Annotated in this window: 416 protein-coding genes, 7 tRNA genes and 6 pseudogenes (2 of these 429 only partly in view); 235 read left to right on the top strand and 194 right to left on the bottom strand. The window is 57.9% G+C overall.

Annotation, left to right across the window (positions count from 1 at the left end):
- The 5 genes from yoaA to BDD14_RS10210 form a co-directional block, all read left to right on the top strand.
- A protein-coding gene (gene yoaA, locus BDD14_RS10230) for a DNA repair helicase YoaA (RefSeq protein WP_130418720.1) crosses the window boundary here: on the top strand, positions 1-385 show its 3' end. 1,664 nt of this gene lie to the left of the window's left edge; the window shows 385 of its 2,049 coding nt (coding positions 1,665-2,049); its start codon lies off the left edge, out of view; it ends in the stop codon at positions 383-385.
- Positions 386-393: 8 nt separating this feature from the next.
- Complete coding sequence (locus BDD14_RS10225) at positions 394-639, top strand: hypothetical protein (RefSeq protein WP_130418719.1); 246 nt, start codon at positions 394-396, stop codon at positions 637-639.
- Between the two features lie 97 nt (positions 640-736).
- Entirely contained in the window at positions 737-1,114 is a 378-nt protein-coding gene (gene queD, locus BDD14_RS10220) for a 6-carboxytetrahydropterin synthase QueD (protein ID WP_130418718.1), read from the top strand.
- A gap of 8 nt (positions 1,115-1,122) precedes the next feature.
- Positions 1,123-1,806: a 7-carboxy-7-deazaguanine synthase QueE gene (locus BDD14_RS10215; RefSeq protein ID WP_130418717.1), complete on the top strand. Its 684-nt coding sequence runs from the start codon at positions 1,123-1,125 to the stop codon at positions 1,804-1,806.
- Positions 1,807-1,850: 44 nt separating this feature from the next.
- Positions 1,851-2,912: a purine nucleoside permease gene (locus BDD14_RS10210; protein ID WP_130418716.1), complete on the top strand. Its 1,062-nt coding sequence runs from the start codon at positions 1,851-1,853 to the stop codon at positions 2,910-2,912.
- Here BDD14_RS10210 and BDD14_RS10205 read toward each other — a convergent pair.
- The 4 genes from BDD14_RS10205 to BDD14_RS10190 form a co-directional block, all read right to left on the bottom strand.
- Positions 2,909-3,373, bottom strand: a complete 465-nt coding sequence (locus BDD14_RS10205; protein ID WP_242617860.1) for a DUF1440 domain-containing protein — start codon at positions 3,371-3,373, stop codon at positions 2,909-2,911. The genes BDD14_RS10210 and BDD14_RS10205 overlap by 4 nt on opposite strands.
- A gap of 90 nt (positions 3,374-3,463) precedes the next feature.
- A complete protein-coding gene (mctP, locus tag BDD14_RS10200; protein WP_130418714.1) occupies positions 3,464-4,978 on the bottom strand; it encodes a monocarboxylate uptake permease MctP in 1,515 nt (504 codons plus the stop codon).
- 119 nt (positions 4,979-5,097) lie between these two features.
- Complete coding sequence (locus tag BDD14_RS10195; RefSeq protein WP_130418713.1) at positions 5,098-5,655, bottom strand: hypothetical protein; 558 nt, start codon at positions 5,653-5,655, stop codon at positions 5,098-5,100.
- A gap of 60 nt (positions 5,656-5,715) precedes the next feature.
- Positions 5,716-6,510, bottom strand: a complete 795-nt coding sequence (locus BDD14_RS10190; protein WP_130418712.1) for an enoyl-CoA hydratase/isomerase family protein — start codon at positions 6,508-6,510, stop codon at positions 5,716-5,718.
- A gap of 101 nt (positions 6,511-6,611) precedes the next feature.
- On the opposite strand from BDD14_RS10190, the gene ribH reads away from it, so the two are divergent.
- Together ribH and nusB are read left to right on the top strand one after the other, a co-directional pair.
- The gene (gene ribH, locus BDD14_RS10185; protein ID WP_130418711.1) at positions 6,612-7,499 is read left to right on the top strand and encodes a 6,7-dimethyl-8-ribityllumazine synthase; all 888 of its coding nucleotides are present in this window, start codon (positions 6,612-6,614) and stop codon (positions 7,497-7,499) included.
- Entirely contained in the window at positions 7,499-7,921 is a 423-nt protein-coding gene (nusB, locus tag BDD14_RS10180) for a transcription antitermination factor NusB (protein WP_130418710.1), read from the top strand. The genes ribH and nusB overlap by 1 nt, the downstream gene beginning before the upstream one ends.
- 79 nt (positions 7,922-8,000) lie before the next feature.
- On the opposite strand, the gene BDD14_RS10175 is transcribed toward nusB, so the two are convergent.
- On the bottom strand, positions 8,001-10,442 hold the full coding sequence (locus BDD14_RS10175; RefSeq protein WP_130418709.1) for a hypothetical protein: 2,442 nt from the start codon (positions 10,440-10,442) through the stop codon (positions 8,001-8,003).
- Between the two features lie 165 nt (positions 10,443-10,607).
- Positions 10,608-12,647: a prolyl oligopeptidase family serine peptidase gene (locus BDD14_RS10170; RefSeq protein ID WP_207231712.1), complete on the bottom strand. Its 2,040-nt coding sequence runs from the start codon at positions 12,645-12,647 to the stop codon at positions 10,608-10,610.
- A gap of 697 nt (positions 12,648-13,344) precedes the next feature.
- Here BDD14_RS10170 and rpsL point away from each other — a divergent pair.
- The 36 genes from rpsL to BDD14_RS09990 all read left to right on the top strand — a co-directional run bounded on the left by rpsL (position 13,345) and on the right by BDD14_RS09990 (position 36,512).
- Positions 13,345-13,728: a 30S ribosomal protein S12 gene (rpsL, locus tag BDD14_RS10165; protein WP_014263802.1), complete on the top strand. Its 384-nt coding sequence runs from the start codon at positions 13,345-13,347 to the stop codon at positions 13,726-13,728.
- Between the two features lie 84 nt (positions 13,729-13,812).
- Entirely contained in the window at positions 13,813-14,283 is a 471-nt protein-coding gene (rpsG, locus tag BDD14_RS10160) for a 30S ribosomal protein S7 (RefSeq protein WP_130418707.1), read from the top strand.
- 90 nt (positions 14,284-14,373) lie between these two features.
- A complete protein-coding gene (gene fusA, locus BDD14_RS10155; protein WP_130418706.1) occupies positions 14,374-16,470 on the top strand; it encodes an elongation factor G in 2,097 nt (698 codons plus the stop codon).
- Positions 16,471-16,542: 72 nt separating this feature from the next.
- Positions 16,543-17,730: an elongation factor Tu gene (gene tuf, locus BDD14_RS10150; RefSeq protein WP_130418592.1), complete on the top strand. Its 1,188-nt coding sequence runs from the start codon at positions 16,543-16,545 to the stop codon at positions 17,728-17,730.
- Positions 17,731-17,799: 69 nt separating this feature from the next.
- On the top strand, positions 17,800-18,117 hold the full coding sequence (gene rpsJ, locus BDD14_RS10145; protein ID WP_013581294.1) for a 30S ribosomal protein S10: 318 nt from the start codon (positions 17,800-17,802) through the stop codon (positions 18,115-18,117).
- A gap of 91 nt (positions 18,118-18,208) precedes the next feature.
- The gene (rplC, locus tag BDD14_RS10140; protein WP_130418705.1) at positions 18,209-18,949 is read left to right on the top strand and encodes a 50S ribosomal protein L3; all 741 of its coding nucleotides are present in this window, start codon (positions 18,209-18,211) and stop codon (positions 18,947-18,949) included.
- Positions 18,950-19,105: 156 nt separating this feature from the next.
- On the top strand, positions 19,106-19,780 hold the full coding sequence (gene rplD, locus BDD14_RS10135) for a 50S ribosomal protein L4 (protein ID WP_130418704.1): 675 nt from the start codon (positions 19,106-19,108) through the stop codon (positions 19,778-19,780).
- Positions 19,780-20,073: a 50S ribosomal protein L23 gene (locus BDD14_RS10130; RefSeq protein ID WP_130418703.1), complete on the top strand. Its 294-nt coding sequence runs from the start codon at positions 19,780-19,782 to the stop codon at positions 20,071-20,073. The genes rplD and BDD14_RS10130 overlap by 1 nt, the downstream gene beginning before the upstream one ends.
- Before the next feature lie 126 nt (positions 20,074-20,199).
- The gene (rplB, locus tag BDD14_RS10125) at positions 20,200-21,024 is read left to right on the top strand and encodes a 50S ribosomal protein L2 (RefSeq protein ID WP_130418702.1); all 825 of its coding nucleotides are present in this window, start codon (positions 20,200-20,202) and stop codon (positions 21,022-21,024) included.
- Positions 21,025-21,150: 126 nt separating this feature from the next.
- Positions 21,151-21,435: a 30S ribosomal protein S19 gene (gene rpsS, locus BDD14_RS10120; protein ID WP_130418701.1), complete on the top strand. Its 285-nt coding sequence runs from the start codon at positions 21,151-21,153 to the stop codon at positions 21,433-21,435.
- A gap of 44 nt (positions 21,436-21,479) precedes the next feature.
- On the top strand, positions 21,480-22,001 hold the full coding sequence (rplV, locus tag BDD14_RS10115) for a 50S ribosomal protein L22 (protein WP_130418700.1): 522 nt from the start codon (positions 21,480-21,482) through the stop codon (positions 21,999-22,001).
- 93 nt (positions 22,002-22,094) lie between these two features.
- Positions 22,095-22,769 (top strand): 30S ribosomal protein S3, encoded by a 675-nt coding sequence (rpsC, locus tag BDD14_RS10110; protein ID WP_130418699.1) that lies wholly within the window; start codon positions 22,095-22,097, stop codon positions 22,767-22,769.
- A 120-nt stretch (positions 22,770-22,889) separates the two neighbouring features.
- Positions 22,890-23,324: a 50S ribosomal protein L16 gene (gene rplP, locus BDD14_RS10105; RefSeq protein ID WP_130418698.1), complete on the top strand. Its 435-nt coding sequence runs from the start codon at positions 22,890-22,892 to the stop codon at positions 23,322-23,324.
- Between the two features lie 20 nt (positions 23,325-23,344).
- The gene (gene rpmC / locus BDD14_RS10100; protein ID WP_130418697.1) at positions 23,345-23,611 is read left to right on the top strand and encodes a 50S ribosomal protein L29; all 267 of its coding nucleotides are present in this window, start codon (positions 23,345-23,347) and stop codon (positions 23,609-23,611) included.
- Between the two features lie 3 nt (positions 23,612-23,614).
- Entirely contained in the window at positions 23,615-23,947 is a 333-nt protein-coding gene (gene rpsQ / locus BDD14_RS10095; protein WP_130418696.1) for a 30S ribosomal protein S17, read from the top strand.
- An 81-nt stretch (positions 23,948-24,028) separates the two neighbouring features.
- Positions 24,029-24,400 (top strand): 50S ribosomal protein L14, encoded by a 372-nt coding sequence (gene rplN, locus BDD14_RS10090; RefSeq protein ID WP_130418695.1) that lies wholly within the window; start codon positions 24,029-24,031, stop codon positions 24,398-24,400.
- A gap of 78 nt (positions 24,401-24,478) precedes the next feature.
- The gene (gene rplX, locus BDD14_RS10085) at positions 24,479-24,838 is read left to right on the top strand and encodes a 50S ribosomal protein L24 (RefSeq protein WP_130418694.1); all 360 of its coding nucleotides are present in this window, start codon (positions 24,479-24,481) and stop codon (positions 24,836-24,838) included.
- A 100-nt stretch (positions 24,839-24,938) separates the two neighbouring features.
- Positions 24,939-25,487: a 50S ribosomal protein L5 gene (gene rplE, locus BDD14_RS10080; protein WP_130418693.1), complete on the top strand. Its 549-nt coding sequence runs from the start codon at positions 24,939-24,941 to the stop codon at positions 25,485-25,487.
- A gap of 60 nt (positions 25,488-25,547) precedes the next feature.
- Positions 25,548-25,733, top strand: coding sequence for a type Z 30S ribosomal protein S14 (locus tag BDD14_RS10075; protein ID WP_020715220.1), 186 nt, complete (start codon positions 25,548-25,550; stop codon positions 25,731-25,733).
- 181 nt (positions 25,734-25,914) lie between these two features.
- The gene (gene rpsH, locus BDD14_RS10070) at positions 25,915-26,313 is read left to right on the top strand and encodes a 30S ribosomal protein S8 (protein WP_130418692.1); all 399 of its coding nucleotides are present in this window, start codon (positions 25,915-25,917) and stop codon (positions 26,311-26,313) included.
- 116 nt (positions 26,314-26,429) lie between these two features.
- Positions 26,430-26,969, top strand: coding sequence for a 50S ribosomal protein L6 (rplF, locus tag BDD14_RS10065; RefSeq protein ID WP_130418691.1), 540 nt, complete (start codon positions 26,430-26,432; stop codon positions 26,967-26,969).
- A 216-nt stretch (positions 26,970-27,185) separates the two neighbouring features.
- On the top strand, positions 27,186-27,551 hold the full coding sequence (gene rplR / locus BDD14_RS10060) for a 50S ribosomal protein L18 (RefSeq protein WP_130418690.1): 366 nt from the start codon (positions 27,186-27,188) through the stop codon (positions 27,549-27,551).
- A gap of 52 nt (positions 27,552-27,603) precedes the next feature.
- Positions 27,604-28,110 carry a 30S ribosomal protein S5 gene (rpsE, locus tag BDD14_RS10055; protein ID WP_130418689.1) on the top strand — a complete coding sequence of 169 codons (507 nt, stop codon included), beginning with the start codon at positions 27,604-27,606 and terminating at the stop codon, positions 28,108-28,110.
- 16 nt (positions 28,111-28,126) lie between these two features.
- Positions 28,127-28,315, top strand: coding sequence for a 50S ribosomal protein L30 (gene rpmD, locus BDD14_RS10050; RefSeq protein WP_130418688.1), 189 nt, complete (start codon positions 28,127-28,129; stop codon positions 28,313-28,315).
- A gap of 89 nt (positions 28,316-28,404) precedes the next feature.
- A complete protein-coding gene (gene rplO, locus BDD14_RS10045) occupies positions 28,405-28,866 on the top strand; it encodes a 50S ribosomal protein L15 (RefSeq protein ID WP_130418687.1) in 462 nt (153 codons plus the stop codon).
- 108 nt (positions 28,867-28,974) lie between these two features.
- The gene (gene secY, locus BDD14_RS10040) at positions 28,975-30,387 is read left to right on the top strand and encodes a preprotein translocase subunit SecY (RefSeq protein ID WP_130418686.1); all 1,413 of its coding nucleotides are present in this window, start codon (positions 28,975-28,977) and stop codon (positions 30,385-30,387) included.
- A 13-nt stretch (positions 30,388-30,400) separates the two neighbouring features.
- The gene (locus tag BDD14_RS10035; RefSeq protein WP_130418685.1) at positions 30,401-31,126 is read left to right on the top strand and encodes an adenylate kinase; all 726 of its coding nucleotides are present in this window, start codon (positions 30,401-30,403) and stop codon (positions 31,124-31,126) included.
- A gap of 7 nt (positions 31,127-31,133) precedes the next feature.
- The gene (map, locus tag BDD14_RS10030) at positions 31,134-31,883 is read left to right on the top strand and encodes a type I methionyl aminopeptidase (protein ID WP_130418684.1); all 750 of its coding nucleotides are present in this window, start codon (positions 31,134-31,136) and stop codon (positions 31,881-31,883) included.
- 196 nt (positions 31,884-32,079) lie between these two features.
- Positions 32,080-32,298 carry a translation initiation factor IF-1 gene (infA, locus tag BDD14_RS10025; RefSeq protein WP_130418683.1) on the top strand — a complete coding sequence of 73 codons (219 nt, stop codon included), beginning with the start codon at positions 32,080-32,082 and terminating at the stop codon, positions 32,296-32,298.
- Positions 32,299-32,435: 137 nt separating this feature from the next.
- Positions 32,436-32,549 carry a 50S ribosomal protein L36 gene (rpmJ, locus tag BDD14_RS10020; protein WP_013581269.1) on the top strand — a complete coding sequence of 38 codons (114 nt, stop codon included), beginning with the start codon at positions 32,436-32,438 and terminating at the stop codon, positions 32,547-32,549.
- A 153-nt stretch (positions 32,550-32,702) separates the two neighbouring features.
- Complete coding sequence (rpsM, locus tag BDD14_RS10015) at positions 32,703-33,083, top strand: 30S ribosomal protein S13 (RefSeq protein WP_130418682.1); 381 nt, start codon at positions 32,703-32,705, stop codon at positions 33,081-33,083.
- A 3-nt stretch (positions 33,084-33,086) separates the two neighbouring features.
- A complete protein-coding gene (rpsK, locus tag BDD14_RS10010) occupies positions 33,087-33,506 on the top strand; it encodes a 30S ribosomal protein S11 (RefSeq protein ID WP_130418681.1) in 420 nt (139 codons plus the stop codon).
- A gap of 119 nt (positions 33,507-33,625) precedes the next feature.
- Positions 33,626-34,258: a 30S ribosomal protein S4 gene (gene rpsD, locus BDD14_RS10005; protein WP_130418680.1), complete on the top strand. Its 633-nt coding sequence runs from the start codon at positions 33,626-33,628 to the stop codon at positions 34,256-34,258.
- A gap of 169 nt (positions 34,259-34,427) precedes the next feature.
- Positions 34,428-35,525, top strand: coding sequence for a DNA-directed RNA polymerase subunit alpha (locus BDD14_RS10000; RefSeq protein WP_130418679.1), 1,098 nt, complete (start codon positions 34,428-34,430; stop codon positions 35,523-35,525).
- 102 nt (positions 35,526-35,627) lie between these two features.
- Positions 35,628-36,104, top strand: a complete 477-nt coding sequence (rplQ, locus tag BDD14_RS09995; protein WP_130418678.1) for a 50S ribosomal protein L17 — start codon at positions 35,628-35,630, stop codon at positions 36,102-36,104.
- 33 nt (positions 36,105-36,137) lie between these two features.
- Positions 36,138-36,512 carry an ArsR/SmtB family transcription factor gene (locus BDD14_RS09990; protein ID WP_130418677.1) on the top strand — a complete coding sequence of 125 codons (375 nt, stop codon included), beginning with the start codon at positions 36,138-36,140 and terminating at the stop codon, positions 36,510-36,512.
- 45 nt (positions 36,513-36,557) lie between these two features.
- On the opposite strand, the gene BDD14_RS31725 is transcribed toward BDD14_RS09990, so the two are convergent.
- The 3 genes from BDD14_RS31725 to BDD14_RS09980 are packed head-to-tail and all read right to left on the bottom strand — an operon-like array spanning position 36,558 to position 38,402.
- Entirely contained in the window at positions 36,558-36,734 is a 177-nt protein-coding gene (locus tag BDD14_RS31725) for a hypothetical protein (RefSeq protein WP_165420011.1), read from the bottom strand.
- The gene (locus tag BDD14_RS09985) at positions 36,731-37,147 is read right to left on the bottom strand and encodes a DUF6677 family protein (RefSeq protein ID WP_130418676.1); all 417 of its coding nucleotides are present in this window, start codon (positions 37,145-37,147) and stop codon (positions 36,731-36,733) included. The genes BDD14_RS31725 and BDD14_RS09985 overlap by 4 nt, the downstream gene beginning before the upstream one ends.
- A 46-nt stretch (positions 37,148-37,193) precedes the next feature.
- The gene (locus tag BDD14_RS09980; RefSeq protein ID WP_242617858.1) at positions 37,194-38,402 is read right to left on the bottom strand and encodes a M24 family metallopeptidase; all 1,209 of its coding nucleotides are present in this window, start codon (positions 38,400-38,402) and stop codon (positions 37,194-37,196) included.
- Between the two features lie 456 nt (positions 38,403-38,858).
- Here BDD14_RS09980 and BDD14_RS09975 point away from each other — a divergent pair, with 456 nt between their 5' ends.
- Positions 38,859-39,398, top strand: a complete 540-nt coding sequence (locus tag BDD14_RS09975; RefSeq protein ID WP_130418675.1) for a dihydrofolate reductase family protein — start codon at positions 38,859-38,861, stop codon at positions 39,396-39,398.
- Between the two features lie 365 nt (positions 39,399-39,763).
- Here BDD14_RS09975 and BDD14_RS09970 read toward each other — a convergent pair whose 3' ends face one another.
- From BDD14_RS09970 to BDD14_RS09955, 4 genes are all read right to left on the bottom strand, one after another.
- Positions 39,764-40,627 (bottom strand): hypothetical protein, encoded by an 864-nt coding sequence (locus BDD14_RS09970; protein ID WP_130418674.1) that lies wholly within the window; start codon positions 40,625-40,627, stop codon positions 39,764-39,766.
- A gap of 526 nt (positions 40,628-41,153) precedes the next feature.
- On the bottom strand, positions 41,154-44,396 hold the full coding sequence (infB, locus tag BDD14_RS09965) for a translation initiation factor IF-2 (RefSeq protein ID WP_130418673.1): 3,243 nt from the start codon (positions 44,394-44,396) through the stop codon (positions 41,154-41,156).
- 127 nt (positions 44,397-44,523) lie between these two features.
- Positions 44,524-46,101 (bottom strand): transcription termination factor NusA, encoded by a 1,578-nt coding sequence (nusA, locus tag BDD14_RS09960; protein ID WP_130418672.1) that lies wholly within the window; start codon positions 46,099-46,101, stop codon positions 44,524-44,526.
- Positions 46,102-46,184: 83 nt separating this feature from the next.
- Entirely contained in the window at positions 46,185-46,775 is a 591-nt protein-coding gene (locus BDD14_RS09955) for a ribosome maturation factor RimP (RefSeq protein WP_130418671.1), read from the bottom strand.
- Positions 46,776-47,126: 351 nt separating this feature from the next.
- On the opposite strand from BDD14_RS09955, the gene BDD14_RS09950 reads away from it, so the two are divergent.
- Complete coding sequence (locus tag BDD14_RS09950) at positions 47,127-48,707, top strand: glycosyltransferase family 39 protein (RefSeq protein ID WP_130418670.1); 1,581 nt, start codon at positions 47,127-47,129, stop codon at positions 48,705-48,707.
- A gap of 353 nt (positions 48,708-49,060) precedes the next feature.
- Positions 49,061-50,584, top strand: a complete 1,524-nt coding sequence (gene guaB, locus BDD14_RS09945; protein ID WP_130418669.1) for an IMP dehydrogenase — start codon at positions 49,061-49,063, stop codon at positions 50,582-50,584.
- 788 nt (positions 50,585-51,372) lie between these two features.
- Here guaB and BDD14_RS09940 read toward each other — a convergent pair.
- From BDD14_RS09940 to BDD14_RS09905, 8 genes are all read right to left on the bottom strand, one after another.
- Positions 51,373-52,386: a GNAT family N-acetyltransferase gene (locus tag BDD14_RS09940; RefSeq protein ID WP_242617857.1), complete on the bottom strand. Its 1,014-nt coding sequence runs from the start codon at positions 52,384-52,386 to the stop codon at positions 51,373-51,375.
- Positions 52,387-52,463: 77 nt separating this feature from the next.
- A complete protein-coding gene (locus BDD14_RS09935; protein ID WP_130418668.1) occupies positions 52,464-54,278 on the bottom strand; it encodes an ArnT family glycosyltransferase in 1,815 nt (604 codons plus the stop codon).
- A gap of 24 nt (positions 54,279-54,302) precedes the next feature.
- Complete coding sequence (locus tag BDD14_RS09930) at positions 54,303-55,274, bottom strand: DHH family phosphoesterase (protein ID WP_130418667.1); 972 nt, start codon at positions 55,272-55,274, stop codon at positions 54,303-54,305.
- The gene (gene rbfA / locus BDD14_RS09925) at positions 55,271-55,684 is read right to left on the bottom strand and encodes a 30S ribosome-binding factor RbfA (protein ID WP_130418666.1); all 414 of its coding nucleotides are present in this window, start codon (positions 55,682-55,684) and stop codon (positions 55,271-55,273) included. The genes BDD14_RS09930 and rbfA overlap by 4 nt, the downstream gene beginning before the upstream one ends.
- A gap of 99 nt (positions 55,685-55,783) precedes the next feature.
- The gene (locus BDD14_RS09920) at positions 55,784-56,080 is read right to left on the bottom strand and encodes a DUF503 domain-containing protein (protein ID WP_130418665.1); all 297 of its coding nucleotides are present in this window, start codon (positions 56,078-56,080) and stop codon (positions 55,784-55,786) included.
- Positions 56,081-56,103: 23 nt separating this feature from the next.
- Positions 56,104-56,793, bottom strand: a complete 690-nt coding sequence (locus tag BDD14_RS09915) for an outer membrane beta-barrel protein (protein WP_130418664.1) — start codon at positions 56,791-56,793, stop codon at positions 56,104-56,106.
- Positions 56,794-56,861: 68 nt separating this feature from the next.
- A complete protein-coding gene (locus tag BDD14_RS09910; RefSeq protein WP_242617856.1) occupies positions 56,862-58,310 on the bottom strand; it encodes an NfeD family protein in 1,449 nt (482 codons plus the stop codon).
- Positions 58,307-59,989: a tetratricopeptide repeat protein gene (locus BDD14_RS09905; protein WP_130418662.1), complete on the bottom strand. Its 1,683-nt coding sequence runs from the start codon at positions 59,987-59,989 to the stop codon at positions 58,307-58,309. Before BDD14_RS09905 ends, BDD14_RS09910 begins: the two co-directional genes overlap by 4 nt.
- On the opposite strand from BDD14_RS09905, the gene BDD14_RS09900 reads away from it, so the two are divergent.
- A complete protein-coding gene (locus BDD14_RS09900) occupies positions 59,966-60,754 on the top strand; it encodes an alkaline phosphatase family protein (RefSeq protein WP_130418661.1) in 789 nt (262 codons plus the stop codon). The two genes, BDD14_RS09905 and BDD14_RS09900, sit on opposite strands and share 24 nt — an antisense overlap.
- Positions 60,755-60,771: 17 nt before the next feature.
- Here BDD14_RS09900 and BDD14_RS09895 read toward each other — a convergent pair whose 3' ends face one another.
- From BDD14_RS09895 to BDD14_RS09880, 4 genes are all read right to left on the bottom strand, one after another.
- Positions 60,772-62,352: an ArnT family glycosyltransferase gene (locus BDD14_RS09895; protein WP_242617855.1), complete on the bottom strand. Its 1,581-nt coding sequence runs from the start codon at positions 62,350-62,352 to the stop codon at positions 60,772-60,774.
- A 7-nt stretch (positions 62,353-62,359) separates the two neighbouring features.
- Positions 62,360-62,665 carry a DUF3467 domain-containing protein gene (locus BDD14_RS09890; RefSeq protein ID WP_130418660.1) on the bottom strand — a complete coding sequence of 102 codons (306 nt, stop codon included), beginning with the start codon at positions 62,663-62,665 and terminating at the stop codon, positions 62,360-62,362.
- A gap of 23 nt (positions 62,666-62,688) precedes the next feature.
- Positions 62,689-62,773: transfer RNA gene (locus BDD14_RS09885), tRNA-Leu, on the bottom strand.
- Between the two features lie 149 nt (positions 62,774-62,922).
- Entirely contained in the window at positions 62,923-63,672 is a 750-nt protein-coding gene (locus tag BDD14_RS09880) for an MgtC/SapB family protein (protein ID WP_207231711.1), read from the bottom strand.
- A gap of 276 nt (positions 63,673-63,948) precedes the next feature.
- On the opposite strand from BDD14_RS09880, the gene BDD14_RS09875 reads away from it, so the two are divergent.
- Positions 63,949-65,526 (top strand): flavin monoamine oxidase family protein, encoded by a 1,578-nt coding sequence (locus BDD14_RS09875; protein WP_130418659.1) that lies wholly within the window; start codon positions 63,949-63,951, stop codon positions 65,524-65,526.
- 31 nt (positions 65,527-65,557) lie between these two features.
- Entirely contained in the window at positions 65,558-66,040 is a 483-nt protein-coding gene (locus BDD14_RS09870; RefSeq protein ID WP_130418658.1) for a Rid family hydrolase, read from the top strand.
- A 74-nt stretch (positions 66,041-66,114) separates the two neighbouring features.
- Here the strand turns inward: BDD14_RS09870 and BDD14_RS09865 are convergent, their stop codons facing one another.
- Complete coding sequence (locus BDD14_RS09865) at positions 66,115-67,362, bottom strand: dipeptidase (RefSeq protein WP_130418657.1); 1,248 nt, start codon at positions 67,360-67,362, stop codon at positions 66,115-66,117.
- 659 nt (positions 67,363-68,021) lie between these two features.
- Here BDD14_RS09865 and BDD14_RS09860 point away from each other — a divergent pair.
- Together BDD14_RS09860 and gnd are read left to right on the top strand one after the other, a co-directional pair.
- Positions 68,022-71,534, top strand: coding sequence for a carboxypeptidase-like regulatory domain-containing protein (locus tag BDD14_RS09860; protein ID WP_130418656.1), 3,513 nt, complete (start codon positions 68,022-68,024; stop codon positions 71,532-71,534).
- Between the two features lie 215 nt (positions 71,535-71,749).
- A complete protein-coding gene (gnd, locus tag BDD14_RS09855) occupies positions 71,750-73,210 on the top strand; it encodes a decarboxylating NADP(+)-dependent phosphogluconate dehydrogenase (protein WP_130418655.1) in 1,461 nt (486 codons plus the stop codon).
- A 94-nt stretch (positions 73,211-73,304) separates the two neighbouring features.
- Here gnd and BDD14_RS09850 read toward each other — a convergent pair whose 3' ends face one another.
- On the bottom strand, positions 73,305-73,577 hold the full coding sequence (locus BDD14_RS09850) for a hypothetical protein (RefSeq protein WP_130418654.1): 273 nt from the start codon (positions 73,575-73,577) through the stop codon (positions 73,305-73,307).
- A 331-nt stretch (positions 73,578-73,908) separates the two neighbouring features.
- On the bottom strand, positions 73,909-74,082 hold the full coding sequence (locus tag BDD14_RS31720; protein WP_165420009.1) for a hypothetical protein: 174 nt from the start codon (positions 74,080-74,082) through the stop codon (positions 73,909-73,911).
- Between the two features lie 189 nt (positions 74,083-74,271).
- Between BDD14_RS31720 and BDD14_RS09845 the strand changes: the two genes are divergently transcribed.
- From BDD14_RS09845 to BDD14_RS09835, 3 genes are all read left to right on the top strand, one after another.
- Positions 74,272-74,658 (top strand): HesB/IscA family protein, encoded by a 387-nt coding sequence (locus tag BDD14_RS09845; RefSeq protein ID WP_130418653.1) that lies wholly within the window; start codon positions 74,272-74,274, stop codon positions 74,656-74,658.
- A 106-nt stretch (positions 74,659-74,764) separates the two neighbouring features.
- Complete coding sequence (locus BDD14_RS09840; protein WP_130418652.1) at positions 74,765-75,964, top strand: type II secretion system F family protein; 1,200 nt, start codon at positions 74,765-74,767, stop codon at positions 75,962-75,964.
- Positions 75,965-76,010: 46 nt separating this feature from the next.
- Positions 76,011-76,679: a DUF2959 family protein gene (locus BDD14_RS09835; protein ID WP_130418651.1), complete on the top strand. Its 669-nt coding sequence runs from the start codon at positions 76,011-76,013 to the stop codon at positions 76,677-76,679.
- A 29-nt stretch (positions 76,680-76,708) separates the two neighbouring features.
- On the opposite strand, the gene BDD14_RS09830 is transcribed toward BDD14_RS09835, so the two are convergent.
- On the bottom strand, positions 76,709-77,272 hold the full coding sequence (locus BDD14_RS09830) for an HdeD family acid-resistance protein (protein WP_130418650.1): 564 nt from the start codon (positions 77,270-77,272) through the stop codon (positions 76,709-76,711).
- A gap of 234 nt (positions 77,273-77,506) precedes the next feature.
- Between BDD14_RS09830 and BDD14_RS09825 the strand changes: the two genes are divergently transcribed.
- The 6 genes from BDD14_RS09825 to BDD14_RS09800 are packed head-to-tail and all read left to right on the top strand — an operon-like array spanning position 77,507 to position 83,228.
- Complete coding sequence (locus BDD14_RS09825; protein WP_130418649.1) at positions 77,507-79,141, top strand: GspE/PulE family protein; 1,635 nt, start codon at positions 77,507-77,509, stop codon at positions 79,139-79,141.
- A 46-nt stretch (positions 79,142-79,187) separates the two neighbouring features.
- Positions 79,188-80,231, top strand: a complete 1,044-nt coding sequence (locus tag BDD14_RS09820) for a type IV pilus biogenesis protein PilM (RefSeq protein WP_130418648.1) — start codon at positions 79,188-79,190, stop codon at positions 80,229-80,231.
- A complete protein-coding gene (locus BDD14_RS09815) occupies positions 80,231-80,968 on the top strand; it encodes a PilN domain-containing protein (protein ID WP_130418647.1) in 738 nt (245 codons plus the stop codon). The genes BDD14_RS09820 and BDD14_RS09815 overlap by 1 nt, the downstream gene beginning before the upstream one ends.
- Complete coding sequence (locus tag BDD14_RS09810) at positions 80,965-81,639, top strand: hypothetical protein (protein WP_207231710.1); 675 nt, start codon at positions 80,965-80,967, stop codon at positions 81,637-81,639. Before BDD14_RS09815 ends, BDD14_RS09810 begins: the two co-directional genes overlap by 4 nt.
- Complete coding sequence (locus BDD14_RS09805; protein ID WP_130418646.1) at positions 81,636-82,229, top strand: hypothetical protein; 594 nt, start codon at positions 81,636-81,638, stop codon at positions 82,227-82,229. Before BDD14_RS09810 ends, BDD14_RS09805 begins: the two co-directional genes overlap by 4 nt.
- Before the next feature lie 9 nt (positions 82,230-82,238).
- Entirely contained in the window at positions 82,239-83,228 is a 990-nt protein-coding gene (locus BDD14_RS09800) for a type II secretion system protein (RefSeq protein ID WP_130418645.1), read from the top strand.
- 58 nt (positions 83,229-83,286) lie between these two features.
- Here BDD14_RS09800 and BDD14_RS09795 read toward each other — a convergent pair whose 3' ends face one another.
- Together BDD14_RS09795 and BDD14_RS09790 are read right to left on the bottom strand one after the other, a co-directional pair.
- Complete coding sequence (locus BDD14_RS09795) at positions 83,287-83,646, bottom strand: VOC family protein (protein ID WP_130418644.1); 360 nt, start codon at positions 83,644-83,646, stop codon at positions 83,287-83,289.
- Positions 83,647-83,760: 114 nt separating this feature from the next.
- Positions 83,761-84,180, bottom strand: a complete 420-nt coding sequence (locus BDD14_RS09790) for a MerR family transcriptional regulator (RefSeq protein WP_130418643.1) — start codon at positions 84,178-84,180, stop codon at positions 83,761-83,763.
- Positions 84,181-84,331: 151 nt separating this feature from the next.
- On the opposite strand from BDD14_RS09790, the gene BDD14_RS09785 reads away from it, so the two are divergent.
- Positions 84,332-85,390, top strand: a complete 1,059-nt coding sequence (locus BDD14_RS09785) for an SDR family NAD(P)-dependent oxidoreductase (protein ID WP_130418642.1) — start codon at positions 84,332-84,334, stop codon at positions 85,388-85,390.
- A 3-nt stretch (positions 85,391-85,393) separates the two neighbouring features.
- On the opposite strand, the gene BDD14_RS09780 is transcribed toward BDD14_RS09785, so the two are convergent.
- Positions 85,394-86,635 carry a DnaJ C-terminal domain-containing protein gene (locus BDD14_RS09780; protein WP_130418641.1) on the bottom strand — a complete coding sequence of 414 codons (1,242 nt, stop codon included), beginning with the start codon at positions 86,633-86,635 and terminating at the stop codon, positions 85,394-85,396.
- Positions 86,636-86,721: 86 nt separating this feature from the next.
- Between BDD14_RS09780 and BDD14_RS09775 the strand changes: the two genes are divergently transcribed.
- Positions 86,722-88,422 (top strand): hypothetical protein, encoded by a 1,701-nt coding sequence (locus tag BDD14_RS09775; RefSeq protein ID WP_130418640.1) that lies wholly within the window; start codon positions 86,722-86,724, stop codon positions 88,420-88,422.
- A 5-nt stretch (positions 88,423-88,427) separates the two neighbouring features.
- Here the strand turns inward: BDD14_RS09775 and BDD14_RS09770 are convergent, their stop codons facing one another.
- From BDD14_RS09770 to BDD14_RS09755, 4 genes are all read right to left on the bottom strand, one after another.
- A complete protein-coding gene (locus BDD14_RS09770; RefSeq protein ID WP_130418639.1) occupies positions 88,428-89,312 on the bottom strand; it encodes an Fpg/Nei family DNA glycosylase in 885 nt (294 codons plus the stop codon).
- Between the two features lie 124 nt (positions 89,313-89,436).
- A complete protein-coding gene (locus BDD14_RS09765; RefSeq protein WP_242617854.1) occupies positions 89,437-89,607 on the bottom strand; it encodes a hypothetical protein in 171 nt (56 codons plus the stop codon).
- Between the two features lie 230 nt (positions 89,608-89,837).
- Complete coding sequence (gene dnaK / locus BDD14_RS09760) at positions 89,838-91,787, bottom strand: molecular chaperone DnaK (protein ID WP_341273327.1); 1,950 nt, start codon at positions 91,785-91,787, stop codon at positions 89,838-89,840.
- 497 nt (positions 91,788-92,284) lie between these two features.
- Positions 92,285-94,162: a sulfatase-like hydrolase/transferase gene (locus BDD14_RS09755; protein WP_130418637.1), complete on the bottom strand. Its 1,878-nt coding sequence runs from the start codon at positions 94,160-94,162 to the stop codon at positions 92,285-92,287.
- Positions 94,163-94,714: 552 nt separating this feature from the next.
- Between BDD14_RS09755 and BDD14_RS09750 the strand changes: the two genes are divergently transcribed.
- Both BDD14_RS09750 and BDD14_RS09745 read left to right on the top strand, forming a co-directional pair.
- On the top strand, positions 94,715-96,301 hold the full coding sequence (locus tag BDD14_RS09750) for a DHA2 family efflux MFS transporter permease subunit (protein WP_130418636.1): 1,587 nt from the start codon (positions 94,715-94,717) through the stop codon (positions 96,299-96,301).
- 101 nt (positions 96,302-96,402) lie between these two features.
- Complete coding sequence (locus BDD14_RS09745; protein WP_130418635.1) at positions 96,403-97,593, top strand: glycosyltransferase; 1,191 nt, start codon at positions 96,403-96,405, stop codon at positions 97,591-97,593.
- A gap of 63 nt (positions 97,594-97,656) precedes the next feature.
- On the opposite strand, the gene BDD14_RS09740 is transcribed toward BDD14_RS09745, so the two are convergent.
- Complete coding sequence (locus tag BDD14_RS09740) at positions 97,657-99,609, bottom strand: ArnT family glycosyltransferase (protein WP_242617853.1); 1,953 nt, start codon at positions 99,607-99,609, stop codon at positions 97,657-97,659.
- Positions 99,606-101,504, bottom strand: coding sequence for an ArnT family glycosyltransferase (locus BDD14_RS09735; protein ID WP_130418634.1), 1,899 nt, complete (start codon positions 101,502-101,504; stop codon positions 99,606-99,608). The genes BDD14_RS09740 and BDD14_RS09735 overlap by 4 nt, the downstream gene beginning before the upstream one ends.
- Positions 101,505-101,668: 164 nt before the next feature.
- Between BDD14_RS09735 and BDD14_RS09730 the strand changes: the two genes are divergently transcribed.
- Positions 101,669-103,240, top strand: coding sequence for a Ppx/GppA phosphatase family protein (locus BDD14_RS09730; protein WP_130418633.1), 1,572 nt, complete (start codon positions 101,669-101,671; stop codon positions 103,238-103,240).
- Here the strand turns inward: BDD14_RS09730 and BDD14_RS09725 are convergent.
- The 7 genes from BDD14_RS09725 to BDD14_RS09695 form a co-directional block, all read right to left on the bottom strand.
- Positions 103,192-103,728 carry a SixA phosphatase family protein gene (locus BDD14_RS09725; protein WP_130418632.1) on the bottom strand — a complete coding sequence of 179 codons (537 nt, stop codon included), beginning with the start codon at positions 103,726-103,728 and terminating at the stop codon, positions 103,192-103,194. The genes BDD14_RS09730 and BDD14_RS09725 overlap by 49 nt on opposite strands.
- Positions 103,729-103,798: 70 nt before the next feature.
- A complete protein-coding gene (locus BDD14_RS09720; RefSeq protein WP_207231709.1) occupies positions 103,799-105,067 on the bottom strand; it encodes a hypothetical protein in 1,269 nt (422 codons plus the stop codon).
- Between the two features lie 55 nt (positions 105,068-105,122).
- Positions 105,123-107,276 carry a M1 family metallopeptidase gene (locus BDD14_RS09715; protein WP_130418631.1) on the bottom strand — a complete coding sequence of 718 codons (2,154 nt, stop codon included), beginning with the start codon at positions 107,274-107,276 and terminating at the stop codon, positions 105,123-105,125.
- A 60-nt stretch (positions 107,277-107,336) separates the two neighbouring features.
- The gene (locus tag BDD14_RS09710; protein WP_130418630.1) at positions 107,337-108,008 is read right to left on the bottom strand and encodes a class I SAM-dependent methyltransferase; all 672 of its coding nucleotides are present in this window, start codon (positions 108,006-108,008) and stop codon (positions 107,337-107,339) included.
- On the bottom strand, positions 108,005-108,850 hold the full coding sequence (locus tag BDD14_RS09705) for a hypothetical protein (protein ID WP_130418629.1): 846 nt from the start codon (positions 108,848-108,850) through the stop codon (positions 108,005-108,007). The genes BDD14_RS09710 and BDD14_RS09705 overlap by 4 nt, the downstream gene beginning before the upstream one ends.
- A gap of 35 nt (positions 108,851-108,885) precedes the next feature.
- Entirely contained in the window at positions 108,886-110,724 is a 1,839-nt protein-coding gene (locus BDD14_RS09700; protein WP_242617852.1) for a glycoside hydrolase family 57 protein, read from the bottom strand.
- A 174-nt stretch (positions 110,725-110,898) separates the two neighbouring features.
- On the bottom strand, positions 110,899-112,044 hold the full coding sequence (locus tag BDD14_RS09695; RefSeq protein WP_130418627.1) for a BON domain-containing protein: 1,146 nt from the start codon (positions 112,042-112,044) through the stop codon (positions 110,899-110,901).
- 406 nt (positions 112,045-112,450) lie between these two features.
- On the opposite strand from BDD14_RS09695, the gene BDD14_RS09690 reads away from it, so the two are divergent.
- Positions 112,451-112,846 carry a YtxH domain-containing protein gene (locus BDD14_RS09690; protein WP_130418626.1) on the top strand — a complete coding sequence of 132 codons (396 nt, stop codon included), beginning with the start codon at positions 112,451-112,453 and terminating at the stop codon, positions 112,844-112,846.
- A 95-nt stretch (positions 112,847-112,941) separates the two neighbouring features.
- Positions 112,942-113,556, top strand: coding sequence for a hypothetical protein (locus tag BDD14_RS09685; protein ID WP_130418625.1), 615 nt, complete (start codon positions 112,942-112,944; stop codon positions 113,554-113,556).
- A 63-nt stretch (positions 113,557-113,619) separates the two neighbouring features.
- On the opposite strand, the gene mnmA is transcribed toward BDD14_RS09685, so the two are convergent.
- The 4 genes from mnmA to BDD14_RS09665 all read right to left on the bottom strand — a co-directional run bounded on the left by mnmA (position 113,620) and on the right by BDD14_RS09665 (position 116,550).
- Positions 113,620-114,744, bottom strand: coding sequence for a tRNA 2-thiouridine(34) synthase MnmA (mnmA, locus tag BDD14_RS09680; RefSeq protein ID WP_130418624.1), 1,125 nt, complete (start codon positions 114,742-114,744; stop codon positions 113,620-113,622).
- Between the two features lie 357 nt (positions 114,745-115,101).
- Complete coding sequence (locus BDD14_RS09675) at positions 115,102-115,623, bottom strand: DinB family protein (protein ID WP_130418623.1); 522 nt, start codon at positions 115,621-115,623, stop codon at positions 115,102-115,104.
- 97 nt (positions 115,624-115,720) lie between these two features.
- Positions 115,721-116,176 (bottom strand): SRPBCC family protein, encoded by a 456-nt coding sequence (locus BDD14_RS09670; RefSeq protein ID WP_130418622.1) that lies wholly within the window; start codon positions 116,174-116,176, stop codon positions 115,721-115,723.
- The gene (locus tag BDD14_RS09665) at positions 116,173-116,550 is read right to left on the bottom strand and encodes an ArsR/SmtB family transcription factor (protein WP_130418621.1); all 378 of its coding nucleotides are present in this window, start codon (positions 116,548-116,550) and stop codon (positions 116,173-116,175) included. The genes BDD14_RS09670 and BDD14_RS09665 overlap by 4 nt, the downstream gene beginning before the upstream one ends.
- A 409-nt stretch (positions 116,551-116,959) precedes the next feature.
- Here BDD14_RS09665 and BDD14_RS09660 point away from each other — a divergent pair, with 409 nt between their 5' ends.
- The 3 genes from BDD14_RS09660 (at position 116,960) to BDD14_RS09650 (ending at position 119,206) form a co-directional block, all read left to right on the top strand.
- On the top strand, positions 116,960-117,436 hold the full coding sequence (locus tag BDD14_RS09660) for a VOC family protein (RefSeq protein ID WP_130418620.1): 477 nt from the start codon (positions 116,960-116,962) through the stop codon (positions 117,434-117,436).
- Positions 117,437-117,490: 54 nt separating this feature from the next.
- On the top strand, positions 117,491-117,880 hold the full coding sequence (locus tag BDD14_RS09655; protein WP_130418619.1) for a VOC family protein: 390 nt from the start codon (positions 117,491-117,493) through the stop codon (positions 117,878-117,880).
- A gap of 333 nt (positions 117,881-118,213) precedes the next feature.
- Positions 118,214-119,206 carry an aldo/keto reductase gene (locus BDD14_RS09650; protein WP_130418618.1) on the top strand — a complete coding sequence of 331 codons (993 nt, stop codon included), beginning with the start codon at positions 118,214-118,216 and terminating at the stop codon, positions 119,204-119,206.
- Between the two features lie 66 nt (positions 119,207-119,272).
- Here BDD14_RS09650 and BDD14_RS09645 read toward each other — a convergent pair whose 3' ends face one another.
- Genes BDD14_RS09645 through BDD14_RS09630 form a run of 4 tightly spaced genes read right to left on the bottom strand, consistent with a single transcriptional unit; the run spans position 119,273 to position 125,691 of the window.
- Positions 119,273-121,117 carry an amidohydrolase family protein gene (locus BDD14_RS09645; RefSeq protein WP_130418617.1) on the bottom strand — a complete coding sequence of 615 codons (1,845 nt, stop codon included), beginning with the start codon at positions 121,115-121,117 and terminating at the stop codon, positions 119,273-119,275.
- A gap of 31 nt (positions 121,118-121,148) precedes the next feature.
- Positions 121,149-122,684, bottom strand: coding sequence for an N-acyl-D-amino-acid deacylase family protein (locus BDD14_RS09640; protein ID WP_130418616.1), 1,536 nt, complete (start codon positions 122,682-122,684; stop codon positions 121,149-121,151).
- Positions 122,685-122,696: 12 nt separating this feature from the next.
- Positions 122,697-124,793 carry a S9 family peptidase gene (locus BDD14_RS09635; protein ID WP_242617851.1) on the bottom strand — a complete coding sequence of 699 codons (2,097 nt, stop codon included), beginning with the start codon at positions 124,791-124,793 and terminating at the stop codon, positions 122,697-122,699.
- Positions 124,794-124,812: 19 nt separating this feature from the next.
- A complete protein-coding gene (locus tag BDD14_RS09630) occupies positions 124,813-125,691 on the bottom strand; it encodes a MurR/RpiR family transcriptional regulator (protein ID WP_165420008.1) in 879 nt (292 codons plus the stop codon).
- 307 nt (positions 125,692-125,998) lie between these two features.
- On the opposite strand from BDD14_RS09630, the gene BDD14_RS09625 reads away from it, so the two are divergent.
- Positions 125,999-129,676: a TonB-dependent receptor gene (locus BDD14_RS09625; RefSeq protein WP_130418614.1), complete on the top strand. Its 3,678-nt coding sequence runs from the start codon at positions 125,999-126,001 to the stop codon at positions 129,674-129,676.
- 77 nt (positions 129,677-129,753) lie between these two features.
- On the opposite strand, the gene BDD14_RS09620 is transcribed toward BDD14_RS09625, so the two are convergent.
- Complete coding sequence (locus BDD14_RS09620) at positions 129,754-131,157, bottom strand: NAD-dependent succinate-semialdehyde dehydrogenase (protein WP_130418613.1); 1,404 nt, start codon at positions 131,155-131,157, stop codon at positions 129,754-129,756.
- Positions 131,158-131,267: 110 nt separating this feature from the next.
- On the opposite strand from BDD14_RS09620, the gene BDD14_RS09615 reads away from it, so the two are divergent.
- The 4 genes from BDD14_RS09615 to BDD14_RS09600 all read left to right on the top strand — a co-directional run bounded on the left by BDD14_RS09615 (position 131,268) and on the right by BDD14_RS09600 (position 135,683).
- The gene (locus BDD14_RS09615) at positions 131,268-131,741 is read left to right on the top strand and encodes a nucleoside deaminase (protein WP_130418612.1); all 474 of its coding nucleotides are present in this window, start codon (positions 131,268-131,270) and stop codon (positions 131,739-131,741) included.
- An 18-nt stretch (positions 131,742-131,759) separates the two neighbouring features.
- Positions 131,760-133,079 carry a homoserine dehydrogenase gene (locus BDD14_RS09610; RefSeq protein ID WP_423201747.1) on the top strand — a complete coding sequence of 440 codons (1,320 nt, stop codon included), beginning with the start codon at positions 131,760-131,762 and terminating at the stop codon, positions 133,077-133,079.
- Between the two features lie 33 nt (positions 133,080-133,112).
- A complete protein-coding gene (locus BDD14_RS09605; RefSeq protein ID WP_130418611.1) occupies positions 133,113-134,378 on the top strand; it encodes an alkaline phosphatase family protein in 1,266 nt (421 codons plus the stop codon).
- A gap of 120 nt (positions 134,379-134,498) precedes the next feature.
- Positions 134,499-135,683 (top strand): FAD-dependent oxidoreductase, encoded by a 1,185-nt coding sequence (locus tag BDD14_RS09600; RefSeq protein ID WP_242617850.1) that lies wholly within the window; start codon positions 134,499-134,501, stop codon positions 135,681-135,683.
- Between the two features lie 21 nt (positions 135,684-135,704).
- Here the strand turns inward: BDD14_RS09600 and BDD14_RS09595 are convergent, their stop codons facing one another.
- The 5 genes from BDD14_RS09595 to BDD14_RS09575 form a co-directional block, all read right to left on the bottom strand.
- Positions 135,705-136,238 carry an SRPBCC family protein gene (locus BDD14_RS09595; protein ID WP_130418610.1) on the bottom strand — a complete coding sequence of 178 codons (534 nt, stop codon included), beginning with the start codon at positions 136,236-136,238 and terminating at the stop codon, positions 135,705-135,707.
- A 97-nt stretch (positions 136,239-136,335) separates the two neighbouring features.
- Positions 136,336-137,559 (bottom strand): molybdopterin-synthase adenylyltransferase MoeB, encoded by a 1,224-nt coding sequence (moeB, locus tag BDD14_RS09590; protein WP_130418609.1) that lies wholly within the window; start codon positions 137,557-137,559, stop codon positions 136,336-136,338.
- A gap of 230 nt (positions 137,560-137,789) precedes the next feature.
- Positions 137,790-138,125, bottom strand: a complete 336-nt coding sequence (locus tag BDD14_RS09585) for a MoaD/ThiS family protein (RefSeq protein WP_130418608.1) — start codon at positions 138,123-138,125, stop codon at positions 137,790-137,792.
- Positions 138,122-138,610 carry a M67 family metallopeptidase gene (locus BDD14_RS09580; protein WP_130418607.1) on the bottom strand — a complete coding sequence of 163 codons (489 nt, stop codon included), beginning with the start codon at positions 138,608-138,610 and terminating at the stop codon, positions 138,122-138,124. The genes BDD14_RS09585 and BDD14_RS09580 overlap by 4 nt, the downstream gene beginning before the upstream one ends.
- Positions 138,611-138,613: 3 nt before the next feature.
- Positions 138,614-139,582 (bottom strand): PLP-dependent cysteine synthase family protein, encoded by a 969-nt coding sequence (locus BDD14_RS09575; protein WP_130418606.1) that lies wholly within the window; start codon positions 139,580-139,582, stop codon positions 138,614-138,616.
- A gap of 85 nt (positions 139,583-139,667) precedes the next feature.
- Between BDD14_RS09575 and BDD14_RS09570 the strand changes: the two genes are divergently transcribed.
- Positions 139,668-140,081: a hypothetical protein gene (locus BDD14_RS09570; RefSeq protein ID WP_130418605.1), complete on the top strand. Its 414-nt coding sequence runs from the start codon at positions 139,668-139,670 to the stop codon at positions 140,079-140,081.
- A 27-nt stretch (positions 140,082-140,108) separates the two neighbouring features.
- Here the strand turns inward: BDD14_RS09570 and BDD14_RS09565 are convergent, their stop codons facing one another.
- The 3 genes from BDD14_RS09565 to BDD14_RS09555 form a co-directional block, all read right to left on the bottom strand.
- On the bottom strand, positions 140,109-140,627 hold the full coding sequence (locus tag BDD14_RS09565) for a dihydrofolate reductase family protein (RefSeq protein WP_130418604.1): 519 nt from the start codon (positions 140,625-140,627) through the stop codon (positions 140,109-140,111).
- A gap of 87 nt (positions 140,628-140,714) precedes the next feature.
- The gene (gene rsmI / locus BDD14_RS09560) at positions 140,715-141,590 is read right to left on the bottom strand and encodes a 16S rRNA (cytidine(1402)-2'-O)-methyltransferase (RefSeq protein ID WP_130418603.1); all 876 of its coding nucleotides are present in this window, start codon (positions 141,588-141,590) and stop codon (positions 140,715-140,717) included.
- Between the two features lie 166 nt (positions 141,591-141,756).
- Positions 141,757-142,872 carry a CBS domain-containing protein gene (locus BDD14_RS09555; RefSeq protein WP_130418602.1) on the bottom strand — a complete coding sequence of 372 codons (1,116 nt, stop codon included), beginning with the start codon at positions 142,870-142,872 and terminating at the stop codon, positions 141,757-141,759.
- Positions 142,873-142,913: 41 nt separating this feature from the next.
- Between BDD14_RS09555 and rsmD the strand changes: the two genes are divergently transcribed.
- Positions 142,914-143,486: a 16S rRNA (guanine(966)-N(2))-methyltransferase RsmD gene (gene rsmD, locus BDD14_RS09550; RefSeq protein WP_130418601.1), complete on the top strand. Its 573-nt coding sequence runs from the start codon at positions 142,914-142,916 to the stop codon at positions 143,484-143,486.
- Positions 143,487-143,615: 129 nt separating this feature from the next.
- Here the strand turns inward: rsmD and BDD14_RS09545 are convergent, their stop codons facing one another.
- Genes BDD14_RS09545 through thiL form a run of 3 tightly spaced genes read right to left on the bottom strand, consistent with a single transcriptional unit; the run spans position 143,616 to position 146,396 of the window.
- Positions 143,616-144,203: a hypothetical protein gene (locus tag BDD14_RS09545; RefSeq protein WP_130418600.1), complete on the bottom strand. Its 588-nt coding sequence runs from the start codon at positions 144,201-144,203 to the stop codon at positions 143,616-143,618.
- Entirely contained in the window at positions 144,200-145,321 is a 1,122-nt protein-coding gene (locus BDD14_RS09540) for a cystathionine gamma-lyase (RefSeq protein ID WP_130418599.1), read from the bottom strand. The genes BDD14_RS09545 and BDD14_RS09540 overlap by 4 nt, the downstream gene beginning before the upstream one ends.
- A 43-nt stretch (positions 145,322-145,364) precedes the next feature.
- Positions 145,365-146,396 carry a thiamine-phosphate kinase gene (gene thiL, locus BDD14_RS09535; RefSeq protein ID WP_130418598.1) on the bottom strand — a complete coding sequence of 344 codons (1,032 nt, stop codon included), beginning with the start codon at positions 146,394-146,396 and terminating at the stop codon, positions 145,365-145,367.
- Between the two features lie 274 nt (positions 146,397-146,670).
- On the opposite strand from thiL, the gene BDD14_RS09530 reads away from it, so the two are divergent.
- Both BDD14_RS09530 and BDD14_RS09525 read left to right on the top strand, forming a co-directional pair.
- A complete protein-coding gene (locus BDD14_RS09530) occupies positions 146,671-147,723 on the top strand; it encodes a M23 family metallopeptidase (protein WP_130422915.1) in 1,053 nt (350 codons plus the stop codon).
- 181 nt (positions 147,724-147,904) lie between these two features.
- On the top strand, positions 147,905-149,569 hold the full coding sequence (locus BDD14_RS09525; protein WP_130418597.1) for an alpha-L-fucosidase: 1,665 nt from the start codon (positions 147,905-147,907) through the stop codon (positions 149,567-149,569).
- 104 nt (positions 149,570-149,673) lie between these two features.
- On the opposite strand, the gene BDD14_RS09520 is transcribed toward BDD14_RS09525, so the two are convergent.
- Together BDD14_RS09520 and BDD14_RS09515 are read right to left on the bottom strand one after the other, a co-directional pair.
- Positions 149,674-150,681: a hypothetical protein gene (locus BDD14_RS09520; protein ID WP_130418596.1), complete on the bottom strand. Its 1,008-nt coding sequence runs from the start codon at positions 150,679-150,681 to the stop codon at positions 149,674-149,676.
- A 74-nt stretch (positions 150,682-150,755) separates the two neighbouring features.
- Positions 150,756-151,604: a hypothetical protein gene (locus BDD14_RS09515; RefSeq protein WP_130418595.1), complete on the bottom strand. Its 849-nt coding sequence runs from the start codon at positions 151,602-151,604 to the stop codon at positions 150,756-150,758.
- Positions 151,605-151,781: 177 nt separating this feature from the next.
- Here BDD14_RS09515 and BDD14_RS09510 point away from each other — a divergent pair, with 177 nt between their 5' ends.
- From BDD14_RS09510 to rplK, 13 genes are all read left to right on the top strand, one after another.
- Complete coding sequence (locus BDD14_RS09510) at positions 151,782-152,414, top strand: HAD family hydrolase (protein ID WP_130418594.1); 633 nt, start codon at positions 151,782-151,784, stop codon at positions 152,412-152,414.
- 128 nt (positions 152,415-152,542) lie between these two features.
- Positions 152,543-152,618 (top strand) — tRNA-Thr (locus tag BDD14_RS09505).
- A gap of 176 nt (positions 152,619-152,794) precedes the next feature.
- Positions 152,795-152,881: transfer RNA gene (locus tag BDD14_RS09500), tRNA-Tyr, on the top strand.
- Between the two features lie 52 nt (positions 152,882-152,933).
- On the top strand, positions 152,934-153,107 hold the full coding sequence (locus BDD14_RS31715; RefSeq protein WP_165419817.1) for a hypothetical protein: 174 nt from the start codon (positions 152,934-152,936) through the stop codon (positions 153,105-153,107).
- A 23-nt stretch (positions 153,108-153,130) separates the two neighbouring features.
- Positions 153,131-153,205, top strand: a tRNA-Thr gene (locus BDD14_RS09495).
- Positions 153,206-153,253: 48 nt separating this feature from the next.
- A tRNA-Gly gene (locus BDD14_RS09490) sits at positions 153,254-153,328 on the top strand.
- Between the two features lie 31 nt (positions 153,329-153,359).
- Positions 153,360-153,677 (top strand): hypothetical protein, encoded by a 318-nt coding sequence (locus BDD14_RS09485; protein ID WP_130418593.1) that lies wholly within the window; start codon positions 153,360-153,362, stop codon positions 153,675-153,677.
- A 69-nt stretch (positions 153,678-153,746) separates the two neighbouring features.
- Positions 153,747-154,934, top strand: coding sequence for an elongation factor Tu (tuf, locus tag BDD14_RS09480; protein WP_130418592.1), 1,188 nt, complete (start codon positions 153,747-153,749; stop codon positions 154,932-154,934).
- A 274-nt stretch (positions 154,935-155,208) separates the two neighbouring features.
- Positions 155,209-155,358: a 50S ribosomal protein L33 gene (rpmG, locus tag BDD14_RS09475; RefSeq protein ID WP_013579310.1), complete on the top strand. Its 150-nt coding sequence runs from the start codon at positions 155,209-155,211 to the stop codon at positions 155,356-155,358.
- 62 nt (positions 155,359-155,420) lie between these two features.
- Positions 155,421-155,496: transfer RNA gene (locus BDD14_RS09470), tRNA-Trp, on the top strand.
- 73 nt (positions 155,497-155,569) lie between these two features.
- Entirely contained in the window at positions 155,570-155,827 is a 258-nt protein-coding gene (gene secE / locus BDD14_RS09465; RefSeq protein WP_130418591.1) for a preprotein translocase subunit SecE, read from the top strand.
- 40 nt (positions 155,828-155,867) lie between these two features.
- A complete protein-coding gene (gene nusG / locus BDD14_RS09460; protein WP_130418590.1) occupies positions 155,868-156,533 on the top strand; it encodes a transcription termination/antitermination protein NusG in 666 nt (221 codons plus the stop codon).
- Between the two features lie 108 nt (positions 156,534-156,641).
- On the top strand, positions 156,642-157,079 hold the full coding sequence (rplK, locus tag BDD14_RS09455; protein ID WP_130418589.1) for a 50S ribosomal protein L11: 438 nt from the start codon (positions 156,642-156,644) through the stop codon (positions 157,077-157,079).
- Between the two features lie 96 nt (positions 157,080-157,175).
- Here rplK and BDD14_RS09450 read toward each other — a convergent pair whose 3' ends face one another.
- Together BDD14_RS09450 and BDD14_RS09445 are read right to left on the bottom strand one after the other, a co-directional pair.
- On the bottom strand, positions 157,176-157,961 hold the full coding sequence (locus BDD14_RS09450) for a class I SAM-dependent methyltransferase (RefSeq protein WP_130418588.1): 786 nt from the start codon (positions 157,959-157,961) through the stop codon (positions 157,176-157,178).
- 6 nt (positions 157,962-157,967) lie between these two features.
- Positions 157,968-158,339, bottom strand: a complete 372-nt coding sequence (locus BDD14_RS09445) for a metal-sulfur cluster assembly factor (RefSeq protein WP_130418587.1) — start codon at positions 158,337-158,339, stop codon at positions 157,968-157,970.
- A gap of 58 nt (positions 158,340-158,397) precedes the next feature.
- Between BDD14_RS09445 and BDD14_RS09440 the strand changes: the two genes are divergently transcribed.
- On the top strand, positions 158,398-158,802 hold the full coding sequence (locus BDD14_RS09440) for a (R)-mandelonitrile lyase (protein WP_130418586.1): 405 nt from the start codon (positions 158,398-158,400) through the stop codon (positions 158,800-158,802).
- A 164-nt stretch (positions 158,803-158,966) separates the two neighbouring features.
- Positions 158,967-159,965 carry a carboxypeptidase-like regulatory domain-containing protein gene (locus tag BDD14_RS09435; protein ID WP_130418585.1) on the top strand — a complete coding sequence of 333 codons (999 nt, stop codon included), beginning with the start codon at positions 158,967-158,969 and terminating at the stop codon, positions 159,963-159,965.
- 66 nt (positions 159,966-160,031) lie between these two features.
- On the opposite strand, the gene BDD14_RS09430 is transcribed toward BDD14_RS09435, so the two are convergent.
- From BDD14_RS09430 to BDD14_RS09420, 3 genes are all read right to left on the bottom strand, one after another.
- Entirely contained in the window at positions 160,032-160,970 is a 939-nt protein-coding gene (locus BDD14_RS09430; protein ID WP_130418584.1) for a polyprenyl synthetase family protein, read from the bottom strand.
- Positions 160,971-161,009: 39 nt separating this feature from the next.
- Positions 161,010-162,692, bottom strand: coding sequence for a hypothetical protein (locus BDD14_RS09425; RefSeq protein WP_130418583.1), 1,683 nt, complete (start codon positions 162,690-162,692; stop codon positions 161,010-161,012).
- A 140-nt stretch (positions 162,693-162,832) separates the two neighbouring features.
- Positions 162,833-165,490 carry a penicillin acylase family protein gene (locus BDD14_RS09420; protein ID WP_130418582.1) on the bottom strand — a complete coding sequence of 886 codons (2,658 nt, stop codon included), beginning with the start codon at positions 165,488-165,490 and terminating at the stop codon, positions 162,833-162,835.
- A 139-nt stretch (positions 165,491-165,629) separates the two neighbouring features.
- On the opposite strand from BDD14_RS09420, the gene BDD14_RS09415 reads away from it, so the two are divergent.
- Positions 165,630-167,240 (top strand): Na+/H+ antiporter, encoded by a 1,611-nt coding sequence (locus BDD14_RS09415; protein ID WP_130418581.1) that lies wholly within the window; start codon positions 165,630-165,632, stop codon positions 167,238-167,240.
- Here BDD14_RS09415 and BDD14_RS09410 read toward each other — a convergent pair.
- Positions 167,230-168,246: a CPBP family intramembrane glutamic endopeptidase gene (locus BDD14_RS09410; protein WP_130418580.1), complete on the bottom strand. Its 1,017-nt coding sequence runs from the start codon at positions 168,244-168,246 to the stop codon at positions 167,230-167,232. The genes BDD14_RS09415 and BDD14_RS09410 overlap by 11 nt on opposite strands.
- Before the next feature lie 152 nt (positions 168,247-168,398).
- Here BDD14_RS09410 and BDD14_RS09405 point away from each other — a divergent pair, with 152 nt between their 5' ends.
- Together BDD14_RS09405 and BDD14_RS31710 are read left to right on the top strand one after the other, a co-directional pair.
- On the top strand, positions 168,399-169,394 hold the full coding sequence (locus BDD14_RS09405) for a DHH family phosphoesterase (protein WP_130418579.1): 996 nt from the start codon (positions 168,399-168,401) through the stop codon (positions 169,392-169,394).
- Positions 169,395-169,442: 48 nt separating this feature from the next.
- On the top strand, positions 169,443-169,601 hold the full coding sequence (locus BDD14_RS31710) for a hypothetical protein (RefSeq protein WP_165420007.1): 159 nt from the start codon (positions 169,443-169,445) through the stop codon (positions 169,599-169,601).
- Positions 169,602-169,683: 82 nt separating this feature from the next.
- Here BDD14_RS31710 and rseP read toward each other — a convergent pair whose 3' ends face one another.
- From rseP to BDD14_RS09375, 6 genes are all read right to left on the bottom strand, one after another.
- On the bottom strand, positions 169,684-171,030 hold the full coding sequence (gene rseP, locus BDD14_RS09400; protein WP_130418578.1) for an RIP metalloprotease RseP: 1,347 nt from the start codon (positions 171,028-171,030) through the stop codon (positions 169,684-169,686).
- A 37-nt stretch (positions 171,031-171,067) separates the two neighbouring features.
- Positions 171,068-172,258, bottom strand: a complete 1,191-nt coding sequence (locus BDD14_RS09395; RefSeq protein WP_130418577.1) for a 1-deoxy-D-xylulose-5-phosphate reductoisomerase — start codon at positions 172,256-172,258, stop codon at positions 171,068-171,070.
- Positions 172,259-172,345: 87 nt separating this feature from the next.
- A complete protein-coding gene (locus BDD14_RS09390; protein WP_130418576.1) occupies positions 172,346-172,555 on the bottom strand; it encodes a hypothetical protein in 210 nt (69 codons plus the stop codon).
- 621 nt (positions 172,556-173,176) lie between these two features.
- Positions 173,177-174,040, bottom strand: a complete 864-nt coding sequence (locus tag BDD14_RS09385) for a phosphatidate cytidylyltransferase (protein WP_130418575.1) — start codon at positions 174,038-174,040, stop codon at positions 173,177-173,179.
- Between the two features lie 30 nt (positions 174,041-174,070).
- Positions 174,071-174,988 carry an isoprenyl transferase gene (locus tag BDD14_RS09380; protein WP_130418574.1) on the bottom strand — a complete coding sequence of 306 codons (918 nt, stop codon included), beginning with the start codon at positions 174,986-174,988 and terminating at the stop codon, positions 174,071-174,073.
- Positions 174,989-175,164: 176 nt separating this feature from the next.
- Positions 175,165-175,698, bottom strand: coding sequence for a helix-turn-helix domain-containing protein (locus tag BDD14_RS09375; protein ID WP_130418573.1), 534 nt, complete (start codon positions 175,696-175,698; stop codon positions 175,165-175,167).
- Positions 175,699-175,909: 211 nt separating this feature from the next.
- Between BDD14_RS09375 and BDD14_RS09370 the strand changes: the two genes are divergently transcribed.
- Positions 175,910-176,512: an HD domain-containing protein gene (locus tag BDD14_RS09370; RefSeq protein WP_130418572.1), complete on the top strand. Its 603-nt coding sequence runs from the start codon at positions 175,910-175,912 to the stop codon at positions 176,510-176,512.
- Here BDD14_RS09370 and BDD14_RS09365 read toward each other — a convergent pair.
- Genes BDD14_RS09365 through BDD14_RS09355 form a run of 3 tightly spaced genes read right to left on the bottom strand, consistent with a single transcriptional unit; the run spans position 176,505 to position 178,020 of the window.
- The gene (locus BDD14_RS09365; RefSeq protein WP_130418571.1) at positions 176,505-176,843 is read right to left on the bottom strand and encodes a DUF3592 domain-containing protein; all 339 of its coding nucleotides are present in this window, start codon (positions 176,841-176,843) and stop codon (positions 176,505-176,507) included. The two genes, BDD14_RS09370 and BDD14_RS09365, sit on opposite strands and share 8 nt — an antisense overlap.
- Positions 176,840-177,475, bottom strand: coding sequence for a bifunctional nicotinamidase/pyrazinamidase (gene pncA / locus BDD14_RS09360; RefSeq protein ID WP_130418570.1), 636 nt, complete (start codon positions 177,473-177,475; stop codon positions 176,840-176,842). The genes BDD14_RS09365 and pncA overlap by 4 nt, the downstream gene beginning before the upstream one ends.
- A 2-nt stretch (positions 177,476-177,477) precedes the next feature.
- On the bottom strand, positions 177,478-178,020 hold the full coding sequence (locus tag BDD14_RS09355; protein ID WP_130418569.1) for a hypothetical protein: 543 nt from the start codon (positions 178,018-178,020) through the stop codon (positions 177,478-177,480).
- A gap of 109 nt (positions 178,021-178,129) precedes the next feature.
- Between BDD14_RS09355 and BDD14_RS09350 the strand changes: the two genes are divergently transcribed.
- Genes BDD14_RS09350 through BDD14_RS09330 form a run of 5 tightly spaced genes read left to right on the top strand, consistent with a single transcriptional unit; the run spans position 178,130 to position 182,814 of the window.
- Positions 178,130-179,854, top strand: coding sequence for an acyl-CoA carboxylase subunit beta (locus BDD14_RS09350; RefSeq protein ID WP_130418568.1), 1,725 nt, complete (start codon positions 178,130-178,132; stop codon positions 179,852-179,854).
- A gap of 8 nt (positions 179,855-179,862) precedes the next feature.
- Entirely contained in the window at positions 179,863-180,735 is an 873-nt protein-coding gene (locus BDD14_RS09345) for a hydroxymethylglutaryl-CoA lyase (RefSeq protein ID WP_130418567.1), read from the top strand.
- 49 nt (positions 180,736-180,784) lie between these two features.
- Positions 180,785-181,564: an enoyl-CoA hydratase/isomerase family protein gene (locus BDD14_RS09340; RefSeq protein ID WP_130418566.1), complete on the top strand. Its 780-nt coding sequence runs from the start codon at positions 180,785-180,787 to the stop codon at positions 181,562-181,564.
- A gap of 23 nt (positions 181,565-181,587) precedes the next feature.
- Positions 181,588-182,019, top strand: coding sequence for an acyl-CoA thioesterase (locus tag BDD14_RS09335; RefSeq protein ID WP_130418565.1), 432 nt, complete (start codon positions 181,588-181,590; stop codon positions 182,017-182,019).
- A gap of 57 nt (positions 182,020-182,076) precedes the next feature.
- Positions 182,077-182,814, top strand: coding sequence for an SDR family oxidoreductase (locus BDD14_RS09330; protein ID WP_130418564.1), 738 nt, complete (start codon positions 182,077-182,079; stop codon positions 182,812-182,814).
- On the opposite strand, the gene BDD14_RS09325 is transcribed toward BDD14_RS09330, so the two are convergent.
- From BDD14_RS09325 to cyaY, 4 genes are all read right to left on the bottom strand, one after another.
- Positions 182,804-183,220, bottom strand: a complete 417-nt coding sequence (locus BDD14_RS09325) for a cobalamin B12-binding domain-containing protein (protein WP_130418563.1) — start codon at positions 183,218-183,220, stop codon at positions 182,804-182,806. The genes BDD14_RS09330 and BDD14_RS09325 overlap by 11 nt on opposite strands.
- 40 nt (positions 183,221-183,260) lie before the next feature.
- Entirely contained in the window at positions 183,261-184,898 is a 1,638-nt protein-coding gene (locus tag BDD14_RS09320) for a M28 family peptidase (protein WP_130418562.1), read from the bottom strand.
- Between the two features lie 24 nt (positions 184,899-184,922).
- Positions 184,923-185,774 (bottom strand): glycosyltransferase family 2 protein, encoded by an 852-nt coding sequence (locus tag BDD14_RS09315; RefSeq protein ID WP_130418561.1) that lies wholly within the window; start codon positions 185,772-185,774, stop codon positions 184,923-184,925.
- A 106-nt stretch (positions 185,775-185,880) separates the two neighbouring features.
- Positions 185,881-186,231 carry an iron donor protein CyaY gene (gene cyaY / locus BDD14_RS09310; protein WP_130422913.1) on the bottom strand — a complete coding sequence of 117 codons (351 nt, stop codon included), beginning with the start codon at positions 186,229-186,231 and terminating at the stop codon, positions 185,881-185,883.
- 143 nt (positions 186,232-186,374) lie between these two features.
- Here cyaY and BDD14_RS09305 point away from each other — a divergent pair, with 143 nt between their 5' ends.
- Positions 186,375-187,214 (top strand): hypothetical protein, encoded by an 840-nt coding sequence (locus tag BDD14_RS09305; RefSeq protein ID WP_130418560.1) that lies wholly within the window; start codon positions 186,375-186,377, stop codon positions 187,212-187,214.
- 326 nt (positions 187,215-187,540) lie between these two features.
- Here BDD14_RS09305 and BDD14_RS32980 read toward each other — a convergent pair.
- A pseudogene (locus BDD14_RS32980) lies at positions 187,541-187,691 on the bottom strand (IS481 family transposase); the annotation flags it as partial.
- Positions 187,692-188,172: 481 nt separating this feature from the next.
- Here BDD14_RS32980 and BDD14_RS09295 point away from each other — a divergent pair.
- Positions 188,173-189,648: a cytochrome-c peroxidase gene (locus BDD14_RS09295; protein ID WP_165420006.1), complete on the top strand. Its 1,476-nt coding sequence runs from the start codon at positions 188,173-188,175 to the stop codon at positions 189,646-189,648.
- A 135-nt stretch (positions 189,649-189,783) separates the two neighbouring features.
- On the opposite strand, the gene BDD14_RS09290 is transcribed toward BDD14_RS09295, so the two are convergent.
- From BDD14_RS09290 to cyoE, 4 genes are all read right to left on the bottom strand, one after another.
- Positions 189,784-190,263, bottom strand: coding sequence for a single-stranded DNA-binding protein (locus tag BDD14_RS09290; protein ID WP_130418558.1), 480 nt, complete (start codon positions 190,261-190,263; stop codon positions 189,784-189,786).
- 387 nt (positions 190,264-190,650) lie between these two features.
- Positions 190,651-190,875: a hypothetical protein gene (locus BDD14_RS09285; protein ID WP_130418557.1), complete on the bottom strand. Its 225-nt coding sequence runs from the start codon at positions 190,873-190,875 to the stop codon at positions 190,651-190,653.
- Positions 190,876-190,906: 31 nt separating this feature from the next.
- Entirely contained in the window at positions 190,907-191,464 is a 558-nt protein-coding gene (locus tag BDD14_RS09280; protein ID WP_130418556.1) for a DUF420 domain-containing protein, read from the bottom strand.
- Positions 191,464-192,429, bottom strand: a complete 966-nt coding sequence (gene cyoE, locus BDD14_RS09275) for a heme o synthase (protein WP_242617849.1) — start codon at positions 192,427-192,429, stop codon at positions 191,464-191,466. Before cyoE ends, BDD14_RS09280 begins: the two co-directional genes overlap by 1 nt.
- 47 nt (positions 192,430-192,476) lie before the next feature.
- On the opposite strand from cyoE, the gene BDD14_RS09270 reads away from it, so the two are divergent.
- Entirely contained in the window at positions 192,477-192,974 is a 498-nt protein-coding gene (locus BDD14_RS09270; protein WP_242617848.1) for an FUSC family protein, read from the top strand.
- A 9-nt stretch (positions 192,975-192,983) separates the two neighbouring features.
- Here the strand turns inward: BDD14_RS09270 and polX are convergent, their stop codons facing one another.
- The 3 genes from polX to BDD14_RS09255 form a co-directional block, all read right to left on the bottom strand.
- Complete coding sequence (gene polX, locus BDD14_RS09265) at positions 192,984-194,726, bottom strand: DNA polymerase/3'-5' exonuclease PolX (RefSeq protein WP_130418553.1); 1,743 nt, start codon at positions 194,724-194,726, stop codon at positions 192,984-192,986.
- Positions 194,727-194,852: 126 nt separating this feature from the next.
- Entirely contained in the window at positions 194,853-195,074 is a 222-nt protein-coding gene (locus BDD14_RS09260; RefSeq protein WP_130418552.1) for a cold shock domain-containing protein, read from the bottom strand.
- A 160-nt stretch (positions 195,075-195,234) separates the two neighbouring features.
- Positions 195,235-195,891 (bottom strand): NUDIX hydrolase, encoded by a 657-nt coding sequence (locus BDD14_RS09255; protein ID WP_130418551.1) that lies wholly within the window; start codon positions 195,889-195,891, stop codon positions 195,235-195,237.
- A gap of 188 nt (positions 195,892-196,079) precedes the next feature.
- On the opposite strand from BDD14_RS09255, the gene bshC reads away from it, so the two are divergent.
- The gene (gene bshC / locus BDD14_RS09250) at positions 196,080-197,732 is read left to right on the top strand and encodes a bacillithiol biosynthesis cysteine-adding enzyme BshC (RefSeq protein WP_130418550.1); all 1,653 of its coding nucleotides are present in this window, start codon (positions 196,080-196,082) and stop codon (positions 197,730-197,732) included.
- A 15-nt stretch (positions 197,733-197,747) separates the two neighbouring features.
- Here bshC and BDD14_RS09245 read toward each other — a convergent pair whose 3' ends face one another.
- Entirely contained in the window at positions 197,748-200,420 is a 2,673-nt protein-coding gene (locus tag BDD14_RS09245; RefSeq protein ID WP_242617847.1) for a glycoside hydrolase family 2 protein, read from the bottom strand.
- Between the two features lie 161 nt (positions 200,421-200,581).
- Between BDD14_RS09245 and BDD14_RS09240 the strand changes: the two genes are divergently transcribed.
- Genes BDD14_RS09240 through BDD14_RS09230 form a run of 3 tightly spaced genes read left to right on the top strand, consistent with a single transcriptional unit; the run spans position 200,582 to position 204,029 of the window.
- A complete protein-coding gene (locus tag BDD14_RS09240; protein WP_130418548.1) occupies positions 200,582-200,839 on the top strand; it encodes a hypothetical protein in 258 nt (85 codons plus the stop codon).
- A 35-nt stretch (positions 200,840-200,874) separates the two neighbouring features.
- Entirely contained in the window at positions 200,875-202,683 is a 1,809-nt protein-coding gene (locus tag BDD14_RS09235) for an ABC-F family ATP-binding cassette domain-containing protein (RefSeq protein WP_130418547.1), read from the top strand.
- Complete coding sequence (locus BDD14_RS09230) at positions 202,653-204,029, top strand: metal-dependent hydrolase family protein (protein ID WP_242617846.1); 1,377 nt, start codon at positions 202,653-202,655, stop codon at positions 204,027-204,029. The genes BDD14_RS09235 and BDD14_RS09230 overlap by 31 nt, the downstream gene beginning before the upstream one ends.
- A 73-nt stretch (positions 204,030-204,102) precedes the next feature.
- On the opposite strand, the gene BDD14_RS09225 is transcribed toward BDD14_RS09230, so the two are convergent.
- Entirely contained in the window at positions 204,103-204,864 is a 762-nt protein-coding gene (locus BDD14_RS09225) for an enoyl-ACP reductase FabI (protein WP_130418546.1), read from the bottom strand.
- 222 nt (positions 204,865-205,086) lie between these two features.
- On the opposite strand from BDD14_RS09225, the gene BDD14_RS09220 reads away from it, so the two are divergent.
- From BDD14_RS09220 to ahpD, 4 genes are all read left to right on the top strand, one after another.
- Positions 205,087-205,518 carry a Fur family transcriptional regulator gene (locus BDD14_RS09220; RefSeq protein ID WP_242617845.1) on the top strand — a complete coding sequence of 144 codons (432 nt, stop codon included), beginning with the start codon at positions 205,087-205,089 and terminating at the stop codon, positions 205,516-205,518.
- Positions 205,519-205,582: 64 nt separating this feature from the next.
- Positions 205,583-207,052 carry a catalase gene (locus BDD14_RS09215; protein ID WP_278045475.1) on the top strand — a complete coding sequence of 490 codons (1,470 nt, stop codon included), beginning with the start codon at positions 205,583-205,585 and terminating at the stop codon, positions 207,050-207,052.
- Positions 207,053-207,284: 232 nt separating this feature from the next.
- Positions 207,285-207,824 (top strand): peroxiredoxin, encoded by a 540-nt coding sequence (locus BDD14_RS09210; RefSeq protein ID WP_130418543.1) that lies wholly within the window; start codon positions 207,285-207,287, stop codon positions 207,822-207,824.
- Between the two features lie 72 nt (positions 207,825-207,896).
- The gene (gene ahpD / locus BDD14_RS09205) at positions 207,897-208,460 is read left to right on the top strand and encodes an alkylhydroperoxidase, AhpD family (protein WP_242617844.1); all 564 of its coding nucleotides are present in this window, start codon (positions 207,897-207,899) and stop codon (positions 208,458-208,460) included.
- A 67-nt stretch (positions 208,461-208,527) separates the two neighbouring features.
- Here ahpD and BDD14_RS09200 read toward each other — a convergent pair whose 3' ends face one another.
- Complete coding sequence (locus tag BDD14_RS09200) at positions 208,528-209,574, bottom strand: M28 family peptidase (RefSeq protein WP_242617843.1); 1,047 nt, start codon at positions 209,572-209,574, stop codon at positions 208,528-208,530.
- A 76-nt stretch (positions 209,575-209,650) separates the two neighbouring features.
- Between BDD14_RS09200 and BDD14_RS09195 the strand changes: the two genes are divergently transcribed.
- From BDD14_RS09195 to BDD14_RS09185, 3 genes are all read left to right on the top strand, one after another.
- Positions 209,651-210,808 (top strand): lactonase family protein, encoded by a 1,158-nt coding sequence (locus BDD14_RS09195; RefSeq protein WP_165420004.1) that lies wholly within the window; start codon positions 209,651-209,653, stop codon positions 210,806-210,808.
- Positions 210,809-210,899: 91 nt separating this feature from the next.
- Entirely contained in the window at positions 210,900-212,159 is a 1,260-nt protein-coding gene (locus BDD14_RS09190) for an SH3 domain-containing protein (RefSeq protein ID WP_242617842.1), read from the top strand.
- A gap of 316 nt (positions 212,160-212,475) precedes the next feature.
- The gene (locus tag BDD14_RS09185; RefSeq protein ID WP_130418541.1) at positions 212,476-212,724 is read left to right on the top strand and encodes a hypothetical protein; all 249 of its coding nucleotides are present in this window, start codon (positions 212,476-212,478) and stop codon (positions 212,722-212,724) included.
- Positions 212,725-212,813: 89 nt separating this feature from the next.
- Here BDD14_RS09185 and BDD14_RS09180 read toward each other — a convergent pair whose 3' ends face one another.
- Positions 212,814-213,971 carry a DegT/DnrJ/EryC1/StrS family aminotransferase gene (locus BDD14_RS09180; RefSeq protein ID WP_341273303.1) on the bottom strand — a complete coding sequence of 386 codons (1,158 nt, stop codon included), beginning with the start codon at positions 213,969-213,971 and terminating at the stop codon, positions 212,814-212,816.
- 250 nt (positions 213,972-214,221) lie between these two features.
- Between BDD14_RS09180 and hfq the strand changes: the two genes are divergently transcribed.
- The 9 genes from hfq (at position 214,222) to atpC (ending at position 222,856) form a co-directional block, all read left to right on the top strand.
- The gene (gene hfq / locus BDD14_RS09175; RefSeq protein WP_130418540.1) at positions 214,222-214,557 is read left to right on the top strand and encodes an RNA chaperone Hfq; all 336 of its coding nucleotides are present in this window, start codon (positions 214,222-214,224) and stop codon (positions 214,555-214,557) included.
- A gap of 71 nt (positions 214,558-214,628) precedes the next feature.
- Entirely contained in the window at positions 214,629-216,107 is a 1,479-nt protein-coding gene (hflX, locus tag BDD14_RS09170) for a GTPase HflX (protein WP_130418539.1), read from the top strand.
- Positions 216,108-216,448: 341 nt separating this feature from the next.
- Positions 216,449-216,916, top strand: a complete 468-nt coding sequence (locus tag BDD14_RS09165; protein WP_130418538.1) for a F0F1 ATP synthase subunit B family protein — start codon at positions 216,449-216,451, stop codon at positions 216,914-216,916.
- Positions 216,913-217,638 (top strand): F0F1 ATP synthase subunit B family protein, encoded by a 726-nt coding sequence (locus BDD14_RS09160; protein WP_242617841.1) that lies wholly within the window; start codon positions 216,913-216,915, stop codon positions 217,636-217,638. Before BDD14_RS09165 ends, BDD14_RS09160 begins: the two co-directional genes overlap by 4 nt.
- The gene (gene atpH / locus BDD14_RS09155; protein WP_130418537.1) at positions 217,638-218,177 is read left to right on the top strand and encodes an ATP synthase F1 subunit delta; all 540 of its coding nucleotides are present in this window, start codon (positions 217,638-217,640) and stop codon (positions 218,175-218,177) included. Before BDD14_RS09160 ends, atpH begins: the two co-directional genes overlap by 1 nt.
- A gap of 57 nt (positions 218,178-218,234) precedes the next feature.
- A complete protein-coding gene (gene atpA / locus BDD14_RS09150; RefSeq protein WP_130418536.1) occupies positions 218,235-219,776 on the top strand; it encodes a F0F1 ATP synthase subunit alpha in 1,542 nt (513 codons plus the stop codon).
- Between the two features lie 3 nt (positions 219,777-219,779).
- A complete protein-coding gene (locus BDD14_RS09145) occupies positions 219,780-220,874 on the top strand; it encodes a F0F1 ATP synthase subunit gamma (RefSeq protein WP_130418535.1) in 1,095 nt (364 codons plus the stop codon).
- Positions 220,875-220,886: 12 nt separating this feature from the next.
- Entirely contained in the window at positions 220,887-222,329 is a 1,443-nt protein-coding gene (gene atpD, locus BDD14_RS09140) for a F0F1 ATP synthase subunit beta (protein WP_130418534.1), read from the top strand.
- Positions 222,330-222,424: 95 nt separating this feature from the next.
- Positions 222,425-222,856, top strand: a complete 432-nt coding sequence (gene atpC / locus BDD14_RS09135; RefSeq protein WP_130418533.1) for an ATP synthase F1 subunit epsilon — start codon at positions 222,425-222,427, stop codon at positions 222,854-222,856.
- Between the two features lie 75 nt (positions 222,857-222,931).
- Here the strand turns inward: atpC and aroE are convergent, their stop codons facing one another.
- Entirely contained in the window at positions 222,932-224,536 is a 1,605-nt protein-coding gene (gene aroE / locus BDD14_RS09130) for a shikimate dehydrogenase (RefSeq protein ID WP_242617840.1), read from the bottom strand.
- Positions 224,537-224,705: 169 nt separating this feature from the next.
- Here aroE and pgeF point away from each other — a divergent pair, with 169 nt between their 5' ends.
- From pgeF to BDD14_RS09115, 3 genes are all read left to right on the top strand, one after another.
- Positions 224,706-225,581: a peptidoglycan editing factor PgeF gene (pgeF, locus tag BDD14_RS09125; RefSeq protein ID WP_130418531.1), complete on the top strand. Its 876-nt coding sequence runs from the start codon at positions 224,706-224,708 to the stop codon at positions 225,579-225,581.
- A gap of 62 nt (positions 225,582-225,643) precedes the next feature.
- Positions 225,644-226,276 (top strand): TetR/AcrR family transcriptional regulator, encoded by a 633-nt coding sequence (locus BDD14_RS09120; RefSeq protein ID WP_242617839.1) that lies wholly within the window; start codon positions 225,644-225,646, stop codon positions 226,274-226,276.
- Between the two features lie 104 nt (positions 226,277-226,380).
- Positions 226,381-228,000 (top strand): DHA2 family efflux MFS transporter permease subunit, encoded by a 1,620-nt coding sequence (locus BDD14_RS09115; RefSeq protein ID WP_130418529.1) that lies wholly within the window; start codon positions 226,381-226,383, stop codon positions 227,998-228,000.
- Positions 228,001-228,005: 5 nt separating this feature from the next.
- Here the strand turns inward: BDD14_RS09115 and BDD14_RS09110 are convergent, their stop codons facing one another.
- The 6 genes from BDD14_RS09110 to sppA form a co-directional block, all read right to left on the bottom strand.
- Positions 228,006-231,089, bottom strand: a complete 3,084-nt coding sequence (locus tag BDD14_RS09110) for an efflux RND transporter permease subunit (protein ID WP_130418528.1) — start codon at positions 231,087-231,089, stop codon at positions 228,006-228,008.
- A gap of 4 nt (positions 231,090-231,093) precedes the next feature.
- On the bottom strand, positions 231,094-232,212 hold the full coding sequence (locus tag BDD14_RS09105; RefSeq protein ID WP_242617838.1) for an efflux RND transporter periplasmic adaptor subunit: 1,119 nt from the start codon (positions 232,210-232,212) through the stop codon (positions 231,094-231,096).
- Positions 232,209-233,489: a TolC family protein gene (locus tag BDD14_RS09100; RefSeq protein ID WP_130418527.1), complete on the bottom strand. Its 1,281-nt coding sequence runs from the start codon at positions 233,487-233,489 to the stop codon at positions 232,209-232,211. The genes BDD14_RS09105 and BDD14_RS09100 overlap by 4 nt, the downstream gene beginning before the upstream one ends.
- A gap of 69 nt (positions 233,490-233,558) precedes the next feature.
- Entirely contained in the window at positions 233,559-233,978 is a 420-nt protein-coding gene (locus tag BDD14_RS09095; protein WP_165420003.1) for a hypothetical protein, read from the bottom strand.
- 146 nt (positions 233,979-234,124) lie between these two features.
- Positions 234,125-234,478, bottom strand: a complete 354-nt coding sequence (locus BDD14_RS09090) for an HU family DNA-binding protein (protein ID WP_130418525.1) — start codon at positions 234,476-234,478, stop codon at positions 234,125-234,127.
- Positions 234,479-234,717: 239 nt separating this feature from the next.
- Positions 234,718-235,806, bottom strand: coding sequence for a signal peptide peptidase SppA (gene sppA / locus BDD14_RS09085; protein WP_242617837.1), 1,089 nt, complete (start codon positions 235,804-235,806; stop codon positions 234,718-234,720).
- A gap of 168 nt (positions 235,807-235,974) precedes the next feature.
- Between sppA and BDD14_RS09080 the strand changes: the two genes are divergently transcribed.
- Complete coding sequence (locus BDD14_RS09080; RefSeq protein ID WP_130418524.1) at positions 235,975-236,811, top strand: dolichyl-phosphate beta-glucosyltransferase; 837 nt, start codon at positions 235,975-235,977, stop codon at positions 236,809-236,811.
- 302 nt (positions 236,812-237,113) lie between these two features.
- On the opposite strand, the gene BDD14_RS09075 is transcribed toward BDD14_RS09080, so the two are convergent.
- The gene (locus BDD14_RS09075; protein ID WP_130418523.1) at positions 237,114-237,473 is read right to left on the bottom strand and encodes a hypothetical protein; all 360 of its coding nucleotides are present in this window, start codon (positions 237,471-237,473) and stop codon (positions 237,114-237,116) included.
- Positions 237,474-237,492: 19 nt separating this feature from the next.
- Here BDD14_RS09075 and BDD14_RS09070 point away from each other — a divergent pair, with 19 nt between their 5' ends.
- Together BDD14_RS09070 and BDD14_RS09065 are read left to right on the top strand one after the other, a co-directional pair.
- Positions 237,493-239,184, top strand: coding sequence for an NHL repeat-containing protein (locus BDD14_RS09070; protein WP_130418522.1), 1,692 nt, complete (start codon positions 237,493-237,495; stop codon positions 239,182-239,184).
- A 172-nt stretch (positions 239,185-239,356) separates the two neighbouring features.
- The gene (locus BDD14_RS09065; RefSeq protein WP_341273302.1) at positions 239,357-240,172 is read left to right on the top strand and encodes a proline dehydrogenase family protein; all 816 of its coding nucleotides are present in this window, start codon (positions 239,357-239,359) and stop codon (positions 240,170-240,172) included.
- Between the two features lie 115 nt (positions 240,173-240,287).
- On the opposite strand, the gene BDD14_RS09060 is transcribed toward BDD14_RS09065, so the two are convergent.
- From BDD14_RS09060 to BDD14_RS09040, 5 genes are all read right to left on the bottom strand, one after another.
- Positions 240,288-241,412 (bottom strand): carboxypeptidase-like regulatory domain-containing protein, encoded by a 1,125-nt coding sequence (locus BDD14_RS09060; RefSeq protein WP_130418521.1) that lies wholly within the window; start codon positions 241,410-241,412, stop codon positions 240,288-240,290.
- Positions 241,413-241,539: 127 nt separating this feature from the next.
- A complete protein-coding gene (locus BDD14_RS09055; protein WP_130418520.1) occupies positions 241,540-242,844 on the bottom strand; it encodes a peroxiredoxin family protein in 1,305 nt (434 codons plus the stop codon).
- Positions 242,845-243,051: 207 nt separating this feature from the next.
- Complete coding sequence (locus BDD14_RS09050) at positions 243,052-243,759, bottom strand: DUF3106 domain-containing protein (RefSeq protein ID WP_165420001.1); 708 nt, start codon at positions 243,757-243,759, stop codon at positions 243,052-243,054.
- Between the two features lie 16 nt (positions 243,760-243,775).
- Positions 243,776-244,282, bottom strand: coding sequence for a hypothetical protein (locus BDD14_RS09045; RefSeq protein ID WP_130418518.1), 507 nt, complete (start codon positions 244,280-244,282; stop codon positions 243,776-243,778).
- Positions 244,283-244,352: 70 nt separating this feature from the next.
- The gene (locus BDD14_RS09040) at positions 244,353-245,003 is read right to left on the bottom strand and encodes an RNA polymerase sigma factor (RefSeq protein ID WP_242617836.1); all 651 of its coding nucleotides are present in this window, start codon (positions 245,001-245,003) and stop codon (positions 244,353-244,355) included.
- A gap of 300 nt (positions 245,004-245,303) precedes the next feature.
- Here BDD14_RS09040 and BDD14_RS09035 point away from each other — a divergent pair.
- Positions 245,304-245,378 (top strand) — tRNA-Val (locus tag BDD14_RS09035).
- 5 nt (positions 245,379-245,383) lie between these two features.
- Here BDD14_RS09035 and BDD14_RS09030 read toward each other — a convergent pair.
- The gene (locus tag BDD14_RS09030) at positions 245,384-246,604 is read right to left on the bottom strand and encodes a tyrosine-type recombinase/integrase (protein WP_130418516.1); all 1,221 of its coding nucleotides are present in this window, start codon (positions 246,602-246,604) and stop codon (positions 245,384-245,386) included.
- A gap of 308 nt (positions 246,605-246,912) precedes the next feature.
- Positions 246,913-247,152 (bottom strand): helix-turn-helix transcriptional regulator, encoded by a 240-nt coding sequence (locus tag BDD14_RS09025; protein WP_130418515.1) that lies wholly within the window; start codon positions 247,150-247,152, stop codon positions 246,913-246,915.
- A 320-nt stretch (positions 247,153-247,472) separates the two neighbouring features.
- Here BDD14_RS09025 and BDD14_RS09020 point away from each other — a divergent pair, with 320 nt between their 5' ends.
- Both BDD14_RS09020 and BDD14_RS09015 read left to right on the top strand, forming a co-directional pair.
- Positions 247,473-248,435 (top strand): LysR family transcriptional regulator, encoded by a 963-nt coding sequence (locus tag BDD14_RS09020; RefSeq protein WP_130418514.1) that lies wholly within the window; start codon positions 247,473-247,475, stop codon positions 248,433-248,435.
- Positions 248,436-248,684: 249 nt separating this feature from the next.
- The gene (locus BDD14_RS09015) at positions 248,685-249,218 is read left to right on the top strand and encodes a DinB/UmuC family translesion DNA polymerase (protein WP_130418513.1); all 534 of its coding nucleotides are present in this window, start codon (positions 248,685-248,687) and stop codon (positions 249,216-249,218) included.
- A 9-nt stretch (positions 249,219-249,227) separates the two neighbouring features.
- Here the strand turns inward: BDD14_RS09015 and BDD14_RS09010 are convergent, their stop codons facing one another.
- The 3 genes from BDD14_RS09010 to BDD14_RS09000 form a co-directional block, all read right to left on the bottom strand.
- On the bottom strand, positions 249,228-249,527 hold the full coding sequence (locus BDD14_RS09010; protein ID WP_130418512.1) for an NUDIX hydrolase: 300 nt from the start codon (positions 249,525-249,527) through the stop codon (positions 249,228-249,230).
- Between the two features lie 470 nt (positions 249,528-249,997).
- Positions 249,998-251,029 carry a proline iminopeptidase-family hydrolase gene (locus tag BDD14_RS09005; RefSeq protein WP_130418511.1) on the bottom strand — a complete coding sequence of 344 codons (1,032 nt, stop codon included), beginning with the start codon at positions 251,027-251,029 and terminating at the stop codon, positions 249,998-250,000.
- Positions 251,030-251,256: 227 nt separating this feature from the next.
- Positions 251,257-252,201 (bottom strand): bifunctional helix-turn-helix transcriptional regulator/GNAT family N-acetyltransferase, encoded by a 945-nt coding sequence (locus tag BDD14_RS09000; protein WP_130418510.1) that lies wholly within the window; start codon positions 252,199-252,201, stop codon positions 251,257-251,259.
- An 870-nt stretch (positions 252,202-253,071) separates the two neighbouring features.
- On the opposite strand from BDD14_RS09000, the gene BDD14_RS08990 reads away from it, so the two are divergent.
- The 18 genes from BDD14_RS08990 to BDD14_RS08910 all read left to right on the top strand — a co-directional run bounded on the left by BDD14_RS08990 (position 253,072) and on the right by BDD14_RS08910 (position 271,177).
- Positions 253,072-253,407, top strand: coding sequence for a TrbC/VirB2 family protein (locus BDD14_RS08990; protein WP_130418508.1), 336 nt, complete (start codon positions 253,072-253,074; stop codon positions 253,405-253,407).
- A gap of 54 nt (positions 253,408-253,461) precedes the next feature.
- On the top strand, positions 253,462-253,764 hold the full coding sequence (locus BDD14_RS08985) for a VirB3 family type IV secretion system protein (protein ID WP_130418507.1): 303 nt from the start codon (positions 253,462-253,464) through the stop codon (positions 253,762-253,764).
- Complete coding sequence (locus BDD14_RS08980) at positions 253,764-256,253, top strand: VirB4 family type IV secretion system protein (protein ID WP_130418506.1); 2,490 nt, start codon at positions 253,764-253,766, stop codon at positions 256,251-256,253. Before BDD14_RS08985 ends, BDD14_RS08980 begins: the two co-directional genes overlap by 1 nt.
- An 11-nt stretch (positions 256,254-256,264) precedes the next feature.
- On the top strand, positions 256,265-257,020 hold the full coding sequence (locus BDD14_RS08975; RefSeq protein WP_130418505.1) for a TrbG/VirB9 family P-type conjugative transfer protein: 756 nt from the start codon (positions 256,265-256,267) through the stop codon (positions 257,018-257,020).
- 27 nt (positions 257,021-257,047) lie between these two features.
- Positions 257,048-258,406 carry a TraB/TrbI/VirB10 family type IV secretion system protein gene (locus BDD14_RS08970; RefSeq protein WP_130418504.1) on the top strand — a complete coding sequence of 453 codons (1,359 nt, stop codon included), beginning with the start codon at positions 257,048-257,050 and terminating at the stop codon, positions 258,404-258,406.
- 10 nt (positions 258,407-258,416) lie between these two features.
- On the top strand, positions 258,417-258,662 hold the full coding sequence (locus BDD14_RS08965; protein WP_130418503.1) for a hypothetical protein: 246 nt from the start codon (positions 258,417-258,419) through the stop codon (positions 258,660-258,662).
- A 17-nt stretch (positions 258,663-258,679) separates the two neighbouring features.
- The gene (locus BDD14_RS08960; protein WP_130418502.1) at positions 258,680-259,486 is read left to right on the top strand and encodes a hypothetical protein; all 807 of its coding nucleotides are present in this window, start codon (positions 258,680-258,682) and stop codon (positions 259,484-259,486) included.
- Between the two features lie 18 nt (positions 259,487-259,504).
- A complete protein-coding gene (locus BDD14_RS08955) occupies positions 259,505-260,362 on the top strand; it encodes a type IV secretion system protein (RefSeq protein ID WP_130418501.1) in 858 nt (285 codons plus the stop codon).
- A 13-nt stretch (positions 260,363-260,375) separates the two neighbouring features.
- The gene (locus BDD14_RS08950) at positions 260,376-261,059 is read left to right on the top strand and encodes a VirB8/TrbF family protein (RefSeq protein ID WP_165420000.1); all 684 of its coding nucleotides are present in this window, start codon (positions 260,376-260,378) and stop codon (positions 261,057-261,059) included.
- 455 nt (positions 261,060-261,514) lie between these two features.
- A complete protein-coding gene (locus tag BDD14_RS08945; RefSeq protein WP_130418499.1) occupies positions 261,515-261,898 on the top strand; it encodes a single-stranded DNA-binding protein in 384 nt (127 codons plus the stop codon).
- A 66-nt stretch (positions 261,899-261,964) separates the two neighbouring features.
- Complete coding sequence (locus tag BDD14_RS08940) at positions 261,965-262,921, top strand: TadA family conjugal transfer-associated ATPase (protein ID WP_130418498.1); 957 nt, start codon at positions 261,965-261,967, stop codon at positions 262,919-262,921.
- The gene (locus BDD14_RS08935; protein WP_130418497.1) at positions 262,918-263,862 is read left to right on the top strand and encodes a DNA-primase RepB domain-containing protein; all 945 of its coding nucleotides are present in this window, start codon (positions 262,918-262,920) and stop codon (positions 263,860-263,862) included. Before BDD14_RS08940 ends, BDD14_RS08935 begins: the two co-directional genes overlap by 4 nt.
- Positions 263,863-263,886: 24 nt before the next feature.
- Complete coding sequence (locus BDD14_RS08930) at positions 263,887-264,201, top strand: hypothetical protein (protein ID WP_130418496.1); 315 nt, start codon at positions 263,887-263,889, stop codon at positions 264,199-264,201.
- Positions 264,202-264,399: 198 nt separating this feature from the next.
- A complete protein-coding gene (locus BDD14_RS31705) occupies positions 264,400-264,786 on the top strand; it encodes a plasmid mobilization protein (RefSeq protein WP_165419999.1) in 387 nt (128 codons plus the stop codon).
- A 2-nt stretch (positions 264,787-264,788) separates the two neighbouring features.
- The gene (locus BDD14_RS08925; protein WP_165419998.1) at positions 264,789-266,705 is read left to right on the top strand and encodes a type IV secretion system DNA-binding domain-containing protein; all 1,917 of its coding nucleotides are present in this window, start codon (positions 264,789-264,791) and stop codon (positions 266,703-266,705) included.
- A gap of 5 nt (positions 266,706-266,710) precedes the next feature.
- Positions 266,711-269,419 (top strand): MobF family relaxase, encoded by a 2,709-nt coding sequence (gene mobF / locus BDD14_RS08920; protein ID WP_130418494.1) that lies wholly within the window; start codon positions 266,711-266,713, stop codon positions 269,417-269,419.
- Positions 269,420-269,654: 235 nt separating this feature from the next.
- A complete protein-coding gene (locus BDD14_RS08915; protein WP_207231707.1) occupies positions 269,655-270,806 on the top strand; it encodes an ATP-binding protein in 1,152 nt (383 codons plus the stop codon).
- A 17-nt stretch (positions 270,807-270,823) separates the two neighbouring features.
- On the top strand, positions 270,824-271,177 hold the full coding sequence (locus BDD14_RS08910) for a hypothetical protein (RefSeq protein WP_130418492.1): 354 nt from the start codon (positions 270,824-270,826) through the stop codon (positions 271,175-271,177).
- A 207-nt stretch (positions 271,178-271,384) separates the two neighbouring features.
- Here BDD14_RS08910 and BDD14_RS08905 read toward each other — a convergent pair whose 3' ends face one another.
- From BDD14_RS08905 to BDD14_RS08870, 8 genes are all read right to left on the bottom strand, one after another.
- Positions 271,385-272,197, bottom strand: coding sequence for an amidohydrolase family protein (locus tag BDD14_RS08905; RefSeq protein ID WP_130418491.1), 813 nt, complete (start codon positions 272,195-272,197; stop codon positions 271,385-271,387).
- A gap of 26 nt (positions 272,198-272,223) precedes the next feature.
- Positions 272,224-272,679 carry an RNA polymerase sigma factor gene (locus tag BDD14_RS08900; RefSeq protein WP_130418490.1) on the bottom strand — a complete coding sequence of 152 codons (456 nt, stop codon included), beginning with the start codon at positions 272,677-272,679 and terminating at the stop codon, positions 272,224-272,226.
- 89 nt (positions 272,680-272,768) lie between these two features.
- Positions 272,769-272,921 (bottom strand): universal stress protein, encoded by a 153-nt coding sequence (locus BDD14_RS08895; RefSeq protein ID WP_130418489.1) that lies wholly within the window; start codon positions 272,919-272,921, stop codon positions 272,769-272,771.
- A complete protein-coding gene (locus BDD14_RS08890) occupies positions 272,918-273,859 on the bottom strand; it encodes a nucleotidyl transferase AbiEii/AbiGii toxin family protein (protein WP_130418488.1) in 942 nt (313 codons plus the stop codon). The genes BDD14_RS08895 and BDD14_RS08890 overlap by 4 nt, the downstream gene beginning before the upstream one ends.
- A complete protein-coding gene (locus tag BDD14_RS08885; RefSeq protein WP_130418487.1) occupies positions 273,849-274,703 on the bottom strand; it encodes a type IV toxin-antitoxin system AbiEi family antitoxin in 855 nt (284 codons plus the stop codon). Before BDD14_RS08885 ends, BDD14_RS08890 begins: the two co-directional genes overlap by 11 nt.
- 295 nt (positions 274,704-274,998) lie before the next feature.
- A complete protein-coding gene (locus tag BDD14_RS08880) occupies positions 274,999-276,300 on the bottom strand; it encodes a tyrosine-type recombinase/integrase (RefSeq protein ID WP_130418486.1) in 1,302 nt (433 codons plus the stop codon).
- A 99-nt stretch (positions 276,301-276,399) separates the two neighbouring features.
- Entirely contained in the window at positions 276,400-276,654 is a 255-nt protein-coding gene (locus tag BDD14_RS08875) for a hypothetical protein (RefSeq protein ID WP_130418485.1), read from the bottom strand.
- A 404-nt stretch (positions 276,655-277,058) separates the two neighbouring features.
- A complete protein-coding gene (locus BDD14_RS08870) occupies positions 277,059-278,771 on the bottom strand; it encodes a sigma-54-dependent Fis family transcriptional regulator (RefSeq protein ID WP_242617835.1) in 1,713 nt (570 codons plus the stop codon).
- Positions 278,772-278,798: 27 nt separating this feature from the next.
- Here BDD14_RS08870 and BDD14_RS08865 point away from each other — a divergent pair, with 27 nt between their 5' ends.
- The 3 genes and pseudogenes from BDD14_RS08865 to BDD14_RS08855 all read left to right on the top strand — a co-directional run.
- Entirely contained in the window at positions 278,799-279,524 is a 726-nt protein-coding gene (locus tag BDD14_RS08865; protein ID WP_130422892.1) for an SDR family oxidoreductase, read from the top strand.
- Between the two features lie 133 nt (positions 279,525-279,657).
- Positions 279,658-280,053 (top strand): annotated as a pseudogene (locus BDD14_RS32975) (GlcG/HbpS family heme-binding protein); the annotation flags it as partial.
- Positions 280,054-280,069: 16 nt separating this feature from the next.
- Positions 280,070-280,357 (top strand): annotated as a pseudogene (locus BDD14_RS08855) (SDR family NAD(P)-dependent oxidoreductase); the annotation flags it as partial.
- Positions 280,358-280,753: 396 nt separating this feature from the next.
- On the opposite strand, the gene BDD14_RS08850 reads toward BDD14_RS08855, so the two are convergent.
- From BDD14_RS08850 to BDD14_RS08840, 3 genes are all read right to left on the bottom strand, one after another.
- Positions 280,754-281,950 carry an IS91 family transposase gene (locus BDD14_RS08850; protein ID WP_130417055.1) on the bottom strand — a complete coding sequence of 399 codons (1,197 nt, stop codon included), beginning with the start codon at positions 281,948-281,950 and terminating at the stop codon, positions 280,754-280,756.
- Positions 281,951-282,191: 241 nt separating this feature from the next.
- Complete coding sequence (locus BDD14_RS08845; protein ID WP_130418484.1) at positions 282,192-282,551, bottom strand: sensor histidine kinase; 360 nt, start codon at positions 282,549-282,551, stop codon at positions 282,192-282,194.
- 103 nt (positions 282,552-282,654) lie between these two features.
- Entirely contained in the window at positions 282,655-283,563 is a 909-nt protein-coding gene (locus BDD14_RS08840) for a LysR family transcriptional regulator (protein ID WP_130418483.1), read from the bottom strand.
- 180 nt (positions 283,564-283,743) lie between these two features.
- On the opposite strand from BDD14_RS08840, the gene BDD14_RS08835 reads away from it, so the two are divergent.
- The 4 genes from BDD14_RS08835 (at position 283,744) to BDD14_RS08820 (ending at position 287,076) form a co-directional block, all read left to right on the top strand.
- Positions 283,744-284,829, top strand: a complete 1,086-nt coding sequence (locus tag BDD14_RS08835) for an SDR family oxidoreductase (protein ID WP_130418482.1) — start codon at positions 283,744-283,746, stop codon at positions 284,827-284,829.
- Positions 284,830-285,040: 211 nt separating this feature from the next.
- Complete coding sequence (locus BDD14_RS08830; protein WP_130418481.1) at positions 285,041-285,781, top strand: 3-oxoacyl-ACP reductase family protein; 741 nt, start codon at positions 285,041-285,043, stop codon at positions 285,779-285,781.
- A gap of 114 nt (positions 285,782-285,895) precedes the next feature.
- Positions 285,896-286,663 carry an SDR family NAD(P)-dependent oxidoreductase gene (locus BDD14_RS08825; RefSeq protein WP_130418480.1) on the top strand — a complete coding sequence of 256 codons (768 nt, stop codon included), beginning with the start codon at positions 285,896-285,898 and terminating at the stop codon, positions 286,661-286,663.
- Between the two features lie 56 nt (positions 286,664-286,719).
- Positions 286,720-287,076 carry a DUF427 domain-containing protein gene (locus BDD14_RS08820; RefSeq protein WP_130418479.1) on the top strand — a complete coding sequence of 119 codons (357 nt, stop codon included), beginning with the start codon at positions 286,720-286,722 and terminating at the stop codon, positions 287,074-287,076.
- 34 nt (positions 287,077-287,110) lie between these two features.
- Here BDD14_RS08820 and BDD14_RS08815 read toward each other — a convergent pair whose 3' ends face one another.
- Positions 287,111-287,665: a TetR/AcrR family transcriptional regulator gene (locus BDD14_RS08815; protein ID WP_130418478.1), complete on the bottom strand. Its 555-nt coding sequence runs from the start codon at positions 287,663-287,665 to the stop codon at positions 287,111-287,113.
- Positions 287,666-287,797: 132 nt separating this feature from the next.
- On the opposite strand from BDD14_RS08815, the gene BDD14_RS08810 reads away from it, so the two are divergent.
- The 3 genes from BDD14_RS08810 to BDD14_RS08800 are packed head-to-tail and all read left to right on the top strand — an operon-like array spanning position 287,798 to position 290,121.
- Positions 287,798-288,919: an alkene reductase gene (locus BDD14_RS08810; RefSeq protein WP_130418477.1), complete on the top strand. Its 1,122-nt coding sequence runs from the start codon at positions 287,798-287,800 to the stop codon at positions 288,917-288,919.
- 2 nt (positions 288,920-288,921) lie between these two features.
- Positions 288,922-289,323 (top strand): nuclear transport factor 2 family protein, encoded by a 402-nt coding sequence (locus tag BDD14_RS08805; RefSeq protein WP_130418476.1) that lies wholly within the window; start codon positions 288,922-288,924, stop codon positions 289,321-289,323.
- 60 nt (positions 289,324-289,383) lie between these two features.
- A complete protein-coding gene (locus BDD14_RS08800; RefSeq protein ID WP_130418475.1) occupies positions 289,384-290,121 on the top strand; it encodes an SDR family oxidoreductase in 738 nt (245 codons plus the stop codon).
- Positions 290,122-290,159: 38 nt separating this feature from the next.
- Here the strand turns inward: BDD14_RS08800 and BDD14_RS08795 are convergent, their stop codons facing one another.
- Positions 290,160-290,732, bottom strand: a complete 573-nt coding sequence (locus tag BDD14_RS08795) for a TetR/AcrR family transcriptional regulator (protein ID WP_130418474.1) — start codon at positions 290,730-290,732, stop codon at positions 290,160-290,162.
- 208 nt (positions 290,733-290,940) lie between these two features.
- Between BDD14_RS08795 and BDD14_RS08790 the strand changes: the two genes are divergently transcribed.
- Complete coding sequence (locus BDD14_RS08790; RefSeq protein ID WP_130418473.1) at positions 290,941-291,912, top strand: quinone oxidoreductase family protein; 972 nt, start codon at positions 290,941-290,943, stop codon at positions 291,910-291,912.
- A 141-nt stretch (positions 291,913-292,053) separates the two neighbouring features.
- A complete protein-coding gene (locus BDD14_RS08785) occupies positions 292,054-292,455 on the top strand; it encodes a hypothetical protein (RefSeq protein ID WP_130418472.1) in 402 nt (133 codons plus the stop codon).
- Between the two features lie 468 nt (positions 292,456-292,923).
- Here the strand turns inward: BDD14_RS08785 and BDD14_RS08780 are convergent, their stop codons facing one another.
- Both BDD14_RS08780 and BDD14_RS08775 read right to left on the bottom strand, forming a co-directional pair.
- Positions 292,924-293,553, bottom strand: a complete 630-nt coding sequence (locus BDD14_RS08780; RefSeq protein ID WP_130418471.1) for an HD domain-containing protein — start codon at positions 293,551-293,553, stop codon at positions 292,924-292,926.
- Positions 293,544-293,912, bottom strand: a complete 369-nt coding sequence (locus BDD14_RS08775; protein ID WP_341273301.1) for an SDR family NAD(P)-dependent oxidoreductase — start codon at positions 293,910-293,912, stop codon at positions 293,544-293,546. Before BDD14_RS08775 ends, BDD14_RS08780 begins: the two co-directional genes overlap by 10 nt.
- An 80-nt stretch (positions 293,913-293,992) precedes the next feature.
- Between BDD14_RS08775 and BDD14_RS08770 the strand changes: the two genes are divergently transcribed.
- Entirely contained in the window at positions 293,993-294,172 is a 180-nt protein-coding gene (locus tag BDD14_RS08770; protein ID WP_130418470.1) for a hypothetical protein, read from the top strand.
- Between the two features lie 56 nt (positions 294,173-294,228).
- Here the strand turns inward: BDD14_RS08770 and BDD14_RS08765 are convergent, their stop codons facing one another.
- The 5 genes from BDD14_RS08765 to BDD14_RS08745 all read right to left on the bottom strand — a co-directional run bounded on the left by BDD14_RS08765 (position 294,229) and on the right by BDD14_RS08745 (position 300,130).
- Complete coding sequence (locus BDD14_RS08765; protein ID WP_130418469.1) at positions 294,229-294,780, bottom strand: DUF1569 domain-containing protein; 552 nt, start codon at positions 294,778-294,780, stop codon at positions 294,229-294,231.
- 44 nt (positions 294,781-294,824) lie between these two features.
- Entirely contained in the window at positions 294,825-296,207 is a 1,383-nt protein-coding gene (locus tag BDD14_RS08760; RefSeq protein ID WP_130418468.1) for an aldehyde dehydrogenase family protein, read from the bottom strand.
- A gap of 58 nt (positions 296,208-296,265) precedes the next feature.
- On the bottom strand, positions 296,266-297,279 hold the full coding sequence (locus BDD14_RS08755) for an alcohol dehydrogenase (RefSeq protein WP_130418467.1): 1,014 nt from the start codon (positions 297,277-297,279) through the stop codon (positions 296,266-296,268).
- A 266-nt stretch (positions 297,280-297,545) separates the two neighbouring features.
- Positions 297,546-299,348 (bottom strand): sigma-54-dependent Fis family transcriptional regulator, encoded by a 1,803-nt coding sequence (locus BDD14_RS08750; RefSeq protein WP_130418466.1) that lies wholly within the window; start codon positions 299,346-299,348, stop codon positions 297,546-297,548.
- Positions 299,349-299,368: 20 nt separating this feature from the next.
- A complete protein-coding gene (locus tag BDD14_RS08745; RefSeq protein WP_130418465.1) occupies positions 299,369-300,130 on the bottom strand; it encodes a nuclear transport factor 2 family protein in 762 nt (253 codons plus the stop codon).
- Positions 300,131-300,222: 92 nt separating this feature from the next.
- On the opposite strand from BDD14_RS08745, the gene BDD14_RS08740 reads away from it, so the two are divergent.
- A complete protein-coding gene (locus tag BDD14_RS08740; RefSeq protein ID WP_130418464.1) occupies positions 300,223-300,777 on the top strand; it encodes a TetR/AcrR family transcriptional regulator in 555 nt (184 codons plus the stop codon).
- Positions 300,778-301,223: 446 nt separating this feature from the next.
- Here the strand turns inward: BDD14_RS08740 and BDD14_RS08735 are convergent, their stop codons facing one another.
- The 3 genes from BDD14_RS08735 to BDD14_RS08720 all read right to left on the bottom strand — a co-directional run bounded on the left by BDD14_RS08735 (position 301,224) and on the right by BDD14_RS08720 (position 304,165).
- Positions 301,224-301,574 (bottom strand): hypothetical protein, encoded by a 351-nt coding sequence (locus BDD14_RS08735; RefSeq protein ID WP_130418463.1) that lies wholly within the window; start codon positions 301,572-301,574, stop codon positions 301,224-301,226.
- A gap of 413 nt (positions 301,575-301,987) precedes the next feature.
- Positions 301,988-302,347, bottom strand: a complete 360-nt coding sequence (locus tag BDD14_RS08725) for a tyrosine-type recombinase/integrase (protein ID WP_130418461.1) — start codon at positions 302,345-302,347, stop codon at positions 301,988-301,990.
- Between the two features lie 99 nt (positions 302,348-302,446).
- Positions 302,447-304,165: a tetratricopeptide repeat protein gene (locus tag BDD14_RS08720; RefSeq protein WP_242617834.1), complete on the bottom strand. Its 1,719-nt coding sequence runs from the start codon at positions 304,163-304,165 to the stop codon at positions 302,447-302,449.
- 96 nt (positions 304,166-304,261) lie between these two features.
- Here BDD14_RS08720 and BDD14_RS33705 point away from each other — a divergent pair, with 96 nt between their 5' ends.
- Entirely contained in the window at positions 304,262-304,396 is a 135-nt protein-coding gene (locus BDD14_RS33705) for a hypothetical protein (RefSeq protein ID WP_278045534.1), read from the top strand.
- A 194-nt stretch (positions 304,397-304,590) separates the two neighbouring features.
- Here BDD14_RS33705 and egtB read toward each other — a convergent pair whose 3' ends face one another.
- From egtB to BDD14_RS31695, 4 genes are all read right to left on the bottom strand, one after another.
- Positions 304,591-305,853, bottom strand: coding sequence for an ergothioneine biosynthesis protein EgtB (gene egtB / locus BDD14_RS08710; RefSeq protein WP_130418460.1), 1,263 nt, complete (start codon positions 305,851-305,853; stop codon positions 304,591-304,593).
- Positions 305,854-306,142: 289 nt separating this feature from the next.
- Complete coding sequence (locus BDD14_RS08705) at positions 306,143-307,648, bottom strand: sigma-54-dependent Fis family transcriptional regulator (protein WP_278045474.1); 1,506 nt, start codon at positions 307,646-307,648, stop codon at positions 306,143-306,145.
- Between the two features lie 679 nt (positions 307,649-308,327).
- Positions 308,328-309,257: a PEP-CTERM sorting domain-containing protein gene (locus BDD14_RS08700; RefSeq protein ID WP_165419996.1), complete on the bottom strand. Its 930-nt coding sequence runs from the start codon at positions 309,255-309,257 to the stop codon at positions 308,328-308,330.
- 44 nt (positions 309,258-309,301) lie between these two features.
- Positions 309,302-309,457, bottom strand: a complete 156-nt coding sequence (locus BDD14_RS31695; protein ID WP_165419995.1) for a hypothetical protein — start codon at positions 309,455-309,457, stop codon at positions 309,302-309,304.
- Positions 309,458-309,805: 348 nt separating this feature from the next.
- Between BDD14_RS31695 and BDD14_RS08695 the strand changes: the two genes are divergently transcribed.
- Positions 309,806-312,145 carry a winged helix-turn-helix domain-containing protein gene (locus BDD14_RS08695; RefSeq protein WP_130418458.1) on the top strand — a complete coding sequence of 780 codons (2,340 nt, stop codon included), beginning with the start codon at positions 309,806-309,808 and terminating at the stop codon, positions 312,143-312,145.
- Positions 312,146-312,526: 381 nt separating this feature from the next.
- Here BDD14_RS08695 and BDD14_RS08690 read toward each other — a convergent pair whose 3' ends face one another.
- Positions 312,527-313,723, bottom strand: a complete 1,197-nt coding sequence (locus tag BDD14_RS08690; protein ID WP_130417055.1) for an IS91 family transposase — start codon at positions 313,721-313,723, stop codon at positions 312,527-312,529.
- 214 nt (positions 313,724-313,937) lie between these two features.
- On the opposite strand from BDD14_RS08690, the gene BDD14_RS08685 reads away from it, so the two are divergent.
- Positions 313,938-315,098: an IS30 family transposase gene (locus BDD14_RS08685; protein ID WP_130418457.1), complete on the top strand. Its 1,161-nt coding sequence runs from the start codon at positions 313,938-313,940 to the stop codon at positions 315,096-315,098.
- Positions 315,099-316,202: 1,104 nt separating this feature from the next.
- Here BDD14_RS08685 and BDD14_RS08680 read toward each other — a convergent pair.
- The 3 genes from BDD14_RS08680 to BDD14_RS08670 all read right to left on the bottom strand — a co-directional run bounded on the left by BDD14_RS08680 (position 316,203) and on the right by BDD14_RS08670 (position 320,258).
- A complete protein-coding gene (locus BDD14_RS08680) occupies positions 316,203-318,116 on the bottom strand; it encodes a PP2C family protein-serine/threonine phosphatase (RefSeq protein WP_130418456.1) in 1,914 nt (637 codons plus the stop codon).
- A 575-nt stretch (positions 318,117-318,691) separates the two neighbouring features.
- Positions 318,692-319,723 carry an IS110 family RNA-guided transposase gene (locus BDD14_RS08675; protein ID WP_130417512.1) on the bottom strand — a complete coding sequence of 344 codons (1,032 nt, stop codon included), beginning with the start codon at positions 319,721-319,723 and terminating at the stop codon, positions 318,692-318,694.
- A 166-nt stretch (positions 319,724-319,889) separates the two neighbouring features.
- Positions 319,890-320,258, bottom strand: a complete 369-nt coding sequence (locus BDD14_RS08670) for a hypothetical protein (protein ID WP_130418455.1) — start codon at positions 320,256-320,258, stop codon at positions 319,890-319,892.
- 47 nt (positions 320,259-320,305) lie between these two features.
- Between BDD14_RS08670 and BDD14_RS34415 the strand changes: the two genes are divergently transcribed.
- Complete coding sequence (locus BDD14_RS34415) at positions 320,306-320,644, top strand: tyrosine-type recombinase/integrase (RefSeq protein ID WP_130418454.1); 339 nt, start codon at positions 320,306-320,308, stop codon at positions 320,642-320,644.
- Between the two features lie 113 nt (positions 320,645-320,757).
- Here the strand turns inward: BDD14_RS34415 and sthA are convergent, their stop codons facing one another.
- Both sthA and BDD14_RS08655 read right to left on the bottom strand, forming a co-directional pair.
- On the bottom strand, positions 320,758-322,164 hold the full coding sequence (sthA, locus tag BDD14_RS08660; protein WP_130418453.1) for a Si-specific NAD(P)(+) transhydrogenase: 1,407 nt from the start codon (positions 322,162-322,164) through the stop codon (positions 320,758-320,760).
- A gap of 192 nt (positions 322,165-322,356) precedes the next feature.
- Positions 322,357-322,734 carry a response regulator gene (locus BDD14_RS08655; protein ID WP_130418452.1) on the bottom strand — a complete coding sequence of 126 codons (378 nt, stop codon included), beginning with the start codon at positions 322,732-322,734 and terminating at the stop codon, positions 322,357-322,359.
- 122 nt (positions 322,735-322,856) lie between these two features.
- Between BDD14_RS08655 and BDD14_RS08650 the strand changes: the two genes are divergently transcribed.
- The 6 genes from BDD14_RS08650 (at position 322,857) to BDD14_RS08625 (ending at position 333,152) form a co-directional block, all read left to right on the top strand.
- Positions 322,857-324,653 carry a tetratricopeptide repeat protein gene (locus tag BDD14_RS08650; RefSeq protein ID WP_242617832.1) on the top strand — a complete coding sequence of 599 codons (1,797 nt, stop codon included), beginning with the start codon at positions 322,857-322,859 and terminating at the stop codon, positions 324,651-324,653.
- 97 nt (positions 324,654-324,750) lie between these two features.
- Positions 324,751-326,145 (top strand): TolC family protein, encoded by a 1,395-nt coding sequence (locus BDD14_RS08645; protein WP_130418450.1) that lies wholly within the window; start codon positions 324,751-324,753, stop codon positions 326,143-326,145.
- On the top strand, positions 326,142-327,347 hold the full coding sequence (locus tag BDD14_RS08640; RefSeq protein ID WP_242617831.1) for an efflux RND transporter periplasmic adaptor subunit: 1,206 nt from the start codon (positions 326,142-326,144) through the stop codon (positions 327,345-327,347). Before BDD14_RS08645 ends, BDD14_RS08640 begins: the two co-directional genes overlap by 4 nt.
- Before the next feature lie 11 nt (positions 327,348-327,358).
- On the top strand, positions 327,359-330,997 hold the full coding sequence (locus BDD14_RS08635) for an efflux RND transporter permease subunit (protein ID WP_130418449.1): 3,639 nt from the start codon (positions 327,359-327,361) through the stop codon (positions 330,995-330,997).
- A gap of 5 nt (positions 330,998-331,002) precedes the next feature.
- Positions 331,003-331,509 (top strand): hypothetical protein, encoded by a 507-nt coding sequence (locus BDD14_RS08630; RefSeq protein WP_130422882.1) that lies wholly within the window; start codon positions 331,003-331,005, stop codon positions 331,507-331,509.
- On the top strand, positions 331,503-333,152 hold the full coding sequence (locus tag BDD14_RS08625) for an FAD-dependent oxidoreductase (RefSeq protein ID WP_130418448.1): 1,650 nt from the start codon (positions 331,503-331,505) through the stop codon (positions 333,150-333,152). Before BDD14_RS08630 ends, BDD14_RS08625 begins: the two co-directional genes overlap by 7 nt.
- Before the next feature lie 1,345 nt (positions 333,153-334,497).
- Here BDD14_RS08625 and BDD14_RS08620 read toward each other — a convergent pair.
- The 3 genes from BDD14_RS08620 to BDD14_RS08610 form a co-directional block, all read right to left on the bottom strand.
- Positions 334,498-337,683, bottom strand: a complete 3,186-nt coding sequence (locus BDD14_RS08620) for a two-component regulator propeller domain-containing protein (RefSeq protein ID WP_165419993.1) — start codon at positions 337,681-337,683, stop codon at positions 334,498-334,500.
- A 666-nt stretch (positions 337,684-338,349) separates the two neighbouring features.
- Positions 338,350-341,508, bottom strand: coding sequence for a TonB-dependent receptor (locus BDD14_RS08615; protein ID WP_130418446.1), 3,159 nt, complete (start codon positions 341,506-341,508; stop codon positions 338,350-338,352).
- Positions 341,509-341,761: 253 nt separating this feature from the next.
- Positions 341,762-342,079, bottom strand: coding sequence for an HNH endonuclease (locus BDD14_RS08610; RefSeq protein WP_130418445.1), 318 nt, complete (start codon positions 342,077-342,079; stop codon positions 341,762-341,764).
- Between the two features lie 889 nt (positions 342,080-342,968).
- Between BDD14_RS08610 and BDD14_RS34410 the strand changes: the two are divergent.
- Positions 342,969-343,127 (top strand): annotated as a pseudogene (locus BDD14_RS34410) (DHH family phosphoesterase); the annotation flags it as partial.
- 178 nt (positions 343,128-343,305) lie between these two features.
- Here BDD14_RS34410 and BDD14_RS32965 read toward each other — a convergent pair.
- The 8 genes and pseudogenes from BDD14_RS32965 to BDD14_RS34405 all read right to left on the bottom strand — a co-directional run bounded on the left by BDD14_RS32965 (position 343,306) and on the right by BDD14_RS34405 (position 353,318).
- Entirely contained in the window at positions 343,306-343,566 is a 261-nt protein-coding gene (locus tag BDD14_RS32965) for a hypothetical protein (RefSeq protein WP_242617830.1), read from the bottom strand.
- Between the two features lie 200 nt (positions 343,567-343,766).
- Positions 343,767-344,174 carry a glycosyltransferase gene (locus BDD14_RS08600; protein WP_130418443.1) on the bottom strand — a complete coding sequence of 136 codons (408 nt, stop codon included), beginning with the start codon at positions 344,172-344,174 and terminating at the stop codon, positions 343,767-343,769.
- Positions 344,175-344,910: 736 nt separating this feature from the next.
- Positions 344,911-345,124 (bottom strand): annotated as a pseudogene (locus BDD14_RS08595) (transposase); the annotation flags it as partial.
- Positions 345,125-345,255: 131 nt separating this feature from the next.
- A complete protein-coding gene (locus tag BDD14_RS08590; RefSeq protein WP_130418441.1) occupies positions 345,256-346,641 on the bottom strand; it encodes a phthiocerol/phthiodiolone dimycocerosyl transferase family protein in 1,386 nt (461 codons plus the stop codon).
- 162 nt (positions 346,642-346,803) lie between these two features.
- Positions 346,804-348,258, bottom strand: coding sequence for an efflux transporter outer membrane subunit (locus tag BDD14_RS08585; protein ID WP_130418440.1), 1,455 nt, complete (start codon positions 348,256-348,258; stop codon positions 346,804-346,806).
- Positions 348,255-349,586, bottom strand: coding sequence for an efflux RND transporter periplasmic adaptor subunit (locus tag BDD14_RS08580; protein ID WP_242617829.1), 1,332 nt, complete (start codon positions 349,584-349,586; stop codon positions 348,255-348,257). Before BDD14_RS08580 ends, BDD14_RS08585 begins: the two co-directional genes overlap by 4 nt.
- On the bottom strand, positions 349,579-352,752 hold the full coding sequence (locus tag BDD14_RS08575) for an efflux RND transporter permease subunit (RefSeq protein ID WP_130418439.1): 3,174 nt from the start codon (positions 352,750-352,752) through the stop codon (positions 349,579-349,581). The genes BDD14_RS08580 and BDD14_RS08575 overlap by 8 nt, the downstream gene beginning before the upstream one ends.
- A gap of 158 nt (positions 352,753-352,910) precedes the next feature.
- Positions 352,911-353,318, bottom strand: a pseudogene (locus tag BDD14_RS34405) (transposase).
- Positions 353,319-353,528: 210 nt separating this feature from the next.
- On the opposite strand from BDD14_RS34405, the gene budA reads away from it, so the two are divergent.
- From budA to BDD14_RS08535, 7 genes are all read left to right on the top strand, one after another.
- Complete coding sequence (gene budA / locus BDD14_RS08565) at positions 353,529-354,374, top strand: acetolactate decarboxylase (protein WP_130418438.1); 846 nt, start codon at positions 353,529-353,531, stop codon at positions 354,372-354,374.
- Position 354,375: 1 nt separating this feature from the next.
- The gene (gene alsS, locus BDD14_RS08560) at positions 354,376-356,076 is read left to right on the top strand and encodes an acetolactate synthase AlsS (RefSeq protein WP_130418437.1); all 1,701 of its coding nucleotides are present in this window, start codon (positions 354,376-354,378) and stop codon (positions 356,074-356,076) included.
- A 58-nt stretch (positions 356,077-356,134) separates the two neighbouring features.
- Entirely contained in the window at positions 356,135-357,871 is a 1,737-nt protein-coding gene (locus BDD14_RS08555; RefSeq protein WP_130418436.1) for an NAD-dependent malic enzyme, read from the top strand.
- Complete coding sequence (locus BDD14_RS08550; RefSeq protein WP_165419992.1) at positions 357,868-359,211, top strand: NAD(P)/FAD-dependent oxidoreductase; 1,344 nt, start codon at positions 357,868-357,870, stop codon at positions 359,209-359,211. The genes BDD14_RS08555 and BDD14_RS08550 overlap by 4 nt, the downstream gene beginning before the upstream one ends.
- A 55-nt stretch (positions 359,212-359,266) precedes the next feature.
- The gene (fumC, locus tag BDD14_RS08545) at positions 359,267-360,685 is read left to right on the top strand and encodes a class II fumarate hydratase (protein WP_130418435.1); all 1,419 of its coding nucleotides are present in this window, start codon (positions 359,267-359,269) and stop codon (positions 360,683-360,685) included.
- A gap of 130 nt (positions 360,686-360,815) precedes the next feature.
- Positions 360,816-361,757 (top strand): AEC family transporter, encoded by a 942-nt coding sequence (locus BDD14_RS08540; RefSeq protein WP_130418434.1) that lies wholly within the window; start codon positions 360,816-360,818, stop codon positions 361,755-361,757.
- 73 nt (positions 361,758-361,830) lie between these two features.
- Complete coding sequence (locus BDD14_RS08535; protein WP_130418433.1) at positions 361,831-362,139, top strand: hypothetical protein; 309 nt, start codon at positions 361,831-361,833, stop codon at positions 362,137-362,139.
- Between the two features lie 74 nt (positions 362,140-362,213).
- On the opposite strand, the gene BDD14_RS08530 is transcribed toward BDD14_RS08535, so the two are convergent.
- Together BDD14_RS08530 and BDD14_RS08525 are read right to left on the bottom strand one after the other, a co-directional pair.
- Positions 362,214-363,269 carry a CE1 family esterase gene (locus tag BDD14_RS08530; RefSeq protein ID WP_130418432.1) on the bottom strand — a complete coding sequence of 352 codons (1,056 nt, stop codon included), beginning with the start codon at positions 363,267-363,269 and terminating at the stop codon, positions 362,214-362,216.
- Between the two features lie 85 nt (positions 363,270-363,354).
- On the bottom strand, positions 363,355-364,251 hold the full coding sequence (locus tag BDD14_RS08525; RefSeq protein WP_130418431.1) for an AraC family transcriptional regulator: 897 nt from the start codon (positions 364,249-364,251) through the stop codon (positions 363,355-363,357).
- 384 nt (positions 364,252-364,635) lie between these two features.
- Here BDD14_RS08525 and BDD14_RS08520 point away from each other — a divergent pair, with 384 nt between their 5' ends.
- From BDD14_RS08520 to BDD14_RS08495, 5 genes are all read left to right on the top strand, one after another.
- Positions 364,636-365,037, top strand: a complete 402-nt coding sequence (locus BDD14_RS08520) for a lyase family protein (RefSeq protein WP_242617827.1) — start codon at positions 364,636-364,638, stop codon at positions 365,035-365,037.
- Positions 365,038-365,129: 92 nt separating this feature from the next.
- Positions 365,130-366,473: a cytochrome ubiquinol oxidase subunit I gene (locus BDD14_RS08515; protein WP_130418430.1), complete on the top strand. Its 1,344-nt coding sequence runs from the start codon at positions 365,130-365,132 to the stop codon at positions 366,471-366,473.
- Positions 366,460-367,476, top strand: a complete 1,017-nt coding sequence (locus BDD14_RS08510; protein ID WP_130418429.1) for a cytochrome d ubiquinol oxidase subunit II — start codon at positions 366,460-366,462, stop codon at positions 367,474-367,476. The genes BDD14_RS08515 and BDD14_RS08510 overlap by 14 nt, the downstream gene beginning before the upstream one ends.
- Before the next feature lie 59 nt (positions 367,477-367,535).
- Positions 367,536-368,225: a YoaK family protein gene (locus tag BDD14_RS08505; RefSeq protein ID WP_130418428.1), complete on the top strand. Its 690-nt coding sequence runs from the start codon at positions 367,536-367,538 to the stop codon at positions 368,223-368,225.
- A 1,111-nt stretch (positions 368,226-369,336) separates the two neighbouring features.
- Positions 369,337-369,894 (top strand): hypothetical protein, encoded by a 558-nt coding sequence (locus BDD14_RS08495; protein WP_130418427.1) that lies wholly within the window; start codon positions 369,337-369,339, stop codon positions 369,892-369,894.
- 56 nt (positions 369,895-369,950) lie between these two features.
- Here BDD14_RS08495 and BDD14_RS08490 read toward each other — a convergent pair whose 3' ends face one another.
- Together BDD14_RS08490 and BDD14_RS34400 are read right to left on the bottom strand one after the other, a co-directional pair.
- The gene (locus BDD14_RS08490) at positions 369,951-371,111 is read right to left on the bottom strand and encodes a tyrosine-type recombinase/integrase (protein ID WP_165419991.1); all 1,161 of its coding nucleotides are present in this window, start codon (positions 371,109-371,111) and stop codon (positions 369,951-369,953) included.
- Between the two features lie 11 nt (positions 371,112-371,122).
- Complete coding sequence (locus tag BDD14_RS34400) at positions 371,123-371,329, bottom strand: helix-turn-helix domain-containing protein (protein WP_423201789.1); 207 nt, start codon at positions 371,327-371,329, stop codon at positions 371,123-371,125.
- 2,553 nt (positions 371,330-373,882) lie between these two features.
- Here BDD14_RS34400 and BDD14_RS08480 point away from each other — a divergent pair.
- From BDD14_RS08480 to BDD14_RS08470, 3 genes are all read left to right on the top strand, one after another.
- The gene (locus tag BDD14_RS08480; RefSeq protein WP_130418424.1) at positions 373,883-374,647 is read left to right on the top strand and encodes a hypothetical protein; all 765 of its coding nucleotides are present in this window, start codon (positions 373,883-373,885) and stop codon (positions 374,645-374,647) included.
- A 369-nt stretch (positions 374,648-375,016) separates the two neighbouring features.
- Positions 375,017-378,757 (top strand): S8 family serine peptidase, encoded by a 3,741-nt coding sequence (locus BDD14_RS08475; RefSeq protein ID WP_130418423.1) that lies wholly within the window; start codon positions 375,017-375,019, stop codon positions 378,755-378,757.
- A 547-nt stretch (positions 378,758-379,304) separates the two neighbouring features.
- Positions 379,305-381,713 carry an alpha-amylase family glycosyl hydrolase gene (locus BDD14_RS08470; protein ID WP_130418422.1) on the top strand — a complete coding sequence of 803 codons (2,409 nt, stop codon included), beginning with the start codon at positions 379,305-379,307 and terminating at the stop codon, positions 381,711-381,713.
- A gap of 848 nt (positions 381,714-382,561) precedes the next feature.
- On the opposite strand, the gene BDD14_RS34395 is transcribed toward BDD14_RS08470, so the two are convergent.
- A complete protein-coding gene (locus tag BDD14_RS34395) occupies positions 382,562-382,774 on the bottom strand; it encodes an endonuclease VII domain-containing protein (protein WP_130418421.1) in 213 nt (70 codons plus the stop codon).
- A gap of 419 nt (positions 382,775-383,193) precedes the next feature.
- On the opposite strand from BDD14_RS34395, the gene BDD14_RS08460 reads away from it, so the two are divergent.
- The 6 genes from BDD14_RS08460 to BDD14_RS08435 all read left to right on the top strand — a co-directional run bounded on the left by BDD14_RS08460 (position 383,194) and on the right by BDD14_RS08435 (position 389,870).
- Entirely contained in the window at positions 383,194-383,463 is a 270-nt protein-coding gene (locus BDD14_RS08460; RefSeq protein WP_130418420.1) for a hypothetical protein, read from the top strand.
- 198 nt (positions 383,464-383,661) lie between these two features.
- Positions 383,662-383,862, top strand: a complete 201-nt coding sequence (locus BDD14_RS31690) for a hypothetical protein (protein WP_165419990.1) — start codon at positions 383,662-383,664, stop codon at positions 383,860-383,862.
- A gap of 1,405 nt (positions 383,863-385,267) precedes the next feature.
- Complete coding sequence (locus BDD14_RS08450) at positions 385,268-387,337, top strand: S8 family serine peptidase (RefSeq protein ID WP_130418419.1); 2,070 nt, start codon at positions 385,268-385,270, stop codon at positions 387,335-387,337.
- A 12-nt stretch (positions 387,338-387,349) separates the two neighbouring features.
- Positions 387,350-388,660: an MBL fold metallo-hydrolase gene (locus BDD14_RS08445; protein WP_130418418.1), complete on the top strand. Its 1,311-nt coding sequence runs from the start codon at positions 387,350-387,352 to the stop codon at positions 388,658-388,660.
- A gap of 189 nt (positions 388,661-388,849) precedes the next feature.
- A complete protein-coding gene (locus BDD14_RS31685; RefSeq protein WP_165419988.1) occupies positions 388,850-389,248 on the top strand; it encodes a sigma-70 RNA polymerase sigma factor region 4 domain-containing protein in 399 nt (132 codons plus the stop codon).
- 442 nt (positions 389,249-389,690) lie between these two features.
- Positions 389,691-389,870: a hypothetical protein gene (locus BDD14_RS08435; RefSeq protein WP_130418416.1), complete on the top strand. Its 180-nt coding sequence runs from the start codon at positions 389,691-389,693 to the stop codon at positions 389,868-389,870.
- Between the two features lie 525 nt (positions 389,871-390,395).
- On the opposite strand, the gene BDD14_RS08430 is transcribed toward BDD14_RS08435, so the two are convergent.
- From BDD14_RS08430 to BDD14_RS08420, 3 genes are all read right to left on the bottom strand, one after another.
- Positions 390,396-390,752: a hypothetical protein gene (locus tag BDD14_RS08430; RefSeq protein WP_130418415.1), complete on the bottom strand. Its 357-nt coding sequence runs from the start codon at positions 390,750-390,752 to the stop codon at positions 390,396-390,398.
- A gap of 345 nt (positions 390,753-391,097) precedes the next feature.
- Complete coding sequence (locus BDD14_RS08425) at positions 391,098-391,286, bottom strand: hypothetical protein (protein ID WP_130418414.1); 189 nt, start codon at positions 391,284-391,286, stop codon at positions 391,098-391,100.
- Positions 391,287-392,348: 1,062 nt separating this feature from the next.
- On the bottom strand, positions 392,349-392,555 hold the full coding sequence (locus tag BDD14_RS08420; protein ID WP_130418413.1) for an MbcA/ParS/Xre antitoxin family protein: 207 nt from the start codon (positions 392,553-392,555) through the stop codon (positions 392,349-392,351).
- Positions 392,556-392,566: 11 nt separating this feature from the next.
- On the opposite strand from BDD14_RS08420, the gene BDD14_RS08415 reads away from it, so the two are divergent.
- The 12 genes from BDD14_RS08415 (at position 392,567) to BDD14_RS08360 (ending at position 407,969) form a co-directional block, all read left to right on the top strand.
- Positions 392,567-392,764 carry a hypothetical protein gene (locus BDD14_RS08415; RefSeq protein WP_130418412.1) on the top strand — a complete coding sequence of 66 codons (198 nt, stop codon included), beginning with the start codon at positions 392,567-392,569 and terminating at the stop codon, positions 392,762-392,764.
- A gap of 34 nt (positions 392,765-392,798) precedes the next feature.
- Entirely contained in the window at positions 392,799-393,407 is a 609-nt protein-coding gene (locus tag BDD14_RS08410) for a DUF6988 family protein (protein WP_130418411.1), read from the top strand.
- Positions 393,408-393,410: 3 nt separating this feature from the next.
- Entirely contained in the window at positions 393,411-393,926 is a 516-nt protein-coding gene (locus BDD14_RS08405) for an SOS response-associated peptidase (protein ID WP_130418410.1), read from the top strand.
- Between the two features lie 96 nt (positions 393,927-394,022).
- Positions 394,023-395,024, top strand: coding sequence for a tyrosine-type recombinase/integrase (locus BDD14_RS08400; protein ID WP_130418409.1), 1,002 nt, complete (start codon positions 394,023-394,025; stop codon positions 395,022-395,024).
- Positions 395,024-397,207, top strand: coding sequence for a tyrosine-type recombinase/integrase (locus tag BDD14_RS08395; RefSeq protein WP_130418408.1), 2,184 nt, complete (start codon positions 395,024-395,026; stop codon positions 397,205-397,207). Before BDD14_RS08400 ends, BDD14_RS08395 begins: the two co-directional genes overlap by 1 nt.
- Positions 397,208-397,309: 102 nt before the next feature.
- Positions 397,310-397,504 carry an SOS response-associated peptidase family protein gene (locus tag BDD14_RS08390; protein ID WP_207231855.1) on the top strand — a complete coding sequence of 65 codons (195 nt, stop codon included), beginning with the start codon at positions 397,310-397,312 and terminating at the stop codon, positions 397,502-397,504.
- Positions 397,505-398,000: 496 nt separating this feature from the next.
- Positions 398,001-402,824, top strand: a complete 4,824-nt coding sequence (locus BDD14_RS08385) for a protein kinase domain-containing protein (protein ID WP_165419986.1) — start codon at positions 398,001-398,003, stop codon at positions 402,822-402,824.
- A 23-nt stretch (positions 402,825-402,847) separates the two neighbouring features.
- Positions 402,848-404,443 (top strand): phage baseplate assembly protein V, encoded by a 1,596-nt coding sequence (locus BDD14_RS08380; protein ID WP_130418405.1) that lies wholly within the window; start codon positions 402,848-402,850, stop codon positions 404,441-404,443.
- A gap of 12 nt (positions 404,444-404,455) precedes the next feature.
- Complete coding sequence (locus tag BDD14_RS08375; protein ID WP_130418404.1) at positions 404,456-405,646, top strand: hypothetical protein; 1,191 nt, start codon at positions 404,456-404,458, stop codon at positions 405,644-405,646.
- A gap of 13 nt (positions 405,647-405,659) precedes the next feature.
- Positions 405,660-406,652, top strand: coding sequence for a hypothetical protein (locus BDD14_RS08370; RefSeq protein ID WP_130418403.1), 993 nt, complete (start codon positions 405,660-405,662; stop codon positions 406,650-406,652).
- Positions 406,653-406,656: 4 nt separating this feature from the next.
- Complete coding sequence (locus BDD14_RS08365; RefSeq protein ID WP_165419985.1) at positions 406,657-407,448, top strand: hypothetical protein; 792 nt, start codon at positions 406,657-406,659, stop codon at positions 407,446-407,448.
- Positions 407,449-407,453: 5 nt separating this feature from the next.
- Positions 407,454-407,969: a hypothetical protein gene (locus BDD14_RS08360; RefSeq protein WP_165419984.1), complete on the top strand. Its 516-nt coding sequence runs from the start codon at positions 407,454-407,456 to the stop codon at positions 407,967-407,969.
- 7 nt (positions 407,970-407,976) lie between these two features.
- On the opposite strand, the gene BDD14_RS08355 is transcribed toward BDD14_RS08360, so the two are convergent.
- The 5 genes from BDD14_RS08355 to BDD14_RS08335 are packed head-to-tail and all read right to left on the bottom strand — an operon-like array spanning position 407,977 to position 411,202.
- Complete coding sequence (locus tag BDD14_RS08355; protein WP_130418400.1) at positions 407,977-408,717, bottom strand: metallophosphoesterase family protein; 741 nt, start codon at positions 408,715-408,717, stop codon at positions 407,977-407,979.
- Positions 408,695-409,264: a ubiquitin-conjugating enzyme family protein gene (locus BDD14_RS08350; protein WP_130418399.1), complete on the bottom strand. Its 570-nt coding sequence runs from the start codon at positions 409,262-409,264 to the stop codon at positions 408,695-408,697. The genes BDD14_RS08355 and BDD14_RS08350 overlap by 23 nt, the downstream gene beginning before the upstream one ends.
- A gap of 9 nt (positions 409,265-409,273) precedes the next feature.
- Positions 409,274-409,534 carry a hypothetical protein gene (locus BDD14_RS08345; RefSeq protein WP_130418398.1) on the bottom strand — a complete coding sequence of 87 codons (261 nt, stop codon included), beginning with the start codon at positions 409,532-409,534 and terminating at the stop codon, positions 409,274-409,276.
- On the bottom strand, positions 409,527-410,312 hold the full coding sequence (locus BDD14_RS08340; protein WP_130418397.1) for a hypothetical protein: 786 nt from the start codon (positions 410,310-410,312) through the stop codon (positions 409,527-409,529). Before BDD14_RS08340 ends, BDD14_RS08345 begins: the two co-directional genes overlap by 8 nt.
- Positions 410,309-411,202 (bottom strand): ThiF family adenylyltransferase, encoded by an 894-nt coding sequence (locus BDD14_RS08335; RefSeq protein WP_130418396.1) that lies wholly within the window; start codon positions 411,200-411,202, stop codon positions 410,309-410,311. The genes BDD14_RS08340 and BDD14_RS08335 overlap by 4 nt, the downstream gene beginning before the upstream one ends.
- A 284-nt stretch (positions 411,203-411,486) precedes the next feature.
- Between BDD14_RS08335 and BDD14_RS08330 the strand changes: the two genes are divergently transcribed.
- From BDD14_RS08330 to BDD14_RS08280, 11 genes are all read left to right on the top strand, one after another.
- Complete coding sequence (locus BDD14_RS08330) at positions 411,487-412,437, top strand: FHA domain-containing protein (RefSeq protein WP_130418395.1); 951 nt, start codon at positions 411,487-411,489, stop codon at positions 412,435-412,437.
- Positions 412,434-413,888: a vWA domain-containing protein gene (locus BDD14_RS08325; protein ID WP_130418394.1), complete on the top strand. Its 1,455-nt coding sequence runs from the start codon at positions 412,434-412,436 to the stop codon at positions 413,886-413,888. The genes BDD14_RS08330 and BDD14_RS08325 overlap by 4 nt, the downstream gene beginning before the upstream one ends.
- Before the next feature lie 13 nt (positions 413,889-413,901).
- Positions 413,902-414,402, top strand: a complete 501-nt coding sequence (locus tag BDD14_RS08320; RefSeq protein WP_130418393.1) for a type VI secretion system contractile sheath small subunit — start codon at positions 413,902-413,904, stop codon at positions 414,400-414,402.
- Positions 414,402-415,745: a hypothetical protein gene (locus BDD14_RS08315; RefSeq protein ID WP_130418392.1), complete on the top strand. Its 1,344-nt coding sequence runs from the start codon at positions 414,402-414,404 to the stop codon at positions 415,743-415,745. Before BDD14_RS08320 ends, BDD14_RS08315 begins: the two co-directional genes overlap by 1 nt.
- Before the next feature lie 32 nt (positions 415,746-415,777).
- Positions 415,778-416,341: a hypothetical protein gene (locus BDD14_RS08310; protein WP_242617826.1), complete on the top strand. Its 564-nt coding sequence runs from the start codon at positions 415,778-415,780 to the stop codon at positions 416,339-416,341.
- A gap of 101 nt (positions 416,342-416,442) precedes the next feature.
- Positions 416,443-416,886 carry a hypothetical protein gene (locus BDD14_RS08305; RefSeq protein WP_130418391.1) on the top strand — a complete coding sequence of 148 codons (444 nt, stop codon included), beginning with the start codon at positions 416,443-416,445 and terminating at the stop codon, positions 416,884-416,886.
- Positions 416,883-418,598, top strand: a complete 1,716-nt coding sequence (locus BDD14_RS08300; protein WP_130418390.1) for a hypothetical protein — start codon at positions 416,883-416,885, stop codon at positions 418,596-418,598. The genes BDD14_RS08305 and BDD14_RS08300 overlap by 4 nt, the downstream gene beginning before the upstream one ends.
- Complete coding sequence (locus BDD14_RS08295; RefSeq protein WP_130418389.1) at positions 418,589-419,518, top strand: type VI secretion system baseplate subunit TssG; 930 nt, start codon at positions 418,589-418,591, stop codon at positions 419,516-419,518. The genes BDD14_RS08300 and BDD14_RS08295 overlap by 10 nt, the downstream gene beginning before the upstream one ends.
- Positions 419,515-421,254: a type VI secretion system baseplate subunit TssK gene (tssK, locus tag BDD14_RS08290; RefSeq protein WP_165419983.1), complete on the top strand. Its 1,740-nt coding sequence runs from the start codon at positions 419,515-419,517 to the stop codon at positions 421,252-421,254. Before BDD14_RS08295 ends, tssK begins: the two co-directional genes overlap by 4 nt.
- A 17-nt stretch (positions 421,255-421,271) precedes the next feature.
- A complete protein-coding gene (locus tag BDD14_RS08285; protein ID WP_130418387.1) occupies positions 421,272-423,902 on the top strand; it encodes an ATP-dependent Clp protease ATP-binding subunit in 2,631 nt (876 codons plus the stop codon).
- Positions 423,883-426,024, top strand: a complete 2,142-nt coding sequence (locus BDD14_RS08280) for a 3-keto-alpha-glucoside-1,2-lyase-like domain-containing protein (RefSeq protein WP_165419982.1) — start codon at positions 423,883-423,885, stop codon at positions 426,022-426,024. The genes BDD14_RS08285 and BDD14_RS08280 overlap by 20 nt, the downstream gene beginning before the upstream one ends.
- A 63-nt stretch (positions 426,025-426,087) precedes the next feature.
- Here BDD14_RS08280 and BDD14_RS08275 read toward each other — a convergent pair whose 3' ends face one another.
- On the bottom strand, positions 426,088-426,948 hold the full coding sequence (locus BDD14_RS08275; RefSeq protein WP_165419981.1) for a helix-turn-helix domain-containing protein: 861 nt from the start codon (positions 426,946-426,948) through the stop codon (positions 426,088-426,090).
- 354 nt (positions 426,949-427,302) lie between these two features.
- Between BDD14_RS08275 and BDD14_RS31680 the strand changes: the two genes are divergently transcribed.
- Entirely contained in the window at positions 427,303-427,458 is a 156-nt protein-coding gene (locus BDD14_RS31680) for a hypothetical protein (protein WP_165419980.1), read from the top strand.
- 187 nt (positions 427,459-427,645) lie between these two features.
- On the opposite strand, the gene BDD14_RS08270 is transcribed toward BDD14_RS31680, so the two are convergent.
- From BDD14_RS08270 to BDD14_RS08255, 4 genes are read right to left on the bottom strand one after another with little or no spacing between them, the layout of a single operon-like run.
- Positions 427,646-428,335: a heme exporter protein CcmB gene (locus BDD14_RS08270; protein WP_130418384.1), complete on the bottom strand. Its 690-nt coding sequence runs from the start codon at positions 428,333-428,335 to the stop codon at positions 427,646-427,648.
- Entirely contained in the window at positions 428,332-428,862 is a 531-nt protein-coding gene (gene ybaK / locus BDD14_RS08265; RefSeq protein ID WP_130418383.1) for a Cys-tRNA(Pro) deacylase, read from the bottom strand. Before ybaK ends, BDD14_RS08270 begins: the two co-directional genes overlap by 4 nt.
- On the bottom strand, positions 428,859-429,587 hold the full coding sequence (locus BDD14_RS08260; protein WP_130418382.1) for an ABC transporter ATP-binding protein: 729 nt from the start codon (positions 429,585-429,587) through the stop codon (positions 428,859-428,861). The genes ybaK and BDD14_RS08260 overlap by 4 nt, the downstream gene beginning before the upstream one ends.
- A 58-nt stretch (positions 429,588-429,645) precedes the next feature.
- Complete coding sequence (locus BDD14_RS08255; RefSeq protein ID WP_130418381.1) at positions 429,646-430,095, bottom strand: cytochrome c maturation protein CcmE; 450 nt, start codon at positions 430,093-430,095, stop codon at positions 429,646-429,648.
- Between the two features lie 325 nt (positions 430,096-430,420).
- On the opposite strand from BDD14_RS08255, the gene BDD14_RS08250 reads away from it, so the two are divergent.
- Positions 430,421-430,774 (top strand): PadR family transcriptional regulator, encoded by a 354-nt coding sequence (locus BDD14_RS08250; protein ID WP_130418380.1) that lies wholly within the window; start codon positions 430,421-430,423, stop codon positions 430,772-430,774.
- Complete coding sequence (locus BDD14_RS08245) at positions 430,771-433,449, top strand: ABC transporter permease (protein ID WP_130418379.1); 2,679 nt, start codon at positions 430,771-430,773, stop codon at positions 433,447-433,449. Before BDD14_RS08250 ends, BDD14_RS08245 begins: the two co-directional genes overlap by 4 nt.
- A gap of 78 nt (positions 433,450-433,527) precedes the next feature.
- Here the strand turns inward: BDD14_RS08245 and BDD14_RS08240 are convergent, their stop codons facing one another.
- Positions 433,528-434,031: a YciE/YciF ferroxidase family protein gene (locus tag BDD14_RS08240; RefSeq protein ID WP_130418378.1), complete on the bottom strand. Its 504-nt coding sequence runs from the start codon at positions 434,029-434,031 to the stop codon at positions 433,528-433,530.
- A gap of 252 nt (positions 434,032-434,283) precedes the next feature.
- Here BDD14_RS08240 and thiC point away from each other — a divergent pair, with 252 nt between their 5' ends.
- Positions 434,284-435,765, top strand: coding sequence for a phosphomethylpyrimidine synthase ThiC (thiC, locus tag BDD14_RS08235; protein WP_130418377.1), 1,482 nt, complete (start codon positions 434,284-434,286; stop codon positions 435,763-435,765).
- Positions 435,766-436,428: 663 nt separating this feature from the next.
- On the opposite strand, the gene BDD14_RS08230 is transcribed toward thiC, so the two are convergent.
- The 3 genes from BDD14_RS08230 to BDD14_RS08220 form a co-directional block, all read right to left on the bottom strand.
- Complete coding sequence (locus BDD14_RS08230) at positions 436,429-438,582, bottom strand: M28 family metallopeptidase (RefSeq protein ID WP_130418376.1); 2,154 nt, start codon at positions 438,580-438,582, stop codon at positions 436,429-436,431.
- Positions 438,583-438,679: 97 nt separating this feature from the next.
- Positions 438,680-439,084 (bottom strand): large conductance mechanosensitive channel protein MscL, encoded by a 405-nt coding sequence (mscL, locus tag BDD14_RS08225; protein ID WP_130418375.1) that lies wholly within the window; start codon positions 439,082-439,084, stop codon positions 438,680-438,682.
- Positions 439,085-439,160: 76 nt separating this feature from the next.
- A complete protein-coding gene (locus BDD14_RS08220; protein ID WP_130418374.1) occupies positions 439,161-439,466 on the bottom strand; it encodes a permease in 306 nt (101 codons plus the stop codon).
- Between the two features lie 150 nt (positions 439,467-439,616).
- Here BDD14_RS08220 and BDD14_RS08215 point away from each other — a divergent pair, with 150 nt between their 5' ends.
- A complete protein-coding gene (locus BDD14_RS08215) occupies positions 439,617-440,993 on the top strand; it encodes a hypothetical protein (protein WP_130418373.1) in 1,377 nt (458 codons plus the stop codon).
- A 27-nt stretch (positions 440,994-441,020) separates the two neighbouring features.
- On the opposite strand, the gene mtnA is transcribed toward BDD14_RS08215, so the two are convergent.
- Genes mtnA through pyrE form a run of 3 tightly spaced genes read right to left on the bottom strand, consistent with a single transcriptional unit; the run spans position 441,021 to position 442,909 of the window.
- Positions 441,021-442,094 carry an S-methyl-5-thioribose-1-phosphate isomerase gene (mtnA, locus tag BDD14_RS08210; RefSeq protein ID WP_130418372.1) on the bottom strand — a complete coding sequence of 358 codons (1,074 nt, stop codon included), beginning with the start codon at positions 442,092-442,094 and terminating at the stop codon, positions 441,021-441,023.
- Between the two features lie 12 nt (positions 442,095-442,106).
- Complete coding sequence (locus BDD14_RS08205; RefSeq protein WP_130418371.1) at positions 442,107-442,313, bottom strand: DUF6980 family protein; 207 nt, start codon at positions 442,311-442,313, stop codon at positions 442,107-442,109.
- Positions 442,310-442,909 carry an orotate phosphoribosyltransferase gene (pyrE, locus tag BDD14_RS08200; protein WP_130418370.1) on the bottom strand — a complete coding sequence of 200 codons (600 nt, stop codon included), beginning with the start codon at positions 442,907-442,909 and terminating at the stop codon, positions 442,310-442,312. The genes BDD14_RS08205 and pyrE overlap by 4 nt, the downstream gene beginning before the upstream one ends.
- 741 nt (positions 442,910-443,650) lie before the next feature.
- Here pyrE and BDD14_RS08195 point away from each other — a divergent pair.
- The gene (locus tag BDD14_RS08195; RefSeq protein ID WP_130418369.1) at positions 443,651-444,040 is read left to right on the top strand and encodes a hypothetical protein; all 390 of its coding nucleotides are present in this window, start codon (positions 443,651-443,653) and stop codon (positions 444,038-444,040) included.
- On the top strand, positions 444,037-446,178 hold the full coding sequence (locus tag BDD14_RS08190; protein ID WP_130418368.1) for a beta strand repeat-containing protein: 2,142 nt from the start codon (positions 444,037-444,039) through the stop codon (positions 446,176-446,178). The genes BDD14_RS08195 and BDD14_RS08190 overlap by 4 nt, the downstream gene beginning before the upstream one ends.
- A 58-nt stretch (positions 446,179-446,236) precedes the next feature.
- Here the strand turns inward: BDD14_RS08190 and BDD14_RS08185 are convergent, their stop codons facing one another.
- Positions 446,237-447,532 carry an RNA polymerase sigma factor gene (locus tag BDD14_RS08185; protein ID WP_130418367.1) on the bottom strand — a complete coding sequence of 432 codons (1,296 nt, stop codon included), beginning with the start codon at positions 447,530-447,532 and terminating at the stop codon, positions 446,237-446,239.
- A 122-nt stretch (positions 447,533-447,654) separates the two neighbouring features.
- Between BDD14_RS08185 and BDD14_RS08180 the strand changes: the two genes are divergently transcribed.
- Entirely contained in the window at positions 447,655-450,144 is a 2,490-nt protein-coding gene (locus tag BDD14_RS08180) for a heavy metal translocating P-type ATPase (protein WP_242617825.1), read from the top strand.
- Positions 450,145-450,352: 208 nt separating this feature from the next.
- On the opposite strand, the gene BDD14_RS08175 is transcribed toward BDD14_RS08180, so the two are convergent.
- On the bottom strand, positions 450,353-451,207 hold the full coding sequence (locus BDD14_RS08175) for a sugar phosphate isomerase/epimerase family protein (RefSeq protein WP_130418366.1): 855 nt from the start codon (positions 451,205-451,207) through the stop codon (positions 450,353-450,355).
- A gap of 185 nt (positions 451,208-451,392) precedes the next feature.
- Positions 451,393-452,361: an N-acetylmuramic acid 6-phosphate etherase gene (gene murQ / locus BDD14_RS08170; RefSeq protein WP_130418365.1), complete on the bottom strand. Its 969-nt coding sequence runs from the start codon at positions 452,359-452,361 to the stop codon at positions 451,393-451,395.
- Between the two features lie 222 nt (positions 452,362-452,583).
- On the opposite strand from murQ, the gene BDD14_RS08165 reads away from it, so the two are divergent.
- Both BDD14_RS08165 and lepB read left to right on the top strand, forming a co-directional pair.
- Positions 452,584-453,633: a serine hydrolase gene (locus BDD14_RS08165; protein WP_242617824.1), complete on the top strand. Its 1,050-nt coding sequence runs from the start codon at positions 452,584-452,586 to the stop codon at positions 453,631-453,633.
- A gap of 92 nt (positions 453,634-453,725) precedes the next feature.
- Positions 453,726-454,247: a signal peptidase I gene (lepB, locus tag BDD14_RS08160; protein WP_130422865.1), complete on the top strand. Its 522-nt coding sequence runs from the start codon at positions 453,726-453,728 to the stop codon at positions 454,245-454,247.
- Positions 454,248-454,301: 54 nt separating this feature from the next.
- Here lepB and tpiA read toward each other — a convergent pair whose 3' ends face one another.
- From tpiA to BDD14_RS08140, 4 genes are all read right to left on the bottom strand, one after another.
- Entirely contained in the window at positions 454,302-455,063 is a 762-nt protein-coding gene (tpiA, locus tag BDD14_RS08155; RefSeq protein ID WP_130418364.1) for a triose-phosphate isomerase, read from the bottom strand.
- Between the two features lie 112 nt (positions 455,064-455,175).
- The gene (locus BDD14_RS08150; RefSeq protein ID WP_130418363.1) at positions 455,176-456,402 is read right to left on the bottom strand and encodes a phosphoglycerate kinase; all 1,227 of its coding nucleotides are present in this window, start codon (positions 456,400-456,402) and stop codon (positions 455,176-455,178) included.
- A 96-nt stretch (positions 456,403-456,498) separates the two neighbouring features.
- Positions 456,499-456,981 carry a DUF1440 domain-containing protein gene (locus BDD14_RS08145; protein WP_130418362.1) on the bottom strand — a complete coding sequence of 161 codons (483 nt, stop codon included), beginning with the start codon at positions 456,979-456,981 and terminating at the stop codon, positions 456,499-456,501.
- 44 nt (positions 456,982-457,025) lie between these two features.
- Positions 457,026-457,400 (bottom strand): RidA family protein, encoded by a 375-nt coding sequence (locus BDD14_RS08140; RefSeq protein ID WP_130418361.1) that lies wholly within the window; start codon positions 457,398-457,400, stop codon positions 457,026-457,028.
- Positions 457,401-457,465: 65 nt separating this feature from the next.
- Here BDD14_RS08140 and BDD14_RS08135 point away from each other — a divergent pair, with 65 nt between their 5' ends.
- A complete protein-coding gene (locus BDD14_RS08135) occupies positions 457,466-458,128 on the top strand; it encodes a DUF6629 family protein (protein ID WP_130418360.1) in 663 nt (220 codons plus the stop codon).
- 43 nt (positions 458,129-458,171) lie between these two features.
- On the opposite strand, the gene BDD14_RS08130 is transcribed toward BDD14_RS08135, so the two are convergent.
- Both BDD14_RS08130 and gap read right to left on the bottom strand, forming a co-directional pair.
- Complete coding sequence (locus tag BDD14_RS08130) at positions 458,172-458,651, bottom strand: MEKHLA domain-containing protein (RefSeq protein WP_242617823.1); 480 nt, start codon at positions 458,649-458,651, stop codon at positions 458,172-458,174.
- A gap of 119 nt (positions 458,652-458,770) precedes the next feature.
- Complete coding sequence (gene gap, locus BDD14_RS08125; RefSeq protein ID WP_130418359.1) at positions 458,771-459,775, bottom strand: type I glyceraldehyde-3-phosphate dehydrogenase; 1,005 nt, start codon at positions 459,773-459,775, stop codon at positions 458,771-458,773.
- Positions 459,776-460,154: 379 nt separating this feature from the next.
- Between gap and BDD14_RS08120 the strand changes: the two genes are divergently transcribed.
- A complete protein-coding gene (locus BDD14_RS08120; RefSeq protein WP_130418358.1) occupies positions 460,155-460,973 on the top strand; it encodes an ATP-binding protein in 819 nt (272 codons plus the stop codon).
- A gap of 28 nt (positions 460,974-461,001) precedes the next feature.
- Positions 461,002-461,373, top strand: partial view of an ATP-binding cassette domain-containing protein gene (locus tag BDD14_RS08115; protein ID WP_130418357.1) — the 5' portion only. It continues 390 nt past the right edge of the window; the window shows 372 of its 762 coding nt (coding positions 1-372); the start codon lies at positions 461,002-461,004; its stop codon lies off the right edge, out of view.

Genomic DNA, 461,373 nt, shown 5'->3' with positions numbered 1-461,373 from the left:
CGAAACCCCGAATGCAGTCCTGTTCGGCACTTCAAGCTTCTGGCAGGGCGTGGACGTGCAGGGCGAACAGCTCAGCTGCGTCATCATCGATCGTCTTCCATTCGCCGTTCCCACCGATCCGGTCGTGGAGGCACGGATGCGCGCCATCGAAGAGGCTGGAGGGAAGCCGTTCTTCGACTATCAGATTCCAAATGCCGTGATTACGCTGAAACAGGGGTTTGGACGCCTGATTCGCTCGCTGGACGACCGCGGCGTGCTGATGCTGCTCGACCCGCGCATTCAGCGGCAACGCTACGGGCGCATCTTTCTGGAAAGCCTTCCACCTTATAGGCGAACCGACGACATAGGCGAGGTCGAGCGTTTCTTCGAACCCGCCGTAGAATAGAGGCATCGATGGGACGCAATCTATTCATTCTCGCCGCGACGCTCTTTGCGCTTGCTCTTATCTCCTGCGGCATTGCGTATACCAATATTGCGCAACAGCCGGGTTCGCCGGGGGATGTCGCTTTGTGGCGGACGACGGGTCTCGCCCTGCTCGTAATTGGGCTGTTCGTCGCGCTTGCGGGCATTCTCTCCTCGTTGTTCGAGCAGGCGGAGCGCCGGGCTGAAGAGGATCGCCGCCACCGACGTAAGCACTAAGCCAGGGCAGAAACGGTACAATAAGAGCAGGCCCGGCTGTGTCCAGCTTCTTCCTCTCTTATCCTTGCGCAGCCCGCTGAAAGGTACTGGAAATACCATGTTCGAAGTCACTGTAGAAGCTGGATTCTCCTCCGGCCACTATCTGCGCAACTATCGCGGCAAGTGTGAGAATCCGCACGGTCACAACTACAAGGTCTTCGTCACTCTGATCGGCGAAGAACTGGATGAGGCCGGTCTGCTTCTTGATTTCAAGCTGCTGAAGCAGGTGATGCGGCCTGTGGTGGACTATCTCGATCACCAGATGATCAACGAACTTGAGCCCTTCACCACCTTGAACCCCTCGGCCGAGAACCTTGCCCGCTACTTCTACCAGGAGACGGCAAAGCAGCTTCACGAGATGACCACTGGTCGTGTGCGAGTCAAAGATTGCACCTTGTACGAGACCGACACCAGCTTCGCGCGTTATTACGAGTAAACCCGCTTATGCACCTGATTGAGCTTTATAAATCCGTGCAGGGCGAGTCGTCCTTCGCCGGAGTGCCGTGCATCTTCGTGCGTCTGGCAGGGTGCAACCTGCGCTGCGCGTGGTGCGATTCGGAGTACACCTTCAGCGGAGGCAAGCCGTTTACGCAGGATCAGATCGTCGCGGAGATCGAATCGCTGGCTCCTTGCAAGCTGATTGAGTTCACCGGCGGAGAGCCGATGCTGCAGGCGCGTGAGCTTCTGCCGCTGATGGAGCGTCTGCTTGCGGAAGGCTATACCCTGATGATCGAGACATCGGGCGAACGTCCTCTGGCTGAGGTTCCAAAGGCCGTGCACAAGATCGTCGACGTGAAGTGTCCCGGCGCCGGCGCCGCCGCGAACAGCTTCCGCATGGAGAATCTCGACGCGCTGACGGAGAAGGATGAAGTGAAGTTCGTCCTCTCGGACCGCGCCGATTATGAGTTCGCCCGTGAATTCATTCGGGAGAATGCTCTTGACCGGAAGGCGGGGCAAATTCTGCTCTCCCCTGCTTTTCAGAAGACTCCGAGCCCTCTGCGGACCGCCGACAACATGGCGCTCGATCCGCGTAAGCTGGTCGACTGGATGCTCGAGGACGGATTGCCGGCGCGCCTCTCGCTGCAGATTCACAAGTTCATCTGGGAGCCGCAGAAGAAGGGCGTATAGGGTCAAGCTTTCCTGCATGCTCCGTGCCTGAGCTAACATCAGTTATGCGACTCCTTGCTGCTCTTTTCTCGCTGCTTATGACGACGTGTGTCTTCGCCCAGGTCCCCCAGAAGCCCATCGAAGTAAAAGTCGTCGTTGTGAACATGTTCGAAGTGGGTGCCGACACGGGCGACGTCCCCGGTGAGTACCAGTACTGGGTGGAGCGCGAGCATCTCGACACCGTGCTGCCTTTCCCTGAGGGCTATCACGACCTGCGGATGAATAAAGACGGTGTGCTGGGTGTGCTGACGGGAGTGGGCACGGCGCGGGCGGCAGCCACGATTATGGCGCTAGGCAGCGATCTACGGTTCGATCTCTCTCACGCTTACTTTGTCGTCGCGGGCATCGCTGGAATCGATCCGAAGATGGGCTCGCTCGGCTCGGCGGTGTGGGCCGACTATATCGTCGACGGCGATCTGGCCCATGAGATCGATGCGCGCGAGATTCCGAAGGACTGGAAGACCGGCTATGTTCCTCTGGGGAAATCGACGCCATACGAACAGCCGCGGCAGGCTCGATTCGGTGACGACGGCAATGTCTATCATTTGAATCCGGCGCTGGTGGACTGGGCCTTCGGGTTGACGAAAGACATCCAGCTTGAAGACACCCCTGGGATCCGCGAGAGGAGACAGCAGTTCGCACCGGAGGCGGCGAAGCGTCCTCCCTTTGTGCTGCGGGGCGGCAATCTGTCCGCCTCTACCTTCTGGCATGGAAAGCTGATGAACGAGTGGGCGCACGACTGGGTGAAGTATCAGACTGACGGAAAGAGCACCTATGCAGTCTGCGGGATGGAAGATACGGGAACCTTGCAGTCGCTGACCTGGCTGGCGAAGGCAGGTAAGCTCGACATCAACCGTGTTCTGGTGCTGCGGACGGCCTCGAACTACGACCAGCAGCGTGAGGGTGCGACCGCTGCTGAGAGTCTGGCCGAGACGAAGATTCGGCAATACAGCGCCTACATGCCGTCGCTCGACTCCGCGTACCGCGTCGGCCATGTGGTGGTGGATGCGCTGGTCTCGAACTGGAGCGAAACCAGAGACCATCTGCCTGCGCTGAAGGAGCGCTAGTCGATCATGCGACGAACGATGCTTCGTACGGTCTCGGTGACTACGCCGTAGACGATGTGAGAGGCGAGCTCGCTGGTGTGCTCGCGCTTGGTCTGCGCCTCGGGCCTGGCGGCAAAGCCCAATACCGGGAGCGTCCTGTCATGCGCAAGCGCGACCAGCGCCATGCCGAAGCTGGCCCCCTGTTTCGAGGTGGCGGGAGGATAAAACTCAACGAGTGCACCGTAGGCCGCTCCGACGGTTGCGCCGAAGCCCCATTGAATAGCCTCCTGTGCGGCGAGGTTCTGTCTGAACGCAAGCACGCGGCCTCCAGGCTTACTCGTGAGCACCTGTGGCGGCTCTGGTTCGCCGTGCGGCCGGGGCGGATAGATTTTTTCGACTGCAGATTTAGCTGCCGTAGCGACGATTCCACCCAGCAGTCCGGCAATGGCGCCTTTAGCGATGGAACGGGTTCGTGTGCTCACTGGTTCACCTCGATGGGCGATGTCAGGCTAGTAGGATGCTTGCTCGATCGTAGCGGCTGCGCAAAGATTTAAAACTCACCGGAACGCAGTTTATCCGACGTATGCGGAGGCATCTGTGGAATCGGAGCCGGAGTTGAGGCCAGCCGAGCGAAAGACAAGGGTCAGCAGAACCGAGATCGCCAGATTGAGTAAAAGCGCAGGGACTGCAGCGTACATCGCCCAGGTTCCACCCAGCCACGCAGGCAGATGCAGTGGGTAGACGGAGCTCTTGAGCTGCAGTGAGGCGGCCATCGCGGTCCCCGAGGCCATGCCGGCGGCCCATCCGACGACCAGGGCCCAGGGATGAAACCATCGTGTGAAGACGCCGATGACGATCGAGGGGACCAGCTGGCACATCCAGATTCCGCCCAGCAACTGCATCTCGATTGCATAAGGCGTCGGGAGATAAAGAACGAAGATAAGGGCCCCGAACTTGACCACGAGCGAGACGATCTTTGCCATGGCGGACTCTTCGCTCGGCAGCATCTTGCGTCCTACGAACTCACCGTAGAGGTTGCGGGTAAAGAGATTGGAGGCTGCGATCGACATGATGGCTGCGGGCACCAGGGCGCCGATGGCGATTGCAGCGAGGCAGAAGCCCGCGAACCACTCCGGGAACGACTTCAGGAACAGCAGAGGAACCGCAGAGCTGGTGTCCTTCGTCTGAATGCCCGCGGCGAGTGCGAGATAGCCGAGCAGAGCGACGAGGCCGAGAAGAAAGCTGTAAGCCGGAAGCATGGCGGCGTTTCGGCGGATGACATTGGGGCTGCTGGCCGAAAGCACAGCGGTCGCAGTATGCGGGTAGAGCATCAGCGCAAGCGCCGACCCGATTGCGAGTGTGGAATAGCCGAGAAACTGACCGGGCTTGAGAAAAATGGTCGCAGGGGGCGTGTGAGTTGCGAGCGCCTGATTGGCGAGCTGGAAGACTCGCGCGTATCCACCGAGCTTGATGGGGATGATGATCAACGCCGCCAGCACCATGATGTAGAGCATCATGTCCTTGACGATGGCGATGACGGCTGGCGCGCGCAGGCCGCTCGAGTAGGTATAAGCCGCGAGGATGATGAAAGCAACCGCCAGCGGCCATTCGCCATGCAGGCCCATCGCGGACATGACCACCTTCATGCCAACCAGCTGCAACGCAATGTAGGGCATCAGCGCCAGGACGCCGGTCAGGGCGATGGCGACGGTCAACCAGCGATTGCCGTAGCGGCCCCTGACGAAGTCGGCGAAGGTGACATAGCCATGCCGATTACAGACGCGCCAAAGACGAGGAAGCACCATCATCATGTAGGGGTAGGCGATGACCGCGTAGGGAACCGCGAAAAAGCCCATCGCTCCCGCGCCATAGAGCGCCGCGGGCACGGCGATCACGGTGTAGGCAGTGTAGAGATCGCCGCCGATAAGAAACCACGTGATCCAGGTTCCGAAGCTGCGTCCCGCCAGTCCCCACTCTTCAAGGGAGGCCATGCCGGCCGCAGGTCGTCGCCACCTCGCTGCCCAGAAACCTGCCAGGGTGACCAGTAAAAAAAAGAGGCAGAAGACAGCGAGCGCGGTTGAATGCAATCAGCGGACCCCCAAATGATGTGGAACAAGAAAGATCTTAATGCATGGACGTATTTCGAAGCGTAGGGAAGACGAGCGAATCGAGAATCCCCTCTCTGTCCTGCTACTGCTGATTCGTATTAAAGTCCGCGGCCGGTGTCGGTCCACTCATAGGCGACAACCCCGAGGTCTCCGAGTGTTTTAAGAACGGTCTCCACGTTGCGCCGTACCTCCGCGCGCGCTTTTATCGGAATCTCGTGGGCTTCTTCCACGGCCACGACACGGCCGTAGGGCCACGCGCTCTCAGGGATGGCGTTCAGCGCAGTCGGCAGGTCGCTGACACGAACGTCGAGATTCCGGCGTCGCGCGCCAACCGGCCGCAGCATGCCTCCCTCTCCCAACCCGCTGGTGTTGGCATCCGCCATCAGAACATGAAGCGTGACCATGCCGCCCTGGACGGTGAGGTAGGGATTCTCCCAGGAAGTGAGGCTGTGGACCGCCATATAACGGGTCTTCGAAGGTGGCGGAATAAGCTCCATCTGCTGGCGCGCCGCATCGAGGGCGTCCTGTCGTGGCTGTGGGGGGGGTGACGCTGGTCCCGAGAGGGAGCTCCTGCTGCAGCCGGTAAGGACGAGTGGGAGGGCGAGGGCGCTGGCGAGCACGATCCGGAGGGAGGATCGGCCGATGGGGGTATGCATGTCGGATATCAGAATACCAAGATTTAGATTGCCCTTGCCGGATCCAGAGTTGCTTTCGGGCTATCGGCCTGTCCAGGAAGGAGATCGCTTCTCCAGGAAGGCGCGGGTTCCTTCGGCCTTGTCGCAGCTGTCGCAGAGATGTCCGAAGATGCGGCTCTCCAGCCGAAGAGCCGAATCCAGATCACGCCCCGCGCCTTCATGGACGGCTTCCAGGCAGCCTGCGATCGCCAGCGGAGCCATGGTCAGGATGGACCGCGCGAGCTGCCGTCCTCGCGTCAGCAGGTCCTCCGGTGGAACGACCTCGTCGACCAGTCCAAGCCGAAGAGCCTCTCCAGCGTCGAGTCTCTCGCCGGTGAGCAGCAGCTTCAGGGCGGCAGAGGGCCCGATGAGCCGAGGGAGGCGCTGCGTTCCCCCATAGCCGGGAATCAGACCAACTTTGGGCTCGGGCAGGCCGAGTTGGGCCGTGCTCGCCGCAATTCGAAAGGTGCAGGCAAGCGCGAGCTCGCAGCCGCCTCCAAGGGCAAAGCCGTTAATCAGGGCAATGACGGGTTTTCCGCAGGTTTCGATCTGTCGAAAGATGGCCTGACCCCGGTGAGACAGGGCCTGACCTATGGTGCGGCTGATCTCGGAAAGTTCGTTGATGTCGGCGCCAGCCGCAAATGCCTTTTCTCCAGCTCCGGTAATCAGAATGACGCGGACCTCATCCTCCTCCGCCAACTCCGCAAAGATGTTCTTCAGGTCAGTGAAGACCTGCGAGTTGAGAGCATTGAGAACCTGAGGGCGGTTCAGCGTGACGAGGGCAATCTTGCCTTCAATGTCACAGAGCAGGGTTTTGGAGACGAGGGCATCGGACATGGAACTCCTTCCGGGGTCTGCGAACTGGTTCTGTCATGCACGCGTCGACAAGGCTATTACGATCCGCGGCCCCTTTGAACGATAACGATACAATCGATCTTATGATCAAGGGAATGACGCTGGTTCGCGAGGTGGCCTCTGCCGACGCGCTGGACAAATTTGGCCGCCTGATGCTGGCTTTAGGCTTTGAACAGGGGAAGGGCTGGCAGGACGATACCGGACGCGGCACCGCGCTTCTGGCTCCAATGGGAAACCTGGAGCTGATCACTGGCAGAACGCCCGCCGTGCCTCCGATCCTGATTGAGGTCGCAGGGCTGGATGCGATCCATGCGGCGGTAGAGAAGTGGATGTTGGCGAACTACCGTACGGAAGAGATCTCCACTCTTCTGACATCGCCCGAGCTTACGCACTGGAACAGCCGCCTCTTTACCGTGAAGCTGCAGGATGGTGCCTCGGAGGGCCTGGTGCTGGGCTTCTGGCAGTCGGAGAACCCTCTGCACGGAAAGCCCGCGGCGATTGAGGGCGATCTTTCTGCCCAGGGAATGCGATTTGCCATCGTGACGGCCCGCTGGAATGCGGTGATCACAGACCGGCTGTTGCAGGGCTCGCTCGATGGCCTGTACCGCAGCGGAGCGGCGAAGGCCGATGTCGAGATTGTGCGGGTGCCGGGTGCCTGGGAGATTCCTTCCGCGGCGCGAACCCTTGCGGAATCGAAGCGCTTCGACGCCGTCATCACGCTGGGATGCCTGCTGCGCGGCGAAACGGCGCACTACGAGGCGATCTACAACGAGGTGGCTCGGGGAATCGGGCAATCGCAGCAGGAGACGGGCGTTCCCCATGCCTTTGGGGTGCTGACCTGCGAGACGCTGGAGCAGGCGCTGGACCGCGCGGGAGTGAAGGCAGGCAACAAGGGATTCGAGGCGGCGATCGCGGCGATCGAGATGGTCTCGATTCAGCGGAAGATTCGCGCGGAAGAGGATGGAAAGTAATGGGAACACGACGCAAATCGCGCGAGCTGGCCATGCAGATGCTCTTTCAGGGCGACCTGGGCAAGCAGACGCCGGAGCAGGTCGCGAAGCTCTTCTGGGACTCACGCGACGACGTCGACGACGACACGCGCGCCTTCGCCGAGGATATTTATCGCGTGGCCACTGCGAAGCAGCCGGAGATCGACAAGCTGATCGAGGCGCATGCGCAGAACTGGCGGCTGGAGCGGATGGCGGTCGTGGATCGCAACCTGATTCGCGCGGCGGTGGCTGAGATGATGGGAAATCCGAATACCCCTGCGGCCATCATCATCAACGAGTCGCTCGAGGTGGCCAGAAGGTATGCGGCTCCCGAGTCGATCCATTTCCTCAATGGGGTGCTGGATGCGATCGCGCGCGATCTGCTGAAGCAGCGGTTGGCCTGATCGAACAAACAACCTGTGGACAACAAGAAAGCCCTCTCCAACGGAGAGGGCTTTCTTGTTGTGGGTTGCGCAATGCCTCTTACGAGGTCGCCTTGCGTGGATGCTGGACAACCAGGTTTGGGGTGACAATCGTCGATGGACTGTCGGTGAGGTTGATGTACAGCGGCAGGTTCGGGGTAATCGCCTGCGCCGGAGTATCGGTCAGGGTCTGGGTATTGATGAGGTGGACTTTGTTGTCGCCCGAAGTGCCGACATACAAGGTCAGATCGTCGGAGCTGATTGTGCCTGCAACCGGTGCTGTCGCTCCGGTCAGGCTTACCTGGGTTATGGCCCCGCTGGCCGGGGTGTATGCCGGAAGCGAGCCGTTGCCCGTGGTGCCTGTATAGGTGACAAAGGCAAGACTGGAGTTGGAGGCAGGAATGACGCCGGTGATCTGATCCGCAGTCACGCCTAGAGGGACCGTATTCGGAGCGTTTCGATTGGCTTCAAAGTAAGTTGGATCAATCGTCAGCGGGCAGGCGTTGATGGGTAACCCACCCGGCTTGAAGGCCACGTCGGTCAAGTTTCCGCCGTTAGCGATGGTTGCACCGAGAATATGCAGTCCATCATTCGTTGCTGCAAGACGGTCTGTGGGCGCTGTAATACTATCCGCCAGCGGATAGTACGCATTGCCGGAGACGACCTGAGCCGCTCCTGTTCCTGTGACGGTGGTGCTGGCGCAGTAGCTGCGTCCGGTGGTGGGAGATCCTGCCAGATAGGCGCCGACGCTCGGAACCGTGATGGCTACATCGGAGGCGGGAGCGGGAAGCGTGATCTGGGACCATCCGGTAAAGGTCGAATGAACGAGAAGCTGATTGCTCGGCGTAATCTTATCCGGATTCGTCGGATCGGTCGGGTCCGGAGTTCCCAGCGTGATGTAAACCGTCTGATTGTCCTGCGTGAACTCCGCGTGAGTGGCGACACCTCCGTAGTTTGAGGTAGCCGTCGTGGTTGTTGTGCCGGTAGTACTGGTAGGAGCCGCCGTCGAGTAAAGGTAGATCAGTTGCTTGCGTGGGTCGGAGACGATCAGTGTTGACCCGTCAGGAGAGACCGCGAGCGCCTGCCCAGCCACGGAAGGGTCTTCACGGGAGAGGCTGTTGGTGGTGGCGTTGAAGATCATCAGCTCCGTGGGGGTTCCCATGTAGATCGAGCTGCCGTCGTTGGAGATGACCATGGAGTTGGGAGCAAACGGAAGGCGTACCGGAGCTCCGAGCGTGGGATTGGTGAAGTCCACGGGAAGGATGTAGCGGGACTGGGTGCTTCCGATCCAGAGCAGGGTGCTGTTTGTGCCCGGCGTGGTGACGGCAACAGGGTTCGAGGCGACAGGCTTACCGTTGCCGAAGAGACCAATCGCATTCTGGGGAGAAGGATTGCAGGTAGGCGGCTGGCAGAGTGCCGTGATGGAGGCCGCGCCGGGGAAGACCGGCGTAATGGTTCCTGTAGACGCGACCGGGATTGTAATGGGAGTCGTCGAAACGAAATTGAGGGTGAGACCGGTCAGCGTGGTTCCGTTCTGGTCTTTCGCGATTGCGGTAAGGGGCTGGGGCGTGTTCTGGTTGACGACAGCACTGGTGACGTTGCCGCTGGTGCTGGGAACATTCAGGGCGATCGATACCGGGGCGCAGGTGGAGAAGAATCCCGCACTGGATCCCGCCTGGGTAAGATCGGCGCTGATGACGGTGGAGCCGGGCTGTTGCGCGGTGGCGACGCCGTTTTCGTCAATCGTGACGAGGGAGGTCGTCTGCGCGGCGAAGTTGAGGTGTCCGACCTGGCAGGTGATGTTGTTGCCATTGGTGTCGTAGGCGCGTCCGACGAGCTGGCGGCTCTGGGTCTGCGAGATGCAGGACGTTCCATCGTATGGAGCGGCCGTGACCGTGGCCTGCTTCGAGAGCTGGCAGCAGTTGGAGGACTGGTCTGCGGCTTCTACGGCGCTATCGGTGGCGGCGCAGGCGGTCGTTGGATTGCCGAGGGTAACGCTGGTGACCTTGGGGTGGATGAAGATCGGCAAGGGGTTGCTGTTTGCGCCCCCGCCACTGGCAACCACGTAAACTTCTCCGGACTGTCCCGTCACGTTGCAGGTTGTGTAGTCGGGAATTCCGCCGCCGGTATTGCGGTTCCAGTTGCCGGCGCAGAGCTTGCCGGCGTTGACGCCGGAGGGAACGACGTCCGCGATCTGCAGCAGGGCGTTCGACTGGTGGCCCGTGGCATCGAAGACGCCATACGTGTAAGCCGACACCGTGACGGCCGTGCCATTGCAATCCGTCGCCTGGGGCGACGAGACCTGACCGATCTGGCCCTGGTTCAGAGAGATTCCAAAGATTCTCGGAAGCAGCGTGATGGTATTGACCTGGCCGACGATAGGACCGGTATCGCCGCCGCCGCAGAAGACGGTTTTGGTGCCGCCCTTGGAGCAGCCCGATATCGAAATGCCGAATGGGATCGTGAAAAGAAACAGAACCGCTAAAGTAACAAACCGACGCATTGAACCTCCCCGTTCAACCGGAACGCAAGCTGAACGGTTTCACCGCATACGCTGAATTCCCGAGGCTTCAGTGTATAAAGCCGAAGTCCCGGAGGCAAATGAGAGAGCTGTCTTTTTCGACGCGGTAGCCGCTGCTCTGTTGCGGCTGCCGCGCATTTTGTTTTTTTAGTTCGCCGGCATCTGGGTTTCAAACCAGTTCAGGGCGCGCTCGAGCACGTCGCGCCTGTGCTCGGGGGCACGGAACGAATGTCCTTCGTTAGGGTAAACGACAAGCTGCGTCTTGACTCCCTGGGCTCGAAGCGCATGCCAGAACTCGAAGCTCTGGGGTGCGGGACACTCTCCATCGCGGTCTCCGACCACAGCCAGGGTCGGTGTCTTCACCTTCTGGATGAATTCGATCGCTGAGCTCTTGGCATAGACCGCAGGATCGTCATAAACGCTCGCTCCGAAGAATGGAATCATCCACTGATCGATCGAGTTTTCACCGTAATAGCTCTTCCAGTTGCTGATTCCGGCTCCCGCAACCGCTGCGTGAAACCGTGTCGTCTGCGTGACGGTGAACATGGTCATGAAGCCGCCATAACTCCACCCGGTGAGACCTTCGCGATTCTTGTCGATGGGAAGGCGGGCTTCAAGAGCGTCCATGCCGGCGAGAATGTCGCGCAGGTCTCCGTAGCCGAAGTCTTTAATGTTCGCCTGGGTAAACTTCTCGCCCTGGCCGTAGCTGCCGCGCGGGTTGGGCATGAAGACGAAGTAGCCGAGCGCGGAGAAGGGAACTCCACCATAACCCACGCTTGGCCAGCGCGGTGTGACCGCTGAAGAAGGCCCGCCGTGCACGCTCACGATGAGGGGATACTTCTTCGACGGATCGTAGTTCGCGGGATAGAGCAGCCATCCCTGGACGTGGAAGCCCTCGTTGGTCCACTCGAGGTTCTCCGTCTTGCCCCACAGAGGCTTGATGGAGTCATTGAGGTGCGTAATCTGTTTGAGGTTCGATAGGGAACCAGCCCATACCTCGGGCGCATTGCCGAACGAGCTGCGGATAAATGCGACGTTCTGGTGTTTCGAAACGGAGATGCTCATCACCAAGCTGCCCGAGCCGATGGATTCAGGCAGAGTGAGATTGAGCTTTGCGTTATCGGTGCCGGAGTTTACATCGAGCGCCGTAATGTGGCTCGATCCGCCTACGTGCTCGCTGACGCCGAGAACCTCGGGGCTAACCCAGTGAAGGAATGCGACAGAAGCTGCCCGATTCGGGGTGATGTTTTTTGGTTCGCCACCGGTTGAAGGGATGAGGTAGACGTCGCCGCCGGTCGAGCCCTGATCACTCATAAGGCCGCCGACGAAGGCGATCTGCTTGCCGTCAGGAGACCATCGGGGAACTGCAATCTGCAGATTATGGAGCGAGCCGGTGATCTTTGTGGTGTCGAGGATAGAGCGAGGCTGGCCGCCTGCGATCACCTGCGTGTAAAGCTGCGCCACCCACCAGTTATTTTCGCCTGGGGGATTCGCGGCGACATAGGAGAGTTCCTTCGAATCCGGAGACCAGTTGAATTCGTAGACATGCAGATTGGCTGGTGTGGCCTGCACGAAAGACCCATCGCCAACGTTGGATATGGCGACGCGTTGCACTTCCACGCCGTCTTCGCCGATGACCCCGGACCATGGCTTCATCGCCGCGAGAGCGCCGGCGGAGCGAGTTGCGTTTTCGACGAAGAGGAAGCCAATGGATCGGCCATCCGGTGACCATGCCATGTCGTCGATGGTTCCCGCGACGTGCGTCAATTGGCGCGATTCCCCGGTCTTCTTTGACCAGAGGAAGATCTGAGGCTGTCCGGTGCGTTCGGAGGTGCAGGTCGAGGCATAAGCGAGCGATTGACCGTCGGGAGACCATACAGGTGCATCGTTATCGCAGTTCGCTGTATCGGAAGGCCTGATCGTCAGCTCCTTCGAGGGCGAAGGGGCAGAGACGTCGCTGAGGTGAACTTCATAGTTCTTGCCGGTACGGACGGACCACGCCACCGTCTTGCCGTCGGGGGAGATGTCAGCTTCAGAGGGGATACGAGTCTTCCCCAGGGTTTCCAAAAGAGCGTCGATTCTTGGATCGGAAGCTGCTGGCTTTGCGGAGGTTTGCGCAAAGGAGAAGACAGCCAGGGGAAGAAGAACGAGCAGAGGGGCGGTGCGGCGCATTCGTGCAAACATCATGGCGATTAGGCTAGCATTCTTGAGGGCCAATTCTTGAAGGCCATTCGTTCGATAAATACTCGCAAACACCCTTGTCGATCCTTGTCCCCTCCCGACTCGCCCGGCTGGTTCCACCATCTCATCCGGTTTAAAGAATTTTCGGCTTGATGAATGCCGACGTTCGAGATGCGTTTCTGTCCGTAAAGTAGTTGACCGCGAAAAGGGAACTTGCTATTCTCATAAGGTTCCGCGAGTGTCCGGAACACGCTGACGGCAACGAAGGCGTGGTGGGCGGAGAAAAGCCCTGCAAGTTTCACGGTTTCCCGTCCCGGATTAAGGACGGGAGAAGCAGATTTGCGCTATACTGGATACTAGAAAAAGAGAACCGCAGGGCGACCTGATATTTCAGGAAGCGGATAGTCTGCGGCCCATCGATTACGTGCCTGCGACACCCTCCACCTTGGATGGGCTATGTGGGCCGGAACAGCGAAACGGAGTTGGGCAGACTCGAGGGCGAAAGCCTGATTCGGGTAGGCAGACCCGGCCACCGTCGACTGTTTTCGTCTGGTTGTAAAGGGTTCTACAGACGCGAAGCAGGGTTTCTTCGCCAAGGGGTGCAGCGTGCATCCTTGCCTTTGCGCGTGTAGCGCAAGGGAGTGCGGAAAGCTCTTATGCGCGCCTGACAAAAGTTTAGGTTTCGCAATACCAAGGAGTTCGAGTGCCTACGTTTCATCAGCTCGTCAAGCAGGGCCGCACGCCCACTCGCTATAAGACCGCCAGCCCCGCGCTGCAGGGTTCGCCCCAGCGCCGTGGCGTCTGCACCCGCGTCTACACCCAGACCCCCAAGAAGCCGAACTCGGCGCTCCGGAAGGTTGCCCGTGTTCGCCTGACTAACGGGATTGAAGTGACGACCTACATCCCGGGTATCGGCCACAACCTGCAGGAGCACTCGATCGTGCTGATTCGCGGTGGTCGTGTGAAGGATCTGCCGGGTGTTCGTTACCACGTTGTGCGCGGCACGCTCGATTCGGTCGGCGTGGCCAACCGCAAGCAGAGCCGTTCGAAGTATGGAGCGAAGCGTCCGAAGGCTGCGGCGAAATAAGCTGCGGTTCGATAAAAGTTGAAGTTTGAAAGCAGGTCCAGGGCTTGAGAGGTCGACGGTCCTGGAGGAAGAAGAGAAGAAGGAATGCCAAGAAAAGGTTACATCGCAAAGCGTGAGGTCGCAGCCGACCCGGTCTACAGCTCCACCCTGGTGACGAAATTCGTCAATTCCATGATGTGGGGCGGCAAGAAGTCGACCGCGCAGAAGATCTTTTATACCTCGATGACGAATCTTGAGCAGAAGGGCGGAGACGAGGCCCTGAAGCTTTTCAAGAAGGCCGTCGAGAATGTGAAGCCGCTGCTCGAAGTGAAGAGCCGTCGCGTGGGTGGAGCGAACTATCAGGTGCCGATCGAGGTCAATCCTGAGCGTCGCACCTCGCTCGCGATTCGCTGGTTGGTGACCTATGGTCGCGCTCGCGGAGAGAAGGGCATGGTTGAGAAGCTGACCGCTGAGCTGCTGGATGCGGCGAACGGACGCGGCGCGGCGATGAAGAAGAAGGAAGATGTTCACCGTATGGCCGAGGCGAACAAGGCCTTCGCGCACTATCGGTGGTAAAGAAAGATTCTCTGAGTAGGATCTTTTCTTCGAAGTTTTAGGTTCAACGCAGTTTTACCGCGGGGAAATCCCGCAGATGAGAGATCAATCGTGGCACGCACTACACCTCTAAATCGTTGCCGGAACATCGGGATTATGGCGCACATCGACGCCGGTAAGACGACGACGACCGAGCGCATCCTCTTCTATACGGGCATCACGCACCGTATCGGTGAGGTGCACGAGGGAACTGCGACCATGGACTGGATGGAGCAGGAGCAGGAGCGCGGCATCACGATTACCTCGGCCGCCACGACCTGCACCTGGAAGAACACCCGCATCAATATAATCGATACTCCCGGCCACGTGGACTTTACGGCCGAGGTGGAGCGTTCGCTTCGCGTCCTCGATGGCGCCGTTGCCTGCTTCGATGCAGTTGCCGGTGTGCAGCCTCAGTCGGAGACGGTGTGGCGTCAGGCCACGAAGTATAAGGTTCCCCGCATCTGCTTCATTAACAAGATGGACAAGGCGGGCGCCGATGCTGTGTATGCGACGTCGACGATTGTCGATCGTCTTGGAGCTCGTGCGGTTCCGATCAATATCCAGATCGGGGCGGAGGCGAAGTTCGCCGGTGTCGTTGATCTGGTGACGATGAAGGCGATTCTCTGGCACGACGAGACTATGGGCGCCGAGTATTCGGTCGAAGAGATTCCGGCCGAGTTGATGGATACGGCCACCGAGGCTCGCCACTTCCTGATCGAGGCGGTTGCGGAGCACGATGACGAGTTGATGGGTCTTTATCTCGAAGGTCAGGAGCCGACGGTTGAGCAGCTCAAGGCTGGCATCCGCAAGGCGACCATCGCGATGAAGATCTTCCCGGTTCTCTGCGGCTCGTCGTTCAAGAACAAGGGTGTGCAGACGCTGTTGGATGCTGTAGTTGAGTATCTGCCCAGCCCGCTGGACATTCCTCCGATCGTGGGTTCGAACCCCGATAATATGGAGGAGAAGATCGTCCGCAAGACCGACGACAGTGAGCCTTTTGCTGCTCTCGGTTTCAAGATTATGACCGACCCGTTTGTCGGGCAGCTGATCTTCATCCGCGTCTACTCGGGCACGCTGAAGACTGGCGACTCGGTTCTGAATCCCCGTACCGGCAAGACCGAGCGTATCGGCCGCCTTTTGAAGATGCACGCCAACAAGCGCGAAGAGATCACCGAGATCCTCGCGGGCGATATCTGCGCGGCCGTTGGTCTCAAGAATCTGGTTACCGGCGATACCATCTCCACGGACAAGGCTCCGGTGGTGCTTGAGTCGATCGACTTTCCGGCTCCCGTTATCGAGCTCGCGGTTGAGCCGAAGACCAAGGCCGACCAAGAGAAGATGGGCATGGCCCTGGCCAAGCTGGCGCAGGAAGATCCTACCTTCCGCGTGCACACCGATCCTGATTCCGGCCAGACCATCATCGCCGGTATGGGTGAGTTGCACCTCGAGATCATCGTCGACCGCATGATGCGTGAGTACAAGGTCGAGGCCAATGTCGGTAAGCCGCAGGTAGCCTATCGCGAGACGATCCGCGCCAACGCTGAGGCAGAAGGAAAGTACATTCGTCAGACCGGCGGTTCGGGTAACTATGGCCATGCAAAGATCCGTGTCTCGCCCAATGAGCCGGGCAAGGGCTACGAGTTCTCGAACGACATCAAGGGCGGCGTGATTCCGAAGGAGTACATCAAGCCGATCGATCAGGGTATTCAGGATGCGATGACTCGCGGCGTGCTTGCCGGCTACGAGATGGTCGACATTAAGGTGTCGCTCTATGACGGCAGCTACCACGACGTCGACTCGAACGAAATGGCGTTCAAGATCGCCGGTTCGATGGCTTTCAAGGAAGCAGCCCGCAAGGCGAAGCCGGTTCTGCTGGAGCCTGTCATGGATGTCGAAGTTACGGTTCCTGAAGAGTATATGGGTACGATCATCGGCGACCTGAACTCCCGCCGTGGACGCATTGAAGGCATGGAGATGGTCGGCGGAACCCAGGCGATCAAGGCGACTGTGCCGCTGAGCACCATGTTCGGTTACGCGACACACATGCGTTCTTCGACGCAGGGCCGCGCGAATTACTCGATGCAGTTCAAGCAGTATGAAGAAGCGCCGAAGTCGGTCTCCGAGGAGATCATCGCCAAGGTACAGGGTAAGGAAGCCAAGGTTTAGTTCGGGACGAAGTCCCTCGGTCGGAAACGAAGTTTGAAGAACTGAAGAAGTTCAAGAAATACGGAGAGAGCAATGGCGAAGGAGAAATTTGATCGTTCCAAACCGCATGTGAACATTGGGACGATTGGACACATTGATCACGGCAAGACGACGTTGACGGCGGCGATCACGAAGGTGTTGTCGAAGCACAACCCGAAGAACTCGTTTCGTTCGTTTGACACGATCGACAACGCTCCTGAGGAGCGCGAGCGCGGCATTACGATTGCGACCTCGCACGTGGAGTACGAGACGGCGAAGCGTCACTACGCTCACGTGGACTGCCCTGGCCACGCCGACTACATCAAGAACATGATCACGGGCGCGGCGCAGATGGACGGGGCGATTCTCGTCGTCGCCGCCACCGACGGCCCGATGCCGCAGACCAAGGAGCACGTGTTGCTTGCGCGCCAGGTTGGCGTGCCGTACATCGTGGTGTTCCTGAACAAGTGCGACGCGGTCGAGGACCAGGAGCTGGTGGAGCTGGTGGAGATGGAGGTCCGGGAGCTGCTGTCGAAGTATGACTATCCTGGCGACGACACCCCGATCATCCGCGGCAGTGCGCTGGGCGCGCTGAACGGCGAGGCGCAGTGGGAGGCCAAGATCGACGAGCTGATGGATGCGGTGGACAAGTATGTTCCGCAGCCTGAGCGCGCGGTGGATCTTCCGTTCCTGATGCCGATCGAGGACATCTTCTCGATCTCGGGTCGCGGCACGGTGGTGACGGGCCGTATCGAGCGCGGCAAGGTGAAGGTTGGCGAGGATGCGGAGATTGTAGGGTTCCGCGAGACGCGCAAGACGGTTGTGACGGGCGTGGAGATGTTCAAGAAGCAGCTGGACGAGGGTCTGGCGGGCGACAATGCGGGTCTTCTGCTTCGCGGTATCGCGAAGGAGGATGTGGAGCGCGGCATGGTGTTGGCCAAGCCCGGCTCGATCACCCCGCACACGGTGTTCAAGGGCGAGGTTTACGTGTTGTCGAAGGAAGAGGGCGGACGTCACACCCCGTTCTTCAACGGCTACCGTCCTCAGTTCTACTTCCGGACGACGGACGTGACGGGCTCGGCGAAGCTTCCTGAAGGCACCGAGATGGTGATGCCCGGGGACAACATCCAGCTGGAGATCACGCTGCACACCCCGGTGGCCATGGAGAAGGGCCTCCGCTTCGCCATCCGCGAAGGCGGACGCACCGTCGGCGCTGGCACCATCTCCGAGATCCTCAAGTAATTTCAGCGCCGCCTGCTTCGGTGGGCGGCGGCTCAACCCGTTCTTTGCGTAAGGAAAAGAGAGAAGACGATGGCAGGACAGAGAATCAGAATTCGCTTGAAGGCTTATGACTACCGCGTGCTCGATACCTCCACCGGAGAGATTGTCGAGACGGCAAAGCGTACCGGCGCGCAGGTTGCAGGGCCAATTCCGCTGCCAACGATGAAGAACAAGTACTGCGTTCTGCGTTCGCCCCACGTCGACAAGAAGTCGCGAGAGGCCTTCGAAATTCGCACGCACAAGCGCCTGATCGACATCCTCGAGCCGACGCAGCAGACGGTGGATGCGCTGATGAAGCTCGATCTTCCGGCCGGTGTTGACGTTGAGATCAAGACGGTGCAGAAATAGCTCGTTGGGCTCATAACCCAAAGGTTTGAAGTGAAGTATCAACCCGGCAGTGCTGAGCCAGATGCCAGCATGATGAGGAAAGGAAAAGAAGATGTCCGTATCAGGAATTCTCGGTAAGAAGATCGGCATGACCCAGATGTTCGATGAGAAGGGTGACGTCCACCCGGTCACCGTACTGAAGGCTGGCCCCTGCGTGATTACGCAGCTCAAGACGATGGCCAAGGACGGCTACGCCGCCGCCCAGATAGGCTATGTCGACTTCGTCAAGGCGTCCAAGGTGAACAAGGCCATGACCGGTCACTTCGCCAAGTCGAACGTTCCCCCGGTCCGCGTGATCAAGGAAGTTGCGGTTGAAACGCAGGCTGCAGTCAAGGATGGCGAGGAGTCGAACGGCGTCAAGGCCGGTGATCGCATTCTGGTAGACATCTTCTCCAACGAGAAGTTTGTTGACGTAATTGGAACATCCAAGGGACGTGGTTTTGCCGGTGTCATCCGCCGCCACGGGTTTGGTGGCGGTCCCAAATCGCACGGCCACATGTTCCAGGTGCAAGGTTCGATCGGTGCATCGTCGTTTCCCTCGCGTGTCTTCCCCGGCCAGCGTATGCCTGGCCACATGGGGCACGATCAGGTAACGGTCCGCAATCTTCGTATTCGTGGTATCGACCTAGACGACAACCTGATCATGGTTGAGGGAGCAGTTCCAGGGCCGCGTGATGGATATGTTCTGATCTCGAAGGCCAAGGCTCCGCCGCGCGAGCGTCGTGGTTTCGCCGGAGCGGGAACGCTTGATCCGCTGAAGGCTTCCAAGAAGGCTGCTCCGAAGAAGAAGTAGGACTGCGCGCCAGCGAAAAGCGCCTTCGGCGCAAAGGCTGAAGGCGCAGGCAGTGTGAATTGTAGGACTCTGCTCGGGAACAGACCGGTCAAAGCAGAGAAATAAAGTCAGGGCGCGCCACATCGATGGCCGCACAGAAAGAGAAGTTCAGGGACGATGGCAAACATCAATGTAGTGAATCTCGGTGGAACGAAGGTCGGTGAGTTTGAACTCGCTGATTCCGTCTTCGCCGGCGAGATCAATGACGCGCTTCTGTGGGAGGCGGTGAAGCATTACCGCGCTGCGCTGCGCCAGGGAACGGCTGCAACGAAGAACCGCAAGCTCGTCTCCGGAGCTGGAAAGAAACTTTGGAAGCAGAAGGGAACCGGGCGTGCTCGCGTAGGTTCGATCCGCACCCCGCTCTGGCGTGGAGGCGGTACGGTCCACGGACCTCAGCCGCGCAGCTACGAGTATGCCTTTCCGCAGAAGAAGTTGATGGGAGCCCTGCGTTCGGCGATCACGGCAAAGATCGCCGAGGGAAAGATCACCGTCGTCGATTCATTCTCGGTTCCCGAGGCCAAGACCAAGCTCTTTCGTCAGGCCCTGAACAAGCTCGACGCGGGCAAGACCACTCTGCTGGTCGAGACCAGCAAGAAGCTGGACGAAAATCTATTCCTTGGCTCGCGCAACCTGGCGGGTGTTGAGCTGGTGCTCAGCTCCGAGGTTCATCCGTATGACCTGCTCCGTTATGAGCACGCCGTCTTCTCCAGGGACGCTATCGAGGCCCTGCAGGAGACTCTGAAGAAATATGTTTCGAAGCGTAAGACCGCTTCGCAGAAGGAGGTCGCGTAATGCCGACCCTGTACACCGTCATTCGCCGCCCCTTGATCACCGAGAAGGGCATGGGCGTCAAAGAAACTCAGAACACCCTGGTCTTCGAGGTTGCCGAGAAGGCCACCAAGACCGAGGTCAAGCAGGCCGTTGAGTCCCTCTTCAAGGTAAAGGTCTCCGCTGTCCGCACTGCAATCGTCGAAGGCAAGGAGCGCCGCCGGGGCAAATTCTCCGGCTACCGCCCCGACTGGAAGAAGGCATACGTCCGCCTCAAGGCGGGCGAGAAGATGCCGGAATACCTCGACAGCCTGTAAGGCAACGAGTCATTAGCCGCCCCGAAGTAAAAGTCAAAAGAGGGCGACTGGAACAGAGTACGAAGTTTTGAACTAGCTGAAAAACCGGTGAGAGCCGGGAGCGAAAAGCTAGGAGCTAAGAAGAAGATGCCGATCAAATCTTTTAGACCGATTACACCATCGCTGCGCTTTATCACGACGTTGCGCAACGACGATCTGACGACGGACAAGCCGCATAAGCCTCTGCTGACCGTCAAGCAGCGCACGGGCGGCCGCAACTCGACGGGCGCGATGACGATCCGTCACCAAGGCGGCGGGCACAAGAAGAAGCTCCGACTCATCGATTTCAAGCGCGACAAATACGGAATACCGGCGACGGTCGCTACGATTGAGTACGATCCGAACCGCAGTTCGCGTATTGCGCTGGTCAACTACGCTGATGGCGAGAAGCGCTACATTCTGCAGCCGGTAGGACTCAAGGTCGGTCAGTCGATCATGAGCGGACCCGATGCCGATATCCTGGTTGGTAACGCGCTTCCCCTCAAGAACATTCCTGCCGGTACCACGGTTCATAACATCGAGCTCCGTCCTGGTAAGGGCGCGCAGATGGCTCGCTCGGCCGGCTCCTCGGCTCAGCTGGTCGCCAAGGAAGGCGACTATGCCCTCCTCAAGCTTCCTTCCGGTGAGACCCGTAAGGTGTTGGTGGAGTGCATGGCGACCGTAGGCCAGGTAGGCAACACCGATCACGAGAACGTAACCATCGGCAAGGCAGGCCGGAATCGCTGGAAGGGAATTCGCCCGGCCAATCGCGGTGTCTCGATGAACCCCGTCGATCACCCGCATGGTGGTGGTGAGGGTAAGACCTCTGGCGGTCGTCACCCGGTGACGCCGTGGGGTCAGCCGACTCGCGGATACAAGACACGTAACAACAAGCGGACCGACGCGTTCATCGTCAGCCGCAGATCTAAGTAAGGCGCTTTGCGTCAAAGCGGACCGATGTATTCATCGTGAACCGCCGCAAGCAAGTAAGAAAAGCTTTTAGCAGGAAGAGAAAAGCTTCTACAGAATTTGAAGCATAGAGAGATTCGGAGCTAGCACATGGCACGTTCTACCAAAAAGGGTCCGTTCATCGATGACCACCTCATGACGAAGATCAACGTCATGAACCAGACGAGCGACAAGAAGGTCCTTCGCACCTGGTCGCGCCGTTCGACCATCCACCCGGATTTCGTCGGCCACACGATCGCCGTGCACAACGGCCGCAAATTCATCCCGGTCTACGTGACCGAGAATATGGTCGGCCACAAGCTCGGTGAATTCGCGGCGACCCGCACCTTCAAGGGCCACTCCGCCAAGACCGAGTCTGCGGCGAAGCCGAAATAAGAGCGGTCGCGTAACAAGTATTTAGTTTCTAAGGACTGAAAGTCATGGCTAAGGCAGCAGAGAAGACAAGAGAGTTCCGCGCGGAGGCGAAGTTCCAGCGCACCAGCCCGCAGAAGGCGAAGCTCGTCCTGGACCTGATCAAGGGGCTCCGTGTGGAGCAGGCGATCAACACGGTTCACTTCAACAACAAGCGCATCGCTCCGGTGGTCGAGAAGGTTCTGCGTTCGGCGATTCAAAATGCCAACTACCTCTCGCAGGAGCAGGGGCTGGACGTTGACGTCGACAATCTTTACGTGAAGTCTGCCGTGGCCAATGAAGGTCCGCGCATGAAGCGTATTCGCCCTGCCCCGATGGGCCGTGCCTTCCGCTACCAGCGCCGCCTTGCCCACATCATCGTGACCGTGGCCGAGAAGAACAGAGCCGGCGTGAATACGGCAGAAGAGGCAGCTCCGGCTTCGGCGGCGAAGAAAGCCGCTAAGAAGACAGCCGGCAAGACCGCAGCGAAGAAGGCTCCGGCCAAGAAAGCTGCAGCAAAGAAGACAGCGACCAAGAAAGCCGCGAAGTAACCGAACTTTCGACGTCTGCTTGAGTTAAAATAAGGGTTTTGCACTACCGCCCGCCGGCTCAACCGGTCAGGAGCGAGAGAGTAAAGGGAAGCTATGGGACAGAAAGTCCATCCGTATGGGTTTCGCCTCGGCGTGAACAAGCCGTGGAAGTCGCGTTGGTTTGTCGAGCGCGGCTATGACAAGCTGCTGGTCGAGGACGTCAAGCTGAAGGCCGAGCTCCGCGAGAAGCTGAAGGCCGCCGGCGTCAGCTCGGTCGAGGTGGAGCGTCCCGGCAACAAGTTGCGCCTGATCATTCGCACCGCGCGACCGGGCATCATCATCGGCCGCAAGGGAGCCGAGATCGACAAGCTCAAGGCCGACATCCAGAAGCGCACCAACCGCGAGGTGTTCGTCGACATCCTCGAGGTCAACAAGCCTGAGCTTGACGCTCAGCTGGTGGCCGAGAACATCGCGTTGCAGCTCGAGAAGCGCGTCAGCTTCCGCCGCGCGATGCGCAAGAGTGTGGACTCCGCTCTTCGCTTCGGCTGCAAGGGAATCAAGGTTCGCGTCTCCGGCCGTTTGAACGGAAACGAGATCGCGCGCTCCGAGTGGTATCTTCAGGGCCGTCTCCCGCTGCACACGCTTCGCGCCGACATCGACTATGGATTTGCCGAGGCGAAGACCACCTACGGTGTTATTGGCGTGAAGACCTGGGTGTACCGCGGCGATATCTACGAACAGAAGAAGCGTCGCGACCAGGGCACGACCGCCGGTGTCTTCGCATCGTAAAAGCAGCGTCTAGCCTCGAGTTTCAGCTTGTGGCTGGTTGATCTGCAAAGCAGGATTTGGATTTTAGCTGGTCTCTGGCTGCAAGCTGGAGGCCGGCAGCTAACAGCTAGGGGTTTCGTTATGTTGATGCCTAAGAAGGTGAAGTATCGCAAGCAGCAGCGTGGCCGGATGACCGGCAAGGCGTGGCGCGGCTCCGATCTCTCGTTTGGCGACTACGGCCTGAAGGTCATGGAGTGCGGTTACATCACCGACCGCCAGATTGAAGCCAGCCGTATCGCGATGACACGATTCATCAAGCGCGGCGGCAAGGTGTGGTTGCGTCTTTTCCCTGACAAGCCGATCACCAAGAAGCCTGCCGAAACCCGTATGGGTAAGGGCAAGGGAGCTCCGGATCACTGGGTCTGCGTTGTTCGCCCTGGACGCATCCTGTTCGAGATGGAGGGCGTCAACCCCGAGATCGCCAAGGAGGCGATGCGCCTGGCCGCTCACAAGCTGCCGCTCAAGACCACCTTTGTTCAGCGCCATGACGTTGCAAGCACCGCCGTGGCCAAGTAAGAGTTTGAAGGAAGAGACACATGGAACTCGATAAGATTCGCAACCTCAGTGACGAAGAGCTAAAGAGCGAGCAGACGAAGGCTGCCGAGCAGCTGTTCCGCATCCGCTTTCAGAAGAGCCTCGGCAACACCGAGGGCGTCAAGAAGGTGCGGACGCTGAAGCTGGATATCGCCCGCATCAAGACAGTCGCCCGTCAGCGCGAACTGGCATCTGCAGACGCCTCCGCGCCCGCCGCTGTTGTCGCAGCTCCGGTAAAGAGCACTCGCAAGAAAGCAAAGAAGGACTAAGCCATGGCAGAGACCACAAACAAGACCGAAGCCGCCGAGCAGACCGCCTCCCGCCGTAACGAGAAGGTCGGCCTGGTCGTCTCGACCAAGATGCAGAAGACCATCGTCGTCGAGATCGAGATGCGCAAGGCGCACCCCAAGTACAAGCGCGTCATGAAGTCGAACAAGAAGTTCTACGCGCACGACGAACAGAACTCCGCCCGCGTCGGTGACGTGGTTCGCATTCGCGAGGCCCGTCCACTGTCGAAGCTGAAGCGCTGGTCGCTCGAAGAGATCGTCCGTCGCAGCTCGCTGGCTCTGGCCGACGAGAAGGCTCCGGTCGCCGAGAGCAAGTAAGCTCTGCAGGCTGTTGCATAAGTTTCAAATTCATAGCCAGGGGACGATTTAGGCCCTGGCCGCACCACCAGGAGACGAACGATGTCAGTACAGATGAGAACAATCCTTGACGTGGCCGACAACTCTGGCGCGCGCAAGCTGCAGGTGATCCTGCCCCTTGGTGGCGGTCTCGGCAAGAAGGCTGGCCTGGGCGATGTGGTCACGGCGGCGGTCAAAGAGGCTTCGCCGGACGGAACCGTCAAGAAAGGCAAGGTCGTCAAGGCGGTGATCGTGCGCACCCGCAAAGAGTACCGCCGCAAGGACGGAACCTATATCCGCTTCGATCAGAACGCTGCGGTCGTCATCAACGACGCGATGGAGCCCGTAGGAACCCGCGTCTTCGGCCCCGTTGCCCGTGAGCTTCGCGAGAAGAAGTTTCTCAAGATCGCCTCGCTCGCGCCCGAGGTCATTTAGTCTCTTTCGCCGCGTTCTTTGCGGCGACATAGAGCGGATTCCGGCTCCGACAGATTGCCGAGGTAACAGGAGATAAAGATGGCTACAAAGTACAAGCCCGTTACGAAGAGCAAGATCAAGATCAAGCGCAACGATCTGGTCGTTGTGATCGCCGGTAAAGACAAGGGCGACAAGCCGCATCGCGTTTTGCGCGTAATAGCTGATCGGCAGCGCGTGCTGGTTGAAGGCGTTGGAATGGTCAAGAAGCACGTCAAGCCAAACCCTCAGCGCAACATCAAGGGTGGCATTGCCGAGCAGGAGTCGTCGATCCACATCTCGAACGTTATGCTGGTCGATGCAGAGGGCAACAAAACTCGCATCGGAACCCGGCTCGAGGGTGAGAAGAAGGTCCGTTTTTCCAAGGCGAGCGGAAACGCGATTGCCGAGAAGAAGAAGTAGTTTTGCGTTAGGGGCAGTAAAAGAATTCAAAAGGTTCACCCCACGAATCGGTAGACGGCTAAGGCCAATCCGGGAACCGTGGAGAAAGCGAAGACACACAATGGCATCACGATTCAGAGAGAAGTACGACAAAGAGATCAAGCCGGCCCTCGCCAAGGAACTCAATCTTGAGAACATAATGGCGGTTCCGAAGCTTGAGAAGATCGTCGTCAACATGGGCTTGGGCGAGGCGACCCAGAATGTCAAGATCATGGATCCCCTGGTGGCCGATCTTGCCGCCATCACCGGACAGAAGCCGGTGACCACCAAGGCGAAGAAGTCGATCGCGGCCTTCAAGGTTCGCGAGGGAATGCCCATCGGTGCGATGGTCACCCTCCGTGGGGATACGATGTACGAGTTCCTCGACCGCCTGATCTCGATCGCTCTTCCGCGCGTGCGCGACTTTCGTGGTGTCTCCTCGAAGAGCTTCGACGGCCGCGGCAACTATACGCTTGGACTGCGGGACCAGCTTATCTTCGCCGAGATCGACTATGCGAAGGTCGATAAGCTCAAAGGCATGAACGTCACCATCGTGACGACCGCAAAGGACGACAACGACGCTCGCGCGCTTCTGAGGGGATTCGGTATGCCCTTCCGCCAGGGCGCGTAACCCGTACAAGGGGTCTCTGGGGCTACTAACAGTTTTTGCAAGGATAGAGAGTTAAACGATATGGCAACCACAGCAAAGCGCGTCAAAGACGCACGCAAGCCGAAGTTCAAGTCCCGCCAGCACAACCGCTGCCAGCTCTGCGGCCGCCCGCGCGCCTTCCTTCGCAAGTTCGGCGTCTGCCGTCTCTGCTTCCGTTCACTCGCCCTCAAGGGGGAGATTCCGGGTGTCGTGAAGTCGAGCTGGTAGAGCTGCTACAATAACATCACCAACCCGCGTGCGAGGATTTACTCACACGCCCGCTTCAGAGACCTCATTCGAGCCATGCTTAGGGTGCAGACGTCTGGAACGGAAACAAGCAGGCAACAACATTTCCGCTGGTTCTCGCATCAGCTACGTTCGCGAGCGAACGGGGAATGAAGGAGATTGAATGAACCTTACCGATCCAGTAGCAGATTTTCTGACCCGTATTCGCAACTCCATCCGGGCTCGCCACCAGAAGCTTGACGTTCCAGCCTCCAAGTTGAAGGCGGAGATCGCCCGCATCCTCAAGGACGAGGGTTACATCGCCAACTACAAGGCGACCGAGGAGAATGGCCAGAAGGTTATTCGAGTCTATCTGAAGTACGGCACGAACAACGAGGCTGCGATTCGTGACCTGCAGCGCGTCTCCCGCCCCGGATGCCGTGTGTATGTTGGCCGCGACGAGATCCGGCGCGTTCAGGGTGGCCTTGGCATCTCGATTATTACCACTCCCAAGGGCGTCATGACCGGTCGTCAGGCACGCCGCGAAGGCGTTGGCGGCGAGATTCTCTGCGAAGTCTGGTAATCGTGGAGTTGTTGAAGAGATTTTGAAGGATGCATTACGGCAGTTGCCGCAGGCTGCAGTGGAACGAAGAAGGTACGAAATCCCTTCGCGACTCGCAAGCCCCAAAAGGATTCAGTATGTCTCGTATTGGCAAGAAACCGATTCCCATGCCCGCCGGTGTCAAGTACACCGTCAATGGCAACACTGTTCTCGTAGAAGGCCCCAAGGGCAAGGTCACCGCTCTGCTCCCGGCTGGTATCTCTCTCGTCCAGAAGGATGGCGCAATCATTGCCGAGCGTGAGAACGACAAGCAGGCTGCGTTCCATGGCCTTGCACGCGCTCTGGTCTTTAATGCTGTCCACGGCGTTACCGCTGGTTGGACCAAGGAACTTGACATCGTCGGCATTGGGTACCGTGTCGAACTGAAGGGGAATGGCGTTGTCGTCTTTACCCTGGGCTACTCCCATCCGATCGAGTTCCCGTTGCCTGCCGGCATTGAGGTTGCGATTGATCCTAAGCAGACCCACGTGACCATCTCCGGAATTGACCGGCAGAAGGTTGGCCAGGTGGCCGCTGATATGCGTGCGCTCCGCAAGCCCGATCCGTACAAGAACAAGGGCGTCCGCTATACCGGCGAGAAGCTGAAGAAGAAGGTTGGCAAGACCGGCGCGAAGTAAGCGGGAAGGATAGGATTTGTTTCCGCGCTCTGTGTCAAGACCGGCGCTAGGTAAGGTCCGGGCATAAGCCGCAAGTTGGGAACCGGAGGCTGACCATGAACTCGCCCGGTAGTTTGAGGGAGTTTTTGAAGTCCGCCTCTGGTCCCTGTTCCCGATTGGCAGTACAAACCGAACGTCGTCAGCACTCTGGCGACGCTGTTAGGAAGGAAACGAACTATGATTACTCCTCGCAAACGCGACGTCATCCGCAAGCGCGTTCATACGCGTATCCGTGAAAAGATGTCCGGCACCGCCGAGCGTCCGCGCCTGAACGTCTACCGCTCGCTCGATCACATCTACACGCAGCTGATCGACGACGCCAGCGGCGTTACCATCGCCTCCGCCTCGACCCTCACCAAGAAGGGCGAAGCAAAGAAGACTGGCGGCAACGTGGCCGCGGCCGTCGAAGTCGGCAAGCTCATCGCCGAGCGTGCGCAGCAGAAGGGCATCAAGAAGGTGGTCTTCGATCGTGGTGGCTATCTCTATCATGGACGCATCAAGGCCCTGGCCGACGCAGCCCGCGAGGCGGGTCTGGAGTTCTAAGTTTCTTGAAAGGCGCCCGCAGCCGGGCTGCCAGAAAGCTGGATAAGACACTATGGCAACAAAGAAAAAGATCGACGCGAACCGCCTCAACCTGAAGGATCAGGTCGTCAGCATCAATCGCGTCACCAAGGTCGTCAAGGGTGGCAAGAACATGTCCTTCGCCGCGCTCGTCGTCATCGGCGACCCGGCAGAGGGTGTTGTGGGCTACGGCTCGGGCAAGGCCAAGGAAGTTCCGCAGGCCATCCGCAAGGGCATCGAGGCCGCCAAGAAGAACCTCTTCAAGATCAACCTCACCGATACGTCCATCCCGCACCAGGTGCTGGGCCACTATGGTGCAGGCCAGGTCATGCTGAAGCCCGCCCCTGAGGGTACGGGTGTCATCGCTGGAGGTACGGTCCGCGCCGTGATGACCTCGGTCGGCGTGCAGAACGTCTTGACCAAGTCCCTCGGCACCAAGAATCCGCATAACGTCATCAAGGCCACCTTCGACGCTCTCACCCAGCTTCGCAACAAGGCCGAAGTAGCTGCGCTGCGCGGCAAAGCTGAAGAAGAACTGTAAGAGGAGCCCCTAAGTCATGGCCGAAACCAAAGCCAAAATCAAGCTGCAGTACTTCCGTTCGAAGATCGCCACGCCGGAGAAGCACAAGCTCGTCGTCAAGGGCCTCGGCTTCACTCGTCTGAATCAGATCGTTGAGCGCGAAGACACGCCGTCCATCCGCGGCATGGTCGCCAAGATTCCCCATCTCGTCCGCGTCGTCGAGTAGGGTGGAGCTGTCGACTCTTAATCGATTGGTCTAAGGCCAATCCCAAAATGCGAGTCGGGGTAACCTCCCGGCGTTATAGCGAGGAAACAATGGCAATCCGTAATCTCTCCAATCTGAAGGCCCCTGCAAAGGCCAATAGCAATAAGAAGCGTGTCGGCCGCGGTATGGGTTCGGGCATGGGTAAGACCTCCACCCGTGGTCATAAGGGCCAGGGTTCGCGCTCCGGCTCCAGCCTGATGCGTGGCTTCGAAGGCGGCCAGATGCCGCTGCATCGCCGTCTCCCCAAGCGTGGCTTCACCAACATCTTCCGCACCGAGTACACGGTTCTCGGCCTCGATCGCATCGCCGAGATCCACGCCGCCTCCTCGGAGACCGAGTTCACCCTCGACAAGATCGTCGCCCTGGGACTTCTCCGTAAGCGCAACGGCCTCATCAAGGTACTCAATAATGGAGAGATCACGGCCGCCGTCACGGTCCACGCCCACAAGTTCTCGAAGACCGCCCAGGAGGCGATCGAAAAGGCTGGCGGCAAGGCCGTTTTGATCGCTTAAAATGTCCACGGCTGCGAGCATGTAGAATTAAGGCTGGCGAGGGAGAGGCTCCCTCGCATCGCCGTTGATCCCGAATCTTCCGTTTCACCCTCGAGGTTCCGCGCTCCGATGTTCGACAAGTTCGCAAACATCTTCCGTATCCCAGACCTCCGCAAGCGTGTCCTGTTCACGCTCGGTCTGCTGGCGGTCTACCGCCTTGGATCCCACATCCCCACTCCCGGCATCAACGGCGCCATGCTGGCGGAGTTCTTCAATCAGAACTCCGGCTCGGCCCTTGGCCTGGTCGATCTGTTCTCGGGCGGAAACCTGCGCAAGCTGACGATCTTCGCCCTCGGCATCATGCCGTACATCACGGCGTCGATCATCTTCCAGCTGCTCACCGTTATCTACGAGCCTCTGGCGAAGCTGCAGAAGGAAGGCGAGCTGGGCCGTCGCAAGATCACCCAGTGGACCCGCTACGTCACGGTGCTCCTCGGGATCGTGCAGTCGTTCACCATCGCGCTGACCTTGACGAATACCTCCACCGGCTCCTCCATGGTGACCATCTCGCGAGGTGCCTTTATCCCGCTCTGCGTGCTTACGCTTACGGCGGGAACCGCATTCATCATGTGGCTTGGTGAGCAGATCACCGAGCGCGGCATCGGCAATGGTATGTCGCTGTTGATCTTCGCCGGAATCGTAGTCGGCGTCCCCAAGGGAATTGCTGAGCTTTACGACAAGGTTCAGACCAACGCATGGGGAGCCTTTACGCCCATCGCGGTCGCTATTCTCATCGCCGGCATGATCGCGGTCGTCGCGTTTATCGTCTACGTGGAACGTTCCGAGCGCCGCATCCCAGTCCAATATGCCAAGCGCATCGTCGGCCGAAGGATGATGGGCGGACAGTCCACACATCTTCCCCTCAAGGTGAACTCCGGCGGCGTCATGCCGGTCATCTTTGCCAGCTCCATCCTGTCGGCTCCGCTGCTCTTCGCGGGGATGAGCATCTTCGGCAGCGCCCCTCTCCGCGATACCAAGCTGCTGGGCCCGCTCTTCCAGTACATCTCGCCCGGCGAGCCCTTCTATGAACTGGTCTTCGTGGTGGCGATTGTCTTCTTCGCCTACTTCTACATCTCCATCGTCTTCCGTCCCGACGACATCGCCGACAATATGCGCAAGTACGGCGGATTTATTCCAGGCATCCGTCCGGGCAAGCGAACCGCGGACTTCGTGAACGATGTTTTGACTCGGATCACGCTCGTCGGAGCAGTCTACCTGATCATCATTGTGATGATTCCGCAGATGATCATCAGCGGAATCCATTTCAATCATCTCTGGCTGGTCGGGCCCATCTTTGACAAGCTTCCCAGCTGGATCACCAATGGACTGGGCGTGACTTTCTACTTTGGTGGCACCAGCCTTCTGATCGTCGTAGGCGTTGCCATGGACACGGTTCAGCAGATCGAATCGCAACTCATCATGCGTCACTACGACGGCTTTACTCCGAAGAGCGGCCGTATCCGTGGACGCAAGAGCTGGTAGGGAATTGGAAATTTTGACCTCTGAATCTGCAGCGCATTCCTCGGCCCAGGCAGCCTCTGCTTTTCTGCCCGGGCCGATTCTTCTTCTGGGAGCCCCAGGCGTGGGAAAGGGTACCCAGGCTCAGCGCCTGATGGCCGATTTTGGCATTCCCCAGATCTCTACTGGCGATATCCTCCGCGATAACATCGCACGCGGAACTGACCTGGGCAAAGTGGCCAAAGGCCTGATGGATCAAGGGCAGCTCGTCCCGGACCAGATGGTCAACAATATGGTCGGCGCGCGGCTCGCGCAGCCCGACGTGGAGCGCGGATACATCCTCGACGGTTACCCACGCACGCTCGGCCAGGCTGAATGGCTCGACAGCCACCTTACCTCCACCGCAGCAGGGCACGCCCCTCTCGTTGCCATCAGCATCCGTGTGGATGAGCAGGAGCTTCTCCGCCGCATCACCGGCCGCCGCATCTGTCCGGTCTGCAAGCACATTTACAACATCTACTCGAAGCCTCCAAAGCAGGAAGGCATCTGCGATTTCGACGGAAGCCCGCTGCAGCACCGCTCCGACGACACTGAGGCCGCCTTTACGGAACGCATGAAGGCCTACAACTCCCTCACCGCGCCCGTCATCGAGCATTACAGCCGGCAGGGTCGCTTCCGTGAGGTGGACGGTGCCCGCTCCGTCGAGCAAGTCACCGCTGCTATCGAATCCTCTCTGAAACAGCTTCGCCAGGCGGTGGAGTAGCAGCACTATGGCGATCATGATCAAAACCCCGCAGGAGATCGAGAAGATGCGCGTCTCCGGCATCGCTCTCCGCAAGGTGCATGACGCGATTGCTCCGCACGTCGTCGCTGGAGCCTCGACGATGGATCTCGAGGAGATCGCCGTGGCGAAGATTGCCGAGCTGGGCGGAAAGGCGGCCTTCAAGGGCTACCACGGATTTCCATCTGCCCTGTGCACCTCGATCAATGACGAGGTCGTCCACGGCATGCCCAACGCAAAGCGCGTCCTCAAGGACGGTGACATTCTCTCGATCGACTGCGGAGTGATCATCGACGGTTACTACTCCGATGCGGCCGTCACCTACGCCATTGGGAAACCGGAGCCCCGCATCCAAAAGCTGCTCGACGTAACCCAGACTGCGCTCGAAGCCGCCATCGAGCAGTGCAAGGTCGGTGGAAGGCTCTTCGATATTGGCGCGGCAGTGCAGGAGATCTGCGAAGCCGAGGGCTTTGGCGTCGTTCGTGATTTCGTCGGTCACGGCATCGGACGCAGCATGCACGAAGACCCCCAGGTCCCCAACTTTGGAACCCACGGCAAGGGCCTTCGCCTCAAGGCGGGGATGGTTCTGGCGATCGAACCGATGATCAATGCTGGGGCTCCCGAGGTTAAAGTCCTGAAAGACGGTTGGACGGCGGTTACGGTGGATGGAAGTTATAGTGCTCACTTTGAGCACACCGTCGCTCTTACCAAGAACGGCCCCCTGGTTTTGACCCGCTGAGGGCCTATTTCTGGCGGAAAACCAAGGGAAATCCCAGACCGGCATAGGAAAACAGCTGGAACTGGGGTATCATAAGAGATGCTGCGTGCGGTACGCCGCGCGCCTATGATCCAGTTGCACTGGATCATGCCGTGGGCCCCGCACTCACAACCGTTTTGTGGAGAGAGTTGAAAAAAACTCTTCCAAAGGAGATCGTTTGTCGAAGGAAGATGCAATTGAGGTAATGGCCGTGGTCGTCGAGACCCTGCCGAACGCGATGTTCCGGGTCGAGCTTGAGAATAAGCACCAGGCTCTGGCACACGTCTCCGGGCGTATGCGTAAGAACTTCATCCGCATCCTCCCCGGCGACCGTGTCGCGATTGAGCTCAGTCCGTACGATCTCAATCGTGGCCGTATCGTCTACCGCTACAAGTAGGCGAAACAGCTTCCGGCTTCTGGCGTTGGCTCTCCGGAAGAAATAGAGCACACAAGACCCAGGCAATCAGGCTTGCGGTGATGGCCTCTGGCGAAAGCTGGAAGCTAAAAAGCTTCAGGCTGTTTTTAGGAGAAGGAATGAAGGTTCGTGCGTCAGTCAAGAAGATCTGTGACAAGTGCAAGGTGATCCACCGTCGCGGTGTCGTTCGCGTCATCTGCGAGAATGCCAAGCACAAGCAGCGTCAGGGATAGCTAACCGAGGCGAGCTCTTGTTCGCCTCTCAACTCGGCCCCCGCAGGGCTAGTTCGCCGAAGTAAAGGCGTGCGATGAACCCCGCGGACACCTGCCGAAACCCTCAACCCCGCTCCGTGGCGAAGCTTCCGGAGCCCAACGATAAGGACCCCAATGGCACGTATTGCTGGAGTCGACGTACCCAACAACAAGCAGGTACGCATCGGACTCACCTACATCTTCGGTATCGGCGACTCGCGCGCTGCGAAGATCCTGGCCAAGGCGGACATCGATCCGTTTGTCAAGATCGCCACGCTCGACGAGGACCAGCTGAACCGCATCCGTCAGGTCATCGAACAGGAAGGCCAGATCGAAGGCGACCTCCGCAAGGACGTTTCGCTTAATATCAAGCGCCTCATTGAAATTCAGTCGTACCGTGGCCTTCGTCACCGCCGCTCACTTCCCGTCCGCGGCCAGCGCACCCACACCAACGCTCGTACCCGCAAAGGCCCGCGTAAGGGCACCGTCGCTGGTAAGAAGAAAGCGACGAAATAAGCCATGGCCAAGACTCAGCAGAAGACTGCCAGCAAGGCTGGCAAGAACAAGAAGTTCAAGAAGCGCGAGCGGAAGAACGTTCCATTCGGTCTGGTCTTTATCCAGGCTTCGTTCAACAACACCATCGTTACCATCACCGACCAGACGGGCAATACTCTCAGCTGGAAGAGTTCGGGTTCGCTCGGCTTCCGTGGCTCCCGCAAGGGAACCCCGTTTGCCGCACAGCAGGCTGCCGTTGGCGCTGCCAACTCCGCCCGCGAGCATGGTCTTCGCTCGGTCGATGTGCGCGTCTCCGGTCCCGGTTCGGGTCGTGAATCCGCCATCCGCGCTCTCGCTTCGGCCGGCATCGAGGTTCGCTCGATCCGCGATGTTACGCCGATTCCGCACAACGGCTGCCGTCCTCCCAAGCGCCGCCGCGTATAACCCTTTTCAACCTTTTTCCGCGGGAGCCCTGGCGCTCCCGCGGACTTGCTAACCGGATCGTGATGAAGCGCTGCCAGCGCGTAAAGCGATCGACACCCGAAGTCAGGAGATAGAAAGTCATGGCACGTTATACCGGACCCGTCTGCCGCCTCTGCCGCCGCGACGGTACCAAGCTGTTCCTCAAGGGAGCCAAGTGCTTCACCGAAAAGTGCCCCGTTGAGAAGCGCAACTTTCCCCCCGGCCAGCACGGCCAATCCAAGAAGCAGAAGAAGGTCGTAGGCTACGGTCTGCAGCTCCGTGAGAAGCAGAAGGCCAAGCGCATCTACTTCACCCTCGAGACGCAATTTCGCGCCTACTACGAGAAGGCTTCGAACAAGACCGGCGTTACCGGCGAACTCCTGCTCCAGCAGCTTGAGACCCGCCTGGACAACGTAGCCTACCGCCTTGGCTTCGCGCAGAGCCGCCGTCAGGCCCGTCAGCTCGTCCGCCACGGCCACGTTCAGGTCAACGGCCGCAAGGTCAACATCCCGTCCTTCCAGTGCAAGGTTGGCGACGAGATCGCGATCCGCGAGGCTTCGAAGTCCATAACCCTCCTCGAGGAGGCGAAGAACTTCGCCAGCGGTCAGCGTTCTGTTACCTGGCTCGACATCAACCGCGACAACCTTTCGGGCAAGGTTCTCTCTCTGCCGAAGCGCGAAGATGTCAACCTGCCGGTCAACGAGCAGCTGATCGTCGAACTTTACAGCAAGTAATCAATCTTTGCTGCCGTTGTCGCTCAGCCAACATCGAGTGGGAACGGCAGCAACGTTGTAAGTCTCCGGTTCTGCCGAGGACTCAGCGAATCCCAAAACTGAATACGCAACCGCACCACCCGCCAGACCGCAGAATGCCTCGCGGCTAGGACGGAAAAGGAGAAAACACATGCTTTGGAGAGGATTCCAAAAGCCCAAGCGCCTCGCAGTCGACGGCGAGTCTCTCACCGAAAAGTACGGCAAGTTCAGTGCCCAGCCCTTTGAGCGCGGCTTCGGTACCACCATCGGCAATGCCCTTCGCCGCACCTTGCTCTCGTCCATCGAGGGCGCGGCTGTTACCGCGGTCCGCATCGAAGGCGTACTGCACGAGTTCCAGTCCATCGCCGGCGTCGTTGAGGACGCGACCGACATCATCCTCAACCTCAAGCAGATTCCGTTCAAGCTGAATGGCGAAGGTCCCAAGGCTCTCTACCTGCGCTCCGACGCAGCCGGTGTCGTCACCTCCGGCTCCATCGAGGCCGACGGCGACGTCGAGATCCTCGACAAGGACGTCTACATCTGCACCATCTCCGAGGGCGGCAAGATCGACATGGAGATGCGCCTCAAGCGCGGCCGTGGCTACATCTCGGCCGACAAGAACTTCGACGCCGATCTTGGCCTCGGCTTCATCCCGGTCGACAGCGTCCACTCGCCTGTCCGCAAGGTCAACTACCTCGTCGAGGCCGCTCGTCTCGGTCAGATCACCGACTATGACAAGCTCACGCTCGAGATCTGGACCAACGGCACGGTCACTCCCGCAGATGCGCTCGGCCTCTCGGCCAAGTTGCTGAAGGATCACATGACCATCTTCATCAACTTCGAGGAGGAGATGGAGGCTGGTCAGGACGGAGCCCACGACGGTCCTGCAATCCGCAACGAGAACCTCAATCGCTCCGTTGAAGAGCTTGAGCTCTCGGTTCGCAGCTATAACTGCCTCAAGAACGCCAACATCGCGACCATCGGTGAGCTGATTCAGAAGACCGAGGCCGAGATGCTGAAGACCAAGAACTTCGGCCGCAAGTCCCTGAACGAGATCAAGGAGATCCTCGCGCAGATGGGCCTGTCGCTCGGCATGAAGATCGACGAAAACGGCAACCCGCAGCCCGGACCGACCTCCGTCCTTCCGGCTGCCACTCTCGCCGCCAGCTTCGGTCACTTCGATGACGACGACGACGAGGAGGACGAGGACGATGACCTCAACCTCCCCGCCGAGACCGATAACTTCTAAAACCCGCAACAGATGGGGGCAGGGAACTACTACCTGCTCCCATCCCAACGCACAACCCGGAAATTCCGGTTTGAACGGAAGCTCAAACCGAAGGAGATCATCATGCGCCATCGCAATGCAGGATACAAACTAGGACGTAACACCAGCCACCGCCGCGCCACGCTGCGCAACCTCGTCACCTCCATCATTCTGATGGACCGCATCGAGACCACCATCACCAAGGCCAAGGCCTCCAAGCCTCTTGTCGAGCGCATGATCACCCTCGGCAAGCGCGGCGATGTGCATGCCCGCCGTCAGGCTGCCGCATATCTGATGACCCCTGAGTCCGTTGACCGCCTCTTTGCCGTCGTCGCTCCCCGCTACGGCGCGCGCAACGGTGGCTACACGCGCGTGACCCGCACCGGAGCCCGCAAGGGCGATGCTGCCGAGATGGCCTTCATCGAGCTGCTCGGCGCCGAGCAGGAGCTCAACGAGAAGGCGCAGAAGCGCGCCGAAGCCCGCACGAAAAAGCGTGAGGAGCTCCAGAAGCAGCTAGAGGAGCAGAATCCCCCGGCCGGAGAAGAAGGCCAGCAATCCTAAGCTCCACCCACTCAGTACAGAAAGGCGCACCGCATGGTGCGCCTTTTCTCTTTTCATCCTGCAACTCGCACTTCGGAAGACAAGTCGATACACGGATTCGATACATTAGAAGCTGTGACGGCCAACAAATCCATCTCGCTTACGAATCGCCAGTTCACTCTCATCGCGAAGGCCCTTGCGGATCCACGACGCTACGAGATTCTTGAGAAACTCGGTCGTGCCGGGAGACAATGCGCCTGCAGCGACATTCGCGAGTGTATCCCCGTCACTGCGCCAACCCTGTCGCACCACATGAAAGAGCTTGAAAATGCCGGGCTGGTCGACTCGGAGCGGGAAGGGAAGTTCGTCAACTACACCCTCCGCCGCGATGTTCTCACCGCGTATCTTGATCGGCTTGCAAAGATTTAGAAGGTATAGAGGTCCCAGGCTCTTTTCACTCGCCTGAGTGACGCTCTAGTGCTTGATCAGCCACATCAGCCAGCTGACCGCAATCGTTCCGCCCACGAAAATGGAGAAGCAGAAGGCTCCAAAGCGAATCATCATCTTCGGCTCCGACCGTTGGGTGATCCCGAAGACGACCGAGGTAAACAGCGAGAAGAGCAGCACCGCTCCAAAGTGCGAGATCGTCACGACGCCTTCCTCCCTGTCGCCAGCGAGTGGGCATCGACCGCGGCAATGATATTCAACAGGCCCGCCACGACGATGAACTTTGTACCGTAGTCCGCAACCGCAATCTGCACCGCCGCCTGCCCCAGGTCGAAGACCCGCGCGAGCACATAGAGCAGCCCCGCTCCCAGATCGCCCGCGAAGTTCAGCATGTCCAGCAGCTCCGCGGTGTTGGGTCCGTAAACCTTACCCTTCAAGGCCAGGCCGATCCCGAACATCGCCACGATGGAGACGAACAGCAACAACCCTCGAATCCACTTCTTCAGCAGAAAATGTCCTGCACCTGGAATCAGCCATCCCGCAATCAAAATGAGCGCTGGCGGCAGAGTCGTTGTCTTCTGCGCGGCCCGGGCCGACGCCTGAACGTTCGTCGTCATCTCACCTCATCATACCAGTACGAAACCGTCAGCATCTTCCCAATCCCTAGATCCGGACCAGCTCTCGTTGCACCCTGCCGGTCACCTCTGCTCGGCCTGGCACGGCAATCATATCCACTTCGCTCCGCACCCCGAACTCCCCTGGAAAGTACAGCCCAGGCTCTACGGAAAAGCAGGTCTTCGGCAGGATCAACCGTTCGTCATGGGTCTCCAGGTTGTCGAGATTTGCACCATTGCCGTGTAGCTCCGTCCCAATGTTGTGCCCCGTCCTGTGCGTAAACCACTCCCCAAAGGCCGCCCGCGCAATCACATCTCGCGCCGCATCGTCGGCCTGCCATCCAGCTATAGGCGTCCGGGCTGCAAAAGCCTCTCGCACAACCTTCACAGCAGCATCCCGGGCGTCGCGAACCGTTTCGAAGACCATCTGCTCCCGCGGCGTCGGCTCCCTATCCACAACCCCCGTCCACGTAATGTCGTAGTAGCAGGCATCCGGGCGATTCAACTTGCCCCAGATATCGATCAATACGAAATCGCCCTTCCGGATCGGCTTTGAGTTGGCTGCCGTCGGCTCATAGTGCGAATCCGCCGAGTTCGCCCCCGCGCTCACATTCGGCCCATGCTCCCACACCATCCCTTCGCGGCCCATCGCCTCCGAGAGAAACTCAACCATGGCAAACTCATGCGTCCCACCCGCCCGCGTCCGCCGGCCAATCTCCTGCCACCCAGCTTCCAGTACTGCATCGATCTTTTGTTGCGCCACATAGTGGGTCGTAATCTGCTCGTCGTTCAGCACCGCCTCAAACTGGCTCACCAGATCCGCCGAGCTGACCACTTCTTTGCCCAGCCCGCGCACCATCTCCACCGTGCCCGCATCCACCATCGAGACATACATGATCGCGTTGCGCGGCGAGTACTGCATCGCGATCTTCGTCGCCCCGGCCGTCAGCCCAGCGACCTGTGCCTCCAGCTCCTGCCAGGACGAATACACCGTCTTTGTCCCGGGAAGGGAATCGAGCCGCCCAGATTCGATCCGATGCACGAGTTTTTTCGGCTCGCCATTCGCCGGGAGGAAGTAGAACCATCGACGTGTCACATGCAGGCCTTCGCCCAGGCCGAGAATCCGGTAGGCCAGAGGATCGCGGTAGTGATGGTCATAGAACAGCCAGCCGTCGATTTTATTTTCCCGGAGTGCGGTCTGGATGGCTGAGAGGTCCATCGTCCTGCTGGTCGATGTCTCGGCGACGGTCTGCGACATAGTGTGATCCCTCCCCATACTAAAGTATGCAAAATATTCAAAACAGGAGACATGAGTCCAGACCGCCCGTTCCTGTTCCCCGGTTTAAACGAGAAGGCCCGGCGTGGGCCGGGCTCTACTTGGCTGATTTAATGCTATCAGGCGTGTCAAGGAAGTCGAAGCGACGCCGACCCTGTAAAGAACACATTCGAGCTTCCGTTGGCAGCCAAACGGATTTGTAAACGCAAGCTGACATACCAGTATTAATCGCCGCCTCGATGAGCGACTCGGCGATTTGGCATCAACCAAGAGTGCCGAGAAGAAGATTTGACCATTGAGAAATATACCCGATGAGAGACAAAATAGGGTGGCTCACACCGGCTCGTCTCTATCGCGTCAGGGCAACAGCCCTCAATCCGGATTCCTTGCCCAAAGCACACTGGATCATTAAACTAATGTGAAATCAGGAGGGTCGCCATGAAACTCTCCGTCTTCTGCGGAGTGAGCGTCGATGGCTTTCTGGCTCGCCCAGACGACACGCTCGACTTCTTGGAAACCGGCGAACAGGAGCCTCACGGGTTCAAGGAATTCCTCGCCAGCGTCGATGTAGTCGTGATCGGCCGCAGGACTTTCGATGTCGTGCTGAAACTCGGACACCTAGCGCTTTACGGCGAGAAGCGTGTGATTGTCCTGAGCCACCGGCCACTTGATTTGTCACCAACCACGGGTGGGTTAGTCGAACAGACGTCGGGCAAACCGACCGAAATCGTTGCGCAGCTTGAGTCTCGCGGATGCAAACATGCTTACATAGATGGCGGCATTACCATTCAAGGATTCCTCGGCGCCGGGCTAATCGATCGGTTAGTGATCACCCGCGTGCCAGTGCTGATTGGAGCGGGCATCCCGTTATTTGGCCACTTGCCGAGCGACATCAAGCTTCATCACGCTGGAACCCGCAGCTATAACGGCGGCCTAGTGCAAAGTGAATACGAGATTGGTTCAGCGGCACCGCAATAGCGTTCTTTCTGCTCCGTCCGGTGACAGTACATCCCCAGGCTGCGTACTCCCACCCCTCTTGTCTTGAGATCGGCCAGTTGCTGTGACGGAAAAAGAATTCAAATGGTGAGTACAGGCAATTCACTTATCGAAGTTGACGAGGCTCCGCGGCCGGCCTCAGAAGTCGGGCGAGTGCAGGACTTGTTGTGTGTCTGGGAAGAGGTATTAGCACCCGTTGAAGTACATGACGTCCCCGAGCAGTGGAGGCAGGGTGGGACTCACGGGTGGGATTCGGACTGGGCCGAGAAATAGGCAAGGTGAGCACGAAGCTGTTGTCCAACGGCTTCGTGCCTGATCAAAGTCATCGAATTGAGCCTGGATCATCCCTACTTGCTGGGCTTTGAGCGCATTCTGACAACGAACAAAATTACAACCAGAAGCACGGCTAGACCAATCCAGGGAAGGTAGCTTCGTTTCTCCGCAGGTGGTTCGGCAGGGGCAGCGGGTGTTTCCGCTTCCGCCGGGACAGGGGTGGGCTCTCCCGCGGCAACGAGCAAAGGAGCATCGGGTGGCGGAGAGGGCGGAATCGTGCCAGTAACAGGCTGTGGCTTCGTCGCGACCTGCTTCGGAGGCGCGGCGGGCGCCGCACCCTTTTGCGGCGCCGCTTGGGGCGTCGTGCCAGTCACACTCTGCTCCTGCGCCAAAACCACTGTCGGAACTTCCACAATCTTCGTCGCCGACACCTTCATACCCTTCCTCAAGGCGAAAGCGTCGACCATTTGGCCGTCGACGTTGAATTTTTGATTCTTAGGGATCTTGAACTCCTGGTTGGTGTTGTCTTCCAGTGTCAGGATCACTGACCTTGGCGGATTGACATGCCAGACCTTGCCTGTCACGGTCTGGATTGTGGTGACGATCATAGGAGTTTCTGTCGTAGTGATCGTACGCTGGAGCTTCATGCCCGGCTTCAAGTCGTGGACGCCAAGCTGTTTCCCATCAACCGTGGCTCGGGCAGACTCCGGGACATCCGGAAAATGCCGGAAAGTGCCATCTTCCATTTTCACGATCAAATCGTTACCGTTCACAGCGTAAACTTCGCCGCGGTTGACCGTAACGTTGTAGCGGGTTTCGCCCGCCGTCGTCGTTGTTGCCGTCTGGACCTGCGCGCCGGTTTGAACAGCAAATGCAAGACCGAGCGTTCCGGTAACGAGCAAGAGTCCCTTCTTAATCCAACTGGCACCAAGCTTCATGGTCTATCCTCCGTGAACTCAATTCCTCGGCCCAACCTCGAATATGTACTTAACTCCATTCAGTGCATGTATGTCGACTGGGAAAATAGCTAGTCAGTCCTAACGAAACATTGGTAATTGGGGTAGGGGGATCTGGATCAGCGACATCGGAGCCTCCCGCCCAAAGATACGAAAAGAAACGCCCGGAACTTCAAATAGGTATGTTATTAGGTCAGCCGAGTTGCGCGTAAACACTCTCAGGTGAACTGATTGGCCGCGTGCGGCTGAATCAGGCAACTTCACGATCGCTTTGCCGAATGATTCTCGGCTGGCGCCAACAGGCCGATGCACTTATTGAACATGAGTTGAGACCCGAAGTGGGGATTAGTAATAGAAAACGCGCTTGGATTGATTAACAAATGGATCGCCATAATTACAACCGAGTGCGCCTTACGCTTGATTCGCATAGGACGCCGAACCTACTTGGATTGAAGAAATAAAGGCCGGGATCGCTCCCGGCCTTTTGAGTTGTGGAATGAGGATGAGGTTACGCGTTCACCGACTCTGTCGGTGCCGCTGCCTTGCGCTCCGCTGCAGTCTGTCCAAGCTCGGCCGCCAGCTTCTCGGTCGTGAAGGCTTCGATCAAGTCGCCGACCTGGATGTCCTTGAAGTTCCCCAGATCGATACCGCACTCGACACCCTGCCGCACCTCGGACGCATCGTCCTTGAAACGCTTCAGCGAGGAGATCTTGCCCTTCCACTGTTCCTCACCGTTACGCACCACGCGAACCTGCGCATCGCGCCGGATGAGACCATCGCGAACGATGCAGCCGGCGATCTGCCCGACCTTCGTGATCTTGAAGACATTGAGCACCTCGGCCCGTCCAAGGTAGTTCTCCTTGAACACCGGCTCCAGCAGCCCGTACATCGCCTTCGTAATCTCGTCCTGCAGCTCGTAGATGATCGAGTGGATACGGATCTCCACGTTCTCGCGCTCGGCGATCTCGGCGGCCTTGCGATCCGGCCGCACGTTGAAGCCGATGACGACCGCGTTTGATGCCGAAGCCAGCAGAACGTCGGACTCGGTGATCGCGCCCACGCCTGCACGCAGCACCCGTACCCGCACCTTCTCGGTCGACATCTTCTCCAGAGAATCGGCCAGTACCTCGACCGAGCCCTGCACGTCGCCCTTCAGGATCAGGTTCAGATCCTTCATGCCGGCCTGCTTGATCTGCTCTGCCAGGCCCTCGAGCGAGACACGCGAGCTCTTCGCCAGCTGCGCCTCGCGTTCCTTCATCTTGCGGTACTGCGCAATGCCCTTGGCCTTGTCGCGGTCCGCCATGACCAGGAAGGTATCGCCAGCGTCAGGCATGCTTTCCAGACCAAGAATCTCGACCGGAGTCGAAGGCCCAGCTTCCGCAATGGCGCGTCCACGATCGTCGAACATGGCGCGAACCTTGCCGAAGGTGTTGCCGACGATATAACTGTCGCCGATCCGCAACGTTCCGTTCTGTACCAGGATGCTGGCTACAGCGCCGCGTCCGCGATCGAGCTTCGCTTCGATGACGGTTCCCACGGCTGGACGATCCGGCTGCGACTTCTGCTCGTTCACATCGGCCACCAGGCAGATCATCTCTTCCAGGCGGTCCAGGTTGATGCGCTTCTTCGCCGAGACCTCGACGTACTCCACGTCGCCGCCCCATCCGGTCAGCTGCAGGCCGCGTTCGCCCAGCTGCTGCTTGATGCGGTCCGGATTCGCCTCCGGTTTATCGATCTTGTTGATCGCCACGATAATCGGCACATTCGCAGCCTTCGCGTGGTCGATTGCCTCGAGCGTCTGTGGCATCACTCCATCATCGGCGGCGACCACGATGACGACGATATCCGTCACCTTCGCGCCGCGCGCGCGCATACGGGTAAACGCCTCGTGACCCGGGGTATCCAGGAACACGATCTCGCGCCCGAACGCCGGAGAATCCGGCTTGGTTACATGCACCTTGTAAGCGCCGATGTGCTGCGTGATTCCGCCCGCTTCGCCTGCGGCCACATCCGTCTGGCGGATCGCGTCGAGCAGCGAAGTCTTTCCGTGATCGACGTGGCCCATGACGGTCACCACCGGCGAGCGAACCACCTCCGTCATGCCGGTCGTGTCCTCGAGGAACCCTTCGATTGCCTCGTTCTCCAGTTGCTCTTCGACCGTGATGATGGTGGCATCCGCGCCGAACTGACGTGCCACATCCTTAACCAGCTCACCTTCCAGCGACTGGTTCACTGTGACGAACACACCACGCATCAGCAGGGTGGCGATCAGGTCCTTGCCACGAATATCCAGCTTCTCCGCCAGATCCTTCACGCTGATTCCCTCCGTCACCGTGATGGTGCGGGTAATCGGCAGTGGCTGCTGCGGAATCTGCGCCCCGCCAAAACGCGGCGGAGGAGCAAAGCCCTTCATCGGGCCTTCCTTCGTCTTCTCGTAACGCTGACCGCCACGGCCGCGTGGCGCAGGCCTTCCAGCCGGCCGTCCGGCAGGAGCCTCACCCCCCGGCCCGGGCAGAAGACCACCAGGCGCCGCGCCACCAGGACGAGGTCCGCCAAATCCCGGACGTGCGGCGAACCCAGGCCGTGCACCACCAGGTCCAGCGAATCCCGGACGGCCGCCCGGACCGCCAGGTCCTCCCGGTCCACCGGGGAAGGTACGCGTCGGGTGCATCGGGCGTCTCGCGCCCGGAGGAAGAGGAGAACGTCCACCAGGACCGCCGGGGCCACCAGATCCGCCGGGACCGCCGCCTTGAGTACGCGGACGCTCGAAGATCGGACGATTGCGCGGCGGAGCGCCGGGTGCAGGGGGCGGAGCCGTATAGATCGGACGAGGACCCGTCTGCGGCATGATGACGCGCCGAGCCGGTGCGGCAGGTGCCGCCGGAACTGCCGGAGCTGTAGGAGCTACAGATCCCGTAGGTGCTGCTGCCGGGGCTGCAGGTGCTGTTGAATCAGCAGGTGCCGGTGCGGCAGCGACGGGCGTCGCAGGAGGCGTCGCTTGTGAATCCGCGGCCACTGGCGGAGGCGCTGGAGCCGCTGGAGCCGCAGATACAGGCTGCTCAGCTACCGGAGTAGCAGGCACAGCAGGCGGTGCCGGAGCGGCCGCTGGCTTCGGTGCGACTGCTGTCGGCGGCGGCGCTGCCGGCGGGACCGGGCGCTGTGCGGGCGGTGCTACCGAAGCGGCACTGGCATGAGGCGTCGTAAAGACTGGACGAGCAACCACAGGGCCCGCTGGCGGCCTGCTTGCAATCGCCGGGGCTGCAGGCGGAGGAGCAACGATATTCGCCTGCTGACGCGGCAGAGGAACAATCCTGCGTGGTCCTGTCGCAGCGGCCGCAGATGTCTGCGGCGTGGTTGCCGCCGCGGCCATCGTGGGCACCGTCGCTGGCCGCGGCGGGGTTACTGCCACGGTGGCGACAGGAGGAACGACCGCCGGCCGTGGTACGACGGGCGGCGCTGATCTAGCGGCGGCCTCGGCCTGCTTCCGCTCCAGGATCGCTTTGAGCGCGTCGCCAGGCTTCGATACCTTCGAGAGATCAAACCTCGGCCTCTCTGCCCCCTGTCTCGCTGCTCCACTGCCCGCACGGCTGCCGCCTGTAAGATACCCGCGGACCTTTTCGGCCTCATCGGCCTCGATCGAGCTGGAGTGGGTCTTCTTTTCTGTCACGCCGACCGCTGTCAGCGCGTCCAGAATCGATTTGCTCTTCACTTCCAATTCGCGTGCCAGATCGTTGATTCGAACTTTGTTCATCCGTTCCTTTTTTTCGCTTCCCTCACGCCCTTAGCTGCTCATATCGGCCTCTTCGAGGTAGGAATTGTGGTTATATCTATTATCTCTGAAGTTGCTGCACCCGCGGTGCAGCGCCTGTCCGCCGCGATTAGCCACGGTCTCGCCCATCGTCGATGCCTTCATCGGAGAAGTCCTGAGCCTCATTGACCAGTGTGTCCACCGAGTCGTTATTCAACTCAATCCGCTCCTCTCTGGCATCTGCTTCACTGAAGGCGTCCGAATCGGAGGCCTCATCCTCGGCCGCTGCAATATCTTCGGTCGAAATCCCGTTCACCTCTTTTGCAAGGCCCTCTCCTGCTTCGCTGGCAAGAATCTCTTCCGGTGTCTTCTCCATGGAGCCCTCCTCTGCGGCAGCCGAAACCTCGGCTACTGCTGGCCGCACCTCGCCCTCTTCGTACTGTCCGAAGTAGTGGCGAACCGCAACCGAGATCTTTTCGACTGTCTTCTCTCCAATGCCCGGAACCTCTTCTAGCTGCTCCGGTGTCATATCCGCCAGCGTCTCGACCGTAGTAATGCCCGCAGCGATCAGCTTCTCGAGAATCGTCTCGCCCAGCTCCGTCACCTGCTCGATCGGGGTGGAAGGTCCGCCGCTCATGGCCTGCATCTGCTGCTCGACCTCCTGGCGCTTCTCCTCTTCGCTCTTGATATCGATCTTCCACTGCAGCAGCTTCGCCGCCAGCCTGACGTTCTGGCCCTTCTTGCCGATCGCCAGCGACAGCTGGGTATCGTCGACGATCACCTCGATCTGCTTCTCCCCCAGATCCGTAATCGACACGCGGCTCACCTTCGCCGGCTGCAGCGCCTTCTCGGCAAACGTCGTAATCTCGTCCGAATATTCGATGATGTCGATCTTCTCGCCGCGCAGCTCGCGGATGATCGACTGCACACGCATGCCCTTCATGCCGACGCACGCGCCAACCGGATCGACGTCCTTATCGCGGCTCTGCACCGCAATCTTCGTGCGCTCTCCTGCCTCGCGGGCAATCGCCTTGATGCTCACTGTACCGTCGTAGATCTCCGGAACCTCGCTCTGGAACAGGTTCTGTACCAGTGTCGGTGCTGCCCGCGACACGATCACCTGCGGTCCCTTCGCGGCGCGGTCTACGCGCAGAAGAACCACGCGCACCCGCTCGCCGATCGCAAACTGCTCAAGACGGCTCTGCTCCCGCTTCGGCATCCTCGCCTCGGCCTTGCCCAGGTCGAAGATCACATCCATCGGCTCCAGCCGCTTCACCGTCGCCGTCAGTACTTCGCCGGCGCGGTGGTTGTACTCGTTGAACACCGTGTCGCGCTCGGCCTCACGAACTTTCTGGAAGATCACCTGCTTGGCCATCTGCGCCGCAATCCGGCCCAGCGGAGTCGTGTCCTTGTAAAATCTCAGCTCCGCACCGATCTCCACCTCCGGAGCCAGCGCACGCGCCTGCTCCAGGGTCATCTGGTTGACCTCGTCCTCGACCTGCTCCGGACCCTCGACGACCGTCTTGAACACATAGGCGCGAATCTCTCCGCTCTCGCGGTCCATCTCGGCGCGCATGTTCTCCTGCGTCTTGTAGTACTTCCTCGTCGCCAGCGCGATCGCATCCTCCACGGCGCCTACCACCACGCCCGGATCGATTCCCTTATCGCGGCTCAACAGCTCAATCGACTGATACAAAGCACTTGCCATCGTCATTTGTCCTTCATGGTCCCTGTGGACTCTCGTCCAGGAGCCGTTACTCTTTCCTGTTTTCTTCTGATGCGTCGGCGAGGCTAAAACTCAGCCACCACCTGCGCCTTCTCCACATTCGCAAGCGGAATCTCTACCACCGTCGCAGTCGCCGCCTTCTTGGCCTTGCCCTTCTGCTTGACTGCGGACAGGTCCAGTGTCAGCACATCTCCGGCAAATTCCGTCAATCGCCCCTGCCATTGCCGGTTGTTGTTCACCGGCGTAAAGGTCTGCACCTTCACCAGGCTTCCCGTAAACCGCGCATAGTCCGACGGACGGTACAGCTTCCTCTCCAGCCCCGGGCTCGAAACCTCGAGCGTGTATTCGGTTCCCGGCATCAGGTCTTCGACATCCAGAACCGTACCGAAGTCCTGCGCGAACATCGCGCAATCTTCATGCGTTACGCCCGACAGCATCTCCACCGGAATCCCCTTCGGCAGCACGACTTCTTCCGTGCTCTCTTCCGCCGCCCGGGCTGCCAGCTTTGCCCGCTCTTCAGCATTCTTCTCAATGAACACCCGAAGCGTACGAAACTTCCCGCCGCCGCCCTGAAACTCCAGGTCCACCACCTCCAGGTGGTGAGAAGCAGCAACGCGGTCCGCCGTCGCCCGTATTGTGTCCAGATTCAGCGCCATAATGATTCTTTCTGCTGCCTGTCCCGCGCCTCCGCAAAACCCCTGCGCAAGGCATATTTCAGAGCAAATAAAAAGTGGGCTGTAGCCCACTCATCTCTTCCGTCCTTTACCGGTGCGTTCACGGCTTCTTGCGGACAACGGAAAAAACGCTGCAATCCGTATGATACATCCGCGTTCGCGAGTTTACAAACCGTTTTGCGGTTCACCCTCCGCTCCCGCGCGACCTCCTGCCACTCCCGCAACATCGAATCGCATGCTCTCGAGACCCGCTTTTCCCATAGGTAACCCCTGCAAGGCGTGGTATACCTACATTTCCGGCCCCCCCAAAAAACTAAAGATCAGGGTACTTCGATGCGAGATCGATCGACCTCTGTTTGGAAAGAAAGCCCATTCCTGCTTTTTGGCCTGGTATTTCTGGTCAGCGCCTGCTTCAAGCTCCTCCTGCTTGGCTCACGTGAGCTGTGGCTGGACGAGACCTACTCCGCCTTCACCACCCATCTCGGCTTCCGTCAGCTCCTTCACTTCACTGCCGGCGACGTCCACCCTCCACTCTTCTCCGTTCTTCTCTGGATCTGGGTCCGCCTCGTCGGCGAGACACAAACCCACCTCCGGCTCTTCAGCGTCCTCCTCAACATCGGCAGCATGGCCGCAATGTTCCTTCTCGCCCGCAGAATTCTCGGCACGCGGTTCGGAGTCCTCGCTTCTATCCTCTTCGCCTTCTCTCCTATGTTGTTCGTGTACTCGCTCGAAGTGCGCAACTACATGCTCTTCATCTTCGTCCTCATCGGCCTCCTCTCGGTTCATTGGGCCGTTACCCTCGAGCACAACCGCTCGAAGACCCTTCTCGTCGCTTATAGCCTCCTTGCGGCGGCTCTGTTCTACATCCACTACGTCGGGGTCTTCATTCTGCTGGGACTCTTCGCTCACTGGCTCTTCTGCTCCACCTTCGTCCGCGAACGGCTTACCGCCCTGGGCCTCACCACAGTCTTCACCCTTCTTCTTGTCGCTCCCGGTATTCCCCTCGCCCTCACCCAGTACCATCTCAAAATCCAGCTAGATCGCGAGCTGAAGCGCAGCAATCACGATCCTGGCGCTCTGTCCTATGGCCAGGAGATCACTGCCCACCACTCCCCGGTTGCCCTCGCCAAAAGCGTCGCCATCGTCGCCGGCTTCTATCCCGCGAAATCACCCGCCCTCTTCCTGCTCTGCGCCTTCCCCCTAGCCGTCACCCTCGCAGGCGTCGCCTTCCTCTGGCTCGTCCAAGGCGACCCGGTATGCCGTCTCCTCGGCTTCGTCAGCATGGGAATGACCGTGGGAGTGCTCCTGCTTCATCTTGGCAATACCCGTTACATTCTTCCTTTGGTTCCTCTTCTCGTCCTGGCCATCGCTCGCGTCCTCCAGTACTGGACAGACTCCATCCGCTGGCACGCTCTCGGACTTGTCATGGCGGTCTGCGTCGTGTGCATCTACTGCGCCGGATTCTCGAGACAGGCGCTCCGCCCTCACGGACATCCCTGGCAGAACCTTGTCAATGCGCTGCAACGGAACTACCACCGCGGCGACAAGGTCGTCTTCGATGCCCTCTATGCCCAGGTCCCCTTCGACTACTACGCCCGGCACCAGAACTTTCAGCCCGAGGAGACCGGATTTCCCATCTCCATCTACGACTGGTGGACAAGGCAGAGCTTCGAAGGCTGGGGCGGCCCGGTCGTAAAGCAGCAGGATCTCAACCAGTTCGTCGCAACCGCGCCGCCCTCGAAGACCTTATGGGTCGTTCTCTACGAAACCTACTACTACGACCCGCATGAGGCCCTGCTGGAGCAACTTCGCCGACGCGGCCAGGTCACCGAGATCGACCTCCCGCCGGACCCCGACGCTCAGCCCTCAGAAGAAGACGGCCATCTCAGGCTGGTCCGCGTCTCCCTCCAGTGAACATTTCCCCGGAACATTAATGTCGCCCAGCTGAGATCATGGGTGCCGGGTGCCCCATTCATGCAGTCTCATCGCATGAGTGGGGCATTCGAGCGGAGCTCGAACCGCCGCGTTGAGGGCACGGCTCAACCGTGTCACAGAAAGTCATCCAGAAACGGCAGCTTCAGCTGTCCCGGAGCACCAACAAATCTGACGATCCCACCTCTAAATCGCCCAAAGCCTGCTCCAGAAATTCACCACCCCGCAAACCACCCGCCTTGCTGCATCGTTCTACCCTCACCTACAATCAAACATTAAATCTCCAGTGGCAATCTGCCTGTATCGGGCCTCACCCCGCTGGAGATCAAAACGACATGATCAATCTCCCGATTCCCGAAGCCCTTACCTTCGACGACGTCCTCCTCGTACCTGCCTACAGCGAAGTTATCCCCACCCAGGTCAGCACCCAGACCCGGCTTACCCGGCGGATCACTCTCAACACGCCCCTCCTCTCGGCAGCCATGGATACCGTCACCGAGTCGCGCCTGGCCATCGCCATGGCGCAGCAGGGAGGCATGGGCGTCGTCCACCGCAATCTCACCATCGAGCAGCAGGCCGGCGAGATCGACAAGGTCAAGCGCTCCGAGTCCGGCATGATCGTCGATCCGGTCACCATCTCCCCCGAGGAGCCCATCGCCGCCGCACTCGACGTCATGCGCCGCTACAAGATCTCCGGCGTCCCGGTGACCAAGAACAGGAAGCTCGTCGGAATCCTCACCAACCGCGACCTCCGCTTTGTCTCCCGCACCGATATCCCCATCTCCGACGTGATGACCAAGGAAAATCTCATCACCGTCGCTGTGGGAACCACCCTCGAACAGGCCGAGCAGATCCTGCACCAGCACCGCGTCGAGAAACTCCTCGTCGTCAACGACGACTACGAGCTCAAGGGCCTCATCACCGTCAAGGACATCCAGAAGAAGCTCAAGTACCCCAACGCCTCCAAGGATTCCCAGGGCCGCCTCCGCGTCGCCGGAGCCATCGGTGCCACGGGAGACTTCCTCGAGCGCGCCGAGGAGCTTGTCAACGCCCGCGTCGATGCCCTCGCCATCGACTCCGCCCACGGCCACTCCTCTCGCGTCCTCGAGGCCGTTCGGGAGGCCAAGCGCAAATTCCCTGAGATGGACGTCCTCGCCGGCAACGTCGCCACCTACGAAGGAGCCCTCGCGCTGATCAAGGCAGGCGCAGACGCCGTCAAGGTCGGCATCGGGCCCGGCTCCATCTGCACCACCCGAATGGTCACCGGTGCGGGAATGCCCCAGATCACCGCCATCTCCGAAGCGTATCGCGCCGGTCGCGAGAACGATATCCCCATCATCGCCGACGGTGGCATCAAGTACTCGGGCGACGTCACCAAGGCCATCGCCGCAGGCGCTTCCGTCGTCATGATGGGCTCGCTCTTCGCCGGCGTCGATGAATCTCCCGGCGAAACCATTCTGTATCAGGGCCGAAGCTTCAAAGCCTATCGAGGCATGGGCTCCTTGTCCGCCATGGCCCAGGGCTCCGGCGAGCGCTACTTCCAGGGCAAGGACGACATCTCCGACGCCTCGACCGAACGCCCCAACCTGACCGCCCGCGAGACCTCCAGCTCCAACCGCCTCGCAAAGTTTGTCCCCGAAGGCATCGAAGGCCGAGTCCCGCATCGCGGTCCTCTCGAAGGCATGGTCTATCAGCTCGTCGGCGGACTCCGCTCCGGCATGGGCTATCTCGGCTGCTCAACCATCGAGGAGCTCCAGCAGAACGCCCGCTTCATCCGTATCTCCGGTGCCGGCCTCCGCGAAAGTCATGTCCACGACGTCATCATCACCCGCGAGGCTCCGAACTACCACGTCGAATAAACGGCAGACGAAAGCGCAAAGCTAAAAGAGTAAAGTGCCGGGTGCCCCATTCCTGCGGCCTCATCGCATGAGTGGGACATTCACGCAAAGCGCGAACCTGCCCGATACCCGAAAAACGTGTCATCCTGAGCGAAGGGGTTCGCGTATTTTGCGAACCACGCAGTCGAAGGACCTGCGGTTGCTTTTGTCGTTGCTTTTCGAGTCCTCAAACTTCACCAAACATCTCATGCCGGGTGCTGGGTGCCCCATTCATGCGGTCTCATCGCATGAGTGGGACATTCGCGCAAAAGCGCGAACCTGCCCGATACCCGAAAAACGTGTCATCCTGAGCGGAGTGGTTCGCGCATTTTGCGAACCACGCAGTCGAAGGACCTGCGTTCCTTTTGCCGTTGCTTTTCCAGTCCCCGAACCTCACCAAACATCTTTATCCGCCGGCCCTACTCTTCGCTCAAATCCACCCATCGGGTGCCCCATTCATGCAGTCTCATCGCATGAGTGGGCCATTCGAGCGAAGCTCGAACCCTGCAGACCCGCGCTCGAAAACCCTGTCAAGCCCCAACCCCCTGAAAATCCAACAAAACAAACCACATCCATTTGCCGATTAGTTTCTCTCCATCTTCTAGAATAGTTACAGAAGCGAACAGACGGAGGGTTCGGAGGAGTGACTCTAACCCTACAAAAATCAATATTTTATGGGTTAAACCCCATGTAATCAATATTTTAGATGCTTAAAATTAAATAAGTGTAACAAAATAAACATCTTACTCAATCATATCCGGGGGGGGGTCTTAACTGCGTATCCAGCTAGAGGAGTTCCGAGAGAGGGTCATGGCGTCGAAGCGATGCCGCACTCCAAACCCCATATCGTCATAGAGCGCGACTGCAGGCTTGTTGGACTCCGTCACCGTCAGGGTGATCGCCGAGGTCCCCGATCGCTTCAGCTTGTGCGCCGCATGATTCAGCAGAAACCGGCCCAGGGCGCGGCCGCGTTGCGAAGGTGCGACGCAGAGCTGGGTAATGTGAGCGACATCCGGCGCTACCCGGGAGCACAGAATCATTCCCGCAAGCCTTCCGGTCTCCCGCTCCCTCAGCAGCCAGGACTGGTGTTCTTCAAAGACGCCGCACCCCGGAAAGCGCACGATGTTGTGCAGAAAGCGCAGCGAGCCGTGCAGCGAGCAGTACTGGTCGTTGATCTCTGCGTCGATGTGTCCGCGATACGCCGCATGGATCAGCTCCGCTGCCGCCTGGTAGTAAAGCGACGACCATGGAATCAGCTCCACGCCTTCGATTCGCTCCCGCGGGAGCGAGCCTCTTCCCGGGAGGGAAAGATCGAGCTCCATGAAGAGCCTCGGATGCCGGACGAACCCCGCAGCCAGAAAGCTGTCCGTGATCGCGCCCGCATCGTAAAGCAGCAGCTGTGACTCCACGCGGCCAATGTTCGAAGAGTGAAGAAGAAGGTCCAGCAGCCTTCGCAGCAGCGCATCGGTAACCTGCAGGTTCTGTTCCGGGTTCGAGGCAAACGCGAAAGCATCGCCTACAACGGCCTTATTACCCTCGTACACACAGAACGTGTAACCGGCGATCTTGCCGCGGTCCAGCGCGACAAAGCCTGGAAGAATGCGGGAGTCGAGATACTGCAGCAGAAGCTCGGTCGAGCTTCTGTAGTCCCACCGCAGTCTCTCCTGCCACAACTCCGCCTCCGCCTCCAGCAGAGGTCGAAGCTGGCGCGCCGAGAACTGTCTCAGGTCCAGCAGCTCGAGTTGGGTGGCAACCGCCATCTTCAAAGAAACTACGCCGCCCACGCGGCGAAAGTCTCCGTTGAGCTTACAGAATTTTTCTCGCGTGCGGCGCGCAATCCTTAAACCGGGACTCCTTCTCGTCAGGGACGAGCCGAAACTCGATAGACTTCCAGGCCCTGCGAGTCATACAGAAACAGAGGAGTATAGATCCGTCCGTCAAGATAGTGCTCCAGCGCCGCCGGGTCCTTGGTGGGGATCACCAGCAGATGCTCCTCCGCCGGAACGCCGTCCTTGTCATAGTGAACCGTGGCTTCGTTGCGATAGAAGGCGATCCCATAGTCCAGATCGCGCCTGACTTGCTCGACGGCGACGATCTTCACGTCCGGAGCTTTCTGCGCCATCTCCCGCGCCAGCGGCCGAGCCGAATAGTTGATATCCAGGTCTCTGCCGTGGAAGCCCAGCAGGAACACCAGTGTCGCCAGCACCGGCAGCAGCGTCGCGTTCGCAATCTGCGAAACTCCCCAGCGCCGGACGACCAGGAAGACAAACAGCGCAAAGCCGAGCGCCGCGCCTCCCGCAGCCATCAGCCAGGTCGTCGAAGGCACCAGCGTCTCGTACTTCATGTGTTGGGGAGCCAGCGTCAGAACGAAGACGAGCACCGCGCAGGTGGCCGCGTGACCCCACAACAGCCAGCGCGGAAGACCGCAACGGCGAACGCGGTTCAGATAGTCGGCAGTGAGAATCGTGAGAGGAGGAATCGAGGGAAGGATGTAACCGGGAAGCTTGGAACCGGAAAACGAAAAGAAAACAATAGGGAACAACGCCCACAGGACCAGGAACTCGGGGAACGCATCCCCGGCGCGCGTATGTCCCAGGTAACGCCTCGGATTGTGTCGCACCTTCCACTCCGCGATCGAAACCTCGATCGAGTCGATCAGGGCGCGGCCCGCGATCACGGTCCATGGCATCAAGCCGATGATCAGGACGGCAAGGTAGTACCAGAAGGGCTGATGGTGCTGGTAGCGATTCGATGCGAAGCGCTCCAGGTTGTGTTCCTTGAAGAAGACCCGGAAGAACGTCGGATTATGATGCTGCACCGCGAGAAACCATGGCAGCACCATCACAAGATAGAGCGTCACGCCAGGCAGCCAGATCGTCCTGCGCAGCAGGGACCATTCGCGCCGCAGCCCGGCGAAGAGCACTATGATCGCCAGCGCGAGGAACGGAGCTACAGGACCTTTGGCCAGGGTCGCGGCCGCGCCAAAGAAATACAGGTCGAACAGCCAGAACTTTTTGCCGGTCTCATACCATGCGTACCACCCGAGCATGCCGATGCAGAACGGCGCCGCAAGCTGCATATCGGTGGAGGCTCCTCGAGCGAAGCTGACGATAGCCACACAGGAGGTAGTAATCAGCGCGGCGTCGAGATGGCCTCCGGGCCGGAATCGTCGCATATGCAGAAAGATCAGGACGATCAGCGCAAACGTCGCGGTGGAGGAGGGCAGACGGGCTGACCAGTCCGAGACTCCGAACTCTTTGAAGAAACCCATGGCGCGCCAGTAATAGAGCGCCGGCTTTTCCAGCCATGGCTGGCCGTAAAGAATTGGAGTTACTGTTCCTCCCGCCAGACAGTGATAGGAGGCTTCAAGATCCCGGAGGCGGAGGCTGCGAGGAACGATCTTCGCGTTGACGGCATGGCATGCCTCCGAGTGCGCCTCGAGCATTTCGCGAGCGACCTGCGCGTATCGAGGCTCGTCCGCGCCGACCAGGCCCAGCTGATCTCCCCCGAAGGAGGGGATCAGGCCATAGAGGAGAAGAAAGCCGCTTACCAGGGTGAGGAGAAACATCTCGCGAGGGAGAGCGGTACCCGGACGATTCCAGAGATGGGAGAGCCAGCCGTGCGATCCGCGCGCGGCCCGTGCGCTGTGCCCGGTGGATTGTTTCGAATCAATCATTTCGGAAGTTCAGGCGAGACAAAGCTAACAGAGTCCTGTACGGAGTTGATGAAGGATGCGCTCGGTCGCCGCGGTAAGCGGCCCATCCAGTGTGCATCCGCTGGCGCTGCGATGGCCTCCGCCACCAAAACTCTCGGCGATGAGGGCGACGTCAACCTTGCCCTTGCTGCGGATACTCAGGCGATACTGGTCGACCGAAGGAAGCTCGCGAAGAAAGACTGCCGACTCCACTCCGGCGATGCTGATGAGGTAGTTCACCACGCCTTCACAGTCCTCGGCTCCTGCTCCAGCACGGTCCATATCCCTGGTCGTGACCCAGCTCCAGGCCAGGGGGCCTTCCGTGTGGAGATTGGAGAGAGCTGTGCCAAGCAGGCGAATCTTGCTCTCGGGGTTGGAGAAGTAGATGTCCCGGGCGATCTGGCTTGGATTCGCTCCGTGGGCGGCAAGATCGTGAGCCAGGGCGAAGGTCTCCGCGGTGGTGGTGGAATACGTAAACGAGCCCGTATCGGAGACGATCGCAGTGTACAGGCAGGTCGCCATGGTTGGAGTAATTTTGACTCCCGCCGCGACTGCAAGCCGATAGACCATGGCTGCGACCGCGCAGGCATCTTCATCAATCCAGTTGAAAACGCCGAACGGGCGGCCGCTGGCGTGATGGTCGATATTGATGAGGCAGCGCCCCTCCAGCCCGGCCAGCCCGGTCCGCGGAATGCCGTCGCACTCAAGCAGGATCGCGGGGGTCGAAAGATCCGGCTCCGCCTCGCGCGCGTCCAGGCTGAAGTGGATGCGATCCAGATTCGGCATGGTGCGGTAGATCATGGGAACTTCGTCGGCGAGCACAACGATGCATTCGCGGTCGAGTTGATCGAGAATCTCGGCCAGCGCCAGGACGGAGCCAATGGCGTCACCATCTGGACGTGCATGCGAGGTGACCAGAAAGCGAGGGTGTGAGCGAAATCTCTCCAGGAGATTGCTAATGGTCGCTTCAATTTTCATGAGTGGGTCGTTGCCTGCGAGGATTCCACATCCGCGGAGGCCTGCTTCCTTTCCCGTTTCCGAATCCGGCTGAGAAGCTCGTCCATTCGCCCGGTCATCTTTTCGGATCGATCGATTGCGAAGGTGAGATCAGGAACGTGGCGAACCCCCATCCGTTCCCGAAGCTGGGATCGGATATAGGCCCGCGCGGTCATAAGGCCGGCGAGCGTAGACTCTTCCTCTTGTTCATTGCCGTGAACTGCTACATAGATGCGGGCTGACTTTCCCCCCGGCGCGAGCACGACATCGGTGACATAGCTGGGAGCGATCCGGGGATCCGATAGCTCTCCTTCGAGCATCGCTCCAATCTCTTCGGAGAAGGTATTGGCGACGCGGTTGCGGTGATGGGCTCGGGCTCGTTGTTCTGGCATACTGTTTTGCCTTAGTGAACTGGTTAGGTTATCAGAGTCGTGCGCGTATATCTAACGATAAATGGTGGAATTCAGGTACGGTTTCGTGGATATTCGGGTTTAATCCGATACAAACTCAGCATAAGAATCGATTATTTCCGCGCCCATCGACTGTGTGAAGCGATGGGCGGCCAGGTCGATCTGCTGCAGCTGCCCGGTGAGGTAGCTGCGGGAGCCAGAGATGACCGCAATCCCCAGCGTTGCGCGATTCCATACTTCCCCCGTGTCCAGCTCGGCGATGGCGAGGTTGAATGCATGGCGCAACCGGTCCCTGAGCGAACGAACAACCTGTCTGCGGTCTTTGAGAGACTGAGCATGAGGAATCTCGATCTCGAGGGTGAGTCTGGCAATAGGCACAGTAGAGAGTCGGGCCGACCCTGCTAGAAGTGAATCACAAATCCGAAGCCGGGCTCGATGGTCCAGGTCTGTTGCTGGATGGTAAGGAAGTTCTGACCGAAGTCCGGAGCCTTGAAGAAGGCCTGGCGGAATTGGGCTCGAAGTCCGAAGTGGGGTGTCAGCTCCTTTTCAACTCCAACGGAGTAGTAGTAGGTCATGCGAGCCTGGCTGTTCAGACTCTGACCGCCCAAAGGAGTGGGACGAAAGGCGGTCGATCCAGCTCCAACCGCGATGAAAGGCTTCGCTCCCAGGAACTCGCGGTTGGGATGGATGACGTAGCCCAGTGAGTACTCGCTGGCATTATTCTGGACGCCGCCGGCGAAGTACTGGTTGGGAACCTGGGCGTTGGTGGTATTGGAGAAGTTCTGAGTGTAACGGGCATAGGTGTAGTTGAATTCGCCGCCCACGTAGGCGGACTTGGTGTATCGGACGGTGACTAGGGCTCCGAGGGTGGAACCGGCTTGCTGATCAAGCGTTACGCCCTGATAGTTGGTTCCGGAGACATCCTTGGTGAAGGAGCCGATGCCGCTGACGGCGATATCGAGTCTGGAGAGATGCTTGTCGAGGGTGGGATTGCCGCTGGTGGCCTGGGCACCGGCCGTGCTGGCTGCGAAGATTGCAAAGAGGCAAAAGAAGAGGCTCCACACACGCTGTGGGCGAGACACGATCGACATCAGCAAAGAACTCCCTTGAAACGAAAAGTGTTGCCTCTCCAGTCTACTCTGGATTGTTCGTGCGCGGGCTATCCGGTCCCTTTGGAGACACACGGCTCGACCAGGAGGACGAGCCCCTCGATCGCCTTCACAAGGACGGTCGACCCGTCGGGTGGGAAAGAGCCTCCTGGCTGGACGAGCCGGGCTTCCCAGAGCTCGCCGCGAATTTCGACCTGGAAGTCGCTGCTGGCGGGAGTGTCGGCAAGATGTGGGCAAACGACTGCGACGGCTCCGATCATGGCCTGGGGACCGGTAAGAACTTTGCTTCGCCGGGCCCGCAGTGCGATCCAGGCAAGCGCGAAGGAGATGCCCCCAAATGCGAGCCCCGTAGCGATAGCGATGGAGATGTGAACGCGCTGCTCGGGAATGGGGCCGTCTACCAGGGTTGCCAGTCCGACGATGAGGCTGACGGTTCCGGCGAGGCCGAGGACGCCATGGCTGGGGAAGTTGGCCTCCAGGACGAAGAGGATGAGCGCAGCCAGCAGCAGAAAGACCGCGGTGTGATGAATGGGAAGGAGATTGAACCCGAAGAAGGCGAGCAGGACGAGGAGCGTGCCGACGGCCCCGGGGACGATGGTTCCGGGAACATTGAATTCGAGATAGATCAGCAGTGCTCCGAGGACGAGCACGAGGACGGCGAGATCGGGATTGGCCAGGCGGCTGAGGATGCGCTCGCGAAGCGAGGGCGCGACAAGCACGAAGGGAGCTCCGCGAAGGTGAAGCGTTTGGGTAGAGCCGTCGAAGCGTCGAATCTGTCTGCCATCGAGCGCGCGCAACAAGGCATTGTCGTCGGCGGCAGACAGGTCGATGAGGTTCAGCTTGAGAGCTTCTTCATCGCTGTACGATTTGGAGCTGCGCACCGCATCCTCGGCGGCCTGGGCGTTGTGCCCGCGACGAGAGACAAAGGAGCGAAGAAAGGCGATTGCGTCATTCTCGATCTTTTCCTTCAGGATGGGATCGATCTGGCGGCCTTCGATGGTTGGATGGGCGGCTCCGGCGTTGGTCCCGGGCGCCATTGCGGCGATATCAGCGGCTTCCAGCAGAAAAAAACCGGCTGAGCCAGCACGGCTTCCCGATGGGGAGACATAAACGATTACAGGCACCGGAGATCGTTCGATCGCGTGAACCATGACGCGCGTGGAGTTGAAGAGTCCCCCGGGAGTCCCCAGCGAAACGAGCACCGCGGATGCGTTGCGACGGGCCGCCTCGGCGAGTCCGCGTTCAAGGTAGCCGGCGGAGATCGGCTGGATGGTGTCGTGGAGGATGAGCTTGATGACTGGACCGGGCTGAGCGAATCCCGTCGCGAAGCTGCATAGAAGCAGGAGAAGGATTGCGAAACAGTTTTGCAGTTTGGTGGAGAAGGTTTCGGCGCGCTGTGGATTTGGATTCAGGTGTTGCCCCGGCAGCAAGGGCTGAGGGCTTCCCCGTGGATTGCTGCAGTGAGCGGAATGGGGAACGAGGATCATGGACGGGGTCACGGCAGGCTTTGCCCGCGTGCAGCGAGGGCCTGCTTCATGCCCAGGGCGGCGGTGTTGGTGGGTTCGAGCTTCAGGGCACGGGAGACATCGGCAGCCGAGGCCGCGGTTTGATTTCCGTTGAGTTCGAGGCGGGCGAGCACAAGATAGGCCGGGGCGTTGGGACTGAGCCTCAAAGAGAGCTGGGCCTCATCCCGGGCTGCCGTCAGATCTCCGCTTTGTTCGCGAACCTCTGCCAGACCGGCACGCGCAGACGCGCTGTGCTGGCTGGCGGCGAGTGCGGACTGAAATTCGCCCTCTGCCTCGGGGATGAGACCTTGGGCCAGATAGTCCCTGCCGAGTTGAACGTACTGTGTTGCCTGCTCGTCAGGAGGTAGCGCAGCCATACGAATGGCTCGCATCTGGTCAATCTGGAAGGCGGCCTGACGGAAGGATGCCTCCGAGTAGGTACGGCGGATCCGTTCGAGCGGCTCGAACGCCGGAGAAGGCGCGGATACGGCTGTCTTGAGGGTTGTGACGTTCTGGGTGGAGGGTGGCGGACCGCCATGTGCGATGTGGGCCTTCAGGCTGGAAGCGTCGGGATCAGCAGGACGAAGTTTGAGGGTAAGGTCAACTTCACGCTGGGCTCCGGGGGCGTCTCCCGCGCGGAAGAGGGCGACGGCCAGATTGTAGTGATAGTCCGCATCCTTGGGGTCGGCGGCGACTGCCCTTTGAAACAGAGCGGTTGCATTGTGCCCCTGGCGGCTGAGAGCGACGGCCTGATTGTTGATGACCTCGGGCAAGGGAAGGCGGCTGGCGACGAAGGCGAAGGCCTTTTCCGCCTCAGAATATCGACCGGAGTTGAACCGGGCGAGACCAAGGTAGAAGTTCGCCTCCAGGGAGCTGCGATCGTTGGAGGAGATCTGGCCCAGCGTGGCGGCGGCGTGATCGTAGTCGCGCTCGGTGTACTGAGTCTTTCCGAGAGCGAGGAGAGCCGCGGTATAACCGGGAGACTCCTTGACGGCGAGTTGCAGACGCCGGATTCGTTCCTCCGGTGCGGTCGCGCCGATGCCGCGGATGTAATTCTCAAAAGAGCTGAGCTTGATCTGTCCCGAGGCGGCGAGGAAGGTCTGCTGGGCCACGCTGAAGTGCGGATCGATGGATCTGGCGAGCTTCCATGCGATCGTGTTCTGCACGTCGAAGAGGCGTTGCAGGTCGTTGGAATCCTCAATCGGCGGAGACATTCGCAGCTCCTTGACTTCGAGGACCTGGGCCTGGACGGAGATTCGACCGTTCGCGACGTTGTAGCTTCCGATCACGACGTAGTTGGCATCGAGGGTCTGGGCGATACGGATGGTGGTGGCACGAGTGGGGCGGAAGTCAGCCGGGAAGCCGAGATGGTCGAGAGCGTACTGGCGGTCGTCGCGCGAGATGGTGAGGAAGCTTGCAGAGGAGAGCCGCTGATTGAGTGTGTCGGGGAAGGAGTCGCCGATCCAGCCGAGGTCGGCCTGGCCGGAGCGATTTTCAAAGGGAAGGACGAGGATGACGCGACCGGCTGGAGTGGAGGAATCGGGCCCCTGGCTATAGCCTGCGGGAGCTGAAAGGACGAGAAGAAAGAATGCGAAGAGGAGGCGATAGCCTCGAAATGCTGAACGGATTGAAGGAAACCTGCGCACAGGTTGAGTATAGAGCGTTACGTCCATGGCTTTGCCGGGAAGCGCTGCACGTCTGGTGGCTTTTCCGCTCTTGTATTGCGAGTTCACCTGCTTGCACTGGATGGAATCGAACACAAGACAGGATTCGGAAATGATGCGGGACGGAACACGATTGCGTTTCTGGACGACCGCGTGAAAGACATCATCGAAGGCGTGCGGGAGGCTGGCGACCTCGATCGAACAACGTTTCTCATTGTCTCGGACCATGGTCAACAGAGCGTGTTCAAGCATGTGAACGGGAGCGCTCTGCTTCGGCGGGCGGGATTGCAGGGCTCCTCGGGACACAGCCCGGCGTTCTGTATTCCCGAGGGAGGCTTCGCACTGATTTACCAGAGAGACGCAACGCCGGAATCGACAAAGGCCTTGAAGTCCGCGTTTCTCGGGCAGTCGGGGATACGGGCGGTTCTGACTCCGGCTGAGGCGGCGAAAGAGGGATTGCCGACGCCACCGGATGCCGATCAGGGACCCGATCTGCTGGTCTACGCAGCCAACGGTTTTGCCTTTGCGGACGATGCTTCCGCGGAGATTGTCACAGAGACCAAAGAAGTGGGAGCGCATGGTTATCCGAATACGGAGCCGCGGATGAAGGCGATCTTTATTGCCTCGGGAGCCGGAATCGCGAAAAAAGGCGAGATCCCGGAGTTCGACAACGTGGATGTGGCGCCAACGATCGCGCACCTGTTGAGGCTGCATCTGGAGGATATCTCCGGGAAAGAGTTGACCGCGATCTTCGCACAGCCAGGAAGAGACTGAAGGGCTGCCCTGATTCCTTAGGGCAGAGTCAGCGAGGCATTGACGGCACGGGGGAAGCGAAGGACGGCGGCCCACTCGCCTTTGCGCCGCGCCTGCCAGACGATCTCACCGTGAAGAAGCGCCGCGGCTTCGGAAGGCGAGAGATCGTGATGGAAGTCGAAGTATTTCGAATTGAGTCGGGTAGTTGCCTTGCCGAGGTTGAGCTGGTTTCGAGGGGGCTCCCACTTGGTCGAGAAGAGGAGAGCGGTGTCATATTCTCCGGGATCCTGCGCAGCGCGGGCCATCTGATCGATTGCGAAGTTCTGGAGAGAGACCACCTTGAGAGGCTTGCGAACGTAACCTAGCTCCGGCCGGGTAAGCTCGGCGCTTGCAGGCCATGCGGTGAGGACGGTCGCCTGAGGATAGCGGTTCTCAATGAGGGAGGCCGCCTGCTGATGCAGAACGATCATGTCGCGGTAGGTGAGATTGTCTTCGGGTGCGAACGCATAGGGTGGATTGATCCAGATGCCGGCCAGAAACCCGGCTCCGGTGAGTATGGCGAGCAACCACCAGTTTCTCAGATGGCGCTGCCAGACCGTAATACAGAGAAGCAGCACCAGGGGATACATCGGCAGCAGGTACCGAGTGAGCAGGGCGCCGCCGAGCACAGAGAAGGCAATCCAGTTGGCAATAAGAATCGAGAGGATGGCTGCGAGTGTGCGTCGCGGCAGTGCGTGAGTTGTCGACGGCTTGAGCGGAATAAAGAGAGTTGCGATGGCGCACACGACCGGAACATACATGTTCATATGCGTGGCCAGATGCAGGAAGCGGTGCCACAACGAGAGAAGAATGCGGAGGAGGTCCAGATTCGCGGTTGCGTTGTAGCGCAGGAACTCGGGATTGCCAAAGATGAAACCGGTTCGATGGCGATGATAGGCATACCACGCGACCAGAGGCAGCAGAGGAGAGAGAAGCGACGCGATCCAGAGGGCGTGCGAACGGCGCTGTGACGGGTTACGCGAGCGAAAGAGAAGAAATGCCTCGAACCCGGCGAGCGCAAGCGGCGTAACGATGGCGGTTTCCTTCGAGAGGGCGGCGAAGGAGAAGAGACCGGAGGTGAGGATCTGGTTTTCGGAGCGTGGCTCGAAGTAAAGCGCCAGAGCCCACAGCGTGAAGGCTGCGGCGAAGATATCGGCATGAGCGAGGGTGCTTTGCGCGAACCAGATTGGATAAACCGCTGTGAGGACCACCGTGGCGATGGCCACCGGGATGTTCCGCAGGGTCTTCGCGAGATGAAAGACCGCGACGAGCGCAGTGGCGGCAACCATGACGACGAGGGTACGGGTTCCGCTGACGACGAATCCGGAGACATGCCACCACGAGGCGAGCAGGATGGAAGGCAGGGGCGGATGGGCGTTGGAGAGCGTGGTCTGAGGAATCAGCGAGCCGGTACGAAAGAAGTCCCACGCGGCAGGAATGTAGTAGCCGGCCTCATCCCAGAAATAGGGGAGACGAAGCAGCGTCAGGTGGGAGAGATAGATTGCGGCAAAGAACAACGGAAAGAGCAGTCCCGTAGGAAGGTCGGCGGGAGCGCGGCGGGAGTCTTGAGACGATTGCACGCGCCTCTTAATGGACGGGACCGCCGGCCTGGGGAACCTGTTGATCGAGGGTAATTGTCCCGAAGGTCTGCTCATACTGGGCAAGATTGTGGCCCAGCACGTTGAGCAGGGCTTTGGCCTGTTGCGGGCTGAGATAGATTCCCTGAAAGTTTTTGACGGATAGTTCGTCGGGCGCGTCCTGGCTCATGGTTCCGAAGACGAGCAGAAAGTCCCATACGGACATGCGGACCTGGACACTGTTGGCGTACCCCTCGCGGTAGTCCGGAGTCGTAGAGAGGTTCAGCTTCGGTTCAGCGGGTTTCGACTGACTCATGCAAATCACTTTCTAAAAAGAGTTGGTGCGAAAGGGGGGACTTGAACCCCCACGGATTGCTCCGCCAGATCCTAAGTCTGGTGCGTCTGCCAATTTCGCCACTTTCGCAACTGGTGCTAAACGAATCAATCTTCAGCGTTTAGCGAATGCAGGTTCCTACTGTTCTTCGAGACTGCATCGACATTTGAATTGTACGGTCTTTCCTGAGTGTGCGATAGTCCCGGGAATCAATAGCCACCGTCAGCGAGGAAGGGGTGCTACTCGATCTCCTCTGCCGTTTCCGTCCATTCGACGGATCGGATCCAAGGGAATGCCCTTAAGTCCTCAACAAGTGCCTTCAGAACATTGGGATCACGAGTCGGCGATTCCAAAACCGCCTGAACGATTGAGGTATCCGTCTCCTCGACCTTCTCGGCGCGAATCTTGCTGAGCACAAGTAAACGTGCGGCGATGGCTCGAGTGACCTGATATTCCGCCTCTGTCTGGTGCTCGCTGTCGCAGAGCAGCCTTAGACGATACAGCGTATGAGTGTCCAGCATGGCGAGAGAGCGCTGGTCGATATAGCGAGAGAGCGGACGCAGGACCGAATTGATCGCGATCAGGAGCACGGTCACAAAGACCGCGTCGAACATCTCTCCTGCTCCGGCACAAGCTCCCACAGCAGCCGAACACCATAGAGTGGCTGCAGTGTTCAACCCGCGAACATTGCCGCCATCTTTCATGATGGCGCCTGCCCCCAGAAAGCCGACTCCAGAGACTACGTAAGCGATGACCTGAGTTGTTCCGGGCGCGATGGTCAGTCCGAGATCGACAAAGGCGGCTGCTCCAAAACAGACAAGCGTATTCGTTCTCAGTCCGGCCGCGCGTTGTCGCCATTGACGTTCTGCACCGATGCAAGCTCCCAGAACCAGGGCCACCAGGAGACGCGGAAAGCTCGGCTGATAGATCAGGGAGACTGAGTCCGACCACCAATGGAGCCAGGGATTTGTCAACGGATTTATCGGCACGGCTCTTTCATCGTAGATGCCTTATCCATAGTAAGGATAGGTCAAGAACGTGCGGTGGTTTTCAGACGAAATTTGTGACTAGCTGCTCGAGATATCTGGAAATCCCGGGAAGGTTACGGTACAGTGAATCCACAGATAAACGATCTGCAGTAGTTCTTCGCGATTGGCCAAGATGCCTCTCGGGCGAAGCTCCATCTCTTTTGACAATCCAACTTTCAATCTTCCCGACGATAAGGGGAGTTGATCGCAAATCCTTCCAGGGCGAGGTGTCTTTCGATGGGAATCACCAGGCGCGATTTTCTTATGCGTGTAGGGCAGGCTGGCGGGTACAGTGCTGCGTTCACAACCATGCAGTCGCTGGGACTGATGCCGATGAAGGCGACGGCTGCAGAGCCGATCGCAGCGGCAGCCGGAGCAGGCAAGGGAGTAAAGCTGGTCGTATTGGGCGGCGGAGTCGGTGGACTGGTGACAGCCTATGAGGCGAAGAAGCTGGGATACGACGTTACGCTGCTCGAAGCGCGGCATCGGCCCGGCGGAAGGGCCTGGAGCGCTCGAAATGGTGATGTGGTCGAGTTCGTCGATGGAACGAAGCAATCCATCAGTTGGAGTGAAGGACTCTATCAGAACATGGGACCTGCACGGCTTCCATCGGTGCATGGAACGATGCTTGGCTATTGCCGGGAACTGAAGGTTCCCCTCGAGGTTGAGGTCAACACGTCGCGCTCGTCGCTGCTGCAGAGCGACAAGATAAATGGCGGCAAGGCGATATGCCAGCGCAAGGCGATCAACGATACGCGCGGGCAGGTCAGCGAACTGCTGACAAAGGCAATTGCCGGCGGCGCACTCGACCAGGAACTGAGTACCGAGGATCGGCAGAAGATGGTCGACGTCCTGAAGATTTATGGTCCGCTCGATAAGAGTGGAAAGTATGTCGGCTCCGATCGCGCCGACATCAAGCGCTATCCCGGCGCCGGGCCCAAGACGATGATTGTTGATGATCATCCGCTTAGCGTTCATGAGTTACTGGATGCGAACTTCTGGAGCGCTGAGCTTTACGAGGAGGCGTGGGACTGGCAGGCAACGATGTTCCAGCCGGTGAATGGCATGCAGCAGATCTCTATCGCGCTCGCCAAGAGCCTGGGACCGGTCGTTGTTTACGACGCTCCGGTAACGGAGATTGCGAAGACGGCCAAGGGAGTCCGTGTGGGGTATGGCAACGGCAAACATATCGAGGCCGACTATGCGGTGTGCGCAATGCCCCTGACGATCCTCAAGAAGATCAAGGCCGATCTGGATCCGGCGCATCGTGCTGTGGTCGACCGCGGAGGCGCGTCGTACCGCGGTTCCTGTAAGGTGCCGTGGGAGTCGCGTCGGTTCTGGGAGACGGACTACAACATCTATGGTGGTCTCTCCTTCCTGTCTCAGGGGCCGAGCCCGATCTGGTATCCCAGCGCGTCGATGTTCTCTGATCGTGGCATCATCGTCTCCGGTTATATGGACGAGGCGATGGGCGGTTTTGACCAGCTCACCATAGAACAGAAGTTTGAAGCCTCCCGCGCTTCGATCGAGAAGCTGCACCCGGGCCATGGCAAGGAGCTCGAAAAGCCAATCTTCTGCGGATGGAAACACATCAAGTGGAACGAGGGCTCATGGATTGGGCAAACGCCTAAGGAAGATTACGACGTGATTACCGCACCGGATGGACCTATCTACTTTGCGGGCGATCACACCAGCCACGTCGTGGGGTGGCAGGAGGGCGCTGCGGAGAGCGGAAGGCGTGCCGTCCAGATGATCTGCGACAAGGTGAAGGCGGCGCGGCTTGAGGGCAACCATCGTCAGACGGTTTCGGCGTAACAGCGAAAGAGATCGATAAGGAGACTGTTGGATGAGGAAGAGTTTACTGGCAGCAGCAATGATGGCCGCCTGCGCGTGCTCCATGCAGGCACAGACGGTTGTGAAACATATCCAGGACGAGAAGGCCGCCATCGCGAAGGGCGTGTGGGTCGGCGATACGTATTACCTGAGCGGACAGCTTGCCTCACCTGTTACCGCAGCCGATCCGGCAAAGGGAACGCAGGCCGATTACGGCGACACCAAGGTACAGGCGGCAAGCATCTTCCCTAAAATTCAGGCAGCTCTGAAGGAGCAGGGGCTCGACATGAAGGATGTCGTGAAGATGACGGTCTTCCTCGGACCTGATCCCAACACCGGCAAGCTGGACTTCGCCGGAATGCAGTCGGAGTATGTGAAGTATTTCGGGACCAAAGAACAGCCGAACAAGCCGGCGCGCTCGGCCTTTCAGGTTGCAGCGCTTGCGGCTCCGTGGGCGGTGCTTGAGATCGAAGTGATTGCCGTGAAGAGCAAATAACACTGCGAAGGAAGATAAGAAGAAAGGGACCCGATAGGTCCCTTTCTTCTTGCGGGCGTCGATTGAAGAGTGGCTTATTTTTTCGAGATCTCCGAATGAATCGCAGGAGTGGAGCCAAGCTCCCGTGCACGCTGTTCTACAGCGCGCATCACACGCAGAAGATTGCCTCCGTAGATCTTCTTGATGTCCTCGGCGCTGTATCCCTTCTTCAGGAGTGCGCGGGTAAGAGCCGGAAACTTGTTGTAAGAATCCAGCTCTGGCGGAACGCATGCGACGCCGTCGAAGTCCGTGCCGAGGCCGACGTGGTCGACTCCTCCAACTTTGACTGCATGATCGATCTGAGCCACGACATCGGCCAATGTGGCTGGGGGGACCTTGCTTGTGAACTCGGAACGTAGCTTTTCGATTGCCGCAGCTTTGGCCGCCGGGTCTTCGAGCTTCATCGCGGCCATGTACTGCTCGCGCATCGAAGCCTGGAGCGGCTTTGCCTCATCGAAGTAGCGCTGGGAAAGGAACTCGCAGCCGAAGTTGATCTGAACCACTCCTCCCTTGGCTGCCAGTGCCTTGATCATCTCGTCGGTCATGTTGCGGGTGTAGCTCGTGACTGCGCGACAGCCGGAGTGCGAGGCGATGATTGGAGCCGAGGAGGTCTCAAGAGCATCCCAGAAGGTCTTATCGGCGGTGTGAGAGATATCGACCATCATGCCCAGGCGATTCATCTCCCGCACGACATCTTTTCCAAACGGGGTGAGGCCGTCGTGATGAGCGACTTTGGGGTTCTCTGCGTCGCCCTGGGAGTCTGCCCAGTTATTCGTGTTGAAGTGAGTCAAAGTCATGTAGCGAACGCCGAGCGCATAGTAGTCGCGCAGCAGGCGCAGCGAATCTTCGATCGCGTGGCCGCCCTCGATCCCCATCAGCGCCGCGATCTTGTGCTCCTTGTGTGCGCGAACGATATCGTCTGCTGTCGTGGCAAAGACGAAGTCCCTGGGATGTGCCGCGATGACGTCTGTACGCACGGTATCGATCATCTGCAGCGCGCGATTGGCGGAGTGGTTGCCGTTCCCATACTCTGCGCCGACATAGACTGCGAAGAACTCAGCGCCTAGGAAGCCCTTCATCCTGGCAAGGTCGGTCTGACCGCGCTTATTCGGCGTGGCAATGTCATAGCCTTCAACGGTTAGCGAGGTCACATCGTTATGCGTGTCGATGAGAATGGCATCCCGGGTAATGCGATCGACCTCAGCCTGCGTAGCCTTGTGCTGTTGAGCGGCAAGAGGAAGTGCAAGGAGAACAAGAGCGGCGGCGACAGACACACGTTGCATAAGCAAAGAGGGGCGCCCTTTCGAACGAGTTGAAATTTGGATTCCGTTCCTTACACCATAAGGCAAACGCCTGGGGAACGCGACGGAGAGATGTGCGAATCGTATGGATGCGACAGAGGAACGGGACGCCAGAAGGACGTTGATCCTGCCTCCTGTTCACAGTGAATTTTAACGTCACGTGAATATTTTTATTGACACTTCAAAGTTGGTCGGCTAGGCTCGAACCCAATACCACAAAGGCTATTTTTCACGTTGGGTGGGGTCACGGATTTCCTAGGGCCCTGCTTTTAGAAGTGTATATTTAGCTCCCTTTCGTAGCGATGCAAGGGAAGAGCAGAGACAATGTCTGTCAGTCTGTTCGATGTTTCTCGTAGTCCAATTTGCCTTCTATAGAACTCCGGCGACGCAGCCGGTGAGCAGATTGTAGAGACCCCCGCAGCTATCTACAGCGATCACGAAAAGCCATTTCCTCGTCCGAAGATCTCAGGCGATAGCCTCTCCGTTTTTCTATGACGGTCGTTGCACTTCACGGTGCGGCTCTGCTCGACGTCTTTCCGGATCCTGATTCTTACTTGTCTGCTCTTTGAAGACCTTTCTCCCGTGGCCTGGACGCACAGGCTGTGACCTACACATGTGTTGAATACCCGCTGGAGGCCAATATGTATCGCTTACAAGAGAAGATTTACAGTTTTGTTCTACTCGTCGTGTTCTTGGTTGTGGCTGGAACAACAGTGCAGGCGCAGTCGAACTATGGAGCGATCCGCGGAATCGTGACAGATGTTCAGGGCGCGGGAATTCCCGGTGCGGCCGTCGTTCTGACCTCGGACGCAACGAAGATCTCGAGAAGCACGGTGAGCAACGGATCAGGCGAATATGTCTTCAGCGCAGTGGATCCAGGAAAATACACCGTAACCGTGACGAGCGATGGATTCAAGAAATCCCAGGCGATCGGGCTGACGGTTGATTCAGGTAACACGATCGGCCACGATGTCAAACTCGAGTTGGGTTCAACGAGTCAAAGTATTGAAGTCATAGCAGCCGATCCTGTCGTTGACAACACGACGTCTTACAACGGGCAGACGATCGACTCACAGAAGTTGCAGAACCTGCCGAATCCTGGCCGAAATCCATTTCTGTTTTCGAAGCTCGACAACAGCGTGACACCTGTTGGAGATCCTCGTTTCGTCCGCTTTCAGGATCAGAGCGGTTCCTCGACCATTTCAATTGCCGGCGGCCCGATGAGTTCGAACAACTACTCAGTCGATGGCGTGCCGATTACTGACTTCAGCAATCGCGCTGTGATCATTCCAAGTATCGAAGCGGTTGAAGAGGTCAGGGTACAAGCCAACACCTATGACGCCGAGATCGGACGCACCAGCGGCGGTATGTTCAACACGACATTGAAGTCCGGTTCAGGGGCGCTGCACGGTGTGCTGCAGGGCGAGACACGACAGACGAACTGGGGCGCAAACACCTTCTTCAATAACCGGAGCCCAACTACGATCGACGGTGTGTCGTACCCCCAGACTCCTCGAGGAGCGGCGGAGTTTTACTCGTATGTAGGCAGCTTGTCCGGTCCTATCCCTCTACCCAAGTGGCTCGGCGGCAAGGACAAGACCTTCTTCGCGATCACGGAAGAGGGATACCGGCAGCGTTCGCCTTACGTCAACAGCACTCAGTTTGTGGTCCCAACGGAGCTTCAACGCGGCGGTGATTTTTCTGAGATTGGCACAGTAGTCGGAGGCGCCTGCACCAGCGGCGTGTGCATTAAGAATCTGGCACTGTCGACGTCGACGAATCCCGTTTACTACGCGGGAAATAAGATCACGAACATCAACCCTATCGGCCAGCAACTGATCAACTCGTATCCTCATCCCAACACCAGCATCACAGCGCTTGGCAAGGCGAACTACAACGGATATGACACACTCGGCGATCGCGCTGACGAGTTCAACGGCAAGCTGACTCACCAGTTCTTCAGCAGCTGGCTGGCGGACTTTTACTATATGCACTACGGCAGCAAGGAACCTGGTGGTAACCCGCTGGGGAACGTGGCCGGTTCTTCCGGTTCGTACCTGCTGTACCGCAAAGTCGATGCCATGGGTATTCAGAACACCGTCACAGTGAACCCCACGACGGTGTTAACAGTGGGCTTCGGTTTCAACCGTTTCCCTAACGACACGCAGGACATCAGCAACGGCTTCGATCAAGCTACCCTCGGCTTCCCAAGCTACTATCTCGCTGCTCAATCCAAGAAGGCATTCCCTCGCATCACGACCGAGGGAAGCTGCCCAGGAACCACTCTCGTCTGTGAAGGCACATCGAATTCCGGGCCCGTCGTATTCTTCTCGCGTAACTTTGTCGTTGGTGTGGCAAAGAGCTGGGGAAAGCACAGCTTCAAGGTTGGCTATAACTACCGGTCGATCAGCGAAACCTTTACCAGCTTGAGCGATACCTCGGGCACGTTCAGCTTCAATGCGCTCTCCGGCGCTGCTGCGGCTGATATCCTCCAGGGCATTCCCACGACTGGAGCGTTGATCGTTCCTTCGCAGTTGGCTTACAACACGGCGTATCAGGCGGGCTACTTTCACGATGACTGGCGTGCCACTCAGCGACTGACGCTGAACCTTGGGATGCGATATGAGTTTGAGCCCGGTATTCACGAGCGAAATAACAACATCTCTGTCGGGTTCGACCGCAATGCTACGTACAACGCGCTTAATTCCGGCGTTCAGGCCAAGGGCGGCGTTGAGTTCGCCAATCAAAACGGCTATGGCACGAACACCGGCAACATGGGCAGCAAGATCAATCCGCGTGGTGGTTTCGCTTACGCGGTCGACAACAACACCGTCGTAAAAGGCGGCTACGGCGTCTTCTATGCCCCGCTCTACTACACCAACACCAATGGTTATGCTCCGGGCTATATTCTGACCAACTCGATTGCCACTCAGGGAATTGGCAATGCGTCCATCACTCTGAGCAATCCATACCCGTCTATCAAAACACAGCCTACGGGCAATGCCAACGGATACGGCACAAGTATTGGCACTACGCTGTCGCTGATCGATCAGGGCAGGCGATCGCCGTTGTTCCAGTCCTATTCGTTGGAGGTGGAGCGCGAGTTCCCGATGGGAATCGCATTCAAGATGGGCTACGTGGGCGGTCATGGCCGTAACCTTCCAAACAGCCTCAACATCAATCAACTGCCCGACAGTCAGTATTCAAAAGGGGCCACTGCCCTTGCAGTCCAAACCCCCTTCGCCTATTCGGGTGTAGGCCAATGGAAGACAGGTACTCAACCTCTCTACCAGTCGCTGCTTCCATTCCCGCAATATCAGGGCATCACGATGGCGCAGAGCTCTGGCGTCTCAACCTACAACGCACTCAACGTGAAGGTTCAGAAGCGGTTTACCAAGGGCATCATGGTGCTCGCGGCATACACCTGGTCGTCTAACTGGGACAACATCTGGGGCGCCTACGGATCGTCGAACAGCCTCAACAGTGGGAACAACGGACCGCAGGACATCTATAACCTGTCCAGTGAGTATGCTCGCGCAACGAACAACATGCCCAACCGCTTCACCGTTGCGGGTACGTATGAGCTGCCATTTGGCCGCGGAAAGAGGTTCCTTGGCGGGGCGAACCGCTGGGTAGACATGGCTGTTGGGGGCTGGCGCTTCCACGACGTCATGATCATCCAGAATGGCGGCCCGCTGGCAATCACGCAGACCAGCAACATCAGCGGTTATGGCAATAGCACGCAGCGTCCGACGATCGTCCCGGGTATCAACCCCTGCAAGTCTGGAAGTCCGGAAGGTCGTATCCCACAATACTTCAACCCCTTGGCGTTTGCGGCGACACCGCCCCCAACCGCCGGTGGAGCTCTCCCTTACGGCAACCAGCCTCGCGCCAGCAACTGCTATGGTCCGGGTTACCTCAACTCCGACTTGTCGCTTAACAAGGACTTCCGCGTCTCAGAGCGCGTGCACGCCGAATTCCGCGCGGAAGCCCTGAACGCCTTCAATACACCGCAATTCGCCACTCCGAATCTCTCGATTGGTTCTTACAACACGAGCTCGGGCACCACATCATACAACTCCGGCGCGGGCCAGATAACCGGTACGTTGGGTTTCCCGCGATTGGTGCAATTGGGAGCAAGGCTTTACTTCTAAACACTGAGCACAATAACAAGGCAAGGGCACCGCAGATGCGGTGCCCTTACCCATTGGAGCAATAAGGGGAGACCGCTCGTACTGTCCTGCGGTTATCTCCATGTGATAGAAATGCGAGACCGGCACAGATTGTGCCGGGCCTAAAGTGCATCTTGCGCTAAACCTGATTTTACTTTCGACACCTCATGAAGGATGTCGACCGTGGAGAGATTTGAATGGCTGACGGAACTTGCGATATTGGCTTGATTGGTCTGGCGGTGATGGGCCAGAACCTTGTGCTGAACATGAATGATCACGGATACAAGGTCGCCGTGTTCAACCGCACGACCTCGAAGGTCGATGAATTTATCAACCACGAAGCGAAGGGAACCCAGGTTGTTGGAGCGCACTCGGCCGAAGAGCTGTGCAAGCTGTTGAAACGTCCGCGCCGCGTGATGCTGATGGTGAAGGCCGGCGATGTCGTCGATCAGACCATCGATCATGTGCTGCCTTATCTTGAAAAGGGCGACATTATTATCGACGGCGGAAATTCACTGTTTACCGACTCGAACCGGCGTCGGAAAGAGCTTGCGGAGAAGGGAATTCTGTTCATCGGCACCGGCGTCTCGGGGGGCGAGGAGGGAGCGCGCTTCGGTCCCTCCATCATGCCTGGTGGAGATCCCGCCGCGTGGCCTCATGTGAAAGAGATCTTTCAGGCAATTGCCGCCAAAGTAGAAGATGGTTCACCCTGCTGCGACTGGGTAGGTCCGGACGGCGCCGGCCACTACGTCAAAATGGTGCATAACGGCATCGAATACGGCGATATCCAGCTGATCTGCGAGGCCTATCAGCTTCTTAAAGACGCGCTTGGGATGACGCCGGATGAGCTGAGCGAGATCTTCGCTGAGTGGAACAAAGGCGAGCTCGACAGCTATCTGATCGAGATTACGACCAAGATCTTCGCCAAGAAGGACGACGATGGCAAGCCCATGATCGACAAGATCCTGGACACGGCCGGTCAGAAGGGAACCGGCAAGTGGACGGCGATCTCCGCGCTCGATCTTGGTCAGCCAGTCACCCTGATCGGCGAAAGCGTCTTCGCTCGTTGCCTCTCGGCGCTCAAGGATGAGCGAGTCGCCGCTTCAAAGATCCTCGAGGGTCCGAAGAAGGTTCTGACGATCTCGGAGAAGAAAGAGTTCATCGAGGACGTGCGGCGGGCTCTCTATTGCTCGAAGATGGTAAGTTACGCGCAGGGCTACATGTTGCTTCGAGCCATCGAGCAGGAGCAGAAGTGGGAGCTCAACATGGGAGGAATCGCATTGATGTGGCGCGGCGGCTGCATCATTCGCAGCGTCTTCCTCAGCAATATCAAGGCGGCCTTCGATAAGAATCCGAAGCTGCAGAACCTTCTGCTCGACGACTTCTTCTCGAGCGCGTTGAACAAGTATGGATGGTCGTGGCGCAAGGCGATCATTCATGCGATCGAGATCGGTGTTCCCACGCCGGCTTTCTCCACCGCTCTGGCGTTTTACGACGGTTATCGTACCGAGCGTCTGCCGGCGAACCTGCTGCAGGCGCAACGTGACTTCTTTGGCGCCCATACCTATGAGCGCGTCGACAAACCACGCGGCGAATACTTCCATACCAATTGGACCGGTCAGGGAGGTCGTGTTTCTTCAACGACCTATAACGCTTGATGGAAGTGGGATAACGAAGAAAAAATGTAAAACGGAGGGCAAGCATATTTGCTTGCCCTCCGTCTTGGGGAGTGAAAGTTTCGGCTCGAGGTCTTTATCTCAGCCGCTGCCAGGCATCGTAGGTAAAGATGCCAACAATACTTATCGTCATGGCAGCTGCGGCGAATCCCAGAACCCGGATTGCAGGACCGATCTTGTTTACCTTTCGTATGATCTCGTTCTGTTCCTGCTGTTCGTGAGTCTCTCGCTCGTTCAGGAAGAGTTGGTCTTCCTCATAACGAGTGAGTTGGCCGCGATATGCGAGCAGCGCCAGAAAACAGGCTGCCACGACTCCCCATACGATGAGCATGATGGGTATTGCGCTCATAGGTTGTCCCTCCACCCTTTGCAGGGCCAGCAAAATTGGGCGATCCGGGCTGGGCCATTTGCGGGCCGGCAGCAGGCTCGGATGGCAGCGAGGGCCGTCCGAGGGCATAATACGCTTCCCGCTAAAAGATCAACCAGCTTTTTGTGAGGAGTTGTTCTCTGTCAGGTTCGGGTGGCAGGCGCACCTGTTCGATGGCTCGGGCCGCAAGCCCGATACGACTGCAAGTTGAATTGCATGTATGGCTTACATATATGCGCGAACGTAAAATCTTCAAAACAATGCGTTTGGGCATATGTGAATCACGGCTGGGAGGGCTGATTTTTCTGGTGCTTTAGCGACGGGCGATCATATATAAGCCAAAACCAATGACGGCTAGAAAAATGAGAAGGACCATGCCGATCAGAAATGCGATGAACTGCGAGGCGCGTTTGGCTGCAGCTTCAGAAGGTTGCGTAATTCCAAAGGTATTGATGAAGGCGTTCGCGAGGAATAGAAGGGGCTTCATAGGTTTCCGGGGTTAACCTTGCTAGCCCCGTGGGTGATGTTACCAGTTTCTCTTTTCCTTTCGAGACTGCATCCGGAACAGTGCGGAGACATCCAATAAGTTGATGTTCCGCCAGGACGCCTCTAGAGGCTTGCCGCTGGGATTGAGGGAGCATACACTTAAAGAGTCTGAGAGAGACAAGGAGATTCAATGTCCACTGCCACCGTCACCCCTACCGCTGAAGTTGTTACTGGCACACCTGTTTCCAGCCAGCCTGTGACCCTGACCCCCAACGCAATTGCGAAGGTTAAGGAGATTATGGCATCTCAGAATCCGGTTCCCGCCGGTCTGCGTATCGGTGTGGTTGGGGGCGGATGTTCCGGTTTTCAGTACTCGATGTCGTTCGAGAACCAGGCGGGCATGATGGACAAAGTCCTTAAGTTTGACGATTTGAAGGTATTTGTCGATGCTACCTCTGCGGCGTACCTGATCAATTGCACTGTGGACTACGTAGAAACGCTCGAGGCCGCCGGCTTCAAGTTCGAGAACTCCGCTGTGAAGTCGACTTGCGGCTGTGGATCGAGCTTCAGCGTCTAAGGGACGATTTAGATTTTCGGAAAGCCCCGGTCATCCGGGGCTTTTTTGCTGCGTAAAGCCGTCTCTTGAACGTCTAAGATGAAATGAACAGGGTTCAGTATTTGCTATGAATGAGTTTGTAATTCGGCTGGCGGATGAGCGAGGAAGGGTGTTGGAGCAGACCCACATGGCGGCTACCGCCGATGAACTGCGGGCTCGCTTTACTCAGGCCGGTTACTACGTGTACTCGGTGAAGACGCGGGGAAATCTTGGGGGTAACCGCAAGAAGGTCAAGCTCGAGACGTTTCTCATCTTCAATCAGCAGTTCCTGACCTTGATCCGTGCCGGGCTTCCGATCCTCGGCTCTCTCGACCTGTTGGGTCGCCGGCAGAAGCTGCCTCAATTTCGCGCACAGCTCGAGGACGTTGCCGCCCGCGTGAAGACGGGTGAGTCGATCTCGCAGGCGTTCGAGGCGCAGGGCGGTTTTCCTCTGGTCTACACAACGACTCTCCTGGCAGGAGAACGCTCCGGGAATCTTGAAGAAGTTCTGCAGCGTTATCTTGATTTCCAGCGCGTCTCCCTCACATTTCGCAAGAAGCTCAAAGCCAGCCTGATCTATCCTGCACTCCTGATTTTCATGGTCATCGGGCTGTTCATCTTCCTGATCACCTTCGTGGTTCCAAGATTCGCCCAGCTGTATGAGCAGCTGGGAACAGAATTGCCCGCGCTCACGGTATTTCTGATGGATCTGGGCAGAAACGCCCAGCACTATGGAATCTATTTCGCGGCCGCGTTGGGCGGTCTGGGATATCTTTTCTATCGCTGGACCAAAACTGATTCGGGCGCGACGGTGATCGACCGCGTCCGCATTGCCATTCCAGTCTTCGGGGATGTGTGGCTGAAGTACCAGGTGGGTCTATTCTCCAGAACGCTTTCAACGCTGCTTACCGGGGGCCTCCCTCTCGTCCCTTCGCTCGAGACGGCGGCGCGATCCATCGATTCGCGGCAGGTGGCAAATGCCATTCTTCGCTCGGTTGAGACTGTTCGCGAGGGCAAGGGACTGTCGAAGAGCCTGGAGCAAACCAAGGCATTTCCGGAGCTCGCGATCGAGATGATTGAGGTGGGCGAGTCCACAGGAGCGCTCCCTCAGATGCTGAACTCGGTTGCCGAGTTCTTCGAAGAGGATGTGCAGACAAACCTCACCGCTGCGATGAGCCTGATTGAACCTCTCATCCTCGTCGTGATGGGTGTTGTCGTTGTAACCATTCTGATTGCGCTCTATCTCCCGATCTTCAGCCTGGGAGCCAGCGGAATGAGTGGTCATTAGGGTCGGGCCCCGTTGGAATTCAACTCATCCTTCTGAGAGGTTGTCGATGAACTCTGCTGGTAAGGCTCGTTGCGCAACGGCTTGCGCACTCCTGCTCCTTTTGATGGCTGTCGGCTGCACAAGGACGTACTACAAGGCGATGGCCACGTTGGGCAAGGAGAAGCGAGACATTCTGGTCTCGCGAGTGAAGGACTCGAAGAAGGAGCAGCAGCAAGCCAAGGAGCAAATCAAGACGACGATGGAATCCTTCCAGGCGCTCACCGGTTTTCAGGGCGGTCAACTGGAGAAGAATTACAAGAAATTGAATAGTGAGTATGAGAAGGCCGAAGACTCGGCAAAGAAGCTTCACGACCGCATCGATTCGATCGATAAGGTTTCCAACGATCTTTTCAGGGAATGGCAGAAGGAGATCGATGGAATGGAAAATCGCAAGCTGAAGCAGCAGTCCGTCGAGATGCTGCGCAAATCACGCCTGCAAGAGGCCGGTTACATCAAATCGATGCGCCAGACAGAGGCCCGTATGACGCCTGTAGTTGCTGCCTTCCACGATCAGGTGATCTTTCTCAAGCACAACCTGAACGCGCGAGCGATAGGGTCCTTGAAGGGAACCTCGGCGAAGATCTCAACAGACGTCGATGTCCTGCTGACCAGCCTTGATGGATCGATGGCGCAGGCAGATGCGCTGATTCAATCTCTCGATTCGTCCAGCGCGTAGGTATCCGCGACAAATTCTCTTGTCGGCAGCTATAGTGCGGCTTTTAGAAAGCGCTTCGCGCTGAGCGACAGCATGAGGCGAGAGAATCCGCTGAAGAGCATGCTGATGCCTACGAGTGTGCCGATAGCCCAGAGTGAGCTGGAAGGCCATTGACGCCAGATCATCACCGCGAGCAGAAGGGTGACGAGCCCGTCGAAGAGAAGCCACCCGGCTCCATGGCGGGGTCGGATCTGGAAGAAGGAGATGATCTCAAAGATTCCTTCGAAGAGCAGGTAAAAGGCCAGAAGAAGGGTCAGAGAAGCAAGGCCGGCGACCGGATGAAGGATGAGGTAAATACCGGCGAAAAGGTATGCAAGCCCAACAAGAACCTCCCAGATCCGGCTTCCCGTGGTGTGGCTCTTCCAGGCGAAGACAAAGTGCGTGATGCCGCTGACGATCAGTGCCCAGCCGACGAAGATGGTGACGCCGATTCCGCCGAGAGCAGGAACCAAGAGGGTGCAAAAGCCAGCCAGAATCAGTAGGATGCTGAGGAAGATCGACCAGTTGAGGGTCCCACGGGCGAAATCGGAGATGGGGTGAATCGTGTCGCTCATATCGAAGTTCTCCAAAGATGTGAGTTTTTAGGACCGAATACTTCAAACAAAGCGAGGGGGCCGAATAGTACGATTGAACTATCAGGGTCGGCACGGGTCGGGCCAATTGCGGTCTGGCGCACGGTAAATCTGAGGATAGTTGTTTATTTTGTTGCAAAGAAAAGGTTTCAGGTTGTCTGAAAGCCGTTCGAGGCCTTCAGGTGACGCTTCCATTGGCATAGGAGTCTTACGGGTATGGCAAATCTTCCGCTGGCGATCCCAGTCAATGAACTGGGAATGGACGAATTCGAGCGCGCACAGTCTCTGGCGCGGAGATACCATGCCGATTTTATCGATCTGAAAAACTTCAAGATTCAGCACGATCTCTTCAAGCGCGTGCCGGTGGACATGATGTTCCGTTACAACTTCGTGCCACTGGAGCAGATGGGATCGCGTCTCGCAATTGCAGTCTCGGACCCGTCGAAGCTGATGGTGCTCGACGAGATCTCGGGCCTTCTGGGCATGCGCCTGGTCACGCGTGTGGCTACGCTGTCGCAGATTACCGAGCTGCTGAAAAAGACAGAGCAGTCGCAACGCGTACTGGATGAGGCCAGTGAGGGACTCGCGTTTGACGTTCTCTTGAGTGAAGAGAATCAGGACGAGAATATCTCAATCGAACGACTGACGAGCGAAGACGATATCTCGCCCATCATTCGCCTGGTCGATACGACGATCTACACTGCGCTCGAGCGCCGTGCATCGGATATTCACCTTGAGACCTTCGATGACTCTCTGCTGGTGAAGTACCGTATCGACGGCGTGCTGCAGCAGGCTATGGCTCCCATTGCGCGGGAGCACCACCAGACCATTCTGTCCCGCATCAAGGTCATGAGTGAGCTTGATATCGCCGAACGCCGCGTTCCGCAGGACGGCCGCTTCCGTGTGCGGTACAAGGGACGGCTGATCGACTTCCGCGTCTCGATCATGCCTACGGTTCACGGCGAAAACGCAGTGCTTCGCGTGCTCGACAAGGAGTCGATGAGCGAGAAGTTCAAGAAGCTCTCGCTGGATGTCGTGGGGTTTGCCGCTCACGATCTTGAACGCTTTCGTCGCTACATCAAGGAGCCATACGGCATGGTGCTGGTCACCGGCCCGACCGGCTCAGGCAAGACCACGACGCTCTATGCCGCGCTTAATGAGATCAAGAGCGAAGAGGACAAGATCATCACCATCGAAGACCCGGTCGAGTACCAGATTCGCGGGATCACGCAGATTCCGGTGAACGAAAAGAAGGGCCTCACCTTCGCCCGTGGTCTGCGTTCCATCCTTCGTCACGATCCGGACAAGATACTCGTCGGTGAGATTCGAGATGCTGAGACGGCACAGATCGCAATCAACTCCGCACTCACGGGTCACCTGGTCTTCACGACGGTGCACGCCAACAACGTGGTCGACGTTCTGGGCCGATTCCTGAACATGGGAGTCGAGCCCTACAACTTCGTCTCGGCGCTGAACTGCATTCTCGCGCAGCGGCTGGTTCGCCAGGTATGTGATTTCTGTGTGAGGGATGTTCGCTACAATGAAGCGGAGCTGCTTGCAAGTGGGCTCGATGTCGACGAGTGGCGTAACTTTCGCTTCCGGGAGGGAGCCGGATGCATCGAGTGCGGAGGGACGGGATATCGTGGTCGCTCGGCCATTCATGAGCTATTGGAGCTCGACGACGAGATTCGCGAGATGTTGCTGGCGAAGAAGCCGGGAAGCGAGATTCGCAAGAAGGCCAGGGAGAAGGGGATGGCATTTCTGCGCGATTCGGCGCTTGAGCGGGTTCGCGATGGCATCACGACCCTCAAAGAGATTAATAAGGTGACCTTCATCGAGGCGGGACGGTAGTCTCAGGGCAAAGGGTCACGATAAGAACAGGATAAGCTGAGACGGAATGGAGATTTTCCCGAAAACTTTGGGCTCACGTCCCCGGCTTGCAGTTGAGCTGAGGCCGGATGGCGTTGTTGCGGCGCGCGCGGAAGATGCCGCAGCCTTGTTGACTGCGGTTGCTGGAAGCCCACTGGATGGCAGGGCGCTGCAGATCAGCCTGAAGGCTGGTAACTTTTCCGATCTCAATCGGGTTGTCTCCGCGTTGCGCGAGACACTTGACGCAGTCTCTGGTCGATCGGGCGACAGGGGGCTGGCTGTTACGGTCATCGTGCCAGACGCTGCCGCACGAGTCCTTCTTCTGGAGTTCGACGCCCTGCCTGCAAAGCCGGTCGAGGCCCTGGCCGTGGTCCGGTTCCGCTTGAAGAAGCTTTTGCCGTTTGACAGCGATCATGCGGCGCTGAGTTACCAGGTGATGTCGACCGATAAGAACATGGTGCGAGTTCTCGCTGTCGCCATGCCTCATGAGGTTGTGGCGGAGTATGAGCAGGCCGTGATCGCTGCCGGCTATACCCCTGGTGCGGTACTTCCAAGCACGCTGGCCGCACTGGCTGGCTTGGACGAACAGCAGGCTGCAGTCCTGGTGGTCAATGCGGGACACGGCGGGATTACGACGGCGATCGTGCGCGCGGGAGTGCTTCTGCTGCATCGCTCGCTCGAGCTCGCGAATGATGTTCCTGGCACTGAGGATCCCGATGCCATCTTGCACGTCAGGGTCGGCGAAGAAGGTTATGATCGCATCGATGCAGAGGCGGCGATTGAAGCGCAGGTACTCGCATCGGCGGAGGCGGCCATGACAGGACGCGAGATCGCTCAGGCCGTGAGCGTCGCTGCAGCTTACTTTGAGGACACGTTAGCCGTTGCACCCGCCGAAATGCTGTCCGCAGGAACCATGGGAGCGGAGACTCTGCGCTTAGTCCTCGAAGAGAATGGATTCGAGGGAGCCAATGTGAAAGAGATCGTGGGAGCGGAAGCTCTGGCGGCGGGCACAGCGACCACTCATCTGTCACGAGGCTGGTTGGCCGGCGTCCGGGGAGCGTTGAGAAACTGATGCGCATCTCGATCAATCTTGCGACACGCCCTTTCGTCGAGCTGCGTCCTCTCTACGCCAGGCTGCGCCTTGCGGTAATTGCTCTGGCGCTTCTCGCAATCGTCTTTGGCGTTGCGCTGCACTCCCTCGACGCAAAAGCGCGAGTTGCTCAGGCGCAGATGAACGCTCTCAAGGAAAAAACGCTCCAGTATCAGCAGCAGCGGCAACGAAATGAGACACGGATGCGGCAACCGCAGAATATGGCGGTCCTTGAGCGAAGCCAGTTTCTGAACGCCTCGTTCGCGAAGAAAGGCTTTAGCTGGACCGCGGTGATGATGGATTTGGAGCGTGTCCTTCCTGCCGGCGTCCAGGTGACCAGTATTGAGCCTGCGACGAATAAAGCCGGCGAGGTAAACATCCGGCTGCGAGTGAGCGGCGAACGCGAACGTGCGGTCGAGTTGGTTAGAAATCTCGAAAAGTCGCAACGCTTTGTTGCGCCCCGCCTGGCCGGAGAGGCAGCGCAGGCACAGGAGGGACATGGTATGGGCTCTCCCGCGCTCTCTCCTGGAGCGGTTGAGTTCGAGATCTATAGCGGATACAACCCGCTCCCCGAAACTCCAGTGAAAACTACAAAAGCAGCGTCATCTGGCAGTAAAGATGAGTCTCAATCAACGGGCTCGGCTCCTGCGAAGACCGCACCGTCAGGACGCGGAACCAAAGCTTCTCCGCGGCGTCCCCGGATGGGAGCGTCGCGATGACCACAACAAGCCAGGCCAGATTTGCCGGGAACCTGCAGACTCTTTCGGACAGAGCGCGCGTCCTGATGACGCGGCTGAACCTCTACTACGCAGCTGTTGCGCTGCTCACGGTGGTCAATCTTTATCTTCTGGCTCAGATGGCGCTGGCGTGGAGGGCGGCGAACAGTCAGAACGCCACCGCGTTGGAGCAGCAGACCATTGCGATGAAGACGGCTGAGATTGCTACAAAGCCTCTCGAGGGGCTCGATGGCAAGTTGTCGGAGGCAACTGCCGATTCGGATCAGTTCTATGCGAAGCGCCTTCCCATTGCATACTCCGACGTTGTCGCCGAGCTTGGCGAACTGACGAAGAAGCAGGGCGTGAAGTTGACGCGAGTGCAGTATGCCGATTCGCCAGTGCTCGAGGGCGCTACCGGCGCCCTTACCGAGGTTCGCATGGATGCGAGCCTCAGCGGAGATTACCGTCCTCTCGTTCTCTTCATCAACTCGCTCGAACGCGACAAGATGTTCTTCCTCATCCGGGGTGTGACGCTGACCGGCCAGCAGAGCGGCACGGTCGGCCTGCGTCTGAGTCTGACCACCTACCTACGGTCGACGAAAGGCCTCATCCCCGCAACAGGATCGCAAAATACCTCACCCTCGGACGCGGCAGGCGGAGGCAAGGCGCGATGAAACGGACTCCCGACGTCCAGAAGAAAGCGATCGCCATCGGTGGATTCGTTGCGCTTGCAGCCGGAATCCTGTACTACCAGCTTTCTGACGACAGTCCTGCGCCTCGGGCTCAGCAGCCGGTCGCAGTCCAGACGAGCCGTCCGGCAGCTTCGCGAAGTTCGGCGGGGGTGGCCAGGGAGGTCGGAACAGCCTCGACGCAGCTGGATCCTACATTGAAGATGGGACCAATGCTGGTAGCCGAACAGTTGGTCTACTCCGGCACAGGACGAAATATCTTTTCCGCATCGTCGGCGCCCATCGATATCCCGAAGCCGGTCGCATCGGCACGGCCAAAGGTGTCTGCTCCGGTGTACACTCCTCCCCCTGGGCCGCCCCCGCCGCCCCCGATCGATCTGAAGTTTTTTGGTACTGAAACTACATCGAAAGGGAAACGGCTGGCCTTTCTGCTGCATGGAGAGGATGTCTTCCTGGCGCAGGACGGCGAAGTTGTACAGCGCCGCTATCGCATTCTTACCGTCTCGGCGAATTCCGTGCTGGTAGAAGATATGACAAACAACAACCGGCAGTCGCTCCCGCTGATTGTTCATTAGGTGAAGGCGATGCAATCCAGGGAGAATGGCGCGATACGACAGGGCGAAGAGGGCTTCATGCTCATCGGCGTCATCGTGCTGGTTTTTCTTGTGATGCTAACGCTGAGTATCGCGGCTCCGAAGGTCGCGCGCAACTTGCAGCGAGATCGGGAAGTGGAGGCGATTCACCGTGGGAACGAATATGTGAGGGCGGTTCAGCTCTACTACCGTAAATTCGGGCGCTATCCGGGAACAGTGGATCAGCTCGAAAAATCCACCAATATCCGCTTCCTCCGCCAAAAGTACCCGGATCCAATGACTGGTAAGCCTGACTGGAGACTGATCCACATCGGTGAGGCGAAGACCACGGTGAAGGGTTTCTTTGGTCAGCCGCTGGCGGGGGTTTCGGGGGGGGCAGGGGGGCTTGGAGCAGCGTCTTCGATGGTGTCTTCGGGGCAGGGTGGATCGACGGTGGGCGGCTCGACGATGGGCGGAGCGCCGACGTCGGGCATGACTGGCGGCTTTGGCTCCTCCTCGAGCCCCTCTGGATCTTCCGGCTCCAGCGGTTCTTCGTCAGCCTTCAGCCTCGGTTCCAGTAGCTCAAGTTCGAGTCCGATGTCGGGATCGCCGAGTTCAACCCCTGGAGGCACCGTTTCCAGCGGATCCTCGAACGGAACGGGAAGCCAGTCGGCGACCAGCTTTTCCGGCGGCGGAGCTCCGATCGTCGGCATCGGAAGCTCACGTTCGGGATCGTCCATTACGATTTTGAATGAGCAGTCGACTTACCAGACCTGGGAATTTATCTACGACCCCAGAATCGAGCAATTGAAAGCCGCTGGGGCTATGTTGGGAGGGGCCGCGAGCGGGGGCTCCGGCTCTTCTTCAGGATTCGGATCATCGCCGGGATTTGGCTCGCCCTCAAGCCCGACGTCCCCCGGCTCGAATTCTCCAGCCCTCGGTTCTCCCACGGGCTATGGTTCGGGCACCTCAGGAAGCCCTTCCTCAACGAGTCCGCAATGATCTGCGTCCTCATCGGACGACGCAGATCATTCAGCTACTGACGCTCGCGCGTATGATTTCAGGCTTGTTTGGCCTGCCACAGAGCGATCGAGGCACCTGTCGGGTCCACCAGCATGGAAAACCAGCCGTGGCCTGGAACTTCCTGGTCTCGCATGAGAACCTTTGCTCCGAGCGCGATCGCTTTGTCCGTTGCGACCTTGAGGTCTTCGACGCCGATGTAGGGAAGCCACGCCGTGGCGGGGCCTTCCATGCTGTACATTCCGCCGCCCGGGCCGCTGACAGGTTTGAAGAGGGAGTAGGTTCCAGCAGATCCCATATCGATATCGTCAAAGCTCCAGCCGCAGAGCTGACTGTAGAAATCCTTGGCTTTGGCCAGGTCTGGGGTGTTGAGCTCCATGTGAACGAAGGGCTGTGCCATCGGAAGTCTCCTTTTTCAAGAGGCGAAATAACAGATGCGGTCCATGCTACTCCTGCCCGCGTCAGACCTGAAGGGAGCCTATGGTGAATTTCCGAATATTTTGTGGCCTGTGGACTATTCTGCGGTTGTTCTTCTCTTTTTCCCGATGCCGGATGAAGGCACTACCACCGGACGCCGAATCGGAATCAGCCCTGCCGAGGGTCCCTGCTGCTGCTGCTGCATCCTTGCCAGCATCTCGCTTCTGACATAGTCGACAAATCCCTGCATCTGACGATTCATCTCCTCCATGCGCTCTCGCATCTGGAGGATGACGGCGATGCCGGCGATATTCACTCCCAGGTCCCGGGCGAGATTGAGGATAAACTCCAGCCGCTCCAGGTCTTCATCGGTGTAGAGGCGAGTATTTCCCTCACTGCGAGAGGGGCGTAAAAGTCCTTCCCGTTCATAGAGTCGCAGTGTCTGGGGATGAATCTGGTACATCTCGGCGACTGCCGAGATCATATAGGCCCCTTTGCTCTTACGTTTCGTCGCCATGGCTTTGTCCCTGCTTCCGTTTTACCTTGTCCGTCGAGGGATTCCTGTATCTCTTATTTTTCTTAGAAGAAGTCTAGCCTGCCAGCTCCGATTGGCGTCAAACAACATCAGCTATGCTTACCAGACTAACGCACCGGATCGGATGCCCATCATGAAGCGAACCCCTCTTGTTCTTCAGATGCTTACTGGAGTGGCCGCCGCTACGGTAGCCTTTGCGCTGGATTCCCGGAGGCGGGGAAGCGAATCGCGGCGACGTTCCGAGAATCGAGTCGTACTCATTACAGGAGGCTCGCGCGGTTTAGGCCTGGCACTGGCCGAACGATTCGCCAGAGCGGGCAACAGGTTAGTCTTGGCTGCACGCGACTTGAATGAGCTCACGGAGGCGCGCGCCACCCTGCTGAAGCGTAAGGCGGCTCGCGCTCCCGAGGAGATCCTGCTCATCCCCGCCGACCTTACGGATCCGATTCAGGCGGCAAGCCTCGTCGAACATGCCATCTCCCACTTCGGACGTATCGACGTGTTGATCAACAATGCGGGAATCATGGAAGTAGGTCCATTTGAAGATCAGCCGCTCGAAGCCTATCAAAGGGCTATCAATACAAATTTCTTTGCCGCGCTTCATATGACACAGGCCGCATTACCGCACATGCTTCATCGCAATGGTGGGAAATCGCCGGCGATCGTCAATATCTGCTCCATTGGCGGAAAAGTCGCCGTGCCGCACATGCTTCCTTACACGGCGAGCAAGTTTGCTCTGGTTGGATTTTCCCAGGGGCTTCACGCCGAGATGCGGCATAAGGGGGTTCGCGTGACTACGGTGTGTCCGGGGCTTATGCGAACAGGCGGCCACGCCCGTGCTTCGTTCGTAGGTGATCGAAACAAGGAAGCGCGCTGGTTCAATCTCGGAGCCACGACACCGATCGTCGCAGCTTCTGTGAAGCGAGCGGCAAACCATATCTACAAAGCGGTTGCCCAGGGGCGCGCGGAGGTCATCATTACACCCCAGGCGTGGCTTGCCGCACGTATGGCAGCGCTGGCGCCGGAGACCACGCAGCGGTTGGCCTCGCTGGTGAACGAATTCGTGCTGCCGGCTCCGGTTGGTTCTATTGCGAGTCGCACGCCGGCCCATGCAGACGAAGACGCTGGAAGGCCACGGCACATCGGGACCACTGCTCCCTGGGCGTCTCCAGGAAATGAACCGGTGATGTAGCGATCAGGCTTTCGTGAAAAGCTCTTCTCGCGGGTCCTCGGGATTCAATTTGGCGAACTCGCGCAGAATCTCCTTGGAACGCTCGTCCTGGATCTTCGGAACGACGATCCTGACTTCCACGATCTGGTCTCCACGCTTGCCTTCGTGAACAGCCGACGGCACGCCTTTTTCGCGCAGGCGAAGTTTCTGGCCGTTCTGGGTACCGGGTGGAATCTTGAGTTGCGTTCTTCCTCCGCCTTCGTGGGTGTCGATAGTTGGCACATCGATCTTTGCGCCCAGCGAGGCTTCAGAGATGGTGACGGGTACCGTTACGTAGATGTCATCGCCAGTTCGGGTAAAGACGGGGTGAGTCCCCGCCTTGATGATCAGGAAGAGATCGCCTGCCGGGCCCCCATTGGTTCCAGCATTGCCCTTGCCAGCCAGGCGGATTCTCTGGCCATCGCGGGTGCCCGCTTTGATCCGGAACTCCAGCTGCTCCTTCTTAACGACCACGCCTGCGCCATCGCAGGTGGGGCAAGTGTTCTGTACCTTACCTGACCCTCCGCAGCGGGGGCATTGAATATTGAACTTCATGCGGCCGCCCATCTGCGTCACCTGGCCGGAGCCATGGCACTCGGGGCATTCCATGCTTCCGCCGGTGGTGGATTTACCCTTACAGGTGGGGCAGACCTCCTGCCTCTGGATCTCGAGCCGGGTGACGCCGCCCCGGACCGCAGTCCAGAAGTCGACGCTGACCTGATATTCAAGATCGGTGCCGGGCTGCGGTCCACGCGAGGCAGCATTGCGACCTCCAGAGAACATCTGGCTGAAGATATCGCGGAATCCACCGCCGAATCCGCCGCCAGCCGGTTCCTGATGCCCGCCACCGGAGTTGAAGTCCGAAAAGTCGAATCCTGAGAAGTCGAAGGGTACCTCCTGCGCGGATCCGCGGCCGCCATGTGCGCCCCCTCCAAATCCTCCGGGACCACCGTAGCCACCCCGTGCCGCGGCTTCAGCCGCAGCCGGATCGATGGAGTCGGAGTAGAAACCGAGCTGATCGTAGATCTTCCGCTTCTTCTCGTCGCTGAGAACGTCGTTGGCTTCGGAGATCTCCTTGAACTTCTCTTCGGCTTTTTTGTCACCGGGGTTGACGTCGGGGTGATATTTGCGCGCGGCCTTGCGAAACGCCTTGCGAATCTCATCCGCGGTCGCCGTCTTCTTTACGCCAAGAATTCCGTAGTAGTCCTTTGTCTTCGTCGTCGCCATAGTTTTCTTTACTTGATTATCTGATTTATCAGTTCGCTCTGAGCACCAAATCCACGCATCTTCGATAATCTACAAGAGAGGCCAGCATGCGCTTCGCCGAAACCGTTGTCGATCCCGTCGCCGACCGGTCGGACAGCCTGGGCAGTTCGCTTGCTCTCCGGGCTTCGAGAGTGCTCGTCGTACTGGCTCTGCTGGCCCAGATCTTCGTGGCGTGGCGCTTCTGGGCACTCACCTGGGACGATTCGGCCATTACGCTCGGCTTTTCGCGGACCTTCGCGTCTACGGGCCGCATTGAGCCAACTCCCGGCTCCGGAATCGTCGAAGGATATTCCACCACGCTGTGGATGCTGCTTATGGCCGCGGCAGCCAAAGTCATCGCCAGTCCTGCCGCATTGCTCGCGTTTGCCAAGATCTCCACCCTCCTTCTGAATCTCATCAACATCCTGCTCATCCGGCATTGGTTCGGAACCTGGACCACAGAGCCGCTCGCAAACCTCGTTGCCGGAACCGTTGGCTGCACGCTGATGTTCTACGAGACCATCAACGGCATGGAAACCCCCCTCATCCTGACGCTCGTCCTTGTGCTGCTGATTCTTTTTGCTTCCGTCAGCCGCCTCGGACGCTTCGGGTACATCTTTGCCGGGTCGGCGCTTCTTCTAACCCGCTGGGAAGCTGCGTGGCTGCTCGTCCCGTTTGTATTGGCCGAGCAAAGTCGGCGGCGTGCCGTTCTTCCCGTATTGTGCTGGACTCTTCTGTTCATCGCTTCCAACGTTGCGCGCCTGCTCTACTTTGGCGACCTTCTGCCAAACACCGTGATCGCCAAGCAGAGCTTCCCATATTCGGCGCCGAGCCTTCGGCTGGGAATCGCACGCCACCTCCTGGAACCAGTCCTCATTCTCTACTCCTGCAAGGCCCTTTTGTTGCTGCTTGCGGGATACGCCTTGTACAAGTGGGTTGTCCTCGGCGATTCGCTCGTCTCCATCCAGCGTGTGAAGCAGGCACTGCGCGAGTCGTGGCAGCTGCGGTTCACACTTCTGTTTCTCCTCTTCTCCTTCGTGTTGACCACTGCAATTGGTCCTAACTGGGGACCTGAATTTCGTTCCTTCTACAGTGCGTGGCCTTTTCTGATCGCCTTGCTTCTCCTTCCGGTTCTTCCCAATCTCCGTCCTAGCGGCCTGGCTTGGGTGACCGTTCTGCTCTGTCTAATGGCAGCTCTGCGAATGGGAGCCCGTATTCAGCCTCTGCGATCCGAGAAGGCACCGGTCTATATGCCACGCATTACGGTGGAGAGAGTCGGCGTTGCAGTACCAATTCTGACCGAGCTGCAACAGCTGACCGGTCAGCGTGTCCTCAACTACGCTGCTCCCGATATGGGTGCGGTCATGCTCTACTCAAACGACGTTCGTGTCATCGACCTAGGGCTGCTTTGCGATCGCGTACTCGCGCACGAGCGATTTGCAGCCATCCAGCCGTACGTGCTTCAAAAGAGACAGCCTGAGATTATCGAGGTGCATGAAGTGTTCACTCAGGCTACAAAGTTGGCAACCTACCCCGAATTCCTCGAACAGTACCGCCCCGTCTACATCCATGGAATACGGTTTTTTCTGCGTCGCCAATTTCTCTCAGCGATTCCTCCGTCGCGATTGATCGAAACAGTGTTCCGTCCTGACGGCTCTCCCCAGGAGTCCGAGCTGGAGGCCTTTCGACGTTCTCACGCGCCCTATCCCTACCTCCCTGTGGACTACGCGCTTAACCAGCGCTTTCGTTCCTACCTCGTGCTGCGGTAAAGCTTCTATTCCGCCTGGCACGTCGGGCACCAGAAGAGATTCCGCCCTGCGACCTCCTCCTTCTTTACGGTCGTGTCACAGACGAAGCAGGGAAGTCCGTTGCGTCGATAGACATAATGCGCCTCTTCCTTGAGCACCTTCCCACGCTTGTGGGGCCGGTCCGCCGGCTTCGTCGTTACAATCCTCCGGTCGATCATCGCTGCCGGCATCAATAGGCCCGCATCCTTCCATATCGACTGCAACGTCGTTTCCTCTACATCCCTGCCGGATCGGAATGGACTTAGCCGCGCCCGATAGAGCAGCTCGGCGCGGAAGATGTTTCCGATTCCTGCAAACAAGGTTTGGTCCATCAACAGCTCGCCAATCGACTTCCGGCTCTTGCGCACTTTGGCAATCATCTTGTCGGGGCCGTCACCGTTCAAAGGATCTGGGCCGAGGCGATTCACCAGCTCGTCCCATTTCTCCTGGGTGTAAAGGGAACAGTCCATCGGGCCGCGCAGCTCCACCCAGGCGATCTGCTCTGGATCGAGATGACCGGTGCCGTCGTCCTCGGAGTACCATGCGTGACGCTTGCTCTCACCGGGGACCGCGGGCTTCCTGATCGCGGCCGCATTCCACATCCGCAGACGAAGCGCACCCTTTACCGGCGGCAATGGTCCTGAGCCTTCCGTGAAATCGCCCTGCAGCCCAAGGTGCACATGAAGGATCCTGTCCTTACCGAAGTCATAGCCAAGATGCTTACCCACGGCTAGAACGCGCTCGAGCTTTCTGCCGTCGATTACATCTGCATCGGTGAAGCGGCCCTGGGGGCCATCCACTCGGACTGGTCTACCGGCGAAAGCCACCTGATGACGTGCGGCCCACCGGTGAATCTCATTTCCCTCCGGCATCAGCTTTTAAGCCTCCAAACCTACCTGAACGAATGAAGGCGACGGTACTGGCCCAAACCAGAGACTACCGTCGCCTGAAAACATCACAGGATTTCAGAAACCCTGTCCTAACCAGTTCGGTTGCTTAGTTCCAGACCTGTTTGGCCTCGATCGCCTCGATCGAAAACATCTGGTCCGGCTCCATCTGCTGCATCCGTCGCACAAAGTGTTCTGCCTCTTCGCGCGTATCGAACATCATGCGGTTGTAAAGTCGTCCCGCACGGACCTGATCACATCTCCACATCGTCTCGGTCATCGCCCTTCCTCCTGTCAATCGATTGAGTTCCAGGTTTTCTAACCACATCAGATCGGAGACTTCTTCTTCATTGCGGCTTCTACTGCTATTCACCTCAAACACCTTTCCTGGAAGTAAGTGGTGCATACCTACGATCCATCGGGGCCTATAAAGCAAGAGGGGCAAACCTGCCAGAGGATTGCCCCTCTTTTTGCTGCAAAACGGCTAACCACTAAAACTATCTACGACGGTTACTTCTTTTCATCGACGTCCACGTACTCGGCATCGATGACGCCTTCGTCCTTCTTCGGCTCTTCAGCGGATCCGGTCTGCGTGGCCTGCTCGGTGGGCTGAGCCGCATTCGCCTTGTACATCGCCTCCGCCAACTTATGGCTGGCAGTCGTTAGACGCTCACGAGCCGAATTAAGCTCACTTGCGCTGGGCGTCCCGGCAAGCGTTTTCTTTGCATCCTCGAGAGCCGATTCGACTTCGCTCTTGTCCGATCCGGAGACCTTGTCGCCGGCGTCCTTGATCATCTTCTCGACGTTGTAGACCATCGAGTCGAGACCGTTGCGAGCTTCGATCGTGTCGCGCTGGTCCTTGTCCTCGGCCGCGTGCGCCTCGGCGTCCTTCGCCATACGCTCGACCTCTTCCTTGCTGAGGCCCGAGGAGCTGGTGATGGTGATCTTCTGATCCTTGCCGGTGGCATTATCCTTGGCCGTTACATTTAGGATGCCGTTTGCGTCGATATCGAAGGTCACCTCGATCTGGGGTATGCCGCGCGGAGCAGGCGGAATGCCGCTCAGCTTGAACTTGCCCAGAGTCCGGTTCTGCGCCGCCATGGGACGCTCGCCCTGGAGGACGTGTACCTCAACCTCGGTCTGCGAGTCCGCAGCCGTCGAGAAGGTCTCCGTCTTCTTGGTCGGAATCGTCGTGTTGCGAGTAATCATCGGAGTCGCCACGCCACCCATGGTCTCAATCGACAGGGTCAGCGGGGTAACGTCGAGCAACAGCAGGTCCTTCACGTCTCCGGCGAGAACACCGGCCTGAACCGCCGCACCGATCGCGACGACCTCGTCAGGGTTTACACCCTTATGTGGCTCCTTGCCGAACAGCTCCTTGACCAGCTGCTGAATCTTCGGCATGCGGGTCTGTCCGCCGACGAGAACGACCTCGTCGATCTTGCTGGCGTCGACACCTGCGTCCTTCATCGCCTGCCTGCAGGGTCCGAGGGACTTCTGCAGCAGATCGTCGACCAGGCTCTCGAGTTTGGCGCGGGTCAGCTTGCGGACGAGGTGCTTCGGTCCGCTGGCATCCGCCGTGATGAACGGCAGGTTGATCTCGGTCTCCTGCGCGGTCGAAAGCTCGATCTTGGCGCGCTCGGCTCCGTCCTTCAGACGCTGCAGGGCCATCTCGTTGCCCTTCGAGGTCAGGTCGAGACCACTCTCGGTCTTGAACTCGGAGATGAGCCAGTCGACGATGCGCTGGTCGAGGTTGTCACCGCCAAGGTGAGTGTCGCCGTTAGTGGACTTCACTTCGATGACGCCCTCACCGACCTCAAGGATCGAGATATCGAAGGTACCGCCGCCGAAGTCGTACACGGCGATGGTCTCGTCCTTCTTCTTGTCGAGGCCGTAGGCGAGAGCAGCCGCAGTCGGCTCATTGACGATGCGTTTGACATCGAGACCGGCGATCTTGCCGGCGTCCTTGGTGGCCTGGCGCTGCGCGTCGTTGAAGTACGCGGGGACCGTGATGACGGCCTCGGTGACGCTCGAACCCAGGTAGTCTTCGGCGGCCTTCTTCAGCTTTTGAAGAATCATCGCCGAGACCTCGGGGGGCGTGTACTCCTTGCCCTGCGCCACCACCGCGATATGGTCGCCCTGCTTCACCACCTTGTAGGGCACCATCTTCATCTCGTCGTTCACTTCGTCGTACCGGCGCCCCATGAAACGCTTGATCGAGTAGATCGTGTTCTCAGGATTGGTGATCGCCTGACGTTTGGCTACCTGGCCCACCAGCCGTTCCCCGCTTTTGGTGAACGCGACGATGGATGGCGTAGTCCGGCCACCTTCCTCGTTCGGAATCACCTTCGGCTCGCCGCCTTCCATTACGGCAACGCACGAATTCGTGGTTCCGAGGTCAATACCTATAATCTTTCCCATCGCTAATCTCTCCCGTCGGGGCCATGGAGGGCCCTGAATCTCTTTGACTTAGTGGATGATCCCACCTTGAGTCACTTACTGTCAATCTATATGATGTAATTCCATTCACGAGGATTCATCTACCAATCAATCCTCCATGGTGAAACTATTCCGTTTATAACCCTTGCTAAATGAAGGGTTTGTCAACATGACTGGCGGGTTGGGATATGTGTATTGAGCCCCTGGATTCTAGGGATGGCTAACCCTTTCCTATTGGATGCAGGCGGCTATATGGAAAAGAAGTGCGGGAATTGGTTTCGCTGATCATTTTCCATGTTGAACCGCTGGACGGGGACCAGTTACACCCAGGTGCCTAGCAGGTTCGGTCTGTCCTGCCAAGGCGCGAGCCGTTGTCCGATGCGGTCTGTCGGCCTGCACTTACTTTGATCGACTCCGGGAGTCATTTTTTTAGTCGCTGGCGACTACGACGCGAAGGATGAAACTGAAGGGAGTACAGTCGCGAGGCTGTGTACCCCCTTCAGGGGTGAGGCCGTAGCCTAGAACGGTCCTCCATAACCGAGTTGGGTCCGAAGCCCGTCTCCTTCCCATACACTCTCCGGCAGATTTTTCATCAGATCGCGGAATGCTATGTGGGCGATCTTCGATTTTTCTTGCTCCGCTGCCAGGCTTCCGGGAAGGATTTGCTGCAATTCATTGGGAATGAGATTTTGCGTCAGCTCGTTGTAGCCCCCTTCGGCGCGATTGTCATTGGGCTTGTTGTCCAATTCCAGTCTGCCAGCCTTGGTCGAGTAATCGTAGAACTCCAATTGCACCGTGCTGGGGTCGATGGTGGTCGTCAGCGGCCTCCAATTCGCATAGACTCCCAGCTTGGTGTCGTCGGTTCGCAGGCCCAGCACATTCGTTGGGGAGTTGTTGAAGTTGAAGAAATCGGGGGCGATTTCGTCGGTAGCGAACAGATGATAAGGCCGCCCGGGTGCCCATCGGGATTTCAGCATGGAGTACATATCGTGCCGTTGGCCATAGATCTGCGCGTAGTTGTTTGAGTTCAGCCAGTCTGTGCTTCCCTTGTTCCCCAGGGTGACGAGCATCTTCAGCAGATCTACCGAGGAACAAAGACCCGTCCGGATGGTGTTCGTGTCGCCGGTGAAGCGGCCACTGGGATCCATCACGATCAGTGGAATGTGTATGCATTCTTCGTAGACCGTGGCCAGCTTGCCCTGGAGGATACCGTGAGCGCCGGCGTATTCGCCGTGGTCCGAAGCGAAGACGATGATCGTGTTGTCGATCACGCTTTGGGGGAGGCTGTTCAGCTGATCGACGACGGCTCCGATCTGATCGTCGACGACTTTGATGATTTGGGCATAACTATCCAGGCCGCGTTTCCAATAGCGGAATGGGGCTTTGGCGACGCCCATGCCCAGGTCTCCATTGCCATAGGGTCTTACTCTGAAGCCGAATTGAAGCGGGTCGTTTGTGACGCCACCCCAGACGAGCGCTGAGAATTCGCGGATGAAGGTCTGGCTCGTAGGCTTATTGCGAAGCTTCCACAACTCCGGCGTCTCCCAGTTCGGCGGCAAAAGGGGAAAGCCGTAGTCGGGTGGAGACTTGAGTTTGTTCTCCGTCCAGGGAACACGGGGGCCGCTGGTGGAGTAGTCGATGTTCTGTTTCAGTTTGCGTGGGTTGATTATCTTGCTGTTGAAGACATCGGTTACGGTCTGGAACTCGGTTCCTGCGGGGAAGAACTCTCTGTCGTGAGGATTGACGAATCCCACCGTGAGACACCAGGGGGCGGCGTTTGGCTGGACGGTCTTCAGGTAGTCGATGGCCTGATTCGCTGTGTAGGCATCGTTGTGGTACGGAGGATCCGCGCTCTCATCTCCATAGGTTCCTTGGAGGTTGCTTCCGGTCGGATCGGGATACGTATCGTACTGGAACCCGTAACTATTCAGGTTGTCGGATGGATCCGGTATGGAGACGTGCCACTTCCCGCGATAGGGTGTCTGATAACCTGCCTGCTGAAGCAGCTTTCCGTAAGTCGGAAACGCGGGATTCAGTACCGGGACATTGGGCGTATCGAGGATCGTGGTCAGAAGCCAGCTTTGTTGTGAATAGAGGCCGGAGATGATGGTGCCTCGGGCGGGCGTGCAGGCATTGGAGGATGTATGGTAGTTGCCGAACCTCACTCCTTTTTTCCAGATGTTTTTATAAAGGTTCGGCATGAAGCGCCTGAAGAATCCGTCTGCATCATTGATGCCATGGGGGAAGACAGAGGGATAACGCAGCTCATCGACAAGAATGAAAAGAATATTTGGTTTAGGCCCCGGCTCGACCACGTTTTCAGCGAGGCCAAGGCGGGAAGCTACGCCGGCACCATAGAGTGCGGCAGTGGACTTCAGGAAATCTCTGCGCTTCATCTTTGTTCTCCATTCGGTTGAAATGCGTCGCTCTTCCGGAGGCCTCACAGAGGCCGGAGACATCCATGTCAACTTCACCTTGTGGAGCACCTGCATGCGGGAGAGACGCGCTACCAGGCTGCAGAAGCATCCACTGAGTGCTGGCGGGCCCGAGGCTATATGGATGCCTCGATGCGCGGACGCCATCGTAGGCACCTATAAGAAAGCTTCAAGAAGCTGAGTCAGCTATGGACGGGACCCGTAGACAATGCGAAAAGAGCCCAAGGCCAATAGAGAGGAAGGAGACCAAAAAACGGGGAGTTGCAACCGCGATGGATTCGCGACAATTCATCGCATAGTATGCTCCGCATCAGATCCAGTCAATGCCCGGCATGCTCAGTGCGAAGTGTTTGATGAAAGTTTTGAGTGCTGCTGAGATTCTGTGTCTCCGGCCTGCTCGATCTACCCACGACGATCGATTGTGCGTCTTATCTTAAGCCTGGGGATTACGACCCTTCAATATAGGTTGAATAAGAAAAACCATTCGTCATTTCGCGCCAACGGGAAGGCTTGATGTCCAGTACTTCGACCGTACCAGCCGATCACTCTGGAGAGGTTACGCAGGGGGTTAATCCGTGGCTCATTGCCGCTTCGGTGATGCTCGCCACCTTCATGGAGGTGCTCGACACCGCCATTGCCTCGGTGGCTCTGCCTTACATCGCGGGGTCCTTGTCAGCGTCCAATGACCAGGCGACCTGGGTACTCACCAGCTATCTGGTCTCCAACGCGATTGTGCTGCCGGCGAGCAACTGGTGTTCGCTGCGGTTCGGGCGGAAGAAGTTCCTGATCACCTGCGTCATTGTTTTTACGATCGCCAGCTTCGCCTGCGGAGCGGCTCCCAGTCTCGGGCTGATGTTGGTGGCCCGTATCGTACAGGGGGCGGGCGGAGGCGCACTGCAGCCTCTTTCGCAAGCGATTCTATTTGAGTCATTTCCGCCGGCGAAGCGAGGAGCTGCTGCGGCGGTCTTCGCCTTCGGTGTGGTCGTGGCTCCCGTTCTGGGGCCGACTCTGGGAGGCTGGCTCACCGACACCTATTCATGGCGTTACGCTTTTTACATCAATATCCCGGTCGGCATCCTGGCGGTTTTCATGATCAGCCGGTTCGTCCATGATCCGCCCTATATCAAGAATGCCAGGGTTCCGCCCTTTGACAATCTTGGGTTTGGATTGCTGGTGGTCTGGACCGGCTGTCTGCAGGTGATCCTGGACAAGGGGCAGGAGGATGACTGGTTCGGCGCAACCTGGATCCGCTGGGCATTCCTTTTCATGATTACGGCGTTTCTGTGGTGGGTGTGGATCTCCTGGAAGAAGAAGGATCCGCTTGTGAACCTGAAGGTCATGAAAGACAGGAACTTCGCAATCGGCTGCCTTCTGATCTTCCTCTTCGGAGTCGCGATTTACTCCACCGTCACGGTACTTCCGCTCTTCTTCCAGGAGCTGCTGGGCTATACGGCATTTACAGCCGGAATTGTGGTCGCCCCGCGCGGGTTGGGGGCGATCTGCGGAATGCCTGTGATCGGCTATCTTTCCAACAAGGTCGATCCGCGGTATCTGCTGACCTTCGGGTTCATCATCTTCGGATTTACTACTCTCTATTTCGGCAATGTCACGCTGGACATATCGCCGACGACGCTTCTGATTCCCATCCTGATTACCGGTTTTGGGTTGAGCTTTGTCTTCGTGCCGATTACGACCGCCGCATACGGTACGCTTCCTAACGAACAGATCGGCAATGCCAGCGGCCTGTTCAACCTGATGCGCAACGTGGGAGGATCGATCGGCATCTCGGTGGCGCAGACGCTGCTGACGCGCCGTTCGGCTGTGCATCAGAACCTGATCCTCAACTCGGTCCCGATTACCGGGCAGCAGTTCCAGAATTCAGTTCAGCACACGACCGCTTTTCTCTCCGGCTACTTCGGCCCGGCAAACGCGGCGGCACCTGCGCAAGCCACCCTCTATCGCGAGTTGCTGCGCCAGGCCTCCACCTGGGCTTTTGTTGATGTCTTTAGGTGGCTTTCGCTGCTAAGCTTTGGTTGTGTGGCTGCTGTCTGGATGCTGAAAAAAGTGAGGCCGGGTAAGGGCCCGGTCGGAGCCCACTAGGCATCTGAAAGCTTGTTGCACGAAGAGTATTTGCCGGATCCTCCCTACCGGCTGCGATAAACTCGAAGTTTGCGAGCAGGTTGCAGATCTGCAGGTACGGGATGAATTTGTTGGTACAGCTTTTGTTTTGGATCGCGGCGGTCGGCTCGCTGACGTCGACGATCTACTGCATGATGGTCATCGTGGCAGCGATTCGTTTTGGTTTGCGAAGACGACGCGAAGACCGTGCCGCCAGTGTGTCCAGCTTCCTGCCTCCCGTAAGCGTCCTGAAGCCGCTCCATGGCACCGAGGAAGGTCTTCAACGTAATCTCGAAACCTTCTTTGAACAGGACTATCCCGAGTTTGAGTTGTTGTTCTGCGCGCGGCACGACAGCGATGCAGGTCTGCAGCTCGCGCAGGAGATCGGTAAGAGATATCCGCATGTTAGTGCCAAGTACATGACGTGCGGCGAGCCGCCGCCCCGGTTTCATAACGCAAAGGTCTTCTCCCTGGCAAAGATGGACTCGGCGGCGAGCTACGATCTTTACGTCACCAGCGATGCCGATGCCCGGGTAGCGCCGGACTATCTGCGAAAGATGGTGCAGAACCTGAAGGATCCAAAGGTGGGGTTGGCTTCGAGCATCTATCTCGGAACCTTGCATCGCGGGGCTGAAGCACGGTTTTCGTCGCAGCTGGACGCGGTAGGCAAGAGCGTGGAGATGAGCTCGGGCGTGATGGTAGCGGATATGCTCGAGGGCACGAAGTTCGCTCTCGGAGTCACGATGGCGGTAAGAAAGAGGTCTTTTGCGGAGGCGGGAGGCTTTGAGGAGCTGGGGCAGTTCTATGCCGACGATTTCGTGCTGGGGAACCGTCTGGCGACGCGTGGAGTGGGTGTGCTGCTGGCGACTCATGTGATCCGGCTGCTGGTGGAGGATACTCCGTTCTGGGTGTCGTTCCGAAATCAGCTCCGCTGGATGCAGAGTACCCGGCGCTCGCGGCCATGGGGACATCTCGGCAGCGGACTTACCTTCGCCATGCCCTTTGGCTTGCTTGGCCTGTCGTGGGGCCTGCTGAGTGGGCACGTTGCGCTCGGAGTTCTATGGCTGGGCGCCATGGTGATGAATCGCTGGGTGCAGGCCGGAGCGGTGCTCCAGGTGATGGGCGACTCCGGGTGGATTCGTGGAATGTTGATCTATCCCCTGCGTGACCTGCTCGGAAGCCTGCTTTGGCTTGGAAGCTACGGCGGGGATCGTTTCTACTATCGTGGCCAGACCTACCGGCTGCGCGAGGGCGGGCGGGTAGAAGCCCCGTAAGACCGCTCTTGCTGCTCCATGCCCCACGTCGCTTTCGACACCAGGAACGTCTCGGTTCAGCCATTAGCGATTGGTCAGGACCGTCTTGCCTCCAGCGGAGTCAAGGACCCGCACCGGACCGAAGGGTGTGAGATCGCGCGTGCGTGCTGAGGGGGTGTACGTGAACAGGAAGATGCGACCGGGGCCCGACCAGAGGCGGCGGAGCGTCTTTTCGGTCTCGAAGATATGTGGGGAGTCCGGCCAGAAAGCACCGTACCAGAGACCGTTGACGTTTCCGTTGATGAGGTGAAGCTGTTGATGGGTGTAGAAGATCAGCGAAGAACCTGAGGTAAGTTCGCCGTCGAGAATGATCTGGTCTGTTGGCTGAGGAGCAGCTTGATTGATGGCGAGCGCGAGGTCTTTCGAGCCAAGGATGGGATAGAAGCGGGCAAGCCCCTCGTGGGCCGCCAGCAGAGTAACGCTCATCCCGGCGGCAAGCATCAGATTCGCGGCATAAAGAAGACCGCGACGGCGGAGCAGATAGCTCCCGGCGCCGATGGTGAGCATGCTGAGCGCGACGGCTGCCAAAGGTCCTCGAAACAATCCCATCGCCGCTCCCGTGAGATCGAAGATGTGGCCAAGGGAGAGGTTGTAAAACTGAGGATTGGCGGCCAGCAGCGAGGCGATGTCGGTCCCCGGCGCCGGGTGCGGGGCTGTAACAGCGAAGTAGCCGCACACCACGCTGATGATCGTCGTCAGGGGGACGAGGAAAAAGAGCGTCCATCGAAGCGCACTTGAGCGAGCGGAGACATTCTCGGAACTGCTGCCGCGGTCGGCCCGCGTGAGCAGGCCAGCGGCCATCAGTGCCAGGGCCGGAAGCGCGGGCAGGTTGTAGTACTCCTGCCGACTGGAAAGGGTGAAGAACCCCAGCACAAGGGCTGCCCATAAAAGCAGCGAGAGAGCGGCTTCGTGGCGGCGAGCGGCGACCATCGCACCGGATCGAAGATCGCGAATGTGCCTGATGATTGCAGGGACGAGGAATGCGGTCCAGGGCATGATCCACAGGGCGCTCAGAAGCCAGAAGAGTGGAATCGGGACCTGCCCGTAATCGTGCGGGATTCTCCGTCCCAGGAAGCGTGCAATGTGTTCGTTGTACAGATAAAACCAGGCCCAGCCGCCGTGTGATGGAAGTCCGAGGCCGGACGGCAGAGGGATGGAAGGTGTTCGTAGCGCTGCAAGAACATGCCACGGCGCGGCAATCAACAGAAAGATCGTGGTTCCGATCACGGGATTCAAGCGGGCCAGGAGGCGAAGCTCACCCGTCAGCGCCAGGAAAGCGAGGACGAACCCAAGAGGAAAGATCAGGCCGATGAGCCCTTTTGTGAGAACGTTGAGCGCCATCACTGCGGCAAAGGTCACACAGGGCAACAGGGCAGAGCGATTTTGATGGACTCGATCCCGGGCAATCAGGAAGAGGTGGACTCCCAGAGTCATCCAGAGTGCGAGCAGGATATCCGGGATGTAGAAACGGGTGTAGAGATAGGGTCCAATGCTGGTGGCCAGAGCAAGGGCGGCATAGAAGCCTCCGCGATCCGGGGAGCGATCTGGAGAAAGAGTGCGAAAGAACCGAATGCCAAGAGCGTAGACCGCTAAGAAGAGAGCGAGTACTCCAAGCGCTAAAGGTAGCCTGGCAGCCCAGTCATGAGGACCGAAGACGCGCATGGAGGCGGCTGCCATCCAGTACATCAATGGAGGTTTGTCGAAGAAGCGCACTCCGTTGATATAGGGAATGACATAGTCGTGTCGCGCGAGCATCTCACGCGCGATCTCGGTGTAAATGGAGTCAACATCGTCGAGCAGGCCCGGAGTAAATAGGCCGCCAATCTGAAGAATGCACCAGACCAGGACGATGATCGCGATCGAGGCTGGACTCCAGGATCTTCTGGCTGGAGCCTTACTTTCGATAGGCGCAGAGGCAGGCCGAATCGCAGCCGGAACACCGGACGGGGCAACGACGAATTGCGCGCTTGCGTTCAAGGACGGTCCAATGGGCGGTCTGTGAAAAGTGCCTTGCCGGAGGTCTCTGCGAGCGGGATCTTCTTGTTGCCGAGAAGGCGGTCGACCTCGTCTCGCTTTTCGAGCGGGACGAAGAGAATCTTGCGCTGTCCTGTGCCCCAATCCTTAAGAAGCTCGTCGTGGGTGAGAAAGATGTGCGGGGCATCGGGGAAGGTGGAGCCGAAGAGCATCGACGTGGAACGTCCATCCACCAGAGGAACGACTTTGCCGAGATAGAAAGGAATCGAAGAACCGTAGGCCTGGTCGCCGAAGATCAGAACTTCGCTGTCGCGCGACACGAGGTGATCGTCTTCGAGTTTCAGAATCCTCTGTGCGAGATCGGCGGACGAAAGCATCGGCGCAAACCGGACCAGCGCGATGTGAGCAGCAACGAGAAAGACCGTCGAGGCAAGCGCGATCGTCGTAGTCGATGCAAGATGACGTCGTCGGGTGCGGAGCCACCATGCGACGGCAGGACCTATGGCGAAGGCAACAGCCGCAAGCGCAGCGGGAAGCCGCAGAGCAGCGAAGCTGGAGTCCGTAAGATCGAAAAAGTGCGACATCGAAAGCGTATAGTCGCCCACTCCTCGATGCGCAAGCAGTCCGCCGATGTCGTGATTGAATGGCAGTTTGCGAGAGCTCCAGAGGCCGAACGCAAGTGCAGCGGCTGCAGCGACTCCGATACCCGTGTAGATGGCATGCGCTGCGACAATCCATCGCCGCAGGATGGCATCGTCGTTGTACAGCCGCTCCGCTTGAACCAGTGCCGCCGTCAAAAGGGTCAGCAGCGCAAGATATGCGGGAAAGGTGTAGTACTCCTGGTTGGTCGAGAGAGAGAAGAAGACGAGAACGAGAGCCGCATACGCAGAGAGGAGCAGGGTGGTCTTCGCCGGAAAGCTGCTGCCCTCCACGGATTGCTGCCGATTGCGCAATCTCCAGCCCTGGATCACCGCTACAGGAGCAAAGAGACTCCAGGGAAAGAGCCACACCAGATGAAGGCTCCAGTACAGGTAGCCCGGAAGTTTGTTGTAGTCCCTGGGGTAGCGCTTGCCGAGAAAACGCAGAAAGTGTTCGTTGACGAAATAAAACCAGAAGAATCCATGGCCATTCATCCCCCCTGTGTTTCGCAGACTGGCAAGAATGTGCCACGGTGCGGCGATGGCGAAGAAAAGAAAGAAGCCGGTAACAGGTTTGAGTTTGCCGAGATTGCGCCATTCCCCGGTAAGCGCCAGATAGATCGTGGCTGCTCCGAAGAAGAAGACGAGAGCGACGAGACCTTTGGTGAGAACGGCAAGGGCAAGAGCCGCCCAGATGGCGTAGGCGTACCGGCCAGATAGAATCGTCGCCGGGTCGAGCGCCCGCAGAAGGCAGTAGAGGGCTGTCGAGAGGAAGAGCGACAGCAGCACCTCGGGGATGTAGATGCGGGTAAAGAGAAACACTCCGGCGGCGGTGAGCACGGCGAGGCCGGTATAGAATCCGGCGCGGTCCCCGTAGGCGCGGCGGCTCCAGTGGTAGCCCAGTAGCGCAAGCAGCAGCACGCCGATGGCTTCGGGAAGATGGGCCGCGAAGGTATTGAAGCCGAAGAGGCGGAAGCTGATCGCGTCGAGCCAGTAGGGAAGCGCGGCCTTCTCAAGGTAGCGTATTCCATTGACCTTGAGGGTCACCATGTCGCCGGTGAGAGCCATGTTGCGCGCCGCATTGGCGTGAGTGGCATCCGCGTCATCCAAGAGAGGGGGAGCAAACAAGGAAGTAAAAAAGATGACAAGCCAGAGGGAGAGAAGCGTCGCCAGCGCGGTGGCCCGGCGGGGTCCGGAAGAAAGCTCGGGCGGAGAGAATGGAGTGGAGACCAGCGGCGCGGAAAGGGTTGGTGTGGTCATGGGTGAGGGTGCTTCCTCTAGGATAAATGGCCCACCCAAAAACCTGCATCTAAAGCCACTTCGCAGAAGCTGGGCGAATACTGGCTAGTCCCGATGTGATCGGGGATTCAGAGATGTATCTTGCTTGTGGTGGGTGATTTCCTGGGTTCTGAAGGTGAGGTGTGATGCCGACGTTTGCTGCGATTGATATTGGGTCCAATTCCTGTCGGTTGAAGATCGCCGAAGTGCAGATGCATAGGCTGAAGACGCTGCACGAGGACCGGGAGGTGACGCGTCTGGGCGAGAGCGTCTTCCAGACCGGAGCGATCTCTCCGGAGGCGATGGCAGCGACGATCCGTGCACTGAAGCGGTTTCACAAGGCCGTGCAGCTCCATGTAACGGATACAGTGCGGGTTGTGGCCACCAGTGCCATGCGGGACGCCCGCAATGCCGAGGCGTTCACCGAGTGGGTACGGTCCGCGACCGGGTGGCGGGTCGAGGTGATCTCGGGCCTTGAAGAGGGAAGACTGATTCAACTGGGTGTGGTGACGCACGAGGTGGGAGCGCGAGGACGCTGCGTGCTGATCGATCTCGGTGGCGGAAGCTGCGAGGTGACTATCTCGGATGGAGGGCGCATTAAGGCGATGGCCAGCCTGCCTCTGGGGGCGGTCCGGCTGCAGCAGGAGTTCCTCCCCACCGACCCCCCGGCAAAAGAAGACGTCGTACGGCTGAAGCAATACATCGATCGCGAATTGAAGAAGGCTGCGAGAAAGATCGGAATGCCGCGGGTGGGCCTCGTCATTGCGACCTCGGGAACGGCGGCGGCACTGGCCGAGGCTAGCGGCTATGCACGCAAGAAGGCCGATGCCAAGACCAGGAAAAAGTCACTGGCGAAGCGGCGAGTGGAACACGTGGGAGCGATGACGGCCGAGGTTCACGAGGTGCGTGCGCTTGCTGACCGCATGGTGAAGATGCGCGATGAGCAGCGGGCGGCAGTGCCTGGCATCGGGCCGCGGCGCTCGGAGATTATCGTTGGCGGCGCTCTGGTCTATGCGAATCTGATGGAGCGATTCGGTTTGAAGTCCTTTCGCTACTCCGCCCTGGGGCTGCGGGATGGAATCCTGGCCCAGATGCTTGGAGATGTAGACCTGCGCGCATCCGTGCATCAGAAGATCGAGAGCGAACGCTGGGCTGGGGTTCTGGAGGTATGCCGGCGCTACGGCATCGAGCAGAGACAGGTCGAGCCGGTAAGACAGCATGTCGTCGAGCTGTTCAATGCGCTGACCCGTGTCCATGAACTCCCCGAAGAGTACCGGCTCTGGCTGGAGTCCGCCGCCATGATGCAGGAGGTGGGCAAGTTCATGAACCACCAGGGACACCATCGGCATACCCAGTACATCATCGCCAACTCGGAGATCTTCGGTTTCTCTCCCGAGCAAAGAGCGATCGTAAGTGCATTGGCTCGATATCTGGGAAAGACCTCGCCGGATGCGATGGATCGCGTGATGCGCACTCTTCCGCTCGAGGAGCATACCAACGTCGTACGCGCAATCGTGTTGCTGCGGCTGGCGGTAGCGCTTAATCAGGATCGGGCGAGCGCAGTGGTTCGTATCCGCGTGCATGTTTATCCGAAGCGGATTGTGCTGGAGCTGGTTCCTGGCCGAGGTGGAGCGGAGCTTGAAGCCTGGTCCGTGAAGAAAGAGGCGGGTTACTTCCGCGAGGTCTTCCGGCGCGAGCTCTTCGTCGAAGTGGTGTAGAGGGCACGAACGGGTCGCGGATCGAGCAGCCACTGTAGTATGGCCGGGCCCCGATCCAGCGAGACGCGCGCGATCGATCCTTTGCGGAGCCGGATCTGAGGGAGCATGGTCGTGTCGGGAGAGACGAGCATGCCGGAGAGAAACTGGCTGATGTTGGGGTTATGCCCGACAACCAGCAGATTCTCATATCCGCGACACTCGGAGAGCAATCGCTGAAAATCCTGGAAGGTAGCTCCGGGAGACAGCCCGTTCGAGATCAGAATCTGGGACTCGTAACCCGTTTCGGTTCCAACCAGCGACGCTGTCTGAACGCTTCTCTTCAAGGGGCTGGAGACGATGAGGTCGAACTGGAGCTTCAACTCATTTAGTACCTGTGCTAGGTGCAGGCAGTAACGCTTGCCATCCTTATCGAGAGGACGGTTGCGATCGAGAACGGGATTAGGGCGCCGCTCGCCTGCTGACGCGTGCCGAAGGATGTAGAGGTTCATAATCTCCCCAGATTCTAGAACAGTCCTGGTTACCCCGTTGGGTGTGGAAGAGCCCTGCGCAGGAACCAGGTCATTCATGAGGGGGCTTCCCGGAGGGTGCTCCCGGGACGTCCGGAGACGGTTCATCGCGGTGATCACGAGATTTGCCTGGTTCGTGGTGGAAGACGCCGGGGTCCGGCTCGTCGAGTGAAGGTGAAGCGGGCTCCGGGTTAGGGATGGGATCGGCTGGAGTGAGGAGCTCAGCGAGGGGTGGAGAGGAGAGAGGATCATCGGGTGAAAACGGCGCCGGATAGACCGAAACCAGCGGATCCGAGTTATAGATCATCTCGACGTGATGGGGACGATCAGGGTTGGCGGCCGCCGCTGGCGGAGTTACGGCTGCAACTTTGGGTGCCGAACGGGTGTAGGGATAACCCTCGGGCTCCAGGACAGGGCTGTCCTCAGGCATGATCGGATTTTGGAGAACGAGGGAGGCTTCGACGCCGCGTTGCCAGAAACGGGTGAATAGCATCGCGAAGAGACCGAGCTGCGCCACGAGAAACATGGGCCACACCTGCGATTGGGCAAGCATGTGTATCGCGGTTCGCGTGGCGAAGAAGCTAAACGCGGCTCCAAGAAGTGCCAGCAGCAGAAAGATGATCCAGGTACGAACAAGATGCGTTCGCAGCAGGCGAAACGCCGGGCGGAAGGTACGGCGAACACGGCGGTCCGGGCGGCCGGAGAGTCGTTGGTGAGTTCCAAGCTGGACTGTGTAGACCTCGACCAGGTCGAAGTAAAGGCGCAGCAGCGACGCCACAAGAAGGACGATAAGAAGACCGCCAAGAGTGAGAAACAGTGAGGTCCTTCCGACGAAGCGATCGTCGACGAAGGCAGCCCATCGTCTCTGTAGAGCGAACAGCGGCCCGAGGATCACCAGTGCGGCGATGAGCGCGACAACGGTGATACGAACAAAACGCCAGAAGTGCAGCATGCCTTGACGGAGAAGGTTGCTGATCCCTGCAGGTGTGCGAGTCACGTAACTGAAGAGTGTTCCTGGAACGAGAAAAAAATACAGCAGAAGATACGCCACAAGCGAACCGTTACTGGTCATGGCAATTGCATTTCCCGTGTGATCTCCATGGAGTCGCGTTGCGGCGGTGACGAGGACGGAGACATCGAAACCGGACGAGAGCCGCTGCGAAGCCAGGGAATCGTCGAGCAGCTTCGAGAGCTGGGTGTACAGCGGAAAACAGAATGCAACCGCCAGGCCGAGATTGAAGACATACGTCCACAGAAAGGCCGGGAAACGGCGGAGCGCAATGCCGAGACCATGAAAGAAGATGTTGCGGGTTCGGGGCATGAAGGTGGCCTTTCGGGAAGAGGAACTTGTGCGATTTCCTTCCGTTGCATTCGACTCAGACGATCCACGCTGCGAGTTGTGCCGCCATCTGCTGCAAGACCTCCCAGATCGCAGTCAGCTTGTGTGAAGGCACCTTGTCGATGCGATCCGTGATGCTGTTGTTGAACAGGTCGCGATCGAGCGGGACGAGGTGATCCGGGTCAAGCTCGACCGAAACGATCTTCGCGTTGCGTGTATAGGTAAAGCGCGTCCATCGATCCGTGCCGTCCCAGGATTCGCGCACGCGGCTTCCGTCGTCGAACACGACCTCAGCCGTGACGGGCAGGATGAAGTCGCCTCTGCGTCTCAGGACAACGGTGGAAAGATATTGGGTTCTGATTGAGCCTCGCGGCCTCGGCTCCCACCAGCGCACCGGCTCCGACCAGAAGTCATCGACCGCGTAGTCAAGAACTTCCGTGCCATAGACCGCCTGATTGATGAACGGACGCAGACTGGTTGGCGCATACGTCGGCTCGGAGGAGGCCGGAGGCAAGGGGATGCACGGGGCGGCGCTGGTCGGGCCTTGTACAAACGGGCTGAGATGTGTAAACGGAGTCGTGGGGACGAGTTGATTTGCGCTTGAGGCAGAAGGTTCGTTAGGGGAACAGGCGAGCCCGGAGGCTGGAGAAGCAGCTTCGCCACGGGATAACGTCGTAGCCTTGCCGCGAGCGACTGCCACCTGCTCGATGGTGCGCAGAAAGTCTTCCGTCGTCGGATGCTTGAAGCGATAGCGTTCAAAGTAGATACGCATCGCTTCGTCCATCGTTTCCTTGCCGATGATTCCTTCCAGGGTCATCAATAGTGTGGACGATTTTCCATAGGTGACAGCACCGTACGACTGCTCGCTGCGGAACTTCCAGCCGAAGCGGGTGACGGGGTCGAGATCGGGAGCCGAAAGGTACGAGATGCGTTGTAGCGAGCCGTCGCCGAGATTCGCATAGCGCTGACGTATGGCTGATGTCCCGCCACCGAGAAGCGCGGCCAATACCTTAACCTCGGTATAAGAATTGATACCCTCGTCGAGCCAGGGTTCCTCGAACTCATTAGTGGCAACCATTCCATACCAGTACTGGTGACCGAACTCATGTTCGACGGTGATCTCGGCATCTTCGAGGATGCCCGTCCATGAACCATCGCCGGTGACGAGCGTTGGATACTCCATGCCCTGCATCTCCGATCCAGGCTCCGGGTCGACCACGGTGAGGACCTTGTAAGGATAAGGGCCATAGCGGCGTTCATACTCGGCGAGAGAGCCGCGTGCGATGTCGAGATAGCGCTGCGCGATGTGCGGGTGGGCGGCAAGAGCCAGCACGTGAATCTGCACCGGACCCAGCGAAGAAAGATAGATCGCGTCGGTGACGACGAAGTGTGGGCTGGCCGCGAAGGCAAAGTCGTGAATGTCCTCGCCATAAAAACTCAACGTCTTCGTCCCGTCGGAGTTCGGCTGATTTCCAGTAGGGACTCCGCTGGCACCTACCGTATACCGACGTGGAACCGTCAGGCGGACATTGAAGGTTCCGAAGTCGGAGAAGAATTCAGTGGTCGCGTGGTACTGGTGGCAGTTCCACGCGCCGTGCCAGAAGACGCCCACCTTGGGGAACCACTGTCCACCCATCATGAAGTCCCGCTTGTATCCGTTGCGCGCCACGGAGAGCGGAAACTTATCGTGAAAGGTGAGATGGAAGGTAACGGATTCGTTCGGAGCGAGCGGACGCGGAAGCACGATCTCGGCGACCGTGTGGTCCTGCAGGTTGCCGTCGTCAGGTGCCGTGAAGTGAAGCGTTGCCGTCAGATCGCCGTAGCCGTCTGCGTCGACGTGCGAGACGGTAATGCCGCCGATCTTTTCTGCGGGATAGGTATCCTCCACCGAAGCGCGGACACCGCCGCCCGCGCGAGTCTCGGCCGTGAAAGTTGACTCCGGACGAAAAGCATTGAGATAGAGGTGAAAGGGAAAGGTGGTAAGGGGCTGGCCGGTCAGATTGCGGTAGGTCAGGGTCTCGGTTGCATCGAGTGTCTTTTTATCGGTGTCCAGCCGCGCATCGATCGTGTAGTCCACCACACGTTCTGAAAGCGGTCGGCCATTTGGAGAGTTCGTCGCGATCGCAGGCTGGGCGCGCAGCATCGGGGCAGCGAACAGCAAAAGAGTGGCGGCGAAGATCGGTCGCGGCATAGGCAGGAATTCTGAATGCTTTCAATAGGATGCGAAAAGACGTCCGAGGGTGGCGCGCCTTCATTCCTTTTGCGCTTGTGCCTCCAGGAAGAGATCGGCTCCCTGCCATAGTTCAGTCGTGAGCACTCCCGAAAGAAACAGTTTCCTCTCCAGACACCTGAACCGGGTCGAGAGGCACGATGTGTGATCCGGAAGCCTGGTGATGCACAGCCCCGTAATCACACGAAATGCGAGGTAAAGGGCGCGAACCAGTATCTTCGCGGGAAGCCTCATCAAGCCGGCAGGAATACGAAAGTCGGAGACCAGCCAGAGGGCAGAGGGCTCAAGCTCCGGGCCGATTCGCCTCAGAAGTTCGTCAATCTCAGGCTCAGTGAAGCAGTCGAAAAAGAAATGGGTTACAACCAGGTCATAGCCCGTCCCGGCAGGCGGAGTAAAACTCAGCGCATCAGTGAGGACCGTATGAAGCCGATCGCCATAAGGCGTGCAGCGTTGACGCAGAAGGTTGAGCATCGTTGCACTGCAATCCACCGCAGTAACGTGAAGATTGGAATTCTCCGCCAGCAGCTGTGCAAGAAATCGCCCGTCACCGTCGCCGAGAATGAGCGCGTTGCGTGCTGTAAGCAGCCGAGGCAGAAAGTGCAGCCGCGTCTGCTCAAGCATGCGACCCATCGTGAGATATTCGAGCAGGCGATAGCGCTTCGCAATGCGGTCGAAACCTGGCTTACTGCTCATAGAAAAGGGATCGCAAGCAATGGAGTTAGCAGCGCCAGGTCAGCTGCGGCGCGTAGCTCCAGCGCTGCAAATTTGTGGCTGCGAAGATGCAGCATAAGCAGCAAGAGAGTCGAGAGCATGACGCTGACGTAGAGCAGACGCGGTGCGTGGCGATCCGATACAGCTAGAAGGCCGCTCGCGACCGCTACTCCAACAGCGAGTACGGGAAGATAACGCAGCGCCACGGCCGTGATCGGATGAGGGGTCTGTCCGTTCGGCAACGGGTGCTCCCACGCATAGATGAACAGGCAATTGAGACTGCAGACCGCGGCCAGCAGCAGTGCTGGCGGCAGGAGCACGAGGCGAAGCTCAGGCACGCGGGCCACCGTCGGGATGAACGTTGCAGCGGCAAAGCAGACCCCGACGGCAATCTCCTTGGGAAGCCGATGCGCACTGCGAGTGGCATGGATAATCACGAAATATCCGAAGACCAGTCCGCCGAGAATGAGATAAAGACGAATAGCCGTCTCGGGAATCCGAGGTAGCAGAACCGCCAGCACAACCGATGCAATCGCGATCCCCGCCATGAAGCCGGACCGGTGCTCCTGATGGAAGTAATGACGGGCTTCCAGCGCATCGTGGCCGGGTGACTGCGCATCCAGAAGCCGGTCAGCGGCGTAGAGCGTCCAGACTGCCGCTCCCATCGCCACCAGAGAAGACATCTGGAGCGGAACCCGGTTTGCTCGAGCGATGAACCAGGTCCACAGAGTGGCGACTACAGGCGCGTCCAGCGAGAGAAGGTGCCACAGAATCAGGGGAGGCTTTGTGCTGTCGGACACATCCTTGTTTGTTCTACCGGACACTGTTTTATTTTAGGGTCCGGCCGGGAAGCAGGGGTTCAGGCGACGGGTTCTGTCCGTTCCAGCGGATGAAGGCCATCAGCCGGTATGTGTGGCCTGGTGGTCTCTGGCGGGCGCTGATGGTTCTCCTCTTTGGCACCCGCAGCCCACAATCCGGGATCGATGTCGGGAAAGACGCTATCCCGGCGCTCGATCTCTTCGAGGCGGGTCTCCTGGGCCAGCGCCAGCTCTCCGGAATCCTCGAAGGTCTTCCAGAAGCTCTTCACTTCGTTGAACTGATCGTTGTGCGAGGTAAACCGGGCTTCCGCATAGTCACGTGCCGCGCCTGTTGTTACCAGGAACTGCCAGTCGGAGGATTCCAATAAAAGGAGCTCGCGGCACAACTGACGGGCAATTCTAGCGCCGAGTTCCGAGCTGCGCCAAAGGTCGCTACTCGCGATCTCGCGGGTGAACATCTCCGCCGGGTAGATGTGGGTGTAGGTCCAGGTTGTCTCCGGGTTCAGCCATACTTCGTTCCCGCCCCCCGCCCCCCATGAACCTCCAGGAAGAGCAATGAAACCCGCTCGCGGATAGCGATCGAGGTATTCAGAGCAGGAGGTCATCTCGATGCCCGTGTCGTAGTCGTGCAGCGTACGAGCAATCGCTTCCAGCCACATCCCACCTTCAAACCACCAGTGACCGAAGAGCTCGGCATCGAAAGGAGCGCAGAGAATCGGCGGGATAGGATCGTTGAATCCCGACTTCAGTGCCTCGTACACAAGATGAACGAAGTGCGAAGCATGCGACTTTACTCGTTCCGAGGCTTCCTTCGGATAATAGGGCTGCTTGTCACCGAGGTCCACGCGCGGTCCGGTCACGCGCCAGTATCGATGTCCGCCAGGCCAGCGCTTCTTGTGAAAGTCCAGGTAGACACCGTCTCCCGGATAACCGGAGTCGCCTGACCAGACCTGGATGCCGGTGCGGGGATCGCGGGGAAAGATCGTCGTAGCGTAGCGCTTATCGTAGGGTCCGTCGACATAGTAGGGCTGGTACAGCGACCGGTGGCTGCTATGGGTCATGGCTATCATCTGCTCGTCGGTAGGAACCGCGCCGTTGAGAAGCTCATAGGGGGAAGGCACGCGCTGTCCTCGCTCCACCAGGTGAGTATCGACAAAAAAGAACTCGATATCGCTCTCCGAGAGAGCCTGTTCGACGCCGATGCGGTCGAAACCAGCAGGCGCGGGAGAACCGTCGGCGAAACCCACGGGATAGTTCCAGAACCCGGCGGGCCGGTACCCGCACTCCGGAGCCCAGATGCCACGAGGATGGCGGCCCATGTGACGGGTATGGGTGTTCACCGCTGTCCTAATCTGGGCGCGGACACTCTCATCGGTTCCAAGCAGCGGCAAATAGCCGTGGGTCGCGCCGCATGTGATCACCTCGATAAGACCGATATCGTTGAAGTGACGAAATCTGGCGATGATATTGCCTTTGAGATCGTGGAAGTCGTCGAGAGCCTGCTGGAAGAATCGATACCAGAATCGCGCCATCTCGGCCAGATGGCCGTCGCCGGACTGGATAAAAAATGCCTCGTCTTCCCGGGCTGCGACGATCTTTCGAGTGAGGTACTTCGGAAACTCGGCGATAAAGACCGGATGGCACAGCTGCTCGAGCAGAATCGGCGAAAGATTCAGGTTGCACTGAAAGCGGATTCCGTCTCGCTCCAGATTGCTCAGTACGCGCAGCAGCGGCAGATAGGTCTCTGCGGCCGCTTCGTGGAGCCACTCCATGCCATGAGGCCAGGTCCCATGATTGACGACATAGGGCAGGTGCGCGTGCAGGGTAAACGTCAGGTAGCCCTGTGTACGCTTCGAGGATTGCTTCAAAACCTGCGTCACAACAGATACCTCGCGTCGTTCGGAAAGGCTGGTGGAGTTGGCCCGTTCGCTCGGGTTTCGGCAGCTCGAACAGATCCGAGTCTCCATCAGGAGCGAGACCAGGGAGTAAAAAGAGCGGGCCTGATCCTCGAGGCCCGCTCACTAAACGCTAAGATGCTGAAATTTCGGTTATGGTTACTGCTGCGGTTGATCCGTTGGTGGAGGTTCGGACGAATTGATCGGACGCCGGCGCTGGCCTCCGGTGTGCGTGCTGAGGGTGTCCGATGTGGGGACCCGAATGGACAGTGTATTGGTCAAGGAAAAGTTCACCAGGCTCTCAGAGGGAATCTGTACCTGTTCGCCGCGAGTGACGGTATTGGCCCCCGCGCCTACTCCAGCTCCTGCCACAGAGCCGATAGCCGCTCCCTTACCGCCTCCGGCGAGGGCTCCAATAATGGCTCCAAGGGCGGCTCCGCCTCCTACCTTAGCTACGGTATTCTTACCGCGGCCTTTGCCCTGCACGGTATAGGGTTGCGTCGACACCGCCAGCGAATCGCCGTGGCGATTGACGCTGACCAGTTCAACCGTAAGCAGGGAGTTGCCCTTGTAGTGGGCGGCTTCCTGTACCGCCGAAACGCGGCCGGTTACACCTGTGCCCTGCCGGATGGCAACCAGGCCATCCGCCATGACATCGGTGGCCACGGTGCCGGAGAAGCTCTGGCCCTGCTGCGTACTGGCGCTGTCAAGCGTCTGCGTAATGCGGATCGGGATCGTGGTTCCCGACGGGATGGTGACAGTCTTAAACTCCGGAGGAGGTGGCGTTACGGGAACGGGTGCCGGAGCGGGTGCCGGATCTGGTGGTGGCGGTGGAGGTACCGTCTGCGCCACTTCAGGCCGCTCAATCGGAGCAGGACCCGTCTTCCGCTTCTCCACGGGCTTGGGCAGAGCCTTCTTCGCTTTTGGCTCAGGTTGTGGTGCAGGGGTCTCAGGGGGAGGCGGTGCTGCCGCCACCGGAGCAGCTGTCTGGACCGACAAATTGTTCACCACGGTCTTGATACCGGCTACCTGGGCGACATCCGCTGCGGCAAGCGAACGGGCGGCTTCGCTGCTGACGTTTCCATTGAGGGTGACAACGCCATTCTGGACCCCTGCCTGAATCGACTCGGACGCAAGCGCACCATCTGACGACAGGCGGCTTTGCACCGCGGTCGACAGGCTGGCGTCGTCCTGGACTGGAGCGGCAGCAGTGTTGCTCTTGCATCCGGCGAGGCCGAGGCCCAGGGATACAACCGTTATGGCGGCGAAGTTGCGTACGGAAAAACTAATATCGTGAATGTTCATCAGGTCTATCACTTTCGTCTAAAGGGACGCTCTGCTAGTGAAAACTCTAAACCAACCAGTAAGACTCGCGCGGATTGACATAAAAAGCGATGAGAAATTCCGGCGACTCTTCCAACGTACTTTGCTCGAATAGCTTGCTCTCTATAGGACTCCTCAGGACGGAAGCGGACAGCTTAAACTCGGCGAAATCCTGCTGCGCGCAACCCGAATGACACGGGAGGGCATCCACACCTAAGATGTTGACCGTCGGCGAAGAAGCTTCCTGAACGGCAGCTCCGATTTCTGAGCCAACCTGGGCGGTATGCCCTAACGTGTTCGAGGATTTGGGGATATTGTTATAAAACAGAAGTTCAAGATGGCTTCCGCATCCGGACAAAGAGATTGAAAGAGAAGAGGAGAGAGGCAAATGTCTGATATCGACAACGGCGCAAGTGGATTAGGTTGGTTTCTCGCAGGTCTTGGCCTTGGGGCCCTGGTAGGCGTTCTCTATGCACCGAAGTCCGGCAGAGAGACGCGTGAGGAGCTTCTGGCGAGTGCGATGGATGCCAAGGAGCGAGCAGGGGAGTACGCCCAAGAGGGCCGCGAGCGCGTCTCGCAGATGACGGAGCAGGGCAAGCAGCAGGTGAATGAATACGTCGACCGTGGCAAGGAGTATTATGAGCGCGGTCGGACGCAGTGGTCCGAGTATGTCGAGAAGGGCAAGGGGCTTGTCCAGGATCAGCAGAGCAAGGTAGCGGCGGCGATCGATGCCGGGAAACAGGCATACGTCTCCTCCACCGAGGAGCCTTCCTCTTCGTCGTAAGGAAACGGTCTCAGGGATCCAGCCTGGCTTAGGGCTGGACCCTTTTCGCTCGCTGGAGATGGTGTTCCGCGGGCTCTAATTCTATGAGAGGCTCCATGATGATCTTTGGGATGTGGCTGCAAGATCCGGGCTCAATCTCGTCGGGAAACTCACGGCTGCTGATGTTCTTTGTAGCGATGGTCGCCGTGGCCATGGTGGCACAGGCCGTGGTTGTGGTTGTTGCTGCTCTTGGCGCGGCGAAGGCGGGAAAACGGCTGTTGGTCATTGCCGAAGAGGTACGGGCGAAGGCCCTCCCGGTCATCGACAGCGCGCAGGGCCTGGCGCAGGACCTCCAGCCCAAGATCAGGGTGTTGGCGGAGAACCTGGTCGAAACCAGTCACGTGGTACGTGCCAAGGCGGTGGAGTTCGATTCCACTATTTCTGAGGTCAACAGCCGGGCGCGGGCGCAGACCGTTCGGGTGGACTCGATGGTCACCTCGGTACTGGACACCACAGAAAGTCTCGCATCGACGATCCAGAATAGTGTCAAGACGCCGGTACGGGAGTTTCAAGGTCTGATGAACGGACTCAAGGCTGGAATCGATGTCCTGGTTGGGCGACGGCGAAATCACAACAATTACCCGGCTCCTCCGGAGACGGACGGGAATCCGGTGGTAAGTCCATTTTCCTCCGGGGCGAAACGTTTTCGGGAAGAGGATCCTGGTCTCTGAGTTGCGTTCTTTCTGAGGTGCAGCAGTTGCTGCCTGCGCCGTTTGGAAGCACGCGCAGTCCTGTTAGAGAATCCAGCCGCCGCCGACGACATCATCTTCCTGATAGAACACTGTGGCTTGACCAGGGGTGATGGCGCGCTGCGGCTCGTCGAAGACGACTCGCACCCGATCGTCGCCTGCGCCGAGGAGTGTTGCCGGAGCGGGCGTGTGGCGATGACGAATCTTCGCTGTGATGCGAATCTCTTCGCCTTCCGTCATGCTGGCGATGGAGATCCAGTTGAGGCGATTGGCGGTGAGGTCACGCGAGAGCAGGTCTTCGTCCGCGCCGACCGTGACCCGATGCGAGTCCGGGTGGATGGCGAGGACGTAGAGGGGATTGGGCGAGCTGATCCCAAGTCCCTTGCGCTGGCCGACGGTGAAGCTGTGGATTCCCTGATGGTGGCCGATGACCTCGCCCGAGGTGGTGACGAGCTCGCCGGAGAGATCGGGCATGGGCTCGTTCTGCTCGTCGAGGTAGGCCTTCAGAAAGGTGCTGTAGTCTCCGCCAGGAATGAAGCAGATCTCCTGCGAGTCGGGCTTCTGCGCGACGTAGAGGCCGGAGTCCTGAGCGATCTGGCGGACGGCGGGCTTCTGCATCTCGCCGAGAGGAAAGAGGGTGCGCGAGAGCTGCTCCTGAGTGAGACCGAACAGGAAGTACGTTTGGTCTTTCGTGTGATCGGCGGGGCGCGAGAGGATCCAGCGGTTGCGCTCGGGGTCGAAGCGGTTGCGCGCGTAGTGGCCGGTGGCAATGCGATCCGCTCCGATCTGACGGGCGGTCAGCAGGAGCTGATCGAACTTGAGATGGTTGTTGCAGAGGGTGCAGGGAATGGGCGTGCGTCCGGCGAGATACTCGCTGACGAAGGGCTTCACGACGTCAGCTTCGAAGCGCTCCTGCTGGTTGACGACGTAGTAGGGGATTCCGAGCTGCTCGGCCACGGCACGCGCGTCGTAGACATCATCGAGGGAACAGCAGCGTCCCTGAACACTCTCGGGCATGCCCTCGTGACCGGCGAGACGGCGCTGGTTCCAGAGCTGGAGGGTGAGGCCGACGAGCGAGTGTCCCTCGGAGCGCAGGATGGCCGCGACCGTGGAGGAGTCGACTCCTCCGGACATGGCGACTGCGATCGTGTTGTTGGGCTCGTCCGGCATGATGCTCCAGTTCTATTCTCTCAGGCTTTGGGCGGAGGGGTCCCCCCCTTATCTATACGGGATAACTTGTTTTATTTGTGGTACTTGAGCGATTGCTGGGTCTCTAAAATATTGATTTTAGAGGGTTTAGGTACTAAAATATTGTTTCTAAAGGAGATGCCTCAGCCGTTGGCTGAGGCATCGCTTTCTTTTCTTCTCACTTTCAAGTATAGAGGAGGAACAGGGTTGAATCGGCAGTTATCTTCCTTTTGTTTTGTGCAAGTTACAGGTTTTCTCGCTTGACAGGATTTTTTGCGGTTGCCCGATTCTCCGGAGTTCGTCTTCCGGGATCCGGTCAGGATGAATGGGGCACCGGGGTTACGCCGGCTGAGGTTCCGGCTGGAGTACTGAACGCTCGTCGGCGCTAGGGCCCCAGCTTGATGGCACAGGAATGTCGAGCAGGCGCAGGTAGACGCAGAACTGGCCGCGGTGCTGGTACCAGTGGTTGAGCATAATATTGCGCAGGAAGGCGACGCGCGGCATGGCTGCGATCTCCTGATCGCCGGCGACGATGCGCCAGGTTGCATTCATGGCGGCGTCATCGAAGCCCGGCAGGACCTCGCGCACGGTGGCGATGCTCTGGTCGAAGGCGTCGAGGACCTCCTGCACGGTTGCAGGTTGAGGGAAGAATTGGAAGTCTGGCGGCGGGATCTGGTCCTTCTGAGCCCCCTGGACGACTCCACCGGGCACCAGGGCGAGGTGGTATGCCAGTTGCCCGGCGGTCATGGACCTGGGGTGAGGCTTCCAGGTGAGCTTGTCTTCGGGAAGGCGCTCGAGGAACTTTCGCGTGACAGGAGCCTGAGCTTCAAATTCTGAGAGTAAGTATTGTGCGATGAGCATGGGGGTTCTCCTTTCTGGTTTGTGCCTTGAAGAACGATTCCGGTCGGAATGACAGTTGACTGGATTGTGATGCAAGCGCTGCTTCTGCGCAGTGCTGCTATTTGCGCGCGGCCTCGGCTTGTCTGCGAACGCGTTCGTGCATGGAGGTCCAGCCTTTGTTCATCCCTGCCTTGTGCTCCTCGGCGACGAAGCCCAGCGCGGTGTGCCGGAAGGTGATCAAGGTTCCACCATTGGCTTCCGTCAACCGATATTGCACGTTGGAGAGTAAGGGGAACGAGGCGAACAAGGGCCCGACGAACTCAAGCAGGGTGGGCCGCACGATGGCTTTGACGTTGGCCCAGAAGTGCCCATTGCCATCGCCGAGGTCGCGGTACCACCTTCCACCGGGCCACGGTTCGATCTGCATGTTGAGCGATTTGCCATCCGATGTTTCGTTGCCCGGTCCCAGTTGCTCGAGCAGCGCGGCAAAGGTTACATCCAGGGGCGCCTGGACGTGGATCTCCTGGTTGATCGTAAGGGACAGGTCTTCGAGGGTCTGTTCGGTAGCAATCATCGTTTCTCCTTAAGGGTTAGGGCTAGGGAATTCGAATCTGTTGAGCTTTTGCGGACCATCGCTTCTGCGCGTTCCTTCACTCGATTCAACTGGTGCTGCCAGTAACGCTCGAAGGTTCCGGCCCACTCATGCAGCGGCCGGATTGCTTCGGCGTTGGTTCGGTACAGCTTCTGGCGCCCATGGCAGCGCATCCGAACCAGCCCCACGTCGCGCAGCACGCGCAGGTGCTTGGAGACGGAAGGCTGCTCGAGGCCGAGGGCCGCCACGATGTCTCCGACAGGCCGCTCGGCTACGGCGAGATAACTCAATATCTCCCGCCGGCGGGGCTCGGCGACCGCGTTGAATGCGTCCGAAGTCGTGGTCGCTCTAGCCATGACGGAACATTACATACCCATATGGGAATATGTCAAGTCAGCGTGTTTTTTGTCTGGCCGCCGCACATGGCTGAGTCAATTCTTTCGTGCGTACTTCGGCAACCTGTTCCGGGGTCGTGGGGCCATAGTCACCCTGTTTCAAATGATTCAGAACCTCAAGAGTCCTCGCCTTGACGTCCTCGTCCGTTGGCTCGCCTGCAACTTGCCCGTGTGCGATGCCCACCATTCGGAATTAGCCAAAAGTTGGGTATGCAAATATCCTCCACGCCTAACGGCGGGCGGCGGCGCAACCGCGGTTCGATCAGGATGTGGTCGGTTCGAGCCGAGGGGAGTAAAGTGCCGATAGCCGACTATCCTGGCATGATCGGTAAAGGCTACGTCGATTTTCGAGCACAAGGAGCACACGAACATGAAGCCAAAGAATACGATCTGCCTCTGGTTCGACAAGGACGCGCATGAGGCGGCGCGCTTCTACTCCGTCACCTTTCCGGATAGTAAAGTTACCGCTGTTCACGAGGCTCCTGGTGACTATCCGGGCGGCAAGAAGGGCGATGTGCTGACGGTGGAGTTCACCGTTCTGGGCATTCCCTGTCTCGGTCTCAACGGCGGCCCGACGTTCAGGCACACCGAGGCCTTTTCCTTCCAGATAGCGACGGAGGATCAGGAAGAGACGGATCGGTACTGGAACGCGATCGTCGGCAATGGCGGCACGGAGAGCCAGTGCGGTTGGTGCAAGGACCGCTGGGGCCTCTCCTGGCAGATTACCCCGCGCGCGCTGACCGATGCGCTGGCGGCTGGTGGCGGTGAGGCAAAGCGTGCCTTCGAGGCGATGATGACGATGGCGAAGATCGACGTCGCCGCTATCGAGGCAGCGTGGCGAGGCTGACGTGAACGCGCTGACACGTCCTTCTTATAAGAATTATCCGCAGAGGGGTACCCGATGAAGCGCACGTGGACGATCCTGGGGGTAGGCGACGTGCCGGCCAGCTTGAGATGGTATCAGGCGCTGTTCGGTCAGCCGGGTACCCTTCCTGTCCATGATTACTTTGGGCAAATCCTCGATTCAGATGGAACTGTCTTGCTCTGCCTCCACGAGTGGGGCGCCCACGAGCATCCCTCATTACTGAGCCCCGATCATGGGACACCCGGCAACGGGCTCCTGTTGTTCTTCCGTGTCGATGATTTCGACCTGGCGCTGCAAAGGGCACGCTCTCTCGTCACTCGGCTCGAAGAGGAGCCACACGTGAATCCGAACACGCAAACCAAGGAGTTCTCGCTCCGAGATCCGGAAGGATATTACGTTACGATCAGCGCGCTCTCTGCGGCCTGATGAGGCGCTGCAGCTGTCGGGCGCTGGCCGGGGCCTGATGGGGTATTAGGGAACGTATCGCGGAGCTTCGATTCTTCTGATCGTGTCACGGGCGATTCTTTCGTGCGTGCTTGCCGCAGATGGAAGGCATGCACCTGGACACTGGAAAGAGACACTCCGGCGAGACCCAGCATCTTATTCAAGCTATTGTGTTGGAAGATGGGTAGCGCTCATCAGGCGTGCCGATCGGGAGATCTGCTTGAGACCGCGTCACATGCTGTCGTCCATCGCTGGAAAGATGCGCTCTGGATTCGGGACGAGGTGGGTTGGTCCAAACATCAGTTGGGAGAGACAATGCAAAAGCGCAAACTTGGAAACAATCTGGAAGTTTCGGCCCTCGGTCTCGGCTGCATGGGCATGAGCTTCTCGTACGGCGTCGTTCAGGACGAGGCCGAGATGATTTTACTGATGCACAAGGCCGTCGACCTGGGGATTACATTCTTCGACACGGCTGAGGTGTACGGCCCGTTCACGAACGAAGTGCTCGTGGGTAAGGCGCTTTCGCCAATTCGTGACAAGGTCGTTATCGCTACGAAGTTCGGGTTCAACGTGAACCCTGATGGCAGCCCGGGTGGGCAGGGCCTGAACAGCCGTCCCGAGCATATCAAAGAGGTTGCCGAGGCTTCGCTTAAGCGACTGAACATGGATTTTATCGATCTCTTCTATCAGCACCGCGTCGATCCCGATGTGCCGATCGAAGATGTCGCGGGAGCGGTGAAGGACCTGATTCAGGAAGGCAAGGTGAAGCACTTCGGTCTTTCCGAAGCAGGTGTGCAGACGATTCGCCGTGCACATGCGGTCCAACCCGTGACCGCTCTGCAAAGCGAATACTCGCTGTGGTGGCGAAAGCCTGAAGCTGAGGTTATTCCGACCCTCGAGGAGCTTGGCATCGGCCTGGTTCCGTTCAGCCCACTGGGCAGGGGGTTCCTTACGGGCAAGATGGACGAGAATACACAATTTGGCAAAGGGGATTTCCGCAGTACTCTGCCTCGCTTCACGCCGGAAGCGATGAAGGCGAACAAGGCTTTTGTCGATCTGCTGGGCACCATTGCAAAGCAAAAGAACGCGACACCGGCTCAGATTGCTCTTGCGTGGCTGCTGGCGCAGAAGCCGTGGATCGTTCCCATTCCGGGGACGACCAAGTTGTCGCGTCTTGAGGAAAACATCGGGGGCGTTGCCATCGAACTCACAGCTGACGATCTGCGTGGAATTGACGAAGCTGCATCGAAGATTCCGGGGGAGGGTGCGCGCTATCCAGAGCACCTGGAGAAGATGACGGACCGCTAGCTATCCGATCGAGGGGCACCTTGCTGGAGTTTAATATGGACGGTCCCACGCACTCAATAAGGGTAGTTAGTACAGCTTTAGGTTATCCAGGTTCAACCACTTGTCATTACCCTGAGCTGCTGCCAACTCGAAGTGTAGCCCGGTGATTCTACGAAGCGGCAATTGTGTTTTAGTGTCGGTCGAATGAAACGCAGAAAAGGGGATTCGTACCGTACGCCATTTGGCATCGCCGGTAAATGAAGCTGCGTACCAAGTCGAACGCCGCATTCCGTAACTCTCAAGAAGAACTCTATAGCTGCCACTGCCCCGAGCCTGGAACCTGATTCCTTTGAACGCTGAAATATCCGCCAATTCAACTCCCCCTTTTGTAAGTGGGATGACAAGATCGGCAAATGGGGAAGGCTTCGGACTCATTCTGGCCAGGATAGAGAGATCGTGAGCATCTTTACCGAAGCTGCGGGTAAAGAGTATCTGAGAGTGGTCGACGCCAGTGTCGGTGCTATTGACCAGCATCGTATCGAGATTTGTGCGGCTATCCGTGCGCTCGGCGTCGTCGATGAGAGCCGGTATGGGATGTGCCGGTAATGGGGTCATTTCAGGTGACTGAATTGCAGCTTCGAGTGACCGTAGATCTAATTGCTTGCCACTGAGAAATACCGCCTCGGTGTTTTCGATGTCTCCAATGCTCCGGTCAGGCAAGCCCTTCACGAGAAGGAGATCGGCTATCTTGCCTGGTTCTATGGTTCCGCGCTCGCCTTCGCCGACCAGCTGAGCACTTGTGCCTGTGGCAGCGGTGATCGCTTGTAGAGGCGTGAGACCAGAGGCGACAAGGAGTTCCATTTCATGGAGGGTAGACCATCCGTGATACGTTCCAGCAACACCGGCATCGGTTCCTACTCCGATTGGAATGCCGGCCTGCGAAAGGCGCTGAACATTCTCTTGCAGGAGATGCCATCGACGCATCGCGGGCGAATCGGGCGATGGAGGTTCCTGTCGTTCAGAGGCGCGCGACAAGTATTGACGATCACCTGGCGAAAGAAGTGCAGTGAGATGCGGCGCTGGTGTTCGGTTTCCTGCAGGTTCATAGGTGGCTAATGTAGAGACGTAACCGGTACCACTTGTCTTGAGGAGTGAAATGAGCTCGTCGTCGACAGGGGCATCTCCCACGCCGTGCGCGAGGACATCTACGCCCGCTCTGGCTGCGATCTTAGCTCCCGCCAGCGTGACGGTATGGGTGAAAACTTTTAGTCCTGCGCTGTGAGCATCGTGAACAATTGCAGAGAGCGTTTCGAGATTCATCGAGGTCAGATCGTTGCCTCTACCGTAACGCCATCCATCGGTAAAGACCTTGATGACATCGGGTTTATAGGGGAGGATTCTTTTCATGGCCGCGTGAGCCTCTGCAGGAGTGCTTACCATCTGGGTGAAAAAATCTCCCCAACCGAATTCGGTTCCATGTCCCTGAGGCGTACCCAGGCGAATCGCAAAGTTTACTTTTGGTCCCGGCAGCACGCCGGTATTCTGCAATGACCGCAGAGGTGCAAGCATCTCGCCGTAGACGCTGTAATCATTGACGCTTGTAACGCCGCACAGGAGATACATCTTGAGGCTTTTGCCGAAGTCGTCTGGAGCATTCGTTGCGGAGGAGTTCAGGTGCGTGTGCAGGTCAAACAAACCCGGAAGCAGAGTCTGCCCTGTAGCGTCGATGACATGGGCGTCCGCGGGTATCTCAGCGTGATCCGAGACGGAGACGATTCGGTTGTCACGGATGACGACGGTCTCGACACGAGCGGGTGCTCCAGTACCATCGACGACTCGAGCGCCAGTGATGACGGTGACAGTTTGAGCCTGCCCTGCCAGTGCCGGAGCAACGGCAAACAGGAGCATGATGCGAAGAGAAGGCAAAAGCATGAAAGCCCTTTCGAGATTACGCGCCGTTCTCTTAATGTTTGAGAGTTCTGCCAGCCAACGTTTTTGTCAGAGAGCCGTTGTCGATTGCGAGTTGACCGTTGACCGAGAGATAGCGAACGCCGGTCGCCAGAACTTCCGGATGCTCGTAGGTTGCGCGTTCCTTGAACGTCTTCGGATCGAAGACCAAAACGTCTGCAAAATAGCCAGGTTTCAACAGCCCGCGGTCTTTCAGGCCCAGAGTTTTGGCGGGCAGCGACGTACTGGAGCGAACGGCAAACTCAAGGGAGATGACGTGTCTGGTATTGACGTACTCATGCATTTTGCGAGGAAATGTGCCGTATTTGCGTGGATGCCCTTCGGAGCCATCGGAACAGGTCATCAACCAGGGCTGGCGCATGAACGCTTCGATGTCGGCCTCTTTCATGTTGAAGGAGGCGACATCCGAACCCCCTGCCTCAATGATCTCGATTGCGGCATCTACCGGTGATTCATGTCGTTGCTGCGCGATCGTGGCCAGATTCTTACCGACGATGCTTTGATCCCGTGAAGACGTCATCAGGAGTGAATCAGGTCCTCCACGACGTTCCAGGTTTCGGTTCATCTCACTGACAAGTCGAGTGTGCAGACTCGGATCTCGCAGATTCTTGAGCAATGCACCCCCGGCTTCCGCCCATCGGGGTACCAGCGCCGCTGTCACGCTGGTGCCAGATGCAGTGTAGGGATACTGGCTGGCGGTGATGTTCACTCCATCCTTCCGGGCACTTTCGATCAATGCAATCACATCAGCGCTCTTTCCCCAGACGTCCGCACCGAGAGCCTTAATGTGCGAGATCATGACCGGGAGGTGCGCTTCCTGTCCAATACGAATCGTCTCGCGGACAGAGCCTAAAAGGCCGATGGAGTACGAGCTTTCGTCGCGCATGTGGGTGTCGTAGATACCGCCGTACTGTCCGGCGATCTGCGCAAGCTGGATCACTTCTTCCGTACTGGAGTAGCTGCCGGGCGCATAGTAAAGACCTGTCGAGATCCCGAGGGCTCCTTCCTGCATTGCTTTCGCGACAAGGGCCTTCATACGATCCATTTGAAGAGGCGTCGGCTTTTCGTCCGACATGTTCATGACCTCGCGTCGAATGGTTCCCTGGCCAATAAAAAGCGCGGCGTTGGTACCTATCCCTTGATGATTCCATTTTTCGAGAGTAGCGCCGATTGCCGTGGGGCTGTCTCCATCATTCCCAGTCGCAACGGTGGTTACACCCTGCATGAGATAAGGAGCATTGCGGCTCCGGTTGGGATCGGAGAGATCACCGGCAGTGTGAGTGTGTGGATCGATAAAGCCCGGGCTGACTACAAGGCCAGACGCATCGATGACTCGTTTCGCTTTCTTTCCTGTACTCGGACCGATGAAGGCAATGCGATCCCCTGCAATGCCGATATCTGCTTTAATCGCAGGTGAACCTGACCCATCGATCAAGGAGCCTCCACGAATAATAAGGTCGAGATTCTGCGCAGTAGCTTGCAAAGACAGTGCAGTGAATCCCAAAAAGACGAAGCTCAGGGTCGATCTCAATGCTGCGACTCCTTATTTTGACTGAGTGGTTGAGAGCAGGTGGTGCTGGAAGAATTCGGCCTCTGCCTTGTACGCTTCCAACCAGTGACGATGCAGCAAGAAGCCGTGAATCTCATCGGGAAACACTAACTGCTCGAATTCGACCCGCTGCTTTTGCAGCGCTTTGGCGAGGGAGACCGTTTGCGAGAAGGGGACGTTACGATCATCGTCGCCCTGGATGAGCAGAACAGGAGAATGCCAACTAGACATGTAAGCCATTGGCGACGACTCCCAGGCAGTCTTCAGTCTCTGCGCGTCCACTTCAGGGTCGTGAGACGAATGCCAGCTTGCAGGAATCTGCCACTGATGAACGCCGTGCATATCGACACCTGCTGCGAAGACGTCGGAAGCGCGCGCAAGTGCGAGGGCAGTAAGAAAGCCGCCATAGCTGCCACCCCACACGCCGATACGTGCAGGGTCGATGTCGGGCCTGCTCCGCAGATACCGGCCCGCGCCAACGATGTCATTGAACTCGCTGGCTCCGTCTCTTCCGTAGTGGAGGGCCTCTCGAAAATCGAGACCATATCCGATTCCACTTCGATAATTCACGGAGAGGACGATGTAACCGCGGCTAGCCAGATACTGATTCATCGCATAAGCGTTTGAGTAGTAGCCCATGGTCTGAAAGCCAAGCAGCATCTGCCTGCGTGAGCCACCGTGAAAAAATACCAAAGCCGGATGACGCTTTCCGTCCCTTGCGTTTGAGGGAAGAAACAGTTGTCCGTGAATCTGAAGTCCATCGGCAGCAGAAAAGAGCACCTGTTCCGGTTTGACGAAGTTGGCTCCGGGATAGTCGGCCGGAATAAGCTGTGGAGCGAGATCCTGAAGGTTTCCCTGCGGGTCCACAAGAGCAGGACGAAGGGGAGTGTGTTCGTCGGAGCGCAGGACGGCGAGGTTGTGCCCGGCGGCGATTGGAGAGACCTCGATACCACTGCCTTTTGTGAGCTGTTTTGGCTTTCCTCCTGACGTGGAGACAGACCAAATGTGGCGCCGGTCAATATCCTGCTCGTTCGATGCGTAGAGAAGATTCTTGGGGTCCTGAAAACCAACGTCCTCTACTTCGAAGTTGCCGGGAGTAAGTAGTTCTGCTTTGCCACCTGATGACAAGATGGAGTAGAGATGCAGCCAGCCGTCTCCCTCCCATGGAAAGATCAGATGATTGTCTTCGCTCCAAAAGAGTTGCGTGCCGTGCAATTCGCGGAATGCACTTCCTCGACCTTCGCTTGCTTTCCACACTGGATGGCCTGCACCTGTGGTGGCATTGGCTATGCAGATCAACCATGGAGATGCTGTACGCCGGTTTGCCGGTGAAGGTTGAGGTTCGCCGGGCTGGCGTATAAAAGCTACTTGCTGGCTATCCGGAGACCAGGTGGGTGCGTCATCCTTTGCCGTAGACGGATCGAGATAGACGAGAGTCTGCGTGCGAAGATCGTAGACGCCAACAAATGCATGATCGCCGCGATCGCTGACGAAGGCCAGTGCGTGGCCGTCAGGAGCCCAAGTCAACTCGGAGATATCGCCGCGGGTATGAAGCAAAGGTGCAGTTTTGGCTGCATCCGTAGTCAGCCCGACAGACCATATCTGGTCGCGATCGATATAGGCGACCAGATCGCTTACAGGTGAGATGACAGGATCGTATCCTTCACCCAACTTGCGCGGTTCTCCTCCGGCAGCGGCGATGAGCAAGATATCCTGCGATACGCCTGCAGTTTCGAGAGCGGGGTTTGGATTCGATTTGCCGGGAAATTCGGAGTCTCCTCCACGAACATAGACAAGGTTTTCTGCATTTGGGGTCCAGGCGATCTGGTAGATCTCTTGGCCATCGTCCTGATTGTAGGAAGTGAGCTGCTTCGATTGATATCTGCCATCAGCGTTTTGCTCTGCAATCCAGAGGTTTCGCTTGCCTCTTTCGTTTTCTGCCCAGGCAAAACGATTGAGACGCGGACTTGCAGTCAGATCAGAGGCGAACGGAGCGCTGAGCGCCTGTTCCAGCGTAAAGTTTCCGGTTTGTGCCACCAGACTTGCGGGTGATACGAGAGTCATCGTGACCAACACCTTATGCACCGTCATCGTTCTTCCTTTTCGCAGATCAAGACTCTGTTTGATACCACCTGTAACCATGCTTCTGTTCCTGGTCTGCCTCTTTGAGACGGTCGACAATCTCTTTGCGTCGTAGGCTGCCAACGGCTGCAGTGATCAAGTCAATTAATGTGAGGGGTGCGACATAACTTGCAGCGAACGACAAGCTATGGACGGGAACGATCACGAGTTCGTTGGAGAAACGGGCTAAGGGAGACAGTGAAGAATCGGTGATGCCGACACAATAGGCGCCGTTCTTCTTTGCCTTCTCAGCACCTTCGATCGTCATGCGAAGGCCGCGGCGAAAGCTGATCGCAATAACGATGTCCCCCTCACCACTGGAACGCGCGAGGTGCGTGGTACGTCCCGGGGCTACCGCTGCAAACACGGGCAAACCGGCGATGGTCAGGTGATATTCCATGTAGCTGACGAGCGAAGAGGCCATATCTCCTCCGAACAGAAAGATCCGCTTTGCTTCATGGATTCTTGTCGCGATACTCAGAACCTGCTGCAGATCGAGATGATCCTGAATGTATGCCATGTTCTGCAGAAGTTGTTTTCTCGCGCTCTTCAAGAATTTTGGCGGCTGCATCTCGTTTCTGACAGCCTGCATACTGTCCAGGATCGTTGCGCTGGTGACCGATAGATCGTGAAGATAGTGCTGGAAATCCTTATAGCCTTTAAATCCCAGAGCCTGCACGATGCGAATAATCGTCGCCTGTCCGGTGGCAAGACGATGTGCCATGTCTCTCACGTTCAGTAGAACGAATTCCCGCGGATTCTCTAAAACCGGCCGGATGACTTCCATGCGCTTCTCGCTCAAATGTTCCAGGAGGTGAGGTGGCGCAGATGGAGCGGGCGGATTCTTCGGTTCTTTTCTGGTCGGCATAGGAAAAGTCATTCCTGTTGGAGTAGAGCTGGGTAATTCCAAAAGTCAACGAGTGGGCAAGGGTGCTAGAAACCCTTCTGCACGTGCTTAGCGTAAGTCAAGGCCACTCTATGAATTGATGTCTTGACACAAAGGTGAAAGTGGGGATAAGGTTACAACAATTTCCGGGAACATTTGTACCGCATGAAATAAAAATTCCATTTCCTGTTGCGAATTCGCGACCGGGAATCCGGCGAAGTTCCAGTTTTTAGAGAACTAGTCCCGCAAGAAGCCAAATACAACTCAATTTTGTAACCGTGGGAGGCCCATGTCTTATAAGAGGTTTTTGCTCTGTTGTCTCTCTGTCGCTTTCGTTCCGTCGTTCGCGCTCGCACAGGGCACAACCAGCCGAATCGCGGGCATTGTTACGGATTCGACAGGAGCCGTTATCTCCGGGGTTAGTGTTACCGCGACCAACGAAGGAACGCACGTCAGCTATGTCACAAAAAGCTCTTCCTCCGGCTCCTATGCATTTGACAGCCTGCAGATCGGAAGCTATGCGGTCCGCGCCGAGCTGGCTGGTTTCAAGCAGTTTGTATCTACCGGGAACGTTCTTTCTATCGGTCTTCCAACCAGCGTCAATATCGCGATGCAGATCGGCGGGACGGATCAAACGGTGGAAGTGAACGGAGGCTATGACCTCGTACAGACACAATCTTCCGGCAACTTCGGCGGCACGATCGATAACGAAACCCTCACGCAGCTGCCCATTGTTGGCACGAGTGGACGCAACCCGATCTCACTTACGACGTTTATTCCAGGCGTCGTTGTCAGCGGTTCTTATGCGTCTGGAGGGCAGGTCAGTGTCAATGGGTCGCGGGATCGTGCATGGAATTATGTACTCGATGGCATCGACGCCAATGAGAGCAGCTCTGGAGGAGGGAATTCCTCACCAGCACACCTCAACCCCGACATGCTCTCCGAATTTCGCGTGCTGACCTCGAACTTCACGGCTGAGTACGGACGCAATACCGGCGGCCAGGTGCTGATGGTCACGAAATCGGGAACGAATCAGTACCATGGAAATCTTTTCGAGTTTTACCAGTCGCCGTTCCTTCGCGCGAACTCGCCGGTCAACAAATCCTTAGGCCAGCCGCGCTCCCAGTTTGTGCAGAACATGCCGGGTGGATCGCTCGGCGGCCCGATCTTCAAAAACAAGACCTTCTTCTTCGTCAATATCGAGCTGCTGCACGCGTACACGGGAACATCCGTCAATCGCATTGTTTATACAGCCGCCGCCCGCGCTGGAAATATCCGCTATGCGAATGCAGCGGGAGCCCGCAATCAGCCCTATGGAACAGCAGGAGCATCGGTTGACGCTAACGGCAATCCCATCGTGCCTGTCAGCACCTACAATATCGCTGCTAATGACCCCTTCCATGTGGGTCTTGATCCAAGCGTTCAGAGCTTCATCGGGCTCACCCCACTGCCGAATAACTTCGCAGTCGGCGATGGTCTGAACACTGCGGGTTACAGCTTCGTCGCTCCGGCGAATGACAGGCAGGTGGACGAGACCATAAAGATCGACCACATCTTTTCCGATCGAAATGCCATCTTTGGACGCTGGTACTCGGGCCACCAGAACACCTACGCCGATTCGTTGAATGGAGGTCTCCAGACATTTCCCGGTGCGCCTGCGCAGGTCAATACCTTTCGTCAGCCTCGCAATCTTGCCATCAACTGGCGTCTGAATCCGACGGCCAATACCACCAACGAGGTTGTAGTTGGCATGAATCGCTTTGGCTATGCCTTTGTGAATCCCGCGCTTGGCGAGGGGGCGGCAACCACACCGTATAACTTCAATAACTCAGTTTATCTTCCACGTAACAGCTACATCTCGAACAATCGTTATCTGACGACCTACCAGCTTGTCGATAACTACACGTGGGTAAAGGGTGCGCACATCTTCAAGGGCGGCATCAACTTCCGTTACGGCCGCGAGATCGACAATCGCGGGTCCATCGGATCGGTGAATGTGACCCCACAGGTCTCCTTCAGCACCACTAACAATCCTGTCGATATAGCGAACTACAACGTTCCGACCACAGGCATTAACACGACGTTCGATCAGCCTACCTTGACCAGTGCCGTCAACGATCTGCTGGGGCGAGTTGGGAGCGTAACCGCTGGGTATGTGTCCAACTCTGCTTCGACGGCATTCGATCCGGCGGGAACGATAAATATCATGGATAGCCGATGGCCCGAGTATGACTTCTACATACAGGACTCGTGGAAGATTCTGCCGAATCTCGTTCTCGATTATGGCCTGCGTCTCGACGCGCGCATGGCTCCTCGCTTCCGCGGCTTTCCGCTTCTTGTTCCAAACCAGAATGTGCTTCTGGGCGCGCAGATCAATGGACCGCTCACCTTCGTACCTGGCAAGGAATACAACGACGATTGGAACAACTTTGGTCCATCGGTTGGGTTTGCCTGGGATCCTTATCGCAATGGCAAGACCTCCCTTCGCGGCAACTTCCGTGTTGGCTACGACCGCATCAACTCCTTCTCGTTTACTTCGTCCGTGTTCCAGGGAATGCCTGGCCTGACTTACCAGGCGAACGATACTACAAGTGGGCAGGACAATTTCGCTGCGGGGAGGATGGGGGTTCGTGCGCAGAGCTGGGCTCCACCGGTTCCCGGCACAACACCGACAGCTCTTCGCACACCGCCGCCCTTCAGTGCAAACTCTGTCACAGTTGCTGATCCCAACATGCGCACCCCGAAGGTCTACATGTGGGGACTCAGCGTTCAACAAGAGATGGCTAAGGATGTCGTTTTCACCCTTACGTACATAGGTAATCATGGTATCGGCCTCTATGGCGGCTATGACTCCAACCAGGTAAATTACCGGGCAAACGGTTTCCTCGACGCATTCAATACGGTGAAGAGCGGACAGGATAGTTCACTCATGACGAGGATCATCTCTGGTGACAGTCGTCGTAAGGCCGGGGAGACGGGAGCGGCATTCCTTCAGCGTAATTACGCGTCTTATCTCACTCTCAACAATGTAGCCGGACTTGCACAGGTGCTCGGTCAACGCATTCAGGGTGATGGAAATTCTCTCGTCGTCGACTCCGGTCTTCCCGCGAACTTTTTCAAGCCTTATTCCCAGTACCTGGGAGCAGTGAATGTGCTGACTACGAAGGATTATTCAAACTACAACGGACTGCAGGCCCAGATTGAGAAGCGCTTCTCCGATGGGTTCCTTATGACCGTCAGCTACACCTTCTCCAAAGCGCTCGATTTGCGCTCCTATGATCCGGCGTTTACTACGGTTGCTCAGGGCAGTACTCTCAGCTCTACAGGAACGCCATTCGACTTCAATAATCCCCGCCTCAACTATGCCCCTGCAGATTTTGATAATACGCAGGTCGTAACCGGCTATTGGTCCTATCGGCTTCCCTTCGGTCGCGGGAAGAAGATCGGTAATCAGTGGAATCGTACGCTCGACCTCATGGCAGGCGGATGGGAGATATCTGGCAATGGAAACTGGTATTCAGGCCGACCCATTACGTTCTTCGCCGGATCCAATACCTACGGTTCCGCTGTAGGGACCCCGGCTTCCTGCATTACTCCAGGTGCGTGCAGCCCGAAGATGGGCAAGATGCACGTCGAGTCGGGGCAATCGTTTTACTTCACTGCAGCACAGAAGGCCCTTCTCGTCACTCCGGCAGCCGGTGAGTTTTCAAACCTTGGTCGTAATTATTTCCGCCAGCCAGGCGTCTGGAACGTCGATGCCACGGTTTCCAAGGAATTTCGCATTACGGATAGTCAATTGGTTCAGGCTCGACTTGAAATGCAGAATGCTGCCAATGTAACCACCTACGACACGTTCGGCAGCGAACTTATTACAAGCTCTGTTTTCACCCGCCGCAATGCGGGTGTTGACGGTGTCGTGAACAATAGCCCGCGTCGCATGCAGCTTGCGGTCAAATACATCTTCTAAGGATGCACGGAAAGCAGAATCGCCGTACATAACGGCGGTTCTGGCCTTTTGCACGCGAATCCGTACTGTCCCCACCCTTAGCCATGTCCCGGTGTGGATGGAGTGGGTTGTTTAGCGTGCGAGGCCAGAACGACGGTTTTGGCGTTGAGGAACTCGCGCATTCCGGCGGCGGAGAGTTCGCGGCCGTAGCCGGAGTGCTTGATGCCCCCGAAGGGGAGGCGCGGGTCGGAGGCGACCATGGCATTGATGAAGACAGCTCCGCACTGGAGCTCGGCGACGAGGCGCTGCTGCTCGGCGGGATCGCGAGTCCACGCGGAGGACGCAAGGCCGAAGGGGGTGTCGTTGGCGATTTCGATGGCCTCGTCGAGCGTGGCGGCCTTGAAGAGCATGGCCACGGGGCCGAAGAGCTCTTCGCGGTAGACGGCGCTGGTGCGCGGGACATTGATGAGGACGGTGGGCTCGAAGTAGTTGCCGTCGCCGAGCATGCGCTGTCCGCCAGTGAGGATGCGTGCGCCGTCTTTGATGGCGGCGTGGACCTGGGCTTCGAGCTCTTCGGCGATTCTTGCGGTGGCGAGCGGGCCGATGTCGGTTGACTCCTTCATGGGGTCGCCGATCTTCATGGCCTCCATTCCGGCGACGAAGCGTTGTTCGAAGGCGTCGTAGATGGACTCGTGGACGATGAAGCGCTTGGCGGCGATGCAGGACTGGCCGTTGTTAACGAGGCGGGCGCGAACGGCGGTTTCGACGGCTGCGTCGAGGTCGCAGGAGGGGAGGACGAGGAAGGGGTCGGAGCCGCCGAGCTCGAGGACGGATTTTTTGATGAGCCAGCCGGCCTGGGCTCCGATGGCGCGGCCTGCGGGTACAGAGCCGGTGAGAGTGACGGCGGCGATGCGTGGGTCGGCGAGAATGCGCTCGACCTGATTGGTTTCGATGAGGAGGGTCTGGAAGCTGCCGCGGGGAAAGCCGGCGCGGCGGACGAGCGATTCGATGAGCAGGGCGCACTGGGGAACGTTGGGGGAGTGCTTGAGGAGGCCAACGTTGCCGGCCATGAGGGCCGGAGCGAGAAAGCGGAAGACCTGCCAGAAGGGGAAGTTCCACGGCATGATGGCGAGGACCACGCCGAGGGGGTCCCAGCGGACGTAGCTGGAGTTTTCTGTGGCGATGGGCTCGGGGGCGAGGATGCGCGCGGCGTTTTCGGCGTAGTAACGGCAGGCGGTGGCGCACTTGGCGACCTCCTGGCGGGCGGCGTGGATTGGCTTGCCCATCTCGAGGGTGAGGATGGGGGCGATCTCGTCGGTCTCGTGCTCAAGGAGCGAGGCGAGCTTGTTCATGCAGAGGGCGCGATGCTCGAGAGGGACGGAGGGGAAGGAGCGCGAGGCTTCGGCGGCGAGGGCGAGCTTCTGGGAGATGGCCTCTTCGGTGAGGGGATCGAAGCTGCGAAGCAGCTTGCCGGTGGCGGGATTGATGGATTCGATAGCCATGCTGCTAGGAAGCAGAGTAGCAAAGCACTTGTGAAATAATCGAGGTATCTTTACAGGCTTGTTGTGCTCGCGGTCTGGTAGGCGTGCGCGCGGCGAGGATGCGGAGCCGGATGCAGGGCAATCCAGAGTTCATGAAGCAGGCGATCGAGCTTGCAACCGAGAATGTGACCTCGGGACGCGGCGGGCCGTTTGGCGCGGTGATTGTGCGCGATGGCCAGGTGATCGCGACGGGCGCCAACCAGGTGACGGCGACGAACGATCCGACAGCACATGCGGAGGTGACGGCGATTCGCAATGCCTGCCGGGCTCTTGGGGATTTTTCGCTTGCAGGCTGTGTGATCTATACGAGCTGCGAACCTTGCCCGATGTGCCTTGCAGCGATTTACTGGTCGCGGATGGAGGCAGTCTTCTACAGCGCAACTGCCTCGGATGCTGCTGCTGCGGGTTTTGACGATGCGTTTCTCTATGAAGAGATGAGGAAGGATCTGGGAGAGCGAACGGTTCCTGAGAAGCGGATGCTTGCGGAACACGGAGCGGAGAGCTTTGATGCGTGGCGAAAGTTTGTTGCGCGTGTGGATTATTGAGACGAACGACGGACGAGGATGATGACGACAAAGCAGAAGAAGCAGGTAAAGGCCGGGGCGAAGAAGAGCGATGGCGTGGTAAAGGTTGCGCTGCTGGGGTTTGGGACAGTTGGCAGCTCGGTGGCGAAGGTGCTGGCCGGGTCGAAGTTTCCTGGCATTGCACTGACGCATGTTTACAACCGCGATGTGGCGCGCAAGCGTGATTCCGCTGCGGCGAAGTTCGTTCCTTCGACGGCGAAGTGGACGGAGAACATCGACGATGTGCTGAAGTCGGATGTCGACGTCGTGATCGAGTTGATGGGTGGGCTGACTCCGGCGGAGGGATGGCTGCGCAAGGCTCTCTCGGCCGGAAAGCACGTAGTGACGGCGAACAAGCAGTTGATTGCGTACCGCGGAACCAGCCTGCAGCGGCTGGCGGCGAAGCATGGCGTGCAGTTGGTGTACGGAGCGGCGGTTGCGGGCGGAGTTCCGGTGATTCCGGGGATCCTGCAGGGCCTTGGCGGCGACCGGGTGACGCGGCTGAGCGGAATCGTGAATGGAACGTGCAATTACATCCTGAGCAGGATGGAGACGGGCGCGGAGTATGCGACGGTGTTGCAGGACGCGCAGCAGCTTGGGTATGCAGAGGCGAATCCTTCGGCGGATGTGGATGGGTTCGATGCGCGCGCGAAGCTGTGCATCCTGTCGCGGATTGCGCTGCACGCGGAGTTGAATCCTGACGAGGTGGCCACGCAGACGATCTCGACGGTTGAGGCGATCGACTTCGTGTATGCGAAGGAGCTGAGCTGCACGATCCGGCAGGTATCGCGGGCGCAGGTGGATGGGACGCGAGTCCATGCGCGGGTGGCTCCGATGCTGATTCCGTTGAGCTCGCCGATGGCGTGGTCGCATGGGACGCAGAACATGGTGGTGACGAGCGGGAACTACGGCGGCGACGTGGTGTTCTCGGGTCACGGCGCGGGTGGCGAGCCTACGGCGGTGGCGGTGGTCTCGGACCTGCTGGCGGTGTCGCAGGGAGCGAAGGCGGTGGAGCTGCCGGTACGGAAGCGGCAGGTGACGGGCGAGTTTCTGGCGCCGCATTATCTGCGCTTCGTGGTGGATGACAAGCCGGGGATCGTCTCGTCGATTGCGGGAGCGTTGGCAAAGGTGGGAGCGAACATCGATTCGCTGCTGCAACGGCCCGGCTATCCGAAGCACAGGCTGCCGTTTGTGGTGACGACGGAGCCGTGTTTGACGGGGGTGATCGAGAAGGCGATCCACTCGATTGCGAAGCTGGACTGCATGCTGGAGCGGCCGCTGACGCTGCAGGTCCTGGTGCCGGAAGACAAGCCGGAGTAGGGCTGCCGTATTCAACTCGTGGTGAAGATTCAGATGAGGCGGAGATCGATGAAGCTGGGGCTGAAGGTGTGTGTTGCGATTGTGTCGCTGGCAGGATTCGCGGCGGCTGCTGATGTGGCTCCGGTGCGGCATGAGTCGAATGCGCCGAACTCCGCAAAGGCGAAGCGGGCGCACTATGTGGTGCTGGTTTCGCTGGACGGCTTCCGCTGGGACTATGCGACGAAGTGGGGAGCGCCTCATCTGCTGAAGATGGCGGAGGAGGGCGCGAGCGCGCCTGAGGGCATGATCCCGAGTTTTCCTTCGGTGACCTTTCCCAATCACTACACGATCGTGACGGGACTTTACCCGGAACATCATGGGATTGTGGGCAATGAGTTTCTGGACCCGACGCGAAACTATGCGAAGTATTCCTACAAGGAGCATGCTTCGAACAGCGATGGAAGCTGGTACGGCGGGGTTCCGCTGTGGTCGCTGGCGGAACGGCAGAAGATGCGGTCGGCGTCGCTGTTCTGGGTGGGCTCGGAGGCTGAGATTGCGGGGAAGCGGCCGAGCTACTGGGTTCCGTTCGATGACAAGTTCGATGATGAGAAACGCATTACCCAGGTGATGGAGTGGCTGGCTCTCCCTGAAGCGGAGCGACCGCACCTGATCTCGGTGTACTACTCGAACGTGGATCACGCGGGGCATGACTTCGGGCCGGACTCGCAGGAGTGCCGTGACGCGGTGCACCACGTGGATGCGTTGATGGGTGAGCTGGAAGAGAAGCTGAAGGCGACGGGACTTCCGGTGGACATGATTGTGGTGTCGGATCATGGGATGGCCAGGCTCGCGGACCGCAGGTGGTTGTCCCTGGACAAGCTGGTGGATCTGAAGGACACGCCGACGGAAGGAGAGCAGATGTATCCGAAGACCGAGGCAGAGAAGGAGCGGATTTACAAGGAGCTCAAAGCGGCAAACGATCCGCGATTCTCCGTCTATCGGCGAAAGGATGTTCCGGGAAAGCTGGACTTCAGCGGGAATCAGCGCGAGGGAGATCCGGTGGTAGTACCCATGGAACTGGTTCCGATTACAGCGAAGGCGAAGTCGGAGTTCAAGAGCGTGGGAGCACATGGGTTCGATCCGGCACAGTTTGCGGAGATGAAGGCGATCTTTTACGCGGAAGGGCCGGATGTAAAACCCGGAGTGAAGATGGCCTCGTTTACGAACGTGAATGTTTATGACTTTGTGTGTGGCATTCTAGGGCTGAAGCCAGCGAAAAACGATGGGGATAAAAAGGTGCTTCGGGTCGCCCGACGATAGGGCCGCTTTCTGGCGTTCAGGAACCAAAGCACGGTTGTCTTCGTGGATGACTTCGCGGACGACTTTAAGCGATCCCCTCTCATTCTTGATGTGCCAGTTCTTGATGTGCCAGGAGACAGTGTGAACCGTCGTATCTTTTTGCGTACCGCGAACCTTGCCGCAGCCTCAGCCGTTTTGTCGGGATGCGCGCGGAAGAATCCAGCGATCTTCAACCCTGCGATGAACCAGGCGGCGCTTGCTCCGGTGGATCTTCCGGAGAGCGCGTGTCATCTGCCGCCGGTGCACGTGGCGGAGAATCGCGTCATCCGAACTGTGGTCGGGTTGCGGCCTCATCGGCCATCGGGATTTCGTGTGGAGCGCGAGCAGGTGGGCGATACCGTCGTGGTGCACAACTACGGGCATGGAGGGGGAGGGATCACGCTGAGCTGGGGAACGGCGAAGCTGGCGACCGATCTCGGCCTGAAGGGCCATGCAGGGCCGGTAGCGGTTCTGGGTTGCGGCGTGATTGGACTGACGACGGCGCGGATGGCGCAGGATGCCGGATATGCGGTGACGATCTACACGAAGGCAATGCCGCCGGATACGACGTCGAACATTGCGGGAGGGCAGTGGTATCCCGCTTCTGTCTATGACGATGCTCACAAGGTGAGCGAGAGCTTTACCGACCAGTTTCTGGCCGCCGCAAAATATGCATATGAGCGCTATCAGATTACAACGGAGCCTCGGTACGGCGTGCGGTGGATGCGGAACTATACGATCTCGCGGACACCGATCTCTGCGAACGAGGGGCATGTATGGGGAGCGGATCGGCCGAGGATTATCAGCGGGCTCGATCCGCTGCTTCCGGAGCGGCGGTTGCTGAAGCAGGAGGAGAATCCATTTCGAATTGGGTACGCGGGGCAGTTCGACGGCATGATTATGGAACCTCCGATGCTGCTGAATGCGCTGATTACGGATTTTCGTGTTGCGGGCGGCAAGGTGGTGCGTTGCGAGTTGAAGTCGCCGGCAGAGGTGCAGGCGCTGCCGGAGAAGCTGGTCTTCAACTGCACCGGGTTGGGTGCGAAAGCTCTGTTCGACGATAAGGAGCTGGTACCGGTTCGTGGGCAGCTTACGTTTTTGCTGCCGCAGCCGGAGGTGACCTATGCGACCAGCTTCGAGGACACCTACATGTTCTCGCGAAGGGATGGTGTGCTGTTGGGGGGGACGCACGAGGAAGGGAACTGGTCGCTGGAGGTGGATCCGGAGATCGTGAAGGCGAAGCTGGCTAAGCATGCGGAGCTGTTCGACTCGATGAAGCCGTGCTGAGGCAATGTGGGATTTGTTGATTTATCTGGCGTGTCTGCGTCGCGACAGCAACTCGATTGTGCGTGCCTGGCGAAAGGCAAAGGTGCGGCGCAACTGATCTTTGACGAAGAGTCGATTGACGATGTTGCCAAGCGAGCCGAGCGGGAGCTGATAGGTGATTTCGTCTCGAACGCGGGTGCCGTGGATGCCTATGCCGGATGGGCCGTTGCTGGCGGATGGCTGAACGGAGTGGCGGTGAAGCCAGTAGGCGAACGGTCCTTTTCGCTGCAGATCGCTGAAGTGCTGGTTCCACGCGAAGTCTGCAATCTCCGCCTCCCAACGCAGCCGCACGGGAGAAAAGAGAAACGGGCGAAAGCTGATGGTGATTCGCGATCCCGCGCCGGCTGCGACGACCTCGGTGGCCGTGTTTGGAGGAGGAACGAGCTTCATCGCTTCAATACGAGCTTTGTGCCAGCTCGGCATGAGGCGCGGAAGGTTTGCCGGATCGGAGAAGAAGCGAAAGACATCTTCTAGCGGATAAGGCAACCACTGCTCGGCTTGGAAGCGGTGACGCATAAGAGGTCCGTTGCCTGTGAGATGCCGATGTGTGGCTATTGGGCTGCAGACGCAAAAAGGCCCGGCAGCGAGCCGGGCCTTTTGAGAGCAGAAAAGATCAGTACTTTGGCATGGTGGGGTCGATCTTCTCGGCCCAGGCCAGTATGCCTCCGCTGAGGTTGGAGACGTTGGTGAAGCCGGCGGCCTTGAGGGCGAGTGCGGCCTTCTGGCTCCGGGCTCCAGAGCGGCAGTGGACGATGATCTCGTCGTTCTTGTGCTCGGCGATCTCGGCGATGCGGCTCTCGATGGATCCGACCGGGATGAGCGGAGCTCCGAGGTTCGCGATGGGGTATTCGTGGGGCTCGCGAACGTCGAGGACGAAGATGTCTTCCTTCGCATCGAGCTTCTTCTTGAGCGTCTCGACGGTGATCTGCGGGATGCCTTCGACGACAGGCGCGTCTGCGACGGCCTTATCGCGGGAGACCTCGAGCGGACCGACGGTAGCGGGCTTTTCGATGCCGCAGAACTGGTCGTAGTCGATCAGCTCGGTGACGGTGGGATGCGTACCGCAGGCGGGGCAGTCGGGATTCTTGCGCAGCTTGAGGGTGCGGAAGTTCATTCCGAGTGCGTCGACGAGCAGGAGGCGGCCGATGAGCGGGTCGCCGAGGCCGAGGATGAGCTTGATGACCTCGGTGGCCTGGATGACGCCGACCAGGCCGGGGAGGATTCCGAGGACTCCACCCTCAGCGCAGGAGGGGACGAGGCCGGGCGGTGGCGGCTCGGGATAGAGGCAGCGATAGCACGGGCCTTCCTCGGTGGCGAAGACAGAGGCCTGGCCCTCGAAGCGGAAGATGGAGCCATAGGCGTTGGGCTTGCCGGTGAGCACGCAGGCATCGTTGACGAGGTAGCGCGTCTGGAAGTTGTCGGTGCCGTCGGCGATGACGTCGTAGTCCTTGAAGATCTCGAGCGCGTTGGCCGAGGTCAGCATGGTGTTGTGCTTGACGATGTTGACGTTCTTGTTGAGACCCTTGAGCATCAGCTCGGCAGAGTCGACCTTGAGCATGCCGACTGTGGACTGCGAGTGGATGATCTGACGCTGCAGGTTCGACTCGTCGACGACGTCGAAGTCGATGAGACCGATGGTTCCAACTCCCGCGGCGGCGAGGTAGAGCGCCATCGGCGCGCCGAGGCCTCCGGTGCCGACGCAGAGGACCTTCGCGGCCTTGAGCTTCTGCTGGCCTTCCATGCCGACCTCAGGAAGGATGAGGTGGCGGGAGTAGCGGGCGATCTCTTCATTAGAGAGCTTGGGGAGCTGGACGGCTTCTTCGATGGCTGTTGGCATGGCTTTCCTTCTTCTTATTCTAGATGCTTTGGCACCGCAATCGGCTCAGTGTTGATTCTTCCCCTCGCTTTGCGAAGGATGTGATCCAAACGGTATCGACGCATCGCCGGTCCGGTAAGTCATTGGCTCCGATGGGTATTTCGGGCGGTGCGAACGAAATATAGGGATTCTTCGGCTTCGCCTCAGAATGACGGCCAATTTTATTGCTGAATTTTCGGGAGGGGGTCGAACTAGAGGAGGGGACAACAGCTACAGAGAGAATCTTCGCGCGAAGCGCTTTCGCCCGTGCGGCCGGCACCGCCGGCGATGGAGGGGATGATGGTGAGCTCGTCGGTTGCGGCGACGGTGGTGGCTTCCCTGGAGGGGAGATAGCGGAGGTCTTCGTCGTTGAGGTAGACGTTGACGAAGGAGCGGAGCTTGCCCTCGGTGTTGAAGAGCTGTTGCTGGAGCTCGGGGTACCGGGTGGTGAGGTTGGTGAAGACCTCTGCGACGGTCGTGCCGGGGACGGCGACTGTCTCGGCTCCGGCCGTGAAGGAACGGAGCGGCGTTGGGATGTGAATGTTCATGCCTGACCTTTCTGTTCAGATACGGTTTCAACGACGTCGATTTCGACGGGTTGGACTTCAATTTCTATGGCCTGGTCGGAAAACTTCTTATCTTCCTCGGTGGTTCCGGTGAGGAGGAAGGAGTTGGTGACTGCGGCTGTGCCTTTTTCGACGGCGGTGATGACGTAGGAGCAGCCGATCCAGTGAGCCTCGGCGAAGTCGGTGGGGGACCACTGAGCGGGATGATCGGGATGGGAGTGGTAGAAGCCCACGATGTCGAGCCCGAGGCCGCGGGCGTGGCGCTGAATTTTGACGAGTTCCTGCGGCGCGATGTTGTAGCGGTTGTGCGCGGAGTCGGTGCGGGTGTTGCCGGCGCGGACGATCTGGCGGACGTAATTGCCTTCGGCGTCGGATTTGCCGAGAAGCACGCCGCAGCACTCGTGCGGGTAGGTCTCTTCGCCGTGGGCGCGGAGGGCTTCGTAGTCGGTGTAGTGGATGTGCAGCATTGTTTAGTCCTGCTCCTGCCAGAAACGGTCGCTCATGTACTTCTCTGCTGAGTCGGGAAGAATAGTGACGATGATGGCTTCGCGACCTGCACGGGCCTCCTGTTCGGCGACCTGGACAGCGGCCGCGACTGCTCCGGCGGCGGAGATGCCTACAAGCAGGCCGTGATTGCGGCCGAGCGTGCGGGCTATTCGGTAGGCGACCTCAGTGTCCATGTCGATGTTGGCGTCGGCGAGGGCGGAGTCGTAGATACGGGGAACGATGGCCGTCGCCATGTGCTTGAGGCCCTCGAGTCCGTTGAAGGCGGAGTCGGGCTGCATGGAGATACAGCGGATGGCAGGGTTCAGCTCGCGAAGGCGGCGGGTGGTTCCCATGAAGGTGCCGGAGGTTCCGAGGCCGGCGACGAAGTGCGTGATCTGACCGTCGGTCTGCTGCCAGATTTCGTTTGCAGTGGTGCGGTAGTGGGCGCGCCAGTTCTCGTCATTGGAGTACTGGTCGGCGTAGAAGTAACGGTCGGGTTCGGCGGCTGCGAGTTCGCGCGCTTTGCGGATGGCTCCGTCGGAGCCGTCGGCGGGGCTGGTCCAGACGATATTCGCACCATAGGCTGCGAGATATTTTTTTCGTTCGGGGGAGACGTTGGACGGCATGCAGAGTGTGACGGGGAAGCCGAGCGCGGCACCGAGCATGGCATAGGCGATGCCGGTGTTTCCGCTGGTGGCATCGAGAAGGCCTTTCGCCGGATTCGAGCCGCGGGCGCTGCCGATGAGGCCGCGCTTGAGGGCGTCCGTCACGATGGAGGAGGCGGCGCGGTCCTTGACGGAGCCGCCGGGGTTGGCCCACTCGGCCTTGCCGAGGATCTGGATGCCTGAAGCCGCGTCACCGAGGTGCGCGGTGACGCCATCGATACGGATCAGCGGCGTGTTGCCGATGCGTTCGAGGATGGTCGAGCCGAGCGGTTTGACGGTGGTAATCATGGTTTCCCAGTACGTTGCGCAATCGCAGATTGAAGCATGCCCCCGGATATGCGACAGTTAACTTCGAGTCTAAATGATGGCCCTTATGGCGAAAAAGTCCCCGCAGCGCAGCTTCAATGATGTCCTCTCCGTTCTTGGCAGTCAGCGATTTGATGTGGCACCGGCGCAGGACGGTGCAAAGCGGACGCCTAACGCGTTCCAGGTAAGGAAGTATGGGTGTGCGGCCGAGATTGCTGCCGCTCCAGATGGGACGCCGGAGATTCTTTCGCGGCCGGGAGTTCTGCTGAACGGCGAGATTGCACGTCTGGTGGATCGCGGCTACCAGAAGTTCTTCAAGACGAGCAAGGTGGAGATTCCGGCCACGGCGGATCATCTGCGCTCGCTGCACGAGTTCAGCGAAGAGCTGAAAGAGGCCTTGGGGGCGACGAGCCTCTATAACGAGTCTCTTGGAACTACGAGCGACGTGTATCAGTACGACCGGGTGAAGGGGCGGAAGTAAAGCATCCCATTCCCTCGACTTTCCCGCTTAGCGTTGCACATCATAGGTCAAAGAGACCAGCCCTGAACCATAAGCCTTGTGGCCGGACAACCTTAGCCTGGTTTGCTGTGTGGGAGGAGGTAGGAACGACACTCCTCCACCGAGTAACACCGGCACGACGCTGACCTCCACGGTATCGACTTCCTGTATCTCCAGCATGGAACGAAAGAGCCTGCCGCCGCCAAACAGCCAGATATCCTTGCCATTTTGCGAGCGTAACGTTTGGATACAGTCTCGATTCAATTCGTTGATGATCGTGATTTCAGGGTGATCCGATTGTCGTAACTCGCGGGAGACGACGATTATTTTCGTTCCTTTAAGGAATGTCTTACCGAGCCCCGCAATGGCGGTCTCGTAGGTGCGGCGACCCATGAGCAAGGTATCGAACTGTGCCCATAGCTCGGAGAAATTGATCTCAGGATCCATCACGATCCAATCCGCTTCACCGTTCGGACCTGCGACATAACCATCGAGACTCATTGCGACCGCATAACGAATTTTTCTCATGGCTCCCGTCCCCGCTGTGACAGATACACCGTCCGGCACGAGACAGGCAAGGGAGGTCTTGAGTGGGAAAGCTGGTAAAAACAGACGCTAACGTTTGCGATTCTGCTCGCGTTGCAGCTCGCGGTAGGCTTCGCTTTTTCCGATGCCTCGGTCGCGGGCTACTCGCTTGAGAGCGTCTTTTTCGGAGAGAGATTCAGATTGCATAAGCGCTGCGACTTCAGCGGCAATGCTGCGTGAAGGCGGGGCGGATTCGTTCTGCGAGGGGGAGAAGAGCAGGACGATCTCGCCACGAACCGATGCGCGGACGCTCAACTGTGTTCGGAGATCGCTGACTGTTCCGCGGAGGAACTCTTCGTGGAGCTTGGTGAGCTCGCGGCCGATCACGACGGACTGAGTGGAGCCGAAGATGGATTCGATGTCGGCGAGGGTGTCCAGAATGCGATGTGGGGCCTCGTAGAAGATGTGAGTCGCGTGGTCACGTGGAAGCTGTTCGAGTGCGGTCCGACGCTGGCCCTCTTTGGCGGGGAGAAAGCCGTGGAAGGTGAACTGCTCGGTAGAGAGACCGCTCGAGATGAGTGCGCTGATGGCGGCGTTTGCTCCCGGGATGGGATAGACAGTAATTCCGGCTGCGATGGCTGCGGTGACGAGCTCGTGACCGGGATCGGCGATGCCCGGTGTTCCGGCATCGGAGACGACCGCAATGCGTGAGCCCTGCTTCAGTTGCAGGAGAAGTTCTTCGGCTCGCGGGCCCTCGTTGTGCAGGTGATAGCTGACGGTGGGGGTGGAGATGCCGAAGTGGTTGAGGAGCTTCTGGGTCTGGCGGGTGTCTTCGCAGGCGATGCGATCGGCGGAGCCGAGGATGCGCAGCGCCCGAAGGGTGATGTCTTCGAGGTTGCCGATCGGAGTGGCTACAAGATAGAGGCCGGGAGCGAGGGGTGGGTCGTGATCCGGATTGGGTGACATCGGCGTTCCTTTATCATCTCGCATCCGGGAATGCTCTGGTTCGAGCTTGGCTCGAAGACCCACCTTAGCGACGATAAAGCTGTCGCGAAGATGGGGCACCCTGTCCCGTGGCTACTCTCTTTCGGTGCAGGCCTGGGGTCGAGAGTTGCGTTCTAATCCTCGCGCTCTAGTCGGTGCGCTCCTGCTGGCGAAGACGGCGGCGGGCGTTGAGCAGGCCCATGGAGTGGGCGAGGTTCTGTGGGGTAATGATCCCGACGATGCGATTGCCTTCGAGGATGGGAACGAGCTGCGCTCCCTGCCCCGCCATGATCCGGCGCAGCGTCTTGACGAGCGAGTCGTCGGACTGGGCGATCTGGAAGGAGCGGGTCATCACGCCCTGGACGTATCCATTGCCCTCGGATTGAAGCGCTTCGACGATGCCCTGGCGGGAGACTGCACCGACGAGGTTGCTGCCCCGCACGACGGGGAAGACGTCCTGCAGGGTGTGTACGGACCGCTGCAGCGCATCCTCGAGGGTGTCCGAGGCCGAGAGTGTGCTGTAGTCGGTCAGCATGACGTCGCGCATCAGCACGGGGTCGTTCTCGGAGTGCAGCAGAAGGTTCGAATCGTCCATGTGAGAGCCGATGAAGACGAAGCCGCCGATCATGATGAGCCACATGTTGGGCAGAATGCAGCCGGCGATCGCAAGGAGGATTCCAATGATCTGGCCCAGTCCTACTGCGGTGCGGGTTCCTTTAAGTGCGCCGTGGCTGCGGGAGAATTCGCCACGGAAGATGCGGCCGCCATCGAGCGGAGCAGCCGGAAGAAGATTGACCGCGGCAAGCAGGAGGTTAACCCAGATGAAGGCGCGAAGAAGATGTGCAGGCGTGAGCCAGGGCCTCTCGAAGAGATTGATCTCGGGCGCGACGGTCAGGACGACGGCCCCGAGGAAGAGTCCGAAGAGGAGATTGGAGAGGGGGCCGACGAGCCCCAGGCGCTTGCCAATGGCGGGTGTTGCTGCTCGTTCCGTGGCCTCGTGCGTGGCGTACTGCTGGAGACCGCCGGTGGGCAGAAGAAGGATGCTGCGGAGATCGAGGTTGTACCAGGCGGCGGCAAGGGCACGGGCAATCTCGCGAACGACGACTGCGAGGAGCAAAAGCAGCCAGAGAGCGAAGCCGCGAATGCCTGTGGAGCCAGAGACCGACGAGTAGCTGATGGAGAGACCGAGCAGCAGAAGGAAGAAGGTATGGATTCGTATCTCCACGCCGAGAAGTCTGCCGATCGAGAAGGACCACGCTCTCATGCTTATCATTGTAAGCGCTGGCTTTGAGGGCAGGGGGAGAGATGCGCGTCATCGCAGGAAGATTTCGGTCACGGCCGCTTTTGGCGCCGAAGGGAATAAAGACGAGGCCGACCAGCGATCGGCTGCGGGAGACGCTGTTCAACGTAATGGCGCAGCGTGTGGAAGGAGCGCGGTTTGTGGATCTTTATGCAGGGTCGGGTGCAGTAGGAATCGAGGCGATCAGTCGCGGTGCGGAGTTTGTGTGGTTTGCCGAGAACGCGCCTGCGGCAGTGAAGGCGATTCGCGAGAACCTTGCGACGTTGAAGATTACGGGCGGTTACGGAATCGAGGGACGGGGAGCGGATGTACTGTTGGAAGAGCTGGCACGGCGCGGTGAAAAGGCGGACCTGGTATTTCTCGATCCGCCCTACGAAGCGGAGAAGGAGTATGAGCGTACGCTTGGTTTTCTGGGTTCCCGCGCCGGGATGAGCTGCCTTGCCGAGAATGCGAGGGTGATCGCGGAGCACCGCTCGAAGGAGGAGCTTAAAGAGCGGTACGGTGTCCTGGAGCGGGTGCGAGTTTTGAAGCAGGGCGATGCGGCGCTGAGTTTTTTTGCGGTGCGGGTGGAGGAGTGAGTTGTGGCGCTGCGGGGGAACTACTGAGATTCTTCGCTGCGCTCAGAACGACGCTTCAAAAGGCATAAGCAGAGAATGACACTTCAAAAGACAGAAGCAGATTAGGACGCTTCAAAAGGCAGAAGCAGATTAGGAGAAGCCTCCGCCTTGATGTTGGCCGTTGCGGAGGTCGACGGTGAAGGGGACGTCTTGATCGGTGAGCATGTTCCACCCTGTTCCGTGAAGGGCATCCCCTTCGATGCCGGTGATGCGAATGCCCTCCCAACTGAGGCGCTGGGTGTGCCAGGCCTGACCGTTCGCGCCCCAGGCGTAGATGGTGTGGAAGCCTGTGAACACGAGCAGATGGTGCGAGGGGACGGGCAGTACCTCGACGACGGGCTTGAGCGGAATGTGGGTAGAGCGTTCCGGCTGCAGCGTATCGATGATGTAGGCGTAGCCTCCAGCGACGGCGCAGAGTTCATCGGGGTTGGGACAGGGGAAGAGGCCACTCGGTACGGAAGGGTCGGTGAAGCCGAGGGCGCAGGTGGCGAGGAAGGATCCTCCCGCGGGCGGACGGACCATGAGGAGAAGTGCGCCTCGGGCGAGCGTATCTTCTTCGCCCGCAATCTGGCGGGGGTAAGTGAACTGGCGGGCCGGTGCAATCATTGGCAGCGTTTTGAGCAGGTCGGCGGTCCAGTTGTGTGGGAAGGCTACGGTCGCTGATTCCGGGGTGCTCATCGGGTTGCGTCCAGAGCCTGGGCGATGTCTTCGAGGAGATCGTCGATGTCCTCGCATCCAGCGCTGAGGCGGATGAAGCCGTCAGCGATCTGGTCGCCTCCCCAGCGTGCGCGACGCTCGGCGGATGAGGTGACGCCGCCGAAGCTGGTGGCATCGGTGAAGAGCTTCGATTGGGCGAGAAAGGCTTCGGCGGCGGTCTTGTCGCGAAGGATGAAGCTGAGCACCGGGCCGAAGTACTGCATCTGCCGCCGCGCGATCGCATGTCCGGGATGAGAGGGGAGACCGGGGTAGAGAACCTGCTGGACTTCGGGACGAGTGATGAGGAACTCCGCGATGCGCTGCGCGTTCTGGCACGAGCGTTCGAGACGCAGGGGAAGGGTGGCGATGGAGCGGAGTGCGAGCCATGCCTCCATGGGGCCGAGGACACCGCCGGTAAGGGTGCGCCACTGGTCGATCTTCTGGCGGAGTTCGAGATCGCGGACGGCGACGTGACCGAGGAGGATGTCGCTGTGGCCGGTCATCGCCTTGGTATCGGAGGCGACAGAGAAGTCGGCGCCAAGAGCAAGGGGAAGCTGGCCGAGAGGAGTGGGCGTGGTGTTGTCGACCGCGACCAGCGCACCGGCGCGATGCGCGGCCTCTGAGAGCGCGGCAATGTCGCAGACATCCATGGTGGGATTGCTGGGAGTCTCGATCCAGAGCAGCTTCGCTCCATCGAGATGCTCGGTCTGGGCGTTGCCGGCGGTGGGAGCGAGACGGATCTGGACGCCCATGTGGGCGAAGTATTCCTGGGCGAGCACCCGAGCGGCATAGTAGGCGTTCGAGGGCAGCACGATGACGTCGCCGGGGCGCAGGATTGCCCCGAAGACAGCGGTGCAGGCGGCCATGCCGGAGGCGAAGACCAAAGCAGTGGCGCGGTAGCCTTCCGAGGACTCCATCTGGCCGATGGCCTTCTCCAGATGCGTCCAGGTGGGGTTATGCGAGCGGGCGTAGGTGTAAGGAATGCCCGAAGGGTCGCCAGGCGCATGGTAAGGAGCGGCAAAGACAGGGCCGGGGTGGAGAGGCTCACCAGCCGCGGCGCGGGTGAGGGTGGAACGAATGATCTTTGTTGCTTCGCGCATGCGTTGATTGTACGGGGATGCGCAGCGATAGAAGCCGGGTTCGCTAGGACGAGAAATGCTGCCAGCCGGCGGGTTTGAGCTCAGAGGAAATGTCGCCGCCATGATGGAGGGTGATGAGCGGTTTGCCGGCGCGTGGAGGGTGAAGGGTACCGATGCGGGTGATGGGAACATCGGCGATCTTGCGCGGAATGCGCATGGCTGTTGGCGCGGCGAAGAGGAGTTCATAGTCTTCGCCGCCATGCACCGCAGCGTGGAGTGCATCCTGGCGGGAGAGTTTGGCGGTAAGGGAGTGAAGGGGAAGCGCGGAGGAATCGATCTCGGCACGGAGCCCGGAGGATTCGCAGAGATGCGTAAGGTCCGTGGAGAGGCCGTCGCTGAGATCGATGGCGGCTGTGGCAAGGTGGCGACGTAGAAGCACGGAACCCACGGCGAGGCGCGGCTGGGGATAGAGATGAGGATGACTGTCGGAGGCAGTGGAGCGCGAGCGATGCGTCCTCTTGAGGAGTGCCGAGAGCTCGGCATGCGCGCCGCCGAGTGAACCGGTCACGTAAAGAGCGTCGTCGGGATGCGCGTCGGAACGGCGGAGCGAGCGGCCCCGGGGTGCCGAGCCGATGAGGATGATATCCGCGAGGATGAGGTCAGCGGGAGATTCGGAGGTATCGCCACCCGCAAGCGGCGTGTTGTGTTGCCGAGCCAGAGAGTGGAAGCCTGCAAGAAAGTCCTGAACCCATCGCTGTCCGCGCCGGGTGCGCAGGATTTTGGCGGGAAGGGCGAGTGAGAGGAAGGCGGCGAGAGGTGCGGCGCCCATGGCGGCGAGGTCGCTGAGGCCACGCGCCAGGCAGCGATGGCCGACCGAGGCTGGCGGATGAAGGTCGCGGCGAAAATGCCGGTTCTCGAGGCTGAAGTCGGTGGTGACGAGGATCTCGTGTCCGGGGGGAGGACGAAGGATGGCACAGTCGTCTCCGATACCGAGCGCCACTGCCTTGTTGCGTGCAGCGCCTGCAGAGGAGAAGGTCCGGCTAATCTGTTCGATCAGCGCGAGTTCTCCGAGGGGTTTGGGCGCGGAACGGGCCATCTTGAAAGAGTAACGTGCTATTTAGAGGAAAGGCCGGAGGGCGTGTTGCAAAATTTTGCAGCATCAGACGTTATCTGCCGATATTGGGTTGCATGGGTAATCACCGCTTTGTTACCCTGAAAGGGACGCTCAAGAGAGTCTGTGATTCCAAAATGCCGATTAGTGAATTTGATTTGCTTTCCGGGATTGTGGGGTGCTGGCTTTTCGTGTCGCCACTGGCGGCCAGATTCTGAGCCCGGATCATGGATTGAAGCTTAAAAAACGTTACTACATCATGTTCGTGAGCCGCGATGAGGAAGGCAGCCTGAATAAGGTTCCGGTGCCACTCCATTATGCGTACCTCTTCGTAGCCGCGGCAGTGATTGGTATGTTTACGATCACCGGGCTGGCGGGATCCTACTCCAGGATGCTGATTAAAACGGCTCGCTTCAATCAGTTGCGCCAGGATCACAATGCGCTGCAGAAAGACTATCTGCATCTGGAGGAGGCGGCGCACGAGAAGGACATTCAGGCGGCATCGTTGGGTTCGCTGGCGAGCGAAGTCTCGGCTTTGTATGGCCTGACGGCGAGCAAACTGGCTATCCCGATGGGGCGGATGACAGGCAGAGCGGGACATCGGCATGCGGCCGCGGTTGCCGAGGCCGTGGCGAACGCACCTTTGACCGAGACAGCGAGCCTTACGGATGACAGCTATTACAAGTCGGTGGATGCCTTCTACTCTTTACGGAACCAGGCTTTAAGTGGTGCGGCGACGCGGTCGCTGGGTGGGATGAATCGTCCGGGATATGGCGTCGGGTCCAGCCTGTTCGGTGGTTTTTCACCGCTGGCTCAAGAGGCAACGGCTTTCGCTCCCACGCTGTGGCCTGTCATGGGACCGATCACGAGCAGCTTTGGACAACGCGAAGATCCGGTCCTGGGCAATGGCGAGGGCGAGTTTCATAAGGGCATCGACATCTCGGCTTCCAATGGCACGCCGATCCGGGCGACTGCAGATGGCGTCGTGAAGTCGGCGCAACTGGAAAACGGCTACGGGCGTGAGGTGACGATCGATCACGGTCATGGTGTTGAGACCCTCTACGGTCATATGTCGGGCTTTGCCGTGATGGCGGGCCAGACGGTGACGCGAGGCGAGGTGATCGGATATGTGGGGCATAGCGGGCGCGTGACCGGCAACCATGTTCACTACGAGGTCCGGATCCGCAATACGCCGGTCAATCCGCATAAGTATCTGAGGATGACTCTCGCGGAGCTGGGCGGCGGGGAAGCACCTGCTCCGGCGGCATCGGTTCCGGTGGGACCGGCTAAGGCGGCAGGGCTGGATCGCTAGCGGATTCGTTTCACGGAACAGATTGGAGGCGGGCTTCGGCCTGCCTTTTCTATTTGGTGTGAAAACTGGGTATTGCAGGTGAAAACATTTAGATTGATGGTTTACCGGCAAGAGACTCGCTGCTGAGGAAGCAGAGCTGCGCTTGTCGGCGAACTTTGGTTCGAGGAAGAGAGCGCTTTTCATGGTGAGGAACGGTCTGCGAAATTGTTTGATTGCGGTTGCGTGTGGAGTCGCGGCGTTGCATGCGGCGGCGCAGGGGAAACCCATTGCGGGCGAGAATACGGACTTCACCAGCTCCCTCAACAAGGCAGATCGCGTCGATTGGTTTCGCGATCAGGGCTTCGGTCTGTTCATCCACTGGGGTGTCGACAGCCAGCTTGGCGTGACCATCAGCCACTCGCTGGTGGGAGCTTCCCCGGAGTACACGGAACGATTCTTCAACGAGCTTCCGAAGACCTTCGATCCTGTACGGTTCGACCCAGGCGAGTGGGCTCGCCTGGCGAGGCTGGCCGGTGTGCGCTACGTGGTCTTTACGGCAAAGCATCATTCAGGATTCGGAATGTACGCGACGGCGACGACACCGTTCAATGTGATGAATACGCCCTTCCACCGCGACATTACCGCAGAGGTGTTGAAGGCGTTCCGGGAGCAGGGGATTGCGCCGGGATTGTATTTCTCGCCCGACGACTTTTACTGGTTGCACAAGAACGGCAAGGCCATTCAGCGTGGCGTGGACGGGGTGCAGCCAAGTCACAATCCCGGGCTTCTGGAGTACGACAGCGCACAGCTTCGCGAGCTGCTGACGCACTATGGCCCGGTGGATGTCCTCTTCTTTGACGGCGAGGCGACGAGCCTGCGGCAGCTGGCGTGGAAGCTGCAACCGGAGATCCTGGTGACGCGGGGCGCGATGCTGACTCCGGAACAGACGATCCCCGGGATGCCCTTCGATGGGCCGTGGGAGTCTTGCATCACGATGGGAGATGCATGGCAGTATCAACCGCAAAACGATCATTACAAGTCTGGACGGGAGCTGATCCAGCTGCTGATTGAGACGCGGGCCAAGGGTGGCAATCTTCTGCTGAACGTAGGCCCGAAGCCGAATGGGGAGCTGGCCATCGAGCAGGAGGAGCGGTTGCGCGAGATTGCGCTGTGGATGTTCGTGAACTCGGAGGCGATCTACAGTGTAAGACCGTGGATTATCACCAATGAGGGCGATGTCTGGTTCACGAAGAAGAAAGACTCGAGCGCTCTGTACGCGATCGTCGATCCTGCGACTCCCTGGAAGATGGGCGAGTGGAAGGATCTGGTGCTGCACTCGGTGAAGGCGACGGCAAAGACCGAGGTGAGTGTGCTGGGAGCGAACGGAGAGGTGTTGGAGTATGCGCCCAAGGTGACACCGAAGACGACCTTCCATATGGAGAGCGATGGCCTGCATCTTCGCACGATGCGCTCGCAGCGGATGCAGGACAACAAGCAGTGGCCGAACCCGATTGTGGTGCGAATGACGAACGTGGAGCCGGCGCTGGTTCCTCCGCGTGTACAGACGGGGAACTATCGGTGGGATGGGAGTTCGGGTAGCTATCGGCTCGAGGGCGAGCTGCTCGATATGGGAGGGGCGAAGTCGCTCGCGGTGGGATTTGAATACCGGTCCATCGAGGGGGAGGATGTTCATGCCCGGACGGCTCCATGGGTGGCGCTGCCGTTGCAGACCGTGACTCAGGCCGGGATATTTTCCGCCCAGCTTGTCGGAATGCCGGCGACAGAGCGTTATGAGTTCAGGGCAGTGGTGCGGCATCCTCTGCTGGCTCTCTATGGCGCAGAGAAGACGATGCGGCAGTCACAATAGGGAGGAATCTTCGAGGGCGAAGGCCAGTCGGATGAAAGCCGGTCCGGCATCCAGCGTGAGGTCTGCACATTGTCCCGCAATCTTCATCGGCGCAGTGGTTGCCATCAGCGAGAGGGGGCAGGCAAGGTGTCACGATTGCCGCCGGTAGTTCTGAGCGATTCGAGCAGCTCGAGAGGAACCGCCGCTGTAAGGACGGCCCGGTCCTTGTGTTGATCCACCTTGATGGAGCTCACCAGGCGGAGGAGCGCAGCATCTTCAGGATTACGAGGCTGCACCTGTTGCAACGATTGGAAGAGCCCGAGGAGCATGGAGAGCTTTTGCGCGGCCTGGGCAGCCTCAGCCTCGCTGGGCGAGATCTCCTCGACACGCAGTCGCAGCGAACCGGTATAGCGCAGGCTGGCCACGAAGGTGGTGTCCTCCGGCAGGGGAAGCTGCAGCCCGAATACGCTGATGTAGCCGCGGTCGGAGAAGGGAAGGCCGATGTGACCGATGCCCCAGGCGCTCGAGAGCAAGGGAACATCACGATAGCGGGAGGAGAGCAGCGAGGATCCCGAGAAGGGCGAGGCGGCGGAACGGTGACGGTCGAGGATGGAATGAATCTGTTCCGCCGTGGGCATATTGGATGCGGCGACGGAGTCGTATCCGATTTGTGTGACGCGCAGAGGCCGGGTAACGTCTCCATCGTGGATGGCTACGGTGTAGATGGTGTGACCGGCGTAGGTCTCGCGCGCAGTGGCGACCGAGTCGAGATAGTGAGCAAGCTTCTCGCCGTCGAAGCGTCCCTCGAAGACCTCGGAGTAGCCAACGGGACCGTTGGGGCCGTTGGGATTGTCCATGCGGTGGAGCGCAAAGGCGGCCGCGTCCAGGTCGCGCTCGGGCATGATGCCGGTTGCGTCGACGAATTGCTGGTACTCAGGTGCCCGACTTACCGGCGTACGGTCGAAGCGGGTCGCCAGCCGGAGAGGCTTGAGGTTGACATAGATAATGGCGTCCGATTCGGGCAGAAGGCGTGCGGCCTCGGGAGGCGCGGCCTTGCGCAGGACGATGGCCACGATCAGCGCGACGATCAGCGCCGCCACCAGCAGCAGGGAGTATCGCGTGGGCTTACGCATCGGGACAAAGGGCTAGGGGGGAGTGAGGCATCCTGTCTGTTTCTACTCTGTCCGGCGCAAGAGAGCAACGTAACTTATTCGGTGATGGCGAAGGTATAGATCTTGCCTCCATTCGTGATATTCCCCGTCCCTGGCGGAAGAATGCCGTATTCGCCGCCTCCGACGGAACGGCCGACCGTAAAGCGCCAGGTACGCGCTCCTGCCTGGACTGGATGGAAAGGAACTTCATCCCGCTCCGCTCCGCTGCTCGAATGGAAGACACCGCCGGTCACCGAGCGAAATTCGCGGTTGTCGGAGTGGATGCGGAAGCGCAGAAAATTATATTCGGCAATGTCGACCCCGGTGGGGGCATAAACGAGGATCTCGATCGGCGCCTGCAGCGGTAGCTTCGATTCGCGCCCGTTGAGGTGTCCGTTGCGATCCTGCTTGATGATTCCGTGTGTGGCGGTCGACTTGAGCCAGCCGCCGGACTTGATGTGGACGACTTCGGTCTGGAGCGGCTGCCAGGAACCGTTGCGGTCCTTGTAGAAGGCGCCGATCTCACTGACCTCGGAGACCTGAGGTGGGGGAGGATCTTCGGAGGCGGTTGCCGTCTCAGGGGTGAGGCGTTTGCGTCCTTTGTTGAGCATCGCCGTGATGACCCGCTCGGAGACATTTGAGTCTTTGAGGTCGACCAGAGAGTCGGCGTCGGTGGTGTACTGGCCGGGCTGCGCTGCGATCGCCTGAAGGATCAGGTCGTCGCTGAGGCCCGCACTCACCATGCGGATGATGGAGCCGTTGGTAAGAGTCTTGGGATGGGCTGGCGCGGAGGGAAGAGGGCCCTCTGTGGACTTGGGGGTTTCGGTGTTCTGAGCCCGGGAAGGCGTTCCGGCCAGAGCCAGAAGAACGAAGCAGATTGCCAACCGGGAACCGAGCGACGACATGCGGAAACCACCTCCGGAAGAACGATCTACGGTTAATTGGACGATGGAAAGGCTATCACGCAAGCAACGCCTTCCCGGCGACCATCCAGCTTCGGTTGAGCGAAGCTATTTGCCTGATCTGTCATCATATAAGTACGGCTTTCGGCAGCGATGGGAGAGCCAAGGAGATTTCGTTTGATGAAGTTGACGCTTCCGGAAGGGGATTTCAAGGCTTATCTGTTCGACTGCGACGGTACGATTGCCGACTCGATGCCTCTGCACTACGTCGCATGGAAGAGCGTGCTGGCGGAGTGGAACTGCGATTTTGCCGAAGAGCTGTTTTATGAGTGGGGTGGAATGCCGGTAGTGGAGATTATCTCCACACTGAATCAGCGTAACGGGTTGTCGATGCCGCTTGAGGATCTGCAACGGCGGAAAGAGGAGCTGTTCTATGCCAATCTGCCACTGATGAAGCCGGTTCCCGAGGTCCTTGAGCACATTGAAGCGCGACACGGAGAGATTCCTTTCGCGGTGGTTTCGGGAAGCACGCTTGATTCGGTTCGGGCATCGCTGACCACGCTCAATCTGCTCGATCGCTTCGAGACGCTGGTTTGTGCGGGAGATTACACGCGCGGCAAGCCGCATCCGGAGCCGTTTCTACTGGCCGCCGACCGACTGGGAATTGCGCCGGAACATTGTCTGGTCTTTGAGGATGCTCAGATGGGGATCGACGCTGCGACTGCTGCCGGCATGGCCTCGGTGCGGATTGCCTCTCCGCAGGAACGGGCGGCGATGCAGATGGCGTTGGCTGAAGCTGTGGGGAACGGTTAAGCTCGCGTTCCTGCTGCCGTTGCAGCCCGGTGGCTGCTATGCTAAAGTTAGCTCTGCGGCGCACTCTGCGCAGGCACTGCTGTGCGTCAGCCAGCGGTGGCTACAGGGGGCAAGACAAGGCTGTTTGGGCTGGCGTAGCTCAGCTGGTAGAGCATCTGATTTGTAATCAGAGGGTCGGGGGTTCAAGTCCCTTCGCCAGCTCCAGTTTCCACTCAGCCCGTGGAAGAGATTGGATTTGGTTGTACTGTCGGGCCGTTCTGGCCATGCAGACCTCCGGAGACTCCTTCAAGGAAGTAGAACCCGCTCGATCGGGATGTTTGTGATCGAGGGTGGCTTGATGGGTTGAGGATGCTGTGTGGGTAAAGGTCAGACAGGGATGTGCACAGGTGGCCGAGTGGTTAATGGCAGCAGACTGTAAATCTGCCGCGCAACGCGCTACGGAGGTTCGAATCCTCCCCTGTGCACCACTAAGTTTCATGCAGTTGTAGTTGGTTTTGTTGTAGAAACAGGGGAGCGTTTTTGGACTTCAGCCCTGCCGGCAGCGGAAGAATGGCAGTTGCGCTGGCCGTCCTGGCATTTGTGGCGATTCTGGTCTGGCGCACGATGGATCCAGGCAGGCTTCAGTCGCTGACGTGGCTCCTGTTAGGTTTTTTTGCCTTTCGCGTAACGCTCGGATGGCTGCGTTCGCGGTAGGATTGTTGAGTTGGTTGTAAAAGGCTGATGTAGCTCAGTGGTAGAGCACTCCCTTGGTAAGGGAGAGGTCATGGGTTCAAGCCCCATCATCAGCTCCAGATTAGGCTGTCGACTTAGTCCAGAAACTGGACACTGCGATGGCAGTTGCGGGAGTAACTCAGTGGTAGAGTCACAGCCTTCCAAGCTGTTGGTCGCGGGTTCGATTCCCGTCTCCCGCTCCAAAGTTTCGAAGGTGCGCCGCAGGAGAGTTTGTTGAGCACGTTGAATGAGCAGCCGGTACTTCCGATCGCAGACCCTGTCGCGTTCGGAGCAGTGAAGACATCGATCGAGTCAGCTTTCTCGGCTGGTAAAGTGACTGAATTTCTCAGGTCGCTGGATCGCCAGGGCGTTCGCATCCGTGAGTTCGAGGATGTCCTGAAAAAGGGTCTTCTCGGGAAGAAGACGGCAGGCGAATATGCCAGCCTTCCGGACGGTGACCAGGGGCAGATTCGCGAGCTGTATCTGGCCAGCCTGGAGCGTGTTGCTCCTGAGCTTCGGCAGAGGTTCTTCCGGCTGTACGCGTATTACTGAGACGGTTTTGGAAGTTTGATTTGAACCCGCCGGCAGATCGCCGGCCAACCCTACGAGACGGAGAGAGCAATGGCGAAGGAGAAATTTGATCGTTCCAAACCGCATGTGAACATTGGGACGATTGGACACATTGATCACGGCAAGACGACGTTGACGGCGGCGATCACGAAGGTGTTGTCGAAGCACAACCCGAAGAACTCGTTTCGTTCGTTTGACACGATCGACAACGCTCCTGAGGAGCGCGAGCGCGGCATTACGATTGCGACCTCGCACGTGGAGTACGAGACGGCGAAGCGTCACTACGCTCACGTGGACTGCCCTGGCCACGCCGACTACATCAAGAACATGATCACGGGCGCGGCGCAGATGGACGGGGCGATTCTCGTCGTCGCCGCCACCGACGGCCCGATGCCGCAGACCAAGGAGCACGTGTTGCTTGCGCGCCAGGTTGGCGTGCCGTACATCGTGGTGTTCCTGAACAAGTGCGACGCGGTCGAGGACCAGGAGCTGGTGGAGCTGGTGGAGATGGAGGTCCGGGAGCTGCTGTCGAAGTATGACTATCCTGGCGACGACACCCCGATCATCCGCGGCAGTGCGCTGGGCGCGCTGAACGGCGAGGCGCAGTGGGAGGCCAAGATCGACGAGCTGATGGATGCGGTGGACAAGTATGTTCCGCAGCCTGAGCGCGCGGTGGATCTTCCGTTCCTGATGCCGATCGAGGACATCTTCTCGATCTCGGGTCGCGGCACGGTGGTGACGGGCCGTATCGAGCGCGGCAAGGTGAAGGTTGGCGAGGATGCGGAGATTGTAGGGTTCCGCGAGACGCGCAAGACGGTTGTGACGGGCGTGGAGATGTTCAAGAAGCAGCTGGACGAGGGTCTGGCGGGCGACAATGCGGGTCTTCTGCTTCGCGGTATCGCGAAGGAGGATGTGGAGCGCGGCATGGTGTTGGCCAAGCCCGGCTCGATCACCCCGCACACGGTGTTCAAGGGCGAGGTTTACGTGTTGTCGAAGGAAGAGGGCGGACGTCACACCCCGTTCTTCAACGGCTACCGTCCTCAGTTCTACTTCCGGACGACGGACGTGACGGGCTCGGCGAAGCTTCCTGAAGGCACCGAGATGGTGATGCCCGGGGACAACATCCAGCTGGAGATCACGCTGCACACCCCGGTGGCCATGGAGAAGGGCCTCCGCTTCGCCATCCGCGAAGGCGGACGCACCGTCGGCGCTGGCACCATCTCCGAGATCCTCAAGTAGGCTGTAACGCTGAATCATCAGAGATTGCGGCGGCGGGCATAGCTCGCCGCCTTTTCTCTCGAAGACTTTTTCCCTTCCCGAGTTGTTTCATAATCGGGGACTTCATGGGATAATAAAAAGCGGATGAGCGTGGCCTGACCGCTCCTCTCTCCGCTTTACAACTCAGGATTTGGCAGCAGGGGCCAATAAGCCCTGCGTCGCGGCGTGTCGGGGGTAACCCGTACAAGCTGCTTGCCAGTCGAAGTGGCTGGCCAATGAGAAGGAGAACACCACAATGCGCGAGATTATTACCCTCCAGTGCCCGGAGTGCAAGAACCGGAACTACTCGACGACGAAGAACAAGAAGACGACCACTGGCCGCCTCGAGTTCTCAAAGTTCTGCAACACCTGCAGGAAGCACACGGACCACAAAGAGACGAAGTAAGCAGATTTTAGCCGTGGCTGTTAGGTTGTCCGGGAAGTGGACGCTAACTTAGCAGCTTTTCCGGGGGAGTAAGCTCAACGGTTAAACTGTCGGTCTCCAAAACCGAACTTCTCGGTTCGAATCCGAGCTCCCCCGCCATTCTTCCCGAGAGCACCAGGGTAGAACGGCCACTAGAAGGCATAAGTAGCAAACGAAGATTTGAGGCGGCATTATGGCCAAGACAATAGCGGTAGCCGAACAGACCAACGCCGGAATGCAGCAGCTGAAATCGCTGCCTGAGCGCGTGAGCAGCTTTCTCAGGGATGTGCGCAGCGAGATGCGCAAGGTTGTCTGGCCGTCGCGCGCCGAAGTGCAGTCGACGACAACTGTGGTCATCATCACGGTTTTCATCTTCGCGGCGTATTTCTGGCTGGTGGATAACGTTATCGGGCGAGCCGTCGAGGCCGTTCTCGGGGCGGCGACAAAGTAGAATTCAGCCGCGTACCGGCTTGATGTAGAGACAAGACACGATGCGTGAAGAAGGCACAACCATGGCGGAAGAGCAGCAGAATCCGGAAGAGCAAAACCCTGACGCGTTGAACGCAGGTGGCGACTCGTCCTCCGAGCAACCAGCCGAGCAGCTGGCTCCGCCGGTCAACGAGAGTTTTAAGTGGTACATCATCCACGCCTACTCCGGCTTTGAGCGCAAGGTGCGCGAGTCGCTGGAGAGCCGCATCACTGCCTTTGGCCTGCAGAACAGGATCGGCCGGATCATGATCCCGACCGAACCTGTAACAGAGCTGCGCAACGGAAAGAAATACACCATTGAGCGGGTCTTCCTTCCCGGCTACGTCCTGATCGAAATGGATCTCGACAACGATCTCTGGCACGTGATCAAGAACACGCCGCGTGTTACCGGCTTTCTTGGAACGGGAGACAATCCGGTCGCGCTCTCCGAAAAAGAAGTCAGCTCGATTCTCTTTCGTACGGACGTTTCGAAGGATAAGCCGACGCTCAAGATCAAGTTCGACAAGGGCGAACAGGTTCGCATCAACGAGGGTCCGTTCGCGAACTTTACCGGCGCGGTCGATGAGATCAACGAAGACAAGCAGACCCTCAAGGTGATGGTCAGCATCTTCGGCCGTTCCACCCCGGTTGAGATTGAGTTCTCGAAAGTGGACAAGGTTGTCGAGTAGTTGGTGCGGCCGCTGTGAGTCTTGCCGCCTGCAAGTGAGTTTGGAAATATCAAAATTAAGCGAGACGGCCGTGAGGTCGCCGCTGGAAGCGTAAGAGGATTTACCTGAATGGCACCGAAGAAGATTACCGGATACGTCAAGCTTCAGATCGTGGCGGGCAAGGCGACCCCTGCTCCCCCGGTCGGCCCTGCGCTTGGTCAGGCGCAGGTCAACATCATGGAGTTCTGCAAGCAGTTCAACGAGCGCACAAGCAAGGACCCGGCGCTGGTTGGTCTCACGGTTCCGGTTGTGATCTCGGTCTACGCCGATCGTACCTTCAGCTTCGTCACCAAGACCCCTCCGGCTCCGGTGCTTCTGCTGAAGGCTGCCGGCATCGAGAAGGGATCGGGAACTCCGAACAAGGAGAAGAAGGGCAAGGTCACCGAGAAGCAGATTCTCGAGATCGCCAAGCAGAAGATGCCCGATATGAATGCCGCCTCGGTCGAGGCTGCCGCGAAGACAATTCGCGGAACTGCCCGTTCCATGGGCATCGACGTCGTCGCCTAAACCAAGATATTTCTGTTGATCCAAAGGGACACCTGCACGAGCCATTCTGGCTCTGTGCAGGTGTCCCTTTCTTTGTGATCCGCCTCTGCTGTTTTCCTAAGACTTGTGGCTACGGCCCACATAGCGATAGATCGCGCAGAGCTCGTCGCCGGTCGATCCGTACTCAGTCTGCTGCGCGATGGCTTCGAGGTCGGCGGCGTGGTCTTCGGGGCTCATGGGAACCTGGCCCTGCCAGAGCAGCTGGAAGGCAGCATGGCGGTTGAGGATGGCTTCGTGTTCGGCGTTTACGTAGAGCACATCCACAGTTCCCGGGCGGTCGGCAAATGCAGTCTCGATGCGCCGGAGCAGCGCTTTAAGGACCGGATCTTCAAACGGGTGGAAGAGGAAGACAAGGGTTGGTGTGGAAGGCAGCGGCAGGTTAAGGGCATCGTCCTCAAGGATGCGTATCGGCGCGATTGCCGGGGCAGTGGGATCAGAGGCATGTTCCCGGCGCCACAGGGCAGCATTGGCCTCAGCTACGGCAGCCATTGCGGGATTGAGCTCAACGCCGACGACCTGGCGAAAGGGAAGCTCACTGGCAAGAAGAACGGCTCTGCCTTTGCCTGCGCCGATGTCGAGAAATGTGTAGTCGGTGATGTGGTGTGGAGGATTGGTCTGGTTCCAGCGCTCTACCAGGGAGCGGAGAATGGAAGGCGCCACCGCGTAATAAGCGGTAACGTGCTCGTCGTTCGGATGCCCGGTAACGAGGTCGCTTGCGGGTACGAGACCGCTGGTGTCGGTTCCGTGAATCTGATCGAACGGGTGGACGGGAACCGAGGTGGCTCTGAGCAGGTCGCGAGGGCGGATCGGTTGCACCCTGGTTTGGGAGGGCTTCGAAGACATGAGGACCTAACGGATCTGGACGAGATTGGGGTTGCCGTCGAGACCGAGAATGCGGCGGCCTTCGGGAGTGATTTGTTGGGGATTCCAGGATGGCTGGCTGACAAAGACGACTGTCGTCTCTCCGGCTTCTTCGAGACCGGCGAGACGGTTTCTGATCTGCGCGGTCAACTGCGCCTCGGTCTCCTCGGTGGGATTTGTCAGGGAGAATTCGATGTGGATGCGATATTTCTGGGGAACTCCAGGAATTCCAGCGCCGGGAGCTTCGGGATCGGCAGAGACCTGGATGGCATGGACGAGGCCCAGATCGATGATATTGCAGGGAAGCGTGGGGTCGTAGCAGTCGCGGAGCGCTGTAAGAATGTCGGATTCGGTGAGCATCGCTAACTTGATGATAGCCGGTGAATATTCTGTAAGCGATCGATGCTAAAGTTGCGGCATGAAGATTTTTGGCAATGGAGAGCGCGGGTGCAAGAAGGCTCCGGAGGCGTGGTTTTCCGGGGATGCATGGATGGATGCGGTGGTTGAGCCTGGCGGGCTGTCGCGGTTGCAGGCGCTCTACGTAACCTATGCTCCCGGCGCACGGACCGCCTGGCATACGCATCCGGTTCGACAGGTGCTGCACGTCACGTCCGGTACCGGATGGATCCAACTGGAGGGAGAACCGGCGAAGAGGATCCGCTCAGGGGATGTGGTGGTGATTGAAGCGAACGAAAATCATTGGCATGGTGCTGATGCCACTCATACCATGGTGCATCTGGCGATGCAGGAGTCCGATGAGACCGGGAAGAATGTGGTTTGGGGCCGCCATGTAACCGCTGAGGAGTACATCGCAGCAGGTTGAGTGTGCGGAAGTGCGATTATTTGATCCCTTTTTTCTCCTCGTAGGTCGGCAGTGAGGCCAGATATCGAGCATTTGTAAAAAAATACGTTGATTTCCCCTCAGAATCGCTTAACTCCTGAATCGTTCGAGGATGCCGCTTCGTCTGCTCTAGAGACAGTTTAACTATGCGCATCTTTCGGGCTTTTTGTATCTCTCTTCTATTTCTTTCATCGATTCATGCGCTGTGCCAGCAAGTCTCTGCACCAGAGCCACAGGCCGGAAGCATTATCGGTACCATAACCGATGCGAATGGCGATATCGTTCCGGGCGCGGCGGTGACGCTCGATGGAGCGGATTCCGGCGGTCGAGCTGCCGTTCTGACAAACGATGACGGCTTTTTTACCCTGAAGGATGTCCGTTCGGCGGTTCCCTGGCACGTGAAGGTGAGTGCGAAGGGTTTTGGGGACTGGACCTCGCCGGAGATCATCCTGAAACCGGGTGAGGAGTTCGATCTTGCGGCGATCAAGATCACGATCGCCGTGGTTGAGACGACGGTGAGCGCGGTCTCCATAGAGGAGCTTGCCGCGGAGCAGGTAAAGACTGCAGAGAAGCAACGTGTCTTCGGCGTCATTCCGAACTTCTATGTGGCCTACGATCCCAGAACGGTGCCGCTTACGACCAAGCTGAAGTTCAAGCTTGCTGCCCGGACATCGACGGATGCGGTCACTATCGGCGGAGCCGCGTTTCTTGCCGGCGTCTACCAGGCGTCGGATAATACCGCCTTTGTCCAGGGAGCGAAGGGCTATGGCCAGCGCTTCGGGGCAGTGTATGCCGGTGGTGTCACCGACATCATGATCGGCGGCGCGATTCTTCCCTCGTTGCTGCACCAGGACCCGCGTTATTTCTATCAGGGTACGGGGACGAACAAATCCCGTTTTAAGCATGCGATCACGAATCCCTTTTGGTGCAGGGGAGATAACGGTAAGTACGGATTCAACTACTCAAGCATTGGGGGGGACCTGGCTTCGGCTTCGCTCTCGAATATCTACTATCCGCCTGCGGACCGTGGAGCGAGCCAGACTCTTACCAGTGTGGCAGTCACTACGGCCGGACGGATGGCCAATGCGCTGGCACAGGAGTTTATTCTGCCCCGGTTTACCAGCCATTCCAAGGATAAGGATTAGACTTCGTGCTTTCGCTGAGCCCCCGGAGTTGCCGTCTCCAGAGCCGTGGGCCGAAGCCCGGTTTGATCAGTGCTTGCGTTCCACGAGATAGCTCGCCAGCGCCTTCAGGTGCTCAGCATCCTTGCCGAAGGGTTCGAGGGCGGCGAACGCGTCGGCGATAAGCTCTTCGGCGTCCTTCAGAGACTGGTCCACGCCGAAGACGGCGGGCCAGGTGGCCTTGATGCTTGCGGTGTCCTTTCCAGCAGTCTTGCCCAATTCTTCAGAGCTTTGCGTCACGTCGAGAACGTCGTCGACGATCTGGAAGGCGAGACCGGCTTTTTCGCCGAAGATCCGCAGGCGTCCAATGGTATCGGCGTGAAAGTCGTGGTCGATGTGCGCGAGCCCGAAGATGCCGCCCGAGACGATGCTGGTGGTGATGAGGGCTCCGGTCTTGGCGCGGTGGATGGACTCGACCAGCTCGGCAGTGGGCTGCTTTCCTTCCGATTCGATATCGACCACCTGGCCACCGATCATGCCAGGAGGAAGCGGACTGTTAGGCCCGACGCCGGTGCCGATGGCGAGTGATACTTCACGAAGGATGGAGACGGTAGTGGCGGGCGGAGTGGGCAACGCAGAGAGTGTCTGAAACGCGAGCGTCTGGAGTGCGTCGCCGGCGAGGATCGCGATGGCTTCGCCGAAGACAACATGGCAGGTGGGCTGGCCGCGGCGCAGGTCGTCGTTATCGAGGGCAGGCAGGTCATCGTGGATGAGGGAGTAAGTATGAATCATCTCAATGGCTGCGCCGAGATCAGCTGCGCCTGAGGGGATCTCACCTGTGATGGAAACCATGCGGGCGGCCTCCATCGCCAAGATAGGGCGGAGACGCTTTCCGCCAGCGAAGACGGAGTGGCGCATGGCCCGGTGAATGGAATGGGGCTGAGTGTCGGGAGAGGGCAGCAGGCGCTCGAGAGCGGCGTCGGTCAGCTCGGCGCCGGAGCGAAGAAGATCTTGTACGAAAGGGTTCATCTGATGCTGATGATAAATCAGCGCGCGCGTGGTTTCGGTTCAGTAGGTTTGGGTTGCGCGGCGATTGCGAAGGAGCAGGACCGCGTAAAGCATCACGGAAAATGCGGTTAGCAGATAGCCGAACCGCTGATCCGGAAGCATGGCGTAGGTAATTTTAATATGTGCCGGCCCCGCATCCAGCGGAATGGAGATGAGGCCATCTTTGCGAGGCAAACGTATGGAAATGCGCGAGCCGTTCCGTGTGATTTGCCATGCAGGGTAATTGCGCAGGTTGAGGATGAGCGTTGCGGGAGCGGCAGGCGAGAGGTCAAGCTGAAGTGGTGCGGGTCCAGGTACCGAGGATGGCGGAGGAGAGGCATCTGGCGAACTGGCGAGCCAATAGCCAGGATTCGACTGGCTGAGAGAGTCGTTGTCAGCGGTTGTCGGGGTGTATTCGTCGGTAGGGTCGGTACCGGGATTCGCGGAGTGGAAGACAGCTAGACGTTCCGGAACGGTGTCCTCCGGATAACAGAATTCGTGCAAGGCGTAATAGCTCGGGAGAGCAAAGACGGTCGCGCAGACGATAGCGGTAAGTCCGCCACGAAGGGGAGTGCGCGAAAGTGCACGAGCAAGAGCAATGCCGAAGACGGTGCCGAGGACAGCCAACAAGCGCCAGGGAAACTGAAGAAAGCGGAACTCGGGAAGATATCGCCAGAGCGGTTCCGAGAGCGGAGTAAGCATGAACAGGATCGCCAGCGCGACGAGTACAAGCGTAATGAGCTGGTGAGGAGCTGTGCTGTATTCGGAAGAGTCGCTCTGTGTTCCCCCTGCATCGTGCCTGATGGATGCTGATCGAATCCAAACCAGAGCAAGAGCCGTGAGTGCCATGAGAATCAGAGCGACGGCGGAGGCGCTTCGGAGGACTACATCATGCTCCGGGTCGGTGGTGTGCTGGAAGAGGAAGTTGTCCCAGGGACGAAGGCCGGGGAGGATGGCGAAGTGGATCTGAACGAAGCGGCGCTCGTACGCTGCAGGCAGAAGATAAAAAGCGGCGAGCCCGAGGCCGAGCAGCGCTCCGGCTGTGGAGTTCAGGGCCAGGCGGAGGGCTGAAGTTCCGCCTCGATCTTTCTTGTGGGGAAGTGCGAGGCGGATAAGAACGATGAATGCCATCGCGTAGCAGCCCATAACCGCCGCGGGGGCATTGGTGAGCCAGAGCAGAGCGATGGGGAGTGCTACCGCGGGAATCGTTACGCGCTTTTGTAGTACGGCGTGAAGCGCCAGCGGAAGCCAGGCGGCGGCGAGCAGCTCCGCATAGGCCGTGCGCTCGTATGCGGTGTAGAGGATGTAGGGATTGGTTAGGTAGATGGCTGCGGCGACGAGCGCGGCGTTGGGAGATGCATAGCTGCGGACCGCGTAATAGAGAGCGAGCCCGGCGGCTGTAAGGGCAATCCAGGTGTAGGCGATGGGAGTCCAGGTCCACGGCATGACCAGGCCAAGGACGGCGCCAATGAGCCAGGAGAGTGGGGGATAGAAGACGAAGCGGGGCTCCCCCGCATTCCATGCGGGAGTAGAGGCCCAGTGCGGGTAGAGGGTGCCATGAGTAAGCTGCCGGGCCGCTTCGAACCAGTTGATGATGTGAAAGTCGTAGTCGTGCCCGCAGGAGCAGCCGCGAAAGAGGAGAGGAACGACGGCAATCAGCGCGGCCAGAGGGAGAATGAAGAAGGGGCGACGATCGCGCGGCATGGATTTAGGGTATCCCGACGAAATAATAGCTGAAGCAGATTTGTACCCGCCGTCAGCTGATGATCGTGATGCGGGTTGGTTCAACGCGAGGGTGTACCGTTCCAGTCGAGATAGCTTGCCGTTTCGAGGCTGGGACCGTGCTACTGAGGCTCAAGGGTCAAGGTATGGCGGGTTGCGGCATTGACGGCGGCGGTGGTGAAGGGCATGGGGAAGGTCGTGCCGTTGTACCAGGCGGGCCATTGATCCATGAACCATGGACTCGCAGGATTTCCGGACTCTCCAAGGACAAGGTTGAATGTGGAGCGGTCGAGATCGGAGAGATCGGCGGTGAAGCGTTCGGATGGACCGAAGCTTCGGCCTACCTGTTTGACCGTACTGGTATCTCCGCTTTGCGGCTTCACACCGGTCCCGATGGGGAGATGGATGAGGGCACGGAGGAAGGCGGAGCGGGAGAAGATGGGATGCTCAATGTCGATGGGATAAGCTTGGCCGTGCTGCCACTTGGAGAGGTCATTGGGGGCATGAGCGTCGGTGAGACCCCTGGAGACGGCGGCTGTCAGGAGTTCGTTCCAGTTGGTGAAGCCGGGTGGGAGCCATCGATCGGGAGAATGCACGATGATCTGCTCGGCAGCGTAGCTCTTTTCGCCCCAGGCGTAGAGCTTCCAAAGCGGAAGGGTTTGGCCTTGCGTGTTGGAGTGTGGCTCTGAGCCGAGATGGGGTTCCAGCAGAAGCTGCCATAGTGCCTCGCGGGCAGCGTTCACGATGGGAGGCGCGGGCGAGTTGGCATCTACCTGGCCGTTCCAGTTACGGAGAAGGTCGGCGGCCTGGTGCAGGCGCTTGTCGGTGACGGTAGAGTGATCGATGGAGTAGGCGAGTCGCTGGGCGATATTGTGATCGAGGTCGGAGTAGACATCGGTCTGAAGGGTGAGCATATCGGCGGCTGTCAGGTGATCGCGATTGAGCAGCACCTTCCAGATGCGCTCGTTGCGATAAGGCGCAGCCCAGTTGAGGGTGAGGGTGTAGGGAGAGGCGTCGGGGGTGACGCGAGAATTCGCAGTTGCGAGGATTCCGTTGGGAGGATCGAAGGACTGCGGAAGCTGGAGGAAGGGGATGTAACCTGTCCAGTCGTAATGACCGGTGACGGCGTCAACCGGGATCGGACTCAAGGGGCTGCCGTGCGGAGCAGAGGATGCTTCCTGGGTCGGCGCAGGTGCGGAAGCCGGCTGTGCGGGCTGTGCCGCTGCCAAGGGGTTGCCGCGGATGGGAATCGCGCCGACGGCATGGTAGCCAATGTGGCCCTGATCGTCCGCGTAGACGACGTTCTGGGATGGGCCCCCGAACTGGGAGAAGGCGGTGAGGAAGCTGGGCCAGTCACTTGCAGAGGCGATACTAAGGAGCGGAGCAGAGAGCGTCGATGGGTCGTAGATGGTCCAGCGGAGCGAAAGGGAACGCTTTTCGGTCGAAAGCAGCGGGGAGATGATGGGGGTCGGAACGCCGGTGTGCATCGTTGAGGTGACGTCGAGATTGACGTCAGGCTTATCCCGGACATGAATCAACTCAGTCTGATGGAGGACGGAATGCCACGCACCGTCTGCAGACTGAAACTCGGCAGACGGGCCGGAACCGCGGAGATGTTCAATGTAAACGTCCTGCACATCAGCCCCCAGATTGGTGAAACCCCAGGCGATGTGGTCGTTGTGGCCCACGATGACGAAAGGGATGCCCGGCAGGGAGGCTCCTGCCACATGAAAGCTGCCGAAGGGCGCGGGAGCGGCGAGATCGGTCTGGTACCAGATGTTCGGCACGCTCAGGCTCAGATGCATATCGTTGGAGAGGAAAGGTTTCCCGGTTGCGGTTCGGGAGCCGGATACGGCCCAGTTATTGGAGCCGGCGGTGCAGGAGTCACATGCCGTCGAACCCAGGGCATGGGCAAGTGCGAGGATATCGGCGGGGGAAGCCGTAGGAAGTTCCGGGCGCCGAAGCCTCGATTGCGACTCGTCAAGGGGAATATTGGGGAGTTCCTGAGGCGCTGTCAGATCGACGATGGGTTGCTCGGGAGGATGATCCCTCCAGGAGCCGACCGGGTAGAGATCGTCGAGCAGTTCGGGCGGCAGCCGTGCAGAGATCGCCTCGCGGCTGAGCTTGGTGGGAAAGTTGTTGGTGAGGTCCTGGAACATGACAAGACCGACCAGGAGAGAGTCCCGAGCCGTCCACTGGGCAGGATCATAGCGCAGGGCGCGAAATTCGAGAGGGAGGTGCTCGCGTTGGAGTGCGATGGACGCGTTGACTCCGCGGGCATACACCTCGAGGTAGTGAAGCTGATCTTTTGGAATGGCAGAGACGGCCCGGTCCGCACTCGCACGAAGCTGGAGCGTTCGCTGGATGCGGTCGTGCTCGATCATCGCGGGACCGAGAATCTGGGCAAGCTCTCCGGCGGCATGTCGACGGAGAAGGTCCATTTGGAAGAGGCGGTCCTGAGCGGTGACAAAGCCCTGCGCGAACACGAGATCATCGAGAGAAGCGGCGCGGATGTGAGGGACGCCATGGGCGTCGCGCTGGACGGCGACGGGCGCGGCCAGACCGGAAACAGCCAGCGATCCGTCTGTCTGTGGGAGCGAAGCTATCAGCAGATGATGAACGTAGCTGCGCGCGGCGAAGAAGGCCGTGAGAGCAACGATAAGCAGGACCGAGATCCCGATGGTGAGAAATCTGGATACACGCCCCTGCCGCGGGGAAACGTCCGCATCACGTCTTCGGGGAAGAAAGGTTCGCTCATCGTTGGATTGCGGAAGACTCATCTCGTTCTGCCAGTCTAAATGCTCCGGCCGGCAAAGTCGGAAGGGCTGATGGATTCACCGTCCGTTGATGGGCGACACGGTGCGCAGAATTTTGTTTTACTGGGACGGTATAAAACAACGCGAGAAAAGGGGGTTGATTTTGGAGTCCGCTGCCAGTCTCCATGCGATTGAGCGAGTGGTGCTGCTGCTGCTCGTGATGGTGGCAGCCTTTGCGGTGATGGCGCACCGGTTGAAGGTGCCCTACCCTATCGTGCTGGTGCTGGCCGGCCTGGTGCTGAGCTTTGTGCCGCATATGCCCAGAATTCCGCTGAACCCAAATCTTGTGTTTGTCATTTTTCTGCCCCCGCTGCTTTATGCGGCCGCCTGGGCGGTTTCGTGGAGAGACTTTCGACGGAACCTGGTCATTATCGGATTGCTGGCAGTGGGACTGGTCGGCTTTACCGTATGGGGGGTAGCCGAGTTTTCCGACCGCTTTATTACAGCGCTGGACTGGAAGTCCGGTTTTCTTCTGGGCGCGGTGCTGTCCACGACGGATGCTATCGCGGCGGCTTCGGTGGCGAAGTCGCTCGGCTTGCCGCGGCAGATCGTGGATATCCTGGAGGGCGAAAGCCTGCTGAACGATGCGACCGGTCTGCTCGCGCTCGAGATTGGTCTGGGACTTCTGGCGCGGGGAGACCTTCCCACTCTTGAAGCCGGTCTGGCGCGCCTGATTTATCTCATCGTAGGCGGAGTAGGGATTGGACTGCTGATCGGAGTCATTGTCACGATCTTCGAACGCTACATCGACAATGGACCGGTTGAGCTGGTGATCAGCCTTATCATCCCCTACGCGGCATATCTGGCCGGGGAGGAGGCGAAGGCCTCGGGCGTTCTGGCCGTTGTGGCCTCCGGTCTTTTTCTAAGCAGGCAAAGTGCGAAGATCTTCTCTCCTTCGGTACGAATTCAGATCTGGAGCGGGTGGGAATCGATTACGTTCATGTTCAACGGCATCGTCTTCCTGCTCATCGGTCTGCAGATACCGTATGTACTGACTGGAATCCATGGGGAATACGGTGTGGCTACGCTGGTGTTCTACGGGGTCATCTTCAGCCTGATGCTCCTCGCTCTCCGCATGGTGTGGGTGATTCCCGCAGTCAAGGTGGCAAATTTCGTCGCACGATGGAGAGGCCATAAGGAACAGATCAGTGCGCGGGAGACCTTCGTGATCGGTTGGACGGGGATGCGCGGGGTGATTGCGCTGGCAGCCGCGGTTTCGATCCCTGAAGTCGTAAATGGAGCTCCATTTGCCGCCCGAAACCTGATTGTATTTCTGACCTTCACGGTCATCCTGGTTACTCTTGTGCCGCAAGGGCTCACGCTTCCTTCGGTCATCCGAGCCCTTGGACTGGCGGGAGGAGATGACTTCGCACCGGAGGAACGATACGCGCGACGTCTGGCACTCCAGCAGGCTCTCTCCTTTCTGGAAGAGGGCAGACGGGGCAAGAGCGAAGCCTTCATCCATGCCTATGATGATCTGATCGATCGTTACGAACATCGAATGGCCAATGTTGCCGAAGATATTGAAGGAGAACACTCGGCGACGAAAAACGAGGTGTACCTCGAGCTGATGCAGGCGGCACGTGGAGCGATCCAGGCGGAGCGCAGGACGTTGATCCAGCTGCGCGACGAGGGTCTGATCAGTGACAACGTGATGCGCAAGGTGGAGCGCGAACTGGATCTAGAAGAGAGCAGATACCTGCTTAGCTCGTAGCTTCGGACGACGATGCCGGAGCCGGCATCCTGGCCGCATAGTTCTCCGCGCCGGTCCCCGGCTGCGTATAGTGAATCGCCACCGCCAGAAGAATCATGGGAATAAGACAGTAGATACTTCCTTCGGGGCCGGTGGCGCCTCCACTCAGCAGAGGCGACCCCACTGGATGGGTCTGGAGGAGGCGGTGGGAGAAGAGAGCTCCGCTGTCCGCGACGCCGAAGATCACGGATTGTCCATAGTCCCATCCCGCGTGCAGACCCACAGCCCACCAGAGCGAGCCGGTACGCCACAGACTGAAACAGAAGACGAGGGAAGCGATACCCGCGCAGATAAGACCGGCGGGACTTTCGCCAGGGTTGGAGCCGTGGATTGCGCCGAAACCGAAGGAGACCAGAAAAGCGGCGATCCAAAAGCCGACTGCCTGCGGGTTGGCGGGACGCGGGAGATAACGCGCCAGCCCGGAGAGCCCGCGAGCGAGTGTGTATTGAAGGTAGCCTCGGAACAGATACTCCTCGAAGAGACCGATGACGAGAAAGCCGGGGATCCACAACAGAAGGTACCGGGGGATCTCAGAGCCGAAGAGCAGACGGCGATCGATAACGAGCAGGCCCGTCTGGAACAGGATGAGGACGAGCCCCGAGATTGCGATCAGGCCAAGAGCCGTCCCGATCAGAAAATACGAGACCTTTCGATTGCCTCCCAGACCGTAGACGGAGATTGGGCGCCGCTCGATCTTCGACATGATCCAGGTGGCGAGCGCAATGGCAAGGAAGGCGGTAACTTCACGGAGAAATATGGACAGGGGACCTGGGGTGTGGTCGAGGATGGGAGGAGGAACCAGGTGGGTAGCGTGCAGAAGGGAGTTGCCCGCGAAGAGAAATGCAAAAAAGAGGACCAGAGCGATCAGCAGACTCCATCCTGCACGAAGGCCATGAGGTCCAAAGAAGATGCGGTGGGGCTCGAAGGGGGGAGGGATACTTGCGGCTTCGGGGGTGAATTCGGACAAGGGGGGTCTCGCGAAAGGGATCGGGCTGCGTCTCAGAGAGAATATACGAGTTGCCGCGTCAATCGTTCAGAGCTTGGCCGTCCTGGAAGGTCCGGCTATTCTAAAGACTTCGGGCGCGAGACATAGAAGCGTTCGGCGGTGAGGTCTCAGTTTTGGATTGCAAGATTTTCTATCACGACAAGTGCTTCGATGGGGCGTGCTCCGCGTCGGTATTTACCCGGTTTTATAGGGAGTGCGTAAAGACGGGCTCTGAGTTTTCCTATCACGGGCTGGTGCATCGGGCGGGCGCATTGTTTGATGACGCCGAGTTTATCGATGGCGACAATGCGATCGTCGACTTCAAGTATTCGCCTTCGAAGAAGGTGACGTGGTGGTTCGATCATCACCTGAGTGCGTTTCTCACGCCTGAGGACCAGGCCGACTTTGAGCGGGGGCAGGCGGATGGCTCGCAGACGATGCGAAAGTTTTACGACCCTGACTACGTTTCGTGCACCAGCCTGATTGCGCAGGTGGGAGCGACGAAGTTCGGCTTCAACGTCGAGCCACTGGCGGAGCTGATCTTTTGGGCCGATATCGTCGACGGTGCGAAATATGAGAGTGCAACGGCTGCGGTGAATATGGCGGCTCCGGCAATGAAGCTGACAATGGTGATCGAGAGCACGCAGGACGATTCGCTGGTAAAGAAGCTGATCCCGCTGCTGACCGAGATGCCGCTGCAGGAGGTTTTGGATCAGCCGTTCGTCCAGGAGCTGCTGGATCCGCTGATGGAGCGGCACCACGCGGCGCTGAAGCTGATCGGCGAGCGCGCCTCAATGGAACACGGTGTGATTACGTTTGACATCACCGATCATCCGACGGAAGGCTACAACAAGTTCATTCCTTACTATCTTTTCCCTGAAGCGACGTACAATATTGGCCTTAGCAAGTCGAGCTTCCGGACCAAGGTAGCCGTCGGTACCAATCCGTGGACGCAGCTGCCGGCAGAGAATCTGGCGAATCTGGCAGCGATCTGTGAACGATATGGTGGAGGCGGCCATGCCAGGGTTGGTGCGATCAGCTTCCCTCCAGATCGGGAGGACGACGCACGAAAGGCGGCGGCAGAGATTGTCGCCGAGCTCCGGGCCAGAGATACCGTCGCTGACGTCTAAACAACTGAAGCAGGGCGGAGTGGCCGCAGACCACGTGGAGGTGTTGCGATGAATCCTGTCCTTTGGGGTGGTGTCGTCGTACTTCTTCTCATCATTATCGCTGCCGTGACCATGGGCAAGACCAGGTGGGGCCGGTCAGAGCTGGATCAGAGGCCGGCAGGACAACCCCGCAGCCGGGGCCGTGTGAGCGGCGGTGACGACGACTAGGGAGCAGAAAAGCTAAAGGCGGTCGGAGCGAAATCGAGAGGGTTCAACTGCGACCGCCTTTAGCCATTGGGATTCGATTCGACTAGGGCTTGACCTTGGAGAACAGGTCCAGCTTGCTGATGTCATTGAAGATAACCATGGCCGCGAAGACCAGGATGCAGACGAAAGCAACCTGGTAGACCCGTTCCTTCAGCTGCTGATTGAGATCACGACGCATGATGGATTCAACCAGCAGGAATAGAATCATGCCTCCATCGAGAATCGGAATGGGCAGCAGGTTGAAGATCCCCAGGTTGAGCGAAATGTATGCCATCAAGCCAACGATAGGCATCCATCCGGGCATCGCCGCAGCCTGATGAATCTGCTGGCCGATACCGATGGGGCCGGACAGCGAGCGTACGGAGACCTGGCGGGTAAACATCCGCTTGAGGACCTCGACGATCAGCATGGAGCCTTTCTTGTTGTAATCCCACGAGGCGACAACCGCCTTGCCGAAGGGCAGCCGCTCGATCTTGACTGGGGGCTGCACGGGGCGGAATCCCAGGCGATAGTCCTTGGTTCCATCGCCGACCTCAGCAAGCTGTGGCGTGATCTGAACCGGAACACTCTGGCCGCCACGTACAACGGTCAGTGAGGCGGGTTTGCCAGCCTGATCCTGTAGATAAGCCAGCAGCGCCGGGACGGAGTGAAGCTGAAGGCCATCGATGGACGCAATCTGGTCACCGGGCTTGAGGCCGGCGCGCGCTGCCGGCATGTTCGGTTCAAGCGAATCCACCTGAACCGGGACCTTCTGCATCTTGGGGATGAGGCCCAGCCGGTCCAGCGAGAAGTTGTCCGGGCCGCCTTTGGCTTCGACCTGCAGCTTCGTATCCACCCTCTGGCCATCGTGAAGGTAGGAGAAGGCGATGTTCTGGTTGAGGTTGAGCAGCGAACGAATGGTGACCTGCTCCCAGGTGGGGTTCTCAACGTTGTCGTAATGAACGATGAGGTCACCGGAGCGAATTCCGGTGCGGGAGGTCGGCGTGTTGACAGGGATATAGTCCGTGAGGGCCGGTCCGGAGATGAACTCCTGCACCTCGTTATGCAGCATCGAGACGCCGGTCATCAGGCCAAGGGCGAGGATGAAGTTGGCGAATGGTCCTGCAAGGGCGACGAGGATGCGCTGCCAGCGGGGATGGGCATTGAAATCGCCGGGATCCGTAGGAGCTTCGCCGGGGTTATCGCCCGACATCTTGACGTAACCGCCAAGGGGGAGCAACGAAAGACGGTAATCCGTGTCGCCTCTGCGGAAGCCGAAGAGGCGTTTACCGAAGCCGATCGAGAACGTCTCGACTCGGATGCCGCAGAGCTTCGCGACCGCAAAGTGCCCGAACTCGTGCACGAGAACCATGATGCCGAGCACGACGGCTAGTTGGAGAATTGTAGACATGGGAGAGTAGGACCTCGCTCGGGAGACTCGATACGGCTTATCGGAGAACGCCTGAAAACTGGTGAGCGATTACATCACGGGCTCGCGCTCGAGCCGTAAGATCGGCTTCGAGTACGTCTTGAATAGACGAAGGTTGACGGCCTGAGGTTTGCTGCAACACCTGTTCTATTGTACGCGGGATGCCCAGAAATGGGATCTGGCCTTCCAGGAAAGCCGCCACGGCGATCTCGTCGGCGGCATTGAGGGCGATACAGGCCTCCCCCCCGGTTTGGGCGGCTTCATATGCAAGCCGAAGGCAAGGGAAGCGCTCGAGGTCTGGCGGTGCGAAGTCCAATTGGCTCAGGGAGCTAAGGTCAAAATGGAGCCCGGCTGCAGGTGAAGCATCGACGCGCTCGGGGTACGCCAGTGCATAGAGGATCGGCAGACGCATATCGGTGACCGAGATCTGGGCGAGGATGCTGCCGTCGATGAATTCGACCATCGAATGGACCGTGGACTGCGGATGTATGGTGACACGAACCTGCGCCGGCGGGAGCGAGAAAATCCGGCAGGCTTCGATGACCTCGAAGCCCTTGTTCATCATCGTCGCCGAATCGATCGTGATGCGTTGGCCCATGACCCAGGTAGGGTGCTTGAGCGCTTGCGCCGGGGTGATTTGTTCGAAAGCCGAGAGCGGGGTGGAGCGGAAGGGCCCTCCCGAGGCGGTGAGCCAGATCTGCCGGACTTCGCGGGCGGTTCCGCCCCGCATGCACTGGTGCACGGCGTTGTGCTCTGAGTCGATAGGCAGCAGAGCAACATTATGCTCTTTGGCAGCAGCCATGATGAGCTCGCCAGCTGCGACCAGGCACTCCTTGTTCGCCAGACCGATGGTCTTGCCGGCTTTCACCGCGGCGTAGGTGGCGTCGAGCCCAGCTACACCCACAATCGCCGAAACTACGAAATCGACCTCAGGCAGCGTGGCTACCCGTATGGTGCCGGCCGTGCCGTAGACGACCTCAACTTCGGTGATGCCGTCTGCACCGAGCCGTGATTGAAGCTGCGCGCCGAGCTCTTCGGTCGCGACGGAGATGGTGCGGGGACGCCAGCGTACGCATTGCTCATACGCCACATCAAGATTTTTTCCAGCCGCAAGCGCAACCGGCTGGTAACGGTCAGGAAAGGATTCGCAGATGGAGAGAGTCGATGTACCGATGGAGCCGGTCGAGCCGAGGATGGCGAGTTTTTTCACAAGGACCATTTTCGCAGATCGGACGTTGTGAGCGGAGTAGACGTTCGGGGATGTCAAATGCAGAGCCAAGTTTCACGGGGCCACAAGCTATTCTTCGGGACGCAGCTCGATGGATCCAACACCCACGTTGGCGGCTATCTGTCCGGTTCCCTTGCCGCGAAAGACCTGCTTCGTGCCGAGATGCGCAGATGTTCCCCCCGGCCTTCGGTCATGAAAGCTGCCCATGCCTACATTTGCCTGTAACTCGGAGTATTCCTCGGTTCCTCGTAGGTAGATCGTTACCTTTCCAACTCCCACATTAATTTCGCGATCTCCCAGGATTGCATCGCCTCGGACGCTTAGGTCTCCTGCACCAAGCGTGATGACGCTTTGCGATCGTTCGATCGGTGGAACGCGCAATGTGATGGAAGGATGTAAATCCCTGGGATAGACGAGCGAAAGAACTGTTTTAATTGTCGTTGGACTCGATCTTCCTGACGAAAGCAGTTATGTCGGATGGAGGAGTTTTTTGAAGGTCTACATTCAGGTGAATACGCCGGTCCTGAGAGGGAAAGATACGAACCTCCCCAGCACAAATTTTGATTTCCAACGTTCCCTTGGCATTAAAGTCTCGTGCCAACTGTAGATGCCGCAAGTCTTTCAAGTCACCCGCGATAAAGCGATAAGTAGAGGCAGGGGGTGCTGTATTGCACGTATCCTGAGCGGCAAACAGGCGGGACTGGCTGAGGGGAAACAGAATCAAAATCGGAAGCGACCCACGGACAAATTGCAGGGGTGAGTACGTCGGTACCGATAGCTTCATGAACGCTGTTACGAAGGAAATAGGAGTTAGGTTCCATATCGTCTGGCCTATCCTGGTTTAGAACGGGCCAGGCTGGACTGGCAGATTCAAAATGAGCCGATTATTCCCCTTTCGGATCAGAATCTGCCGAAGCCGAAGTAGTCCTTGAGCAGAAGCGCGAACCAGAGCACGGGGGACGCCACCAGCAAGGCATCGATGCGGTCGAGAATGCCTCCGTGACCGGGAAGCATGGTTCCGGAATCCTTGACGCCCGCCCCGCGCTTTACGGCGGATTCCAGCAGATCCCCCAGCTGGGCAGCGATGTTGAGGATCGCAGCGAGGACCAGGGTCTGCCAGACCGGCTCGGTGATGTGCAGAATCATGTTGCCGCGGGCGGTGAGAGTGTCGCTGACCCAAAGGACGAGGCCGGCGGCGAGCATGCTTCCGAGGATTGAGGCGATGGAGCCTTCCCACGTCTTGCCCGGACTGATGCGAGGAGCCAGCTTGTGGCGTCCGAAAGCGCGGCCTATGTAGAGTGCGGCAATATCGCCCGACCAGACGCAGACCATCAGGAAGAGGACCAGGGCCGGGCCGTCCTCCTGTTTCCACAACATGGGAATGAGAGTGAGAGGGTAGGCAATCCAGAGGAGGCCGAAGAGTCCCTGTGCCGTGTCCGGCAGGACCTGGATCAGCGGGGCGCGAAAGCCATTCCAGGCGAAGAGAATCAGTGTCAGGGCGCTAAGGACGGGAAGCTGCGCTTCTACGGGGAAGTTGGGCAGGGTAACGACAAAGGCGAGCGCGGTGCCAAGGGCCATCCACCACAGCGGAATCCGCAGGTGCGCGCCATGAGTCTCCGCGCCAACGGCAGCAAGCTTGAGGTATTCGTAAGCCGCCAGTTCCGCAACCAGCGCGGCGGCGAGAGTAATCATCCAGAGCTGGCCGAAGAAGAGCAGAGCAAAGACGGCAAGGATGAGGACAACTGCAGTTAGGATTCGCTTCATGCGGTCTTGATTGAGAATAAACCGAACTGGTTAGCGGCGGGAGAGTTCACGCGGCGGGGCAAGTTCGGTCGCGATCTCGGTTTCGAGTTCTGAGACCGGCTGAAGAGTGTCGATCTTCTCATCGGAGTTTTCATTGAGACCTCCGAAGCGACGGTCGCGGCGCTGGTAGTCGGCGATAGCCTCGAGCAGGTGGAGGCCGCGGAAGTCGGGCCAGAGGCGATCCGTGATGTAGATCTCCGAGTAAGCGATCTGCCACAGAAGGAAGTTCGAGATGCGCTGTTCGCCCGAAGTTCGCACGATCAGATCGGGATCGGGCATGTGCCCGGTGTAGAGGGCACGGGAGAGGGTGGACTCATCGAGCGAGTCGAGAGCGCCGGCGCCGAGCAGGTCTTCGACAGAACAGCCACGGGTATGGGCCTCGGTTGTAAGATCGGTCAGGATACGGCGGACGGCGTCGACAATCTCGGATCGCGCTCCGTAGTTGAGCGCAAGAGTGAGCGTCGTCCCGGTATTCTTGGCGGTGGCTTCCATGGCCCACTGCATGGTGTCCTGGACCTCCTGCGGGAGGTCATAGGTGCGGCCGATATATGCCATGCGGACGTTGTTGTCGTTCATTCGCTTGACGTTGCCGATCAGATAATTCTTGAGCAGCTTCATCAGGAAGCTCACCTCCGACTTCGGGCGCCGGAGATTGTTTTCAAGCGAGAAGGCATAGAGAGTAAGCCAGGGAAGATTGATCCGGGAGGCGGTCTCGACGACGAACTGGACGCTTTCGGCCCCCTGTTGGTGACCGAGGAAGCGCTTAAGCGCCCGTTTGCCGGCCCATCGGCCGTTCCCGTCCATAATGATGGCAATGTGTTGAGGGATGCGGGACGGATCGAGCTGCCGGTAGATGCTCTGTTCCTCGGCAGAGAGCTCGTGTACGCGGCTGGGAAAATTGGACGGCAAAAACTACCTCACCAAGCAAGACGCTAGCACACCGGAGTGGGCTGCGCAACGAATCCCCTTCGTGGTAATGGGTTGGAGCTGTTCGGTCGAGAACGGAGAGTGCCGCGCCTTTTCGCGCTTTCGGTCAGGCGCGGCACAGAGGTGAGGTTTTCGGACAACCAGCGTTCCGCGATCGGCTAAGCGGAACGACGGCGGCCAGCCGCCAACTCGCGGACGTGATTCAGGAAGATGGAACGCTGCAGCGCATCAAGCTGCGAGGTATAGGCCGCAATCTCCGCCAGGAAGGGATCGGCCATAAGAACGGCGGTCTCGTCGCGGTGACGGGTGTTGGAATCGCGCAGCAGGGTGGAGATATCCACCTGCAGGGCCCTGGCCAGGCGATCGAGCGAGGAGAGGGTCGGCATCGCTTTACCGTTCTCGATCTTCGATATGTACGTGCGCGGCACGTTCATACGAGCCGCAAGCTGACGCTGCGACAGGTTGCGGACGTGACGAAGATCGCGAACCGCGGTGGCGACCTGAAGGCCCTCGGAAGATGGTGTGGTTGGGGGAACGATAGAAAGCGGTGCCGGTGTCGGCTCGGGCTCTTCGACCTCGAGCGATTTGTGGCAGCGGCGGCACAGTGCGCTGACTGTGCGGAACTGTACCAGGCTGCAATGGTCGCAGCGCAGGACCTCGCGCTGCTCGACAGGTGCCATCATGGTTGCCATAAGTTGTCTTGACGCGGGCGGACCCAGAGCAAGGACCGCTTCCCATGTCCGATAACGGAGTATGGGATGTGCCTAGAGTGACACTGGGGTTCCTAAGGAGTCAAGAGGAAAACCGCCGATTCTTAGTAAAATGCCTAAAAAACCAGCAACGGAACCAAAGTAGTAACTTGTGGGTGGACCCGGGAAGTGTGATGGCGGGAAGAGAGGGAACATGGCGTTTGGAAGGGCTGAGGCGTCGGAGCTGCTGAAGGAATGGACGAAGAGCGAGTCTCTGCGGAAGCATGGCATGGCGGTGTCGGTTTGTACGGAGTCGTATGGAAGGCGCGAAGCGGAGAGGCTGGGATTGAGCGGCGCCGAGGCCGATGCGTTTGTTGAGGTGTATGCCTGCGCCGGGCTATTGCATGACATGGACTACGAGCGCCATCCGTCGCTTGAGGAGCATCCGTTTGTGGGAGTCGCCCATCTGCGCGAGCTGGGCTGGCCGGAGCTGGTGCTCAACGCGATTCTGGCGCACGCGGATTATTCGGGAACGCCGCGGGAGTCGCATCTGGAGAAGGCGCTCTTCGCTTGCGACGAACTGGCGGGGTTTCTGACGGCGTGCGCGCTGGTGAAGCCGACGAAGTCGATTCTGGATGTCGAAGTGGCCGGTGTGAAAAAGAAGATGAAGGACAAGGCGTTTGCGCGTGCCGTGAAGCGCGAGGATATTACGGGTGGCGCGGAGTTGCTGGGGATTCCGCTGGAGGAGCACCTGGGGAATTGCTTGAGAGCGATGCAGGAGCGGGCGGAGGAGTTGGGGTTGAATGGAGCTAGTTGAAGCCGCCATTGAGATAAACGATTAGCATCACTATCGCGCCAAGGCCGCATCCCATTAGTAGGGACACTTTGCTCACCATTGGACGTTGAGCCTCAGGATAGAAGCTCCTGGCCGGATTCTCTGGGTTGTATCGAATCTGAATCGAATCGTTTCGCTTCAGGTAGCTCTCTTCCTGAGAGGCGTAATCAGCAAACCGCCCCGTATAGTACTCACCGCTTACGTGGTAGGAGTAAGTGACCTCGTAATGTCCGAAGTCGTTACGGCTAGCATCAATCCAGCTCACCGAGTAGATACTGGCCATGCTCGGCTGCCAATCAGATTTAGAGATCATTGGGCAATCTCTTCTAATCCCACATGAAGAATTTTGTTCGCGAGAAAGTGCGATTTAGTTTCGTTGACTGAGTTTGGCAAGCCGACGGCTCGCGTAGCATCCTCGATGACCAGACAGTCAAACCCTAAAGCGGTTCCGTCGATGGCGGAGTAGCGGACGCAGAAGTCGTAGGCCAGGCCACAAAGAAACAGTCGCTTGAGCCCGCGTTCGCGGAGGTAGCCAGCAAGGCCGGTCGGTGTCGTGTGGTCGTCTTCGAGGAAGGCGGAGTAGCTGTCGATCTGGCGGCGGAAGCCTTTTCGGACGATCATCTCGGCATGGGGAAGGTCGAGACCGGGATGGAAGTCGGCCCCGGGAGTGCCCTGTACGCAGTGATCTGGCCAGAGGGTTTGAGTGCCGTAAGCGACCTCGATGGTGGTGAAGGCCTGTGTGCCGGGATGCGTGGAGGCAAAGGAGATGTGTCCGAGCGGGTGCCAGTCCTGGGTGAGAATGACGTGCTCGAAGCGCTGACCGAGTCGGTTGATGACGGGAACGACCCTGTCGCCCTCAGCGACGGAGAGCGCACCGCCGGGGCAGAAATCGTTCTGGACGTCGATGACGAGGAGGGCGTCGGTGGGAGTAAGCGTGAAGGGCATGGTTATTTCGATTTGCCTGCGGTGTTCTGGATGGTCCTGACTTTGATGTCGACCTGCTTGCAGGCCTTGTCTTTGCAGATGCCTGCGATCCAGACTTCACCGGTGCCAAACATGGCTCCCTGGTAGTTGACGAAGAGATCTTCGTACTTCTGTTTCTTGATGACCTCGGCGATATGTGGAGTGATGATCTGGTCGTATTGGGTAATAAAGGCCGGCGGTGCATCGACGCGCAGGGCTTTTTTTGTATGGGGATCGATCGAGATGGGGTAGCTGACGAGCGCGGCCACGGCCAAGGCGTCATGCTTCTGGACGGCCTGCTGGAGCGTAGTCATCGTCTTACGAAATTTTGCCGGATCGCCGATGTTGGCCGCGATGGACCGGTCCATGGCTGCGGAGGCTGAAGTAGGCGTCGAAGCTGCAGGAGAGATCGAGACTGGCGCAGGAGTTTCCTGGGTCTTCGGCGCGGCGGGAGGCTTCGAGCAGGATGCGAGCAGGGTTGCCGCTGCTAAAAAAAGCACGTTCGCCGAATGTGTTTTGCGCCGCATTCTTCTCCTTGAAAGACAGAGTACACGCGACGGGAGCGAATGCGTGTGCTGCCGCGAGCGACTATGTTGACTAAGATGCTATGCTGACAGGTCTTTTGTGGAAGGTGCGATGGCTGAGGAAGCGAAGTTGGAGAGCAGTCTCGAGTCGAAGCTGGATGGGAAGGCGGCGCGGTTTATAACGAACCGCGCTGCGTTGCTGGCATTGCTGGGCGGGCTGCGCGAGCAGGAGGTGGAGATTCGCCAGGGTGGCGGTGCCAAAGCCGCCGAGGCGCAGCGGGCCAAGGGAAGGTTGACCGTGCGGGAGCGGCTGGCGCTTCTGCTGGACGAGGGGACGGAGCTCCTGGAGCTGGGCCTCTGGGCCGCGCATGGCATGTACGAGGAGTTTGGCGGAGCGCCCGGAGCAGGTGTGGTCACGGGGCTGGGGCGAGTGAGCGGTAGGCTTTGCATGATCGTCGCCAACGACGCGACCGTGAAGGCCGGGGCGTTCTTTCCGATGACGGCGAAGAAGGTTTTGCGCGCCCAGACGATTGCGTTGGAGAATCGTATTCCGACGCTGTATCTCGTCGATTCGGCGGGAGTCTTCCTGCCGTTGCAGGAGGATGTCTTCCCCGATCAGGACGACTTCGGCCGAGTCTTCCGCAACAACGCCGTCATGAGCGCGCTGGGTGTTCCGCAGATTACGGCGATCATGGGGATGTGCGTGGCTGGCGGAGCGTACCTGCCGGTGATGACCGATACGGTTCTGATGACCGAGGGCTCAGGTCTGTTTCTCGCTGGGCCGTCGCTGGTGCAGGCGGCCATCGGGCAGAAGACGAGCGCCGAAGACCTGGGCGGCGCGACCATGCACGCGGAGATCTCGGGCACCGTGGACTTCAAAGAGCCGAACGATCACCTGTGCATCGCGCGCCTGCGGTCGCTGGTAGGCAAGATCGGAGAACGGCCGAGAGCGCCCTTCAGCGCTGTGCCCTATGACGCCGCGAAGGACGCTCCGAAGTACGCGCCAGAAGAGATGTATGGGCTGATAGACCCTGACCCGGCGAAGGCCGCGACGAACGTCTATGACATGCACGAGGTGATTGCGCGCCTCGTCGATCGGTCGGAGTTCGATGAGTACAAGGCGGACTTCGGTCGCACTGTCCTGTGTGGATATGCGCGGATTGGCGGTCGGGCGGTCGGGATTGTTGCGAATCAAAAGGTGCACCAGCAGCAGACGGTGGCGATGGGACCGCAGGCAGGATCGAAGCGTACGGAGTTCGGCGGCGTGATCTACACCGAGAGCGCACAGAAGGCGGCCCGGTTCATCATGGACTGCAACCAGAGCCTCATCCCGCTCCTCTTCCTGCACGACGTCAACGGTTTCATGGTGGGCAAGGACGCGGAGTGGAGCGGCATCATTCGCGCAGGCGCGAAGATGGTCTCCGCCGTTTCAACTTCTGTAGTTCCGAAGATCACGGTCATCGTCGGCGGCAGCTTCGGCGCAGGACACTACGCGATGTGCGGCAAGGCCTACGATCCGCGATTCATCTTCGCCTGGCCCACGGCGCGCTACGCTGTGATGAGCGGAGCCTCGGCGGCGAATACGCTGGTCGAAGTACGTGTAAAGCAGATGGAGCGCTCGGGTAAGGTTTTGGATGAGGCGGGGAAGAAGGCTATCTTTGATGAGATCAAAGCGACGTATGATTCACAGGCCGACCCTCGTTATGGAGCAGCGCGAATGTGGGTGGATGCGATTCTTGATCCAGTGAAGACCCGAGAGGTGTTGGTGACGGCCCTTGAGGTTTGTGCTTTAAATCCGGAGGTGGCGAAGTTCAATCCGGGAGTGCTGCAGACGTGAGAGTGGAAATGAACGGAACAGTAAAGATTATCGAATGTCCACGCGATGCATGGCAGGGCCTGCCAGTGCATATGCCTGCCGAAGTAAAGGCAGACTACTTACGCGTGCTGATTGCCGCAGGCTTCAAACACATCGACGCGGTCAGCTTTGTCTCTGCTGCTGCTGTTCCTCAAATGGCTGATTCGGAGAAGGTGCTTGAGTATCTCGACCCACCTGACGACGTTGAGATTATCGGCATTGTCGTCAACGCCAAGGGCGCCGAGCGCGCGATCAAAAGTGGAAACGTGCAGACACTCGGCTTCCCCTACTCCATCTCGCCCGGATTCCTTCAGCGCAACCAGAACCAGACCCCAGAAGAGTCGCTCGAAGCTCTCGAGCGCGTCGGCGAGATGGCCTACAAGGCTGGCCTCGACGTCGCCGCCTACATCTCCATGGCGTTTGGGAATCCGTACGGCGATGCGTGGTCGATCGACGAGGTTGTGGATGCCTGCGATCTGCTGGTCGATTCCGGCGTGGCGCAGATCTCCTTGGCCGATACCGTGGGCGTTGCGACGCCGAAGCTGATCGCCGATGTCGTAGGCGATGTGATGGCAGTGCACGACGGCATCGAGGTCGGCGTTCATCTGCATGCCCGTTACGAGGGCGCGCGAGAGCTGGTGCGTGCGGCATACAACGCCGGCTGTCGTCGGTTCGATGCTGCGATCGGCGGGCTGGGCGGCTGTCCGTTTGCGCAGGATGTTCTGGTGGGCAACCTTCCTACGGAGATGGTGTTGGAAGAGTTGCGGGCGCTTGGGGCGGAGCTTCCTCCGCTCGGACCGTTAGAGAGTCTTCAGTCCGCGAATGCGGAGATCGCGCGCAAGTATGGAGCGAAGGTGCAATAGCGTTTGCACTGCGGTAGGATTCGATGCGGCAACGGGGTGATGGGAACGAATGACTTACAAGACCATTCTGGTAACGGAAAACAACGGCGTAAAAACGATCATGCTGAATCGCCCGGCGCGTCGAAATGCAATGACGCCGGAGATGCAGGATGAACTGATTGAAGCGATCAAAAAAGCAGCTACCGATTCCTGCCGTGTGGTCCTGCTGACGGGTGCGGGCGAAGCCTTCTGTGCCGGGCTCGACCTGGTTCATCTGCAGGCCATCGCAGATAAGTCGCAATCCGATCACGTTGCCGATGCGGAGCGCGTGGCGAGATTATTTCGAACGCTCTATGAGCTGCCCAAGCCAACCATTGCCGTTGTACAGGGGGCGGCCATTGCTGGGGGAACCGGGTTGGCGACCATCTGCGACTTCACGCTCGCCTCTCCGGGCGTAAAGTTCGGGTTTACCGAGGTGAAGATCGGCTTTGTCCCCGCGCTGGTCTCCGCCTTTCTTACGCTGCAGATCGGCGAGAAACGCGCAAGGGACCTGCTGTTGAGCGGCAGGCTCTTCTCTTCGGAGGAGGCTGAGCAGATGGGATTGGTCAACGAGGTGGTGCATCCCGAGGAGCTCGCCGATCGCGCAAATGCGCTGGCCGAACGGCTGAAGGCCAACAGCCCTCAGTCCATGGCCGCGACCAAGCGGCTCCTGGCAATGCAGAATCAGGCGTGGCTGGATGCTGCCATTGCGCATGCCCTGACTGCGAACGCGGAGGCGCGGGCAATGCGGGACTTCCACGAAGGAGTTACGGCGTTTTTGGAGAAGCGGAGGCCGGTATGGGGCAAGTAGGGTTCCTTCGATAGACTGGAGTGATGAGCGAAGTCGAAACAAAGCCTGTAGTGAGCGAATCCCGTGTGCGGGTTCGGTATGCGGAGACCGACCAGATGGGGGTGGTGTATCACGCGAACTATCTGGTCTGGTTCGAGATCGGGCGCGTGGACTTTATCCGTGGCCTGGGCATGGACTATCGCTCTATGGAGCGCGAGGATGGCCTAGGAATCGCCGTTGTCGACGTCTCTGCGAGGTACAAGGCTCCGGCGCGCTACGATGACGAACTCAGGATCGAAACTCGGCTCGTCGCGGCTCGCGGTGCCGTGATCAAGTTCGGCTATAAAGTGATGAGGAACTCAGACGACGTGGTGCTGTGCGAGGGAGAGACCGTGCATGTGGTGGTTGACAGGGAGATGAAAAAGCGGTCGCTGCCCGAGAAATATGCCAGCCGTTTCGCCGCGGTTCTCATCTAACAAGCAAATTCAGATAAAGACCGCTGCACAGCTCGCAACGGTAAAGAGGATAGAGCGATGAGTACAGGGAAAAAAGTTGCGCTGATCTCCGGCGCGAATAAAGGGATTGGTTTCGAGACAGCGCGTCAGCTTGGACAGCAGGGGATTACAGTGATCCTGGGCGCTCGCGATCTGGCGAAGGGGGAGGCCGCGGCAGCGGAGTTGAAGAAAGAGGGCATCGATGCCCGCGCGGTAAAGCTCGACGTGGTGAATCCCGCTGACGTGAAGGCCGCGGTGGACAAAATCGAGAAAGATTTTGGCCATCTCGATATCCTTGTCAACAACGCCGGCGTCAACTTCGAAGAGCTTGGTGGAAACAGCACCTTGACCACATCGGACGACACCTTACGTAAGACATTCGACACTAACTTCTTTGCAGTCGTCACGGTGACCAAGGCATTCATTCCTCTGCTGGAGAAGAGCGACGCCGGACGCATCGTGAATGTGTCGAGCATTCTCGGTTCCTTGTCGCTGCATGCCACCGAAGGCTCGCCGATCTACGAGGCTAAGGTGTTCGCGTATAACGCTTCAAAGGTCGCTCTAAACGCATTCACGATTCACTTGGCCCATGCATTGAAGGGAACGAAGATCAAAGTGAACTCGGCGCATCCTGGATGGGTAAAGACCGACATGGGTACGGATGCCGCACCGATGGAACTCGTCGACGGAGCCAAGACCGAGGTCGCACTGGCGACGATCGGAGCCGACGGGCCAAATGGTGGATTCGTCCACTTGGGCGAAACGATCAGCTGGTAAGTAGGCCGCGTGGCTTCACGTTGTCGCGGATGAATTGGATAGTTGTTTCAAGCGGCGTGCCGGGGCCAAAGATGGCCGCGACGCCGCTTTGTTTCAGACAAGGAAAGTCTTCCTCAGGAATGGTCCCTCCAAGCACGAGAAGGATATCCTCCGCATGCTGGGCGCGGAGCAGCTCCGCGATGCGCGGAACGATAGCGTTATGCGCTCCGGAGAGAATGGACAGGCCGATACAGTCGACATCCTCCTGGATAGCGGCGGACACGATCTTCTCCGGTGTCTGCCGCAGTCCCGTATAAATGACTTCCATGCCTGCGTCGCGCAGTGCGCGTGCAATTACTTTGGCCCCGCGGTCGTGACCGTCGAGACCGGGTTTGGCGACAAGGACACGGATGGGCGGCTTCGTCATGCGAGGTGAGTATACGTTCCGGCAGTCAGCCCGGTGAATTTCATTTCCGTTTAGCCTGCTTTGCCTCTGGAGTCGCTGCCGGAGCCTGCTGGCCCGCGGCAAGGAAAGAAATCGTCTTGTCGGAGTTGGCAAGCTCGGAGACCGAAAGGTATACGAGACGAACGATCTTCGTCAGCTTGGGGTAGTTGATCCGGTCCCAGGTATCGTTCTGGGTGTGGTAGTCAGGGTGCAGGCCCGTCTGAAATTCGACTTGAGGGATATGCCGAGTCGCAAACCAGAAGTGATCGCTGCGGGACCATAGGGAATCCGGATCGACAACGTCCATCTTGTAATCGAGTTTCAGACCCTCCTGGTGGTTCTGGCGGTCGATAATCTGGCGCAGCGCGGGGTTGTAACGCGTACCGAGTACGTTCACCATGTTTACGTTGCGATCCGCAGGAGTAGGCCAGTTGGCATCGTCTTCGTTGCGCCCGATCATGTCCAGGTTCAGCGTGGCGACGGTCTGGTTGAGCGGAATGGCGGGATGAGTGACGTAGAAGTACGATCCGAGGAAGATGCGCTCTTCGCCGTCATAGGCGAGAAACAGGACGCTGCGTTTCGGGTGAGCATTGCCTTGCGTCATTGCTCTTGCCACGGCCAGAAGCCCTGCCACACCGGACGCATTGTCGTCGGCACCATAATAAATGTGTCCATTGGACGTACCCATATGGTCGTGGTGTGCGGTCAGGATCACCGTCTGGGCCTTAAGTTTTGGATCGGAGCCTTCGAGCAGCGCTACGACATTGCGTCCTTTAAGTGTCGCCACGCCGGTATAGGCCTTGGCGAGACAGGCAGAACTCTGGGGGAGATCGAAGGAGTTTGGATGTGCGGAGCTATCAATCGCAGTCTGCAGGACATCTGAGGTCTTTCCACTGGGCCCAAGCAGCTGATCGGCCACATCGCGTTTTACAAGGAACACCGGAAGATCCCACATCTCCCCATCCAGAGCGTAGGATGGCTCTCCGGTCGGGCGCGGTGAGGTTGGAGGGATCGGTTTCACGTCGCGTGGAACGCGGTCCTGAACGATGAGAACAGCGGCAGCACCACGCTTTCGCAGCTCCTCGATCTTGTGCCAGTTGAAAGCATGGTAGCTATCCCAGGTGCCCATGAACTTTGAACTGGCATCATTTGCCTGTGGCTCGCGGGTGAAGACGAGAGCGATCTTGCCTTTCAGGTCAACTCCGGCAAGATCGTCATAGTCGAACTCGGGTGCGCTGATTCCGTAGCCGGCAAAGACGACCTTGCCGCAGGCAGATGAGGAGCGAAGGCTCTGGCGGGCGAACTGGAAGTCGTGGTTGAGAGTGTAGCGATGCTCCTGGCCGTTGATGGTGGTGCTCAGGGTCGTGTGCTGAGGGTCAAGTCTTCCGGAGAGGATGTCCATGCCCTGGAAGAAAGATCCGTTATCTCCCATCGGTTTGAGGCCGAGACGGAGAAACTCGGAGGCGATGAAGTCGGTAGCGATGTGATCTTCAAGACTGCCTGCGTTTCGACCTGCGAGATCGTCCGAGGCGAGAAAATAAATGTCTCCCTTGAGATCACCGGTTTTTATGAGGTTGGCACCTTTACTGATGGCCTGGTTCGACGTTTGGGCGACCAAGGGAATTGTAAGAAAGAGACAAAGAACCGGACGCAGGTGCATGCGTCTTTTGTAGCACGGCTTTCGTTAGCGATGGCGCGTTGTCTGCCACGCCTTCGCGTACTTCCAGCTGGTGTAGGTGGAGTGATACAGGTGCAGGAGGAAGCCTTCGCGCCCGTCGAGAAAACCAAGGCGGAAGATGAAGTTCCAGAGGAAGGTGAAGGTGGGAAGGATGAAGATGTTGTAGTAGAAGGTCGACCAGGAGCGGCTGGTCTTGCCTTTGTCTACGATGATCTGGGCGCCGAGGGTGCTGTAGCGATCCATGTGCTCGATGTAGCTTTCGATCGTGGGATAGGCGTGATGGATGAGATCGTGTTTCAGCGTGTCCAGCACGCCATCGAAGGCGATTGTCTCGTGCACGGGGCGCTCGGTGAACCGAGCCGGCGGTGCAAAGTTGGCAGAGTAACGGCGGAAGAGACGGAGCTTGGGATCGGGATAGTAGCCGCCGTGCCGCATCCAGGAGTTGAGGAACAGGTTGCGCCGGCGGATCATGTACGCATCGGCCGGAGGCTTGGTTCGCAGCAGAACGCGAATCTCCTGCTGTAGCTCGAGCGTCAGCTCTTCGTCGGCGTCGAGCGACAAAATCCAGGTTCCGGTGCACTTCTCGATAGCCGAATTTTTCTGGCTGGCGAAGCCTTTCCACTGTTCGAAGTAAACCTTGGCATCGAACTCACGTGCGATCTCGAGGGTTCGATCCGTGGAGCCGGAGTCGATGACGATGACTTCATCGGCGAACTGCACGCTTGCCAGGGTGCGCGCCAGATTGGCTTCTTCGTTCAGCGTGATGATGGCGACGGATAACGTTTGCCGTGTCGGGTGTTCGGGGGCAGACGTTGTTCGGACGGCCTCATGGGTTGGGTCGTTGGATGGCGAAGTCACGGAAATTTCGTGGTCAAGATGCAATATAAAGGGATTGTGCCATATCCTGCTCTCTTGTCTACCCCAAAGTCGCCTATTGAGATACCTCTTTTGGGGAAGTTCGCGTTCAGGGGAGCGTAATGGAGGTGTCTCCGAGTTGTTCGCGAAGCAGTCGCTGGGTGAGGGACTTGAGGTCTTCGCCGGTTTTATGCAGGGTGAAGGCACGGGCTTCTTCGGACCAATCGAGCTTGAAACTGGTGGTCAGCGCGGAGATCCAGATCTGCCGGACGGGCGTATTGGGGGTGAAGACGAACTTGCTGCCGTCGTGCTCGAAGACGACGTTGAGGACGCCGTTCTTCTCCTCGGTTTCGAAGGGAATCTCGTCGGCTTCGCTCTGCTCTTCGGCGAGGATGAGAGATTGTTTCAGGGATTCGAGGGCCTGGTCGCACTCACGGCGGAAGGTTGTTTCATCGAGCATGGACATAGTGTAGCTGGTTGTTTCGCTGCCTCCGCGTGGAGTTGGCGGGTGCGATAAAATCGAAAGATAAAACGATAATAAGCCGGAAGACAACGATTCCGGCGTTGACTGTCTTTGCAAGATACGGGATAGAAGGAGCTGTTTTGCGCAGAGTTCTATTCCTGTTAATCCTGCTGGCTGCATCTTCCGTGGTCGAGGGACAGAGTGGTTTCATCAACGATTTCGCCTCGAAGTGGAAGGCGCGAGCGACAAAAACCCAGGCAAATCAACCGAAGTGGGCCGTGCCGATGTTCTCTCCCTTCCCGATCCTCGCGCAGGTCTTTCGGTCCGACTTTACCCGCCAGCGCAATTCGGCGGGGGAGACTGACTCGCTGTACGGGGCCGGCAAGGGCTTCAACCTGATTCCGTTTGCCAATACCCAGATCGACATTCTCGTTCCCGGCTACATCGTGCACGGCAATGGCCAGCAGGATGGGTTCGGCGATATGACGCTGCTGGGAAAGTATCGCTTCCTCTCCCGTACGGAGAAGCAGGGCAACTACATCCTGAGCGGAGCGCTCTCGTGGAACATTCCGACGGGAAGCTACAAAAACGGTGCGGCGAGCTCGGTTTTGACGCCGACCGTGCTGGGCGGCAAGGGCTTCGGCAAGCTGGCGCTCTTCAGCTCGCTGGGCGGCGGCCTGCCGACATCCCACGTCTCGACGAGCGGACGGACGCTTCACTGGAACACGGTGGCTCAGTATCATGTCGGCCGCTATTTCTCTCCGGAGCTGGAGGTGAACACCACCAGCTACTTCGGCGGGACGCGCGATGGCAAGACACAGACGTTCCTGTCGCCTGGAATTATCGTGGGCAAGCTGCCGATCCGTTCGGTTGAGGGGACCCGACTCGGCGTTACGGTCGGTGCGGGGTTCCAGACGGCGGTGACCAGCTTTCATACATATAACCATGCGTTTTCCACAAGCGTGCGGTTCGTCTTCTAGGGCGTTGACCCACCCCACCTCTCAATTTAGTAAACCATTTTATTTGTGTATCTTACTGGAATTTTCGTGCGTAAAATATAGAAAACAAATACTTTAAGTGCTAAAATATTGAATAGAAAAGACTTGATACTAAAAAACCCCGGATATCCGGGGCTTTTTGTTCTCTGGTTTATTTTAGCGAACCAAGGATAACTAATCGGCATTTCTATTCTTTTTGTTTTGTGTGGTTTAGGTGAGAAGGGAGCTTGACAGGCGATGATCGCGTTTGAATGGTCCTGCTGGGTCAGGAGAGGGAGCCCTCAAGTGCTGGTTTTTTCCTGGAGGACCTAGGTGTTTAGTCCCGGCATTTGGTGGATGGGGTCGAGTGTAAATCTGTCTGCCTCTTGGGTCCAGAGTTTGCAGATGGCTTCGTAGGGTGTGAGGCCGCGTAGGGTCTTTGAGTCGCCTGGCGAAGTTGTAGGCTGCGATGAGCTCAGACCGTCGCAAAGGCGTTCGGCGTGGGGTTTCCGGCCTCTATGTTTGATATCTCCTCTTGACATTCCTTCTTGCAGAAGCACACTATTTTTCGGTAATCCATAGGGCCTAATTGTTTCCGGATTTTTCAGGGGTCACTCTTTCCCAGCGATTGAATGACTCATTCGCTCCCTACGTGGTATCACCTCCCCTGTTCGGGTAAATATCAGAAGGATCCGCGAAAGCGTTGCACGATCGCCTGGCCTGGGCGAGCCATTCGTCCTCCCCGAACCCTAACGAGATAGATAGGGGTTCCCCCATGAAACAGACTAGATTACTAGCACTAGCTGCGGCGTGTGCGACGGTCGCGGCTGCCATGTCCTTTCCCCACCAAATCGCGTACGGACAAGAGCAAGAAACCGCGTCAGAATCGCGAAAAGCCGGAAAGGTCAAACCGCCGCCATTCCCATTCTCCGTGTGCAGCCAAGATATAAACGTTGCTTCGTTGCTCCCTGGCGGAGCCAATGAAGACCCGGATGTCGCGACGGCGGTCGCGTTTATCAACCTCACGGAATCAAACTTGCTCCAGCAGGTCGCACAGGCGTCTTCGCTGGACCTGTATCACCAGATCACCTTGCTCGGTGCAGTTGAGATTTACGACGTGAACCTGTCCCCGCTCGGGAACATCGCCTGCGCGACCTGCCATGTACCGTACACAGGATTTAGAGGCTCTTCGAGTGTCTTCAATGCAACCACCTCCGCTCAGGCTGGCGGGATTGCAGTTACCAATGCAACACCGCCAGCACCGAACTACCGTTTCGGTCCAAGAAATCCCCAAAGCTATGCGTACGCCGCCTTCGCCCCAATCCTGCACTACAACGAAACGCAAGGGAGTTTCTATGGCGGCAATTTCTGGGATATGCGCGCCACTGGAATCAAGCTCGACAATCCAGCGGCAGAACAGGCACAAGGACCGCCGGTGAATCCCGTGGAGATGGGTAATATCGACACGGCATGCGTGGTTTGGAAGGCGTCACAACGCCCATATGCTTCGCTGATCATGCAGATCTGGGGCGCTCAATCGTTCGCGATTCAATGGCCTGGCAATGTCGCCACGATATGCGCCACGCCAGGTCCACCTCCTGCGAACGATCCACTCCCGGTACATCTCAGCGCTGTCGATCGTGGAACATCAAACTCCACGTATGACCACATGACGATGGCAATGGCATCGTATGAAGCTTCAGCCGATGTCAGTCCTTTCGCCTCGAAGTTCGACGCCTATCTCGCCGGCAATGCAGATTTATCTGCCAAAGAACGGAACGGCTACAACTTGTTCAACGGCAAAGCGGGTTGCAATCAATGCCATCTGAGCGGCACTGCGGCAGACTCACCAATCAACCTGGCGGCGGCCGATGTGGCACCGCTCTTCACCGATTTCACGGCAAACAATATTGGTCTCCCCAAGAATCTAGCTCTGCCGTACTACTGCGAGGACAAGCCCGACCAGTATGGATATACGGCGAATCCCTTGGGCTTGGCCTTCCTCGATTTGGGAGTAGGGGCCATGCTCAGCAGCAGTACGCTCAATCCGAATCCGCTGCAGTGGAAACAGCTCGCGCCACTGTTCAACGGTACGTTTCAAACCGCCACCGTGCGCAACGTAGACAAGAGACCGCGGCCTGACTTCGTCAAGGAGTATATGCACAACGGGTATCTAAAGAGCCTGAAAGAAGTCGTTCACTTCTATAACACCTCACAGGTACTGCCGCGTTGCGAGCAGGGTTCAAAGGGTGAAAAGGTAACTTGCTGGCCAGAGCCTGAGTACCCGGCCACGCTAAATACGACCCAGTTGGGCAATCTGGGTTTATCCAGCGATGAGGAAGATGACGTCGTCGCTTTCCTTAAAACGCTGACGGATGGCTTTGTCACCTCGCCAGGGCTTAACAAAGCACCCGCCCCCCCGCGAAGAAGACGATAACGCTTAACAGTCAGACCTACGCCAATCAGGGCGAACCAGCTTCCGTGGTTCGCCCTGATTGCTTATGAGGCTGTCTGCCCGGACCGATGAGCCGGCCGGTCTCATGGAGACTTTTTCCCTGTATTTCAGGGGAGGTTAAAACGGGATATCGTCGTCGGTGATGCCCTGATCGGCGTAGTCCGGCTGAGCGGCGGGCGTGCGCTGGTCGAAGCTGCTGGTGTTGGAGCGGGAGTAGCCGCCTGAGCTTGCGCTTGCGCCTGCGCCTTCGCCGCGGCCCGGGCCACCGCCGAGCAGGCTCATTTCATTGACCAGAATCTCGGTGCGGTACTTCTTCTGGCCGGATTCCTTGTCGTCCCACGAACGGGTCTGGATCTTGCCTTCTACGAAGATCTGCGTGCCCTTTTTGACGTAGTCGCGGATGATTTCGGCGGTGCGGTTGAAGGCGACGAGGTTGTGCCATTCGGTCTTGTCCTGCCAGTTTCCCTGCTGGTCCTTGGCGCGGTCGGCGGTCGCGAGAGAGAAGCTTGCGACGATGGTGCCTCCTGCTGTGGAACGGATCTCGGGGTCTTTGCCTACGTTGCCGAGAAGAAATACCTTATTGACGCCTTTTGCCATTCTGATGCTCCGATTTGTTCAGTTCTGAAGGTTGAGGATAGCAGATGGGGGAGGGCGCGGTTTGTACCCCTGGGAGTGATGGTGATGGTCTGGGCGGAAATACTGGGATTCTTCGGCTTCGCCTCAGAATGACGAGGAGTTGGAATTTGTGGGGCCAGAGAGGGGAACCGCAGGTCCTTCGACTTCGCCCTTCGGGCTTCGCTCAGGATGACACTCCGTTGGGCTGGGGAAGAACGAGGTACACGGGAATGCTGGATTCTTCGGCTTCGGCTCAGAACGGCGAGGCAGACGGCTGTGGCGGCGGAAGGGCTGTGGCGAGGCAGAGGGCGTGGCGGCGGAAAGCTGTGACGAGGCAGAGGGTTGTGGCGGCCGGGATAAGGGCCGTGGTTAGCGGCGGCGGTCGGCGTAGAGCTTCATGAAGGCGAGGAGGAGGGTGAGGGTACCGGTGGGGAGGCAACCCATGGCAACCATGAGAGCGAGCCAGCCGAGGTTGGTGTGCGGTCCCTGGCGGCCGATTCCGCCGAAGAGGGTGTGCATGGCGAGCGCGGCGGCGGCTCCTGTTCCGAAGATCCAGAGGCCGGTGCGAAGAAGTTTTCGTGTGTCAGGTTGCATGGGACCGGAAAGTGCCTGGGACGTGCGTTGGTTAGTGGATCGCCGATTGCATCCAGTAGACGATCACCCCGGTGACGGAGACGTAGAGCCAGATGGGCCAGGTGTAGCGCGCCAGTGTTCTGTGCGCGGGGAAGCGGCCGGTGAGCGAGAGGAAGAAGGTGATGAGGATCATCGGCAGGGCGATGATCGAGAGCAGGATGTGCGAGGCCAGCAGCTTCCAGTAGAAGGGCCACCAGGGGCTGAGCCGGTTGAAGTGTGTCTCGCCGTGCAGGGTGAAGTTAACCAGGTACGAGACGAGGAAGATGGAGGAGAAGATGAAGGCGGTGAACATGACCGCGCGATGTTGCGGTATTTTGCCTGCGCGGATAAACCGGTAGCCGATAAGCAGAGCGACGGTCGAAAGGGCATTAAGGATCGCGTTGACCAGGGGAAGGGAACGGAGCTGGGTTCCGGCGACGTCGGTGGGGGCGTGGAAGTAGACCAGCCAGCAGATGAAGGCGCTGGCAACCGCGCTGACCGCAATGATGGAGGCAATGACGGAGGGAGGAGTGCGAAGGGGGGCAGAGGACTGAGTCGTGCGTACGTTCATCAGAAGAGCAGGCGTCCTTTCGCGTCGAGCATCAATGCGGCCATGAGGAGGGGAAGGTAGATCACCGATGCCTTGAGGAGATCGCGTGCGTAGGTACGAGACTCCGGCGCGCTGGGGTTGCGGGTGATGCGCGCAAAACGGAGGGTGTACCAGAGATAGCCAAGCGAGAGGATGGCGGCGGCGACCTCGTAGATGTGCCCTGTGACTCCAAGCCAGGTGGGCCACATGCTGACGGGCACCATGAGGACGGCGTAGAAGAGGGACTGGATGACCGTCGAGCGAGCGGCGAAGACCTCGTCCGGCTGGGTGGGAGTGAGCCGGATTCCGGCGGAGGCGTAGTCTTCGCGGTACATCCAGCCGATGGCCATGAAGTGAGGGAACTGCCAGACGAAGAGGATGGCGAAGAGGGCGATGGCTGGCCACTCGATGACGCCGCGCGCGGCGGTCCAGCCGATGAGCGGTGGGAGTGCGCCGGGAAAGGCACCGATGAAGGTGTTGAGGACGGTGAGGCGCTTGAGCGGCGTGTAGATTCCGACGTAACCCACCGCGGTGATCAGGGTGAGGGTTCCGGTGAGGACATTGGTGGTGTGGGCGAGGTAGAGTGAGCCGAAGAAGATGGCTGAGAATCCGAGAATGAGGCCGTGGGCGAGGGAGATTCTGCCGGCTGCCATGGGACGGTTGGAGGTGCGGCGCATGAGGGCGTCGGTGCGCCGCTCGAGGGCCTGATTCAGGGCACTGGAGCCGCAGGTCACGACGGCGATTCCGGCCAACGCCTGGATGAGGCCGGCGTGGAACGGACTGATTCCGCTGGCCAGCGAGGCGAGATAGAAGCCGGCGCCCGCGGTAATGACGACCATGACCGAGACACGGAGCTTGAAGAGGGTAGCGTAATCGGCAAGAAGGCCCGGCTCTGCCCTTGCTTTCTGGGAAGAGATTGCTGCCGGGGTTGTCGCGGATTGGGCCACGTTGTAAGGATAACCTTTTTTGAAGGGCGATTCGTCTAAGGCGAGACGTGGCGAAGCCTGCCGGGAGTATCCAATTGATCGCATGGCTGTCGAGGGTGAACTGGAAACACGGAATCAAGACGACGATTGCCGCCTGCCTGTGCCTGGTTCTTGGGCGGGTGTTTCGATTATCGCAAGGGTATTGGGCGTGTGTCAGTGCGATTGTCGTTCTGCAGTCGACGGTTCGGGATACGTGGACGATTTCTCTGGACCGCATCGTCGGCACGGCGATTGGGGCGGTTATCGGCTGGGGAGCCGGCAATGTGTGGCATGGGAGCCCGCTGGTTTATGCCCTTGCCATTCTGATGTGCATGGTGTTGCCGCAGCTAATGCAGCTGAAGAATGCGGGGAGGATGGCGGGAGTTACGGCGTCGATCATCATGCTGATTCCGAGTCATCTTCCTTACTGGAAGACTGCTGCGGAAAGGTTCTTCGAAGTGAGTTTTGGCGTGCTGGTCGCGTTGGCGGTCTCGCGGACGCTATGGCGTGAATCGTCCGCGCCTTGAATCAGAGATTCAGCGGGGCCGCAGCTGGGCCAGCAGAGCTTCGGCGGAGGGCTGGGTATTCAGAATGTCAGCGGCGGTGAGCCAGGCGCGGCGAAGCTGGGTGATTCCATAGCGGATCTGATCGAGTTCCGTGGTGGAGTGGGCGTCGGTGTTTACGACGATCCTGCAGCCGTGTTGTTTGGCGAGGCGCAGGTGGAGATCGTTGAGGTCGGCGCGGGCGGGGCTGGCGTTGTGTTCGACGGCGACGCCCAGCTCAGAGGCGCGCTTGAGGATGGTTTCGATGTGGACGGCGTAGGGGTCGCGCTTGAGAACCTTGCGTCCGGTGGGATGACCGAGGATACGGACATAAGGGTTCTCGATGGCGCGGAGGATGCGGTCGGTCATCTGCTCGACGGGCTGATCGAAGCGGCTGTGGACGCTGGCGACGACGATGTCCATCTGGGCGAGGGTGTCGTCGGAGAGATCGAGCTCGCCTTCGGCGAGGATGTCGACCTCGATACCGGCGAGGACGCGAATGCTTCCACGCATCTCGGTGTCGATCTCGCGGATGCGCTGGATGTGGGCGATGGCGCGGCGATCGTCCATGCCGTTGGTCATGGCGAGATTTTTGGAGTGATCGGTGATGGCGATGTATTGGAGGCCACGGGAGAGGGCGGCTTCGGCCATCTCGCGGATGGTGTGGGCGCCGTCGGTCTCGACGGTGTGCATGTGGAGGTCGCCGCGGATGTCGGTGAGGGTGATGAGTTCGGGCAGCGCGTGGTTTGCGGCGGCGTCGAGCTCGCCGGAGTTTTCGCGGAGCTCGGGAGGGATGTAGTCGAGGTCGAGGGCGCGATAGATGAGCTCCTCGGTGGCGGCGGCGACGATGGAGTTGTCTTCGACGCGGAGGAGAGCATACTCGTTGAGGGTCATGCCGCGCTTGATGGCGCGCTGGCGCAGGGCGACGTTGTGCATCTTGGAGCCGGTGAAGTATTGCAGCGCGGCGCCGTAGCTTGCTCGCGGGAGCAGGCGGACGTCGACCTGGAGGTTGTTGCGGAGAGTGAAGCTGACCTTGTTCTGGCCGCGCGCGAGGAGCTTGTCGATGAGGGGCAGAGAGGCGACGTGCTCAACGGCTGCTGCAACGACGTCGGGTTCGCAGGCGGGTCCGGTGACGAGGAGGTCGAGGTCGCCCACGGTCTCGCGTCCGCGACGGAGGGAACCGGCGGGGGTAATTTCGTCGATGCCGGGAAATTCACGGATGAGCGCGGAGATTCGCTCGGCGTGTTCGCGGGCCTGGTCGATGCGGAAGCGGCTGGAGTTCTTGCGGTAGTCCTCGATTCCCTTGAGGAGCTTGGTGGTGAACTTTTCGCCCATGCGCGGGAGCTTGTTGAGGTGGCCGGCCTTGGCGGCCTCTTCTAGGGCGTCGATGTCGCAGACATTGAGCGCCGACCAGATGAGGGCGACTGTCTTGGGGCCCATGCCGGGGAGCCGCAGGAGCTCGAGCATGGAGGGGCGATATTTTTTGAGAAGCTCGTCGCGGAGGGGAGTAGAGCCGGTGCTAAGGATGTCGACGATGTTGGCCGCCATGCCTTTGCCGATGCCGGCGATGGCAAGGAGCTGTTTGGGATCGTCGGCAAGGGAGGCGAGCTGGGCGGTCTGCTGCTCGACGGCTTCGGCAGCGCGGCGATAGGAGCGGATGCGGAATGGATCGGCTGCGTCGATCTCCAGGAGAGAAGCGGTCTCCTCCAGCACACGTGCGATCGAAATATTGTCCATGAAGAGTTGACCTGGAGCCCGATTCTAGTGCCGGACTCCTGAGGTCAGTATGCAGCATCCCGTGGCTTTCGACACACGGTGGGCAGACCCTAACGAAAAGCGAGGCAATCTTTACTGTTCAGGCCGTCAGCTTGCCATCTCTTTGAGACGGAAGACCTGATCGGCCTGGGGCCCCTTTGTTCCCTGGATGATGTCGAACTCTACCTCATCTCCCTCTTTGAGGCTCTTGTAGCCATCGCGCTGGATCGAGGTGTAATGAACGAAGACATCGGCTCCGCCATCTCGGCCGAGGAAGCCGTACCCTTTTGCGTTGTTGAACCACTTAACGGTGCCTTTGTACTGTGCCAAGACCCTGCTCCTTACGTTGATTCGACCCTTCGTGCCCGTCGGCGTGGAACGAAGGGTTCCTCAAGTGTGACGCAAAAGGCCGGAGGCGGGTTTTCTGCGAAAGCCGGAGGAGATTTGTAAGTGACAGTCTCTCGTAAGTAACGCAGTTTCAGCAGAGAGATCAGAGGCGCTTCTCGCGGCGCAAGCGATCGTAGAGCATCAGTCCGATCAATGTTTTTCCGTCGTGAATCTTGTTGGCCGATACGAGCGCGAGTGCTTCGGAGAGCGGCATCCGGACGACTTCAATCTGCTCATCGGCCTCGGGCTGGGCCTCGCCATCGCGAATGTCTCGCGCGAGATAAATCTGCATCCATTCGCCGAGGAAGCCGGGGCTGGCGAAGTATTTGGTCAGGAGTGTCCAGCGTTTTGCGCGATAGCCGGTCTCTTCGATCATCTCCCGCTTGGCCGCGGCCAGCGTGGCTTCGCCGGGTTCGACGCGGCCGGCGGGGAGCTCGAGGAGGAACTGACCCGCGGCGTGACGGTACTGCTTTTCGAGGATGATGTCGGGATCGGCTGGATTCCTGGACTCGTCGACGGCGAGGATGACCACGGAGCCGTTGTGGCGGATGACTTCACGAACGTTTTCGACGCCGCTGGGCTCGATGACGTCGTCGCGAAAGACGGAGAAGACCTTGCCCTTGAAGACGACCTTTGAGGAGAGGACCCGCGTCTTCGCCCCTGTCCGTAATGCGGATCTGGTGGGAGCAGATTGGGTTGTCCTGGACTTGACGGTGTTTGGGGTCTTCACTTTCTTCGGATTCTTTGTCTTAGCAGGCATATCGCTACGGTATCATCCTGCATCGTGAGCTTTTTATCTGCATCCAACTACCTGCGATAAAAAAGAGACCGGCAGGTTTCCTGGTTGCATCAGATAAAGAATATCAAGCAAAGTAGTTCAGGGAATTGTTCGCGGATTCGTATCGAGTCTGCGGTTTCGGAGCCAGGACTCGAGGATGAAGGACCGTAATGAGCGTTGAGTGTTACCCGATCACGGTGTTGCCCCATATCTCGCAGCTCTACCGCGACTATCTCGTTATGGGCGACAACGCCGACTCGACGGTACGCCGGTGGTACGGCTCCGGCGATTCGGGTGGTCCTTTTGCCGGGGGGTGGATGAGAACACCACTTCCTGCGGTCGATTCCAAACCGTTGGCCGACGAACTCCTTCGCCAGAACCGGATCTTCGGGGCGAGCGCAGAGACGCTTGCCAATATTGAGAAGCTGCGTGGCGGTGCGCGCGCGGTGGTGACCGGTCAGCAGGTGGTGCTGTTCGGTGGTCCGCTGCTTACGCTGCTGAAGGCGGCAACTGCGGTTTCGCGAGCCCGCGAGGCGACCCGTATTACCGGCGTGGAGCACGTCCCGATCTTCTGGATGGCGACCGAGGACCATGACCTTCCCGAGGTGGATCAGGCAGCGCTTCTGACCAAGACCGGGGTTGAGGTGCTGAAGGCCGGCTTGCGGGTTCCGGTGCCTGTGCCGGTTGGCGGCGTGGCGCTGAACGCCGAGACGGCTCCTCTTCTGGAAGAGGCGATCGAACGCGCCACGGAACTGCTGGAGTTCGCTCCGGTGACGGAGTGGATTCGCGACGCTTATCTTTCGCCCGAAGCGACGCTCGCCTCTGCCTTTGGACGGCTGATCGCTCGCATCTTTGCGGCGCAGGGGCTGATTGTCGTCGATGCAGCGAGCCGCGAGTTTCACGCGATGGGCGCATCGACGCTGCGCTATGCGATCGAACATGCCGATGCCCTTCAGCGGGATCTGCTGGCCCGGACGGAAGAGCTGACGGGACTGGGATATCACGCGCAGGTGACGGTATTCGAATCGTCCTCGCTGCTGTTTCTGCTGGATGGGGAGACCGGGGAGCGCGTGGCACTTCGGCGGGTGAAGGATCTTACGGATGCCGACGCGCAGTGGCGGGCGGGATCGCACGTCTACTCGACCGGCGACTTGCTGGAGATTCTCGATCGCAGCCCCGAACGCCTGAGCCCGAATGCTCTTCTGCGGCCGGTGTTTCAGGATACGGTGCTTCCGACGGCAGCGTATATTGGCGGGCCGGCGGAGATCGCGTACTTTGCCCAGAGCGAGGTTCTTTATCGCGCGATCCTGGGGCGGGTTACGCCGGTACTGCCACGATTGAGCGCGACCCTGATTGAACCTGCCATTGCGACAGTGATGGAGAAGGACGAGGTCCAGGTTCCGGATGCAATGACGACGGCGGCGGAGCTGGCGCAGCGTCTCGGAGCCCGCGCCATGCCGATTCCACTGAAGCGGAAGCTTGCAGCGGTGGGAAATGCGTTGGAGACGGAGCTGGACGCTCTGACGGAGTACCTGCGCGGCATCGATGCCACGCTTGGCACGGCCGCGGAGACATCAGGCTCGAAGATGCGCTATCAGATGGATCGGCTGCGCCGCATGGCCGCGACCTACGAGCTGCAGAAGGAAGCGTCTCTGAGCAAACACGCAGCGGCGATTACGCTGAATATTTTTCCTGACGGGCATCCGCAGGAGCGCCTTCTGGCCGGGGTGTGGTTTCTGGCCCGCTACGGCGATGGCCTGATCGATCGGCTGGTAGAGGTTGCGAACAATCAGTGTCCAGGCCACGTGATCGTGCGCCTGTAGAGACTTCGCAACAGCTTATTCAGTCTTCTCCGGAACGATATTCGATGCGGGCCAGTGCAATGGATCCGCATTTTCGTTGGGGGCGATCGAGACGCCGGAGTCTACCGGTTTTACGTTTACGTTGAATCCATCGAGAAGCACGAGTGGCGAATCTCCTGCGAGATCCTTTGTCGCCGCCTGGATGGTAAGGGTGCGGGATTCGCCGGGAACGAGCGAGATGTAGTTGTCGGAGTAGAAGACAGGCAGCACACGGTCGCCGGAGCGCTTTTTATGCAGCTGCAGGTGCGTCATCAGAGCGATGGCATCGGTTGAATTGTGGAGCGTCAGGGTGAGCAGGGTATTGTCGCCCTCTACGCTTGAAGTTCCCGTGACGTCGACGAGTGCCGGCCGCAACTTCGTCAGTTCCGTGAAATCGTCCTGCGCGACGTTTTGCCAGTAGACGTTGGTGGAGACAAGGCTACCGTCTCTTGTGGTGAGATCGAGCTTGACGAAGTAGATGGAGGAAATTCGGGCGGGAACCTCGATCTGGGCGGCCTTTACGGTTGTACTGCCTGCGACCTGCGCGACGGGGTAGGTCTTATCGGAGCTGAGCTTGCTGTCGAAGTCGTAGATGGTGGCGTGCACGCTGAGATTGGCTAACGGATCGGGGGTGTTGTTGACGATCTGAATCGCTCCGTTGGATTCGTTGAGCTGCACGTGGATCTTTTCTGCAGCCTTTTTTGCAGCGTAGAGTGACGCGTTCGGTTCGAGATCGTAGTGGTAGAGCTGCCAGACGAAGCTTGGCTGCGCAGGATGACTCATCCAGGTGAGAATGCCGGTCGTGGTCTTGAACATTTCGGCATTGCGACCCTCGTACATTCCGCGAAAGACTTCGTAGTTTGCAAGCTGAGCCTTGCGGACGAAGTCGGCGAGGTTGCGGATGTGCCCGTATCTCCTGGCGAGGGTGATGGGGTACTCGTCGCCGCGCTGAGCGCCGATAGCCATGTCGTGCTGGGCCCAGTCGTCGTTGATGGTCTCCCAGTCCTTCTTCGGCATCATTCCTTGAATGGACTCGATGGTTGGAACCGATACGGAGCCGACCTCGGTCTTGAAGCTCTCGTTGAAGGCGTAGAAGTAACGCGGGGAGCGCCAGAAATATGGACCGTGCGAAGAGACGCCGCGTCCGTCGGCGGAGTTCGACTGGTAGAGCCGGCTGGGATCGAGTTGAGCCATCATTGTCTTGAGCGTGTCGTCGAGTGCCTTCGGAGGGTAGCCTTCGTTGCGTGCGCACCAGACCGCGATGGATGGATGGTTGCGGTAGCGGCGTACTTTATCGGAGACGTTGGCGAGGTAGGTGGGAATGTCGGCAACGTCGGGGCCGTCGGACGGATTTGGCTGGAAGAACTCGTCCCACAAGAGGATGCCGTATTGATCCGCAAGATCGTAGAAGTCGGGACTAGTGCTCTGGCCGACCCAGTTGCGAATGATGTTGAGGTTGGCGAGGGCGTGCATGTGGAACTGCGCATCGAGCCGTTCGCGGGTGATACGCTTCATGCCCTCGTCGAGTCCCCAGTTGCCTCCCCGCGCCATGATGCGGACGCCATTGACGGAGAGGGTGAGGTTCTCCGAGTCGGCTACCTGATATTCGATTCTTCGGATCCCGAACTGCGTTGATTGCTCGATGGAAGTTTTCTTGCCAGTCTCGAACCGCAGGGTGAGCTTATACAGATTGTGCGGGCCGTAGCCGTTGGGCCACCACAGTTTGGGATTCTGGAGGTGAAGCGCGGGAACGGATTGTTTATCCAGGGAGATGGCCTCGCTGCTGTTGGCCCCGATGGTTACATCTTTGCGGAAGGAGATGGGCTCTCCTTGTCCCTTGACTGTTCCGACGAGTGTTCCTTGTATCGGCTTGGGCGACAGGTTGGTTGCCGTGGTGGAGATGGAGAGATCGGCTGCGTCGTTTGTTCGCGCGAGATCGCTGGTGACGAAGGTGTCCTTGACGATGACGGGACCGGTAGAAGAGAGCGTGACGGGAAGCCAGATGCCGGTGTCGCGGTCTCGAATTGCTGGAAGCCAGTCCCATCCGATAGTGGAGAGGAAGGTGGGGCCATCGAGTGCCGTCTCGCCGCCGTTCTTTCCTACGCCCAGCGCGGCAGTATGTTCGTGAGGGACGCCGGGATGAGGCTGCGGCGAGACGAGCACTGCAAGCGCCGCCGTCTTACCCGGCTGAACGTAGGCAGAGATATCGAAGTCGCCGCGAAGGAAGGCTCCGCGCATCTCGCCGGCTTTGTGGCCGTTGACCCACACTTCGGCGGAGTAATTGATTCCGGCGAAGTGGAGCCATGTGTGCCTGCCTTTGTATGCGGCGGGAACCGTGAAGGTAGTGCGATACCAATAACTGGTCTTGTTGAGGCTCTCGGGGATGCTGCGCATATTTTCACCGTAGAGAGGCTCGGGGTAGACCTTGTTGTTGACGAGGGTGGTCAGCACGGTTCCCGGGACGGTTGCGGTGTACCAGTCGCCGGTCTTGAAGTTGGCGGCTGCAATCTCAGCCGGAGATGCTGCAACTTTCGCGGCGTCCTGAAGCTTCCAGCCGGTGAGAGCCTGATTGTCTTGTTGCGCTGAGGCAAACGGGATTGGCATAAGGGACAACAGGGCGAGAGCGATCTTTGAACCGGTCATGGAATGGGAGGGCGCTTTCGAAGTCAAGGAGTTTTCTCGCTCAAAATACTAGCGCATGAGCGGTTGCACAGCTTACTTCGCAGTGCGCTTTCGATTCCTTCTATCGGAGCATTAGAATGACGCACGAGGAGTCTGTCATGGGTCTGAGTGATCAGCCGTTCGAGGTGATGTGTCCGGATTGCGGAGCGATGCTGAAGGTCGATCCGGTCAGCCGCGCGATTATTTCGCACAAATCCGCACCGAAGAAGAAGACGTTTGAGGACTTCGGCGAGGCGGCCAAGGCGTTGCGCGAGGCCGATGCGCGGCGCGACACGATCTTTCAGCAATCGGTCGAGGCGCAGAAAAATAAGGAAGATGTGCTGGCAAAAAAGTTTGCCGAGGCGGTGAAGAAGGCGAAGGAGACTCCTTTGGGAGATCGTCCCTTGCGCGATTTCGATCTCGATTGATCGGCGCTCACGAGAAGGGCGCGTTAAACTGAATCATGCCACCGATTTTGAACGCGCAAGGGCTTTCGAAGAGCTTTGGCGCAACGCCCCTGTTTCGTGATATCGCCTTCACTGTCTCCGATGGAGACCGGATCGGACTTATCGGTCCGAATGGAGCCGGAAAGAGTACGCTGCTCAAGATTCTTGCCGGTGAGGAAGATGGAGATTCCGGCGATGTCGCGGTTCGCAGACGCGCGCGCATAGGCTATGTGCGTCAGGAATCGACGTTTGGTTCAGGCAAAACGATTCGCGAGATTCTTGAGGCTGCGCTGGTCGCGGGCAATGTCGCCGAAGGGGAGCGAGAGGGAAAGCTTCGCGAGACCAGCGGACGGATTGGTTTGCCGGACGTAACGGTGGAAGCGGCTACGTTGAGCGGAGGCTGGCGCAAGCGCCTTGCGATTGCTGAGGCGATCGTTGCCGCGCCGGATGTGCTGCTGCTGGATGAGCCTACCAATCACCTGGATCTGGCGGGAATCGCGTGGCTTGAGGAGCTGTTGAATGAAGGCAGCTTTGCGTCGGTCATCATTACGCACGATCGCTATTTCCTGGAGAACGTGGCCACGGAGATCGTCGAGCTGAATCGCGTCTACGCGGACGGCGTACTGCGGGTCCAGGGGAGCTACTCAAAGTTTATCGAGGCGAGACAGGCTTATCTTGAGTCGCAGTCGCGCCTGGAAGAGTCGCTGCGCAATCGCGTTCGAACGGAGGTGGAGTGGCTTCGTCGCGGACCGAAGGCACGCGCCACCAAGGCGAAGGCCCGCATCGATACGGCGAATCAACTGATCGATCAGTTGAAAGAGGTTTCCGCGCGAGGACAAAGTACAACCGCGACGATCGGCTTTGCCGGGACGGATCGGCAGACGAAACGGCTCGTGGAGCTCAACGACGTCACGATTGAGCTGGGTGGCAGGAAGATTGTGGAGCATCTCAGCTTTCTGATCGCAAATGGAACGCGTGTGGGGTTGGTGGGGCCTAACGGCAGTGGCAAGACGACAATTCTGCGGTTACTTACCGGAGAGCTTGCTCCATCCGTGGGTGAGGCGAGTCAAGCAGGTTCGCTGCGCATGGTGTACTTCAGCCAGATGCGCGAACTGCCTGAAAAAGTAACGCTGCGTCGTGCGCTGGCTCCGGACTCGGATTCTGTCGTGTATCAGGGGCGAGTGGTTCACGTCGCCAGCTATGCGCAGAAGTTCCTGTTTACGGGCGATCAGCTGAACCAGCCGGTGGAGCGGCTTAGCGGAGGCGAGCGCGCTCGTGTGCTGATCGCGAGGCTTATGCTCGAGCCGGCGGATCTCCTGCTGCTTGACGAGCCTACGAACGATCTGGACATTGCCACTCTGGAGGTGCTCGAGGAGAGTCTGCTCGAGTACAAGGGCGCACTGGTTTTAGTCACGCACGATCGGTACATGCTCGATCGGGTTTCGACCACGGTGCTTGGTCTCGATGGAAAGGGGAGCTCCGCTGTCTTCGCGGATTATCCGCAGTGGGAGCAGTGGTTCCTCAGCCAGCAGTCGGAGCGAGAGACAGCGCCGGAAACTGAAAAAACTGCTTCGCCGGTCGAGACGGCAGCGGTGCTGACGAAGAAGAAGCTTTCGTATCTTGAGGCGCGGGAGTTTGCGACGATCGAGGAGCGAGTGGAGGCAGCAGAGGCTCGTCTTGATGCTGCGAGGGATCTGGTGAGCGATCCTGAGGTCGCCGTGGACGCTACGAAGCTGACCGAGGCGCTTGCGGAGATGGAGTTGGCACAAGCCGACTCCGATGCCCTCTATGCGCGATGGGCGGAGCTTACAGCGAAGGCTGGCTGATTGTTCGCGCTGATGCCAGCGGCCTGCTGTATGCTGCTGGCACCATGAAGAAACTTGTATGCAGTTTCCTCTTCGCGTCTGCGGCGCTCTGGAGCTATGGTCAGGCGGCGACGGAAGGCAGGCATCCGGTGGTGCTTCACGCGGCGCACATGCTCGATGTTGCGGACGGGAAGATCGTCAGTCCCGGTGAAGTTCTGGTGGACGGCAATAAGATTCTTGCCGCCGGGAGTTCGGTGACGCGGCCTGCCGGGGTCGAGGTGATCGATCTGGGGGATACGACCCTGATGTCGGGGTTGATCGACGCGCATGTTCACCTGTTTCTGCATCCTGGAGCCGAAGATCTTCAGACCGTGGAGGAGAGTGTTCCCCAAAGAACGCTGATCGCTGCAGATGCCGCCAGACGGGATCTTCTTGCAGGATTTACCGCGGAGCGCGACATGGGAACCGAGGGTGCAGGGTGCGCCGATGTTGCGGTTCGTAATGCGATCAACAAGGGCCTGATTCCCGGACCCAGGATGCGCGTAAGCTGCAACGCCGTGGATATTCTTGGCGGCCACGAGGACGCGATTGGCTACAACCCTGCTCAGAGAATCTTTTCCAATGCCGACTATGCGAACTCCGCCGAGGAGCTGGTAGCGGTGATTCGCGAACAGCGAAAGGGCGGAGCTGACTTCACCAAGATCTATGAGACTGGGCGAGATTCGATTGCGGGCGGCAAGTTTCGAACGCCGTATCAGTACACGACGGAGCAACTCACGGCTGCAATCAGAGAGGCTGAGCGAACTGGCGGGGACAACAGCTCGGGACGGGGCATCGCAGTTCATGCAACGGGGGAGCCTGGAGCCGGCTTCGCTGTGGCGGCCGGTGTGAGCTCGGTGGACCACGCTTACGTATTGAGCGATGCCACCATGAAAGCCATGCATCAAAAGGGAATCTACGCGGTGCCGACGTTTGCGATAGGCGAGTACTTCGCGGATCATGCGGCAACCGCTGAGCGTGGGGAAAGACTGAAAGCAGAGCAGGCGCTTCACGCAGCTGAATTCAAAAAGCAGATGGCTGCAGGAGTTCCGTTCGCCGTGGGAAGTGACGTCGGGCCATTTCCGCACGGAACGCAGGCACGAGAGATGGAGCTGATGGTGCAGTACGGCATGAAGCCGGTGGAGGTGTTGCGTGCAGATTTGTTGAACGGCGCAAGGCTGCTTGGCTGGTCAGGTCAGATAGGAGAGCTCAAGGAAGGCTACTTCGCGGATATCGTCGCGGTGCCGGGCAATCCGTTGGACGATATCGCTGTACTGAGCAATGTGAAGTTCGTGATGAAGGACGGCGTGATTTACCGCCGTCCCTAGGGCCATTCGGACGGAAGCTGGAGTTCTCTTCGGAGGCGAGATGAGTTTTGCCTCGCCTGTGCTGAAGAGCTCCTTAGAGTCCGGTTACGTTGTAGCCGGCGTCCACAAAGGTAACTTCTCCGGTGATTCCGCTGGCGAGATCGCTTGCGAGGAAGAGCGCTGCGTTACCAACCTCGGCGGTTTCGACGTTACGGTGAAGGGGAGCGCGTTCTTCCACAGCATTGAGGATCTTGGTGAAGTCGCTGATGCCGCGAGCAGCGAGGGTCTTGATGGGCCCTGCGGAGATGGCGTTGACGCGAATCTTCCTGGTGCCAAGGTCGGCGGCGAGGTATCGGACGGCGGCCTCAAGGGCGGCCTTCGCGACTCCCATGATGTTGTAGTTGGGGAAGACCTTTTCGGAGCCGTAATAGGTAAGGGTGAGGATGGAGCCGCCTTCGGTCATCAGCGGGGCCGCGCCACGGGCGAGCGCGATGAGCGAGTAGGCACTGATGTCGTGCGCGATGCGGAAGTCTTCGCGGGCCGTCTCGAGGACGGTATTTTTGATATTGGGCGCGAAGCCTATGGAGTGAACGAGGATATCGAGCTTACCGTACGCAGAGGCGAGCTGGGCAAAGACGGCGTCGATGTCGGCATCCACGGATACGTCGCACTTGAAGGTCTTGGCCGAGGGTAGCTCGGCGGCGAGGGCTTCGGCGTCCCGCTGGAGGCGCTCATTCTGATAGCAGATCGCCAGGGTGGCGCCGGCTTCGGAGAGCTTCTGGGCGATTCCCCAGGCGATACTGCGCTTGTTTGCGAGGCCGAAGACGACGGCGACTTTGCCCTTGAGATCAATCATGATTCTGGTATATCTCCTGTAACTTTTCCCGTTGCTAAGGATAGCAGCGTTGAAACGCGAGAGAGGGATAGGGCTGGATAAATGGCTGAAAATGGGTGAATTGAGGGGAGCCCGGAGGCTCGGGAAGGGACAGGATAGAAAGGAATGCGGGCGGCCTTCTGTGGACAACCAAATTTATTGGATAATAACTTTTATCGTTCTCTTTGGAGTAGACTGATCTTCGTGCAGCAGACTTCCTCGAACTTCCGTAAACTTTGCGCCGAACACGGGCTTGCCGTGACCCATCAGCGCCAGGTGCTGTACGAGGTGATGCAGGGAATGGAAGGCCACCCCAGTCCGGAGGAGGTCTTCGCCCGTGTGAAGAAGAAGGTTCCGGCCATCTCGCTGGCGACCGTATACAAGAACATCCATCTGTTCGTTGAGAGCGGGATCTTCCGCAAGATGAGCATGCATCATGGCTCGGTGCGGGTGGAGATGAATGATGAGGAGCACCATCACATGGTGTGCTCCAGATGCAAAGCAATTGCCGACATCGGAGAGAAGGAACTGGGGCTGGCGCCGAGGCGACGCAAGCTGCCGGATGGATTTCTGGTGGAGCGGTACGCCGTCGATGTGATTGGCCTGTGCGCGAAATGCCAGCAACAGGCTTCGTGAAATGCTGTTCAACCAAGCTTCGTTTTCGAGGTGATGTATGTCTGAGGATCGCAAGAGCAGAGTGATGACGACCGACGCAGGCCGGCCGGTAGGTGATAACCAGAACTCCCTTACGCTGGGCCCGCGTGGCCCTGTCGTCTTCGAGGATTTCCTGCTGTTCGAGAAGATGGCGCACTTCAACCGTGAGCGGATTCCAGAACGCGTGGTGCACGCGAAAGGCTCGGGAGCCTATGGAACTTTCACGGTTACAAATCCAGAGATGGCGAGGTACACGACGGCGAAGCTGTTCGATACGGTGGGCAAGCAGACGCCGACTTTTATCCGGTTTTCGACGGTAGGTGGTGAAAAGGGATCGGCAGACACGGAGCGCGATCCGCGCGGCTTTGCGCTGAAGTTTTACACCGAAGAGGGAAACTGGGACATGGTTGGGAACAACACCCCTGTGTTCTTCATCCGTGATCCGCTGAAGTTCGGTGATTTTATTCACACGCAGAAGCGTGATCCGGAAACGAACCTGAAGTCGCCCACGATGATGTGGGATTTCTGGAGCCTGTCTCCCGAGAGTCTTCACCAGGTGACGATTCTGTTCAGCGATCGCGGAACCCCGGATGGCTTTCGTCATATGGATGGGTTCTCGAGCCACACGTTTTCGATGATCAATGCGAAGGGCGAGCTGTTTTACTGCAAGTGGCACTTCAAGACGAAGCAGGGCATCAAGAACTTCACCCGCGAAGAGGCCGATCATATGAAGTCGGTCGATATGGATCATGCACAGAATGATCTCTTCCATTCGATCAAGCGCGGCGAGTTTCCCAAGTGGGCCGTGAAGGTGCAGATTATGCCCGAGGCCGAAGCGGAGACGTATCACATCAATCCGTTCGACCTGACGAAGGTCTGGCCCCACGGCGACTATCCGCTGATTGAGGTAGGCGAGCTGGAGCTGAATCGGAATCCGGTGAACTACTTCGCCGAGGTTGAGCAGGCTGCGTTTGAGCCGCGCAATGTCGTTCCGGGAATGGGCTTCTCTCCGGACAAGATGCTGCAGGGCCGGCTGATCAGCTATCCCGATGCGCATCGTTACCGTCTTGGAGTGAACTACGACTCGCTTCCGGTCAATGCACCGAAGTGTCCGTTTGCAACGTACAACCGCGATGGTTCGATGCGTTTTGATGGCAATGGCGGCAATGGTCCGAACTATGAGCCGAACAGTTTCGGTGGCCCGACGCAGGATCCGAAGTATGTTGAGCGTCAGGTTACCTATAACTCCTCGACGGTGGGACGGTTCAGCCATCGGGAGCACGATGGGGATTACTTCACGCAGCCGGGTAACCTGTTCCGTCTGATGACGCCGGATGCGCAGGAGCGGCTATGCGGAAATATCGCTGCCGGACTGGGCCAGGTGGAGAAGCGTATCCAGGATCTGCAGATCAATCACTTCTACAAATGCGACCCGAAGTATGGAGAAGGAGTAGCCAAAGCGATCGGTCGCAAGATCGAGGAGATCATCAAGGCGGATGAGTTAGTGGGAGCGTAGTTTCCTTCTAAGTTCCACCTGCTTCAAGCGATAAATCATGGCGACAGAAAGCGACTCGACAGAGTGCTCTCTGTCGCCATGATTTTTTGATCATAAGTGATTGATATAGTAATTTACTCTCTTCCGCAGGGTGCATTTTTTTGCTAAAATCAGACATCCGGCTTAATCGCGGTTTTTGATGCCGTGAAGCAGAAAAATTTTATAACTACAACCCTGAGAGGATTTACTGTACATGCTACAGATTGGCGAGAAGTTTCCTGATTTTGAGCTAACTGCTACTGTTTCAATCGAGAAGGACGAAGCGAAGGCCTTCAAGACGATCACGGGCGATTCTTATCCTGGAAAGTGGAAGCTCTATTTCTTCTGGCCGAAGGACTTTACCTTCGTCTGCCCGACTGAGATTGCGGCTTTTGGGAAGCTGAATGGCGAGTTCGCGGATCGTGATTGCCAGATTCTGGGAGGTAGCACGGACAACGAATTTGTTCATGCCGCCTGGCGCACGCATCATGCGGACCTGAAGGACCTGCCGTTCCCGATGTTGTCGGATATCAGGCGCGATCTTTCCGGTCAGCTTGGCATCCTGGACGAGAAGGCTGGTGTGGCTCAGCGCGCGACGTTCCTGGTGGATCCTGACAATGTCATTCGCTTTATCTATGTTACGGATCTGTCGGTGGGACGGAATCCGCAGGAGGTGTTGCGGGTCCTTGACGCTCTCCAGACCGACGAGCTGTGCCCCTGCAACTGGCAGAAGGGTGAAGCGACCCTGAACTAACTGTATCCAGGCAAGAGACTGGGCGCGGATGCGGTGCGGTCCGCGCCCCCTTTGCCGATTGGGAAGGAGACGATGAAGATGACGATGGAAGATCTGATTGGTGGACTGCCGGCTTATGCGAAGGACATGAAGCTGAACTACTCTTCGCTGGTCAAGCAGAACACGGAACTGACTGCGCAGCAGCTATGGGGCACGGTGGTGGCCTCCGCGATAGCGACGAGGAATGCCGAGTTGACCGCGGCAGCGATCGCCGAAGCCGAGGCTGCGGGGTTGACGCCGCAGGCTTTGGATGCGGTCAAGGCCGCTACCGCGATCATGGGAATGAATAACATCTACTACCGGTTCCAACACCTGACGACGAACGAGAAGTATGCGACGCTTCCGGCGCGTCTGCGGATGAACGCTCTGCGTGGGCATGGCGTCGATGCAGTGGACTTCGAGTTGTGGTGCCTGGTGGTGAGCGCGGTGAACGCGTGCGGAAAGTGTGTGGATTCGCACGAGCGGGTACTTCGCGAGAAGGGTGCGGCCGAAGAGCTGATCAATGCCGCGATTCGCGTGACGTCAGTGATTCACTCCATCGGAGTGGTGCTCGACTCCGAGAAGGCAGCACCGACACCGGTTGCTGCACTCACCTAGAGAGCGGGCTTGAGGCAAAAGGAAGGCGCGGGTTTCAGCCCGCGCCTTTTTGTTGATTGAGGTCAGTTCAATGTTTCGAATCGGGCGGAGGTTGGCCGGGGTTTCCGCCTGGATTCCATTGTGGCTTGAAATTCGAATCGGCGAGCCAGCGGATCGGCGCGATCATCGACGCGATGGCATTGGTCATGTGAGTAAAGTCGATAGTTCGAAGTTCATCGGACGGCTTGTGGTAATCGTGATGAAGGCCAAAGCTCGAGATCGTGTGGGCGATGATTCCCTGACGTGCGAGCGCATAGTTATCGGAGCGTTGGAAGAAGAGCTCTTTGGGATGAGGATCGTTGACGAGGTGGGCTCCGTGGCGTGCCAGCTCGGGGCCAAGATTGGAGCGGGTGAAGCCGGTGAGCCAGAGCGTGCCCGCGGGCACGGAAGAATCGGGACGCCCGATCATCTCGAATTCGAGGTTGGCGACGATCTCAGGGAGCGGGATGGGGGGATGGCTGAGAAAGGCGCGGTTCCCGAATCCGCCCATCTCTTCGGAGCCGAAGAGGGCGAAGACGATCGTGCGTCTGGGCCGCTTGCCGGAGGCGAGCAGGTGTGCGAGGGTGAGTACGGCTGTCGTTCCCGAGGCGTCATCGTCGGCCCCGTTGTAGATGGAGTCGCCCTTGTCGTCGGCTGCTACGCCGAGATGATCGAGATGCGCGCTGAGCAGGAGGACCTCCTCCGGAGCGGCAGTGCCGCGGAGAATACCGATTGCGTTCCAGGTCTCGGTGCGCGGAGTGTTTTCGAATTTTGAGAGGCGTTGTTGCAGCTGTGGCGAAAGCGGACTGGGAAGCGCCGCTTTTTGGATGTAGGTTCCATTGTCTCCACCGGGCTCGAGGCCGAGGGTCTGGAGCTGCGAGGCGGCAAAGAGAGCGGCGATGTGCTCATCGCGTGTGGCTGAGCCGCGGCCGTGCAACTCGTCGTCGGCGAGGAAGTTCATGTCCGCATGAACCTCCCGTTCCAGGGACGCGGTTGCGGCTGTCGTTTTTGTCTGTGGAGAGTCGAAGGAATGGGCAGGTTGCTGTCCGGTGATCAGAAGAAAACAAACAAGTGCTGTTGCCGTGCGAAAGTACATGCATCTGTCTGCCAGCATGCCGGCGATTATAGATGAGGGTATTGTTGAAACAGCAACAATGCAGGGGAGCAAGAGGTTGAGGACGAGAGAGGCAAAGCGCTGGCTGCAGGGAACGCGAATCCTGATTCTTTCGCTAATGGCGACTACAGTAGGGTGCGGCAATTTTTTCGTTCCTCCGGACAACAGCGGAGGCGATGATGGCGGCGGTGGAACAAGCACCAGTCGTGTCTACGTTATGAATGCAACGGCAGGTGCGAACACAACGACAGGTTCGATTGCCGGCTTCACCATTGCCAACGGGACATTGACTCCGGTCCCGAATTCCCCAATGGCTGTCCAGTTTCAGCCTCTCGCGGCCATCGTCTCACCCAACAATGCGTTTCTCTATGTGGCTGGACCGAGCTCAATCAATGTTTATGCCATCAACTCGGATGGTTCGTTAACGGCGCTGAATAATGGGGTGGTTATCAGCGTCGCGTCACTGGATATATCTCCGGATGGACAATGGCTGTTCGGTCTGGATCTGCAACAGAGTAATTTGGATGAATTTCAGATCGACGCATCTTCGGGTGGTCTGTCGGCCTTGACCCCCCAACCCCTTCCGGCCCTGACCGGCACCATGGTCCCGCAGATGGTGAAGGTCTCGCCAACAGGCAATCTTGTGTTTTGTGCGTTGGGCACGGGGGGAGACCGTGTGTTTACCCTGAACACAACGTCAGGAACTTTAACTTACGCCAACCAAGCGCTGCAGCTGAACTCTGCGAGCACGAGTGATAACGCATTGGCAACCGACAGCACGGGGACATATCTCTATATCGCTCGCGCCGGAACCAACGGCGGCATCGCGGTATACACGATCGGTGGTGGTGGCGTTTTGACTGCGATTGCAGGGTCGCCATTCGCGGCGGGGAATCGTCCGTTTTCCATTGCGTTGGACAAGACCGGGAAGTACCTCTATGCCGCGAACCGTACGGATGGAACCATATCGGGCTATACCATCGGTGCGGGGGCATTGACGGCGATCTCGGGGTTTCCGATCACCAGCGGGCTGCAGGTCAATTCGCTGGGGGCGGATTCGAGTGGAACTTACCTGCTGGCGGGAGCCAATGGCGGAAACCCAGATCTTTCTCTGTACAGCTTCGATGCGACGACGCTGGGCAAACTGAATCTGACGACGAGCACGGCTACGGATACCGATCCCACCAACGTTACACAGATTGCTCTGACGCACTGAGCAGGTTGCCTCAGGGGGTAACAGCTCTCCGATTTCACGAGCGGCCGGAGGGGATGGATCGCAGTGTCGGTACTATGGAAGAGGTGCTGCCTTGCGCGGCGCGGCGGAGTTCGGAACTATCTACTGCTTACTTGGACAGAACGGTGAACGGCGCCGACGGAACGGCGTGCTGCTGCAGAGTCTTTTTCTAAGCTGCTGCCTGGTCTTTTTTCTGGCGGGATGTTCCAAGCTTCGTCCCAAGCCCGCGAAGGAGAATGTTTATGTGACGGCGAAGCAAACCTTTCTGCGGGATCGCGTGGCGGCGGTTTCGAACCGTACGGCTACGGTGGCGAATGGCGACAAGCTGATCGTTCTCGAGAAGGGCCGCCGATTTCTGAAGGTGCAGACGGCGAAGGGCGAGCAGGGCTGGATCGATGAGAAGGCTGTCGCCTCCCAGGAGATCTACGACGAGTTCGATGCCTTGAAGCGGGATCACAAGGGAGATCCTGTGATTGCGAACGGGGTCGTCCGGGATGATGTGTATCTGCACACAAAACCGGGGCGCGACTCGGATCGCCTGTTCCGGCTCATTGAGGGCGAGAAGCTGAAGCTGCTGCAGCGGGCGACGCTGCCGAAGCCGCTTCCTCCGGGCCAGCGGCTGGTGAGGCCATCGGCGACTCCTCCGAGTCCTAAGGCGAATACGACGAAGCCGGTTGCGGAGGCGAAGACACCGGTTGCCGATGAGCCTCCGGCGCCTCCGGCGATGGAAGACTGGTGGCTGGTTCGGGACTCCAAGGGCAACATGGGCTGGCTCTACAGCCGCATGATGGACGTCGATGTTCCCGATGCGATCACGCGCTACTCGGAGGGCCAGCGAATCGTAGGAGCCTATGTGCTGACGACGGTCAACGATCCCGAGGCTCCCCAGGACGAGAAGAACGTTCCGGTCTATGTGACGGTGCTGAATCCTTACAAGGCCGGCTTGCCGTATGACTTCGACCAGGTTCGGGTGTTTACCTGGAATGTGAAGAAACATCGGTACGAGACCGGCTTCCGAGAACGAAACATTGAAGGCTATCTCCCGGTCGAGATCAGGATGGCGAAGGATCCCTACGGGAAGGCTCCGGTGTCGATGGCCGAGGCCCCGACGTTCAGCTATCGTGTGCTGTCGGCGGACGCTCCGGTGGTGATTCCGGATCCGGTCACCGGTGCCATGGTTCCGATGAAGACCAATCTGAAGACGTATCGACTGGAAGGGAACCTGCTGCGTCGAGTGATCGAGCCTGGGTCGACTCCTCCGATGGATGCGCATCCGGAGCCGCTTTCAGAGAAGAAGAAAGCGGCAGCTGCGAAGCGGCGCGGCAGGCGATGACCCCACCCCCCCCTTGGTTGATTTTATAAACCGCTTGTTATTAGTGGTTTACGCAAGAACTATGGCCGTAAAATATTACAAATAAAGGGTTTATATCTTAAAATATTGAAAAACAAGGGTTTAATCGGACCCATGCTGGAGTCTTCTTTCTTGTCTGGTTCTATTTTAGCGAAATGACGTAAACCAATCGGCAGATTAATGTTCCCTGTTTTGTTTGGTTTACGCGAATCTTCGCTTGACAAGGCTACGATGACGGTCTGGCTGACGCGGGCTATGGTCCGGCTGACGCGGCAAGGCTATACGGCTGCGAATTTTGGTGCGCGAACCCGAGAACCCGCAGATCCTTCGACTGCGCCCTTCGGGCTTCGCTCAGGATGACACGGTTGAGATTGGTCACGATTCCTGGTGGGTGATGCGATTCCTGATGGGCGATGCGATTCCTGATGGGCGATGCGATTCCCGATGGGCGATGCGATTCCTGGTGGGTGATGCGATTCTTACTGGGCGATGCGATTCCCGATGGGCGATGCGATTCTTACTGGGCGATGCGATTCCTGGTGGGTGATGCGATTCTTACTGGGCGATGCGATTCCTGGTGGGTGATGCGATTCCTGCTGGGCGATGTGATTCCCGATGGGCGACACGGTTCGTCGGCTACTTATAGAAGCTCAGGATGGCGTCTACGACAGTCTGCTGCTCGTCGTCGCGAAGCTCGGGGTAGATGGGGAGGGCCAAGACCTCGGATGCGGCCTGTTCGCTGACGGGAAAGTCTCCCTGCCTGTATCCGAGGCTGGCCAGACTGGTCTGCAGATGGAGGGGGAGAGGGTAATAGACCTCGGTCCCGATCTGACGGTCGGCGAGGTACTGGCGCAGGGCGTCGCGGCGAGGCGCGCGGATGACGTATTGGTGAAAGACGTGGGTGGCGCGGGGATCGGTGAAGGGAAGGACGATGCCTTCGGCGGTGTTTCGGGCGGCGAGTCCGGCTTCGGTGAGGAGCTGGTCGTAGCGGTGGGCGAGTTCGCGGCGCTGCTGGTTCCAGCGAGGAAGGTGGCGCAGCTTGACCTCGAGAACCGCGGCCTGCAGGGAATCGAGCCGGGAGTTCCAGCCGATCTCGTCGTGGAAGTAGCGGCGGCGCATGCCGTGGGCACGGAGCATGCGGGCGTGCTCGTCGAACTCGGGCGAGGAGGCGGTGAGCAGGCCGGCGTCTCCGAAGGCGCTGAGATTCTTGGTGGGGTAGAAGCTGAAGGCGGCGAGGTCGCCCAGGCTGCCGGCCGGGGTATCGCGCCAGGCGGCGCCGAAGGCCTGGGCGGCGTCCTCGACGAGGAGGAAGCCGTGGCGGTGCTTGAGTTCCTGAAAGGCATCCCAGTCGGCGCACTGGCCGTAGAGGTGGACGGGAAGGACGGCTTTGAGGGCGGAGCCGGAGTGCTGGAGGATGACCTCGTTCACCGATTGAGGGGAGAGATTGAAGGTGAGGGGGTCGATGTCGGCCAGCAGAGGCTGGGCTCCCGTGCGCAGGATGGAGCTGACGGAGGCGAAGAAGCTGAAGGGGGTGGTGATGACGGCATGGCCGGGACCGATTCCTGCGGCCGCGAGCGCCAGCCAGAGGGCATCGGTTCCACTGGCGCATCCGATGGCATGGGGCGCGTTGCAGGCGAGGGCGGCGGCTTGCTCGAAGGATTCCACGGCGGGGCCGAGGATGAACCGTTGCGAGTCGCAGACCTGCTCGATTGCGGCGAGGACCTCCTCGCGGATGGAGGCGTACTGCCTGGAGAAGTCGAGCATGGGGACGGTTTGGGTGATTTCTGATGGCACGAAGTCATGGTAAATCGTGCGGATGGCGGAAGAGTCCCTGCGGGAGTTTGTTGCGTCTAACCACTTATGGAGCCGAAGCTGTTTCGATTTGCGGCGTGTCGCGAGTTGAAAATTGCGGTGGATGCTCGTATCGTGGAACCTCTTGGCTTCAGACTCAGCACGGTGGCTGTCTTGGCGTCCGACTGAAGGGCATGAAGTTTGGCGGAATCTTATTTTTTTTGAAAATTTAAAAGTTAAGGAGATCGGCACCATGGACTCAAAGCCGGCACAGAACATTCAGGATACTTTTCTCAATACGGTCCGCAAGGACAAGAGCCCGATCACGATTTACCTGGTGAGCGGGGTCAAGCTGACGGGAAAGATCCGCTCATTCGACAAGTACTCGGTTCTGCTCGAGAACAACAGCCAGGAACAACTGATCTTCAAGCATGCGATCTCCACGGTAGTGAGTGGCCGCATGGGTGGAGTTCATGGTGAAGGGAAGGTGGACGTCCGGAGCTCGGCATCGCCGCAAGCCGCTGCCGTTGGAACTGCAGCAGCCCCGTCCCCGGTTCCTGAGGTCACTGGTGCATCTCCTGTTCGTTGATTTCACCCGGTCAGCGAAATCTTGAAGGACCTTTTCATGAAGAGACTCGTGAAGATGCCCGGATCGCTCCTGTGAAGACTTCGAAACCGTATCGTCGAACCCTTGTGGAGGCGCAACAATCCCTGGCGAAGGCCGGGGATGGCGCCTTCTCCGGGGAGCCTGTGGAGCGGGCGGTACTGGTGGCGGTGGAGTTTACCGGATCGCGCCGCCGCCTGACGGCTACGGCGGCGCAGGCTCGGAAGTCTGCGACCCTGCTGGCCGAGGCTGAAGCCGATGTCTTCGAGCCCGAGGACGTCGAAGCCTCCGCTTCGCGAAGGAGCGTTGACGACCGGAGTCGGAACGATCACGATCTGGATTTTGACGCTTCTCTGGCCGAGTTTCAGGAGCTGACACGAAGCGCCGGAGCCGAGATTGCGGCTACGCTGATTCAGAAGAGAGCGCGACCCGATCCGGCTACGCTTGTGGGACAGGGCAAGCTGGAAGAGATTGCGGGGGTCGCGGCATCGGTGAACGCCGACGTGGTTCTGTTCGACCATGATCTGACTCCTTCGCAGATGCGCAATCTCGAGGCGAAGCTCGATGCAAGGGTGATCGATCGAACGCAGCTGATCCTGGATATCTTCGCGCGTCATGCACGGACCCGCGAAGGACAGCTGCAGGTGGAGCTGGCGCAGCTGGAGTATCAGCTGCCGCGCCTGGCGGGTCGGGGCAAGACGATGAGCCAGCTGGGAGGCGGCATCGGGACGCGCGGCCCGGGTGAGACGCAGCTGGAGACCGATCGCCGCAAGATCGGGCTGCGAATTCATCATGTGAAGGGACAGCTGGAATCGGTGAGGCGGATTCGACGACAGCAGCGTCAGCGCCGGGAGGCGGTTCCGGTTCCGGTGGTTGCCCTGGTGGGATACACGAATGCAGGCAAGAGCACCCTGTTCAATGCCTTGACCGAGGCTGGAGTTCTGGAGTCGTCGCGGATGTTCGCGACGCTGGACCCGAAGCTGAAGCAGCTGCAGCTTCCTTCACGGCGCAAGATTCTGCTGTCGGATACAGTGGGCTTCATTCGCAATCTGCCTCACTCGCTGGTGACGAGCTTTCGGGCGACGCTCGAGGAGGTTGAGCGGGCCGAGCTTCTGCTGCATGTGCGGGACGCTGCGAGCCCGATGCTCGAAGAGCAGAAGGCGGAGGTGGGGTTGGTGCTGGGAGAGCTGGACGTCAGCGGGAAGCCGGTGATCGAGGTGATGAACAAGGCCGATCTGGTTCCGGCGGCGGAGCGGGAGAACCTGCGGGGAGGAGACCGGGTGTGGGTTTCGGGACTGAAGCGGGAGGGACTGGGAGAGCTGCTCCATGCGATCGATCAGCATCTGCTGGTGGACCCTGTGATCGAGAGTGACTTCCGTCTGCCTCAGTCGGAGGGCGCGGCGATCGCTGCGCTGGAGGCGGGAGCGGTTTTGCGGGACAAGCGATTTGAGGGGAACCTGGTTTACCTGGTAGCGAAGGGACCGGCGTCGCTGCTGAACCGGTATCGGAGGTTCCAGGTACGGCGGGCGAGCTGACGGACAACAGGCCGTTAACTAGCATAGGCCGCCTGATGGGGAGCGGAGGTGGTGTCCCTTATCACGCGACCTATGTGACCCAGAGAATAGGGTCCGGGTGGTGTTAAAAGTTTACGAGTTTTCCCAGCGAAGTCAAAGGGGGAATGGGGGTATCGATGAACGCCCGTTTGTTCGTTTATCGCCACATGTTTGATTGACACTCTAACGGGCGCTTTGCTAAAACTAGGTGTACCGCAATCTGCAAGACAGGCCCAACCTGTGCGCTTAGAATAAATTAAGCGTACCTGAACGGCTTATTACGATCGAGAAGAGACTCGGAGCGGTCGCAACCGAACCCCTACATGGACCAGATACTTAACGAACTCGGTGGACTTGTGCTCGGCGCTGTGCCGACGATGGTCCTCTTCATCCTCTTGGTAGTCGCCTATGGGCTTCTGGTTCGCAGGCCACTGGATCGTGTTCTGGCGGAGCGACACGCGCGTACGGCTGGAGCAATGGAGCAGGCGAAGGGTGCGATTGCCGCAGCGGAGGCGGAGACCGGCGCCTATGAAGCGAAGCTGCGCAAGGCAAGGACCGAGCTTCTGGAGGCCCGCGAGCGCAGGATGAAGCAGTGGGCCGCGGAGCGCGAAGCTGCCCTGGAGCAGGTTCGGCAGACCGCACAGCAGCGGGTTTCGGGGGCAAGGCAGGAGATCGAGCAGAGCGTGGTGGAAGCGAGAACCCAGATTGAATCCGTCAGTGTCGACCTGAGTGCGCGGGTGCTTGCCGCTGTTCTGCCGGCTGGCGTGACCGCAGCGGAGGTGGGGCAGTGAAGGGCTTCAGGATTGCATCCAGGGGGTTGCTGCCCGGACTTGCGCTCGCGTTTCTTCTGCTTGGGGCGGCTCCCCGGCTTCGTGCGGTGGAATCGGCGCCGGTCGTTGCGCAGGAGGGTGGCGAAGCCACTCCGGGGACTCAGCAGACCGAGCACAAAGAAGAGCAGAGCGATGAGGAGGCCTTTCGGCATTCGGCTTCCGTGAAGTCGCTCGGTGCGAAGTTCGGTCTCGATCCGGAGCAGGCGGCAACTGTCTTTACGGTTGCAAATTTTGTTGTTCTGGCATTGCTGGTTGGCTGGTTTTTGATGAAGACTCTGCCGAAGACCTTTCGTAACCGGAATTCGGCGCTCCAGAAGCATCTGGTCGAAGCGCGGGCAGCCAGCGAAGAGGCGAACAGCCGTCTTGGAAGTGTAGAGGCTCGGCTTGCGAAGTTGGACGAGCAGATTGAGGCGATGCGCACGCAGGCCGAGAAGGATGCGCAGAAGGACGAGCAGCGCATGAAGGCTTCGGTCGAGGAAGAGAAGCAGAAGATTCTGGCTTCGGCGGAGCAGGAGATTGCGGCGGCTACGACGCAGGCGCGTCGCCAGATTCAGCAGTATGCGGCGGATCTGGCTGTCAATCAGGCGGCGAAGAAGCTGGTGGTCACGGCTGAGACGGACCGAGCGCTGGTTCAGGAGTTTGCCCGCAGGCTGGGTGCGGATTTCGAGGGAGGGCGTAACTGATGTCAGTGATTGCGCTCCGTTATGCCCATGCCTTTGCCTCCGTCGTGGCTTCGCAGAAGCTGGACGCCGAGGCGGCCCAGCAGCAGCTTCGGGACTTCCGCGAGACGCTCAAGGGTAGCCGGGAGCTTCAGGAGGTTCTGGCGGATCCGGCGATTGCCCGCGAGCAGAAGCTGAAGGTGCTTGACGCGATTGCGGGGAAGATTGGTATGGTTTCGCAGGTCAGGAATTTCATCGCGGTCATCATGGACCACGATCGCCTGGGAGACCTGGGAGAGATTCTGGATGAGTATCACGCGGTCGCCGATGAGGGAGCTGGTTTGTCCGAGGCGGAGATCGTCAGCGCGCGTGCTTTGAACGAAGAGGATCGAATTGCCCTGGAGTCGCAAGTGGCAAAGCTTGCCGGGGGCAGAGTTCGCGCGACGTATCGTGAGGATCCGTCGTTGCTGGGTGGTGCGGTAGTGCGGATCGGATCGAAGGTTTATGACGGTTCCATTCGCGCTCAGCTGGAGCGGTTGAAGCAGCGGCTGGTAAGCGCGTAGCGAACTGAATGTACGAAGAGTACGAAGAGATTGATACGAGGCGAGTAGAAGGAAGACATGGCACAGATCAATGCAGGTGAAATAACAGAGCTGCTTCGCCAGCAGATCGAGAATTACGAGCAGAAGATCCAGATCGACGAGGTGGGAACGATCATCTCGCTGGGCGACGGTATTGCGCGTGTTCACGGTCTCGACAAGGTTATGGCCGGTGAGTTGATCGACTTTCCCCACGGACTGGCGGGCCTTGCGATGAACCTCGACGAGGACCAGGTCGGCGCTGTTCTTCTCGGCGACTACACGGAGCTGAAGGAAGGCGACCAGGTCAAGCGTACCGGGCGCATCATGTCGGTTCCGGTGGGTGAGGCGATGATTGGCCGCGTGGTGAACGCCCTTGGCCAGCCCATCGACGACAAGGGGCCGATCCATACGGATCAGTACCTTCCGGTTGAGCGCCTTGCGCCCGGCGTTATCGCGCGGCAGTCGGTACGCGAGCCGATGGCTACGGGAATCAAGGCCATCGACACGATGATTCCTATAGGCCGCGGACAGCGAGAGCTGCTGATAGGCGACCGCCAGACGGGTAAGACCGCGATTGCGCTCGATACCATCATCAATTCGGCAAAGAACGACCTGATCTGCATCTACTGCGCGATCGGCCAGAAGCGCTCGTCGGTGGCCCAGGTGGTCCAGACCCTCGAAGAGAATGGCGCAATGGCGTACACGATCGTCGTCGCGGCGACTGCGTCCGAGCCGGCACCGATGCAGTATCTCGCTCCGTTTGCGGCTACGGCGATCGGTGAATACTTCCGCGACAACGGCAAGCACGCGCTGGTGATCTACGACGATCTTTCCAAGCACGCTGCGTCCTATCGCGAGATCTCGCTGCTGCTGCGCCGTCCACCGGGACGCGAGGCGTATCCGGGAGACGTCTTCTATCTCCACTCGCGTCTTCTCGAGCGCTCTTCGAAGCTCTCCGATGCGCTCGGCGGCGGTAGCCTCACGGCGCTCCCGATCATCGAGACGCAGGCGGGCGACGTTTCGGCTTATATTCCGACCAACGTGATCTCGATCACAGACGGCCAGATCTTCCTTGAGACGGACCTCTTCAACTCCGGCGTTCGCCCGGCGGTCAACGTAGGTCTGTCGGTCTCGCGTGTAGGCTTCTCGGCTGCGATCAAGGCCACCAAGCAGGTCGGCGCAACGCTAAAGCTTGACCTTGCTCAGTATCGTGAGCTGGCAGCGTTTTCGCAGTTCGGATCGGACCTTGATCCGGTGACGCAGCGTCAGCTGAATCGCGGTCAGAGGCTTACCGAGCTGCTGAAGCAGCCTCAGTTCCAGCCGCTTCCCTTCGAGAAACAGGTTGCCATTATCTTTGCCGGCACCAATGGTCTTCTGGATGATGTCGCGGTTAGCGATCTGCGCGCCTTTGAGGATGGGCTGTATTCCTACCTCGAGTCGTCGGGATCGGTGCTTGCAGACATCGTTACGAAGAAAGCACTCGACGATGACATCAAGGGCCGCCTGACCCAGGAAATCAACGCCTATAAAGAGAACTTCCTGGCGCAGCGCAAAGAGAAAGAGGCGGCTGCGGCCCAGTAAACCATGGCAAACGTACTCGATCTACGGCGTCGCATACGCAGCGTGAAGAACACGCGCCAGATCACCAAGGCCATGAAGATGGTCTCGGCGGCGAGATTGCGTCGTGCGCAGGAGCGCGCCCTGCAGGCTCGGCCTTACGCGCGGATGCTCACCAATGTGCTTGAGTCGCTCGTGCGCCGGACTGACGACATGTACAGCGAGGAGACGGGCGAGATCCTTCATCCGCTTCTCGAGGAGCGCGAAGAGAAGAACGTCCTTGTCGTCTTCGTCGCTGGCGACAAGGGCTTTGCGGGCGCGTTCAACTCAAACATCGTCAAGGCTGGCCAGGCTTTCATCGGTGGCCGGATTGCGCAGGGGAAGACGGTCGACATGGAGTTGATCGGCCGCAAGGCGGTCGCTCACGTGGGTAAGAGATTTCCCGCGGCCGTCTATGAGAAGAAGACGGAGCACTATGATAACGAGCTGGCAACGCACTATGAGATTTTGCGTCACCGTTCGCAGCCTGTCGAAGTGGCCGCAACCCACGCGGACCTCCTTCATAACTTCGATATCGATAAAGTCAACGACATCGCGCACTCCATCATTGATCGCTACTCGCGCAAGGAGATCGACTCGGTCTACCTGGTCTACAACGAGTTCAAATCGGTCATCGCACAGCGCGTCGTGGTGGAAAAACTGCTTCCGATCCGCAAGCTGGGCTCTCCCGAGATCACCGCAGCCGAGGAGATGACCGAAGAGCAGAAGGAAGCCATAGCGCATGCGGCAGTGTCCTCCGGCATCAGTGCCAATGTGCTGGAGGAGTCCGTCGTCGAGGCCGAGGCAAAGAAGTTTGGAACGGCGGAGGTCGACTATATCTTCGATCAGTCTCCTGCTCGTCTACTCCGCCACCTCATGCCGCGCTACGTGTCGACGCAGATATTCCATGCGTTGCTGGAGTCGGTGGCCGCCGAGCATGCAGCCCGCATGACCGCAATGGACGCAGCTACCAACAATGCCGGCGATATGATCGACGCGCTTTCGCTCACCATGAACCGCGTCCGTCAGGCAGCCATTACGAAGGAAATTATCGAGATTGTGAGCGGCGCGGCCGCTCTTTAGAGAAAGAGACCTATGGCAGAGAACATTGGAAAAGTGATTTCGATCAGCGGTCCGGCCGTTGACATTCAGTTCGAAGAGGCGAAGATACCGGCCATCTATCAGGCCGTGCGCATCGTCAGCGAAGGCTTCGACGTTCCCAACCCCATGGACGTGGTCGTCGAGGTGCAGCAGCACCTGGGTGAGGGGCGCGTGCGCTGCATCGCCATGGTCGCGACTGAAGGTATGGTTCGCGGCATGAAGGCCATTGACACAGGCGCGCCCATCACAGTTCCTGTGGGTCGCGAGACGCTGGGCCGAGTGCTGAATGTGCTGGGAGAGCCGGTGGATGAGCTCGGGCCGGTGCATGCGAAGAAGTATCTTCCGATTCACCGCCAGGCTCCGGCGTTCGATGAGCAGTCGACGAGCGAAGAGATGTTCGAGACCGGAATCAAGGTCATCGACCTGATTCAGCCGTTCTTGAAGGGCGGCAAGATCGGTCTGTTCGGCGGTGCCGGTGTCGGCAAGACCGTCGTGATTCAGGAGTTGATCAACAACGTTGCGTCGAAGCACGGCGGCTTCTCGGTGTTTGCCGGCGTCGGCGAGCGTACGCGCGAAGGGAACGACCTCTGGCACGAGTTCCAGGAGTCGGGAGTTATCGATCCGAAGGACTTCAACAAGTCCAAGGCCGCACTGATCTACGGCCAGATGACCGAGCCGCCGGGAGCCCGTCTGCGCGTCGCGCTGACCGGCCTGACGGTCGCCGAGAACTTCCGCGACGAAGAAGGCGCCGATACGTTGCTGTTCATCGACAACATCTTCCGGTTTACCCAGGCAGGTTCGGAGGTTTCGACGCTGCTTGGCCGTATGCCTTCGGCCGTAGGCTATCAGCCGAACCTTGCCACAGAGATGGGTCAGCTGCAGGAGCGCATTACTTCGACCAAGAAGGGCTCGGTCACTTCGGTGCAGGCAGTGTATGTTCCGGCCGACGACCTTACTGATCCGGCTCCGGCGACGACCTTTGCTCACCTGGACGCTACGACCGTGTTGTCGCGTCCGCTGTCGGAGCTGGGAATTTATCCCGCCGTGGACCCGCTGGCCTCGACGTCGCGCATTCTTTCGCCGCGTATCGTAGGTCAGGAGCACTACGATGTCGCCCAGGGCGTGAAGAAGATTCTGCAGCGCTACAAGGATCTGCAGGACATCATCGCCATCCTTGGCATGGACGAGCTTTCGGCGGAAGATCAGCTCACCGTCAAGCGCGCCCGCAAGGTACAGCGCTTCCTGTCGCAGCCCTTCCACGTCGCCGAGATCTTCACCGGCATTCCTGGTGCCTATGTGAAGGTTGAGGATACGGTTCGCAGCTTCAAGGAGATCATCGAAGGAAAGCACGACGACATTCCGGAGCAGGCCTTCTATCTGAAGGGTGGCATCGAGGATGTTCTGGCTGCAGCCGAGAAGATGAAGGCGACGGCATAAACGAGTTCCTGTGCATCCATCCGCATCGCGGATGGATGTTTCTTGGGCCCGCACTTTGTTCAGCGAATTTTCGGGAAGCGTAGAGTTAGACGAGCATGGCAGATATAAACCAATCCGGCCTCCTTACCGTCCGCCTGGTGACATCGGATCGTGTCCTGGTGGACACGACCGCAGAGGCGGTCGAGCTGCCTTCGATGTCAGGTTACCTGGAGGCCTTGTACGGTCACGCCCCGCTGCTGGCCGAGCTGGGCGCCGGCGAAGTGCGGCTGCACGGAGGCGCTTCCGGGAACCAGACGTTCTTTGTGGCCTGGGGCTTTGTTGAGGTTCTTCCGGAGCGGGTTACGATTCTGGCAGAGAACGCGCTTCATCCCGAGGAGATCAATGTTGAGTCGGCACGGGCGGAGCTCGCGGCCGGGGAGAAGATGTGGCAGGAGGCGGGGGACGATGGCGAGAAGTATGACGAAGCCAATGCCCTGGCCCGCCAGGCAGAGGAGAAGATTGCCTCGGCCGGAGGACGTCGCTCTTAGTTTTCGCATCACCGTTTCAAACGATAAGCCACCCCATTGTGGGGTGGCTCTTTTTTCTTGTGCTTCCGCGGAGCGTCAGGATGCTTTTTTCCCCTTTGCAGCTGTAGCCTTGCTGGGAGAGGCTGCCTCTGCCGTGGCCGCTTCGGCCTGTTGGCGAAGGGCGTGGATGACGACGCGAAGCATCTCTTCTTCTGGGGCAGGCTTGCCGGTCCAGATTTCAAACTGGCGAGCTCCCTGCTGAACGAACATCTCGACGCCGGTGATGAAGGCGATGCCCTGCTGACGAGCAAGGCGGATCAGCGGCGTTTCGAGGGGATTGTAGACCAGGTCGAAGACCAGTTTGGTATTGAGATCCTTTGCCTCGAGCAGCTGCGTGGATTTCTGCCCGGCCATGCCAATTGGCGTCGCATTGATGATGACGTCGAAGGGGGTCTTGGCGAGAGCCTCCTTCTTGATGGTCTTGGAGCCGGACTGACGCGCCAGTTTCTGTGCGGTCTCGGCCGTGCGGTTGAGGATGAAGACGTCGGCACCCTTGTCACGCAGACCGAAGACTGCGGCACGGGCAGCGCCTCCGGCGCCGAGTACGAGAGCCTTGGCGCCTCGCAGGGACATTCTCTTCTCCAGAGGACCTACGATGCCGGCGACGTCGGTATTGAAGCCGTAGAGTTTACCGTCCTGCGCGCGCAGGACGGTGTTACAGGCTCCGATCTTGGCCGAAAGGGGATCGGTGTTCTCCAGGTGGGCCATAATCTCCTGCTTGTGGGGCATGGTGACACTGAGCCCCTGAATGGGAATCTCCTGGACCAGCTTGAGGAGGTCGCTGACCTTGGCTGTCTGCAGGGCGAGATAGACGGCGTTGACCGTCTCCCGGCGGAAGGCTGTGTTCATCATGACGGGCGAGAGCGAGCTTCTAATAGGATTGCCCGCGACGCCATAGACCTTGGTGGCGGCATCGACCTGGTCGACCCGGTAGGTTTCGATCAAAGTACGAGCCGCGATCTGTCCCGGTCCGGTCTCTTCCCCCTGAGTGGCCGCGGCGAAGGTGAAGGTGGAGCCGACACGCAACCCAAGCACACGGGAGATGATTCCGGCATCGCCCATACAGATGCCGATGATGTTGGCGTTCTCGTGCATGCGCTCCATGAAACGCATGAGCGTGACGTTGTCGGTAAGGCTCTTCGCCGTGGGCACGATCTTGATGAAATCGGGCTGGAAGGGCACGATGCGTTCGTAGATCTTGTCGAGATCCTTCGTCGCCGTAAAGTCGTGATGGCTGATGATGAGAGCGACTCCGGTATCCCGGAGCTTCTGGAGCTCATCTTTCTTGAGAGCTTCGGCGGACTCGAGCTCGAGGTCGGCGATGTGGAAGCCGGCGGCGGCGACCTTGCACAGAATCTCCATCTCGGCGGCGACCGTTCCAGAGAACTTTCCTCCATTGGCGGAGCGGCGGCAGGTTGCGATTCCGGTAGCGGCGGTGTTGTCGGCGAAGAATTGTTTGAACTTCGGAAGTGCGGCCAGGGGTTTTTCGAGATAGTCGAGACGGAACTCAAGAAAAGGAGTTTCTTTGACGACGGCGGCCGCTTTGTCTATCATCTCGGACGCGGTCGATCCAATGATGGCGACGCAGACCTTGCTGATGCGGGTACGGAGAAGCTGTGTGGCTGTGGAGGGAATGGGCACGTTCGCTCTCATGTCTACAATCGCGGTATCTTACAGACCCTCGATCCTAGATGCAAATTTTGTTGAAGGAAAAGATGGTTGCATTTGTGGGACGGTTCGAATGGCACTTTTGGAAGACGGGAGAGACAGCAAAACGTTATCGGCGCCCCGACTTTAGAATGAATCAATTATGGCAGAGTTAGAGGTTGTGCAGATTCCGGAATGGCGACAGATTGCGTGGCTGCGTCATGGATTCAGCACCCGGGCTGGAGGGGTGTCTTCGGTCTATGGGGCCAAGTCGTTGAATCTAGGCTGGACAAGCGAGGATGACCCAGGTGTTGTGCGGGAGAACCGCAGGTTGCTGGTTGAGGCAACAGAAGAAAAAAAATCCGGAACGCCGGCGATGAAGCTGGTTACTGTCCGGCAGGTCCACTCTAACCAGATCCACTCTGTTTCGGCTGAGGATGCATTTGCGGGTCGTCTGGAGACCACGGAGGGCAAAGCTGTTCTCGAAGGCGATGGGCTGGTGACGGACCAGCCAGGGATTCTGCTCGCAGCGGGGACGGCAGATTGCGTGCCGGTATTGCTTGTGGACCCGAGGCGACGGGCTGTGGGGGCGTTCCATGCCGGTTGGAGAGGAACCGCGGCGCGGATTGTGGAGCATGGGGTGGAGACGATGCGGCGAGAGTACGGATCGCGGCCGCAGGATCTGCTGGCGGCGATCGGGCCGAGTATAGGGCAGTGTTGCTACACCGTCGGCGAAGAGGTGAGGGAGCGATTCGCGGCTGAGTTCGCGTATGGAACCGAACTTCTTCGGAGCAGTGACGGCCCGGGAGACGAGGCTCCGATCCTGCGAATTGATTTGTGGGAGGCGAACAGAAGGCAGCTGATCGACGCGGGCGTGGAAGCCAGGAAGATAACGACTCTGGGCGAGTGTACGGCATGCGCGGTCGATGCGTCAGGATACCGGAGATACTTTTCTCACCGGGCCGAAGCGGGCAGGACCGGACGCATGCTGAATGTCATCGGCATGGTTGAAGAGAGTTCTTCCGCGGAAGTAGGATAAGTTGAGACCAATCGGTTTCTTATTCATCTGTTGCGGTAGCCATGAACAAAGGTGAGATAGCTATGAACAAAGGGGAAGAGACACGACAGAAGATCATTGCAGCAGCGGCCCCTCTCTTCAACAAGCAGGGCTATGCCGGATGCGTCATCAAGGACATTATGGCCGCGACCGGACTCGAGAAGGGTGGAATCTATCGCCACTTCGAGAGCAAGGAAGAGATTGCCGCAGAGGCGTTTGACTATGCGTGGACGGTGTCTTCCGCGCTTCGGCGCGATGGGCTGGATGAGATCTCCGACCCTGTCGATCGGTTGAAGCATCATATCGCGAGGTTTGTGCGTCGATCTAGCATCCCGGGCGGATGCCCTTTGCTGAATACCGGAGTGGATTCCGACAACGGGAATCCAATTTTGCGGGAGCGAGTTCGCAATGCTCTCAAAGGCTGGCAGAGGATGATTCGCACCATCCTGTCGGATGGGATCGCCGCTGGAACGGTTCGGGACGATGTGGATCCCGAGAAGGTCTCACGGATCATCATCTCGGGGCTGGAAGGCGGCATGCTCATAAGCCGCATCGAGAAAAACGACCTGGCTTTGAAGGACGCGATGGAGCACCTCGACGCCTATCTTGAAGCCCGCGTTCGTGCCGAAGTACCTCCGAAGGGCCTGGCGGCACCGGCAAAGAGAAGGGCACTTTAGGCGCGCAATTCCAGAATCCGAAGCTTGTTGAATCTCATCTCAACTTTGTGCCTTAAAGAGACTTATCGGTCTCAATCCCCCAAGGGAACACAAAGGATTGAAGAATGGGCGCGGTTCAGGTATTGCCTCAACTGCAGGCTGCTGCGAAGGTTCGACGGCCAGTAAACCCATGGGTGGTCGCGCTGACGGTGACCCTGGCGACCTTCATGGAACTGTTGGACACGTCGATTGCCAACGTGTCATTGCCTCACATTGCGGGCGGCCTGGGGCGCAGCTACGACGAGGTCACCTGGATTCTTACAACGTACCTGGTGGCGAACGCCGTTGTTCTGCCGATGAGCGCGTGGCTGAGCCGCGTCTTCGGCCGTAAGAACTACTACATGGCCTGCGTCGCTCTCTTTACGTTGACCTCCTTCTTTTGTGGAATCGCACCGAGCCTAGGCGTGATGCTGCTGAGCCGGGTGCTGCAGGGAATCGGGGGCGGAGGGCTTGCCCCGGTGGAACAGGCCATCCTGGTGGACACGTTTCCTCCTGCGAAGCGGGCTTCTGCGTTCGCTCTTTACACGGTGGCCATCGTGACGGCTCCCGCGATCGGGCCGGTCCTGGGGGGATGGATCACAGACAACTACAACTGGCGATGGGTCTTCCTGATCAACATTCCGATCGGACTTCTATCGCTGTACCTGACGAACCGGTTTGTGAGCGATCCCCCGGCGTTCAAAGAAGAGCGGGAGAGCGCGCGCAAGGGCGGACGGTTGAGGATCGATGGAGTCGGAATCGGGCTGCTTGCCCTGGGTTCGGCGGCGCTCGAGATCCTGCTCGATCGCGGCCAGATCGATGACTGGTTTGGGAGCAGCTATATCTGCTGGCTGTTTGCGATTGCGATGGTGTGCTTCGGGGTGGCCATCTATTGGGAACTCAAGGTTGACGATCCTATCCTTGAACTCCGTCTTCTGCGCTATCCGAATTTTGCTATTTCCTCAGTGTTCTACTTCATCTTTGGCTTCGGGCTGTTTGCAACGACCACGATGATTCCACAGCTTCTGCAATCGTTGTATGGCTATCGTGCCATTGATGCGGGACTGGTCCTGGGGCCGGGGGCGTTTGTCATCACGCTGCTCGCGCCGGTAGGAGCGCAACTGGTGCAGCGACGGATCGTGCAGCCCCGGATGCTGCTCCTCTTCAGCCTGGCAACGGTGTCGGCGTCGATGATCTATTTCAGCGGCCTGAATCTCCAGACGGACTATCGGCACTATGCGCTTGCCCGCGTCTTTCAAGGGTTTGGGTATGCGTTCTTTTTTGTTCCGTTGAGCGTCGTGGCCTACTCCCAATTGAAGCCGAGTGAGAATAACCGTGCATCGAGCCTCACGAACCTGTTCCGTAACTGGGGAGGAAGCTTCGGAATCTCTTTTGCGACGACGCTCAGCGAGCGGCGTCAGAACTTTCACCAGTCCATCATGTCGGCGAACCTGCCCAGCTCTGGCGCATGGTTACAGGATTCCATTCGGCAGACAACGAACTACCTGCAGAGCCAGGGATACTCGCATGCCGACGCCGCCAAGGCGGCCTACCTTCGCTACTACAATCAGTTGACGGCGCAGACCAGCCTGCTGGGCTTTATGGATGTCTTCCGCGCCATCGGATGGGTGACGTTAGCTGTTACACCGCTGATCTTTTTCATCAAGAACTTCAAAGTTTCCGGTAAGCCTTCCGGCGGACACTGAGCTGATTACTCAGCTTCAATGTCGCCGGGATACATGGAAGAGGGTCCCGGTGGCCGGCGTAGCAGCAGCGGCATCACGAAGAGGATGGCGATGATGGTTGTGGCCATACCTCCAACGACTACGCGTGCGAGCGGCTGTTGTGCCTGGGCTCCGATGCCGTTCGAGACGGCGGCGGGAAGAAGGCCGAGTCCAGCGGCCATACAGGCCATGACGACGGGACGCATCTCGTCGACGCAACCGTGCTCGAGGCCGGTGCCGTCCGCGCTCTCCCGCTGGGCTCGACGCACACCGGACATAAAGACGACGGCGCCTAAGGTGGCTACGCCAATGAGCGATGTGAATCCTACCGCAGCCGAGATACTGAATGCGGTATGGGTGAGGAAGAGGGAGACGGTGCCGCCAACGGCAGCGAAGGGAAGTGTTGCGATTACGATGAACGCATCCTTCCATGTGCCGAACTGCATATAGAGCAGAATGACGATGATCGCCAGCGAGATGGGAATGATGATGGCGAGCCGTGCCTGCTCCTTGCGAAGGGAATCGAATTCGCCAGCCCAGGTGTAGTCGTAGCCGGTGGGCATGGTGATCTGCTGTTTGAGTTTCGCCTGAAGGTCGGTGATGGTGGTCGCGAGATCGCGGCCACGGACGGAGAATTTGATGGGGATATACCGACGGCCTGCTTCGCGGAAGATCTGAAAGCTGCCTTCACGAATGGAGACGTCGGCGATCTGGGCTAAGGGAATCCGGCTACCGTCAGCGGTGGGGATAAGAATGGATCGAACCGCTTCAGGGGTGGAACGGTTGATCTCGGGATAGCGCACTGTCAGGTCGAAACGCCGGTCGCCCTGGATGACCTGGGTGACGGGAGCTCCGCCGACAGCAGCCTGAACGACCGCGTTGATGTCTCCGGAGAGGATTCCGTATCGTGCAGCGCGTGCACGGTCGATCTGGATGACGAGCGAGGGCTGGCCACCAACCTTGAATACGCCTACGTCGGCCACACCTGGAACGGTTTGCATTACGTTCTCGATCTTGCTGGCGAGCGTGGTGAGCGTGTCGAGGTCGTCACCAAAGAGCTTGAGCGAGTTCTCGCCCTTGACGCCGGACATTGCTTCTTCGACGTTGTCCTGGATGGCCTGCGAGAAGTTGAGCTCGATGCCTGGGAAGCGCGACAGGCGACGGTTCATCTCGTCGATGAGCTTGGCCTTGGTGAGACCGGGACGCCATTCCTCCTGTGGCTTCAGTGCGGTAGAGATTTCGATGTTGTTGAAGGTGGAGACGTCGGTTCCGTCGTCGGGGCGTCCCATCTGGGATACGGTCTGGGTGACCTCGGGAGATTCCGCGATGACGGCGCGCAATTGGTTCGCAAGGTTCATCGATGTGTCGAAGGAGATGTCCTGGGGAAGCGTGGCACGAATCCAGAGGTTTCCTTCCTCGAGCGGAGGCATGAATTCGCCGCCGACGAGCATGAAGCAGAGCACGCCGATCGCGAGCATGGCAGCAGCGCCGATCCATACCAGGCGGGGGAAATGAAGCGTGTGATGCAGTGCTTTTTCGTAACCATTTTTGAGGTGACGGCTCAGCCAGGTGTATCCGTCACCAACCTTCTGTTCCGCCGGGGCAGTCATGTAGCCGAGCACCGGGGCGAAGATAAGCGCGAACAGCAGCGCTCCCATGAGAGCGAACCCATAGGTCACCGACATGGGAGAGAAGATCTGGCCCGCGACGCCCTGCATGGTGAAGAGCGGAATGAAGGCGATGAGGATGATGGCGGTTGAGAAGAGCACGGGACGCGCGGCGTCGGTGACGCCTTCGACGATCAGGTCGCCGGTCTGTTCGCCGGGTACTCTGCGCGAGAGCTTGCGATAGATGCTCTCGAGCACGATGATGGACGAATCGACAAGGATTCCGAAGTCGATGGCGCCTATGGAGATGAGATTTGCGGAGTGACCGCTGAGCACCATCATTCCGAAGGCGAAGAGCACGGCGAACGGGATGGTGACGGCGGCGATGAAGGTGATACGCAGATCGCCAAGCATGGAGAGAAGCACCAGCGTGACGAGGACGAGGCCGGTAAAGATGACCTCGCGAACCGTGTGGGTCGTGCGATTGATGAGGTTCGTTCGGTCGTAGATGGTGCTGATGTGCATGCCCGGGGGGAGCAGACTGCCTGAGTTCAGACTGGCGATCTTCTCCTTGAGGGCCTTGAGGGCTGGGAGAGACTTCTCTTCCTTCTGAAGAAGGACGATTCCGATGACGATGTCGTTGTCTTTGTTGCGGCCAACCTGGCCGAGGCGAGGCTGGAAACCCTCCCTGACCTTGCCGATGTCGCCGACGGTGATTGGCGCGCCGTTCTTTTCGGCGACCACGATATGAGAGATATCGTCGGCGGTGTGGACCTGGCCAAGGGCGCGGACGTTGACGTTCTGATTGCCAAGCTGGACGTAGTTGCCTCCGGCGTTGGCGTTGGAGGACTGAATGGCACTGAGGACCTGCGGCAGCGTGACTCCATAACTCAGGAGACGGTCGGGGTCTGCCTCGACCTGATACTGGCGCGTGGTCCCGCCGAAGGTCGTGATGTCGATGATTCCGGGAACCTGCTTCAGCTCACGGCGTACAAGCCAGTCCTGTGTGGCCTTGATCTCGTTGAATGTGTAGCCGGGACCAACGAGTTGATAACGGAAGATTTCGCCGATGGGCGACCAGGGAGACAGCTGCGGCTGCAGATTATTGGGAAGCTGCAAGGTCTGCAGGCGATTCAGGACTTCCTGACGATCGCGGAAGTATTCGGAGTCGAAGCTGAAGTAGAGCTTGACGTCCGAGAGTCCGAAGATCGAGATGGAGCGGACCTGGGTCAGATGCGGGGTTCCGTTCAAGGTGGTCTCGACGGGAACCGTGACCTGCTGCTCCATCTCTTCGGCGGACCAGGAGGGATTCTGGGTGATGATCTCAACCAGCGGTGGTGAGGGGTCGGGATAGGCTTCGATGTCGAGACGCGACAGGGCGAAGGCTCCTGCGGCGAGCATGACGGCGAAGAGGATAAGAATGATGGCGCGATAACGGATGAAAAGACGGATCAATGCCTGCACGCGATCACTCCCCGTTGCTGGGACGGAGGAGAGCTCCGCCAACTGTGACGACCTTCTCACCGTCGTTCACGCCGGTGAGAATCTCGATGTTCTTCGTGGTTCCGGATTCGAAGCTGCGGCCGATCGTGACGGGCCGCTGCTCGTACTTCCCGGAGGCGTTCACGACGAAGACGGAGGTCTTTTCGCCTTCGTGGAGAACCGCGGTCGCCGGAAGGATGACGGTGTTGCGGGCGGCACCGGGGATGCGGATGGTCGCGAACATCTCTGCCTTCAGGGTGTGCTTTGGATTCGGAAGGACGACGCGCAGTTTGAGGGTATGGGTGTTGGGGTCGAGCGCATCGCCTACATTGACCACTCGGCCGGAGAGCGAGAGGCCGGGATAGGCGGGCACCGAGATCTGCACTTCGCGACCAGGCTTGACGCTGGAGAGGTCGCGCTCGAAGACATCGCCGACGACCCAGATGGAATCGATGTTGGCGATGGTGGCGATAGGAGCAGCGTTGTCGAGAGATCGCTCCATCTCACCGGTCGCAGTGCCGATATCGAGAACGACGCCGGAGATGGGGGACCGCAGGGCGATCTCATCCGAGGTGCTGTCTTCGGAGAAGCCGAGTTCGCGGATGCGCTGGCGGGCGCGTTCGAGCTCAGAGTGTGCGCTCTGGTCGGCGGCATCGAGCTCGTAGTAGTCGGCCTGCGAGAGGACCTCGTGGTCGAGAAGGAGCTTGCCACGGGTCAGGGCGCGGTCAGCGCGAAGAACCTCGATCTTCGCCTTCTGAAAGTCGGAGCGGGCAGTGGCGATGTCGCTGCTTTGCAACTGGGCGACGATGTCGCCTTTTTTCACCTCCTGGCCGGGGAGGACGCGCAGGCCAAGGATGCGGCCACTGAGCGGAGGATAGATGTGGACGACGTGAGAGGGATCGGCCTCGACGTGGGCGGGGATCTCGAGGTAATCGGTGCTTTGCTGGACGTGAGCGACTGTCGTCTCGATTCCGGCATTGGCGGGCTGTGTCGCCTCGGCGGGTGGCGGCGCAGAAGATTTGCACGCGGTAAGCGGCACCGCGATGAGGGCGAGCAGGAGCAGGGATTCGGTTCGTATCGTGATCGTGTTCATGCGGTCCTTCATGGGAGGATTTCCGTCGCGGTGGCGAAGCTGAGCTGATGGATGGCGAGCCAGACCTGCGCATTCGCGGCAAGGCTATTGACCCGGATGGCGCGATAGTCACGCAGGGCAGAGAGGTAGTCGAGCAGGGTAGCGTTACCGTTGCGATAGCTGAACTGCAGGTTGTCGCGAACGTGGCCGGCCTCATCGAGGTAGTGGCTGTTGTATCGCTGAGCCAGCCGCTGCGCGATGTCGAGCGCCATCCATGACTGATCGACATCGGAGATCACCTGATTGCGCGCGGCGGTGACGGCGAAGCGGCTGGAGTCGGTCTCGTAACGAGTCCGTTCCTTCTCTCCCTGATTGCGGTCGAAGATGCGTAACGGGATGACAACGCTGACGCCGAAGGAGTTGTCGATGCCGTTGCGGTCATATTCGGTCGAGAGCGTCGGATCGGTCGTGCCGCCCGCAATCGCCAGCCGTGCATTGGCCTGCGACGCGGTGAGCGCCTGACGGGCCGCGAGGTAGTCCGGCCGCGATGCAAGACCCTTGTCCTCTGCCTCGGTCATCGTAAGAGGAAGCTGCGGCGGATCGAGTGTGCCGGTGACGTCGAGGTTCGGCACTGGCCGGTCTACGCCGAAGAGAAGCTGGAGCTGCGCCGAGGCCTGCTGAAGAGCCAGCTGAGCATTATCAGCGTCGGATTCGAACTGCACCTGCTGCAGGTCGATTCGGTCGAAGTCGGTCTGGGTGATATCCCCGGCTTCGAGACGCGAGCGGCTCAGATCAACCGTCTTGCGGTAGTCCGTGAGATTCTCCTCCGCAACGGCGAGTGCGGCCTTGGCGAGCAGCATATTGGTGAAGGCGCCGCGGACAGCGAGCACAAGCTGCCGCTGCTGATCGCGATAGAGGCTTTGAGCGGAGTCGGCCGTTGCATTTGCCGAATCCAGCCGCCAGCGCCGCTTCTCGCCACGTTCGAACAGACGCGAGACGTTTGCCGAATAGAAGAAGGGATTGCCGGAAGGAGCATTGGGGGTTTCGGGCAGAGTTAGGCCCTGTCCGTAGAGGGTGAGGTTCGGGTTTTGACGCAGCCCTGCCGTGATCTTGTTCGCCTCAACCGCCGACACGTGTTCGTGGACGGATTGCAACGACGGATTTGCGGCAAGGGCGCGGGCAACTGCCTGCTGCAGCGTGATCGGCGCAGCGGGAGCAGCAGGCGGAGTCGGAGAGGGCGTCTGTGCTACGAGCGCGGACGCCACGGAAAAAAACGCGGCGCCGACGGCACGAAATGCTTTCGGTGTCATGCCTACCTTCAGGTTGATACGAATAGAGGGATCCCGTGAAAGCGGGTGCTTTTGCCGGAAAAGGGGAGATCAGGCAGTCAGGGACGCAATGGGAGGGGGCCGTACTCCTGCAACATGAACGTAGCCATCCATAATCCTCCGAAGAGAGACACGCAGATTAAACCGTGACAGTCGTGAGAAAAGGATCGCAAAGCCTATGAAGAGCAGAACGGCGAGAAGGCCCATATCTACCAGAGCGGCCGTATCGTGTGCCAAATGAAGCAGAGGCATATCGCCTCGCCGGACTACGTGCTCGAGCTCAGATGGACCATCGATTGCAAAAATATCGTCCGTCATCGAGATGACAGGCAACAGCAGCACCAGAAGAAGAGCCAGGGCGACGTATGCGCTCCAGGAGTTCTTCGTATCTCCGCGTCGAACAGCCTTCGCCCAGGTGACAATGAGGGCGAGGGAGATGGATAGCCAGAGAAAATTAAGAAGCAACTCCACGTACTACCGAGTATAGAGCATTCCGCAACCGTCCGTAGAGCTGTCTAGAAGGACTGATCTTGACATCTTGCTGCACAGAACGAGCCCCGGCCTTTCGCAGGATGCGAGGGCCGCGGCTTATGAATCCAGAACCGATTTTAAATGAACTACATTGCCGGTGGATGGTGCGGATCGACCTTCTCGTTGCTTCCGCCGCTGCTTGGTCTCGGAGAGGACTTCACGCCCGAAGGGTTCACGGAGTCGCGCAGTTCTTTTGAGGGTTTGAAGAAGGGAACTCGCTTCGCAGGCACATCGACCTTATCGCCGGTCTTGGGATTGCGGCCTGTCCGTGCATTTCGCTGGCGTGTTCGAAAGCTGCCGAATCCGCGGATCTCGATTTTGTCACCGGATTTTAGAGCGCCGATGACGGATTCGAAGAGGGTATCGACGATTACTTCGCCATCACGCCGGGTGAGATCGCCGAGGGCGGTTACTTTGTCGACAAGATCAGCTTTGGTCATGAGCGGGGTCCTTTCAATCAGGGAGGGCCGAGCGGGCTAATCCAAAGTGCCGGCTTACTGGCTTGATTATAAATGGGATGCATCTGAGACCGGAAAGGAAACCCGGGTTTGTAAGGAATATCTTCGGGTACCTTTTTCTTCGCCCCAGGCGAATCCCGAGATCAAAGCGGACGCGAGGATGCCTTTGCGGAAGATGGAATGCCCAGGTTGCTGCCCGCTAACAGGCCATCTCTCCGCACTTACTTCCACATGAAGTAGAAGCCGGGGGCCCGATTCAACATCTGGCCGGGGTTGGGAAATAGATCTTCCCCGTCGTCGGTAAGGATCGTCAGGAGTCCCCGCCTGTTTTTGGAGGGGCGCACGATGGAGGGCTCTCCGGAGATCCCTGCCGTGCGTGCGGTCTCGATCAGGGCTGTGCGAAAGCCTCCGATCTGGTCGATAAGTCCAAGCGGAAGCGACTGTTCGCCGGTCCAGACCTGCCCGGTGGCGAGAGGCTGGATCTTCTCATCGGTGGTGTGGCGTCCCAACGCAACGTCGTGGACGAACTGGGAGTACATGTTGTTGACCAGAGACTGGAAGTAGGCCTGCTCCTTCGGGGTCAGATCCCGGCTGGGGTCGCCGGCATCCTTCAACTCTCCCGCCGTAATGGTGATGTTCTTCAGTCTGGCCCACTTGAGCAGATCGCCATAGTTCATCCATTCCATGATGACGCCGATCGAGCCCACCACGGACGCCTGATTGGCATAGATCCGGTCGCAGGCGCTGGCGATGTAATACGCGCCGGAGGCACCCACGCTTTCGACCGAGGCAATGATCTTCTTATGGTTCTCTTTTCGAACGCGAAGAACCTCGTGATAGATCTCCTGGGAGGCAGCAGCGCCTCCACCCGGAGAGTTGATGTGGAGGATGATGGCCTTTACGGAGGAGTCCTCTCCGAACTTTCGTAGCTGCGTGTTCACGCCTTCGGGCGAAAGGATGACTCCTTCAATATCGATGACTGCGATCCTGTTGGTTCCAATCCCCAACCCGGATGTGTTTCCGTCCCTTATGGAGCGCATCATGAACCAGAACATGCCACTCAGGACGAGGCAGATCGCGGCAAAGGACCCTCCGATCGTGGCGACATAAAACCACGGCGAACGATTGACGCGTGGAGCAGGCCGATAGCCGGGAGGAAAGGTACCAGGCGCGTAGCTGTACGAACTCACAGGGGCGGCATACCCGCCGAACGCGGAGGGCGGCGGTGGCGGGGGCGGCGGCGAAGACGGCTGCTGCGCAAAATCATCCGGCATGTTGTGGAGTGTAGCAGGGTGCGGGGACGAATCCATCCCTTGTGGCGGGGGTTCTCAAGCAGGCAGAGCCCTAATCTGCAACGCTTCCATTGAGAAAAGTGAAACAGATGATGGTGTTCATGCGTCCAATAATTGCAGTATGATGAACGGCATCATCCCCCGGTGCAGGCGGGATTTTCCCCAGGAAGGCTGGTGGTCTGCCCGATGGCGCACCCTGAACTAAGCATTGTTATTCCGGCATTTAACGAGAGCGCGCGTATTGAGTGTGCACTGGATCGAGTTTTGTCCTGCGTGGCGGAACGAGCCTGGGACGCAGAGGTTCTCGTAGTAGACGATGGTTCCACCGATAATACCGCGGCGATCGTGCACCGCTGGATGGAGACCCATCCGCGCCTGCACCTGGTGCAGAATCCAGGCAATCGGGGCAAAGGATATTCGGTTCGAAACGGACTCTTGCAGGCTGCCGGTGAGATTGTGATGTTTACCGACGCCGACCTCTCCGCTCCCATGGAAGAGGCTGAGCGACTGCTCACCGCTCTCCGCAATGGTGCTGATGTCGCAATTGGCTCACGCTGGCTCGATCGAAAGCGGCAGACGATCCACCAGCCTCTCTACCGGCAGTTTTTCGGCCGCTGTTTCAACTGGATTACGCGTAGGATCATGGGGCTTCCCTTCAGGGATACCCAGTGCGGATTCAAGGCCTTCCGGCGTCCCGCGGCACAGGTCATCTTTCGGTTGCAGACCATCGAGCGATGGGGATTCGATCCTGAGATCCTGTTTATCGCGCAGAAGCTGGGCTACGAGATTCGCGAGGTTCCCGTGACCTGGGGACACGACGAGCGCAGCCGGATGAGCTACCTGAAAGACGGCATGAAGATGCTCGAAGAGATGGCGGTGATCCGTTCGAATTCGCTTGCGGGCCGCTATGACAAGGCAATTGCGGAGATGCGCGATACCACGTCAATCGTCACTCGGCCGGTACCCCTCTCTTCCCAGGTTGGAGTCTCTCCGACCGCACAGGATCCTGGCTTGATCAAGTAGGGAAGCTGACGAAGGCGACGACAGAGCAGACGCTCTCCTGTCGTTTTTTGCCGCTGCTTCGAATGTGGACAACCCGCACGGTCCATTTTTCTGTACACTTAACCTATTCATTCGGTTGAGCGCCAATGTGTTTCCCCGCGTTGGCCAGCTGTTCATACTCCGTGGTGTGTCAAACGGGGATCCGTGACGCAAATCGCTTCCTTGCCGTCTTCATAAATCTGTTGTGCTTGTTGTGCTTCCTGAATCGCCTTGAACGATTAGACGAGTGCTCGAGGAGCGTTTATGCGTTTGAAGGGATTCCTTCATGGAATCAGTGTATTTGTTGTGGCCGTTGCAGGTACGGTTCTTACGGGTTGCGGATCCGGAATGCTGCCGGGCTCATCCCTTTCTTCCCAGATTCCCGGTTCGACGGGATCAGGATCTTCTCCGACAACTTCCCCTTCCACTGGAACTTCCCCCTCTGCTGGAACGACGGCTCCGCCGTCCACGGGAACGTCAACAGGAACAACCTCTCCCGTAACCGGACCGGCTGCACCTCCTGCGGGAGGATCACCTGCGTCGCCTCCGGCCACCACACCGGTTACGCCGCCGACCAGTTCGCCTGCTTCGCCGCCGGCCACGATTCCCGCTTCGCCGCCGACGTCCGGAAATCCTCCTCCCATCTCTGTTCCGGCGGCTGTTGTGGGAAATGTCTACAGCGGACAGCATCGTCCGGTGAGCGGGGCCACCGTGACTCTATATGGGGTTGGCAGTTCCGGTTACGGACAGGGTGCAATCTCGCTTCTGACCGGGACAAAGCCAATCGTTACAGACAGCCAGGGTGAGTTCAATCTTGGCGGAGCCTATCAGTGTCCGTCGGCAGATACCCTGGTTTATCTGGTGGCGACAGGAGGGGATGCCGGGGCCGGGAGCAATGGAGGAGTGTCGCTGATGTCGGTTCTGGGGTTGTGCGGCACGGTCGGTTCCTCCCCGATGGTAGTGAACGAGATGACAACCGTGGCCAGCGTTTATGGGTTGGCTCAGTTCATCGCGCCCGGCACTACGACGATCGGGTCCAGCAGCAGTAATCGGACGGGCCTGACCAACGCCTTTCGAACCGTAAACAATCTGTATGACGGCGCGACTGGACAGCTACGCGCGAAGACGCCGGCAGGGAATGGAACGGTGCCGACGACCAAGGTGAACTCCCTGGCGAATGTATTGGCCGGGTGCGTGAGCTCTCCATCGGGTTCGGCAGCCTGCGTGAAGCTTTTTCAGGCCACTACGGCTGGAGGACTCACTCCGCGGGATACGTTGATGGCGATTCACAACCTGGCGCTTCACCCGGCGCTGAATCTTGGATCGCTGCTTCTGAATGGACCGTACCAGCCGGCGCTGGCCGGACTGCCCAACGACTGGACGGTGAGCATTGAATATACGGGCGGCGGCCTGAACTATGGGCAGTTGATCGCTGTCGATGGCCTGGGCAATCTCTGGGTTCCCAATGCCGTGAATCCCGGGACCCTGAGCGAGTTCGGCCCGGCGGGCGAGCCGTTGTCGGGATCTTCCGGATTCAAGGGCGGTGGTCTGAACTATCCCCTGGCGGTTGCCGTCGATGGGGACGGGAACGTGTGGGCTGCCAATGAAGGCAACAACACGGTAAGCAGGCACAGCGCGAGCGGAGTGCCTCTCTCCGGTCCGGGGTATACGGCGAGCAGCCTCAAACTTCCTTATGCTCTGGCCATCGACGGCAGCGGAAACGTGCTCACCGCGAACGGCAACAACAGTGTGACGAAGCTTAGCTCCTCAGGTGCCTTGGTGGGGCAGTTCGAGCAAGGCGGCCTCGACTTTCCCTATGCCATTGCGGTGGACGGGGCAGCGAATGCATGGGTTGCGAACTACGGGTACAGCAATGATGTAAGCAGATTCTCGAGCACTGGTGTCGCCGCGACGGCGAACGGCTATCAGGGCGGGGGAATTACGGGCGCAGTCGGAATTGCGATCGACGCCGGCGGAGATGCGTGGGTCGCGAGCTTCGACCGGCCACTGGTCAGCAAGCTGGGTCCGAACGGGTCCCCGCTCTCCGGTTCGGGGTATGCGATCCCATCGGGCGCGGCCTCGATTGCGGTGGATGGGGACGATACAGTGTGGACGGCGAACTCGGACGGGTCGGTCAGCAGGTTTTCGAATGCAGGGGAGGCGATGTCGCCTGCTACGGGATATGTGTCGAATGGCGCCACGGCCGAGGTCGGCATTGCGATTGATCAGTCGGGCAATGTATGGACGTCGGACAACTACGTTGACAGCATCTTCGAGTACATCGGAGCGGCGGCTCCCACGACCGCTCCGCTTCAGGTGGCGGTGAAGAACAATCGGCTGGGACGGCGTCCGTAAAGCTGATTGCGCCGTGTGAAAATATCTCAGTGCGGTGTGACGGTGGCCGCGCTGAGGTATTTGCACATTGCTTCGATCTGTCTTTATCGCTCTCTCGCAGAATAGAACCCTGAGAAGTTTCGCCGAACGCTCCTCGATCGGGCGGAAGATGTCGGGCCGGTTTGTGGCCGGTATGACGATAGACGAGGCGCTTCGCGCGTGTGAGCGGATGAACCGCGAGGACATCGCGGTGACGCTGGATGCACTGGGCGAGAGCGTAACGACCGAAGCGGAAGCTGAGGCGTCGGCGAACGTCTATCACGCGATGCTGGATGCGCTCGCGGCCCGGGGCCTGAATGCGAACGTCAGCCTCAAGCTGTCGCAGATGGGGATGGACTTCGATGCCGCGCTCGCCGAGCGAATCGTCGGGAAGCTGGTGGAGCATGCATCGGCGGTGAACTCGTTCGTTCGCGTCGATATGGAAGGCAGCCCCTACACGGAGGCGACGATTGCGATGACCGAGCGTCTGCAGGCATGCGGGGACGGTGCAGGGCGGGTGGGAACGGTGCTGCAGGCTTACCTCTACCGGACCGAGGCCGATGCGGAACTGCTGCTGGGGCAGGGAATTCGCATACGGCTTTGCAAGGGAGCCTACAACGAGCCGGCGGAGATTGCGTTTCCGCAAAAGACGGATGTGGACGCGAACTATGTGAAGCTGGCGAAGCGCATGATGACCTCAGGAGTCTTCTGCGGGCTTGCGACGCATGATGGAGCAATCGTCGAGAAACTGCTGGCTTTCGTTCGCGAGCGCAGTGTGCCGAAGAACGCGTTCGAGTTTCAGATGCTGTATGGCATCCGGCGCGATTTGCAACGACGGCTGGTGAAGCTGGGTTTTGGGGTGCGGGTCTATGTGCCGTTTGGACCGGAATGGTATCCGTACTTCATGCGGCGGTTGGCAGAGCGGCCCGCGAATGTGCTGTTCCTCTTGAAGAACTTCCTCAAAAGCTGAGAGGCACGTTCTTTTTTGCGTGATTCATGTCTGATCGAGAACAAAAGCAGGTAAACGTCTGAGCTCATCAGGGGCTATTGGCTCAATTGCTTGGGCCGGGCGAGGCTTGAAAAAATCATGGGTTTGTGGTGGCTGTGAGGTTCAGGGGGGCGGGATTGTGGCCAGAGATCGAGACCTCGGTGGTGATGTTCCGGTATAGGGGCTTGTGCATCCGCATCCGAATTCCGGTCTGGTCCTTCGTGATGCCGACGAATTCCTGCTCGCCAGCAAATTCAACGGAGACGACATAGCGATCGTCGGGCATACTCTCGAACGAAAATTCACCTTCTTTGCCTAAGGGTGAGGCGCGGGAAACATTCGTTTCGTTCGTGGGGTAGAGACGAACGATTCCTTGCGTAACTGGTTCACCGGCACTGTTGACGACTTTGCCGGAGATGGTGTGCAAGCCGGTAACGGGAATTTCTACGTCCACATCCTTGCGCGTCTCCTGGCGCCCGAGGTTGATCCGAAGGGCCTTGCTCGGTCGAACCGTGGATGGGGCAAACATCAGCAATCCGCCGGTGGCGCTTGTGCCTCGCGTTGTGGTGACCGTGCCGCCCTGGAGAGCGGTGAAGACGAGATAGGTGCCGGGCGGAAGAGACATGCAAACGTAGTGCCCGTCACTGTCGGTGTGGGCCGCGCCCCCGAAACGGGCGAAGTGTCCGTCGGGTGTCTGCTTTTCGAGATTGACGGCGACTTCGGCAGCGACGTTTTTGCCGATGTGGGCGATCCGTCCATCGGCGTAGCGAACGGTCCCCTCGATCGAGCCTCCGCGTTCGAGCTGAAGATCATGGACGATGATTTGGCCGGCCTGGACGTGGAGGTATTGGACGTCGGGATGACTGGGCTGGGGGTCGTCGGCGGGATCGTGGGAGATGTACCCGGGCAGCCAGGTGAGAACGGTGAAGTCTCCGGGTGGGATTTTATCGATTTGATAGGCGCCGGTGGAATCTACGGTGGCGTGGAATTGGCCGCGACTGATCTGGTCGAAGACGATGTACTCGCCTTCTTCAGGAATTGAGAGCTTCAAGGGGGGAGGGAGGATTGAGATGATCGTCCCGGTTGCCGGGCCGTTGGTGTCGGCTAACGTGACGTGGCCGCGAATGGAACCGGTACCGGTCGGCTGGATTTGGGATGCCGCGAAGGAAGCGGAAGAGACGAGGATGATCGTGAGCAGAAGAGAGCGGGTAGTCCAAAACATCGCGGGAGAGACCTCGCCTTTTTTGGAAGCGGCAACGATTCCAGTCTAGCGAAGACGAATGAGAGAGCAATGGAAGAGGGCCACGATATTACTGTGGCCCTGAGGATGTGTTGCTGGGAGGGAAGGGTTAGTTGAAGGCCTTCTGGATGGGTGCCGGCTCCGCGAGGAGCTTCTGGACGAGGCTGGTGACCTCGTGCTGGAGCGCCTGATGTGCGGGTGGGTTGGCGGGACCGGCGAATCCGGCGTGAACCTCACGAACGCGTCCGTCCCGGCCGAGGATGAAGGAGGTTGGCCAGCAGTTGAGATGGTCGGCCTGCGTGATCTTTTCGGTGAGCTGATCGGGCGTTCCGGCTACGAGCACGGGATAGGTAATGCCGTAACGCTGGATGAAGGCACGGAGCCGGGTGGGGTCCTGGAGTTGGTCTTCTTCTTCGAAGCTGAGGTTCACGACCTCGAGACCCTTGCTATGAAACTGCTTGTAAAGGCTTTCGAGGAAGGGCGCTTCATCATGGCAGTTGGGGCACCAGGAGCCGCCGATGGCAACGATCACGACCTTATCGCGGAACTCGGGGTCGGAACTAGAGACCTGTTTGCCGGCGAGATTGGGGAAGCTGAAGGTGAATGGCGCGGAGGGATCTTTGACGCGGGTCTGCTCGGTGGACTCGGTGGGCGCGGCAAGATTTTCTTTGCGGGCGTCGGCGGGACGGCGTGCGACGAGGTCGCGCGACTGGGCCTTCTGGGCGTCGGAGGCGAGGAGATTGGAGACAAGAAGAGTTCCATCCGGCTGGGGCACGATGGAGTAGAGAGCGGGACCTGAGGCGGTGAAGTGGCTGACGTTGTATTGATGTCCATCCCAGGCGCCGTAGAGGGAGCCGGTGTCACCGTCGATGCGCTGGATGACGGCGCGGATGGTGGAGTGGGCAGCGGCTTCGGAGGTGGTTTCGACGCGGAGCTGCCAGGCGGATTCGCCCTTGTTGCTGGAGACGGCGATCTCCCAGTCGCCATGGATGTCAGGACCGGAAGCGGGGGTGGCGGGGCTGGAGGCACGATGAAGCGCGATGGGAACTCGCGGCGAAGCGTGGGGACCGGTGACGGCGGAGCCGAAGGTTCCCGCGAGTTGGTCTCCGGCAAGAGAAGCTTCGAGGGTGCGCGCGAAGTAGTTGAAGTTAAGGAGAAGCTTGCCGTCCTGCAAGGTGGCCGAGGAGGCTGCGGCGCGTTCGGCGCCATTGACAAGAGTGGCGTGAAGATCGGCAGCGGAGCCGGTGATCTGGAGACGGAGGGGAACTTCGTGCCCGCGAACGGTAGCGGTTCCTTCCCACGTGCCGCTAACGGGAGAGGTGGGGGCAGCAAGGGAGAAGCTGGCGGAGGCGGACAGAAGGATGCCACCAAGCAGGAGGTGGGCAGCAGAGAACTTCCCAGCAAGGACTTTCATGGAAGGGCTCGATTCTTTTGGTTTTTAGATTGAGGGGATGCAGGAGGGTGCACTTCTAACGAAAGTGCGAAACGCGCCTCTGCGCTGGCCAGCTTAGGAGCGGCGACAGCGACAACAGAGGATGTAAGGCGCGTTCATCCTTAACAAGGGTAAGACGGCAGGGATCTTCAGTCAAGGATGTTTGCAGCGAAGGAACCGTCGGGAGGTCTATCTTTCCGGGGAGTCGTCAGCGTTTCGGTTAGGAAGGATGACATGATAAGGCTCGATGGAGAGAAGGCCGGAGAGCGCGCCGAACTCCTGATCGGAGAACTGACCGCGGTAGCGGTCTGAGTTCAGGAGAGCCTGACGCTGTGGCACGGGCACATCGCGAAGCTCGTGAAAGGCGCGCGCAACCTGATGACGCCGATCGCTGGGAAGGCTGCCAAACTCGTGCATGGCATCGCGAACCTGCTGACGTTGCGGGGGAGTGAGCCGGGCGATTGCCTCATTCCGCTCGAGCCAGCGACGGCGGCGGTCGGGATTCATATTGTTGAGCTGTGTGAGGCGATCGCGCATCCGCTGCTGGGTCTCGGCAGGGAGATCGCGAAAGCCGGGCTCATGCTCGAGGGCCTTCTGCTGCTGGTCCGGGGGGAGGTTACTGTGACGATCCATCCACTGGAGCAAATGCTCCTGGTTTTTGCCCGGATTGCCGGAGAATCCGGGATGGGGTGCGAGGTGAGGAGTTGTCCCTCTTTGCGCTCCCCCCGGTTGTTGCGGGAAGGCGGGCAGGCACAAGACAGCCAGCAGCGGCACCGTTAGCACTGGAGTGAAGGCACGGCGGGTTGTGACGAGCGAAATCATAAAACTGAGTTGGCCGCTGGCGAAGGATGTTGGTGTCGTTAAGAAGCTTACTGCCTCCGGGCTCCTTTCCGTCATGGATTGTAGCCCTCGGCTAGCTGGAGGGAAGGGCGGCTGCGTCGTCGGCTGCGCCTTCATCCTGGAAAAGCTGGTCCATCGTCTGGAGTGCCTGATCGTTCTTATCGAGGACCTGAAGATCGGTTACCGTGGGTGAGGTCTCCGCCTCTCCGAGGTCAACCCTGGCGAGGTCGGCGAAGATACCGCCACCGATGAGCAAGGCAAGAGCCAGCATGCCGCCGGCGAGCGCAGGACGAAATTGATGGCCGGTATTGAAGAGGAGACGCGAACGCAGACGCTCGAACCATCCGGCAGGAGCTTTGGTCTGCTCTTCACGGAGGAGGACGGCGAGCTTCTGATCGAAGTAGGGAGAAGGATCGGGTGCCTTCCATGTGTCCAGAAGCGAGATGGTCGCCTGAAGGGATTCAAGCTCCTGGCGGCAGTCGGCGCAGGAATCGACATGCGCGCGCGCAACGGTGTTGGAGGACGCGGATGGATCGAGCAGGAGATCCGGAAGTGCGGATTGGCAGTCGTGGCAGTTCATGAGACTCTCTCTCCAATTTCTCTTACCCTTCTCGTGCGACAAGCGGCGGCCCAGAAGGGTCCCCAAAGAACTAAATAAAACCTTTGAGCTTTCCGCGCAACGTCTGGTAGGCACGGAAGAGCAATGATTTGGTGGCGGATTCGCTCAGCTTGAGCACCTCGCCAATCTGTTTGTAGTCCATTCCTTCGTATTTGTGCATGAGCACAGCCATGCGCTGACGGTCTGGCAGGGCAAGAACGTGTTCTCGAATGGCCGCCATGCGTTCCTGCCGGACCAGATTGCTTTCGACCCCGGGGGTGGAATCGGCGAGGTCCGGCGTGGTTCCGGTTTCGGAGTCCACCTCGTCGAGATAGACGGTGGAGGCGGCACGTTCGTGCCGGGTATCGCGTGCATGGTTGACGCCGAGGTTGGTGGCGATCCGGTAGAGCCAGGTACTGAAGCGGGCCTCGGCACGATAGGTCTCGCGCGATCGGTAGACGCGAAGGAAGACCTCCTGGGCGAGCTCTTCAGCGATGGCCTGATTGTGAACCATGCGGTACATAAAATGCACGATGGGTCTGCGATATTTCTGAATGAGATAGTCAAAGCCGGCCATATTTCCGGCACGGAGCTCGAGCATGATGACAGCATCGTCCATCTCGGCGAAGTTCGATGAGGAACGATGCGGCTCGGCGGTCTCGAGATTCTTGAGGAGCGTCGGGTTGACAGCCAGCGTTGCCATGTTAGTGCTAACACTGCCTTCGTCGTCGGGTTGCGCTTCCAGCTGGTTTTGTGGCGGATCTTCGGTGGGTTTGGGGGTCGTTGACGCCGAAACGTTCCTTCTGGGGCCGGAATGGGGAGGGAGGGACATGCTCGACAGCTTGATAGTGATTGTATCGTTTTGGCGAAGGCGGAAGGTTGTGTCAGATCTGGCCGCCGCTGCCCCTGTTATGTGTCAGTTATTTAGCATTTAGCCGAGGCTTTTGGAGGAAGGGGCGGGATGTTATTCTTTTAGAGATATCCTCCCTGGTGGGAAGGATAAGGGCGCATAACTCAGCGGTAGAGTGCCACCTTCACACGGTGGAAGTCGTAGGTTCGAATCCTGCTGCGCCCACCATGTTTTCAATCAGTTACCAGCACTTCTTTGGAAGCGTTAGTAGCGTTTGGTAGCAAATCTTCTGAAGACGTTTTTTCTTCCCCTCCTTTCGTCAACATTTGATAGACCGATCCGACCATCGCCTGCACGCTCTCCGGCAGTGCCTGCATGTACTCGTGAGCCGTGGTGTCCGGTCTCGAATGCCGCAGGTGCGCTTGGATGTCCTTCACCGACCCCATATTCTGCGCCTGGGTGGCCATCGTCCGGCGCAGGATCTGGAAGTTCAGTTTGGGGATACCAAGCTCTTCCGCCAGAGGCTTCAGAACCCGGAACCGATAATTGTCGGTATCCATGAAGCCGCCGTCCGCGTTCGGGAAGATGAAGGCATCCGGCGAGGTCTTTTTTGATGAGGCCTTTTTGCACTCCAGCTTCCATAGCAGCAGTTCGTTCGCCAAGCCATCGGGGAGATGGACTTTGGTGAGGCTCCCCGGGGTCTTGCCGAACCGCCGGAGTTCCCTTCGGTAGACGGTCTCCGTCAACTCCAGGGTGTTGCAGTCGTCGAAGGAGCGCCAGCGAAGTGCGAACAACTCGCTCGGACGGAGCGCTTCGGTCATGTCCAACATGAGGAGAAGACGGTCTCTTCTCTCGGTGTTGGCCAGGACCAGCCACAGTTGTTCCCAGCTCAGAACCTGCTTGTCCTTCGGTCGAAGATTTTTAGGGATCTTCAACTTGCGGGTCGGGTCTTTGACCAGGAACTCCTGCTCGATGGCTTCGTCGAAGATCGATTTCAGATACGATCTCGCCTGCTTGACGCGGTCCTGCGAGTACCGCTCCGCCAGATAGTTCAGATGCGTCTGCAGCATGAACTTGTCGAACGAATCCAGCGGTTGGTCTCCGAACTTGTCAATTAGGTCGAACTCGATCTGGGCCATCTTCTCCTTTGCCGTTTGCGGACGCCAATCTCCCTTCCGAAGCGGGAAGTAGCGGTTGCGAACAAACCACTCGAAAGTCGTGGAACCGTCCTTTAAAACCCTACCTCCGAGGTTCTGACCATTCTGCTTGGTGACTTCCATCCGCAGCGCTTCGCGCGCCTCGGACTTGGTCATCTCTGACTTGAGTTTCAGGAGGATGCAAACGGGCTTCGCTTGCTCCTCCTCGGTTGTAGGATCAAGGACGCGTTTGCGAAAATACCCGTACCAGCGTTTTCCACGCAAAACGACCCATCCTGCCTGATGCGACTTACCCATTGATTTCTCAGTTTCTGTGCGGGAAACAGTGGGCCGCTCTTATTCTATCGGCGTCCGCGCCGCAGAGCAGAGAGGCGTTGCCACAGATCCACACTTAAGCCTGGTCGAACGCTACGAGGGAGACTCGCGAACAAGTTCCCCCATGGCCTTTCCGAACTACCGGCGCTTCCGGAGGAACGTTCCGGCGAAGTGAGCCTACTGGTGTTCTTGTTCGCGCGGGTGCTGGCAAGCGAAGCCCGACGCCAAGTGACAGTGCCATGCGAAACACGACGACCGAGCTGGTTGTCCTCGAAGGAGCGACGGTACCTTCAGCGCCGTTTCCGACGTAAAGACGAGAGGCGTTCCCGTTCGCTGATGAACTCTTCGACCTCGCTCAAGCGATAGCGAAGGACGCCGTCGCTCATGCGGATTACGGGCAGGTAGGGAGCCTTTCGTGATGAATGATCCCAGACCCAGTCCTTCGTGACGTTGAGCCGTTGCGCGACATCCTCAACGGTGAGCAGCGGTTCTCTGAGGGGCATTTGTTGGACGATTGCGTTGAGAGCCATCGGAGTCTCCAGAGCTGTGACGGTGGCTTCGCGACGACGATGCGAGGCTGCTTTCAGGCTCTGGCTGATTGCCTATTCCGTCCAATACTTCCTATTTATCGGGTGATAATTCACAGCTATCACCCCACCGAAATCGCGCACACAAAACGTGGCAACGGTCCCGCCAAATCATTCAAAGATCGTCGCTTCTGAAAATTTCTCTGTTGCTCAACTTGATTCCGCTCCGGTAAGATTTCCACAAGCAAGGGCGACCCCTATTTGCTGCGCCTTTCCTTGGTAATCGACGTTACGCCGAGACTTGGTTCTCCAGGAGCATGCGTATGTACGATTGGGCCGAATATCGTCACTTCAGGTATCTGCTTGAGATTCTGGATCTCAAGGGCTTTCGCGCTGCTGCCGAGCAGTTGCACACCACACAACCGAACTTGAGTGCTCACGCCAGGCAGTTTCGGGAAAACTCCGGACTTCATCTCTATCGAAGATCCAAGAGTGGGCGCATCAGCCTCACCCCGACTGGCGTTGCGTTCAAGCTAATTGCCAGGGGATTGCTCAGTGCGCGGGATGAGGCGATGGCCGCACTGCTTGCCGTCGAACAGGGTGAGGTTCGTACCCTGAGACTAGGGTGCTCGTCACAAGCCGATCCGATTCTCTTCAACGCATTCTTTGCCATGCACAGAGAGCTGCTTCCCGACTGCCCAATCCGTCCGGTGCACGCCGACACAGCGCAGCTTGTGGAAGAGATAGCCTCGGGTGATCTCGACGCCGCAATCGTCACCTTGCCAGTAGCCGACCTTAGTCTCCGTGTGGATGAGATTCGGCGAGATCGTCTTGTGGTCTGCCTCCGTGCCGACCATTCTCTCGCATCCAAGGCCGCGCTTCAGCCTGCCGACTTGCAGCAACACCCGACCGTTCTCTATCACCCGCAACGGAATGCCCAGGCACATTCGCGGCTGCTTGAACTGCTCGAAGAAGTTGGTGTGAAGATCGAAGAGTATTCGCGGGCATCCCACCCTACGGAGATGCAGGGACTCGTCAAGCAGGGATTCGGTTTTGCTCTCATCCGCGAAGGAACCGTGTTGGATGCCGAACTCACCACGCGGCCCGTTGCCGGCGTGGACTGGACGGTGGACACTGCCTTCATCTACAAGAAGCAGGGGCATCCCAAGACAGTTCCGATGCTCATCCGGCTCTTGAAGGGCCGGCTATCGCCGCAAACACCTAAAGGCAAGAAGCCTCCGCTCTCTGCCGGCAAAGGGCCAGAGCAGATGTCCTTGCTGGGGTGAGGGATCGATCTCTCAATGTCCTGCTCTATCGAGTACGCAACTTTGTCACGACTGATTAATTAATTGACCTCTGCTGGGGCTCGGCAGAGGTCGGTAAACTCGGACCCCTCCCTTTCTCAAAGCAATCAACCACGTAGGCCGGGCACCAGGAGTGCCGAGGGTGTTGGCGGGTGCTGGAGCAAAATAGAGAGATGCCCCCTATTGCAGAGGCTTCTGCGCGAGGCCGTTCGAAGGGTCACAGAGGCGCGCATGGCAAAGGCCGGCATCAGGACGGTGGGCGATATCTATGCGATGGATCTTGCCACACTGGAGTATCACTTCGGCAGCTACAGCCTGCGGCTTCACGAATTGGCTCGCGGCATCGATCACAACCCGGTGATATCGAATCGCGTGCGGAAGCAAGTCTCCGCCGAAGACACTTTCCCCGAAGACATCCCGCTCGTGGAGTGCGAGACACACATTCGACGGCTGGCGGAAAAGGTTTGGAATGCCTCTAAAGGTAACGCACGCCAAGCCAGGACGGTTGTGCTCAAGCTGAAGACCAAGGAATTCAGTTCACTCACGCGCAGTCTGACGCCGCGAACGCCCATCTCTATCTGTGAGGATCTGACGAACATCGCTCTCGCACTCCGGGAGCGGGTGGATTTGCCGCCAGAGCAACTCTTTCGCCTGGTTGGTGTGGGACTCAGTAATTTCCAGTTAGAAGAGGATGCGACAGACGGGGCGGCCACACTGAATTTACTTAGACCGGTCTCGGAGATGCTGCTCCAAGCGCAACAGTAAAGGCCGCTGTTATTCGCGGATAAAGATTGCAGCGTCCGTAGGCGAGAACCATGCACCGCGATCGACTTCAGGAATCACGATGCGTTTCTTGGACCGGGGTGGCCATTCCACCTCGCAGGTATTGCTGACGAGCTTGGCAGGATCGCAGTCTCCTTCGAACGCCCAGGCGAGGACCACCTTGCCACTCTTCTGACGCACGGAGCCAAGCTTGAGGAACGGCGCGCTGGCGGTGAAACCGGTCTCCTCCTGAAAGTCGTTGCACCGCTCAAGCGTCAACGGATGAGTAACGGGAAACGCGGCAGGATCCACGAATCTTTGAGTTTCCGAGCGGTGGTCAAAACAGACGTGGGCAAGGCTGTAGCAGCCAACACTGACGGGAGTAAGGTGCGGGTTGCCCGTCATCCGCCCAGAACACCAAAGCCATAATTGGTTCCCCCGCAGTGGTCGCTGAGCGCATTAGAGATTTATTGCTCGTCGAGAACGCGGGAATACTATTGCAAGATGCAGATCATCCTGAGGCATACTCCCACGCGCTTAGTATCGCCTGTTCATTCTCCGGCGTTCGCGGATCATGCCAGTCGTAGATCTTAGAATTCGGCGAGTGGTCTCTATCCTGCCGCGAAAGATCGCTGTTGTTTCTGGAAGATCACCAATATGGCCAAGGCGAAGCTCGGAAACATCAGGCGCGGTTGACGTTGCGTGAGGTGTGCCTGACAGGCAGCCTGACGTGGGCCAGCGGCTGGCGGCGGGAGAGGGGATTCTCCCGCCGCATGGTTGGGTTAGACGGTGCGGAGGAAGCCGAGCAGGTGGTGGAAGTAGACCTCCTGGTCGTCCCAGAAGCACATGTGGCTGCCGCTGGGGCAGATGGCGGAGGTGGCGTTGGGCATGAGAGTGGCCATCTTCTTCATGTCCTCGGGGTCCATCTCGTCGTAGCGGGCGCCAATGGTGAGGGCGCGAACCTTGATCTCGTGCAGGCGGTCCCAGCGCTCCCAGTCCTTGAGGTTGCCGGTGACGACAAACTCGCTCTTGCCCTGCATCTGGTTGTAGATCTTCTGGTTCATACGGTTGAGGGCGCGAGTAAGGGGCTCGGGCCAGGGTTGGGTGCGGCAGAGCATCTTGGGATAGAGATCCTCCATCATGATCTTGTCGTACGCGGGGTTGTCGTAGTCCTGCTTGGCTTCGAGGGCATTGAGTTGCGCGAGCTTGTCTGGAGAAAGCAGGCTTTCCTTGAGCGCGGCCGTGCGCTTGAGATAGGCCTGGGTGCCGGCGGTCATGTCCGAGATGACGAGGCCGCGAAGGTGCTGTTGGTACTTTAGCGCGTACTCCATGGCGAGGATGCCGCCCCAGGAGTGGCCGAAGAGGACGAAGTGGTCGAGACCGAGGCCGCGGCGCACCTCTTCCACCTCTTCGGTGTAGCGGGCGAGATTCCACAGTGAGGGATCGTCGGGGACGTCGGAGTTTCCTACGCCGAGCTGATCGTAGTAGTACATCTCGATGCCGGCCTGGGGAAGGAAGGACTCCATGGCTTCGAGGTAGTCGTGAGGAACGCCGGGGCCGCCGTGGAGCAGGAGCACCTTGACCTTGCCGCTGCCGATCCTCTTGGTCCAGACCTTGTATTTGCCGCCGACAACGGGCAGCATGCGGATGCCGGCGGTGCGGATGCCGGAAGGATTGAGCGGTCTGCCGGTGGGGGAGAGGGCTTCGGGGAGTTGCTCAGCAACGGGAGCGGGAGTTGGATCGAGCCCCCGGGCTGCACTGACGGAGAGAGCAGCGAGGGCGGCGGTGCTGGAAACAAAAGTACGACGGTTCATAAATAGATCCTATGGTGAGTGGTTGTGGAGCGGAGGTTACGGTGTCGTTGCCATCAGTTTTCCTCGGCGGGACAAGAACCTGAGAGAGCATGGGACCCTCTTTCACTGCAGATAATTCAGGATGAAACGCGCGTGAGCAGTCTCGATTCGATCGCAGAGCACGTTCACTGATGGAGGAGTGACGAGCGGAAGCGCAGCGAGCAGGGGGAGCTCGGCTCCTGAACCAGCTAAAGCTCCAATTCCCAGGTCTGGTCGATCATGTCGGCCCCGAAGCGATGGGTGGCCTGCTCCTGCACAAGTTTGAATCCGGCCTGCTGGTAAATGTGCTGGGCGGCAGAAAGTAAATTTACGGTCCAAAGAATCACTCTCTTGTATCCTGCGGTTCGAGCAAAGCTGACACACTCCTGGACCAGCGCTTTTCCCAATCCTAAGCCACGTGCACTCGGCTCAACCAACAGCATGCGCAGCCGCGCTGTGGCGGCCTCGTCGCGATGCCTGACGAGAAAGACGCACCCCAGCCTCTCGCCATCACGTTCGGCGATCCAGCAGCGCTCGAGCCGGGGATCGTATTTCGTGATGAAATCCGCAGCCAGATTGGCCACAAGCGCCTCAAAGTGTTCGTCCCAGCCATGCTCTTTTGCATACAGCTCTGCATGCCGGCTGATCACCCAGCCCATATCACCGGGTCGGTTCTGGCGCAAAACATATGGCGATAGGGACCGCTCAGGCGCCATCGCATTCACGATGCCAGACATGGAATGGAGAAGAGAGCTGCGCTTACCTGGAGTAAGCTTTTCGAGAACCTGTTCAGCCTGCTGATTGGAACGCTCATTCAACTCATCGAAGAGCGCCTTCCCCTTCGAGGTCAGCTTGAGTTCCATCTGGCGAGCATCGCTTTCAGACACCGTCTTTCGAATCAGGGCTGCGTTCTCAAATTTGCGCAAGATGCGGCTTAGATAACCGGCATCAAGGCTCAACTCATCTGCGATCTCTCGCGCCAAGATCCCTTGATGCATCGCGAGTTCGTACAGCACGCGGGCTTCGGTCAGCGAGTATTCGCTATTGAGCAGCCCCTCAGGGAGGGTGCCGATCATATGGGTATAAAAGCGGTTGAAACTTCGGAAGCGATCTACATCGCTGTTCTGGGCCGGAGGGGGAATGACAGCAGGCATCACGTTGATCTCTCTGTCAATTACTATAGTTGACTCAGTCAACTTGTCAACCTCGGCGAGTACTACGCCACTCTCCAACCTTCTGCAATCCTCATTGCGCAACCACATTTGTCATCCGCTGCTACTCGCTCTCTGCCGCTTCGGGCCGGGCGTCGGCCCTGGAGGCGAATGGGGTGGAGCCGTGCTGCTCGTTGTTGAGAATGCTCGGCTGAGAAAGCGGGCGCTCTACGGCATGCTTTCCGGACAAGTTTTGGATCTGCCTGGATGGGAATCGGCAGAAGACCTTCGCGAGCGGAAGCAAAGCGAACCATCAATGCGGCGGTTGATGGGTTCTTGAACGGGTATGGAGGACTAACAAGAACTGAGTTCAGGCGAGCGCTCTCTTACAATTGCGTCGACAGCGACCCTCATGGTTTGAGGATGCGCTGTATCCATTGCGGCAGTTGATATCTCCCAGGCCACCGGGAATTGGTAGCGTTCCGTTCTCAGTTGGTGAGAACAGGCGTGGGTGTTGAAAAAGTCAGATTTGGGACGAAGTCAAAGCGACGTCGCGTTAGGATGCCCTAAGCGATTGTAGGGAAGGGCTGACCATCTCCCCCACAATCGCCGTTCTCATGAATATCGAGTTTATTGACAGCTACAGGCCGAGTCACTCGGTGAGCTCTCAACAGACACCTTCTGGCGTTCTGGTTGGATTGTCGGCAACCAGGAAGTTGGACTTCGTCAAGCAAACCGTACTCGAATCTGAGAATGATCTTAGAGGTGATACATGGCAGCTATCACCCGATAAATAGGAAGTATTGGACGGGATGATGGACCGCGCCTAACGTCGGCCTATCGCGACTGCAATCCGGGTCGCTGGAGGTGCTGATGTCCCGCAGCATACGAATCATCCTTCCCCAGAAGACAGCCGAGGCATTTCGGAGGTGGATGCGTCTGTCCATCCCTCTCGCCGCCGTATGTCTCTTCCTTCCCCTCGCAGCCTATGCGCAGTCTGGGAGCCCGTTCGATAGCGGCTTCACGAACCTGCAAACCCTGTTCACCGGAACCGTCGCCAAGGTTGCATCGCTGATCGCCATAGTGATCGGTGGCTACGGCTTCGCGCATGGCGAACCCGGAGCCAAGAAAGCCCTCGCCGGTGTTGCCGCCGGAACGGGGATCGCCGTTCTCGCCACCAACGTTCTGAGCTGGCTTTGGGGCGGCTAAACCACCGTCTCCACTCTCCTGCTTACATCACCAATCTCAACCTGCGAGGGGCTTATGTCCGAACAACAGAATCGGAAGCGTCGCACAAATCGCGTCTTCAAGAGCTTGCATAAGCCCCTCACCTATCTCGGTGTGGAACGGACACTGTTTTACTTCGTCTGCGTTGGCGCTGTGGGAGCGTTCAATCTGTTCAACAGCATACTGGCCGGGATTGGCGTCTTCATTTGCGGATTCGTGTTCGGTCATTGGGTGACGACTAGCGATCCCGCGTTCCTTCGCATCCTGGCAAAGTCCGAGAAATACAAGTTGCGGTACGACAGTGCAAAGCAAGTCGTCCCGCGTGTGGAGGTGGTGTGATGCTGCGACTGAATCGAGTCATCAAGCCATGGAAAGAGAGCGCTGCTCTCAACGACCACATCAACCTCTATGGGTTCTGGAATCAAACGACTTTCCTTACGAAGTCGGGCGACCTCGGAGTAGTCCTGCAGGTTCAAGGTGTGGACTACGAAAGCCTTGATGGAGCGGAGCAGGAGTACGCCGTGAAGCGGCTCGAAGCTGCGCTCAAAGCCTTCGGCTCTGGGTTCCATATCTATCAATACCTGTTCAAGTCGAACCGGCCAGAGATTCCATTCGACACCTACGACGATCCCGTCGTCGAGGCCGCTATCGACCAACGCCGCCGTTTCTTCGAGTCGAAGCGAGATGACCTCTATCAGGTCGAGATCTTTTATGTGGTGCTGCTGGAGGGTGCGAGATCGAAGCAAGGTATCGGGACGGCCCTTGCTCGTCTCTTCACCGATCCCGCTGGAGCCGTAGGCGAACTCCGCGCTCAGTTCACCAATAATGCCATGAAAACGCTCTTGCGGACGCAGATCGAAGCCGATCATGCTCGGCTTGACCAGCGCGTCCAGGCGTTCACTAGGCAGCTTGCGGACTTCGTTCAGATTACGGTTCTCGACCAGCAGGGGCAGTTCACGTTCCTGCGTCGTCTACTCAACTATGACGCTACGCGCATTGCGGGCAGACCGCAGAGCACTCAGTTCCTCGACTATCAGGTCGTCAACTCCAACATCGAAGCCGAACGCGATCATCTGCGTGTGGGCGACCACTTCGTTCGCGTGATGACAATGAAGGAGGCCATCACGGAGACACGGCCATTGGTGCTGGATTCGTTGCTCAAGATTGCGGGCAACTTTATGGTCTGCACCGAGTGGACACCGATGACGGTTGCCAAGGCGCGCAAGGAAGTTACTAAGCGCCGCCGCCACTTCAATATGTCGAAGACGGGCTTTGTGTCGCAGATGGGGAATGACGTGGCGAAGGCTAACCCCCGTGATGTCATGGTAGATGAATCGAAGCAGGCGGATATAGAGAATCTGGGCGACTGCCTCCGAGCTCTCGGAGATGGCCAATCGTTGGGTGACTTCTCTCTTTCCATCGTTGTGTATGGAGGTTCCAAGGCACAGCTCGATCAGCTCATCGGCGAGTTCACCAGTGTCTTTACTAACGCAGACGGCAACCTCTACGCCGAGACCTACAACCAGCTCAATGCGTACTTCGCCACTGTTCCCGGCAACTACGCGCTCAATCTCCGCAAACTGTACCTGCTCAATAGCAACTATGCCGACCTGAGCTTCCTGTTTACGATCCTGCCGGGGGAGAAGACGAACGCGCATCTCGGCACGGAGTATCTTGCAGTCCTTGAGACGGACAACAGTACGCCGTACTTCTTCAACCTGCATAACGGTGAAGTTGCTCACACGCTCATCCTAGGAATGACCGGCTCGGGCAAATCGTACCTGGCTAATTTCGTGTTGCAAAACGGCCAGAAGTACGCGCCATTGACGTTCATCTTCGACATCGGTGGCAGCTTCCAATCGCTGACGACGATCTTCGGTGGGTCGTATCTCAACGTCGGCCAGGACAGCAGGAACTTCACCATCAACCCATTCTCTCTGCTGCCCACGAAGGAGAATATGCAGTTTCTCTTCAGCTTCTTTCGCGTGCTGATCGAGGGCAACGACCAGCGTTACCGGCTGGACTTCAAGGAAGAGCGTAGACTGTGGGACGCGATCGAGCGGGTGTATGTTCTGGAGTCCGGTCAGCGAACCATATCGAATTTCGTGAACATCATCGGCGAGTTGAAAGAACGGCTGCATCGCTGGACCAAGGGCGGGCAGTATGGGTTTCTCTTCGACAATGTGGCCGACACACTTTCGTTCAGCCGCTTCCAGACCTTCAACTTCGCCGGCTGGGGTGATGCTCCCGATGTTCTGGAGCCGTTGCTGTTCTATGTCCTGCACCGGGCTAGCAATGAGATTGCCGACCCAAAGAAGCTCGCTACCTTCAAGATGTTCCTGCTTGATGAGGCATGGCTGTTCATTAAGAACGAAACCATCCGGAGCTACATCGTCCAGGGACAAAAAACTTGGCGCAAACATAATGCTGCGATGATCCTCGCCACGCAGTCCATCAAGGAGCTTGAAGAGTCGGGGATGCTCCAGATTGTTTCCGAAAGCTGCCCGACGAAAATCTTCCTTGCGAACCCTGAGATGGACCGCGATCTCTACCGGGAAGCATTCCATTTGAACGATACCGAGCTTGAGTTGATCGCGGGGCTTGTCCCTCCAGGACAGATGCTCATTCGTAAGGCGCAGTCCAGCAAAAAGGTTCAGTTGAACGTCGATTCCGTCTCGCACTGGACGGCGACGAACAACGCCCGCGACAACCTCAAGAAGCGTGAATACTTCGAGCAATTCGGTATCGCCGAAGGGCTCCGCAAACTCGCCGAAGACCATCCGTTCCGACCCCGCACTCTGGCCGTCTCATCTGCCACCAACCGATAAGGAGGTTCGTCATGCTTCGTATCTTTATCTCTGTCGTCCTTGCTCTATCGTCAGTTGCCGCCATCGCCCAGGATGTTTCAGCCCGCACTGTGCAGTATCACTCGCAGGACATCGTCCCGATTCACGCCAAGCTCAAGTACGCGACACTGATTCAGGTTCCGCCCACCGAGAAGATCATGGAGGCGGCGACCGGCGACAGGGACTTCTGGGTCGTCGACGTAGTCGGCAACTTCTGCTTCGTTCATCCGGCGAAGGCTGGTATCAGTTCCAACCTTAATCTAATCACCGACAAGGGCAACATCTATTCGTTCACCTTGCAGGACGTGTCCGGTACTGCGGAAGCGCCCGACTTGAAGGTGTTGATCCAGCCTGCTGATAAGTCTTCCATTGTCGCTTCGTCCGGCCCTGCACAGTATGTCCCCGCCGCTCAACTGGAACAGACGAAGCAGCAGGTCGAAGCCCTGCAGTCACACGTCACCCAGGCCGTGGATGAGTACAAGAGCGCCTATCCGATGCAATTGAAGTTCGACTATGCGTACAAGGCGAACGAGGCCCCGTTCGATATTCAGTCGATCTATCACGACGACAAGTTCACCTACATCAAGACGAATGCCCCGGAGAAGTTCTCGGTCTACGAGATGAAGGACGGTAAACCGAACCTCATCACCTACGATCTCCGCGACGGGACGTACATCATCCCGAAGGTGATGGATTCTGGGTACGTCGAACTGGGCAAGAAGCGCATGGACTTCACACGCAAGGGCTAATTCAGGGCTTTAAGAGGAGCGTTCAATATGGCAGAGCAGACCGACGATCCGCAAATTCAGGGCCAGCCCCATGCCGAGCCGGGGTTGTCGAAGAACGCCTTCGTGCCCAGAGGCGTTCTCCAGAAGAACATCAAGTTGTTTGTCTATCTCGGCGCAGCCTTGCTTGTGATCCTAGCTGCCCTTGCCAGTTCGCACACCGAAACAACGCCCGCGCAACAAGCAGCGGCACGGCATGAACCTCCGCAACCGAACTTGCAGGACAACACGGATAACAACGTGCAGGACTTGAAGAACCAGCTTGCCGCCGAGCGGCAGAAGCAGGCTAACCAGGCGGCGGCAGCGCAAGCAGCTGGGACCGACCCCGCGTTTTCAAACGCGACGCCCGCACAGCGTGCCGCTGCCGCCGGGTACAGCACGAACGGCCAGAGTATCCCGTGCGTCCCCGGACAAACTTGTCCGCCACAGGGGTACAGCCAACAGGCAGGCGGAGTCCAGTCGCAGATGACCCCTGAGCAGGAAGCGGCTCAGCAACTCGCGGTGAAAGAGCGGGAGAAGGCGTTCGAGTCGCGATTCTCATCGAATCTCGCCTACTCGCGCCCAGCCGATCCGCCGCCGCAACGCGCCGAAGAAGAGCGCTGGAGTGCTATGCCGACCGGCTATGCCCCGGGTGCTCAGCAACAGGAAAGCAGCTTGCTTGCTCCCCGTGGAGCAGGTGAGCAACGGACGAGCCAGATGGGACAGGCGTCGATCAAGCATGGCCCGGAGGTTAATATCGACTCAGCCATCGGCCAAGCCTATGTGATTTATGAAGGGCTGACGATGGACACGGTTTTGATGAATCGGTTGGATGGTGATGCCGTTGGCCCCGTGAAGGTGCTTGTCTCGAATGCCGTGTACTCGCACGATCACCAGCACGTCCTTATCCCTGACGGGACGATCGTGCTGGGTGAAGCGAAGAAGATTGGCTCGTCAGGCTTCGGCCAGCAACGCCGAATGTCCGTAACCTTCCACCGGATGATTATGCCAGATGGTTATTCCGTGGACCTCGACCAGTTCCACGGTCTCGACCAGATCGGCGAGGAGGGTTTGAAAGATAAGGTCAATAACCACTACCTAGAGATCTTTGGAACTTCAATTGCCCTAGGCGTCATCGCCGGAGCTGGCGTAATTACCCAGGGCGGCGGCACCATCTCTACCAGCGGCTCACAGGCATTCACCACTGGGGCCGCCGGCAGCGTGTCTCAGTCGGCAACCAGTATTCTTGACCGCTTCATTCAGATTCCGCCAACGATAACCATCCGCGAGGGCCATCGCATCAAAGTTTACTTTACGCAGGATATGTTGCTGCCTGCGTACAGCAACCACACGATAGCCCAATCGTTCTAGGAGGATGTCTATGCAGAGAAAGTTCATTGTCGCTGCCATCGCTGTTGCCGTATTCGGCCTGAACGGATGTGAGAGTCATCAAGCTAAGGTTGATGCACTTCAGAAAGAGTACGACCAATTAGCTAGTCAGTTTCATCAAGACTGTTCCGCCGAATATCTGACAATACCGCCAACAGTAAGCCAGAAATGCACGGAAGAAGATAAGAAAGTTAAGGAAGCATGGCAGCGACTCCAGGCGGAACACGCCAAGCAATAACCCAGAGGAGAAGATTTATGAAGACGCTCTTTATTACGGCCCTCGCAATGGCAACAGCCGTACCGATAGCACACGCTCAGTTCGGATCCGGCATCGTCTACGATCCGGCACAGTCAGCCCACGCAGCCCAACAGATACTCCAAGCGAATCAGATTTATACAACCACGCTCAAGACCACACAGAACGTGATTGGAGCCTACAACCTCGCGCAACGCATGGCGAACCTCCCGCAGTCGCTCTATATGTCATATAGCAATTTAGGACGCCAGCAGTGGATCACACTCACGCAGCCTGCAAATACCTACGGAAATTCTTTAGCGTGGATGAATGCGGCTTCTACCGGATATGGCGCATCGTCGGCGAACCAGACCGCAAGTGTGCAACGTACCAGCCAGATTTCTGGATACAGCTCGCTCAGTCTGCAAGGGCAACAGGCGGTTGCCACCCAAGGTGCCACCGTCGATCTCTCAGATGCGGCAAACGCGACGAGTCTACAGACGGTTGGCTCAATACGGGCGAACTCCATCCAGCGCGAAGCCGATATCAGCCAACTTGAAGCTGCGAGTCACTCTGCCGATCCAGCCCAGCATACCGAGATGGCAACGCTACAGCGCATCAACCAAGCACTATTGATTGAGTTGAGAACACAGCAGGAGACTAACCAGATGATCCAAGCTCAAGCATTGCAGCAGATGGTTGGACGGAAGGTGCAGCAAGACAATCTAAAATCGCTTTTCCTGCTTGGGAACAGTTATCAGCAAATATTCAATACCGTTACACCGCAGCAGACAAGCGCGGGTACGCAGTGGGCGTTCCACTATTGATCCAAGGGAGAGGCGGGCATGGATTTCCTCATACTCATTAAAAACGGATGCGACAATCTGACAGCAACGGTCGCTCCCTCCGTAGACTCTCTGGGAGTGCATATGGTGCTGTCCCTCGCCACCATCATGCTCGTCTGGTTTGGAGTGCAGGAGGCGCTCGCCTCTGCCCAGGGTGGTCCTGGGTTCAATCTGGGGAAGTTTCTGAACTTTTTTCTACTGATTACCTTCGCTTACTGCTTCGTCAAGTTCTACGATGGCTCCATACCCGGTATCGGCTATTCGCTCAAGGGCTTCATTAGCGGTGGCACGAGTAACCTCGTCGATTACATTGGCCACGACTCGACGCAGGAGGTGCAGACTACCATTCGCACCGCATTGGCGCAGGCCGGAAATCTCTCTCCATCGTTCACCGAGCCGTATAAACTCCTCTGTACTTATACCGTACAAATCATTCTTAGCGTTCTGACCGCACTCATCGCCGTCATCATCGCCTACGGAGCAATTGGGGCGACGATCATCGGATTGCTTGGCCCTGTATTCATACCTTGGATGGTCTTCGACAAGACCGAGTTCCTGTTCTGGGGTTGGCTAAGAGCGTTTCTCAGTTTTGAGTTCTACAAGGTCGTAGCTGCAGCCACTATGAGCGTGATGAGCCATCTGCTGATTACCTATCTCACCAGCGGAGCGATGAACCTCAATAGCCCGGAAAAGCTGGTTACTCTCATGCCGGCTTTGCTCATGCTGTGCTTCGTTGCTGGTTTCATTCTGCTCAAGATTCCCGCTATGACCGCCTCGCTCTTCTCCGGCCACACTGGCGGACATGATGCTGGCATGGGAATGATGACAGGGATGGTAACTGCGGGACTGTTGAAGTAAACGGAGGATGAATATGGCGACAGCAATAAAAGCGTCTCCCGAGATCACTCGTGCAGCGGAACGCTATCTAGAGCAGTACGGTGATCCGTTGGTGATGAATACCTATCTGAAGGTGACGATTGTCGTTCTGTTGGTCGTCTGCCTCTCGCTTGCCGTGCTCGTCTTCAAGAGTCAGAAAGCCCTTGCGGGGATCCACCCATTGATCGTTCGTATCAACGATGTGGGACGTGCGGAAGCGATCGACTATCGCAACTTCCAGTACCGGCCCCAGGAGGCCGAAAACAAGTATTATCTGACCCGCTGGGCCGAACTGTACTTCAGCCGCAACCGCTTCACCATCGAGCGCGATCAAACCAGCGCTCTCTACTTCCTCAATGGTGACGTTCAGCGTGCCGTGATTGAGAAGGAACGAAACGACAACATCATCCTGACTTATCGGAACGACAGCACTCTTCCTTATGTCGATATAGAAGTGAAGAGCGTCGTCCTTGACGACCTCCGGCAGTCGCCCTATGCGGCACGGATCGAGTTCGAGAAGGTGTTCACGAACCCGGCGGATCATACCGAACTCAAACGGGAGCGATGGACAGCCAGCGTGACCTATGTCTTCCGAGAGAACGTGAAGAACAACGAGCTGGCCGTTGACCCTCTTGGGTTGACCATCGTGCGCTTCCGGGCCGACCAGGCGTTCAGCTAAGAATTTATCGACTTTCCCAGAGGCTTCGAGATGCCCAAAATTGCTGCCAATCCGGCTGCTTCACCCCCCCCTGTGCCTATGCAGGTGTTCGCGACGAACCAAGGCCAGAAACCATGCAATGAAGGTGGCGAAGGGTCATCCTTCCGCAGAGTTCTTGGCCGCTCGAATGACGTTGCAGTTTCGGCAAACTTCCGCAGCCAGAACGCAGATGAGAACTATGTTCCCGCATGTGTCTGCCCGTTTTCTATCCCGCCTTTTGCACGGTCACTGCTTCGGGGCCCCATCCGGCGCCCTGCGGCAGCTCGCTCTTCTGCTTCGGCTACGCCGCCCTACGGGTTACGGTTTCCGTTCCGGAGCCTCCGTAAATGCAGAGCTTCGGCACTTGGGAGCCGGGCCCACTTCGCTATTTAGTGACCCGAGCAAGTTCGGGAAATTCAACAAACGGAGACACGACCATGTACCAGAACAAAGTAACCCTCATCGGCTTCCTCGGCAACGACGCAGAAGTTCGCGCCAACAACGACCGCACCTTCACAACCCTCTCGCTGGCAACCAAGTCCTCATACAAGAAGGATGGCAAGTACATCTCCCACACCGAATGGCACCGTTGCATCGTCTTCGGCAAACTCTCGGAGTTCGCCAAGACGCTCACCAAGGGCGCACATATCCAGGTCGAAGGCGAGTTGCGGAGTCGGGAGTACGACAGCAAGAAGACGGAAACCAAGCAGCGCATCTGGGAGATCAAGGTCGATTCAATCCTGAAGCTCGACCGCGCAGAGAAGGCCAGCCCGGAAGAGCAGGAGCAGCACGACCTAACCCTTGAGGAAGAGGCCGCATAGGCCGCTTGTTCTTTACCCCCGGAAGCCTGGCTACACGCTGGGCTTCCATCTCTGTGAGGACCCGCTATGAGTTTCGAGTTGATTCTTCCATTTCTTCGCCCCATAGAGCCGCTGTTGTTGGACGACAGCGTCAGCGAGATCATGGGCAATCCCGACTCCTCATGGTGGTATGAGCGCGATGGGATTATGCGAAGAGAAGAGACGGTTTCTTTCGACGCCGGCAGGCTTCGCACCGGCCTCGAAGTCATCGCCAACCAGCTTGGCAAGAGGCTCGACGAAGACAACCCCGTCCTCCACGCGCAGCTCCCTGACGGGAGCAGGCTTGCGGCCGTCATTCCTCCGGTCGTGCGGCCTTCGCCCGCGCTCATCGTTCGGAAGTTCCCCAGCCGTCATTACACGGTCGATGACCTGATCGCTCGCGGCACGCTGACGCAGCCGCTCTCTAAACTGCTTTCAGAGTACATTCGCAACGGGAAGACCGTGCTCATCAGCGGCGGAACTTCTACTGGCAAGACGACCATCCTCCGTGTACTTGCGAACGCCATCCCTGAGGATCAGCGCATCGTTGTCATCGAAGATACGTCGGAGCTTCATATTCGCAAACCGAACATGCTGGCGGTTGAGTGCCAGACTGATACGTTCAAGGCAAGCATCTCTTTCGATGACCTTCTCAAGTCCGCTCTCCGCTGGAGACCGGACCGAATCATCCTTGGCGAAGTGCGCGGTATGGAGGCGCGGACGCTGCTCGATTCGCTCAACACTGGCCATGCCGGTTCGCTTGCTACGATCCATGCGAACTCCGCTGAGAAGGCTCTGCATCGTTTCGCCAATCTCGTCATGCGGAATCACGCGCAGACGACCTTCTCCGACACCGAGGCAGAGATCGCAGAAGCGGTCGATTTCGTTATCCATGTCGAGCGGCAGCCAGGTCGCCGCGTCATCCGCGAAGTGCTGGCGCTTCGCGGGTACGACCGTGACGCAAAGCGCTTCCTTATCGAGCCGGTCTTCGAGGTTCAGCCATGAAGACAATTGCCAACGACTTCCTCACCCGTTGCTTCGCTCCGAGTGAGACGATTGCGCTCCTGCTTCGCCGCGAATCTGCGGCTTCTACACTCCAGCGGATCGTTCTTCTGGAGCGTGCTCTAGCGCCTCGTTACCTCGGCTGGCTTGCTCATCAGAATACGGAAGGCTTCAACATCTATGTCGCTGCCAATCCGCTCCGCTCTGGCAGCCGGAGGCGTACCAAAGAGAACATCGCCGCCATTCGCCACCTATATATAGATATCGACGGAAACGGGGAGGCCCGACTCGCTGCGCTTCGGGCCTCTAATCTAGTACCGACGCCAACGGCTATTCTCTCTACCTCAAGTGGCAAGTATCAGGTGCTTTGGCGGGTCGAAGGCTTCGACTTCGACGTCCAAGAGGCCACGCTCAAGCTGATTGCTATCGCCTTCGGCGGCGATCCCGCCTGCACGGATTGCAACCGTGTCCTTCGCTTACCAGGATTTGCGAATTGCAAGTATGATCCCTCGCAAACGGTGACTATCGAATACCTCTCCCACGCCACATGGAAACCAGAGGACTTCCGCCTGCACGTTCCGCCAGAGGCCGCCGTACTACCTCGCCCGACCGTGCATCACATTCGTCCCGATATGCCGACCGCTTCCGAGCACGATTGGACCTGGGTTGTGGATGAGCTTGCCCACGGCACGGACGCGGTGATGCTGACGGATCTGCTCGCTTTACGTCGCGAAGATAAGCCCAATCCCCGGTATTACGCGCAACGGACGGTCGATATGGCTTCCGCTCGTCTTTGGCTGCTGGAAGGCACAACCGTATCGGATGTCGTCGCGATGCTTGAAAGCCGCCGCCGTTGCGAGATCCCCGCCGAACATTGCTGCGCTCGTGCGCGGGAGATTGCAGCCACCGCGCAGCGGATGATTGGCCGCAGAAAGTTTGCTTAAACCCCACCTCAAAGGAGAACCAATATGCCGTTACTTGAAGTCACCCAATCCCGTCAGATCAGCGCTTCCGTCCGGTTGGACGAAGCAACTGCGGCCCAGGTCGATCAGTACGCCACCTTCATCCACGCATCGGCGGATGACGTAGTAAATAAGGCTCTCAACTATGTCTTTGTGAAGGACCGTGACTTCCAGGACTTTTTGAAGAGTCCGCAGGCGAAGCAAGTTTCCTCCACCCTTCGCATCCGTAAAGCTCCTGCGAATGATGCTCCCGAGCAGCCCGTGAAGAAGCCTGTTGCGGCTGTTGAAGCTGTCGATTCTGCACGGGTGTCGAAGGCATGATCCGGCATGCAATTCCGGGATGGAGCAAGAACGGTGCTCCGCACCGGAAGAATGTTGACACTCCATCCCTTGAAGGGTTGGCGTTCGCTACCAAACGATAGCGTCCGCTACCGGAGACAGAATGAGCAACTTACCAAGCTGCGATAGCACCCGCTACCTTTCGGTATCGTCCGCTATCGCTTCCTGAGCGAGGAAATCATGGCTGGAAATAGCGCACTCGCAGAACAGAACGAAGAGGTTTGCCGCCCCTCTCTAAAGAGCCGACAGATCGGTGTCCGCGTCACGGAGATGGAATACGCCACGCTCGAAAGAGAGGCATGGCGGACGGGGCACAAGGTCGGCGATTGGGCGCGAGAGCAGTTGCTGGAGCGAATGAAGCGGGCGGAGGACGACCGCATCTCCGCCCATGTATTCACCGAGCTTGTCGGCCTGCAAATGCTGCTCATGGGCGGCTTCTCCCATTTGCTGCAGGGCCAGACATTGACGGCGGAACAGTGTCAGGAGCTTGCGAAGAATGTGCAGTCCGGCAAAGCCAAACGTGCCAAGGAACTGCTCGCTCAGCGCCTGAAACAGGAGGACAGATAGTCATGGCAAACGTCGAGAAGTGGGGCAGAAAAGAATCCATCATCTGGCCGCCGCGCGGCTTTTACAACACCTATGGGGCGATCTTTATAGGACTCGTCCTCATGGGCTTCCTGATCTACCTGCGCTTTCAGTTTGGGATGAAGCCGCTTGAGCGTTACTACCTTCTGTACTATGTCCGCTCCGTCGCCAGCATCCGGCCCACGGCGAAGTATCAGCTTCTCTTCGTGAGCAATGGAAAGCAGTCTCGCTTTGCGAGTCTTGCTGATACCGAGGCTGGGTCTACGGCCCAGCCCGACGGGAAGCCCATTGCCCTCCAGGTCTCCAAGCTGGCGAGTCAACAAGGGTACGACCGGATATGGCGCGAGCCTGGACGGATGTATGTGAACAAGCCACTGCACACCTTCTTCTCACAGCAGGTCTACAGCGGCTACGATCTCTGGCAGTTATTTTCCACGCAGATCTATTTCGGTGGAATCGCCATCGTCCTTATACTCCCGTTTGCTCTCCCGAAGGACGTCAAGCATCGCAAGGAACTACGCTATGGGCGACGTTTGAAGGGGCCGAATCTTGTCACAGCCAAGGAGTTCAATGTTGCCATCCAAGGCGACGGCATCGGCATCAAGACGGACGATATGGACGAGCTGCTGTGCATTCCGGCACTGGCGGAGAACCAACACATCCTTGTCATTGGAGACACCGGCTCCGGCAAGTCGAGCTGCATTCGGCAGTTGGCGTTTCGCATCCAGGAGCGTGGCGAATGTGCCGTCATCTTCGATCCGGCAGGTGAGTTCATCCGCCAGTTTTACAACGAGAAGCGACACGATGTAGTGCTCAATCCCCTTGACGAGAGGATGCCGTATTGGAATCCGGCAGAGGAGGTGGATGACGAGGCGGAGGCCCTGACTCTTGCAACTTCGTTCTACCAGCCCGACAAAATCCCCAACCAGTTCTTCGTTGAGAGCCCGCAGAAAATCTTTGCCTACCTGATTAGCCGCGAACCAAAACCGACGCCAGAAGATTTGATCGAATGGATGGCAAGCAAGGACAAGATCGAAGCACGGCTTGAAGACACGGAGCATTCGATTCTCGTCGATCGGACGGCGGGCCCACAGCGCGTCGGCGTCCTGAGTTCGCTCAATAAGATTGCGACGACTCTGAGGATGCTCCCGACACTTAAGGAAGCCGGGAATCGTCAGTGGAACGCGAGATCATGGTGTGAGAATCGGGACGGCTGGATATTCTTGACCTCCACCGTCCAGACGCACGAAGCCATTAGACCCCTGCATTGCGTGTGGCTGGATATGCTCATCCTGCATTTGCTGGGAATGCGGAACAAAGACCAGAAACGTGTCTGGTTTTTCATTGATGAGATGGCCAGCTTGCAGCGGCTTCCCCAGTTGCATACAGCCTTGACGCAGAATCGGAAATGCGAAAATCCCATCGTGCTCGGCTTTCAGGGACGCAGCCAACTTGAGACTCGCTACGGTCACGATGCGGAGGCGATGCTGTCGCAGCCCGCGACCAAGATTTTCTTCAGGACGGATGAACCAGAGGCGGCGAAATGGATCTCCGACAACCTTGGCGAGATAGAAATTGAGCGGCTTAAGGAAACCCACTACGACGGCAGCCGCGCTGGGAAGAACTTCACGTTGGAACGCCTCAGAGAAGCGATGGTCATGCCATCTGAGATCCAGGGTCTTCCCGATCTGAATGCGTTTCTCAAGTACGGCAACCACATCGCCCGCTTCTCCATGCCGTTCGTGAAGCTCGATGACAAGTTCGATGACTTCCTTCCGCGCAAGAAGCGCAAGATCGATCCGGCGAAACCACCGACAACGTCCACATCGAAGGCTAAAGAAGCCTCCCCGGAGACTGATATCGAGCCATCTGCGGACGATCTCGGAATGCAGGTGTCGTAACCGCTATGCTGACCATCTCCAAAGCACTTTCGGCTGGACAAGCGCAGTCCTATCACGCCAAGGAGTTCACTGCGAAGGAGCAGAGCTATTGGGCGCAGGGGAACACTGTGCAGGGGGAATGGCAGGGACGCTTAGCGGAGCAATATGGTCTAACCGGAGCGGTCAGCGCAGAGGACTTCGCAAAGTTGAGCCAGGGCCAGCATCCGCAGACAGAGGACCAGCTTGTCCGTCACAGGACAGCCTACGAGTACGAGGATGATCGAGGGAAAGCGGTCAAGGCAATGGAGCACCGAGCCGGCTGGGACGCTACCTTTTCCGCCCCCAAATCTGTTTCACTGACGGCCCTCGTGGGTGGCGATGACCGTGTTCGTGAAGCGCATCGTGAGAGTGTGCGTGTCGCCTTGGACCAGTTGGAGCACTACACTCAAGCGCGGATCGGCGGCAATCATCCAGCGGAGACAACGGGTAAGTTCATTGCCGCCAAGTTCGAGCACGACACCGCACGGCCCGTCGATGGCTATGCCGCGCCGCAGCTCCATACCCATGCCGTGATCTTCAACGTGACCGAGCGCGAAGATGGTCAGAGCCGTGCTCTTCAGGAACGGGCGCTCTTCCAATCCCAGCAATTTACGACGGCGGTCTATCAATCGGAATTGGCCTACCGCTTGACGCGGATGGGCTATGAACTGGAGCCGGGAAGAAGCGGAGCGCCGGAGATCAAGGGATACACACAGGAGTATCTTGACGCTTCCAGTCCTCGCAGTCAGCAGATTCGGGAGTATCTGGAATCGACCGGGCGCAATAGCAAGGAGGCGGCTGAGATCGCCGCCCACTCCACGCGGGATCGTAAGGAGATACTTACGCCGCAGGAAGTTCTCGCCGCCCACCGGCAGCTCGGGGCGGACTTCGGCAATCAGGCCGACGCGGTTGTCCATGCAGCCCGCGAACGCGCCCTGCATTTGGATCCGCTTAGCAACGGTACGCTGAGGGCTCAGGAGGCCGTTACGTTCGCCCGAGATAAGAACTTTGAGCGCGAGGCGGTCGTGGACGAGCGCCTCCTGATGCGTGATGCGCTTCGCAGAGGAATGGGCGAAGCGCCCTATGCGCTCGTGCGCGACAATCTCGAATCGCGTCATGCTGCTGGGGAGTTCTCCACCATTGACGGTAGTCCTCATCAAACAGGCCGACAGCTCACAACGGCCCAGGCCATAGCTGCCGAGAATGACATCGTTCGCCAGATGCGAAATGGACAGAACCAAGTCGAACCGATGCTGTCGATTAGGGACGCGCTTGCCCTGACGGAGCGGCACGCTCACCTCAATCCCGGACAGCAGGAGGTCATCAAAGAAGTGCTGACCTCCCACGACAGGGTACAGGGAATTCAGGGAGTCGCAGGGGCCGGTAAAACGACCGCGCTTGAGGTCGTCCGAGCGGGGGCGGAGTTCTCCGGGTATCAGGTCGAAGGTTTCGCGCCGACCTCCCGCGCTGCCAAGCAGCTTGAGGAGGCCGGCATTCATTCGGGGACGTTGCAGGGCTTTCTCGCACGGGGACAGCAAGAACAGGAAATGCCAGAGAAGTGGCTGTACTTCGTGGACGAATCGAGCCTCGCCAGCACCAACCAGATGCGCGATTTTCTGAGCCGTCTTGGCCCACAGGATCGCGTCATCCTTATAGGAGATACACGCCAGCACCAGGCGGTCGAGGCTGGCCGTCCGTTCCAGCAGTTGCAGGAGGCCGGGATGAATACCGCGAAACTTAACCAGATCGTGCGTCAGAAAGATCCGGAGCTGAAGACCGCCGTGGAACAGCTTGCCGTGGGTAATGTGGCTGGCGGTATAGAAGCGTTGACGAGACAAGGCCGAGTGCAGGAAATCGGGGATCCGCGAGAACGAGTTCAGGCCATTGCCAAGGACTATGCGAAGCACCCAGAGAACACCCTGGTTGTTTCGCCGGACAACGCCTCGCGCCGCGAATTGAACCAAGCCGTGCGACAGGAATTACGAACCAAGGGTGTTGTCGATACGGTCGATCATGCCTTGCGCGTGCTCATTCCGCGCCAGGACCTGACAGGCGCTGATCGGCAGTGGGCCGAGCGCTACAACCCGGACGATATCCTGCGCTACTCGCGCGGGAGTGCGGTGCTCGATATAGAGGGCGGCAGCTACGCGCGCGTCGTCTTCACAAACCCAAAGGAGAATCTTGTTACCGTAGAGAAAGACTCCGGTGAACAAGCTGCTTATGACCCCAAGCGTCTCGCAGGTGTCAGTGTGTACCGAGAGATCGAGAGGGACTTCGCCGTGGGCGACCGTATTCAGTTCACGGCTCCCGACAAGGAACTGGGCGTCTCGAATCGTGAATTGGGCACCATCAAGCAGATTGCCGAAGGCCTAATCTCCGTCTCTCTCGATAGCGGCAAGTCGGTTGACTTCGACCCGTCTTCCAGCCGCCACTTCGATCATGGCTATGCGGTCACAAGCCACAGCTCCCAAGGCCTTACCGCAGATCGAGTGCTCGTCAACATTGACACTTCCAGCCACCCGGACCTCATTAACTCGCGCTTCGCTTATGTCTCGGTCTCGCGCGCGCGGTTCGACGCTGAGATTTACACGAACGATGCATCGAGCCTGACCAAGAACCTGAGCAACGACATCTCCAAATCGTCAGCGATTGAATTTACCCATGTCAACGCCCCGTCTCAGGGCCTCTCTATATAGACTCAATGGAATCCGGACTTAAGCACGATTCCACAGCGGATCTTTACGCGAATAAAGGGTACGAAGTGCTTCACCTTTGTAGTCATACCTCCCGCCCGAAGTCAGAACGCTGCAGCTTGAATCAGCCAAGTGAAGTAGATCGTATGCAAGACGGGACTATCAAAATAGCACCTTGCAAATATGAAGCGGCGTGGCATAATTACAAGGTATGATTGCGAGGCTGGCACAGCCGAAGTTGCGTAAACTCCTCCAGCAGTTTCCCGCTGTGGCGCTTCTCGGCCCTCGGCAGGTGGGCAAGACCACCCTCGCACACTCCTTGGCAGATGAGCTTGGACAGCAGGCCCTCTACCTTGATTTGGAGCTTCCCTCCGACCGAGCGAAGCTGACCGATGCGGAACTGTACCTCTCACAGCACGCAGAGCGGCTGGTCATACTCGACGAGATTCACCGGCTTCCCGGCATCTTCGAGACGCTCCGTAGCCTAATCGACCAGCGGCGTCGGAAGGGCAAGCGCAATTGTCACTTCCTGCTTCTCGGCTCTGCCTCTATCGACCTGTTGCAGCAGTCTGCCGAAACCCTTGCTGGACGCATCGCTTACGAAGAGCTCACCCCATTTTCTGTGAGCGAAGTCGCCGAGGCTGGGATCGGCTCGGCTGACCAACTTTGGGTGCGCGGCGGCTTCCCTGACAGTTTCCTAGCCGCCAATGACCAGGACAGCTTCACATGGCGTTCTGCCTTCATCCAGACCTACCTTGAGCGCGACGTCCCCGCGCTCGGGCCGCGTATCCCAGCGGAGACGCTCCGGCGCTACTGGCAAATGCTCGCGCACAACCAGGGGCAGATGCTTAATGCAGCGCAGATTGCCAGCGGGCTCGGCGTCAGCGGGCATACGGTCGCACGCTACCTCGATATCATGGTGGACTTGCTGCTCGTTCGCCGCTTGCAGCCGTGGGCTACGAACGCGAAGAAGCGGCTGGTTCGTACACCCAAGGTTTATGTGCGCGATACCGGATTGCTGCATGCCCTGCTCGGTATCCGCGATCAGGAGGAGTTGCTTGGGCATCCCGTTGTCGGTGCAAGCTGGGAAGGAATGCTCATCGAGAACATCCTCCATACGCTGCCAGCGACAGCCCGACCTACGTTTTACCGTACTTCAGTGGGAGCGGAGATTGATCTCGTTATCGAGTTCAGTGCAAAGGAGCGCTGGGCCATTGAGGTCAAACGCTCTCTCGGAAATCCGGCACCGAGCAAGGGCTTCTATATTGGATGCGAAGACATCCGGGCGACAAGGCAGATCGTGCTCTATCCCGGTGAGGAGAGATTCAGGCTCGACTCGACGACAGAGGTGATGTCATTGCCTTGGCTGCTCCGCGAGATCGGCACATAGAGACAAAAGTCGCACTAGTGGTGCGACTTTTCCGCTTACAGAAAGTTCTCAAACGGAACAGGAGGGTAACCGCCTTTCTCCGTAAGGCAGAGGAGGGCGCAATCGGCAAGCTGATCGTCGAAGCTGCCATCCTGCTTTCAGCGAGTAGGCAAGCGGACGGCGGTAAGGTTCTCCGCGCCGCAGCCCAGGCGTACAAGGTGGACACCGATGCCATCGCCCTCAAGGTCAAGCAGGAGTTCACCGCGAAGGACAAAGCCAGAGGCGAGAAGAAGCCGCAAACAGTAGCAAAGCCAGAACGAAAGCGGGTTACCGTGACGCCAAACACCCGAGATGTATTGGCCGTCGAACTTGCTGTAACGTGTCGGGGCTGAAGATGAGCCCGCACCTTTCTGGCTCTGTGCCGCATTTTGAACACTACCGACTGCTGTCATGACATTTCTCCCTGCCAAAGCCGACGAGCGGCTTCGCCATTTGCTATTGCGGTTGAAATTGCAGTATTGAGTCGCGCATCTTGAACCCCGGTGCAGTGGATGCCGGGAATCGCTGAGCGTCTAGACCATGCGGGCATCGTGGAAGAGCTACAGATTAAAGACCTTCCGCGCAGTCTCACCGAGGATGTTGCGCTTTCCCTCATCGCTCAGGAATGGTAGCCACGCCATCCGGCCTGGGGTATCAAAGTCCCAGTGAGGCCAGTCAGATGAGTACATCAACTGAGTTTCGGCGTTGATTGCCTTGAAGGTGGCCTGCAGCAAGTTAAGATCAGTAGCCTCCATGGGTTGCGAGGTGTAATACATCTCACGCATGTAGTCGCTGGGCCTCTTCTTGAGCAACGGGGCGTCGGACTGGCGCATGAGGTATTCGTGATCAAGGCGCTGCATCATGAAGGGGACCCACGCGAGGCCGCTTTCTACCCAGACCACCTTCAACTTCGGAAAGCGCTCCGGAAGACCGTTGATGACCCAGTTCGTCAGATGAAGCATGTTGCAGGTCACGAACGACATGGCATGAATCGACAAAAACTTGTTCATGTGGCTGACCATCGAATCCGAAAGTGTCGGGCCAGCGTGGAAGGCCAGCGGCAAGCCCAACTCCTCGAGCTTCTTGTAGATCGGCATGTAAGCGTTGTTATTAACCGCAATCCTGCGCTGACTGGTCACCATGAAGCCGATGACGCCTGGAAATCCAGCATACTCATCAATCATGCGGATGCAGGCCGCCGGATCTTCGAATGGCAATGCGAGCAATGACCGCAACTTTTCATCTTTGGACAAAATGTTCTTGGTGAACCATTTGTTGTAGGCAAGGGTCAGTGCGGTTGCAATCTCGGGGCTCGGATGCATACCAATCTCGAGCATCGGCTGCGGGAACACCACCTGGATGGCGATGTTCATGGTGTCCTTGGCGCGCCGGATCAAAGTTAGATCGCGAACTTCACCGTTGAGTGCTGTACACAGAGTTCTTCAACGCTTCTCTTGCCGTCTGTAATTTCATATTGGACCCAGTTCTCACCGTCCGTGATCTCCATCGACGTCTCACGACGGGTACGCCTCCTCCGTAGAGTCATGAGCGTTGAATTGATCGCAATTCGCGTGAGCCAGGTTGAGAATTTTGCCCTGCCGTCGGATGTCTTCAAATGAACATAGGCTTTCATCCAGGCATCCTGAATCGCGTCTTCTGCGTCGTCTCGGTTTCCCATGATCCGGTAGGCGATCTTGAAGGCCGTATTTGAGTGCCGCGTCCACAACTCCACAAAGGCGAGATGATCCCCTGACTTGGCCGCCGCAACGAGGACTTCATCTGTTGCACCACGATCAACTAATTCCGCGTTCACGAGGGGCTCGTCCTGTTGTCTTTGTAAATCCACTTCTGCCATAAACTCCCCTTTCTCAGCAGCTCTAAGCAACGCACAGTGTCTGGTTCTCCGGATTCCGCGCGAGAATCGTTGATGTTGTGGTCCAGCAACTAGTGGACTCCGAGAACATCAAATCGTGCGTGCTGGGCCAGCTCACTCGCCGTGCTTCCGAAGATCACGCCTCCAAACTCGGAGTGTGGAGTGATCCCGAAAACAAGGAGGTCTGCTTGTACCTGGTGAACGGCATCCAGAATGCTATTCACCGGTTTACCACCGGTTTACCATCAATGGTGGCAAGCGTCGCTTCAAGACTCTCAAGCGTTTCCTCGTACTTCACTGGTTGCTCGATTCTCAACCGTTCGAGATTCATCAGCTTCCAGCGGATTGCTGGAAGGTTGCGGACGTTGGGTAATCCGAGAAGATCCCAATCAGGTTTCAGCTCGTGAAATGAGAGCAGGAACCGTTTGGAGGCTTCATCCAGGTGAGAACGAATCTCCGAAATGAGTTGTTGTCGTACTGCAAGAAGTGTATCGAGGGAAGTTTCTTCGACGGTCATGCCCACAAACTCTTGCTCAAAGGCTTGCCTTATCTCTTTCAAGCGCGGTTGCAGGACTTCGTGTGCTGGACGGTTGTGGCTGAGGATGTATGCGAGAAAGGTTTGGAAGAGAGTCTTGTCGATGCCTTCATTCGCAAGCAGGTATTGAACATCGAATAGATCCCGAGGATGTTGACGGTCGAGTGCTGCAACCAGTTTTCCCGCGTAGAGATCAGCGAATGAAACCACTTGGATTTCGGCAAAGCCAAATCGTTCCTCCACGATTGGCCGTACAATCCCCAACTCGGTTGGATGGACTGTTCCCCGAAGAACCGGAGTGACTTCAATCTTGATCTGGGCGTTCCGCTGACGAATAAGAATTCTGGTTCCATCAGCGTTTGCCGTGTCTGTGACGACACTTCCGGGAATCGCTTTGCGAATGGTCTCGGCGATGCGACCCAGAGCAGATCGTATGCCCAGAAGCGAAGTCTCTCGATCCTCAATGGGCAGGTAAACGAGATCAATATCCACCGAGAGCCGAGGCAGGTCTCGCACGAAAAGATTGATTGCCGTACCACCCTTGAGGGCAAAGCAGGTTTCCGCCGCCACATACGGCAGCAGGCGAACCAGAAGGGCTACCTGCGCCTCGAAGACTTCACTGGGCATCGCTTGGACCTCCGGTAGCGAACAGTTCAGTTGGGAGCGTGATCTGATAGCGAGAGTCGAAATGGCCCTGGGGAACCAATTGACGCTTTCCCTTTCCTAGATCGACGGACGACTGATCGAGATGCTTCAACCAGGCGTGTCCGTGTCGGTCCGCATACCAGAGAAAGAGGCGTTTCACTTTTATACTCCTGCATTCCTGCAGGAGCTTCCCCACCAGTCCAGGACGCAAATTGGCGAGTCCTTCCATGACGACATCAACCTGATGAAAGCTCTCGTGCTGCGGAAGTTCATCCATCATCTCCAGGATTGCTCGCTCCGGCACCGACATCGTCAAAGACCATTCCCACGGACTCGTTGACTCCGCATCCTTCGTGGAGCCAGCAGCTTCACCAGAACGCAAATCGTAGCGCCTCATCTCAACTCCTGTACTGGAGTTCGCAAAGAGACGAATAGAACGGGTTTCAAAGTGAGCCGACGAGGGAAGTTTGGCGAGCCAGGACGGTATGCCTTGCCCATAGAGGTACACCGTGGAAGCATCGCCGGCTTCGAGATAGTGGGCGTAACCGGATAGCTCGACTGCCGTTCGACCGCCGACATGAAGCGGCTTGTGCATGACCTGCTGAAGGGAGAGGACGACCAAATCCCAGCGAAGCAAACTCTTGGCTGCTTGCATGGGCCGTCGATACACTCTCGGCCCTAGTCGTTCGAGCCAACCCCGATCCACATAGTCGCGTATCGACGAACGAGAGAGCCCCTGTGCTTGCAGCCACGCGCTGTCTGCCAGAAATCCTTCTGGCAGAGAAAGCAAGAGATGGTTTAGCCGAGATGATCTTTGTGCATCCATGACGCACATAATCGCTCATCATCAAACACCATGTCAAGTTCACATAAACTCACAAACGTGCGTCTTGAACGCACCTTTGTGGCTAAGTTCAAACCTGCCCGTCATACCCTTGGCTGTTGTGCGGCAAGTTGCCGCACAGCTGCCGGGATCGTCTTTACGAACTCTAAAGCGCAAATCCAGGGACGTACTGGAAGAGTTTTGGGCTGCTCCCCCACGGGTTCAGCCCAAGTCCGCTCGGTTAAATTTTGGTAGCAAATTGGTAGCATTGGTAGCAAACTGGGCCGGTTTTGCCGACTCAGCCGACTAATAACTGCTTATCCGTCAACAACTTATGTTTTTGGCCGATGGCATGGAAGAGGTCATCGGTTCGATCCCGATCAGGTCCACCAATAAACCTCCTGCAATGAGTACGTTGCAGACTCTGATTTGAAGTCTCGTCTGTCTCCGAGGGTGCGGAAGGGTGCTGAAATTTCTTCACCTCCAAAGGAAGTATCAATTCCACGACTTTCAGGCTCGCTTCGCGCTTTTGTTGGTCTACCGCGCGGGTGTAAATATCAAGCGTTGTGCGGCAACTGGAATGTCGCATCAACTCCTGAGCAACCTTAATGTCGATGCCAAGTGATCTCAGGTTCGTCGCCAGCGAATGACGGAAGCTGTGCCAGCCGATCTGCTTTCCAACGACTCCGATCCTCGCTAATGCGGGGCGAATACTCTTCTCCAGGATGCTGTCAGGGCTGAGGGGCTTGCTGCCTTTGAACCGAGTTGAGGGAAACAGAAAATCCACATCCGTAGCATAGGGCGATTGCGCACGCCACTCCAACAAAGCGCTGAGCACAAGCGGATGAAGCGGGACGGGGCGGCAGGACGACTCGGTCTTCGTCTTCCCGAAGCGATTGCGCACGCAAGACCTCAAGATATTGACCTCCATCGTCCTGGTGTTGAGGTCTAACCACGTCAGAGCGATCATCTCTGATCGACGTAGTCCAGTGCTGCCAATCAGCAAGACCATGGTCCGGTCCCGCACCGAGAGTTGTTGTACTAATTTCTGAAATTCTTCTGGCGTGAGAATGTCTTTATCGCGGAGACGTCTCTGTGATGTCCTCACTCGATTGATCGGGTTGAACGTTAGCCATTGATAGCGGATCGCATGGTTGTACAGCACCGACAGGACACACTTGAGTTTCGCCTTCGAGGCCGGCGCCAATGGGAGAGAATGGAGCCATTCCTCGACCTCTACTGTTCGAATGGAACCAAGCCGAAGGCACCCCCATCTTGGCTCAATGTAACGCTTGAATAGATTGCGATGGTTATCGATTGTCGAGAACGATTTCTTCTCTTGAGTCAGCTCGTGCGCTCGATAGTGCGCCGCGAGATCACATATGGTGTGTGGTGTTCCAATGTCGACGTTGATTGAGCTGCGAAGTGCAGCGACAGTCTTTTCCGCTTCTTGTTTACTCCGAATTTGAGCTACGCTGCCGATGATCTCCTTCTTGTAGATTCGCTTTCCGGAGGAATAGTCGTACCAGCGAAAAACCCACACATCGGAGCAGCCTTTTCGCTTCACTTTGAAGAGGCTTCCTTGCTGAAATCTGTTCATTTGATCTCCTTTGCATACAATTAGTCCTGCCTGATCGGAGCGCCAGGGTGTAACAGTACTCGGTCCGGCTAGATGCAGGAGCAGTCACATCTCACCGGGTCATCCATGTTTGGGAATGGAGTACCCGGCTTGCCTGATGCCTCCGTCTTGCGAGAGCAGCACAATGCTCGATTGGGTTTGTTCGGAAGCGACGCGGTATCTGTGCCAGGTCGAAAGTTCGATACGAGCGACAACTTCGCGCGGAAGATCTCCAAAATCGAGGATGATCGCACTGAAGCCGCCCGTTTGAATGAGCAAGTCTGTGCTTCGCAGCGCCTGCTCTACAGCGTCATAGACGCGCGCGTGTTTCGTCATGCGGACGGGTGCCGAAGAGGAAATGAGATTTGGCTCAAAGCTCTGCGGCGTCGGTCGAGGCTTCGAAATGGGTTCAGCACAGCGAGCCTGTACCATTTCACTGTTCAGGAGGCGGTCTACTGCAGCGGAGAGGCCTTTTACTTCGGTGCGCGGGTGTGTGCCATGCCCTCCGCCGTGTAGCCCTTTCGTCGCTGGCTTTGGAGCGAAGTACGCGGAGGGTAGAGAGAATTTGCGCGTCTCTTGCTCCGAGAAGGTTCCATGCACGCCGCAAGGGGCTATTTGCGTGACGATATTCAAGAACTGTGCGAGTTCACACGCAAGATCCGTCTTGGAGTGCCGTCATAGCACGAGTGGCTTGAGTAAAAGCACTGGAAGAGAGCGGCTGACGTTTACTTACGGGAAGATCAAGAAGCCTTAAAGTGGTGCCGGTTTATACCCAGCTTCCTTATTTTTGATTCTAGGGTCTGGCGAGGAATGCCCAGCTTAATGGCAGCGCCGGTTGGACCCCCAATTACGCCTTCGGATTCCCGAAGTGCGGCTTCGAGCATTTCCCTTTCGTGCTCGACGAGGTCAGCAACCAGCGGAACAGACTTCGCAGCCAACTTGGGAGGCACGCGCGTAAGCCAGGCTTCATCTACGAAGAAAGTCTCCCCTTCAGATAGAATCACCGCCCGCTCGACTACGTTTTGCAACTCTCGGATGTTGCCTGGCCAGTCATACGTGCGGAAGAGTTCCATTGACTTCTTGTCTATATTTCGAATCTTCTTACCTGCTTTTTGGGCGTAACGGTCGATCAGGTATTCGACCAACAACGAAATATCACCAATGCGCTCGCGCAACGCGGGTAATCGAATCGGAAAAACATTGAGACGGTAAAACAAATCCTGACGGAGCGTCCCTTCAGCCACCGCTGTGGGCAGGTCTCGATTGGTAGCCGCTATCACCCGCACGTCAACCGAAACGGTTTGAGTACCGCCCACTCGCTCGAATTCCCGCTCCTGAAGAACTCGCAGCAATGTGACCTGCGTCTCTGGCGGAAGATCGCCTACTTCATCGAGGAAGATCGTTCCTCCATCGGCCGATTCGAAACGACCTAGGCGGCGCTGAGTGGCCCCCGTGAAGGATCCTCTTTCGTGACCGAACAGTTCGGAGGCAATCAGCGATGTCGGAATCGCCGCGCAATTCACTCGTATGAAAGCACGGTTTGAACGCTTGGACCGGTTATGAATTGCGCGAGCAATCAGCTCCTTTCCTGTTCCGGTTTCACCTAAGACCAAGACTGTGGAATCCGTCGGAGCTACCTTGGAAACTTGAACCAGCACACGACGTAATGGCTCGGAGGAACCGACGATTTCCTCGAACATGGATGAGCGTACGATGTCTTCGCGCAACGCAACGTTTTCGTTTCGTGTCCGGTCTTCGGCGCGCTTGCGATCATCGATGTCAGTTCCCGTCGCATACCAGCGCACCGGGCGTCCCTGTTCGTCGCGGAACGGGTTGTAGCGGATGAGGAACCAGCGATATTGCCCGTCCTTCCCCAGTTTTCTCTCCTCAAACTCAAACGGAAGGCCGCGCGCAAGAGCGGCCCTCCGCTCGTCCCGTATTCTCTCTACGTCGTCCGGATGGATGACCCGCTCACGAGCTTCTGGAGAAGACAAGTCTTGGGCAGTGAGGCCGGTATAGTCGAGAGATGATTGGTTCACGTAGAGCACAACGCCGTTCGGGTCAAGCACGGCAATGCTCTGCGGAATAGCATCGGTAATCCGGCGAAACTCTAGCTCGTCCTCAAGGAGTTTCTTCTCCGCTCTTTTTCGATCTTCGATGTCGGTATTGCTTCCAAACCACCTGACGACGTTGCCTTCAGTGTCGAATTCTGGAACGACACGTATGAGGAACCATCGGTACTCTCCGTCATATCGACGGATGCGGGTTTCCAGTTCGCCTGGTTTGGGATCATCCAGCAAGGCTAGCCATTCACGAATGAGTCGATCCAAGTCATCCGGGTGAACGACCACCTTCCAACCCCAACCTTTCCCCTGTTCCTGGGTCAGACCGGTGTACTCGTACCAGCGTTTGTTCAGATATTCCTTGGACCCATCAGGGAAACTCGTCCACAAGAAAGATGGAACCGTGTCGATGACGGTCTGGAGCCGGGCAGCCTCACGGGGGGCTCGCGCGGCATTGGTGCTGCAATCGCCAAGCGTCTGGCTGCGGACGGAGCGAACGTGGCCATCACATACACGAAAGGTGCCGATGCGGCCGCGTCGGTCGTCAATGAGATTGAACGCGCTGGCCGAAAGGCGATCGCAATTCAGGCGGACGCCGCTGATGCCGACGCCGTCGAAGCCGCGGTCGAAAAAACCGTGGCGACATTCGGCCGCCTCGACGTCCTTGTGAACAATGCCGGCACGGCTATTCCGAAAACGTTCGAGGAGACCTCGCTGGAAGAGTTGGACCGCCTGATTGACGTCAACGTCCGCGGCGTATTCGTCGCGACGCAGGCGGCGCTCAAGCACATGAAGAGCGGCGGCCGCATCATCTCGATCGGCTCGGCTGTGGGCGAGCGTGCTCTGACGCCCGGCCTCGTGCCCTACTCGGCCACGAAGGGAGCGGTCAAGATGTTCACCCAGGGGCTGTCCAGAGAGGTGGGGAACCGTGGCATTACGGTCAACAATGTGCAGCCGGGTCCGATCGACACGGATTTGAATCCCGCCTCGGGCGAGTGGGCGGTACCGCAGAAGGCCTTTACAGCGCTCGACCGCTATGGGCACGTTGATGAGGTTGCCGCATTGGTGGCGTTTGTCGCCGGTCCGGAATCCTCGTACATCACCGGGGCAAATCTTACCGTGGATGGCGGAATGATTGCCTGAACCAACGCACGCGAAGTCACGTTGCGAAATCTCGGTGGGCTGATTCCGCGGGACAGGAAGCACACCTGGACCCGCGAAATGCGGGGATGATCAACACAAAACGCATATCCAAAGTGGAGAGGAAGGGTTTCCGATGGCTAACGTAGTGAAGAAACACAGCATCTCTTCTGATCTAGCACAGAAGATGGTGGATGAAGCGGTGGCGAAAGCCAGAGAACTTGGCGTTAGTGAGAACGTAGCGATCCTCGATGACGGGGGCAATCTCAAGGCATTCAGCCGGATGGATGGGGCTCCCCTCCTCTCCATAGAGATTGCACAGAATAAGGCGTATACAGCTCTGTTCGGCGTCTCCACGCAGGACTTTTTCAACTTTATCCAGGGCGATCCGTCGCTTTTGGCCGGCATCCCTACGCTTTCGCGTGTGGCGGCGTACGGAGGTGGGTTTCCCGTTAAGGTGAACGGAGAAATTGTCGGGGCGATCGGTTTGAGCGGGGCGCCCACGGTGCAGAACGACGTCGACTGCGCGAAAGCAGCCCTGGCGCTGGTATGCGGCGAGCAAGGCAGCATTGCGCTCTTTCGCACGCACGTGGCTCAACGAACTGAAGGGCAGGAAGATCCGGGTGAACGTGCTGGGCCCGGGGCCGATCGCCACACCGATGCAGGAAGAAGTTCTCACCAAGGAGGCGAAGGAGATGTTCGAATCCCTGATCCCGCGGGAAACGATGGGTCAACCTGAGGAAATCGCGACGGTCGCGCTGTTTCTTGCTTCAGACGATTCGAGCTTCGTAAATGGGGTGGAGTTGTCCGTCGACGGCGGCTTGTCGGCCATCTGATATCAGCGGATCTCGGTGAGTGCATGATCGAACGCACTCATCGAGATCCGATCCGTACCGACAAGTCTTAGTGCTGTATCTGGAGCGCCCATTTTTTCCGGTTGGTTGATTGAAGCGCTGTGGGGCGGCGCTTCGGATACAGCGACTTGAAGGAAGCCGCTGGCAGTTGGGTTGCTATGGGATTTGAATGGTGCTGCGCGGAGGCCGAGGGCATCGGAGGTCGGTGGTGCGTGGTGCGGATGCGGATTGTGGGAAGAGTTCGCGGGGGCAAAGCTTCTGGATGAGGCAGCAGACAGCGGGTGAAGCGGTGGTCTCGAGTGCGGTTGGAGCGAGATGCGACACAGGGACTCTGTGCGTGCCGGAGCAGGTAAGCAGGTCGAGGTTGGAACTGTGGGTTCATGCGGCACACTCGCGGGACAGCGGAGGAGAGCGAAGCAGGAGTTGAGCTGCGGAGAGGTGTTCGACGACGTGCATGGTTCCGCCGCAGACAGGGCAGTTCCAGAGCGATGCGGAGCTCCTATGGGTTGAAGTCTGCGCTGCATTTATCTGTCGGGGCGGTCCAGTGCTGTGGAACAGGTGGAAGCAGAGCGGCAGCAACGTAGCGCGGTACCGGTTGGTGAGGAAGCCGAAGTTGCGGATGCGCACGAAGCCGCGCGGGAGCAGGTGGAGGAGGAAGCGGCGCAGGAACTCATCGACGGGCAGGATCATGAGCCGCTTCTTGTTGGCGTGAGCGGAATCTCTCCAGCGGAAGGTGACGTTGCCGTTGGCGAGGGCAACGAGTCTGTGGTTGGAGATGGCGATGCGGTGGGTGTAGGCACTGAGATAGCGCAGTGCGTGTTCCGGCCCGCCGAAGGGGCGCTTGGCGTAGACGACCCAGTCGTGGCGGAACAGGAGTCTGAGCCAGGAGGTAAAGGTCCCCTGTGCTGCGAGTGGTGCGAGGTTGCCGTAGAACTGGAGTGTGCCTGTATGGAAGGCGCTCTTGAGTCCGGCGACGAACTTGCCGCGGAACACGCGGCTGAGCACCTTGATGGGGAGAAAGAAGGAGCGGCGGGAGGAGATCCAGCGGGAGTGGTCTGGAGCGAGGCCGCCGGCGGCGAGCACGCAGTGGACATGGGGATGATGTTGCAGGCGCTGGTCCCAGGTATGGAGCACGCTGAAGAAGCCGATCTCGGCGCCGAGGTGTCGGGGATCGCGAGCGATCTCGAGCAGGGTCGCGGCGCTGGAGTGGAACAGCAGGTTATAAATCAGCCGCTTGTTCTGCAGAGCAAGCGGGGCCAGTTCGCGCGGGAGGGTGAAGACAACATGCACGTAGCGGGTAGGGAGAAGCTCGCGTTGGCGGGCTTCGAGCCAGCGCACACGGGCGTTGCCCTGGCATCCGGGGCAATGCCGATTACGGCACGAATAGTAGGAGATGGCGGAATGTCCGCAGCTGGAGCACTGATCGCGATGCCCGCCCAGCGCAGCGGTGCGGCAACGGGTGATGGCCAGCAACACCTTCTGATGTTGCCAGCTGATCCACCGGCGACTGCGCTTTATGAAGTCGTCACCGGCACAGTGAACGATGTCGGCCATCTCCAGCGAAGGTCGGTTCATGCGCTGAGAGATACCCCTGCCACTTAACTTATCGCAGCGCCATCAAGGCTGGCTCAACCACACGCGCATGCGTCCGCCGCTCTCAAAGCGGCTTCGTTCAAGTCTTGCTTATCGTCAGTAATCATCGAAAAGTCCCAGTATCTGGCCGATTTGCTAGTTTCCTAGCAATCTCGTTTCTCTTCACCTTCCCCTTGCCCCTGAAGACATTCCCCAAGAATTCTGACGAGGGCTAGGAAGTTATCTAGCTAGGGATGAATTGGGGATCGATCGGCAACGTAAAGGAAAAGACAGAACCGCAGCCGCGTTCGCTTATCACACTCAGCGAGCCGCCGTGCGCCTCAACAATAGTCCTCGCAATTGACAGTCCCATTCCCGTTCCCTGGACCATCTGACGATGGTCCTTCCCGCGATACAGTTCGTCAAAAATCAAGTGTTGTTCATCGGGGTCAATCCCGTTGCCCTGATCGACCACGCTCGTCATCACGAATACTCCATTCGTCTCAACCGCGACGGTAATCGGGCCGTCGGATGGTGAATACTTGCATGCATTTTCTAGCAATTGTGCTAGAGCTTTTTTGACGAGCCTCAGGTCCGCACGCACGGCTGGAAGCCCCGAAAACGCCCTTCAGTCAGTAATGATTCGTCATCACCGCGGAGTTGAGCTGCAGTCCCTTGTTTTGATGGCCGAACTTTCCGTCACAGTACTAGTTGGGTCGTGGATTGAACTGGAAGCAAAGTGCAAAAGTCTTCTCTAGATGTTCGATGAAGATGCGAACTTTGGCAGGCATCCTGCGGCTCGCCGGCCGCACAGCAAGGATCGGCACTGTACGTTCAAACGGAGTGAGAAGACGTACAACTGTACCTTCTCTGAGTTCTGCAGCGAAGAGCCAAGCCGGCGCCTGAGCAATCCCTAAATGCTCAAGGACACCCATTCTCATCTGTTCGATATCGTCTGTTCTAAAGACTCCTGAGGGGACAACACGCTTCGCATTTTGTCCAGAGCCAAAGCTCCACGGCTGTATGGAACCTCGCTCGACAAAGACGACGGATCGAAAGCGGCTAAGATCCTCAGGTGATTCCGGTGCTCCGTAACGTGCGAGGTACTGGGGGGTTGCGACGAGAACGGTCATCGTCTGCCCCAGTCTTCGCGCAACCAACGTGGAGTCCGGGAGGTCACCGGAGTGGATTGCGAAGTCGAATCCGTCTTCGATGATTGTTGCGGGACTTTCCGATGTGGACATCTCGATCGCTATATCAGGGTAGGCAGTAAAAAATGCAGGCAGCTTTGACACCATATGGAGGCGGGCGAATGTGGGAGGAACGGCTACTCGAATGAGGCCTTTCGGGGCGGTCTGGCCTCGACCGATTCGCGAAGTCGCGTTTTCAAAGTCATCGAGAATGCGCAAGGCTGACTCGTAAAAGTCGCGGCCTGCCTCAGTCAGAGCAATGGAACGAGAAGTGCGGTGAATCAACTCGGTGCCGAGCTCCTCTTCAAGGGAGGAAATCTGTTTACTAACAGCAGGCTGACCAATTCCACGTTCTTTCGCAACTGCGGAGAAGCTCCCCTTCTCAATCACTCGGACGAACGCTTGCATCGCATCCAATCGGTCCATACAGCCTCCCTATTCCTCTGTGGAATGGATTGTATTTTGCTAGAGAAGGATTCACGTCTTGAGTGAGTATTCCCATCTGGAATCGCTTGTATTCCTCGAAGCACCATATCTTCTTGCAGGAATGGCACATCAGATGAGCGTCGCTTAGTACCACTCAATACGACATGGAAGGAAACATCGATGACCACGACGTCTAAAGAGTCAGCTTCGGACCGTGAAATCCTGCTCGTTGGTCCATATGGCGTGCTTGGAACAGGAGTGATCGACGCTGTTGCCGCTAACCCGGCCTGGCGTATCACTACAGCAGCGCGCCGGCCTGCGCCGACATATCGCACCCAAACCCCACCCCGCCATATTAGCGTCGACCTTATGGATCGTGACAGCACGATCAAGGCTTTCTCGAATCTGGATACTGTGACCGATCTGGTTTACGCGGCCTATGTTGAGAAGCCGACGATGGCGGAAACCGTAGCACCCAATGCCAGGATGCTGACAAACACACTTGAAGCCCTTGCGGCGCGGAATATCCCTCTCAAGCACATCGTTCTGGCGGGCGGAGCCAAATCTTATGGATTCAGTTTAGGCGCGTTCAACGCTCCCGCAAAAGAAACTGAGCCCCGTCTTATCGCACCGATCCACTACCACCAACAGGAGGATATCGTTGCCGCTTGGTCCAGCAAGAATGGAGCGACCTGGACGGTCTTGCGTCCGCATCTCGTGATGGGGCCGAGCTTAAATTCGCCGATGAATCTTGTCACAAGCCTCGCTACCTATGCTGCAATGAGCCGCGAACTTGAGCTTCCGTTGCGGTTTCCAGGCCGCCGCGAAGGGTGGAACACACTTCAAGAAACCACCGATGCAGAGTTGTTTGGACGGGCCACCCTGTGGGCGCTCGACGAGGACAAGGCCCGTAACGAAATCTTCAATGTGTCCAACGGGGACCTCTACCGTTGGCGGCAGCTTTGGAACGAATTGGCGGTTTTTTATGATCTTCCCGTGGCCGAGCCTCTTGCTTTGTCGACAGTTTCGGAGATGAGCGAGAAGGGTCCGTTGTGGGATTCGATAGTAGCTCGCTATGGACTGCATGCAACCCCGTACGAGCAGATCGCGAACTGGCACTTCGTGGACTGGATGCTCAACTTCGGCGAAGAGGTAACCCTAAGCACAATCAAGATCCGCAAAGCCGGCTTCGCTGATTGTATCGACACGCATGAAAGTTTCAGACGACAACTGACGAAGCTTCGGGAACTACGAATCATCCCGTAGATTGCGCTTTCGCGGTGCGTTAGAAGATGCGCGGGGCCACTCTTCCGCACCGCACCAGTTTGGCATTCCTCTGAGGAATAGACGGTATTCCCGAGACTGCCAAATCAGATTCAAAACTCACACATCAGATAAACGTCTGGCAGGCCAGAATGCGCTGGCGGTCAATTGATCAGTGAATCGATCAATCATTTTCAGAAAACCAAGGAGATCCATGTCTAAGTTAGCAAACAAAGTGGCACTTGTTACCGGCGGTTCCAGGGGTATTGGCGCAGCGATTGCGAAACGTCTGGCTGCCGATGGAGCAAACGTAGCCTTCACGTACGCCAAGGACGCCGGTGCGGCCGCGGCTGTAGTCAAGGCGATTGAACTCGGCGGTGGAAAGGCCGTCGCGATCCAGGCAGACGCTGTTAAAGTCGAAGCGGTCAAAGCCGCGGTCGAAAAGACCGTCGCGACCTTCGGCCGGTTGGACGTACTTGTGAACAACGCTGGCACGGCCATTCCTAAATCGTTCGAAGAGGCGACTCTGGAAGAGATGGACCTCGTGATCAACATCAACATCCGTGGTGTATTCGCCGCGACTCAGGCGGCGCTTAAGCACTTGGGTGACGGTGGCCGAATCATCAACGTCGGTTCGTGCGTGGGCGAGCGTGCCGCTGCACCCGGTCTTGTGCCCTACGCGGCCACAAAGGGAGCCGTCAAAATGTTCACTCAGGCCCTGTCCAGAGAGGTCGGCAGCCGGGGCATCACGGTCAACAACGTGCAGCCGGGTCCGATCGATACGGATTTGAATCCCGCCTCGGGTGATTGGGCGGTACCGCAGAGGGCCGCCACAGCACTCGACCGCTATGGGAACGTTGAGGAGATCGCCGCAATGGTGGCGTTCGTCGCCGGTCCTGAATCCTCATACATCACCGGTGCAAATCTGACCGTTGATGGCGGAATGAATGCCTAAATCAGCACCTGCATTCAGGCCATAGATGCAACCAGATATGTCACCTCGCATATCTGGTTCCTCACTTTCAACTAAGGGTGCACTCGTGAGGCACCTGGATAGCGAAAGAGAACAATGACTACACTTCAAAACAAAACGGCGCTCGTGACGGGCGCATCGAGAGGAATTGGGCGCGCGACAGCACTGGCGCTTGCTGACGCTGGGGCACACATCCTGGTTCACTACGGCCGCTCAAAACAGGAAGCAGAGTCTCTCGTGGCCGCGATTCAAGCTAAGGGCGGCCGCGCAGATGCTATCTCAGCGGATCTGGGAACTCCGGACGGTGCTTCATCTCTCACCAAACAGGTGCGCTCCATCATCGGCGATCGGCTGGATGTGCTTGTACTCAACGCCGGAATCAGCAAGCTGGCCCGCATCGAGGATCACACGATAGAGGATTTTGACAACCTCTTTGCGACAAACGTCCGAGGTCCGTTCTTCGTGGTACAGCAACTCCTGCCCGTTCTAGGCGAGGGTTCGAACATCGTTGTTATCTCTTCTGCTGTAGCCCATACAGTGGTCGGTAAGCCTGGGTTGGAAAATCCTTCCATTCTTGCCTATGCCGCGACCAAAGGGGCACTGGAGACTCTGGTCAAGAACTGGGCTGCTATTCTCGGGCCGGGCGGCATTCGTGTAAATGCTGTCGCTCCAGGGGTCATCGACACGGATATGTCGAATTTCACCAAGACCGAAGTGGGACGCGAGGCTGCGCTGGGGATGCAGGCGCTGAAGCGGCTCGGTAAACCCGAGGATGTCGCCGATGTCGTCGCCTTTGCGGCGTCCGATGCGGCGCGCTGGATCACGGGTGCCAGTATTCCCGTCGATGGTGGTTCGAAGCTTTAACCGGCAACGTGAGGAGCGCATAGGATACCAGGTCGAGCAAAGGTAAAGAGGTCAAGATTCCCGGGGCTGACCATCCCATCACGATTTCTCTTGCTGAGGGCAAGGTCCGTGTAACGGTCGGCGGAAAGATCGTCGCTGAATCGACGCGAGCGCTTCGGCTGGAGGAGAAGGGATACCCACCTGTCTACTACCTGCCGCGCGACGATGCGGATATGTCGCTCCTCGTTCGGACAACGCACTACACCTATTGTCCGTACAAAGGTGATTGCACGTACTACAGCATTCCCAGTGGTGGAGCGAAGTCAGAATATGCCGTTTGGACCTACGAAGAGCCTTACGAAGCAGTTGACACCATTAAGGAGCATCTGGCGTTTTATCCCTCGCGGGTCGACGCAATCGAAGTCATACCGTAAGGCGCGAGCTGATTTCAGGGGACTCATTGCTTGATTAGAGGGTACGAAGGGCTGCCATAAAGTTCTCGATTTTGCGGTTCGACGAGACTTTTCCGGATTTCAGATTGCGCTCGATGCATAAGCCGGAAAAGAAGGACAGCACCATCTCCGAAATTGCGGATGGAGCCATCCTGGTTTTTTCGGCGTTGATATTCATAGCGAGAAGGCGCTGCAGCAGTGTTCGAGCTTCCGCCATCATCTCGCCGGTTTGACTGGGTAGGATGGCGAGTTCCCGCATAGAGTTGACGGAAAAGCAGCCCTGCTGGTCTCCCTTGTTGTAGGGACCTTGCTTGAGGAACGTCTCGACGTTGTTCCAGCCAAAAGGTTGAGTGGTGAGAAGCCCCCTCTTCTCCTGGGTGTCAAGGTAGTGCTGAAGACACGCTACAAACAAATCTTCCTTGTCTCGAAACTCGGTATACAGCCCTGACTTGTTCACGCCTGTGGCTCGTTCCAGTTCCTGGAGACTCGTGTCCGCAAACCCATGCTTCCAGAAGACGGGCATCGCCTTTTCCAGCACTTCCTCCCGGCTAAAGCTCTTTGGACGTCCCATAGCAGTATTATCCGATAAAGAACCAAATAGTTCAATATCTCTGCATCCTCGCCGCCCCATTGTCATCGTATAGAACTAAACGGTTCTAAACCGTACGCAGGGTCGAACAAGACCCATGCCGGAGTTTATGTGATGTCGAATCAGCCGCTGTTCACATCCTATCGGATGGGAGACCTCGATCTTCCCAACCGCATCGTCATGGCGCCTCTCACTCGGATGCGTGCCCACCCCCACGATCATGTGCCCACGACCCTGCAAGCGGAGTATTACGCCCAGCGTGCTTCGGCGGGACTGATCATCGCCGAGGCCACCGCGATTAACCCGGAAGGATTTGGTTGGGCCGATACGCCAGGGCTATGGACGAAGGAGCAGGTCCGGGGATGGAGGCGAGTCACGGACGCCGTCCATGCGGCTGGCGGCCGTATCATTGCACAACTCTGGCACACCGGCGCAATCTCGCATCCTGAACTACTGGACGGCGCGCAGCCCGTGTCCGCATCGAACGTCGATCCAGGTCAGATCTCGGTTACGCCGACTGGAAGGAAGCCCACGGTAACACCACGGCCTCTGACAAAGCAGGAGATTCAAGTCACGGTTGCGGATTTCGCGCGAGCTGCACGAAACGCGATGCAAGCGGGCTTTGATGGCGTCCAGATCCTCGCCAACTACCTCTATTTGATCTCGCAGTTTCTGAACGCCGCCACCAACCTGCGTAACGACGAGTATGGCGGAAGCCTGGAAAACCGCTCGCGTTTTCTCTTTGAGGTGGTCGAGGCAGTCTTGGGCGAGGTCAATGCACAACAGATGGGAGTCAAGATCAGCCCCATGCACGAAGGCAGTGCATTTCAAGCCAACGACGAAACGCTGCCCATCACCGAATACGCAATTCAGAAGCTGAGTTCCTACAATCTTTCGCACTTGTTGCTCATGGGCAATACCACCGACTTCACCGGTACGCCACTTGAGAAATTGACCGACGATGGCATGTTTCACCATTTCCGTCCTCTCTACAAAGGCACACTGATCGCGAACGTGAAGATGGACCGTGATCGCGCCAATCGCCTTATCGCAGAAGGGTTGGCGGATCTGGTGGCGTTCGGCCGTCCTTATATCGCAAATCCCGACCTGGTCCAGAGGTTTGCCGAGAATGCGCCTCTTGCTGAGGTTGATTGGGAAACTGTGTATGGCTCCGGGCCGCACGGCTATTCCGATTACCCAACCTATCAATCGTCCGAACACAACCCAAGGAGCTGAACATGCCAAAGACAACACCCGAACAGAACAAGGCGATCGTTCTCGAAGCCTTCGATACTCTCTTCAACAAACGCGACTACGCGACAGCGGAACGCTTCTGGTCCCCAAAGTACATCCAGCATAGCGCGCACATCGCGCCGGGACGCGAAGGACTGTTCGCTCTTGTCCGCTCGACGCCGGATACGCTGCGCTATGAAAACCAACTTATCGTCGCAGAAGGCGATTACGTCATCGCGCACGGCCGTTTCACGGGGATGGGAAGACCCGCCGCCTGGATCGCCGCCGACATCGTCCGATTCGAAGGCGGCGTTCTTAAAGAGCATTGGGATGTTCTGCAGGACGAAGCAACTAAGGACGAATCCGTCAGCGGTCTTCCCATGTTTGGCGACACATTCCCTTCATAAGTGTTCGGCTAACACATTTTGGCAACAACTGAGAGCAACGGAGATGGAGGATGACTGCCGATGACCGGACCTGAGAAGCTGCAAGGCAAAGTAGCAGTGATTACTGGTGGCACAACCGGGATAGGGTTGGCTACCGCGAAGCTCTTTGTAAAAGAGGGCGCCTACGTCTTTATCACGGGTCGTCGTCAAAAAGAACTTGATGATGCTGTGAAGGCAATTGGCAGCAACGTCACTGGCGTTCAGGGAGACATTGCGAAATTGACCGACCTCGATCGTCTCTACGAGATCGTCGCAATCAAGGGGAGAATCGATGTCGTGCTCGCTAATGCCGGCGTCGCTGAATTTGCTCCACTCGGCAAAATCACCGAGGAGCATTTTGACAAGCTCTTCGACATCAACGTCAAGGGAACGCTTTTCACCGTGCAGAAAGCTTTGCCACTGCTGAATCATGGTGGCTCGATTATCCTGAACGGTTCCGTAGCGAGCGTAAAAGGCACGGCCGCCTTCGGTGTCTATGGCGCAACGAAGGCAGCCCTCCGTTCTTTCGTCCGAACCTGGACCTCGGAGCTCAAGGATCGTCATATTCGTTCCAACGTCATTAGCCCAGGGCCGACCGATACTCCGGTTATCGATGGGCAACCTGCGGACGCCATTGCACGAATCGTGTCCACCATCCCGATGGGACGCATGGGAGAGCCCGATGAAATCGCCAAAGCGGCGTTGTTTCTGGCCTCGGATGATTCCAGTTTCGTCACAGGTATTGAACTGTTCGTTGATGGCGGCAGAGGGCAAGTCTGATCGACGGACGCGGGACCGAATACCTTGCCTTGTCACGTTCAGGCGGGATGCTTTAGAAGGTTGGCCACCGACTTCAGGATTTCGTGCGAAAGCGCCTCATCCGACACGGCGCGGGCCAGAGACATCGCTCCGACAAGAGCACTGAAAGTCAGGATCGCCTTCGATCTTGCCGCGCGCTTATCCCTACCTGGCAGCAACCCGACAAGCAAATCAAGATCGGCCTTGACTTGATCAGAGGTGAGCGCACGAGTCCGCTTATCGCTGCGAGCGATTTCCGAGGCCAATGCACTAAAGGCACAGCCCGCGCCGGGATTCTTGCGGTGCGCATCGCTCACATAATCGTCGATAAGCTTCTCGAAGGAGAGCGGCTGCCCGCTGGATGCGGCAGCTTCCTTTTGTCGCTGCCAGACACCGAATGCATCGCCGAGTGCCTCCGCCACCAGTTCGTCACGAGAATCGAAGTGCTTATAGAAACCGCCTACCGTCAGGCCGGCTTCCTTCATCAACTCCGCAATTCCAAATCCCGCAAGGCCCTGTTCGCGGAATCTCTTTGAGGCAATGGCAACGATACGCTTATGCGTCTTCTCCTTTTGCGCCTGAGAATAACCCATTTGAACCTCCCCGAAAATAATCTGCGACCGAATCAGGATTACGAATCTAATCCTGTAATGAGGATTATAACAATAATCCACAGTGCTCGGCGAAGGCCAGGGCTCAACCAATTCGAGACCTGCACTTGGTCTGGATCGACATTAACTATCTCCGGGGTTGTGGCCCAGCGGCGCAGGCCAGGAGCGACATGGAAAAGAGAGTACCAATATGCGTGCAATGAGAGCGGAGAAATTTAGCGGTTATGAAGCGTTGAAGCTCGTAGAGCTTCCAAAACCAACGGTTACAAACGGGAAAGTCCTGGTACGAATCACTGCTGCCGGCGTCACGCCGCTCGATCATACGATTCTCTCTGGCGATTTTCACATCCCGGAGAAGCCGCTCATCTTGGGCAACGAAGGAGCAGGCGTGGTCGAAGAGGGAGGCGGAGCGGATCTTCCCGCTGGCTCACGGGTGATGTTCTGGGGCACCTATGGTGCCTTTGAAGATGGAACCTATTGCGAGTGGATTGCTGTGCGGAAGGAAGATCTCTGCTTGATTCCTGAAAATATCGATGACGTGAGTGCCGCGGGCATTCCGGTTGCATACCTCACCGCGCAAGTGGCTCTGCCCCTGGCCGGTTTCCGTCCAGGCAAAATCGTTCTCGCGCCAGCAATCGGGGGATCGGTCGGCAACGCTGTAACGCAATTGGCCTGCGCTCTCGGAGCAAAGCACGCTATATCGAGCACGACCAGTCACGCGAAAGCCGAGAAGTCGAAGGCACTCGGATTCAATGAGGTCATCGATACTTCCCTGGAAAAGCTAACTGACGGAGTACGTCGTATCACCGACGGCTACGGCGCAGACATCATCATCGACGGGATCGGTGGTGAGGTGTTGAGCGAAGCGGTCAAAGCGCTCGCGCCGGGAGGAAGCCTCATTACATTGGGGTATTCCGCAAGCCGCAAGACAACTATTGACGTGACAAGTCTTATCGTGTCGCAGACGAGCATCCGGGGTTTCAATATGTTCTCTCAGCCACAGGCGATCGTTGCTGACTCCTGGAAATCTACTGCCTCACTGCTTCAATCCGGTTCGGTCAAACCGATCGTAGCGAAGACATTTCCTCTCGAAGAAGCAGCTGAGGCTCTGCGTTATCTCGTAGAGGACCGCCCCTTTGGGAGAGTCGTTCTCACAATCTGACGACAATTGTTGGGGGAACCATACAGGTATCCCGTTCCGCAATTAGCAAAGGGTTCGCACTATGCGCAGGCGTAGTGCGAACACAAAATTGTTAAACCAACCCAACTATGCTCGAACGAACTTGCTCAGAGAGAGGAATCAATGACAACAATAAAGTCGATCCGGCTGGCTTCGGTGGTCACGGCAATCAATGTCCTGGTCGCGAGCGGCTTTTCCATCGTGGGAATCATCCGTCCACAATACCTGGTACCTGTGGGATACGTTCCAACGCAGGCGTCGGTGATATTGGCGATGTACGCGGCGGCGCGCACAATTCCTCTGGCTTTGTTCGCGTTGGGGGCGATCTACAAGCAGGCGACATCTGCGTTGCTGATCCTGGGTGCGCTCGCGGGCGCCGTGCAATTGCTGGATGCCGGAATCGGTCTGTTTGAGCATGATCTTGGAAAATGCGTTGGGCCGCTCTTTATCGCCATCCTCCAATTCTTCGTGGTGTATCTGCTTCACAGATCCGTGCGGATCACGCCGGAAACGAAGCGTGAATAAACGCCCGCTTGTTGCCGCAGATATTCCTCACCGTTGCATTGTCGGTACCCACATGGTCGACTTTTTGCAGAGCTTGCCTCAGATGCGGAGGCGGCCATGCTCCTCTCACTGTCTTCGAAGACGCTGGCCCCCAGTCTTCAGAAGATGCGCGCTGTGGACCGAGAGACATCTTCACCTAAGCGTAGGACCGCTTCCAGAACAAAAGGAATATCGAATACAAGACCAAAGCCCTCATTGATAGCCGGCTACGCGTGATTGTCAGAATTACTCCCCACAAACGCGCTTGTGTTGATCAACCAGTGACAATTCAGCACCCTTTTCGGCACCCAGCTCTGACGAAAGACCTTGGCTTCTTGCTAATACCTCTACCGTGCACGAGCCGCCGTCTTTATTACGGTCCACATAACGACCAAGAAGCCGACCTCGCGTTACGAACCTGTGTGCGCAATTCGATGATCTGGTGGTCGTCTATTCGGAAAATGGTGCATTCGCGACGACATCGGCAAAGTTGGGGGATGTGTACCCCTCGACATATCGAACGCCGAAATCCCGAACGATGTTGTCAAAGGTGGACTCCGGCTTCCGACGAGCGATGTTGCAAAGGCACTCTTTGAGCCCGTTCTTAAGTGCCAGCCGTGGAAATTCGGCTAGGATCGCGCCTTGTTTGTCCTGCGGAATTCGATCAAGGCCTGCCCCCAGAACATCCGCCGTTATTCCCGAATGGGTCATTGCCACTTCGGGCTCTTTGTGAAGAGCGATAGATCGTGTGGTATGAAGCGCGATGGCATCCCAAACAACTTGCATCTGCTGCGTCGAGATGCCTCGCCCCTTAAGAAACGAGCGCGCCGCATTGGCGCCATCCACCTCGAAACGATTTTCCGCCGTATAGCGGTCAGTCAAGCCCAGATCATGCAGAATCGTGGCTACTGCCAACAACTCGGGATCCGGAGCACGTTCAGCGCTTGCTGAAAGCAATACACCGAATAGCCAGGAGCGCATCGCATGATTGAAGAGAAATGGCTCTGACGCACTCCGTGACAAATCAATCGCATCGCGGACCAGAGCTGTGTCGGATACTTTGATTCCTGCTAAAACCATTCCCTACCTCCTTCGTTGTCATATCGTTCGTGGTTGGCCAGTGACTTTTTTGCGGTGCCAGCGTTCGCAAACACAATATCGAGACGACCCTTCTCCCGCTTAGTCTGGGCGAAGAGTTGTTCGAGGTCAGCGATTTGAGACACATATCCTTGCACCCCGGTGACGCTTCCCCCTATGCTCTTGACCGCTGAAGCCAACTCCTTCTCGCGCCGACCGGTGATGAAGACGTATGCTCCTTCCGCTACGAAGCGTTTCGCGGTAGCAAGACCAATCCCGCTTGTCCTACCAGTGACAAGTGCGATCTTTCCATCCAGCTTGCAGCCCATTTTTCGTCGGTCGTCATTCTTTGCCTCTTTCAACCATGTCGTCACCGCCAATCCGTTCGAGCGTTCTCTTCTTGCCGCTCCCTAGACATCCACTCCTGGATATAAGGCGAGCAATGCAACACCGGGATACCTTCGTCCTCGCGGGCATTGAGGAACCGAATGGCTTCGATGTCCACGAGATCGACCTCCTCCAAATCCAGTGCGATCGGCTCTCCACGGCTGATTTCGGCCTTTACCTGATCGAGATGGTGAGATCGAAACTGTCCGCTCAGCCGAAGTCGAACTTTGTTTAACTCCGGAATACGTTCAATCCTCAGAATCATGAGTTCCTGACTCCTAAGCGCACTCTTCAGGCAGCGAACTGTCTTAGGTGATAGTCCACGTGAATCTGCAGCAATTTTCCCCACTCTTTCGGAGTCATCTTGCCGAACATAGGGTGGGGTTTCCAGGCGTCCTTAGTTCTTCCATTCCAATCAACCTCCAGGATTTTCAGCAACTGTGACTTCTCATAAGCAAACTCAAATCTCTGTGAATGTGGGATTTTGAAGCCGGTCGGGAGCCGTAATCCGACCGGCTGTTCTGGATACCAATCCACGAGAATCCATTTGAAAAGCGTCCTCGAAATCAGATAGCTCTCGTCTGGAAGATCGTAGAAGCCCTGCGACCCTCCACACGCTAGGTTGAGATGATGAAGCATCTGATCAACTTCCATCGTCCCCCACTGACGCTGCGAGTTGGGTGTCACACTTTCCACGCGCCGGCGATACTCTTGCCGCTTCTCCTCCGTGAAAAATTGATTGCCATCAACTTGCTTCACACGGAATGCCCGAGGCATATAGCGAGCAATCGCGATTCCGGTGATCCAGAAGTCGCGAGCGAGAGCTGCGCGAAACACATTCATGAATGAATTTCCTTCCTGCACTTCTTGCCGCGCGAGCGTTCGTACTAATACTCAAACCACTGGCTGAGGGCTTTGACCTTCTCCTCCGTATACGGCGGGAACAAATGCTCGATGGCGACGTCAGGAGGAGAAATCAGAACCGATTTTGCATGCGTGAGGGCGTCGAAGCCGGCCTTGCCGTAGTAATGACCGATGCCGGAGTATCCAACACCGCCGAAGGGCATCGTTTCGATAAACAGATGAATGTTCACCTGATTGATCGCGCCGCTGCCGAATGACAGGCTCGCGAGGAAATGATCGATTGCCTTTTGGTCCCGGCTGAAGAGGAAACCGGAAAGGGGCTTCGGATGCTTTTTCACCTCGCGAATGGCAGCGTCCATATCCTTGTAGGTGAGGATTGGGAGAAGCGGTCCGAAGATCTCGTCCTCCATGATCGGGTCGTCCCATGTCACCGGATAAATGACCGTAGGATCGAGATAGCAGGCCTCAGGGTCAGACGACCCACCAGCGACGACCTTCTTTTGATCGATGAGACCAGCCAGGCGCTCAGTAGCCTTTGGGCTGATGATGCGAGAGTAGTCGTTGGGCCGGCTCTTCGGATCAGTCCCATACAGTTCCACGACAGCTTTCTTGCATTCCTCAACAAACCGTTCTGCAATTGATTCGTGCACATAGGCGTATCCGGGCGATGTACACCACTGACCGCCCCAAGCCGTCGCACCCCAGACGATCTTCTTGGCGGCATCCGGGATATTTGCGGTCTCGTCAACGAAAGCCGGATTCTGGCCACCGAGTTCGAGGAGAACGGGAGTCAGATTCTTTGCGGCCGCCTCCATGACGATCTTGCCAACCTTCACGCTTCCGGTGAAGAAGATGAAGTCGAAGGGCAGCTTGAGAAGCTCCGTCACCTCGTCTTTGCTGCCGGTGACGGCAGTGACGGCCCGAGGATCGAAATATTTTGGGATGAGATCGAGCAAGACCTTACTGGTGGCGGGCAAACCCTCGGAGAGTTTGAGGATGCATGGATTGCCAGCCGCAATAACCTGGATCGCGGGGTCAAAGAGCAGCGTCAGAGGTCCGTTGAATGGACCGATAACCAACGTGACGCCGTAAGGTTCCCGATAGACCTTAGCAGTATGCCCACTCTCCCTGAGGGCCTTGGGCACAACCACACCTACGGGCTTCATCCACTCCTTCAAATCTTGCTTCGCGAAGGCGACAGTTCCCACAGGCGCCATAATCTCGAAGACCTTCTCTTGACTGGCCGTCTTGAAGTCGCTGCTCATCGCAGCCTCAAGAGCCTCGGCGTTCTCTTTGCACAAGTTCTCAAGGCGCGTCAGTTGGTCGATGCGCCACTCGTATGACTTGGTCGCGTCCGAATCGAAATATTCCTTCTGCTTGTCGAAGATTTCCTGGAACTGATTCATATGAGTCTCCCTCGCACATCGGTTTGTCGATGCCGCTTTTCAGCAGCGTTGTGAGCTTTTAGGCCATTGTGAGGACTACGCGGAATCGCGCTTCACCAGACATCATGCGCCGATACGCTTCTTCAGCTTTTTCCAAAGGAAGCGTTTCGATCATGGGGCGAACGTCGGTGAGGACGCTGAAGTCAAGGGTGTCCTGTGTCTCGATCGCTCTTCCCGTCAGGCTTCCAATGACCGAGCGGCCACCAAAGATGAGCGGAACTCCGTTGACGGGAATCGGATCACCCGAAACACCAACTACCACAAGCTTTCCGCGAACTGAGAGGCCGGGAAGCAGGCTGGCGATTGCTGCTCCGCTGGGTGCAGTTGCCAGGATCACGTCGGCGCCTCCTAGTTTCTGCAGCGCGGCTCCCGCATCCTCAGCTTTGGCGTCGATGTAAACGTGAGCTCCCAGTTTGGGCGCAAGATGTTCTCTGTCTGGACCGAAGCCGATTGCAACGGTGCGAAAACCCATCTTCTTGGCGTACTGCACGCCAAGATGTCCTAACCCACCAATGCCCTGGATAGCGACGGTATCGCCTGCACGTCCGGCATTGCGGAGCGCATTGAACGTCGTGATGCCGGCGCAAACCAGAGGGGCCGCGTCTTCTGATTTGAGCTCATCAGGTATGAGAGCCAGTGCGCGTGCTTCTGCGATCATCATTTCCGCATAGCCGCCATCACTCGTCACGCCAGTGATAATGGGGTTCTGGCAATATGCCGTGTCGCCGCGACGACAGGTCTCGCAGGTTCCGTCTTCGCCGCCAAAAAAACCAACGCCGACGCGCTGGCCGACCTGCCAGCTCGTGACGCCTGGACCGATTTCTTCGATTTGACCAATTGCTTCGTGGCCCGGCACGCGAGGATACACTACGCCCGGCAACTGCCCTTCAACAGTACCTGCGTCGGAATGACATACACCACAGGCCTGGACACGGATGCGTACCTGTCCTGCAATCGGCGCAACAACGGGCCTTTCTATGAGGTGAACAGTCCCGGGCTTCGTTATTTCGACTGCCCTATACGTTTTTCCCATCTTCGTCTCCTATCGATCTGCACAAACTGTCTTGTGTTCCTTCACGGAATTTCGGGAGTAGCGGCTGTTTGACCACCCAGGTCTGCTGTTCTAATGGCAAGCAAAGTGCCATTCCCAAATGCTTGAAACGATTGGGCATTTGAGCAGCACAAATCCTGAAATTTCAGAATTTCCTGTTGAGGAAGGATGGAAAAGCTAGAGAACTTCGGCAACCTATTTGCGTTCGGACCAAATTTTGTCCGGCGGACTTCGTTAGGAGTTTAGCCTTACGCGAAGGGCTCGGTGCCGGAAGCCCTGAACTGGTATTTATTGATTCCCAATCGCCCTATCTTCGAATCGAGCGTCTTGGTTGGGATGCCGAGCTTCGTTGCTGCGCCCGTTGGGCCCGAGACGCGTCCGTTACTTGCCGCAAGCGCGGCTTCGATCATCTCTTTTTCCCTCTTATGCAGAACACCACTAAGCGCAAACGCCGGGCTAGCTGCTGTGTGGGAGGAAGGCCGCTTGAGCCAGGTCTCGTCCACAGCACAGATATCGCCTTCACTCAAGATCACGGCTCGCTCGATTACGTTCTGTAACTCACGGACATTTCCGGGCCAGCCATAAGCTCGAAACAAATTGAGTGTCTTGTCATCGATTGCCCTGAACGTCTTGCCGGCGTTTTTTCCGAAACGCGTAATAAAGTACTCGACGAGTAGAGGAAGGTCATCTGCACGTTCACGCAGCGAAGGCACGACAATGGGTACGACGTTGAGGCGATACAGGAGATCTTCACGGAACTTGCCGTCGGCCACTAGCACATCCAGATCTCGATGAGTTGCCGCCAACACTCTCACGTCAACAGAAATTGCGGTGTTACCGCCGACGCGTTGGATTTCGCGCTCCTGCAGCACTCTTAGGAGAGCGATTTGGATATCCAAGGGCAGGTCGCCTACTTCGTCCAGAAAAAGGGTTCCGCCGCTCGCCGACTCGAAGCGACCCAAGCGACGTTGTGTCGCGCCAGTGAAGGCTCCCTTCTCATAGCCAAAAAGCTCGGAAGCTATCAGTGATGGCGGGATGGCAGCACAGTTGACCCCGATAAATGCCCGTGACGCGCGCTTGGATCGCTTGTGAATGGCGCGCGCAATTAATTCTTTTCCTGTGCCGGTTTCACCCAGAATCAGGACAGTGGAATCGGACGACGCTACCTTCGCGACTTGACGGAGGACTTTGCGAAGTGCTTCCGAGGATCCGACAATATCCTCAAACATCGAGTCCCGATCGATCTGCTCTCGCAATACTTGGTTCTCGTTGCGTGTCCTCTCTTCAGCTTTAACTCGATCATCGATGTCAGTTCCCGTCGCATACCAACGAACGACGCGACCCATCTCATCGCGGAATGGGTTGAATCGAACCAGGCACCAACGATACTCTCCGTCCTTCCGCCGCGCTCGATGCTCTAGTTCGAACGGAAGTCCGCGCGAGAGACCAGCCGCCCGTTGTTCTTTGAGCTTTTCGAGACCGTCGGGATGAGAGAAACGTTCACGGAAGCCAGACGTGAGTATATCTTCGGCCGAGAGCCCCGCATAGTCGAGCATCGCCTGGTTTGCATAGATAGGAACGCCGCTCGTATCTACCACCACAATTGTCTGCGGAATGGCGTCGGTGATCCGGCGCAGTTCGCGATCCTCTTCTCGCAGCTTCTCTTCAATCTGCTTAAGGTCGTCGATGTCGGTTTGAACTCCGTACCACCTGACGATTTTGCCAGTCTCGTCCCGCAGGGGCTCGACACGCAAAAGAAACCAGCGAAATACTCCATCATGGCGGCGAATACGTCCTTCAACTTCGCCTGGCTGTCCCGATGCCAACAACTCTTGTCCTTTGGCTACGACGCGGGGCAGGTCCTCCGGATGAACTGTAGGTTGCCATCCATGGACACGCGACTCCTCCGGAGAACAACCTGTGTAATCATGCCAGCGCTTGTTAAGGAACTCCGTAGAACCATCAGGTCGAGTGCACCAAACCAAAGTGGGAAGCGTGTCGATGACCTGCCTAAGATTATCCTCCGACATTTGGGAATCGACCGAGAGCATACGTTCCGCCTCTCACCGAACTAGAATTTGCCGTTGCTATTCTTCCATTGATCGCGAGGTGGAATCGCTTCGAGCGTGTCCCAGCGTTCAGCGATCTTGCCGCTTTCAATGCGGAATAGATCGTAGATGGCGGTGGGCACGCCACCAAACGTAGCCTCGGCAACGACCAAGACGAAATTACCTTCACCAAGTACCATATGCACGCGCTTATAGACGACTGCCTGCCCCTTGGCGGCAAGAGCCTGTAAACCCGCAATCAGTCCCGGGATAGTGTCGGCGACCCATGGATTGTGCTGAATGTATGCGATTCCGTTGAAGTAGCTCGGAAAGGTCTCGCGACGGCCTGCGAGAAGGTCGTCCATATAGCGTTGCATGAGCGCCTTATTCGCCTGTGTCTGGTCGAGATCAGACACCGCGGTGGGGCCGTCGATCATCGTGTGGCCACTCGGACTGAGTTCGGTCGCGGTCTCCTGCAAATTGTCCCAATGCTCGACGATCAGACCATCTTCGAAGCGAAATATGTCGAAGCCGATGCGTGGCCCGAAGAAGTTGTATTCAGTGTGAGCGAAGACATAATCGCCGTCTTCAAAGACGCGGATGGTGTTGACTGACGCATTGGGCGGCATGTTCTGAATGAGGGCGGCTACACCTTCAGGGCCAGGTCCCACCTGTAGGTTGTGCTGGATGTACTTGTTCGGGTTGACATACGCGAACGGGACTGGATTTTTAGTCTCAAGCGACTTCAAGAGATCGACGACCTGTTGTTTACGGCTAGGGGGCATGGGTCCTCCAAGGACAAGTTCATTCTCTGAAATAGTGGACCATTTGGTCCTTTATTTGCAAGTCCTCAAGTGAAGTGACCGATAATGTTGCAATGGGACGACGAAAACTGTTCACCCGAGAGGATGTCCTCGATAAAGCAATCCCAGTCTTCTGGAAGCATGGCCTCGCTGAGACGAGTGTTCAGGATCTTGAACAGGCCACAGGTGTGCGCAAATCTGGCTTGTATACGGAATTCAAGGACAAAGAAGACCTGTTCGTGGAGAGTCTGCGCCGGTATTTCGACGTCCTGATGGCACGCGGACACCTGACGAAACAGCCTCTGGGTTGGACCAATGTTGAGAGTTTTCTCAAGGTCTGCTATGGGAGTTGGGGCCAGAAGGGCTGCTTCTCGGTGAACTCCATGCGCGAGTTCGCAGACCTCCCCCCAAAAGCCCGCCAGATCATGGTCGCGAGCGTAATGAAAGCCCATCAGCTGCTCATCGACAATCTAGCTGCAGCGCGTGGATCTCGTGACGATAATGATTCCCTCGCTGGCTTGATCGTCACGTTCTTTAGCGGAATTTGCCTGGAGCAGAACCTCGGCCCCGACCGGGCGCGAATTACGAAGAAGATCGACGCCTTCATGCGGCTGATTCGCACAATCTGATCGTCAAGTGAGACGAAGAAGGAAAGAATCCAGTCCAAGTTGAACCATCGCGGTCGCATCTTGATATTCCGCGATCTCACTTGGATACCCTGGACAGCTGTGACACTTCGCCCCATCAGGCCTACCGCCTCGTCGAGTTGCCTCCTTCCGTCACCCCATGATGAAGACGTGGGCACCTTCGGTGACAAATTCCCCCGCTGTTGCTAGTCCGATCTCGCTGTTACTTTGGTAAATACTGCAACTCTGTTTTCTAACTTTGCCATGTGCATTCCTTGATAGTTCTGTTTGTAATCATCGATGAATAGTCGCTCCTGAAGAATTGCGATTCGAATGTCAGGCTTCAAATCACTCACGGCGCATCCGTCCTCAGGTTCCGCTGAGCAGAGCAATACCTCGTGAAGGTGATGGTCTTGGTAACCGAAGGAAGCGCGTGAGGTCGATGCTCATCAATGAGTAATTTCGTGGGTGACTACGGTAGCCCCGCTAATGGCGTCAGACACCACAACCAAAGTGCTACCGGCCTTGTGGCCACCTTCTGCGGCTGCAAAAAGCAGCTGAGAGCCGGCCACAAGTTTTAAATCAAGCGATTCACCTTTCTCAAGACTGATCAGACGGTCATTCGCTCGCAAATGAAGAGTCTGCATGCCATCGTTACGGACAGAGAAGTGGATCATTTTGTGTTTTTGTTCCGTGGCTTGTTGGATTGTGGGAGTTATCTTGCTCTGAGCGTAACCGCGAGTCAGAGAAAAGAAGATAGATAATGCAATTACAAAACTAATAAGACGTAAAGTTTTCATTTGATGTCAGCCTCTTTTGTTTGGAAACTTCTATCAACCAAAACACCAATTGAGCGCCCTTATTCCATATCTATAGAGAGAGCATTCAACGGGGAGCTCATTCGAACTCCTCAAAAGCGGCGAGAACAAGACCCCTTTCGTACTTCTACGCGTGATGATTTTTCGTTTCCAATCGGTATGCGGACCATGGAACCACCGTCTACCGCCGACGCCTTAATCTGGTTCGGTCGCCTCAAAGCGTGAGTTGAGAATGCTTCGTAGATGCGGTTGACTGTAGCTACATTTTTGGGCTGCAATGGGCCGTTCCTTTGGCTCAATCATCGACTTCGGGCAAGAACCGTCACGAACAGATGACTGATCGCTATTATTTTTCGATGCAGCGGGTTCTCAGACCCGCTGCATCATGGCCGAACCTAGCGAAGGTCGAAATTACGGCAAAATAGCGTCAGCCAGGCATGCTGCCGGGTGCGGTTATTGCCGTCCAAGGCGCGGAGATAGTTGTCGCCCAGCGCTTGGAGGCTGGTTTCGGCATAGATCTGGGTGGTCGAGAGATTCAGGTGGCCGAGGAACTTCTGGACCTGGTCGATGGGAACTTGTCCGGAGTCTAGCAGGATCGTGGCGACGGAATGCTGCAGCAGATGGGGTAGACACGCTTTGCGATGCCGACCTCCGGGCGCTGTCGCCCGCTGAAGTGGCAACACATCAATCCCTATGGAACCTTCGCCCTCAATATGAAAGAGCGGCCGTACTGCAGCGTGACAGCGCCTACGCACTGCTCATCGACGTATGGTCTGATCAACTTGAGAATTATCGGTGAAGTCAGTGGAGTGCCCGGGCTCGAGGCACGCGGCTTGAACCGGTACCGAGGTCGTTCATTTTGTTTCCGGCGCCTGGGAACTCGCCATCGTCTTCCGCGCCGTATCGATCTCGGGCCGACAAGATGAACTTCCTCCTCCTGTAATTTTGAGAAGTTGCCCGTAATAGGATCGGGCTTCTTGAGGATGACCATCTTTAGCGGCAGCACGAGCAGCACCCGCCAACCCGTTGAACCTGTTTGGACTGAGGCGTAAATCTGTTTTGTACTGAGTAAGCGCGTCTTTCGGACGATCCAAACTATAGAGCATGTCGGCATACATCTCACGAGCCGGGATATCAACCTCGGCCTGGCCAACGCGGTCTTGTTCATCCGCCGCTTCACTAAGCTTGGCGAGCGCTTCCGCGTTACGTCCATGCGCGTAGGCTTGCCAGCCCTGGATAGTTAAGAAAGTAGCGCGTTCCTCGGCGGAAATTGGCGATCCCTCACGGGATACTGCTTGGTATATCGATTGTGCATGGGCGGCGACTCGGTCGACCGTAACGACATCGTGCAGATGCCCGGCAGCTATTGCCTGAGACCAGTCCAGATAATAGTCAGCAGAACGCATAGAACCACCGGGATAGTGAAGTGCAAGAACCTCCTTCCATTCATGTCTTTCGAGGTGATAGATCGACGGTAATTCGGCAGTGAAATAGCCGAGGAAAACGAACATCCCATCATCCTGGATCCCCGGGACAGTTTTGAGATGGGCTATCGTTGGGTTAACCAATTCATAGATTTGGTCAGCCTTGGAATCGCTTGCTTCCTGCAGGTACGCGTATAACAAAAATTCATATGCGTGCATTTCATGCGAAACGCCATCAAGATGCTCCTTCTCAGCAAGTTTGGAGGCCTGTACCGAGGCAAGATTGCTAGAGATATCATCAGGCCACATCCCTAGTCGCGCGAAGATATGCCCCGGCATATGGAGCGCATGAGCTGATGCCGGAGCAATCGCGGCATATCGTTCGGCTGCCGGCAAAGCTTCGCGAGCCAGCACAGGGTTATCACACGTGTGGATGATATAGTGAGCAAAACCTGGGTGATCTGGATGGGCCTTGAAACCAAGCTCTAGCACTGCTAGAGCTTTGCGGTCTGCCCCAATCGGATCCTTGGAGTCAACATTTGCCGCGGCAGCAAGAGCTAATCCGTAGAACGCAAGAGCTTCAACATCGTCCGGGTAAGCCCTGTGCAGGGCTCCCATCGCGTTGACGTAGCTTGCAAGAGCGAGATCATCGTGCGCCGAATCGCCATGCAAATATCCGCTCAGCGCTGTGATATATCGGCGTTCCCGATCCGTTTTCGGAGCTAACGCTAAGGCTCTGTCAATTTCAACGACTCCCTCACGCCGACGATCCTCTGGCATTCCGTCCCAAAATGGACGCCATTCTGTCATCGCAAGACCCCACTGCGCCATGGCGCATGATGGGTCCGTCGTTGCTACGGACGTAAACTCCTTTCGTGCTTCTTCGTACCAAAACGAGTGAAGCATCGCCACACCACGCTCGAATGTTGTGCTTGTTGACGCAGCACAGGAGATTGGCATCTGTACCGTCCCAAGCTTCTCAATGACTTCCGGAGGGATCCCTTCTGGCCCGTGATGGTGATGTACCTGTGTTTGCGCCATTGCGATGTTTTGCCAGCAGAGTATAGATAGAGCGAGCTCGACAATCGGATGAAAGATTCGCGAGCGGCGACGGCGTGTAGCAAAAACAAAGATTCGTCTGAATCTCACTTGGACTCCTTTCGAAATGTCTGCGGACGTGTGCTCTGTTTTGAGCAGCTTACATAACTGTTATGAAGCTGACTTATTGCGACGATCTGCGACTTGATGCCCATTGGAAATCGGCAGGCGCCCGTGCTCCTGTGTTCAGGCATCGAGGGCGGCCTGCGCGGGCAGGTCGAAGTCGAGCGCGAGCCGGTCACCGTCGATGCCGCCCTGCCGCTCTCGGTACGGGTCAAATAGTATTCCGGCAAAGCTGTAATTCGCTCAAAAAGGCCCGAACCCAGCTCATCGTAAAACATCCACGGCGCGAGAGACCGAGGCCACGTAAGCAGCCCACGCTGAACCTCGAAGATGAGCTCTGAGCACGCGCCGAATCCAGGCGCGTGCTCCAGATCGAATGCCTGAGAGCATTTAGTCATGCCAACGAAGACCTTTCAAATTGCTAAACGTATTCCAGTGAACTGCCAGCGCGTCGCCGGATGAAAGAAATTCCGATATGTCGCGCGCACGTGATCCGCAGGCGTGACGCACGACCCTCCCCGCAAGATCATCTGACTTGACATAAATTTGCCGTTGTATTCGCCCAGCGCGCCAGGGAGAGGTTTGTATCCCGGATAGCCCGTGTAAGGACTGGCGGTCCATTCCCAGCAGTCTCCAGACAGTTGCTCAACACCCGCATCATTCGCCCACGCAGGATGCAGTCTCCCGGTGTCGAGTAGATTTCCGTGCCGGCGTGCCTTGCCCGCGACAGATTCCCATTCTGCTTCTGTCGGAAGTCGAGAGCCACGCCAGCGCGCGAAGGCTTCAGCCTCGAAGAAACTGATGTGGCATACGGGAGTGTCAAGCAACTCTGAGAGTTCGTGCCACCCTTTTAGCGTGAAGACCCGCCATCCCGTCTCATCGCCAGGATCGCGTTCCCAGTAAAGTGGCGCTTCCCAACCCTCTCGCTCTATGGCCTCCCAACCGTCAGAAAGCCAGAGTTCGGGACGCATATATCCGTCATCTGACATAAACTCCAGATACTCACGACAGGTGACTTCGCGGCTTGCGATCTGAAATGGTTCCAGGTAGACCCTGTGGCGTGGCGTCTCGTTATCAAAGCAAAAGTCCAGAGGCTCTTCAGAGTTCAATGAATAACCGATTTCAGTAAGGTCGCCCTCAAAGTTGAGCCATTTGAGCTGAGGAATTGGCTGGGGATGCTCTTTCGGTAGAGTTGCAGATCCATATGACGGTCGCAGCGGATTTGAGAAGAATGCATGCTTGATGTCAGTCAGTGCCAGTTCCTGGTGTTGCTGTTCGTGGTTTAAGCCCAGCAAGATGCGCCGTGACGCTTCGTCGTCAATCGAGCCTGCAAACAATCTTTCCATTTCTTGATCAACATGCGCGCGGAAGGCCAGAACCTCATCGAGTGATGGCCGAGAGAATGACGCGCGTAACTTCTTGTCGGGAATCTCTTCTCCGAGAGAGATGTAATAGCTGTTGAAAAGGCGATGAAGCTCTTCACGAAAGGGCCTATAGTCGGCCAGAAATGGTCGCAATACGAAAGTTTCAAAGAACCATGTGGTATGTGCCTGATGCCATTTGACTGGACTGGCCTCTGGACATGACTGGACCATTTGATCTTCGGCAGACAAAGTAGCGACGAGGGAACGCGTCATCGAGCGCACAGCTTTGTATTTCGACTCGAGAGTGGACATGGGTCAATTCATCCGCTGAGCCTCTGCCGCAATCTGAGTTGGCAGACGGAGCGTTCGGTCGCAACACGACAGTACGCTCCGAAGTCAGCGTGACTGTACTGGGCAAGCAATGTGCCAAAAGCAGAGATTTTCCAGATCAGCGACAAAGTAGCATAAGTCATTTATTTGCAATGATCTATTGCCGCAGATGTCGAACGCAACGCTCGTCATCACTGACGGAATCGTGACTGATGACCGCCACTGACAGGCTTCCGTCGCAGGGCTGGCGCGGTATGCAGTGTAGGAGAAATCATTCCGGCTGTAAAGGACCCTCGATACCCTTTGAAAAGGACACGGGACGGCTGATCCCGAGCTTCTGTATTTTGTAAACCAGCGACGTCCGCTTCATCCCCAATCGTTCCGCAGCGCCGCTCCGGCCGCCGACGACCCAGTTGCTCGCATCAAGCGCTCGGAGGATATGATCTCGTTCTACCTCCTCGAGACCCGTCAATGGCGCGTTTGATCCTTTATGAGCGCTGAACGGTTCCAATTCCGCAGTTGGGGCACGTAACACTGTGTGCGGAGAAAGAATCACTGCCCGTTCGATAAAATTTTGCAGTTCCCGAACGTTTCCAGGCCATCGATACCGCACTAATGCGTCCATTGTCTCCGAAGGGATTTGATCGATCTGTTTGTTCATTCGCTTCGAGTAGTGTTTCAGGAAATGACGAACCAGGTTCGGAATGTCCTCCGTCCGCTGTCGTAAGGCTGGAACATGAATCGGGAATACTTTCAACCGATAATAGAGGTCTTCGCGAAACGTAGTCTGCTTTACCATCGCAGTCAGATCACGATGTGTGGCTGCGATCACACGGACATCGACCTTATGGGTGTAATTGCTGCCGAGTCTCTCGAATTCCTGTTCTTGCAGGACTCGTAACAGCTTTGCCTGAAGTTCCAGAGGAATGTCACCGACCTCGTCAAGAAAGAGTGTTCCCTTATTCGCTAGTTCAAAACGTCCTGTTTTTTGCGCGATCGCTCCGGTGAACGCTCCTCTTTCGTGTCCAAACAATTCGCTTTCTAGAAGGCCAAGCGGGATTGCTGCGCAGTTCAATTTGACAAAGGGCCGCTCCCGGCGGCTGCTCAGATTGTGGATGGCGCGTGCGATCAGTTCCTTGCCGGTTCCTGTCTCGCCCAGAATCAGCGTGCTCGAATCTGTAGGTGCCACTATGGAAACCAGATCAAGCGCAGTCTTCAACGCGGGACTATCTCCGACTATTTCCCCGAACTCAGCGCGAATTTCCTCTTCGAGGTAGAGTCTCTGTTTCGTCTCTTTGTCTCTATCCCTTATCGCCTTTTCATAATCCAACGCGTTTTCGACGGCTATGGCAACCTGGCGGGCAACCTGTTCGAGAAAAGTGATTTCATCTACGTCGAATGCTTTCTCTGACCGGTTGAGGGCCGTCAACACGCCTATTACGCCGTTCCTGCTGAGAAGTGGGAGGCCGCACCCCGACACCAACCCTTCATCAATAACACGTTGAAAGATACGTCGACCTAGGCTGCTACCGGAACGTTCGACCTCATAACGAACGTCCTCGAAGTTCTCAAAGTATTGAGTCTTGCCGGTCCGGAAGGCTGTGCCACAAATGGAACCGTCGTTCGGTATGATCGTCCCGTCGGACAGAGAACCTCGCGCCTCGGGGTTATACAGCGTTGTTACACGCAGGCCTCCGCCATCGGCATCGGGTAGGAGCAATGCGCAATAATCACACCGAGTCACTCTCAGCAGATCTGTAGACAGAGTCTCAACCAAACGAAGTATGTCCAGCTTTGATGCTGGAGTGCCCGGCTTGCTTTGTACCAGTGACTAAGAGACACACTGGAACGAGGAGAGCATATGGCACGAGGTAAGAGGTAACCGAAGCAGTTGAAGCCGAAGAGCGTAGATTAGCATTCCGTAATCTAGCGTAAATAGGACGAATCACCAGAAATATAGCTGCAAACAGAGCCAAAATACTGAAATTACAGTAGATGCGCACTGTACCTGATTTCGTACCTAAATGCATTTGCCAACCCGAAGCACCTCGGCTACAGCGCACGAAAGCTCACGGTAAAGCTCTGAACATTGGCATTTGAGATGGTGCCGGAAGGAGGAGAGCTGATGAGTGTACCGCTATTGCACTCAAAAACCTGTTTGCTAGCGGTTCTGTATGTGCCCTATGGTCATCATGGCCCGCCTTTTTCTTCAGATGAGTCGTTGAGACCGGAAAGCCACTTGTACGATAAGCCGACTATTCGGCCAAGTGAATAAGTTCCGGTTAGCCGACAATCCACTCGAAACACGAACCAAGGGCTCCATGATGAGCGCATTGGCCTATGAGTGTTGAAAAAGTCGAGATCCAGACGCTACGCTATTTGTGACATCGTCCCGCAGATGAGGCTCGCAACCACGGATGCGGTTCTCATTCCACCGCATCCGTTTTGACAGAGCGCTAACGCTGTAGACTCCGTCTTCGAAATCTGGCAGCGAGAGCGGTCAAACCAGTGCCAAGCAAAACGAGCGAACTCGGCTCAGGAACAGCTGGCGTTGCGCCGAGGATCGGCCCGGCCGCTGGGTCAACCTTGCCGACAAAGGAGGTGGTGCCATCTGAAAGGTGAAAAGCCACTAGATCAATCTCCGGCCCAGGAAACGGGGTGTCAGGAGTTGGGAACCCTTGAAACGCAGACAGGGCGCCGTCCGCATCGAAGATCGTCAGCAGGTGAAGTGGAACCGACGAGAGATACGTCGCGGCTCCGGTCGTCGGATCGATCTCCCAGAGGGCCGGAGAGACCTGTACGGTGGTGGTATAGCCGTCGGTGCCGAGGGCGAACGCGTCGAAGGTGGCGTACAGCTTTCCATCTACGCCGAAGAGGGTCTCGTCGGTAAGATTGAAAGATCCGTCTGGGTTGGTCGTGAATGGAATCGTCGGATCCGCAGGGATACCAGTAGCTCCTACCGGTGTCGCCAGGCCCGTCGTGGGGCTGACCGTATACAGATTGTTGTTGAGATCGGTGACGTACAGGGTCGTGCCGAGGTGGCCAAGGGCGTTCGCGTTGCCGCCTAATCCTGTGCTGCCAACGACGGACGATGCACCACTGGAAGGATTGATCGCAACCAGGTTGCCAGAGTCGGTGAGTGTGAGCAACGTGCCGCCCGGCCCGGGGATCAGCCCTCCAGATCCTTCCGGAAGACCTGGTCCAATCGGGTTAAAAGCGCCGCTAGTCAGATTGACTGTGCCGAATTGCTGGGCAAGGTTGATGACATAAACGGAGGAATCTGCAGATGCTGGAACGGTGAGAAGTGCAACTGTAAGGGGAAGGATCAGAAGGATCAGCTTGTGCAGGGCAAAAATTGGATTGGTAAAGGGCAGTCTGGATTTCATATAGCGCCTCCTTGTTACCTGTTGCGCAACCGCGGGTACCGCAGTTAGCTGGTTTTTGTCTTCTGCACACGTGCGAGCAGTGCATTCAGGCAAGTCACCGCTGAGCCATCGGCTGCGTGCAGCCGTTGCAGCTCCTCGGAATTGAGCCATTCTTCTAATTCGGGCCGTCTCAGGTTCGTGATCACTCTTGTGTCTTCCATCGCGATCGTTTCCACTTCTGCTTCGCATCGGGGACACCATCCGCGCCTTGCACTTCGGCCTCGAAGGATCAACAGGGAGTCGGTTTCGACTGTGATTGTTGTCTGCTTAGCCATAAGGCCTTCTTTCCAGGTGGACCGAATGTTGGAACGAGAGCAGGTTGCCGCGAAAGCGCATGAAAAGTCCTTCCAAGCGCTTTGAAAACTTCTGATAATTTCTCGCAGTCCCATAAGTAGTAATAAAATGAATGTCTTGGTGGCGCTGACGCGGATGGTGCACACCTCGGAGTGAGCGCGGACGCATGCTAAAATTCGAGCTCAAGCATTGGGTTGGAAGGCGGGTGTGCCCGGATGACCACGAGCGAGAGCCAGACGGTCAACGAGCTTTACGAGTTCGGCCCTTTCCGAGTTGATGCCGCAAGAGAAACACTGCTTCGGGCCGGCGAGCCCGTTCCGCTGACGCCAAAGACGTTTCAGATCCTTCTGGTTTTGGTTCGCCACGGCAAAGAGATCGTCACCAAAGACGACTTAATGAAGACAGTCTGGCCGGACACCTTTGTGGAGGAGGCCAATCTCAGTCGCAATATCTTCATGCTCAGAAAGGCGCTCGGCGAGACTGCCCAGGACCGCCAGTACATCATTACAGTGCCCGGTCGGGGATACCGGCTCGCTGAGAATGTACATCTGGTTCCTCAGGAAGAGTTCGCGATCATTGCCGCCAGCCATTCCAAGGTGCAGGTTCACGTCAAAGAGACCAGCCCGTGGACGTGGATCGTGGCGGCCGTGGTTTTCCTGCTTGTCGTCTCTGTCGGCACATGGCGGTGGCTTTTGCATCGCAGAGTGCTTCTGAGTGAGAAAGACACGGTTGTGCTCGCGGACTTCGCCAATACCACAGGCGACACCGTTTTTGACGGAACACTACGGCAGGGCATGGCGGTGCAACTTGAGCAGTCGCCCTTTCTAGGCCTCATCTCCGAGGAACGCATCCAGCACGCCCTCCGTCTGATGGGCCGGTCAGGGAATGAGCCTCTCACCCCCGGACTCGCTCGAGAGATCTGCGAGCGCATCGGAAGTGCTGCTGTTTTGGAAGGCTCGATAGCTAGCTTGGGAAACCAATATGTTTTAGGTTTGCGTGCCACCAACTGCCACACCGGAGATGTCCTCGATGAGGAACAGGTACAGGTGTCGAGGAAAGAGGATGTCCTCAATTCCCTGAGTCAAATTGCCCGTAAGTACAGAACCCGTGTAGGCGAATCGCTGGCCACGGTCGAGAAGCACAATACTCCGCTCGCGGAGGCCGCGACACCATCACTCGAAGCCTTGAAAGCCTACAGTGCAGGTTGGAAGACACTCTCCTCAACTGGGCCGGCGGCCGCTTTGCCTCTTTTCCAACGTGCAACCGAGATCGACCCCCAGTTTGCAATGGCTCACGCCATGCTGGGACGTGCCTATGGAGATATGGGAGAAACAATCCTCTCTGTGAAGAGCACAAGCAGGGCTTACGAATTGCGGGAACACGTGAGTGATCAGGAAAAGTTCTTTATCGTTACTTCCTACGACATGGTGGTAACCGGTAACCTCGAGAGGGCACGGCAGGCGTGCGAAGCGTGGGAACAAACCTATCCTCGCGAGTTGAAACCTCACATGTTCCTGTCGGGAATTATTTATCCCGTCCTCGGTAGATACGAAGAGGCAGTCCAGGAAGCGAAGAAAGCAGTCGAGGCAGATTCGTCATTTGCGATCGGCTATAACGTACTTGCCATGAGCTACCAGGCACTCAACCACCTTGAGGAAGCCGAGCAGACCTTACTGCAAGCCTCTGAGCGCAATCTGGAAATATCGGATTCTCTTATGAATCGGTATCAGCTTGCCTTTATCAAGGGTGATCAGGCCGCCATGAAAGGCGTATCGACCGCTGCTCAAAAGGAATCTTCGGTAGAAGATGCGGTTGTTGACCAGGAGGCCTTTGCCGAGGCATACGCCGGTCACATGCAGGAGGCAACAAGGAAATCGCAACACGCTGGGAACCTGGCCCAGCAGGCCTCCGAACCGGACAGAGCGGCTATGTACGAGGCTGGAGCTGCGCTTCGCGAGGCACTCTTTGGAGACGTGGCCACCGCCAATGAAAGCGCAGGTGCGGTCCTTCGGCTGTCGCGGAGCCGGGATGCGGAGTATGGCGCTGCCTTTGCACTCGCCCTCGCGGGAGATCAATCGCAAACCGCGACACTGGCGGGGGATCTCGAAAGGCGCTTCCCTGAAGATACCGCGGTCAGGTTCAACTACGCGCCAACTCTTCGCGCGCTTCTCGCGCTGAAGCATGGTGACCCTTCACGGGCTGTCGATCTGCTGCAGGTATCAATACCGTACGAGCTTGGCGAGCCACCGAGTAGCTTCTTCGGATTCTATGGAGCTCTTTATCCGATCTATGTGCGTGGCGAAGCCTATCTTGCCCTAAACCGGGGACCTGAAGCAGCAAGAGAATTCCAGAAAATTATCGATCATCGTGGAATCGTCGTTAGCGATCCAATAGGAGCACTGGCGCATTTGCAGCTGGGAAGAGCATTCGTCTCATCAGGCGAAAAGACCAAGGCCAAAACTGCCTACGGGGATTTCCTTACTCTCTGGAAGGATGCCGACTCAGACATCCCTGTTCTAAAGCAGGCCCAAGCCGAATATTCGAAGCTAAAATAGTGACGCTAACACCTCGACTGCTCTTGCGAATCCGAATAAGTCCTGGTAAGTCTTAGTGCTGTATCTGGAGCGCCCATTTTTTCCGGTTGGTTGATTGAAGCGCTGTGGGGCGGCGCTTCGGATACAGCGACTTGAAGGAAGCCGCTGGCAGTTGGGTTGCTATGGGATTTGAATGGTGCTGCGCGGAGGCCGAGGGCATCGGAGGTCGGTGGTGCGTGGTGCGGATGCGGATTGTGGGAAGAGTTCGCGGGGGCAAAGCTTCTGGATGAGGCAGCAGACAGCGGGTGAAGCGGTGGTCTCGAGTGCGGTTGGAGCGAGATGCGACACAGGGACTCTGTGCGTGCCGGAGCAGGTAAGCAGGTCGAGGTTGGAACTGTGGGTTCATGCGGCACACTCGCGGGACAGCGGAGGAGAGCGAAGCAGGAGTTGAGCTGCGGAGAGGTGTTCGACGACGTGCATGGTTCCGCCGCAGACAGGGCAGTTCCAGAGCGATGCGGAGCTCCTATGGGTTGAAGTCTGCGCTGCATTTATCTGTCGGGGCGGTCCAGTGCTGTGGAACAGGTGGAAGCAGAGCGGCAGCAACGTAGCGCGGTACCGGTTGGTGAGGAAGCCGAAGTTGCGGATGCGCACGAAGCCGCGCGGGAGCAGGTGGAGGAGGAAGCGGCGCAGGAACTCATCGACGGGCAGGATCATGAGCCGCTTCTTGTTGGCGTGAGCGGAATCTCTCCAGCGGAAGGTGACGTTGCCGTTGGCGAGGGCAACGAGTCTGTGGTTGGAGATGGCGATGCGGTGGGTGTAGGCACTGAGATAGCGCAGTGCGTGTTCCGGCCCGCCGAAGGGGCGCTTGGCGTAGACGACCCAGTCGTGGCGGAACAGGAGTCTGAGCCAGGAGGTAAAGGTCCCCTGTGCTGCGAGTGGTGCGAGGTTGCCGTAGAACTGGAGTGTGCCTGTATGGAAGGCGCTCTTGAGTCCGGCGACGAACTTGCCGCGGAACACGCGGCTGAGCACCTTGATGGGGAGAAAGAAGGAGCGGCGGGAGGAGATCCAGCGGGAGTGGTCTGGAGCGAGGCCGCCGGCGGCGAGCACGCAGTGGACATGGGGATGATGTTGCAGGCGCTGGTCCCAGGTATGGAGCACGCTGAAGAAGCCGATCTCGGCGCCGAGGTGTCGGGGATCGCGAGCGATCTCGAGCAGGGTCGCGGCGCTGGAGTGGAACAGCAGGTTATAAATCAGCCGCTTGTTCTGCAGAGCAAGCGGGGCCAGTTCGCGCGGGAGGGTGAAGACAACATGCACGTAGCGGGTAGGGAGAAGCTCGCGTTGGCGGGCTTCGAGCCAGCGCACACGGGCGTTGCCCTGGCATCCGGGGCAATGCCGATTACGGCACGAATAGTAGGAGATGGCGGAATGTCCGCAGCTGGAGCACTGATCGCGATGCCCGCCCAGCGCAGCGGTGCGGCAACGGGTGATGGCCAGCAACACCTTCTGATGTTGCCAGCTGATCCACCGGCGACTGCGCTTTATGAAGTCGTCACCGGCACAGTGAACGATGTCGGCCATCTCCAGCGAAGGTCGGTTCATGCGCTGAGAGATACCCCTGCCACTTAACTTATCGCAGCGCCATCAAGGCTGGCTCAACCACACGCGCATGCGTCCGCCGCTCTCAAAGCGGCTTCGTTCAAGTCGGCATCTGTTTACCGATGTGCTCTGGTTCAAGTGGCCGAAAAACGGGGCGGTCTCAACCGGTCGATGCAACACACCATCTGATTTAGATCATTTCTTAGAGGTGGTGTTGATGAGACAAGGAAGACGGTATGGTCTTTCTGGGGAGCAGAAGGCCGACATATGGCGCCGTTGGAAGGCGGGCGAGTCGCTGCATGAGATTGGACGCGCCTTCGGCAAGGAGCATGGCTCCATTCAGTTCTTGTTGTCGCAGCACGGCGGGATTGTTCCTGCCGTTCGTCGCCGCTCGCCGAGAACGCTCACGTTGGCTGAGCGGGAAGACATCTCACGAGGCATTGCTTCCGGTTCGTCGATTCGTGAGATTGCCCGAGGATTGCAGCGGGCTGCGTCGACTGTGAGCCGGGAGGTGGTACGGCACGGCGGCCGTCCACGCTACCGAGCCAACGAGGCCGATCAGCAGGCTTGGAAGTTAGCTCTGCGGCCCAAGGCCTGCCTGCTTGCCAACCATAGGAAGCTGCGGACGATCGTGGCCAGTAAACTGATCCTGGACTGGTCGCCGGAACAGATTTCCGGTTGGTTGAAGAGACGGTATCCCAGCAACGAGAGCATGCGCGTGTCCCATGAGACTATCTACCGCAGCTTATTCATCCAGGCTCGAGGAGTGCTGAAAAAAGAGCTGATGCAACACCTGCGGTCCAAGCGATCTATCCGTCGCTCAGTGCACTCTCGGGCTGGCGGACAGTCCCGCGGTCAGATTGTTGATGCCATCTCCATCAGCCAAAGGCCTGCAGAGATTGAAGATCGTGCCATCCCCGGTCATTGGGAGGGAGATCTGCTCAGCGGCACCAGCAACAGTCACATCGCAACCCTGGTGGAACGACATTCGCGTTTTACCATTCTGGTCAAAGTACCAAGCAAAGACACGGCAACCGTCGTCGATGCGCTGACCCGGCAGGTTCGTAAACTCCCCGCCTCTCTGCGACGGTCCTTGACCTGGGACCGAGGACTGCAGATGGCCAAACACAAAAGCTTCACCGTGGCCACCAAGGTGAACGTCTACTTCTGTGATCCGCAGAGCCCTTGGCAGCGCGGCACCAACGAAAATACCAACGGCCTGCTGCGGCAATACTTCCCCAGGAAAACCGACTTGTCCGGCTACTCCCAGGCCGACCTAGACAAAGTAGCCCTGCGCCTCAATCAACGCCCACGGAAAACCTTGGGCTTTGAAACTCCTGCTAGTAAACTCCAAGCCAGTGTTGCATCGACCGGTTGAGACCGCCCGGCTATCCGGAAATGTGAAACCGAACTGCCTCTAAAGTCACATTTTCGGCAACTTCGGGATATCCAGCCCTGGAAGCGTCGAACTTGCCGAAATTACCGTTTTTGGGCACTTGCACTTCCGTAGACTAAGATAGCAGCGATGACGACGACAGACGTGGGTCTTGTGAGTGGAACTCGTTCTCAACGGATCGTGTTCGCTGCGGTGTGTGGCATTGTGGCTCTGTACTGCGACAATGGTTCACTTGGAACAGAACGCGGTTACTTTCAACAAGGACTTTGGACGTTCACTTTCGTCGGACTGTTTCTAATTCAACTGCGCAGAACTCTCCAAAGGGCGAGAGCGGCGACGCTAGCCCTAATCCTATTCAGTCTCCATTGTTATGCTTTGTACATCTACAGAAACTCATTTCCCTTCCACTCATCTCTTCCAGTGGTGCTAGGCGGCTTCTTCGAGTCCTTCGTCTTTAGCATCGTCTACGTCAGACTCTGTCAGTCAATCGATCCTAGCGGACCATTTGGAATGACCGAATCCGAGAAGCAGGCGCGTAAGAAGACTTCCGTGCGGTTAGGTTGAACCCCGCGCACTATAGCTTGAGTGATTCGTGCTCCTGCTCATGGTCAACAACTACAGCACCTCCCGTAAAGTCGGGTTTTCGGCAACTTCGCCGGTCAAATCTTGAATGGATCATTTTGACGAAGGTCCGGTTCCCGGGAACCTAACTCTTCAGTTTTTCGCTCTTACTTCGGGCATAGACTCGAATCGCCAAAACGTTCGAACAGCCGTATTTGTATAGCGGAAACACCCACGGTAAGGATTCGTGTTGGATTGTCACACTCGTGTCATGGCCGAGTGTGGGTGGTGAAATTCCACGAATAACGGAAAAGAAAGCTCGCTTAAGGAATAAGGGAAACTTCTTGGGGATTCGAAGTATCATTCCATGCCGAAGGCATGAGGAATGTTGCTCAACTGGTAACCGAAGAGAAGGCGGTAATCCGACCGCAATCGTCTCTCAACAACTCCGGTGCGGCATGAGTTCGCTAAGTCGCCGAAAACTCGCCTTTCCGTGAACTGAGATGGGCCAGGGCAGATACCTGCTCAGGTGGCGACGAGTTGGATGGTGAGGACGGTGATGTCATCGGCCTGGGGAGCACCGAAGGCAAAGGCTTTGGCGGTTGCTGCGATGCTTTGGGCGGATTGTGTGCTGACCTCTCGGGTCCGGTCAAAGCCAAAGAGAGCATTGGTCTTGGAGTTGGTGGCTTCGAGGACGCCGTCGGTGAGGAGGGTGAGACGCTGCGAAGAGTTTAGATGCATGGTGGATTCGGTGTAGGTGACGTCGGGCGCAAGGCCGAGTGGGAGATTGGGTTCGCTTTCGAGTTCGTGGCCGTCGAGATATGGATTGAGGTGGCCGGCGTTGGCGTAGGTGAGAAGGCCGTCAGGGGAGATGGCGAGGATGAGGCAGGTGGCGAAACCGGAGCTGTGTCCGACGAGCCGCTGGTTGAGGCGGGTAAGGAGTTGCGCGGGAGATTGGAGGAAGTCAGTGAGGGTGCGGATGGAGCCCACGAGAAGGGAAACGGTCATGGCGGCTTTGAGGCCGTGTCCGGAGACGTCGCCGAGGAAGATGAGCGTGGTGCCGGATGGTTGCGGGAGGATCTGGAAGAAGTCGCCGCCGACCTCGTCAGCGGGTAGATAGGCGGATTCGATAGTGAGACCCGTGATGGCGGGGATGGTTTCGGGGATGAGGATTTGCTGAACGGTGCGTGCGGCGGCGATTTCAGCGGCAGATCTTTGCTCTGCGCTGGAGACGCGGATGAATCGGAAAAGCACCACGACGAGAAATCCGAAGGCCACGACGAATCCGCCTATGTCCTCGAAGCTGATTCCGACATAACCGAAGTGAATACCTGAAAGCAACGGTACGGATGAAGGATAGAAGATCGCCGCCATGGAGAGCAGGCCGTTGAAAGCCCAGATCGCAAAAGAAGGGAGAAGCAGCCATGATTCGGCCCGACCCCTGCGGATGGCTTGAACCAGGTAGAAGCTCATCAGAAACAGCAACACGAGGAACGTAGAGATAAGTGCGATACCGTACGCTCTCTCGAACTGGGCGAGTGCGAGCAGCGGGCAGAAAAGCATGACGAGTTGAACGAAGCGAGCCGGCCGCACGTGTTCCGCGCGTGAGAAGCATAGGACGAATTCGAGTGAGGAAAGGAGAGTGGCCCATCCGGCGCATACAGAGAACATGACGTGGAGGAGTGTGGCGGAGATCGCGCCAACGTTGATCGCTGTGAACGCACCGTGGTAGGCGACGCTGAACAGGCAAAAGATGGCGAGCCAAAGGTATTCCAAGTGGTTCCGTTGCGATAGGAAAAGGCTGAGCGCGACCGCAGAGAACGCAAGGTAGATGAGGCCGAGGAGGAAGCTCACGAGCGTGCTGTTATTGAAAGAACGGATTCGCTCAAGCTCGGTCGCAGACCTGATGGCGCCAAGCTGACCGATTTGGAAGCGAGCGAGCGGAAAGAGCTGGGATGTTGTGTGTGCGGTCACGAGGCAACGCACGGAGAGGACTATATCGCTCGACTGCGGAAGTTCGATGGCAAACGGGCGAATATACTGGGGCGCTTTTGCGTGCATGGAGGGCGAGATGGCAATCTGGCGACCATTGGCAAAGACCTCGTATGGCAGGCCGTCCGAGATGGTGATCGCGATGCCGAGCGGACCCATGGGGTTGGCAATATGCAGGTGGATGCGAGACCAGGTGGTATCCGGCTGAAGGTCGGGCAGATGGGCGCTGGGGAGAGATTCTCCGGGCTTGAGTAGCTGCCATGCGGAATCATCGAAGTTTGCGTTAGCAAAATCCGGATCATCGCCGATGTGGAAGCGGAACGGAGCGTCTAGAGTAGTGACGTCTGCGAGGCGATAGGCGTCAATGGTGACTGTCTGGGCGCCGAGGTAGGGGATCGACAACAAGGCCGAGAAGAGAAGCAGGCACGGGTATCGTCGTGTTTTCATTAAGTGACCTGAGACTATCAGGGGTTAGGGTGAGAAGAGGAACGGTGATGCGGTTGTTTTTGGCCGCAGGCGAGACAAGAGCGACGATTGGAAGGAGCCCAACTGGCAGGATCGATAGGAAGGCAACGAAGCGCGGCTTAGAGACCCATAGCAGGACTATAGCCGTTAACACACAAACGACCAATAAAGCTGCGGCTATGACCACTAGCCACCAACGTCTCTTGTTCATAGAAGTGAAATTGTAATATGTGAGCGAAATAAGGCATTTTGATGTGCCTGAAGGCTCCTTTTCGGCAAGTTCAATTGAAGTTGCCGATATGTATCGTCCGCCGTCTGAATGCAAGGGAAAAGTTTATGGATGAAGGAATGTCTGCGTCAATGTATCCGGCCTTTTGGTGGAGATCAGTCTCCTGGCCATGATGAGATACGCCGCGTACCTGTCCTACAAAACCCCTCGGCTGTGGAAGAGCCTATTGAGCAATCAGGTTTCAGGTACGCCGTTTGACTGTTCTTTCATCTTTACTTATCCGGTGCAGACCTCGGTGGGAGAACTTGATCTTGATAGCTACGCTTAGCTAGGCCGCGACTGGCTCTTGAACTGCCCGATAGTCCTGGCCGCTTGACAGCACGGCCCAAGCGATCCTTGCCAGTTTGTTTGCCGTGGCGACGATGAGCACGTTGCGTGGCGCTCTGGCTTCAAGAGCGGTCATCCACGCGCCCATGGCGACGCGGTCTCGCTTCGATCGCAATACGACTGCGCGGGCTCCATGGATGAAGATCTTGCGCAGGTAGTTGTTACCGCGCTTGCTGATACCGAAGAGGCGGGCCTTACCACCGGTCGAGTGCTGTCGTGGCACAAGCCCAAGCCAGGAAGAAAACTCACGCCCCTTATGGAAGGCTGCGCCGTTACCGATCGCGGCTACGATCGCGGTTGCGACCAGCGGGCCAACGCCGGGGATCTGCCTGAGCCGCGTGCATGCCGCATCACTTGAGGCAATCAGCTCCACTTCCTGGTTCAGATCGACCACCCGCTGTTCAAGATCCTTCCACTCGTTCCAAAGTTGAGCCAGCAGGTTCCGCATACGCGGAGTGAGATCTTCCTCGGCGTTCTCGAGGATCTCGGGCATGCGCTCGCGCAGCCTGGCCGGGCTCTTTGCAAATACCAGACCCCGCTCCAGCAGGAAGGCCCGCAGCTGGTTGATGACTGAGGTTCTTCGCGCGATCAAACGATCGCGCACACGATGCAATGCCTGCAGATCCAGCTGGTCGTCCGTCTTGATCGGAACAAATCGCATGTTCTCCCGATCCACAGCCTCAGCAATCGCTTCCGCATCCAGGAAGTCGTTCTTGTTCGACTTCACGAATGGCTTCACGAACTGGGCCGGGATCAGCTTCACATCGTGGCCTTGTTCTCGTAAAGTACGGCCCAGGAAGTGCGCCCCGGAACAGGCCTCCATCCCGATCAAAGAGGTCTGCAGGTTCGCGGTGAAGGCAATCAACTGCTTCTGGGTAAACTTCTTCTTCAGCAGCACCTTGCAGTTATCGCCAAGAGCCACCAGGTGAAAGGTCGTCTTGCCAAGGTCAATGCCTACGGAACGAATCTCCATGTCGATGATCCTCCTTCAATCTGCCTATAAGATCCTCATCGCCAGATTGAGGTTTAAGCGGCGGACCATCTCAGTAACCCCGTTTCCGGAGAACTAAGACGCCAATTTAGGGGGTAGTCTATATATCTTAGTTACATACTGACGATAACGGCGACTATTAAGCCAACTAAAGCGCCAACAAAAATTGCAGCGACGATTCGGTTTCTGTCCTATCGACGTGACGATGATGGATGGGGTCATAGCCACCATATCCATTTTTCACTTTCTTGACTTTTTCGTATTTGAATGTGACATCGATTTTCTGGTCTATATCGTGAAACGTGAATGCGTCATCAGTACTGGACAAAAATGATCCGAACTCTTCATGTCCCTGAAGGGGAATGACACTGATATTTTGATTCAGCTTGAATTTGGCGACTTTCTCTTTGACCTCGGTTGCCCTCTTCGAAAGCGGTTGTTGCGCGTGAGAAATGCTGCGGCAAACACAGCCACATAGCAAAATCGTCTTTATAATTTGCTGACTCAGTTTCAGCATATGGGCACACATCATCCAGGTAATTCAAATGCTGAATTAGCCCTCGTATGGCCGCAGCGAATGTGACAGACGGACGGGTCTTCAGAGCAGTCAGTCGGCACGGAACAGCTTGGGGTCGGGGGATTTCGGAAAATGTGGTTTGGTACGTTGTTCGGGATTGTGCCCGTCGTGTTGAACTCGAGCACGCCGCCCCGCATGATCTGCGCCGAATCTGCGCGAAGCTGTGCCACGTGAACGGAGGCGAACTTGAGCAGATTCAGTTCCTGCTCGGGCACGCCTCGGTTCTGACCGCCGAGCGTTACCTTGGCTGCAAACAAAACCTCGAGGAACCTGTTAACGACCGATTCGGGTGTCTGTTCGAGCGCAAATGTCTGGAAAGGTGCTAAGCCCTTATACCGTCAACCGAGAATCACGCGCAGTCTGGTCGGCGGACCCCGACCAATTCTATTCTCACCGCAACACTTCCGAGGATACGGCTGTGGAGGCTGGTGCAATGCCCTCAACTAGCGACTAAATGGGGCTCGCCCGAATAATTGAGCCGGTTGAGGCCGTTCAGCGCGGCGACCTTGTAGCACTCGGCCAAGGTAGGGTAGTTAAAAACCGTGTTTACAAAGGAGTCGATCGAGCCCTCGAAAGCTATGACGGTCTGTCCGATGTGAATGAGTTCGGTTGCACCTTCGCCAACGATATGAACACCCAGCAGCTGGCGCGTTTCCCTATGAAACAATATCTTCAGGAGCCCGGTAGTGTCGTTTAGGATCTGGCCTCGCGCTATTTCGCGGTAATGTGCGATGCCAATCTCGTATGGGACACCCGCTTCGGTCAGTTGTTCTTCTGTTTTGCCAACGAAGGAAATCTCCGGAATTGAGTAGATGCCGTAGGGAAACAATTCGGGGACCGACACAACCGGTATGCCGAAAGCATGGCATACGGCCACGCGCCCCTGCTCCATCGCAACAGAGGATAGACTCGGGTAACCGATTACGTCGCCCGCGGCGTAGATGTGCGGTTGCGAAGTCTGGAAGTTGGTATTTACCTGAATCCGGCCGCGCGCATCGGCAGCGAGGCCACACGCCGCAAGATTCAACGAATCAGTGTTGGCCTGCCTCCCTACAGCATAAAGCAGAGCATCCGACCAGATCTGTTTTCCGCTCTTCAGCTTCGCGCCGACTTTGCCCTCAGAAGATTTCGTAACCTCCTCGACCTCCTCACCCAGACGAAAAGTGACGCCCTGGCTGCGCATGTGATAACTCAGCGCTTCAGCAATCTGCTGGTCGACGAAATCGAGTATGCGAGGGCGGCGTTCGATCACAGTCACGGGAATATCCAGAGCGGCGGCAATACAGGCATACTCAATACCGATCACGCCACCCCCGACAATGGTCAACACATGGTGCTCCGTTTGTAGCCGGCGAATCGCGTCTGTATCGATAATGGAGACATCGTCCACGGGAATCGCGGCGTTGTGAGCCGGCCGCGAGCCAGAAGCGATCAATACGTGGTCCGCGTGGCAGAGGTGCTCTCCTTCCTGACTCGCAACCCGAATCGTGTGGAGTCCTGAAAAGGAAGCAGTGCCAATCAATACATCGATATCATTACGGCGAAACTGACTCTCAAACACCCGAACTTCGTTGGACGCGACTTCCTCGATTCTCAGTGCCAGGCTTGAGGCCGAGATCCGGCGATCCGTGGGCCCTGATCGGCTAGAACGCAGGACAGCCTCCCGAAGTGTCTTGCTCGGAATCGTGCCTGTGTTGATACTGGCCCCACCAAGAGCTTTAGAGCGTTCGACCACCGCAACCTTTTTGCCGAGTTTGGCGGCCTGAATTGCCCCGTGATGTCCGGCAGCGCCCGAGCCGATCACCACCATGTCGTAATGCTTTGCCAAACGATTAGTTTCGTTCATCCGACTTATTCTCCTGTACAAAATTGCTAACTGTTGCTATCCCTGCATTCGTGCCAGTTTCTGTTCGAGCGTCCGCTTCTTTCAAAGCCTCGTCCTTGAGATTCTTGCCTGTATCTGTTGTCGGCAATGCAGGCCAGCTCTCTGCTTGTTAGCATCAGAGTTCGATCTCACAGTCGCGGCCCCCAATCTTTTTCATGATGCGTCTGGCGTTTCCAAAAGCTGACACAATCGAGAAGCAATGAGATACCCGGGCAGGATGTCGACGATGCCGCATTCGAGCGCGTCCCACCAGAGTTCCGCCGTACTGGAAGAAGTCGTGAGTACAATCGGCACACAGATATCAATACCCCTCATCCGTTCGACGAGATCTCTCCAATTACCATCAGCCAGGGCAAGTTCCGTGACGATCACAGTCTTCTCGCGCGCCGAGTTGAGCAACTCGACTGCCGCACTGATGCTGCGCGCCCACTGCACAACCAATCCGCGCGCTTCGATGTCCTGCGCGATGGTAGTTTCCGGGCTCCTATTGGACACGTAAATTACTGTTCCTGCTCGTCTGTCGGTCTGCATCGATTCTCCAACGCTGCTGGATTCCACCTTATGCCGGGTGGCCTCCGACCGGCCGTAAGCTGCCGTAAGCCGGCCGTAACACGGCGAAGCTTCGGGAGCCTAGAATGAGCGGGGGTAACCAAATGCCAACTCTGCCCTCATCATCCGAAAAATCTCTCGCCAACTCTGCAGCCGACCCTGTGCCGGCGACAGCGGTTCGCGACCAATTGGCGCGGATGGTGAACAGCCCTGGTTTCGTTTCGTCAGTCCGGTTATGCCGGTTTCTGACCCACATCGTGAATCGGACAATCGATGGAGATATCGATAGCCTCAAGGAGTTCTCGATTGCAATGGAGGTGTTCGACCGCACCTCTGAGTACGATCCGAATATCGACGCAATTGTTCGGGTCGAGGCTCGCCGCCTCAGAGCGAAATTGAAGGCCTATTACGAGGAAGGGCAGGGTACGGTTGATCCGGTTCTGATTGGATTGCGGCCGGGCAGTTATGTCCCGGTCTTCCGATGGCTTAACGCCCAGCCAGCAAAGCATCGCGAAGAGATTGCCGCAGCTCCGCCACCGGGCCGTATATGCGTTGCCGTGTTGCCGTTCGTGAACATGAGTCCGGAGCCGGAGCAGGACTATTTTTGCGACGGGATCAGTGAAGAGATCACGAACTCGCTTACGCGGGTATCCAGTTTGAACGTAATTGCGCGGACATCGGCCTTTCACTTCAAGGGTGCCAGCATCGATATCCGGGAAGTAGGGCAGCGTCTCGGCGCGAATCTTGTCATCGAAGGAAGCGTTAGGAAAGCCGGCGAACAGCTGAGGATCACTGCCCAGGCGATTCAGACCGAATCGGGTCATCACTTATGGTCGGAGACGTTCCGCCGTGAACTCAAAGATGTGTTTGCAATTCAGGAAGAGATCGCACAATCTGTTGCGGACTTACTCCGGCTTCATATGCCGGGAGTGCAGGGGGCAGTTCAGTCTTCCGCTCCTAACCTTGACGCGTATACGGCGTACTTACAAGCTCGCTTCCTGATTCATCAGCAGTCGCCTGAAGCACTGCAAGCTGCAATGGGGCAGCTACGAAAGCTGGTTGAGGTTTATCCCGACTACGCTCTCGCTTACAGTGACATGGCTGCAGCGAACGGTCTTCTTGCCCTTTTCGGGGCCGTGTCGGGCCGTGAGGTGTATCCCGAAGTGAAGGCGAACGCGGAGCGCGGCTATGCGCTCGCTCCGGAATCCGGAGAGACGTGCACGGTGCTCGGCGGCCTTCGTGCCTGGTTTGAGTATCGTTGGGACGAAGCGAACGAGATCTACGACCGCGCGCTAAAACTACAACCCAGCCACGCGCGGGCGCACAGATTTCGTGCCATGGCGTTGTTGTGCCAGGGAAACATCGAGGCAGCAGAAGCAGGCCTCCTCCGCTCTGCTGAACTGGACCCGCTTTCTGCCAGCGATTGCGCGCGCATGGCTTATGTTCATTATGTAAAGGCGGATTACGATTTAGCCGCAAAGGATCTCCGGCAGTCTTTCGAACTGGATCGCGACTATCCTGAAGCGCGATTGTATGAAGGACTCCTGCACTTCCAGCAGCAAAATTACGAGGCGGTCATACAGTGTCTCTCTCCGTCTGTTTCACCATTGGATATCGGCCTGCTTGCCGCAGCCCATGCCAAGGAAGGCAGCCTTTCGCGAACCGAAGAGTGTATCGAAAGGCTTCATCAACTCGCAGCCCGGCAATACGTCACTCCGTTGGCAGAAGGCTTCGCTGCAATCGGGATGGGGGATTTCGATCTGGCGTTCAAGTGCCTGGACGAAGCCATCAACCACAAGACAATCTTTATAAATCTATTAGCTGTCGAGCCGTTCTTTCAGCCTCTTCATGCTGACCGCAGGTCTGCCAAACTCCTGAAAAAGCTAAACTTGTCCCACTGACAGGTGCCGCAAGCAGTGCCGTTAGCTTACGTAGGGCTTACATAGGGCTTACGAGGCATTACTCCCCCCGCTTCCTCGTTCGAGGCACCATTGCCTCATGAAACGCACTCGAACAACTTGCTTGGCCTTCACCTTGGGGACGCTGACTCTGCTGGCGCGAGGTCAGAGTCTCGCACCTCTGTCCCTCCCGCCCACGGTCGAACAGGCGGCGGGACAACAGTCAAACCTCCCTGAATTGACTCTCGAACAGGCGGTTGAACAAGCTGTTGCGAACAACAGCAGTCTGAAGACCGCCAGCCTCGAGACACGCCGGGCCGCCGATGATCTGGCTGCGAATCGAACGAGACGATTTGCGAATACGCAGGTCACTGTGCTCGGCGCCCAACTGGTTACGAAGCCATCGGTTACTTACCCGGCGGGCTCGCTTGGGGTATACAGCGCGACCGGGCCGATTCCGGCGACGAATCAGAAGGTCGAGATTCCGCGAAAACCCGTAGGCATACTGAATGTCCTGATTGCCCAGCCGCTTTCGACGCAGTACCAGCTGCGTTTGCAATTGAAGGCTCTTGCGCTGGGCCTGGAAGGTACGCGCCAGGACCAGGTGAAAACGCGTCTGGAGGTGGTCGACCAGGTTCGACGTGCTTACTACGCGGTTGTCGAGGCACAGAGCGCTTTGGATAGCCTTGAGGCGTCACTCCCTTATTACCGGGAATCGCATCGTCTGGCATTCGTGAACCGCGGTAAAGAGACGATTCTCGAATCGGATTTGCTGAACGCCGATGCGCAGCTGTTGAAGATACAGAATGCCATCAGCGATGCGAGCGAAAGGGTCGCGTCGGCGAGCGAAAGATTGAACGATCTGATGGGCCGGGACGTACACACGCAGTTTCGGGTTGCGGCGATCGGCGATGCAGATACCGATCTCGCTACACTCGGAGCCATGGAAGCCCGCGCTCTTCAAAACCGGCCAGATGTGAAGAAGGCGAAGCTTGAGGTGGAGCAAGCCAATTACGACGCGCGGGCGAAGAAGGCGGAATATATCCCCGACGTGAGTCTGGCCTTCAGTTACTACACAACAGCGAATTTCCAGAATGTTTTTCCAAGCAACGTCGGGACAGTGGGCCTGTCGCTTCGGTGGGAACCGTGGGACTGGGGACGCAAGCACCATGAATACGACGAAAAGCGAACCAAGGAAGAGCAAGCCAAGGTTGGCGTCGGCGCTACGGAACGAGCCGTTCTTCTGGAGGTGAGAAATGCGTGCCGGCAGTTGGAGAACACCCGCCGACAACTGACCCTCAGCGATGCAAGCGAACGAGCGGCCCGGCAGAAGCTCAAAGAGTTGCAGGAGCAGGTAAAGCGCGAAGCGGCATTAGGCAGAGATTTGTTTCAAGCACAGTCGAATCTGGCTTCCGCCGACAGCCAGCAGCAACAGGCTCTGACTGCGTTTTGGAAGGCCAGGGCCGATTTGAAAAAGGCGATAGGAGAAGAATGATGCGTGTATATTTCGGAATTTTGAGTTTAGCTGTGCTTTCCGCTCTCACCGGCTGCGGGACAAAAAAGCAGAAGGCGGGGCCAGAGCCGGTTCCCGTTGTGGCGGAGATTGTGGCTACGCAGCAGGTCCAGCCCAGTTGGACTTACGCCGGCGAGATTCGTCCGGACACTGAGGTTCAACTGGCCTTCAAGGAACCCGGTTATATCGCCGCTCTGTATCGAGTGAAGGGCGTCGATGGTCGGATGCGTGATGTGCAGGTAGGCGACGAAATACCTGCCCGCGCCACACTGGCCCGACTGCGCAGCTCCGATTATGAAGCCTCGCTCAACTCCGCGGTCGGCCAGCAGCGCTCAGCGCAGGGTACGCTTGATGTTTCGCAAGCGGAACTCAACCGAGCAAAGGCCGATCAGGCAAAGGCAGATCTTGATTTTGAACGTGCACAAGCGCTCTATGCCGCCAAAGCAATGACTCGCCCGGATTACGATGCGGCGGTGAATCAGCACACCTCGGCGACCGCCAGTGTGGAAGCCGCCGTGCGTCAGATCGAGGCGCGGCACGGGCAGTTGAGCGCTGCATCGGCGCAGGCTGTCTACGCGCGGATCAATCTTGGCGATACGAGCCTGAACGCTCCCATGCCTGGAGTCATCGTCGAAAAGAGTGTGGAACCGGGCAGCCTGGTTGCTGCGGGGACAAGAGCGTTCACGCTCGACGATACGCGCGTGGTGAAGGTGAACTTCGGAGCTCCCGACAGCATGCTGGCACACCTCAAGCTAGGAGCACCGGTGCCTGTGCAACTTGATGCCTTGCAGGGCCGGACCTTCACAGGGCAAATTACGGGAATCTCCGCCTCCGCCAACCGTGAATCACGGGTTTTCAACATCGAGGTCACTCTCCCGAACCGGGATCGCTTGTTCAAGGTGGGCATGATCGCACGCATCCGTATAGAGCAAGCGAATACGCAAACTGTGCCTGTGGTACCACTGACTGCTTTGATGACCGCGGAATCCGGTTCGAATAACTATTCGGTCTTCACTGTAACGGAGCACGATGGAAAACAGTTTGCGCAATTGAAGAGTGTGAGGATTGGTGAAACCTTCGGCAAGTCGGTTGTCATCGACGAAGGCCTTACGCCCGGTGAACGAATCGTCGTCAACCGTACTAACCAGCTAAGCAACGGAAGCCTGATCCGGATGGTCAACTAGGAGACGCAGCAATGACACACGCACAGAATGAGCAGTCCACGAACAAGAAACAGAATCTCGCCCGCTTCTTCCTCGAACAGCGACACATCGCCTGGGTCTCGCTCGCGGTTGCGCTCCTCTGGGGAATCTACGGACTATTGAAGATGCCGCAACGGAAAGACCCGGACATTCCGGTACGCCAAGCGATGATTATCGTGCCTTGGCAGGGAACATCGTCCGAACAGGTAGAGCAACTGGTGACCAGGAAGATCGAGCAGGCTATTGCTTTGAATCAATGGGTGACGGAGATCAAGAGCGCCTCCAGAACCGGCTCGGCGATGGTCCAATTCGAACTGGCAGAAAAGGGAAAGTACGACAGGGACAAAGAACTTGACGACGTCAAGATCAGGCTGGACGCCATCCACGACCTTCCGCAGGGCGCCGGTCCGATTTTGTACATCAAGGACTTCGGGGATACGTCTGCATTGATGCTTACAGTAGCGAGCCCGCCGGCCGATCCAGCTCAGGTCAACTGGGTGAGCAAGCTGGTTGAGGCACAGATCCGGCAGGTTCGGAGTGGTTTGGATACGCATACTCAGCCGCGACGTTCCATTGTTGTGGTTTTTCCAAAGTCTATCGACAGCGACGAAGTCGAGCGCAAGTTGTCTTGGGTGACCCGAGACATGGCAACCCAACATCTTTGTTCCGATGTGCGCGCGTTTTCGGGAGCAGGGTTTACCGGGGTGGACCTGGCGACGAACCTCAGCACTCCTGATCTGAAATCGGCCTTGAGTAAGTTCGCAAATCAGAGCCTGCAAACCGACGAACTTCATCCCGATGCATGGGAACCTGCGATCATCGACGAGCCGGCAAACACCACCGCGGCGCTTCAGGCCGTGGCCGGTGACAAGTACACTTATCGCGACCTGGACGACTTTACCGATACCCTTCAGCGAAGCCTCAAAACGCTGTCGATCGTGGCGAAGGCAGAACGTTCCGGGGTACTGGACGAGAACGTATTTCTGAATTTCTCGCAGCAGCGCCTGGCGCAATACAAGCTAAGGCCGGCGGATCTTTCCAGCATCCTCGCGGCCCGGAATCTACCGGAGAGCGGCCAAACGCTCAATGCACGCGGACGGACGGTCAGCGTCAACACCACAGGCGAGTTCAAGAGCATCGACGATCTGCGGAATGTAGTGATAGGCACGTCACCGAACGGAACGCCGCTTTACCTGCGGGATCTCGTGGACATCGACAGGGGATATGAGAATCCCCCTTCGTTCCTGAACCGGTACACTCGTCGCGACGAAAACGGTAGATGGATCACGACACGCGCGATTACGCTCTCGGTCCAGATGAAGAAGGGAGAACAGATCGGTTCTTTTGGAAAACAGGTGGACGCCAATCTGGCGAGCGTCAGAAAAACATTGCCGGCCGATTTGGTCCTGGCCAGGACGTCAGACCAGCCATTGCAGGTACACGACAGCATCGAGCTCTTCAGCCACAGCTTGATCGAGGCGCTGGTGCTGGTGGTAGTTGTGGCTTTGATTGGCTTCTGGAGCTGGCGGACGGCCATTCTGATTGCGGTGTCCATGCCGATTACGCTCGCGATCACGTTTGGGGTCATCAGCACGCTCGGGATCGACCTGCAACAGGTCTCAATCGCTTCGCTGATCATCGCGCTGGGACTATTGGTCGATGTACCGGTGGTGTCCGGCGACGCGATTGTGCGCGAACTGGGTGCCGGGCAGCCACGGTCCGTCGCCGCGTGGCTGGGACCGACAAAGCTATTCAAAACGATGGCATATGCAACCGTCACGAATATCGTCTCCTATCTTCCATTTCTGCTGTTGCCCGGAGATACGGGGAAATTCCTGTACAGTCTGCCTATCGTCATTAGTTGTTCTTTGCTGGCGGCCCTGCTCGTCTCGATGACCTTTGTGCCGCTCATCAGTTCGTTTCTATTGGAAAGCAGGAGCGAAACTCCTATCGAGGAGAGGCGGCAGCGCGGGTTCACGGGTTGGTATTTTCGAACGGCAAAGAAGGCCATTGAACACAGGAAAGTCTGCCTGGCAGCATCGCTTGGCCTGCTGGTAGCGGGCGGCGTCGTGTTCTCCACGCTCAAGCCGCAGTTCTTTCCAAAAGACCTTCAATACTTTTCTTACATCGACGTGTGGCTGCCTGAAGACACTCCCGCGAGCGCGACCAGCGCGGTTACTCAGCAGGTGGAATCCATTACCCGCCGGGTAGCGGAAGAGTATGGTAGAAGCCATCCGGAGCACGGACATCCGAAGGATGTTCTGCAATCGATGACGACTTTTGTGGGCGGCGGCGGTCCTCGCTTCTGGAGCAGCGCCACACCCGAGGACAGGCAAACCAACTATGCTCAGGTGATTCTGCGAACGAAAGACAATCATGATACGACCCCACTGCTTGCCCTTTTGCAGGCAGAACTGGACAGGCAAATTCCTGGAGCAATCATCGATACGCGGACTCTCGAAACGGGCAAGCCGGTTGGAATTCCGATTCAGGTCAGAATCTCCGGCGAAGATCTGCCACGTCTCAGAGCGGAAGCCGAGCAGCTAAAGCAAATCTTTCGCGACATCCCCATCGCCGCCCGAGTTCGAGACGATTGGGGCGAGCCGAGCGCGAGAGAAGTGGTGCACGTCGATGCGGACCGGGCAAACCTGGCGCACGTCACAAACGCAGATGTTTCCGATTCCGTCAGTACGGCTCTTCATGGCATTACGGCTGGAGTTTTGAGAGATGGCAACAAGCAGGTTCCGATTGTTGGACGCATGCAGATGGAGGAGAGGTCCCAACTCTCTGATCTGCGCAGTCTATACGTCTTCTCGCGGCAAGACACCCCTCCAGTGCCTCTCGATCAGGTGGCGACCACTGCCCTGAGTCCGGTAACGCCTAAAATCCGACGCTTCGATCAGTACCGGACCATTACCGTGCAGTGCTGGCCTACGCAGGGGCATTTACCTTCGGAGGTAATCGCAGCGGCGATGCCAAAGCTGGAGGCATTCCAGAAGCAGCTTCCCGACGGGTTCATATTCCGCTTCGCAGGTGAGCAAAAAGAGCAGGTCAGCGGCTTTGCTGATCTCACTACGGTGCTGCTCATTTGCGTTAGCGCCATTTACTTGGCACTCCTCGCACAGTTCAAGAATGCCTTCAAACCCCTCATCGTCTTTGCCGCCATTCCGTACGGCGTTGTCGGTGCAATCTTCTCACTCGCCATTATGGGCCAGCCCTTTGGATTTATGGCATTCCTTGGGATCATCAGCCTCATTGGTGTCATTGTGAGCCACATCATTGTGCTGTTTGAATTTATCGAGGAGCGACGAGAAGACGGCGAAGAATTGGAGTTGGCGCTGATCGATGCCGGCATCCTTCGTTTGCGGCCAGTGATGATCACGGTTGCGGCCACAGTGATTGCGCTGTTTCCGTTGGCTGCACACGGCGGCCCGCTTTGGGAGCCTCTTTGCTATGCGCAGATTGGGGGACTGACGATCGCTACTTTCGTGACGCTTCTGCTCGTTCCGGTCCTCTACTCCTTCGTCGTGCTGGATCTGAAGTTGATCCGTTGGGAGCAAACGGAGCACACGGCTTCGGCTGCTTCAGAGAAACCGGCAGAGATGCCTGCAATATCGGGGGTGCATGCGTGACCGATATGAACTTTGGGCACATCATCCAATACGCAACATTATTGTCGCTTCTGATGGGAGGTCTCGGTGTGGTTGTCGCAGTCTTAAATCACCGCGAGCAGGTGAAGACGCAGATCTTCCTGGCAATGTCTGCCCAGTATGACGAACTGTTGAAGAACTCTTCGGCGGCATTCTGGCTGAGTGTGCCAGTTGGCACGGAGCTTCCTGAGCGGACGGACGATTTAAGCATCTCGATGTTGCGATTCTGCACCCTGGTTTCATTAACCTATCTTCTATTTTGCGAACGCCGCATACCAAAACGAATGTGGGAGTTGATGCTCCGTTCCGCTGAGCGGAGGTTCCGCAGTCCCTTATTTGTGCGTGAGTGGGAGCATTTGAAGACTGAATTCGAATCATTTCCGGAGTTCGTCGCTCTTGTTGCTTCAGTGCATCATATGCCGCCCCATACTGAAAACCTTGGCCCTGGACCCGTGCTACCCGCACAGAAAGAAGGACACCAGTCGCCATGCTGACATCCTCGGAGTTGAAGAAAATACCAATCTTTTCCTGCTTGAATGACGCGAACCTTATGTGCCTCTCGCAGCAGGCTGCCGATCTTCATCTGGAACCGGGTGAGTATCTCATTCACGAAGGGGAGCCCACCCCTTTTTTTGTAGTGATGGACGGAACCACGGAAGTGCTCAAAGATGTGATGGGGCGTCGAACTGAAGTCTCAGAGCACAAGCCGGGCGATTTCTTTGGCGAATTGGCCATTCTCATGGCAACGTCAGCTCCCGCCTCCGTCCGCGCGAAGACAGCTTGCCACTTGGCGCGGCTCGATCCTCAACACCTCCAGGAATTGATTCGACGCTCGCCCGAGTTCAGCGCGCTGATCCTACAGACCCTCAACGAGCGGGTACAAGTCGTTCAGAAGTACATGCTGAATCTTCCCTCCAGCCGCATACAGATCGTCGGATCGAAATTTGATGCGGACTGCCGGGAGATTCGCACCTTCCTGAGCATGAATCGAATCCCTTATGAGTGGGCCGACCGCGATCGTAGCGCACATCCGGCTCCGACTAACCAGGCTTGCGAGATTGCTGGCCTATCCGTCGTCGTGGATGGTTCGTTCTGCGTCAGCCATCCTCCTACGGTTCGTAAGGTAGCTGAAGCGCTCGGATTCCAAACAGCTCCCCATCGCCAAAGCTATGACGTGGTGATTATTGGCGGCGGCCCAGCGGGACTGGCGGCTGCCGTCTATGGAGCCTCGGAAGGACTCAGCGTCTTGTTGGTCGAGCGCGAGGCTCCCGGCGGTCAAGCTGGCACATCTTCTCGCATCGAGAATTACCTCGGCTTCCCCAACGGCATCTCAGGAGATGACCTCAGTCAACGCGCGTTCCGGCAGGCGATCAAGTTCGGAGCCGAAGTGGTTCTCACCCGAGAGGTCCAAGAGATCATTCCGCATCCCGATGGCGCATACACGATTGGACTCGATGGGAGCGATCGGGTTGCCACAAAGACGGTGATCCTGGCGACCGGAGTTGCTTGGCGCAGACTTGAGGCGGACGGCGTCGATCGCTTCATCGGACGTGGAGTCTTGTATGGGGCCGCACGTACGGAGGCCCCCACGGTGGCAGGAAAGCGCGTCTTTATCATCGGCGGCGGCAACTCTGCCGGCCAGGCTGCCCTGTTCTTCGCAGATTACGCTAGTTCCGTGACCATGCTGGTCCGCGGCGAAGATCTGAAGCGCAGCATGTCGCAATACTTGATCGATCAGATTGCTCTCGTGCCGGGCATTCGGGTGGAGACGGAAACTCAGGTGGTCTCTGCAGACGGCACGGATTGCTTGAAAGCAATAGAAACCCGGAAAACGGGGGAGCCCGTCATTCGCCGGCCTGCAGATGCACTGTTTGTCATGATCGGCGCCGATGCAGTAACCCATTGGTTGCCACCTCAAATCCAACGCGAAAACGGCTATGTCCGCACTGGGCGCGAGGTGAGCGACCAGCCAGGTTGGGCGGCAGACCGTGCTCCATTTCTGCTGGAAACAAATCTTCCGGGCTTCTTCTGTGTAGGTGACATTCGCTACAACTCGATCAAGCGCGTTTCCAGCAGCGTAGGAGAAGGCAGCATGGCCGTTGCTTTCGTTCATCAATATCTCTCGTTAATGGCCTGACCGTTTTCCAGAGTGATCGCCGTCGCGCTTCAATCGTCGCTCATGCTGCTCGACTCAGACCAGTCAAGGGGTTCGCTGGCTTAATAGCGAGTCCATCAAGTTCATAGCTATAGCTCTGACTATCCATCTCGCATGCGATCTCTTTCTGCGAACGGATGCGCCTTCTCGGCGAGTGGTAAATCGCCAATGCACTCATTGAGCCCTGAACAGGAACCTTGTGGTGTTCGGGATGGTTTGTCGGCCAACCGGAACTTATCCACTTGAGTGAATAGTCGGCTCTCTATCAGCAGGTCACTGGCGTCAAGTTGGATGGGACGACACCTATGGAGGCGAGCAGACATCCAAACAGCCCTGCAAAGGTGCAAAGGGTCTCCGAACGCCTCTGAGGGAACGATCACGATTAGCACCTAACTCGGCATCAGCATGTCGCCTGCAGACACTTATGGCTTCTACCGGTCACTTTCCGCATTCACCATGGGCCGTCGTAAAGGTCTCGCCGGCAGTCGTGCAATAGGCTATTGCACGACTGCCGATAAGCTATTGGAAGATTTTTTGGGCTGCTCCCCCCACGGGCTCAGCCCAAATCCGCTCGGTAAGTTTGGTAGCAAATTGGTAGCATTGGTAGCCGATTGGGCCGGTTTTGGCGACCTAGCCGATTTTAACCACTTATCCGTCAATAACTTACGTTTTCGACGGTTCCATGGCATGGAAGAGGTCATCGGTTCGAATTCCTAAACCAACCGCTTTTAGGCAAACAGGCACAGCTTTACGACCACCTACGACACGGTCCTCTGTCAGGCGTAATGTGCCTTCATGACTAACGAGCTCGTTTTGGGCACTCCGACAGCTGAAAGCAGGGAAGGGAAGGCGACTTTCCCCTCCCCGGCCCAGGCGCTGGTCCGGAAGATGGTGCTCGATGCGATACTTCGCGACGCACTCAGGACCCTAGCATGATCCATCGGCTTTTCGAAGCTCAATAGCCCGGCCCACGGTACCTCTGGTCTACGCTTCACGAGACACCTCACGATGTCTCATGCAAGACTCGAGGCCAGGATGGAGTCGCTGTTCTCTTTTCCAGTAGGGCTCTTGCATCCCCTAAAACATGCCGGTTTATCCCGCGCACTCCAAGCCGCCGTATCTGTAGACGTTGCCTCGATGCTTTCGGACAAGCCTTCGGCTTTGGACGAGTTCGCGCTTGTGACCCCGGCCAAAATCGAAGTAGGCTCCGGATTCCATGAGTGCCTCAACAAGGAGCGTGGGATACTCGAGCCCGTTGTGTGGTGCGGTGGTTGAGAATGGACTTGCCCCGCGACGTCCGAGGAGCGGCCGCCCGTGCTGCTCCCGGTCATGCAGTTAATCTTGAGTGCGTGCGCTCGCTCGGCAGAGTGAAATGGAACGTTGCGCCCCGTCCGTCGTTCGGTGTTGCCCACAAGCGGCCACCGTGCGACTCGACGATGGAACAGCTGATCGCCAGCCCCATGCCGGAGCCCTGCGTTTTGGTCGTAAAGAATGCATCGAAGATCTGATCCGCCTTTTCGGTGGGCAATCCTACGCCCGTGTCGCTGACTGAGATCAGCAGTTGGTCGTCCCCGTCGCGTTGCGACTTGACCGTAAGTACTCCGCCTGTCTCCTTCATGGCCTCGATGGCGTTGAGCATGAGGTTCATGAGCACCTGCTGGAGTTGCACAGGGTCTGCTGTGATCCTGGGAAGGTCGGCGGCAAGATCGGTGCGCATGGAAACTGCAAACCGGTTGGCCTCGCCCTGCAGCAGCGTGACCATTTCGTGGACGATCTCGTTGACCTCGACCAACTCACGTTGCGGAGGAGACTTCTTGTACAACGACCGTAGATGCTCGATCACCTCAGCGGCACGCTTCTGGTCCTCCAGGATTCTTCTTGTCGCCGCGCACGCCTCTTCCAGATCCGGCGTGTCGCGCTTCAGCCAACGCAAGCACACGTTTGCATTTGTAATTGCCGCCGCGATTGGTTGTTTTAGCTCATGTGCCAGTGAGGCGGTCAGTTCGCCCATCGTGGTGACGCGATTTATGTGAGCAAGTTCTGCCTGCAGCTGTTCGGCGCGCTTGTGATCTTCAAAATCGGTTGAGATACCGTACCACTTGAGGATTTTGCCTCGCGCATCCCGCAGGGGCACGGCGCGCGTCAAAAACCAACGATACTGCGCATCCGCTGCCCGCCGGAGGCGCACCTCATTCTCGAAGGGCTTACCGCTCGCCACCGCGGCGCGCCACTTCTCAACAAATCGCTTTATGTCTTCAGGGTGAACGGCGGCTTCCCAACCTGAGCCGACTGTCTTCTCGATGGACAAACCCGAGTACTCCTCCCAGTGGCGATTTACCCATTCATTCTTCCCGTCTGGCGAGCTGGAAAACGCCAGCGCCGGAATTGTGTCAATCACATTCCGCAGCTGCTTTTCCTGGCGCTGGATTTGCTGAATGCGCCATCGATATAGCGCCCAGAGCAATGCCAGAAAAACGGCCAGAGAGGCTCCGCGGAACCACCAGGTCTGGTACCAGGCGGCGGCCACGCTGAAGACCAGAGTCGCGCCTTCTTCGTTCCAGATGCCGTCGTTGTTGCAGGCTGTCACGCGAAACCGGTAGTTTCCCGGACGAAGATCAGCGTAGAAAGCCTGACGCCGTGTTCCGGGATCTTGCCATTCCGGATCGTGGCTCTCCAGCTTGTAGCGAAAGCGCACCTTTTGAGGAGCTACGAAGCTCAGGGCCGTATAGTCAATTCCGAGATTACGCGTCAGGGCAGGAAGACGAAGACCATCTCGCGGCGCGTAGTTTTTGTGGTCGGCAATAATCTCTTCAATGTGTACTGGCGGTAGTATGGGATTGCTGTCCAAGTGAGCCGGGTCGATCATCTGGACGTCGTTTTGATTAGCGAACCACAACCGTCCGTCCGGAGACTGGGATGCGTTAGGCTTGAAAGGAGTAGACATGGGTCGGGCGCCGTCGAACACGTCAAAGAGTCTGGACTTCACCGTCGCGTTGGGCGATTCCCACCATCGTTGCAGTTCCGTCTTTGGGATGGCAATCACTCCGCATGCCGCGTAAAGCCAAAGGGTAGCTTTTCTGTCAGAGATGAGGCTATACATGACGTCGCAAGGAAGGCCATTCCGCACTGTTAGAGTCTGCACAGTCCCATTTTTCCATCCGACAAGTCCAGACTGCGTCGCTGCCAGGATCGAAGCGTCGGAATTTACGAGAAGGCCGTAGACTGGGTCATCATGATGGCCACTGAGAGGGAAGAATTCCATTTGGCCATTTCGGAATCGGGCCAAGCCGCCCCTGGCAAGGCCTAACCAAACACCACCGTGCGGATCAGGAGCAAGCATATTTATGGCTGGCAATTGAGGGGAGGAGATGTCTTCACGGATTCTGAGATTCTGAATGCGAAACAGCCGATGCCGGTTTGTGGCGAGAGTGTTGGTTGCGACCCAGATGCTGCCATCGACATCTTCGGTCATTGCGCGAACGGCGCCTAGGGGACTGCCATCACCTGTAGGAATCTTTCTAAAGTTTCCCCGCTCATACACCGACAAGTCTTCGTCGACGCCGACCCAAAGCCGACCGGCTCGGTCCTCAAGCAACGATGTCATCGCCCGTCCTGGTAAACCGTTCCGTCGCTGAATGGAAGTGATCTTACCCGACCGGAGAACATCCAAATTATAAGTTCCAATCCACACAGTACCGTCCCGCGAAGCGAGAACGGAATTGACCTGATCCGCGCTCAGCCCTTGCCGCGTGGAAAAGCTAGCCACTCGAAGGTCATGGAAGTTATCGATTCCCCTGGATGTTGCAATCCAGATATTCCCTTCGTGATCCTGGAACAGGCCGGTCACAGCATCTCCCGATAAGCCATCCGAGCTGCTAAAGTGATCTACCTTGTCTCCTTGAATGCGGTAGATACCTCGACTTAAGGTTCCCACCCAGAGAGAGCTGTCTCGGTCTAATAACAACGCGGTGACCTCGAGCGTACTGCCATCGACCTCCGGAGTGACGAATGGTTTCCACGCCCCCTGCACGAGTTGCTGTAGCCCACCGCCCTTTCCGGCGTGCACCAGCCCGACCCAAAGAGACCCGTCTGGTCTTCCGGCGAGCGCTAGCACTCCGTTGAATATTTCGGCTGGGTCCAGCCCGGCTGCGACGTAGGTATCGGCGGAACTTGTTTGCCAACGGGAAACCATGGGGCCACCGGCCAGCCACATATTGCCGAGACTATCCTTGGCCAGTGTCACCGCGTAAGGAACTGCAACTCCATCGTCTCTTCCGTAGCATCGGAGTCCTGTATCTGTGACTTTACAAAGAGGACCCTTCGTATCGGAGATATTCGCTCGCGCGATCCAGATTGTGCCGGCGCGGTCTTCCACGATCGCCATAATACTTCCAGCCGGGTCACGATAGTTGGTCAGTTCTCCATCCCGCCAATGCGCTAACCCCACAGTGGTTCCAATCCACAGGCTTCCATCCCGCGCTCCGAGCAGAGAATTGATGCGGGATGAGGGCAATTCCTTTCCCTCCGGCGGTCTCCATGAGACGAACCGAACGCCATCAAACCGTGTCAATCCGGCTTGCGTACCAATCCAAAGATATCCGTCGGTGGTTTGGGCAATCACGTTTGGCGTCCCAGCAAAAACTCCATCCTCTATCCGCCATGCGGTGTGCCCATACTGAGACAGCTGCCTACTCGTATCGAGTGCGCCGACTGGACTTATGGTGAAGAGAAAAAAGACGAAGCACAACAGAAGCATTCTCGGGGTGTCTAGCTTCGCTATATTGGAAGTGAGACCCATGATCGATATTTCACCCGGTACCACATCGAACCCTTCAGCCGCCCGCTCGCAGCGGGATGAGCTACGAGTGGTAAAGGATACTCAATAGTGGCGGGCTCAAGCAAAGACACAGCGATAACCGCGACGCGTCCAATGGCGGGAATAGAGAACAGTGTTCAGCAAATCGCCAGACTGGTCGCTGTGCCGAAACCGAGACCCAGTCCCTTCAGCGATTTATGCTGCGGTTCGTAGGTGTTCCACACGTTCACGCTGTCCTTCGGAGCATTTCTGCGTGGGCGTTCCAGAGACACAAGACGAGAGCGATCCAGAGGGTGGATCTGAAAGATGGTTTGCGCGCCACCAAACCTGCCGCGTTCGAGGAATCCAATGCTGTGTTCGCTTCTAGAAATGCAGCTTCAACGCTACCTGCATGGAACGCGCTCCACCCAGCTGATAGATGGAACTGAGCCCTCCGAGTTGGCTGGCGAGCGAGGTATACGCCTGGCCAAAGAGCGGCCCATTGTCCAGCGAGTTGTAGATGGAGCCGAAGCTTGGATGATTGAAGATGTTGTAGGCTTCGACGCGGAACTGAAGGCCAACTCGGTCTGTGAATGGAAAGTCCCGGCGCAAGCTCACATCGGCCTGCACCGCATCGAAACCTCTGGCGGAGTTGCGGCCGGCATTGCCCTCGATAACATTGCCGTTCGCGTCGTCCAGCTCCTGGAATGCCTGTGGATTGATCTGTCGTCCTGTCGGGGCGAGGGGATTGTCGGTGTACAACGGCTGGGAGAGGACCCTGTCAGGATGAAAATGCTGTCCCTGCCCGGAAGCGCTGTCAATGGTTGTTCTCGAGAAGATGTCGACAGGTAAAGCAGAGCGCGCGGAGATGCGGGTGTCGAGCGTCCAGTGCTTCAGAGGATACGATAGCCAAGCGTTGCTGTAATGCCCTGGAATGTCATACGAGAGGGCCGCCTGGAAGTTGTTGCGGATGTCGAAATCGGAAGGTCCTCGTTCCAACTGGTAGATGGTGAAGTTGGTGCTGGCATTGTCGAGCGAGTGCGACCATGTGTAGCCAAGCAGACCTTGAAATCCATGCGCCAGCGATCGCTGAAAGCGCACCTGGAGGGACTGATAGTTGGCACTTGCGCGGTTAGTGGTTAGATAAAGCCCATTGCCGGAGGCGAAGTTGGGATTGCCCAGCAGATCCGGGCTGTAAAAGTTCTGCGTAAGCAGTCTCCGGGATGCTGACGCAACGTAATTGATATTGAGCGTCTGCTGTTCTCCCAGCTGTTGCTCCACGGCAACATTCCATTGCACGGTATAGGGCAGCTTCAGGTGTGGATCGAAGCCCCAGACGGCGACGTTATACGGCGGATTGGCATTGGGCTGCGGGACGCTGTCGATCTGAGCTGTCGTCAACGGAAATGGATCGCCGTTGAACGACCGGAAACCGGTCGTACCTACGCCATAGTAGCCATCCGCAGCCAACTGGGTGCCCGTATCGTAGAAGAGACCGGCGCCGGCGCGAAACACAGTGCTGCTGCCGGGTGTCCGGTGGATCTGATAGGCCGCACCGAGGCGAGGCGCGAAGTTGCCATAGGTCGTCTTCCAGAGAGCGGTCCCTTTGGGGGCAAGCTTCACTGTCGAAAGGTCCGTAATCTGGTCGACGGTGTAGGGAGTGTTGCCGTTTGCGTCATGCGGTGCGGGATTCAGCTCCCAGCGCACGCCACAGGAGAGACTCAGCCGATCATTGACCTTCCATTCGTCCTGCGCAAAGAGTGACGTATTTGGGTACACCGCCTTCATGTTGATCGACTGCTTATACATGTTGATACCGCTAGTCTGATTTGCAAGGACCGATGCCTCGTCGTAATAAAAGCCAACCTCCCAGAGGGACGGAAGCGCTTCTGACACAACGAGCCGGCGATAGTCCACTCCATATCTCAAGTTGTGGCGTCCGATCGTATGCATGAATGTATCAACGACGTTAACCTGTCTCGCACGATTCGATTGCGGCTCCAGCAGGAAGTACGGATAGAGGTCGTAGAAGAGAAAGAACGTGAGCCAGCTATCGGACTGCAGGCCCGGAATGCCTGCCACGTTGATGGGAGTTGCTCCTCCGAAGTCATCCAGGGTGCGTGAGGATTTATAGTCATTGCCCGTTACGTTAAAGCGCAGCTCATTGTTCATTGTGGGGCTGAGCATATTGGTTGCGCCGAGGGTGATGGTCTTCATGTTGATGATCGTTGCGTTCACCTGCGCCAGATTCCATGGCTGACGAGATGTGCTGTTGGAAGGGGAATCGCTGTAGCGTCCGAAGATTTTGAATCTGTCGCTGAAGCTGTGATCGATACGAATGCTGGTGGTGTCGATCGAACTGGGCGCGCTGTAGCCCGCAGTGTAATAGGACAGTCCGTTGCCGTTATCCGGCTGGGTGGAGACGGGGAAGGACGCTAAGAACGGCTTCAGCGCATCGGGAGCTTTCTGTCTCAGCTCGTTGCTGGGAACCTCGTACAACTGAGAAGGTGTTGGGTTGATGAGGCGCAGTCCCTCATACGAAAAGAAGAAGAATGTCCTGTTCCGACCGTTGTAGAGATGAGGAATGTCGAGAAAGCCGCCGAGTGTACCGCCGAAATCGTTCTGTCGGAGGGCTTGTTTGGGAACAGGTATGGCGTTCGTGTATCCGTTGAACCAGCTGTTCGCATCCAGGGCATCGTTGCGCAGGTAGTCGAACACAGTTCCGTGATACTGGTTTGTGCCCGAGCGCGTCTGAAACGAAAACTGGCCTCCGGGGCCGCGACCGTACTCTGCCGAGTAGGTGGATGTGGTTGCGCGAAACTCCTGGAGTGCATCAATCGAGACGAGGCTCTGGGTCGTTCCGAGAGCGGTCTCCCCGGGAGTCGCACCGGCAAAGCCCGCACCGGTAAATCCGGATGAGGAGACGCTCGCACCGATGTTGGCACTTACGCCGTCGACGGTGAAGTAGTTGGACTCGGTGCGTTGGCCGTTCACGCTCAGTTCACCGCTCTGGCCAACTCCCTGCGACGGCACAAGCAATACACCTGGAGCAAGTGTCATCAACGACTGGAAGCTACGTCCATTCAGAGGAAGGTTTTCGACCAACCGGCGGTCGATGACCGTGCTGACACTCGCGTCGGTGGTGTTGAGATGGATGCCGCCGCCATCGACGACGACCGACTGGCTCACTGCTCCCGGATGCAGAACGAAGTCCAGGGATACTTTACTCGCGACATTCAGTCGCAGATCGCGAACCATCTGGGTTTCGAAGTTTGGAGCCTGAACGGTGATCTGATAGATGCCCGGGGCAAGCGATGGAGCCACGTAGCGCCCATCCCCATTCGATATCGTGTCCCACTTCACCTGGGTTGCAGTTTCGACGATTCCAATGGAAGCATTTGGGATGACGGCCTTCGATGGATCAGTGACCGTGCCGGCAATTTGTGCGCTCTGCCCCAAGGCAGAAAGGGGCGGCTGCAAGAACAACATGAGAACAAACAAAAGGAGAAGGAAATTTGATCGAGAGACGATGTGCGCAGCCATGAAACAACCTTTCCTGAGCGACTCCTATATTTCGGAGGAAGTCCGTCAGCCTTCGGGTTGTCGATCTCAAGTGTCTCGCGGCGCTTTGCCAAAGAGACAGCCGCGTGAACGTTCCACCGGTTAGAACCGAAAATCAATGGAACTATATCTAAACTACGACAATTCAGTCCTATATCAATTGCAAAAAGGTGATACGTTGTTCGGCTGGATGGATCAACTGGCACAAGAAATGCCGGGTACTGCAACAGACTGATTAACATCGCCCACCTGATTCACAATACCGATTCGCCTCTGAAAGGTACTGTGTCCAATCCGTCGCGATGCCGCGTTGGGCCGTGGCTAGGGGCACGCGCCCGGTTCGTACTTCGTCGGCCAGGTAGTTCTCTACGCGATCCTTGACCTTGAAATAGCGGTTTTCGAGTACCGTCGCATTCGGGCCACATTCCGTCCAGATATTTCCCATCCCGTCCGCACCGCCGAGTTCCAACGGCACCAAGTGATCCAACTCACATACTTGATTGTCGCCAGAATTGCCCCGCGGCTTTTGTATGCCGTACCAGGAGTATGCCAAGTGCTTCTCCTGCTCGCTGGTCTCGCAATTGCGGATGCAACGTGTTCTCCATTGAGGGTCACGGAGGACATTTACTGTCACGGACGGATCAATCCCGCCGGGTGTGCAACGCGGATCAGGAATCGGATAGCCTTTTCGCGTCGAAGGCGTACAGCTGTTACTCGCAGGTTCGTGCCATTGACGAAAATATTCCGAGCTGCATGTGACTTCAAGATCTCCGCAGGACTGATCGCGTGGCCCTGCCCTCTCTGACCGATCACTATACTCACGTCGGCGAGGACGTTCCGCCGCGCGATCACGGTGGGACATTACTGGTACGGGTAGCTCTGCCATCGAGTGCGGCCTCGGCCACGGAGGAGTCTGCTGTAGCCGAATCAAGAGAACGATCACCAACAGGAACACGAGCAGGGTAACAAGAGTGGGAACCGCGGACCTACGACGCTTCATTCCTTTCCACGCTAGCACAGCGAGCTGAGGAACATGGCGCCGGCTCGTATGTCTACTTGGGTAGAACCACATGATGGAGTCCCGTCAAAAGGAGGGAACGGTGTTCTTATGCCAGCCCATTGCCGACGTGTTCGTGTTGATGGCTCGTGGAATCTAAGACGTCGATTCCTTCCTTGAGCAACCTTCGTGGAATCATCTCCCAGACCCTTTTTTCGATTCCGGCGACGGAAAAGGCCGCAGCTCGTGTACTTTGTGCTATCCGGAGACTCGAACGTATCACCATCTTTGGCGATTACGACTGCGATGGGGTCCTTGGAGCCCACATTTTACGCAGTGCGCTGGGTGGTCTGGGAGTACCAGCCAGAACATCTCTGCCTGACTGGAATGAGGGTTACGGTCTCAGTTCGTCAACGGTCATCGCTTTTCGTGCAGCGGAACCGACTTGCTGATCACGGTCGATAACGGCATCAACGCGCGGGCGGCGGTGTGTCTGGCACAACGCCTCGGGATCGACGTCGTCGTGATCGATCACCACCGCATCCAGGAACAGACAGAAACCATGGCAGTATGGTCTGATGGGTTCTGCGGAGCGGGCCTGGCTGCGATGTTTGCGTGGGCGTTCGCGCTGAAGGCTTGCTGGAACGATACGAAGGTCGAGCGGCTGTTATCCGGCAGCAGTCAATATGCAGCGATCGCCTCGATCGCCGATTGTGTGAACTCTCGCCAGGCTGGGCCTCGCCGAACTCTCCCGATGAGACACAAGGGGCTGCAAGAGTTGCTCAAAAGTGCTGCACCGATCCATGCAAACCAGATTCGCGCGACGTGGCCTTCGGCGTCGCTCCGCGCATCAACGCCGCCGGCAGAATGGCCCATCCTGCTGAGGCGCTTGCCGTGTTCGAGGCAGCACTCGACGAAGAGGCATGTGCATGCGCGGTCAGTCCCGCCATCGCTACAGTCGCCAGCGCAGCAGATCCAACGCCTAAGAAGCTCCCTCTAGACACGACGTCGAGTGTTGGATTGTTACCATTCTGATCGCTCATAGCTCGCTCTCCTTGTTCACTTAAGTGCCGGTAGCCTTCGTAGCAGGTCGCAGGCAAACCGAGTTTCATTGGTGCTCTCTCCCCCGTTCAAATGCCTATGGGTATGCGGACTATCCGGCTGTCCTGGAAAGTTGCGAGGAATTCAGCCGAACGACGGTCGACTGCAGTCAAGGTTACGCAGCACACGTGATGTTCAATTACTAGTGCTCGGTTCCGATGAACGCTCGGGGTAGAGTACGGGGCACAAGTGCGTGAAACAAGCATAGGGTGTCGAGTACCAGCGCTTCAACGCCTGTCTGTGCCAGCTTTTCCGGCAGTTCCTCCAATGCCGCTTTGACGAGGCCAGGCATCAATTCGTTGCACGAATACCGTATGACGTCTAGGCCGTGTATCTTTGACACGCCACCCCAGCGTTTGGCTACGGAACCCTCTGGATACTCTTTTTTGCAAAAGGGTACGAAATCCAGACCGGCTACATTAGCGAAAGGTTCGACATCCGGAACGCCAATAAACACCACTTCATGTCCGCGCGATTGCAGCCTGCGTGCGAGCGTAATCATGGGATTCAGGTGGCCTGAGAAGGGCATACTCACAAAACCGACTTTCATTGTTGCTCTCTCTCCCGTTCAAATGGTTCGTTCCCTCTACATTCGGCTCAAGCAACAACCCTCAACCTGGCCCCTCAGTGACGAAACTGTGTTTTGCTATGAAGAACCGCGTGATCGATCTTTAGTCCGAAGGTGTAGGTAGAAGGTCGTCGCGGCGCGACGTGAACTAGCTCAAGTTTTGATTTAGCCGCACTCACTCTGCGAAGTCCGTTTGGCATTGTTTTCGAGATGTATATCAACCTCAATGTTTGAAGCTCGCATGGTGGTGCGCTATGGCGTTCGACGACCAAGCCCTTCCATCCAAGGATCGGGCCTTTACTCTTCCGTCACACAAGGAATAGACGCGATAGCCGAAGCAGCCAGCGGGTGGTGATTGCTCTGGCATGGCATTTCTTGCGATTTTTTGCGATGTACGTAAGCCACCGGCGGGCAAGATTATTTGAGGTCGAACCACCACTAATATTTCGAGACTGCTTAGGATCCATTCGCAGATGGAGGCTTTTGTTGCGGATTCGCTCGGATAACTGATGGCTCAACGGTCGATCGACCCGGTCTGGAATGGTCTTTTCAAGACCGAACCAAGTTATTGGGACAACATGCGCGGATCTCTACATGGCCTGGTCGCCAAAAGCGGTCGACACGCGAGAGGCTGATTCAAAAAGGATCCGCTCGAGCCCTGGTCTCTAAAGCCTTCGCTTCGGGGCGCAGCTCAGGCAGCGGACGGGACATCTTATTATAGCTTCGCGTTCTCCTGCTCCAGCTTCTTCAGCCGCTTCGCTTGATCCACCTGCAGACCGCCAAATTCCTGACGCCCAGCGGAAGTCCGTCTGCTCCACGATCTCCGCTTCCTTGCACGCCTCGACTGCGGTCTTTTCGTTCGGCACTGCCACTTCGATCTGTCGCAGCAGGTTCACTACCTGTTCCGGTTGATACCTCCTGCCTCGGGACATCCTTGCTCTCCTTGTTCCAGTGTCCCTCTTACTCACTGCTACAAATCAATCCGGGCTCCCATTATTTGTCTGGGGATTAGCTATGTTTAAGGACCTTCAAATATCGCACAAGTATCGTGGCCCACCAAACTCTAAAGACGAGTTAAAATCTCGCGTGCATCTCTCAGCAAGGTCGGAAACGCATCCCGGGCCACTACAGTCATTCCAAGTCTCCCATTCACAGTAAGCACTGACACTTTTTGTAAAGCCGGTATAAACGCAGGGCTACCTGTAAAGAGATTTTCAATATTAAGACCTGCGTATTCTGTGCGCACTCTATATCCTGCATAGTTAGTCACCATCAACTCATGCGCCCAGGGCCCCTTCAGAACAGACCGATATAGATCTCGTGCGTTGTGTTCTTCTGCAACCATAGATGACAGCGCACCCAGAAGATTCCGAGCTCCATCAGCGCGCAGAGCAGGCAGCATATCTTCACGCACTGTTCTTGCGATATCCCAGAACGACGCCCCATCTGGAGTTAGAACTGGCGCCAGATATGATGAGATCAACACGCCTGCTGCGTCTGGAATCCCCAGCGTCCTTCGCATATCAATCGGAGACATGCAGCGTACTGGCCCCGCATTCCACTTTTCCGAGTAGCGCTTTCCTGCCAGGGTCAGCGCAGCAACCAGCGCGGCATGCACGGTAGTTCCTTCTTTCTTGGCACGCTCCAGCAGGACCGACGTCTCCTTCACGCCCAGTTGCAGGCGCTGTACACGAACTTTGGGCAACTCAACGCGAGATCCATCTTCCGTAGCGACAGATCTTCCTTCCAACTTCTTTACATACTTAGCTGGGGCCGGCAATCCAAGGAGTTGCCCCAGACCGGGCTGCACCTCAAGCGGTTCCCCCAGATCTTCTCCCGCAACAGAAGCAAGCAAATCCTGTACTAGAAGCAGATGCGATTTTCCGTCCATGCTGCTATGGTGTGTTGCAAACATAACGACAGAACGATCTCGAGCATGAAAGAGAGTTGCCCGCGTGAGTGGACCGCTTCCATCGCCAAAAGATTTCTGAAGCTCTTTCTCCATCTCGTCTTCCAAGACCAGGGAATCCCATAAAGGAGCAATCCGCAAGGGCATTGAAACTCCCCGCCTCTTTTCAAACAAAGGACGTTTGCCTGGGACCTTCAGTATCGACGCAGATAGAAGAGGGTACCGAACCCGTATGGCATCCATCGCGTCCTTCCATTGCCCAATAGTCGTCGCGCCGTTCATTTCAACGACAACTGCGTGAGACACATTAGCACTCTGCTCAAGGAGCCAAAAGAATTCTTCAAATGCATCGAGATCGCGCAGCTTAGTCGCATTCAGAGATTGAGCATCGTGTTCAACATCTGGGGCAAAAACAGCGGATGGACGCTCCATGAGCTCGATCTTCTTTTGTTGATCAATCATTGTCTTCTCTCCTAATTTCTTCAATCCGACGAATCGCAAGTCAACGGATGCGTCTTTTGCGCTGGAAGCGTCGTCCAATTTCGTGCAGGTCTTCTCTTCTACCGCTGGGCCGCTCTTCCGAAATCAGCCCCTGTTTATACGCCTCGCCTGTGAGGTGAGAATCCTTGGGTTCCATTTCCTCGCGGGATGAGCATTCTCTGCCAGACACTTCACTATTGAGAGGCCTCTTCATAAGAGGGGTCAGAGATTGGGCAAGTTTGCACGGTCCCATCCTCCCCCAACTGCTTTGATCAGTAGTACGCTTGCATCGAGCCGGCGCTGCATAATGTCTATCTCGTTCCGCTGGTTATTCAACGCAGCTGTCTGCCACGTGACCACCTGCAAGTACGTATCCACACCGCCCGCATAACGCGTTTGGAATAGATCGAGAGATTGCTCGGCAGAGGCGGTCGCTGCTCGTTGTTGCTGCGCCTCAGTATCCAGAACACGCAACGCGGCTAGATTGTCTTCTACCTGCTGAAACGCGGTAAGCGCCGTCTGTCGGTAGTCAGCCACAGCCTGATCGTACTGAGCCGTGCTGATCTCCTTGGTTGCCCGCCGGCGACCACCATCGAAGATGGTCTCGGAAAGCATCGGTCCCACGGCCCAGAAGCGGCTTGGCCAGGTGAACCAATTGAGCGCGGATGTACCGAGAAAACCCGATGCTGCGCTCAGTGAAAGCGTGGGATAGTAGGCCGCCTGAGCAATACCGATCTGCTCGTTGGCTGCCGCCATTCGACGTTCCCGCGATGCGATGTCTGGACGCCGTTCCAACAGCGTAGCCGGCAGGACACCCGGGATATTCGGCAGCTCCGATGGTTGGACGTTAAGGGGGGCGGGGGGAATAGTGAGTGCGGCGGGCGCGCTTCCGATGAGCACCGCGATCGCGTGTTCATACTGCGCGCGCTGCACTTCGACATCGGTACGCTGCACGCGAGCCTGATCCAGTTGCGTGCGTGCCTGCGCTACATCCGAGAGCGGCGCGGCACCGCCTTCGTGGCGGTCCAGCGTGAGTTGGAGGGCTTCTCCGTATGCCTTGATGGTGCTGTCGAGCAGCACCTCCTGCGCGTCCATACTGCGCAGGCCAAAGTAATCCACCGCAAGCTCTGCATGAAGGCTCAGCCGCGCATTCTCCAAGTCCGCGTCCGCTTCCTGCGCCTGCGCACGCGCCTGTGTGACACCGCGGCGAACGCGTCCCCACAAATCGATCTCGTAGTTCAGATCGAGGGGGAGAAGCATGCTGCCTGTTCCGTTGTTAGCCATGGAAGACAGGAGGTACGGCTGGTGGGCAGAGTCGCGAACCGCGCTTGTTGAGGGCGACGTGCCAATCGTTGGTGCTTCATAGGAACGCGCATAACCGATCTGTGCGCGCGCCGCGCGGAAGTTCGCCTCTGCAGCCTTCAACGTCTGGTTTGCAGTATCGACCTGCGGCTCCAGCTGGTTCAGTTGCGTATCGCCAAACATCGTCCACCAAGCACCTTTAAGCTTTGCATCGGTGGGCTGGCCGATCTTCCAGCCGTCGGCAGAGTTAGGTGGCGGAGTTTCTTTGAAGGACGGTGCAAGAATGGCCGGTGGCGTCTTGTAGTTCGGGCCAACCTTGCAGCCTGCGATTGGCAGCAGGCTGCATGCGCTAAGAATGAGAACACGATTCTTCACTGTACCTGCCCTCCCTCGATACGAACGGTCGCCCCTTCCGCAAGGGAATCTGCTGGATTGAGGATTACCTTGTCCGTTGGCTGCAATCCAGACGTCACTTCGACGGTCGCGCCGTAGTCGTTGCCGATCTGAATCGGAGTGAGATGAACCTGTCCTTCCCGTACGACGCCGACTCGCAGACCTTCTGCACGGAAGAGCAGTGTATTTGCCGGCAGCGCCATGGATGCCGTGCTGGCAGGAATGGGCAGATGTACAAATGCATACTGCCCGGGCAGAAGACTGTGCTTCGCGTTCTCAACATCCACTTCGACATTCAAGGTCCGGCTTGTCTTGGCAATTGCATCAGCGTTGCGGACTACGGTTCCGGTGAAGGTCTCATTGGGCAAGGCGTCGGAGGTGACGGTTAGGTGCCCTCCATTATGCACGAGGCCCGCATACACTTCAGGCACTGGAACGTAGAGGCGTAGCCGATCGATGGCAGATAAGTGAAAGAGCTCGCCGCGCTGCGTGTTGATATCGCCGGCCTGAATCAGAGATCCGATGTCGACATTGCGTGCCGTGATCACGCCATCGAAGGGCGCGTAGATCTTCTCGAAGCCCTGCATCTGCTGCAGGCGGCGTACATTGGCCATAGCGCTGTTGAGTGTCGATTGCCGCGCGGCGAGGTCGCTCATCGCCTGATCCGTCTCCTGTTGGGAGACGGCATCCTTTGCCATCAGTTTCTTCCAACGGTTTGCCGTAATCTCTGCAATCTGTTCGTTAGCCTGAGCAGTCTTGACCTCCTCCTGCGCCTGCTCCACCTGCTGATCCAGTTCGGGCGTCTGCACGACCGCAAGCAACTCGCCCTTGTGCACGGATGCGCCAATATCGGTGTACCAGTGCAGCAGGTAGCCGTTCGTACGGGCATAGATCGGCGTGTCGATATAGCCCTCCGTGTCCGCAGGCAGCTTGATATCCTGCGCTTGCCGACCGGTGTCGGGCGTGACGACGGAGACCGACTCAATGGCTGCGTCTCTTGTATTGTGGACGAGCACAGCTTCGGCCGAAGACCGCCCGTGAATGCCGAGCGCAATGAAGATTGCGAGCAGGACGGCCAGCAGGCTTACCGCGATCACTGGCCCACTGCTAAGCTTGGCTTGAGTATCAATGGTGATCGGCGATGCGTGCGCATGGTCTTTGGCCCCGGCCTCCGCCAGATCGCCTATCGGAGAACTCTCGCCAACCTTCTTGTTTGCTTCTGTCGCTTCCATAATCTCCTCCATCACATTGTTGGAACGTGTTTCGGCCCGCGGGGGGATACCGAACTCAGAATCTTTTGACTTAGGCATGGGTGACCTCCTCTTTGGGCGAGGCATTCACGAGCTTGCTCGCTCCGCTGTGCAGCAGTGCGAAGACCGTCGGCACAAAGATGAGCGTGGCCATCGTTGCGCAGAGCAGACCGCCGATGACTCCTCGTCCCAGCGGCGCATTTTGCTCGCCGCCGTCACCCAGGCCAAGCGCCATCGGCACCATGCCGATGATCATGGCCAGAGCCGTCATGCAGACCGGGCGGAAGCGTGTCGCACCTGCCTCAATCGCAGCCAGGATCGCATCCCCATGCTCCTCAAAGCGGATTTTCGCGAATGAGACCACGAGAATACTGTTTGCGGTTGCGACACCCATACACATGATCGCGCCCATCAGCGCGGGTACGCTGAGCGTGGTGTGTGTGAGGAACAACATGAGAATTATTCCGGCGAGTGCCGCTGGAAGCGCGGTAATGATGATGAACGGGTCGAGCCACGACTGGAAGTTGACCACGATCAACGCGTACACCAGCACGATTGCTCCGAGCAGTCCCCCGAGCAGAGCGGCATACGAACTGCGCATCGTCTGCGCCTGTCCCAGGATGGAGAGGAACATGCCGCGCGGAAGGTCACTCTGCTGCGCCTGTGTGATCTTTTGAACATCTTTGGCGACCGCGCCAAGGTCACGATCCTGCACGGCCCCGTAAATATCCACGACCCGGCGAATGTTGTAATGCGAGACGATGGCCATCTCACGATCGCGCTGAATCGATGCAATATCGCTCAAGAGCTCCGGCGTGGGTCGCGCGGCTGCTGCCGCAGCGTTGATGGGAATGTTCTGAATGTCTTGCAGCGAGTCCATGCGGTATTGCTGTGTCTGCGCTACAAGGTTGTAGTTGACGCCGTTCTTCCAGTTGTAAAAGAACATGGGCGTTATCTGGAAACTGCCGCTCAGGCTGTTCAACATGCTCTGCGAAACATCGACCGCCCTGTACCCACCCTGCTCGGCTTTCGTCCGATCTATATCCACATTCAGCGTCGGATAATCAAGCGGCTGTCCAATGCGGAGATCCGTCAACCCCGGCACCTGCTTCAATTGAGCCAGCAGCTTGGTCGCCACCTGGGTGCTCGCTTGCACATCGTCGCTCTGCAACTGTACGTCGATTGGCGCAGGCAGTCCGAAGTTCAGAATCTGCGTCGTCTCGTCCGCAGGCAGAAAGTAAAACGTGATCCCTGGAAACTCGCGCGGCAGGTTGGTCCGCAGCTCGCGAATGTAGTCTGCGGTGGGGTGATGTTTTTCGTTCAGCGTTACCATGATGTCGCCGTCCGCAGCCCCAATCGTGCCGTTGGTCAGATGCATGGTGTTCATTTGGCTGACCGGCAGGCCCAGGTTGTCGAGAATGTTGTTGAGCTCCTGGTGCGGAATGGTCCGGCGAATGGACTGTTCCACCAGATCCGCAAGCCGAGCGGTCTCCTCAATGCGATCGCCGGTACCACCGCGAAAGTGCAGGATGAATTCTCCGGCGTCACTGTTCGGGAAGAAGTCCTGCCCAAGGAACGGGAGGAGCAGCGACGTGCAAACGCAGCAGATGAGAAAGATCGGGATGAAGGCTTTGCGCCGCAGCACCAGGCTCGTGAGCAACATCTGATAGGCCGCGCGTACACGCTCGAAGCCACGCTCGAAAGCGCGCTGAAAACGGACCAGGGGATTGCTCGAGGGCCCGTGCGACTTCGCTCGCAGCAGGTACATCGCCAGCGTGGGCACCAGGGTGCGGGACAGGATGTAGGAGGCGATCATTGCGAACATGACGGCCTCCGCGAGTGGTGCAAACAGGAAGCGCGCGACGCCGGTCAGGAAGAACATCGGCAGGAACACGATGCAGATGCAGAGCGTGGAGACCAGTGCCGGAACCGCAATCTGCGCTGCCCCTTCGAGAATGGCCTCGCGTAACGGATAGCCTTCTTCGATAAAGCGTTCGATATTTTCCAGCGTCACCGTCGCGTCGTCAACCAGGATGCCAACCGCCAGTGCGAGTCCGCCCAGCGTCATCGTGTTGATCGTTTCCCCGAGACAACTCAGCACTAAGACAGACGAGAGAATCGACAGCGGGATTGAAACCGCAATAATCAGTGTCGGACGCCAGCTTCCGAGGAAGAGCAGCATCATCAGAGCGGTCAATCCTGCGGCGATCAGCGCTTCGCGAACGACTCCCGTGACGGCAGCGCGAACAAACACGCTCTGATCCCCCAGCAGCGTCATCTTCAGCTCTGGCGGTACCGTCTGCGCCACGCGTGGCAGCAGCTCGCGAATTCCCTTTACTACATTCAGGGTAGAGGCATTGCCGCTCTTGATAATGCTGATCAGAACGCCACGTTTGCCATCCTGGCGTACGATATTCGTCTGAAACGCAGCGCCGTTGCCGACGATCGCGACGTCCCGGACATAGACCATCGCTCCGTTGACCCACTTGATGGGCAGTGCGTTGAGTTCGGCGAGCGTGTGTGGCGCCGCATTCGAGCGGATATCGTATTCCTTGCGGCCGATCTTCGTCGTACCGACTGGCGCGACGACATTTTGCGCGCTGACAGCGTTGAGAAGATCTTGCGGCGAAACGCCCTTCGACTGCATCCGAGCCATGTCCATGGCGATGGTGATCTGCGCCGTCTTACCGCCGTACACACTGGGCACCACGGCGCCTGGAACCGTAATCAACGGGGGCCGAACAAAGTTCGTACTCAGATCGTTCAGCTTTTGCTCGTCTAACCCCTTGCCGGAAACCCCGATTTGGAGGATGGGCACGCTCCCTGCGCTGAAGTTGACGATCTCGGGGGGCAGAGCGCCAGGGGGGAGCTGACGCAGAATGGTCTGCGAAGCCGCCGTGACCTGTGCGTTCGCAGTGTCAAGGCTGGCGCCCGGTTGCAGGAAGATCTTCACTACGGAAACGCCGTTGTAGCTGGTCGATTCGGTGTGCTCAATGTTGTCGACCAGAGTGCTAACCAGCTTTTCATATGGGGTAGTGAGACGGCCTTCCATCTCTTCAGGGTTTAAGCCCGTGTACTGCCAAGCAACCGCAACTACGGGAATATTGATGTTGGGGAAAATGTCTGTAGGTGTCCTGAGGATCACCACCGGGCTGAGCGCGAGAATCAGCAACGCCAGGATGATGAAGGTATAGGGACGATTCAGTGCTATTTTTACAATCCACATAGGTCGGGAGAGCTTCCTCTTCTGTCGCTGCTTTCCAGCGAAAAGCTGCTTTATACGATCAGATTCAATAGCCAAGGCATACTAGGGGTGGAGAATTGCTGCCAGCGGGGGATTGCTTGCGAATTTCTAACCTGCACACAAGCTAGGGCATGTTCGCACTAGCGCGGTGCTTCGATGATGCGGGCGAAGTTGAGTAAGCCGAGGAAGAGAACAACGAGTTTCTCGAAGCTGGAGAAAGATGCTGCGGAAGCCCTTGAGCCTCGAAAGAGCCTCTCGATCTCATCTTTCTTCTTGTAGAGGGCGCGGTCGTAGTCCCAGGGTTCCTAGCGGTTGGATTGAGTGGAACCACCGGAGCCACGCCGAGATCAAGCACGAGTTGCTGAGGCCGTTTTTCTAAAGCGCCCGTACCGTCCGGATCACCTTGATCGAGGTCGAGCCGGCGGCCGAACTGCTTCGGCAGCCCGCGCCATTTGCAGCCTTGTTCGGCCACATATAGCACTGCATTCAGCACTTGCGGGTTGCTCAAACTTACGTTTGCCGCGCTGCACTGGCAACGCGCTCTTTATCCGATTCGTACTGCGCTTCTGTCAGTTCCATCGGGGAAAGACAGCTAGCGCCTAGTGCGAACACACCCTAGTTCACTTGGAGCTCTGGTGGTCAGACTATAGAAATTGGCAAGAATCCCCCCTTGGCAGCAAGCCACCCCCCTTAGTGTGCTTCGGCTATCGCGTCTTATTACCTGTGTGACGCAATAAAGAAAAGGAGCGGTATCCCAAGTGCTGCAACCAAATTTCACGATTCCACCTGATCTATTCCAAGTCCTTGAGCTTCATGCCCAGCACAGCTGCCAAGAGCCTGAACAGATCATTCAAAACGCCATCATCGACTACATCGAAAACACGCGCGACGCGCTGTATCAAATCTCGACCTCAGCGGCTCTAGTCGAAGGTGTGGCGGATGGAGCAGCAGACTGCGGATCGCTCAAAAAGTACGGCAACCTTGGACTGGGCACTTTTGAACATTTGGATGGCGAAATGGTGGTCGTTGACGGCCATGTCTTCCAGGTGCGCTCTGATGGCTCTGTCAATGAAGTCTCCGATGAGGTTCAGACGCCTTTTGCCACAGTCGCAAGATTTAGTCCTGATATCCAAGTTCTGCTAAAGGAATGTACTGGCCTTGATAGCTTGCTGGCTGCATTGGATCGTTTGAGGCCCACGGATAATTACTTCTTCTCGATTCGTATCGAGGGACGATTTAACCATGTCCGCACGCGTGCCCTATGCCGCATGAAGCCGGGTACGAAGTTGATCAACGCCGCTGCTGTTCAGCCCGAATTTGAGTTTCACGATGTGCGAGGATCCCTCGTCGGCTTTTGGTCGCCGTCCTATGTGAAGACTCTCAGCATTCCGGGATACCACCTCCATTTCATAACGGAGGATCGCACTGGCGGAGGACATCTACTGGAGTGCGACGGGAGCAATCTCACTCTTGAACTCCAGCGCGCAACGAAGTTTCGTCTTGTGTTGCCTGAGACCAAGGCATTCCTCGATGCAGATTTGCGTCGAGATCCCACCGCAGATCTTGAGAAGGCAGAGACATTCCAACCAGAAAGGGTGAAATAACATGAGCACGAGCGAGAAGCGAGCGACAAACCAGACCAACCCAGCCGCCGCCGTCCAAACCGGAGCCGAGCTCCTCGTAAAGAACCTTGAGTCCCAAGGCGTGGAGTATGTCTTCGGTATTCCTGGAGCAAAGATTGACAAGCTATTCGACACCTTAGTCGATTCGAAGATCAAGACCATCCTGTGCCGTCACGAGCAGAATGCAGCCTTTATTGCCGCTGGTATCGGGCGTATGACCGGCAAGGCTGGCGTATGCATCGGCACCTCCGGGCCTGGCTGCTCGAATCTGGTGACGGGTCTAGCCACCGCGACGTCGGAGGGGGATCCGGTGGTTGCGTTGGGCGGAGCAACGACTGTGGCCAACCGGCTCAAGCGTGTGCATCAGGCGATGGACACGGTTTCGATCTTCAAGCCCGTCACCAAGTACAGCGCCGAGGTCAACTCCAGTGAGGCGATCTCTGAAGTAGTGGCTGACGCCTTTCGTGCTGCAGAGTCGGGACGGCCCGGGGCCTCCTTCATTAGTCTGCCCATGGACATCATGGCCGCTGAGGCGAAGGGTGAGGTGCTCACCCCGGTAAAGCCCGAAGCTTTGGGCGCCGCCGACGATCACGAGATGGGCGAGGCTGCGGCCCGCATCAACAAGGCGCAGAACCCGGTGGTGTTGCTGGGTATGCTTGCTAGCCAGCCGGAGACGGCAGAGGCCATCCACCTCTTCCTGAGAAAGACTGGCTTGCCGGTTGTAAACACCTATCAAGCTGCAGGCGCTGTATCACATGACCTCTTTGATCAATTCGGTGGTCGTGTTGGTCTCTTTCACAACCAGCCAGGGGATCGACTCCTTGATGCCTCCGACTTGGTGATCACCGTGGGCTATGACCCGATCGAGTATGACGCCGTGCTCTGGAACCGCGGACGGAAGGGTAATGTCATTCATATCGATGTTGTCCGTCCGGATGCAGACAAGAATTACAAGCCGGCAGTCGAGTTGATCGGGAACATCAAGGCGATCCTGGGACGACTTACGTCTCTGGTTGAGGTGACCGAACGCCAGGGCAATAGCGCAATCCTCAGCGAAATCGCTATGGAGCGAGGCGTGTTTTCGGAACGCGCCAAAATGCTCAATGGCACTCCCATTCATCCGATGCGAATTGTCCATGAGCTTCAGGGAATCATGAGCGATGACATAACGTTATGCCTAGACATGGGTTCATTCCATATCTGGCTGGCGCGTTATCTGTACAGCTTCCGTTCGCGGCAGGTGCTGATCACCAACGGACAGCAGACGATGGGCGTAGGCCTGCCCTGGGCGATTGCGGCCTCACTGGTTCGTCCCAGCGAGAAGGTCATTTCAATCTCGGGCGATGGCGGATTTATGTTCTCGTCGATGGAACTGGAGACGGCGGTGCGACTGAAGTGCAACCTCGTCCACATTGTCTGGATGGATGGCCACTACGACATGGTTCGTTTTCAGCAGATCGCCAAGTACGGCCGTGATGCGGCCGTGGAATTCGGCCCCGTAGACGTTGTCGGCATTGCCAAGGCGTGTGGTGCGCACGGAATGATGATCCACCGTCCGGAAGAGATTGCTCCCACGCTCAAAAAAGCGCTGGCTTTGGAAGGTCCGGTGGTGGTCGGCATTCCCGTGGACTATCGCGATAACCACAACCTAATGGAGATGATGCATCCAGGGGTTCTCAACTAATTGAACCTAACGGTTCCCCACATATGCAGGCGCAGAAATAGCTTTAAGGAGAAATCATATGCCGCGTTATACAGAGCCAACACAAAAAGGAACTACAACGACAGGAGAACAAAGAATGTCACTGGTCACCACTCCAACACTGAATAAAGGCACAGCCTTCACCTATGACGAACGCACCAGATTCGACTTGCATGGCTTGCTGCCGTTGCATGTTGAGACATTGGACGATCAGGTCAATCGCGCTTATCAGGCCTATCTGAGGAAGCAGGATGACCTTGAACGCCACATCTATCTGCGCCAGCTGCAAGATACTAATGAGGTTCTTTTCTACCGTCTGGTACTAGACCACATCGATGAAATGATGCCGATCGTCTATACGCCTACTGTTGCTCAGGGGTGCCAGCTCTTTAGTAAGATTTATAGGCGGCCGCGTGGCCTCTTCATTTCTTATCCCTTGCGGGATCGTATTCCAGAGCTCTTGCGCAGCCGCCCCAACAGGGAAGTGGACGTCGTTGTTGTAACGGATGGCGAACGGATTCTGGGAATTGGCGATCAAGGTGTCGGTGGCCTTGGTATTCCGATCGGCAAGCTCGCGCTGTATACGCTGATTGGCGGTATCGATCCAGCACGGACCCTGCCTATCGTACTGGATGTTGGGACCAACAATCAGGAACTGCTGAACGATCCGGAGTATCTCGGTTGGCGGCACGAGCGCATCACGGGTAAGGACTACGACGAGTTCATCGACCAATTCGTAGAAGCGGTGAAGGACGAGCTACCTAACACCTGCCTGCAATGGGAAGATTTCGCGACGCCGCATGCCCGTCCCATCCTGCAGCACTATCGTGACGAGCTGCTGACCTTCAACGACGATATCCAAGGAACCGCAGCCGTTGCGCTTGGCGTTGTTCTGAGCGCCCTCCGGGTTTCGGGAGGGAGTTTGAAGGATCAGAAGTTCGTGTTCCTGGGAGCTGGATCTGCAAGCATCGGCGTTGCTGATTACTTGCGCCAGGCATTGGTCGTGGAAGGGCTCTCTGAGGAGCAGGCCCGCAGCCAATTCTGGATCGTCGATAAGGACGGACTGCTGCACAGCAAACGTGCCGATCTGAGCGCTGAGCAACAGGTTTATGCACAGAATGCGGAGTCGGTGGCGGATTGGCCAAAGACGTTCAACGGCACCATTGGTCTCGCCGACGTGATTGGGAAGGTCGACGCGAATGTTCTGCTCGGCTTCTCCACGGTGGGCGGCGCTTTCACAGAAGCAATCGTCCGTGAGATGGCCCGTAAGGTCGCGCGTCCGATCATCCTGCCCCTTTCCAACCCCACGAGCAAGGCCGAAGCAAAGCCCGATGACCTTATCCGATGGACCGACGGCAAGGCCCTGGTAGCAACGGGTTCTCCCTTCCCGCCGGTGAAGCATGGCGAATCCGACATCTTCATCGCGCAATGCAACAACGTCTATATCTTCCCGGCTGTTGGACTGGGGCTTGTAGCGTCCGGGGCAACCAGAGTCACAGATGGAATGCTGCTGGCCGCAGCTCATGCGTTGGCGGAGAACTCTCCTGCACTCAAGAACCCAACTGCTCCACTGTTGCCCGTACTGACGGATGTTCGCAAGGTGGCCGTTGAGATGGCGGTCGCGGTTGGCGTGGCAGCACAAAATGAGGGGCTTGCTCCCAAGACAAATCTGGCAGCTCTCCGAAGCAACGTAATTAGCTGCCAATGGAGTCCTGAATATTCGGATGTTGATTTGTCGGATGTTGATTTGTTGGAAGAAGTGGAGGTGACTCAATGACACAGGCGAGGCAAGGACTCATGTATGCGAAGGATCCACATGTGGTTATCGTTGGCGGAGGCTTTGGCGGTGTTGCGGCCGCGAAAGCCCTCCGAGATGCGCCGGTACGCATCACTTTGATTGACCGCACTAACCATCATTTATTTCAGCCACTGCTTTATCAGGTTGCCACGTCCGTGCTGCCCCCTGGGGACATAGCCTCACCAATACGGGGAATTCTACGCAAGCAGGCCAACGTGAGCGTGACTCTCGGCGAAGTCACAAGTGTCGACAAGGCTGAGCGCAATGTTACCGTTGATCTTTCCGATGGGACTAGAGAAGTCGTTACATACGACTATTTGATTCTCGCTACCGGAGCACGGCATAGCTATTTCGGAAAGGACGAATATGAAAAGCATGCGCCGGGCCTGAAGAGCGTGGCGGATGCGCTGGCGATTCGCAATCGGATCCTTCGCGCCTTCGAACAGGCCGAAACCACAGAAGATCCAGTCAAGAAGGGACTGCTGACGTTTGTTCTCGTGGGGGCCGGACCGACCGGCGTTGAAATGGCCGGGGCGATGGCTACACTTGTACGCCGGACGCTAAAGTCCTCCTTCCGAAGGATCAATCCACAATCGGCAAGAATTATCCTTGTTGATCAAGCAAACCGGATCCTTGGTCCTTTCTCCGAGGCTCTCTCCAAAAAGGCGCAGAAGCATCTAGAAGGGCTAGGCGTTGAAGTCCGCCTGGGGCACGGCATCGAGAGTATCGATGGCGATGGAGTGGTTGTTGGCGGTGAACGGATCATCAGCAAGACAGTCATCTGGACTGCCGGGGTTGCCGCTTCCCCCGCTGGCAAATGGCTGAACGCGGAGACGGACCGAGCAGGTCGCGTCCACATTCAGCAGGATTTGACGATGGCGGGATATCCGGAAGTCTTCGTCATTGGAGACACGGCTTCCCTCAATCAGGATGGAAAACCGCTTCCCGGTGTTGCCCAGGTGGCGATGCAGCAGGGACGGTATGCCGGCAAGCTCATTCACCGCCGTGTGATTGGGCGCAAGGATATGGCGCCCTTCCGCTATTTCGATAAGGGCAACATGGCAGTCGCCGGAGGAAACTTCGCCGTTCTGCAGTGCCGTAAGGTGCAGCTGAGCGGATTGCTGGGATGGCTGCCTTGGGCAGCGATTCACATTGCCTACTTAGCCCATTCCAGCCTTCGTTTGGCCGTTCTGGTGCAATGGCTCTGGACTTACCTGACCGGGCAGCGCGGTTCGGTCCTCGTCGTAAACCACCATGCCTCGCCGCACCAGGAATGCTCCCGGCAGGTTGTTCATCCTTTGATCGCCAGCGGGTCCTAACAGTCTTCGGCAAAATACGTAAACCCTAACTCACTAACATGTGGAGCCATAAAACATGCAGACAATACAGGAAACTAATCCACACTCGCGTATCGAGTCCGACAGCATGGGACAGATTGCGGTCCCGGCGAACCATTACTGGGGAGCGCAGACCGAGCGTTCGCTGCACCACTTCGCGATTGGCGAAGACCGCATGCCGGCGGAGTTGATCCGAGCTTTTGCCATCCTGAAGAAGGCGGCGGCGCTGGTCAACCACGATCTGGGGAAGCTCCCACAAGACAAGATGGAACTGATCGTCCGCGCAGCCGACGAAGTAATCGCCGGTCAGCACACAGACGAATTTCCGCTGCGCATCTGGCAGACAGGTTCCGGCACGCAGACGAACATGAATGTCAACGAGGTCATCTCCAACCGCGCCATCGAACTTGCGAGCGGCGAGATGGGCAGCAAGAATCCCATTCATCCGAACGATCACGTAAATATGTCGCAGTCGTCGAACGACACGTTTCCGACGGCTATGTACGTTGCTGCAGCATCTGCGGTGAAGAAGCAGGTGATTCCGGCAGTGCAGCGATTGCATGATGCGATCGCGGCCAAGGCCAAGCAGTTCGAAGAGGTCGTCAAGATCGGACGCACGCATCTGCAGGATGCAACGCCGCTCACGCTCGGCCAGGAGGTGGGCGGCTGGGCGAGCCTGCTGGAGCGCGATATCGCTCGCATGGAGTCGACACTCGAGGGTCTCTATGAACTTGCGATCGGGGGGACCGCTGTGGGCACGGGCCTGAACACGCATCCGGAGTTCGCAGAGCGCGCGTCGGCGAAGATCGCAGCACTGACGGGTCTGCCCTTTCGCTCGCATCCCAATAAGTTTGCGGCACTGTCGGCCCATGATGAACTTGTATTTGCGAGCGGTGCGCTCGAGACGCTGTCGGCGTCCCTCATGAAGATCGCCAATGACGTCCGCTGGCTCGGTTCGGGACCGCGCTGCGGCTTGGGCGAACTCAACCTTCCTGAGAACGAACCGGGCAGCTCAATCATGCCGGGCAAGGTCAATCCCACGCAATGTGAAGCGATGACGATGGTTGCTGTGCAAGTACACGGCAATCATACGGCGATCGCATTCGCCGGCAGCCAGGGCAACTTCGAACTCAACGTCTTCAAGCCGGTGATGATCTACAACTTCATGCACTCGGCGCGACTGTTGACCGACACCTGCCATATGTTTGTGGAGTTCTGCGTGGAAGGCATGGAAGCCAATCTCCAGCGTATCAGCCAGTACGTGGAGAACTGCCTGATGCTCGTGACCGCGCTCAATCAACACATCGGCTACGATAAGGCCGCGAAGCTGGCCAAGACGGCGCATCACAAGGGACTCTCGTTACGCGAAGCCAATCGTGAGCTCGGATTCCTCACCGAAGAAGAGTTCGACCAGTATTTGCGTCCCGAGAAGATGACCCACCCAGAAGCGCAATAAAGTCACTGCACTTTCCGCGTTTCTGCTTCTCCATATAGAAAATTCCCTAACTTTACGCCTCTTCAATCGAGGGGGCTTGGGGATAACGAAGCCGCGATCACCTCTTGCTGGTGAAAGGTTAGATTTTTCGATGTATAACACATTATGCCTCGCACTTATTCCGCCGTCCTTCGTCATTTTGTTGGGTTGGATTTCTGCACGTCTGGGCTACCTGAAGAAAGAGCAAGCAAGTGTACTTGGAACTCTGGTCATGAAGTTTGCTTTGCCACTTGCGCTACTAGCAGGAGTCATTAAACTTCCTTTCTCAGAATTACCCAGAATGCCATATATCCTCTGTTTGGCAACCGGCTTCATGGGGATCTATCTAATTGCATTCCTTCTCGGTCGCTTTCTATTTCGCAACGATCTCGCCTCAAGTGCCATTCAGGCCCTCCTCTGCGCATTTCCGAGTATGGCTTTTAGCGGCGTTCCGATCCTGGGTCTGGTAATCGGATCCAGAGGACTTGTCCCTATTCTCGTGGGCAACATGGTAACCAGTTTCGTTATGATTCCATTGACTTTGTTTCTCATTCAGATGGGAACGAGTGCGAACGGCAAAGGGATCTCCGCGACGATTCGTATTGCTCTCGAGAGTACTGCCCATGCGGCAAAGGAGCCTATTGTGTGGCTTCCCATAGCGGGCATCGTGGTGAGTTGGTTTGGTATTCACCCGCCAGAGGCTCTCCTAGATGGAATCAAGCTTATGGGGAACGCATCGGCTGGAGTCGGCTGTTTCGTGCTTGGGCTCATGCTCTATGGCTCAAGATTCCGAATGAGCACCGAGCTTTTCTCCAATGTTGCGCTTAAGAACGTCGCGCAACCGTTATTGATCGCAACACTGATTCCCGCATTTGGTATTATGGCCTCGAATTCTCGGGAGCTCATTCTCACCGGAGCGATTCCTGTAGCCACGACCGTCTCTATTATTGCGCTACGTTCTGAGAAATATAAGGATGAGACGATTGCCTCAACCCTAGCCGGTACAGTGCTCTCTATCGTCACGGTTGCGTTTGTTATTATTCTTACCCGATAACGTTAACAGGCCGTGATGCAAGTCCAGGCGCCGAATCGGCAATGCTTTAAATTTTCACGCAAGGAGACACATAGTGCCCTGGTACGACTACATCGCTTCTTTCTTCGCTGGAATGTTTCTCACGAATGTCGTGCCTCATTTCGTGCATGGCATCTCTGGAGATTCCTTCCCGACGCCCTTCGCGAATCCTCCAGGAAAGGGATTGTCCTCGCCCACGGTGAACATGCTCTGGGCGCTCTTCAATTTGTTGGTTGGCTATCTGCTGCTGCGGGTGTGCAGAGTCGCGAGCGGAAACCACTTAGCCCTCGCGCTCTTCTTCGCGGGCATTAGTGCCATGGGCATTATGGGCAGCGTGAGCTTTCGAACGAAGCACGCAAAATAAACAGGCTCCGTACGGGGGCGATCCGTAATGGTCGTCCCTACCGTGACCGTAATGAGAAGCTGCTGGTCGGGCTTTTAGGGCTCGTCCTGCAGAGGTCGGTTCGGCTGCATATGGCTCCTTGCGTCCGTCGGTTGAACGATTTCTGGCCGCTGGGGAACGGCCGATGATATGAAAAACCAAATTGCCTCGGCCGGTCCATCTATGTCCGCGGTGGTGCGGCCCAGCAAACGCGGAAAACGAAAATAGGGTTGTGGAACGGCGTGGCCTCCCCCATGCACTGCGTAGAAGTCCACGTATGGCTTGCCCGCGCGCAGCCATCTGAAACGCTGAACCGACGTTGGATCGTTTGCATCTCGGTGGGGCAATAGTTCCTCTGTCGGAGGTGTAAGAATGTCATTTCTCCGTGCGAACTCTTCCGCTGTTGCAGCTGCGGAAATAACGCGACCCTTCTTTTCCAATCCAAATACAGTCACTTCACCGCCGTTAAAAGGGCTGAGGGGATCGTCCGTCCCGTCGACGATCATCACCGGAGGTGTGGGAGTGTCTTGCGGGCAGCGCGAATTGTCGGCTGTCGACATACTCGATCCAAAGATTGCGATTCCAGCAACAGGGCTCGGAGACTGTGTGGCCAGTGTCATTGCCATATGGCCACCGTTGGAAAACCCAACGACAAAGACCTTTTCGGGATCGATGCTGTACTTCGCCTTAGCCTCGGCAATGAGGGCACGCATGAAACCCAGGTCGTCGATATTCTCAAGCCTCGCTGCGAATCGGCCTGCGATGCGACAGTCATTCCAGTTCGTCTTGTAGGCATCGGGATAGAACACAGCAAAATTGTTCTTGTCCGCGAGAGCATCGAATTCAAAGCCAGTCATTCTGCGCATCATCCCGCCGGTCATGAAAGAACCGTGCAGTACGATCATGAGTGGAGATCCCGGGGGGAGCTTCGCAGGGACGTATTCGAGAACCCTGCGCTCACGCTCGCCGACACGAATTGTCCTCGACTGCCCTTGTCCCGTGAGCTTGGGCAGAGGCGGCAGCGGAGAGTAAAGAAAGTATGCAAACGCTGCGAGGGCAATGAACAGCACAACTGCAAACAGCAGTGCAGCAAGCTTCACAACGCGGTGCATTCCCGCCTCCTATATTTGTTCGCACAAGGGTGAACGTCACGCACGAACGAGTAGGACGATGGCGGCAAGGTCCCCGGACGTGATGCTAGCGTCTGGAACGATAGTCCGTTGGTGTGACTCGAACTTCGCGGCGGAACAAATCTCTGAAATGTTTGGGGTCGACATAGCCCACTCGTATGCCAACCTCAAACACACTGATATTCGGATCCCGCAACAGCTCCTTTGCACGCTCGATGCGGCGCTTAACGACGTACTGATGTGGGGTGATTCCAGTAGTCTGTTTGAAGAGTCGCGCAAAGTAATACGGACTCATAGCAGCAGTCGATGCAAGGGCTGAAAGGGAAATGTCCCGACTGAGGTTAGCCTCTACATACTCGCAGACCGTATTCAGGCGCGATTTCGGCAGTTGCCCGCGACTCGCAAACATGCCAGGAGCAATGACCGCATATTGCTCCGCAAGTAATATCGCCAGAGTATTGCCCACCTGCTCACCGAAGAGCCTGCCTGCCGGTACACCTTGTTCGAGCTCAATCTGCAGCGTTTTGAGTAAACATTCGATTCGCGCATCTTTGAAGATCCAGCGTTCTGCGACATCGACTCTTCCACCAGGAAAGCGTCCCTCGGTAAGGCGCTCCAACTGGACGGGATCAAGCTCAAACAGCAGTCGATCGTAAGAGCCCGTCCACAGGGATCGGTCGCAACTACTGAGCCCATGCAGAGTGAGGCTGCCTGCATCCACCTGAGCGCTGCCTGCACCCCTGCCCGAGCGCCAATCCAAGCGGAGGCCCGCACTCAACTGCATGCTCAGGAGGATGGAAGAATGATCATGCTTTGGAACTTCGAATCCCCTGGAAGCATGCTGTTCGAGGAGAAAGCCGTCCCACGGCTGGTGTGCGCTGGAGAGCAACGGTACGTGAGGCACGAGGGGTATCGGCCGACCGCCTTCACGAATACTGACTCGTCGTTTGGACAGCACAGTCATCTGAGACTCCTGGCCTTCCTCCTTCCAGAATAATCCTCCCACTGTGAAGCGTCACCATCTAGCAGGAATCCCCCTCAGACTCAGCAAGATAGGCCCCCATATGTGGATGGTGTGCTTATCCAGTTTCTGTGGGTCGCCCGTCAGGAGAAGCTGTGAAAGGTCAACAGAGCATCGGACGGACCCGGCGCAAACAGCCGTGATGGCTTGCTTCAGTTTCGTAGCGAAAGGTTTCCACGCGTAGCTTTTGAAGGTCAACCGGATGGTCATACATCTACAGTCACCGGTACAACCTGATCGGAAAGGAAAATGGCAAGAATCACCCCGTTGCAACAAGAATCTCCCCCAGGAGTGCTTCGCGTAGCTCATCGAATGGAGTGTATGGAGATGAATATGACTGCAATGCAGAGGATCCAGGAGAGTGAGCCGAGCTCGCGTATCGAGTCCGACAGCATGGGGCAGATTGCGGTCCCGGCGAACCATTACTGGGGAGCGCAGACCGAACGTTCGCTGCACCACTTCGCGATTGGCGAAGACCGCATGCCGGCGGAGTTGATCCGAGCTTTTGCCATCCTGAAGAAGGCGGCGGCGCTGGTCAACCACGATCTGGGGAAGCTCCCACAAGACAAGATGGAACTGATCGTCCGCGCAGCCGACGAAGTAATCTCCGGTCGGCACACAGACGAATTTCCGCTGCGCATCTGGCAGACAGGTTCCGGCACGCAGACGAACATGAATGTCAACGAGGTCATCTCCAACCGCACCATTGAACTTGCGAGCGGGGAGTAGAGGCGTTTCACCGTACTCAGTACGGGTTGTTCGACTAGGAGCTTCCGCGCAGTACCTTCCAAGCTATTACGACTTAATCGAGGTAATACTTCATGAGTGATCTTTTTGCCGCCCGCTCCCAAATGGCTATATCGCTGGCCTTTCATATCATTTTTGCAGTCATCGGTGTAGCGCTGCCTCTCATGATGGTTATTGCAGAGGCGCGTTGGCTGCGAACGCGAGATGCTGCGTATCTGTGTCTGGCGAAACGGTGGGCCAAAGGAACGGCGATTCTGTTTGCGATAGGCGCAGTCTCCGGCACGGTTTTGTCGCTTGAACTTGGATTGTTGTGGCCGCATTTTATGGGATTGGCAGGTGCGGCGATTGGCATGCCGTTTTCGCTGGAGGGTTTTGCCTTCTTCACGGAAGCCATTTTTCTGGGGATTTATCTCTATGGATGGAATAGGGTCTCTCCGGCAGTTCATCTTCTGGCAGGCTCTATTGTTGCGGTGAGCGGCGTGGCTTCCGCAATGTTCGTATGCCTGGTGAATGGCTGGATGAACACACCTGTAGGCTTTCGTCTGGTGAACGGACAGTTCATCGATATCAATGTGTGGAAGGCGCTCAACAATCCGGCGGGATTGCCCGAAGCGATCCACATGATCCTGGCGGCCTATTGCGCCGCAGGCTTTGCGACGGCCGGCATTCATGCGCTGCTGGCGTTGCGCGACCGCTCGAATCGCTTTCATCGTCATGCAATTGCAATCGCCCTGCTGGTAGGGGGCTCTGCAGCGGTGTTACAGGCCGTGAGCGGGGATGCCCTGGCCAGAGTTACAGCGGTGAACCAGCCCACCAAGCTGGCCGCGATGGAGGGGGACTTCGTCACGCGCAGTGGGGCACCTCTACGCATTGGCGGGCTGCCCGATGTGCGCACGCGCCAAACGAAGTATGCCATCGAAATTCCATATGGCCTCAGCATACTTGCCTTCCATTCTCCCAAATCCACAGTGGACGGGCTGGATAAAACTCCGCGAAACGAGTGGCCGAATGTACTGGTAGTACACATTGCCTTTCAGATTATGGTTGGAATTGGGACGCTGCTGATGGGCGTCAGCCTGCTGGCCGCATGGCTGGCACGGAAGCGACGGCTGACAGACAATTACCGCTTTCTGCAATTATTGGTGCTCTGCAGCCCGCTGGGATTCGTAGCATTGGAAGCCGGATGGACGGTAACTGAGGTGGGCCGCCAGCCGTGGATCATCTACCACATCCTGAGAACCTCCGAGGCGGTGACGACCATGCCGGGGCTAACCACGCCTCTGGTTCTGTTCACATGCCTCTATCTGGTTCTGGCGGTCATCGTGATATGGCTCATGACCAGTCATGTGATTGCGAGCCCAACTGAAAAAGAGATTCAATCTGTTGCAGGAAACGAGGTGCTCCATGCCCACGCCTGAGATGTTGCTTGCAGTCATCCTGATGGCCTCTCTCACCTTCTATGTGCTCTTTGGCGGCGCAGATTACGGAGGCGGTGTATGGGACCTGCTGGCCAGAGGACCCCGCGCTCAGAAGCAGAGAGAGTTGATAGCCCATGCCATCACTCCGGTATGGGAGGCGAACCATGTCTGGCTCATTCTGGTGGTGGTGCTCCTCTTTGCGGGATTCCCTCCGGCATTCGCGGCAGTCTCGACGGCATTGAATATCCCTCTAACTGTTTTGACCATTGGTATAGTCATGCGTGGATCGTCCTTTATCTTTCGCGCATACCATACGAGTGACTATCGGACGCAGAGGCGCTGGGGAGTGATCTTTGCGATTGCAAGCACCATCACACCACTTTGTCTCGGGGTGATTGTCGGAGCGATCTCCTCAGGCAGGGTGATCGTAAAGGATGGCGTTTCGGAAAACGGATTCCTGGCTCCATGGCTCGGAGTGTTTCCCGTAACGGTTGGCTTCTTTGCGCTCTCGCTTTTTGTATTTCTCGCTGCTGTCTATTTGACCGTGGAGGCGAAGGAGCCTGCTTTGCAGCGCGACTTCCGTCGCCGGGCTCTGGCTTCCGGCATTATTGTGGCGGTGATGGCCCTTGGCACATTTCTCGCAGCCAAAACGGGAGCTCCCGACATCTATGCGGAGCTGTTACGGCCATCGATTGCCTGGGTGGTACAGGGCGCCACCGCACTTTTTTCCATTGCGGCCTTCGGTGCTTTGCTGCTTAGGAGATACAGAGTGGCCCGTATTGCAACCATGCTTCAGGTCAGCTCTATTCTGTGGGGTTGGGGAATCGCGCAGGCGCCTTATCTTCTTCAAGGAAGAATGACGATTGCGCAAGGAGCGGCCGCACCTTCCGTTCTCTGGGCGCTGATCGGAGCAACCGCCATCGGTCTTCTCGTGCTGTTCCCCTCACTGTGGTATCTCATGCGCCTTTTTAAGACTGGCGATCAACGTATTCCATTGCACTAGAGGTGACTCCATCAACGTCAAAGGTCAGATGTGGCGGACTCACGTATCATTCGAGTGCCATGGGACTGGACATTCAGGCCGCATCAGGGGCGAACGAATATCGCGACTATCGGCATTCTGTCGGAGTGAGTGCCGCACTCGCTCTCGCCGGTGGGTATCTGGATGGTTTTACGTTTGCGGGGCACGGCAGAATCTTTGCCAACGCCATGACCGGAAATATTGTCTATCTTGGGATGGAGGTCCTGTCCTCCCCTGGACACCCAAATTTTCGTCACCTGCCACCGCTTTTCATGTTCATGCTCGGCATTTGGGCTGCGCGAGCCTTGCACCTCCCTCTGTTTCGGCGAATCGTGCGTAATCCTTATGCGGCTGTCCTGCTTGTAGAGATCATCATCCTCTTCTTATTGGCCTTTCTTCCGAATCGCACTCCCGACTTCTGGATTACCGTACCCATCACCTTTGCCGCCTCGATGCAGATAATCACATTTCGTATGGTTGGGCCGCATACCTATACCTCTACCTTTACCACCGGCAATCTGAGCACGCTGAGTACAGGGCTGTTTGATTGGCTATTTACCTCCGATAAGGAGACCGCCCGAAGCAAGTCACGCATCTTCGCCATCATTTGCGGAAGTTTTCTTGTCGGGGCCACAACCGGCAGTCTCGCGGTGACACATTGGGGAAACCGCGCTCTTATACCCGAGGTTATTCTTCTCCTGCTGATTGCGATAAGAGTCAAGGATGTTTGACCCGCATGAACTCCCGCGATCACCCTGGCCATGTAGTCAGTACATGATGCCTCCGCGTAACGAATGAAGGGCAGAGCCTGAGCCCTGCCCTCTTGGGTAACGGCCACATATGACTACATTTAGCGTGTTAGCGTCTGCGCCGGACCAGTTTGACCGAAAATATCAGGTTTGCAGAACCGGCTTGGTCCAGAATTTGGTCCAGTTGTGCGCCACAGGGACTCCGAATTGTCCTGTGTGCTCCTCTCTATGCCATTGATAACATAGGTGATCCCTTGGGCTGTTAACCGAAGGGTTGTAGGTTCGAGTCCTGCCTCAGGATCCGTCCTTGAGAATGAATGGGTTGAGAGAAGTCGTGGCCATTAGTCGAGAAAGCTTCGGCTCCTGGGAGGCGCATCCCCATTAGTTGTTCGCGCATGCCCTCACAATGTACTGGTTGTCGGGCAAGATACAAATGGAGCAACGTACTCAATGCCGTCCGAACGAGAGGAAAACTGGGCTGATCCCGCACGGCCAGCCCATCGGTCCCACTTGGTTGATGGTTAGAGAAGTTGGTAGCAATTTGGTAGCAAATAGCGCCGATTGTGCCGGTTTTGTCGACTCAATCAACTTATAAGCCCTTTACCGTCAATAAAATGCGCGTAGAGTGCCACCTTCACACGGTGGAAGTCGTAGGTTCGAATCCTGCTGCGCCCACCATATCTAAATCGTTCAATAACATAGATTTAGAAGTTATAAGCGAGTCGAAATTCTCCCAAAACAAGGGCACTAAAAAGGCACTGACTGAAGTGTCTCTGAAATTGGTCTATTCAGCAACCACCTTGGCTAGAGGAATCTCACCAAACATTAGCCAATGGTCAGAACGTCCTTGTATGGCAGAAATCATTCATATACAACGTGTTCCAGGGCCGTTTGGAGGGGTTTCGATGGGACGTTGTATCGGCAGGCTCATTAACGGTACGCGCTGCATTCACGAGGCAAGAATCGGCGCTAACTACTGCTCTGTCCACGGACCCATGCGTGCCGGAACAATCAACTTGATGAGAGGTACGACTGTAAAGAAGTCCGTCAAAAAGGCCGTCAAGAAGGCCTCGAAAAAGGCGGCCAAAAAGCGGTGATTACTCCTGATGAAAACAAGTGCCTCCGCGATCAATTAGGTGTCTCCACCAATGCGTGCGACAGTGCTGCCAAACAATACGAGGACTACTACAAGGGGTTTGCAGCCCTAGATACGAAATCCCAGTCCACAGCTACCATCAGTGGGTTGGTTCTCGCGGCAGTCGCCGCTTTCGTGAAGGACGGGCGGATTCCAGTTCTAGTCAGCGCTCGTCATTGGTGGATCTTGCTTATTGTTGCCCCACCTGTCACTGCCTTGTTCTCCGTGATATTCGCCTTGACGGGAGCAAAAGTCACAGAAGTAGTCGTGCCCTTTGACGCTGCTGAACAGATTCGTGAAGCTAAAGACCTAGCAGAGCTTGATTGCGAAGAGTTTTCACTGGCGCACGTTCTCAATTATTACAACTCACGCCTCGACCACTGGAACAATGCTCTCGCGAGTATTGAATCGTGTGTCATTGATAAGGCGAAATGGGTTCTCAACGCTCAAATCACAATGATTGCGTCCCTCGCACTGCTCCTAGCTCTCTACGTGATCGTACTTCTCAAGTCATGATCGCCCTGTGAGACATCAGGGGTCCCCTAACGGCGACCCCTGATCGTGTCCGAGCGTCAGCTTGCCTTCTCTGTCAAGAAGAGGCCGTTGACGTGGTTCTGCGCTGCCCTTTTCGCGTCTGCCTCAGCCTGCTGGTAAAGCTCCATCGTAATAGAAGAATTGGAGTGTCGCAGAAGCTCCTGCACAACCTTTACATGCTCGCCTTTCGCAGCGAGTATGGAAGCCAACGAGCGACGAAAAGTATGCCATCCGATCCGCTTCGTGATGCTCGCTTTCACGGCCGCAGGCTTTATGTGATCACGCATCACGATGTCCAGCCAGAGGGGCGATTCGCCCTCAGTGGTCGGTGACGCGATGACCCAATCGTTGTCGGTCGGGTACAGACAGTTCTGCCGCCATTCGGCTAATGCAGCGGCGAGGTCCTGGTTCAATGGCACCCCTTTGCGGCTTCCTTCGGTCTTGAGTTTGGTCTGATCGTTGCGAACTACACCGCGCTCTAGACGAAGCCATAGCTTGCCGAAATCAACGTCTCGCCACTTCAGGCCACGTATCTCTGACCTGCGCAGGCCGGTCACGGCCGCGACCATGACGGCAATACGATGAACCGGCTGCGATAAGTTCTGAAGGATAGCTGTCATTTCCGCAAGAGTGAGGATGTCCGGGATAGATTGCCGTTTAGAGCTTTGCCTCACAGGAGCGATGGGGTTCAGGCGGTCCCACAACTCGTGTCGGATCGCGTGAGAGTACAGGCAGGACATTTGGTTTCTCAGCTTCGCCTTCGTTGCAGGAGCGTACGGTAGTGAGGACAGCCAAGCTTCCACCTTCACGGCCTTGATCTCGTCGATGAAACAGTCTCCCCAGTGAGGAAGGATATGCCTTTTCAGATTCTCCTCGTAGCACTGGATTGTGGTCGGCGAACGGTCGGCTATTGGAGAGCGCAGCTCGTTAGTCTGGAAGTGGCCCCAGAGTTCGCGGAACGTGGTTCTTCCGATATCTGCTTGCTCTGCATTTATCTCCGACCGTAGGTTTTCTACCTCGCGCTGTACATCTGAGCGTCGAGGGAATTCCTTCACGGTTCCGATAATCTTCTTTTTTTGAAGCCGGGAGCCATCCGGTTGAAGTTCGCGCCAACGATAAACCCACACATCTGGGCCTTTGGAGCGACTGACGCGGCTGATGGAACCCTGTTGATATCTACTTTGACGAGTAAAGGACATGTCGATCTCCATTACTCGCCCACGGGCTGGCAGCTAGATTCTACCTGCTTGGCGGCCCAGGATGTCAGATCTTCTGCCCGAAACCTCCAATGCTTTCCGAGGCGCAGAGCTGGGATTACCTTCTCTCTTGCAAAGCGAAGGACTGTTTTAGGATGAAGGCCCAAGAAGACCCCGGCCTCTGCTGGAGTCCAGAGCGGCGACACTGATGAAATAGACATGTATCTACAACCGGCGCGTTTTTCATACTCGCCTTCTCTTTCAAATGGATAGGGATCGTTCATAGCCCTACATTGCGACTCGGCCCTACGCGAACCAAAGCATTGCCGCTGAGGATGCTGGACTCCCGGCAAAGGGTCGCTGCCATCGGTCTCACTCTGGTCGTCGAAATGGAAAAACGACCATGTGCTGATTAGAAGTTGAGACCGTAAGCATTGTGACTCGAGCCATCCCGTGCCCTCTTCTCCCGCTGCCGCTCAAGCGTCATCGGGCCGGTCACTGTGGCAGTGGCTCACTTCGTCAGCGGTGGCTGGGGCAAGTAGTAGTAGTAGGGAAAAGCACTACCAGAAGGTTGTTCAGGGCGGGCGCGTCAAGCGGCCGCGTAGAGATCCTCGGTGTAATCAACGCATAAGTACATACGGTCAAACGCTTAGATTCCGAGTCCAGCACCATAATTTGAGACCCGCCGGTACGTTGACCGCACTTCTAAGCACGGTATCCTCCCGCCCTGTAAGTTCATCCCTTCACCTGCCCGTTCCGACCCCGACCAGATCTATTTCCGTGCAATTTCCACGCATAAGTACATACGGTGTCGAATCGACCAACGACATAATCACTCAGAAAATCCGCGCTGGCGGCGGTTCAAGCGGCCGCCTTATATGAATCCGACGAAGCCGTTCAAGACTAGCCGCTAATAAGTAAGTCGATGATACAAAGGCGGATCAATGTTGATCGACATGTGTTGTCTAAAGATTGGGACTAATAAACATCTGGGTCTGTCGGCTGCCATCGCTGCGTCCGCGGCACGACCGCAAGCGCCCACCCGGTAGGGTGGCTTTGCCGCCGTGGTCTCCGATACATCCACATGGGAGGCTTCGCGCGCGATCATACGTGGGTGGAGAAGTGAATGCTTGCGAGTATGTGTCACTGCTCCCAGGCTCAAGCGGCAGTGGCTCAGACTAGGATTCGTTGGCTGTACGGACCTTCGTTTCCAGGTGTCTTAGTAGACGGCCGCCCGAAGGGGGCCGGCAAGCTAGATTCATGAGCTGAACACGGATCCAAGAACCGACCGTATGTACTTATGCGTTGACCATACTCGCCGGTACATTCGAGATTGTTCGGATCGCCTCTCTGTCACGATCGCAAGCGCAACCAAGCTCTATTTCCACGCATAAGTACATATGCATTGGATCTGACAAACGGCTCCGACTCCCGCCGACCTAGCGTATACGGATAATGTCGACAAGAAATGTCGATTTATTCCACTGCCGTTCACTACAAAGAAACCCATCCATCATCACTACCTCTGCGGCACTACTCAAAGCGCGAACCTTCGGCCGGCTTTCGCTGCCGCCATCTCCGCTACATCTGTAACGGAGCGCGCCAGTCTTCCAAGGGTCGGACAGGACTAAGACGCAGCACATATGTCCGCTGATCCCCAGGATCAAGCGGTGGTGACTTTGATTGGCACAGCTGACAGTGTGAGTTTTTGCTTCCAGCTCCTGGATGTTTTAGTAGGCGGCCGACCTGAGGGCCGCCTTGCACCGAATGGTCGGTTGAGTGCTTTTCAGCCTACTGAAACCGATCGCCAGCGCCGTTGCGCTGGCGGAGGGTGTGGTGCCCCTCCCTCGAGGGCAGCCAGGAGTCTGCAAAGGAAAGCCGAAGAGGTTGCCTCCGTTGAGAGAAACCTTCATCCCTGATCAGGGCTCCGACTCTTCTCAAGCTAGTCATTGAGGCGGGTAATTCATACCGCAGTTAACGCCAAAATTCATTCTGTGGAGCGATTCGACGAAGGGAACCCGAGACATGACGCGGGCACATGTACCGTTTCCGCTGGCGGTCTAGCAGGTCGGCAGGAAATGGGAAACCGGTGGAGTGAAGATCGTGCAGGTATCGTCTAGTCTTCGAATGTTACATAGGGCGGCCGCTTGACGGGCCGCCTTTGCATGGGAATTATGGGCATGGCGGAAAGAAAATGCGGCATCGATCGCAAAATGTTTTCGTCCAAGGCGGATAAGAATGACCGGAAACTCCCGCCATGAGAGGTCGTTGTTCGGCAGAGATGGCGATGCTTTAGCTATCTGCACAGGACGGCAATGGTCTAGGCCCGTGCCGCCGGACCCCGAGAGGGGGTCGGGGAGCAGGAATGGGCCGTTTGGTAGGGCGAAGGATTCTGCGAAAATGGCTTTTAGCGGTTCGGTTTGGGGCGACCCGTTGTCGAGGAATGATTCTATTGTGTTCCTTATAGGAGGGTGACATTAGATTTCTTACGAAAGAGATGTATGAGACGTAGGCAGCTAGTGGACGGTGCGATAGTCAGGGCGGGCCGGATACTCTATCCAGCCCCTGCCGGCGCTATGGCCAGGGTGGAAGCAGGTCCAGGAAGCAGGGCGAATAATAAGCGCGACCGCAATGCCAAGCATGTTTTCTCATGCTCGTCATGTGATCGCCACGGTATCGCCAGAACCTCTGCCTTGATCACCGGAAAGGCTAAGAGTTGCGAGTGTCTAGAAAAGGCATCGGACCGGGAATTCTTTGAGCGGCAGCAGAATAAGATGTACCACCTAACCAGCTACGATCGTAAAGCGCTACTTACTGCCATTGTTATCGGCGATACCGGCTCGGCGATCTTCCAGCGGTTCGCCAAGCGTGAGCGGGATTTCTTGTTCAGGACGGAGCGCAAGCGTCTAATGGCTAAGCCGGGCCGCTTCCTTCGCACTGTGGCACGTGAGATACGTGCGGCCCAGAAAGCCGGCCGCAAGCCTATCTCGGTATGTAGTGCCCATGAGCTCACCCTTGGTGAAGGCTGGCTAATCTGCCGCGAAGTCGAGCGCCGGCAGAAGTTAGCCGTCAAAGATGCCAAGTCTAAATGGTCCAAGCTCTCTCCTGAGCAGCGACGCGAGATCATTGCTGAAGTCGAGGCTGTAAAGCAGATTCTCTATGATTCCATCTTCGCCGCGTATCAAGGGGATGTTACCGACGTCGCACCCTTCGGATGGTTTGCTGAAGCCCGTTACTGGGGCGAACTGACCCGAAATGAATACTGCGGCACCGGCCGCCGCAAAAAGTCTGCTGACTACGCAATTGAGGTACTAGAGACGATTGGTGATCTCGAGGCCGTTATCGCCTTCGGTGTTACCCTCGATCAGTTCCAGTTAGTCATCGACCGGACCATCGCCGGTCGCGCAGGCCGTCGGAAGAACAAGCGCAAGAAACAGAAGCAATCGGAGGCGGAACGGACGACACGCTATTGGGTTCAATACATACCCGCAAAGATCGTAGCCGCCCACATCTCGCTCTCCCTGGACAACGCTGCTTAGAGAAAGGAACAGGAATTGGACAACATCATCCAGCTGCCCTCTCCGAAGCAGAAAGTAAAGACGCGGCAGTTACACAGAAAGCACGCCGTCGGACAAAGATTTTTTTTGAACTATTGGCTTGACTAAATCGGCGAACATGGCCATAGTCTTCCGGTAACTTAACGTCGATCCCACAAGACTTCTTTTTCGGTCCTTCCTTCCCGGTCCCTTCAAAACGCGGCATATCACTTACTTTACGAACTTCGGGTTACGACCCTGATGTGGTGGTTAGGCGCTGTCTTAAATCAATCAATTGCTGAAACGTTCCCCTCGTTCGCTCAACATCCATGCAGGCCAGGTATGTAATCCCGCGTCGCCAAGGAGCTCTCTATGAGCACCCAGAATCGAACTTCTTTGTACATCCACGTCGTTGACGTCGACCGGCGTCTCCTCGGATCGGCGTCTGTGCTTAGCCCGGGCATGCAAGCCAAACCTATGAGTGGTGGCCGATTTGTCTTTGACAATCTCCCTCCCGGTCGCGTGCAACTCCGCGTGGAAGCGAAAGGTTTTTCGCCGGTCGACCTCTGGGTAGAAGTCTCAGGGGAGAAGAAGTATGTGGATGTGGTGTTGGGTGAGGCGGGCATGCCCTCGTTCAGGAGGAAAAATGTGCCGGTGCCGTTCCGCAGTCCTGGAGACAAGTTGGGTGTGATTACCCGTGGCGAGGAGGGTGCCGCAGCTGTCGATGCCTACCTGCGCGAACATCAGCTGAAATCGGAACGCCCGCACGGTCGCGATCTAGTCATCGTTACTTGCGATCCCACGCAATCTGCGCGAATTGCCGCCGATCTTAGAAGGCTGCCCGAAGTGAGGGAAGTTGGTCGATTGGTGAATCCAAGCGCACGCGGCACCGGCATACTCACGCGCAATATCAACGTGCAGGCACGCCCTGGCACCGACGAGAAGCAGTTGGCTGCCGTCGCGGAGAAGGCAGGCTGCACCGTCGCGCGCAAGCTAATTTTGAAGGACCACTGGATCCTGACGCTTAAGGAGGGTGAGGACTTCTCCGTCCTGGACGCGGCTCTTATGCTTGAGGCCGATTCGCATATCACCGCCGCTGAACCGGACATCGCATTCACGGCCGACCCGGACGCGATCACGCCGACCGACCAGCTCTATGCCTCTCAGTGGCACCTGGGGCGCGTAAACGCTCCGGATGCTTGGCAGACCTTGCGCGACACCAACGCAGCCGGCGTCAATCCCGGCGATCCCAACGACCTTACCTTCGGCTCGGCAAATATTCTTCTGGCCGTGATGGACACTGGTGTCAAGTCGGTCACCCTCGGCGGCGTGGTCAGCGCCGAACATCCGGAATTTCAAGGAAACGTGACCAGCGGACAGCCGAAAGTGACGGGATTCTTCGATTTTGGCGGGATGGTCGCGAACTGCAACGACCCCATCGCGGTTTTCGGGGACGGGTATCACGGCAGCGCCTGCGCGGGAGTCGCTGCCGCACGCGTTGACAACGCATCCGCGGTGGCGGGAGAGGACGAAGGAGGGTCGGGCGCAGCACCGAACTGCCGCATTCTCGCGGTCCAGGGCTCCAACCCATGTACCGAAGCACAATATTCAGACATGTACCTCTGGCTGGCCGGCTTTGATCCGGGCAATCCCGATCCTGCCTTCCCCGCCCAGCTGGCGCACGGAGCCGATGTCGTGACCAACAGCTGGGGTGGCTATAATCCCGCAGTCTGGCCCATCTCCACTTTGATGGATGATCTGTTTACGAATCTCACAGACAACGGACGGGGCGGCCTTGGCACGTTGATGTTCTTCTCAGCAGGCAACGCGGGGCAACCCAACTTTTGGACGCAGCGCCCCTTCGCCGCCCATCCTCGTAACTTCGGGGTCGCGGCCAGCACCGACGCCGATGTCAAGGCGGACTATTCAAACTGGGGCGATGGTGTCGATCTCTGCGCCCCAAGCTCGGGAGGCGCTGTCGACATCACCACGACCACGATACCGGGAAAGGGAACGCTCGCCGGGCACACCGGTGGCGCCCTGGATTACATTTCGAACTTCGGCGGCACCTCCTCCGCCACGCCCCTCACCGCCGGCGTGGCATCACTCCTGCTTTCAATGGACCCCACGCTAACGCACGAGGAGGCGCGCGCGGTGCTGACCCGAACGGCGAAGCGCATCGACTATTCCAACAGCGACACCGATGGGCACTGGCGCGACCTCGACGGCGACGGCATAAATGAGTACAGCTGGTGGTACGGCTTCGGCATGGTGGACGCCGCGCGCGCCGTCTGCGTAGCCCGCAATACGCTGAGTGTCGACCCCGCCGTAGTCTTTGTAGACGTTCCGGAACACGAGCAGGCTATCCGTCCCGTGGTTATCCGCTTGAAGGGCTGGCGGCCACGGACCTTCTCGGCCACCGTGCCAGTCACGACCTCAGGGCCTGCGAACTCCTTCGTGCTTCATGCCGGCGCCATGACATCCTACGCGGGGAGCTTTGATTGCGCCGAGACGCACGTGTATATCTGGCTCCGCTACACGGGCACCGTAGCCGGCGACCTCGCAACTGGCAACGTCACAGTTACCTGCAACGAAACCGCCCAAGCCTTCGTAATTAATCTCACCGCCAACACCATCCATCGCCCTAAGACCGCTCTAGTCCTATCGCTCGATCGTTCAGGCAGCATGAACGATCCGGCCGGCGATGGGCGTCTCAAGATAGACCTGGTGCGCGACAGCGCATTTGTTGTGCCCACTCTATGCGATGCAGGCACCGGCCTAGGCGCGGTGAGTTGGGATACGGACGCCGATGTGGCAGGTGCTATGACGGTCGAGGGCGCTGGTGTTGAAAGCACGGGAGCGGGCCGCGTAGCGCTCAACACCTTCATCACCAACCATCACACCAATGTTCTTGGGACCACGGCTATCGGAGATGGCGTCGAAGCGGGCCAGACTTTGCTCAACGCCTCGGTTGGTTACGACCTGCGTGCGCTTTGCCTGCTTACCGACGGCAATGAGACCGCGTCGAAATACATCGCGGACCTTACCGCGATGGAATTGCACTCGCGCATTTTCGCCATCGGTGTGGGCACTCCAGAGAACATTAATCCAACCTCGCTCTCCACCCTGACCAGTTCTAACAGCGGATATCTGCTGATGACCGGCAACATCGATGCGGATGACACATTTCTGCTGACCAAGTACTTCCAGCAGATCCTAGCTGGAGTGACGAATACCGAGATTGTGGTCGATCCACAGGGCTGGTTGACACCCGGCACTTCGTTGCGGCTACCATTCCCGGTGAACGAGACGGATTGGCAAGTGGACGCGATTGTCCATTGCCAGGTTGCGGACCTTTTGCGCTTCCACATGGAAGCGCCTGACGGACAGACCTTCGGACCAGCGCAGGCCATCGCGCCGAGTACCCATTACGTGGTAGGACAAGGATCCGCGTATTACCGCATGGATGTACCTTCCCCCATCGTTGGTCCTCAGGACCCCGCGCGGCCTTGGCATGTGGTACTGGAACTCGACGAAAAGGGATGGGTCCGTTACATTCGCGATCTGCGGGAGAAAAAATCCCAAGTAGCCCTGGGCAGGGCCATACACGGCTTGCGCTACGCCTTTACCGCGCAAGCTCGCTCCTCTCTGCGCATGGATGTAAGCGTAAGCCAGAGCAGCCGGGAGCCGGGCAGTACGGCCTGGCTTCGTGCGACGTTGCTTGAATACGGTTACCCACTGTCAATTCCGGCGAAGGTCTGGGCGGTCGTCACCGATCCTAGAGGAGCGGTTTTGAATGTGCCACTCACTTCGACAGGTGCGGGCAATTACCAGGGCAGCCTCGTGGCGGATTTCACTGGCGCTTGGCGAATCACCATCCTCGCCGAGGGCAAGACGTCGAAAGGCAGTCCGTTTCTGCGCGAGGCTCTCCGCTCGGTCGCCGTGTGGCCGGGGGGCAATCGTCCGGGTCCGCATTCTCCGGCCGAGAGTCCCCTGGACAAGCTCCTCCACTGCATCTGCGCGGGAGGGGTGGTCAACCAGGACGCAGCCAAGAAGCTCGGCGTTGACCTTAAGCGGCTGTGTGAATGCGTAAAGAAGACAACCCCTGTCTAGAGGACGTGAAGATGACACACACAGGCGTTCCTTCGTCTCGTCGCTGTTCGCTTCCAGCGGCCGGCGCCGAGCTAGGTGTAATACGGAACTTGTGGGAGCACGTTCCGATCTCTGCCGATTACTCCCTTCGCCGCGATGATAGGGAAGCTTTACTTCAGGAGAACGAAATAATCCTGCTGCAAGACTCCGGCGGCGATCTGATCTTCCTAGACGAGTTGAACGCAGCCGGTGACAGTGCAGACGATATTACGACTGGCTTCGTGTACAGCTACCTGGACACACCCAGTATTAAAGCTGCATATCCGAAACTTCACGGGCTTTTCCCGGCGCTAATCAGATGGATCGATCTGCCTAGGTCGCTAGGCTCACCCGTTCTGTTCTCGCAGCAATTCTTAGTAGTCAAAAAGGCTCCTACGGCGCCATGGTTCGGCAAAGTCCCAGTCTGATCCTGCTCCTAGGACCATGCCAAGTGATGTTCAAGTCAAGGTGATGAGAAGTGGTTATCGCTATGAAAATCCGAAACACTCGGGATAGGAGCTCATGAACGATGGCGAACACGACTGTCGAATTCGAATTCATAACAGGTCTGAACCGACCCATCTTTCGGAATGCCCGTTTATTGGGAAGCTGGGACGATTCCGGGCGTTATTCGGATCTATGGACCGAATCTCAAATGCAGGAAGCTACAGGGGAGGATGGTTGCCCAGTTTTTAGGGGTTTCGCAACACTCGATCTTAGAGATCAGAGTAAAACGTTCAAATGGGGTGTGGTCCTTGATGGCCCTCAGGGTGCGAACTTCTGGGGCGTTCCTTCTGAAGTTCAAGACGTCAATTCTGCTGACCGCTATCGCGATTTCCGCCTACGCGATGCAGCAACAGTACAGGTTGAGCGTTATTATTTGACTCACTGTCGTAGGCTTGGCGCAAATAAATATTTTCCTCCAGGCAGCGTAGTACCTAGCCTCCGTTTTGCCGTTTGGGCACCAAACGCGACGGCGGTGGATGTCGTCTTTGGGCAATCGGGGGGGTATATAGCGAACAGCGGTGACGGCATCGACACGGCACACACTGCTGTTAGCCTCACTCGTTCCTCCGACGGGATTTGGGAAGGCAGCCCAGAGGGGACTTTTGAGACATTCAAAAGTGCTGCATATATGTATCGAATCACGAATGCACAGGGGAATACGGTCTACCGCACTGACATTTTTTCTCGCAGTCAGATGGGCAAGGGAGACAGAGATCCTACAACGGATGCGTGGCCAAAGACGGCGGAAACGCTCGACGGCGGTGTCAGTTGCAGCATCGTGATTGATCCCGATATGGTGCGCCGGAACTTCGCATCCACTCCACCTGGAGTCGGGTCAGATTTGATTCCTACCGAGGAGTTCTGGGCTCACGAGTTTACTCCCGGTTTGCCCGTACCCACGCGGATTGAGGACCTAATCATATATGAATTGCACGTGGGATCGCTTGGTTTTGGAAAAACAGTGAGTGGGAATTTGGCGGACGCGCTGGAGTTTCTCGATCATGTTAGCAGTCTTGGTGTAAACGCAATTGAATTGCTGCCCATGGCGGAATTTGGCGGTAACGTCGGATGGGGGTATGGCAACTCTCACCATTTATGCATTGAATCTAGCGCTGGTGGCAGAGACAAATATCTTCACTTCGTTCGCGAATGCCATCGACGTGGCATCGCTGTGATTCAGGACGTCGTTTACAACCACTATGATCCGAATGCGGAGCGTGCCGAATGGCAATACGATTCGACTGCTCCCGAACAAAACATTTACTACTGGTATGAAGGACGGTCGAGCGATTACGAAGCTCCGGATGACGGATATCTCGACAACGGTTCTACAGGTTTTACTCCACGTTTCTGGGAAGAAAACGTTCGACAACAGTTTACGAGCGGCGCTGCATTTCTCATCGAGGAGATGCACGTCGATGGGCTGCGTGTGGACCTAACTCAGGCAATCCACCGCGACAATGTGTTGCACGGGAACGGACATTCGGTTAGCAGCGCAAACGTTTTCGGTCAGAAGTTCTTGCGGCAATGGAGTCGGACCCTGCATATGATCAGACCCTCGGCAATGCTAATCGCCGAGGATCACACTGATTGGGGCGCTGTGGTGAAACTGCCGACGCAGGGTGGGCTGGGTTTCGACGCAAAATGGCAGGTAGCGTTTTACCACGGCCTAATTGGTGATTCGGATATGGCTGGCGAGGCGCCGCGGCTGCTGATGCAAGCGGGATTCGGCGGAAACGAAGCACTCTCAATGGACCGATTCTCGGGCACGCTTTTCGATAGCCGGCTCAACCAGGTGGTGTTTCACGAGTCACATGATGAAGCTGGCAATGCCAGCGGTACTGCTCGAACGATTACAGTTGCAGTGAACGGCGCTCCTCTTATCGATTTGACCCGAATTGCCGCCGAATCTCGATGTCGCGTATGCTGCGGACTTTCTGTTCTTTCCGCGGGCACGCCAATGTTCTTCATGGGGGAAGAGATCGGGGCTCAGAAGAAGTACACCTTTGATAACTTTCTCGCGAATCGCGAAGACATTCTAGGCGAACGGACGGGCAACGGGAAGAACTTGTTTCGGTTCTACCAGGATCTTGTAAGTCTCTCCCGTCGCCTTCGCTCGATACGTGGGCATAACATCGACATTTTGCATCAGTCGAACACAAACAGGGTGATCGCTTTCAAGCGATGGAGCGGCAGTGAGGAGATTATCATTGTGGCGAGTTTTAGCAACGGCTCGTTTGCGAATGGTTACGAAATCGAGAAGGATACGCTTGCGATTCCGACGGCGAACTGGAAGGAAGTTTTCAATAGCGATAGCGCCTTCTATGGTGGCCAGAATATTGGAAATAGCGGCGCGATTCTACAGTCGAGTGGAGGTCGCTTGACCATGATGCTTCCGGCAAACGGTTTCTGCGTTCTCGTGAAACAGTAAGTGGGGCATCTTTGCGGCGATGAGCGCGGTCAATGGATCTTGGATTCACTTTGGACCTGAGATTTTGCACCGTGACTGGCAGCGTGCCAGTCGACCGTACAGGCGAGGTGATTAAAGACAGAGATTACAGAGCAGTCAGACACTAGCCCGGCGAAAAAAGGAACTAGCAAGCGGGTGCCTTAAGTAAAAAGAATAGCCCAGTCAGTGGGCCACACTTTATGGCATCGTTACTCGTACGCTATTTTAAGAATCGACATCGCGTTTCGCACATGGGTGTCATCGCAAGTGCGTATTGTCGTTGTGTTGTGCGCTAAGGTTGCTTGCGACGAGACTCCGGACGCTCCGTGAAACTGTACTCCACATCCTGAGGCATACCCCGGATCAAGCGGCGAGTGATGATCTGTCGCATGTGAACGTGGCGGCGCGGACAATCAATTCGCCAGCCCCGAACACGTTCGTAGGCAGCATTCGCGAGCGGTCTCAGGTTAGACTTTATTCGTGTTGCCGCACGAAGAAAGTCTTTCCAGGTCATTAGGTGTTATGGAACAACGAATGCGGAGTATGTAGTAACTGCCAAAGAAGCTTAACATTCGAAGCCGAGTTTATATTTTTCTTCAGCGGTTTTTCGGTTCACAGCGGACGAAAGTAAAAGAGGGTGCGGGTGCGGCATAGAAAAACGCTCGTGCATCGAGCTGGCTGCGGCGGAGAGCTGTGGCAGCTGGAGAACTAAGCAGCTTTAGCGGCTGCTTTTCTAGCAGAGACCTTTCCTTTCCGTCTCGCGTGATAATCATTCACCTTATATGGAGTTGGCTGCTTCTTGAGGTATTCAACAGCTGCCTTCAAGGCTTCTAGGCTGTCTTTGAAGTAACCAAGCCCCTATTGCATCCGGAACAGATAAGTCCTCGGACCTCATTCGTCTCATGATTGTGATCCAGATGTAGCCTTTTCCCCATACCGCCAAACTTGCTAGTCTTGCAGATCGCACAGCGGCCGTTTTGATCAGCGAGCATCTTCTCATACTGTTCTGCTGTTATCCCGTCAGTCCACTCAATTACTTTCAACTGCCATGCCGCTGGATCGCGGGATTCTTTGTCTTTTATGTATGGGTAACGGTACTTGTAGCAGGTTTTGCAGCGAGATCGATTCCCGCGTTGCTTTCCTGATTTACGAAACTCTTCGGCAGGCAGATCCTTTCTGCAACCGTTACAGTCTTCGTCGTTATCTGTGCGCCCACGATTTATATCTTAGCGAGCCAAATGCGCGAATCAAATTTTCTTAATTAAATTTGGGGCGATTCTTGTTTCCCTGTGCGCTTGCTGGAAATGACGGCGGCCTTATCAGAGAAAAACGTTGGGGTCCTGCTATCAACACTAGGTAGTAAGAAGATGAGTTTGTTCTCGAAAATGTTTTTCGAGCCCACCCCGGTGAAAACAATCCGATCTCACGCATCCACGCAGTAATAACCCAAGGAGAAAACACAATGTCGACCATGATCAAGATCGTCCTCGCAGTCTTCGCAGCATTTGCTGGCTTCGTCTTCGGTGTCAACCGCAGCAAGGCAATGAAGAAACACGCGCCCAAGCCTGTCCGTACGTTCTGCCTGAAGACGGAGCGTAAGACTGTCTCCACCTACGGGATCGCGAAGGACAAGGTCAAGAGCAAGACGCAGGACTCTGCTCTCAACCGCTACTTTACTGGGAGAAGAACAAAAAGACGGGCCGCAAGGCTTTCGTCTAATCCTAGCCGTTAGGCAGGTCTTTAACAGAACACGTCGCACCCCCCAAAGCGGGTGGAGTTAGCAGTCTCCACCCTTTGCTTTAGCACACAAGAAGAATACTGAGGGCATCCTGCGTCTGACGCCGGAGTGAAGGATGCCCACCTTACCACCCGATGTCATTCGGCTACCGGGTAGAGCTCTCTAAGGAGCCTGGCCTGTATCCTCCCTTATGTGAGATTCGAACAGGACATTCTCCTGGATGAGAACATCACGATGGGCCGCAACCAGCAGTTTGCCTCTGCCGAGGGAGACCTTGTTATCGAGTACGGCGCCGCCGAAGCTGAATTAACGGGTGGATTGCATAAGAATCAGCTCGGATACCCCAACTTGTGTCCTCCCTCGGCGTACGATAGGTATCGCATGCCACAGTAGATCAGCTCAACATGCTTCACGATCAGATCAAGGCTATCCGATAGCTACCGGTAATCGATCACTCATGTGTCTCCGCTCTGTGAAGGCAGAACCATACATTCGTAGCCCGTTATCGAAGCGAGCCTCGCGCGTGCGAGATAGAAAATATCTATTCGCCGAGAAACACCGAGTCCTAGATGGCATGTCTCCCGCCATTTCCCATATCTTATGCAACCTCAGCCCACTCAGCCAGGAGGCAGTCCCGTGTCTCCGTTCGCTTATTACCCTGCCAGTCCGTCCGGTATGAGCTCACTCCCATATCGGCTTTTTCATGCAACACAGCCTGACCATGTCTACGGTGTTCGTGGTCGCGCAGTTCGGCACCGGAACGACTACGATTTTCACTTGTAATCTCGAGATCGCGGTCAATTGCGAAGGAGTCCGTCGAGGCTCCTGCCGAGATGCTGGCCCAGGCATACCCCTGCCTCGCCAACGTGCAGATGTCACCGGCCTCAGCTCCTAGGTCTGTTTCAGATCAATGGGGTCGGTGACAACACTGCCGAGAGAGCGTAAAACGCACGTTTTTGTCACTTTCATGGCGACTTAGGCGACACCTCTAAGTTCGAGCGATCCAATAGTGGCTTCCTCGCAAAAGATGAAAAATTGCGATTACTACCTGGATTCAAGCTATTCTCTGAATCCTTTCGTTGGGTTCCTGCTTCAAAGATGGCCTTACTCTGACCACTCCTCCACAGGCCTAAAACGCGATGCCCTCGCGCTAAGATGTTCATCGCGCCAATTACGTCAGCATTACCAGAAAAACCGCATTTCATGCAGGCAAAATCTGAATGACTATTTCGATTCTTCGCTGAATCTTTAGAGCACTTTTCGATCTGTCGATTACTTCCCAGAACCGGAGTTCGTAGAATCTGAGGGTTTGGACGTAGGTGAAATCCTAGATGAAGGTTGGGAGCTTTGCTCGAGGAAACCACAACGCTTCCAAGCGACAATACGGTACGGATTTTGTGGAGGTAGCTTTCAACCAAATCTCTATCGTGATTGTGCCCAGACAATTGTCTGGGTTCACCGAATGCCCTCACTGGAAGACTGAAGCGACTTCGTCTCGACTCGATAACTCTAGTTCGGGATGATCGAGAAACTTCTCATTGGCAGCGACAAATTCTGCGGGATCGGGAAATTATTAACTTGACTAGTCGGGGCGAGCAACAACACAATCTTCTCCGCATCTGAAAGCTGACTTCACACGATCTCTCTTTCGGCCGTTCTGCCCGGTCCCTTCAAAAACCTTTTGGTCCTTCGCTCCCGGTCTCTTCAAAACGCGGTATGTCAGTAGCTTTGCGAATAAAGGAGACAGGATTAAGTGAGTTTTGGACCACAAGTCAAATGTGACGCCTAAGGGGGAAGTATGCCTGTATATGCGGGGCTGAAAGACGAGGAGCGAGCCCGGCTTCAACCAAAACTCCAGATGTATGTCAACGGCAGCGAGGAAGTGAATACCGTTCGCGCTGAACAGACTTCGGCCCTGTGCATCACCAGTACGAAGCTGCTGAATTCGGTGGAAGAGCGCCGCCAAGCGGGCGCGGCGCCTGGCGCTATTAAGCCGGCGGAGTACGCGAGACAGGTCGGCCATGTTCCCGCTCGGCGCAAGCTCAAGTCCCTCGCCGACAACGTAGAGGCTAACGTTTTTGTTCAGTTGGTGAACGCTCGAACCGAGGGCAAGCTTACCGGGGAGATTTCACGCAAGGGGCGCATCGTGCGCGCTCGCGTGCCGATCAACAAGCTGCCTGACTTGGCCCGCGATCCGCGTGTGTCTTTCGTGGAAGCAGGTGAGGGTTTGAAGACACCCCATCCCCAGGTCTCAACTGAAGTCAAGGCGCCCTCCGCGTCAGAGCGAAAATTCGGTGACGCAACGGCCCACACGTTCGGCGAGGATGTGCTGATAGGAATTATCGACGTTGGCGGCTTCGATTTCTCCCATCCCGATTTTCTGGACAATGACGGCCGCACCCGTTTCATGGCGATTTGGGATCAGGGAGGCGATGCGCGCCCGCATCCGGAAGGCAAGCAGTTCGAATATGGTGCCGAGTTCACCCAGAAGCATTTGAATGACGCCATCAAAGCTGCCCGAAAGCTCGGAGTCGAGCCTTGGGAGATCGAGCGGCAGTCTCAAACCTCGGAGGGCTCACACGGAACGCATGTAGCCAGCATAGCCGCGGGCAATCGCGGCGTCTGCCGAAAGGCGTCCATCGCGGGAGTCCTCATCTCACTTCCTCAAGGGGATCAGGATCGACGTCTCGCATTCTACGATTCCACGCGGCTTGCAGACGCAGTCGATTATCTGGTCCGCCTGGCTCGCGACGTCCTGAAGAAGAAGTGTTTGTCCATAAATATTTCCCTCGGCACCAACGGGCATGCTCACGATGGTTCGGGCGCTATCGGCCGATACCTGGATTCCACGTTCTCGGCACCCGGAATGTGCCTTACCGTCGCGGCGGGAAACGCCGGTCAGGAGAAAGCTGACGAGCCCGACGACTTTGGCTGGGTGATGGGCCGCGTGCATACCAGCGGCCGCATTCGAGCCGCACAATTGGTCACCGACGTCGAATGGGTAGTGGCCGGAAATGGGATCCTCGATCTCTCCGAAAATGAGCTGGAATTGTGGTTCTCTCCGCAGGATCAAATCGGCGTTTCTCTGCGGCTGCCTAATGGCCAGTGGACAGAGATGATCGAGCCGCTTCAATACATCGAAAACCGCCGCTTGGAGGACGGCAGCTTTATCAGTATTTACAATGAGCTGCACCATCCTTCGAATGGAGCCAACTACATCTCCATCTACTTGAGCCCGAATTTTCTCACGGACCCGGTGGTCGGCATCCCGGCGGGCACCTACACAGTTCGCCTGCATGGTTTGCAGATCCGCGACGGCCGGTATGACGGCTGGATCGAGCGAGACGATCCACGCCCGCTCGGCCGTATCGGTAATCGTGAAGCCTGGAGCTTTCCTTCCTTCTTCTCGGAACGCTCTATGGTGGATAATTCCACGGTGAGTTCGCTCGGCTGCGGCCAACGCGTGATCACCGTCGCCAACCTCGATACCAAGCGCAACCGCGTTCACCCAACCAGCAGCCAGGGTCCTTCGCGCGACGGCCGTTCCAAACCTGACATCGCCGCGCCGGGCACTGACGTTATGGCCGCGAAGGGATTTTCCACTGACGGCGATGCATGGATCGGAATGACCGGCACCAGCATGGCCAGCCCATTTGTCACCGGAATCGCCGGGCTGATGCTAGCAACGGAACCAAAACTAACGGGAGCGCAGATCGAAGCTATCATTCGGGCCACGGCAAAGCCTTTGCCCGGAGCGAACTTTGAATGGACCAACGACGCCGGGTTCGGCGCAATCGATCCTGCGGAATGCCTGAAGCAGGCCGCCCTGATAAACACCCGCAAAGATCGCACGAAGGAAACAGCCTAGGACGCAAAGCCTATGAAACTGACCGCATTTCAATCCGACAAAGGCGATTGCCTATTAATGGAGACGGCCGACGGCGCGCATCGCATGCTGATCGATGGCGGCATGCGGGATTCCTACTCGGCCCATGTTGCGCCGACGCTTGGCAAACTCCGTGAAGCGGGCAAGAAAATGGACGTGGTGTACATCTCGCACATCGATCAGGATCATATTGCGGGCGTGCTACGGCTGCTTGACGACGAGGTGGAGTGGCGCATCCATGAACATCTGATCGCTAATGGTAATCCCGGACATCGCGCTCCAAAGTCGCCGCGCCCGCCGGAAATCGGCCAGATCTGGCACAATTCCTTTCACGAGCAAGTCGGCAAGAACGCCGGTCCGGTTGAGGACATGCTGGCCGCCACTGCGGAGATCCTTTCGGGCGCTAATCATCCCGTACTGCGGGAAATTGCGCAAGACCGGCGCGACCTGGCTACAAGCATTCCCGAAGCAATGCGCGTTTCCTCCCGTATCCGCCATGGCCAATTGAATATCCCACTTAATCCGGAGTTCAATGGCAAACTGATGCTGGTTCAGGATGGCCGGTCGGCGATAAAACTCGGCTCGATTAAGCTCAATCTGATTGGACCGTTTGAAAAGGATCTCAAGAAGCTTCGCGAAGAGTGGAACGACTGGCTGCGAGCGAATCGGGAACGCGTGAAGCAAATCCGCCAGCAGGCTCGCGCCGATGAGGACGCTCTGGCCGACAGCAGCCTGAGCCAGTTGTTCGGTCCGATGGAATCGGTGGCCAATGACCTCGGCGCCTCAGAACTGGCGCTGGCAAAAATATTGGGAAACCGCAAGAACGTCACGACACCCAACCTTGCGTCGCTCATGTTCATGGCCCTGGATGAGAAGCACACGGTGCTTCTTACCGGTGATGGCCACTGGGAAGATATTCTCGCCGGTTTGGAGCACCACGGCGCATTCGATTCCAATAATAAACTACACGTCACGGTGCTGAAGGTGCAGCATCATGGCTCGGAGCACAACATCAAACGTACATTCTGCGACCGAGTGTCAGCCGATAACTACGTTTTCTGCGGGAACGGCGAGCATGAGAATCCGGACCTCGATGTGATACAGGAGATTTTCGATCGCCGAATGGTTAATGACACTAGCCGGTTTAAGTTCTGGTTCAACTCCAGCTCCGCGGCCAGCACCGATGAGGGCGGAGTGGAGCACATGAAGGCAGTCGAGCGCCTGACTAGGAAACTCATCAACAATAGCGTCGGCCGGCTCAAAGCCAATTTTCTGACGGTCGGAAGCTCGGTCCGGATTCTTTAAGGGTGTTGAATCGGTTGGAGCTGGAATAGCACCTTTGCTGCCGTGCCTGCGCTGCTGGACGGCGCTCGATCCAACCCTAGCGGCGTCACTACCAAATATTCCTAAGGATGCCACGGGGCAGTATGCAGAGGATTTTATAAAGCACATGAAGAGGTACCCGACTATCTCAACGATTACGTCCTCCAGCGGATGTCGGAGCTCGAATCGACTGATGGTGCGTTCCAGCTTGGCCCTGACGATCTTAAGTCAGATCACTCTGAATGGAATTCGGAGTTCCTGGCGCAGCATCGGGAAGGGGACTGCGTCTCGAGCGGTGGTAAGTTTCGCTTCATGGTTGATCGCTCCCTGTGGATCTGCCCCTCGATCTCTCGAATATCGACCCTGGACTGGGTGACATCCACCGATGACAAACTATTCAAGGATCTGGAGGTCAGCGAGCGAGCCATGCTCTATATGGTCTTCTACGAGGAGTTAAGCTGGAAGAGGATTGCTCAGGTTCACAACTGCGACGTAGTGATCGTCAAGTCCCACTTCAATGAGATCATTGACAAGATTCGATCGATCGCGAAGATCGAAGTAGCGGACTAATTCTTATCCAAGACAGTTATCAGCCGGACTCACACGGTCCGGCTTTATTTTAGGAAGTACATATTCCACGAGAGCGAAGCCAAAGTTCTTGTGACTGATGCCTTCCCTGGATGGGCCGTGCATTTGCCTTTCCTGTCCTGGCGGCCATCTGCATCAGAGGAGTCGGTGACTCTCCTGTGCTCGTTTTCTTTTGTTTCATGTTCGCTTTTCAGGGTCTAAGAGAACTCCGGGGACAATGATGCTTTGGCGCGCCAGGAACACGCGCGACTTTCCCGTTTTTGAGGCGATAGATACACCGCACATAAAACTGCGCGGCTGCGCTCTTCACGTTTGCCTCTGTTCGTGTTTCATGAACGAAGAAAGATGATGAACAAGAGGGAAGTAACTTGACTCAAATTAAATACTCAGGTCACAATCAAAGTCGGTAACTCGCGGAGGTCAAATGAAGAACGCGATGGAGCAGGAACTCGACATGATAGATGAGAGCCTTTGTAATCTCGAGGCTCGTCGCACTGAGATCATCAACCAGATTGAACAGAATAAGATGAACGGTCGCAGCTACACGATCACAACCAACCGTGGATTCGCTGAGACCGGTATGCGCGCCCGTGGCTGGCGCTGAGATAGTCTTCTAGTCACGGTTCAACCAAAAGTGAGAAGGCCACCTCAAACAGGTGGCCGTTCCTGGACTACGTATTAGGTAGTGCTTTGAGATATATGGTTAGCGGTTGGTTGGAATCCCAGCCAGGAAGTGGGCTCGGATTATTACGGTCGGTATCACAAACAACCGGAGTTGGATATTTATTTCGAACTGCGACAGAAAAACCATAGCGAGTCGAAGTCGGGGTGGGTTGGATACTAAATCCAAGCATATCTTCGCCTATTTGATACTGGCCTGGGCCTACGACGAACATAGCTTCCGACGAAAGCAACTTCTCAGAAATCGTAAACTGCCAATGCCCCATCGTTCCCACCGGAATTTGGGCCGGGTAGATATTTTCGGGGAAACACTGACTAGTGTTAGCTGTTAATGGTCCAGATGTTTGGTTGTCTAGATAAACGTCCAGCGTATATGGCAAGTTGCCCTCCGAAGTAGAAGCGGGCGGATCCGACATCCAGATGTCATAGAATCCGCCCTCCCGGCAGATCATGACATCTGGCTGAAGTTAAAGGATCCGGCCCGCGTAGTCAGGCCGGCGATTGCGGTATAAGAGTAATGTCCATCGGTGTCACCCCAATAGAAATCATCCCCATTGCAGGGCCAAATCTTTACCTTCCAGGTCGGCGGAATGCCGACCGTCATGCCTGGTGGCTGCCCCCAGATCTGGTCTATAAAGCCGTTGTCGTGGAGCATATACACAATGTAGGTGGTGTTCGTGTCGTTCGTAACCCAACAGGTGCTTGAATCCAGGGTTTGCGCTTCGCCTTCAGCAAGGATCTTCTTCTTGGAGGCGGGGGCCTCAGAGGAATCGATTTCAATCCGTTTCGGTGCTGTTGTGCTCATCGTGGCGTCTCCTATACGGTTGTAGTCGTGGAGGGCGGGCGGCCCACTCGTAGAATGCGGAGAGGAGCCAAACCTTCCGCACAGCGATAATAGTTCTTGCGCTTGTAACGGGTGGTAAATCAGGTAGTTACGGAGGTCTGTAGACCTCGGGAACGATGGTGGAGGGACTCTACTACGTCCCGATCCCATGGCATGCTGTTCCGACAATTTAGAACGCGGATATCTGGGGATAAGCAGTATTATCACAAGCAATTGGCTTCCTTATTTTCAGTGGTGTAATGCAAGGTTTGGCATCTGTTTTGCCGTAGATTGGGACGAAAAAAATAGCGTAGATCCAGAGCTTGTCTATGTCTCGCGAATCACTTTAGAGAATTCCTTGTCATAGCGCATCGCAACGAAGGTGGTGTGCCTCAGCTTATTTGCTGACGTCCACTTTGCTGACGTCCACTTTGCTGACGTCCACTTTGCTGACGTCCACCCCAGAAAATCGATGTGCGCTACTGCAACAGGTCGAAGCCAAATCACCTTCGTCATCTTCTCCTTCGTAAGGCCCTCGCCCCATTGTCCTGGCCCACGTTCCGGCAGGTTACAGAAGGGACATTCCACAGTGATGAGCGCGTGGAGTTCTCGCGCGAATCTGCCTTCGTGAGGCTGGGACGAGAACAGCTCGGACGCGGCCGGAATAATAGAGCTTGTCATCCTTGTAGTAGCCGACGATCAGAGAGTCGACTCCTAGCTCGTCACTATCCTCTCGAAGACCCAAGTCAGACGACGAAGACGCCTGCGATTTAGTACGTCGAGATAAAAATAAGTGTGCCAATTACAGTCGCTATTAGAGGCATGGTTGAAAGTTTCGTGCATTAACACCTGATGATCTTTTAAAATGAAGCCTTTCCGTCGGATGTTGCACTCGGGGGTGATGCATACTCCTGCCATACTGCTGAACAGTGTCCTGATTGACCTTGACCGGTTCGTAGACGCCGTTCCGCAACATGACGATGTCACCTTAGTGCTGTTGCGCGCGACCTAATGCTTACTATGAACTGCGACACTGAGTGACGGTCCAATACCTTTGTTCAAATAACGTTTAACATAGATAAGTTGTTTCAAGCTCTCTGATATAAAGTGTGCCGTCTCACTCGTACCCAACCCATTGAGGATGACCTGCCAATTCCGAAGTCAGCGTCGTCGCACAACTTTGTTATCTCTGAGGACTTTGACGCTTTCCTTTTTACCTCAGAGCTATAACTCGCCTCGAAGGGTTCTCACCGTATAGTCCAGGACCAGCATTGGAGTCATGCCGCACGCTTTCAGGTACACTTACCCGCTGACGGAGGTCCGAGTATGAAAGTTACGATATGGATTCCTAGTGTTGAAGGAAACGTTCATTCACATTACACAGTCGCATTTGCGGACGGAACAGGGCTGATACTGCCGCGAGTTGGCGATTTCGTTCAATTTGGGGACATGCGTAGCCGTGCACTTGTGACCAGTCGGGCGCTTACTTATCTTAAAGACGGATCCGTCGACGTTATTCTCAATGAATAAAATCGAATGCTGCCCTTTCTATTCGCAATCCATTAAGTAGAGGGTCTATCAGACGGGCAAGCCGAAGACGATAGCTCCCAGAATGTCTTCGACTCGACGCGCTCCATCTTCGCTGCGAGCTACATCTTCCGGAGCCTGATTCCCGAGTTCAGGATGGGGTTTGGCCATCCAGATACGAGCCTCTTCTGTATCCCTGAAGGTGTACTCCGCCTTGGCAAGAGTACGAGCAATGCGTTCGGTCGCTGCCAGATCCATAGAAACACCTCTTGTTTGTCCAGCATACTACCGCTGTGCCGCCCATCGAGCAGCTTGAGAGCGTCCTCGTCGACGTTGAAGCCCTCCGTTTGCATGTCACCGATAAGCTCTGGGAGATGCCCGAGCAGCTTAATGCCGTCAGCGGCGTCCTCTGCCGATACGAAGAACTCGCCGACGAACTCCGCCTGGCCATTGCCGCATTCCGGTAGGTCATGCCAATCCTCCAAATGTTAGCCTGACCACATGCCGATCGATCGAGAAGAGCTTGGAAAGACGATTGAGGACGGGATCGAATTTCGTGCTTCTATCTGGGAACTTCTGCAAGAAGTGGAATCCAATGATAAGCGCAGCAATGCCGTCCTTCGATTTGTTTCTGTCGCCCTTCAGCATCACCACTCGATTTTGGTTTTGATGAAATACGGTAGCAATGACAGCTCTGCACTCGCTTTGCTTCGACCACTGAAAGATACGTGCGAACGCGGAACATGGGTCGCGTCTCTTGCTTCCGACGAACAGATCGAGCACCTGTTGAGAGGGGAATTAGATTTCCAGAGCATTAATGCAGGAAAGCATCTCGAGGAGAAACACGGAGTTGGTCTCTCAAAAGACATTCGAAAGATTTTGCACGGCCTGACTCACACTGGCAATGAACAGTTGAGCAATCAGTTCTCGGAGCGTGGACAGTTTGAGTCTGCCTTTGATATTCCAGTCCTGGTGGGTGCGATTCGATCTGCAACTGTTGGCTTGATGATGTTGACTGTGAACGCTTGCGTGGCAGCGAAACGTGAGGATGTTGCCCTTCGAGCCTTCAGCCTCTTTACTGGAATTTTCGGCGATATAGGAGTGCTCTGATTCATGTGCGGGCGATATTACCGTAAATCCGACAAACAGAAGATAGCCGAAGCCTTCCACGTAGCCCAGGTCGACGACTTTCCTCTGCCTCCGGATGACTACAACATAGCGCCTAGCACCATGCAGCCCGTCATCCGAGCCAACCGCGACACCGGGGAGAGAGAACTCGTCCAGTTGCGCTGGGGCTTGGTGCCGTTCAGCACCAAAAACCTTGCTGATCTGAAGGGCAAATCCACGATCAACGCTCGAGCCGAAAGCATCACCCGCGGCTGGTGGGCTCAGCCCTTCAAGAAGCGCCGCTGCCTAGTGCCAGCATCAGGTTTCTATGAGTGGACTCACGACGATCCCAAGAACAAACGACCCTTCGCGTTCGATCTTGCCAAGGGAAAGCCGATGGCCTTCGCCGGACTATGGGACGCCTGGAAGAATCCCGCTGACGGAAGCTGGCTCCAGACCTATACGATCATCACCACCGACGCCAACGAGCTCATGACAATAGTTAAGTGGAATAAAGCTTAGCTGCATGATGCTGTGTCGATGAACTCCACCATGGTGTAGAAAGGCTGCGCGTTCCCAATCGCGCTAGCGCGATTGGGAACGCGCAACGGAGGTGCCATGACTCTTCGGTTCGATCTTGAGCGTCACCATCACCTTGCCGGAGCCATTCATGCCCGTGCGTGGCTGACCATGCGAGAGCAGTTTGGCTTGGCTCCGAACACCCTCGACGCATACGCTCGTGCCGTCGATTCATATCTTGCGTTTATCGAACCCCGGGTTCACGACTGCGAAGCAAGTACGCAATCTGATGTTGCCGGTTGGATCAACGAATCACGTGCAAGAGGGCTGGCGAATTCCACCCTGATCCAGAGAGTGACCGCCCTGCGGTTGTTCTTTGAATATCTGGTTGAAGAAGGCCTGCGACCGGGGAATCCAGTCTCTCGTGGGGGCGCCTTCCGCTGTTGTGGGACGACCGTCTTTCGCACGGCCGGTCCTATTCGACGGATGCACAAGCTGCCATGGATTCCAACCGACGAAGAGTGGGAACGGCTTCTTCGCGCCACCTCGGAAGACTCCATCCGGGATCGCGCCATGCTGGCCTTGGCTTACGACGGTGCCCTCCGCCGGGAAGAACTGTGTTCCATCATGGTCAGCGATTTCGATTTTGCGCGGAAGCTGCTAACGATACGAGCGGAAACGACGAAGAATCGCAGCGGCAAGGTTGTGCCCTATTCGCTTGCCACTTCGGCCCTGCTGGGCCGATATCTCAATCGGCGGCGGACCATGCGGTGCGAGCCCGATGCCGTCTTCCTCTCGGAGTCGCCACGAAATCGCATGATGCCGATTACCTCCTATACCTGGACCAAGGTGGTCGAACGCATGGCTCTGCGCAGTGAGATCCCACATCTGACAACGCACACGATGCGACATCTGCGCCTGACGGACCTGGCTCGCGCCGGCCTTGATATGCATCACATCGCGACGCTCGCCGGTCATCGCGTGCTGCAGTCCACGCTGATCTACATCCACCTGAGCGCACGCGATCTTACCGATGCTCTCGCCAGAACCATGGGGAGCTTGGCTGCGCCTCGTCATCCATCGCTTGGACCGGAGGAGTAATGCCTAAGCTCGCAGCGGATACGTTGCCTTCCAGGCGGCTCGATCTCAGCCGCTACGATAGAACTCCTGAGTTCACACAGAGAGAGCGGTTGCGGATCGCAGCCGTTGCCGAAGGAGAATCTCTCCATCTTCGTCTCGACGACCCGCTTGCTCGTCTCCTGAACCCGCTGAAGGCATGCCTTGGCCTGACGGAGGCGCAACAGTCGCAGCACTCCCTTCTGCGGCATCTTGTAGCGGAGATGCATGCGACCCACACCGTGTTCTGGACCTGGGATGAGGAAGCGTGGACGAGTGTATACCATCGCTGCAAAGAGGCTCGCACTACAGCCAACACGTTACAGCATGTTCTCGCCATGGCGGCTCTGCTGTGTAGTGTCGATCTGCCCAAGCTGCGCAATCAGGAGCGGCGCATCCTTCGCCGCCGTTCTCTGGCGATCAAGGTCTTCGGGCGTGAGGAGGTGGACCGGTCGATCGGCAAGGTTCAGGCCGAGTTGAAGCGCCTGGGCTACACCGGATACTTCCATCTGGAAGTCCGCAACGCTCTGTGCGAGCTGTTCCTGGTCCATGGAACTGCTGACGTTGCGACCCTTACGGCTCAGTCGCTTGAAGGTCTGCGATGCCAGGAATGCGCTTACAGTCTGAAGCAGGCCACGTTCATGCTGTCTCATGCGTTCGTCGCTCTGGGGATCATGCAATCTCCGTTGCGGCCGTATGTCGCGCCGCAAGGTGTAAGCCGGCAAGTGGTACCTGGCGGGATCAGCCCGGAGTGGCTGTCGTGGTGCAATCGCTGGTATGAGACCTCAACACTACGGCCAAGCACAAGACGAAGCACCAGGTCGAGGCTGCTGGTGGTAGGTCGCTGGTTGAAGATCGTGCATCCTGAGGTGTCCCGGCCCGACCAATGGACGCGCCAGCTTGCTGCGGAACATGTGGCCGCCTCGGGAAGCTTCCGCGTCGGAGAGCTCGTCGACGACAAGCGAACAATCTACCCGGACCGGCTACTGAGCGTCGCTTCCCGGCTCGGACATATCAGCGCCCTGCGTTGCTTCTTCACCGATCTTTTGCTCTGGGAGCTTGTTCCTTACCGATTCGATCCCAAGCAGACCTTCCGCTACCCACCATCTCTCGCGCTTCTTCGTTCTCCCAACCCGCGCATCATCGCCGAGGATGTCTGGGCAAAGCTGCTGTGGGCCGGGCTCAATCTGGAGTCATCCGATCTGCTCCGTAGTACAAACTCGATGGGCCGGGTATCGGCTCCCCGGTATCCCGTCGCCATGATGCGGGCTCTGGCCCTTGTGTGGCTGTTCGCTGGCTTGAGAAAGGATGAGATCGGCCGCCTGCGTCTCGGGTGCGTTCGCCGGCACACATCACGAGATGAAGAGCTTGCCAGGGAGGGTGCCGCCGTCTGCCTTCTGGATGTCCCGGCAAACAAGACCAACGGCAGTTATACGAAACCGGTTCATGGTTTGGTACGCGAAGCGATCGAAGCATGGCAACAACTTCGTCCCGCGATGCAGGCAGTTACCGATGAAAAGACGGGAGAGGTCTTCCAGGTCCTCTTCGGCTACCGCGGAAGATCAATGGGAAGCTGCATCCTGAATCACTCCGTTATCCCGATGCTCTGCCGAAAGGCAGGTGTTCCAGACGCTGATGTTCGCGGTCCGATCACCAGTCACCGCGCCCGATCGACCATCGCGACGCAGTTGTACAACGCAAAAGAACCAATGTCGCTGCTGGCCCTGAAGGAGTGGCTGGGCCATCGCTGCGTTGCTTCCACCCAGTGGTATGCGACGGTCTCGCCCGACAAACTCACGCAGGCCTACGTCGACGCGCGTTACTTCGAGCGCAATGTTGCGGTCGTCCAGGTTCTTCTGGATCGTGCTGCAATCGAAAGTGGAGCAGCCGGTCGGGGCGAACCGTACAAGTTCATTCATCTCGGACACGGGTACTGCGCCAACCCATACTGGGCACAGTGCCAGCACCGCATGGCTTGCCAACGATGCGACTTCTACGTGCCGGGAGACTCGACGCGAGCCCAGGCGCTCGAAGCCAACACTCATAACCAGCGTATTCTGGAACAAATCCCCGTCACTGAAACGGAGCGGAAGGCGCTCGCGGGCGATCAGGCGGCGTTGCGGCAACTGATCGAGGCCAGTCCAAGGCTCGGATCAAACGCGGTCTGAACTATCCTGCGTCCGGCTTCCGCGTGATGTTCTCGCTTGGCTGTACAGCCAAGCGAGAACATCACGCCTCACATAAGCTTGACATCTCACCAATTCCACATAATGCCGGTCCACAATCGAATGCCGGTCATCCTGCATGAAAGCGATTTCAACCGTTGGCTTGACAGGGAAGAGACGCATCAGCCGCCCATAGATCTTCTGAGACCGTTCCCGGCTGACGAGATGGAAGCCTTCGAGGTCAGTAAAGATGTCGGCAATGTCAGAAACAACTCCGCCGAATTGTTAGACAGCGCATGACGGCTGAGGAACGCTCGTACTACTCGCCCGTTCGGGGTGTGTCTCGGGAGTCGCTGTTCCCTTGGCGAGCGGCGGACTGGTTTTCATCCATTCACGGATGTCGTCAAAGCCGTTCCGGATTCGTATCTAGCCATATCCTAAGTTTCTCGGTAACGCCCAAGGCGTACGGGAACGAATGCAATAGCAGGCGGACGGAGGACGCAGATATGGATTCTCCTGAAACGGAGCACCGAGGCCGATTGCGAAGACGAGTAGTGCCGGAGAAGACAATGTGCCTGTAGAGAGAGCCACGAAATTTTGTGACGGCGCAGGTCGTTTCAGAGAGCCATAATTTTGGACAATAAAGCGGCGTTATGGACAAGGCCACGCAAGGATCGGGAGCTATTCTGAGCTCAAGCTTCAGCCAGCACAGGCTCGTGTGTGCGAGGTTAACTATCGTTCTGACGTGTGCCTTCGGGAGGAGACAAAGCTCTTACTGCAGATGTTGTGCGCCCGAATGGGAAAGGGACGTCCTCGTCTTCAGCAGTTGCTCCTGCGTTTCCAAACCATGGCGAAGAAGACCAAAAGCCGATACGAGTTGAAGGAGAAGCTTGGCGAAGGGGGCATGGGCGTTGTGTGGCGCGCCTTCGATACTGTCCTCAACACAGACGTCGCGCTCAAGGTCCTGCTGGATGCGAACGATGCTACGGCTTTGAAGTTGTTCTATGAGGAATGCCACAAGCAATCCGCTCTGGCGCATCCGAATATTGTCGAGATCAGGGATGTAGGCAGCTTCGACGAGGATGGCATTCGTCAACCCTACCTCGTGATGCCGTTGCTACGCGGCATCACGCTTGCTTCGATCATCCGCTCCTCACCTCAGCCGCTTTCAACGGAGCGTTGCGTTGACATCTTCTCCCAGGTGGGCCGCGGATTGCAGGCGGCGCACGATTTCGGCCTTCTGCATCGCGACATCAAGCCCAGCAATCTCTTCATCCTCGAAGACGATTCGGTAAAGATCATCGATTTCGGTGTGGCTCACCGGCTGGATGTAAGCCGCACGGTGGGCCGCAAAGGCACGCTGCTTTATATGTCTCCAGAGCAGCTCTCGATGAAGCCGCTCACTCGCGCCTCGGATGTCTTCTCTTTGGCCGTGGTTTGTTACGAGGTGCTTACTCGGCGACAGCCATTTCTCGCCTCCACCGAAGATGCAGTGATCGAAGCCATTCGACATCTCAACCCACCGCCGGCGTCCTCTCTTAATCCAAACGTCAGCGTGTCCATCGGACAGGTGATCTGCAAGGGGATGGCCAAGGATCCCAGGCATCGTTTCGCGAGCGTCAAAGAATTCAGTGAATATCTGCGGCGGGCGCACCATGACGATTCTTTTCTTGTCTTTGATCCGGATAAGTTTGCACCGCGTCTCGACAAGGCCTCCGAGGCATACCAGCAGGGAAATCTTGAATTTGCGCAGGAGTTGGTCAGCGAACTCGAATCGGAGGGCTACCTCACACAGGAACTGGAGTCCCTGGCTGCAAACATTAAGTTCGCCACGAAGAAGAGGAGCATCGATCATCTGCTCGAGAGTGCACGCGCACGTGTGCAGGACGGCGAGTATCGGCTGGCGCTGCAGAGGGTGAGTGAGGCGTTACACCTGGAACCTCGCCTGGAAGAGGCCCTCGTGCTGCAACATGATATTGAAGCGCGGCGCGCTGAGGCGGATATCGCAGACTGGCTGCGTGTCGGCCAGCAACACCTCGACAAGTTCTCGTTCTCTCACGCCCGGCAGGCGGCGCAACGCATCCTCGAAACAAAACCAGGCGAAGAACGGGCGCTTCAATTCTTGTCGCAGGTGGAGCGTCGGGAGTCGGAGGTGCAGCGGATCCGCGAGCACAAACGTGAAGCCTATGCGGTGGCGCTCGATGCCGAGCGGCGGAACGAGATTACCTCGGCGCTCAGCAAGATGAAGCTGGTGCTGGAGCTTGAGGCGCAGGCTCCCGAGCTGAAGGAGCCAGGGCAGATCGCAGCTTATCAAAGCCTCTATAACCGGCTGCATTCCGAGCACGAGGCGATTGCTGCCAGCTATGGCGAGGCCAAACAGGCGCTTGAGCGCGGCGATTATGCCACAGCCTCCCAGCTTTGTGACAGGTTCCTTGAAAAGTTCCCCCAACACACGCTCTTCAAAGCGCTCAGGTTTGATACCGAACAGCGTTGGCGCCGGGCGGTCTCCCTCCGCCTTATCGAAGTGGAGGAGGCAGTCGAGAACGAACCGGATCTCGATCATCGCGTGCAAATGTTGGAAGAAGTGGTGCGCGAGAACGGAGAGGTCCCTGAATTCAGCCGCCTGCTCCAGGGCACCCGCGAGAAGCGCGATCTGGTGAACGGTATTGTGAGTCGGGCGCGTGAGCTTGAGGCGCGCGAGCTTCATGGCGAAGCTCTGGTGCAGTGGGAGACACTGCAGACGATTTATCCGATGTTTCCAGGACTGGGCTTTGAAATAGAGAATGTGCGGTTGCGGAGGCAGCTTGGCGAGCGCATGGCTCGCAAGAACTACTGGACCACGCAGATCAGCCAGGCGGTAGAAGCAGGAGACTTCGAGGAGGGATTACGCCTTCTCTCGCCCGCAGTTGAGGAATTCCCGAACGATGCGGAATTTGCGGAGATTCATACCTATATTCACCAGCACCAGGCATTGGCGGAGCAAGCGGAGCGGAAGATTCGCGAGGGCCGCAAATTCCTGGATGAAGGCGTGATCGGGCAAGGCCTGGAGAAGCTGCGTAGCGCCTACGAGATCGGCTCAAAGGTGAAGCGAGCCCGGGCAGAGCTGGTTGAAGGGTTGCTGCGTGCCGCCCGCGCCTGCCAGAGCGATCCGCCGCAGGCCCGGATCTATCTGAAAGAAATCCTGAATCTGGATCAAGGGAACCACGCTGCGACCGGATTGCTGCGATTTCTGGACGAACAGGCCGAGCACCAGCAGGCAGATGAGTTTCTTTCCCAGGCCCGGCAGCTCCGTACCAACAACGACCTGGGCGGAGCGATCCGCCTGCTCAAAGGCGCATGCGCCGAATATCCACGCAACGCCCGTCTTCGCCAGGCGCTGCGCGAGATGGATACAAGCCGCGACGAGCTGCGCAGCCGCGATCTTGAGGTGGTGCGTCGTAAGAGGCTGGAAGCAGACACGCTCGTAAGTGTTCCCTCTCTCCACGAACACATCGCCTCTGTTGAAGGCATTGCGGAACGCTACCGGGACGACGAAGAGTTTCAGAATGAGTCGCGCATGTTGCGTGATCGTCTGCATACGATCGCAGTACCGACAGCGCAGCCAACTGCCTCATCCGGTCCCGACGCTGCTCTGAAGAAAACGACCTCGATCAAACAGAGCAGAAAACTGCTGCCAGCATTCTCCATTGGCGCCACGACACTTCTGCTTATGATTGTGGGTGCGTTTCTGTGGCATAGAGCGGCTTCGCACAAGCCGCCTGCGCAAGCCTCCATTGCATCGCCCGTACTTCCGGACGTTACGGTTCGCTCGACTCCTTCCGGTGCGCATATCCTGCGCGATGGACAGGAGATTGGTATTGCCGCGCCAACGCTGACCTTCAGAATGCCCGAGGGAAAGACTAGCCTCGAAGCACGGTTGGGCGGCTATGAGAGTCAATCGGAGACGATCGACAACTCTGCGGGACACCATGGAGAGATTAATTTTGCGCTACGACCTTTAAGCCAGCAGCTCCGTGTTGCTGGCCGGGGTACTTTGAGTCTGGATGGCGCCCCAGCCGTCGCTCTTCCGATGGGAGCTTTTTCCGGCGAACTCGCTGCCGGCAACCATACGCTCCACTGGCGTGGACGAGGTGGATATGATGCGACCTTCCAGGTGAATGTCAGTGATGGCGCACCAGCTATACTTGCCGCTCCTATTCATGCCAGCCAATCCGGGTCTGCGCTGCTGGTAAGCATTGCCTCGCAGCAAGCCCATGTATATACGAGTCCTGCGATGTCCGTCACGGTCGACGGAGCAGCGAGGGGCATCACGAACAGCAGTGGTCTGGATACTGCGCTCCCGGCGGGGTTGCATACGATCGTAGCCAGGAAGAACTTTAGTGCTCTGGTCAGCAGAGTAGCGAGCGGCTCGGAGCGACTGTTGTTGATGACCTTCGAGAATGCACCAACTCCAGGGTCGTTGACGGTCCTGACAGACATTGATGGCGTGAGCCTCAAGTTGTTACATGGCACGACGACGATACACGAAGGCACCAGCGTCGCCGGTAAGTTGGATATAGCGGATCTGCCTGTCGGCAGCTATACCTTGCAGGCGACGACCTCGGCTTCGGCGCCTGCCAACGAACAGAAGGTTGTGATCACGCAAGGTCAAAACACAACTGTGACGTTTCATCTCAAGCTGAACCCTGCCTTGATTCCCCTGCGCGTGCGAACGTTGCCTGGTGCGAACATTCTGGTGGATGGCAAAGATGCCGGAACCACTGGCACGAATGGTGTCCTGCTGGTTTCGGCGCTTTCGGCGGGTGCCCACCACATTGAAGCTCGTCGCCACGGAAAGGCGGCCGTGTTGGATGTGAATCTCGTCGAGGGTGAGGACAAGGCCCATGTTGCCGAGCTGAAGCTCGATACGGGCGAGGGAACGGTTTCATTGCAACTGAATCCCGCTGATAGCGATGTGACCGTCTATGCGCCGAACGGAAAACAAGTGTCGGTGACCGGCACACATTTCGACCTTCCAGAAGGCAGATATCACTTCATCGCGCGTGCAAACGGTTATATCGATCGTGCCGAAGCCGTAGATGTTACCGCCGAGGGTTCGATACCGGTCAACCTCGCGCTCGCGCCCATTACGATCGACAAGGCGGCTCCGTCTATTGCAGGTTGGGAGCCCGCTTCCTGGACAATCGACGCACAGAGCCACACCCTGACGCATAGCAGTCCAGATATAGGTCTTTACAACGCCCAGCCAGGTCACGGCAGATATGTCTTTTCCGGATCCATCGGTCATGCGTTTCTATTCAGTAAGCCGAAGGTGGAGTGGGTTGCAGATTATCGTGATTCGAACAACTATCTCCTCTTCTCTCTCGATCGGACCGGTCTGGAGCTCTTCACGATCAAGGCAGGAAAGAGGGTGCCGAATGGAAACAGAGTTATCTTCCCGCCGATGTCCAGGTATCAGATCCTGCTCCAGATTCTTCCAGGCCACATCATGACATCACTGGGCGACGGTCATAAATGGAAGCTGCTCAGTGACTGGACCGGGCTTCCGGAGGATGTGGATGCGGGCAGGTTCGGCTTCAGAGGGTCGGTAACGCTCAACAGTTTCAGCCATACCCCATAAGATGCGCGCAAAAGGGAGGTCTTGTGTCAGCGATCGCACTGAATATTCTGATCGACGGAGCGGAACTCGAATCAAGTTGGAGCGGACGTCAAGGTACCGTGAGTCGAGTGGAGGTGGTCAAAGAGCTCAATCGGCACTCCTGGTGTGAGATCGAATTTCACCAGACTGCGGACAGCCGTCCACCGATCGATCGATGGATCGGACGTTCCATCTCACTGCAGCCGACAGCATCTGGAATCAAGATCTTCGTGGGCTTCGTCCTGGATGTGAAGTTGACGTATCAGACCTCCGGCAGCTTCGCCGTCATCATCAAGGCGGTAAGCGCGAGCTATAAGCTCGATCTTGCGCCTCGTCACAGATATTACGGACCGCTCACGCTGGCCGATGTCGCGCAACAGATGGGTGGCGGCGACGGGATCAATGTAACCGCGAAGACCGGGGGCGGCACAAAAGCCCCGTTGGATCTGGTGCAGTGGGACGAGACGGATTGGCATTTTCTATGGCGTCTCTGCGATGATTTTGGACTTTATCTCGTAGCGACGGACGACGGTGTCCGCATCGACTCAGGATTCTCCGATGCCGGCCCTGACATGCAGTGGCGTAGCGATCAGAAGAATGGGCTCGTTGAGTTCACTGTAGGCGGCTCGCTGGGTGTGGCCTCCATGGATGGCTGCCACTACGATTTCTCCACTTCAAAGAGCGAGAGTTTCCTGCAGGTATCGCAGGATCCGGCGCTGAGTGGAGCGGTGGATGCCTTTACCAGCGCAGTGAAGCAGCAGGCAAAATCGGTCTTGAAATCTGGATACAAACCGTGGCGTAACCGGGTGAAGTCGATCGGCGATTATCAGACCTCGCTGCAGCAGGAATCGGAGTGGTCCATCGGCAGCCGCTTGCTGTGTGAAGGGATAAGCCGCTGCGAGGCGCTGTCTCCGGGACAGAATGTGCAGGCGAACGGCATTGTCGAGGGCGCGGGCAAGTACAACATAGTGCGTGTTGTGCATCGCTGGGATCCGGAGGGGTATACAAATCAGTTTCACTGCACACCGTGGACAAAGTACCGGTCGAACCCACATCCCGTTCGACCCTCGATTGCGGGTGTCTATTCCGCGCGCGTGGTTAACATTGATGATCCTCAGAGACAGGGTCAGGTACAGGTACAGTACTACTGGCAGGAGCAGGGGCAGACCACATGGATACGCCACCTGACTCCTTATGCCGGTGCAGGCCGAGGATTGTTTTTCCGTCCGGAGGTCGGCGATGAGGTGCTCGTCGCCTTCGAAGAGGGAGACCCCGAGAGGCCAGTAATCCTGGGCTCGGCCTGGAATATGTCGGACGCCATTCCGAACGAGGACTTCTGGGGCGGAGAGACACACGAGAACGACGTGAAGCGAATCGTCACCAAGAGCGGCCATCGCATCTCGCTCATCGATAAGCAAGGCGCGGAGTCGATCGGAATTGCGACGCCCGTTCATGCGAAGTTGGTGCTGCACGAGAAGTGTGAAGAGACAGGTCGTCCTGCGATTGTGATGAACGTCGAGGAAGGCGATCTCATCTTCAACGCCCCCAATGGGCGCATTCATTTTCACTCAAAATACTGGTCGCGAGAAGTGGGCAACTAAGAGGAGAGAGACATGGCAGTCTTTGACGGAAGCATAAAGACGGCGCGGCGCGTTAAAGACCCCGTGACCGATAGAAGGGTTGCTTCGGTGGCGAGCATCACCTTGGCGGCAATCAATACTCCAGCCGCATTGCTGTATTCAGGCACGGATGTCTCAGTGGTTCACGGTGATCAGCAGCTGCACGTAGATCAGAATCGCATCATGCGGATCGGCATGAACCAGGATGTGACCATCGGTATGAATGAGATCTACCTAGTGGAAATGAACCAGAACATCACGGTCATGCAGAATTACACCAGAGACGTAATGATGAATTCACTGATCAATACGACAGGGAATTACACGAAAAACGTGTTTAGCAACTATGTAAAAAATGTGACGGGGAGTTCGAGCAACACCATCTTCGGGTTTTACTCAAAGATCGTGGCGCTGGACTACACCAAAACCATTACCGGGACATCGACGAACGTCATCACCGGCATCTATAGCAAAACGGTCCAATCGAATTATCTGAAGCACGTACAGGGTTCCTCTACTGCAACCATCATCGGGGACTATACCAAGAGCGTTGTCTCCAACTATGTGAAGGTAGTCACCGGGAACTCCAACGTGCAGGTCACGAGTGAGTCGACTGTAAGCTACGTTGGAGATCACAGCCGGACTTTTGGCAATGATCACAAAATGTATATCTCCGGAAAGAATACGCATACGACAGTCGGTCCGACGATCCGCACTGAAATTGATGTGGCGGTATCGCAGCAGGTCGATAACCATGTGGATGCACATCCGTCGAATTTGAACGAGGACAAGAGCCACTGGTTCACTGCAGCGGACATGAAAGGGACTTGGCAGAGGTATCTTAAGCTGGATTACACATCCGGTTTTTACAGTTCAGGATCAATTTTTAAATTGGATGTGAATGGCGCAAATTATGGAGTGAACGGAACTACCAATGCAGTCTTCGTTGAGAAAATGGACTGCGGTTTTAATAAAAATGAGATCGACTGTACTAAAAACAGATGGAGTGGCGTCAGTATGCAAGGCGCCGGTGTTATAGCCAAGGTAGCCGTGAATACAAGTAAAGCCGTGGTTGCGACCGCGCATGCCGGCGGCGCCAGCGTAAAGTTTCTCGGCGGCATCCTCCAGGCTGTCCCGGCAAAGATCCAGGCTGGAGTTACCTGGGCCATCAACCAGTTCATGTAGAGATCAGGCTAGCATGCTAAAAAGCGAGGAAATACTCGGAGTAGATTCGAAAACATTACTGCCCTGGCGCTGGGCAGAGTCGATGCGCAGCTGTTCACTTTTCTGGATTCCAGTGAACCTTGGATCGATTCCGCGCGGCCAACGGGAGTGGCTGTTGGAGTTTTTTACCCGTCTGTCCGCTCGTTTATCCGAGGCAAGCGGTCTGCAGGCAGAGCATTTCATGCAGATGCAGGTCGTCGACGAAAATGAGCAACTGCGCAAGGAATTTCTGAACGCGATGATGAAGGAGTACCCCATGCTGGGACGGTGCTGGTTGCCCCGGGGAAAACAGCCTATCCCGGCGTCGGACCAGGAAGTGGAATTGCTTGCCAGCAAAAAGAAAGAATTTCGTCCGTATGATTATGCTCCGCAGCAGGCGTGGTGGTTTTTGGGCAGGGACGCTGACGTGCTGCGGGGGCGTTATCTAGGATATGGCGGTCTAACGGTTTTTTTCCGGAAGCCAGATGCGGAGGAAACCATCGCCGCCACGCCTCCCCCGGCAGAAACGCAGATGATCATTCCGAAATTTCTCCGCAATCACTCGGGATTAAAAATTCTGCTCGAAGATTTCAATCCGCACAAGCCGAATCAGATACCTGGCTTTATACGAAATCATCCTGCCATGAAGCAAGTATTTTCGGTTTTCGATGTCGATAAGATGCAGGAGAAAACTAAGGCTCTGCTGTCGCCTTTTCGCGATCAGACGAAGGAGATATTCGGAGTCGGGATCCCGCGAGACCTGGAGTACGAAGGGATACTTTTTGTGCTCCCTAAACTTGCTTCGCAAGATTTTTTTGCGCAGACTGACCAGCAGATTCGCCGCTGGTTCGAAGTCTTTGACGTTTACATCAACGAAAGCCCTGAAGATGAGGGAATCATCCTGGCCTGCAAAGACAATTTGACGTCTTTGATTGCATCGATTGTTGGAGAGATGCGCAGTAAGGGATATCGATATTGGGAGGGCTGAGTCGTTGATTGTCAATCAACCATTGCTGCCGACAAAAAATACGGAAGATATTCGAATATATCTTCCTGTGAAGGAGTTGAGCCTCGAAGGGCAGGAAGGAGGCTTCGAGTCCTACCTCATTCCCGCGCCTCGGGGTCTACGGCCTGACTCCTACGATCCTGCGCGAGCATTTCTGCAGGAACTGGTCTCTTATTTCACTGCGCGTCTCGGCTGCGGCCATGAGAGCTTTATACAGGTAGGGCAGGTGCGTGAACAGGAAGCAACCCGTCTATTCGCCGACCACGCACGTGACTGGATTCCAGAAGCTGGCCTGGGTGTGTGGCCGCATCGCCCTGCGCCCCGCATGTGGAAGATGGAAGACATGGAAAACATAGAGTCGGCTTCGGGGACAGGGCCCATGCTGCATTCTGTGTTCCGCGTGACGGCTCACGCAAATGCCAGACTCGACGCGATGACCACCATGCTGGGGACGGGTTGCGGACTGCAGCTTGTGAGTCATGTTGAAACCGCCGTTTTGCTGCGGGACCTGAAAGGGCTCTTTCTGGGCTTCATTCAGGACCGTGTATTTCGCATCTTTCCCTGGTATGTGCCACTGATTGAGAAAGCGGCGCTTGCTGAATCGATGGAACCGTTTACCACAAGTGTATTGCGCGGTATCTCGCTTTATATACGGGAGAGCCCGGAGGACGGCGGTATCCTGATCGTGTCGGCACAGCCTTTGGCGGAGATTTTTGCACAGCTCGGCTGCAAACAAATGGAACGTGAAATGAAACCCACGTGGACCCTGGCGGAGTGAGCAAAGTGGCTGGATATCCAACTGACCTATACGTTGCGTCACAAACTGCGCATGAATTGGTTGTCGTCGCCCCTCCTTTTAATTCCCATTCTTTTGGTTGGATTTGGATCGTTAGCCTGTTGTGTCTGGTGATAGGTTATGGTGTGATTTTTTCTTTGTGGAAAAACGTGCCCCGTCCTATTCATCCCGCCCTTCGGTTAACCTGGCTTATTCCCATTGTGATTGCAGGACCATTTTTGGTGTTAGGCGTGATAGGGCAAATTAAGACGCAGATCACCCTTTCGGCGGATACAGGTGCTTTGAGCGTACGAAAGACTCTTCTATCATTTCTCATCAGCTCAAAAGAGTATCCGTTTTCAGAGCTGCGTAGCATCAAAGTCGGTGTGGCGGACATCAGCCTGTTTCTCTACGTGAGTCTTGTCGATAAACCCGCCGAAAACCTAACAGGCGCAACCGACCAGACCGGCTACAGTGAAGTTGCTGATGCTATGAACGCATTCCTGGTCGCGAATCGCCGATGATTGCCGATCAATCGCCGGATGCGAGGCGAAAGGCCAGTTCCTCGGGAAGTCCAGCCGCAAGTATTTTGTCCTGCACTGTGCGGATGTCATACTCTACCCGGCAGAATTCGACGATTCTCATCGCCGAATCATAGATGCAATATGCGGCGCGGGAATTGCCATCACGGGGCTGCCCCACTGCGCCGGGATTCAGCAGATATCTTCGATCCACAACGATTGCCATCTGATCAGGAAGAGCGTGCAGGCGAGATACCTCTAGGCTGCGTCGATACAGTTCGCCAACGAAGCCTCCCTGCACATGGGTGTGTCCGAAAAAAGTAAGCTGCTCGCTCGCACTCCGCAGGCCTGCCTCCGCTTCATGTTCATGGAACATGTAACGATCTTCATCATCGGGAGCGCCATGCACGAGATCAAAGTTTTCTACCAGCACGGGGCCCCGATCCAGGTTGCGCAGCCACTGCCTGTGGTCGTCTAGCAGCTCCTCTCTGGTCCAGCGCGAAGAGCACTGCGCCGCCATGTTGAAGGAATCGAAGGCCGTGCTTCCGGAACAAGCCTTGTCGTGATTTCCTCGAATGACTACATCTGCATGCGTGCGAACCCAGGCCGCAACTTCATTGGGATTCGGCCCATAACCCACAACATCGCCGAGGCAGAGTACGGCCTGGTAGTGCCGACTCGCTGCGTCCTCGAGGACGGCGGTCAAAGCTTCCCAGTTGGCGTGAATATCACTCAGGATTAGAAATCGCACACTTATTCTCTCGTGGTACCTGGGGATCGAGCTCGGATGTAAGCCGTCGCCTGCCGGTATGTCGCTGAGACAGGAGTGGACGACAGGCAGGTGGCAGCATCAGGGGCATCATCGGTAGCGCAGGAGATTCTTCGCACTCGAGCGCAGCATCCTGCTGCATACGGTGGGCAGCGTCCAAATTCGCAACTTTGCCGGCCATGATGGCACGGGTAATAAGGATGGCGTCCACGATTGTCTGTGCTGGCCGATAGTTCTGCCAGAGACAGACAAACCCTGTCGTCAGGTCGACGTTGACGTGAAAGATGGGACGGACAAAATAGCCCTCCAGCGGCAGGGACGGATAGTAGCGAGGGTAGACGTAGCGAAGCATGTGCGCTGTTTCGATCTTCCGCTCCTGTCTTCCTCCAACCCAGGCCGGTGACTCTCGCATGTCGATTCGAAACTCATCTTCCGACCGGGTGATGGCAGCGAACGTCATGCGGTTTGCATCTGCGAGAGCCGCGAGCAGTTGCCACTCCGTGTCGATGCGGCGATTACGAAGATTCATTCCGGCCCATCACCCGTTCAGCACGATCGTCGACACGCGGAGAATGTCGTTCCCACGCACGCCCTGTTGCGGAAGTGGAACAGAAAAATCGAGCGACATACCGTTCCAGACGACCTGAGGCTGCCCCTCGCCCTTCAGGTAGTCACCACGCTCCCTGAGCTCGAAGAGGATCTCATCGAGCGTGGCATCCAGCGTCTCCTGTTCGTCAATATCGACGTTGAATTTCTGTTCTGCTCGAACCGTATCAAAAAGAATCTGATATTTAGCCATTGCGAACTTCCTTTCTGTCGGCGTTTCTGTGCGGCGAATCTTCCTGCGCAATGGATCTGCTTATAGTTTGGGGGTGCGCTCCGGCGACTGCATGTGTGCTTACCTCAGGTGGAAGGTCCGGAATTATCCATCCGCACCGGCTGCACTGGCCATTGTTGTCGTCCCAGCACGACCGGCACTGGCCATACCCACAACCCGCACAGGCCCACTGCGCCACGCGCCCATCTGCGGCGCGAAGGCAGAGAGTGCATCGCCCGCCATGCACCTGAGTGCCAAAGCACTGCTGCCACCACGAGATATCGATGGGAAACAGTGGAATCTGATTTGCTTCGCAAAGGCGGCAGCGATCCCGCTCAAACTGCCAACAATTCTCACAGGCGACCATATGGCAACGTGGGCAGCAGAAAGAGAGGAACCTGCGCAGAGGCGTACGGCAGAGCTGACATTTTCTTCCGCGCATGCCAGTGACGAGCGCTGTCATACCGGTCGGAAGTGCCGCGAGCAACGGAGCCACCCAGGCAATATGCGGCGTGGCCACGTCCGATCCGGCCATCGCAAAGGCAAGGCCGGACAGGCTGGCAACTGCCGCCACGATCGGCAGCAGATAAGTCTTTTCGATCTCAAGCATCAGCACTCGCGTGCCCGCCAGCAAGAGGACTCCGGAAAGAAAGCCACCGGCAAGATCGCCAGCGAGCCCCCACCGCGTGGCAACAAGTTGCGCTGTCGCGACAAGAATGCCAAGTGCCGCGAGCAGAATGTAATTTCGCATTCGCGTCATGAGAAGGTCCCAGCCAGCTGGTCATGTCGACTCTCGCGGACAATCAGCTCGCGGCTTCCGCAGGCAGGGCAGGTTCCCCATCGCCGTAGCCAGCCAATGCGCCGGTCGGGCGAAAATTGCCTGCCGCACTGTCCGCACTCGGCGCGTGCGCAGATCGGAAATAGAGTATCTGGCACCTCGACATGCAGAGGACATTCCACGCTGCGGTGATGTTGGATCGTTCGTGAAACCGGCGCCTGATCGAGGTCAAGATGCACGGAGAAAGCTGCGTCTGCGTTATTAATGGCAGAGACAGCGAGCTCTACCTGCAGGCCAGCCACGATAGAGGCCATTGTAGGCGTGCTCGTCCATGTGTCTTCCGCATCTGCCTCTTGCGCCCAGCAGGCATATACCTCCGATTCCCACAGGCTGAACAGCGCCGCCCGCCGTCTGCTGCTGAGCAGGCAGGCAAAGCAGGCTGCCGAGCGTGTGCCTGGGAACCACGACACTCTGCCCACGCGAGTACTTGTACCCCCCAGGCCAGCATCGCAGACCGGCAATTCATACTTCGCCGAAAGAGCGGCTATCTCCGTACGAGCCAGGTCTGTGTCGACGCAACTGAAAAGAATGTCGGCCTCCTGAAAGCGCTCCGGCTCAATGTCGGCGATCTCTACCGCCGCTCCGTCCCAGTGGGTTTGCGGAAACCAGTTGCGCAGACGAGCGAGGCAACACGAGATCTTGCTTTGACCGGCGAGAGTGCCTTCACGCAGCAGCACAGACTTCGCGATGTTTTTTTCTTCGATTACATCGGCATCGGCCAGGAGTACCGACTTACAGCCCAGAAGTCCGAGGTTCTTCACAACCTCAGAGCCCAGTGCACCCACACCGGCAACCAGAACTCGATGGAACATCAGACACGCTCCAGCAGATGCCCCTGACTATGAAAAGAGGCCCAAAACTTTTTCAGTATACAAAGCGTGAACACAGAGCGATGGCTTCTATCGTCGCGATTCCGATGATGGATGTGGGTGCAGGAAATATTCCAGAGGAATTGGACCGAAAACGTAGGAATGGACACATCAGCTGCCCTGCAAATAGGGACAATCCACAAAGAGTGATGAAGCGTTCGTTGCCTCACAGAGCATAACCGAAAGGGAATGCCTCGCTGTGTTTTGTACGGAGTTCCTGCTTCTGCATGAATATCTTTCAAACTTTATATTTCATGTCGCTCGCAGGCGGTATGGCCGGTCTACTCGCATGGGCTTCGCAGGCGCTGCTGGTCTTGCTGATACCGGCAGGTGCTCCGGCGTGGCCGTCTGCGATGATCGCCGCTGCGTTGCTGGGCGGCTTTATTGGCGGCTTCACCGTAGCTTTCGATGAGAAGTGGGCGGGCAATCGCCTGCAGGCCCGCTGGATCGTGACGGGAGCTGCAATTGGCATCGGCGCCGGCATGCTGTCCGGCGTCCTGCACCTGCCCTTGCGTTCCGCACTTCCTGGAGCGCTTGCTCTCGGCACCGTTTTGGGCTGGATGGTGAGCGGCGCTCTGATCGGAGCGGGACTGGGAGCTCGCTGGATTTCAGTGAACCGTGCCCGTCTCGCGCATGGAATGGTGGGAGGAATGTGTGGAGGCTTTCTGGGCGGAATCGTCTTCGGCACCATGAGCCAGTGGCTTCCCGGCATATCCCAGGCATTCGCCTTCGTGCTCACCGGCGCAGGCATCAGCTTCGGCATCGCCTTTGCCCCCATCTTTCTCCGCGATGGGGTGCTCCGCTTCGTCAACAGTGGTGACCCGCGAGCTATAGGCAAGCTCGGCAGGAAAGAGTGGTCCATTCAAGAAGGAGATAGTTATGTGATCGGGAGCCAGAGCGCCGATCTGTCGAAGACGACTTATGGCCGTGAAGTAGATATTTATCTTCCAGATGGCTCAGTCGCGCCCCGGCATGCTCGCATCTACAGCAAAGACGGTCGGTTCTATGTAACTCGTCACGCCGATGTGATGTCGGAGGCGGGGTTGCGTCGCTTCATTCTGAAGGTACAGAACCGCTCGATCACCTCTTCCTGCGAGCTCCATGATCAGACGCTGATCATTCTGGGCCGCACGACCCTCATGTTTGCCGCAAAGAAGGCGGAGGGCTTGCGCGGATGACAAAGTCTTTCCGTATCGCCGCGTTCGTCTTTGTGTCCACAGGATGGCTGCAGACCTTGGCGCACGGACAAACCGTCTCCCTCGATTTTCTCACCAAGCCAACCCTTATCGAATGCGAACCGGAGGGCGCGGAGCCGTGTTTTCGGATGAAATTCGATTTCGTCGATGCGACGGGCAAGCCAGTGAATGTGCAGCTTCCATCAGCAGAGCAGCTGGCGTCGCATGTCGAAGTTCAGATCGATGGGCAGGCCGTGAAGCCGTTCTATGCCGCAGCGACTGCGGGCGAGACAGACAAGGCAAGGCCGCCGCAGACCGCGCTCCTGCTCTTTGATGTGAGTGGCAGCATGCTTAAAAGCGACCTCGACGGGCAATCCCGTTTTGATGCCGCAAAGGGCGCAGCGGCGGAGTATCTGAAGAATTTCTCCGATGGTCAGGACATCGTGGCCATCGTTCCGTTTGATAGCCATAACGTGGAAAGCACAATCTCTGCGGCGCATTTTGTGGGCACACGTGCCGCGGCGCAGGCAGAGCTGGACGCACTGCCTCGGCCCGAGGTCCGCAACAACACTGCGCTGTACTCAGCCGTGCGTGCGGCTGTTGAGGTGCTTCGGCAACAGCATCATCCTGGTGGCGAACCGCCGCGTCTCCTTTTGCTGACAGACGGCGCTAATGATGTTCATCCGCAATCTGGAGACGATCAGGGATTGCTTGCCGGTTCGGGTGGCCTTGCTGCTGCGACAGCGGCTGTGCAGCAATCCGGAGTGGATGTTCTGCCCATAGGGCTCGGCGACAGAAAGTCGATCGATGAGATCGCCATGACCCGGCTGGGAACGCGGCCGCCTCTGATCACCTTCGACGTGAACGACCTCCGCAAGGCCTTTCAGCTTGTGCCGCTTTCACAGAGCGGAAGCCTGACCGTTGCGATCCAGGCTCCAGAGAGTCTCGGGTCTCGTACGCTGCTCGCAGGTCGAATCGTTCACTTCCGCGCCAAGATTATTCTCCCGGATGGATCAACTCAGGTAGAGAACAGACAGGCCCTATGGGTTGCACCGCCGGTTGCAACTCCCTCCTTTGAAGGGGAAGCGACAGAGGCCGAACAGCGCGCCTTCCTGGCAGATGCACGGATGGACCGAGGCTCACCCCTGCTCTTCCTGCGCCCATTCTTTGTCTTTGTGGGCTTCGCGGCGCTATTGGCTATCCTTTGGTTCGGGCTCCCCCGGTTGCTGTGGCCCGAGCGTTACGACAATCGCGTTGCGCGGCCTGTGCGCCCGGAGTATTGGCCCGGTGCTGAACTTCCGTCACGCAGGGAAGCCCAGCCTGGATTCCGGCGGGCGCCGCCGGGGTTCGAGGCGGCGGCCCGTGGCGCGCGTGCACCGATGCGAAATCCCGGCGAGCACACGATTGTTCAGACCGTCACAGAGTTCGATCCAAATAAAACGCGGTTGAGTTAACGGAAGGAGTTCCATGCCGATCATCGAAGTGAAACGTCAGAGTGTACGGCCCTCAGTTCGCAAGGTCCCCACAAGCACCTGCGCGGTGACAATGCCTATGACCTTAGAGCAGGTGAGCCGAGAGGTTCGCACCGAGAATGAAGAGCCAGAGATGGTGGAGTCACTCCAGAATGCCTTTGAGAAGTTCAATCCCCAGATGAAGTTCAAGGGAAGGGCTGGCGCGGAGGAGGCGGAGTTCCAGGCTGATCTGCGTTTTCGCAACATTAAAGACTTCGAACCCTCCAACATCATGACTCGCCAGGAGGTGCGTGCCGAGGACGGTTCCGTGGCTTATCTGCGGAACGATCTGGCTGACCTGAAGAACAACATCGATCTGATGTATCGGCTCAAAGACCGCTGGAAACTGCCGGCGGTGCGCCGCGCGTGGAGCAATCCGGAACAGCGCCAACAGATCATCGCCGCGCTCGAGCAGTTGCGCGATGAACTCGACAAGGTCGTAGAAGGAGAAAAATAATGGAGACGCTCACGAAGTCAACGAATCAGATTCTGGGAGATACCCCCGCACGCGACGTGCTGGTGGAGATATTCGCTGACCTGCATCCTGGGCTGATCGATGAAGATCGCTCCATAACCTCCATCTTCACGCCGCAGAGTGCTCGCGAGTTTCTTGCTCAGCTCACGGACATCACCTCATTGCTGAGTGGGGAAGATAGCTTTGAAGAAACGCTCGCGAAGCTGCAATCGCAGATCAATCAGGCAGAAGAGATCCGCGACGATCTGCTGGAACAGGTCTTCACGCAACTGCGCCCCATTGAGCGAAGCTATCGCGAGCTGCAAACCTTCTTCGAGAACACAAAAATTTACGACGGCAAGCAGCGGAAGCCGATCGAGCTGTTTATCTGGAATACCGATCCCCGTGAGATCAAAGGCGCGTATAGCATGACGATCGCGGCGGTGGAGAACTTCTGCAAAAAGCGCAATGACAACTTCAACTTTCGCGATGACATCTGCAATCTCGTGATTCCGGGCTGGATCAGTCAGCCGGTGCGAGAGCGCCTGGAAAGCATCGCGAACCAATGGGGCATTCTGCTCATCACCGACATTGACGACGAAAAATCGTTTCAGAATGTAGAGCGCAACTTTCGGCCGGGAGGAAAGTACGAATTTCTCAAACGACCCGAAGATCGCGCCGCGGCCGATGTTGTGGTCATGGGTTATCTCCAGCTGCGTGCGAAACACTGGTTCGAGAAGACGATCGACAATGGGGATGATCTCTACGGACCTCCGTCGTTGGCTTTTGCCGGCGCCGTGGCCCGCACCGATGACAGCGCCGGCATGGCGCAGGGACCGGTCGGCTCACGCTTCGGTCAGGTAACCGGACCTGAGAAGGCAAGGATTGAACCGCTCATCAGCGAGATGGAACACATCAGCATGGAGCGCCAGCTCATCCCCGTCATTCGCGACGCCGATAATAAACTCTGCTTCTTCGGTTGCAGAACCCTCGCGGACGATCCCTACGGCGTCTATAAGTTCTTCACCTCGTATCGCATTATTCGTTACATCGAGCGTTGCTGCCGACACTACCTTTTGCAGGTAGCCGGGCAGGTACTCACGCGCGAGTTCATGGATGAGGCGATCGAGAAGCCGATCATGCGCATGCTCCAGGAGCAGGTGGAAGCTGGTACTTTGATCGACTTCAAATTAGATATCGATCGCGACGCGAACAAGCGGATGCAGGGCATCTGCGACCTGAAGCTGGAGGTGATGCCGACAGGACCAGGAGAAAGCTTCCGCCTCAAGATCGATACGCCAGAGTTTACTCCTGAGGGATCCAGGCAGGAGTCCGTGGGCAGGTAGCGTGCATAAGCTAAGCGCAGAGGAGGCCAGGGATGTGGTTTGACCTTATCTCGCGTGCTCTTCGTCAGCTGCTGCACTGGCCGCCTGAAGTTCAACCAAAAGCGCCAAAACCAAAGGAAGAAGCGAGGGCTGTTCACATGTCGAATCCATTACGCAGCACGGTCACGGTAGACGGAAACAAGTTTGACGCGCTGGCCAGCACAGTGCGTTTTGCCACTTTGAAGGATCGCGCGGGAATGCCTGAGATGGGCACACTCTCCACCGCGATCAAAATCTATATCGACTTCCACGATGACACGAATGTGCCGTACGGCACGTTGCAGCGGCTCTTTGATCTGGCTCATGTCGTGACCCGCGACAAAATCGTCGACATGAAGATCGAGTACTGGAAAGATGACTCGAAGAAGGACGCTCTGTGCAGCTACAAGTTCAAAGGCTGGATTAGCCGCTTTGAGACGGGAAATCCATTGCCGACATCGACCCCCGATGGGAATTCGGATCTGTCCAGCCACTCAACGGTCAATCATCTGTTGACGCTGGAGCTTGAGCCGGCGATGAATCAACAGAACTTCAAAGACATCACCATGGGCAATTAGATACATCGCCGGCAGGGCTCGCCCGCGGTGTTTTCTGGGCCGTTGGCGAGCCTGCTTCGTCACTGCAGGCTGTACGGTCACCTTCCTCAGGAGTCACAAAGTTGATCCCAACTTATCGCGCAGACAATCTCTCGAGTCCGTCGATTGCATTTCCTCTGCGCCTGCAGCAGGGGCTGCTGCAGAAGACCGATGAACGGGAGACATATCTGATGCTCGTCGGGATCATGGCGCGAACACCCCGAGGCTCATGGGCCGGTCATCCACTCTTTGGCTTTCAGGAGTTTTTCCCCGAGATCGCCAGGGAGGGTCTGTCGGAGGAGTCGCGTGAACGCATGGCCGCAGCCACAGCCGAACAGATCAACTCGGTCCTGCTTGAGCTCGGACTGACCCGTTACCGCGTTGACTCTCTCGTGCTTGATCCGCTCCAAAAAAGTATGCAGCAGTCCGATGACGCGCGCTGGACAACACGTGCGACCGAAGGACGTGGTGTGACTCTGCTGCTGCGGGAACACAGCAGCGACCGCACGGTAGGGTACGCCTTATGAATTCAAGCGCCGCCGAAATCGATCTGAAGCTCCGCGACGACTTTCGGCGCTATCTGCGAGAGTACGGAATCGAGTCGACGATCATCGACCCTGTGCTGGCCGTGCTCTTCCGCACCCTGGCCTCGCAGATTCACGCTCTGTCCTCCGACACCGACAGGCTCCGGACAGCGCTGCTCGATGAGCTTCTGGAAGGTCTCGGTTTTGAGCGCCGCTTTGCCCATCCTGCGCAGGTAGTGGTGCGTTATCGTTGCCAGGCGGAGTCGGCGCATGTCAGCGCGGGAACCGTGCTGGGCGGAGAGCCTGAGAGCGGCGGCCGGATGAGCTTTACGACGGACTACGGTATCTCCGTCTCTCCTGCGCGGATTGCAGCGGTGTTCGTTTACCAGTGCCTCAGGGCAAGCAGCCGCTCAGCAGGCGCAGATCTGGGCGGAGAGCTGCGCCTGCTCAGCGGCATTGAACTGCCGACGGAGAGCCTGCGCGCCGGGCCGTCGTATAGCGCAGTTCCCGCGGAGTTGGGGCCGCACCCGGCGATCTACATTGCGATTGAGAATTTTGCCCCCACGTATCTTTCCCGGCATGGAATCTTTTTGCAGACCAGCCCGGAGGCTACGCTGTTGAGCGCGCAGCTGGAGAGCGAAAACTGGTGTCTCGCCTCGAACGATGGCCGGTTCGAAGCCGCGGGAGTGCTCCGCCCACGCGAACTGAATGCGGGACAGCACCAACTCCATTGGTTGAAGATGACCGACGAAGCAGCGGGGATACAGAAAGGTGTGGAGACGCCGTCGTTGCCTGGAGGCTTCTGGCGGGGGAGGTGCTTTGTACTCCCGGCTATCCCTGCGCAGCGGCATTTTCTGTGCGACGTCCCCCAGGGTATGGAGACTCCACTCCGCTCGATCTTCGAACGCCCAGGACTCTTTATCAGGCCACGGGCGTGGCTGCGCATCCAGCTCGATGCCCGCGTAGAAACGCTGCACACTGCCATCTCGGCGGTCTATCTGCATGCGCAGAGCGCCTCCAATGTGGAGTGTTCCAACCAGACGGTGAACTTCAAAGAGAACGGCACGACGATCCCTGTCAGCAGAGAGACAGGCGGCCGTTCTTTTCTCGTGGCGCCACTTTCGATCACCGGAGAAAGCGGGGAGACATACCTTCCCGAGTTTCAGCCTTCCTTTAGTCCAGGCATAGGGAGATACCGTCTTCACCAGGGCTATCTGACGCTGTTGCCGGGCAAGATGCCGGACGGATCGGAGGAAACCTACGCCAATGTGCGTCTCTGGATGACTGCGGGGACGGCCGGGAACCAGATGGGAGTTGCGCGTCTGCAGAGTTTTGTGAAAGAGCCGCCAGTCCGCAGCCTGACGGTTGAAAATATCACCGCGGGTGCGGGCGGCTCCGATGGTGAAGGCCTGCATTCGGCGCAGCGGCGATTCTCTGAGGCGTTGCTATCACGGCAACGTTTGCTCACACGCATCGATCTCGAAACCTCAATCCGTTCCTTCGATCGCCGCATCACGCGCATCGATGTTCATCCAATCCTTGTGCGAAGCACGCGCGGACTGCGTCGGCTGCACCGCATCACGGTGATGGCGGGGCGCGACAGGTTTGCCGCTCCCGAAGAAGAGGCACGCGTCCTTGTCAACGATCTGCACAGTTATCTTGCGGAGCGGGTGCCACTCGATGTAGACGTGAACGTGGAGCTGGCATGGACATAACCGTCTTACAGCCGCCCGGGAAGCAGTACCCCACGATGCCCGACTTCGCGCAGGGTACTGCCGGTTTTGTCCATACGATTGACTCGGCCGTTCATGTACTCGATGCGCTGGGTATTGCCGAGTCGCGTCTCAACCTGCGCATGGCCGGCGCCGGCCGTCCCAGTTTGCAGATCGTGCGCCAGTCTCCATCTCCCGGTACTCCGCTCACTCCCTCCGTGCCCGTCACGCTGTGGATCGCCGGCTTCGGCTGCTTCGAAGCCTTGCCGCTGCCCATGCGCGAGTCCGGTGGAGAGGCCGAGATGGGCACACGAGAGTTATCTCAGCTCTTCGACGATCCCATGCAGAAGGCGGCTCAGTGGCTTCGTGCCGGCGCTCCTCTCTTCCAGATCGGTCCAGGAAAATTTGCAGCTTGCCGCCGCTGGCTTACGCTCTTCGGTATCGAGTCTGCAGTCTGGCCTGAGGATCTGCTTTATCCGCTTGCATTGTTGGCGCCCACGCTGCCGGTCATGGCCGCGCGCGAGGTCGGGATTCGTTTGACCTTTCTCGTTCTCCTCGGCCTGCCTGTAAAGCGTATCGAGTACAGCGATGCGCATCGGCTGCTCAGAAGGGAAGACCAATCGCTTCTCGGTTCGCGGGCAAGCCGCCTCGGACGCGACTTCCTCGTAGGAGATCGTCAGCTCGACACCGACTCCGTCACGATTCGGTTAGGCCCCGTATCACTCGATACCTATACCAGTTTCCAGTCTGAGCAAGGCCGCCGGCTTATTCAGATGACCACGGACTTATGCGTGAGCGCCTGGCAGCGCCATTCCATCGCCTGGGTGCTTGAGGATGCCCGGCAGGCTCCTCGTCTTGGAATCGCGGCGAAAAATAGCCGCATCGGTCTCAACTTTCACCTCGGTAGAGGAGCATGTGCATGAACCAGAAAGACATTCACCACAACGCGGTCAACTGGGAGTTTGGGATGCTCGTCGCTCCGGAGCACTTTCTGCGGCAGGAGCGCTTCTACGAGGCGGAAATGCTCTGGATGATGCGCTACACCCACGACGGCTTCGGGTTGATCGGTGGTGGCCCGCGTCTGCCGGAGAGTGAGGTCGGAGCGGTAAGGCATGATCCCGTCATCACCCTCTTGGAAGATGAGCACACGCTGCGCATCACGGTGACGCAATGCCGCGGCCTTACCGTATCCGGCACTCCGGTCGAGATTACGCCGGACTATCCGCTCTATCAGGAGTTCAGCAAAAGCGACCTGGAAGGCATCAAGGAAGCGCGTATCTACATTGTGGCTCCACCCCATGTCTACACCGTACTCGATGGCGCGCCCGACGAGCATAACCCACAGATGCAGACAGAACGGATTCGTTGCTGCCGACTGACGTTGCAGCCACACGGCGAGGAAGTGCAACACGCAATTGCGGTGAGCCGCATACGCCGCTCCGAGCGCAGTCTCGCCTATGAGCAAGACTCCCGCTTCATTCCACCCTGCACCCATCTGACTGCCTTTAGCGAACTCAGTGCCGCCTGGCGGCGAATTGTCGAGCAGCTTTCCTATCTCTCCAGCCGCTTCATCGAGCTGCATCGCGCCATGCAGGAGTACATCGAGCTGACCCGTGAGCGCGGCATCGACGTTGGCATCGATCGCGATACGCTCGAGTTCGTCAAACGGATCATTCCCTCCATTGAGGCATGTCTCTATGACTGTCTCAATCCCACCCAGCTCCCCGCTCAGTTCTTTGGCAGTCTCCGCAAGTTTCTACAGGGCGCTGCCGTGAGTCTGGATCTGAACCCGCCAGTGCAGCAGTACTTCGATGCATTGAAAAATGCTGGCGAAACGGAGTTCGTTCCTCTTGTAGAGCAGCAGAAGCAGCTATTGAAGAGCTCGCCGCGCTGGCGAGTCGAAGACGATCTCGGCCTGGAGGTCCGCTTCGTGCAGAACTCATTGCGCAGCCTGCAGACTTTGGAGCGCGCTCTCGAAGGCAAATACATCGACTTCCGCGTAAGCCCCACGCTCGATACGATGAACTTCGTCTTCGACCGTGGCGGAAGCGCGCTCTACAAGCTGGCTGCCAAACCCGCACGGCTGCAGGGCTTCGGCGATGAGATGACATTCTATTTCGCCAACGTCCGGCTCGAAGGGCGTGAAAAATACAGGATTATCCTTACCGCCGAGCTGGATCATGAGTACGCCGCAGAGACACAGTTGCCCGTAGAGATCCGAATCAACGAAGGAAGCGGATCGCGTCGCGCCCCGATCCACGGCGTAGGGCAGGTGCGCTTCGCCGGACAAAAAAACGTGGAGTTCGATTTCGAGGCCCCCGACATTGCGACCGTGACCGATCTGCGGGTTGCGGTGCCGGCGCACTTCAGCGTGCGGACGGCCCTGCTGTTCGTGCGCCATCGCTTCTACGCTCAGGATACCGAGAAGATGAATCTGCCCAGTCAATCGATTGAGACATCCCCTCGAGCGAACGAAGAAGCGGAAGGGCTCGCAGTAGTTCGCGCCGATGCGGCACCTCGGGCCTTTCGGCCACCCTTGCAGCCTCAGCCGGCCAGAAATTGGAATGCGTGGGGCTCTCGTGAGGAGCAGACGGCCGCGTCTGAGACCGGACAGATGGAAAACCCTGTTCCTCCGCCGCGCAGACGGCGCCTGGAATAAAGATCGCGGAGAATTGCATGGCATTCCCACTGGATAAATTGTCCGCGGAGTTTGAGACGGCGCTTGACCGCGCGCGTCGCTTTGCGGAAGAGCGCAGGCACGCCAGCATTGCACCGGAGCATCTGTTGTATGTGCTGCTCGAAGAGAAGGCGATGACAGCCTATCTCACGAGGGCAGGCATTTCGCCAGCCCCCATCCTTGCGGCGCTTACCGTACGCCTTAACCGACTGCCTGCGATCGACCGCGATCCGGGACGGCGTCCTGTCGCTTCACGTGGTCTGCGCGATCTGATCGAACATTCGTTTCATGAGATGGATGCGCGTGGGGCCGAGACCGCTGAACCCGTGGACTTCCTGCAGGCTGCCTCTGTACATAGTGAAGAACTCGCGAAGGAGCTGCGCGCAGCGGGCATTACGCGAGAAACCCTTATGATGGCGAAGGACCGGAGCGATTCTACAGAGGAAGCTTTGAACGGCGCGGCTGGCGCGCATGGATCGAGTTCGTACGGCGCCGGAACGAATGCCCCCTCCGGCAAGTTGCTCCTGCGGTTCGCGCGAGACCTTACGGCACTCGCTCGTAGCGGAGAGCTCATGCCCGTCGTCGGGCGCGACGAAGAGATTCGGCGCGTCATCCAGACATTGCTGCGCAAGACCAAGAGCAATCCGGTCTGCGTCGGAGACCCAGGTACCGGCAAGACTTCCATCGCGGAGGGGCTGGCCTTGCGCATCGCGGCCGGAGACGTTCCCGAGTCTCTCAAGGGCTGCAGGGTTCTCGCACTCGACCTGACTGCGATGGTAGCTGGCACGAAATATCGCGGGGAATTTGAAGAGCGCCTCAAAGGCATCGTCGATGAGGTTCGTGCGCGCAAAGGAGAGATCATCCTCTTCCTCGATGAGCTGCACACCCTCGTCGGCGCCGGTGGCAATGAAGGTGGCATGGATGCGGCCAATATTTTGAAGCCTGCGCTCGCACGCGGCGAGTTGCGCTGCGTCGGAGCGACAACCTTCGACGAGTATCGCGAAAAGATTGAGAAGGACGGTGCGCTTGCACGCCGCTTCGATGTGGTCGTCGTCAAGGAGCCCACTGACGAGGCGATGCTGATCATCCTTCGCGGAATCCGCTCCCGATACGAGACCTATCATGGTGTCCGGCTGGCCGACGAAGCTCTGCACGCTGCGGTCAAACTTTCGCGGCGATACCTGCCTGTGCGTTTTTTGCCCGATAAGGCGATCGACATCCTTGACGAAGCCTCCGCGCGCATTCGCATGCAGAAGGAGTCGAAGCCGCGAGAGATTGACCGGCTGGAGCGCCTGCTAGCCGACAAGCGGATGGAGCTTGAAAGTATGTCTCCTAACGCGAAGCAGTTCTCCGCGCTCTCCGACGAGATCGCGGAACTGACAAGGCGCGTTGATGGGTCGACGGCAAAATGGCTGATGCAGAAGCAGGCCTCCGAAAGTCTGCAGGCTACGAAGCAGGCTATCGAAGAGCAGACGGCTCTTCTGATCAAGACGCAGGCTGCAGGCGACATCACCCGGGCCGCCGAGATCCGCTACGGAGCCTTGCAATATCTTGAGGCGCAACGCAGCGATCTGGAGCGCCAGCTTGAGGATGAAACTGGCCAAAGCCCTGCTGTACCGGATGAAGTGCGGGCAGAGCACGTCGCGGAGGTCGTCGCGGAACGCGTCGGTATTCCCATCCACCGTATGCTCGAGAGCGAACGCGAGCGTTTGCTGAAGCTTGAAGAACGGCTGTCGGAACGTATCTTCGGCCAACCGGAGGCCGTGATTGCCGTTGCGGAGGCAGTCAGGCGAATGCGTGCCGATCTTGAAACTCATCGCAAGCCCAACTCGTTTCTCTTCGTCGGCCCCACCGGCACAGGAAAGACGGAGCTGGCCAAGGCGCTGGCAGATGCGCTCTTCGACGACGAGACAGCGCTCATCCGCGTTGATATGGGAGAGTACAAGGAGAAAGGTTCCGTCAGTGGCCTCATCGGATCGCGGCCCGGCCTGATCGGTTCCGACGAGGGTGGCTATCTCACCGAACGGGTCCGGCGAAGCCCCTACTCCATCGTGCTCTTTGATGAGGTCGAGAAGGCGCACCCCGAGGTTCTGGATCTTCTGCTGGGCGTGCTCGACGAAGGCAGGCTGACTGATGCAAAGGGACGCTTCTGCGACTTCTCGAACGCCATCATTCTGTTTACCTCCAACCTGGGCGCACGCGAAGCGATGGCCCAGAGCGACGAGCCAGAAGCGCGCCGCGCGATTATCTCTGAGGTCGTACGAGCGACGCTTCGACCTGAGCTGTACAACCGCATCTCTCAGGTGGTGCCTTTCGATGCGCTTACCTCGGTAGAGCTTGAGCGGATAGTAGGGCACTCACTCGATCGCCTACGCAAAAAACTCGCGGAGGAACGCGAGATCGAGATGAGCACCCATGAGGCTGCGGTCAAGCATCTGGCCGCGCTCTCCTACGATCCGGAGTATGGCGCAAGGCCAGTAGGCAGGACCATGCAACAGGTCGTTTTCTCCCCACTGGCCACGGCATTGATCGCGGGCGAGATCGAGCAGGGACAGAAACTGCACCTCAATTATTCGGAAGAGACAGGACTCAGCTTTGACATCTCCCAGAATGCCACGGCCACGGCATAACGGCCGGGCGCTCGCCGCTGCGGCCCTCTCACTTCTCTTTCTCGCTCCCTGGATGGGCGCTTCGGAGCCGGCTGGCCCTTTGCCCACCGACGAGGCTTCGCAAGGTTGGATCCGTCTCTTCGACGGAACCTCCCGCTCCGGCTGGTCCAGCAATGGAGACTGGCAGATTGCCGGCAATGCGCTCGTCTCGGACTCGGCGGAGCAGAGCCGCCTGCGAATGACTGCTTCGTTCTCTGACTTCGATCTGAAGTTCGAGGCTCGTATGACCGGCGGCCCTGCGACGCTGCTGCTGCGCGCCGATCCGCAAAGCAAGCCAGCGCAACCGGGTTACACGATGTCACTCAGCGATGGCACCATGGAGGGAATCAGTGGAGCGGAGCCTGCTTCGACTCCAGCAACTCGCGCTTGGAATACCTACGAAGTGAAGGCGGAGGGCACCCATCTGCTCGCCACCCTCAACGGAAAAATGACCGCGGATGGAAAGAATACGAAGAATCGAGTGGGCTACTTTGAGTTCGCAGCGCCGCGTGGCACGAAGCTCGAAGTTCGCTCCATCCAGCTCAAGCCGCTGGGCCTCGACCGGCTTTACAACGGCTCCAACCTTGACGGCTGGCGAGCTGTAGCCGCGCCCGCTCCAGAGAAAAAATCGAAGCTGAAGCTGCCGATTCCGGGCCTGTCCGGCAAGCCCAAGCCCTCAAGAAATGTCCGGTGGTCGGGCTCGGGAGGCATTCATGGAGAAGGGGGCGAGGGCCTGCTTGAGTCGACCACCGCCTATGACGATTTCGTGTTGCAGTTCACGGCGAAGACTTCCGCGATTGATGGCGACGGCCATACCGCAACGGAGATATTTTTTCGCGGAACGCCCGGACAATTCGATTCTGGATACGCGATCAGCACCGATACGGCTACGGCGCGTCAACTCGAGGATGGAAAATCTTTCGGCGTCGGCGGTCTGGTCAGGTTAGAGAAGGCGCGCGCCTCTTCGATAGCGGCCGGACAGCCCTTCACTGGTACGGTAATCGCTCGTGCCCATCGCATCACCGTGTGGATCAACGGCACTCTGGTGACCGATTACTACGACTCCCGTCCCGAGGGCGCATACCACTCGGCCGCCGGACCTCTGGGTTTTCGCATACAAAGCGACAAGGCCAAGCTCGACCTGCTCGATGTTCAGATAGCGGCTCTGCCGAAAGGACCTGCGCCTCCGCCTCCACCGGCACCTGTCTTAGAGATTCCCGGAACGACGCCCATCACTCCCGCTGCGGCTCCGCCTGCTGCCATCCCCGTGCCCACAGTGCTTGGCCCGTCACCTGAAGACAAAGCCAACCAGGAGCAGATCCGCAGATTAACCATGGATGCTCTGAGTGCCTCCACCCCGGAAGAGGCCGTGCGCATCAATAAGCAGATTCTGTTTCTCGATCCAGGGGATATGCCTGCGCAGCAGCGACTGGACAAGGCCCAGGGCCAGATCGACGCCGCAAACGCACAGCGCGAGCACGGTATGGCAGAGCAGCAGGCTTCCACCACCAGGCTTCAGGAAAACATCGCCCGACGCGATGCGCTCGTACGCCAGACGCAGGACGCACTGTTGCAGGGCAGTCTCAACCAGGCGAGGGACCGGTTGAACGACGCGCAACGGCTTGGAGCCAGCGGGCCCGCTGTCGATCGCCTGCAGGCACTCATCCGATCCCGGCTCAGAGACCGTCTCCTGCTCCGTGCTGGCCTTGGCGGAGGTGGCCTTCTGGTCCTCGTTGGGCTTCCCGTTTTTTTCTGGAGACGCCGTGGCAGGACCGTGATCGCCTATCTCATCGCTCTCGACGGCGTCGACAAGGGCAAGCGTTACCTATTGAACCAGGAGGTCACCCACATCGGCGGGGTCGCCATGGACGGAGGCAGAAAAAATGAGGTACTCGTTCGCGATCCGGACCGGCAAGTATCCCGCTTTCACTGTGAGGTGCATAAGCGCGACAGGAATTGTTACCTCATCGATCTCGACAGCTCGAACGGCACCTCTCTGCGTAACCATCCTCTCCAGCCTGGAGTAGCCGCCCGGCTGCGCGACGGAGACAGGTTCACTCTCGCGCGAGCCGCCGCCTTCGAGCTGCACCTGGAACGTCAGTAGACTTTGAGCTTCAACAGTCCGGATCGTCAGATTCGTATTGCAGGTCATCCTCGCAAGATGCAATCAAAGCTGAGCGCGATAGCCGCTGGGAGATGCCCCGGTAAAACGGTGAAAGATCCTGGAGAAATGCTGATGGGTTCGAAAGCCGGAAGCCAGCGCAACATCGAGAATCGAGCGGCTCGGATCCGACAAAAGAGTCTTCGCATGTTGAATCCGGCGGCCGAGTACAAACTGGTGTGGCGTTGTGCCCAAGGTCTTGCGGAAAAGACTGCAAAAGTGTGAGGGGCTCAATCCGGCTGCCTGCGCCAGTTCGCTCAGGCTGATCTCTTCTTCAATGCGTGCGTGGATAAACTCATTCACGCGCTTCATTCGATAAGGAGCCAGCCCGCCTTTGAACACCTGCGCCGCACGGCATGCGATGCCGTCATAGTTGACCAGAATCGCCGCCAGAGCCTGCTCGATTCCGTCGACAAACAGGCGCCCCGCAGAATATCCGTATATTCGCTCGCACTCCAGCGCATAGAGCAGGGAGGAAAGCCTCCTGTCCCTGGCCGCCCTGTCCGTTGGCACGCAGTCTCGTATGCCCGGCGAGGCTTCGGCCGCCTGTGTCAGTGCCGAATCGGACAAGCGAACGGTAAGGGTGGAGGTTGGCGAATCAAGACGGAATATCTGTTCGCACGCGCGTTTTTCGATCACCACGCAGCCCTTTGTTAGAACGAGGCCCCGAAGATCACCGGCTCTGCTCCCATATTCCACACCGCAACGCTTCATATATAGCGTCAGTACCTGGTCAGGAAGGATTACCGTCTGCCAATCGGTCTGGCAGATCTCGTGTTTCTCGATTAACAGCGATGGCGATGGAGAGAGCGCCCCTTGCAGATCCGAGTCGAAGAGGGGCTTCTTTTCCCCATCGCGGATGGCCATAATTCGCATGGCCTCCGTAGATTGATCCAAAAAATTCTTTTCGGGCTCTTTGACGAACAATTGCTTACACCTCTGTTTGCAATAGCTTCATCTCATCCAAATGTATGTGGATCAATGGGTTACCAGGGATATAAAACTCCCGCTAACTCGTCTATGTTGTTTTACGGTGGTTGCGAACTGTTGCGGTTAACAGGGCAATAATCCTGTGCAGATTTCTGCAGATCCGGTTATCCCTCTTTCATGACTGTCAGCAAAACGCTTTCTTTCTGATAGAGAATCTCGTCACAAAGACTGAATCACCTTGACATTGGCAACTTTGACTTATGAAGCCGTGCGTTGCAGGTGAAAGAGTGGATGCCCAGATCAAAGATGATTGACGGCTGGCTCGACGGCTTCCTTGTCACCTGGATTCGGCCCCTGCACGGGCAAATGCTCGCGCTGCAGCTGGAGCGACTGCGATTGCTTGATGAGCAAATCGCAAAGCTGACAGTCCGATTGCGCAGGCCATGAAGCCGCATCAGGACGCCGTAATACGACTGGCTATTGTCTGGATTTCGCGGTCGGGGGAAAGGGGCAGCACGAGCGAACCGCATGTCTCTCCACTGCGCGGCGGCGCCGTTCCGGTCGAGATGACACTTTAATTGTTCAGGAGGCTTGCTTCGTATGGTTTTAGGTCGCTGAGCTGTTGGGCATTCAGCTACTCGGCGTTGAGGACGGTCTCGAAGAGGAGGATGCAGACGGTGGTGTAGATGATGTCGTAGCAGGCGAGCTGGGTGATCCAGGAACGGAGATAGATGGGATCGAGCTCGGCGGTGAGGACGCCTGTGGTGGCCTGCACCATCATGAGGAGTGCGGGAAGCGAGAGCGGAAGAAGGATGAGGGGGAGGAGGAGCTCGCGGTTACGGGCGCGCAGGCCGAGCGCGGCGAAGAAGGTCCCGTTGACGACCAGGGCCCAGGTTCCGAGGGGAAGAATGAGCGCGAGAAGCCAGGCGTTGCCGAGGACATGCAGATTGAAGAAGACGACGAAGATAGGCGCAAGAACGGCTTCGACGACGAGAACGAAGAGCATGTTGGCCAACGCCTTGCCGACGAAGAGCGCAGAGGCGGGCGAGGGAGCCATGCGCTGGGCTTCGAGGACCTGGTTGCGCTGCTCGCGGGTCCAGGACTGGTTGAGCGCGGTCATCGACGCGAAGAGGAGGCCGACCCAGAGAATGCCTCCGGAGATCTGGCGGGTGACGGTGGGGTAGCCCGCGGGATCGAAGGCGATGGAAAAGACGACGACCATCAGGAGCACGAAGAAGAGCATGCCGTTGATGGAGTCGCGGGAGCGCCACTCGAGGCGGAGATCCTTGCGGAGATGGTCGAGGACGTAGCGGAGATACCTCAACGGGCGTCTCCAATGCTCTCGGGGGCGGAGGCTTTGGTCAGGTCGGCGAGAGTGGCCTGGGTGGCGCGGAGGTAGTCGGCGGGGGAGAGGATGAGCTGGAGGCCGCGAAGGCCGGCGGAGACGCTGATGATGTCGAAGAGCTCGATGGTCTCGTCGGCGAAGGCAGGGAAGGGCTTGCGGGCGCCCATGACGGTGACTCCGCCGCGGATGTAGCCGGTGAGGGGCTCGACGTCTTTGAGGGAGGCGAGCTCGGCCTTTTTGGCTCCGGCGGCAAGGGCGAGTTTTTTGAGGTCGAGCTCGGAGTCGCCGGGGATGACGGCGAATAAGTGCTCGCCGATGTTGGTGTGGGAGAGGAGGGTCTTGAAGACCTGCTCGGCGGGGAGGCCGATCTTGCGGGCTACGGAGATGGCGGTGAGGTCTTCGGGGTCGACCTCGTAGGCGCGGAGCTCGTAGGTGATGCCGAGGGAGTCGAGGAGGCGGGCTGCGTTGGTCTTTGCCAATTTCTGGGTGGGCTCGGCTGATTTCATCCGTGGGTTCCGGTAGCGATGTCGACGACCTGGCCCTGACGCATGGTGAGGGTGCGGTCGGCGAGGGGTTCGGCGAGCGAGGCCTGATGGGTGGTGAGGATGAGGGTCCGGGCGCCGCCGCCACCGCCGCCGTCTTTGTTGAAGACGGGCCAGGTGCGGAAGTCGGCGAGAAGCTCGACGAGGTGTCCGGCGCTGGCGACGTCGAGATTGGAGAAGGGCTCGTCGAGGAGGAGGAGCTCGGGATCGGTCTGGAGGACGCGGGCGAGGGAGGCGCGCTGGCGCATGCCCTGCGAATACTGGCCCAGGGGGCGGGTGAGCGTGGGGTCGAGGCCGACGGCGCGAAGGGCCATCTCGGGCGAGCCGACGCAGGCGCAGCTATCGCCGCGATGGAGGGTGGCGAAGTAGGTGAGGTTCTCCATGGCGGTGAGCTCGTCGTAGAGCATGGTGGAGTGGCTCATATAGGCCACGCGGTGACGATGCTGATGAGGAGGGCCGCCGAAGACGGTCGCTTTGCCTCGGGTGGGAGTGATGAGGCCGGCGACGACGCGCAGAAGCGTGGATTTGCCGGCGCCGTTTTCGCCGAGGATGACGGTGGAAGAGCCGGCAGGAAAAGTGGCGGAGACGTTGCGCAGGGCGGCGAAGGCTCCGTAGATCTTGGAGACGGAGTCAAGGCTGGCGGCTGTGGTCGCGGCGGCTTCAGCACGGGTTGGAGCGGCGGTGGACATGCGCGGGTGTGCCAGGAGTCTTCTAGCGAGTATAGAGCGAGAGGCTCAGCGAAGAAGACTAGCGGGCTACGGGAAGCGCGGTCGCGGTGGTGGTGGGCTTTTGATCTGTCGCAGGCGCGTACTTGGAGGCGCACTTGGCCTGGAGCTGAGTGGCGTGGAAGACGCCGTCGTGGCCGTAGGTTCCGATGGCGAGAGCCTGAGCGTCGTCCTTGAAGGTGTCGGGCGGCGGCTCGGAGCCCTGGTAGGTGACTCGCAGGGTGCGGCCCTGCTCGAGCAGGGTGAAGGTGGCGTTGGTTCCGGCGCGCTGAATACTGCCGGGCGCTACGTTGCCAGCCACGCGGAGATGGCGCACGTAGGCTTTGTTGCCCATCTTCTGAAGCTCGCCGATGGTGACGTAGTAGCTCTTGTTGTCGCGCACGCCGGTGACGGCGAGGTAGCCGACGGTCCCGAGGATGAGGACGGTGGCGATGATGATCTTCAGCGGGCTCTTGCGGTCGGGGTTCGGCATGTCTCTGTCCCCCATTATAGAGATTTTGTCGGAGTGCAACTGTACTTTCGTCGAACTGCGTTTGTAAAGGAGAGGTCACATTTTTTTCGGCCTCCCCGATTGAAGATTCGAGTATTGTGCTGCGGAGGACGAGCCCTTCGTTTTGCTGAAAAGTATTGTTTTCTGTCTGGTAGCTTGCTTGTCGTTCCGATGTCAGCCCAAAACCCGAACGAAGGTTTTGAAACCTAATGAGTCGCAGAGATCAAAAAAATGAAAATTGAGGGAACTCCTGTTCTCCTGTGGCGTATCCACAGGTATCAATGTGGCGATGCCACAGGAGAGACGCATGGGAGACGCGAAGCTGGATCTTTTGCAGGGGACGCTGGATCTGATGGTGCTGCAGACTTTGGCAGCCATGGGGGAGATGCACGGCTATGGGATCGCGCGGCGCATCGAGCAGGTGAGCGGCGACGAGGTGCTGCTGAACCAGGGGACGATCTACGCGGCGCTGGTGCGGCTGCAGCAGCGAGGATGGATCGACGCGGAGTGGGGCTCGTCGGAGAACAATCGCAAGGCGAAGTTTTATTCGATTACGAAGCGGGGACGGAAGCAGCTGGCTGAGGATACGGCGTACTGGCAGCGGCTGGCGGGCGTGATGGGCCGGGTGCTGGCGATGGGCGAGGAGGGCGGCGAGCAATGAGAGGCAAAGGGAAGGGATCGTGGCTGGATTCGTTGCGTCGCGCAGCGGCGCGGATGGGCGCATTTTTTCGCAAAGAACCGATGGATCGTGAGCTGGAGGCGGAGGTGGCGGCGCACATCGAGATGGCGACCGCAGAGAATCTGCAGCGAGGGATGACGCCTGAGGAGGCGCGGCGGCAGGCGTTGGTGAGATTCGGCGGTGTGGAACAGGCCAAGGAGCGGCAGAGGGAGTCGCGTGGGTTGCCATGGCTGGATACGGTGTTGCAGGATCTTCGCTATACGATGCGGACGCTGGGGCGCGATCGAGGGTTTGCAACTATCGCGATTTTGATTCTGGCGCTGGGGATTGGGGCGAACGTTGTCGTCTTCAGCGTGGTGAACACGATTCTGTTGCGGCCACTGCCGTTTTACGATCCGTCGCGGCTGGTGTGGATTGCTCCGGCGGATGCGAAGGGGCTGTCGGCCTCGACGTACTCGGTGGATGCTTATGAAGACCTCCGGCTGATGAACCGGTCGTATGAGGACGTGACGGGCTACTTCGCTTTTTCGACGGAGGATAACTACAAGCTGACGGGGCGCGGGGTTCCGCTGCCGGTGACGGGAATCATGGTGGCGGGCAACTTCCTTCATGTGCTTGGTGTGGAGCCCATGCTGGGACGGCAGTTCACTCCGGAGGAGTCCATCAAGGGCGGGCCAGCGGCGGTGATGTTGTCGCATGCGTTCTGGCAGCGGCAGTTCGGCGGGGACCGCTCGCTGATCGGAAAGGCGATTGCATTCGATGGCAAGCCGGTGACCGTGGCGGGAGTACTGCCGGAGAGTTTCGACTTCGGAGCGGCGTTCTCACCGGGGGCGAGGGTCGACGTTCTGACCCCGCTGATCATGGACGATATTCGCTACCAGGGGAACACGCTGACGTTCCTCGGGCGGTTGAAGCCCGGAGTCACCCTTGCACAGGCGCGCGCAGAGGCCACGACACTGTTTCCGCAGTTTTACTGGGGCAAACGGTTTCCGGAATCGAAAGGAAATTACAAAGACGCGGCGAGGCCGGTGCCGTTGAAGGAGTATGTCAGCGGAAAGCTGCAGCGGTCGCTGGTTGTGCTGTGGTGCGCAGTGGGATTGATTCTGCTGATCGTGTGCGTGAACCTTTCGAATCTGCTGCTGGCGCGGTCGGCGGCGCGGAGCAAGGAGTTTGCGCTGCGCAGCGCTTTGGGCGCGGGGCGTGCCCGGCTGATACGGCAGTTGCTGACGGAAAGCCTGGTACTGGCGGGTGCGGGAGCGGCGCTTGGGCTCGGTCTGGCCTATGCACTGCTGCGGTATCTGGCGCATCAGGGTTCGATTGCGCTTCCGCTGCTGAGCAGCGTCAGGCTGGATGGCACAGCGCTTGGGTGGAGTCTTCTGATTACAGTCTCGACCGCGGTCCTCTTCGGACTGGTGCCGGGAATGAGGGCCTCGCGTGCGAATGTGCAGGAGGCGCTGAAGGATGGCGGCCATGGCACGACCGAGGGCCGCCAGCATGAGAGGATGCGCACGGCGCTGGTTGTCTCGGAGGTGGCGCTGGCCTGCGTGCTGCTGGTGGGCGCGGGACTGCTGCTGCGCAGCTTTCTGCGGGTGCTGGACGTGGACCTGGGGTTCCAGCCGAGTACGGCCGCGGCGGTTCGAGTGGACTATGACGAGAGCATGAGTACGGAGAAGAGGAGCGCGATGCTCGAAGACCTCGCGCATCGGGTAGGCGGCTTGCCCGGGGTGGAGGAGGTCGGGTTTTCCGACAATCTTCCGCTCGACAGAAACCGGTCTTGGGGAGCGCCGAGAATCAAAGGCAAGACGTATAAGCCAGGTGAGCTTCAAGGCGCGTTCGTCTACATTGTCTCGCCGGGGTATCTGAAGGCGATGGGGATGCGGCTGCGAGGAAGAGACTTCACCTGGCAGGACAACGATAAGAGCGAAGGTGCTGTGGTGCTGAACGAGAGTGCCGCAAAGGGCCTGTGGCCAGGGGAAGATGCCGTTGGGAAGATGGCGGTGATCGGTAAGAAGGATGTTCGCGTGATCGGAGTGATTGCGGATGTTAGTGATACCAACGTGGAAGGCAAGTCGAGCTGGCAGATGTATCTGCCGATGATGCAGAAGGACTGGGGACCGGACGGCGCTACGCTGGTCGTACGGACGAAGCTTCCTCCGGAGCAACTGGCAGGAAGTGTGATGCGGACGCTGCGGGAGATCAATCCGAATCAGCCGGCGGTGGAGTTCCGGCCGCTTCAAAGGCTGGTAGATCATGCCGTCTCCCCGCGGCAGTTCTTCATGATGCTGGTGGGTGTCTTCGCAGCACTGGGACTTGTGCTGGCTTCCCTGGGAATCTATGGGGTGATCTCGTACTCGGTGACACGGCGGACGCAGGAGATTGGCGTGAGGATGGCGCTGGGGGCCTCGCCGGGTAACGTGCAGATGGGTGTGCTCTCGAAGACGCTGCGGATGGCGGCAGCGGGAATTGCTGTCGGCGCGGTGGTGTCGATTGCGGTGGCAAATCTGATTGCTTCGCTGCTGTTTGGAACCACGCCTACGGATCCGACGACGTTTGTTGCCATGGCGGTGCTGCTCGGTGCTGTGGCGGCGCTGGCGGGATATCTGCCAGCGCGCCGGGCATCACGAATCAATCCGATGGTTGCCTTGCGAAATGAGTAATTCTCCTTCTCCTCACAATGAAGCCGGCAGGGGTGATTTCCTGCCGGCTTATTTTTTGTGGTGAAGTGGGATGGATGACTAAGCGGCGGCCTGCATGTTGACTCCATCGGAGATGGAGCTGAGCAGTTTGTCGGCTGCTTTCTCTTCGTTGAGGATGGATTCGAGAATGCGGGCATCGTCGGTGAGGCCGAGGATGGTGGCCCAGGTTCGCAGGGTGCCGTAGACAGCGATCTCATGATGCTCGACCTGCTGACCGCATGCGATGAGGGTAATGTCGCGGATGCTGGGGTCGGAGGCGTCCTTGATGCTGTCCTCCGCTTCGGTCACCAGACCGCTGATGGCCTTGCAGGTGACGGTGCCGGCATCCCCTGTTGTCTTTCGAAGCAGGCTTTCCACGTTCGCGACATGGCCTTCGCTCTGGCGAAGGTGGTCGCGGAAGGCGGTGGCGAGCTGCGGATCGGTTGCCTTTTCGATCATATTGGGAAGGGCATCGGTGATCTTCTGCTCCATATCGAGGGCCTTTTTGAGATTGGTGATATAGAGCGTGCGCAGATCTTCGATGTTGGCGGAAAACAGTTTCATGGTGGAGCTCCTTTTCGTTTTTGGGCCGCACAAGGGCGCTGGCACCGGTGCGGGAGATGTCGGATTTCCGTGGTGAGACGGCAACGTGCGCCGGAGTGCTCACGGGTCGTGCGCGTTCTGTCTGGGTTGGATGCGGTGCCAGGCATTAGGTTGGCCGATCCTGGTGCGGGACCCATGCGGCGTCGTTCGCAACAGCGATATACTCGGGGTGCGTCAGCATGCGGCGCAGCGATTCGTTGAAAGAGGGTTCCTATGAGCACAAATGGCAATCATCATCCGGGTGAAAACGGCACGAACGGCAATGGATACAAGGTTCCGGCGGGCCGGGCGGATTGGATCGTCAAGCGGAAGGCCGAAGCAGAGCGGACTGGCGATTGGAACATGTCGCAGATGCACTTCGCGCGCAAAGGGCTGATCACGGAAGAGATGGTCTTCGTGGCCGAGCGCGAGAAGATTTCTCCCGAGTTGATACGCAGCGAAGTGGCGAAGGGCACGATGATTATCCCGGCCAACATCAATCACGTCGAGCTGGAGCCGATGGCGATTGGCGTGGAATCGCTCTGCAAGATCAATGCGAATATCGGCAACTCGGCGCTGGTTTCGAATGTGGACGAAGAGCTGCGCAAGCTGCACACGGCGGTGCACTTCGGCGCGGACACGGTGATGGATCTTTCGACGGGCGGCGATATTCCGATGATTCGCGAGGCGATTCTGCGGCATTCGCCGGTGCCGATCGGGACGGTGCCGCTGTATGAGGCGCTGAGCCGGGTAAAGCGCGTTGAAGACTTGAACATCGACATGTATCTCGAGGTGATCGAGGAGCAGGCGCAGCAGGGTGTGGACTACTTCACGATCCATGCAGGCGTTCTGATCCAGTACGTTCCGATGGTGGCCAAGCGCATTACCGGCATCGTGAGCCGCGGCGGCGCGATCATGGCGCAGTGGATGACGCACCACCACAAGCAGAACTTCCTGTATGAGAACTTCGACCGCATTACGAAGATCATGGCGAAGTACGACGTGAGCTACTCGCTGGGCGACGGGCTGCGGCCGGGCTGCGTGGCCGATGCCAGCGACGAGGCGCAGTTTGCGGAGCTGAAGACGCTGGGCGAGTTGACGCGGCAGGCATGGAAGAGCGATGTGCAGGTGATGATCGAAGGGCCGGGCCATGTGCCGATGGACAAGATCAAGGAGCAGGTGGATAAGGAGGTCGAGCTCTGCGACGGTGCGCCGTTCTATGTGCTGGGGCCGCTGGTGACCGATATCGCTCCGGGATACGACCACATTACGAGCGCGATCGGGGCTGCGATGATTGGATGGCACGGTGCAGCGATGCTCTGCTATGTGACTCCAAAGGAGCACCTGGGCCTGCCCAACGAGAAAGACGTGAAGGACGGGATCATCGCGTACAAGATTGCGGCGCACGCGGCGGATATTGCACGGCATCGTCCGGGCGCACGCGACCGCGACGACGCGATCTCGCACGCACGGTACACGTTCGATTGGGACAAGCAGTTTGCGCTTTCGCTCGATCCGGATACGGCGCGTGGGATGCACGACGAGACGCTGCCGGACGATTACTACAAGGAAGCGGCATTCTGCAGCATGTGCGGGCCGAAGTTCTGCTCGATGAACTGGTCGAGCAAGGTGGACCAGTTCAATGAGCGCGAACATGGACTGAAGAAGCCTGACCTTACGCAGATAGTGACGGAGCAGATGGCGTTGCGGGGGTAGGGCTTCCGGGGCATCTGTGGTGGTGCGGGCGAGATACTGAGATTCTTCGCTGCGCTCAGAATGACGATCTTTTCAGAAGTCAGCAGGACGATCGATAGAAGGCCGCTCCGATGGGGTGGCCTTCTCTGTTTGCGGGCCACGATGATGATATTGAGGCGCTGTCGCGCCAGGCGAAACGAGCGGCGGCGAAGCGGTCGGCTCCGTCGAGGTCGGCATCGGCTAGGCGGGGAGCGAAGAAGAGAGCTGCGGCTCGCTAAGTCGCGCTAATGCATTGAAGTCTGGCGCTGCGAGTTTTGCACAGGCAGAAAACGCGCGAAGAAGACAACGCCGCAGCCGGACTTGAAGTCTTAACTTGTAACGGAAGAGAAATCTTCCAGAAGGAGAGAGTAGCGTATGGCCAACCAGAAGATCAGGACTACTCCTGATCGGAACATCCGGGTAACCGGACGTACCAATGGATGGCAGAAAGCAAGTCGACCCAACCAAAGTGACATGAACCGGGGAAGGGAAATTCGGGCTGAGCCCGGGAATCTCTGAACCACGTAAAGTTACATAGGATGGGAACCGGTAATTCGATCTGGTTCTCCGAAATCGAAAGCAAAAGGGCGTGTCCTTCGGATACGCCCTTTTTGTTGTGTCGGAGTTACTTTGTCGTGCCCAGAGTTACTTTGCGGCTTCGAGGACAGCGGAGGCGCGATTGAGTGCCTGGGTGAGCTGGGCAAGCTGCGCGTTGGCGCGAGCGGCGTCAGGCTCGCTGATGGCCTCGTTGACTCCAGGAATGACGACGGCAGCATAGCCGGTGTATTCGCCGGGAGCGTAGATGGTGTGCTTGTACCACGAGCGATGCGGGAGCCCTTCCGGATTCAGGAGAGAGGTCTCAGCGTCGCGCAGGGCGCGGTTGAGACTAGCCGGGTTGGGGGGTGGGGAGAGCTGGCGATCCCGGATGGCAGCCCCGGCAGATTCGAAACGACGGGCGGCCTCAAGGGCTGGCGCAAAATCGAGCGTCAGATGGCTGGTGGCGGCGCGGCGGCGGGCGCTTTCGAGGTAGCCTGCGATCTCTTTGCCGTAGAGCTGATAGTCGTAGGGCAGGACATCGGCGTCGGCCATGTGAAGGATCTCAAGGCCGAAGATGCGAGCCTGCTGCTGCTCGTAGACGAAGGTGGGATCGGCGAATTTGGTGAACCAGTTGTAGTTGTCAAAGACGGAGTGGTATACGCCGTAGGGACCTTCCGACCCGATGTCGGTAGAGGGCACGCCAAGATGCTGGAGGAAGGGAGTGTAGTCGGAGCCGGAGCCGAGGTCCCCGACGCGAACGTCTTCTTCGCCTAGGGAGCTGATGTGAGTGGCCCCGAGAGTGGAAGCGGTGTGGTTGCCGGCATCGGTCTCCTGCACCGTTTTCCACTGCTGGTAGACGGTCCCCCCTCTGGGCGAGGGCACCCGCATGGAGACCTCCCGCACGAACTGTTTGAGTGAAGGGACGGCGGCGGCTTTGAAGTCAGGACCGGACACACCGACGTCGGTATTGAAGTAGGCCACGGCGCGCGCCAGATCACTGGCATGTTGCTCGGCCCATTCGGTTGAGCCGATGAGGCCCTCTTCTTCGGCGTCCCAGGAACCGATGACGATGCGACGCTTCGGCCGCCATCCCTGTTTGAGCAACTCGCCGAGGCCATGAATGGCCTCGAGCATGGCGGCGGTGCCGGAGCTGGGATCGACGGCTCCAAAGACCCAGGCATCGCGATGGTTTCCGGCCACGACCCAGTCGTCTTTCTGCGAGGCATCGGTTCCTTCGATCGTCCCGATGACGTCCCAGATGGTTCGCAGCGCCGTGTCCTGCTCCAGATGCATGTGGACGGTCACGCGACTGGTACCGCCGAGGTGGTAGGTGAAGGGAAGCGCTCCCTGCCAGTCACGGGGAGAGACCGGGCCGTCGAGGCACTTCAGGATGGGCGCGGCGTCCTTGTAGGAGAGGGGGTTCGAGGGGATGGAAGGCTCGTTTCCTTTGAGGTCGGCGAGCGGGATGCGTTTGGAGTCGGGAAGATCGGGCGTGGAGGCGACGCCGGGGGTCTGGGGATCGCCGGGATAGATGGGAAGGAACTGTACGGAGCCTCGCTGGACACCGGACTCGGGACGGAAGGGACCCTTGGGATAGATGTCGCCGCGGAAGTAGCCGTCGTCGGCGGGGTCGGAGTAGATGAGTACGCCTTTGGCTCCATACTGCTGGGCGAGATAGACCTTGACCCCGCGAAAGTTGGAGCCATAACGGACGAGGACGATCTTGTCCTTTACGCTGATGCCGAGGCTGGCGAGCTTCTTGAAGTCGGCGAGGCTGCCGTAGTTGGCATAGACGACTTCGCCGGTGACGTCACCCGACGGAGAAGAGCCGTTGAAGGCCGGAAGGATGTTCGGGAGATCCTGAAAGGGATCGCCGCCGTGCTTCTTAGGATCCACGTGCTCGGGGGAGGGGCCGGACATCAGTTTTTCGCCGTTGGCGTTGAAGGCCTCGATGGAGATCTTTACGGGCTTGTTGAGAAGCACCCTGTAAGGGACGATCCGGGTTTCGAGGCCGGCGGCCTTGAACTTGTCGGCGACATAGACGGCGGTCGCGTAGTCCTGCTGCGAACTGGCCCAGTGAGGGGTCGCGGTGAGGATCTTCAGGTGTTGTCCGGCGAGCGCGGCGTCGGGCACGGGGAGAAAGGCGGCGTCCCACTTTGCCTGCTGGGTGAAGTCGCGGTAGCCGAAGACGTGCGGAGTCTGAGCCGAAACCGTGAGGGCGGCGAAGAGGAGCGGGGAGGCCAGGGTCCGGACAGCGCGCAAGTGAACCTCTAAAGGATTGGGTTAGAGGTAAGAGTACAGCATTCCGTGTGGCGCGCTGACAGGGCTCGGCGCCACGCAGGCAAGAAACAAAGAGAGCTCAGGCAGCGACGGGCTGGCCGCAGAACTTGCAGCGATGGGCCGCGACAGGGATATCGGAGAGGCACTCAGGGCAGGCCTTGGTTGCGGGCAGCGTGGCTGCCGCTGGATTGAACTTCTTGAGCAGATACTGTGTTGGCAGCACCAGGAAGAAGTAGACGACCGCGGCGATCAGGAGGAAGTGAATCACGGCGGTGATGAACTTGCCGTATTCGATTACGCCGCCGTTGACGTGCGCGACCATGGAATCGAAGTTAGGCTGGCCGACGATGGCACCCATCAGGGGATTGATGATGTTGGCTGTGAGGGCAGTGACGATTGCCGTGAAAGCGGCGCCGATGACGACAGCGACAGCCAGATCCATCACGTTGCCGCGAAGGATGAAGTCGCGAAAACCTTTGAGCATGAAGATTCTCCCTTGAGAGTTTCAAAAGGTGCGTGCTGGAAGTCACCGCGAGTATACGACATAGGTCCGTGCAGGACTATGTAGAGTGTGTGATCCACAGCGCATAGGGATAAAGGAGAAAGAACAGGATCATGCCGAGTGCCATCAGGTCCATGTAGATGAGAAGCAGGACGCCACCGTGGTAGAAGCTCCATCGCGTTTGCATGCAGCGAAGGTGATCGATGGTTCCGGCGACCGCGGCGATGGCAGGAAGTACGAGCAGAGGCGTGGCGCGATTGCGGGGAAAGTCAGAGAGCAGAACCGCGACGCCGAGGCTGGCGAGCACGAGGAAGGTTCCACGAAGGAGAGAACGGTGGCGCGGATTGAGAAAGGGGTAGATCACCGGGCTGTCTCCCTAGGGTAGAAGTTTTGACGAGGCGTGGCCAGCCAGCCCGGATGCGAGGATGCGAGGTCGCGATATGATGAGGTTGTTGTTGCGCTCACCCAGGGTTTTCTTGTTTCTTGCGGGGATGCCGTTGATTCAGGAGAGCATGTGAAAGCCAGCCAGGAGCGGATGGCAGGACCGGCGTTGAGCGAGCGCAAAGAAGCGATCAGCGAAGGAAGACCGAAAGAGTGGCTGCTGTTCGCGGTGGTTGTCGTGGCGAGTCTTGCCCTGAGGCTGCTGGTGCTGCACGCGGTTTCGGGTACGCCGTTGGCGTCCGATTCGAGCGACTACCGCGAGATGGCTCTGCTCCTGATGGATGGCAGGCCGTTTGTACCGTACTGGCCGCCGGGCCTTTCGCTTTATCTTGTTCCGTTTCTTAGAGCCGGGCTGGGCGACGCAGGATTGCGGGCGGCGATGCTGCCCTGGTGGCTGCTGTTCTGTCTTGGATTTCTGCGGCTGTCTGCCGACCTGGGAGTAAAGAAAAAGATATCGCTGGTGCTGTTGGCCGTCTTCAGCGTGACGCCGGCGCTGATTCATTTTTCGATTGAGCCGATGACGCAGATGCCTTCGGCGGCCCTGCTGTTGTTGGCGCTGAGCGCCGCGATGCGGTGTTCGCGTCGCGCCGGCTGGGGCGAGGCGCTTCTGCTGGGCCTGGCGTGCGGCGGGCTTTCGCTGGTGCGCCCCAGTGCGATTCCGCTGATGATTGCGCTGCCCGCATTGGTGTTCTTACGGCGGAGACGTGTGGCGGAGCCGTTGGCCGCAGTCGCTCTGGGATCGGTGCTGATCTGTGCGTGGATGGTGGAGGTGCACCAGCTTTCGGGACAGTGGACGATTAACAACTCCAACGGGGCGAACCTGTATTACGGAAATAATCCGTGGACACCGCTGTATCGGACCTGGTACTTCGGGTCGCACGCCAAGCTGGGGACGGAAGAGATTCACCAGTTTCCGGAGTACGAGAGGATCGTTCGCCGGGTGGTGACGCTTCCTAAGACGGCTCGCGGAGCAGAGTTCAAGCAGCTGGCGATGGAATACGTGCTGCACCGGCCGGATCTGTTTGTGCTGCGTACGGTGAATCGGGTGCGTTGCTTCTGGGGCTTCGACACCTTCACGGCAGCAAATCTGCACGGCGCGGGCGGTGCGGGGAGACGCTGGTTTGTGCCGGTGTTTGGGATGGATGCGATCTGTTACCTGATGATCGCGGGGTATGCGTTCTTCTGGATCGCTGCGGCGCCCGGCGGTCTGTGGTCGCGGTGGGAGACCTGGCTGCTGACGGCAACGATTGTGCTCTATGGCCTTCCGTACTGGGTGACGATGTCGCACCCCACGTATCACTTTCCCGTGATCGCTCCACTGGCGCTGATGGGAGTTATGGCGCAACAGCTTGCCGGGCAGGCGGGCGGCGCGCGATGGCGCGGCTGGGCTGCCGTGGCGGTGCTTGTCGCGGTCCAGGTGGAGTGGGCTTTTTACCTGACGAGATCGTAGGTCCCGGTCCTTGCGGACCGGAACCGGTTATGCGGTGACTAGCTCCGGCTTTGCCGCAGCCTTGTCGAACATGTCGCGGATCGATTGCTCGTAGGGGGTGCGGAGGATGCCGTGCTCGGTGATGATGGCGGTGATGTACTTCGCCGGGGTGGCGTCGAAGGCGGGGTTCTGAATGGCGGCACCGTTGGGCGTCATCTGCTTGCCGTTCGAGTGGGTGACCTCGGTGGCGGAGCGCTGCTCTATAGGTATGTCATCACCTGTGGCGGTTTGAAGGTCGATGGTCGAGAGCGGAGCGGCGACGTAGAACGGGATGCCGTGTTCTTTGGCGAGGACGGCGACCGAATAGGTTCCGATCTTGTTGGCGGTGTCGCCGTTGGCGGCGATGCGGTCGGCCCCGACGATGACGGCGTGGATCTTGCCCTGACGCATCAGCGAGCCGGCCATGTTGTCGCAGAGGACGGTGGTGGGGATGTTGTCGTGTAACAGCTCCCACGCGGTGAGACGTGCTCCCTGCAGGTACGGGCGGGTCTCGTCGGCGTAGACGTCGATCTTGTGGCCGCGCTCGACGGCGGCACGGATGACTCCGAGGGCGGTGCCGTAGCCGCAGGTGGCGAGGGCTCCAGCGTTGCAGTGGGTGAGGACGGTGCCTTCCTGCGGGAGCAGCGGTGCACCGTGGGCTCCCATAGCCTTGCAGGCGGCGATGTCTTCGTCGTACATCTGCTGGGCTTCCTTGATGAGCGCGGCCTTGATCTCGGGGATGGGTGTGCCTGCGGTGGCGAGGGCGTTGTACTTGTCGCGCATGCGCTCGATGGCCCAGAAGAGATTGACGGCGGTGGGCCGCGTGGCTGCGAGGGTGTCACCGATGGTGGCCACCTCAGCGTTGAGGGCCTCGATGCTCGTGGCCTTCGACTGGCTGACGCCGAGTGCGACGCCCATGGCGGCGGAGACTCCGATGGCGGGCGCGCCGCGGACGATCATGTCGCGGATGACGGTGGCGACCTGCTGGTAGTCGGTTGCGAGGACGTAGGTCTCCTCGAGGGGAAGCTTGGTTTGGTCGAGGAAGTTAACGCCGTTCGGGAGCCATTCTAGGGTGGGAATCATGTCTTCTCTAGTTTATCCTTCCAGCCGGCCGAAGTATTCATCGCGCTTGCTGGGCGGGAGTTTTGCTCCACACCAAGGGCAGAATTCAAGGGTGATATAGCTGGAACCTCCATCCAGTACGGGGATTCCATATTCATCGAACTTCGAGTTGTAAATGATGGCCGCGCCTTCGCCATCATTTAAGAGCAGGGTCATCCGCTCGCAACAGTGCGTGCTCATTTCACGTCCTTCAACGCCACATGGGCGGCGCGGACGTCGTTGGCGGTGAAGACGGAGTAGAAGGGGGCGTGGGGGGCGGCGGCTTCTATGTTGGCTCGTCCACCTTGTTCACGGTCTACGAGGCAGAGGACTCCGATGACGTTCATGCCGGATTCTTTCGTGGCCTCGATGGCGGTGATGGTGGAGCCTCCGGTGGTGCAGACGTCGTCGACGATGACGACGTGCGCGCCGAGCTTGTGGAAGCCTTCGAGGCGGCGTCCGGTTCCGTGGGTCTTCTCGGCCTTGCGGACGAGGAAGCCGTGGACGACGGGGTCGTGTTTGTGGTGCAGGTGGTGCCAGGCGGAGGCGCTGGCGGTGTTCGAGACGACAGGGTCGGCTCCCATGGTGAGTCCGCCGACGGCCTCGGCCTGGGGGAAGTGCTGGCGGATGAGGTCGTAGAGGAGGAGGCCGGAGAGGCGACCGCCCTCGGCGTGCAGGGTGGTGGTGCGGCAGTCGATGTAGTAGTCGGACTTCTGGCCGCTGGCGAGGGTGAAGTCGCCGAGGCGGAAGGAGTGGGTGGCGATGAGATTGAGGAGGTCAGTTCGGTTGTCGGACATGTCAGCTCTCGATCCTCGGGGCCTCTATAGTTTTTGGTGCAAAATATTCATTCAACAGGAGTTAGTCCTGGACCCCGAACGTAAAATATTGCATTCAGGCAACTTACGAGCAAATTATTGAAAATAAATGGCTTGTACGTCGGGTTCAGGCGATGTCATCCGTTCAAGGTCCTGTGTCCAGTATAGCGGGATGACGTCTTTGAATCGGCACTCACATGTCATTGAATATTAGAGACTTACGCTATATGTCGCTTGACATGTGAATTTGCTGCGATTTGGAGATAAGGGGGCGTCGACTTCCAAAGAATCTCGAGTTTGTCTTCATCCGCTTCAAGGTAAATGGCTTGCCAAGTGGGGAATGGATTTCTCGTGAGATGAAAAAGCTGAAAAAAAGTGGCGCGAAATCGATACAAGTAGCATGATGTCGTGTGGGTAACAGACAGGGTGTAATGTCGCAGTATTTTTCCTCTCCCCCATTCGGCCAATTTTTGGTGCTTCCGCGTTTACGGGCTACGTAAAGATCAAATTCGACAGATTGGCGACGTTTTCCAGGTAACCGGGATTGGTTGGCTTTGCCTGTGGAGAGTTGAAACGCAGTTGGGTCCCGGGCCGCGATTTTCAAAAATTCAGCAGATGAGGTGACCTGTGATGTCTTGCCGGATGATCAGTCCTGCTTTCTGTTTGGTTCTACTCTGCGTTGCGGCTGGATATCCGGCTGCGGGGCAGGGACGAAGCCTCCATATGTCGGATTCCTCGATTCAGGCCTGGAAGGCCAGCGAGGAGATCACGACGGGAGGAGTGATTCGAGAGATCGTTGCGAATCGCTCTACCGGTGCTCCGGCGGGTTTCAACTTCGTTCTTAGCGGTTCGCGGCAGGTCGTCGATGTGAATGCCGGTATGAACCTCGATCCCAAGGTCAGAGAGCAGCTTCGCGCAGGGGAGACGGTTCAGGTGACGGGCTTTATGCGATCGATCAACGGGAAAGACTATCTGCTGGCCCGTGAACTGGTCGTCGGTGGCGAGACGATTACGGTGCGTAGCAGAAATGGTTTTCCGGCTCGCGGGATGAGTGGTGCCGCTACAGCCCAGCCGAGACAGACACAGAGCGACCTGAATGGCGGTGCCCGATGAAGAGCACACAGAATGTTCTTTTCGTGGCTGCGGCGACTCTCGTCTTTGGACTGATTGGGTGTGGAGGTTCGTCCGATCCGACTCCTCCTCCTCCTCCTGCTGCTGCGGTCTCGGTCGCGCTGAGCGCGCAACCGCCTGCTTCTCTGACAGTGAATGCGCAGACTGCCCTGACAGCAAACGTGAGCAATGACAGTGCCAACGCTGGCGTCAGATGGACGGTAACCTGCGGTAGCTCCGCATGTGGCTCGTTCAGCGCTGCATCCACGGCGAGCGGGGCGAGCACGACCTACACTGCGCCTGCTGCGGTTCCAACTTCGAATACTGTGACCGTGACGGCGACCTCGGTAACAGACAGCACGAAGACCGCGTCGGCGACGATTACGATTACCCCGCCTGCGCCTCCTCCGGTGATGGTTTTGATTACCCCCCTGCCACCGTCATCGCTTACAGTGAACGCGAAGACGAGCATCATGGCCATCGTGAGCAATGACAGCGCAAACGGTGGTGTGAAGTGGACGGCGAGCTGCGGCACCTCTGCATGCGGGTCGTTCGGTTCAGCTCAGACTGCGAGCGGAAGTTCAGTCGTCTACACGGCGCCCTCGGCAGTTCCGACGGGAAACACCGTGACAGTCACGGCCACCTCAATAACCGACACTACGAAGTCGGCGTCTGCGACGATCATCATAGCCGCCACTTCGAGCGCCATTCTCAACGACGGCACTTATGTCTATCACGTTGCTGGACAGAACGCGAACGGACCTTGCTTCTTTGCCGGGGCGTTTGTGATTGCGAATGGTGTGATCACGGGCGGGGAGCAGGATTTCTCTGACTCTGTGACCGGATATAGCAATGCAATCAATCAAGCTGGAAGCAGTATTTCAAGCGGCTCCGGAACCAATCTCCAAATCGTGCTTGCGACGAGTAATACGAACATTGGCCCCAATGGCAATGGCGCGATTACGTTGCAAGGTACTAAGGTTTCGAACTCCCGGACGCTGGTTTCTGAATATGACGGGTATGCCACCGGCACGGGATCGATCGATCTGCAAACAAGCGTCGCAGCTCCTGCAGGGGGATATGCATTTCTTATCTCCGGCGTGGGCTTCGATACTACGAAGAATCCTGTTGCCACCATTGCAACTGCAATTGGTGGCGTGCTGAATATCAGCGGGACTACGTTGTCTGCCAGCAACAGCGTCTTCGACTTCAACTTTGGCGGGACTCTTAAAGCAGCGCAGAGCTTTGCGTCGGGTTCGACGAATACTCCGGACTCCTATGGCAGGATGACTTTCACGCTTACGCCGAGCACCGCTTCCGGTGTTGCGGCGATCCTCCTTACCGGCTATGTCGTCGGAACGAACCAGATCCAGCTGATCGAAAGCCAGGCAGATGGCTTGAATTACAACCTTGCAGGCATGGCTTTGGGACAGGGCTCCAATGCGGGTACGTTCACTTCGAACAGTATTACGGGCACTACCTATGTCTATGGAAGTAGCGGCGTGGATTCGAATGGAGTGCTCGATCTTGCGGGTTCCTTCGCCTTTAGCAATGGTACGGTGTCAGGCCCGATGTCGATCAATGATCTTGTGAAGCAAGGAGAGGACACGATTACCGGCGGGAGTTACACGGTTGATGCTACGGGCCGGGTGACGTTGAGCAATGTAACGACTCAATACGCTCCTCTGGGCGGTCCGTATGCATTCGAAATCTATCTGGACGGCAACGGAAATGCGCTGGTGATGGGAGCGGATCTGGTAGAGATCAGTGCGGGTCCGGGTTATCGGCAGACGGTTTCATCACCGGTTTTGGCGGGGACGTACGCTCTTACGAACCAGGGATTCCTGGTCACTGACACCGACAACCCGCCATGGAGTGCGGGAGGCGCAGTCACGGTCACGTCCGGGAGCTACAGCGGATTTACCGACTATAACGACTCGGGCACACCGACGCCGAATGTGAGTCTGACGGGGAGTCTGGACAACTCCAGCGGAATCCTGTCACTGGCGGGCTTCGACGCTGTGGCTTTCACCACGGCAAACGATTTCGTGAGTTATCCGATCGACAACAACAGGGCTGTGTTCATCAGTATCGACCAGTATCTGTTGGGTCTGGGCGCTATGGAAGGTGTGAACCGATAGCTCGCATACTCGTGGAGCCGGTCAGCGGGGCTCTACGAGTATGCAGTTTCTCTAAATGTCAGGAGACCTGACCTGCAGCCCTGGCTCGGTTGAGGAGGAGGGTTCGCTCGCGCTCGTTGCGGGTGAGGGTGGCGGCGCGCTCGAATTCGGTGCGGGCCTCCTGATGACGTCCGAGCTTGAGGAGCAGATCGCCGCGCACGCTGGGGAGCAGATGGTAGCTCTTGAGGGCTGGCTCATCGGTGAGGGCATCGATCAGAGGGAGAGCGACGGCAGGACCTGAGGCCATGGAGACAGCGACAGCGCGGTTGAGCTCGACGATAGGAGAAGGGGTGAGCCGGACGAGCTGAGCGTAGAGGGAAGCAATGCGATGCCAGTCGGTCGCCTCGGCGGTGACGGCGCGGGCGTGGCAGGCGGCGATGGCTGCCTGCAGGGTGTAGGAGCCGATGGGAGAGGAGAGGCGGGCGGAGGTCTGCTGGGCGTGCTCGAGGGCGGCGAGACCGCGTCCGATGAGGATCTGGTCCCAGCGGGCGCGATCCTGATCGAGGAGAAGGATGGGCTCGCCGGAGGGGCCGATGCGGGCGTGGAGGCGGGAGGCCTGGATCTCCATCAGTGCGGCGAGTCCGTGGACCTCGGATTCATCGGGAACAAGTTCGCTGAGGATGCGGCCGAGGCGGAGGGCGTCTTCGCAGAGGGCGGGACGGGTCCAGTCGTCGCCGGCGGTGGCGGAGTAGCCTTCGTTGAAGATGAGGTAGAGGACCTGGAGGACCGAAGCGAGGCGGGAGGTGAACTCGACTCCGCGAGGGAGCTCGAAGGGGATCTTCGCGTCGCTGAGGGTGCGTTTGGCGCGGACGATGCGCTGGGCGACGGTGGGCTCGGAGAGGAGGAAGGCGCGGGCGATCTCGTCGGTGGTGAGGCCACCGAGGAGACGAAGGGTGAGGGCGACGCGGGATTCGGGCGAGAGGATGGGGTGGCAGGAGATGAAGATGAGACGGAGGAGGTCGTCGGCGACGGGGGAGTCGATGGCGGCGTTGATGTCGTCGGGGGTGAGCTGGCGCGTGGCTTCGAGCTCGTAGCCGAGCTGCTGGTGCTTGCGCTCGAGGAGCTTTGAGCGGCGGAGGAGGTCGATGGCGCGGTTTTTGGCGGCAGCCATGAGCCAGGCGGCGGGATTGTCGGGGATGCCGGTCTGGGGCCAGCGCTCGAGCGCGGCGACGAGGGCGTCCTGGGCGAGGTCTTCGGCCAGGCCGACGTCGCGGACGATGCGGGTGAGGGCGGCGATGAGCTTTGCCGACTCGATACGCCAGACGGCGTCGATGGAACGCTGGATGGCGTCGGTGCGCTGGGATTCGGAAGGCATCGGAATGATGACACCACCTTGGATCGAGGTGTGGCAAGCCGGGTGAGGGGAAAGATTTTGAGGTCGGTGTGTAATGAAAGAGCGGGTTGTCCGTCTGCGTTGGGTGAAGGAGGGATTCAGCGATGAGCGAGATGGTAAAGGACCCGGTCTGTGGGATGCAGGTGAAGGTGGAGACCGCGAAGTGGAGGAGCGAACACGCGGGAAAGGGCTGGTATTTCTGCTGCGAGGGGTGCAGGAAGAAGTTTGAGGCCGAGCCGGGGAGGTATGACGGCTCGCGGCTGGAGGGGGAAGCGGAGGGATTGGTTGCGATTGGGGGGATGAGTCCGGCTAAGGCTGCGGGGAGCTGCTGCGGTGGAACTGGTCTTCCAGCGGTGACGAAGCCTGTGGCGCATGGGAGTGGAGGATATACGTGTCCGATGCACCCGGAGGTGATGTCGGACAAGATGGCGGCGTGTCCAAAGTGTGGAATGGCGCTGGAGGCGGTGGCGCCTGCGATGGCTCGGGTGGAGTACACGTGCCCGATGCATCCGGAGATTATGAAGGATGGGCCGGGAAGCTGCCCGATCTGCGGGATGGCGCTGGAGCCGCGAGAGGTGATGGCGGACCAGGAGAATCCTGAGCTGAAGAGCATGACGCTGCGGTTCTGGGTGGGAGTGGCGCTGACGCTCCCGCTGCTGGCGGTGATGGTGATGGAGATGTGGCCGGGGCATCCGTTTATGGGGCTCGTGATGAGCACCTGGATGGGGTGGGCGCAGATGGCGTTGGCGAGCCCGGTAGTGCTGTGGTGTGGGTGGCCGTTCTTTGAGCGGGGCTGGGCGTCGGTGGTGCACCGCAGCCTGAATATGTTCACGCTGATTGCGATGGGAACGGGTGCCGCCTATCTGTACAGCGTGGCGGCTGTGGTCGCGCCGGGAGTCTTTCCGGGCTCGTTTCGCGGGCACGGCGGCGAGGTGGGGCTGTACTTTGAAGCGGCGGCGGTAATCACGGTGCTGGTGCTGCTGGGGCAGGTGCTGGAGCTTCGGGCTCGGGACAAGACGGGCGAGGCGATACGGGCGCTGCTGGGGCTGGCTCCCAAGACGGCGCGGAGGATCGCGGCAGATGGGACGGAGAGAGATGTTCCGCTGAGCGAGATTGTGGTGGGCGACAGGCTGCGCGTGCGGCCGGGCGAGAAGGTTCCGGTGGACGGCGTGGTGGAGGACGGCCGGAGCGCGGTGGATGAGTCGATGGTGACGGGTGAGCCGGTTCCGGTGGAGAAGACGAAGGGCGAGCAGGTCGTTGGCGGGACCATCAACGGGACCGGGACGCTGGTGATGCGGGCGGAGCGTGTGGGCGCGGATACGCTGCTGGCGCAGATCGTGAAGATGGTGAGCGAGGCGCAGCGGTCCAGGGCGCCGATTCAGCGGCTGGCGGATCAGGTGGCATCGTACTTTGTACCGGCGGTGCTGGCGGCGGCGGCGATTGCGGCGATTGTGTGGGCGGTGTGGGGTCCGGAGCCGAGGCTGGCGCATGCGCTGGTGATTGCGGTGTCGGTGCTGCTGATTGCTTGTCCGTGTGCGTTGGGGCTGGCGACGCCGATGTCGATCATGGTGGCGACGGGACGCGGCGCGCATGAGGGCGTCCTGGTGCGGAATGCGGAGGCGCTGGAGACGCTGGAGAAGGTCGACACGCTGGTGGTGGATAAGACAGGAACCCTGACGGAAGGGAAGCCGCGCGTAACGGAGGTGATTGCGGCGGAAGGCGTGAGCGAAGGCGATCTGCTGCGGGCTGTGGCGAGCCTGGAGCGGGCGAGTGAGCATCCGCTGGCGGCGGCGATTGTTGCCGGCGCGGAGGGGCGTGGAGTTGCGTTGGGCGCGGTGAAGGAGTTTGTGTCCGTGACGGGGAAGGGGGTGACGGGCGTGATCGATGGTTGGTGTGTCGCTGTGGGGAATGTGGCTTTGATGCGGGAGGAGAGGGTCGACGCGAGTGCGATGGCGCAGAGGGCTGAGGCGCTGCGACGCGACGGACGGACGGTGATGCTGGTCGCTATCGATGGGAAGGCCGCGGGGTTGATTGCTGTGGCCGATCCGGTGAAGGGCTCGTCGCCGGAGGTAATCGATGCACTGAGGAAGAGCGGGCTGAGGGTGATGATGGTGACCGGGGACAATCGCACGACGGCTGCCGCAGTAGCCGAAAAATTGGGAATCGAGTTTGAGGCGGAGGTTTCGCCGGAAGGGAAGGCCGAGGTGGTGCGCCGGCTGCAGAAGGAAGGAAAGATTGTCGCGATGGCTGGCGATGGGGTGAACGATGCGCCGGCGCTGGCCGCGGCTCAGGTAGGGATTGCTATGGGGACTGGCACGGACGTAGCGATGGCAGCGGGTGGCATCACGCTGGTAAGCGGAGATCTTCGTGGATTGCTGCGGGCCAGGCGACTGAGTGAGAAGACGATGAAGAATATCCGGCAGAACCTGTTCTTCGCGTTCGTCTATAACGCTGCCGGTGTGCCGCTGGCGGCAGGCGTGCTGTATCCGCTGGTCGGGTGGCTGCTGAGCCCGATGGTGGCGGCTGCGGCGATGAGCTTCAGCTCGGTCTCGGTGATTGCGAATGCTTTGCGGTTGAGGACCGCGAAGCTGTAGAAGACGCAGATCCCTCCACTTCGCTTCGCTCCGGTCGGGATGACACTACAAAAAAAGGTGTGGCTTTATTACGGGTGCATAGAATTACGGATGCAGAGGATGACGGGAGTTCGAAACGAAGGCGGGTACCAGTAGCAGAGCGGTGAAAACGAGAATGCGGTTCAGAAGGTGGAGCTCGGAACCGCATTTTTTGCTCTCGTCTGGAGGATCAGGAGTTGAGACCCATGCCGGCGATGACTCCGCGCATGTAGGCAAAGCTCTTGATCACGCCGGGCATGGGATCGTCGGCCTTGATTTCGTACTCGAGGTCGACATTGCCTTTGTAGCCGATATCGACGAGTGCGCGGAAGATGCCGGGGACGGGCATGATGCCATCGCCGACTTCAACCTGGCTCTCCTTGACTTTGCCGTCGGCCAGATCCTTTATGTGGATGTCGAAGACTCGAGGGCCTACCTTTTTGATGGCCGCGACGGGATCGGTTCCGGTGCGCATGGTGTGTCCAACGTCGATGCAGCAGCCGATGCGGGGGTCCATGGTTTTGACGACCGCGAGTATATCGAGAGGCGAAGGCCACTGTTTGTCTTCGGTGCCGTGGTTGTGAATGGCGAGCTTGATGTCGTACTCCTTCACGAACTTCTCGACGCGGGGAAGGACCTCGCGAGTGGGAGCTCCGACGATGATGGGAATTCCGGCGGCTTTTACATACTCGAACTTGGAGCGGATGTCGTCGTCGTCGTCTTTCGTGAAGTAGATGGTGCCGGCGGCGGTGAGGGTCATTCCGGCGGCGCGGTACTCGGCGGCACGCGCGGCGACCTGATCGGCGGGAGTCATGGGGAGGTGCACGTCCTTGAGGTTGAGGTAGGGCGTCTTGAGCTCCTTCATGAACTCGATGAGGTGAGCCTGATCGAATTTGCGAAAGGTGTAGCTGGCAATGCCGAGCCGAATAGGGGAAGTGGAAGAAGCCGGCGCGGCGAAGGAAAAGGCAGAGTTGGAGAGAAGCGAGGAGGCGGCAAGCATGGTTCCGCCACCGAGAAGGCTGCGACGCGAGAAGTTTGGCTTCATGCACGGCATAGTAGCTGCCCACGCATGTGGTCGTCCAGTTCGATTAATTTTCCTTATGAAAGAAACAATTCGTGCGCGATAGGTCTGCAGCGTGGATGCCAACGCGCCTGGAAGAATCTTATACGCGAAAAAGCCCCCGGATTTTGGGGGCTTTTCGCACGATTCGCTGGTTCTGGAATCGCCGATCAGAGCTCGAGGCGGGAGTCATCGATGGCAAGGCGAACGTTACCGTCCGACTTGGTCAGCCGGCGGACCGCCTCCATCTTGTCCACGTTGGCCTTGAGCATCACAACGGCTATGGGGATGGACTTTCCGGCGGATTTGATGGTGCGGATGGCGGTGTCGCGATCGATGTTGCAGACCTTCATCAGCACGCGAATGCCGCGCTCTACGAGCTTGGCGTTCTTCATGTGCACGTTGACCATCAGGTTGTCGTACACATAGCCGAGCCGCGTCATAGCGCCGGTGGTGATCATATTGAGGATCATCTTCTGGGCTGAGGCGGACTTCATTCGCGTGGAACCGGAGAGTGCCTCGGCGCCGACCTCGGCAACGATGGTGGTATCGGCGACCTCGGAGAGGGCTGTGTTGATGTTGCAGGTGACGGCTGCCGTCTTGGCGCCACGGGCGCGAGCATATTCGACAGCACCGACGACATAAGGAGTGCGGCCGGAGGCTGAGATACCGATGACGATGTCTTTGCGGGTGGGACGACGCCGCGCGATGTCGCGCTGTCCCAGCTCAGGGGAATCTTCGTTGACATCGGAGGCAGAGGCGAGAGCCTTGGGACCACCGGCCATGATGTATTGCACCTGTGCAGGCGCGGTTGAGAACGTGGGGGGGCACTCGGAGGCATCGAGCGAAGCGATGCGGCCCGACGAGCCGGCTCCGACATAGATTAACCGACCGCCATCGCGCAAGGAACGCGCCACAGTATCGATCACGACGGCAATTTCGGGCAACGCTTTCTTAACAGCGGCCGCGACCTTGGCGTCTTCGTGATTGATGATGCGGGCAATCTCGAGTGCGGATTTGGTGTCAAGCCCCTCAGAGGCTGTATTAGAAGTCTCTGTGACAAGTCCGAGGAATTCATCGGGGCTGTTGGGGACGGATTTTGATGACTGGGCCGGTTCGAGCATGGTAAGGGTTGCCATAAGATGACCTGCTACGAAAGGGTGCTGCTCTTTTCTACACGATTCTAGTCCTAATGTTGGTTAGATGCGTACACAAAGGTTCACGTTTGATACATAGGTCATCGATATCCGGATGATTTTTATTAGATCTGTTTCGCGAGATGTGATAGACGCATGGGAAGTCCGCAATCTTTTGCGCTAAGAAGCTCTCGAAATCGGCTGTGTGTTTGTAAGATGCAGATTATGACCCACAGTTTTCTTCGCTCCGTGACTACCGCAGGTGTGCTTGTTTTTGCGATGGGGGGACCGCGGTTGAAGGCGCAGACTCCTGCTGCTCGGTCGGCTAACGCCGACAGAGCGATGGATCAAGTACTGCAACAGAAAATAGAGGCCATCGCAGCGACGCATAAAGGCCACGTCACCCTGTACGCAACCCAGTTGAACACGGGGAAGACGGTGGCGCTGGATGCGGACAGGCAGGTGCAGACCGCGTCGGTGATCAAACTGACCATTTTGTTTGAGGCGATGGAGCAGGTTCGCGACGGGAAGGCTCATTGGGAGGAGAAGCTGACTCTCGACAAGGCGAATGCAGTGACCGGGTCAGGGGTCCTGACATTTTTTGACACGTCGTTGACAATTACGCTCAAAGACGTGCTCACGATGATGGTGATCGTCAGCGACAATACAGCGACGAACCTGGCGATCGACCGCTTTGGTGCGAGTGCGGTTAATGCGCGGATCGCGTGGCTGGGACTGAAGGATACGCACCTCTACAAGAAGATCGGCAAGCCGGCGACGGAGCCGATGCCTGCAGATCAGCCGCAGTTCGGGCTGGGGAAGACGACGGCGCATGAGATGGAGATGGTGATGGAGCGGATTGGCCGGTGCCAGTTGGCCGGGCCCGGAGAAGAAGCTCAGCCGGGAGATACGGCGATCTGCCAGACGGCCCTGTCGATGCTGCGCAACCAGTTCTACCGCAATACGATACCGCGATACCTGGAGAAGCTGGATTCGAGCGAGAGCGGGTCGGGAATTGCCAGCAAGACGGGAAGCCTGAACGCGGTACGGAACGATGTTGCGATTGTTGTGGGCAAGAGTGGGCCGATGGTGGTATCGATCTTTACGTACGGCAACGACGACAAAAGCTGGACTGCGGATAACGAGGCTGAGATGATGATTGCAAGGCTGGCAAAGGAGATTGTTGAATCCTGGTCGCCTGCGGGACTGGACGGCAAGGGCCTGATTCCCGGCCTGGGTCTCGGTGCCGGATCGAACGATGGTACGTCTAAATGACAGGTGAAGACAGCAAGACGGTGCAGGTGGACGAGCAAACGGGCCAGGATCCGCAGACGGATTTCTCTGGGGAGACGGCGGAAAACCAACCGATGACGCGACGGAGCAGCGGGATCAGTTCGTGGCTACGGGATCTGGTGATCTCCGTGTCGGTGTCGGCGTTCATCATCATCTTTCTATATCAGCCGGTCCGTGTAGAGGGTACGAGCATGTTGCCTGTGCTCGAGGACCAGGACAGGCTGTTCGTCAACAAGCTGGCGTATCGCGTGGGCGAGGTCCATCGCGGAGATGTGGTGGTCTTCCTGTATCCGCACGATCATCAGAAGAGCTATATCAAACGGGTGATCGCTCTGCCCGGCGACGATCTGAAGATCGATCATGGCCGTGTCTTCGTGAACGGCAGAGAGCTGGTGGAGAGGTACGTTCCGCCACGGTTTGAGGACGGCCGCTCCCTGCCGGAGTCGATTGTGCCGGACCATGAGTACTTCGTGATGGGAGATCATCGGTCGATCTCGAGCGACAGCCGGGACTTCGGCCCGGTGGATCGCGACCTGATCTATGGCAAGGCCGCGTTTGTCTATTGGCCGATGGAGCAGGTTGGGGTCGTTCACTAAAGACGAATCAAGATAGAGTGAGCCGCGCAGCGTTAGCCGCGCGGCATTTTGTGTTTAATGCGCCGTGGCGTTGGCGATGATCTGAGAGAAGGAAGTGGGTTCGAGGCTGGCTCCACCGACAAGGGCTCCATCGATGTCGTCAAGACAGCAGAGGGAGCGGGCGTTGTCGGGCTTGACGGAGCCTCCGTAGAGGATGCGGGTAGCGTTGGCGACATCTGAGCCGGCGATAGAAGCGATCTTCGTACGGATGATCTTGTGGGCGTCTTCGGCTATCTCGGGTGTGGCGGTGCGGCCGGTGCCGATGGCCCAGACGGGCTCGTAGGCAATGACCAGAGGAGCGAGCGCGGCGGCATCGATGCCTTCGAGGGCGACGGAGACCTGGAGATTGAGGACGTCGGCGGTGAGGTTTTGTTCGCGCTCGTTGAGATGCTCGCCTACGCAGACGATAGGGACGAGGCCGTGTGCGAGGGCGGACTTGAGCTTGAGGTTGACGGTGGTGTCGGTCTCGTTGAAGTACTGTCGGCGCTCGGAGTGTCCGATGAGGACGTGCGTGGCTCCGATAGCTGTGAGCATGGTGGGCGAGGTCTCGCCGGTGTAGGCTCCCTCGTTGAGCCAGTGCATGGTCTGGGCGCCGACGCAGACGGACTTACCGCGTGCGGCATCGACGAGTGCGGTAAGCGACGTCATCGCGGGGCAGAGGACGATTTCGGCGGTTTCGATGTTTTTGACCAGCGGAAAGAAGCTGGTCAGGAAGGCCGTGGACTCGGTGGGCGTCTTGTACATCTTCCAGTTGGCGGCGATGAGGAGTTTGCGCATGTGAGGGATCAGTATTCCTCCAGCAGGATCTAAGGTTCAACAACGTAATTGCGAATGCTGAGATTCTTCCCCTTCGACTCGCTTTGCTTGCTCAGGGTCAGAATGACGCACATTACTTATCGGTCAGTGCGGCTACACCGGGCAGGGTTTTGCCTTCGAGGAACTCGAGGGAGGCTCCTCCGCCGGTGGAGATGTGGCTGATCTTGTCGGCTACACCGGACTTCTGAACTGCGGCCACGGAGTCGCCTCCGCCGACGATGCTGGTGGCGTCACGGTTGGCCGCGACAGCCTTGGCGATGGCGTTGGTGCCTTTGGCGAAGGCGGGCATCTCGAAGACTCCCATGGGGCCGTTCCAGACGATGGTGATGGCGTCGGCAATCTCCTTTGTGAAGAGCTCGATCGACGCGGGACCGATGTCGAGGCCCATCCAGTCGGCGGGGAAGGGGCCGTCGCCTGAGAAGGTCTGGGTCTTGGCGTCGGCGGCGAACTTGTCCGCGAGGACGTGGTCGATGGGCAGCAGGAGACTGACGCCCTTCTTTGCGGCTTTGTCGAGCGCCGCCTTTGCTACGTCGATCTTGTCGGTCTCGACGAGGGATTTGCCTGTCGTCTGGCCCTTCGCGTTGAGGAAGGTGTAGGCCATGCCTCCACCGATGATCAGCGAGGTCGCACGGTCGAGCAGGCTATCGATGACGTCGATCTTGTCGGAGACCTTTGCGCCTCCGATGATCGCCACGAAGGGCTTGATGGGATCGGAGACGGCCTTACTGAGGTAGGCGAGCTCCTTTTCCATCAGGAGGCCCGCGGCAGAGACGGGAACGAAGTGTGTGATGCCTTCGGTGGAGGCGTGGGCGCGATGTGCGCTTCCAAACGCGTCGTTGATGTAGATGTCACAGAGAGAGGCGAGCTGTTGGGCGAAGGCTGGATCGTTCTTCTCTTCCTCAGCATGGAAGCGGAGGTTTTCGAGCAACAGGGGCTGGCCAGGCTCGAGGTTGCCGACCAGCTCGGTGGCGATCTCGCCAACGCAGTCTGGGGAGAAGGCAACGTTTTCATCGTCATTGATGACGTGGTCGAGCAGCTCGCGAAGGCGATCGACGACGGGACGAAGGCTCATGGAAGGGACGACCATGCCTTTGGGGCGGCCGAGGTGAGAACAGAGAATGACGCGGGCCTTGCGACGGAGGGCGTACTCGATGGTGGGAATGGTCTCGCGGATGCGAGTGTCGTCGGTGATGCGCGCCGCGCTGTCTGAGCCGTCGACCGACAGAGGAACGTTGAAGTCGACGCGGATGAGGACGCGTTTGTTGGTGAGATCCAGATCGCGGATAGACAGCTTCGACATTTGGCTTCCTTTTCTACAGATGTTCGGTGCAGCTCGAGCTAGAGAATGTCTTTCGACATTCCATCATATCGGTTCGACGTAATCTTGTTGGTGAAGTTAGGAGGGCCTGGATGGAAGGTATCGCCGCGCGATGAGAGCTATGGGGATTCCGACGCACAGGATAAGAGCGGCGACACCGTTGATCAAGGGAACCAGTGGCGGGAGCGGACGAAGACCGACGTGAGACAGGGGAAGGACGATGTAGTTCATGACGAGGTAAACGGCGATTCCATACAGGGTTCCGTAGAGCCATGGATGCCGCGAGAGCGGAAGTCTGGTGCTGGCCAGCAGATAGATCGCCGCGACCGTGGTGGCGATGAAGAAATGTATCAGTAGACCGAGCAGGGCAGAGCGTGCGCCCAGGGAGAAGGCCGCACGGCCAATGAGGCCGAAGGCGATGCCTTGCAGAATGCGCTCGGCGGAGACGCCGCGAAGACCGTAGAAGAGAATGGCGTCCGCAATATCAAGTGTGCCAGCGAGAAGACCCGCTCCGGCGATGACCTTGGCGAGACTCGGGCGCATGACAGCGACGGTTGACATGGCGTCTCGATTGTAGCGAGGTCAGTCGCGTTGATGGAACGAATTTATTCGGGGATGAAGGCGTCGGCCTCGATCTCGATACGCCAGCGAGGGTCGAGCAGTTCTTTGACGACGACCATGGTGGCGGCGGGGCGGATGAGGGAGAAGAACTTGCCGTGGACGCGCCCTACGGTCTCCCAGTCCTCGGTGCGGGTGAGGAACATGCGGGTGCGGTAGACGTGCTCGATGGATGAGCCCGCGTTCTTGAGCGCGGCGGCGATGAGGGTGAGGCACTGGTCGGTCTGCTGGGCGACGTCGAGATCGTCTGCGCCGACCGGACCGGTCCCCGAGACGTAGACCTGATTGCCGAGGCGAACGGCGCGCGAAAAGCCAATGATGGGCTCGTAAGGGCTACTGCCGGGAATGTTCGTGCGGGTCATGGGAGGATTGTAATGGCCCGAGTATGATCGGCTGCATCAGCAACGACAAAAGGGAGAGACTGGTAGTGTGTTTTTCAGCAACGGCGAACTTTGTGGGCAGTGGTGTTCTGGGATCGATCGGCGTAGTTACGCTATCGCGTGTAAAGCATAAGCGGGAATTGCTGTTTGCGTCTCTGCCGACCTTGTTTGCGTTGCACCAGTTTATGGAGGGCTTCGTCTGGCTGGGGCTGGACGGGTCTATGTCGCCAAAGGTGGCACATGATGCCGGTGCGGCGTTTGTGCTGTATGCGCAGGGCCTCTTGCCGTTCCTGATTCCGTTGAGCGTCGTGCTGTTTGAGCCTACGGTGGCGCGGCGAAGGAAGATGCTGCCGTTCGCAGCGTTAGGCCTGGGGCTGACGTTGTTTATGTTGTGGGGGCTTACGGCGTATCCGTTGCAGGTGTACGCGGAACACAACAGCATTGTCTATGTGAATGAGGCGACCAACCAGACGTGGGCGGCGCTGTTGTATGTGATCGCGACGTGCGGGTCGCTGTTTTTTTCGGGTATTGGGGATATGGTGATCTTCGGTGGAGCAAACCTGGCGATTTTGCTGATTACTATGGCGGTGAAGCGGTATGCGTTTACTTCGGTGTGGTGCGCTTATGCAGCGGTAGCCAGCATCATCATCTGCGTCTATTTTCTGAGGAGTGGCAAGCATCGGCCTTATTCGTACTCAGAAGCGATGTGAGCGGAATGGACCACATGGACGGAGGATCTGGTGCCAGCAATCTTCAACTTGATGTGACGCTTTTCACAGCATCCGTCGGAAGCATCGCTGCCTGTCCATGATGTGTTCCGGCGTTGTCGATCAATTGCCAGACCGTTGCGTTCTCTATACGGAAGCGCCTCCCGTCTTTTGTGATGCGAATGCCGGAGTATCCCGAGACGAAACCGTCGCGTTGGACGCGTTCGAGAAAGCGCTGCCGTTCGTCGCGCTCCGGTGCCTCGGCTGAGAGACGAGACGGCAGTGCCGTCAGTTCGTCCCATGTGTATCCAAACAGTGACTGCGCGGTCTGGTTGCCGTAGAGGAAGACCGGGTCAGTCGCAGTGTTGTGGGCAAGAAGACCAAAGGGGGCGGTCTTATAGAGCCATTCGGGTGCGCGTGACTCCTCGATCTCATCGGGTATCAGAGAGAGCCGGGTAAGGCGGTGGTAGCTATCCCTAAGGAGGCGAAAGAAGGAAAGGTCGGAACGCAAATCGATTGAAGCCATACAAAAATACTGAGAGGTTGCAGCGAATTCTCTGGATCATCGTCCGGACGGCTCAAGCGCAGGCTGAGCCGCCCCCGGACGATGATTGATTGCTGTTGGAGCGAGGTGCTCTGCTCCTGTTACAGACCCTTCTTCACGAGGAAGAGGATGAGGTCCTTGACGCGGTTGGAGTAGCCCCACTCGTTGTCGTACCAGCTGATCACCTTGCCGGTGTTGCCGACGACCTTGGTCAGCTTGGAATCGACGATGGAGGAGAGTGCGTTGCCCTTGAAGTCGGAGCTGACGAGCTCTTCGTCGGTGTAGCCGAGGTAGGGCTTCAGCTCTCCGTCCGATGCGGCCTTCAGGGCAGCGTTGATGCTCTTGACGTCGATGGGCTTCTCGGAGACAAAGGTGAGGTCGACAACCGAGACGTTGGGTGTCGGGACACGGATGGCGAAGCCGTCGAGCTTGCCGTCCATCTCGGGGATGACGAGCTTGAGGGCCTTGGCGGCTCCGGTGCTCGACGGAATCATGGAAAGCGCTGCGGCACGGGCGCGGCGAAGGTCCTTGTGCGGCGTGTCGAGGATGACCTGATCGTTGGTATAGCTGTGGATCGTTGTCATGATGCCCGACTGGATGCCGAAGGCGTTGTGCAGCACCTTGACGACGGGCGCGAGGCAGTTGGTGGTGCAGCTGGCGTTGGAGATGACGTTGTGCTTCGACGCGTCGTACTTGCCCTCGTTGACGCCGAGAACGAGGGTGATGTCTTCGTTGGTGGCGGGGGCGGAGATGATGACCTTCTTCACGGTCGAGCCGAGGTGGGCCTTTGCCTTTTCGGCATCGGTGAAGAAGCCGGTGGACTCGACGACGATCTGGGCTCCGACGGAGGCCCAGTCAAGCTTGGCGGGGTCGCGCTCGGCGAAGACTTTGATCTTCTTGCCGTCTACGGTGATGGAGTCGGCGTCGGCGGAGATCTCCTGCTTGAGATTGCCAAGGATGGAATCGTACTTCAGCAGGTGCGCGAGCGTGGCCGGCGTGGTCAGGTCGTTGACGGCGACAAACTCGATGTCAGGGTTTCCGAGAGCGCTGCGGAATACATTGCGCCCGATTCGGCCGAAGCCGTTGATGCCTACCTTTACAGCCATGTTTTCGGTTGCTCCTGTCGTTGATGCTGGGTGTTTGTTTACGCGTTTTATCTATTGTAGAACGCCCAAAACGCGCATATCCAGAACGCGGGAAAGGCGCGTGCGCCATCAGCACCGGATGCTATCACTGGATCGGGGGGCGCCGCAAAAATCCACAGGAATGCGGCGGTTTCAGGGGCGCCCTTGGATCGGGCGGAATTTCGCGGTTTCTGTCGCATTGCCCAATCCCGACAGAAAGCCGGCGATGCGGGATGATGGACTGCAATGCCGAATCGGGAGCGAGTTCGGGTGTCACAACAGGTTCGTTGATTTGCGAGCGGCTTTGGCCGTGTGTTACAAGCGACGTATGCGCGATCTGCGCGAATGGATAATCGAAAAGATGAGACGACGCCCAAGACGTGGACCGAATGAGTCGGAGTCCACGGGCAAGAGCGGACAGGAACTGCCCGCAAATCAACAGGCACCTTTGAGGCCCTCGTATCCGGATCCGACTCCGGTACAAGCGAGTGATTCGGAACCGCCGCCACAGCAGGTGGTGGAGGAGCCCGAAGCTGTCGCTCCGGCTGAGTTGGCTGAACCGTTCGTGCCTGCCACTCCGGAACAGAAGGTCGTGGTGGAGGTGCAGCCGGATTCGGTTGCGGTTGCACCGCCCGAGCAACCGGCTGTGAAGTCGCCGAAGGGGTATGTGGTGTTGACGATCGGTCTTCCGGGTTCAGGCAAGACGACCTGGTACAAACGCCGTGGCGTAACCCCGCTTTCGAGCGATCTGCTGCGAACGATCCTGTTCGATGACATTACGGAGCAGCGTTACCAGGGACTGGTGTTTTCCACGCTGCGGAGCCTGCTACGCGCACGGTTGATCGCCAAGATGCCATGGAACTATGTGGATGCGACCAACCTCTCGCCGCATGAGCGCAGGCAGTGGATCCGGATGGCGAAGAGCTTCGGCTACGAGGTTCAGGCCGTGTTCTTCGACGTTCCGCTGGCCGTATGCATGGAACGCAACAGCAAACGCGACCGCTCTGTCTCCGACGAGGTGATGCAGAAGATGGCGGAGCGTCTGCGTGCACCGACCTTCAAGGAAGGCTTCGACAAGATCACGATCGTTCGCGTGAAAGGGCAGCCCGGAACTACCGGCGAGCCTGCTGCGGTTGGATCGCCGGCCGCCGTGGACTCGGACCCGGAGGCCGCGCAGTAGCCGGAATGGACGCGGTAAAGTAGACAACATGCCCACGGCCGGCGTTGAGTTCGCGAAGGTGAGCTACACGCCGGCAGGTGGGCAGTTTATTTTGCGGGACATCTCTATCTCGCTTGCCGCCGGGAGCACGACCGCGCTACTGGGACGGAGTGGATCGGGCAAGACCACGCTGTTGCGGACGGTGAACGGCCTGGTGCGGCCGACTTCCGGTGGGGTGACGGTGAATGGGCAAAGCGTCAGTGCTATTCGAAGCGCCGCGGATCTTGTTGCCTTGCGGAGAGGCATCGGCTATGTGATCCAGGAGACGGGGCTGTTTCCTCACATGAGTATCGAGCGCAACGCCGGCCTGGGGCTGGAACTTGCGGGCAGGTCGAGTGAGGATCGAAGAGCTCGGGCGAGG

The sequence above is a fragment of the Edaphobacter modestus genome (assembly GCF_004217555.1).
GTDB lineage: Bacteria > Acidobacteriota > Terriglobia > Terriglobales > Acidobacteriaceae > Edaphobacter > Edaphobacter modestus.
The sequence above is the reverse complement of the archived record's forward strand: the minus strand, read 5'-3'. Positions and strand labels throughout refer to the sequence as shown.

Excerpts from the sequence above, each read along its gene's own strand:
- BDD14_RS10225 (WP_130418719.1), top strand. The coding sequence starts at position 394 with ATGGGACGCAATCTATTCATTCTCGCCGCGACGCTCTTTGCGCTTGCT.
- queD (WP_130418718.1), top strand. The coding sequence starts at position 737 with ATGTTCGAAGTCACTGTAGAAGCTGGATTCTCCTCCGGCCACTATCTG.
- BDD14_RS10215 (WP_130418717.1), top strand. The coding sequence starts at position 1,123 with ATGCACCTGATTGAGCTTTATAAATCCGTGCAGGGCGAGTCGTCCTTC.
- BDD14_RS10210 (WP_130418716.1), top strand. The coding sequence starts at position 1,851 with ATGCGACTCCTTGCTGCTCTTTTCTCGCTGCTTATGACGACGTGTGTC.
- BDD14_RS10195 (WP_130418713.1), bottom strand. The coding sequence starts at position 5,655 with ATGCATACCCCCATCGGCCGATCCTCCCTCCGGATCGTGCTCGCCAGC.
- BDD14_RS10190 (WP_130418712.1), bottom strand. The coding sequence starts at position 6,510 with ATGTCCGATGCCCTCGTCTCCAAAACCCTGCTCTGTGACATTGAAGGC.
- ribH (WP_130418711.1), top strand. The coding sequence starts at position 6,612 with ATGATCAAGGGAATGACGCTGGTTCGCGAGGTGGCCTCTGCCGACGCG.
- nusB (WP_130418710.1), top strand. The coding sequence starts at position 7,499 with ATGGGAACACGACGCAAATCGCGCGAGCTGGCCATGCAGATGCTCTTT.
- BDD14_RS10175 (WP_130418709.1), bottom strand. The coding sequence starts at position 10,442 with ATGCGTCGGTTTGTTACTTTAGCGGTTCTGTTTCTTTTCACGATCCCA.
- BDD14_RS10170 (WP_207231712.1), bottom strand. The coding sequence starts at position 12,647 with ATGATGTTTGCACGAATGCGCCGCACCGCCCCTCTGCTCGTTCTTCTT.
- rpsG (WP_130418707.1), top strand. The coding sequence starts at position 13,813 with ATGCCAAGAAAAGGTTACATCGCAAAGCGTGAGGTCGCAGCCGACCCG.
- tuf (WP_130418592.1), top strand. The coding sequence starts at position 16,543 with ATGGCGAAGGAGAAATTTGATCGTTCCAAACCGCATGTGAACATTGGG.
- rpsJ (WP_013581294.1), top strand. The coding sequence starts at position 17,800 with ATGGCAGGACAGAGAATCAGAATTCGCTTGAAGGCTTATGACTACCGC.
- rplC (WP_130418705.1), top strand. The coding sequence starts at position 18,209 with ATGTCCGTATCAGGAATTCTCGGTAAGAAGATCGGCATGACCCAGATG.
- rplD (WP_130418704.1), top strand. The coding sequence starts at position 19,106 with ATGGCAAACATCAATGTAGTGAATCTCGGTGGAACGAAGGTCGGTGAG.
- BDD14_RS10130 (WP_130418703.1), top strand. The coding sequence starts at position 19,780 with ATGCCGACCCTGTACACCGTCATTCGCCGCCCCTTGATCACCGAGAAG.
- rplB (WP_130418702.1), top strand. The coding sequence starts at position 20,200 with ATGCCGATCAAATCTTTTAGACCGATTACACCATCGCTGCGCTTTATC.
- rpsS (WP_130418701.1), top strand. The coding sequence starts at position 21,151 with ATGGCACGTTCTACCAAAAAGGGTCCGTTCATCGATGACCACCTCATG.
- rplV (WP_130418700.1), top strand. The coding sequence starts at position 21,480 with ATGGCTAAGGCAGCAGAGAAGACAAGAGAGTTCCGCGCGGAGGCGAAG.
- rpsC (WP_130418699.1), top strand. The coding sequence starts at position 22,095 with ATGGGACAGAAAGTCCATCCGTATGGGTTTCGCCTCGGCGTGAACAAG.
- rplP (WP_130418698.1), top strand. The coding sequence starts at position 22,890 with ATGTTGATGCCTAAGAAGGTGAAGTATCGCAAGCAGCAGCGTGGCCGG.
- rpmC (WP_130418697.1), top strand. The coding sequence starts at position 23,345 with ATGGAACTCGATAAGATTCGCAACCTCAGTGACGAAGAGCTAAAGAGC.
- rpsQ (WP_130418696.1), top strand. The coding sequence starts at position 23,615 with ATGGCAGAGACCACAAACAAGACCGAAGCCGCCGAGCAGACCGCCTCC.
- rplN (WP_130418695.1), top strand. The coding sequence starts at position 24,029 with ATGTCAGTACAGATGAGAACAATCCTTGACGTGGCCGACAACTCTGGC.
- rplX (WP_130418694.1), top strand. The coding sequence starts at position 24,479 with ATGGCTACAAAGTACAAGCCCGTTACGAAGAGCAAGATCAAGATCAAG.
- rplE (WP_130418693.1), top strand. The coding sequence starts at position 24,939 with ATGGCATCACGATTCAGAGAGAAGTACGACAAAGAGATCAAGCCGGCC.
- BDD14_RS10075 (WP_020715220.1), top strand. The coding sequence starts at position 25,548 with ATGGCAACCACAGCAAAGCGCGTCAAAGACGCACGCAAGCCGAAGTTC.
- rpsH (WP_130418692.1), top strand. The coding sequence starts at position 25,915 with ATGAACCTTACCGATCCAGTAGCAGATTTTCTGACCCGTATTCGCAAC.
- rplF (WP_130418691.1), top strand. The coding sequence starts at position 26,430 with ATGTCTCGTATTGGCAAGAAACCGATTCCCATGCCCGCCGGTGTCAAG.
- rplR (WP_130418690.1), top strand. The coding sequence starts at position 27,186 with ATGATTACTCCTCGCAAACGCGACGTCATCCGCAAGCGCGTTCATACG.
- rpsE (WP_130418689.1), top strand. The coding sequence starts at position 27,604 with ATGGCAACAAAGAAAAAGATCGACGCGAACCGCCTCAACCTGAAGGAT.
- rpmD (WP_130418688.1), top strand. The coding sequence starts at position 28,127 with ATGGCCGAAACCAAAGCCAAAATCAAGCTGCAGTACTTCCGTTCGAAG.
- rplO (WP_130418687.1), top strand. The coding sequence starts at position 28,405 with ATGGCAATCCGTAATCTCTCCAATCTGAAGGCCCCTGCAAAGGCCAAT.
- secY (WP_130418686.1), top strand. The coding sequence starts at position 28,975 with ATGTTCGACAAGTTCGCAAACATCTTCCGTATCCCAGACCTCCGCAAG.
- map (WP_130418684.1), top strand. The coding sequence starts at position 31,134 with ATGGCGATCATGATCAAAACCCCGCAGGAGATCGAGAAGATGCGCGTC.
- rpmJ (WP_013581269.1), top strand. The coding sequence starts at position 32,436 with ATGAAGGTTCGTGCGTCAGTCAAGAAGATCTGTGACAAGTGCAAGGTG.
- rpsM (WP_130418682.1), top strand. The coding sequence starts at position 32,703 with ATGGCACGTATTGCTGGAGTCGACGTACCCAACAACAAGCAGGTACGC.
- rpsK (WP_130418681.1), top strand. The coding sequence starts at position 33,087 with ATGGCCAAGACTCAGCAGAAGACTGCCAGCAAGGCTGGCAAGAACAAG.
- rpsD (WP_130418680.1), top strand. The coding sequence starts at position 33,626 with ATGGCACGTTATACCGGACCCGTCTGCCGCCTCTGCCGCCGCGACGGT.
- BDD14_RS10000 (WP_130418679.1), top strand. The coding sequence starts at position 34,428 with ATGCTTTGGAGAGGATTCCAAAAGCCCAAGCGCCTCGCAGTCGACGGC.
- rplQ (WP_130418678.1), top strand. The coding sequence starts at position 35,628 with ATGCGCCATCGCAATGCAGGATACAAACTAGGACGTAACACCAGCCAC.
- BDD14_RS09990 (WP_130418677.1), top strand. The coding sequence starts at position 36,138 with ATGGTGCGCCTTTTCTCTTTTCATCCTGCAACTCGCACTTCGGAAGAC.
- BDD14_RS09985 (WP_130418676.1), bottom strand. The coding sequence starts at position 37,147 with ATGACGACGAACGTTCAGGCGTCGGCCCGGGCCGCGCAGAAGACAACG.
- BDD14_RS09980 (WP_242617858.1), bottom strand. The coding sequence starts at position 38,402 with ATGTCGCAGACCGTCGCCGAGACATCGACCAGCAGGACGATGGACCTC.
- BDD14_RS09975 (WP_130418675.1), top strand. The coding sequence starts at position 38,859 with ATGAAACTCTCCGTCTTCTGCGGAGTGAGCGTCGATGGCTTTCTGGCT.
- BDD14_RS09970 (WP_130418674.1), bottom strand. The coding sequence starts at position 40,627 with ATGAAGCTTGGTGCCAGTTGGATTAAGAAGGGACTCTTGCTCGTTACC.
- infB (WP_130418673.1), bottom strand. The coding sequence starts at position 44,396 with ATGAACAAAGTTCGAATCAACGATCTGGCACGCGAATTGGAAGTGAAG.
- nusA (WP_130418672.1), bottom strand. The coding sequence starts at position 46,101 with ATGGCAAGTGCTTTGTATCAGTCGATTGAGCTGTTGAGCCGCGATAAG.
- BDD14_RS09955 (WP_130418671.1), bottom strand. The coding sequence starts at position 46,775 with ATGGCGCTGAATCTGGACACAATACGGGCGACGGCGGACCGCGTTGCT.
- BDD14_RS09950 (WP_130418670.1), top strand. The coding sequence starts at position 47,127 with ATGCGAGATCGATCGACCTCTGTTTGGAAAGAAAGCCCATTCCTGCTT.
- guaB (WP_130418669.1), top strand. The coding sequence starts at position 49,061 with ATGATCAATCTCCCGATTCCCGAAGCCCTTACCTTCGACGACGTCCTC.
- BDD14_RS09935 (WP_130418668.1), bottom strand. The coding sequence starts at position 54,278 with ATGATTGATTCGAAACAATCCACCGGGCACAGCGCACGGGCCGCGCGC.
- BDD14_RS09930 (WP_130418667.1), bottom strand. The coding sequence starts at position 55,274 with ATGAAAATTGAAGCGACCATTAGCAATCTCCTGGAGAGATTTCGCTCA.
- rbfA (WP_130418666.1), bottom strand. The coding sequence starts at position 55,684 with ATGCCAGAACAACGAGCCCGAGCCCATCACCGCAACCGCGTCGCCAAT.
- BDD14_RS09915 (WP_130418664.1), bottom strand. The coding sequence starts at position 56,793 with ATGTCGATCGTGTCTCGCCCACAGCGTGTGTGGAGCCTCTTCTTTTGC.
- BDD14_RS09905 (WP_130418662.1), bottom strand. The coding sequence starts at position 59,989 with ATGGACGTAACGCTCTATACTCAACCTGTGCGCAGGTTTCCTTCAATC.
- BDD14_RS09890 (WP_130418660.1), bottom strand. The coding sequence starts at position 62,665 with ATGAGTCAGTCGAAACCCGCTGAACCGAAGCTGAACCTCTCTACGACT.
- BDD14_RS09875 (WP_130418659.1), top strand. The coding sequence starts at position 63,949 with ATGGGAATCACCAGGCGCGATTTTCTTATGCGTGTAGGGCAGGCTGGC.
- BDD14_RS09870 (WP_130418658.1), top strand. The coding sequence starts at position 65,558 with ATGAGGAAGAGTTTACTGGCAGCAGCAATGATGGCCGCCTGCGCGTGC.
- BDD14_RS09865 (WP_130418657.1), bottom strand. The coding sequence starts at position 67,362 with ATGCAACGTGTGTCTGTCGCCGCCGCTCTTGTTCTCCTTGCACTTCCT.
- BDD14_RS09860 (WP_130418656.1), top strand. The coding sequence starts at position 68,022 with ATGTATCGCTTACAAGAGAAGATTTACAGTTTTGTTCTACTCGTCGTG.
- gnd (WP_130418655.1), top strand. The coding sequence starts at position 71,750 with ATGGCTGACGGAACTTGCGATATTGGCTTGATTGGTCTGGCGGTGATG.
- BDD14_RS09850 (WP_130418654.1), bottom strand. The coding sequence starts at position 73,577 with ATGAGCGCAATACCCATCATGCTCATCGTATGGGGAGTCGTGGCAGCC.
- BDD14_RS31720 (WP_165420009.1), bottom strand. The coding sequence starts at position 74,082 with ATGAAGCCCCTTCTATTCCTCGCGAACGCCTTCATCAATACCTTTGGA.
- BDD14_RS09845 (WP_130418653.1), top strand. The coding sequence starts at position 74,272 with ATGTCCACTGCCACCGTCACCCCTACCGCTGAAGTTGTTACTGGCACA.
- BDD14_RS09840 (WP_130418652.1), top strand. The coding sequence starts at position 74,765 with ATGAATGAGTTTGTAATTCGGCTGGCGGATGAGCGAGGAAGGGTGTTG.
- BDD14_RS09835 (WP_130418651.1), top strand. The coding sequence starts at position 76,011 with ATGAACTCTGCTGGTAAGGCTCGTTGCGCAACGGCTTGCGCACTCCTG.
- BDD14_RS09830 (WP_130418650.1), bottom strand. The coding sequence starts at position 77,272 with ATGAGCGACACGATTCACCCCATCTCCGATTTCGCCCGTGGGACCCTC.
- BDD14_RS09825 (WP_130418649.1), top strand. The coding sequence starts at position 77,507 with ATGGCAAATCTTCCGCTGGCGATCCCAGTCAATGAACTGGGAATGGAC.
- BDD14_RS09820 (WP_130418648.1), top strand. The coding sequence starts at position 79,188 with ATGGAGATTTTCCCGAAAACTTTGGGCTCACGTCCCCGGCTTGCAGTT.
- BDD14_RS09815 (WP_130418647.1), top strand. The coding sequence starts at position 80,231 with ATGCGCATCTCGATCAATCTTGCGACACGCCCTTTCGTCGAGCTGCGT.
- BDD14_RS09810 (WP_207231710.1), top strand. The coding sequence starts at position 80,965 with ATGACCACAACAAGCCAGGCCAGATTTGCCGGGAACCTGCAGACTCTT.
- BDD14_RS09805 (WP_130418646.1), top strand. The coding sequence starts at position 81,636 with ATGAAACGGACTCCCGACGTCCAGAAGAAAGCGATCGCCATCGGTGGA.
- BDD14_RS09800 (WP_130418645.1), top strand. The coding sequence starts at position 82,239 with ATGCAATCCAGGGAGAATGGCGCGATACGACAGGGCGAAGAGGGCTTC.
- BDD14_RS09795 (WP_130418644.1), bottom strand. The coding sequence starts at position 83,646 with ATGGCACAGCCCTTCGTTCACATGGAGCTCAACACCCCAGACCTGGCC.
- BDD14_RS09790 (WP_130418643.1), bottom strand. The coding sequence starts at position 84,180 with ATGGCGACGAAACGTAAGAGCAAAGGGGCCTATATGATCTCGGCAGTC.
- BDD14_RS09785 (WP_130418642.1), top strand. The coding sequence starts at position 84,332 with ATGAAGCGAACCCCTCTTGTTCTTCAGATGCTTACTGGAGTGGCCGCC.
- BDD14_RS09780 (WP_130418641.1), bottom strand. The coding sequence starts at position 86,635 with ATGGCGACGACGAAGACAAAGGACTACTACGGAATTCTTGGCGTAAAG.
- BDD14_RS09775 (WP_130418640.1), top strand. The coding sequence starts at position 86,722 with ATGCGCTTCGCCGAAACCGTTGTCGATCCCGTCGCCGACCGGTCGGAC.
- BDD14_RS09770 (WP_130418639.1), bottom strand. The coding sequence starts at position 89,312 with ATGCCGGAGGGAAATGAGATTCACCGGTGGGCCGCACGTCATCAGGTG.
- BDD14_RS09765 (WP_242617854.1), bottom strand. The coding sequence starts at position 89,607 with ATGACCGAGACGATGTGGAGATGTGATCAGGTCCGTGCGGGACGACTT.
- BDD14_RS09755 (WP_130418637.1), bottom strand. The coding sequence starts at position 94,162 with ATGAAGCGCAGAGATTTCCTGAAGTCCACTGCCGCACTCTATGGTGCC.
- BDD14_RS09750 (WP_130418636.1), top strand. The coding sequence starts at position 94,715 with ATGTCCAGTACTTCGACCGTACCAGCCGATCACTCTGGAGAGGTTACG.
- BDD14_RS09745 (WP_130418635.1), top strand. The coding sequence starts at position 96,403 with ATGAATTTGTTGGTACAGCTTTTGTTTTGGATCGCGGCGGTCGGCTCG.
- BDD14_RS09735 (WP_130418634.1), bottom strand. The coding sequence starts at position 101,504 with ATGACCACACCAACCCTTTCCGCGCCGCTGGTCTCCACTCCATTCTCT.
- BDD14_RS09730 (WP_130418633.1), top strand. The coding sequence starts at position 101,669 with ATGCCGACGTTTGCTGCGATTGATATTGGGTCCAATTCCTGTCGGTTG.
- BDD14_RS09725 (WP_130418632.1), bottom strand. The coding sequence starts at position 103,728 with ATGAACCTCTACATCCTTCGGCACGCGTCAGCAGGCGAGCGGCGCCCT.
- BDD14_RS09720 (WP_207231709.1), bottom strand. The coding sequence starts at position 105,067 with ATGCCCCGAACCCGCAACATCTTCTTTCATGGTCTCGGCATTGCGCTC.
- BDD14_RS09715 (WP_130418631.1), bottom strand. The coding sequence starts at position 107,276 with ATGCCGCGACCGATCTTCGCCGCCACTCTTTTGCTGTTCGCTGCCCCG.
- BDD14_RS09710 (WP_130418630.1), bottom strand. The coding sequence starts at position 108,008 with ATGAGCAGTAAGCCAGGTTTCGACCGCATTGCGAAGCGCTATCGCCTG.
- BDD14_RS09695 (WP_130418627.1), bottom strand. The coding sequence starts at position 112,044 with ATGAACATTCACGATATTAGTTTTTCCGTACGCAACTTCGCCGCCATA.
- BDD14_RS09690 (WP_130418626.1), top strand. The coding sequence starts at position 112,451 with ATGTCTGATATCGACAACGGCGCAAGTGGATTAGGTTGGTTTCTCGCA.
- BDD14_RS09685 (WP_130418625.1), top strand. The coding sequence starts at position 112,942 with ATGATGATCTTTGGGATGTGGCTGCAAGATCCGGGCTCAATCTCGTCG.
- mnmA (WP_130418624.1), bottom strand. The coding sequence starts at position 114,744 with ATGCCGGACGAGCCCAACAACACGATCGCAGTCGCCATGTCCGGAGGA.
- BDD14_RS09675 (WP_130418623.1), bottom strand. The coding sequence starts at position 115,623 with ATGCTCATCGCACAATACTTACTCTCAGAATTTGAAGCTCAGGCTCCT.
- BDD14_RS09670 (WP_130418622.1), bottom strand. The coding sequence starts at position 116,176 with ATGATTGCTACCGAACAGACCCTCGAAGACCTGTCCCTTACGATCAAC.
- BDD14_RS09665 (WP_130418621.1), bottom strand. The coding sequence starts at position 116,550 with ATGGCTAGAGCGACCACGACTTCGGACGCATTCAACGCGGTCGCCGAG.
- BDD14_RS09660 (WP_130418620.1), top strand. The coding sequence starts at position 116,960 with ATGAAGCCAAAGAATACGATCTGCCTCTGGTTCGACAAGGACGCGCAT.
- BDD14_RS09655 (WP_130418619.1), top strand. The coding sequence starts at position 117,491 with ATGAAGCGCACGTGGACGATCCTGGGGGTAGGCGACGTGCCGGCCAGC.
- BDD14_RS09650 (WP_130418618.1), top strand. The coding sequence starts at position 118,214 with ATGCAAAAGCGCAAACTTGGAAACAATCTGGAAGTTTCGGCCCTCGGT.
- BDD14_RS09645 (WP_130418617.1), bottom strand. The coding sequence starts at position 121,117 with ATGCTTTTGCCTTCTCTTCGCATCATGCTCCTGTTTGCCGTTGCTCCG.
- BDD14_RS09635 (WP_242617851.1), bottom strand. The coding sequence starts at position 124,793 with ATGACGGTGCATAAGGTGTTGGTCACGATGACTCTCGTATCACCCGCA.
- BDD14_RS09630 (WP_165420008.1), bottom strand. The coding sequence starts at position 125,691 with ATGCCGACCAGAAAAGAACCGAAGAATCCGCCCGCTCCATCTGCGCCA.
- BDD14_RS09625 (WP_130418614.1), top strand. The coding sequence starts at position 125,999 with ATGTCTTATAAGAGGTTTTTGCTCTGTTGTCTCTCTGTCGCTTTCGTT.
- BDD14_RS09620 (WP_130418613.1), bottom strand. The coding sequence starts at position 131,157 with ATGGCTATCGAATCCATCAATCCCGCCACCGGCAAGCTGCTTCGCAGC.
- BDD14_RS09615 (WP_130418612.1), top strand. The coding sequence starts at position 131,268 with ATGCAGGGCAATCCAGAGTTCATGAAGCAGGCGATCGAGCTTGCAACC.
- BDD14_RS09610 (WP_423201747.1), top strand. The coding sequence starts at position 131,760 with ATGATGACGACAAAGCAGAAGAAGCAGGTAAAGGCCGGGGCGAAGAAG.
- BDD14_RS09605 (WP_130418611.1), top strand. The coding sequence starts at position 133,113 with ATGAGGCGGAGATCGATGAAGCTGGGGCTGAAGGTGTGTGTTGCGATT.
- BDD14_RS09595 (WP_130418610.1), bottom strand. The coding sequence starts at position 136,238 with ATGCGTCACCGCTTCCAAGCCGAGCAGTGGTTGCCTTATCCGCTAGAA.
- moeB (WP_130418609.1), bottom strand. The coding sequence starts at position 137,559 with ATGCCAACAGCCATCGAAGAAGCCGTCCAGCTCCCCAAGCTCTCTAAT.
- BDD14_RS09585 (WP_130418608.1), bottom strand. The coding sequence starts at position 138,125 with ATGAACATTCACATCCCAACGCCGCTCCGTTCCTTCACGGCCGGAGCC.
- BDD14_RS09580 (WP_130418607.1), bottom strand. The coding sequence starts at position 138,610 with ATGCTGCACATCCACTACACCGACTACGAAGCCCTCCGCGCCCACGGC.
- BDD14_RS09575 (WP_130418606.1), bottom strand. The coding sequence starts at position 139,582 with ATGATTACCACCGTCAAACCGCTCGGCTCGACCATCCTCGAACGCATC.
- BDD14_RS09570 (WP_130418605.1), top strand. The coding sequence starts at position 139,668 with ATGGCGAAAAAGTCCCCGCAGCGCAGCTTCAATGATGTCCTCTCCGTT.
- BDD14_RS09565 (WP_130418604.1), bottom strand. The coding sequence starts at position 140,627 with ATGAGAAAAATTCGTTATGCGGTCGCAATGAGTCTCGATGGTTATGTC.
- rsmI (WP_130418603.1), bottom strand. The coding sequence starts at position 141,590 with ATGTCACCCAATCCGGATCACGACCCACCCCTCGCTCCCGGCCTCTAT.
- BDD14_RS09555 (WP_130418602.1), bottom strand. The coding sequence starts at position 142,872 with ATGAGAGCGTGGTCCTTCTCGATCGGCAGACTTCTCGGCGTGGAGATA.
- rsmD (WP_130418601.1), top strand. The coding sequence starts at position 142,914 with ATGCGCGTCATCGCAGGAAGATTTCGGTCACGGCCGCTTTTGGCGCCG.
- BDD14_RS09545 (WP_130418600.1), bottom strand. The coding sequence starts at position 144,203 with ATGAGCACCCCGGAATCAGCGACCGTAGCCTTCCCACACAACTGGACC.
- BDD14_RS09540 (WP_130418599.1), bottom strand. The coding sequence starts at position 145,321 with ATGCGCGAAGCAACAAAGATCATTCGTTCCACCCTCACCCGCGCCGCG.
- thiL (WP_130418598.1), bottom strand. The coding sequence starts at position 146,396 with ATGGCCCGTTCCGCGCCCAAACCCCTCGGAGAACTCGCGCTGATCGAA.
- BDD14_RS09530 (WP_130422915.1), top strand. The coding sequence starts at position 146,671 with ATGTTCGTGAGCCGCGATGAGGAAGGCAGCCTGAATAAGGTTCCGGTG.
- BDD14_RS09525 (WP_130418597.1), top strand. The coding sequence starts at position 147,905 with ATGGTGAGGAACGGTCTGCGAAATTGTTTGATTGCGGTTGCGTGTGGA.
- BDD14_RS09520 (WP_130418596.1), bottom strand. The coding sequence starts at position 150,681 with ATGCGTAAGCCCACGCGATACTCCCTGCTGCTGGTGGCGGCGCTGATC.
- BDD14_RS09515 (WP_130418595.1), bottom strand. The coding sequence starts at position 151,604 with ATGTCGTCGCTCGGTTCCCGGTTGGCAATCTGCTTCGTTCTTCTGGCT.
- BDD14_RS09510 (WP_130418594.1), top strand. The coding sequence starts at position 151,782 with ATGAAGTTGACGCTTCCGGAAGGGGATTTCAAGGCTTATCTGTTCGAC.
- tuf (WP_130418592.1), top strand. The coding sequence starts at position 153,747 with ATGGCGAAGGAGAAATTTGATCGTTCCAAACCGCATGTGAACATTGGG.
- rpmG (WP_013579310.1), top strand. The coding sequence starts at position 155,209 with ATGCGCGAGATTATTACCCTCCAGTGCCCGGAGTGCAAGAACCGGAAC.
- secE (WP_130418591.1), top strand. The coding sequence starts at position 155,570 with ATGGCCAAGACAATAGCGGTAGCCGAACAGACCAACGCCGGAATGCAG.
- nusG (WP_130418590.1), top strand. The coding sequence starts at position 155,868 with ATGCGTGAAGAAGGCACAACCATGGCGGAAGAGCAGCAGAATCCGGAA.
- rplK (WP_130418589.1), top strand. The coding sequence starts at position 156,642 with ATGGCACCGAAGAAGATTACCGGATACGTCAAGCTTCAGATCGTGGCG.
- BDD14_RS09450 (WP_130418588.1), bottom strand. The coding sequence starts at position 157,961 with ATGTCTTCGAAGCCCTCCCAAACCAGGGTGCAACCGATCCGCCCTCGC.
- BDD14_RS09445 (WP_130418587.1), bottom strand. The coding sequence starts at position 158,339 with ATGCTCACCGAATCCGACATTCTTACAGCGCTCCGCGACTGCTACGAC.
- BDD14_RS09440 (WP_130418586.1), top strand. The coding sequence starts at position 158,398 with ATGAAGATTTTTGGCAATGGAGAGCGCGGGTGCAAGAAGGCTCCGGAG.
- BDD14_RS09435 (WP_130418585.1), top strand. The coding sequence starts at position 158,967 with ATGCGCATCTTTCGGGCTTTTTGTATCTCTCTTCTATTTCTTTCATCG.
- BDD14_RS09430 (WP_130418584.1), bottom strand. The coding sequence starts at position 160,970 with ATGAACCCTTTCGTACAAGATCTTCTTCGCTCCGGCGCCGAGCTGACC.
- BDD14_RS09425 (WP_130418583.1), bottom strand. The coding sequence starts at position 162,692 with ATGCCGCGCGATCGTCGCCCCTTCTTCATTCTCCCTCTGGCCGCGCTG.
- BDD14_RS09420 (WP_130418582.1), bottom strand. The coding sequence starts at position 165,490 with ATGAGTCTTCCGCAATCCAACGATGAGCGAACCTTTCTTCCCCGAAGA.
- BDD14_RS31710 (WP_165420007.1), top strand. The coding sequence starts at position 169,443 with ATGAATCCTGTCCTTTGGGGTGGTGTCGTCGTACTTCTTCTCATCATT.
- rseP (WP_130418578.1), bottom strand. The coding sequence starts at position 171,030 with ATGTCTACAATTCTCCAACTAGCCGTCGTGCTCGGCATCATGGTTCTC.
- BDD14_RS09385 (WP_130418575.1), bottom strand. The coding sequence starts at position 174,040 with ATGAAGCGAATCCTAACTGCAGTTGTCCTCATCCTTGCCGTCTTTGCT.
- BDD14_RS09375 (WP_130418573.1), bottom strand. The coding sequence starts at position 175,698 with ATGGCAACCATGATGGCACCTGTCGAGCAGCGCGAGGTCCTGCGCTGC.
- BDD14_RS09370 (WP_130418572.1), top strand. The coding sequence starts at position 175,910 with ATGGCGTTTGGAAGGGCTGAGGCGTCGGAGCTGCTGAAGGAATGGACG.
- BDD14_RS09365 (WP_130418571.1), bottom strand. The coding sequence starts at position 176,843 with ATGATCTCTAAATCTGATTGGCAGCCGAGCATGGCCAGTATCTACTCG.
- pncA (WP_130418570.1), bottom strand. The coding sequence starts at position 177,475 with ATGCCCTTCACGCTTACTCCCACCGACGCCCTCCTCGTCATCGACGTC.
- BDD14_RS09355 (WP_130418569.1), bottom strand. The coding sequence starts at position 178,020 with ATGCGGCGCAAAACACATTCGGCGAACGTGCTTTTTTTAGCAGCGGCA.
- BDD14_RS09350 (WP_130418568.1), top strand. The coding sequence starts at position 178,130 with ATGGCTGAGGAAGCGAAGTTGGAGAGCAGTCTCGAGTCGAAGCTGGAT.
- BDD14_RS09345 (WP_130418567.1), top strand. The coding sequence starts at position 179,863 with ATGAACGGAACAGTAAAGATTATCGAATGTCCACGCGATGCATGGCAG.
- BDD14_RS09340 (WP_130418566.1), top strand. The coding sequence starts at position 180,785 with ATGACTTACAAGACCATTCTGGTAACGGAAAACAACGGCGTAAAAACG.
- BDD14_RS09335 (WP_130418565.1), top strand. The coding sequence starts at position 181,588 with ATGAGCGAAGTCGAAACAAAGCCTGTAGTGAGCGAATCCCGTGTGCGG.
- BDD14_RS09330 (WP_130418564.1), top strand. The coding sequence starts at position 182,077 with ATGAGTACAGGGAAAAAAGTTGCGCTGATCTCCGGCGCGAATAAAGGG.
- BDD14_RS09325 (WP_130418563.1), bottom strand. The coding sequence starts at position 183,220 with ATGACGAAGCCGCCCATCCGTGTCCTTGTCGCCAAACCCGGTCTCGAC.
- BDD14_RS09320 (WP_130418562.1), bottom strand. The coding sequence starts at position 184,898 with ATGCACCTGCGTCCGGTTCTTTGTCTCTTTCTTACAATTCCCTTGGTC.
- cyaY (WP_130422913.1), bottom strand. The coding sequence starts at position 186,231 with ATGCTCGATGAAACAACCTTCCGCCGTGAGTGCGACCAGGCCCTCGAA.
- BDD14_RS09290 (WP_130418558.1), bottom strand. The coding sequence starts at position 190,263 with ATGGCAAAAGGCGTCAATAAGGTATTTCTTCTCGGCAACGTAGGCAAA.
- BDD14_RS09285 (WP_130418557.1), bottom strand. The coding sequence starts at position 190,875 with ATGCAACCTGACACACGAAAACTTCTTCGCACCGGCCTCTGGATCTTC.
- BDD14_RS09280 (WP_130418556.1), bottom strand. The coding sequence starts at position 191,464 with ATGAACGTACGCACGACTCAGTCCTCTGCCCCCCTTCGCACTCCTCCC.
- polX (WP_130418553.1), bottom strand. The coding sequence starts at position 194,726 with ATGGACAATATTTCGATCGCACGTGTGCTGGAGGAGACCGCTTCTCTC.
- BDD14_RS09255 (WP_130418551.1), bottom strand. The coding sequence starts at position 195,891 with ATGCCTGCTAAGACAAAGAATCCGAAGAAAGTGAAGACCCCAAACACC.
- bshC (WP_130418550.1), top strand. The coding sequence starts at position 196,080 with ATGAGCGTTGAGTGTTACCCGATCACGGTGTTGCCCCATATCTCGCAG.
- BDD14_RS09240 (WP_130418548.1), top strand. The coding sequence starts at position 200,582 with ATGCTGAAGGTCGATCCGGTCAGCCGCGCGATTATTTCGCACAAATCC.
- BDD14_RS09235 (WP_130418547.1), top strand. The coding sequence starts at position 200,875 with ATGCCACCGATTTTGAACGCGCAAGGGCTTTCGAAGAGCTTTGGCGCA.
- BDD14_RS09230 (WP_242617846.1), top strand. The coding sequence starts at position 202,653 with ATGGGCGGAGCTTACAGCGAAGGCTGGCTGATTGTTCGCGCTGATGCC.
- BDD14_RS09225 (WP_130418546.1), bottom strand. The coding sequence starts at position 204,864 with ATGATTGATCTCAAGGGCAAAGTCGCCGTCGTCTTCGGCCTCGCAAAC.
- BDD14_RS09215 (WP_278045475.1), top strand. The coding sequence starts at position 205,583 with ATGACGACCGACGCAGGCCGGCCGGTAGGTGATAACCAGAACTCCCTT.
- BDD14_RS09210 (WP_130418543.1), top strand. The coding sequence starts at position 207,285 with ATGCTACAGATTGGCGAGAAGTTTCCTGATTTTGAGCTAACTGCTACT.
- ahpD (WP_242617844.1), top strand. The coding sequence starts at position 207,897 with ATGAAGATGACGATGGAAGATCTGATTGGTGGACTGCCGGCTTATGCG.
- BDD14_RS09200 (WP_242617843.1), bottom strand. The coding sequence starts at position 209,574 with ATGTACTTTCGCACGGCAACAGCACTTGTTTGTTTTCTTCTGATCACC.
- hfq (WP_130418540.1), top strand. The coding sequence starts at position 214,222 with ATGGACTCAAAGCCGGCACAGAACATTCAGGATACTTTTCTCAATACG.
- BDD14_RS09165 (WP_130418538.1), top strand. The coding sequence starts at position 216,449 with ATGGACCAGATACTTAACGAACTCGGTGGACTTGTGCTCGGCGCTGTG.
- atpH (WP_130418537.1), top strand. The coding sequence starts at position 217,638 with ATGTCAGTGATTGCGCTCCGTTATGCCCATGCCTTTGCCTCCGTCGTG.
- atpA (WP_130418536.1), top strand. The coding sequence starts at position 218,235 with ATGGCACAGATCAATGCAGGTGAAATAACAGAGCTGCTTCGCCAGCAG.
- BDD14_RS09145 (WP_130418535.1), top strand. The coding sequence starts at position 219,780 with ATGGCAAACGTACTCGATCTACGGCGTCGCATACGCAGCGTGAAGAAC.
- atpD (WP_130418534.1), top strand. The coding sequence starts at position 220,887 with ATGGCAGAGAACATTGGAAAAGTGATTTCGATCAGCGGTCCGGCCGTT.
- atpC (WP_130418533.1), top strand. The coding sequence starts at position 222,425 with ATGGCAGATATAAACCAATCCGGCCTCCTTACCGTCCGCCTGGTGACA.
- pgeF (WP_130418531.1), top strand. The coding sequence starts at position 224,706 with ATGGCAGAGTTAGAGGTTGTGCAGATTCCGGAATGGCGACAGATTGCG.
- BDD14_RS09120 (WP_242617839.1), top strand. The coding sequence starts at position 225,644 with ATGAACAAAGGGGAAGAGACACGACAGAAGATCATTGCAGCAGCGGCC.
- BDD14_RS09115 (WP_130418529.1), top strand. The coding sequence starts at position 226,381 with ATGGGCGCGGTTCAGGTATTGCCTCAACTGCAGGCTGCTGCGAAGGTT.
- BDD14_RS09105 (WP_242617838.1), bottom strand. The coding sequence starts at position 232,212 with ATGAAGGACCGCATGAACACGATCACGATACGAACCGAATCCCTGCTC.
- BDD14_RS09100 (WP_130418527.1), bottom strand. The coding sequence starts at position 233,489 with ATGACACCGAAAGCATTTCGTGCCGTCGGCGCCGCGTTTTTTTCCGTG.
- BDD14_RS09090 (WP_130418525.1), bottom strand. The coding sequence starts at position 234,478 with ATGACCAAAGCTGATCTTGTCGACAAAGTAACCGCCCTCGGCGATCTC.
- sppA (WP_242617837.1), bottom strand. The coding sequence starts at position 235,806 with ATGGATTCGTCCCCGCACCCTGCTACACTCCACAACATGCCGGATGAT.
- BDD14_RS09080 (WP_130418524.1), top strand. The coding sequence starts at position 235,975 with ATGGCGCACCCTGAACTAAGCATTGTTATTCCGGCATTTAACGAGAGC.
- BDD14_RS09075 (WP_130418523.1), bottom strand. The coding sequence starts at position 237,473 with ATGGGAGGAGGATTTCCGGACGTCGGCGGCGAAGCGGGAATCGTGGCC.
- BDD14_RS09065 (WP_341273302.1), top strand. The coding sequence starts at position 239,357 with ATGACGATAGACGAGGCGCTTCGCGCGTGTGAGCGGATGAACCGCGAG.
- BDD14_RS09060 (WP_130418521.1), bottom strand. The coding sequence starts at position 241,412 with ATGTTTTGGACTACCCGCTCTCTTCTGCTCACGATCATCCTCGTCTCT.
- BDD14_RS09055 (WP_130418520.1), bottom strand. The coding sequence starts at position 242,844 with ATGAAAGTCCTTGCTGGGAAGTTCTCTGCTGCCCACCTCCTGCTTGGT.
- BDD14_RS09050 (WP_165420001.1), bottom strand. The coding sequence starts at position 243,759 with ATGACGGAAAGGAGCCCGGAGGCAGTAAGCTTCTTAACGACACCAACA.
- BDD14_RS09045 (WP_130418518.1), bottom strand. The coding sequence starts at position 244,282 with ATGAACTGCCACGACTGCCAATCCGCACTTCCGGATCTCCTGCTCGAT.
- BDD14_RS09040 (WP_242617836.1), bottom strand. The coding sequence starts at position 245,003 with ATGGCAACGCTGGCTGTCAACCCGACGCTCCTCAAGAATCTCGAGACC.
- BDD14_RS09030 (WP_130418516.1), bottom strand. The coding sequence starts at position 246,604 with ATGGGTAAGTCGCATCAGGCAGGATGGGTCGTTTTGCGTGGAAAACGC.
- BDD14_RS09025 (WP_130418515.1), bottom strand. The coding sequence starts at position 247,152 with ATGGCTCTCAACGCAATCGTCCAACAAATGCCCCTCAGAGAACCGCTG.
- BDD14_RS09020 (WP_130418514.1), top strand. The coding sequence starts at position 247,473 with ATGTACGATTGGGCCGAATATCGTCACTTCAGGTATCTGCTTGAGATT.
- BDD14_RS09015 (WP_130418513.1), top strand. The coding sequence starts at position 248,685 with ATGGCAAAGGCCGGCATCAGGACGGTGGGCGATATCTATGCGATGGAT.
- BDD14_RS09005 (WP_130418511.1), bottom strand. The coding sequence starts at position 251,029 with ATGAACCGTCGTACTTTTGTTTCCAGCACCGCCGCCCTCGCTGCTCTC.
- BDD14_RS09000 (WP_130418510.1), bottom strand. The coding sequence starts at position 252,201 with ATGCCTGCTGTCATTCCCCCTCCGGCCCAGAACAGCGATGTAGATCGC.
- BDD14_RS08990 (WP_130418508.1), top strand. The coding sequence starts at position 253,072 with ATGTCCCGCAGCATACGAATCATCCTTCCCCAGAAGACAGCCGAGGCA.
- BDD14_RS08985 (WP_130418507.1), top strand. The coding sequence starts at position 253,462 with ATGTCCGAACAACAGAATCGGAAGCGTCGCACAAATCGCGTCTTCAAG.
- BDD14_RS08980 (WP_130418506.1), top strand. The coding sequence starts at position 253,764 with ATGCTGCGACTGAATCGAGTCATCAAGCCATGGAAAGAGAGCGCTGCT.
- BDD14_RS08975 (WP_130418505.1), top strand. The coding sequence starts at position 256,265 with ATGCTTCGTATCTTTATCTCTGTCGTCCTTGCTCTATCGTCAGTTGCC.
- BDD14_RS08970 (WP_130418504.1), top strand. The coding sequence starts at position 257,048 with ATGGCAGAGCAGACCGACGATCCGCAAATTCAGGGCCAGCCCCATGCC.
- BDD14_RS08965 (WP_130418503.1), top strand. The coding sequence starts at position 258,417 with ATGCAGAGAAAGTTCATTGTCGCTGCCATCGCTGTTGCCGTATTCGGC.
- BDD14_RS08960 (WP_130418502.1), top strand. The coding sequence starts at position 258,680 with ATGAAGACGCTCTTTATTACGGCCCTCGCAATGGCAACAGCCGTACCG.
- BDD14_RS08955 (WP_130418501.1), top strand. The coding sequence starts at position 259,505 with ATGGATTTCCTCATACTCATTAAAAACGGATGCGACAATCTGACAGCA.
- BDD14_RS08950 (WP_165420000.1), top strand. The coding sequence starts at position 260,376 with ATGGCGACAGCAATAAAAGCGTCTCCCGAGATCACTCGTGCAGCGGAA.
- BDD14_RS08945 (WP_130418499.1), top strand. The coding sequence starts at position 261,515 with ATGTACCAGAACAAAGTAACCCTCATCGGCTTCCTCGGCAACGACGCA.
- BDD14_RS08940 (WP_130418498.1), top strand. The coding sequence starts at position 261,965 with ATGAGTTTCGAGTTGATTCTTCCATTTCTTCGCCCCATAGAGCCGCTG.
- BDD14_RS08935 (WP_130418497.1), top strand. The coding sequence starts at position 262,918 with ATGAAGACAATTGCCAACGACTTCCTCACCCGTTGCTTCGCTCCGAGT.
- BDD14_RS08930 (WP_130418496.1), top strand. The coding sequence starts at position 263,887 with ATGCCGTTACTTGAAGTCACCCAATCCCGTCAGATCAGCGCTTCCGTC.
- BDD14_RS31705 (WP_165419999.1), top strand. The coding sequence starts at position 264,400 with ATGGCTGGAAATAGCGCACTCGCAGAACAGAACGAAGAGGTTTGCCGC.
- BDD14_RS08925 (WP_165419998.1), top strand. The coding sequence starts at position 264,789 with ATGGCAAACGTCGAGAAGTGGGGCAGAAAAGAATCCATCATCTGGCCG.
- mobF (WP_130418494.1), top strand. The coding sequence starts at position 266,711 with ATGCTGACCATCTCCAAAGCACTTTCGGCTGGACAAGCGCAGTCCTAT.
- BDD14_RS08905 (WP_130418491.1), bottom strand. The coding sequence starts at position 272,197 with ATGAACATCGCCATCCAGGTGGTGTTCCCGCAGCCGATGCTCGAGATT.
- BDD14_RS08900 (WP_130418490.1), bottom strand. The coding sequence starts at position 272,679 with ATGGCAGAAGTGGATTTACAAAGACAACAGGACGAGCCCCTCGTGAAC.
- BDD14_RS08890 (WP_130418488.1), bottom strand. The coding sequence starts at position 273,859 with ATGCCCAGTGAAGTCTTCGAGGCGCAGGTAGCCCTTCTGGTTCGCCTG.
- BDD14_RS08885 (WP_130418487.1), bottom strand. The coding sequence starts at position 274,703 with ATGGATGCACAAAGATCATCTCGGCTAAACCATCTCTTGCTTTCTCTG.
- BDD14_RS08880 (WP_130418486.1), bottom strand. The coding sequence starts at position 276,300 with ATGAACAGATTTCAGCAAGGAAGCCTCTTCAAAGTGAAGCGAAAAGGC.
- BDD14_RS08875 (WP_130418485.1), bottom strand. The coding sequence starts at position 276,654 with ATGACGAAACACGCGCGCGTCTATGACGCTGTAGAGCAGGCGCTGCGA.
- BDD14_RS08850 (WP_130417055.1), bottom strand. The coding sequence starts at position 281,950 with ATGAACCGACCTTCGCTGGAGATGGCCGACATCGTTCACTGTGCCGGT.
- BDD14_RS08840 (WP_130418483.1), bottom strand. The coding sequence starts at position 283,563 with ATGGACCGATTGGATGCGATGCAAGCGTTCGTCCGAGTGATTGAGAAG.
- BDD14_RS08835 (WP_130418482.1), top strand. The coding sequence starts at position 283,744 with ATGACCACGACGTCTAAAGAGTCAGCTTCGGACCGTGAAATCCTGCTC.
- BDD14_RS08830 (WP_130418481.1), top strand. The coding sequence starts at position 285,041 with ATGTCTAAGTTAGCAAACAAAGTGGCACTTGTTACCGGCGGTTCCAGG.
- BDD14_RS08825 (WP_130418480.1), top strand. The coding sequence starts at position 285,896 with ATGACTACACTTCAAAACAAAACGGCGCTCGTGACGGGCGCATCGAGA.
- BDD14_RS08815 (WP_130418478.1), bottom strand. The coding sequence starts at position 287,665 with ATGGGACGTCCAAAGAGCTTTAGCCGGGAGGAAGTGCTGGAAAAGGCG.
- BDD14_RS08810 (WP_130418477.1), top strand. The coding sequence starts at position 287,798 with ATGTCGAATCAGCCGCTGTTCACATCCTATCGGATGGGAGACCTCGAT.
- BDD14_RS08805 (WP_130418476.1), top strand. The coding sequence starts at position 288,922 with ATGCCAAAGACAACACCCGAACAGAACAAGGCGATCGTTCTCGAAGCC.
- BDD14_RS08800 (WP_130418475.1), top strand. The coding sequence starts at position 289,384 with ATGACCGGACCTGAGAAGCTGCAAGGCAAAGTAGCAGTGATTACTGGT.
- BDD14_RS08795 (WP_130418474.1), bottom strand. The coding sequence starts at position 290,732 with ATGGGTTATTCTCAGGCGCAAAAGGAGAAGACGCATAAGCGTATCGTT.
- BDD14_RS08790 (WP_130418473.1), top strand. The coding sequence starts at position 290,941 with ATGCGTGCAATGAGAGCGGAGAAATTTAGCGGTTATGAAGCGTTGAAG.
- BDD14_RS08785 (WP_130418472.1), top strand. The coding sequence starts at position 292,054 with ATGACAACAATAAAGTCGATCCGGCTGGCTTCGGTGGTCACGGCAATC.
- BDD14_RS08780 (WP_130418471.1), bottom strand. The coding sequence starts at position 293,553 with ATGGTTTTAGCAGGAATCAAAGTATCCGACACAGCTCTGGTCCGCGAT.
- BDD14_RS08770 (WP_130418470.1), top strand. The coding sequence starts at position 293,993 with ATGCAACACCGGGATACCTTCGTCCTCGCGGGCATTGAGGAACCGAAT.
- BDD14_RS08765 (WP_130418469.1), bottom strand. The coding sequence starts at position 294,780 with ATGAATGTGTTTCGCGCAGCTCTCGCTCGCGACTTCTGGATCACCGGA.
- BDD14_RS08760 (WP_130418468.1), bottom strand. The coding sequence starts at position 296,207 with ATGAATCAGTTCCAGGAAATCTTCGACAAGCAGAAGGAATATTTCGAT.
- BDD14_RS08755 (WP_130418467.1), bottom strand. The coding sequence starts at position 297,279 with ATGGGAAAAACGTATAGGGCAGTCGAAATAACGAAGCCCGGGACTGTT.
- BDD14_RS08750 (WP_130418466.1), bottom strand. The coding sequence starts at position 299,348 with ATGCTCTCGGTCGATTCCCAAATGTCGGAGGATAATCTTAGGCAGGTC.
- BDD14_RS08745 (WP_130418465.1), bottom strand. The coding sequence starts at position 300,130 with ATGCCCCCTAGCCGTAAACAACAGGTCGTCGATCTCTTGAAGTCGCTT.
- BDD14_RS08740 (WP_130418464.1), top strand. The coding sequence starts at position 300,223 with ATGGGACGACGAAAACTGTTCACCCGAGAGGATGTCCTCGATAAAGCA.
- BDD14_RS08735 (WP_130418463.1), bottom strand. The coding sequence starts at position 301,574 with ATGAAAACTTTACGTCTTATTAGTTTTGTAATTGCATTATCTATCTTC.
- BDD14_RS33705 (WP_278045534.1), top strand. The coding sequence starts at position 304,262 with ATGCCCATTGGAAATCGGCAGGCGCCCGTGCTCCTGTGTTCAGGCATC.
- egtB (WP_130418460.1), bottom strand. The coding sequence starts at position 305,853 with ATGTCCACTCTCGAGTCGAAATACAAAGCTGTGCGCTCGATGACGCGT.
- BDD14_RS08700 (WP_165419996.1), bottom strand. The coding sequence starts at position 309,257 with ATGAAATCCAGACTGCCCTTTACCAATCCAATTTTTGCCCTGCACAAG.
- BDD14_RS31695 (WP_165419995.1), bottom strand. The coding sequence starts at position 309,457 with ATGGAAGACACAAGAGTGATCACGAACCTGAGACGGCCCGAATTAGAA.
- BDD14_RS08695 (WP_130418458.1), top strand. The coding sequence starts at position 309,806 with ATGACCACGAGCGAGAGCCAGACGGTCAACGAGCTTTACGAGTTCGGC.
- BDD14_RS08690 (WP_130417055.1), bottom strand. The coding sequence starts at position 313,723 with ATGAACCGACCTTCGCTGGAGATGGCCGACATCGTTCACTGTGCCGGT.
- BDD14_RS08685 (WP_130418457.1), top strand. The coding sequence starts at position 313,938 with ATGAGACAAGGAAGACGGTATGGTCTTTCTGGGGAGCAGAAGGCCGAC.
- BDD14_RS08680 (WP_130418456.1), bottom strand. The coding sequence starts at position 318,116 with ATGAAAACACGACGATACCCGTGCCTGCTTCTCTTCTCGGCCTTGTTG.
- BDD14_RS08675 (WP_130417512.1), bottom strand. The coding sequence starts at position 319,723 with ATGGAGATTCGTTCCGTAGGCATTGACCTTGGCAAGACGACCTTTCAC.
- BDD14_RS08670 (WP_130418455.1), bottom strand. The coding sequence starts at position 320,258 with ATGCTGAAACTGAGTCAGCAAATTATAAAGACGATTTTGCTATGTGGC.
- BDD14_RS34415 (WP_130418454.1), top strand. The coding sequence starts at position 320,306 with ATGGCCGCAGCGAATGTGACAGACGGACGGGTCTTCAGAGCAGTCAGT.
- sthA (WP_130418453.1), bottom strand. The coding sequence starts at position 322,164 with ATGAACGAAACTAATCGTTTGGCAAAGCATTACGACATGGTGGTGATC.
- BDD14_RS08655 (WP_130418452.1), bottom strand. The coding sequence starts at position 322,734 with ATGCAGACCGACAGACGAGCAGGAACAGTAATTTACGTGTCCAATAGG.
- BDD14_RS08650 (WP_242617832.1), top strand. The coding sequence starts at position 322,857 with ATGCCAACTCTGCCCTCATCATCCGAAAAATCTCTCGCCAACTCTGCA.
- BDD14_RS08645 (WP_130418450.1), top strand. The coding sequence starts at position 324,751 with ATGAAACGCACTCGAACAACTTGCTTGGCCTTCACCTTGGGGACGCTG.
- BDD14_RS08640 (WP_242617831.1), top strand. The coding sequence starts at position 326,142 with ATGATGCGTGTATATTTCGGAATTTTGAGTTTAGCTGTGCTTTCCGCT.
- BDD14_RS08635 (WP_130418449.1), top strand. The coding sequence starts at position 327,359 with ATGACACACGCACAGAATGAGCAGTCCACGAACAAGAAACAGAATCTC.
- BDD14_RS08630 (WP_130422882.1), top strand. The coding sequence starts at position 331,003 with ATGAACTTTGGGCACATCATCCAATACGCAACATTATTGTCGCTTCTG.
- BDD14_RS08625 (WP_130418448.1), top strand. The coding sequence starts at position 331,503 with ATGCTGACATCCTCGGAGTTGAAGAAAATACCAATCTTTTCCTGCTTG.
- BDD14_RS08615 (WP_130418446.1), bottom strand. The coding sequence starts at position 341,508 with ATGGCTGCGCACATCGTCTCTCGATCAAATTTCCTTCTCCTTTTGTTT.
- BDD14_RS32965 (WP_242617830.1), bottom strand. The coding sequence starts at position 343,566 with ATGAGCGATCAGAATGGTAACAATCCAACACTCGACGTCGTGTCTAGA.
- BDD14_RS08600 (WP_130418443.1), bottom strand. The coding sequence starts at position 344,174 with ATGAAAGTCGGTTTTGTGAGTATGCCCTTCTCAGGCCACCTGAATCCC.
- BDD14_RS08580 (WP_242617829.1), bottom strand. The coding sequence starts at position 349,586 with ATGCCTAAGTCAAAAGATTCTGAGTTCGGTATCCCCCCGCGGGCCGAA.
- BDD14_RS08575 (WP_130418439.1), bottom strand. The coding sequence starts at position 352,752 with ATGTGGATTGTAAAAATAGCACTGAATCGTCCCTATACCTTCATCATC.
- alsS (WP_130418437.1), top strand. The coding sequence starts at position 354,376 with ATGAGCACGAGCGAGAAGCGAGCGACAAACCAGACCAACCCAGCCGCC.
- BDD14_RS08555 (WP_130418436.1), top strand. The coding sequence starts at position 356,135 with ATGCCGCGTTATACAGAGCCAACACAAAAAGGAACTACAACGACAGGA.
- BDD14_RS08550 (WP_165419992.1), top strand. The coding sequence starts at position 357,868 with ATGACACAGGCGAGGCAAGGACTCATGTATGCGAAGGATCCACATGTG.
- fumC (WP_130418435.1), top strand. The coding sequence starts at position 359,267 with ATGCAGACAATACAGGAAACTAATCCACACTCGCGTATCGAGTCCGAC.
- BDD14_RS08540 (WP_130418434.1), top strand. The coding sequence starts at position 360,816 with ATGTATAACACATTATGCCTCGCACTTATTCCGCCGTCCTTCGTCATT.
- BDD14_RS08530 (WP_130418432.1), bottom strand. The coding sequence starts at position 363,269 with ATGCACCGCGTTGTGAAGCTTGCTGCACTGCTGTTTGCAGTTGTGCTG.
- BDD14_RS08525 (WP_130418431.1), bottom strand. The coding sequence starts at position 364,251 with ATGACTGTGCTGTCCAAACGACGAGTCAGTATTCGTGAAGGCGGTCGG.
- BDD14_RS08520 (WP_242617827.1), top strand. The coding sequence starts at position 364,636 with ATGAATATGACTGCAATGCAGAGGATCCAGGAGAGTGAGCCGAGCTCG.
- BDD14_RS08515 (WP_130418430.1), top strand. The coding sequence starts at position 365,130 with ATGAGTGATCTTTTTGCCGCCCGCTCCCAAATGGCTATATCGCTGGCC.
- BDD14_RS08510 (WP_130418429.1), top strand. The coding sequence starts at position 366,460 with ATGCCCACGCCTGAGATGTTGCTTGCAGTCATCCTGATGGCCTCTCTC.
- BDD14_RS08505 (WP_130418428.1), top strand. The coding sequence starts at position 367,536 with ATGGGACTGGACATTCAGGCCGCATCAGGGGCGAACGAATATCGCGAC.
- BDD14_RS08490 (WP_165419991.1), bottom strand. The coding sequence starts at position 371,111 with ATGTCCTTTACTCGTCAAAGTAGATATCAACAGGGTTCCATCAGCCGC.
- BDD14_RS34400 (WP_423201789.1), bottom strand. The coding sequence starts at position 371,329 with ATGTCTATTTCATCAGTGTCGCCGCTCTGGACTCCAGCAGAGGCCGGG.
- BDD14_RS08480 (WP_130418424.1), top strand. The coding sequence starts at position 373,883 with ATGTACCACCTAACCAGCTACGATCGTAAAGCGCTACTTACTGCCATT.
- BDD14_RS08475 (WP_130418423.1), top strand. The coding sequence starts at position 375,017 with ATGAGCACCCAGAATCGAACTTCTTTGTACATCCACGTCGTTGACGTC.
- BDD14_RS08470 (WP_130418422.1), top strand. The coding sequence starts at position 379,305 with ATGGCGAACACGACTGTCGAATTCGAATTCATAACAGGTCTGAACCGA.
- BDD14_RS08460 (WP_130418420.1), top strand. The coding sequence starts at position 383,194 with ATGTCGACCATGATCAAGATCGTCCTCGCAGTCTTCGCAGCATTTGCT.
- BDD14_RS08450 (WP_130418419.1), top strand. The coding sequence starts at position 385,268 with ATGCCTGTATATGCGGGGCTGAAAGACGAGGAGCGAGCCCGGCTTCAA.
- BDD14_RS08445 (WP_130418418.1), top strand. The coding sequence starts at position 387,350 with ATGAAACTGACCGCATTTCAATCCGACAAAGGCGATTGCCTATTAATG.
- BDD14_RS31685 (WP_165419988.1), top strand. The coding sequence starts at position 388,850 with ATGTCGGAGCTCGAATCGACTGATGGTGCGTTCCAGCTTGGCCCTGAC.
- BDD14_RS08435 (WP_130418416.1), top strand. The coding sequence starts at position 389,691 with ATGAAGAACGCGATGGAGCAGGAACTCGACATGATAGATGAGAGCCTT.
- BDD14_RS08430 (WP_130418415.1), bottom strand. The coding sequence starts at position 390,752 with ATGAGCACAACAGCACCGAAACGGATTGAAATCGATTCCTCTGAGGCC.
- BDD14_RS08425 (WP_130418414.1), bottom strand. The coding sequence starts at position 391,286 with ATGACGAAGGTGATTTGGCTTCGACCTGTTGCAGTAGCGCACATCGAT.
- BDD14_RS08420 (WP_130418413.1), bottom strand. The coding sequence starts at position 392,555 with ATGGATCTGGCAGCGACCGAACGCATTGCTCGTACTCTTGCCAAGGCG.
- BDD14_RS08410 (WP_130418411.1), top strand. The coding sequence starts at position 392,799 with ATGCCGATCGATCGAGAAGAGCTTGGAAAGACGATTGAGGACGGGATC.
- BDD14_RS08405 (WP_130418410.1), top strand. The coding sequence starts at position 393,411 with ATGTGCGGGCGATATTACCGTAAATCCGACAAACAGAAGATAGCCGAA.
- BDD14_RS08400 (WP_130418409.1), top strand. The coding sequence starts at position 394,023 with ATGACTCTTCGGTTCGATCTTGAGCGTCACCATCACCTTGCCGGAGCC.
- BDD14_RS08395 (WP_130418408.1), top strand. The coding sequence starts at position 395,024 with ATGCCTAAGCTCGCAGCGGATACGTTGCCTTCCAGGCGGCTCGATCTC.
- BDD14_RS08390 (WP_207231855.1), top strand. The coding sequence starts at position 397,310 with ATGCCGGTCCACAATCGAATGCCGGTCATCCTGCATGAAAGCGATTTC.
- BDD14_RS08385 (WP_165419986.1), top strand. The coding sequence starts at position 398,001 with ATGGGAAAGGGACGTCCTCGTCTTCAGCAGTTGCTCCTGCGTTTCCAA.
- BDD14_RS08375 (WP_130418404.1), top strand. The coding sequence starts at position 404,456 with ATGGCAGTCTTTGACGGAAGCATAAAGACGGCGCGGCGCGTTAAAGAC.
- BDD14_RS08370 (WP_130418403.1), top strand. The coding sequence starts at position 405,660 with ATGCTAAAAAGCGAGGAAATACTCGGAGTAGATTCGAAAACATTACTG.
- BDD14_RS08350 (WP_130418399.1), bottom strand. The coding sequence starts at position 409,264 with ATGAATCTTCGTAATCGCCGCATCGACACGGAGTGGCAACTGCTCGCG.
- BDD14_RS08345 (WP_130418398.1), bottom strand. The coding sequence starts at position 409,534 with ATGGCTAAATATCAGATTCTTTTTGATACGGTTCGAGCAGAACAGAAA.
- BDD14_RS08340 (WP_130418397.1), bottom strand. The coding sequence starts at position 410,312 with ATGACGCGAATGCGAAATTACATTCTGCTCGCGGCACTTGGCATTCTT.
- BDD14_RS08335 (WP_130418396.1), bottom strand. The coding sequence starts at position 411,202 with ATGTTCCATCGAGTTCTGGTTGCCGGTGTGGGTGCACTGGGCTCTGAG.
- BDD14_RS08330 (WP_130418395.1), top strand. The coding sequence starts at position 411,487 with ATGAATATCTTTCAAACTTTATATTTCATGTCGCTCGCAGGCGGTATG.
- BDD14_RS08325 (WP_130418394.1), top strand. The coding sequence starts at position 412,434 with ATGACAAAGTCTTTCCGTATCGCCGCGTTCGTCTTTGTGTCCACAGGA.
- BDD14_RS08320 (WP_130418393.1), top strand. The coding sequence starts at position 413,902 with ATGCCGATCATCGAAGTGAAACGTCAGAGTGTACGGCCCTCAGTTCGC.
- BDD14_RS08315 (WP_130418392.1), top strand. The coding sequence starts at position 414,402 with ATGGAGACGCTCACGAAGTCAACGAATCAGATTCTGGGAGATACCCCC.
- BDD14_RS08310 (WP_242617826.1), top strand. The coding sequence starts at position 415,778 with ATGTGGTTTGACCTTATCTCGCGTGCTCTTCGTCAGCTGCTGCACTGG.
- BDD14_RS08300 (WP_130418390.1), top strand. The coding sequence starts at position 416,883 with ATGAATTCAAGCGCCGCCGAAATCGATCTGAAGCTCCGCGACGACTTT.
- BDD14_RS08295 (WP_130418389.1), top strand. The coding sequence starts at position 418,589 with ATGGACATAACCGTCTTACAGCCGCCCGGGAAGCAGTACCCCACGATG.
- tssK (WP_165419983.1), top strand. The coding sequence starts at position 419,515 with ATGAACCAGAAAGACATTCACCACAACGCGGTCAACTGGGAGTTTGGG.
- BDD14_RS08285 (WP_130418387.1), top strand. The coding sequence starts at position 421,272 with ATGGCATTCCCACTGGATAAATTGTCCGCGGAGTTTGAGACGGCGCTT.
- BDD14_RS08280 (WP_165419982.1), top strand. The coding sequence starts at position 423,883 with ATGCCACGGCCACGGCATAACGGCCGGGCGCTCGCCGCTGCGGCCCTC.
- BDD14_RS08275 (WP_165419981.1), bottom strand. The coding sequence starts at position 426,948 with ATGGCCATCCGCGATGGGGAAAAGAAGCCCCTCTTCGACTCGGATCTG.
- BDD14_RS31680 (WP_165419980.1), top strand. The coding sequence starts at position 427,303 with ATGCCCAGATCAAAGATGATTGACGGCTGGCTCGACGGCTTCCTTGTC.
- ybaK (WP_130418383.1), bottom strand. The coding sequence starts at position 428,862 with ATGAAATCAGCCGAGCCCACCCAGAAATTGGCAAAGACCAACGCAGCC.
- BDD14_RS08260 (WP_130418382.1), bottom strand. The coding sequence starts at position 429,587 with ATGTCCACCGCCGCTCCAACCCGTGCTGAAGCCGCCGCGACCACAGCC.
- BDD14_RS08255 (WP_130418381.1), bottom strand. The coding sequence starts at position 430,095 with ATGCCGAACCCCGACCGCAAGAGCCCGCTGAAGATCATCATCGCCACC.
- BDD14_RS08250 (WP_130418380.1), top strand. The coding sequence starts at position 430,421 with ATGGGAGACGCGAAGCTGGATCTTTTGCAGGGGACGCTGGATCTGATG.
- BDD14_RS08245 (WP_130418379.1), top strand. The coding sequence starts at position 430,771 with ATGAGAGGCAAAGGGAAGGGATCGTGGCTGGATTCGTTGCGTCGCGCA.
- BDD14_RS08240 (WP_130418378.1), bottom strand. The coding sequence starts at position 434,031 with ATGAAACTGTTTTCCGCCAACATCGAAGATCTGCGCACGCTCTATATC.
- thiC (WP_130418377.1), top strand. The coding sequence starts at position 434,284 with ATGAGCACAAATGGCAATCATCATCCGGGTGAAAACGGCACGAACGGC.
- mscL (WP_130418375.1), bottom strand. The coding sequence starts at position 439,084 with ATGCTCAAAGGTTTTCGCGACTTCATCCTTCGCGGCAACGTGATGGAT.
- mtnA (WP_130418372.1), bottom strand. The coding sequence starts at position 442,094 with ATGATTCCCACCCTAGAATGGCTCCCGAACGGCGTTAACTTCCTCGAC.
- BDD14_RS08205 (WP_130418371.1), bottom strand. The coding sequence starts at position 442,313 with ATGAGCACGCACTGTTGCGAGCGGATGACCCTGCTCTTAAATGATGGC.
- pyrE (WP_130418370.1), bottom strand. The coding sequence starts at position 442,909 with ATGTCCGACAACCGAACTGACCTCCTCAATCTCATCGCCACCCACTCC.
- BDD14_RS08195 (WP_130418369.1), top strand. The coding sequence starts at position 443,651 with ATGTCGGATTCCTCGATTCAGGCCTGGAAGGCCAGCGAGGAGATCACG.
- BDD14_RS08190 (WP_130418368.1), top strand. The coding sequence starts at position 444,037 with ATGAAGAGCACACAGAATGTTCTTTTCGTGGCTGCGGCGACTCTCGTC.
- BDD14_RS08185 (WP_130418367.1), bottom strand. The coding sequence starts at position 447,532 with ATGCCTTCCGAATCCCAGCGCACCGACGCCATCCAGCGTTCCATCGAC.
- BDD14_RS08180 (WP_242617825.1), top strand. The coding sequence starts at position 447,655 with ATGAGCGAGATGGTAAAGGACCCGGTCTGTGGGATGCAGGTGAAGGTG.
- BDD14_RS08175 (WP_130418366.1), bottom strand. The coding sequence starts at position 451,207 with ATGAAGCCAAACTTCTCGCGTCGCAGCCTTCTCGGTGGCGGAACCATG.
- murQ (WP_130418365.1), bottom strand. The coding sequence starts at position 452,361 with ATGGCAACCCTTACCATGCTCGAACCGGCCCAGTCATCAAAATCCGTC.
- BDD14_RS08165 (WP_242617824.1), top strand. The coding sequence starts at position 452,584 with ATGACCCACAGTTTTCTTCGCTCCGTGACTACCGCAGGTGTGCTTGTT.
- lepB (WP_130422865.1), top strand. The coding sequence starts at position 453,726 with ATGACGCGACGGAGCAGCGGGATCAGTTCGTGGCTACGGGATCTGGTG.
- tpiA (WP_130418364.1), bottom strand. The coding sequence starts at position 455,063 with ATGCGCAAACTCCTCATCGCCGCCAACTGGAAGATGTACAAGACGCCC.
- BDD14_RS08150 (WP_130418363.1), bottom strand. The coding sequence starts at position 456,402 with ATGTCGAAGCTGTCTATCCGCGATCTGGATCTCACCAACAAACGCGTC.
- BDD14_RS08145 (WP_130418362.1), bottom strand. The coding sequence starts at position 456,981 with ATGTCAACCGTCGCTGTCATGCGCCCGAGTCTCGCCAAGGTCATCGCC.
- BDD14_RS08140 (WP_130418361.1), bottom strand. The coding sequence starts at position 457,400 with ATGACCCGCACGAACATTCCCGGCAGTAGCCCTTACGAGCCCATCATT.
- BDD14_RS08130 (WP_242617823.1), bottom strand. The coding sequence starts at position 458,651 with ATGGCTTCAATCGATTTGCGTTCCGACCTTTCCTTCTTTCGCCTCCTT.
- gap (WP_130418359.1), bottom strand. The coding sequence starts at position 459,775 with ATGGCTGTAAAGGTAGGCATCAACGGCTTCGGCCGAATCGGGCGCAAT.
- BDD14_RS08120 (WP_130418358.1), top strand. The coding sequence starts at position 460,155 with ATGAGACGACGCCCAAGACGTGGACCGAATGAGTCGGAGTCCACGGGC.